At 37.6% G+C, this 405,628-nt stretch carries 333 protein-coding genes, 2 tRNA genes, 3 pseudogenes and 1 riboswitch (1 of these 339 running past the window's edge); of the genes and pseudogenes, 176 read left to right on the forward strand and 162 right to left on the reverse strand.

The features are described from left to right. The 8 genes from IPJ53_13435 to IPJ53_13470 form a co-directional block, all read left to right on the forward strand. Positions 1-354 carry the final stretch of a hypothetical protein gene (locus IPJ53_13435; GenBank protein MBK7800099.1) on the forward strand. 666 nt of this gene lie to the left of the window's left edge, so only the last 354 of its 1,020 coding nucleotides appear in the window; its start codon lies off the left edge, out of view; its stop codon occupies positions 352-354. Then, on the forward strand, positions 335-1,039 hold the full coding sequence (locus tag IPJ53_13440) for a hypothetical protein (protein ID MBK7800100.1): 705 nt from the start codon (positions 335-337) through the stop codon (positions 1,037-1,039). The genes IPJ53_13435 and IPJ53_13440 overlap by 20 nt, the downstream gene beginning before the upstream one ends. Before the next feature lie 159 nt (positions 1,040-1,198). Next, positions 1,199-2,641, forward strand: a complete 1,443-nt coding sequence (locus IPJ53_13445) for a type IV secretory system conjugative DNA transfer family protein (protein ID MBK7800101.1) — start codon at positions 1,199-1,201, stop codon at positions 2,639-2,641. After that, positions 2,622-3,164, forward strand: coding sequence for a hypothetical protein (locus tag IPJ53_13450; GenBank protein MBK7800102.1), 543 nt, complete (start codon positions 2,622-2,624; stop codon positions 3,162-3,164). The genes IPJ53_13445 and IPJ53_13450 overlap by 20 nt, the downstream gene beginning before the upstream one ends. Continuing rightward, the gene (locus tag IPJ53_13455) at positions 3,161-4,129 is read left to right on the forward strand and encodes a relaxase/mobilization nuclease domain-containing protein (protein ID MBK7800103.1); all 969 of its coding nucleotides are present in this window, start codon (positions 3,161-3,163) and stop codon (positions 4,127-4,129) included. Before IPJ53_13450 ends, IPJ53_13455 begins: the two co-directional genes overlap by 4 nt. A 298-nt stretch (positions 4,130-4,427) precedes the next feature. Then, on the forward strand, positions 4,428-5,165 hold the full coding sequence (locus IPJ53_13460) for a TIGR04255 family protein (protein ID MBK7800104.1): 738 nt from the start codon (positions 4,428-4,430) through the stop codon (positions 5,163-5,165). Next, positions 5,165-5,701: a hypothetical protein gene (locus tag IPJ53_13465; protein MBK7800105.1), complete on the forward strand. Its 537-nt coding sequence runs from the start codon at positions 5,165-5,167 to the stop codon at positions 5,699-5,701. Before IPJ53_13460 ends, IPJ53_13465 begins: the two co-directional genes overlap by 1 nt. After that, complete coding sequence (locus IPJ53_13470) at positions 5,694-6,338, forward strand: hypothetical protein (GenBank protein MBK7800106.1); 645 nt, start codon at positions 5,694-5,696, stop codon at positions 6,336-6,338. The genes IPJ53_13465 and IPJ53_13470 overlap by 8 nt, the downstream gene beginning before the upstream one ends. On the opposite strand, the gene IPJ53_13475 is transcribed toward IPJ53_13470, so the two are convergent. The 3 genes from IPJ53_13475 to IPJ53_13485 form a co-directional block, all read right to left on the reverse strand. Continuing rightward, positions 6,328-7,551: a site-specific integrase gene (locus IPJ53_13475; GenBank protein MBK7800107.1), complete on the reverse strand. Its 1,224-nt coding sequence runs from the start codon at positions 7,549-7,551 to the stop codon at positions 6,328-6,330. The two genes, IPJ53_13470 and IPJ53_13475, sit on opposite strands and share 11 nt — an antisense overlap. Positions 7,552-8,097: 546 nt before the next feature. Continuing rightward, a complete protein-coding gene (locus tag IPJ53_13480) occupies positions 8,098-9,417 on the reverse strand; it encodes a hypothetical protein (GenBank protein ID MBK7800108.1) in 1,320 nt (439 codons plus the stop codon). 266 nt (positions 9,418-9,683) lie between these two features. Further along, on the reverse strand, positions 9,684-14,330 hold the full coding sequence (locus IPJ53_13485) for a gliding motility-associated C-terminal domain-containing protein (protein ID MBK7800109.1): 4,647 nt from the start codon (positions 14,328-14,330) through the stop codon (positions 9,684-9,686). A 351-nt stretch (positions 14,331-14,681) separates the two neighbouring features. Between IPJ53_13485 and IPJ53_13490 the strand changes: the two genes are divergently transcribed. Further along, positions 14,682-15,179 carry a thioredoxin family protein gene (locus IPJ53_13490; protein MBK7800110.1) on the forward strand — a complete coding sequence of 166 codons (498 nt, stop codon included), beginning with the start codon at positions 14,682-14,684 and terminating at the stop codon, positions 15,177-15,179. Positions 15,180-15,454: 275 nt separating this feature from the next. After that, positions 15,455-15,904 carry a nuclear transport factor 2 family protein gene (locus tag IPJ53_13495; GenBank protein MBK7800111.1) on the forward strand — a complete coding sequence of 150 codons (450 nt, stop codon included), beginning with the start codon at positions 15,455-15,457 and terminating at the stop codon, positions 15,902-15,904. A 144-nt stretch (positions 15,905-16,048) separates the two neighbouring features. On the opposite strand, the gene IPJ53_13500 is transcribed toward IPJ53_13495, so the two are convergent. Then, positions 16,049-18,598, reverse strand: coding sequence for a caspase family protein (locus IPJ53_13500; GenBank protein MBK7800112.1), 2,550 nt, complete (start codon positions 18,596-18,598; stop codon positions 16,049-16,051). Positions 18,599-18,946: 348 nt separating this feature from the next. Here IPJ53_13500 and IPJ53_13505 point away from each other — a divergent pair, with 348 nt between their 5' ends. Beyond that, on the forward strand, positions 18,947-20,143 hold the full coding sequence (locus IPJ53_13505; GenBank protein ID MBK7800113.1) for an MFS transporter: 1,197 nt from the start codon (positions 18,947-18,949) through the stop codon (positions 20,141-20,143). Positions 20,144-20,437: 294 nt separating this feature from the next. On the opposite strand, the gene IPJ53_13510 is transcribed toward IPJ53_13505, so the two are convergent. Further along, positions 20,438-21,298 (reverse strand): hypothetical protein, encoded by an 861-nt coding sequence (locus IPJ53_13510; protein MBK7800114.1) that lies wholly within the window; start codon positions 21,296-21,298, stop codon positions 20,438-20,440. Between the two features lie 431 nt (positions 21,299-21,729). Then, a tRNA-Glu gene (locus IPJ53_13515) sits at positions 21,730-21,801 on the reverse strand. Between the two features lie 108 nt (positions 21,802-21,909). Between IPJ53_13515 and gap the strand changes: the two genes are divergently transcribed. Beyond that, positions 21,910-22,911 (forward strand): type I glyceraldehyde-3-phosphate dehydrogenase, encoded by a 1,002-nt coding sequence (gene gap / locus IPJ53_13520; protein MBK7800115.1) that lies wholly within the window; start codon positions 21,910-21,912, stop codon positions 22,909-22,911. Between the two features lie 6 nt (positions 22,912-22,917). Then, complete coding sequence (locus tag IPJ53_13525; GenBank protein ID MBK7800116.1) at positions 22,918-24,126, forward strand: phosphoglycerate kinase; 1,209 nt, start codon at positions 22,918-22,920, stop codon at positions 24,124-24,126. 55 nt (positions 24,127-24,181) lie between these two features. On the opposite strand, the gene IPJ53_13530 is transcribed toward IPJ53_13525, so the two are convergent. Together IPJ53_13530 and IPJ53_13535 are read right to left on the reverse strand one after the other, a co-directional pair. Continuing rightward, complete coding sequence (locus IPJ53_13530) at positions 24,182-24,739, reverse strand: GNAT family N-acetyltransferase (protein ID MBK7800117.1); 558 nt, start codon at positions 24,737-24,739, stop codon at positions 24,182-24,184. Between the two features lie 53 nt (positions 24,740-24,792). Further along, complete coding sequence (locus IPJ53_13535) at positions 24,793-26,376, reverse strand: gliding motility-associated C-terminal domain-containing protein (GenBank protein ID MBK7800118.1); 1,584 nt, start codon at positions 26,374-26,376, stop codon at positions 24,793-24,795. Between the two features lie 90 nt (positions 26,377-26,466). Between IPJ53_13535 and IPJ53_13540 the strand changes: the two genes are divergently transcribed. Genes IPJ53_13540 through IPJ53_13550 form a run of 3 tightly spaced genes read left to right on the forward strand, consistent with a single transcriptional unit; the run spans position 26,467 to position 29,010 of the window. Then, on the forward strand, positions 26,467-26,889 hold the full coding sequence (locus tag IPJ53_13540) for a RidA family protein (protein ID MBK7800119.1): 423 nt from the start codon (positions 26,467-26,469) through the stop codon (positions 26,887-26,889). Continuing rightward, positions 26,886-27,986, forward strand: coding sequence for a hypothetical protein (locus IPJ53_13545; protein MBK7800120.1), 1,101 nt, complete (start codon positions 26,886-26,888; stop codon positions 27,984-27,986). Before IPJ53_13540 ends, IPJ53_13545 begins: the two co-directional genes overlap by 4 nt. Positions 27,987-28,026: 40 nt before the next feature. Then, on the forward strand, positions 28,027-29,010 hold the full coding sequence (locus IPJ53_13550) for an amidohydrolase (GenBank protein MBK7800121.1): 984 nt from the start codon (positions 28,027-28,029) through the stop codon (positions 29,008-29,010). A gap of 22 nt (positions 29,011-29,032) precedes the next feature. On the opposite strand, the gene IPJ53_13555 is transcribed toward IPJ53_13550, so the two are convergent. From IPJ53_13555 to IPJ53_13570, 4 genes are all read right to left on the reverse strand, one after another. Then, positions 29,033-29,629 carry an HD domain-containing protein gene (locus IPJ53_13555; protein ID MBK7800122.1) on the reverse strand — a complete coding sequence of 199 codons (597 nt, stop codon included), beginning with the start codon at positions 29,627-29,629 and terminating at the stop codon, positions 29,033-29,035. A 146-nt stretch (positions 29,630-29,775) separates the two neighbouring features. Then, a complete protein-coding gene (locus IPJ53_13560) occupies positions 29,776-30,684 on the reverse strand; it encodes a YitT family protein (protein MBK7800123.1) in 909 nt (302 codons plus the stop codon). Positions 30,685-30,724: 40 nt separating this feature from the next. After that, positions 30,725-31,057 (reverse strand): hypothetical protein, encoded by a 333-nt coding sequence (locus IPJ53_13565; protein MBK7800124.1) that lies wholly within the window; start codon positions 31,055-31,057, stop codon positions 30,725-30,727. Between the two features lie 29 nt (positions 31,058-31,086). Beyond that, positions 31,087-31,644 carry a CvpA family protein gene (locus tag IPJ53_13570; GenBank protein ID MBK7800125.1) on the reverse strand — a complete coding sequence of 186 codons (558 nt, stop codon included), beginning with the start codon at positions 31,642-31,644 and terminating at the stop codon, positions 31,087-31,089. 138 nt (positions 31,645-31,782) lie between these two features. Here IPJ53_13570 and IPJ53_13575 point away from each other — a divergent pair, with 138 nt between their 5' ends. Beyond that, positions 31,783-32,283 carry a hypothetical protein gene (locus IPJ53_13575; GenBank protein ID MBK7800126.1) on the forward strand — a complete coding sequence of 167 codons (501 nt, stop codon included), beginning with the start codon at positions 31,783-31,785 and terminating at the stop codon, positions 32,281-32,283. After that, positions 32,283-33,233, forward strand: a complete 951-nt coding sequence (locus IPJ53_13580) for a hypothetical protein (protein ID MBK7800127.1) — start codon at positions 32,283-32,285, stop codon at positions 33,231-33,233. The genes IPJ53_13575 and IPJ53_13580 overlap by 1 nt, the downstream gene beginning before the upstream one ends. A 1-nt stretch (position 33,234) precedes the next feature. Here the strand turns inward: IPJ53_13580 and IPJ53_13585 are convergent, their stop codons facing one another. After that, the gene (locus IPJ53_13585; GenBank protein ID MBK7800128.1) at positions 33,235-34,281 is read right to left on the reverse strand and encodes a hypothetical protein; all 1,047 of its coding nucleotides are present in this window, start codon (positions 34,279-34,281) and stop codon (positions 33,235-33,237) included. Positions 34,282-34,335: 54 nt separating this feature from the next. Here IPJ53_13585 and IPJ53_13590 point away from each other — a divergent pair, with 54 nt between their 5' ends. From IPJ53_13590 to trxA, 6 genes are all read left to right on the forward strand, one after another. Then, the gene (locus tag IPJ53_13590) at positions 34,336-35,046 is read left to right on the forward strand and encodes an outer membrane beta-barrel protein (protein ID MBK7800129.1); all 711 of its coding nucleotides are present in this window, start codon (positions 34,336-34,338) and stop codon (positions 35,044-35,046) included. 11 nt (positions 35,047-35,057) lie between these two features. Beyond that, positions 35,058-35,915 carry a carboxylating nicotinate-nucleotide diphosphorylase gene (gene nadC / locus IPJ53_13595; protein ID MBK7800130.1) on the forward strand — a complete coding sequence of 286 codons (858 nt, stop codon included), beginning with the start codon at positions 35,058-35,060 and terminating at the stop codon, positions 35,913-35,915. Between the two features lie 631 nt (positions 35,916-36,546). After that, positions 36,547-37,179 carry a Crp/Fnr family transcriptional regulator gene (locus IPJ53_13600; protein ID MBK7800131.1) on the forward strand — a complete coding sequence of 211 codons (633 nt, stop codon included), beginning with the start codon at positions 36,547-36,549 and terminating at the stop codon, positions 37,177-37,179. Positions 37,180-37,237: 58 nt separating this feature from the next. Beyond that, on the forward strand, positions 37,238-37,447 hold the full coding sequence (locus tag IPJ53_13605; protein MBK7800132.1) for a DUF2892 domain-containing protein: 210 nt from the start codon (positions 37,238-37,240) through the stop codon (positions 37,445-37,447). 207 nt (positions 37,448-37,654) lie between these two features. After that, a complete protein-coding gene (locus IPJ53_13610; protein ID MBK7800133.1) occupies positions 37,655-38,104 on the forward strand; it encodes an OsmC family protein in 450 nt (149 codons plus the stop codon). 15 nt (positions 38,105-38,119) lie between these two features. Further along, positions 38,120-38,419: a thioredoxin gene (gene trxA, locus IPJ53_13615; GenBank protein ID MBK7800134.1), complete on the forward strand. Its 300-nt coding sequence runs from the start codon at positions 38,120-38,122 to the stop codon at positions 38,417-38,419. 16 nt (positions 38,420-38,435) lie between these two features. On the opposite strand, the gene IPJ53_13620 is transcribed toward trxA, so the two are convergent. After that, entirely contained in the window at positions 38,436-39,857 is a 1,422-nt protein-coding gene (locus tag IPJ53_13620) for an L-serine ammonia-lyase (GenBank protein ID MBK7800135.1), read from the reverse strand. Between the two features lie 217 nt (positions 39,858-40,074). Continuing rightward, the gene (locus IPJ53_13625) at positions 40,075-40,986 is read right to left on the reverse strand and encodes a hypothetical protein (protein ID MBK7800136.1); all 912 of its coding nucleotides are present in this window, start codon (positions 40,984-40,986) and stop codon (positions 40,075-40,077) included. Between the two features lie 124 nt (positions 40,987-41,110). Here IPJ53_13625 and IPJ53_13630 point away from each other — a divergent pair, with 124 nt between their 5' ends. Genes IPJ53_13630 through IPJ53_13640 form a run of 3 tightly spaced genes read left to right on the forward strand, consistent with a single transcriptional unit; the run spans position 41,111 to position 45,385 of the window. Continuing rightward, positions 41,111-41,689, forward strand: a complete 579-nt coding sequence (locus IPJ53_13630) for a sigma-70 family RNA polymerase sigma factor (protein ID MBK7800137.1) — start codon at positions 41,111-41,113, stop codon at positions 41,687-41,689. Positions 41,690-41,720: 31 nt separating this feature from the next. Then, positions 41,721-42,695 carry a FecR domain-containing protein gene (locus IPJ53_13635; protein ID MBK7800138.1) on the forward strand — a complete coding sequence of 325 codons (975 nt, stop codon included), beginning with the start codon at positions 41,721-41,723 and terminating at the stop codon, positions 42,693-42,695. Then, positions 42,692-45,385, forward strand: a complete 2,694-nt coding sequence (locus IPJ53_13640; GenBank protein MBK7800139.1) for a carboxypeptidase-like regulatory domain-containing protein — start codon at positions 42,692-42,694, stop codon at positions 45,383-45,385. The genes IPJ53_13635 and IPJ53_13640 overlap by 4 nt, the downstream gene beginning before the upstream one ends. Positions 45,386-45,460: 75 nt before the next feature. Here IPJ53_13640 and ygiD read toward each other — a convergent pair whose 3' ends face one another. Next, positions 45,461-46,285, reverse strand: coding sequence for a 4,5-DOPA dioxygenase extradiol (gene ygiD / locus IPJ53_13645; GenBank protein ID MBK7800140.1), 825 nt, complete (start codon positions 46,283-46,285; stop codon positions 45,461-45,463). A gap of 190 nt (positions 46,286-46,475) precedes the next feature. Here ygiD and IPJ53_13650 point away from each other — a divergent pair, with 190 nt between their 5' ends. Beyond that, positions 46,476-47,264, forward strand: a complete 789-nt coding sequence (locus IPJ53_13650; protein ID MBK7800141.1) for a TIGR00266 family protein — start codon at positions 46,476-46,478, stop codon at positions 47,262-47,264. Between the two features lie 62 nt (positions 47,265-47,326). Beyond that, positions 47,327-48,058: a hypothetical protein gene (locus tag IPJ53_13655; protein MBK7800142.1), complete on the forward strand. Its 732-nt coding sequence runs from the start codon at positions 47,327-47,329 to the stop codon at positions 48,056-48,058. A 120-nt stretch (positions 48,059-48,178) separates the two neighbouring features. On the opposite strand, the gene IPJ53_13660 is transcribed toward IPJ53_13655, so the two are convergent. The 4 genes from IPJ53_13660 to IPJ53_13675 form a co-directional block, all read right to left on the reverse strand. Beyond that, a complete protein-coding gene (locus tag IPJ53_13660) occupies positions 48,179-48,541 on the reverse strand; it encodes a CoA-binding protein (protein MBK7800143.1) in 363 nt (120 codons plus the stop codon). Between the two features lie 106 nt (positions 48,542-48,647). Further along, positions 48,648-49,649 carry a glycosyl transferase gene (locus IPJ53_13665; protein MBK7800144.1) on the reverse strand — a complete coding sequence of 334 codons (1,002 nt, stop codon included), beginning with the start codon at positions 49,647-49,649 and terminating at the stop codon, positions 48,648-48,650. Further along, entirely contained in the window at positions 49,615-50,481 is an 867-nt protein-coding gene (locus IPJ53_13670; GenBank protein ID MBK7800145.1) for a UDP-2,3-diacylglucosamine diphosphatase, read from the reverse strand. Before IPJ53_13670 ends, IPJ53_13665 begins: the two co-directional genes overlap by 35 nt. Before the next feature lie 80 nt (positions 50,482-50,561). Continuing rightward, positions 50,562-51,344, reverse strand: a complete 783-nt coding sequence (locus IPJ53_13675; protein MBK7800146.1) for a glycosyltransferase family 2 protein — start codon at positions 51,342-51,344, stop codon at positions 50,562-50,564. Between the two features lie 308 nt (positions 51,345-51,652). On the opposite strand from IPJ53_13675, the gene IPJ53_13680 reads away from it, so the two are divergent. Further along, positions 51,653-57,229, forward strand: coding sequence for an HYR domain-containing protein (locus IPJ53_13680; GenBank protein MBK7800147.1), 5,577 nt, complete (start codon positions 51,653-51,655; stop codon positions 57,227-57,229). 165 nt (positions 57,230-57,394) lie between these two features. After that, entirely contained in the window at positions 57,395-60,832 is a 3,438-nt protein-coding gene (locus tag IPJ53_13685) for a hypothetical protein (protein MBK7800148.1), read from the forward strand. A 543-nt stretch (positions 60,833-61,375) separates the two neighbouring features. On the opposite strand, the gene IPJ53_13690 is transcribed toward IPJ53_13685, so the two are convergent. The 4 genes from IPJ53_13690 to IPJ53_13705 form a co-directional block, all read right to left on the reverse strand. Continuing rightward, positions 61,376-62,728, reverse strand: a complete 1,353-nt coding sequence (locus IPJ53_13690; GenBank protein ID MBK7800149.1) for a hypothetical protein — start codon at positions 62,726-62,728, stop codon at positions 61,376-61,378. Between the two features lie 519 nt (positions 62,729-63,247). Beyond that, positions 63,248-63,610 (reverse strand): DUF1573 domain-containing protein, encoded by a 363-nt coding sequence (locus tag IPJ53_13695; protein ID MBK7800150.1) that lies wholly within the window; start codon positions 63,608-63,610, stop codon positions 63,248-63,250. 162 nt (positions 63,611-63,772) lie between these two features. Continuing rightward, a complete protein-coding gene (locus tag IPJ53_13700) occupies positions 63,773-65,797 on the reverse strand; it encodes an OmpA family protein (protein MBK7800151.1) in 2,025 nt (674 codons plus the stop codon). A 24-nt stretch (positions 65,798-65,821) separates the two neighbouring features. Continuing rightward, the gene (locus tag IPJ53_13705; protein MBK7800152.1) at positions 65,822-66,850 is read right to left on the reverse strand and encodes a PorP/SprF family type IX secretion system membrane protein; all 1,029 of its coding nucleotides are present in this window, start codon (positions 66,848-66,850) and stop codon (positions 65,822-65,824) included. Positions 66,851-67,072: 222 nt separating this feature from the next. Between IPJ53_13705 and IPJ53_13710 the strand changes: the two genes are divergently transcribed. After that, a complete protein-coding gene (locus tag IPJ53_13710) occupies positions 67,073-67,411 on the forward strand; it encodes a DUF2853 family protein (GenBank protein MBK7800153.1) in 339 nt (112 codons plus the stop codon). Between the two features lie 228 nt (positions 67,412-67,639). Here the strand turns inward: IPJ53_13710 and IPJ53_13715 are convergent, their stop codons facing one another. The 8 genes from IPJ53_13715 to IPJ53_13750 form a co-directional block, all read right to left on the reverse strand. Then, positions 67,640-68,143: an IS110 family transposase gene (locus tag IPJ53_13715; protein ID MBK7800154.1), complete on the reverse strand. Its 504-nt coding sequence runs from the start codon at positions 68,141-68,143 to the stop codon at positions 67,640-67,642. 184 nt (positions 68,144-68,327) lie between these two features. Then, positions 68,328-68,765 (reverse strand): transposase, encoded by a 438-nt coding sequence (locus IPJ53_13720; GenBank protein MBK7800155.1) that lies wholly within the window; start codon positions 68,763-68,765, stop codon positions 68,328-68,330. Between the two features lie 866 nt (positions 68,766-69,631). Then, positions 69,632-71,272 (reverse strand): ribonuclease Y, encoded by a 1,641-nt coding sequence (rny, locus tag IPJ53_13725; GenBank protein ID MBK7800156.1) that lies wholly within the window; start codon positions 71,270-71,272, stop codon positions 69,632-69,634. Positions 71,273-71,599: 327 nt separating this feature from the next. Next, complete coding sequence (locus IPJ53_13730; protein ID MBK7800157.1) at positions 71,600-74,044, reverse strand: phenylalanine--tRNA ligase subunit beta; 2,445 nt, start codon at positions 74,042-74,044, stop codon at positions 71,600-71,602. Positions 74,045-74,364: 320 nt separating this feature from the next. Further along, positions 74,365-77,136, reverse strand: a complete 2,772-nt coding sequence (locus IPJ53_13735) for a T9SS type A sorting domain-containing protein (GenBank protein MBK7800158.1) — start codon at positions 77,134-77,136, stop codon at positions 74,365-74,367. Positions 77,137-77,183: 47 nt separating this feature from the next. Next, entirely contained in the window at positions 77,184-78,560 is a 1,377-nt protein-coding gene (locus tag IPJ53_13740) for a hypothetical protein (GenBank protein ID MBK7800159.1), read from the reverse strand. After that, positions 78,541-79,107, reverse strand: coding sequence for a sigma-70 family RNA polymerase sigma factor (locus tag IPJ53_13745; GenBank protein ID MBK7800160.1), 567 nt, complete (start codon positions 79,105-79,107; stop codon positions 78,541-78,543). Before IPJ53_13745 ends, IPJ53_13740 begins: the two co-directional genes overlap by 20 nt. A 22-nt stretch (positions 79,108-79,129) precedes the next feature. After that, positions 79,130-80,851, reverse strand: coding sequence for a carboxypeptidase regulatory-like domain-containing protein (locus IPJ53_13750; GenBank protein MBK7800161.1), 1,722 nt, complete (start codon positions 80,849-80,851; stop codon positions 79,130-79,132). A gap of 1,230 nt (positions 80,852-82,081) precedes the next feature. Here IPJ53_13750 and IPJ53_13755 point away from each other — a divergent pair. The 13 genes from IPJ53_13755 (at position 82,082) to IPJ53_13815 (ending at position 91,535) form a co-directional block, all read left to right on the forward strand. Then, complete coding sequence (locus IPJ53_13755) at positions 82,082-82,453, forward strand: hypothetical protein (GenBank protein ID MBK7800162.1); 372 nt, start codon at positions 82,082-82,084, stop codon at positions 82,451-82,453. Positions 82,454-82,567: 114 nt separating this feature from the next. Beyond that, positions 82,568-83,269 (forward strand): class I SAM-dependent methyltransferase, encoded by a 702-nt coding sequence (locus IPJ53_13760; GenBank protein ID MBK7800163.1) that lies wholly within the window; start codon positions 82,568-82,570, stop codon positions 83,267-83,269. Between the two features lie 40 nt (positions 83,270-83,309). After that, positions 83,310-83,774: a tyrosine-type recombinase/integrase gene (locus tag IPJ53_13765; GenBank protein ID MBK7800164.1), complete on the forward strand. Its 465-nt coding sequence runs from the start codon at positions 83,310-83,312 to the stop codon at positions 83,772-83,774. Between the two features lie 112 nt (positions 83,775-83,886). Continuing rightward, positions 83,887-84,723 (forward strand): WG repeat-containing protein, encoded by an 837-nt coding sequence (locus IPJ53_13770; GenBank protein ID MBK7800165.1) that lies wholly within the window; start codon positions 83,887-83,889, stop codon positions 84,721-84,723. Between the two features lie 57 nt (positions 84,724-84,780). Next, complete coding sequence (locus IPJ53_13775; GenBank protein ID MBK7800166.1) at positions 84,781-85,686, forward strand: hypothetical protein; 906 nt, start codon at positions 84,781-84,783, stop codon at positions 85,684-85,686. Positions 85,687-85,847: 161 nt separating this feature from the next. Next, positions 85,848-86,591, forward strand: a complete 744-nt coding sequence (locus IPJ53_13780; GenBank protein MBK7800167.1) for a dual specificity protein phosphatase family protein — start codon at positions 85,848-85,850, stop codon at positions 86,589-86,591. Between the two features lie 591 nt (positions 86,592-87,182). Further along, complete coding sequence (locus IPJ53_13785; GenBank protein MBK7800168.1) at positions 87,183-87,851, forward strand: FMN-binding negative transcriptional regulator; 669 nt, start codon at positions 87,183-87,185, stop codon at positions 87,849-87,851. 105 nt (positions 87,852-87,956) lie between these two features. Further along, entirely contained in the window at positions 87,957-88,277 is a 321-nt protein-coding gene (locus IPJ53_13790) for a hypothetical protein (GenBank protein MBK7800169.1), read from the forward strand. 58 nt (positions 88,278-88,335) lie between these two features. Further along, complete coding sequence (locus IPJ53_13795; protein ID MBK7800170.1) at positions 88,336-88,908, forward strand: dihydrofolate reductase family protein; 573 nt, start codon at positions 88,336-88,338, stop codon at positions 88,906-88,908. 279 nt (positions 88,909-89,187) lie between these two features. Continuing rightward, the gene (locus IPJ53_13800) at positions 89,188-89,385 is read left to right on the forward strand and encodes a hypothetical protein (GenBank protein MBK7800171.1); all 198 of its coding nucleotides are present in this window, start codon (positions 89,188-89,190) and stop codon (positions 89,383-89,385) included. Continuing rightward, positions 89,382-89,651 carry a type II toxin-antitoxin system RelE/ParE family toxin gene (locus IPJ53_13805; protein ID MBK7800172.1) on the forward strand — a complete coding sequence of 90 codons (270 nt, stop codon included), beginning with the start codon at positions 89,382-89,384 and terminating at the stop codon, positions 89,649-89,651. The genes IPJ53_13800 and IPJ53_13805 overlap by 4 nt, the downstream gene beginning before the upstream one ends. 448 nt (positions 89,652-90,099) lie before the next feature. Beyond that, positions 90,100-90,768, forward strand: a complete 669-nt coding sequence (locus IPJ53_13810) for a hypothetical protein (protein ID MBK7800173.1) — start codon at positions 90,100-90,102, stop codon at positions 90,766-90,768. A 239-nt stretch (positions 90,769-91,007) separates the two neighbouring features. Then, positions 91,008-91,535, forward strand: coding sequence for a GNAT family N-acetyltransferase (locus IPJ53_13815; GenBank protein MBK7800174.1), 528 nt, complete (start codon positions 91,008-91,010; stop codon positions 91,533-91,535). A gap of 12 nt (positions 91,536-91,547) precedes the next feature. Here IPJ53_13815 and IPJ53_13820 read toward each other — a convergent pair whose 3' ends face one another. The 11 genes and pseudogenes from IPJ53_13820 to IPJ53_13870 form a co-directional block, all read right to left on the reverse strand. Beyond that, on the reverse strand, positions 91,548-93,821 hold the full coding sequence (locus IPJ53_13820; GenBank protein ID MBK7800175.1) for a TonB-dependent receptor plug domain-containing protein: 2,274 nt from the start codon (positions 93,819-93,821) through the stop codon (positions 91,548-91,550). A gap of 68 nt (positions 93,822-93,889) precedes the next feature. Continuing rightward, complete coding sequence (arsB, locus tag IPJ53_13825) at positions 93,890-94,939, reverse strand: ACR3 family arsenite efflux transporter (protein ID MBK7800176.1); 1,050 nt, start codon at positions 94,937-94,939, stop codon at positions 93,890-93,892. Positions 94,940-95,225: 286 nt separating this feature from the next. Continuing rightward, positions 95,226-95,549, reverse strand: a complete 324-nt coding sequence (locus tag IPJ53_13830; protein ID MBK7800177.1) for a winged helix-turn-helix transcriptional regulator — start codon at positions 95,547-95,549, stop codon at positions 95,226-95,228. Positions 95,550-95,775: 226 nt separating this feature from the next. Further along, positions 95,776-96,627, reverse strand: a complete 852-nt coding sequence (locus IPJ53_13835) for a YitT family protein (GenBank protein ID MBK7800178.1) — start codon at positions 96,625-96,627, stop codon at positions 95,776-95,778. 397 nt (positions 96,628-97,024) lie between these two features. After that, positions 97,025-97,867, reverse strand: a complete 843-nt coding sequence (locus IPJ53_13840; GenBank protein ID MBK7800179.1) for a maleylpyruvate isomerase N-terminal domain-containing protein — start codon at positions 97,865-97,867, stop codon at positions 97,025-97,027. Positions 97,868-98,027: 160 nt separating this feature from the next. Beyond that, positions 98,028-99,212, reverse strand: coding sequence for an MFS transporter (locus tag IPJ53_13845; protein MBK7800180.1), 1,185 nt, complete (start codon positions 99,210-99,212; stop codon positions 98,028-98,030). Between the two features lie 93 nt (positions 99,213-99,305). Continuing rightward, on the reverse strand, positions 99,306-100,640 hold the full coding sequence (locus tag IPJ53_13850) for an MFS transporter (protein MBK7800181.1): 1,335 nt from the start codon (positions 100,638-100,640) through the stop codon (positions 99,306-99,308). Positions 100,641-100,991: 351 nt separating this feature from the next. Beyond that, positions 100,992-101,459, reverse strand: a pseudogene (locus IPJ53_13855) (VOC family protein). Then, positions 101,455-101,961 carry an SRPBCC domain-containing protein gene (locus IPJ53_13860; protein ID MBK7800182.1) on the reverse strand — a complete coding sequence of 169 codons (507 nt, stop codon included), beginning with the start codon at positions 101,959-101,961 and terminating at the stop codon, positions 101,455-101,457. Before IPJ53_13860 ends, IPJ53_13855 begins: the two are co-directional and overlap by 5 nt. Next, positions 101,958-102,278 carry a winged helix-turn-helix transcriptional regulator gene (locus IPJ53_13865; protein ID MBK7800183.1) on the reverse strand — a complete coding sequence of 107 codons (321 nt, stop codon included), beginning with the start codon at positions 102,276-102,278 and terminating at the stop codon, positions 101,958-101,960. Before IPJ53_13865 ends, IPJ53_13860 begins: the two co-directional genes overlap by 4 nt. Further along, positions 102,275-102,838, reverse strand: coding sequence for a dihydrofolate reductase family protein (locus tag IPJ53_13870; GenBank protein ID MBK7800184.1), 564 nt, complete (start codon positions 102,836-102,838; stop codon positions 102,275-102,277). Before IPJ53_13870 ends, IPJ53_13865 begins: the two co-directional genes overlap by 4 nt. Before the next feature lie 803 nt (positions 102,839-103,641). Between IPJ53_13870 and IPJ53_13875 the strand changes: the two genes are divergently transcribed. Together IPJ53_13875 and IPJ53_13880 are read left to right on the forward strand one after the other, a co-directional pair. Further along, a complete protein-coding gene (locus IPJ53_13875; GenBank protein ID MBK7800185.1) occupies positions 103,642-106,158 on the forward strand; it encodes a thiol protease/hemagglutinin PrtT in 2,517 nt (838 codons plus the stop codon). Further along, positions 106,159-106,656, forward strand: coding sequence for a hypothetical protein (locus IPJ53_13880; protein MBK7800186.1), 498 nt, complete (start codon positions 106,159-106,161; stop codon positions 106,654-106,656). A 122-nt stretch (positions 106,657-106,778) separates the two neighbouring features. On the opposite strand, the gene IPJ53_13885 is transcribed toward IPJ53_13880, so the two are convergent. From IPJ53_13885 to IPJ53_13895, 3 genes are all read right to left on the reverse strand, one after another. Next, positions 106,779-107,648, reverse strand: coding sequence for a PD40 domain-containing protein (locus IPJ53_13885; GenBank protein ID MBK7800187.1), 870 nt, complete (start codon positions 107,646-107,648; stop codon positions 106,779-106,781). Between the two features lie 696 nt (positions 107,649-108,344). Then, complete coding sequence (locus tag IPJ53_13890; protein ID MBK7800188.1) at positions 108,345-108,623, reverse strand: hypothetical protein; 279 nt, start codon at positions 108,621-108,623, stop codon at positions 108,345-108,347. A 164-nt stretch (positions 108,624-108,787) separates the two neighbouring features. Further along, a complete protein-coding gene (locus tag IPJ53_13895) occupies positions 108,788-110,248 on the reverse strand; it encodes an aminotransferase class I/II-fold pyridoxal phosphate-dependent enzyme (GenBank protein MBK7800189.1) in 1,461 nt (486 codons plus the stop codon). Positions 110,249-110,405: 157 nt separating this feature from the next. On the opposite strand from IPJ53_13895, the gene IPJ53_13900 reads away from it, so the two are divergent. Beyond that, positions 110,406-112,604, forward strand: coding sequence for an ATP-dependent DNA helicase RecQ (locus IPJ53_13900; GenBank protein ID MBK7800190.1), 2,199 nt, complete (start codon positions 110,406-110,408; stop codon positions 112,602-112,604). Next, the gene (gene aroQ / locus IPJ53_13905) at positions 112,604-113,047 is read left to right on the forward strand and encodes a type II 3-dehydroquinate dehydratase (GenBank protein ID MBK7800191.1); all 444 of its coding nucleotides are present in this window, start codon (positions 112,604-112,606) and stop codon (positions 113,045-113,047) included. The genes IPJ53_13900 and aroQ overlap by 1 nt, the downstream gene beginning before the upstream one ends. Positions 113,048-113,273: 226 nt before the next feature. Here aroQ and IPJ53_13910 read toward each other — a convergent pair whose 3' ends face one another. The 4 genes from IPJ53_13910 to IPJ53_13925 all read right to left on the reverse strand — a co-directional run bounded on the left by IPJ53_13910 (position 113,274) and on the right by IPJ53_13925 (position 117,373). Next, positions 113,274-113,666, reverse strand: coding sequence for a hypothetical protein (locus IPJ53_13910; protein MBK7800192.1), 393 nt, complete (start codon positions 113,664-113,666; stop codon positions 113,274-113,276). A gap of 335 nt (positions 113,667-114,001) precedes the next feature. Beyond that, the gene (locus IPJ53_13915) at positions 114,002-114,409 is read right to left on the reverse strand and encodes a hypothetical protein (GenBank protein ID MBK7800193.1); all 408 of its coding nucleotides are present in this window, start codon (positions 114,407-114,409) and stop codon (positions 114,002-114,004) included. Between the two features lie 151 nt (positions 114,410-114,560). Then, positions 114,561-115,496: a hypothetical protein gene (locus IPJ53_13920; GenBank protein MBK7800194.1), complete on the reverse strand. Its 936-nt coding sequence runs from the start codon at positions 115,494-115,496 to the stop codon at positions 114,561-114,563. 11 nt (positions 115,497-115,507) lie between these two features. Beyond that, positions 115,508-117,373 (reverse strand): gliding motility-associated C-terminal domain-containing protein, encoded by a 1,866-nt coding sequence (locus tag IPJ53_13925; GenBank protein MBK7800195.1) that lies wholly within the window; start codon positions 117,371-117,373, stop codon positions 115,508-115,510. A gap of 134 nt (positions 117,374-117,507) precedes the next feature. On the opposite strand from IPJ53_13925, the gene IPJ53_13930 reads away from it, so the two are divergent. Next, complete coding sequence (locus IPJ53_13930; GenBank protein ID MBK7800196.1) at positions 117,508-119,895, forward strand: choice-of-anchor B family protein; 2,388 nt, start codon at positions 117,508-117,510, stop codon at positions 119,893-119,895. A gap of 16 nt (positions 119,896-119,911) precedes the next feature. Continuing rightward, on the forward strand, positions 119,912-121,177 hold the full coding sequence (locus IPJ53_13935; protein MBK7800197.1) for an aminoacetone oxidase family FAD-binding enzyme: 1,266 nt from the start codon (positions 119,912-119,914) through the stop codon (positions 121,175-121,177). Between the two features lie 169 nt (positions 121,178-121,346). Here IPJ53_13935 and IPJ53_13940 read toward each other — a convergent pair whose 3' ends face one another. From IPJ53_13940 to IPJ53_13955, 4 genes are all read right to left on the reverse strand, one after another. Then, entirely contained in the window at positions 121,347-122,609 is a 1,263-nt protein-coding gene (locus IPJ53_13940) for an insulinase family protein (GenBank protein ID MBK7800198.1), read from the reverse strand. Further along, positions 122,606-124,003, reverse strand: coding sequence for a class II fumarate hydratase (gene fumC, locus IPJ53_13945; GenBank protein MBK7800199.1), 1,398 nt, complete (start codon positions 124,001-124,003; stop codon positions 122,606-122,608). The genes IPJ53_13940 and fumC overlap by 4 nt, the downstream gene beginning before the upstream one ends. A 140-nt stretch (positions 124,004-124,143) precedes the next feature. After that, complete coding sequence (locus IPJ53_13950; GenBank protein MBK7800200.1) at positions 124,144-125,397, reverse strand: T9SS type A sorting domain-containing protein; 1,254 nt, start codon at positions 125,395-125,397, stop codon at positions 124,144-124,146. A 112-nt stretch (positions 125,398-125,509) separates the two neighbouring features. Beyond that, positions 125,510-125,665 (reverse strand): hypothetical protein, encoded by a 156-nt coding sequence (locus tag IPJ53_13955; protein ID MBK7800201.1) that lies wholly within the window; start codon positions 125,663-125,665, stop codon positions 125,510-125,512. Between the two features lie 109 nt (positions 125,666-125,774). On the opposite strand from IPJ53_13955, the gene IPJ53_13960 reads away from it, so the two are divergent. The 6 genes from IPJ53_13960 (at position 125,775) to IPJ53_13985 (ending at position 134,850) form a co-directional block, all read left to right on the forward strand. Then, on the forward strand, positions 125,775-127,094 hold the full coding sequence (locus tag IPJ53_13960) for a hypothetical protein (protein ID MBK7800202.1): 1,320 nt from the start codon (positions 125,775-125,777) through the stop codon (positions 127,092-127,094). Positions 127,095-127,227: 133 nt separating this feature from the next. Then, a complete protein-coding gene (locus IPJ53_13965; protein ID MBK7800203.1) occupies positions 127,228-127,608 on the forward strand; it encodes a hypothetical protein in 381 nt (126 codons plus the stop codon). 173 nt (positions 127,609-127,781) lie between these two features. Beyond that, the gene (locus IPJ53_13970; protein MBK7800204.1) at positions 127,782-128,654 is read left to right on the forward strand and encodes a hypothetical protein; all 873 of its coding nucleotides are present in this window, start codon (positions 127,782-127,784) and stop codon (positions 128,652-128,654) included. A 199-nt stretch (positions 128,655-128,853) separates the two neighbouring features. Further along, positions 128,854-132,234 (forward strand): methylmalonyl-CoA mutase family protein, encoded by a 3,381-nt coding sequence (locus tag IPJ53_13975; protein ID MBK7800205.1) that lies wholly within the window; start codon positions 128,854-128,856, stop codon positions 132,232-132,234. 32 nt (positions 132,235-132,266) lie between these two features. Continuing rightward, the gene (locus IPJ53_13980) at positions 132,267-132,485 is read left to right on the forward strand and encodes a hypothetical protein (GenBank protein MBK7800206.1); all 219 of its coding nucleotides are present in this window, start codon (positions 132,267-132,269) and stop codon (positions 132,483-132,485) included. 562 nt (positions 132,486-133,047) lie between these two features. Further along, positions 133,048-134,850, forward strand: coding sequence for a hypothetical protein (locus IPJ53_13985; protein ID MBK7800207.1), 1,803 nt, complete (start codon positions 133,048-133,050; stop codon positions 134,848-134,850). Positions 134,851-134,986: 136 nt separating this feature from the next. Here IPJ53_13985 and IPJ53_13990 read toward each other — a convergent pair whose 3' ends face one another. Continuing rightward, positions 134,987-135,889, reverse strand: coding sequence for a DMT family transporter (locus IPJ53_13990; protein ID MBK7800208.1), 903 nt, complete (start codon positions 135,887-135,889; stop codon positions 134,987-134,989). A gap of 183 nt (positions 135,890-136,072) precedes the next feature. Here IPJ53_13990 and IPJ53_13995 point away from each other — a divergent pair, with 183 nt between their 5' ends. Genes IPJ53_13995 through IPJ53_14005 form a run of 3 tightly spaced genes read left to right on the forward strand, consistent with a single transcriptional unit; the run spans position 136,073 to position 141,012 of the window. Beyond that, positions 136,073-138,415 (forward strand): TonB-dependent receptor plug domain-containing protein, encoded by a 2,343-nt coding sequence (locus IPJ53_13995; protein MBK7800209.1) that lies wholly within the window; start codon positions 136,073-136,075, stop codon positions 138,413-138,415. Between the two features lie 4 nt (positions 138,416-138,419). Next, positions 138,420-139,286, forward strand: a complete 867-nt coding sequence (locus IPJ53_14000) for a DUF4249 family protein (GenBank protein ID MBK7800210.1) — start codon at positions 138,420-138,422, stop codon at positions 139,284-139,286. 43 nt (positions 139,287-139,329) lie between these two features. Further along, positions 139,330-141,012, forward strand: a complete 1,683-nt coding sequence (locus IPJ53_14005; GenBank protein ID MBK7800211.1) for a T9SS type A sorting domain-containing protein — start codon at positions 139,330-139,332, stop codon at positions 141,010-141,012. A gap of 51 nt (positions 141,013-141,063) precedes the next feature. Here IPJ53_14005 and IPJ53_14010 read toward each other — a convergent pair whose 3' ends face one another. The 5 genes from IPJ53_14010 to IPJ53_14030 form a co-directional block, all read right to left on the reverse strand. After that, entirely contained in the window at positions 141,064-143,793 is a 2,730-nt protein-coding gene (locus IPJ53_14010; protein ID MBK7800212.1) for a 2-oxoglutarate dehydrogenase E1 component, read from the reverse strand. 108 nt (positions 143,794-143,901) lie between these two features. Then, positions 143,902-144,621, reverse strand: coding sequence for a hypothetical protein (locus IPJ53_14015; protein ID MBK7800213.1), 720 nt, complete (start codon positions 144,619-144,621; stop codon positions 143,902-143,904). A 128-nt stretch (positions 144,622-144,749) separates the two neighbouring features. Next, entirely contained in the window at positions 144,750-147,050 is a 2,301-nt protein-coding gene (locus tag IPJ53_14020; GenBank protein MBK7800214.1) for a hypothetical protein, read from the reverse strand. 31 nt (positions 147,051-147,081) lie between these two features. Beyond that, on the reverse strand, positions 147,082-149,754 hold the full coding sequence (locus tag IPJ53_14025) for a tail fiber domain-containing protein (GenBank protein ID MBK7800215.1): 2,673 nt from the start codon (positions 149,752-149,754) through the stop codon (positions 147,082-147,084). Between the two features lie 127 nt (positions 149,755-149,881). Next, positions 149,882-150,346, reverse strand: coding sequence for a T9SS type A sorting domain-containing protein (locus tag IPJ53_14030; GenBank protein ID MBK7800216.1), 465 nt, complete (start codon positions 150,344-150,346; stop codon positions 149,882-149,884). A 262-nt stretch (positions 150,347-150,608) separates the two neighbouring features. Between IPJ53_14030 and IPJ53_14035 the strand changes: the two genes are divergently transcribed. From IPJ53_14035 to IPJ53_14055, 5 genes are all read left to right on the forward strand, one after another. Next, complete coding sequence (locus tag IPJ53_14035) at positions 150,609-151,610, forward strand: MBL fold metallo-hydrolase (protein MBK7800217.1); 1,002 nt, start codon at positions 150,609-150,611, stop codon at positions 151,608-151,610. Positions 151,611-151,726: 116 nt separating this feature from the next. Continuing rightward, entirely contained in the window at positions 151,727-152,314 is a 588-nt protein-coding gene (locus IPJ53_14040) for a hypothetical protein (protein MBK7800218.1), read from the forward strand. Between the two features lie 16 nt (positions 152,315-152,330). Continuing rightward, the gene (locus IPJ53_14045; protein MBK7800219.1) at positions 152,331-152,636 is read left to right on the forward strand and encodes a hypothetical protein; all 306 of its coding nucleotides are present in this window, start codon (positions 152,331-152,333) and stop codon (positions 152,634-152,636) included. Positions 152,637-152,769: 133 nt separating this feature from the next. After that, positions 152,770-153,132, forward strand: coding sequence for an antibiotic biosynthesis monooxygenase (locus IPJ53_14050; GenBank protein MBK7800220.1), 363 nt, complete (start codon positions 152,770-152,772; stop codon positions 153,130-153,132). A 10-nt stretch (positions 153,133-153,142) separates the two neighbouring features. After that, the gene (locus tag IPJ53_14055; GenBank protein ID MBK7800221.1) at positions 153,143-153,742 is read left to right on the forward strand and encodes a GNAT family N-acetyltransferase; all 600 of its coding nucleotides are present in this window, start codon (positions 153,143-153,145) and stop codon (positions 153,740-153,742) included. A 595-nt stretch (positions 153,743-154,337) separates the two neighbouring features. Here IPJ53_14055 and IPJ53_14060 read toward each other — a convergent pair. From IPJ53_14060 to IPJ53_14115, 12 genes are all read right to left on the reverse strand, one after another. Further along, positions 154,338-154,775 (reverse strand): hypothetical protein, encoded by a 438-nt coding sequence (locus IPJ53_14060; protein MBK7800222.1) that lies wholly within the window; start codon positions 154,773-154,775, stop codon positions 154,338-154,340. Between the two features lie 51 nt (positions 154,776-154,826). Continuing rightward, positions 154,827-155,012 (reverse strand): CsbD family protein, encoded by a 186-nt coding sequence (locus IPJ53_14065; protein MBK7800223.1) that lies wholly within the window; start codon positions 155,010-155,012, stop codon positions 154,827-154,829. Between the two features lie 245 nt (positions 155,013-155,257). Beyond that, positions 155,258-157,288 carry an OmpA family protein gene (locus tag IPJ53_14070; protein ID MBK7800224.1) on the reverse strand — a complete coding sequence of 677 codons (2,031 nt, stop codon included), beginning with the start codon at positions 157,286-157,288 and terminating at the stop codon, positions 155,258-155,260. Between the two features lie 11 nt (positions 157,289-157,299). Then, on the reverse strand, positions 157,300-160,551 hold the full coding sequence (locus tag IPJ53_14075; protein MBK7800225.1) for an Ig-like domain-containing protein: 3,252 nt from the start codon (positions 160,549-160,551) through the stop codon (positions 157,300-157,302). 194 nt (positions 160,552-160,745) lie between these two features. Continuing rightward, positions 160,746-161,135 (reverse strand): hypothetical protein, encoded by a 390-nt coding sequence (locus IPJ53_14080; protein MBK7800226.1) that lies wholly within the window; start codon positions 161,133-161,135, stop codon positions 160,746-160,748. 426 nt (positions 161,136-161,561) lie between these two features. Continuing rightward, positions 161,562-161,852, reverse strand: a complete 291-nt coding sequence (locus IPJ53_14085; protein MBK7800227.1) for a YtxH domain-containing protein — start codon at positions 161,850-161,852, stop codon at positions 161,562-161,564. 254 nt (positions 161,853-162,106) lie between these two features. Then, a complete protein-coding gene (locus IPJ53_14090) occupies positions 162,107-162,787 on the reverse strand; it encodes a PorT family protein (protein MBK7800228.1) in 681 nt (226 codons plus the stop codon). A gap of 209 nt (positions 162,788-162,996) precedes the next feature. Further along, on the reverse strand, positions 162,997-165,387 hold the full coding sequence (locus IPJ53_14095) for a glycosyltransferase (protein ID MBK7800229.1): 2,391 nt from the start codon (positions 165,385-165,387) through the stop codon (positions 162,997-162,999). A gap of 70 nt (positions 165,388-165,457) precedes the next feature. Further along, positions 165,458-166,486 carry a pesticidal protein Cry7Aa gene (locus IPJ53_14100; GenBank protein ID MBK7800230.1) on the reverse strand — a complete coding sequence of 343 codons (1,029 nt, stop codon included), beginning with the start codon at positions 166,484-166,486 and terminating at the stop codon, positions 165,458-165,460. 449 nt (positions 166,487-166,935) lie between these two features. Beyond that, on the reverse strand, positions 166,936-167,157 hold the full coding sequence (locus IPJ53_14105) for a hypothetical protein (GenBank protein ID MBK7800231.1): 222 nt from the start codon (positions 167,155-167,157) through the stop codon (positions 166,936-166,938). 51 nt (positions 167,158-167,208) lie between these two features. Further along, a complete protein-coding gene (locus IPJ53_14110; protein ID MBK7800232.1) occupies positions 167,209-167,526 on the reverse strand; it encodes a hypothetical protein in 318 nt (105 codons plus the stop codon). A gap of 215 nt (positions 167,527-167,741) precedes the next feature. Continuing rightward, positions 167,742-168,302, reverse strand: a complete 561-nt coding sequence (locus IPJ53_14115; GenBank protein MBK7800233.1) for a helix-turn-helix transcriptional regulator — start codon at positions 168,300-168,302, stop codon at positions 167,742-167,744. 489 nt (positions 168,303-168,791) lie between these two features. On the opposite strand from IPJ53_14115, the gene IPJ53_14120 reads away from it, so the two are divergent. The 11 genes from IPJ53_14120 to IPJ53_14170 all read left to right on the forward strand — a co-directional run bounded on the left by IPJ53_14120 (position 168,792) and on the right by IPJ53_14170 (position 180,995). After that, entirely contained in the window at positions 168,792-169,565 is a 774-nt protein-coding gene (locus IPJ53_14120; protein MBK7800234.1) for a YceI family protein, read from the forward strand. Between the two features lie 20 nt (positions 169,566-169,585). Continuing rightward, complete coding sequence (locus IPJ53_14125) at positions 169,586-169,969, forward strand: hypothetical protein (GenBank protein ID MBK7800235.1); 384 nt, start codon at positions 169,586-169,588, stop codon at positions 169,967-169,969. Positions 169,970-169,986: 17 nt separating this feature from the next. Continuing rightward, complete coding sequence (locus IPJ53_14130) at positions 169,987-170,961, forward strand: hypothetical protein (GenBank protein MBK7800236.1); 975 nt, start codon at positions 169,987-169,989, stop codon at positions 170,959-170,961. Between the two features lie 123 nt (positions 170,962-171,084). Then, positions 171,085-171,600 carry a hypothetical protein gene (locus tag IPJ53_14135; GenBank protein ID MBK7800237.1) on the forward strand — a complete coding sequence of 172 codons (516 nt, stop codon included), beginning with the start codon at positions 171,085-171,087 and terminating at the stop codon, positions 171,598-171,600. A gap of 94 nt (positions 171,601-171,694) precedes the next feature. Further along, on the forward strand, positions 171,695-173,968 hold the full coding sequence (locus tag IPJ53_14140) for an MMPL family transporter (GenBank protein ID MBK7800238.1): 2,274 nt from the start codon (positions 171,695-171,697) through the stop codon (positions 173,966-173,968). Positions 173,969-174,065: 97 nt separating this feature from the next. Continuing rightward, positions 174,066-174,530: a cytochrome c gene (locus IPJ53_14145; protein ID MBK7800239.1), complete on the forward strand. Its 465-nt coding sequence runs from the start codon at positions 174,066-174,068 to the stop codon at positions 174,528-174,530. Between the two features lie 195 nt (positions 174,531-174,725). Further along, positions 174,726-174,938: a hypothetical protein gene (locus IPJ53_14150; protein ID MBK7800240.1), complete on the forward strand. Its 213-nt coding sequence runs from the start codon at positions 174,726-174,728 to the stop codon at positions 174,936-174,938. Between the two features lie 22 nt (positions 174,939-174,960). Then, on the forward strand, positions 174,961-175,902 hold the full coding sequence (locus IPJ53_14155; GenBank protein ID MBK7800241.1) for a 4Fe-4S dicluster domain-containing protein: 942 nt from the start codon (positions 174,961-174,963) through the stop codon (positions 175,900-175,902). Between the two features lie 10 nt (positions 175,903-175,912). Continuing rightward, complete coding sequence (gene nrfD, locus IPJ53_14160) at positions 175,913-177,235, forward strand: polysulfide reductase NrfD (protein MBK7800242.1); 1,323 nt, start codon at positions 175,913-175,915, stop codon at positions 177,233-177,235. Continuing rightward, positions 177,189-178,121 carry a hypothetical protein gene (locus IPJ53_14165; protein ID MBK7800243.1) on the forward strand — a complete coding sequence of 311 codons (933 nt, stop codon included), beginning with the start codon at positions 177,189-177,191 and terminating at the stop codon, positions 178,119-178,121. The genes nrfD and IPJ53_14165 overlap by 47 nt, the downstream gene beginning before the upstream one ends. A 549-nt stretch (positions 178,122-178,670) precedes the next feature. Next, positions 178,671-180,995, forward strand: a complete 2,325-nt coding sequence (locus IPJ53_14170; protein ID MBK7800244.1) for a CotH kinase family protein — start codon at positions 178,671-178,673, stop codon at positions 180,993-180,995. Positions 180,996-181,130: 135 nt separating this feature from the next. Here IPJ53_14170 and IPJ53_14175 read toward each other — a convergent pair whose 3' ends face one another. The 17 genes from IPJ53_14175 to IPJ53_14255 all read right to left on the reverse strand — a co-directional run bounded on the left by IPJ53_14175 (position 181,131) and on the right by IPJ53_14255 (position 209,920). After that, positions 181,131-181,526, reverse strand: a complete 396-nt coding sequence (locus IPJ53_14175; GenBank protein ID MBK7800245.1) for an SRPBCC domain-containing protein — start codon at positions 181,524-181,526, stop codon at positions 181,131-181,133. Positions 181,527-181,638: 112 nt separating this feature from the next. Beyond that, on the reverse strand, positions 181,639-183,759 hold the full coding sequence (locus tag IPJ53_14180) for a T9SS type A sorting domain-containing protein (GenBank protein ID MBK7800246.1): 2,121 nt from the start codon (positions 183,757-183,759) through the stop codon (positions 181,639-181,641). A gap of 150 nt (positions 183,760-183,909) precedes the next feature. Further along, positions 183,910-185,388 carry a hypothetical protein gene (locus tag IPJ53_14185; GenBank protein ID MBK7800247.1) on the reverse strand — a complete coding sequence of 493 codons (1,479 nt, stop codon included), beginning with the start codon at positions 185,386-185,388 and terminating at the stop codon, positions 183,910-183,912. Positions 185,389-185,655: 267 nt separating this feature from the next. After that, positions 185,656-185,746, reverse strand: a tRNA-Ser gene (locus IPJ53_14190). 43 nt (positions 185,747-185,789) lie between these two features. Then, positions 185,790-186,584, reverse strand: a complete 795-nt coding sequence (locus IPJ53_14195) for a TatD family hydrolase (GenBank protein ID MBK7800248.1) — start codon at positions 186,582-186,584, stop codon at positions 185,790-185,792. An 18-nt stretch (positions 186,585-186,602) separates the two neighbouring features. After that, entirely contained in the window at positions 186,603-187,013 is a 411-nt protein-coding gene (ruvX, locus tag IPJ53_14200; protein MBK7800249.1) for a Holliday junction resolvase RuvX, read from the reverse strand. A gap of 157 nt (positions 187,014-187,170) precedes the next feature. Beyond that, the gene (locus IPJ53_14205; GenBank protein ID MBK7800250.1) at positions 187,171-191,262 is read right to left on the reverse strand and encodes a hypothetical protein; all 4,092 of its coding nucleotides are present in this window, start codon (positions 191,260-191,262) and stop codon (positions 187,171-187,173) included. Positions 191,263-191,927: 665 nt separating this feature from the next. Beyond that, positions 191,928-192,623 (reverse strand): hypothetical protein, encoded by a 696-nt coding sequence (locus tag IPJ53_14210; GenBank protein ID MBK7800251.1) that lies wholly within the window; start codon positions 192,621-192,623, stop codon positions 191,928-191,930. Further along, entirely contained in the window at positions 192,598-193,155 is a 558-nt protein-coding gene (locus IPJ53_14215) for an archaeosortase/exosortase family protein (GenBank protein MBK7800252.1), read from the reverse strand. The genes IPJ53_14210 and IPJ53_14215 overlap by 26 nt, the downstream gene beginning before the upstream one ends. 75 nt (positions 193,156-193,230) lie before the next feature. After that, positions 193,231-194,157 carry an IPTL-CTERM sorting domain-containing protein gene (locus IPJ53_14220; GenBank protein MBK7800253.1) on the reverse strand — a complete coding sequence of 309 codons (927 nt, stop codon included), beginning with the start codon at positions 194,155-194,157 and terminating at the stop codon, positions 193,231-193,233. 223 nt (positions 194,158-194,380) lie between these two features. Next, positions 194,381-195,307, reverse strand: coding sequence for an IPTL-CTERM sorting domain-containing protein (locus IPJ53_14225; protein MBK7800254.1), 927 nt, complete (start codon positions 195,305-195,307; stop codon positions 194,381-194,383). A 263-nt stretch (positions 195,308-195,570) separates the two neighbouring features. Next, positions 195,571-199,386: a T9SS type A sorting domain-containing protein gene (locus IPJ53_14230; protein MBK7800255.1), complete on the reverse strand. Its 3,816-nt coding sequence runs from the start codon at positions 199,384-199,386 to the stop codon at positions 195,571-195,573. A gap of 30 nt (positions 199,387-199,416) precedes the next feature. Next, the gene (locus tag IPJ53_14235) at positions 199,417-202,533 is read right to left on the reverse strand and encodes a T9SS type A sorting domain-containing protein (GenBank protein ID MBK7800256.1); all 3,117 of its coding nucleotides are present in this window, start codon (positions 202,531-202,533) and stop codon (positions 199,417-199,419) included. Positions 202,534-203,055: 522 nt separating this feature from the next. Then, the gene (locus tag IPJ53_14240) at positions 203,056-206,982 is read right to left on the reverse strand and encodes a T9SS type A sorting domain-containing protein (GenBank protein ID MBK7800257.1); all 3,927 of its coding nucleotides are present in this window, start codon (positions 206,980-206,982) and stop codon (positions 203,056-203,058) included. Positions 206,983-207,681: 699 nt separating this feature from the next. Further along, complete coding sequence (locus tag IPJ53_14245) at positions 207,682-208,911, reverse strand: hypothetical protein (protein MBK7800258.1); 1,230 nt, start codon at positions 208,909-208,911, stop codon at positions 207,682-207,684. A 248-nt stretch (positions 208,912-209,159) separates the two neighbouring features. Next, entirely contained in the window at positions 209,160-209,444 is a 285-nt protein-coding gene (locus tag IPJ53_14250; protein ID MBK7800259.1) for a hypothetical protein, read from the reverse strand. A gap of 245 nt (positions 209,445-209,689) precedes the next feature. Continuing rightward, on the reverse strand, positions 209,690-209,920 hold the full coding sequence (locus IPJ53_14255; protein MBK7800260.1) for a hypothetical protein: 231 nt from the start codon (positions 209,918-209,920) through the stop codon (positions 209,690-209,692). A gap of 1,292 nt (positions 209,921-211,212) precedes the next feature. On the opposite strand from IPJ53_14255, the gene IPJ53_14260 reads away from it, so the two are divergent. From IPJ53_14260 to IPJ53_14290, 7 genes are all read left to right on the forward strand, one after another. Next, positions 211,213-211,377, forward strand: a complete 165-nt coding sequence (locus tag IPJ53_14260; GenBank protein MBK7800261.1) for a hypothetical protein — start codon at positions 211,213-211,215, stop codon at positions 211,375-211,377. Positions 211,378-212,057: 680 nt separating this feature from the next. After that, complete coding sequence (locus IPJ53_14265; protein ID MBK7800262.1) at positions 212,058-215,378, forward strand: VCBS repeat-containing protein; 3,321 nt, start codon at positions 212,058-212,060, stop codon at positions 215,376-215,378. A gap of 1,209 nt (positions 215,379-216,587) precedes the next feature. Next, positions 216,588-217,196 carry a superoxide dismutase gene (locus IPJ53_14270; GenBank protein MBK7800263.1) on the forward strand — a complete coding sequence of 203 codons (609 nt, stop codon included), beginning with the start codon at positions 216,588-216,590 and terminating at the stop codon, positions 217,194-217,196. Then, positions 217,183-217,905, forward strand: coding sequence for a copper homeostasis protein CutC (locus IPJ53_14275; GenBank protein MBK7800264.1), 723 nt, complete (start codon positions 217,183-217,185; stop codon positions 217,903-217,905). Before IPJ53_14270 ends, IPJ53_14275 begins: the two co-directional genes overlap by 14 nt. Positions 217,906-218,129: 224 nt before the next feature. After that, positions 218,130-218,651 (forward strand): hypothetical protein, encoded by a 522-nt coding sequence (locus tag IPJ53_14280; protein ID MBK7800265.1) that lies wholly within the window; start codon positions 218,130-218,132, stop codon positions 218,649-218,651. A 132-nt stretch (positions 218,652-218,783) separates the two neighbouring features. Next, positions 218,784-219,257: a GNAT family N-acetyltransferase gene (locus IPJ53_14285; GenBank protein ID MBK7800266.1), complete on the forward strand. Its 474-nt coding sequence runs from the start codon at positions 218,784-218,786 to the stop codon at positions 219,255-219,257. 172 nt (positions 219,258-219,429) lie between these two features. Beyond that, positions 219,430-220,347: a hypothetical protein gene (locus tag IPJ53_14290; protein MBK7800267.1), complete on the forward strand. Its 918-nt coding sequence runs from the start codon at positions 219,430-219,432 to the stop codon at positions 220,345-220,347. Positions 220,348-220,366: 19 nt separating this feature from the next. Here IPJ53_14290 and IPJ53_14295 read toward each other — a convergent pair whose 3' ends face one another. The 5 genes from IPJ53_14295 to IPJ53_14315 all read right to left on the reverse strand — a co-directional run bounded on the left by IPJ53_14295 (position 220,367) and on the right by IPJ53_14315 (position 224,671). Beyond that, the gene (locus IPJ53_14295; GenBank protein ID MBK7800268.1) at positions 220,367-221,539 is read right to left on the reverse strand and encodes a thiolase family protein; all 1,173 of its coding nucleotides are present in this window, start codon (positions 221,537-221,539) and stop codon (positions 220,367-220,369) included. Between the two features lie 55 nt (positions 221,540-221,594). Next, the gene (locus IPJ53_14300) at positions 221,595-222,797 is read right to left on the reverse strand and encodes an acyltransferase (GenBank protein MBK7800269.1); all 1,203 of its coding nucleotides are present in this window, start codon (positions 222,795-222,797) and stop codon (positions 221,595-221,597) included. Between the two features lie 138 nt (positions 222,798-222,935). Then, positions 222,936-223,448, reverse strand: a complete 513-nt coding sequence (locus IPJ53_14305; GenBank protein ID MBK7800270.1) for an OmpH family outer membrane protein — start codon at positions 223,446-223,448, stop codon at positions 222,936-222,938. A gap of 18 nt (positions 223,449-223,466) precedes the next feature. After that, positions 223,467-223,694, reverse strand: coding sequence for a twin-arginine translocase TatA/TatE family subunit (locus IPJ53_14310; protein ID MBK7800271.1), 228 nt, complete (start codon positions 223,692-223,694; stop codon positions 223,467-223,469). A gap of 26 nt (positions 223,695-223,720) precedes the next feature. Continuing rightward, entirely contained in the window at positions 223,721-224,671 is a 951-nt protein-coding gene (locus IPJ53_14315; GenBank protein MBK7800272.1) for an isopenicillin N synthase family oxygenase, read from the reverse strand. 352 nt (positions 224,672-225,023) lie between these two features. Here IPJ53_14315 and IPJ53_14320 point away from each other — a divergent pair, with 352 nt between their 5' ends. The 10 genes from IPJ53_14320 (at position 225,024) to IPJ53_14365 (ending at position 237,284) form a co-directional block, all read left to right on the forward strand. Further along, positions 225,024-225,710, forward strand: coding sequence for a hypothetical protein (locus IPJ53_14320; protein MBK7800273.1), 687 nt, complete (start codon positions 225,024-225,026; stop codon positions 225,708-225,710). 192 nt (positions 225,711-225,902) lie between these two features. Next, positions 225,903-226,592 carry a DUF4190 domain-containing protein gene (locus IPJ53_14325; GenBank protein MBK7800274.1) on the forward strand — a complete coding sequence of 230 codons (690 nt, stop codon included), beginning with the start codon at positions 225,903-225,905 and terminating at the stop codon, positions 226,590-226,592. 218 nt (positions 226,593-226,810) lie between these two features. Further along, a complete protein-coding gene (locus IPJ53_14330) occupies positions 226,811-228,253 on the forward strand; it encodes an aldehyde dehydrogenase (protein MBK7800275.1) in 1,443 nt (480 codons plus the stop codon). 98 nt (positions 228,254-228,351) lie between these two features. Then, complete coding sequence (locus tag IPJ53_14335) at positions 228,352-229,092, forward strand: ABC transporter permease (GenBank protein ID MBK7800276.1); 741 nt, start codon at positions 228,352-228,354, stop codon at positions 229,090-229,092. Beyond that, positions 229,089-229,847: an ATP-binding cassette domain-containing protein gene (locus tag IPJ53_14340; protein ID MBK7800277.1), complete on the forward strand. Its 759-nt coding sequence runs from the start codon at positions 229,089-229,091 to the stop codon at positions 229,845-229,847. The genes IPJ53_14335 and IPJ53_14340 overlap by 4 nt, the downstream gene beginning before the upstream one ends. Positions 229,848-229,882: 35 nt before the next feature. Next, entirely contained in the window at positions 229,883-231,298 is a 1,416-nt protein-coding gene (locus IPJ53_14345) for an efflux RND transporter periplasmic adaptor subunit (protein MBK7800278.1), read from the forward strand. Between the two features lie 157 nt (positions 231,299-231,455). After that, complete coding sequence (locus tag IPJ53_14350) at positions 231,456-231,884, forward strand: hypothetical protein (protein MBK7800279.1); 429 nt, start codon at positions 231,456-231,458, stop codon at positions 231,882-231,884. Between the two features lie 139 nt (positions 231,885-232,023). Beyond that, positions 232,024-233,076 (forward strand): fatty acid desaturase, encoded by a 1,053-nt coding sequence (locus tag IPJ53_14355; GenBank protein ID MBK7800280.1) that lies wholly within the window; start codon positions 232,024-232,026, stop codon positions 233,074-233,076. A gap of 118 nt (positions 233,077-233,194) precedes the next feature. Beyond that, complete coding sequence (gene mfd / locus IPJ53_14360) at positions 233,195-236,578, forward strand: transcription-repair coupling factor (GenBank protein ID MBK7800281.1); 3,384 nt, start codon at positions 233,195-233,197, stop codon at positions 236,576-236,578. A gap of 94 nt (positions 236,579-236,672) precedes the next feature. Further along, positions 236,673-237,284: a NifU family protein gene (locus IPJ53_14365; GenBank protein MBK7800282.1), complete on the forward strand. Its 612-nt coding sequence runs from the start codon at positions 236,673-236,675 to the stop codon at positions 237,282-237,284. A 55-nt stretch (positions 237,285-237,339) separates the two neighbouring features. Here the strand turns inward: IPJ53_14365 and IPJ53_14370 are convergent, their stop codons facing one another. The 3 genes from IPJ53_14370 to IPJ53_14380 all read right to left on the reverse strand — a co-directional run bounded on the left by IPJ53_14370 (position 237,340) and on the right by IPJ53_14380 (position 242,141). After that, positions 237,340-238,392, reverse strand: coding sequence for a 2-oxoacid:ferredoxin oxidoreductase subunit beta (locus IPJ53_14370; protein MBK7800283.1), 1,053 nt, complete (start codon positions 238,390-238,392; stop codon positions 237,340-237,342). Between the two features lie 177 nt (positions 238,393-238,569). Then, positions 238,570-240,372, reverse strand: a complete 1,803-nt coding sequence (locus IPJ53_14375) for a 2-oxoacid:acceptor oxidoreductase subunit alpha (protein MBK7800284.1) — start codon at positions 240,370-240,372, stop codon at positions 238,570-238,572. After that, complete coding sequence (locus IPJ53_14380; GenBank protein ID MBK7800285.1) at positions 240,372-242,141, reverse strand: FAD-dependent oxidoreductase; 1,770 nt, start codon at positions 242,139-242,141, stop codon at positions 240,372-240,374. The genes IPJ53_14375 and IPJ53_14380 overlap by 1 nt, the downstream gene beginning before the upstream one ends. Positions 242,142-242,432: 291 nt before the next feature. Here IPJ53_14380 and IPJ53_14385 point away from each other — a divergent pair, with 291 nt between their 5' ends. Next, the gene (locus IPJ53_14385) at positions 242,433-242,999 is read left to right on the forward strand and encodes a Crp/Fnr family transcriptional regulator (GenBank protein ID MBK7800286.1); all 567 of its coding nucleotides are present in this window, start codon (positions 242,433-242,435) and stop codon (positions 242,997-242,999) included. Between the two features lie 58 nt (positions 243,000-243,057). Beyond that, the gene (locus tag IPJ53_14390) at positions 243,058-243,921 is read left to right on the forward strand and encodes an alpha/beta fold hydrolase (protein ID MBK7800287.1); all 864 of its coding nucleotides are present in this window, start codon (positions 243,058-243,060) and stop codon (positions 243,919-243,921) included. A 116-nt stretch (positions 243,922-244,037) separates the two neighbouring features. Here IPJ53_14390 and IPJ53_14395 read toward each other — a convergent pair whose 3' ends face one another. The 3 genes from IPJ53_14395 to recG form a co-directional block, all read right to left on the reverse strand. Next, positions 244,038-244,988: a D-2-hydroxyacid dehydrogenase gene (locus IPJ53_14395; GenBank protein MBK7800288.1), complete on the reverse strand. Its 951-nt coding sequence runs from the start codon at positions 244,986-244,988 to the stop codon at positions 244,038-244,040. Positions 244,989-245,053: 65 nt separating this feature from the next. After that, complete coding sequence (locus IPJ53_14400; GenBank protein ID MBK7800289.1) at positions 245,054-245,524, reverse strand: ankyrin repeat domain-containing protein; 471 nt, start codon at positions 245,522-245,524, stop codon at positions 245,054-245,056. 238 nt (positions 245,525-245,762) lie between these two features. After that, positions 245,763-247,874 carry an ATP-dependent DNA helicase RecG gene (recG, locus tag IPJ53_14405; GenBank protein ID MBK7800290.1) on the reverse strand — a complete coding sequence of 704 codons (2,112 nt, stop codon included), beginning with the start codon at positions 247,872-247,874 and terminating at the stop codon, positions 245,763-245,765. Between the two features lie 129 nt (positions 247,875-248,003). Between recG and rbfA the strand changes: the two genes are divergently transcribed. Beyond that, positions 248,004-248,372, forward strand: a complete 369-nt coding sequence (gene rbfA / locus IPJ53_14410; protein ID MBK7800291.1) for a 30S ribosome-binding factor RbfA — start codon at positions 248,004-248,006, stop codon at positions 248,370-248,372. A 300-nt stretch (positions 248,373-248,672) separates the two neighbouring features. On the opposite strand, the gene IPJ53_14415 is transcribed toward rbfA, so the two are convergent. The 10 genes from IPJ53_14415 to IPJ53_14460 all read right to left on the reverse strand — a co-directional run bounded on the left by IPJ53_14415 (position 248,673) and on the right by IPJ53_14460 (position 256,706). Next, positions 248,673-249,239 (reverse strand): IS110 family transposase, encoded by a 567-nt coding sequence (locus tag IPJ53_14415; protein MBK7800292.1) that lies wholly within the window; start codon positions 249,237-249,239, stop codon positions 248,673-248,675. After that, positions 249,223-249,558, reverse strand: a complete 336-nt coding sequence (locus IPJ53_14420) for a hypothetical protein (GenBank protein MBK7800293.1) — start codon at positions 249,556-249,558, stop codon at positions 249,223-249,225. The genes IPJ53_14415 and IPJ53_14420 overlap by 17 nt, the downstream gene beginning before the upstream one ends. Before the next feature lie 5 nt (positions 249,559-249,563). Beyond that, positions 249,564-249,992: a transposase gene (locus IPJ53_14425; GenBank protein MBK7800294.1), complete on the reverse strand. Its 429-nt coding sequence runs from the start codon at positions 249,990-249,992 to the stop codon at positions 249,564-249,566. Positions 249,993-250,765: 773 nt separating this feature from the next. Continuing rightward, entirely contained in the window at positions 250,766-252,310 is a 1,545-nt protein-coding gene (locus IPJ53_14430) for a hypothetical protein (GenBank protein MBK7800295.1), read from the reverse strand. Further along, entirely contained in the window at positions 252,300-252,854 is a 555-nt protein-coding gene (locus tag IPJ53_14435) for an RNA polymerase sigma factor (GenBank protein MBK7800296.1), read from the reverse strand. The genes IPJ53_14430 and IPJ53_14435 overlap by 11 nt, the downstream gene beginning before the upstream one ends. Positions 252,855-253,448: 594 nt before the next feature. Then, positions 253,449-253,931 carry an IS110 family transposase gene (locus IPJ53_14440; protein MBK7800297.1) on the reverse strand — a complete coding sequence of 161 codons (483 nt, stop codon included), beginning with the start codon at positions 253,929-253,931 and terminating at the stop codon, positions 253,449-253,451. Between the two features lie 123 nt (positions 253,932-254,054). Then, positions 254,055-254,741, reverse strand: a complete 687-nt coding sequence (locus IPJ53_14445; protein MBK7800298.1) for an IS110 family transposase — start codon at positions 254,739-254,741, stop codon at positions 254,055-254,057. Between the two features lie 643 nt (positions 254,742-255,384). After that, the gene (locus tag IPJ53_14450) at positions 255,385-255,867 is read right to left on the reverse strand and encodes an IS110 family transposase (GenBank protein ID MBK7800299.1); all 483 of its coding nucleotides are present in this window, start codon (positions 255,865-255,867) and stop codon (positions 255,385-255,387) included. A 123-nt stretch (positions 255,868-255,990) separates the two neighbouring features. Beyond that, complete coding sequence (locus tag IPJ53_14455; protein MBK7800300.1) at positions 255,991-256,272, reverse strand: hypothetical protein; 282 nt, start codon at positions 256,270-256,272, stop codon at positions 255,991-255,993. Between the two features lie 5 nt (positions 256,273-256,277). Then, complete coding sequence (locus IPJ53_14460; GenBank protein ID MBK7800301.1) at positions 256,278-256,706, reverse strand: transposase; 429 nt, start codon at positions 256,704-256,706, stop codon at positions 256,278-256,280. Between the two features lie 967 nt (positions 256,707-257,673). Between IPJ53_14460 and IPJ53_14465 the strand changes: the two genes are divergently transcribed. Further along, the gene (locus tag IPJ53_14465) at positions 257,674-257,880 is read left to right on the forward strand and encodes a ferrous iron transport protein A (GenBank protein MBK7800302.1); all 207 of its coding nucleotides are present in this window, start codon (positions 257,674-257,676) and stop codon (positions 257,878-257,880) included. Further along, the gene (gene feoB, locus IPJ53_14470) at positions 257,867-259,966 is read left to right on the forward strand and encodes a ferrous iron transport protein B (GenBank protein ID MBK7800303.1); all 2,100 of its coding nucleotides are present in this window, start codon (positions 257,867-257,869) and stop codon (positions 259,964-259,966) included. The genes IPJ53_14465 and feoB overlap by 14 nt, the downstream gene beginning before the upstream one ends. Before the next feature lie 10 nt (positions 259,967-259,976). Here the strand turns inward: feoB and IPJ53_14475 are convergent, their stop codons facing one another. Continuing rightward, on the reverse strand, positions 259,977-260,399 hold the full coding sequence (locus IPJ53_14475) for a hypothetical protein (GenBank protein ID MBK7800304.1): 423 nt from the start codon (positions 260,397-260,399) through the stop codon (positions 259,977-259,979). 84 nt (positions 260,400-260,483) lie between these two features. Between IPJ53_14475 and mnmE the strand changes: the two genes are divergently transcribed. Beyond that, positions 260,484-261,872 (forward strand): tRNA uridine-5-carboxymethylaminomethyl(34) synthesis GTPase MnmE, encoded by a 1,389-nt coding sequence (mnmE, locus tag IPJ53_14480; GenBank protein MBK7800305.1) that lies wholly within the window; start codon positions 260,484-260,486, stop codon positions 261,870-261,872. Positions 261,873-262,090: 218 nt separating this feature from the next. After that, positions 262,091-263,236 (forward strand): hypothetical protein, encoded by a 1,146-nt coding sequence (locus tag IPJ53_14485; GenBank protein ID MBK7800306.1) that lies wholly within the window; start codon positions 262,091-262,093, stop codon positions 263,234-263,236. Between the two features lie 123 nt (positions 263,237-263,359). Here the strand turns inward: IPJ53_14485 and IPJ53_14490 are convergent, their stop codons facing one another. Then, positions 263,360-264,730 (reverse strand): hypothetical protein, encoded by a 1,371-nt coding sequence (locus IPJ53_14490; protein ID MBK7800307.1) that lies wholly within the window; start codon positions 264,728-264,730, stop codon positions 263,360-263,362. A gap of 271 nt (positions 264,731-265,001) precedes the next feature. Between IPJ53_14490 and IPJ53_14495 the strand changes: the two genes are divergently transcribed. Beyond that, the gene (locus tag IPJ53_14495; protein MBK7800308.1) at positions 265,002-266,369 is read left to right on the forward strand and encodes a T9SS type A sorting domain-containing protein; all 1,368 of its coding nucleotides are present in this window, start codon (positions 265,002-265,004) and stop codon (positions 266,367-266,369) included. 11 nt (positions 266,370-266,380) lie between these two features. Continuing rightward, positions 266,381-266,749, forward strand: a complete 369-nt coding sequence (locus tag IPJ53_14500; protein ID MBK7800309.1) for a hypothetical protein — start codon at positions 266,381-266,383, stop codon at positions 266,747-266,749. A gap of 22 nt (positions 266,750-266,771) precedes the next feature. Here IPJ53_14500 and IPJ53_14505 read toward each other — a convergent pair whose 3' ends face one another. From IPJ53_14505 to IPJ53_14515, 3 genes are all read right to left on the reverse strand, one after another. Beyond that, complete coding sequence (locus tag IPJ53_14505; GenBank protein ID MBK7800310.1) at positions 266,772-267,047, reverse strand: hypothetical protein; 276 nt, start codon at positions 267,045-267,047, stop codon at positions 266,772-266,774. 179 nt (positions 267,048-267,226) lie between these two features. Beyond that, on the reverse strand, positions 267,227-267,529 hold the full coding sequence (locus IPJ53_14510; protein ID MBK7800311.1) for an ATP-binding protein: 303 nt from the start codon (positions 267,527-267,529) through the stop codon (positions 267,227-267,229). 3 nt (positions 267,530-267,532) lie between these two features. Continuing rightward, the gene (locus IPJ53_14515) at positions 267,533-267,709 is read right to left on the reverse strand and encodes an ATP-binding protein (GenBank protein MBK7800312.1); all 177 of its coding nucleotides are present in this window, start codon (positions 267,707-267,709) and stop codon (positions 267,533-267,535) included. A gap of 944 nt (positions 267,710-268,653) precedes the next feature. Between IPJ53_14515 and IPJ53_14520 the strand changes: the two genes are divergently transcribed. From IPJ53_14520 to IPJ53_14530, 3 genes are read left to right on the forward strand one after another with little or no spacing between them, the layout of a single operon-like run. Beyond that, positions 268,654-271,407 (forward strand): hypothetical protein, encoded by a 2,754-nt coding sequence (locus IPJ53_14520; GenBank protein MBK7800313.1) that lies wholly within the window; start codon positions 268,654-268,656, stop codon positions 271,405-271,407. A 3-nt stretch (positions 271,408-271,410) separates the two neighbouring features. Continuing rightward, entirely contained in the window at positions 271,411-272,988 is a 1,578-nt protein-coding gene (locus IPJ53_14525; GenBank protein ID MBK7800314.1) for a metallophosphoesterase, read from the forward strand. A gap of 3 nt (positions 272,989-272,991) precedes the next feature. Then, the gene (locus IPJ53_14530) at positions 272,992-273,357 is read left to right on the forward strand and encodes a hypothetical protein (protein ID MBK7800315.1); all 366 of its coding nucleotides are present in this window, start codon (positions 272,992-272,994) and stop codon (positions 273,355-273,357) included. Between the two features lie 302 nt (positions 273,358-273,659). On the opposite strand, the gene IPJ53_14535 is transcribed toward IPJ53_14530, so the two are convergent. Further along, on the reverse strand, positions 273,660-274,433 hold the full coding sequence (locus IPJ53_14535) for a response regulator transcription factor (GenBank protein ID MBK7800316.1): 774 nt from the start codon (positions 274,431-274,433) through the stop codon (positions 273,660-273,662). 588 nt (positions 274,434-275,021) lie between these two features. After that, entirely contained in the window at positions 275,022-275,423 is a 402-nt protein-coding gene (locus IPJ53_14540; GenBank protein MBK7800317.1) for a hypothetical protein, read from the reverse strand. Positions 275,424-275,711: 288 nt separating this feature from the next. Between IPJ53_14540 and IPJ53_14545 the strand changes: the two genes are divergently transcribed. The 3 genes from IPJ53_14545 to IPJ53_14555 all read left to right on the forward strand — a co-directional run bounded on the left by IPJ53_14545 (position 275,712) and on the right by IPJ53_14555 (position 278,660). Beyond that, complete coding sequence (locus IPJ53_14545; GenBank protein ID MBK7800318.1) at positions 275,712-276,905, forward strand: ATP-binding protein; 1,194 nt, start codon at positions 275,712-275,714, stop codon at positions 276,903-276,905. A gap of 709 nt (positions 276,906-277,614) precedes the next feature. After that, positions 277,615-278,073, forward strand: a complete 459-nt coding sequence (locus tag IPJ53_14550; GenBank protein ID MBK7800319.1) for a mobile mystery protein A — start codon at positions 277,615-277,617, stop codon at positions 278,071-278,073. Further along, positions 278,064-278,660 carry a mobile mystery protein B gene (locus IPJ53_14555; GenBank protein MBK7800320.1) on the forward strand — a complete coding sequence of 199 codons (597 nt, stop codon included), beginning with the start codon at positions 278,064-278,066 and terminating at the stop codon, positions 278,658-278,660. The genes IPJ53_14550 and IPJ53_14555 overlap by 10 nt, the downstream gene beginning before the upstream one ends. A gap of 170 nt (positions 278,661-278,830) precedes the next feature. Here the strand turns inward: IPJ53_14555 and IPJ53_14560 are convergent, their stop codons facing one another. From IPJ53_14560 to IPJ53_14570, 3 genes are read right to left on the reverse strand one after another with little or no spacing between them, the layout of a single operon-like run. Continuing rightward, the gene (locus tag IPJ53_14560) at positions 278,831-279,505 is read right to left on the reverse strand and encodes an ABC transporter ATP-binding protein (protein MBK7800321.1); all 675 of its coding nucleotides are present in this window, start codon (positions 279,503-279,505) and stop codon (positions 278,831-278,833) included. A 1-nt stretch (position 279,506) separates the two neighbouring features. Continuing rightward, positions 279,507-280,766, reverse strand: coding sequence for an ABC transporter permease (locus tag IPJ53_14565; GenBank protein MBK7800322.1), 1,260 nt, complete (start codon positions 280,764-280,766; stop codon positions 279,507-279,509). Continuing rightward, complete coding sequence (locus IPJ53_14570; GenBank protein ID MBK7800323.1) at positions 280,763-281,845, reverse strand: efflux RND transporter periplasmic adaptor subunit; 1,083 nt, start codon at positions 281,843-281,845, stop codon at positions 280,763-280,765. Before IPJ53_14570 ends, IPJ53_14565 begins: the two co-directional genes overlap by 4 nt. 691 nt (positions 281,846-282,536) lie before the next feature. Here IPJ53_14570 and IPJ53_14575 point away from each other — a divergent pair. The 3 genes from IPJ53_14575 (at position 282,537) to IPJ53_14585 (ending at position 286,054) form a co-directional block, all read left to right on the forward strand. Then, entirely contained in the window at positions 282,537-282,716 is a 180-nt protein-coding gene (locus tag IPJ53_14575; protein MBK7800324.1) for a glycine zipper family protein, read from the forward strand. Positions 282,717-282,803: 87 nt separating this feature from the next. Continuing rightward, the gene (locus IPJ53_14580; protein ID MBK7800325.1) at positions 282,804-283,571 is read left to right on the forward strand and encodes a slipin family protein; all 768 of its coding nucleotides are present in this window, start codon (positions 282,804-282,806) and stop codon (positions 283,569-283,571) included. Between the two features lie 359 nt (positions 283,572-283,930). Then, a complete protein-coding gene (locus IPJ53_14585) occupies positions 283,931-286,054 on the forward strand; it encodes a hypothetical protein (GenBank protein ID MBK7800326.1) in 2,124 nt (707 codons plus the stop codon). A 56-nt stretch (positions 286,055-286,110) separates the two neighbouring features. Here the strand turns inward: IPJ53_14585 and IPJ53_14590 are convergent, their stop codons facing one another. From IPJ53_14590 to IPJ53_14615, 6 genes are all read right to left on the reverse strand, one after another. After that, positions 286,111-287,001: a helix-turn-helix transcriptional regulator gene (locus tag IPJ53_14590; GenBank protein MBK7800327.1), complete on the reverse strand. Its 891-nt coding sequence runs from the start codon at positions 286,999-287,001 to the stop codon at positions 286,111-286,113. A 136-nt stretch (positions 287,002-287,137) separates the two neighbouring features. Next, positions 287,138-289,585 (reverse strand): outer membrane beta-barrel protein, encoded by a 2,448-nt coding sequence (locus IPJ53_14595; GenBank protein ID MBK7800328.1) that lies wholly within the window; start codon positions 289,583-289,585, stop codon positions 287,138-287,140. A 556-nt stretch (positions 289,586-290,141) separates the two neighbouring features. Then, positions 290,142-290,735, reverse strand: a complete 594-nt coding sequence (locus tag IPJ53_14600; GenBank protein MBK7800329.1) for a hypothetical protein — start codon at positions 290,733-290,735, stop codon at positions 290,142-290,144. 231 nt (positions 290,736-290,966) lie between these two features. Next, positions 290,967-291,605 (reverse strand): response regulator transcription factor, encoded by a 639-nt coding sequence (locus IPJ53_14605; GenBank protein ID MBK7800330.1) that lies wholly within the window; start codon positions 291,603-291,605, stop codon positions 290,967-290,969. Between the two features lie 2 nt (positions 291,606-291,607). Continuing rightward, the gene (locus tag IPJ53_14610) at positions 291,608-293,020 is read right to left on the reverse strand and encodes a sensor histidine kinase (protein ID MBK7800331.1); all 1,413 of its coding nucleotides are present in this window, start codon (positions 293,018-293,020) and stop codon (positions 291,608-291,610) included. 13 nt (positions 293,021-293,033) lie between these two features. Further along, positions 293,034-293,648, reverse strand: coding sequence for a hypothetical protein (locus IPJ53_14615; GenBank protein MBK7800332.1), 615 nt, complete (start codon positions 293,646-293,648; stop codon positions 293,034-293,036). 161 nt (positions 293,649-293,809) lie between these two features. On the opposite strand from IPJ53_14615, the gene IPJ53_14620 reads away from it, so the two are divergent. The 5 genes from IPJ53_14620 to IPJ53_14640 all read left to right on the forward strand — a co-directional run bounded on the left by IPJ53_14620 (position 293,810) and on the right by IPJ53_14640 (position 298,796). Beyond that, positions 293,810-294,979 (forward strand): T9SS type A sorting domain-containing protein, encoded by a 1,170-nt coding sequence (locus tag IPJ53_14620; GenBank protein ID MBK7800333.1) that lies wholly within the window; start codon positions 293,810-293,812, stop codon positions 294,977-294,979. A 14-nt stretch (positions 294,980-294,993) separates the two neighbouring features. Beyond that, entirely contained in the window at positions 294,994-295,584 is a 591-nt protein-coding gene (locus tag IPJ53_14625) for a hypothetical protein (GenBank protein MBK7800334.1), read from the forward strand. Further along, complete coding sequence (locus IPJ53_14630; GenBank protein MBK7800335.1) at positions 295,581-296,162, forward strand: T9SS type A sorting domain-containing protein; 582 nt, start codon at positions 295,581-295,583, stop codon at positions 296,160-296,162. Before IPJ53_14625 ends, IPJ53_14630 begins: the two co-directional genes overlap by 4 nt. 99 nt (positions 296,163-296,261) lie before the next feature. Beyond that, a complete protein-coding gene (locus tag IPJ53_14635) occupies positions 296,262-297,443 on the forward strand; it encodes a T9SS type A sorting domain-containing protein (GenBank protein ID MBK7800336.1) in 1,182 nt (393 codons plus the stop codon). Between the two features lie 183 nt (positions 297,444-297,626). Next, positions 297,627-298,796, forward strand: a complete 1,170-nt coding sequence (locus tag IPJ53_14640; GenBank protein ID MBK7800337.1) for a T9SS type A sorting domain-containing protein — start codon at positions 297,627-297,629, stop codon at positions 298,794-298,796. Between the two features lie 9 nt (positions 298,797-298,805). On the opposite strand, the gene IPJ53_14645 is transcribed toward IPJ53_14640, so the two are convergent. Further along, complete coding sequence (locus IPJ53_14645) at positions 298,806-299,330, reverse strand: hypothetical protein (GenBank protein MBK7800338.1); 525 nt, start codon at positions 299,328-299,330, stop codon at positions 298,806-298,808. 240 nt (positions 299,331-299,570) lie between these two features. Between IPJ53_14645 and IPJ53_14650 the strand changes: the two genes are divergently transcribed. From IPJ53_14650 to IPJ53_14675, 6 genes are all read left to right on the forward strand, one after another. Further along, positions 299,571-300,152 carry a Crp/Fnr family transcriptional regulator gene (locus tag IPJ53_14650; protein MBK7800339.1) on the forward strand — a complete coding sequence of 194 codons (582 nt, stop codon included), beginning with the start codon at positions 299,571-299,573 and terminating at the stop codon, positions 300,150-300,152. A 169-nt stretch (positions 300,153-300,321) separates the two neighbouring features. Continuing rightward, a complete protein-coding gene (locus tag IPJ53_14655; protein MBK7800340.1) occupies positions 300,322-300,954 on the forward strand; it encodes a hypothetical protein in 633 nt (210 codons plus the stop codon). A 16-nt stretch (positions 300,955-300,970) separates the two neighbouring features. Next, the gene (locus IPJ53_14660) at positions 300,971-301,597 is read left to right on the forward strand and encodes a class I SAM-dependent methyltransferase (GenBank protein ID MBK7800341.1); all 627 of its coding nucleotides are present in this window, start codon (positions 300,971-300,973) and stop codon (positions 301,595-301,597) included. 12 nt (positions 301,598-301,609) lie between these two features. Next, entirely contained in the window at positions 301,610-301,963 is a 354-nt protein-coding gene (locus IPJ53_14665; protein ID MBK7800342.1) for a DsrE family protein, read from the forward strand. Positions 301,964-301,979: 16 nt separating this feature from the next. Further along, entirely contained in the window at positions 301,980-303,245 is a 1,266-nt protein-coding gene (locus IPJ53_14670) for an MFS transporter (protein MBK7800343.1), read from the forward strand. Continuing rightward, positions 303,235-303,561 carry a rhodanese-like domain-containing protein gene (locus tag IPJ53_14675; protein MBK7800344.1) on the forward strand — a complete coding sequence of 109 codons (327 nt, stop codon included), beginning with the start codon at positions 303,235-303,237 and terminating at the stop codon, positions 303,559-303,561. Before IPJ53_14670 ends, IPJ53_14675 begins: the two co-directional genes overlap by 11 nt. 326 nt (positions 303,562-303,887) lie before the next feature. Here IPJ53_14675 and IPJ53_14680 read toward each other — a convergent pair whose 3' ends face one another. The 6 genes from IPJ53_14680 to IPJ53_14705 form a co-directional block, all read right to left on the reverse strand. Next, positions 303,888-304,964 (reverse strand): cytochrome-c peroxidase, encoded by a 1,077-nt coding sequence (locus IPJ53_14680; protein MBK7800345.1) that lies wholly within the window; start codon positions 304,962-304,964, stop codon positions 303,888-303,890. Between the two features lie 13 nt (positions 304,965-304,977). Continuing rightward, positions 304,978-305,799, reverse strand: coding sequence for a c-type cytochrome (locus IPJ53_14685; GenBank protein MBK7800346.1), 822 nt, complete (start codon positions 305,797-305,799; stop codon positions 304,978-304,980). Continuing rightward, on the reverse strand, positions 305,780-305,995 hold the full coding sequence (locus IPJ53_14690; protein ID MBK7800347.1) for a hypothetical protein: 216 nt from the start codon (positions 305,993-305,995) through the stop codon (positions 305,780-305,782). The genes IPJ53_14685 and IPJ53_14690 overlap by 20 nt, the downstream gene beginning before the upstream one ends. A 51-nt stretch (positions 305,996-306,046) precedes the next feature. Beyond that, complete coding sequence (locus IPJ53_14695; protein MBK7800348.1) at positions 306,047-307,042, reverse strand: T9SS type A sorting domain-containing protein; 996 nt, start codon at positions 307,040-307,042, stop codon at positions 306,047-306,049. Positions 307,043-307,185: 143 nt separating this feature from the next. Continuing rightward, a complete protein-coding gene (locus IPJ53_14700) occupies positions 307,186-307,656 on the reverse strand; it encodes a hypothetical protein (GenBank protein MBK7800349.1) in 471 nt (156 codons plus the stop codon). A gap of 495 nt (positions 307,657-308,151) precedes the next feature. Further along, on the reverse strand, positions 308,152-311,427 hold the full coding sequence (locus IPJ53_14705) for a glycosyl hydrolase (GenBank protein MBK7800350.1): 3,276 nt from the start codon (positions 311,425-311,427) through the stop codon (positions 308,152-308,154). Positions 311,428-312,082: 655 nt separating this feature from the next. Between IPJ53_14705 and IPJ53_14710 the strand changes: the two genes are divergently transcribed. From IPJ53_14710 to IPJ53_14730, 5 genes and pseudogenes are all read left to right on the forward strand, one after another. Continuing rightward, complete coding sequence (locus IPJ53_14710) at positions 312,083-312,373, forward strand: nucleotidyltransferase family protein (protein ID MBK7800351.1); 291 nt, start codon at positions 312,083-312,085, stop codon at positions 312,371-312,373. Further along, on the forward strand, positions 312,366-312,716 hold the full coding sequence (locus IPJ53_14715; protein MBK7800352.1) for a DUF86 domain-containing protein: 351 nt from the start codon (positions 312,366-312,368) through the stop codon (positions 312,714-312,716). Before IPJ53_14710 ends, IPJ53_14715 begins: the two co-directional genes overlap by 8 nt. Beyond that, on the forward strand, positions 312,706-313,233 hold the full coding sequence (locus IPJ53_14720) for a (deoxy)nucleoside triphosphate pyrophosphohydrolase (protein MBK7800353.1): 528 nt from the start codon (positions 312,706-312,708) through the stop codon (positions 313,231-313,233). Before IPJ53_14715 ends, IPJ53_14720 begins: the two co-directional genes overlap by 11 nt. After that, positions 313,226-316,665, forward strand: a pseudogene (locus IPJ53_14725) (DUF3427 domain-containing protein). The gene IPJ53_14720 and the pseudogene IPJ53_14725 overlap by 8 nt, the downstream one beginning before the upstream one ends. Before the next feature lie 461 nt (positions 316,666-317,126). Next, entirely contained in the window at positions 317,127-317,549 is a 423-nt protein-coding gene (locus tag IPJ53_14730) for a DUF3293 domain-containing protein (protein ID MBK7800354.1), read from the forward strand. Between the two features lie 20 nt (positions 317,550-317,569). Here IPJ53_14730 and IPJ53_14735 read toward each other — a convergent pair whose 3' ends face one another. Together IPJ53_14735 and IPJ53_14740 are read right to left on the reverse strand one after the other, a co-directional pair. Next, positions 317,570-318,016 carry a hypothetical protein gene (locus IPJ53_14735; protein MBK7800355.1) on the reverse strand — a complete coding sequence of 149 codons (447 nt, stop codon included), beginning with the start codon at positions 318,014-318,016 and terminating at the stop codon, positions 317,570-317,572. Positions 318,017-318,072: 56 nt separating this feature from the next. After that, complete coding sequence (locus IPJ53_14740; protein ID MBK7800356.1) at positions 318,073-319,218, reverse strand: methionine adenosyltransferase; 1,146 nt, start codon at positions 319,216-319,218, stop codon at positions 318,073-318,075. 55 nt (positions 319,219-319,273) lie between these two features. Further along, positions 319,274-319,369, reverse strand: a riboswitch (SAM riboswitch). A 457-nt stretch (positions 319,370-319,826) separates the two neighbouring features. On the opposite strand from IPJ53_14740, the gene IPJ53_14745 reads away from it, so the two are divergent. From IPJ53_14745 to IPJ53_14815, 15 genes are all read left to right on the forward strand, one after another. Continuing rightward, positions 319,827-320,201: a type II toxin-antitoxin system RelE/ParE family toxin gene (locus IPJ53_14745; GenBank protein ID MBK7800357.1), complete on the forward strand. Its 375-nt coding sequence runs from the start codon at positions 319,827-319,829 to the stop codon at positions 320,199-320,201. After that, positions 320,198-320,524, forward strand: coding sequence for a helix-turn-helix transcriptional regulator (locus tag IPJ53_14750; GenBank protein ID MBK7800358.1), 327 nt, complete (start codon positions 320,198-320,200; stop codon positions 320,522-320,524). Before IPJ53_14745 ends, IPJ53_14750 begins: the two co-directional genes overlap by 4 nt. Positions 320,525-320,677: 153 nt before the next feature. Continuing rightward, a complete protein-coding gene (locus IPJ53_14755) occupies positions 320,678-321,955 on the forward strand; it encodes a DUF2130 domain-containing protein (GenBank protein MBK7800359.1) in 1,278 nt (425 codons plus the stop codon). A gap of 315 nt (positions 321,956-322,270) precedes the next feature. Beyond that, positions 322,271-322,513 (forward strand): hypothetical protein, encoded by a 243-nt coding sequence (locus IPJ53_14760; protein MBK7800360.1) that lies wholly within the window; start codon positions 322,271-322,273, stop codon positions 322,511-322,513. Between the two features lie 1,048 nt (positions 322,514-323,561). After that, on the forward strand, positions 323,562-323,978 hold the full coding sequence (locus IPJ53_14765; protein MBK7800361.1) for a transposase: 417 nt from the start codon (positions 323,562-323,564) through the stop codon (positions 323,976-323,978). Between the two features lie 5 nt (positions 323,979-323,983). After that, positions 323,984-324,265 (forward strand): hypothetical protein, encoded by a 282-nt coding sequence (locus IPJ53_14770; GenBank protein MBK7800362.1) that lies wholly within the window; start codon positions 323,984-323,986, stop codon positions 324,263-324,265. A gap of 124 nt (positions 324,266-324,389) precedes the next feature. Then, positions 324,390-324,653 carry an IS110 family transposase gene (locus IPJ53_14775; GenBank protein MBK7800363.1) on the forward strand — a complete coding sequence of 88 codons (264 nt, stop codon included), beginning with the start codon at positions 324,390-324,392 and terminating at the stop codon, positions 324,651-324,653. A gap of 2 nt (positions 324,654-324,655) precedes the next feature. Beyond that, entirely contained in the window at positions 324,656-324,871 is a 216-nt protein-coding gene (locus tag IPJ53_14780) for a hypothetical protein (GenBank protein ID MBK7800364.1), read from the forward strand. 267 nt (positions 324,872-325,138) lie between these two features. Then, a complete protein-coding gene (locus IPJ53_14785; GenBank protein MBK7800365.1) occupies positions 325,139-327,169 on the forward strand; it encodes a hypothetical protein in 2,031 nt (676 codons plus the stop codon). Positions 327,170-327,774: 605 nt separating this feature from the next. Then, entirely contained in the window at positions 327,775-329,283 is a 1,509-nt protein-coding gene (locus IPJ53_14790) for a hypothetical protein (GenBank protein MBK7800366.1), read from the forward strand. Between the two features lie 16 nt (positions 329,284-329,299). Then, positions 329,300-329,950, forward strand: coding sequence for a hypothetical protein (locus tag IPJ53_14795; GenBank protein MBK7800367.1), 651 nt, complete (start codon positions 329,300-329,302; stop codon positions 329,948-329,950). Then, positions 329,950-330,576, forward strand: coding sequence for an outer membrane beta-barrel protein (locus IPJ53_14800; GenBank protein ID MBK7800368.1), 627 nt, complete (start codon positions 329,950-329,952; stop codon positions 330,574-330,576). The genes IPJ53_14795 and IPJ53_14800 overlap by 1 nt, the downstream gene beginning before the upstream one ends. 140 nt (positions 330,577-330,716) lie before the next feature. Continuing rightward, positions 330,717-330,923 carry a hypothetical protein gene (locus IPJ53_14805; protein MBK7800369.1) on the forward strand — a complete coding sequence of 69 codons (207 nt, stop codon included), beginning with the start codon at positions 330,717-330,719 and terminating at the stop codon, positions 330,921-330,923. Further along, positions 330,901-331,548: a hypothetical protein gene (locus IPJ53_14810; protein MBK7800370.1), complete on the forward strand. Its 648-nt coding sequence runs from the start codon at positions 330,901-330,903 to the stop codon at positions 331,546-331,548. The genes IPJ53_14805 and IPJ53_14810 overlap by 23 nt, the downstream gene beginning before the upstream one ends. Continuing rightward, positions 331,545-332,174: a PorT family protein gene (locus IPJ53_14815; GenBank protein ID MBK7800371.1), complete on the forward strand. Its 630-nt coding sequence runs from the start codon at positions 331,545-331,547 to the stop codon at positions 332,172-332,174. The genes IPJ53_14810 and IPJ53_14815 overlap by 4 nt, the downstream gene beginning before the upstream one ends. Positions 332,175-332,396: 222 nt before the next feature. Here the strand turns inward: IPJ53_14815 and IPJ53_14820 are convergent, their stop codons facing one another. Then, positions 332,397-332,555: a hypothetical protein gene (locus tag IPJ53_14820; GenBank protein ID MBK7800372.1), complete on the reverse strand. Its 159-nt coding sequence runs from the start codon at positions 332,553-332,555 to the stop codon at positions 332,397-332,399. A 7-nt stretch (positions 332,556-332,562) separates the two neighbouring features. Here IPJ53_14820 and IPJ53_14825 point away from each other — a divergent pair, with 7 nt between their 5' ends. From IPJ53_14825 to murQ, 24 genes are all read left to right on the forward strand, one after another. Further along, positions 332,563-333,201: a DUF3267 domain-containing protein gene (locus IPJ53_14825; protein ID MBK7800373.1), complete on the forward strand. Its 639-nt coding sequence runs from the start codon at positions 332,563-332,565 to the stop codon at positions 333,199-333,201. Between the two features lie 5 nt (positions 333,202-333,206). After that, positions 333,207-333,872: a hypothetical protein gene (locus IPJ53_14830; GenBank protein ID MBK7800374.1), complete on the forward strand. Its 666-nt coding sequence runs from the start codon at positions 333,207-333,209 to the stop codon at positions 333,870-333,872. 20 nt (positions 333,873-333,892) lie between these two features. Then, on the forward strand, positions 333,893-334,306 hold the full coding sequence (locus IPJ53_14835; protein MBK7800375.1) for a hypothetical protein: 414 nt from the start codon (positions 333,893-333,895) through the stop codon (positions 334,304-334,306). A gap of 833 nt (positions 334,307-335,139) precedes the next feature. Then, positions 335,140-335,691 carry a DUF2589 domain-containing protein gene (locus IPJ53_14840; protein ID MBK7800376.1) on the forward strand — a complete coding sequence of 184 codons (552 nt, stop codon included), beginning with the start codon at positions 335,140-335,142 and terminating at the stop codon, positions 335,689-335,691. Positions 335,692-335,738: 47 nt separating this feature from the next. After that, entirely contained in the window at positions 335,739-336,554 is an 816-nt protein-coding gene (locus IPJ53_14845; protein ID MBK7800377.1) for a hypothetical protein, read from the forward strand. 2 nt (positions 336,555-336,556) lie between these two features. After that, entirely contained in the window at positions 336,557-337,150 is a 594-nt protein-coding gene (locus IPJ53_14850; GenBank protein MBK7800378.1) for a hypothetical protein, read from the forward strand. A 5-nt stretch (positions 337,151-337,155) separates the two neighbouring features. Then, the gene (locus tag IPJ53_14855) at positions 337,156-337,626 is read left to right on the forward strand and encodes a peptidase M15A (protein MBK7800379.1); all 471 of its coding nucleotides are present in this window, start codon (positions 337,156-337,158) and stop codon (positions 337,624-337,626) included. Between the two features lies 1 nt (position 337,627). Further along, positions 337,628-338,530, forward strand: coding sequence for a cysteine protease (locus IPJ53_14860; GenBank protein ID MBK7800380.1), 903 nt, complete (start codon positions 337,628-337,630; stop codon positions 338,528-338,530). 9 nt (positions 338,531-338,539) lie between these two features. Continuing rightward, positions 338,540-340,294, forward strand: coding sequence for a S8/S53 family peptidase (locus IPJ53_14865; GenBank protein MBK7800381.1), 1,755 nt, complete (start codon positions 338,540-338,542; stop codon positions 340,292-340,294). An 11-nt stretch (positions 340,295-340,305) separates the two neighbouring features. Further along, a complete protein-coding gene (locus IPJ53_14870; protein ID MBK7800382.1) occupies positions 340,306-340,992 on the forward strand; it encodes a hypothetical protein in 687 nt (228 codons plus the stop codon). A gap of 15 nt (positions 340,993-341,007) precedes the next feature. Next, the gene (locus IPJ53_14875) at positions 341,008-341,835 is read left to right on the forward strand and encodes a caspase family protein (protein MBK7800383.1); all 828 of its coding nucleotides are present in this window, start codon (positions 341,008-341,010) and stop codon (positions 341,833-341,835) included. Positions 341,836-341,837: 2 nt separating this feature from the next. After that, complete coding sequence (locus IPJ53_14880) at positions 341,838-342,779, forward strand: DNA/RNA non-specific endonuclease (protein MBK7800384.1); 942 nt, start codon at positions 341,838-341,840, stop codon at positions 342,777-342,779. Positions 342,780-342,977: 198 nt separating this feature from the next. Further along, positions 342,978-343,622, forward strand: a complete 645-nt coding sequence (locus tag IPJ53_14885; GenBank protein ID MBK7800385.1) for a hypothetical protein — start codon at positions 342,978-342,980, stop codon at positions 343,620-343,622. A gap of 21 nt (positions 343,623-343,643) precedes the next feature. Further along, the gene (locus tag IPJ53_14890; protein MBK7800386.1) at positions 343,644-344,288 is read left to right on the forward strand and encodes a hypothetical protein; all 645 of its coding nucleotides are present in this window, start codon (positions 343,644-343,646) and stop codon (positions 344,286-344,288) included. Beyond that, the gene (locus IPJ53_14895; GenBank protein ID MBK7800387.1) at positions 344,270-345,058 is read left to right on the forward strand and encodes a hypothetical protein; all 789 of its coding nucleotides are present in this window, start codon (positions 344,270-344,272) and stop codon (positions 345,056-345,058) included. Before IPJ53_14890 ends, IPJ53_14895 begins: the two co-directional genes overlap by 19 nt. Beyond that, positions 345,051-345,704 (forward strand): response regulator transcription factor, encoded by a 654-nt coding sequence (locus tag IPJ53_14900; GenBank protein MBK7800388.1) that lies wholly within the window; start codon positions 345,051-345,053, stop codon positions 345,702-345,704. Before IPJ53_14895 ends, IPJ53_14900 begins: the two co-directional genes overlap by 8 nt. A gap of 231 nt (positions 345,705-345,935) precedes the next feature. Further along, on the forward strand, positions 345,936-346,802 hold the full coding sequence (locus IPJ53_14905; protein ID MBK7800389.1) for a caspase family protein: 867 nt from the start codon (positions 345,936-345,938) through the stop codon (positions 346,800-346,802). Positions 346,803-347,363: 561 nt separating this feature from the next. Then, the gene (locus tag IPJ53_14910; GenBank protein MBK7800390.1) at positions 347,364-348,413 is read left to right on the forward strand and encodes a PAS domain-containing sensor histidine kinase; all 1,050 of its coding nucleotides are present in this window, start codon (positions 347,364-347,366) and stop codon (positions 348,411-348,413) included. After that, positions 348,406-349,083: a response regulator transcription factor gene (locus tag IPJ53_14915; GenBank protein MBK7800391.1), complete on the forward strand. Its 678-nt coding sequence runs from the start codon at positions 348,406-348,408 to the stop codon at positions 349,081-349,083. Before IPJ53_14910 ends, IPJ53_14915 begins: the two co-directional genes overlap by 8 nt. 201 nt (positions 349,084-349,284) lie before the next feature. Beyond that, a complete protein-coding gene (locus tag IPJ53_14920) occupies positions 349,285-351,240 on the forward strand; it encodes a KUP/HAK/KT family potassium transporter (GenBank protein ID MBK7800392.1) in 1,956 nt (651 codons plus the stop codon). A 9-nt stretch (positions 351,241-351,249) separates the two neighbouring features. Continuing rightward, the gene (locus IPJ53_14925; GenBank protein MBK7800393.1) at positions 351,250-351,549 is read left to right on the forward strand and encodes a hypothetical protein; all 300 of its coding nucleotides are present in this window, start codon (positions 351,250-351,252) and stop codon (positions 351,547-351,549) included. Next, positions 351,542-352,654 (forward strand): porin, encoded by a 1,113-nt coding sequence (locus IPJ53_14930; protein MBK7800394.1) that lies wholly within the window; start codon positions 351,542-351,544, stop codon positions 352,652-352,654. Before IPJ53_14925 ends, IPJ53_14930 begins: the two co-directional genes overlap by 8 nt. Before the next feature lie 272 nt (positions 352,655-352,926). After that, entirely contained in the window at positions 352,927-354,396 is a 1,470-nt protein-coding gene (locus tag IPJ53_14935) for a sodium:solute symporter (GenBank protein ID MBK7800395.1), read from the forward strand. A gap of 1 nt (position 354,397) precedes the next feature. After that, on the forward strand, positions 354,398-355,210 hold the full coding sequence (gene murQ / locus IPJ53_14940; protein ID MBK7800396.1) for an N-acetylmuramic acid 6-phosphate etherase: 813 nt from the start codon (positions 354,398-354,400) through the stop codon (positions 355,208-355,210). A gap of 61 nt (positions 355,211-355,271) precedes the next feature. Here the strand turns inward: murQ and IPJ53_14945 are convergent, their stop codons facing one another. The 4 genes from IPJ53_14945 to rlmB form a co-directional block, all read right to left on the reverse strand. After that, positions 355,272-359,357: a gliding motility-associated C-terminal domain-containing protein gene (locus tag IPJ53_14945; protein MBK7800397.1), complete on the reverse strand. Its 4,086-nt coding sequence runs from the start codon at positions 359,355-359,357 to the stop codon at positions 355,272-355,274. Between the two features lie 200 nt (positions 359,358-359,557). Beyond that, positions 359,558-360,091 carry a gamma carbonic anhydrase family protein gene (locus IPJ53_14950; protein MBK7800398.1) on the reverse strand — a complete coding sequence of 178 codons (534 nt, stop codon included), beginning with the start codon at positions 360,089-360,091 and terminating at the stop codon, positions 359,558-359,560. Between the two features lie 5 nt (positions 360,092-360,096). Next, positions 360,097-360,981, reverse strand: coding sequence for a TraB/GumN family protein (locus IPJ53_14955; GenBank protein ID MBK7800399.1), 885 nt, complete (start codon positions 360,979-360,981; stop codon positions 360,097-360,099). 56 nt (positions 360,982-361,037) lie between these two features. Continuing rightward, positions 361,038-361,814 carry a 23S rRNA (guanosine(2251)-2'-O)-methyltransferase RlmB gene (rlmB, locus tag IPJ53_14960; protein ID MBK7800400.1) on the reverse strand — a complete coding sequence of 259 codons (777 nt, stop codon included), beginning with the start codon at positions 361,812-361,814 and terminating at the stop codon, positions 361,038-361,040. Positions 361,815-361,863: 49 nt separating this feature from the next. Between rlmB and IPJ53_14965 the strand changes: the two genes are divergently transcribed. Beyond that, positions 361,864-365,430 carry a T9SS-dependent M36 family metallopeptidase gene (locus tag IPJ53_14965; protein MBK7800401.1) on the forward strand — a complete coding sequence of 1,189 codons (3,567 nt, stop codon included), beginning with the start codon at positions 361,864-361,866 and terminating at the stop codon, positions 365,428-365,430. A gap of 118 nt (positions 365,431-365,548) precedes the next feature. Here IPJ53_14965 and IPJ53_14970 read toward each other — a convergent pair. Further along, positions 365,549-366,524, reverse strand: a pseudogene (locus tag IPJ53_14970) (Fic family protein). 443 nt (positions 366,525-366,967) lie between these two features. On the opposite strand from IPJ53_14970, the gene IPJ53_14975 reads away from it, so the two are divergent. After that, positions 366,968-368,245 (forward strand): aminotransferase class V-fold PLP-dependent enzyme, encoded by a 1,278-nt coding sequence (locus IPJ53_14975; GenBank protein MBK7800402.1) that lies wholly within the window; start codon positions 366,968-366,970, stop codon positions 368,243-368,245. Positions 368,246-368,252: 7 nt separating this feature from the next. Here IPJ53_14975 and IPJ53_14980 read toward each other — a convergent pair whose 3' ends face one another. Beyond that, positions 368,253-368,621, reverse strand: coding sequence for a VOC family protein (locus tag IPJ53_14980; protein MBK7800403.1), 369 nt, complete (start codon positions 368,619-368,621; stop codon positions 368,253-368,255). 297 nt (positions 368,622-368,918) lie between these two features. Between IPJ53_14980 and secDF the strand changes: the two genes are divergently transcribed. Then, entirely contained in the window at positions 368,919-372,014 is a 3,096-nt protein-coding gene (secDF, locus tag IPJ53_14985) for a protein translocase subunit SecDF (protein ID MBK7800404.1), read from the forward strand. Positions 372,015-372,557: 543 nt separating this feature from the next. On the opposite strand, the gene IPJ53_14990 is transcribed toward secDF, so the two are convergent. From IPJ53_14990 to IPJ53_15050, 13 genes are all read right to left on the reverse strand, one after another. Continuing rightward, the gene (locus IPJ53_14990) at positions 372,558-373,430 is read right to left on the reverse strand and encodes a hypothetical protein (GenBank protein ID MBK7800405.1); all 873 of its coding nucleotides are present in this window, start codon (positions 373,428-373,430) and stop codon (positions 372,558-372,560) included. A 2-nt stretch (positions 373,431-373,432) separates the two neighbouring features. Further along, complete coding sequence (locus tag IPJ53_14995; GenBank protein ID MBK7800406.1) at positions 373,433-374,071, reverse strand: class I SAM-dependent methyltransferase; 639 nt, start codon at positions 374,069-374,071, stop codon at positions 373,433-373,435. A 79-nt stretch (positions 374,072-374,150) separates the two neighbouring features. Then, the gene (locus IPJ53_15000; GenBank protein ID MBK7800407.1) at positions 374,151-378,572 is read right to left on the reverse strand and encodes a gliding motility-associated C-terminal domain-containing protein; all 4,422 of its coding nucleotides are present in this window, start codon (positions 378,570-378,572) and stop codon (positions 374,151-374,153) included. Positions 378,573-378,584: 12 nt separating this feature from the next. Then, the gene (locus tag IPJ53_15005; protein ID MBK7800408.1) at positions 378,585-379,094 is read right to left on the reverse strand and encodes a gliding motility-associated C-terminal domain-containing protein; all 510 of its coding nucleotides are present in this window, start codon (positions 379,092-379,094) and stop codon (positions 378,585-378,587) included. A 23-nt stretch (positions 379,095-379,117) separates the two neighbouring features. Further along, complete coding sequence (locus IPJ53_15010) at positions 379,118-382,429, reverse strand: hypothetical protein (protein MBK7800409.1); 3,312 nt, start codon at positions 382,427-382,429, stop codon at positions 379,118-379,120. Then, a complete protein-coding gene (locus tag IPJ53_15015) occupies positions 382,387-382,980 on the reverse strand; it encodes a hypothetical protein (protein MBK7800410.1) in 594 nt (197 codons plus the stop codon). The genes IPJ53_15010 and IPJ53_15015 overlap by 43 nt, the downstream gene beginning before the upstream one ends. 134 nt (positions 382,981-383,114) lie before the next feature. After that, complete coding sequence (locus IPJ53_15020) at positions 383,115-383,813, reverse strand: tetratricopeptide repeat protein (protein ID MBK7800411.1); 699 nt, start codon at positions 383,811-383,813, stop codon at positions 383,115-383,117. A 2-nt stretch (positions 383,814-383,815) separates the two neighbouring features. Then, positions 383,816-384,811, reverse strand: coding sequence for a VWA domain-containing protein (locus tag IPJ53_15025; GenBank protein MBK7800412.1), 996 nt, complete (start codon positions 384,809-384,811; stop codon positions 383,816-383,818). After that, the gene (locus IPJ53_15030) at positions 384,804-385,805 is read right to left on the reverse strand and encodes a VWA domain-containing protein (GenBank protein ID MBK7800413.1); all 1,002 of its coding nucleotides are present in this window, start codon (positions 385,803-385,805) and stop codon (positions 384,804-384,806) included. Before IPJ53_15030 ends, IPJ53_15025 begins: the two co-directional genes overlap by 8 nt. Before the next feature lie 17 nt (positions 385,806-385,822). Continuing rightward, complete coding sequence (locus tag IPJ53_15035) at positions 385,823-387,133, reverse strand: hypothetical protein (protein MBK7800414.1); 1,311 nt, start codon at positions 387,131-387,133, stop codon at positions 385,823-385,825. Then, entirely contained in the window at positions 387,130-387,999 is an 870-nt protein-coding gene (locus IPJ53_15040; GenBank protein ID MBK7800415.1) for a DUF58 domain-containing protein, read from the reverse strand. Before IPJ53_15040 ends, IPJ53_15035 begins: the two co-directional genes overlap by 4 nt. Before the next feature lie 3 nt (positions 388,000-388,002). Then, the gene (locus tag IPJ53_15045; protein ID MBK7800416.1) at positions 388,003-389,292 is read right to left on the reverse strand and encodes a hypothetical protein; all 1,290 of its coding nucleotides are present in this window, start codon (positions 389,290-389,292) and stop codon (positions 388,003-388,005) included. 57 nt (positions 389,293-389,349) lie between these two features. Further along, positions 389,350-390,348 carry a MoxR family ATPase gene (locus tag IPJ53_15050; protein ID MBK7800417.1) on the reverse strand — a complete coding sequence of 333 codons (999 nt, stop codon included), beginning with the start codon at positions 390,346-390,348 and terminating at the stop codon, positions 389,350-389,352. A 69-nt stretch (positions 390,349-390,417) separates the two neighbouring features. Here IPJ53_15050 and IPJ53_15055 point away from each other — a divergent pair, with 69 nt between their 5' ends. Next, the gene (locus tag IPJ53_15055) at positions 390,418-391,116 is read left to right on the forward strand and encodes a hypothetical protein (GenBank protein ID MBK7800418.1); all 699 of its coding nucleotides are present in this window, start codon (positions 390,418-390,420) and stop codon (positions 391,114-391,116) included. 98 nt (positions 391,117-391,214) lie between these two features. Here IPJ53_15055 and IPJ53_15060 read toward each other — a convergent pair whose 3' ends face one another. The 3 genes from IPJ53_15060 to IPJ53_15070 all read right to left on the reverse strand — a co-directional run bounded on the left by IPJ53_15060 (position 391,215) and on the right by IPJ53_15070 (position 394,536). Continuing rightward, positions 391,215-391,778, reverse strand: a complete 564-nt coding sequence (locus IPJ53_15060) for a GNAT family N-acetyltransferase (protein ID MBK7800419.1) — start codon at positions 391,776-391,778, stop codon at positions 391,215-391,217. Positions 391,779-392,074: 296 nt separating this feature from the next. Further along, entirely contained in the window at positions 392,075-393,112 is a 1,038-nt protein-coding gene (locus IPJ53_15065) for a hypothetical protein (GenBank protein ID MBK7800420.1), read from the reverse strand. Between the two features lie 2 nt (positions 393,113-393,114). Then, positions 393,115-394,536, reverse strand: coding sequence for a vanadium-dependent haloperoxidase (locus IPJ53_15070; GenBank protein ID MBK7800421.1), 1,422 nt, complete (start codon positions 394,534-394,536; stop codon positions 393,115-393,117). Between the two features lie 231 nt (positions 394,537-394,767). On the opposite strand from IPJ53_15070, the gene IPJ53_15075 reads away from it, so the two are divergent. From IPJ53_15075 to IPJ53_15100, 6 genes are all read left to right on the forward strand, one after another. Further along, a complete protein-coding gene (locus IPJ53_15075) occupies positions 394,768-395,466 on the forward strand; it encodes a response regulator transcription factor (GenBank protein MBK7800422.1) in 699 nt (232 codons plus the stop codon). A gap of 180 nt (positions 395,467-395,646) precedes the next feature. Continuing rightward, the gene (locus IPJ53_15080; GenBank protein MBK7800423.1) at positions 395,647-395,847 is read left to right on the forward strand and encodes a tyrosine-type recombinase/integrase; all 201 of its coding nucleotides are present in this window, start codon (positions 395,647-395,649) and stop codon (positions 395,845-395,847) included. A gap of 150 nt (positions 395,848-395,997) precedes the next feature. Beyond that, a complete protein-coding gene (locus IPJ53_15085; GenBank protein MBK7800424.1) occupies positions 395,998-396,228 on the forward strand; it encodes a hypothetical protein in 231 nt (76 codons plus the stop codon). After that, entirely contained in the window at positions 396,225-396,515 is a 291-nt protein-coding gene (locus tag IPJ53_15090) for a type II toxin-antitoxin system RelE/ParE family toxin (GenBank protein ID MBK7800425.1), read from the forward strand. Before IPJ53_15085 ends, IPJ53_15090 begins: the two co-directional genes overlap by 4 nt. Before the next feature lie 425 nt (positions 396,516-396,940). Then, complete coding sequence (locus tag IPJ53_15095) at positions 396,941-397,204, forward strand: hypothetical protein (GenBank protein MBK7800426.1); 264 nt, start codon at positions 396,941-396,943, stop codon at positions 397,202-397,204. Then, positions 397,195-397,452, forward strand: a complete 258-nt coding sequence (locus IPJ53_15100; GenBank protein MBK7800427.1) for a Txe/YoeB family addiction module toxin — start codon at positions 397,195-397,197, stop codon at positions 397,450-397,452. Before IPJ53_15095 ends, IPJ53_15100 begins: the two co-directional genes overlap by 10 nt. Here the strand turns inward: IPJ53_15100 and IPJ53_15105 are convergent, their stop codons facing one another. The 4 genes from IPJ53_15105 to IPJ53_15120 form a co-directional block, all read right to left on the reverse strand. Further along, positions 397,453-397,872, reverse strand: a complete 420-nt coding sequence (locus IPJ53_15105) for a hypothetical protein (GenBank protein ID MBK7800428.1) — start codon at positions 397,870-397,872, stop codon at positions 397,453-397,455. A 19-nt stretch (positions 397,873-397,891) separates the two neighbouring features. Beyond that, positions 397,892-398,470 carry a hypothetical protein gene (locus IPJ53_15110; GenBank protein ID MBK7800429.1) on the reverse strand — a complete coding sequence of 193 codons (579 nt, stop codon included), beginning with the start codon at positions 398,468-398,470 and terminating at the stop codon, positions 397,892-397,894. A 143-nt stretch (positions 398,471-398,613) separates the two neighbouring features. Beyond that, positions 398,614-399,027 carry a hypothetical protein gene (locus IPJ53_15115; GenBank protein MBK7800430.1) on the reverse strand — a complete coding sequence of 138 codons (414 nt, stop codon included), beginning with the start codon at positions 399,025-399,027 and terminating at the stop codon, positions 398,614-398,616. 167 nt (positions 399,028-399,194) lie between these two features. Beyond that, positions 399,195-405,628: hypothetical protein (locus IPJ53_15120; GenBank protein MBK7800431.1), on the reverse strand; the 6,434-nt coding region annotated here is incomplete at its 5' end.

The raw sequence follows: 405,628 nt of genomic DNA on the forward strand, positions 1-405,628 counted from the left end.
CTTTGGATGTTGTTCAATGATTTCTTCTTTATAATAGCCTTACTCCTCGCTTCAACAAAATTGCCCACAAGAGAACAGGTGCTTGAGTTTAATGAATTAAATGATAAAAAGAATCAAATATTACAATTAAAACACCAAAATGCAGAATTGGATAAAGCCCTTCAAATTGAGGAAAGTAAAGTCAATGAGAATAAACAAAAGCTTGAGGCATTTAAAAAATACAAGGAAGGTCTATTAATGTCCTTGGAGAAAGAAAAGGAACTACAGCATGCAACGTGCTTAAAAGAGCATGAATTGAAAAATGGAAGAATATTGCTAAATAAAAATTTAAATAATGAAACAAAACTTGCATAGTGTAATATTTATTTTAATCTTTTTTATTGGTCAGTCTTCTTGTAAGACTTTAACTTCGGAAACTATCATAATACTTGATCTAACTGAGGAAACATTTACTCATATATCTATCAATGAATACAAAATCATTTCTAGTCTGAATGACAATGTATTTAATGGTGAGGTGGTTCGAATACAGCCAATCACTGAAAATGGATTTAATACTGTGGAATGCCATAAAATTGAAAGGGTGGCATCATCAGCACTGGGAAATGAATATCAAAGACGTAGTGAATTAAAGAAGTTCTACTCTTCCATCGATTCAAGTTTACAACTTTTAAAAAAAGGTAGAACCAGGCGAAGTGGATCTGTGATTTTTAAAATACTTAGTGAAGAATTGAATCATTTAAATAAGTCGAAAGCAGATAAGAAAATACTTATTATTAATTCAGATCTCATGGAAAATTCATTTATTGATTTTACTAATTCCAGCAATATTGAGAGGATTAGGAATAATCAAAATGAGATTGAAAAGCTTTTAACAGATAAATATCCTGTTGCCGATTTAAAAGGTATTTCTATATACATCATATACAAGCCAGTTAATAAATGGGATAGCGAGAGATTTGAGTTAGTATCTGATTTCTATAAGAAACTATTTGAGTCTAAAGGAGCAATTGTTAATGTAAGTGGAAATTTAAATTAAGCCTATGACAAATCCAATTGTTCAAAGAGTCCTAGAATTGTCCAAGACCTTAATTATAACTGCTTTCAAACTTGCATCATTACTGTTTGCTTTTTCATGTAAGATACTAGGCTCGATATTAATCAAGACCGGAGAATTAATTTATAAAATGGTAAGTAGATGATTAGGGTTATTGGATTTGTTTTTGAGATTGTATTTGAAGTACTGTCTGCAATAATAAGTGGTTTGTTCGAATTCATTTCTGCATTGTTTGATCAGGAACGGAAAACAGAATTTGATGCCGTATTTTTTCCGCCTCATGAAATTATGAGAAAGCAGGATAAAGGATTCTGCTTAACTGGTGAATATTGTCTTTCAATTTCTGAAAGTTATAAAAACGCAATTGCCTTGGGTGGCTCCGGTTCTGGTAAGAGCTCCACAATATTGATCAATAGTGCTTTACTAATGGCAAAAGGTAATTCAAGTTTAATCTTTAATGACCCAAGCCATGAAATACGATTATTGGTCAGTGGTGCTCTTATCGAACTCGGATATGAGATAAGAGTGATAAATTATAACAGTCTTAATTCCGAATGTTTTAACCCATTAAAACGCTGTCAGACTATTTCAGATATTCAGAAGCTTGCATCACTTCTTGTCAGAAATGCATTAGGTGATTCTAAAGATCCGTTCTGGAACAAAAGTGCCGAGGCCATTATATCTCTATTCATCCGGTATTTGATTTTTTATGCTGAACCAGAATTCAGGACTTTATACAATGTTTTGCATTTGATAAATGTATTCGCAGGCAATCCAGAGAAGATGGACAGGTTAATAGTTATAGCAAAGGATGAAAAAATGTTATCCGAATACAAAGCTTTTGTTGCATATGGAGACAAGACCCTGTCATCAATACTCGCTACAGCCAAAGCATCATTAACTCTATTCACAGACGAAACAGTTGCAAGTATAACTTCAATTGATACTATTGATTTTTCGGAATTTCGAACTAAAAAGGTAGCTTTGTTTATAAACAATTCAGTTCCGGATATGCACTATTATAGTGCTTTATCATCCTTGTTTTTTCAGCAATTCTTCAACGAATTATTGGTACGCATTCCGACAAAGAATGAAACCAACATATTTTTTCTTTTAGATGAAGCCTCTTCCATGTATCTACCAGGTCTGTCAACAACCATATCGAATATCCGGAAATATAATAGCGGTATACTTCTAATTTATCAGGATTATCATCAATTGGAACACGTATACGGATCTTATGAAGCAAAGAACATCACAGCAAATTGTTATGCAAAAGTTTATTTACCAGGACAACCAATTGAAACATGCAAAATATTGGAGACTACACTCGGAAAGTTTGAGTATGAAGATGAAAATGAAGTTCGACACATACGTCAATTGATGACAGCAGATGAGATCAGAATGTCAGACCGAGCAATAGTATTGATTGGAAACAAGCCACCGATTCATGCAAAGCTAAGGCCGTATTACAATGATTGGAAACTAAACTCATTAACGATGCTTCCACCTTACGAGCCTTCTAATAATTTACCATTTGATATTCCTCCCTTAATTCATTTGGATGAGAAAAAGAAAGCTTAATGACAAGAGCAATTTATTTTCCTTTCTTAATTCCAGTGGCATCCTTGAGAATGGTACACATAATCAAATTCAAAAAGTAAGAGCCGAGTATTGGAGAGAGTATAAAAGAAAGTGGAGAAATGCTAAGCGCAAATCAGAGAAAGAAATTACTATTTCATTTACCCAGGATGAATTCAAAGAAATAAGCAATGAATCTAAGCGACATAAACTTTCTCGTACTCAATTTATTAAGAAAGCATGTTTTGCATATATTAACAAGATTTTCATTGTGCCCGATTCAAAAGAAGTAAAAAGAATTGCTCAACAATTATCAATGACATACAACTCAATTCAGGGATTAATAGAAGAAAATAGTATTGAATTCAAATCAGGTAGATCAATTTTGGAAGCCATTATTAAATTGGAACGAGAAATACTACCGGTATTAAATAATCCCAAGTCTTTAGAAGCATTAATTAAAGAGCATTTTTTGAAAAATCCGAATAATAAAAACGTATTGATTGAACACATTAATTCAATATGATTCTAAAGAATCTCACAAGAAGATCAAATACCGGCCAATTAGTAAATTATCTTTTCAAACAGGAAAAAGATGCCAAGCAAAAACCCATTCTAAAACATAATTTAAGAAGTCGGACAACTAAAGGTTGGACAAAAGAGTTGGACAAGAATTTTGAATTAAGAATGCATAGGCGAAAAGATAATATCCGGCTTCATCATACCATTATCTCCTTTTCAAACAAGGATAAAAAGCAAATCAATCAGGATTTATTAAAGGACATAACAAAAAAATATATTGAGCTAAGAGGTAAGGATAACATCTATTTGGCTTCATCCCATCATGACAAAGAGCATATTCATCTTCATATAGTTATGTCCTCTACCAAATTAATCACCGGTGAATCCAATAGAATTTCAAGGCAGGAATTCAGAGAATTGAAACTCGCTTTGGACGAGTATCAAAAAGTAAAATATCCTGAACTTGTAAATAGCCTGCCTGCTCATGGGAAATCACAAAAACTCCAGCTTACAGATCCGGAGCAGAAGCTCCAGGATCGTGAAGGAAAATTATCACAAAAGCAAGAGCTTTTGGAAACTGTTCAGACAGTTTATAGTCGATCAAAATCGCTTGATAATTTTCTTTCTGAGCTCAAATCCGCGGGGTATAATTCGTATAGTAGAGGTGGTAAAGTTTATGGTGTTGAGGATGAGTCTGGACGGCATTATCGTTTTAAAACCCTCGGATATGACCTCAATAAGCTGGAGGAATTAGACCGGCAAGCTCAAGAAGAAGCGAGGCAACTTCAAGAGCTTGCTAGTCTCAGGGATTCCAAAAGTCAGGATAAAGAACAAGAGGATCAGTTTGAAAGAGAAATTGAAGATGAACGAAAGAATGAAGCAAAAGATGCGGAATCCAACGATTCAGAAGGTGAAAATGACGATCTAGATACAGACGATTCGGACGATGTTGATTTTCGAGATGATTAACTCAGGATGCTGATTTGTATAAGTTGCAAGATTGCATTTCGCCATGGCGATATGAATATCTGCCCTATGGCGAAATGCAATCTTGGTGGGAGACCCACACCCCTATTTGCATTTACGCACAAATAAAAATAATTTATGGCAAAAAATATAACTAGTTAATATTCTGATAATTATATATTTTACATTTAAAATTTATTAACTTTATAGAAATTTAACTACATATTATATAGTATATTGCCAATATTTTGATCCATTGGTACTTAATTTGCGTTATTGTTCAATAAATAGTAAAATTAAAATGGGTAATCCTGTAAAAATTACTCCCGATCGAATTAAATCTGCTATTGTAGAAATAAAATATACTTCAAAATTGCCATTCGAGGTAATAATTGGCTTATTTTATAAAATTTTAGATGATACATATCATTATACAAATCGTCCTATACAACATATTAAAGTTGAGGAAGGTCCAGAAATTCCTCTTGGGATTCAACATATTTTTTACAACAATAAAATTCACTTGCATTTACAGCCAGGTTCACTTGTATTTAACGGGATTCAAAAAGATGCGAATTCTAACATTTATAATTATATAGGATGGGATAATTATATGCCTGAAATTTTAAAACTACTCAATGAAATAAAAGATCAAGACATCCTTGAAAACTATTTAAGAATAGGAATTCGTTACAATAGCGAATATCCTAAAATTGATATTAGATCTTCTACCAAGTTTAATTTTACTTTTGGATTCCCTGAAATTATTTCAAATAAATTTAGTTTTTCATCTGAATTCATACATAACGAGCATAGAGTTATACTTCAATTATTAAATAAAAATAACACATCTGATCCAAATAACATTAAAGCAACATCAGTAATTGATATTGATATTATTAAAGAGAATTTAAATATTAATAAAAATGATTTCGAACAATTAATTCCAATTATTACTAAGGCACATGACCTTAAAAAGGAAATTTTTTTCAAATTATTACAACCAGATTTTTTTAACAGTTTAAATCCAACATATTAATGCCGTTCGTACAAACACCGTTAATCGAAAATAATTTTAATATTAGATTTAATGATTCTGCTATTGAATCACAATATTATTGTAAAACCATATTTGTCCAAAACGATAATTTAAATAATAGTTTGAATTTATCAGATATATTGGATAATGAAACTTATGTTCAACTATTAAATAAAGCGGAAGAGGAGATGGTGTTAAGTAGTAAATATTATAATCTTAATAATGATAAAAAAATTCTAAATAATATATTTATAAACATTTTACCTGGTATATTTAGTCTCAATCCAGACAGTATAAGCGCCGAATTAACTTATAATAGAAGTATAATTTTCACGATCTTAGTTCAGAATATAATATATTATGTTGAATCATTTTTTGAATTTCAAGAAATGGATGATGAAAGCATTTATAGCAAATTCGATAAAAATAGTGGTGTAAAAAGCTATATGGGTTCGATTAAGCAAGTTATAGATCATCTAACATCTGAAATTAATTTTAAATCATTACATACCAGAGAATTGGGGGTAAATGTTTGAACAGCATCTATATCCTAAAATATTATTGCCTGGTGAAAACAAATGTATCTTCTGTTGTAGCTTAGATGAGTATCACTTAATTCGGTTTTCTCCTCCTGACGTTAAGTTAACAGATGATGTATCCGGGCACTTGACCGATAAAGCAATCGGAGAACCTAGTTCAACACATATGCCGGATCTATCAACCTCGCTTTTCGGTATTTATGATACAGAACATACAAAAATTGAAATATTAAAAACAGAATTAACGGAGTATTGTGAACCTAATTATCAAGCTACTATTCCAATTTATTCAAATGATTTTATTTTTGATACTAATCGAGGTTTCTGGTTTGTAAGAATAGGTGAAATTAAAGGAAAAAAAATTGAATGCACTCATAGAGATGAAACAATCGAAGCAATTTGCATTATTGAACACACGCCAACTAAATGCAATTTCTGGCATTTCTCAGTAAGGTGGTATGTAACAGGCTTAAATGATAATTGGCATAATTTAGAAGTTAGAGGCAATAATTGGTGGAGAAAACTTGCACACTCTGCAAGGATATTTATTAAAGGATTTGGAATAACTAATGAACCGGAAAAAGTTGCAATTGAAATAAATTGCTATAATACTTCTGGATTAATCAATCACTAAAATTAATAACTGAATTTAAGGCTTCATCTGTATCTTGGTTTATAAAATTAGATTGATATCCAATTGTAGTAAGAATAGATGTATGTCTATAAAGCTTTTGAAGCATTTGAATTGAAATTCTATCACCAGATAGATTTCCAAAGGTATGTCGAGCAATATGCATAGTTAGCTTTTTATCAATTTCCAGTTTTAAAGCAAGCTTCTGCAATGCTTCATTGATTGTTTTAGTTGCATTTGAAATTTTCTTTTGAACTTCAAATAAGTCAGAATGATTGTACACCCTATCAAGGTCCGAGAAAACAAACCCAGTTTTGATCTTGGAAGTGGACTTATAATTTGCCAAGATTGAAGTAGCTTTTTCCGGAATTTTCAAAGAACCACTTTTTGCATTTTTACCCATAGTATAACTAAGCCTTCCATCATCAATATCTGACCATTTCAGACGAAGTAAATCCGATATTCGTATTCCGGCAAAATAAAAAGATAATAACCATAGATTGCGAGCATGATTTAATGAAGATTCAGGTGATAGTTTAGCATCTTCGAGTTTTTTAACTTCTTCAATAGTAAGACTAACCTTTTGAGATTCCGGAAATTTAATCCGTATTTTATCTTTACCGAACGGATAAAACTTACTCTCTACAAGGTTATCTTTAATGGCTTGGCTGAATATTGTTCTAATTACCACTAAATGGTTAATAATTGTTCGATCTGTTATTTCTCTAGTGCCCTTAAGATAGGCTTTGAATTTATTGAGCAAAGGAACAGTTATGTCTTGAAATGAGATATCTTCACCTTCCAAAAATTCTATAAATCTTTTTATTCTTGGTTTGTCAGCAGAATATCGATTGTATTTACCGCTTTGTTTTAAGCCGTTTAAATAAATTTCAGCTTGTCCAATAAACTTTGAGGAGCCTTTTGATTTTATATTGCGCTGGATTGCTTTTGCAGTTGCACTGGATTTCTGAGTTTCTATTTCCAAAAATTTCTTATTCGCTTCAGTCAATCTTTTTAAAAGGAAGATGTTTAATTCATGGTGATTAGGATGAGTTTTTTTCACTTTCTGCTTGACCTGATCCCAATCATTTGGATCTAAATATTGCCCCAAATGAATTACAGATTTCTTTCTGTCCTTAATTATTTGAATGCAGAGCGGTAGCTTTGATTCCTTGTTGGGTTTATTAACTCGTTGGATGATTTTAATAGATGCCATAACGATGGTATTTATCTCGGGTCGAACAAAGGTCGAACATTTTATGGACTTATTTGATATTTAGAGCATTAATTAATTTTATAAATACCTATATATCAATCATATAAATTCAAATCGAACCATATGAATACAATAAAGAAAGGACTTAAAATCCTGTGGGCAGTAATGTCCGTGCGGGTTCAAGTCCCGCCCCGGGTACTAGGTTCGGAGAAATCCGGACCTTTTTTATTTTACTCGGGTCTAACATAGGTCGAAGAAATTACTCCCTGGAACATTCAATAGATCAAACTACTCTCATTACGAATACTAAGCTTTTTGATTTCTTAAATACCAGCTATATTAGTTGCTACAAATTCCCAGATTCTTGCAACTTATTTTTAAAAAATCATTCTCAACCTTCAATTAGACGATGGGAGCATAAAGCTTCTCGATTTCTACATTCTCTGTATGATCAGAAGTTGATTTTTCCTTTTCAAAAACAGATCCAAGATTCTTTAGACATTCTGTTTTCCATTTGGAAATCAGAATCCAATTCCTAAAAAAATATTAATCCTTACAATCAGAAATCGCCTTTAGTTTGCCCAATTTTCTCATCGAAATCTTGATGGTTCTCCAATCAGGTTTATGAGGCACTGCGATGGTATTACTTGTGCTGCTGACCACCTCTGCAGATTCGCGTTGAATATTTATTTTGGAGGCGGGCGATGTACAGCTCAATCCACTTTTGTTGGTCTTGAGGGTGGCAAAATTTAATATTTTATCATAGAATATTCCGAAGTAATCTTTACCCGATGTCAAATCGATCATTTGTTCGTAGGCAGTAGTTGGAATTAAATTATTCCATTTCATTTCTCCGTCTGAACCAATTCCTGCTGCCAGGATTCCACCGGTAAAACCATAGGCATCAGCCATGATTACCAGACCTTCTTTTGCATCCCATGAAGCAGATTTAATGTCGAGTTGATGATCGGTCTGATAAGTGTACGACCAAAATACCTTACCCTCCAGATCTGATTTAATAATCAATAAGTCTTTTCGGTGGGCAAGATTCTGTGCGGAACCCATAAAATACAATTCGCCCTGGTCTGATTGTATTACCTTATGGATGTTGATTTCTGCAAACTTAGCCCTGTCTGCATGAAAATGATATTGTCCGGTGAGCAAACCTTTTGTTGAAATTCGCAACACGGGCAGCATGAAATATTTCTTCCTGGTCTCTGCATCGATGTAGGCTCCTTTTTGTAAATAATGGATCAGAAAATCTCCGTTGCTTAATGGGAGAAGTTCTGTCATGTCATCCACCAGGCTGATCATTTTAGTCCATTGAATGTTGCCGGACGGATTTATCAAAGTGATAAATCCATCATAAGGCGAAACAGTCGGATTGCGATGCATCATTAAAATATTTCCGGCTGTATCTGTACACATGGATGGTTCTTCAATTCCTTTTAACGAATCGGAAACCAAAGACCACATCGGTTCCATTCCTTTGCCATAACAAGATATCACCGCTTGCTTTTCTTTAAATCCATATCCTGAAAAAACCAGACTACTTCCGGACATAGCCACTTTTTCCCACCTGAAATCATGCATACCATCACCCATTGCATAGGCCTCAAAGTTCTCACTCCCGAATTTTCCAAAAGCCACGAACCCATCTTTCTGGGTGCCACCGGATGAACGCTCCGCATATTTTCCACTCTCGCCACACATCACAAACCGATCATCTCCCAAACCTGTTGCATCGCAAGTGATACCCTTGTTGTCAAGGTGGTTCGCATTTTGCCCACCGGAGTTACTGGCACACGAACTCATAAACACTCCTAAAAAAATAATTCGTGTTAACACCGCATATTTCCAATTCACCTTTTTCAATTTTAATTTTCTTCAAAATAATATTAAGATATTGCTCGCAAGATATGCTACCACAATCAGAGATCTCTCACACAACTATCATTTATTAATTTTCAAATTCTCTAATTCTCTAATTTCCTAATTCCCTCATTCTCTAACTCTCTAACTCTCTAATTCTCTCGTTAGCCGCTTTCGCGGTTCCTTCACTTATCGTGCTGTCGCACGATACTCTGCTTAACGCAGAGAGCGTTCAGTCATCTCAAATTTCCCAATTTCTCCTACCTCACCACACTCACATCTCCCGCCAGGGTCACTGTCGTTCCATCTATCCTCGTTGCTTTTACATAATACACAAATACACCCTGGTTCACTGGCTCGCCACGGAAGTTGCCGTCCCAGCCCGCCTGCAGATCATTCACCATAAAATTGCCGGATAGAAATACCAGGTTGCCCCATCGGTCATAGATTCTGAATTCGTCTACTTGCTTGATGGAATGATTTCCAAACACCGTGACAAAATCATTTTGCTGATCTCCATTCGGAGAAAAAACATTGGGCACCCAAATTTGCGTATTGTTGTCCACCCGGATCTGAACAATGGCTGTACTGGTGCATCCCAGACGATCGGTAACGGTGAGTGTATAATTTTTTGATCGCAGAATATTCACTTCAGGATTCAAACAATCACTGCAACTCAAACCATCCGACGGAGACCAAAGTATCGTGACCGGATTGAAGTTCAACAAAGGTTTTAGAATTATTTTATCACCCAGCGTGATGTCAATTTTATTTTCAAGCTCTGTTTCCAATTCGATTGGAACAATCAAACTGAAATACTGAGTGTCGATGCAATTCAATGAATCCTTGATCAAAACTTTGTAATCACCCGGAGGCAATTTGCTGACTGAATTCAATTTTCCAAAATTCCTGCCGTCATCAAAACTGAATAAAAATTCAGGAATTCCTCTGATTGCCTGTGCGCTTGCTCCGCCAAATTGTTCATCATAACAACGAATCGAATCTACCGTAAGTGCAGCAGTTACTAGATCTACAATTAAGCGGGTATTGATCACACTGTCACAACCATTGATGGTACTCAGGGTATCCACAAATACTCCTGCCTGATCATATTTTTTGGATCCAACCTGAATGAACTGTCCTTCACAAATCATGCGCGGATTTTGCAAAGCAAATATAGGATGCACCGTTAACGAAGTTCTGATGATACTGTCGCATCCATTTAAAGTCTGAAGCGTATCCAAATAACTTCCGGCATTGGAATAAAATTTATTTCCTACTTGAACACTTTCGCGATCACAGATCACCGGTTGGAAATTCATGTCATAGACCGGATTAACCTGTAAGGAAGTTCGAATGATGCTGTCGCAATTAAAAATACTTTTCAGAGTATCCAAATAATTTCCGGTGTTCCCGTAAAATTTATTGCCCACCTGTATGCTTTCTCCTGCACAGATAATTTGGTTGTTGACCTGATCAAATACAGGTCTTACTATCAATGAAGTATTGACAATGCTGTCACATCCGGAAACGGTGGATAAAGTGTCGGTATAATTTCCTGTTGCGGTATATTGCTTATTACCCACCTGAACAAAAGCACCTTCGCAGATTTGTTTGTTGTTGGAAAAAATGTAAACCGGCCAAACTTGCAAATCGGTATATATGATGCTGTCACAACAATATCGATTGCTAAAGACGTCTTTGTAACGTCCCGATTTGGTATACACATTATTGCCTACCTGATGACTTGCTCCGTCACAAATATTTACTTTTTGCGTATCGTTTTGCACCTGTGTTAAATCAATAATCTCAAAAGTCAGAGTATCTGAAACACATCCAAATTCATCCCTGGCATTTGCCTGGTGTAATCCAATCGACAACCCACTGAACAAACCATCTCCTGTCCACCGGTCACCATCCATAGAATAGTAATAGAGCGGATAAGAACCTGTTGCAAGGAGGTTTACAAAAGGCGTTGGATTGCAACAAGATTTATCCAACTGCGCAGAATCCATTTTAAGTGTAATCACATGTTGGTAATCTCCTATCATCAATTGCCGACTTACCATGCAATTGCGCTGATCACGGATGGTGATGGTATAACTACCCGGATCCAAAGGATCAAATATTCCCTGACTCAGCCAATTGCCATTGTTGTTCAACTCATATTGATAAGGTGGAATTCCACCCAGTCCAATGATTACAATACGTCCTGAATCTTTACAACTTCTTGCACGAACCAACAACACGCTGTCTCTCAGATCAGGAATGGAAGGAGGTAATTTTTGAACAAATGGCCGGATGCACTGACCAATTTTTGAGTATACAGTGATCAGGGAAGATGGATTGTATTTGTAAATGGTGTCGCGGGAAAAATTAATTCCATCCCTTGAATATAATGTAATGCTGTCTGCTGCACCGGTATGAATACTCAGTATGGTAACAGACTTTGCATTGCAGGAATCTTCCAGACTCAGACTTACATTGAGCTCAGGATCCAGCACTGTAATGCTAAAAGTATCAAATACTTTCATATTGCATCTGTCTCCCAATTCTACAAAATAAGTTGTGGTGCTGTCCGGCGTGATAATGGGATTAAAAGTTGTCGGATTGTTGATGTCGTTGGAAGGTTTCCAGGAGTAGGTCGCGAATTTGGAAGGTACGGATACCTGAATGGATTCTCCTTTGCAAATGACGTAATCATCCAGGGCTGCAATTTCACTTACATAATCCAGACAAAACTGCTGCACATTAATCGCTCCTCCTGTTGCAGCAGTAAAACCAAAATAGACAAGTGGATCCGCTCTAAAAATAGTCTCAATGATGTCTCCGCGGTATTCCAATCTCAATTGACAATCTACATAAATCTGAAACAAATTTGACTGCGGAGTCCACTTCACCCTGCAATTATGAAATTTGCAATCTTCCGCATTGGCAAGATTGGGAAGAATTCCTACAGGTCCAGCCAACTGATCCGGTGAGGCATGGCTCACATTTCCATTCCTCATCAGAGACATATGATCATATACCGGATCATTGAAATTTCCATTTTCCCAAGTGTCAAATTCAATTGCCAAACTGGGTCTGATTCCCTGATAGCCAAGACCACCGCCTGAAACGCCAATGGAGGTGGAGATTGGTTGAAGGACAAAAGCTATCCCATCAGCACCTGCTCCATCGATGCAACCCAGATTAAGCTGAAAGTATATGTCAAACGGTCGTCTCAAATCTATTTTATCTTCATACCACACACTGCCGGTTTCAAAATTTTTTTCTTCCGTAAGCAGATAACAATCATTTCCCAGGTAGGTAGCATCCTGGTTGAGTACAAACTTTTTATTTTTTGAACTTTTGCAACTGTCAGGTATTTCAAAACTGCTTATTAGTGTACAATTCCTTTCATCCGTAATGGTGGCATTGTAATTTCCGGGTACCAGTAACTGGAACATACTATCCGTCTGGATGTACGTTTTGTTGCTGATCAGATAACGATAAGGAGGCTTTCCTCCTTCCACTCTGATGCCGGCAGTTCCATCACTGATACAATGAGCGGGCGTCACATCAATGCCAATTAATTTAAGTGGACGCGCGATTTCCACGTTTAAAGAAATGCTGTCATTTGACAAATCGAAATCCACGCCATTGTTAGGATTTGACAATAAAAAAGAAACGGTATGCATGCCCTCCGGTACGGATAAACAATTAAAAGAAATATTCTGAGTTTGTCCTGCAATCAGATTACCTGTCCACTTATTTGTTACCACCAGATTACCATCCAAATAAAACTGAATATCCATTTGGGTGATCGTACTGATGCCTTCATTTTTAGCGACTATGATCGGGCATAAACTATCACCGCATAGATCAGCCAAAAAACGGATATCTTTTGCAACCACATCAAGATTGCCAACAGGCTGACATCCGCGTGAACTGATAAGATAGTTCCTCCGAGTTTCAAGAGTAGCCACCATCCTGGTCTTTTGTCCTTGACTGAAATGCACCGGTTGGCAAGAAGAATAATCCATGTAATTCGTATTGTCATCAGGAAGATCCGGTGCATCGGTATTGCAGGAATTTGTATTGCAAGGGGCAAAAGAAGCGGAATTGTCCGGAGGAGTATCACAGACCCTGTCCCCGTCCAGCAGGCAGTTGTTGTTTACACATCCTCCATTAAAAGTATGGTCCAGTCCAAAGTAATGTCCCATTTCATGCGCAGTGACGGTCGTACCACCTACAGAAGTCCAATACCTGGCCTCTTGCATAATCCCATCCACCGTACAAGGCGCCCCCGGAAAATAAGCGAAGCCCGCAAGACCACAACCAAAATTGGCATTGAACAGATCTGTCACCAACCAGATGTTGACGTACTGACGGCAATCCCATGAAACCAGACTTTTGATGGCCGCATCGCTGTTGGCATTGGTACCCGGACTGCACATCGGATCGTTGACCAGATCGCTAAACGTGCGGGTGATGCCATTGGTAGGCTTTCCGGCAGGATCTCTTCTGGCCAGACAAAAACGGATTTCTACATCGACCCCTGTATTGGTTTTGAATGGTCCTTCATTGGAAAAGGATTGATTCAACAAATCAAGTCCATTCTCCACTTGCTGGTTAGTGAGATTATTTCCTTGACCTATGGGTGTCCCGGGAGGTACCACCAGATGAATGACCACTGGAATCGTATAAATGACTTTTGAAAAATTGGATTTAGGACCGTTTTGATTCAATTGCAAGGTATATTCATAAATATCGCGTTCCATTTCCAGGAAGGCGTTTTTGTATTCAGGATTGGTATTCAATAAATTTCGATGAAACTCTTCATGCGCACAAAAGGGGGCAACACCTTGACCGATTACGATCTGACAAAGTGATAAAAAGCCAATGAAAACAATGTATTTTTTCATGCTAGGAAGACCAGGTTATGGACTTAAAGACTTCATGAGCCCCTTTAAAATGAAATGATCCCTCAATATTATGCCAAATTAAGGATTAACTGTCAACTGATGAACGAAGTTTATTCCTCCAAATTCTTAAAATTCGCAACAAATCACAAAAATTCCCGTTTTTTCTACTCAGTAACTGATAACGAAGTTGTTTTTAAGGTATTTAGTCTTGTATTTGGTTAAATCAGGGTTAAAAAAGTTCCTATAAAACCAATCTCAAAATCATTTATTGTAGTTTTGTCTTTGTAAATTATTGATCCACCATAACTTTTAAAAATGCTTCAATCTCTTTTCTCAAAATCTTCTGTTCTGATGCTGGCAATTGTAATTTCTGCCAATCTTATTTCATGTGCCCAGACTCCGGCCAAAGATGCCAACAATGGCTATAAAGCAGAGCAAGAAGGATGGTTAGTCAATCTCGATGAAGCCTATGCACTATCCAAGAAAACCAATAAGCCGATCATGGCTAATTTCACTGGTTCAGACTGGTGCGGCTGGTGTAAGCGTTTGTCCGCAGCGGTCTTTGTTAAAGATGATTTCAAAGCATGGGCAAAGAAAAATGTAATCCTTCTGGAGTTGGATTTCCCTAGAGGTAAAGCCATCCCGGATGCCATCAGAACCCAAAATGCCAATCTTCAGCAAGCTTTTCAAGTTTCTGGATATCCAACTATCTGGGTTTTTGACCTGGAGAAAGATAAGAAAACCAATCAATACCAGATTAATGCGCTTGGCAAAACAGGTTATACCGCCACTGTTCAGGAATTCACTTCCGGTGTAGACCAGATGATCGCCAAGAGAGCCGCTAAGTAATTGATCCGAGTTACCGGAGGTAATTTCGGTATGATTTTATTATAATTAGTTTCATGCGCCAGGGTGAATAGAGCTTTACTTAGTTATTTTTATGAAGCCAACTCACTCAGTCCAATTTTACCGGCGAACTTTATGGAATGCAGGAATTGGTTTCTTAAATACTTGTTGCAAGATTTACCATACTGTTGAAAGCCTCGGCCATTCAATTTAAAATGTGAGCTTGTAAAAAAGGACCATCATTTGTATCAAACCCGAAGTGCAATAATTAATTTACCTTGAAAAGAATCTTTCTTTTATTATGGGGTCTTGCAATGTCAACCATGCTGTTGTCACAAAACTCCCCTACAACAAAGGAACGAGAGGTACAGCAAACGGTCATTAATTTTTTTGAAGCGATTTCAAACAGGGATTCAACAACCCTGAAGAAATACATGACTGCAGACATCGAGTTACTGGAATATGGGAGTTTATGGAATGCAGACACCCTGATTAAAAAAGCGATAAAATCAAATACCTCGAGTGATTTTATAAGGAAAAATACTTTTGACTTTCTCAGCACTCATGTTCATAAAAAAACCGCCTGGCTTACCTACCATCTCTACTCAGACATAACAAAAGAACGTAAACAATCTTCTGTGCATTGGTTGGAGACCGTTGTGCTGATAAAAGAAAAGCAGAGTTGGAAAATCAAACTCTTACACTCCACATTGATTTCCCGTACTTAAATTAGAGTGCATTGTAAATAAAACATTACAGTCGGACACCAATTCCACCCAAAAAACATATATCACCTATTGGCCAACAATAAAAAATCGATTGGCATAATAACAGTAAGATTAATTGAAAAGATCCGAAACTAACGAAAAGTTCTATTGAATTAAGTTTAAACACTTCTTTACCGAATCAGGAATACTAAATTTGCTGTTGACACTTTCCCAATTTTTTATTACCAACACTCTGTTATCAAAATCCGGATCCATGCATAATTTTTCTAAATCTATTTCAACTAAACTGAATTTTAATTCATTTAGATGCTTACAGATCATTGCATAGGCGAGCCAATTGCTTTGCATGGATAGTTTGGATAATTTCTGAATCCAATTATTGGCCAATTTATTTTGCTGCAGCATAAACAAATTTGAAATGTACTTTCCCATCAATTCCATGTTTTGCGAATCAGTTTTCAACGCCTTCACATAATATTCATCTGCACGTTTATATTCATTCAAACCATATTGGAAGACATCCGCTAAAACTTTAAAGTTGGGATATCTGGAAGCCTGGTGAAGTAAAACACAGGTATCAAAATAGAGCTTTGCCTCCTGTCGGTGATTCAAAAACAGGTAACACCAACCCATTTCTTGGTAATACTTAGGGTGACTTCCATTTAAGCTTAATCCCTTTTGATAATTAAAAAGCGCCGTTAAATATTCTCCCTTTTTAAAAAGCATCTTACCCTTTAAAAAATATGCTTCTGCACATTTTGGCTTTTCCTTAATGATTAATTCCAAATATTTCTCCGCTGTGGCATAGTCCCTCAATTGGATAGATAGTTTTGCGATTCCCAAATATGGAACATAAGCTCTTGCCGGAAATTTGAGTGCTGAAGTTTCCCAGTGCTTAATGGCCAAATCCGGTTTTCCCATTTCAAAATAGACCTGCGCCATGTTGTTGTAGGTAGAGGAAAAATTGCTGTCAATTAACATCATCTTGTCAAAGTAAAATTTGCATTGATCATAACGTTTTAATAATCCGTGCACATAAATGAGATTAACGTGTGGTGATTTAAAAGTTGGATTCAACAGAATGGCTTTCTCGAAAAGCGAAACGGATTCCTTCATCAATGCAACATTACCGGTCTCTTCTCCCAGATCTGAAAAAGCAATTCCAATGACATTAAAAGCTGCAGAAGAATTGGGAACAAGGCTTAAATATTTTTTAAAATAAATCAACGCACTGTCCGGTAGCGCCATCGATTGAAAAATGATTCCAATGGTAAAATAAACATAAACAGCGTTTGGCTCCAGGACTCTGGACTTATCTAGAAGTTGTAAGGCATTCTGCATTCTACTTTTATCTGCCGGAGTATAATTATTCATATCAACACCCATACTTTCAATCAAGGCGCTTACGTAAAATCGTCTAGCCAGAATGGAGGAATACATGTAATGGGTCTCTTCCAGCAGCAACAAACAAGAATCCAATTGACGGGCAGCAGATAAAATTTTTGCCGGTTTGGTATTCGGAGAAAAACCTTTCCAAAGAGGTGCTATTAAACTGTCAAAGGTTTGAGTCAATTGTGCGGCCAGATTCCTTCTTATCAAAAAACGAAACTGGTGATCGGGGTAAAGGTTATTGAATTCCCAATAATCTCGCATTGCGTTTTCTCCAACGGGATCAATGAGCTTGCCGGAAAGCAAATGATTATTAAAATTTTTATAAATCATTTTTCCACGCTCATCTAAATCATTCAAATAGATTTCTTCATCACCTTTAATATTAACAATCTTGAAATTAGGATACTCTTTTATTCTTAAGTGATCCAGAGAATCTTTAAATTTTGGATTTACCAGGGTCAACTTTTTATCCCATTTACCAATGATAACCGGAGTCTGTTTGTATTCACTTGCCAAAAAAACTTTTTCCTCCAGGTATCTTTTTAATTCATACAATGAAATGACTTCATCCTGGTTTGATTCTGCAAAGCCCAGCAATCCTTCTTCCAAATAATACGAAAACAATCCGCGACCTTCTCCCCAACTCAAACCTTCCAGAGAAAGTTGATTGGCATCACAAGACAACAACACGGTTGAAATTCGTGACAAAGTATTTTTCAAAGCATAAGAAGTATGTTTGCTTCCTTCCATTCCCCCCGCCAATTTTCCGGAGTGGCAGGCATCAATGATGTAAGTTATATCCACCCCTTTTGTAGTCAACTTTTCAAAATAATCGGAAAGCCTGTTAATCTGGATTACATCATGAATCATTTCGAAATAGTTTTCCTTCGGACTGTCGTACAACAGCAACAAACCATTTTCAGATTGACTCCTGTCTTCAATGTCGCCATGGCCTGCAAAGAAAAAATAAACCCTGTCACCACTGACAGCATTTTGCAATACACTGGAAATGGCATCCCCTATTCTAAACTTAGTAGCCTCTTCATTTAAAAATATAGAGATATTCTGCGAGTCAACACGTTGATGATGTACATTCATCAAATAAGTTCGAAAGGCAATTGCATCTCTGTCTGAATAATTCAGCTGCGCAATATTTTTGTACTTGCTGATTCCAATAATGATTGCATAGGATTTTCCGGATACCGGAATCGGATTTTCTATCGGTATCACTCCTCTATCAGATTGGGCATCCCCAGAGGTGATGTAAAAAATAAAACAAATGCAAAATAATACGTACCTCATGGATGCAGGACAGGATTTAAAATCAAATGCTAAGTTAGAGGCTTTACAAGAATGGAAAAATAACTTTAGTTATATGAAACTTTAGAGAATAATCTAACCACCCAGTTAATTACCAAATCAAAAGAATATTAAAGATTACCCTTTAGTATAAATTTTATCCAATAAGAACCAAACCAAAAATTCCGGTATCCCTACATGGGATATCTTTTTAAACAGCTTTAACCAAAGTTTTGGCCTCTATTTATCTTATAAAATAAGGTTGGTCAGGAGTCAGTATTTTTTTACAATTTTGTAACCAAATCCCTGATTTTGGAAAACAAGAATATTGGTCACAGTCACCCTTTCAACATGATCGTCATTGTAGCTGCGCTGGGCTATTTTGTAGACATTTATGATTTAATCTTATTTGGTATTGTGAAGGACCCGAGTCTGAGAGATCTGGGCGTGGCCGATGGCGATATGTTCTCCGTAGGTTCCTATCTGCTGAATATGCAAATGATCGGAATGCTTCTGGGTGGGATCATCTGGGGGATCATGGGGGATAAAAAAGGGAGATTGTCCACTTTGTTCCTGACCATCCTGATGTACTCGCTGGCGAACATTGCCAATGGATTTGTGCAGACGGTGGAACAATATGCCTGGGTTCGGTTTATAGCAGGATTGGGATTGGCCGGCGAACTGGGAGTCGGAATTACCCTGGTATCAGAGGTCATGACCAAGGAAAGAAGAGGTATGGGTGCCAGTATTGTTTCAGGAATAGGAATCATTGGCGCGGTGCTGGGATTTTTAGTAGCAGACGCCTTCAACTGGCGAATTGCTTATTATGTGGGAGGAGGTTTGGGTCTCGCCCTCCTCGTGTTGAGAATCAGCGTGTATGAATCTGGTATGTTTCATCGGACCAAAGAAGAGAATGTAAAACGTGGGGACTTTTTATCCCTTTTTACCAGTAGAAAAAGATTTGTAAAATATCTTTTGTGCATTCTGGCCGGTATCCCGGTGTGGTATGCCATCAGCCAATTGGCTATTAATGCCTCAGCCTATGCCAAAACAGGTTTGGTGAATGGCACTATTGTAGGCGCACAGGCTGTAACGCTACACTACATTGGAGCCTCAGTTGGAAGCATATTGTTTGGCTACATCAGTGAGCGTTTTAGATCCCGCAAAAAAGCCCTGCTGCTTTCTGTTGCGCTCATGACTGCATGCATGCTGGCTTATTTCTTAAATACTCAGACAAGCCCCGGTATTTTTTATTCAGTCATTGGACTGATGGGAGTATCCATGGGGGGCTTGTGGTCGATCTTCATGGTATCCGCATCTGAACAATTCGGAACAAACTTAAGGGCGACTGTTACCACCACTGCTCCAAATTTTGTGCGCGGCACGACCGTACTTATCAGTATATGCGTTTCGACTTTGGTACCGTCTGTTGGATTGTTGTCTGCAGGATTTTATGTGGGCATTGTTTGTGTGGTGGTGTCGTTGGTAGCCATCTTGTACTCAACAGACACCTATGGTAAAGACCTGGATTATCATGAGCTGAGTTAAGTCAGTAAGCCATCAAATTTCTAACCGCTCTTAATTCATTCTTAAGTTTTCAGGAAGAAAATTGGATTGCAACTGATAAGAATTGAAGCAGATTTAAATGCAAAAACAATTTAAGGATAGTTAAAATAAATTGTGTGTCCAGCATGTAAAGGAGTTAATTTTCACTCAACAAGACAAGTACGCTCTTACAGGATTTATTAATCGCTTCCATTATCTAAATAAAACAAAATTTATCCAGCTTGTTATATTAATGCGATCGTGATGATCGCTAAGCACTTTTTAAAAAAATGTCAGCTATAATTTTATCCCAAAACCTACACCCCATGTAAAAATGCTTTGGTAAACATTCGTCTTGTTGAACACACTTTTATACTCCTTTCCCTGATTGGTTAGGGTAATTTTCTGTTCATTTAATGGTATAGAAGGTAGGTAACAATAATCTCCATTAAATTTAAAGAAAAATCTCTTTTTAATAGGTAGGTTCATTTCGATTCCTGAATTTAATCCAAACGAAAAATATGAACTCTTTTCGTCATACTTATTTTTTCCATAAGCCAGTCTTGGTCCTCCATAAATTACAAATAGCTGATCCCAAAAAATATACCCGGCCCTAAGGTTAAATAAGTTTGATTCCAGTTTATAAATTAGCCGATGCCCATAATCTTGTACGCCATCCACATATTGCACAGAATAAAGATTTTTAAATCCAGTGCTTAAAAGAGTATAATAAGAATACTGCACCCCTAAAAGAAAATTTTTCTTTAGGAAATAATCAAGACCAAATCCAACTGAAGGCCATGAAAAATCATCTGATGCAGAACCGGAACTCGAACTGTACTTGCCCCAGTTAAGATTTAAAGAAGCATCGAAAAAGTTGGGTCCTGCACTGGTGTTGTGGGAAGCTTTATAATTCCGTTGTTTGTGATCAAACCCCTGATCCTTTAGTATTTGATCTACATTGCTGTTATTCCTGGAGCCATAAAAATTTACATAAAACCTAAACTTGTGACTCCGATTATTTTTTTGTTTTGTTGGTAACTTATTGTCAATGAAGAGTCTACTTGAATCCATTTTGGTTTGTGAGTTACCCTGTTGGACCAAAGTCAAGAATGCTATAATTACCAGGGCGATTTTGATAGGAACCGAGATAGACATTTCTTTAGGTTTTTACAAATTTAATGTTAAAAATTTATAAAATCAAATGTAATTAAAATAAGACCATTACATATTAATATAATACTATATATGAAAATGCAATATCATAACGGTCCACTAGTACTCGGTTTTGTAAGTTAAGGTTGCAATTAATAAAGCCAGGATTTCCAGCTACCCACCTAATTTTATAAAAATTACTTACCCTACAGTGCTAACAAATGTTTTGATTGCCTAAAGTTTACCCAACATGGACATATAATCAACTGAAAAAATGAAACGCCACCAATGTCACGATTTAGTTTAGGAACCGCAGCCTCCGTGCTGCGGCGAGTACTGCTGAATGAATACGATTATTCATGCTAATGGAATTACCTTCAAACTCAGAATTACTTAAAAAAAAAAGCCATCAACATTGTTGATGGCTTTTTCAGTACCCCGTAGGGGAGTCGAACCCCTCTTACCAGAATGAAAATCTGAGGTCCTAACCGATAGACGAACGGGGCAGATTTCCAAAAAGAGAGGCAAAGATATGCTTTTATCAAAATTGTGGTAAACTTTTTGCAGGAAATTGAATTCTATAAGCATAAAAATTACTGAACCTTTTCCCAAATATGAAAAAAAGAATCGCAATTAATGGTTTCGGCCGCATAGGACGCCTGACTTACAGGGCATTAAGAAACCGTCCCGATGTAGAAGTGGTTGCTATAAATGACCTTACTGATAACCCCACCCTCGCCCATTTGCTTAAATACGATACCGCGCACAGGAAATTGAACGCCCACATCGTCGCGGGCGAAAATTACATCGAAGTTGATGGCTATAAAATACAGGCATTTGCTATCAAGGATCCGTTGGCGTTGCCCTGGAAAGATCTTGGGATTGATATAGTCCTGGAGTGTACAGGGATTTATCTGACGGCTGAAGCCGCCGGAGCTCATTTAAAAGCAGGTGCAAAAAGAGTTATTCTCTCTGCTCCTCCCAAGGATGATTCCATTCCAACTTTCGTTTTGGGTGTCAATGACCATGAACTCACCACTGAACACACCATTATTTCCAATGCATCCTGTACTACTAATTGTTTTGCACCCATCGTTAAAATTCTCAACGAAACCTGGGGATTGCAGTTTGCCAATATGAATACCATTCATGCTTATACCCAGGATCAAAGATTGCAGGATGCACCGCACAAAGACCTTAGAAGAGCCCGTGCTGCTGCACTCAATGTAATCCCAACCAGCACCGGCGCAAACAAGGCTGTTTCAGAAGTCTACCCTCCTATTAAGGGAAAACTTTTTGGCTCTTCCTACCGCGTCCCGGTGATCACGGGTTCTATGATCGAGGTGTTTTGCTCATTTGAAAAAAATACGACCGCTGATGAAATCAATCAGAAATTTAAAGAACTGGCTGAAGGTCCACTAAAAGGAATACTGGAATATACGACCGACCCATTGGTATCAAGCGACATCATCGGTAACAACCATTCTGCTATATTTGATTCAGAACTCACGGAATGCAAGGGCAATCTTGGGAAAATTGTGGCCTGGTACGACAATGAAAACGGTTACTCCAACCGGCTTGCAGATATGTGTGTAAAATTGGCAACCTTAATCTAACAAATTATGAAGGACTGGAATGTAGAAGGAAGAATCGTATTACTTCGGGTAGATTTTAATGTTCCAATCGATGCTCAGGGCAATATCACTGATGATACGCGGATCGTAAAATCATTGACTACCATAAATAATCTTTTAGATCGTAAGGCAAAATTGGTGGTGATGTCCCATTTGGGTCGACCACTGAAATCTCTGCTCCCGGATGGTCAATTGGATAAAATCAAATTTTCATTGGCACCTGTTGCCGGGAGATTGAGTGAATTATTGAATCAAAAAGTAATGTTTGCCACAGATTGTGGAGGAGCAGATACCAATACAAGACTAAGTGCACTCAAAGACGGCCAATTGCTGTTACTGGAAAACACCCGATTCTACAAACAGGAAGAAAAAGGAGACCCGATTTGGGCAGAGGAGCTGGCTAAAATGGGGGAGTATTTCCTCAACGATGCTTTCGGTGCTGCTCATCGAGAACACGCCACCACCGCCACCATTGCACGCTTTTTTGACAAAAACCACAAAGGTTTCGGATTGCTCATGGATGCGGAGCTTCAAAATGCTGCCAAAGTCATTGAGCATCCAAAAAGACCACTTACTGCAATCGTTGGAGGAGCAAAAGTCTCTGATAAAATTGAACTTATTTCCAACCTCATTGACAAATGTGACCATATTTTGATTGGGGGAGGTATGGCTTATACTTTTTTTGCAGCACAGGGATATCAGGTAGGAAATTCTATTTGCGAAACCGATAAGTTGGAACTGGCCAAGGAATTACTCGAAAAGGCCAAGGCAAAGTCAATCCAGTTGTTACTTCCATTGGATTCGATCGCCGCAGAATCTTTTAACAATGACGCCAGGAAATTGACTACACCCGACGTCAACATTCCGGATGGATATATGGGCCTGGACATAGGACCTGAAACGATCAAACTATTCAATAAAACCATTCTTGAATCCAGCACAATAATTTGGAATGGCCCAATGGGCGTTTTTGAAATGTCCAGTTTTGAAACCGGGACTCGAAACATTGCCATGACCGTTGCGGAGGCGACCAAAAAAGGTGCGTTTTCACTTATTGGAGGAGGTGATTCCGTCGCAGCCATCAACAAATATGGACTTGATGACGAGGTTAGTTTTGTCTCCACCGGAGGCGGAGCGATGTTGGAATTATTGGAAGGCAAAGTATTGCCGGGGGTTGCTGCGATCCTGCAGGAATAAGGCTTTTATTCAAAGTAAAGGTTTTATCACTGGATGATAATTTTAAATCATCACTTTATGCAGATGAATTTTGTGTCTCGTATTCTGTTTTGAGTAATGAAAATATTAGAGAATCAAATATCTGATCCTTCCAGTGATAATGTTGTCTCAAATAGCCCTCCTGCTTAAATCCGAATTTCTGTAAAATTTTTAATGAAGCTACATTTTCCGGACCGGTGCATGCTTCTATTCTGTTTAAATTCATTTTTTGAAATCCATATTCTAAAATTGGTTTGACAGCTTCTGTCATGAATCCTTTTCTCTTAGAATCTTCCGCATGCAAATGATATCCCAGTTCAGCTCTGAAATGAGCAGGATTCCAATTGTGAAATCCGGCACCACCGAGAATTTTATTTGAATTTTTTTCAATCAATTGAAAGTGTACCAAACTCCGATTGTGCATGGAATAACCTTGCTCAAATTTTTGCTTTTCCTTCCAAAATTCTTCATCTGAATGTAGACCCAGTTCTTCTTGTATTTTTTGTTTTGGGAAATTTTCAAAAATAAATCGGTAATCTTCCGGAGCCAGTTTTCTAAGAATTAAACGATCGGTAAAAATTTTTTCAAACTCCATCCAAAGCAATAATTTGTAAATAAAAAAAAATGAAAGGCTATTTTGAAAAATAATCAACGAATCAAGCTTACCGTTCCAACTTTTTTATCATTAATAACACCCGGACAACTTCTGATACTGGCCTGAATAAGATAGATGTAACTCTCCATCAGATCGTCATTCTTAGGAACCCAGGCCTCGCGGTAATTATTGGACTCATACATTTTATGACCCCAACGATTGTACACTAAAAATTTAAAAGAATTTATTTTACTTTCAAATTTAGGATCTATAACCGGCTTGAGATGATCGTTCAACTGATCTCCATTAGGAGTGATGGTATTGGGCATCTGAAAGATTTCATCTGCGGTAAGTTTGTCCAACACCAAAACAGTATCCACCACAGATTCACACACATTGCTCACCGTAACCGTGTACACTCCGGGACTGTCTATTTCAATTACCTTGGATCTAGCACCATTGTTCCAGAAATAATTATTTTCAATGTTCGCAATTGCCTCAAGTTTAAGACCGGCAATAAAACAGGTATCTTTGGTATAAACCTGATTTTGACTCAATGGTGCAATTTCCTTTACTAAAATGGAATCTGAGACTTGGCCGCATTCACTTTCTGCATTGATTACATACCATCCGGGTACACTTACCTCTATACTGAATGTATTGTTTCCATTGTTCCATTTAGGATTGTTAAGGCCGGAAGGATTTACAGCTATGGTCTGAGATCTGCCCTTACAGATGGATATTTCATCCGCCAAAAGGTTACTGTTTATTTCCTTTTGAACAACCTGAATACTGTCTCTGATGGGAGGGCAATCTTTTCTGACTTTAATTTCTACCCACACCAATGAATCTGTAGTTGTAATCTCAATACTGTCAGCTGTGCTCCCGTTGCTCCATAAAACTTGACGGCCAACGGCACCGGCAGCGATTCCGATCTTTTGGTTGCCACCTGGACAAATTTCCACTTTATCAGGCAACAGATTGGCTATTGGATTGATTAGACTGAGCACCACATCATCTACAATGGTGTAACAATAAATGGTGCTTCCGGATCTTTTCTTGCCCACAAAGAGCGTGTCTCCTTTTGACAAATCTGTAAACCTTCCTATCACCAGATGATCTTCCCCGCCACAGGCAATGTAGCGAAATTTATACTCCTTGTATTTGCCTGCCGGTAGAAAATCCTGATCCGGAGTGACCAACTGTGGTGTAAGTTGTCTCAATGGTCCGGCTTGTTGATAAATGGGCATCCCTTTTTGAAAGTAGAAACCGATTTCATCTGTAGAAAATTCAGAATCACCAGAAATGCCTAGAAAACAACTCAATTCGTATTCTGCACCGGCTAGAAGTGGTTCGTTCAATACATTTCCCAGATATTCAAATTTGCCAAAATTATAAAATCCCCCATGCCTTCTGCCGGTGTGAGGAGTCTCCTGTCGGATGTCTGAAGTTCCAAAAGTCACACCAAACCAATCCACAGGATTGTTTGAGCTATTGGTAAAATTAAATTCAACTCCGAAATTGCCAAATTGACCACAATTGTCGCATTTCTCAAATCCGGGATTGCTTACCAGATTTTGTGCGTTAATATATACTGTAATGAAAATAAGAAAGGACAAGGTAAAAATAATTCTCATATTATAATTAATATTAATATGTATAAGGTAAGTTGCTATGCAATGTTACTGAATATTTTGGTTTTGATGAGGGATTTCTATCTTTGGCAAATGAAAAATCCAAATCGTGGACAACTCGTTGAAGGCAAGGCTACACCGAGGGGAAAGTTTCCACACATCAGAAGAGCAGGCGATTTCCTTTTTGTGTCCGGTACCAGCAGCAGAAAACCCGACAACAGCTTTGCAGGCGCAGAGGCTGATGAATTTGGCACTACGAATCTGGACATCAAGGTACAAACGCTTGCAGTTATAGAAAACATCAGAGACATTCTGAAAAGTGAAAATGCCGATCTCAACGACCTAGTTGAAATTACCACTTTTTTAGTATCCATGAATGACTTTAAAGGATACAACGAAGTTTACAATTCATTCTTTTCCTACGATGGCCCCACCCGCACAACGGTGGCTGTCCATCAACTACCACATCCACATTTACTCATCGAAATCAAGGCAATTGCCTACAAACCTTTATGAGCAACGAAAAAAAATACACTTCCATACATTACGGATCCTATTTAGGATTGGATAAAATTTTAGGCGCTCAGCATCCCCGATCTAAAGAATTGGGAAAAGAGGCCCATGAAGAAATGTTCTTCATTATTATTCATCAGGTATATGAGTTATGGTTCAAGCAAATTCTGCATGAGACAGAATCCGTGATGAATTTATTTCGCACCAACAATGTGGATGAAAGAAACATCGATGTTGCCGTATCGCGTCTTGAAAGAGTAAACGAAATTCTCAAACTGCTCATCCAACAAATCAAGGTATTGGAAACCATGACGGCCATTGACTTTCTGGATTTCAGGTCTTACCTTTTTCCGGCTTCGGGTTTCCAGAGTTTCCAATTCAGAAAACTGGAAGTCATGTTAGGACTTAAAATTGAAAAGCGAATTAGCTATACACCTTACAAATATTACCATGAGTTTGACGAAGAGCAACAAAAGCAAATAGAGCATTTAGAAAGTGCGCAAAGTCTTTTTAATTTGATTGAGTCCTGGTTGGAGAGAACGCCATTTTTAAATGCTGAAAACTTCGAATTCAAAACCAAATATCAGCATGCCATCAGCAACATGTTACAAAGAGAGCGTGATGCCATTTCACAATCTGATTATTTGAATGAACATGAGAAGGCGATGAGGTTAAAAATGAATGGTGATACGGACACCTATTTTGCAAATATCTTCAACGAAGATTTTCACAATGCTCAAATGGCAGAAGGAAAAATCAGACTTTCTTTCAAAGCCACCATTGCTGCATTGCTCATCAAACTTTATGGCACCGAACCTATATTGCAACTTCCCTCAAGACTGATTGATGTCATTACTGAAATGGATGAATTGCTTACCAACTGGCGTTATCGACATGCCCAAATGGTCATGAGAATGCTGGGCAGAAAAACGGGAACAGGTGGATCCTCAGGTCATGAATATTTAATGGAAACAGTAAAAAAACATCAAATATTTATTGATTTTCACAACATATCCACCCTGCTGATTCCACGGTCCGAATTACCTGAATTGCCAAAAGACCTGAAAAGAAATCTTGGTTTCTATTACAACCATTCCTAAAATATTTGTTTTGAAAAAAATTGACATCCACACCCACATCATGCCTGAACACCTCCCTCCCTGGGCGGAAAAATTTGGTTACGGTGGTTTCGTAAAAATGGAGCACCATGCACCCTGTAGGGCTAAAATGATGATTGACAATAATTTTTTTCGGGAAGTACAAAGCAATTGTTGGGATGCATCCGCCAGATTACCCGATATGGATCAAGCAGGAATTCAACTTCAAGTACTCAGTACCATTCCGGTACTTTTTTCTTATTGGGCAAAACCTTCAGACACCTTTGATATCTCCCGATTTTTAAATGATCACATTGCGGATGTGGTCCGGCGGTACCCGGATCGTTTCATTGGTCTTGGCACATTGCCCATGCAAGATCCTGCATTGGCCATCAAAGAAATGGACAGGTGCGTTCACGAACTTGGTTTAGCAGGAATTGAAATCGGTTCACACATCAATGACTGGAATCTCAATGATACTGCCCTCTTGGAATTTTATGAGGCAGCAGAAGAAATGGACGCTTGCCTGTTTGTTCATCCCTGGGATATGGTAGGTAAGGAGAAAATGCCACGGTACTGGTTACCCTGGCTAGTAGGTATGCCGGCAGAAACCTCTCTTGCGATATGCAGTATGATTTTTGGTGGAATTTTTGAGAAATTCCCAAAATTAAGAGTTGCCTTCGCACATGGTGGAGGAGCATTCCCGGGTTCCTACGGAAGAATCAAACATGGTTATGAGGTAAGACCGGATTTGCTGGCCATTGACAATCCTCATCACCCTGACAAATATCTTGGTAAATTTTGGGTAGATTCATTGGTTCATGATGAGGATATGCTCATGAAGTTAATCAGTCTGTTTGGAATCGATAAAGTATCATTGGGTTCTGACTACCCATTTCCTTTAGGAGAGTTAAATCCTGGAAAACTTATTGCAGACTCTGGACTGAATCTGGATGAAAAATCCTGGCTGAATTATCGTGCCGCAGAAGCATGGCTGGGCGCTGCTGAAAACATGAGCGCTTATTGATTCAAATGTTGAGCACATTTTACTAAGCAGGCATTTTCCATCCCCATTTGTCTAATATTTCCTGTACAAATGCCATTTTTACGGGTTCCCTGTGTTTTTTTGAATACTCTGTATGATAATGATGTTTGCTTAAAAAGTTAACCTGGAGACGATCCCATTCCTCTTCATTTTTAATCACTTTATAGGCCATAAATTCTTTAAAAAGTGTATCTCCTATTTCATAAAATTTATTTGTTCCAACATAATCCAGGTCGGCATCACAAAGAATTTTTTCGAGTATTGATTGAGGTTTTTGTGGAATCTGGGTGGCCATGATCATTCCTTTTATTGCCATCAGTTCTTCTTTACCATAACCCCATTCAGGCAAATGCTTTTCAGCAAATTTAAATGATTCCGCTTCATGATCACTATATGTTTTGGCAATACCCACATCATGAATCAAAGCAGCAGTCCGAAGCAACCAGGCATCCTTACCTTTTATCTTCATCCGCTTGATATGTTGCTCACAGACTTCCATTACATGCAAGGTATGATGGACGCCATGGTAGGTCAGATTTTCCGGAAGCTCACGACTTAAGAAATCAAGAACAAATGCCTTTAGTTTTTTTATACTCTTCATGAACAACAAATGGTATTTTGTATATGGTAGTTAATTTCATCTTTGAGACCAAATTCTTGTAAACATAACCCTTTTGTGATTATCTAAAGAGAATTGAAGTCCGGTTCGCACAGGTAGTACTTTGCCTTATGCGGCAGCACACCACATTAATGTTTCTTTTTAAGTTTGACGATACCTCCAGAGACCTCCTTAATGCTGTTAATGTAAATAAAGGCCATGGGGTCGATTTCGTAAATAGCCTTTTTCAACCGGTGAATTTCCAATCTGGTTACAATGGTAACTACGATTTGAGTAGGATGACTGACGTCAAAACTACCCGGCAAATATCCCCGTTCGCCATGATATACTGAAATGGCTTTATGGTAATCGTTGACAATGCATGATTTGATCTCTTCAAATCTGGCACTGATAATGGTCAGCGCAGTGTACTCTTCAAAACCATCCACCACATAATCTGAGGTTTTCATGGCAGTGAAATAAGTCACCAGACTATACATGGCTGTTTCAATTCCAAAGAAAAAAGCCGCAGCCAGGATGATTGCAGAATTAATGAACATCACAACTTCGCTGGTGGTAAATCCTATCTTGCGGGTGGTGTAATCGGCAATTACCTCCATTCCATCTATCACACCCCCACCCTTAATTACAAATCCTACACCAAGCCCTATAAAAAAACCACCAAAAATAGCAATCAATACTTTGTCGTTGGTTATGGCCGGAATTTCAAGAAAATTCATGCATACTATTAATAAAATCACTGCCATGGAGGTCTGAATGGCAAAGGTTTTTCCAATTTTGCGATAGCCAATATAAATGAATGGAAGATTCAGAACCAATAGGATTACCCTGATGTCCAAATGAAATATCTCATGAAAAAGAATCGACAAGCCAATAACACCTCCATCAAGAAACCGGTTTGGAATCATAAATCCCTTGAAGGCTATAGTCGCCATGAACACCCCAAGAAAAATGAAAAACAAAGAATGCAAGGAAAATATCCTTCCCCAATCTATCTGATCTTCCAAGCGTATCCGATTCTTTTTCTGAGTCTTCATTCCACACAATATTAATTAATTTTTTCTATGCTTGCGAATTTTAAAAATTGAAGCTTGAATACCATTTCCTCTTTTTAAGATAGTCTATATTTTTTTCATTCAAATAGGCCTCTCTTTCAAAACAAATATTGAGATAAGCTTCATTTGCCTTCATCCCTTTAATTCGGTTGATCAGATAGGATCCAAGATAGATCAGATAAAAGAAAATCAGCAACAATTCCAACTGTTGACGCAAGTGAATCCGTTCGTGATTCAGTAAAACCAAATCATGTCCTGAGGATTTATCACCCAAAAAAATAAATGGCCATAAGGCCAATGCAATAGTTCCGCGAGTTGTAAAATATTTTATAAAAGCAGGCCAAATTAAAATCATAACGATTAGTAATCAGTGCGCTCAAATCTTTACTCTGCTGGAGTATTTTTCTTTGAATTTGTTTCATCTACCTTGTCCATGGCCTCTTGTGTCTTTTCCCAAAATTCACTAAAAAATGGTTTTATGGAAGCAAACACATGCTTTGATTGATCCGGCACTTTTTCAAGGATGGGATAGGTGATAGAACTTGATTTGGTCTCCGGGCTGATGACTTTGATCTGATTCAGAAACCAGATCAGTGAGCTAAAGATAATTAAAGTCATCAGTGCCGAACTAAGTCCACCTGCAAGCTGATTTATAAAATTTATGTGGGCGGTCTCAAGAATCTTCTCCAATCCATTGCCAATCATCCTGATTCCTAACAGCACCAAAATAAAAGTGGCTACAAAACCAAGAATGATGGTCATGCGAGGATCTATATCCAATATTTTTTCCAGTAAGGAAACCATCCAATAAGAAAACTTCAAGGTGACCAAAAGCCCTATAAAAATGGACAATATTCCAAAAACAGTCTTTATAATGCCCTTTGAGTACCCCAGATAAAAACTCCCCGCCAGTAAAATTCCACAAACAATGTCCAGTATCATGTTCATTAAATTTTTATAAACAACAAACATAAGCCCGCTTCTATAAATTCCTATGAATTGTACAATTTTTTAATTTGATCAGTCATTTTTTTGAGAACTTGGATAAATTGCCCATAATATCTTAGATTTGTAGGGCAAATGAATTCCTGGTATAAATCTATTTTAGCTGTTTTTGTGCTGGTCCTGGTGGATCTTTCCATGAATGGGCAGTCCAGTATTGGGGCTAAAAACAGAGATGTTGCATTGTTGCCAAAGTCATTTCTGATCGGAGAGTATGAACCCATTTATGAAAATCTACTTACCAATTATGATGTTTTGTTGATTACTCTGTGCAACAATGATCATGAAAAAGCATACCGGCTTTACACCAATTTACTCCTGGATATGCAGGATTATGCAAGACAAGTTAATTTCGACTTGAATGGCATAAAGTTGTGGTTGAACATATTTTTTAATGCCGATGGAACCCTTCAACACATTGTTTACTTTCCTAAACCAAATTCAAAGAATCTGTCTTACGATGAACTGACTGCCTTCTTCATAAACTTCTGTAAGATTTACCACCTCAAAGAACCCCTAAGTTCAAAGTGTTTACTGAATACAACAGCCTCTTTCCCTGTTTTCGGAAAAAGAACATGATGCCGTCATCTGCAAAATATTTACATGTTTCCTGGCTACTCTTGCTGATCATATTCTCCTGTACCGAATCTGAAGAAATTACTTTTACATCTTATTCTTCTCATACGAATGACGAACTTACCGGAATCTATTTTTGGAACTCCGGAGAGGGATTTGTGGTGGGTGGATCTACCTGGAACAGAGCCATTAGATTGTCTACAAATGACGGAGGGTTGACCTGGCAAAATGATTCCTTGTTTGACAAACAGATCTTTGGATTGGGATACAACAACCGCGGTAAAGTTTTTGGTCTGGGAATAGAATACATGGTTTATGAATTTTTACAACAATCCACCTCCAGACAAAGGATCGGAGATTACCGGTTTTTTAGAAGCCTGGACTTTGCTCAACCTGATCGTATCCTTGCGGTGGGCGGAGAATCATTTGGACTCGGGTATCTTGAAGAAATAAATGCACTCACCGGACAGACCAAGCAAATTCTAAAAATCGATCATGAACTGGATGCCATTCAGGCGGTGGATGAAAATCGTTGGGTAATTGCCGGCTATGGAGTGGTCTTTTATTCGGAAGATGCAGGGATGCAATGGGATACACTCGATGTGTCTGGAGACCATTATCGCGATGTTTTTTTTGTGGATGAACAGACTGGTTTTATAGTCGGTATTCAGGGAAGTATTCTGAGATCTGACGATGGCGGCAAGAATTGGAAAAAATTGCGAAATCCTCGCAGCATTTTCATCAAAGACAGAAGCTTCAGAACGATATGTTTTAAAAATAAACTTGAAGGACTGGTAGGTGGAGAAGGTGGAATATTATGGAAAACAAACGATGGTGGAGAAAACTGGACCATACTCGAGGGGATCCCGAATGTTTCTTACCTGGATATATTTTATGATGGAAACAAATATTGGATCTGCGGTTCCAAAGGAACCATCATTTCCATACCTTAAATTAGCGTTCGCTTTTAGGTTTAAATTTACTCTGGTCCAAAATTTTCTGACTGTCCTTTTCCTTTATCAAATCTTCCATACTCAAGGATTTGGACCGGTTCATGAATGCTTCAACGATATGGAACCCAATGTAAGACCCTGTCATTCCGGGGGCATCAGCGGGCATTCCTGGTGAATCAGGGCTAGGATTGATGTATTTGTTGAATTTCAAGGTACTCGTATTATAAAGCAGTTGTTCCGCGGTAAAAAAGGACCAAATTCCAGTACGATTTTCATTGCACCATTTTAGTTGGGAAGGTGTAAACTCAAATAAAACCGTGTCTTGAATTTCCGGAATTAATCTGGAAAGTATGTATAACTTTTTTCCCCGGTGAATGATGTAATCTAAAAAACGATTGGATGGTTCAGGGCCAAGCTTATCATCCACCCAAACTTCCCAGGTCTTTTTCACCAAATGTTCTTTGTTAAAACAACGGGTCAGGTAATCTGAAAACATTTGATTCTGGGGGTCCAATAATTTATAATCAAACTCCTTCCCAAGAAAAAAATCCAGACCAATTCCAAGTCCCTCTTTTTGATCTGCATCTTCAAAAATAAAATTGCCTACTGAGAAACCACTGATCAGGGTATAAAAATTCGGCACGAGCATGGAAGGAAAATAGTGCTTCATGTAACCGGCACTTTCACGTAATTCCTTCTCAAGAGATTGGGTTGTTGCAAAATTATTTTGAACAAGATTACGAATTGTTCTGATGCTGCTATCTGTCAAAAAGAGTTTTAACTCATGGTAAAAGTTTTGGTCCAGAGAATCAAATCGATCCGTCATTCCAGCTACTTGCTCAAAAAAAAGCGGACTGAGTTTTGGATAAGCTTTTCTCAGCTCCTCCAGGCCAAACTTGAGATTGGCAGTGTCCAGTGCAAACAAATCCCGCTCAAAGTGCATGAGTTTAATTTCTTCCACTTTTGAGTTTTCCATGTGCAAGGGTTTGCGATCGTTCTCACGACATCCCAGGCAAGCAATAAATATAAACCACAATAAATGCCTCATTTTGTAATTTTACCGCTACAAAGTTGAGCTAATTCACTTTAAACAAAAATCTTTATGAAAAAATTATTGGGCACACTGATTCTTTTTATGCCGGTATTTCTATTTGGTCAGTTTGAAAACATTCGTGTTTCCATACTGAACGGGCCTACTTTCAGCTGGATGACCACCGATGACAATACAATTGAAACTCAAGGGGCCAGAATTGGTTACAAACTTCATATACAGGGTGAGTATTTACTGAATGACCGTTTCAGTCTGACCGGTGGCCTTGGATTGTCGCTTGCCCAGGGTGGCCAATTACTTTATAATAAAGGTGGGAACCTTTGGTCAGAATCCAAATTAAATATTCCAAGAGGGGATTCATTGCCCAATGGTGTTGAGTTAGGTTACAGAGTAGGATATGTAGATTTTCCTTTTGGTTTCAAAATGAGGACCAATGAATTCGGAAGATTTAAATTCTACGCTCATATGCCGGAGTTTTCACTCGGAATACGCACGCACTCACGAGGGTCTATTGAAGGTATTGGAGTAAGTACCACAGATGAACAAATTAAAAGTCAGATTCCATTCATTAATATTTCCTGGGGACTTGGATTAGGTACAGAATACCGAATTTCAGACAATATATCCCTTACAGGTGGTTTGAGATTCTTTCAGAGCATCACCGATGTGACCGATGACGATGGTAGGTACTTTGATGGTTCCAAGGAAAATTCAAAAGGCAAATTCAATAACATTGACCTCAGAATTGGGGTACTCTTTTAAGGTTTAACAACATGATTATCCAAGAACTCGAAAATTTCATCCGGCAGGCTCTTGATGAAGACATCCGCACAGGGGACATTACTTCTTTGGCTTGTATACGACCTGAAAGTAGATCTAAGGCCAAATTACTGGTAAAAGAAGAAGGGGTGCTGGCTGGTGTAGATTTTGCAGAAATGGTTTTCAAATTAGTAGATCCCTCTATAAAATTCGAAAAACATCTGGCGGATGGCACTTTTATTAAATATGGGGACGTGGCTTTTCATATTGAAGGAAATACCCGGGATCTATTGAAAACAGAACGCCTGGTCTTGAATGTCATGCAAAGAATGAGTGGAATAGCGACTCTTGCAGCGCGTTTTGCAGCTGAAGTGGAAGGATTACCCGTTAAAATTCTGGATACCCGCAAGACCACACCTTTGAACAGAGCTCTTGAAAAATGGGCTGTCAGAATAGGCGGTTGCTATAATTACCGGGATGGGCTCTACGATTGGTTTATGATTAAAGACAACCACATTAAAGCATGCGGATCTCCAACAAAAGCCATCCGTGCAGTTCAAAAATACCAATCGTTGCATGGCCTTGAATCCTTTGGTATTACGGTAGAAGTAAAAAATCTGGTAGAGTGCGAAGAAGTAATGAAATGTGGCGGGATTACCAGAATCATGCTGGATAACTTTGATCTGGAATTGCTTCGTGAAGCTGTGGCGCTGGTCAATAAACGCTTTGAAACCGAAGCTTCCGGTGGAATAAGCCTGGAGACCATCCGAAAAGTCGCCCATACAGGCGTGGATTTTATCTCTGTTGGCGCACTCACACATAGCGCCGGAAGCCTCGATTTAAGCTTGAAGATACAGGATCAACTGATTTAAGCCGGATAGGTAATTACCAAAAAAGCCAATAGCACTACGGTAAAAACCATTACCAACCAAAATCGCGAATCCTTGTAAAAAACCACTGGGGTTTGGTCTGTCTTCATACGCCCTCTGAATTTGATTTATAAAAAAAAAGATTAGTTTATTTTTTGCTCCTTGTCAGGGAAAATTACTTTCGGCGTTCCGGGAAGTAATGGAACCAAAGATCATCATTGTCAATCAGTGGCTAAGACAGTTTTGCGTATCAGTCGGTCGGTATACAGAGTCCAAAAACGATGCCATATGATAAACAAATAATATGACCCACTTTATGGGCATTACAGCCGATATGCCTCATTTTTTTACTATATGAAGTGCTTAAAAAATCTAAATTTTTGAGATTAAACAAAAAATACACTTTTATAGGTAGGGATGATATATTGAATTACCCTTATGCTTAAAAACGAATAGTAAACTCTGAACAGGCTTTATCTTATGAGCAATTGACTATCCTTGTCTACATCTCGCATTTTTTTGCGAATTTTAACCCGGCTTTCTTTATTAAAGTGCCCATGATTATTTGCTTATTAGATGCAATACCTGGATTTCAAAATCCGGTTATGATTTTTACTTAAAAAACAATTGGATGATCCAGGATACAGAAGAACTGAATAAATTAAATTTTGAAGCACCGCTCCTAAATAAAATTCTCGAAACGGGTTTTATTAAGGAATTTAAATCCATGGACACCATTATTGATGCCGGGCAGATCATCAGCTATATTCCCATTGTACTTGCTGGTTTGGTGAAAGTCAGCAGAGTAGATGATGAAGGCAGAGAACTCCTCCTCTATTACATTCACCCCAATGAAGGATGTGCCTTTACTTTTAGTTGTTGTACCCAAAGAACGCCCAGTGAAATAAAGGCCGTTGCAGAAGAAAATTCAAAACTACTGATGGTACCGGTACACCTTATGGACGAATGGCTGACCAAATTTCAGACCTGGAAGGCTTTTGTAATGCAGACGATGCAGGAAAGATTTGCAGAGTTGTTGAAAACTATTGATCAGGTTGCCTTTCAGCATTTGGACATCAGGTTGGTAAATTACCTCAAACAAAAGACAAAAAGTACAGGGAGTAGTTTGGTGAATCTTTCGCACAAACAAATTGCTGAGGATTTGAGTACCAATCGGGTGGTTATTTCAAGGCTGTTGAAAAAACTGGAAGACCAAAAGAAAATCCTGCTCTACAGGAATCAAATAAAAGTTTTAAGGGCTTTGTAACCTAGGTTACACATTGCGCGCTCGTTAGATCTTACCTTTGCTACATAATTTGAAAGTTATGAAAAAGAATATGGGCTCAGTGGATCGAATGGTAAGGGTATTGGTAGCTGTTGTCATAGTGGGGTTGTACTCTGCCAACGTCATTTCAGGAACAATCGCAATTGTAGGGTTGTTATTTGCGGGTATTTTTATCGCAACCAGCTTTATGAGTTTTTGTCCTTTGTATTTGCCATTTGGAATATCGACCAGAGAAAAGGAACAGGGTTGAGTTTTAGGTTGTACTTCCTGAAATTTTAGTGACAAAGTCACTAAAATGGTTGTTGTGAAGACCGTGAAGTTTGTCCAAATGCTTAAATAATTGATTTACCCAAACAGATTCATCCTCTACAAGAGTAAAATTTAAAATAATTCATTGACTACACTTCCGTAAAAAAGGAGGTTGAGCGTGAGTTCATAAAATCATAAAAAAATTAAAATGGAAAGTCATTCTTATTCGTTGAACCTTACCTGGAAAACCGGAAAGAGGGGGATTCTCAGTTCTTCCGAGTTTAACACCGAAATCGAAGTGGTTACTCCTCCGCCTTTTAATGGAGGAACTGCAGGCTATTGGTCTCCGGAACACCTTCTTGTTGCTTCTGTCAGCAGTTGCCTGATGACCACATTTCTTGCGATAGCCGAAAATTCAAAATTTGAATTTGTGAGTTTCAATTGTGATGCCTCCGGTAAATTGGAAATGGTGGAGGGTAAGTACTTAATTACAGAAATTACCCTTCGACCTGAACTCAAAATCTTCGATGAGGCGCATAAAGAAAAAGCTGAACGAATTTTAGTTAAAGCTGAAAAGGCTTGTTTGATCTCCAATTCAATAAAATCAACCGTAAACATGATTCCTACTGTGGTTGTGGAGACTGCAGATGTAATCTAAACAGACAAAATACTTATGAGCAACAATTTTAAAGAAATCATTCAAAGCAGTAAGCCGACGTTGGTGGATTTTTATGCAGACTGGTGTGGTCCCTGTAAAATGCAGGCTCCCATCCTTAAAGAATTTAAAAACAAAGTAGGTGATCGTGTGGCCATCTTAAAAATCGATGTAGATAAGAATCCCGCCGTCTCACAACATTATAAAATAAGATCCATTCCAACGCTGATGCTTTTCAAAAATGGCCAGGCAGTCTGGACGCAGTCGGGGGTCGCCTCCGAAACAGTTTTGGAACAAGTCTTAAAAAAGTTTGAATAAATTCCTAGAATCTGTTCTAACATTCCACCAGATTCACCGCAATGTGTAAAGCCAGTCCTCCATCTGAGGTCTCTTTATATTTGGTGTTCATGTCCAGTGCCGTTTCCTTCATGGTTTTGATCACTGCATCGAGGGAAACCAGCGCTTTGGCGGGATCGGATTCCATGGCAATTTGAGCAGCCGTCACCGCTTTAATAGCACCCATCGTGTTCCTTTCAATGCAAGGAACCTGAACTAAGCCGCCTATAGGATCACAGGTCATACCCAAATGATGCTCCATGGCAATTTCAGCTGCCATCATGGCTTGCTCAAAAGTCCCTCCCAATAATTCTGTTAATGCACCGGCGGCCATCGCAGACGATACACCAATCTCAGCCTGACATCCGCCCATGGCTGCTGAAATGGTAGCTCCTTTTTTAAACAAACTGCCAAATTCACCGGCAGTCAATAAAAAACGGATGACATCATTTTCTGTTGCGGCATCATTAAAGCACAAATGATACATGAGGACAGCCGGAATAACCCCTGCCGCTCCATTGGTTGGAGCTGTAACAATTCTTCCAAAGGCAGCATTCTCCTCATTTACTGCCAGCGCAAAACAGGACAACCATTTTAAGGTATTACTGAATCCATGATCTCCATTCTTAATATTTTGGATCCATTCCTCAACATTACCGTAGGGAAGTCCTTGCATGAGCTTGCCGGCAAGGGACTTTGCTCTTCGCTGGACCTTCAACCCACCCGGCAGCTCTCCCTCCTTATGACAGGATTCATAAATGCAAGCCTTCATTACTTCCCATATTTCATAAAGCTTAGCTCTAATTTCCTCTTCAATTCTAAGTGAAAGTTCGTTCTCAAATACTACCCCACTGACCGGCATTCCGGTCAGATTACACCATTTCTGAAGGTCTTCCCCCCGATCTATGGGAAAGGGCATCTGAGTTACAGGCTCATCTTCAAAACGCTCTCCTTCCTTTACCACAAATCCTCCTCCAATGGAATAAAATGTTGCACTGTAAGAGGTTTCATCTTCAAAAAAACAACGGAAGGTTATACCGTTGCTGTGGAATGGAAGACTTTGGTCCATGTGAAAAATAATGTCTTTCTCAGCATAAAATGGTATCCATTTCCTGCCACCAAAATTTATGCGGCATTCTTCAATAACCCGGTCAAAGGCAAGACCCACCATTTCTAAAGGAATGTTCTGAGGAAAATAATTCTGAAGGCCTAAAATCACTGCCAGATCTGTCCCATGCCCTTTACCTGTTTTAGCCAAAGAACCAAAAAGCTCTACATTCAAACCTACCATTTCATCCAAACGTCTGGAATCTTCCAATTCTTGAACAAATTGGTTTGCGGCCTTCCATGGACCCATCGTGTGCGAACTCGAAGGGCCAATTCCAATCTTAAAAATATCAAATACACTGATGCGTTCCATGGTTAAAGATATTGACCTGCAAATCTAATTGCAGAAGACCATCATTTGTAGAAAATTCATTTACTATAATTCATTCATTACATTTTGTATGAGTGCACTTCGAGCATCCAGCGTCACTAAATATTCATACAACCTAATTTGTGAATAAAAATAATTGAAAATAAAAAAAGGCTTGCCGGAGCACCGACAAGCCTTATAGAAATAAATCTGATCAATGTTATCTGTTTCTGCATCGCTCATTCAAAGCTTTGAGATCTGCTTCATTTGCGATGGTAATAATTTCACCTGTTTCACGAAGTTTTACGTCGAAAGGAAAAGCGATTACGGACCTTCCTGAGGTAGTTGGATTGCCTCTTAAAGCGCGCTCCAATTCTTCAGGAGAATTTACGGTAACCAACTCGCCATTGGATTTTTTTACCTGCAATGGAAACTGATATTCAAAACACACTTTCAAAACTGGTCCTCCAGGATTTTTTCTTCCTTTACAAGTTTCTTCAAGAGCCCGAAGATCTTCGGCATTAGCAATGCTGACTACGCTGCCATCTCTAAGTTTAACATCATATGGAAAATCAATGACGATTTTTTGGCGACCTCCTTTGGCTGACCATTCGCGGATTAATTTATTTAATGCTTCAGCACTTTCTACTTTTGCCTTGGTACCATTAGGGAGCGTAACGGTAACCGGGAAAACAATCACATAACAAAGCGCTCTTGGAGTGTCAGGACCAACTCTTTTGTTGCAATCTTGAAGGATTTTTTCAAGATCCTTGCCAGAATTTACAGTCACAACACTTCCGTCCCTCAAAGTTACATCATATGGAAAAAGCAATACTGCATGCTTTCTGTTGCCAGTTGACAAACCACCTCTTTTCAAGAGTTTATCCAATTCTTCCTGACTTTTTACTTCCACGGTGGTTCCATCGGCCAACTTAACTTTAACCGGGAAAACAATGGTGTAACAAGGTCCCGCTCCACCTTCAGGATTTTCTGCAGTAATTAGATAATTACTTACTTCAGACGTACTCAGATCACTGTTTGAAATTTGAGTTTCTTCTTTTGCACAAGACCACATAGTGAGTAACAATGCAGCAAAACCAAGAAACCCGGATAATTTTTTGAAAACTTTCATAAAACAATTTTTATCAATGAATAAATACAATTTACAAGATGAGAAAGGAGGTAATTAAAAATTTGTACTCGATCCAGTAAAAAAAAATTAAATTGTCGAAAAAAGACCTGATTTTTGGGACAGAATGAAGAGTGATGTTCAGGAATGGGAAAAACTAAGAGCCGGCGACCAGGCAGCACTTAAGTACATTTACGAAACCTATTTTAGCCCTTTGACCAACTATGGTCTTAGGATCAGTCCCCATCTGGAGCTGATCGAGGATTGTATTCAGGATTTGTTTGTTGAACTCTGGCGACTCCATGCCACGCTCGGACAGACCGATTCGGTTAAAAATTACCTGATGGGTTCTTTAAGACGTAAAATTGTTCGCAGGCTTCAGGAAAAAAATAAATTTGATACTTCAGAGCTCCAACTTGAACTAAAAGCCAGCGACGAACCAAATTTTCTTATATCATTGATTGAAGACGAAGAGGATTCTCAACAAAAATTAAAACTCGCTAAGGCCATGTCTCAGCTAAGCAACCGACAACGGGAAGCGATATACCTTAAATACGCGGAAGGGATGGATTATGACCAAATCTGCGAACAAATGGAATTACAATACCAGTCTGTAAGAAACCTGGTATCTACAGGAATTAACCGGCTGAAAGAAATTATTGTGTTGATTGTCATTTTTTTTATAAAATTTGAGTACAAAATATAGTACCAGGTACTTTGCCCATTAGATCATCAGTATGAAAAAGGATTACAATAATTACCAAATGCAAGATTTCCTGGACGATTCGTCCTTCAGGAGCTGGGTTTTGGATCCTAATCCTGAACTCGATGCCTTTTGGTCTGGAATCCTACAAGAGCATCCCCAGATTTTGCAGGAATTAAATCTTGCCTCAGGATTCCTGAAAGAATTGAGATTTAAGGACTTGAATCCGGGACCAGCGGCTCAAAATAGGCTTTGGGAAAAAATTCAGGCTGAAATTCCGGCCAAAAGGGAAAATTCCATGCTTAGAAAAATTCTGCCTTGGGTTGCCGCAGCTGCCTGCATGGCCGTCTTGTTATGGGTAAATTTGAAAACCAACGAATCCTGGACTACTGAGACAACTCAATTTGCCCAAATTAAAGAGGTCAGTTTGCCGGATGGCTCTCAGGTTAAATTAAATGCCGGTTCTGAGTTGAACTTTCAGGCTTCAAAATTTAAGTCAGACCGTATCCTCACTTTGAAGGGCGAGGCTTTTTTTAATGTTCAAAAAGGTGAATCCTTTGTTGTGAAGACAGACCTTGGTGAAGTGAAAGTCCTGGGCACCAGCTTTAATGTTTATGCCAGAGGAGATTTTATGGAGGTGAGTTGTTTTACCGGTAAAGTGAGTGTTAAGTTTAACAAGTCGAATACCGAAACCATCCTGACACCGGGACAAAAAATATCCAATGCCAGCAATTCCAGTTCAACTGAAAATTTCGTTCCGGGAGAATCTAAAATCTGGACGGAGGGATTCTTCTATTACAGTGACGCACCTCTTATCAGGGTCATCGAAGAATTGCAGCGACAATATGCCATATCATCATTTGAAATACCCTCAGGGTTAGAAAACAAGAGTTATAAAGGATTTTTCAGGAAAAATAATTTGGAGGAAGCCATTGAATCAATTTGTCTGCCTCTCCAGTTAAAAGGTCAAATAATAGATAAAAAACTTTACATCAAAAAAGTGGAATGAGATTTATTCTCTTCTGTGTTGTGATATTGGCAAGCAGTTGCTTTGTCCAGGGACAAGGTCATTATCCTGTATTGTCAAAGGATCAAAAAATCAAACTCTCCGATGCCCTGAAATCTATTGAAGTCTCACGAAAAATTCATTTTGCATTTGATCCTTCAGCATGCAGCCAATACATCGTTCAGGTAAAAAAAACTGATCTGTCTACGGAGGAATTGTTAAATGAACTACTGAATAATCTGCCAATTTCATATACCAAACAAGACAAAGAACATTACCTTATCTTTATTGATGAATACAAAAAAAGTAAAATTGTAACCACCGGATCAAAGACCCGCAAAATAGAAATCAGCGGGATGGTAAAAGATGTATTTACAGGTGAAGCAATCATTGGCGCAACCATAAGTCTGATGCCTTCTCAGGGAATGACGGAATCTGATCTCAATGGATATTTCAGGATCAGTGTGGAAAGTAATTTTAGTGAACCCTGGCTTGAAATACGTTATCTTGGTTATCAAATTCAATCCATTAAAATACCCTCAGACCATTTTCAAGGTTTACAAATACAGTTGCATCCCAGCACAGAATTTCTTCAGACCATTACTTTCAGCGCACCTAAATCCTTGAACCCAACTACAAACCATAAGATACTGTCCAATAGTTATTCCATTAACCCATCTTCTATATCCGCTCTGAATGTATTCAGAGACCCCATTAGAAATCTTCAGCAAATTTCCGGTGTCAACGCCACAGATGATTTATCAACCGGCATTCAGATCAGAGGAAGTGGCTCAGATGAAAACCTTATTTGTCTGGATGGCCTCACCTTGTACTCAGTAGATCACTTTTATGGCGTGTTCAGCAATATAAATCCATTTATCTTACAGAACTTACAATTTTATAAAAGTTACTTTCCCTCTAACTATGGTGGCCGGACTTCTTCGCTGATTCTGATGAAATCTAAAGATGCTGAAAAAAAAATGAGCGGTACTGCAGAATTGAGTTTGTTAAATTCAAACCTTTGTCTTAACCTTCCGCTTTTAAAAAATAAAGGCACGCTACTTTTTGGAGGCCGGATAACAAATCAAAATCTGGGGAGCTCAGGAATTTTTAATACCCTATTTAATAATGGAACTTCAAATCCTGTAAACATCCGTCGTGACACCAATACCTTGTTGCCGGTCAATCCTGAATTTAGTTTCTATGATGTTTACACCAAACTCAGTTTTGACGTTCATAAAAATACTAAATTGAGCGGAGGGTTTTTCTATTCGAAAGACAAACTTCAATCAAAGTATGAATCCAGGTATGTGCTTAGAAACTTCAGTGTAAATGAAAATTACAATGACTCTTCAGTATGGAACAATAAAGCCTGGTTTGCAAGCATAGACCAAAAATGGAGTAGGAATATAAACTCACAAGCGACTTTTTCAAATTCCGATTTGCTGTTGGACCAAACAGTGCTTGCAGAAATTATAACGCGGGAAAACAACAATGTACGACTCACCAAAGAAAAAACAATATTCACCAATCATATTGACGTTCAACAATTCAAACTCGAAAATAATTATCAGTCAAAATATTTTAATGCAGGTCTGGGGTTTGAATGGAATAATTACAACACTTATTTCATCAATAAAATTGAAAGACCTGCACCTAATAGAATTGAAATGCGCATTCTATTTAAGGACAGTTTGAATAATGGCAATGATTTTAATCTTTTCTTTCACACACAAATAAAACCTATACAATCATTAAAAATTGAACCCGGCCTAAGGGTAAGCCGCTATGACAGAAGGACGAATCTGGACTGGTCGCCTCGACTCAATGTAAGTTATGACTGGGATAAACATTTTGCCACTTCTGTCAGATGGGGTATTTATTACCAATACCTGAGACAAACAACCTTTGAAGACAGGTTCGGCAGAGTATTCAATTTTTGGTTGCAACCGGATCTCAAAAGGTTTGATATTTTGAAATCAACTCAACTTGAAATTCAACAATTATATAAGTGGAAAAAAACATCACTTTGCGTCGAGTTTTACTTCAAAAAATTAGATGGGCTAATAGAACAAATTTTTGAAACCCCTTCCATCATTCCTGCTCCGGGAGAGCCTATCAAAGAACCTAAAATTTTTATTTTCTCCGGCGAAGGACAATCCTATGGATTAGACCTCAGCGCAGATCAGCAAATTGGAAAATATTTTTTCAATATTTCGTATTCCTATAATCACTCCATAAACCGATTTCCACAAATTAATAAAGGAGATTGGTACACCAGACAATTTGTTCGCGAACATCAGGTAAAAAGTCTCCAGAACATCGAACTGAAGCATTGGTCATTTAATTTTTATGGAGTATATGGCAGCCCACAACCTTATACTGATCTTTCTTTGATCAGTGACCGAAACAGGAAGGTCATAAACATTAAAGAGAATAGTAAATTTCTAAAAGATTATGTTCGCTTTGATGGCGATGTTCAATATAAATTTCGCATAAAAAAAATCAATTGCAGAGCAGGTCTTGCTGTACTAAATGTTTTTGACCGAATCAATGTTAAGTACGTCCAGTACATCTATAACCTCCCGGTCAATCAAAATCCCATTCCCGGAAGCAGTCCAAATAAAATCGTTGGAACAGAAGTCAATCTGCTCCGTAGAACTTTTAATGCGAATTTGACCGTTTACTTTTAGATAATTTCAGGAAATTTTTCCCTAATCGTATGCTTATAAATCTTTAACTGACGCCAGAAGAATAATTCATTTGAATTAACCTATGTACAGTCCTGTCATAGAGATGGATCCTCCGATCAGGCTGTCATTAAATATTTCCTGAGACTCCTGTTGATTTTGAAGTCCCAGGATATACAATAATGGATAAAAATGATCAGGAGTAGGAATGGCTAAAGATGCCGCCTTTCCCATATTTTGATAGTTCACAAAATAGTCGTGGTTTCTTTGCTCCAGATTTTTTCTGATTTGTTCATTTAATTCTATCGCCCAGTCATACCCACCCGCCTTCATGCTGAAATCCATAATACCCAGGTTGTGAATGATGTTTCCACTGCCAATAATCAAAACTCCCTGGCGACGAAGGGGCGCCAATGCTTTCGCAAGTCGGTAGTGATAATCAGCGGGCTTATTATAATCTATGCTCAATTGGAGCATGGGAATATTGGCTTCAGGATACATTTGGCGGGTAACGCTCCAACTTCCATGATCAAATCCCCATTGATAATCTAAACCCAGCTCAATTTCATTCAAAAGTTGCCTGGTGCTTGCTGCCAATGATGGCTGCCCGGGAGCCGGATACTCGACTTCAAAAAGTTCTCTTGGAAATCCTCCAAAATCATGAATGGTCCTGGGCTTTTCCATGGCTGTGACAAAGCTCCCTTTGGTCAACCAGTGGGCGGAAATACAAAGAATGGCTTTGGGGACAGGTATTTGGGCGGCTATCCGCTTCCATTCTCTGGAATAAATGTTGTCCTCCAAAGCATTCATAGGGGAACCATGACCCACAAAAAGAATTGGCATCTCCACATCCTCCTGCTTACTTACTTCTCTAAATTTCAACCATTCATTAATCCCTATCATTGTTCCAGCGCTTATACCCATTCCAATAAATGTCCTGCGATTCATCTTACGAATTAACCTCTTTTTTATCAAATAAATTTAAATACACTTTAATAATGGTGCATTTCATAAGCTGAATTAAGTAAATACTTAAAAAAAGCTTTTTGCACAGGTGCTTGGTATCTTGTACTTTTGTAAAAAATAAGCGGTTATGAAGAATCACGAAATCGATTATAAGCTTTATGGAGAAGAACTCCAATATGTTGAAATTGAATTGGATCCAGGAGAAACTGCTGTTGCGGAAAGCGGTTCCTTCATGATGATGGAAGATGGAATTAAAATGGCAACTGTTTTTGGCGATGGCAGTGGACAAAGTACCGGCGGATTCCTGGGAAAAGTCATGAGTGCAGGTAAACGATTGTTGACCGGAGAAAGTCTTTTCATCACCACCTTTACCAATGAGGGCTACGGAAAATCGCGGGTCAGTTTTGCTGCCCCTTATACCGGTAAAATTATTCCGCTGAATTTATCAGATTACAATGGAAAAATCATCGCTCAGAAAGATGCCTTTCTATGTGCTGCCAAAGGCGTTACCATTGGAATTGAGTTACAAAGAAAATTAGGGACCGGAATTTTTGGTGGTGAAGGTTTTATCATGCAGAAACTTGAAGGAGATGGAATGGCATTCGTTCATGCAGGAGGATATGTCAATAAAAAAGAATTAGGCGTTGGTGAAATTCTTCGGGTAGATACCGGATGTGTGGTAGCCTATACTTCCGATGTTGATTTTGATATAGAATTCATCAGAGGCATTAAAAATTGGGTTTTTGGCGGGGAAGGATTGTTCTATGCCTTGCTTAGAGGGCCTGGCACTGTTTGGATCCAATCACTTCCAATCAGCAGACTGGCCGCAAAGATGATGCAATACGGAGGATTCAACCGCCGTGAAGAAGGAAGCATTTTGGGTGGACTCGGAAATTTGTTGGATGGTGACAGATGATGAATCTTCTATTTTTGAATGGATATTTAATTTTAAACTAATTTATAATCAATAAGCAAGCAATGAAAAAAACTATTCTATTATTGGCATTTATTTCTGTTACACTAACAGGTAATGCTCAAAAAATTTATGCCTGGATGGACTGTGGATTAAAAGCATCCTATGGACTTACCGGATTGGTGAACACCAATCTTTTTGATGACCGCAACTATGAGCACCACTTAAGCACCGGATATGGATTGGGTGGTAAAGTTGGATTGTATTTCGGTTTATTCAATGGGATTACTGCTGATTTCATGTTTTCAACGAACAATCAGGAATTCGATTATTTCAGAGGTACCCCGGCTACGAACTTTACACACAACATTAAATGGTCAAACTATGATTTAGCCTTGCTTTACAGATTACAGAAAGACGGAATTTATGTTGAGTTGGGTCCTCAATTATCCTTACTTAGATCTGTAAAAAATGCAGATGCCAATGACAGCCGAACCGATGTAAAGGCTTTTTATCAAAACTATTATTCCGGTTTGTTTGGAGTGGGTGGTTATATTTTCAATTACGAAACATTTACCACTATGCTTGGAATTAGGTTGGGTTACAGTTTTACTGATTTCGTCAGTGCTTCAGGAAAAGAAGCCGACTTCCCTACTCCAAATCAGGTAGCCCAGTATGATTACAAATCTACCAACCCTGCATTTGTCCAATTGGTTTTGGAAGCCAACTTCGCCCTTGGGTATTATGGCCGAACATCTTGCAGCAAAAGAGCTACCATTTTTAGCTTCGGAGGCTAATTTTAGTTGATTAATAAAATACAAAAAAACCGTTCAGCATCGCTGGACGGTTTTTTTTTTGATTAATTTCTGAAAGACACTTACTTGGCAACCTCAGATATTAAACCATGAAGCACTCAGTTAATATTGCCCGGTTCTCAGCATAACTAAGGTGCATGCCTCTATTGTCTCAATATCATGCTCCTTCGCAAGTTTAATGAGTACTGGATTCTCTGTTCCTGGATTAAAAATAATTCTGCGCGGATGTAAGTCAAGAATATAAGAATAATAAGCTTCTTGTCTTGAAGGATTCAAATACAAAGTAAGGGTATCAACGCCTTCCTCTACAGGAGGAATGGTCAGAATTTCCAAATCTCCAATTTTTCCACTCTTATTGCCTACAGGTATTACCGTATGATGATATTCCTGCAGCATTTTGCAGGCGATGTTGGAGTACCTGCTCGCATTGATGCTCGCACCCAGAACCACTGTGCGTTTATCCATAAAGTCTTTACGTTAGAACAGTCTATTCTAATTAAAGTTGAATATCGATCTTCGGTGGAGATTAACTAGCGTACTCAAAAAGTAGACATTTCAAAATTCCACTAACTTAGTTTTTGATATTCTCGGCACGCGAAATTACCTGTTGAATCAAAAAATCAGTGTGGTGCGGAAAATCAATTTGCACGCCTTTTTTATCTTCTAGCCAGCACCTGATTTTACTTTCCAATCTATCGTCTATTTTATAAGCCACAACAGCTCCCAATTTTTCTGCCGCTGCTGCATTACAGGCTTGTTCAAATTGATTTTTGATGGGAAAAAGAAACATTGGCTTACCCAAATAAAATGCCTCAGCAGGAGTTTCAAATCCGGCATGAGCAATTAAACCGTTTGAATGGAGCAGACTCTGATTAAACATTTTAGAATTTGCTGGTTTGAATTCAATGTTGTGTTTACGCCATGCGACTTCTACATCACAATGAAAGACTTCGAACTTGTACTGTGGAAATTTGCTAAAAATTTTATACAAATTATCCAGACTAAAAGAAGAGAGATACACAGTAATGTGACCCTCGTTTTGAGCAGTTACATTTCTCAATTCATCCTTGATTACCGGAGTAAATATAAAATCATCATATGGTTCGAAATGCAAACCGATATTGTTCTTGGTTCTGGCATAATTTTTCATGATAGACCAAGCCAAATAATCCTTTCTACCTGGTGGCATGGGTACTTTTGAGGATAAAAAAGAAGCGTGATGGCTAAATGAAATACAGGGAACTTTCTTCTGTTTACAAGCCCGAACAGTAACCGGTTCGAAATCATTGATCACGAAATCATATTGATGAACCGGAATTTCATTCACCTCCTTAAAAAATTGTTTTACACTCAGGCTTTTAAAAGTCTTGAGATAATCAATCCCTCCTTTATTGTCGTATTTGAAAGAAACACCATGGCAATGATATTTCATTTTAACCGGAAAATCCAAACAATAATTTCTACCGCTTATTAAATAATCAACCTGACCATATTTTTCCAGATAAGGCAATATACTCTTTGCCCTACTTAAATGACCGTTACCGGTACCCTGAATTGAATATAATATCTTCATATAATTCCTTCATTTTAGGGATTCGAATATTCTCCTTGAAGTCCTTTTCAAGCAATGAGTCCTTTTGTCCTTTTATAACAGGAACATATTCATGCTTGTGCAATGACCATTTACCGTGATGGTATTCCAGACTGGTCATATGTTCAATCCAATCTCCACTGTTCATATAAGTGATGGTTTTACCATCACGATCTATTTGGCGAATTACAGGGTTGTGAATATGGCCACAGATGACAACATCATAATCTTTTGCCAGGCCATGACTAATGGCCGTTTCCTCAAAGTCGTCAATAAACTGAACGGCTTTTTTTATGCTGTTCTTGATCTTTTTAGACAGGCTGTATTTTTCTTTTCCCATCAATTCCAGAAAATAATTAACAGCCTTGTTCATTAGAATTAAAAGATCATAAGCTTTTCCACCTAGCTTGGCTAACAATTTGGTATGCTTTATGGATAAATCAAAAACATCCCCATGAAAAATCCAAACCTTCTGCTTATTAATAGATAGCAGCAATTTGTTCCGAATACAAAAAGGACCTAAATCAAAATCAGCATATCTTCTTAACGCCTCATCATGGTTGCCCAGTAGGTAATACACCTTGGTCCCTTTGGTAGCCATCTTCAATAACTTATGAATAACTTTAAGGTGGTGCTCAGGAAAATACCTTTTATTAAATGACCAAATATCGATAATATCTCCGTTCAAAATCAATGTATCCGGTTGAATCTCATCAAGATAATCACAAAGTTGTTTGGCCTGACAACCATAGGTGCCTAAATGAATATCTGAAATTACAACTGCTTCCAGATGTCTTTTAATTTTTTCGCTCATGTGAGATCACGCTGATCCATGCACGAAATTAGGAGGGCAATGTAAATTGAATATTTTCTAAATATTGTCTTTGTGTTAAATTAAGACAATTTTTGTTTTTTGGTTAGTTGAAGCAATTCCAATCTCTTGTATTTAAGATACACTCCATATGCTGATCTCTTACAAATCAGAAATCCATATTTCCCATCAAGTACTCCGGCTTTAAAAATATACATCTTGAAAAATTTCCATACAGGTGAAAAAAACTTTTTTGCAAATGAACTTTTTATTCCTTTAGCAAAATAATCTTCTGCAAACAAATTTGCAAAATTTTCCAATTGAAATACATGATCAGATACGGTTCTGTAACTGTAATGATCTATATGGCCGTTTAATTTTAATGGTTTTGCATTTGGGTCAATAAGATCCACTACCTCATGCAATTTATTTTGATTCCAATGAGCATGGGCTTTGTGCCACAATCTTATTTTTAAATCAGGATACCATCCACAATGCCTGATCCACTGACCACAATAATACGTTTTACGGTTTAGTATATAACAACTTGCAAGCCCCTTTTGCTTTTCTCCAAGAATCGCCGCCACCAATTCCTCGTCAAGTATTTCATCCGCATCTACCGAAAGTATGTGATCAAATCGGCACAGCTTGACCGCGTCTTGCTTTTGAGATCCGTAATCTATAAATTTCTGTTGGTAAAATCTTACTCCTTTACTCCGGCAAATCTCAGGTGTCTTGTCCGTACTGAAGGAATCCAGGACAACAATTTCATCTGCCACTCTTAATAAAGCATTCAGACAGGATGAAATGATTTCTTCCTCATTAAAACAAATCACGACGGCAGAAAGAGGTGTTGAAGAAATCATTGGGTCAATTTATTTTAATCTTTAAAAATATAATACTAATATAATTATTTTAACATAGGTAAATCAATGTATATCCCAAAGGGCTATTTAATCAATCAATACAGATACAAAAAAAAATAAATTATTAAAAACACACATATCAAAAAAAAAAATCTAACATTTTTTGGTACAATTGAAACTTGAATGCTTGATTTTGTAGTAGACAAAGCTATATCTTTACCCCGTATTGAACACCAATCCTCAGCTCTAAAATAATTTTACCCAATGTTTCCGTCTTGTTCTCTTTAGAAAAAGACAATCGTTTTGTTATGCAAAAATATTTCATACCTCCTTACCTTTTTGGGCTGAGCTTGCTATTGACTTTAATGTTCAATCAGCATGTGATATCCCAACCACTTTCACCAAAAATACTTTCTGCACCGGATGTCAGCATCCGTTTACTTGATTGCACCTCTCCTCCGGTTATTCAGTGTCCGACAGATCTTACACTCTGCCCAGGTGCAACAGAGGATCCTGCAGCGACCGGTTGCGCCAAAGCCTTTCCACCAAGTAATCAATGTAATCCACCATTGGTTGCCTTTGTCGATAGAGTTATTTCTTCAGGACCTTGTCAGGGAGAAAAAACCATACAAAGAATTTGGACTGCAACAGATGTTGACAATCCTTCACTTCGAAGTTTTTGTATTCAATATTTAAGATTTGAAGATAAGTCCCCACCTGCCTTTATACATTGTCCAAAGGACACTTCAGTTCTTTCAAATGATAAATGTGTCGCTCTTTTCCAATGGAATCCACCGGCTGTTTTTGACAATTGTGGTTCCGTTTGTCTTACCAGTTCACACCCTGTTGGCTCCCTTTTCAAAGAAGGACCAACTGTAATCACCTACACTGCCAATGACGCCTGTGGAAACATCAGTACCTGTAGCTTTACAATTACGGTAATACCTCAGTGTTGCCTTCAAAATCCAATATTAACTTGTCCGGGAAATTTTACTGCTTGTCCTGATTCTCCAATTGATCCAGGTACAACTGGAAGAGCCATCGCCGAACCTGGAAGCCAGCATTGTGCCAGACCATTGTTGAGTTTTAGTGACGATACATTAAGTAGTGCCCTATGCTCATTAATCATAGCCAGAACCTGGACTGCATGGGATCCCAACAAGCCTGAGCTTCGCTCAAGCTGTGTTCAAAATATTGAACTTAAGGATGTATCACCACCTAACATTGTATGTCCTCAAAGCATTACTGTAAATTCTGAACCGGATTGTTTTGCTACCGTAAGTTGGAATAACCCTCAGACTTCAGATAACTGTACCATGGTTAGCTTAGTCAGCTCTCATGGTAATCGTGCCCGCTTCCCAATAGGAACAACTACGGTTTATTATACTGCAACAGACGGATGTGGAAATGTCTCCGGGTGTCAGTTTAACGTAACGGTTGAAGCTAATTGCTGCAACAAACCTCCCGTGATCACCTGTCCTGCTGATTTTTACAATTGTCCGCAAGGAATAGATCCTCTGGTAACAGGGAAGGCAACCGCTGCCCCAGGACAGGTAGGATGCCCACAACCGGTGGTAAGTTATAAGGATGATACCTTATACCATCAATCATGTTCATTAAGGGTCATCAGAACCTGGATCGCAACAGATCCCGTCCAGTCCAACCTGACTGCTTCTTGCGAACAAATCATCAATCTTAAAGATGATCAAGCTCCAAGTATAACCTGCCCGGCCAATATTACTGTTCAATCCGGACCCGATTGTACTGGATCTGCCTTCTGGAGTGACCCATCCACATCTGACAATTGTTCATCAGTAAGATTATCAGGGTCTCATGGAAATGGAACCAGCGGATTCCCAATTGGGGTAACCAACATTTATTATACCGCATTTGATGCCTGTGGCAATTCTGCAAACTGCAGCTTTACTGTTACTGTTGAGGCGAATTGCTGCAACAAACCTCCGGTGATCACCTGTCCTGCTGATTTTTACAATTGTCCTCAAGGAATAGATCCTCAGGTAACAGGGAAGGCCACCGCTGTCCCAGGACAGGCAGGGTGCCCACAACCAGTAATAAGCTACAAAGATGATACCTTATACCATCAATCATGCTCACTAAGGGTTATCAGAACCTGGATCGCAACAGATCCCGTCCAGTCCAACCTGACTGCTTCTTGCGAACAAATCATCAATCTTAAAGATGATCAGGCTCCAAGCATTACCTGCCCGGCCAATATTACTGTTCAATCCGGACCCGATTGTACTGGATCTGCCTTCTGGAGTGACCCATCCACATCTGACAATTGTTCATCAGTAAGATTATCAGGGTCTCATGGAAATGGAACCAGCGGATTCCCAATTGGGGTAACCAACATTTATTATACCGCATTTGACGCCTGTGGCAATTCTGCAAACTGCAGCTTTACTGTTACTGTTGAGGCGAATTGCTGCAACAAACCTCCCGTGATCACCTGTCCTGCTGATTTTTACAATTGTCCACAAGGAATAGATCCACAGGTGACAGGTCAGGCTACTGCTGTCCCAGGACTAGCAGGATGCCCGCAACCAGTAATTAGCTACAAAGATGATACCTTATACCATCAATCATGCTCACTAAGGGTCATCAGAACCTGGATCGCAACAGATCCCGTCCAACACAACTTGACTGCTTCATGTGAACAAATCATCAATCTTAAAGATGATCAGGCTCCAAGCATTACTTGCCCTGCCAATATTACTGTTCAATCCGGACCTGATTGTACAGGAACAGCCACCTGGAATGACCCTTCCACTTCTGACAATTGCTCAGCTGTAACACTTTCAGGCTCTCATGGCAATGGAAGCAGTGGCTTTCCTATTGGTGTAACCAATATCTTTTACACTGCATTTGACGCCTGTGGCAATTTTTCGAATTGCAGTTTTACGGTAACGGTTGAAGCGAATTGCTGCAACAAACCTCCGGTGATCAACTGTCCTGCTGATTTTTACAATTGTCCACAGGGAATAGATCCACAAGTAACAGGTCAAGCAACAGCAATTGCCGGAACTCCACAATGTCCTGATCCGATCCTTAGTTTTAAAGATGACACTGTATTTAATCAATCTTGTTCTCTAAGGGTCATCAGAACCTGGACTGCAATTGATCCAATACAAAGCAATTTGATAACAAGGTGCGAACAAATCATCAATCTTAAAGATGATCAGGCTCCAAGCATAAATTGCCCTGCCAATATTACTGTTCAATCCGGACCCGATTGCACAGGAACTGCCACTTGGAATGACCCTTCCACTTCTGATAATTGCTCTACTGTAACACTTTCAGGGTCACATGGCAATGGCAGCACTGGATTCCCAATTGGGACTACAACTATTTACTATACTGCATTTGATGCTTGTAACAATTCAAGCAATTGCAGTTTCACCGTTACAGTTGAACTTAACTGTTGCAATAAACCACCGGTACTTACCTGCCCAGCAGACTTTGAAAGTTGTCCAGGAAGCATCGAACCTTCCCGCACCGGACAGGCTTTTGCTCAAAAAGCACACCCTACCTGTGGGGATCCGATTATCAGCTTTAAAGATCAAATAGTATTTCAACAAGCATGTTCTTTAAGAATCATCAGAACCTGGTATGCAACCGATCCAGATAAATCTGAGTTAAAGGATTCATGCCAACAAAACATCGATTTGAAAGATGATCATTTACCGGCAATTTCGAATTGCCCAACTGATATTACGGTAGATCCAAACTACAATTGCGAAGCTTTCCCAACTTGGGTAATACCTACAGCATCTGATAATTGTGCATTGGTCAACTTCAATGGATCTCACCGTCCGGGAGAAATTATGCCTTCAGGTAAGACTACCGTCATATATACCGCAACAGACGCTTGTGGTCTTCTCTCAACCTGTTCCTTTGTGGTTACGGTTACCGAAAATTGTTGCAACAGACCACCCGTTATGATCTGTCCGGACAATTATGTAGCCTGCCCTGGAACGGCCACAGATACAAGTGTTACTGGGGTGCCTACCGTAACAGCAGGCAAATCGAGTTGCCTGAACCCGGTTGTTTCATATCATGACAATGTCATTTCAAGAGGTCCTTGCAATGGTGCGATTTTAATAGAACGTACCTGGAGGGCAGTTGATCCTAATTTGTCTAATTTGTTTGCAGAATGTACTCAACGTATTGAACTAAAGGATGATGTGCCACCAAGATTTACTTCTACCCCTTCAAACATAACAGTTGATGCTCAGGGAGATTGTGAAGTGCCTGTAAACTGGCTTGCCCCGGTTGCCACTGATAATTGTGGACTGGCTTCACTGACGAGTAATATCCCTTCAGGAAGTAATTTTAATGAAGGAACGACTTCGGTCACCTATACAGCAACCGACCTATGTGGCAACACCAGTTCAACTACTTTCACCATCACGGTGAAGGGCGCTGTAATAGGCATTAATTGTCCAAACGATACACTCGTTTTCAGAACCAATCCATACTTGAATGGAGCATATGTTAATTGGCCATTGCCACACGTAAATTATTGCAATCCTTGCCAAGGAAATATTAATGGATTTATCTACATGGGCGAATACAATGGAAGCAGATACTTCTGTTCAAAAGGACCAGAAAACTGGGAAACTGCCAAAATCATCTGCGATATAAACGGAGGAAAGCTGGCTGTTATAAATGACCATGATGAAAACCAATTTATAGCAAGCAAATTAGCAGGACAGACAGCCTGGATTGGCGGATCAGATGCACGATCTGAAGGTAGATTTGATTGGATTGACAACAGCCCTTTCATTTATTCCAACTGGCTGCCGGGACAACCGAATAATTTTGGACCAAACGAAGATTTTATCGAATTGGCTCCAGACGGTACCTGGAATGATCAAAACGGAGACGAATCAAGAGAGTTTGTACTTGAAATGCCTTGTTATGAACTAAAACAAATAAAAGGTCCTAAAAGAGGCGGACTTGTTAATTGTGGTACGAACACCATTAGCTATGTGGCCACTAAAGATGGACAATCTGATACCTGCAGTTTTGTCGTTCGGGTGAATTGTGATTCCCTCACCACGTATTGCAATAACAAAGCTCAATTCAGTAATTTGATGTGGATCAAAAAAGTAAAATTCGCAGACATAGACAATACCTCCGGTGATGACCACGGTTATAGATTTTTCAACAACCCATGTGGAAATCTAAGAGCAGGTGAAACCTATTCACTTTGTGTTACGCCGGGATACCTGACCAACAGTTACAATGTGTATTGGAAAATTTGGATTGATTACAATGCAGATGGTGTATTCCATAATATTACAGAATTGGTTACCTATGGCTATGGCAACACAACCATGTGTGCCAACTTAAAAATGCCGGGTGGTTTTGTTCGAGCCAACGTACGCATGCGTGTAGCGATGTCTTACGGAGCCTATCCTGCCGATCCTTGTTCGCCAATATTGTATGGAGAAATTGAAGACTACTGTTTCAACTTACTGCCCCCTACCAACTTTGGAGGTAGTACTCCAGAATCTCTTGAGATACAGTCAACCGAACTTAAATGTGCGGAGAATTGTGAATCTCAGAGTCCCGTTGAATTAGACCTCAGATCGGTAGAAAGCGAGCTTTTTGGAAACCAGGGTGAGTTTTTTATCATTCCAAATCCGGCCAACAGTGAAGTGATTCTGAAGACCATTGCAGACAAGGCAAAATCCATGGTCATTTTTGATGCTCAAGGCAAGAATGTTTGGAAAAAAATCCAACCAAGCACGGAAGCTGAGACCATCAACACCAGCACCTGGGCTGAAGGACTTTATCACATAACCGTTGAATTTAAAAATGGACATAAAACCAGTAAAAGGTTTGTCGTGCAACATTAAAATATAAAATTAGGTATGAAAAGGAATTAGCCTCCCATCAATTGACCGGGGAGGCTTTTTCTTTTTAGCCAAATCCCTCAATTATAAAATCTGGTGCTTAACTTTAAGCCGCAGATTGCGGGTTTGGCTGCAAATTTTACTTTTTAATTTAATTGAATGAATCTCATGAAGTCTACTTCCCTTTCAGTTTTAATTTTACTAGGTTGGTTTGGTTTTTACAAATCCTTTTCCCAGAACACTTCCATCATTCAAAAACAAATTGAAGCAACTGTCAGCCTGGGAAAACCAGTCACCAAAATTAACTTGGTTCAGAAAAATTCTTTAAGATTCTCTACCTCTCCGGCCGGTCTAAAAAATTCGGCAAATGCAAGTATTTTCCGACCAGATGAAACGAAGTTGGCTATATGTTTGCGCACCAAACCTGCTCTACTTAACCTGGATATTACCTTACCAAACGGCGTCGCTACCGAACTGGTATTACAATCACAAAAACTGTATTCCAAAGATTCAAGAATCCTTAGTTCTGAAGATCCCGTTGGAATTCCTCTAAACATTGGACAGCATTTTAGTGGTTACATTCCCGGAAGGCCGGGCTCAATAGTTGCCCTGAGTATTTTTGAAAATGAAATTGCAGGTGTTATTTCAACCCCACAGGATGGCAACATCATTATAGGAAAATTGGACTCTCCTAATATAACAGAATCCACTTCCAACGAACATGTAATTTATTATGAAAATGATTTAGTAAAAAATTCAGGATTTCAATGTGGAATAACTGAAAACCATGAACTGTTCCAAAATCTTCGGGAGCAAACAGTAAGTCCGCAAGAAATATTTGCAAATAAATGCAGAACTGTAAAAGTTTTTTTGGAATGTGATTACAGAATGTATCAGGACAGGAACCTGCAAAAAAATCAGGTAGTTAGTTATGTGACCAGTGTTTTTAATGTGGTTAAAACTTTATATGCCAATGAATCTGTAAAAATAGAAATTTCAGACATCATGGTTTGGACTACACAAGACCCGTTTCCAAAAACCACTTTGCAAAATATCATTTATGGGTATGCAGATTATCGCAAGAACAATTTCAATGGAGATCTCGCACAACTGGTGAGTACTTTTCCAACTCAGGGAGGGATCGCATTTGTGAATGGTTTGTGTACTCCCTACAATGGACAAATAGGTCCACACTCATATGCTTACATTTACAATACTTTCAATACGCTGCCGACGTATTCCTGGACCGTGGAAGTAATGGCCCACGAACTGGGACACAACTTTGGAAGCTGGCATACTCACTCGTGTGTTTGGGGACCTCAGAAAAATACACAGATAGATAATTGTCAACCTCCTGATGTGGGTAGCTGTAATCCCGGGCCTACTCCAAATGGGGGTGGTACCATCATGAGTTACTGTCATTTGACGGGTGTGGGAATAAATTTTTCAAAAGGATTTGGGCAAGAACCCGGCGATGTTCTCAGGAATGCGGTTAATACGAAGACCTGTCTGACAGCCGTCTTTACACCAACTCAAAAATTAAATCTCCAGGGACCCTATTTTGAAGGAGACAATTTAAAAATTCAAGCCAAGCCTGTTAAAGCAAATTATACCTACGATTGGTTCCATTATGATTATAAATTACCCGGAAAGAATGATACATTTCTGGACATCAAATATTCCGGAATTTATAAAGCGGCGGTATCAGATAATTGCACAGAATACGCAGACCCAGATACTGTGAAAATTGGAGAATTTCAAGTCAACCTGGGTTGTCCAGTATTGAAAGGAAAAACAGATTCCATCATGAGTCAAATAGTGGTGGACGTTGACAATTTTGCTAAATCAGATACCCTTATTTTTCCTCCGGGCTTATTTGCCAACATTCCAACTAAGGCACTAGATGTATTGGTTGAATTGCAGACCCGCATAGCTCCTAAAAATCAGTCATGGGTGCGCAGTGTGCTTACTTCTTACCAGTCACCCACAACGGTTGGTATTGTAACAAATGATTACAGACCCGGTGAAAACACTACTGCATTTCCAAATAATCCAAAATCATTTTCGAAAATTATGGGTCGATTTGATCCTACCGGGACCTGGATATTTACTCACCGCGATGATCGAAATGACAATGGTGTTGATGCTCAAGTTACCATCAGTTTGGTGGTCAAATGGAGAATGCCTGATACTGTTTTGAACTGCACCTTACCCATCTGTGAAGGAAGTAACAAAACATTGGATCCGGTTATCCCGGGTGCCACTTACAAATGGTCTACCGGTGAAACTTCTAAAACAATCCAGGTGCAAACCCCGGGAATTTATGCAGTCACTGTAACTAAAGGAAATAAATCTTCCAGTCATCAGGTAACGCTGGTCAATAAATCTACGCAGTTTTCTCAGTCAATTAACAAATGTGAAGGAGAAATACTAAAAGTGGGAAATTCAATTTACAACAAAAGTGGCAGTTATCTGGATTCGCTCATTGCACAAGATGGATGCGACAGTATCCTTATCACAGAACTAAATGTCTGGCCTCAGAAAACAACAAATGACAGCGTCCAAATTTGTTACGGCGGTGTATATGCCGGAAAAATATTTTACCGCGATACTTTATTGAACTACCGAGCATTTGATGTCAACGGTTGCGACAGTATACATTTAATAAAAATCAAACTAAGTCCTGAAATTAAAATCAATTTTACTGTGACTCCATTGTGCGAAAATGAGGGTGGAAGCATAGAAGTTTTTACGAGCGGAGGTAGTGGAAATTTTAATTACTTATGGACAAACCAGCAATCAACTTCAAAAATCGAAAATCTTCCTTCGGGGAACTATGAGTGTTTTGTTACAGATCAACAAGGTTGCTCCAAAAAAGATTCTGTTTCATTAAAGAACTATGATTCTGTTTCTGTTTCAGTGGTGGTGAAGGATGTAAAATGCTTTGGAGAAAGCAATGGCAGTATTGAACTGCAGTTGTTGTCAGGAACGGAACCAATCAACTATTTATGGAGTAACAATCAGACTACTCCCTTCATTGACAATCTAGTTTCTGGTAATTATACCTTGTATTTAAGAGATCAAAATGGATGTCGCCTGGAACAAACTATTAAAGTGGGAAGTCCTGATCTTTTATTAGCTGACTTGATTCTTAAACCCAGTTCCGGGAACAATGGAAGTGCAAAATTAAATATAACCGGTGGTAAGCCTCCTTACACTTTCTTGTGGAGCACAGGAGAAACAACAGAGCAAATCTCCATGCTTGCTCCCGGTTCCTACTCCATTTTAATAACTGATTCGAATGGATGCAACCGGACAGAAAGTTTTGTAATAGTCAGTTCAGTAAGTACCATTAATCCAGGTTCAGACGATATTTTCGTGAGTTTTAATTCTACACAGGACCTGCTACTGGTCACATCTAAAATTTCCAATCTAAACCAGATAGAACTTTTTGATCTCAGCGGAAAATCAATCGGTCATTCTTTCCTTACTTCTGCTAAGGAAGGAGTGTTAAATCTAAGAAATGTTTTACCGGGGATCTTTTTAGTTAAGGTGACTTTAGAGAACAATGAAATGATTTACTTCAGAAAGATTAAAACAAAATAACCAAGTCCCAATTTTTAAAAACTATTTGGGAGGGTGCTTAAGATTGAATGGAACAGATTTTTTTTCTGAAAAAGAACAGATCTCGAATGAGTCCTGAGTTAAGTACCCATCATTAAGATTGAGCATAGATTCATGCATAATAAATTTTCCAATGCTTGTTATGAAGTACATAAAAAGTATTATTTCAGTTAAAAGCCTGATTTAATAAAATTGTATTCTCGTTTAAGTCTGAGTTTAAATTCTATTTCCCAAAGTTAAGCACCTACATTTCATAACAGGAGTTCCCTTTGACATGGCAAAAGAATTTAAATACTCCGAAGAGCTTACTAAAACTTTTGTCTTAAAAGAAACGAGTGTTTCAATTGTAAATTAAAATGGAAAGAATTAACGTGGCCTTCAATATTGAATTGAGTGATCCAATTTACGACCTTAAGTTGAGGAGTACTGTTTATGAATGCTTTTTATCAATGGTGTTCAAGTTGGGACAAAAAAAATCCCCGGACTGAAGTCAATCCGGGGAAACTCTTAATCAAAACCTATTTATTATCTGATAGCGTTTACACCTTTTCCGATTTCTACGCCTTGTTTCTCTCCGGCCTCCAAACTAAATCTATAGTGGATACCGCCGTAAAGATTTGAAGTAGAAATTTCTTCTTCCATGTGTGAAAATGATTTGAATGATCTAGGAGATCCATCAATGTCTTTTCTGAACTCATAAGTCCTATCGGTAAATGCATAATTATAACCGAACAATCCACCCAACACTTCAGCACTGGCGGCAGCTAAAGCAGCCGGACTGGAAGAATACTCAGGAGTAGCAGTTGGATTGATAAGGGATAAAAAGTCATTGTCGATGTATTGACGAATGTAAGTTTCAGGTCTTACTGTATTGTATGTGTATTTAGTTTTCCAAGCCATAACAGTTGCGTCATGGAGGGTAATGCCCAACTTCATAAATGCGAACGCACAAAAGCCAAGGTCCTTATTTTCTGTATTCAGTATCTGAGCCAAAATTGACATCAGGTGTCCAGCAGGTGTGATGCTGTTGTCTTGCTCATCATTCCAATATTTAACCATAATCTCTTCCTGACGGCTTAGGTTTTCTACTCTATTGCGAACTTCCAATGCGTAAGCATAAAAAGAGGATGATTTGTCTTCACTAAAATTAGGCGGAGCAATCATCTCTGCTTTGATGGTGTGGTATGCAAGAAAAGTTCTTACCTGTCCCCAGTAAGGCTGGAGTGGCTTGCGAATTTTATTAGAAGTTGGTGACCAAAAGCCTTGGCCGTTAGGTCCGGTATAATTGCTTGGGTAATTATTCAAGAAAGCATCCTCCTGATTGTCTGTTCTGGAATAATTATAGATGGCGGAAGCCTGAGCAGCGCCATAGGCCATGGAGGATTCTGCCACCGCTTTGGTAACATTGGGAAGAATGGCATTCTGGTACTTATTGTATAACTTTTCTATAGCTTCCAAACCTGCAGGGCTTGAATTCCTATAAATCATTTTGTACAAATGATACATGCTTTCATTAAAAGCCAGCCCCCAATCCAGGTTACCAGAATTAACATCATGCATGGTACCAGGTGTAAATCCGGCAAGTTTACCCTGCATGGATTTGTAATCTTTCATACCGGGAACCAAAACTTCATACATGCCCAATCCGATATAAGCAAAAGCTCTGGCAGCAACAGGAACGGTGAAACCGGGAGTCTCTTTTGTTAACTCAAGAGACAGATTCATCCATTCGGTAGAAATCTGACCTTTTTCATTGGAAAGTTTGTTAACGAGCGCCACATCAACAGTCGCATCATCTTTAACGCAGGAGGGTAAGAAAAACAAGCATGCGAGGGAGCATACCATTAATTTTCTTGCAGTTGAAAGAAATTGCCTCATGTTTTTTAGATTTTATAGTTTTCAAATTCAATTAATCTAACGCTAAATCCAATTACGGAAATAGCAACATGATTGCGGCATTAGATCGGAATCGATCTAAAGAAACAAAGGGAAGAATACAGCACAAATATAGAAAGCCCTTTTTGATTATCCAAATATTGTCAAGTCTTTTTTTAAAAAATCAGGGTTTCCCCCTACTAATTAGGTGATAAATATATTACATATAATTATATGCTTTAAAGTTTGATTTACTGTAATTTAAACAAATAAATCCCTTTTAATAAGTCGAAAGGACTTCAGACGAAAATTTGTTAAATACATGCTTTTTTCTTATATATTATATTGATATATATTGAATAACACATTATACTTATATATAATATATAATTTGACAAAAAATAATTAAAATAAATTTAAATTATTAAACTGCCATCGTCATCCTTTTATAAATCAGCCATAAATGACATATGAATTGAAAGGATCTACGGACCAATTCTACCTCGTCGTCGGCAAAGGGCTTTACTTTTCTACCAATAATTTGAATTTGGTGTAGCTGAAACCGGTGGAAGTGTTGGCAAGGATGTCCAGATCCACCGTTTGAGGTCCCGATTTGTCTTTGGAATTGTACTTGATCTTAATTGAACTTCTTTGTCCGGGCTTTACAGGCAGTCTTGTATAATCCAGTGTGGTACATTCGCAGGCAGTGATTAATTCAATCTTCAAGTCAGCCTGGCCTGAATTGGTAAAATAGATTACCTTCTCCAGCACCTCTCCCTGGCGGATGGTTCCGAAATCATAGCTGCTGGAATCAAATTCAATTTTGGCAACTGCTATAATCGTATCGGCAGGAGGATTGGCCTGTTCCTTTTGTACAGCAGGCATTTCAGCCATCTGAACTTTAGAACTTAGGCATGCACAGCACAACAGGCTTATCAAAATTGAACAGGAACAGAAAAAAAAACATATCGGTTTCATAGTCTTTGAAAAAAAACACCCGGTTTAAAACGTTAAACCAGGTGCCTTATATTTTAAATTCAAAAATGTTTATCTTTTTGAAGCCTTCCCTTTTTTGTTGAGGACTTCTTTTCTGACTTCAATGGTAGTTGGTCCTTCGAGAATCTTAAATTCAGTCCTGCGGTTAAATCTGTGTTCGTCGTCGCTGCAGTCTTCCCCATTGGTGCAATTATTCAGGATCACTGTTTCTCCATACCCTTTAGCCTTGATTCTTTTGCCATCCACTCCTTTATTCACCAACCACCTTCGAGCTGAATTGGCTCTTCTTTCTGACAATTTAAGATTATAGGTATCGTCTCCTCTGGAATCCGTGTGCGATCCAAGTTCGATGACCATATTGGGATATTTACTCATCAAATCCAAAATGGCACTTAAATCCTTTTCGGCATCCTTTAATATTTTGTCGTCGTCAAAATCATAATAGATGTTGCTTAATCTGATTGGTTCATTGATCGTAATAATTTCAATATCTGATTCAGGAGGCATCATTTTGAAGAGAAACTCTTTGTTGATAACCTGATCTTCAGTAATTCCAACTGTATTCAATTGAATCTCCTGTGGAAAATATCCATCTTTAGAAATTACTAATTTATAGGACTTGTCCTTATCCAACAGATAGTTGACCTGATTTCCTTCAGAGTTGGATTTAGTTTGGATATTTCCTTCTTTACCCATGCTCATTTCCACCAACTGGCAAGTGATGCCTTTGAGTGGCTTTTTTGCTTCTGTTTTAGCAATGGCGTTTAATTCGATGACCAACTTTCTTTTGTTCACCAAATAAATGTCATCACAGCAAGTTTTGCCTTTAAGTGACTTGGATTCAGGATCAGGTCGATTCGATACGAGAAATCCTCTTTCCCCATCTGCACTTACTCGGTAGTAAAGATCATCGGTCGAAGTATTGATCGGTGTGCCTACATTTTTTGGTTCTGACCATTCGGATCCATTCCAATTGGAAACAAAAACGTCAAAGCCACCGATATTAGGCCATCCTTCAGAACTGAAATAAAGTTTTCCGTCCTGATAAAAAGGAGTCAGGTCATCAGAAACGGTGTTCAGACTTCCCAAATTTACAGGTTCACTGTATTGTCCTTCTCCTGTTTTAGTGGCGTAGTAAAGATCGAATCCTCCCTTCCCACCTGGAATGTTTGCGGAGAAAAAGAGTACTTTACTTCCAAACAATTCACCTTCGTAGGGATGTCTGGACATATAATCTCCATTCACGCCGGTCACTTCGAGTGCCGGGCTCCAGCCTGACGCTGTTTTGGAAGAGGCATAAATTTTACTTTCATCCATGTGTCCACCTTCTGACAGTGTCCTTGTAAAAAACATGATGGTTCCGTCTTTACTAAAACTCACATTAGAACTGTGGTATCCTTCCCTATTGATCAATTCTTCCAGTTCGGTTCCTTTCGCATATCCCTTTCCTTCTGAGTAAGCAGATTGAAAAAGTTTACTAAAATGCACCCCGCCTTCTTCTTTAGAATCTTTGGAAGAGAGCGAACCGTAGTATAAATTGCCATCAACGTCTAAGGCAGGACTGCTCTGCGATTCAGGATTATTCACCTGGTTACCGGCATTTTTGACGATCAGACTTACATTTTCTTTCATGGTTTCCAGTAAGGCAATTCCGGCCAGTTCATTTTGAGCTATTGTCAACAATGTGCTGTCTTGACCGGTCGCCAAATAATTGCTGAACTCAGCTGCTGCCTCTGTGTATTGAGCATTCATTTTAAGGGTTTTGCCATAGGCGACACGCTCCTCAAAATATTTATTGCTCTTATCTCTGCTGAGGACCCGACCAAACCAGGTTGCAGATTTGTTGTAATCTCGCAGTAAAAAATGAGTCTTGGCAATTTTAATGGCAAGATCCTTTTCTTTTATTTCTTTATAGGCCTTCTCATACTGGTCGAGGGCGTTGTAGTATTGACCTTTTTCGATTTGTTCATCACCGGACTTAATCAAGGCGGCTGGTGTGTTGCCACTGACCGGCTGTCCAAATAATCCGAAGGAAATGGTGGAGAATATCAAAAAGGTAATGAATATTTTATTCATAATCAGGAAAATTCAATAAGTGATTTAAAATCTTGGACAAAATACTTTTGGTTTTGGATTCGGTTTTTTGGTCACGGTACCCACGTACATAATGCCAAACTCGATAGCCCCAAAACCGCCGGGACTCTGTGAAGAGCTAAGTGATGAAAGTGTCTGGTCATACCCCACCTGGAATCTTATTTTTTTAATATCCATGCCAAGCATAACCTGGGCTGCATCCCCAATTCTATAACCGAGTCCTCCATTCAGACGGATTCCTTTTTCAACATTAAACAAATAGCTGACCATGCATTGAGGAACCACGGTAGTAAAAGTTTTTAAATTTCGGATCCACAACATGGGACGCACATCTACTTTTTCATTCAAGTGATAATCCATCCCTGCCTGGGCGGTTAATAATGTGCCTAATTTATTTCCTGAGCCCCCGGAACTGAGATTTACAGTTGGATTGTTTACCCGTCCTGCATTAAAACCAATTTTCAGTCCATGTTTTTTAGCGCTGATGGATGTATTGTATGCAAGGCCTATGGAAATGTCCGTATAATTAGCCTTGTCCTGTAATTTACCCAAATCGGCACTTCCTCCACCGGGATTATTGATGCCACTTTCAAAGATTGCCTTGTCTTTATTCTTAATGTTCATGTTCACTCCTCCGTATTGAGCGCCCAATGAAATGTCACTTCCTTTGGCCAATGCAAGATGGTAGGATGCCTGTGCAATAAATCCACCGGTACCCAATCCTATGGCTCCTGATCTGTCCTGAAGAAAGTTCATACCGAAGCCTACCCAATCCTTCTTTCTAAATCCCCAGGGAAAGGTCGCATCAATGTAGAAGTTGAGCGTTCTGAATTCAGATCCTAGTCCGGTAATAGAAGCCGCCTGATCTCTGAAAATGCCCCCTATTCTGTAAGAACCATTAAAACCGCCCACATTTGCCGGATTGACATGGAGGGGAGAAAATTCAAATTGAGTAAAATGTATGTCTTGCGCAATGATGCGGTCTGCCCCTGACCACAGCAGCAAACCAAATGCAACGAGTAATTTTAACTTCATACTGATATTTATAATAAAGCCGAAATATACAGATTATTCTCATCTGAATTCAAATCAAGGGCCAAATTGAACGGTTTTTTAACTTAAAAATGACCGGTGGAGGAAATCGGGACGATTATAGGCTTGAAACAAGAATAAAGTTAATGATTTATTGTATTCGCTAATGGAAAATTGAATACATTTGGACACAAGTTTATATTCATTAATTTTAAATTTATTCATATGAGTCAATTCGAAGAAAAAGTTTCAGAAATGTTGTCAGAAGCCACTAAACTGGGCTGGACTGTCAACGAAGACTTACTTACCAAAATAGCAAAAGGTCTAGGCCCCTCCATTTACAACGCGGATTCCTCACTGGTGTCTTCCAGTGATCAGGCAGAGCTGGATCGGGTAAAACAAAATTTCCTGATTGGCAAACTGGGATGTGCGGACAACGAATCGCTTGACCAAGCGATCGATGAGGTGGTTCAGGCATTTGGCTCCAGCAACAGAAACAAACACCGAATTCTGTTTTACTATCAGTTGGTTGTAAAATTGGGAAAAGAATCTGTTTATAATTAAAAATCTCAATGTACTAAATTTTAAAAAGCTTGTTCTACACACGTAGGACAAGCTTTTTTTTTGCCAGCTGGCTTTGAAAATTAACTTCAGAAATCTTTTTCACAAACAGAAAATCTATTCGGTCAAGTCAAAAATTTCGGGAGAAACCTGTTTTGCGGACCCCGTTATTCACTAAAGTTGGCCTAAATTCCATCCTATTATCCTAGTTCTTTTTTGTCTCTTAAGTAACTACATTTCAACTATCTGTAAACCAAGGTTTTTAGCTTGTCGTTTTAACTTCTTAATTTGATTTTCTTTAAACCCATCCATATATTTTTCGATTGGTATTGGGTTAAATTTAACCCTTTCTTTTATCATTTTATAAAAAATAGCCGCAATTTTTCTTGCAGTCGCAACAATTGCTTTTGGCGCCCCCTTTTTTGCTTTTATACGATTATAAAACATCGCTAACCAATTTTTGCTACGCTGTATGGCAAACGCCGCCATTCTAAATATTTGACCTGCGTGGTTTTTCTTTTTTGGAATCCGGCTACTTAATACTTTCCCTCCTGATATTTTATTATTCGGGGCTAAGTTTAACCATGATGTAAAGTGTTTTACCGTTGGCCATTTACTCATATCTAATCCGACTTCGCTTATAATTTCTATAGCATTTGTTTCCGTAATCCCAAAAATTTCTGCTAAATCCGTCCCCGTTAGTTCGTACAACATTTCCTTTCCGTTAAAATTCAAATTATTTTTATTACTCTTTTCTTTTTTTGGGGCTCCACAAATGTATCTACTCCGGATTTTTCACGAAGATGCTCTTCTATTTTAGCATCGCATTCCTTTAGCTTAAGATGATAGAATTGATATATTGAATAACTTTGCTCTAGTTCAAAAACGTGTTCTTCTTTCCAAACCCCCGTTAAGGATTTTATAATACCCTCTTTTTATGAGCTCTAATTCTACTATCGCAACAAGATGCTAATATCTCTGCGTTTCGTTCACCAGCTATGATGGATTTTATGATCTCTTGTCCAGATTTACCTGTAATATCCGCAATAACATGTTGTATTTTAATATTCATTTGTTCTAAAGCTTTATGCATCATGCGAATATGTGTAGCTGACATTTCAATTAAATTTTTTCGATGACGCATATATGCTCTTAATTTACGAGTAAACTTATCGGGTTGAAAACTTGCAGATAATAATCCGCAACTGTGTAATTGACGTATCCAATCAGCATCGCTAACATCTGTTTTCTTTCCTCTTACATTTTTTACATGTTTAGCTGTAACTAATACAACATCAAAACCCGCATCTTCTAATACTAAAAATAAACTTACCCAGTAAATACCGGTAGCCTCCATAGCAACTGTATCTACTTTGCATTCTTTTAAAAAACACAACTAGGGCGTGTAAGTCTTCAGTAAAGGCGCCAAAGGCTCTTATTGGTTTTTCAGTGGATTCAGGATTAACTGCTACATAATGTTCTTTGCTTGATATATCTATACCTGCCGCGTTAGGATAAATAATCGGAAATGCTTTTGGTTTTTTTTTCTTTCATTTTCTTAAAATTTTAAAGTGAATAAAACGAAAGCAGTGTTAAGGTTCTGAGTAATTATCGTATAAGCTTTAAACGGGGTTTCGCCAAAGGCGAACCACCAAAATGGATTGTCATTCAAAGAACACTACCAAACTTGATAAGGGGCTGCGAGCACCATAACAAAAAACGGTTTTTGTAAACACTGCTTTACATCTCGCAAGTTACTTTAAAGGATTGAGAGCGGAGCCGCTGTTATAAACTTAATACAAAAAAGAACCAAAAAAAATCAAGGCTGTTTTCATTTCTTAACGCTAAAACTGATCTAAAAAGCTAAACAAAATAAACTCGCCTTGAGCATATATAATAGCTCTAGGCTTTACTGTTATAAATTTTTCAGCATTTCTGCAAGCGAGCTCAAACAGTATTTTGTTCTTAACGCTTTTTAAATCAGTTTTAGCTAAAATGAAAAAGGCCGATCTGAATTTCTCATTCGATAACTATATGAGGTGTCGGAATCTAATTAATACAGCTACATAAGATGTTTAATTTCTACTTAATCCCCATAAAATTTACCTGACTCAATTTATTTCAGATTACAAAAGATATAGAGATTCAGATTACAATGCAAAGTTGAATGCGTTGTAATCGAGATTAAAATTTTTATCGTAACAGCAACCTTTCGAATGAATTTTATCTTGCAAAGGCCGTTGCTCGTTTTTCACGGATGACCGTCACCTTTACCTGACCCGGATACTGCATTTCATCCTGAATCTTTTGTGAGATCATGAATGCCAAATCATCCGCATACTGGTCGGTAACTTTTTCACTCTCCACAATTACCCGTAATTCACGACCTGCTTGTAAAGCATATGCCTTGGATACGCCTTCATAAGCCATCGCCAATTCCTCCAATTCATTAATCCGCTTAAGGTAACTTTCCAAAATTTCCCGACGCGCACCCGGTCTCGCTCCGGAGATGGCATCACAAGCCTGTACAATCGGAGAAATAATGTTATTCATTTCAATCTCATCATGATGGGCTCCGACTGCGTTGATGATCACTTCATGCTCGTTGTATTTTTCACACAGTTTCATGCCAAACAAAGCATGGGATAATTCTGATTCTTCTTCTGCCACTTTTCCAATATCATGCAACAATCCGGCTCTCTTAGCCATTTTGATCTGTTTTGGATTCAATCCAAGTTCTGCAGCCATTACAGCGCACAGGTTCGCAGTTTCAGAGGAGTGTTCCAATAGATTTTGGCCATAGGAAGAACGAAATCTCATTCGACCAACCATTTTTACCAAATACGGATCTAATCCATGAATGTCGAGGTCGATGATGGTACGTTCTCCGATTTCTACTATCTGTTCGTCCAGTTGTTTTTTAACCTTGGCTACCACTTCTTCAATTCTGGCCGGGTGAATTCTACCATCGGCTACTAATCTTTTCAAGGACAATCGGGCGATCTCTCTTCTGATCGGATCAAAACTTGAGATGACAATTGCTTCCGGGGTGTCATCGACTACAATTTCTGCACCGGTAGCAGCTTCCAGGGCTCTGATGTTACGCCCTTCCCTTCCGATAATCTGTCCTTTGATGTCGTCACTGTCCAGATTGAACACAGACACACTGTTCTCAATCGTGTATTCAGCACACATCCTTTGAATGGTCTGGATGACAATTTTCTTGGCTTCTTTATTTGCGTTTGCCTTTGCATTTTCAATTACTTCCCGTTCGATTACCAGGGCATCATTACTTGCTTTTGCTCTTACCGCGGTCAGTAAAATTTCCTTTGCTTCACTTTCTGATAATTTGGCGATTTGCTGAAGTTCGTGGATGCGCTTCTCATTGGCCTCTTCCAATTCTTCTTTTTTCTTGGCGACAATTTTCAATTGCTTGTCTAGATTTTCCCGCACCGTTTTAATCTCTGCTTCTCTGTTCTCGACATCCAGTTTTAGCGTTTTAACTTCTTTTTCGATTACACCCAATTTGAGTTCACGCTCTTTAAGTTCAATCATCTGACCGGACTTAAAACTTTCAAATTCAGACTTCAGTCTGTTGAAATTGTCTTTTGTTTCTCCAATTTTTTGTTGCTTAATGCTCTCATTTTTGGTTTCTGCTTTGGAAACAATCTTTTCAGCTTTGTTTTCAGCTTCGTCCAGAATTCTTTTGGCGGCTAATTTGGCTTTTTCCAATTCAAGATCGGAAATCTGATTAATCTCATCAACTTTCTTTTGGTTGGATCTTACAAGGAGGCTCCTGACGATAAAAAACCCGGCACCACCTCCTCCGGCGATTCCCAACAATAATCCCAATATACTTTCCATGCTCTTAAAGATTTAAGAAGCCTGAATATCAATTAGTTATGTTAGTCCCGGAAGCTTGGAAGGATACTTAAAGCTCAAACCAGGGGATTTGTCCCCTCACACTGCACTAATGAACCAAAGTATAAAATCATAAAATATAATGACAATAACAAAAACGGATTAAATCATTTTACAACGCCCCAAATTCCTTCCAGGTTTTCTCACAATAACTTATGATACAGACCTATATATATTATAAAAAAAAAGCTTTATAAGCCTCTTACCGGCCATAAAACCCCTGATGCAAATTTAGGTAAATTTTCTGTTATTTAAAAATAAACTTTGTAATTACCGTCGGATAATGGCTCCGAGGTCTTTTTCATAGGCCTTGATGATTTTATCCATCTGAATATCCAACTCCTGACTGGAGAGCGATCTTTCTCTGGATTCAAAAAGCAGACTCAGTGCATATGATTTTTTACCCGGCCCAAGCTGTTCTTCATTTCGGTAAATATCAAACAAACTCAACTCTCTGAGATTTTTTCCGGACTTGCTTTGCGCAATATCCTTTAGACTGGAAAATGGAACAGATTCATCAATAACAACTGCCAGGTCTCTTCTCGAAGAAGGAAATTTGCTGACCTCCTGATACTGAATCTTCTGACCACTCATCAATTGGTAGAGTATGGCCAGATCAATCTCGGCGTAAAAAACAGGTTTCTTTATTTCATAAAGGGAAGAAAGTGATTGTGAAATCAATCCCGCACCGGCAATCTTTCTATTCTGCTTACTCCAAACATACTGATAACTGTAAAACAGTTCAGCGTGCGTCTCAGATTGAACAATGCCCTCCATTCCCAATGAACTAAGGATACCATCGACCAATGCTTTTGCAGTAAAAAATCCTACCTGGTCCGGTTTTGGCTTGGTCCAATGGGCCTCTCCTTCTGCTCCTGTAAGCCAAATACCTAATTTATGGACTTCCTTGAATTTCTCTCCTTTCCTTACATAGTCTTTCGCGAACTCGAAAAGTGCGAGATCGGATTGCTGTCTGTTCTGATTGAACTGGATACTTTCCAGGCCATTCAACACCGTTGACGGTTTCATGATATCCAACGAGACGTTGGAGGTGTTATTTACATAAACCAATTCTTCTTCTTTCCATAAGCCGGATTTCAGACAAAGCTGTGAATTCCCCAAAGAAATATTCATGATTTCGGTAAGTCCTCTGGCACAAAGCCAATCCCCCAATTGTTTTTTAAGGGAAAACAAAGAAGGCACATGTTGTGGAAAAGATATGCGAATATTGTCCGGGACCGGAATGTGGTCAAAACCATACACCCTGGTAATTTCTTCGGTGACATCCGCTAACCTGGTAACGTCCGGCTTATTGGTTGGAACGCTGACCAGGTAATTTCCATCCCGATGATCCATCAGTTCCATTTCCAGTGCAAAAAGAACTTTTTTGAAAGTCTCATCATTTAGATCAAGGCCACTGAGTGAGTTTACCTTATCCAACTTTAATTCAATCTGAACAGGCTGGATGGGTTCAGGATAAATATCGATCCATTCAGAAGCTATTTGCGCTCCACCATATTCCTGGAGGAGGCTTACTGCCTTGTGAAGAGCTTTGAGTGTAATGTTGGGGTCAGATCCTTTTTCAAAGGTGCGTGCAGCCTGTGATCGGATCAAATGAGCGGTGCTGGACTTACGGATGGAGGAGGCATTAAAATGTGCTGATTCAAGAAAAAGTGAAGTGGTCCCATCACTGATTCCACTTTCTGCGCCACCCAGAACACCCGCTATGCAAAGAGGTTTTGAATCATCGTCGCAAATCATGAGGTCCTCTGACCGAAGTTTTCTTTCTACCCCATCCAATGTTTGGAAGGAAGTACCGGCATTTAATGTTTTAACTCTTATGCCCTTTCCGATTTTTTGTAAATCAAATGCGTGTAGTGGCTGCCCCATGTCAAACATGATAAAGTTGGTGATGTCCACTACATTGTTGATCGGTTTGAGATCCATGGCTATGATGCGCTGTTGAAGCCATTCCGGGGAAGGCCCAATCTTCACATTCTTCAGGCAAATGCCGGAATATCTTGGACACAAATCAGCTCTTTCAATATGGATGCCCAATTCAATTGATTGATTGACCTGATGTTTAATTAGATCTTGATCAATCGAATTTTTCAATTTTGCTGTTGGGTTTTCGTGAACCTTTATCCAGGCCAGCAAATCTTTTGCCACGCCCAGATGGTTGGTTGCATCTGCCCTGTTGGGGGTCAGCCCAATTTCAAAAATGGTATCACTTTCCAGATTCAGGTAATCAGCTGCCTTGGTACCGGGAACAGCGGATGGTTCTAAAATTAAGATTCCATCATGACTTTGTCCAATGCCCAACTCATCTTCCGCACAAATCATTCCCATGGACTCTTCCCCTCTGATCTTTCCTTTTTTGATTTTAATAGGCTCACCGGTCGTTGGATGAAGTTCCGCACCTTCCAGGGCGACCAAAACCTTTTGGCCTGTCGCTACATTGGGTGCACCGCAGACAATTTGCAATATCGCTTCATTTCCAACATTGACTTTGGTCAATCGCAAACGATCCGCATTGGGATGCTGCCACACCTCCAACACCTCACCCACCACAACGGACTTCAGTCCACCGGCAACTTTCTCCTGTGTCTCCATCCCTTCCACTTCCAGACCTAAAGAGGTAAGTATGTCTGCAATTTGTTCCGGAGATTTATCCAATTCCAGAAAATCCTTCAACCAATTCAACGAAATGCGCATAAGCTCAAATAATCTGCAAAGAGAAGGAATTTTTGGGGAAAACGGATAGGTATTGCCCAGAAAAGTAGGAAATGGTTATTATTAAGAGTGATAAATACTCAGTCTGTTCATTTTTTTTAAGAAAATTAATTCTAAAAATTGATTGTTCAAGCGGGAGTCTCCATCCCATTATGGTTGTAATCCAAAAATTAATAATCTAAAAATACCTCGCGCGCAAAAAACTTAACTGTCAACAAAAAAAAAGGATCTTACAAATCAATGTATTATCCATTTTATATAATAAAAGAGGGGGAAATACCCCCCTCTTTGTTCAAGGGGAGTTAATTTCTTACAACTAATTTTTGGATAATGGAATGGCCATTATTTAAAACCAACAGATAAAATCCACTGCCAGGAAATAAACCCGCATTTAATTTCAGGCGGTTAAATTTATCTAACTGAAATTGATTGGACTGATATAACATTTTACCTTCCAGATTGTAAATCTGTAAGTTTTGTGGTAAATTTTCCAGGTTAGAAAACTCGACATTCAGGTCGCCATCAAAGGGGTTAGGATAAACATGAAGTGAATTCAAATTGGTCTTTGGATCTGATGTTGCCGTGAGGTTTCTTTCTTCCAATTGAGGAGTGGACAGCTCAATATCGGAACCAATAACAAATAAGGGAATTGGAAAATGCTTTGAAGACAATGCTTCATTCAGCATCCCGTTAAATTTGGATTTCACTCTGATTTTTAAAAATTTTCCATAAATCGTAAACAAACTAACATTAGAATTTAATAGTAAACACCTCCAGTCACCACCCTTATTAATAATATAATCCACATCCTTGTTAAGATTTAAAATCGGAGATGATATATTAAGAACATCAAGTTTATTTTCATCAAACAATTGACCCAACTGAATACCATACACATTGTACTCTTCAGCTGTACTCATCCAAACATCATATTCCTCCCCTTGTCTGACACTAAAATTGTCAACGAAAAATTTAAAATTTTCAGCAGATCTGTATTCATTCAACTCATTCCTGAAGAAAAAGCTACTTCCATTAACATCCCCTTTAATCACCGGTACAATATCAAAATCGAAACGCGGAAGGTTGACAATATTCTGATCTGAAACTTTTATTGGATTTAAAATATCCGCTGTATAAAGTTGGACAGATTCACATTTAAATTTAGTTATAGAACCTAAAATGAAACGTCTGATATCAAAAATATCAAAAATGGTAATCTTATTATCACAATCAACATCGGCAGCAATTGATTCGTATGAATTAAATTTAATCTGGCCAAATAATCGTCGAATGATTTGAACCAAATCAAAAGTGGTTACGCCAAGAAAAGGAGGACTGGAAATTAATTCAGGAATCAAATAACCCTCTTGAGGATTTTTAGAAGTATCTATGCATAAACTATAATTTAAATTAGGAAAATTAATCGGTTCGCCACAAGCATATAAATTAAATTTATCAGCGCCGCTTTTCAATTTAAAGTTAAAATTTAATCGATTGGTAGAAGCACTTGATTGCAATTGATAATTTAAAATCCTACCGCCTAGAATATTTTTTGAGTTTGGTCCATTGGCTTTAGCCACAATTTCTAAAGTTGACAAACAATATGTCCTGTTTCCAGCCAAATCTGTAACAAATAAAATTTTGATATATTTTTTACCGCTATCCAATATATCAAATTTTTCTGATTTCACTAAACCCGCCGAATCAAAGGAAAAACTAATTTCACTACAATTATCATAACTACCTGCATCCAACAGATCAGGAAATACAGTTATCTCACCTGTGGGTGGCACATTAAGAATCAGATTTGAATTACACACCGCAACAGGCGGGATGGAGTCAGTCCCACAATAAACTTTAAAAATTTGAGTATGCATAAAGTTTTCACCTGAGCACCAATTCAGGACTGTCCATTGCCGTATTATCTTGTAATGAGTTCCGCATACATCGCTAAAACCAATTAATACAGTATCTGAATACGCTTGACCAAATTGATGACACAAATCTAATACGGGACTTCCGGAAAAAGCAGGATCCGGAATATAGCCATCCATCCTTTGCCAAGTATCCTTGCAATTAAGAGTTGGCAACTCCAATCCATCGTAATTTTGCAAATTTGAAAAAAGACTTGCATTCGTTCTTTGAAATTGAATAGTTTGGAGACAAACTTTATTTACCCCACCAGGAATCTTAGCTATCCAAGATCTCTCAATTTCAGCAACATAAGTATCTGCACATTTTCGTTGGATAATTTTATCGGTAAATAGAACGCTTACTTTAGGGCAAAACTCACTGTATTGAACACTGTACTCTAAATCTGAAACCCGTTCTATTTTATATAGTGTTGAAAATGGGAATCCAATAATCATAGGGTCCACTTCTTTAAAACAATTGGTCTGAATCGGATTGCAGGTAAATTCAAAATCGAGTGCAGGATCACAAGATCCTTGAATATTTATTACTACGTTTCCCCAGCAACTATTTCCGGAATTAGAATCCAAAACCGTATATTGAAATGAACGTGGTAAAGTTTCATCAATCTGAGTGAAAGACCTTGAGTTATTTCCAACCTTATAACTGATGTCGAAAATATGATCCTTACAATAGGACCCTTCCAGGAAATTGTCGACATCAATAGACAATGCTTCTCCAGCCTGGATATCAAATTTAACTAAATCATTGCACACAAGTGATGGTGTACATTTAGTCACTGTAATTTCTGTCGAAGCGGAGGATTGATTACCTGCTTGATCTGTAGCATAAACCTGAACAGATATCTTCAAACCAGGGGAATTTACAACTTTCATCTTCTGATCTTGGGCATCTTTTGAAAATGAAAATTTCATATTTTCCAATAATGTACAATTATCGATACAAAGACTCACCAAATCCTTTGCACTTAAGGAAATGTCAATAGAATTGTCCAGAGAAATTGTGTAATTGGATTTTAATGAGAAAAAAGGAGACTGGCTATCATTCGTGCAATCTTGTGCATAAACTGTCGTGAAAGTAATCTTGAAAATAAAGAAAATAAAAAACCATTTGGTGTTGATTGGAAAATAAAATTTCTTCATGGGATAAAATTATAAGTGATAAATTGATTTTTAAATTATTACGATCTTCAACGAATCCTATAGGATAAACCTGCTTGAAATCTAAGAGAACTATGCCTTTCACCGATACTGTTCTCCAGATCTCTCCAATACCATAATTCAGAAGAACCGGCAAGACCAACCATCCATTTAATTCCAGGTCGTATACTATATACTACTTGCATTCCATACAAAACGCTGCATGGAGGTTTAGTTCTTGAAATATTTTCACCATAATTATCCAAATCAAGGGACCTTAATGAATTGTTCGAAATCCTACCACTAAATTCCTGGTAAACTGGAACAGAAATTCCTGCATGATAAGAAAGGCTCCATTTTCTGTTCAAAGGATATTGGTATGAAATAATTGCAGGAATAGAAAGCAGAGTTCTGCTGTGATAAAGTTTACGCGAAACATTCCTAAAACTCCGAACGTTTATTGAGCCCGTATCATAAGAAACAACTTTTTGCGCATTTGTTTTTTCTGCAACAATTACACCATATAGAATTTGATTGACCGTATCTAGAAAATGTTGGTTTAACTGCAATAAAGCATATTGGTAATCTAAGCCAATGCCAAATTTAAGTCTACTTTTTAGATCAGTTTGAAAAAGGATTGTGGCACTAAAAACATCCAAGGGTCGCTCTAAGGTTTTGCGGGTCAAATATCCGTTACCGGAACCATTCAGACTTTGAAACAATTTACCATATGAACCCAACAAGCACATATCTACTTTAAAAGACTTTTTATGTCTCACATATTGACTCGATTCTATGAGATTTAAATTGGAAGATAAGTTCTCTTTATTCAATAGCTGGCCATGAATTGAAACAGGTAATAAAGAAATGGTCAGAGAATCAAAAGGAGTAGCATGTCTGGAAGAATTACTACTAAAAGAATCCTGAAAACTTATAGAATTATTGGGAATATCCAGACTTATCTCAAAAAAACCATTTCCATCTGTTGTATTACCCTGTTCAGCAAATAAACTGGGATTGTCCTTGGTCAAATCAAATTTAAACTGGGTGGATTTTTTGGTTAGTTCCTGTTTGTTAATTTTTTGAGAAAGAATTTTTTGAGGATGGATTAGAATATTCGTTTGATTATTTTTATTGCCCATTACAATTTTGGTCAAATCGTCCTTCCCAACATTATTAACTTCCATTGAGTGGCTATCTGGAGTGGACGCCAATTTAAATATACTGGATGGATGCTTAGAAACAAAATACACTAATGAAAGACAAGTCACTGTTACAGGCAATAATATCCAATAAACTATCCCTCTGCGTCTCTTCTTTTTCTCAAGTTTTGGCAAAAGCAAATCCCATTCCAGGTCAGTATCTACCGGTATAGATTCTTTCCCAATGATAAGTTTTAACCAATGATCAAATGAAACTTTTTTCATATCTAGTTGTGTATAGTAATTCCAATTTCTTTTTTAATAAAATGCGTGCTCTGGTCAATTGGGATCTGGAGGTACTCTCAGAAATTCCCAAAACGGAAGCAATGGCTGCATGATCCATGTTGTCAAAAACAAACATATTGAGTATTACCCTGTAACCATCCGGTAAATTTTGAATTTCTCTCAAAACCTCTTCTTCATGTAACACATCATGATCCACATGAATCAGCATTTCATTTTCAATTGAAATTTCGTCCAAGGGAAATATTTCCAATTTCTTTTTACTGAATGAAGAAAAAATACAATTTTTAGTAATGATGTAAACCCAGCCCAATAAGTCTCCTTGAGTATGATTAAAATTTCCAAGGCTTTTAAATATTTTGATATAGGCTTCCTGAAATAAATCCCGTGCATCTTCATGATTGCTGCAATATCTTCTACAAGTCGACATAACTTTAGCAGATGTAAAATCAAACAATTTCCGCTGGCAGGCTCTATCGTCGTCCAGACAACCATGAATAATAAGCTTTATTTCACTTCCCGTCAACATGTATATTCAACCTTAAAATATACTAAATTATGACCGCTCTAAAGAATACAATGTCTGAAAGGAATTTCTCCTTTGTTAAGTCATTCTCAATAATTACTTTTGGCAAAATACATTCCATAAACTCAAAGCCATTTTCATTAAACAGAAAAATATCAGGTTCATCAATGACTTCTTTTAACTTGTAAACATTTTGTATAAAAGAAGAGTGAGTCATTCTCCAATAAAAACCTCCTGATGGGTTAATCAGCTTTTCCAGGATCAACTTTTCGGAATACAATCCCTTGTTCCCATATTCAAAGATGAAAATGGTATTCTGAGAGTTTGCATTTGAAATTTTCCTTACCCTGCAATTGGAATACACCGTATCCGTCATATTAAAACTAAATCTAGCTAAACTTGTCATTTGGTCATCACAAAGTTTTAATACTAAATTTCCATTTGTATAAATATTAACTCTTTTGGAAAGACTGCTGACATTGTTTTTGATGTCAACCGCTGTAAGGGTATTGTCTTCCTCATTACATCCAAGCATTTTAATGGTATACTTACCGGATTCCCCAATTGGGAATACTAAGTAATTCTTCTCATTGTTGGACACAAGAATATAACCTTCAATGTTCGAACTCCCATCACATTGGAGCACTGCCCCTGAAATCTCACTATAAAAAGGAATTACAGTAGATAAGGATATGTTTTTTACTAAATTCTGATCACTACCCAAAATGTCGATTGAATGAATAAGCTGATTACATTCAGTTAAAACATTCAACCTTTGTGGCTCATTTTTTAAAAAGTATAATTTGAACTTTCCGGATATAGTACTCCGACTGGTATATAATTGTTCATACTTAAAGTCATTACCAATGTTCACAAAACTCAATGGATTCCCAATTTTACTTTCTAATACACCAGTCACAGAAACAAATTCATGGATTTCTCCAAGGCAGAGCTTTTCAGGATGTATTGTTTCAAATTGGTAACTGCCATTATCAAAAATAACCTTCGATTCAAATTTCCAAACACTTTTTCCTTTGTCATAATAATAGATTTCATTCGCAGCATTAGGGGTCGGTGAATTTGGACTATATTTAAAACCAATTTTTTTTGAAAAATGCAGCAATTCTCCAGAATCAAAACTTCTGACTTCAATTCCCAGTAAATTATCCGGACGCAACAATTTATTTTGCCCATTATCTAATGACGAAAAATAGCTTGTTTGTCGATGTGTTACAAGTTGTTCATTTCTAAATGCAGGGGCAATTCTATACTTTCCACTAAATGGAGCACCTGATTCTGTTAAGAGAGAATTTGCTGGAATGGTGACCTCATATAAATTTCCGAAATTGAACAGTGCATCAGACTCCGATGAAAAAGAATTCGTAAAAACCTTCTCCTCTAAGGCAGTCCTCCTGAAGGAAGTATCTCCAGCAAATCCATCTACAGGTTCAATACCATCAAAATAATTCTGTGCCCTTACAAAGAGATAATCCTGCAGATCATTTATATAAACATCTTTAAACCTATAAAAACCATTCAAATCCGTAATCTGTTTAATCCCGCCTATGGAAACTTCTGCTCCTGATATGGGATTACCTCCAGGATCCATGACAACCCCAATGATATTGGTTTGAATCAACTTGGTTGGGGGCTTTGGGTCCTCTGTATCGATTATGATCTTTTCGTCGCTTTCCCTACAGGAAAATATCCAGCATAGGCACCATATCAAAACATAACATTTCTTCATACGCATATTAGATAACTATAACTACTTTAAGTCTATAGGTTTCGCTGCATGAAGGTCAAAAAAAAATCCCAAAATGAAGGATTTACTAACAAATTGAGACTTGAGCAGTCAAGCACCACCTATTGATTGCCTGAAGATTAAACAAATTTTAAATAAAACCATGGCAAAAATGTCAATTTGCAAAAAATAAAGAAACTATGGTAAATTTCCATCTTCCAAGCAACATTCTTCTTTGCTAATCCCAAAAAAACCTCATTGGGATGTTGTCAATATTGCATAGCTTAAAACACTAAGCTAAGATTTTAATCCCCAAACCACATGTTTCTGAATCGCCAGCTTTTTGGACTTCCAAAGACGAAAGTGTGGAAGCAGTATGTTCCGGAATTTGCTCCAATTCCATAAAATCCATCAATCAATTCAACGAATTGCGTAAGCTAGGATAATCTGCAAAAAGAACGATTTTTATGCAAATCGGATAGGTATTGCTTAGAAAAGTAGGAACTGGTAATTATTATAGTATTAAATATTAGATCAATTCCATTTTTTAAAAAAAATACTCGTTCTTACTATTTGTTGATTCAGAAAGGGTCCCATTACATTCTTGTTGCAATTCAATTGTAATCTCTGTAAATTTATGTGCCAGGAATAATCGTTTAGATGACACTTTAATAAGGTTCTACTCCATTTAAATTAAGATGAACGTACGTAAATCCAACCTTTCCCTGATATATACGGAAACCGTAAAGTTTCTTAGCAATCAAAATCCTAAATTTTCTGTCACTGGATTATTACAATAAAGTGCAAAGTTAATTCATGCTGAATTGACTTAAAAATATGTAATCTATTATCTAACTATTTATTATATATATTTATTATTCATATATTTATTTTCAGGATACAAAAATGTAAAATATTGAATATATTCACCTGACGTTTTCTTAAGATGATGAATGGAACTATTGACTATAAGGAATCTATTCACAGAAAATGAATTAAACTTTGAGGAACCTTACATATAAAAGAATGAAAAGAAAGGTTTTAATTTTATTCCACCGATTAGAAAATGGGAGGCCACTTTAACTAAGCAAGAAAAACAACTAAAAAAATGAAAAATATAAGAAATAAAGTTCTGCAAAGCTTGCCAAATCTGTATAAGTATGCGAAGTGAAATATTGTATATATGTAAGTTAATTGACCAAACTAAAAAATTACCCTATAAATTTGATTCCAATGAATAACACAGAACAAATCTCTATCCCCTCTCCCCCGTTAAAAAATATTGATAAACAGCAGATCCGCAATGGCCAACACCAAGGAAAGGATGTATTGTTGTTAAACTTCCCGGAAAGTAATTCGATTCAGGAAGAATTGAGAAAAAATCTCTCTTTGGGATGGAGTCCGGAAAATCAGAGCTGGTGGATCACTTTTACCAAGACTAATTACGAACTTGCCCTATCAGTCTTGCGCAAGTATGGCTATGTTGTTTATCAAGGACTGATCCGCCTTAAGGCCGTGAATGAAAAATCTACTCCCAAAACCAATACCCCATCTGAAATCAGCTTACAAAGAATAGACTCTTTCAGCCGATGGATGAAAAGTTAGCGATACAGTGACAGCACTGTTAAAACATATACAGAAGCTGTTAAAACCTTCCTTAACTATTTCGGAAGCAAGCGGATGGTTAAGATTAATGGGCAATAATAAAAAATAAAAACTATGACAGAAATAATTTACACAGAAGAAAAAGGCGAATATTTAAAAAAAAATCCAACTTGGCATGTTGAGGATTCGCCCTGGAAAGCAAAACAGATTATTAAAATGTTAAAACGCAATCCAATAAACCCAACATCTATTGCAGAAATAGGTTGCGGTGCCGGTGAAATATTAAATCAGTTACATTTATCAATGCCAAATTATTTGCGTTTTACGGGATATGATATTTCGAGTGATGCAATAAGTCTTGCAAAGACAAGGGAAAAAGAAAGATTAAAATTTATGCATGAAAATCTTTTGGAAACAAATGCAAGGTTCGATTTATTGCTTATGATCGATGTTTTTGAACATGTTGATGATTACTTAGGGTTCTTAAAATTGTGCAAAAGCAAAGCGAAAAATACGATATTTCATATTCCTTTGGATATATCGGCTCAGGGAATTTTGAGAAATAAACTTATGGATGCACGAAATTCTGTTGGTCATTTGCATTATTTTATGAAGGAAACAGCACTTGCGACATTGGTTGATTCTGGTTATGATATTGTAGATTTCTTTTATACTGCAGGTTCTTTGGATTTACCAACAAAGACACTGCGATCGAAAATTGCAGTTTTACCAAGAAAATTAATGTTTAAACTAAATGAAGATATTGCTGTAAAACTATTAGGAGGATTTTCATTATTAGTTCTGACAAAAAATTAAAGCCATCCTCCAAGCACCTTCCAACTTAAAACATAAAACCATGCTTTCCCTGATTTATTCCTGTGGACTCAGAAGCGAAGAACTCATCCAGTTAAAACCGGAACATGTGGACGGCAAAAGAAATATATTGATCATTAAACTGGCTAAGGGTAAAAAGGATAGAATTGCACCACTTAGCAATAAAACCCTACAACTTATAAGAGCCTATTACGAGGCTTTCAGACCTCAAAAATTTCTGTTCGAAAGGCAAAGGGTGGGTGAAGTCTATGACTCCAGAAGTCTTCAAATGGTGTTGAAACAAAGTTTAATAAAGGCAAGGATCTCAATACCCGTTACCTTACATTGGCTTAGACACAGTTATGCCACTCACTTATTAGAAAATGGCACAGATTTAAGATATATTCAGGAAATTTTAGGACACAGCAGCATCAAGACTACAGAAATCTATACGCATGTGAGTACTAAAAGCATTCAAAAAATTGTTTCACCTTTTGACACATTATAACCAAATCCAGATGAAAAATAAACGAAATAAAGTTTCGCAAAGCTTGCCAAAATTGGGCAGCTATGCGCAATGATGTCTCGTGTAAAAGCAAGTTAGTGGTAATTAAAATATTATGTTGAAGTATATTGTTACCTTTTTATGTTTACACTTTTATTGTACTTCGAACTCTCAAAGTATACTTTATCCATTTCAAAAAAATGGCTTATGGGGATATATGGATAGTAATAAAAATATTATTGTTAACCCTAAGTTTACCGAAGCTTATCCAATATTCAATTCACTTGGTCGCATAAAGAAAAATGGAAAGTATGGGTTCATAAATAATAAAGGTAAAATTTTAATTAAAGCTAATTATGATCTAGCAGGTGATTTTATTTATTCTAGTACCAAAGTAAAGAAAAAAAATAAAACTTATTACATAAATCAAAATGGGTGCAAACAAAAAGCCAGTGGATTAATTAGTTGTGTGCACACTCATCTAGAATATCCCTATCATATTGCTGATAGCAGTTCTTTAAAAATATTCAAGTCAAATTATGAAAAAGAACTAACAGTTCTAATATTATCAGATGTTGAATCGCTTTACTTGATTTACCAAATATTAATCGCTAAAAAAAACAATAAATTTGCAATTTATGACCTTGTTAGACACCATAGCAATCCCAATTTGCAAGTACAAAATACAGAATTTAAGTATGATTCAATTAAATATTTTGAATGCGAGGATATGGATGGAAAGCTACAAGAATATATTGCTATAAAACAAGACCGATATTGGGGATTCGTTATTTTAAAATATTCAAATGAGCTTATTAACCCAAAATACTTAAGTGTTTCGCCTTTCATTTCCCAATATTCATTAGTAGAATTTGAACCTGGAAACTTTGGATACATAGATATTAATGGAGTAGAGTATTTCTTTAGAAGTGAAAGAATTAACGACCACTAACATTGTACTTGCGATCAAGCCACCAAGAATATTATTGTGTTCCACTATCAGCAAACAATGAATCAAATTTCCTACTTTTGGCTTCCGGAAAAGTGGCGGCAAGTCGCAAGTATTCGACCGTTACGTGATATTAAACATATGATTAGATTCAAATTATTATTCCTGATTATAAGTTTACATTGTAGTTGTATTAAACATAAGAAATTATATGATGAAATACATCTTTCAACTCACACTGATAGCTCATATATTCAATTATTTGTTTCAAGAGATTCAATAATAATTTTACAATTAGAACGTGGCGAATGCGATGGATATGGGGCGTGCAAGTATGGGCCCAAATTTTATGCTCAGACTTCCAAAACCAATAACACCTTTGATATTATTGATGAAGAAGTTCAAAGATTACTATCTGATACATTTCATCTTGAAGAAATAATGATAACACACGCTACAACATCCAGCATAAAATTTTTATCTCAAGATAGTCTAATTAAAAATTTCAGATTTTATGGCTCAGAAAAGAACTCTAGAGATATTGAAGAAGTTAAAAAACAATTACTCAATATAATAAGTCAAACAAATAGGAGCAATATTAATACTACAGAAAGACTTATAGATATTTCTGACTTAGCGGATATTGATTCCATTAGCATAAATAAATTGAAACCTGTTGAAATTGATGGTTATAATGGCAAGCGTATAAACTATATTAAAGATTATGAATTAAAAATGATTTCACAAAAAGAGCAGATTGAATCGTTTATAAACATCATTCAAATGCAAAAAATAATAGATAGAACAACTAGAAAGGGGTTTGGCAAGTTGATTCCTAAATATGAGATTAATTTCTATAGAAATAGACTTATTTGTTTCCAATTAGAAACTGATTTAGTAATAATGCCATATTCATGGCTTCAAGTACTTAAAGTTGATAGCTTATTAATAAGCAATTTCAATTAACATCACATAACAATGTACTTACGACCATGTCGCCAATGTATAGAAATTTTCACTTTTGGCATTATAATAAAAAAACGCTTTCTTACTTTTGGCTTAAGGACAAGCAGCGGCAAGTCGCAAGTACTTGAACGTTAAATCTTTTTGTATTTTATCGGACAATTTTGCGTACTACAAAAAATGCTGCGCTTATAACTCCCAAAACTGCCTTACATGAGATCATACATCGCATTTTATTAAAATTTGAATACAACAAATGGTATTTTCACACTTTGACGATGGGCGCAAACAAAATGAGCGCACGAGTGAATAAAAGATGTTTGTATTTTTACAGAAATATGTGGTTTAAGTTGTTTTATTGGACGATAGCGATTTCCTTATTTTCCTGTAGGGCAGGTAATTTAGTACCCCGTGATAAAGATTGGGCTGAGCGAATAGACAGCATGGAACTGGACAATTTTTATAAGGTGAGCGACTCTGTATACAGATCTGAGCAACCAGGGGTTGAGGAATTTGAGCAGATTTCGCGATTCGGGATTAAAAGCGTTTTGAATTTACGAGAAGATAAAAGTGATACCGGCTTGTTAAAATCGACGAGATTAAATTATTATGAGATAAAAACGGTTACGACTCGTATTTCAGACAGAGAGGTAATATCAGCCTTACGGGTGATTGAGCATGCGCCTAAACCGATACTGGTTCATTGCAAGCATGGAGCAGACCGAACGGGAACGGTAATGGCAATGTACCGTATAATATATCAAAACTGGCCAAAGTCAAAGGCGTTAGACGAGTTAAAGAAAGGCGGTTATGGATTTCACAGTCGTTATCGAAACATTCCGAAGTATGTTCTTACTGCTGATACAGCATACATAAGACGAGAAATTAGCAAGCAGGCTCAAGAATGATTGTCTGCGCCCAACAAAAGTATTGCCGCAAGTGGAGCTAGACAAGCATACTTAAACTAATTTCAAAGCCAAAATTCAGTTCGGACTGGAAAAGCCAACATCAATTACTGTGCAAAATTTCAACAATAAATTTTTATTTAGCAACATTTGCGGGCAGAAGGAATGTTACTTTCTCACCTGTAACATTAATTGAACATTATCATATGGTAAAATTTAGAGCCTTGGCTTCCTTGATCTTTTTTTTTAAATATGGTCTTCACGATAATTTGTGAATTTTTCATTTTTATTTTAACAATTTGTAAAATCTTTTGAAGTAGACCCCTTTCATTATAAAAATCAGGTTATCAAATCCTAAAATTAACCGCATAATGACCAAGCACATGATTTAAAATTCTTTTGACCAACTCGTTAGGTTTCCATTAATCAATGCTATCCGAAAATTGTGTAGCCCCGCATTTAAAGCATTCCATTTTTTATATATCTTTACCCTATGGCCGGATTCTAGCCATCATTGATCCATTTCCGGATATCCAGGAAAACTTTAATGGGTCCATGTAAATTGACTCAAATTAGCTGTCAAAAAAGATAAAGATGTACCACTTTTCCTATTTCAAAGAAAAAGATAAGCAAATAATATTGGATTTCTTAGAACAAAATCCATTCGCTTTCTTAACTGGAAGTTACCTAAATGGAAAACAAGTTGCAACACAAATACCCATTTTATTGGAAGAAATAAATGGTGAACTGTTTTTGCAAGGACACATCATGCGGAACACAGACCACCACAAGGCTTTACTTGAAAATCCAAATGCCTTGCTTGTGTTTACGGGACCGAGTTGTTATGTAAGTGCATCCTGGTACACCAATCCACAAACGGGTTCAACCTGGAATTACATGAGTGTTCACATTGCCGGACAGGTCAATTTTATGACAAGTGATGAGCTCATCAGGTTTATGCAAAAATTGACTTTAAAATTTGAAAAAGACAATACCCAATCGCTCACCATTTATGACAATCTTCCTGACCAATTTTTAAGCAAGATGATGCCGGCCATTGCAGGTTTTGAAATTAAAGCTGACAAACTGGAAAATGTATTTAAACTCAGCCAGAACAGAGATGAAAAAAGCTATCTCAACATTATTTCAAAACTAGATGAACAAGGTGGGAACAGTGCATTAATTGCATCAGAAATGAGAAAAAGAAAAGACGAACTATTTCCTGCCGGTGTTATTTGGGATGGTTCAAAATTTGATTCTTAAAACCTCTACAAAATGTTGAAAGCAAAACTGTTACACCCTCTGATATAACTTAGCATTCAAAACACTCCCGGACAGTCATTCCAACGAAACTTGAACCCGAATATTTTGAAAATTAAAGCAATTAGAGACTTAATTAAAAACAAGGATTTATGGGCTACAAAAAATGCACAAGAAAATTATCGAACAGAATATGCTATTTTTAATGAATACATGACGCATTCATTGTATTGTCTCTATGTGAAAGAAAATTATAAAGAAAAAGAAGGTTCGGAAATAGTTAACCAAAGAATTAAATTAATGGAGCGAAGAGGCTTTTTTAAATTCGATCAATTTAATGAGAAACTTATCCACCTGTTAAAAGGTCGAAAAAAGACGATTTCTGAAATGTATCCTGCAGCCATTGAAATAATGAAAGAAATTAAATAAAACGGATATTGCAAGAGAATCATATATAACTAAAGACAACAATAAAAAACAGAATCAAATGAGAAAAATAATTTCATTTATGCACATATCGCTGGATGGTTTTGTAGCAGGTCCGAACGGAGAAATGAACTGGATTAAGGTAGATCAAGAAATATTTGATCACGTCGGAAAGAGGATTAGCGAAGGTGACACCGCACTTTATGGTCGCGTCACTTATCAAATGATGGAAAATTACTGGCCCACAGCCGGAAACAAACCAAATGCAACCAGACACGACATTGAACATTCGAAGTGGTATGGCAAAGTCCAAAAAGTTGTTTTATCAAAAACATTGAAGGATGATGAGCTGAATAACACAAAAGTTATTAGCGACCAACTTTCGGATAAATTAAATGAAATAAAGCAACAGGGAGATAAAGAAATCCTACTGTTTGGCAGTCCCACGGCAACACATTCACTTATTCAACAGAACTTAATTGACGGCTATTGGCTATTCGTGAACCCAATTATTCTTGGACGAGGCATTCCATTGTTTGTTGACATCAAAGAAAAAATAAAGCTAAACCTGTTGACAACCCGACCATTTACTTGCGGGGTAACCGAACTGAATTACACAGTGAACAGACTATGACAACCATAGGTAGCAAATAATTAATCGCCTAAGGTCACCGTCATAAAATAATCAGAGGCTCTGCATCCACCAGCGTTGAATGCATTACTTGAAAAAAAACAGGGATGCCACCTATTAAAATCGGCTGATTTTCTATCTATCTTTGACAATGTGGTCAAAATTCAGACTTTTATACCCGATTTGCAATACCATATTTAAGCGTTATTGCCAATGCTTGTGAAATCCCAAAATGCATGGTTATTTAACTTTTTATAATAACTTTGTAACTAAATAAGTAATATGAGTGCTATTATTATTAAAGGAGACAAAAAAAGCTCGAAATTGATCTCTGAGTTGGCCAAACAGCTTGGTGCTAACGTCATAGGTATGAAAGAACAACAATACGAAGACTTCCTGCTTGGCTACATGATGGATAAATCAAAAACTGGAAAAACTGTTTCAAGAACGATGGTATTCAAAAAGCTTAAAAGTAAATGATTGTAGAGTATGAAAGATCATTTTATAGGAGTCTTGAAAAACTCAAAGATCAATCATTATTTAAAAAGCTTGAAAACATTATATTAAGACTTGAAGCAGCAAACTCTTTAAGTGAGATCGTAGGGGCCTATAAATTGACGGGTTATAAAAATTACTATAAAATTAGGATCGGCAGCTATAGACTCGGCTTTGAAAAAATTAGTTCAAATCGAATAAGATTAATTATAATAGCAAACAGAAAGGACATTTATAATATATTTCCTTAATAACCTTCCATTAAAATGAGATTGATGCAGTGGAAACAAATCAATTTTTGATCCGGATAAATTCTTAGAAATAGCTTAAGGTTTTGCTCCAAGCAATAAACAAACTGCTCTAACCTCATCAATCTTGGAGAATTTACCAGAGTATTTCATCCTAAGTAAATTTTCAGAACTGGGTAAATTCCAACAATTTATTCAATCCCACCAACTAAAATAACCACAGAAGGCCAACAGCTAAAAATAAAAATACCAAAGATCCAGCCTAAGTCATCGATTAACTTATAGCTTCAATAAAACAGGGTTGCTATTTAATGACATCGTTTCATTTTCCATTTAACTTTACTTCTGTGGCCGAACATTATGCTATTTTGATTAACTTGCTGAAATATTGCATACATGATATACTTCAATTTAGCATAGGCTACAAAATCTTACACAGCAAAAATCAAATATGATAAAATCATTCCAATTAACTATTCTGACACTTTTTACAACTGCCTCCTTCTATTTCACAAATAACAAAGCTGTTGCGCAAACAAAATCAAATGAATTTAAACCATTTAATGTAGCAGTCTCTAAATTTACGATAAATGATTACAGCGAATGGAGATCCCGCTACGATGAGGATACGACCATTAGAAAAAGCAATGGAATGAAACCAATTGCCGTTGCTCACTCTATTTACAATCCAAATAAAATTATTACAGCCTACGTAATTTCTGATGTGGAAAAAGTAAAGACATATGTTGGAAGTAATACATTCCAAGAAAAGGCCAAAAAGGATGGAGTGACAAATCATCAGAAATTTGACTTTATTAAGGTCGTCCGTTTTATCCAACCTAAAGCTAATTTGGACTTTTTAGAATATGACATTAAAGTTAAAGACTTTGACCAATGGCTTAAGGGTTTTGATGAAGAAGGTCCAGAACAAAGATTAAAATATGGACTTATAGATGAAGTGGTGGCGCGCGGAATTGACGACAAAAATCTGGTACATCTTGTCTTCTTAATTACTGATTTAGAAAAAGCAAAAAAAATGATGAATTCTAAAAAAACAAAAAAGCGAATGCTCAAACAAGGGGTTACAGTTTTGCCCACTTATGATTATTACTCAAGGTGAAACATATATCTTGGACAAAAATAATTTTTAAAAAATTACCATTTGATAATAAAATAATAAAGAATATCTGGCTGACATTATGGCGATTGAAATACAAATGAAAAATTACATAGTAACAATCCTTTTAATTCTAATGTACTATATTGCCAAATTTCCGCCCTGTCCCCAAACCAAAAAACGGCTTAAGTCAATATAAACAACAACTATCGAATTTATCCTACAATAATGAAGTTCGCATAATGAATAACATCAAAATAAAAAGAGTAAGCATAGAAGATATTGACCAGCTTTCGAAAATTAGCAGACAGACTTTTTATGAAACATTTTCAGCAGGGAACACAGAGGAAAATATGAAAAAGTATTTGGACGAAGAGTTGTCTATTGTAAAACTGACTGCGGAAATAAATGACGAAAACTCTGAAACATACATTGCAACCCTAGACAACCTTGTAATTGGATATTTGAAATTAAACTTTGGACCCTCACAGACAGAACTGCAAGACGACTCGGCAATTGAAGTTGAGCGCATTTATACTTTAAAAGAGTATCACGGAAAAGGGATTGGACAAATTCTTTATAACCACGTATTGGAAATTGCACGACAGAAAAACACTGATTATATTTGGTTAGGGGTTTGGGAAGAAAATCCAAGAGCAATTAACTTCTACAAGAAAAATGGCTTTGTAGCGTTTGACAAACATATTTTCAAATTAGGTAATGACGAGCAAACCGACATCATGATGAAACTAAAATTGAACAAGCTATAAACTATCCTTATTTCACTCCTCTTCCTGTTTGGCTATTTTGAATCGAATACCAAAATAAAATTCCCTGCCACGTGTAGGTCCCCAAGCAAAGGAGGTGTCAAAATATTTTCCAAATGGATTCTGATATCCTACAATTGGCCGCAATTGTCTAAAATCCAAAATATTTTCGCATCCACCAAAGATTTCCATATTTTTAAAAGTGTGGGTGTATTGAATGCTTACAATTGTAAAAGGATCCGAAGTAGCAGGTTGTTGATATTCAATTGGTGAGGATTGCGTATTGGGTAATTTTTGCTTGCCATACCAATGCATATTCATGTCTACTTGCCAGAGTGGTTTTCTTGAATGAAATCCGGCAACAGCCAGAATTCGGTGTTTAGCATTATAGGGTAATAATTGTTTTTCACCGGCTATATTCCGATATACATCTAAATAATTATATGCCACTCTGAAGTTAGCCCAGGCTCCTACCTCGGTTGAAACTTCAGATTGGATTCCGTTAGACACGGAAGCTTCAGTAAAATTGTTGATAACAGCCAAAGAAAAATCAGTGTCATAGTCAGGAAAAAATTGATTTTTAAATTGAGTGTGATAATAATCGGCAGTAGCTAAAAAATTAAGACTTCCTAAAGTCCAGTTTTGTGTAATGCTGAATCCAAAATTTATAGATTCCTCCGGTTGTATATTTTCTTTAAAAATAATATCCCGATTACTGGTTAACAAATTTATATTTTCTGAAAACAAGTTGACAGTTCTCCAGCCTGTGCCGAAAGATCCACGCAAATCAGTAGCTTTTGCAATTTGGTACTTTGCCATGAAACGTGGGGTTACAAACCATCCAAATTGGTTGTGCCTGTCTGCCCGTATGCCTGTTATCGCAGTTAATTTTTCATTCCCTGACTTGTAAATATTTTCAATAAAGATGCCTGGGACTTTTTCCAATTTGGTATAAATACCTGCATAACTTCTGGGCACTGTATCTGAAGTAAATGAAATATTTTCCATCGCACTCAAATAACGGAAAGACATTCCTGCCTTTAAGTCATGTTGTTTTTTAGGGCCATAAAAAAGTTCGTATTGTAAATTAGCGTACTGTTGATTCTGTTTGCCTTGATATCGCACTACCCCAAACCAGGATTGCTGATCGTGATCCACTCTGCTTGCGAGCAAGGAAATCTTCTGATTATCATTAAATCTATACCCTGTTTTAGTAAATATTTCTGATTGTTTGAATTGAACTACCTGGCCATAATTATGGGTACTCCCCCTATCCATTTCTAAATCAAAAGCAGATTGCCCGCCAATCCGTTTCTCGTCAATCAAACGTATTCCCACGAATGAACTAAATCCAATCTCATTTTCCTTTCTATAACGCAATTTATTGTAAGCTGAATAACGCGTTAATAGGGGCAAATCCAAAAAACCATCCTTATCACGATCAAATTTATTCCCTGGCTGAGAGGTATGAATGGCCAAATAATTTGACCAATTATTCTTAGACAAAGCGATCCCGGTATTTAAATGCTTCTCATTAAAACTATTGACCAGAAGATCTGCGGTAAATGGCTCGGCTGTTCCACCTTCACGAGGAAATACAGTAATTTGTCCGACCATGTTCTCGTAGCCTTGTAATACACTGTTGGCCCCCTTGACTACCCAAATATTTTCTACCATACTCCCGGGAAGAGTGCTGATTCCATAAGTATAAGTCAGTCCCTGAATAGTTGGCAAACCATCTACCAGTACTTGATTATAAACCCCGCTCAGTCCAAGTATTCTGAGTTCTTTGGCATTGGTAAGAATGTTAGTAGTCTGTGGTTGTACCGTACTCTGAGTCTCAAAACAACCAGCCAAATCACAACAAGCCGCTTTTCTCAACTCTGTTCTGTTAATAACCTCAATCTTTATTGGTTGCAAAGCTGAAATATAGGCACCTCTTTTCTGATCATAAACTTTCACTTCCTGAAGTGTAACGGTTGCATCCATTTTAAATGTCCAAAAAGAATATAAATCATCAAACTCAAAAGTATCACGCAAACCGGCGTAAGTAGCAATCAACCTAAATGGTAGATGAACGGTGTCAGGAGGAAATGGAATCGCAAAAGCCCCTTTCTCATCAGCCTGAGTAAATATTTCCGTTCCATACCAGGAAATATTGGAAAACGGCAGGTATTGCTCATTTATATCAGTAATTTCTCCCCTGAAAATATTTTGAGCAGTTCCAAAATTCAACCATAAAACCACTTGCAATAAGCTTAAAAAAAATATCGGAAAACTTTTACACATTGTTATTTAATTGAGGACTTTTAAAAGAAATTGCATGAACATCCTGCATGATTGCATGAACTAATTGTTTAAACTTCAGATACCGGTGTATCATAATATTTCCTTTTGAGCATCAGACTGGCCTTCACCAATAATATCAATACCGGAACTTCCACCAATGGACCGATCACTCCTGCAAATGCCTGGCCGGAATGTATCCCAAATACTGCAATGGCAACAGCGATGGCCAATTCAAAATTATTACCTGTGGCTGTAAATGATACGGAAGCATTCTTGCTGTATTCAACGCCCATGTACTTATTGATAAAAAAACTCATAAAAAACATAATGATAAAATAAATTACCAATGGAATGGCAATTTTAATTACATCCATTGGCAGTTCAAGAATTTTATCACCCTTTAAGCTAAACATCAACACGATGGTAAAAAGCAAGGCATACAAGGTCAAAGGAGAAATTCTTGGAATAAATATTCTGTTGAACCATTCCAGTCCCTTGGCATTGATCAACCAGTACCTGCTGATGAACCCTGAAACGAATGGAAATCCCAAATAAATCATTACACTTCGGGCCACTTCACTCATGGGAACCCGGATATTAAAATCACCCCACCCAAACATTTGCGGGAGGACATTGATAAATAGCCAGGCATACAAACTATAAGTAAACAATTGAAAAATACTGTTAAGTGCCACCAGTAAAGCGCCATACTCCCGATTGCCTCCGGCCAAATCATTCCACACAATAACCATGGCAATGCATCGGGCCAAACCTATGAGAATTAAACCCACCATATAATCAGGTTCGTTCCGGAGAAAAATTACCGCCAGCAGCAGCATAAGAATTGGCCCTACAATCCAATTCAAAAAAAGTGACAGTCCCATGACTTTTGTGTCCTTGAATATTCGGGGAAGCAAAGAGTAATCTACTTTTGCCAAAGGCGGATACATCATCAAGATCAAACCAATGGCTAATGGAATATTTGTTGTCCCAACAGAAAAAGATTCTGTCCATTTTGAGATACCCGGAAAAAAGTAACCCAATGCTACCCCAATAAGCATCGCCAAAAAAATCCAAAGTGTGAGGAATCTATCTAAAAACTTAAGCTTGGTTTTCATTCTTATTCATTTTTTACATTTCATTCCTTCAGGATAAAAATTATATTTCCTCATTGAAAATAAAATTTGCTATGCATGATTGAATTTCAATTTTTTGTATCTTTTAATTTTTTTAAACCATTTGAAAAATGACTCACTAAAAAATGATCATTTAAATAATCCTGAGTCTACTGATGAAAGATAAAATCGAGTCCAAATAAACAATCTTCTCCTATCCCAACAAAACAGACTTTTAAACATAAATATATTCGTACTTTAACGAACCTAATTCACAAATATCCAAAGTTTAACAATCAGATGTGCGTATGGATTGATCAAAAAATCCCATGAGTAAACCTTTTGCCAATCCCCAATTCTCCGCATTAATACAATATTTTGTTTTAGGTGGGGTGATCTCCCCCTGGATAAGTCCTGCCTCTTTCAGAACTTTCAAATGTTGAGACAAGGTGCTGTTTGCAATAGGCAATTCTTCTGAAAGATCCCCATGGTAACAACAGGACTTATTTGCCAAAAGCTCCAGAATCGAAACCCTAATGGGGTTGGCAAGTGCGTTTGCAAACCTGGCGATCAACTCTTGCCGCTTTGTAAACTTATGAGTTTTAGTAGCCACCGATTTTTAAATTTAATTCGCAAATATACGAATTACTTAGCAATTTATATCCCCAATAAATTTCAAATATCATGGGTGATTTAACCGCAAACGTATCAAATGATCCCCGATAAGGGGAAGTAAATAGAATGCCATCAGATGAGCATGTGATGAGGATTCGGGAAAAGTAAAATATAAATTAAAATACCGGAGCACTTACCAAGAAATTACATCCCATGAAAATAGCTCAATGCTTTAAGGGTCTCTTCTTGATCATGCCACCCTTGGTGTCTTTGATACTGCTCATGATTACAAATGCATCCGGATCAATTTTCTCAAGCTCTGTATTGAGCTTATTTATTTCGAGTCGGGTAAGAACCGTATAAACGATGTCGATTTCATTGGAGGCGCCTCGCTTGCCATAGCCTCGCTTGCCATTGTAAATAGTCACTCCCCTACCCATCGACTCAACAATCATTTGTTGAATGGCTTCACAGTGTGGAGAAACAATGGTCACACCAATATACTCTTCAATTCCTTCAATAATAAAATCAAGGGTTTTTGAAGCCGCTATATAAGTGATCATGGAATATAAAGCAATTTCGACAGAAAGTAAATAGGCCGCTGCTGAAAAAATAATCACATTGATTATAATAATAATATCCCCTATGGTAGCACCCAACTTTCGACTCAAATAAATGGCTAAAACTTCTGTTCCATCAATGACAGCACCCCCTCTTACAGATAGACCAATTCCTGCTCCTAGAAAAAACCCTCCGAAAACAGCCACCAGCAAATTATCATCTGTAACATTGGGAAAGGTAACAGTTGCCAGACACAGTGCCAATCCGGAAATTGCAGCAGCCGTTTTTAAGGCAAACGTCTTCCCAAGAATTGATTTTGCCAATAAGACAAAAGGTATGTTGACTATAATTATAAATACATAGAGTGGTACAGATGTCAGGGCAGACAGTAACAATGAAATTCCGGTTGCCCCTCCGTCAATAAATTGATTGGTTAAAAGAAAACCCTTAAATCCAAATGCAGCCGAGAAGATCCCTACTGTAATCAGAATAAAATCCTTTATCTGCCTTACCATAATAATAATAAAAAAATTAATTCAGCCTATCATGGAATCTGTTTCTTGCCCTACAATATTTACTTATGCATTTATTGTACTTACATAAATAGTAAAACAGAATTCATTTCTGTAAAACTATTATGAAGAAATCAAATTTACATCTTTTGCGGTTATTTATAAAATATTAAAACTTAAAATACTATCATATAAATTAATATATATTATAATTAATCAATATATAATTTAATCAATTTTGCAAAACTAAAATTTCCCTCTTGTGAATTAAGCGAATCTGGTCTGATTGTTAAGTAGATAAACATGATCGATTAAGCATCAAATCTAATTTTCAATTTTAATTCAGCTATTACTAATTTAAAGTTCATACAACCTGCTTTAATTCTTACACCAATTAAATTCAAGCCATCACCGATACCATGTTCAATGCATTACTTGCCAATTCAACATCACCCATTATTTCAACAAATGGGAATGCTTCAACAGGTGTCATCCCCTTAGAAAAAAGTTTCCACGCAATATCAGGTTGAATGATCAAGGTTGCATCAAGTTCTTTTTTAAGATCTTGATTGAAAATCCAACCCTGGTCTTTTTTTTCAATAATCCATGATCCACCAATTTCAGAAGCAATGACTATTTTGAAACTTGTACCTTCCTCTGCCTCAACTTTATGGAAGGTGGGTATCAGACCATACATCAAAGTTTGAATAAAAGGATAAAACAATTCTTTGGTCATTAAACCTGACGCCCCTACTGAATCACGAATTTGTTGTTGATGTATAAATCGTTCAGTGTATTCTCTAGCAATGTGAAACCAATTCTCCGAAACATCCTGACCGGCCCAGGCAACTGAATAAATGGCTTTTTCAAAAGGATGCAAGGTATGTAAATGATCTACGTATTGCTTTCCGAATACTTCCAGCATGTCAATTAATATGGACGGACTTAGCCGCTTGGCTGCATCGGTCCATTCATGGTTCAATTGATTTAGATGATTAACGAGGTCTGTATAAGAATGAAAAGCCATTTCCTGCTTAACAAAAAAACGATCTCTGGATGTTGACAAATTTCTAAGATTGCCGTCTACTAAATGAGCCACCACATCCTTCACCGTCCATTTTCTGGCAATGGTTGGCAAATTCCACTGATCGTCAGAAAGGGAATTTAAAAGATCAATCAGCATTTTGTCCAGAATCAGAAACAAGTGTAAGGTCTGAACAGGGACTTGTCGCGTGTTTGTCATTGTCAAAAATTCTAGATTATCCAGATACAAAGATCATGTTAAATTTAATCGGTCTTTCATCTTCATCCAAAAATAAACAATCACTCTATGCAATTCCACGAATTGATGGAAAAATTAATTTTATTACCGTCTTAAGATGTAAGGGTATTTAAAAAATAAATCAAAATTCTTCAGGTGTTGATTCAGGTTTTGGAATCCATAGAAAGTAAAGAATTACTGCAACTGTTACAGATCCGGTGATAAAAAATGTTGTTGAAGCTCCCCAGCGATACCATACAAGTCCAGCCAGTGTGCTGGACAGTAAGGCGCATATACTTTGCAATCCCGAATAAGTTCCGATGGCCGTTGCGATGTCCTTTTTATTGGTGATATTTGAAATCCAGGCTTTTGAAATCCCTTCGGTGGAAGCAGCATAAATTCCATATAACAAGAACAGCATATAGAAATAATTAATACCTGCCTGTAGGGTCATCCCAAAATAAACCAATGCGAAAAGAGCAAGGCCAATAATGAAAACTGCTTTCAAGCCAAATTTATCTCCCAGCATGCCCATAGGAAAAGAAAACAAAGCATAAACAAGATTGTAAAAAATATAGACCCCTATGACTGAAGTATCATCAAGACCTGCCTCTTTAGCCTTTAATAAAAGAAATATGTCTGAACTGTTAAACAATGAAAAAATAAGTAATCCCATTACCAGCCTTTTATATTCCTTCGGACTTTCCCTCCAATAATTTAGAAAAGAAAAAAAAGGAACAGAAATTTTTTTTATTGGATTTGCTACAGACTTGTCTTTTAAAAAGAAAGTAGTCATTACCGCAAGCATCCCGGGAATAAATGCCACTAAAAACAATGTTTTATAATCCTGTGGAAAATAGTATAGATACACCAATGCCAACCCCGGACCCAACACTGCTCCAAAAGTATCCATGGAACGGTGAAATCCAAAAACTTTTCCTTTATTCGATGGCGTTGCTTCCTCCGAAAGTATGGCATCTCTCGCACCTGTCCTTATACCCTTTCCAAGTCGGTCCATCGAACGTGCTAAAAATATCCATAACGGAAATACAAATACAGCCATCATAGGTTTTGAAATACTGCTCAGTGCATAACCAATTTGTACAAAGGGTACCCGCCTTTGTGAGAGATCCGAAAGTTTTCCAAAATACCCTTTACTAAGTCCGGCAGTCGCTTCTGCAAGTCCTTCCAAAATCCCTATGAGCAATATTGAAAAACCAATGGTCTTTAAATAAATTGGCATGATCGGATAGAGCATCTCACTAGCCGTGTCCGTCAGCAAACTGACTATGGACAAAATCCAAACTGTACGTGATATATTTTTCAAAAATTATGTGATTAACTAGACAAAATGATTATACTAATTATCCGATTGGTTTTTGGACATTCACTTACACATGGTTCAACGATTTGACCATCATCAAGAGATGTCTTTAAATTCCTTTTCTGAAAATTCTGCTTCCAGATTTTCCAAATGACTTAAATGATTTTTCATGTGCAAGAATTGAATGATGATCCAGGCCGCCAACATCAAAATTGCAAATGCAAGCACTGTATATTCCCATGAGAATTGATCCTTAACAGGGCCAATCAATTTTGCCCCAACAATCCGACCCATATTTGAAATCGTCATGTAAATAGTAAATTGACTGGCTGAAACTTTCTTCCAGCAACATTGCATGGCAATGGCAAAAACACCTATACAACTAAACACATACAACAACTGATAAACAATCATAAAACTTACAATTAACCAGTTACTGGACCATTGCATCTTTAACAGAACGAATCCAATCGTCAGCAATACAAGCAGAAACAAATAAATGTTCATCATCAGTATCTTACCAAATCGATCGATTAAAATTCCTCCAATTAACATACCACCGATTCCTCCCACAAGACTTGCAGTAGCAAAATAATTTGAATAGGCCTGATCTGACCAACCCAACGCCTGGACTGTAAAAATGGGCAACAATGTTGCTATGTAATTAAAAGACCCTTGGGTGATAAACACAAGCACTGCCAACACCAGACTGTTTCGCAAACTAAATACCCGGTACAAAGAAGTAAAGATGTCAGTCCAACTACTCAATTGCATTTTTTTTGTTTCCGGATTGGCGACACCATTGCTCCATGGGAGGATTTTTTCACCGGGTCGCTCCCGTAAGCTAAGAGGGACCAACATAATTAAACCAACCACAATGGATAGCATTAAGATGGCAGAGGTGTATCCATAATGGTTTAACAACCAACTTCCCAAAGCCAGTGATGCAGAAGTGCCTATAATCTTAGCGCCCCACATGAGACCATTCGCTCTTGCTTGTTCGTCTACCGGTACAACATCAATCGCCATTCCATCGGTAGCAACATCCTGGAAAGCTCCAAAAAATCCAACTGCCATTCCTGCAATTGCCAGCATGTTGAGATGATTCAATGGATCCGGAACAAAAGCCGTTGCAATAAAACTTAAGATCAATCCCAATTGTCCAACGATTACCCATGGTCTTCTTCGCCCCATGGGTAAATAGGTAAACCTATCCATCAACGGGGCAACTAAAATTTTTAAACTCCATGGTAATCCGAAGGCCGCTACAAAGGTCCCAATCTCACCTGGCGTTTTACCGTTCATCGCCATCCATGCCGGAATTCCAAACAATGCCATCCCCTCGGGAATACCCTGCGCGACATACAATGCAATAAAATTAAAATACCTTAACATCGAATTCTCTGAAAGAGCAGGAAAGACTTTGGCCATGTATCTTGGATTTTTTTTCAATTCACTAAATGAGGATTTATTACAATTTTCACAATAGTAATGAAATATTGCATCATTGATGGAAGAGAATAATCCGAGTGCTAACTTATTGTGTCAATAAGGTCACAAACTATACAAAAGCAACTTACGCTAAAGCAATTTACATTCTTAGATTCTAACTTTTTCCTTTCAGTTGAATAAATTTACAATAACCGAAAAATATCATCTTAATCATAAATAAATCTTGCAATTTTCACCTTATTGAAGAGAAGTCATTTTCATAATTTTGTTTAAAGGCTCTGTTGAGTTAGTCAACACAATTAATGATATGCACCATAAAAAACTTTTGCTTTATTTTGAAGCGAGGTGATTGACCATCCAGTTTATTACATACCTGTCTGTAAATGAACCAAAATAAGCTCCCCAAAACATATCCTGTAAAGGCATATTCACATTTCTTCCCGCAGATAATTCATCAAAAATTCTTCTGGCTTACTCTCTTGTTTCCGGCTCGATGCTGATGTGCATATTGTTTCCCTGGACAACCGTAAACCCCATTTCTTTTGGAGCACCCGTTCCCATCAGAACATGGTTGCCGGGAATGGGCAATTCTACCTTCAAGACCATTTTCTTTACTTCTCCAGCAAGAGGTGGTTGGTTATCGTCAGAGGGTAAGTCACTGAATCGCTGGATGCCACCTCCATTGAATTCGGTTCTGAAAACTGATTTGTAAAAAACAAATGCTTCCTCTGTATTACCGGGAAAGTTAAGATAAGTGCAGACTCTGCCATGTTGGTTTGTTTTGAGTTCTTTTCTAATTTTTAAAATGAGCTTCAATGTATTGATCAAGATTGCCCAATGCCATGGTGAATCCTTCTTTGAATCCCAATTGAATGATTTTTTCCAGATCTTCTAATTCATCGTAGGTTATTAAAATATCCACCGTAGTAACTTCATCTTTTTCAGTAAATGTATTGGTCCAAAAAGCGCGCGGAAAATCCTGATTGACATTTCCCTCTTCATCACAAAATGCATCCAGTCCTGAGTAACTTTGAAGTTTTGTAATTTTTTTATAATCAGCCCTGCACCAATGCTTCTCTCCTTCCGGTGAAATCATGGCATACAACCAATGTCCTCCTTCTCTGAAGTCCATGGATTTTGTCTTCGTTTGATAAGGCTTTGGTGCCCACCAAAGATCCAGTATTTCCGGATTGGTCCAGGCATCCCATACCAAATCAAGGCCTGCGGCAAATTCCCTTTTTACAGCAATTGTTTTGTTCTGTCGGTCTATTGAAAAATCGAATAAAAGATTAGTGTTCATTTTTTATTTTTTTTTAAATTTGACAATACTCTGTCCAATTCATTAAATCGGTTCTCCCAGATTTTTCTGAATTGTGCAAGCCACTTGTCAATTTCCTTCATCCTATCTGCATTCAGTTGATAATAAATTTCTCGTCCAGACTGCTCTTGTTTTACCAACTTGCATTCAGTCAATATTTTTAAGTGCTTGGAAACTGCTTGTCTTGTGGTACTGAAGTGTTCAGCTATTGCATTGGGCGTCATTGATTGTGAAGCAATCAATAAAATGATGGCCCTTCTTGTAGGGTCAGCAATTGCCTGGAATACATCTCTTCTCATTTTTTTGATTGATAGCACAACACCACAATTCCGCAATCAAACCTTTTAACATCCAACAAATCAAAATTCTGTTTGGAAGTTACGCTTTGAAAAATAGGTAGTCCGTTCCCCAGCACCACCGGATTGATAAACAAATGGAGTTCGTCAATTAAATTCTCCTTGATTAAAGATGAAACAAATTTTCCACCGCCATAGACAATCATGTCTTTCCCTTCACGATTTTTTAATGCATAAATTTCTTCAACGAGTTCACCACTTGCTAAAACTGTGTTGTCCCATTCTGAAGTGAGCAGCGATTTGGTAAACACAACCTTTGGCGTATGCACAAATACTTCGGCCCCCTCTTCAGGTTCAGGACTATGTAAAGAGGCTGTCCAGTGTGGAATAAAACCCTCTGCAAGTTTTCTTCCCAACAAAATAGTATCTACCTCTTCTGTAAGTTGTCGGACATACCCTTTCAGGTCTTCAGACCAGTCAAAGGTTAACCAATCCATTTCCCCGTTTATCCCGGAAATAAATCCATCCATGGACATTTGGACTTGTAGTTTTAATTTTCGCATGTTATAAAGAATTATTTATGAAACTATTCAGTTGCAAATATAAATGCAACTGATTGGTTTCACAAATAAAAGTAATTTATTTTTAAGAAATTTTAAAATGCCACAGGTTGAAACGGCACAAAAACCTCCAATCAAATTTTAAATGTTGCAGAAAGCGCACCACACAGGCAATTTTGAATTAAAACCAGCCATTTAATGCTAAAAATGCTTGATTACCCAATGACCAACAGGGCTGACTAAAGCTTACCCATTTTTCTCCATGAGGGAAGTATCCAAAATGCATTCTCTGAATTTGCCTCCTCTTTGGCAGAAAATAAGAGCACAAAGTTTGTTCGGAAAAGGAAATCGCTGAGATGGTAAAGTGACAGAACTTTACTTTAAGAGGATTAAATTTGATTATACCAATAGGGTTTATTTGAGGAAAAGCGATTTGTCTATTTATTGATTTTAACTCACAACAAGTTGGCAGATTACCAAAAACGTCCCAAAGGCATAAAATGGGTTTGCCTTGATAAATGCCTTTAATAAAATCCTGAATTAAGAGCTTAAATCGAATGTAAGAAGTCCAAAACCACGAGAAGGTTCACTATTTATGGGCCGATTCAATAAATTGAAAAAAATACTTAACTATCATCCAAGCTAATAAATAAAAGTTTACCTTTGCATTTCATGCAAAAAGTAAGTTGGTCCAGTTTCTTCAATTTTCTTCTTTAATATTTTCATTTCAGAACCAACGGACAAATTCTTAAGGTGTTTCTTTTAATTCAGTTTATTAACTTTTCTTACTTATAATTTGGAATATTATGAAAAAGGTACTTTGCTTACTGATTTTAATGAATTCAATCCACCTGAATGGTTTTTCCGCAACGGTGAACCTTGATGTTGCAAAACAAGTGGCCCTGTTTTTTGCGAACCACATTTCGGCGGTTAGAATTGAAAAAGTTGAGCTTGCACATAAGGCAGAATCCACGAATCACGTTCCTGTTTTTTTTATCTTTAACTTAAATGCCAACGATGGATATATAATCATCTCCGCAGAAGATGTAGCTACTCCAGTGATGGGCTACTCATTAAAGGGTAGATTCACCAGTATAGACATGCCGATAAATCTTCAAAAGTGGTTGACTGAGTACAAGGAGCAGATTTTTTACATCAGAGATAATAACCTGCAAGCACCTCCTAAAATCAAGCAACTTTGGCAGGACTATTATCAAGGTATATTTTCTGTCAAAGATCAAATTTCAAGTGTTTTACCACTGATGAATACCATTTGGAATCAACGCCCTTATTACAATGACCTTTGTCCGGGAGGCTCTGTGACAGGTTGTGGAGCTACTGCCATGGCACAAATAATGAAGTATTGGAATTATCCAAAGCAAGGCACCGGATTTCACTCTTACAATCACCCAAGCTATGGTACACTTTCAGTTAATTTTGGGAATGCAACATATGATTGGTCCAAAATGCCAAATGATGTCAGAGGTTACAACTTTGATGTTGCAAATTTGATGTACCATTGTGGTGTAGCTCAAAACATGGACTATAGTCCGCAAACAAGTTCTTCAGGATTATACACCATTGATGAAGCATTCAAAACATACTTTGGCTATAAGCAGTCAACTCAGGTTTACAACCGTCAGAATTATGGAACCGCAGAATGGGTCAATTTATTAAAAAACGAACTTGACAATTCAAGGCCTTTGCTTTATAGAGGTGCCGGCACAGGAGGTGGGCATTTTTTTGACATCGATGGATACGACAATAATAATTTCTTTCATATCAATTGGGGATGGGGTGGCGCTTATGATGGTTATTTTACCATTGATGCACTCAATCCGGGTGGAGTCGGAACCGGTGGAGGGACCGGAGGATACAATTCAGGTCATTATGCCATTTTGGGCATTCAGCCAGAGCAGACCAGTACGGGCAGCTTTGATCTCAGTCTTTATTCAGCCATGGAAGTTAATCCTACTTCATTGGGTTCAAATCAAGCATTCAAAGTTTCTGTGAAAATTGCCAATTTAGGAATGTCAGCATTTAGTGGAGACTTTTGTGCGGCTGTTTTTACAAATGAAGGTGTCTTTGTAGATTTTGTTCAAATCTTAAACAACCAAAATCTTCAAAATGGATTTTACAATACATACGAATTCAACTCTGCCGGGATGACGCTTATTCCGGGAAAGCACACCATTGGACTTTACTACCGCAATCCAGACAAGGAATGGACTTTAATCAATCAATCTACGTACAATAACCCAATAAGTCTGACGGTGGCCAGTAATGCGAATGTAATTGCCATGTATTCAAAAATGAATTTCAGCTCCAACCCGATCGTACAGGACCAGGCGTTTACGGTAACTGCTGACATTGCTAATTATGGAGCTACAGATTTTAAGGGATGGCTGTCTGCAGATATTTTTGACAAAGAGGGCAAATGGGTTGAAACAATAGCTGAAATCGAAAATACCGTAATCAAGGCAGGTTTTTTTAATTCCGGATTTCAATTTTCAAATGATGGATTATCCCTTGATCCCGGGAGTTATTACATTGCCCTGTTTAATTCAACAAATTACACTGATTGGTACATCCTTTCCAATACTTTGTATGACAATCCTGTATTGATCAATGTTGTTTCACCGGGAATCACTGCCGATAAATATGAAGACAATAATTCAAGAGAAACTGCCTACAATTTACCATATACTTTTAATGGAAGTCAGGCTCATATAAACACCATAGGCTCAAATTTTCATAACAGGACAGAATATGATTTTTATAAAGTAATATTGCCGGCAGGATCAGAATATAAAATTGAAACTAAAATAGGAGACCGATTCAGTAGCCTGGATGGTAAAGATTACTCTGCAGATATTTTAATTTCTTATGATCTCGGCAATGGATATTCTGAGGCTTATGACTATTCAATACCAAATAATATTATTTTGAAAAACGGAGGCGAGGCCTTGTTCTACATTGCCCCCTATTCTGCAGGCGAAACTGGAACTTATATATTGGATTTAAAGATTACTAAAACTCAACCTTCAGCAAGTAAAGATTTCATAAATGAAAATCTACTAAATTGCTCGCCAAATCCAGCCAATAACCTCCTTTATTTAGAAACTACTGCAACTCTTACCGGAGCAAGTGATGTTAAAATTTTTAATACCACAGGACAACTTATAAAAGCAATAAATAAAATTTCCATTGGTACTCAGAAAATGCCGATAGATGTAAGCAGCCTCCAAAATGGTCTCTATTATCTTAAAATTCAGAATCAGTTAATGGAATCTAATTCAATAAAAATAAATATTTTACATTAGATGAACTTGAATAGAATTTCAAGCATACTTATTATTTTATTGTTTTGTCTGTGTTGCACGAGGAAGGGGATCATGAATGATTTTGACAGTTCAGGGCCTCCAACGATGATTTATAAAATGAAAGAAGAATCCTATAAAGTCCTTGTGCCGGTGATGCTTTCCGCGGATAGATCTGAAATTATTGCATATCCTGCAAAACAAGATCTGTTAAAAAATAATAGATACACCTATCCTACAGAATTGACCAAAGGATATTTTTTAGATAACCGTGGTATCAATGCTCAAACTGCCCTGTTGAAACTAAATTATGAAATGTATTTAAAAATGGAAGATGGTTTTTCTTCAAAGGATTTAATTCTTCAAATAAAAGACAAAAACCCATTTATCGAACTCTATGATTGTGGCAATAGATTTAAATTCAATAACGAAGTTAAAGAGATCAATCAAATGATTCTGAAGAACAAATTAAAGAACTGCAAATGTCTTATAAAGCAATAAAGTTTCCGGAAATTTAACAAATTCAACGGATTTTCGATTACAATTACAATTCCTTAAAACTAAAATGTATCTGCCTGTACATATCTTTTTAATATTTAAATGACAGGCCTGTTTATCTGAAATTATTTCCAACTAATTTGTTGGGAGCCTGCGGCTCTGCTGTCTTCAAGACGCGTTATGGTTGAATTTCTTACATCTACCATATAAATTCTTAATCCGCTGACTACGGCAATGTATCTACTGTCGGGAGACCAGGTTGGAGCAGAAGGCACAGTTAAATCTGTTTTTATTTGCCGGGGATTTGAACCATCAAATGACATGGTCCACAATTCATAACTACTTATAAATGCTATGGTATTACCATCCGGACTTACACTGGGACTGTTTACATCTGTTAGATTAGGATCTATTCGTGTGATGGAATTAAAATCCTTATCAATTAAATAAAGTCCATTGTTTCTAGAAGGGGCCCCCTGAACAATCAATGAACCATCAGGCGCCCAACTTGGTGAGTAATAACTTTGATCAAGCTTGTCTGGATTACCAACGCTTAATAATAATTGTCCGGATTGAGCATCGACCACATAAGTCACCTGATTATAAGGATACCCATCGTATGCCACATATTTCTGATCAAATGAAATACGAGGTGAGTTTAAAAAATTTCTGTCTTTATTATTGGGATCTACGCTCCAGGAAACAAGCGTTCTTCGATTTGCACCGTATAGGTCCGTAATCATGATTCTGCCTTGGTGATTTTCGATGGCCAGGATATCCCCATTGGCCATGATGTCCGGCTGTATTGCATTATTCATCAGCTGTTCAACATTTCCATCTTTTGCTGATATCCTGAACAATGTTCCACCTGCCTGAGAGCCATCATTATAATAGATGGATCCTGAGAAATCACTGTCAGACGAATCATTTGAGGGACAGCCTGTAAGCACAAATAAAAAAAGCAAAACGAAACAATGTAGTAGTAGCCTGTTCATAATAAAAATTTTAAATAATTTATAAAGGACAATGTTTTTAGAAATAATTAATCTCCGTTTTTTATAAATCTCTAGAATCTGAATAAAACGCAAAAAAAAAAAATCAAGTTTAGTGGAACGGCAATACCTATGCCCAAAATGAAAATTGAACTATGATTCAGATCGCAAACAAAGCGCTGAACAAAATATGAAACGCCCTTGGCAAATGTAAGTCAGTATTTCCAATTTTGGTGAATTGCCTGTATATTTATTTTTAATATTGATTATCAACCGTGTTTCAAATATACTTGTCGATAAAATTGACCTTTGGACACTTTAGCCTTTCAACTCTATTTTGCCGTTTAAGAATAATATTTTACATATACATCCTGGCGATGGTTTGAGAAACCTAACAGGTGATTATTATCATACAGCGTGAAGTAGGGTTCCTAAAAGTCCAATTTAACATACTTAAATCAGGAACGGCGAAACGAATAATTTCGGATTCATTTTTTCGAATTTCAATACCCTTTCAAAACCATTTTTAAAAAAATCCACCACCTTTTAATGTGAATAAAAAATTCTAAGAAAACAAGTTCGACTCCATGTTCTAAAGATCTTACCCTATAAACTTTTACCTTCATCAGGAAACTTTATTAAAGTGATTTTTAGGATCTAAATTTACATTACCAAGTACCTGGCTTTAGAATCCAATTTCTATCTGGGTGGTCCTGACATAAGCATAATGGCAAGCTTCGTGATCATCAAAATGACTATCCAGGAAATTCCGATAAATTTACAACCGTATCCATACATCTCATTTCCTTTGGTGGTGTTGTAGGAAAGGTATGAACTCAAGCCCAATAGTAATCCCGCAATCAAATACACAAAGGCTTCTGATTTTGGATGATATGAATCAATAAGAGTTACCCAAAATCCTTTGAGCAGAAAAAGAACGGCCAGTGCATTGATGCCTGCCATCAGTATGTAAATCATTTTTAACATTGCTAACCATATTTATGAGCATGAAAAATATTTTGTAAAAATATCTGACAATATTTATTTTACTACACTTTCCTTATCCAACTTTTGAATAGCGCGTTTTGAAAAAAAAATGAATCTTTATATGTACACATGGTTCAAAACAAACAAAATATTTTCTAAACATTACCTTTCATGAATTCTCTGATAATTTCCAGGTACAAATCTATTTCCCGCAAATGTGTACGGAAAGAAAGAATTGCGATGCGTATCCAGTATTGCTGATGAATGGTGGTTGAAGAAACAAACATCCGGCCATCTCGCACCACGTGGTCCACAAGTGCCGCATTAAATGCATCTGCGTCTCCCTGAAGTGGAACATAACGGTAAATGCATACGGACAAATCCGGATAGGAACCAACTTCAAAACCCATCTTACGGATCTCCTCATAAAAATATCTGCACAAAAGTATTTTTTCCTCCAGGGCTGCCTTGAAAGGTTCAATGCCATACAAACGCAATGGAATCCACAATCTCAATCCCCTAAAGTGTTTGGTGAGCTCAGGAGAAAGGTCGGAGGCACTGAGTTCTTCCATCGCCTGTACGGTATCCTGCATGTATGCAGCACGATAATAATGGGCTTTGTATTGAGAGGCAGTATCTTTGATAAGGACCGCTCCCAGACCGTATGATAAAAATAAGCCCTTATGCGGATCAATGGCAAGCGAGTCAGCTCGCTCGATTCCGGAGAATTTATTTTTAAGCGGATAACCAAGTTCATCCTCAAGATCTGCTAAAATAAAAAATCCCCCATAAGCTGCATCGACATGAAACCACAGATGATAATCCTCTGCCACCGTTGCCAATTCATTAAGCGGGTCTACTGCTCCGGTATCTGTGGTACCGGCAGATCCAATGATGATGAAGGGTTCAAAACCTAATTCCAGATCTTCCTCAATCTTCTTCCTTAAATCTACCGGATCCATTCTGAAACGATCATCCATGGCTACAAATCGGGTTCTGGCTTCGCGCATCCCACAAATACGGATGGCCTTGTGTACACAATGATGAACCTGTGAAGTCAGGTAGATGCACTGTTTGTTGAATTCAGCTGCCTTAAGCTCTTTAGCTTCCCGGGCAGTGGTAAAGGCTATGAGGTTGGCTATGCTTCCCCCACTGGTGAGATTGCCATGCGCGGTAGATGGAAAACCCATGATTCGGCAGAGCCATCGTATGAGTTCATTTTCAAGTTTTACAGCACCGGGACCGCTGTAGTATATTCCGGCATATTGGTTGCATACAGCAGCCAGATAATCTCCCAACGCACCTGCGTACAAACCACCTCCTGGTATATAACCCAAATGCCCTCCGGAAGCAGGATTAAGACCCTGATGGAGCATTTCTTCATCCAATTGATTCAGAATGCCATGCAAATCCATAGTTTCATTGTCCGGGTGCTCCAATTTGCCCTTCATACTTTCAAAGGAAAAATAGGCTTTTCGATCCATCAGACTGTCCAAAAAGTCCTGTGCAAATTCTTGCATTTCACGATCCAATCCTTCGCGGATCTTACGGTCCGGTGATAAGGCTGCACCGGCTCTTTCAAGTTCCAGGATTTGTGCTTTTAATTGATTTTCCATAAAGTCTGCAAAATATTAAATGATCCTTCAGCAGGCTTAATTTTTATTTAATGATTTGTAAATATCCTACCTCAAATGGTTCGAATTGATTAAAAATGCTTATTTTTAGACTTCGCTGCATGACAGCACAAAACCGATCTAATTTTTCCAATTTCAAATGTTGACAAAAGACCGTATAAACGAGGCATTAAAATTTCATTTTGGTTTCGAATCCTTTAAAGGCAATCAAGAGAAGATCATAGAATCTGTACTCAATCAAAAAGATACTTTCGTAATTATGCCGACAGGTGGGGGAAAGTCCCTCTGCTATCAGCTTCCTGCCCTGATGTTACCTGGCACTGCCATCATCATTTCACCCCTCATTGCACTGATGAAAAATCAGGTAGATGCCATCCGGGGTTATGGACAGACAGACGAGATTGCGCATTTTATGAATTCCTCGCTGAATCGCTCAGAAATCAAGCAGGTAAAGGAAGACATTACCCGTGCAAAAACCAAATTGCTCTATGTTGCACCGGAGACTTTGCAAAAAGAAGAAACCATCGAATTTTTAAATTCAGTGGACCTCTCCTTTATGGCAGTAGATGAAGCACATTGTATCTCTGAATGGGGACACGACTTCCGACCGGATTATCGTCGCATCAGAGACATGATCAATTCCATTGACCGACACATTCCCATTATTGCACTCACGGCTACTGCAACACCTAAAGTCCAGATTGACATCGTAAAGAGTTTGGAAATGAATGATCCGGATATTTACATGGAGTCCTTCAACCGACCCAATCTATATTATGAAGTAAGGCCAAAAATTAATAAGGACCAGACGATGAAACAGATCGTCCAAATCCTAAAGGCCCAACCGGGTGAATCCGCCATTATCTATGTGCAAGCCCGAAAAACGACTGAGGAGTTGGCTCAGGTACTTCTAGTTAACGGGATTAAAGCTGCTCCTTACCATGCTGGCATGGATCCAAAAGCAAGATCTCAGGTTCAGGATGATTTTCTGATGGAAGAAATCGATGTTATTTGTGCCACGATTGCCTTTGGAATGGGGATTGACAAGCCGGATGTACGGGTAGTTATCCATTATGACATTCCAAAATCCCTTGAAAATTATTATCAGGAGACAGGTCGGGCAGGCCGTGATGGCATGATTGGCAATTGTTTTGCTTTCTTCGCTAATTCAGACCTCACCAGACTGGAAAAATTCCTGAGAGACAAACCGGCTTCTGAACGGGATATGGGAGCTCAGCTCCTTGATGAGGTGGAAGCATACGTAGAAAGTTCTGTATGCAGACGAAAATTTGTACTTCATTATTTCGGAGAGGAATTTGAAGAATCTCGCTGCAAGGCTATGTGCGACAATTGCAGACACCCTAAACCAAAATTAGAAGTCAAAAAAGAAATGCTGCTGGCCTTAAAAACCATTCTTGCACTCAATCAAAATTTTACCATAAAACCTTTGGTCGAATTCCTCTGTGGAATCAACACAAAGGATATTCTGGACTACGAACTAGACCGTCATGAATTGTTTGGACAAGGGAAAGACAGGGACAATCTTTTCTGGTTCTCTTTATTCAGACAAGGGATTTTACAAGGTTTTATTATTAAAGATGTAGAAACTTATGGAATTCTAAAACTCAGCGAACAGGGCAAGGAATTCATTAAAAAACCGGAAGCCGTTGAAATTTCAATCAACCATGATTACGGTAATACCAGTTCCATTGAAGAAGATACCGCTCCGGCACAAGGTGTAGCGCTGGATCCGCAGCTCTTCAATACTTTAAAAGAAATCAGACTGGATGTAGCCAAAAAACATAAGGTTAAACCTTGGGTGGTGTTCTTTGATCCTTCCTTAGAAGAAATGGCTACTCAATACCCTATCAGCATGGAAGACCTGTGCAAAATATCCGGTGTAAGCAGAGGAAAGGCAGAACGATATGGTCAGGCTTTCATAGACTACATTGCCAAATATGTAGAAGAAAATGAAATTGAACGCCCGGATGATTTCCAAATTAAGCAAGTAGCTGACAAGTCCAAGGCAAAAGTGGAAATTATAAAATGCATTGACAAAAAAATGCCTCTTGGTGATATTGCCCGAAATGTTCAAATGAATATGGAAGAGCTGATGGACGAATTAAACATCATCGTCAGTTCAGGAACTAAAATAAATATAGATTACTACATAAAAGAAGAAGTGGACGAATCGATATGCGAAGACATCTACGATTACTTCAATACGGCAGACAGTGACTCAACCGAAGAAGCTTATAGAAGCCTCAAGGAGGACGACATTACCTTTGAAGAAATTCGATTGGTCCGCCTTAAGTTCCTTTCTGAAATGGTCAATTGATGCAGAAGCCGGGCATACTCATTATAAATGGCCCTAATCTGAATATGCTGGGGGTACGTCAACCAGAAATTTACGGGAACGTATCGTTTGAAACATACTTGGAAAATTTACATGCAACTTTTGCTGAGGTAACCTTGGGATATTATCAAAGTAACCATGAAGGAGATCTCATAGACTGCATCCAGGAATCAACCAAATCGTACAGAGGAATTGTCATAAATCCCGGAGCTTATACTCATACTTCTGTGGCCATTCGAGATGCCTTGGCAGGAATCCAAATTCCTGTTATTGAAGTGCATTTGAGCAACATCTATAGCCGCGAGCAATTTCGTCGCATTTCTTTAATTAAAGAGGTCTGTGTAAGTTCTTTTGTTGGATTTGGTCTGGATGGTTACAAAATGGCTGTTGAAAGAATGATGGAATTTATCAGAGCCGGATTTTAAAGCAAGGGTATCGAATGGAATTATATTCGCCAAAAATGAATTTCCAAAAATCCGTTTTCCAATTCAACATTTGTTCTCGGCTTCTAAAATTTAAAGGACAATAATTATTCACATAATCAAGGCTTACTGTGAGGACCCATACCGGGTAACATAAACCTAATTTACCAAAAAAAAACAGGAGGCTTCTTTTGGAAGCCCCCCGTTGCATTTTGAATGTTCCAAAAAATTACTTCGCAGGATTAGTTCCTTTCACCGGAGCAGCTCCTTGTGTAGTTGGTCTTCTTTTAGTATCTACACTTGTTGGTTTAGTTGCAGGGGTAGAACGCTTTGGCGTTGAAGATGAAGCATTTGGTTTTGCACCGGCAGATTTTCTGGTACCATCGGCAGATTTTGTATCAGTTCCCTGAGTGGTTGCATCTGTACTGCTGGATGTTTTGGCAGTTGTAGTAGTTGCAGCAGGTTTAGCATCCGTAGATTTTCCGGAAACGTCTGTGGATTTTGTTTCTGTACCCTGAGGTGCAGCAGCAGGTCCACCGGTTCTGTCAGGTCTTGGAGCTTGAGCATTGATCATAGCATTGAAAGCCATAAGAGCACCGAAAGTTAAAAGCAGTTTTTTCATTTAATTCAAAATTTAATGGTTTAAAAATTATAGTTTACATATTACAGTGATTCATTTTGATAAAAGGTTATCAGAATTAAAGGCTAATTATTAAAATTATTTTTTTTCTCATCCTTTAAAAAATAATGCCTTTGAATCAGAAATATTTTTTCATCGAAGTGCTAATCAAATTAATACTATGGTATCTCGCTAAAATGAGTGTTGAGTTCGGTATAAACCTATTTGGGAGCAAAATGCACTGTGTACATTTTAATCACCTCAACCATGTCAACTGCACAAAAAAAATAGGGGGTTACTTTTGTAACCCCCTATTTTTTTTAAATTTTTCCAAAAAATTACTTCGTTGGATTGGCGCCCTTCACTGGAGCAGCCTTTTGTGTTGTTGGCCTTCTTTTACAAGCAGCGGTACATTTATGGCCTTTTTCTCCATGAGCTAAAACGTGATTTCCACCTTTGCAAGCAGCAGTACACTTATGGTCTCTGATGTTGCCATCAGTAGCAGCAGTACCGTCACCACCAGTTCCAGCAGCTGGTTTAGAAGCAGAAGGAGTAGTTACCTTAGGAGCAGTTGAAGTAGCCCCAGGTTTGGTGGTGGTTGATGTTCCAGTGGCATCGCCAGATTTTGTTTCAGTTCCCTGAGGTGCAGCAGCAGGTCCACCGGTTCTGTCAGGTCTTGGAGTTTGAGCATTGACCATAGCATTGAAAGCCATAAAAGCTCCGAACATTAAAAGGAATTTTTTCATTTAAATAAATTTAATGGTTTAAAATAGATGTGCATTACTTATCAAAGTTACAGTATTTCGTAAAAGCTTATCAATATTTTTCGTTAAAATAAACTTAACAAAAGGATTTTAAGGCAGAATCAAAGATAAGAGCATAAAACAATCCTTCCTACTACCACAAGGTGGTCTTTCTGATTTCCTCCAGGTGGTCATAGATACATTGCAGCCCAAGGGTGGCGGCCCGGTTGTAGTCCATTACCTTTACTACCCTGCCATCATCAAAACTGATCATCAGACTGTTGACATGGTCTTCTGTTGCTTCTCCAAATTTCATTTCATTTTTTGGGATATGCAAATACTTTAACCTGAGCAATAAGTTACGGAATAGATCCGGGTCACATTGAGCTTTAAAGATCCCTTCCTCGAGTTCCGTATTTTTAATATTCTGCAGAATCATTCCTCCGGTACTGTCGATCTTCAACCGGTAGTCCGGGCATCCCCCAAACTGACAATAGGAATGTATTTGTATAAATCTTAAACCGTTTACATTCGGATTGGAGGTGTATTCAATCAATCGGTCAAACTTGTAAATTAGGGTATCTTTTCTGAGAAAACCCAGTGAGTAATAGGTGTTAAAATTCTTAGGAAACCGCACCTCATTGCCATTTTTCATGGTAACAGTTTGCTCGGATGCGTATTGCTTATATACAATAAGTGGTCCATCCTTTGTTTCCTCAATGAATGGAATATTAAGATCTCCTACTACTTTTGTCGGACTTACCGGTACCAATTCATAAACACCTGCGTCTTCCTTGGCTATAATCAGATAACTCTCATTTATCTTTCTTTTATAACCCTGAACAAATAAATCAAGCAGTCCATCGTCATTGAAATCGGCTACAAACCAGGGAGAATACTCAATGGAATCCAGGTACAATTGCTGGTCCTCATTTTTAACTTTTACACCCAGATTAAAACTCTTTAAATCTGAAAAGTTCTTTTCCAAAAAAATCTTGACTTCCTTCTCTAAAGTAAAGTCTTCAAATTCCTGAGCATTAAGTACACCAATGAATAAAGCAGGCAAAAGTGTCCACAAGAACTTAAACATATTCAAACGATCTATCGAATCAATGAAAAAACACCCTTTTGAGTACGAACTTGATTGTTCAGATAAAATATGGTCAAGGTGTACAGGTAAGACTCCATCGGTGCAGGATTCCCATCTATGTTTCCGTCCCAGGTTGCTGCAGGATTGGTTGTGGAAAACACCTTTTTACCCCAGCGATTGTAAATATCAAATTCAACACTTCTGATTTTGTTGAGATTGTTGTCTTTGTACACTGGATTGAAATCTTTATTCACCACCGTTTCACTACCCGGCATAAAAACATTCGGGAAGTCCACACATGGTAATTCTTCTATGTTGTATGTCAAACTAGCTGCCTCATCACAATAGGAGGAGGTGATGGTTAAAGCAATATTGGGTATGGTGATTAAAGTATCATAGGTGGTATTGGGAATCTTGGTATCAGGATCAGGTGACCAAAGATATTTTACAAAAGGATTTTGGAAATCAAGATTGGCGTACTTAACCGGAATGGCAAGTATGGTATTGGAATCGCCCACACATCCCATGACTTTGGTGGCACCTTGTTTAAAGTCGTAATAACTGCAACTTCGCTTTAATTCAAGATCGAACATTTTTGGGATGATGGTTGAATTGTTATTGACCATGGGTAAACTGATCAATTTCAACCCGGCAAAAGTATCTTGTTTAAATTTTTCAACATTGGTTCTGGCAATAATTTCCTTATCCTCCGCAGTACATTTGACATCATTGATCTTTAAATCCGTAGCCAACTTTGCATTGAAGAAGCGCAGCGTGTCTGTGAAGTTGCCGGTCATGATTACATTCTCTTCAATCTCAGAATAATCGATGGCAAGGTTAGATACCTTATCCGATGTTATACTCTTCAATAAAGAATTATTGGCTGTATTTGCTAATCTGGAATCATACTTTGCACCTGCAGGTGAAGATAGATTTCCATTTACACGGTGTGCAAAGGAAGTTAAATATTGCCGCTGATTTCCTCCCCGGGGCCTAAAACTGACCACCCTTGGCTCCAGACTTGGATCATAGGGATATGCCAGAGTCGTTTGCTCTTCAATAATGCCATCCTGATCCAATTCCACCAAACATAAATTATGGGTAGAAGAGGTGGTAAAATAATTACCAGCCAAAACAATACTGGAATTACCAGTCACAATACCCCGGTCAATGTGTACAAACTGGCTGTCCAAATGATAGGAAAACAATACATTGAAACTTGGGTCTATCCCTGCCACGAGATTGCTGTCCAGGGCAAGAAAAATCTGATTGTTATTAAAAACGTGTACATCGCGGATTAAATGAGCAGAATCCATTTTACTCAATAGTTGCTGAGAAAAATTCTGATCCGTCCTGATCAGGTATCCGCTTAGGTTGGATGAATCAGGGCCGGCATTAAAACTTATATAGCGGGATTGTACATCATTGGTCGCATGCACTACCGGATTTAGATAGACTTTCTGATCGGGAATGGAAATCGTGGTAGACAGTAAAACACTTCCTGTGAATGGATGGATTTCAAGCAAGTGAATACCTGATTGCGCTCCTTTGGTAAATATCTCTGCCAATAAAATGGTATCTGACTGACTTCCTCCTGGAAATCTTGCAGTATTCATGGAAAACAAATCAAAAGTGTCTACTTTAAATTTTTTGGTATAGACCTTTTTACCGCAATAGTTGTACTTGATCAACTGAATGGTAGAGTCCGGAGCATTTGCCAAAGTAATCCATCCGGCATCAGTGGTTCCATGTACGTTCAAAGCTTTCAAAGGCAAACTATCTTTCACATCAAAAAACTGAAGAGGTTGCGCCGCCAGATCCAATGAAAAAATAATAGCCACAAAGGGAATCCAGAATAAATGCCTGAAATTTGCCATGTCTTGTAAGAATGATTTATTTAACTTGCCGCAAAGTTAAGCAGAATGGACTTCCTAATCTGTTAAAAATGCGTCAAAAATAAAGCTCAAAAATAATATATTATAAATTTAATATACGTAATTGTATTGTAATCATGAATATTATATATTACTTAAATAATTTATTTATATTATTGTGTTTTTCAGCAACGCTCTCCGCCCAGAGCGGATGGAATATGCAAGTTCGGGCATTGGTAAAACCTCCTGAAAACTGCAGCAGTATTTGGGGTCATACAACCGGAAATGGAAAGGAATTGGCGCTCTTGGGAACTGCTGAAGGTGTCCGGATTTACGATCTCAGTTTGCCGGATCAGCCTAAGGAGATATTATTTATTCAAAGTAATCCCTGCCTTTGGCGCGAGTTAAAGACTTCCGGAGACTTCGCTTACGTATCCAGTGAGTGTGACGATGGATTGTTGATCATTGATTTGCGAAATCCGGATTCTATTCAGCACAAATTTGTTTTTGACTTTTTAAACGCCGATGGGGATAGTTTTCGTGTCACCAATGCACATACTTTGTACGTAGATGAAAAAGGCTTTATCTATTTAAGTGGAGCAAGGGAAGTGGGCGCTGGTTTTGCGATACTTGATCCTTCATTTGATCCCTGGCAACCACAATTGATTTTTAATCAGAATGGTGATTACATGCATGAAGTCCATGTATGGGAAGATGTACTTTATGGAGCAGAATTATTTAATGGGGTGTTCAGTATCTGGGATATAAAAGACCGAAAAGCGCCTAAAAGAATAGCTGATCAAAGAACAGCCTTCACCTTTACACACTCTGTCTGGCTGGATCAGAAACAAAAGATTTTGTACACCGCCGATGAAACCAATGGAGCTTTGGTGGAAGCCTGGGATGTATCTGATCCTTACTTTATACGAAAAAAGGACCAATTCAGAGTCGGATTTGGTGCTGACCCTTACCACATTCCCCATAATGTTTTTCATCATCAGGATCACTTGTACATCAGTTGGTATACGGAAGGTGTTCGGGTACTTGACACCAGAAGACCTGACAATCTTGTGGAAGTCGGATATTTTGATACCTATCCCGGAAAACTCAGCGGCTTTCATGGATGCTGGAGCGTTTACCCATTTTTTAAATCAGGTTTGATCATAGCATCTGACATCGAAACCGGAATGTTTGTAATGGAATTTAATGGAACCAGAGCGGCTTACCTGGCAGGCAAGGTTGCAGACAAAGCAACTAACCTTCCCATCTACGATGCGCACATTAGTCTTAAGCCCCTTAATGGCCCAAACAAGATCCAATCAAATTCTGATCTGAAGGGAAATTATAAAATGGGATCCGGTGACAATGGAACCCACGAAATAACGGTCAGTAAAGCAGGATATCAGATTTACAGAAAAAATATTGATCTGTTTACAGACAGTTTGATTACCCTTGATATTTTAATGGAAGAACTACCCAAATCATCCATTAAAATTACTTTGAATGATGCACAAACAGGAAATGTCATCCCTGATGCGGAGGTTCAAATCTGGACAGACCAACTTAGTTATTCCGGAAAAACAGATTCAAATGGGCTTTGCCTGATTGATCAGATATACCATGGACAATATGTTTTACTCTGCGGGAAATGGTCCTATCTGCATAAAGGAGACAGCAACTTAGTTATATCCGGTTACCATGAAAAGAATTACACATTATCCATAGGATTTGAAGATCAGTTTGTATTGCATCATGACTGGAAAATTATTTCCGACGACAGCATAGTGAGTTGGCAATACGGCAATCTGTCTGAATTGTTTCCGCCTCCTTCCAACTACCCATCCAAAGACATCAGCGGGGACTTTGGAGATCAATGTATTTATACCAATAATTTTGGGGACACTGATTCGAAATACAGACTCAACGGTCATCTATACCTAATGTCTCCTTCCATGAATCTGAATCCATATGATGAGATTCAACTGTCCTATTATCCCTGGGCCTACGGTGGGTGGGATGATGCCATCATGGAGTGCTACCTCCAGATGGATGATGAAAAAATATTTATTGAAAATATTCCACTTAATCTAAAAGGAAATTTTAATCCTAAAACGGATCGAAAAATAAAAGTCAAAGGAATAAAAAGAGACTCTGTCCGATTTGTATTTCATTTATGGAACAATCCGGATTCATCGATGTATGCCATCTCCCTAAAAGCTGCTCTGGACGGTTTTAAATTAGTGGGTTCCCTGCCAAACAAAACGATTTCCCCAACAAAGGATGCCATTGAGATTTTTCCAAATCCATTCCATGATCATTTTTTATTGAACAATCATTTTGAAGATAAGATGATTTTAAAATTGTTTTCAGGAACAGGTGAATTTATCTCCCGTAAAATTTTATTTCCTGGTGAAAATTTTATTCCACTTAATAAAACCTTATCATCGGGATTAATTTTTTACCAGGTCGCGGACCAACTGGGAAAAATTATATCCTCAGGCAAACTCATCCAAATAAATAATTAATCTTTGTGCGTCAACAATGACAACACCCCTCATAAGTAATTTTGACTTGGTGGTCATCGGCGGCGGTGCAGCAGGATTTTTTGCAGCCATCCAATTTGCAGAAATGAGACCGGCATCCCGCATTGCCATCCTTGAAGCGGGGGTGGAATCTTTGTCAAAAGTGCGCATCTCTGGTGGTGGAAGATGCAATGTAACACACGCTTGTTTCGACCCGGAGGAGTTGGTCAAATATTATCCTCGAGGGAACAAAGAACTTCTTGGTCCGTTTTACCATTTCGGTCCTCAGCAAACAGTTGATTGGTTTACCGCACACGGGGTGTCCTTGAAGACAGAAAGTGATGGAAGAATGTTTCCGGTAAGCAACAAATCACAGAGTATTACAGATTGTTTTGAACATTGCATTAAGCAATACGGGATCAGACTTTTATTAAAAAAACGTGCACAAGAAATTAAATGGGTTGAGGAGGATGAACTTTGGAAGATCAATACAGATGCTGAAATATTTCAATCAAGATTCTTGTTGGTATCCAGCGGCAGTGACCAGCGCAGTTGGGAAATTTTAAAAAGCATGGGACATACTTTGATCCAACCAGTACCTTCCCTCTTCACTTTTAAAATTAAAGACGAAGTTCTGAATACCTTAGCCGGCCTCAGTGTCCCACATGCAACTGTTAAAATATTGAATACAAAATTTTCAGAAGAAGGACCTGTGCTGATCACCCATTGGGGACTGAGTGGTCCCGGAATTTTAAAACTCTCCGCATGGGCAGCCAGAGAATTATTTGAACGCAATTACGAATTTTCAATATCCGTAAATTGGATTCATTCTGCTGAAAGCACCACACTCGAATCCCTCTTAAATTTTAAAAACAAGAATCCTAAAAAATTAGTTTGCGCCCATGGATTGTTCGATATACCCTTGCGCCTATGGAAATACTTTTGCGCTCAAGCCGGTATAGCAGACGTTAAAAATTGGGCCGATACGCAACTTAAAGAAATTACTTACCTGAGCAAACTGCTTTGCAATCAGATTTTTGAAATCAAAGGAAAAACAACCTTTAAAGAAGAATTTGTAACAGCCGGAGGCGTAGCCTTACAGGAAATAAATTTCAAAACATTTGAAAGCAAAAAATGCAAAAATCTATTTCTCGCCGGAGAAGTGCTCAACATTGATGCCCTCACAGGTGGATTTAATTTTCAGGCAGCCTGGACCGGTGCAGCGATCGCAGCAGAAGAAATGGGGAAGAGAATGAGAGAATTTGAAAATGAGTTAATGAGCTAATGAGTTAATTTGCAAATGGGTTAACGTATCGGTTGTTTGTAGCGTCCCAGCGTCAAACTGATGTGGATCAAAAATGGTGCTCGTTAAAAACCTCGTAAGAAATTTGAAAATGAGTTAATGAGCTAATGAGTTAATTTGCAAATGGGTTAATAGGGAATTAAAACAATCTCTATTGACTGTTGGTCAAATAAAGATAATTCGCTTGATCTGCATTAAAATATTTAAGCAAGGCTGCTTGTAAATCTTCTTTGGTCAGGGAGCGGTAATGCTCCAGTTCATTGAGGACGAGATTAATGTCTCCCAGCCATTCTGCATAGGAATAATTCAATGCCTGATTAACTACTCCCACCTGAGAAAACAGATAAGCACTTTCGTTTTTGTTCATGTATTTCTGCCAGTCATGATCACTGAGTTCATGGCTTTTTAGTTGTTCTATTATTTCCCAGAAAGCGGCTTCTCCGTCACTTACTTTGACACCGTTCCGAAGCTTTCCTTCCAACAAAATAATTCCGGGATCCGTGGTGGAACTCAAATAACAATCAATATTGGAGAACAACATTTTTTCCTTTCTGAGCTTGCTGTATAACAAAGAGGACCTTCCCTCAGAAAGGATATCTGTCAAAAAATCCAATGCGTAAAATTCCTTCGTATTCCTGGCACTTGCATGCATCCCAATGTAAAGAGCTTCTTCCGGATACTCCCCGGGGACGGTACGAATTCTCTTTTGATTCTGAGGGGGTTCCTGAGCATATTTATTTTGATTCCTGACTCCCGAAGATATGTCGCCAAAATGCCTGGCCACCATCTGTTCAACCTCTTTGGGATTAACATTTCCAGTTACTACTAGCACTGCATTGGAAGGATTATAATAAGTGTGATAAAACTCATCAGCATCTTTAAATTCCAATCCCGCAATCTCTTCCTGATTTCTTCCGATCACCGGCCATTTATATGGGTGTACTTCATAACACATGGCCATCAGGTAATGAGAAAATAATCCATAAGGATTGTTCAGATAATGTTCAGAAAATTCTTCAATCACCACTCGCTGTTGAATTTCAAATTCCTTGCGCTTTATTTTGAAACCATTCATGCGATGTGCTTCCAGTTGGAGCATGAGTTCCAGTTGAGAGGATGGGGCTATGTTGTAATACTGAGTGGTGTCCGGTGTTGTAAAGGCGTTGCTCTCCCCTCCTGCATTTTGCATGATCTCATCAAAATCAACCTCTTTGCCACAATTGGAAAACATAAGATGTTCAAACAAATGGGCCAGGCCTGTTTTATTTTCTTTTTCGTCTCTGGATCCCACACGATATAAGATACAAACACAAGCCATCATAGTGGTCTGGTCCGGCACCACTATAAGCGTAAGCCCATTAGCCAGATGTGTGCGATGATACGGAAGTGCGCGTTCGATGACTTGATTTATCAAAGCGTACCTACCATTTCTTCGGGTTTAACCCAATTGTCAAAATCCTCTGCACTCAAATATCCAAGATCGAGGGCAGTTTGTTTTAAAGTCTTTCCGGTCTTGTGTGCAGTCTGCGCAATTTCTGCAGCTTTATAATAGCCAATTTTAGTATTCAGGGCCGTCACCAACATCAGCGAATTGTCCAGATTTGATTTGATATTGTCATACAAAGGCTCAATGCCAATTGCACATTTATCGTTGAACGAAATACACACCTCTCCAATTAAGCGGGCACTGTGCAGAAAATTATAAATCATCATTGGTTTGAACACGTTTAGTTCAAAATGTCCGGTAGCACCACCTACATTGATGGCTACATCATTTCCCAACACTTGCGCAGCGACCATGGTCATGGCTTCGCATTGTGTTGGATTTACTTTGCCGGGCATGATGGAAGAACCGGGCTCATTGTCCGGTATGTAAATTTCTCCAATGCCACACCTTGGACCTGATGCCAGCAGTCTGATGTCGTTGGCAATTTTCATCATGCTGCAGGCTACTGTTTTTAAAGCACCATGTGCTTCTACAATGGCATCGTGTGCAGCAAGCGCCTCAAATTTATTCGGTGCCGTGACAAAGGGCAATCCGGTAAGGGCAGCAATGTGCTTGGCCACATTTTCGGAGTAACCCGGAGGGGTATTGATTCCAGTACCAACAGCCGTTCCACCCAACGCCAATTCTGCCAGATGAGGCATGGTATTTTCAATGGCGCGAATGCCATGTGTCAATTGTGCAACATATCCGGATAACTCCTGACCTAAAGTCAAAGGGGTAGCGTCCATGAGATGTGTCCGGCCAATTTTTACAACCTGCCAAAATGCCTTGGATTTTTCCTGCAGCGTGTCGCGCAATTTCTTAATTCCGGGCAAAGTACAATCTACCAACATTTTGTAGGCTGCAATGTGCATTGCCGTAGGAAAAGTATCATTGGAAGATTGAGACTTGTTTACATCGTCATTGGGATGGACAGATTTTTTTTCATCTATCAATGCTCCGCCATTCATCACATGCGCACGATAAGCAATCACTTCATTCACATTCATGTTGGATTGAGTTCCTGAACCGGTTTGCCAGACGACCAGCGGAAACTGATCATCCAACCTTCCCTCCAGAATTTCATCGCAAACTGCTGAAATGAGGTTTAAGGTAGATTGAGGTAAAACCCCTGCTTCAAAATTGGTAATGGCAGCTGCCTTTTTCAAGTAAGCAAATGCCTGGATGATTTCGATCGGCATTTTATTGGTTTCCCTGGCAATTTTAAAATTGTCAATGGAGCGTTGAGTCTGCGCACCCCAATAAACATGGGATGGCACTTGTACCAAACCCATCGTATCTTTTTCTGTTCTGAAAGACATGGTTTTCAAATTTGCTGCAAATGTAATAAAAGCCCGATAGGATCAGACCCTTATATGATCAACGACTTGACTGGAAGAAGGTTTAAGTCAATTTTCTTTTGGCTGAGCCCTTTTGGCCATGATTAATAGAAAGGACTTTCCTATCTCTGGATTACAAATTTGGTACTCCTCGCAATCCCGTTTTTAGTTAACTGAAGAAAATACACCCCCTCGGCAAGATGCCTGACATCTATTTTGGGTTCTGTGTTGATCGGATTCAAAACTTTTTGTCCAAAAACGTTCAGAATCTGGACATCAAACATTCCAAGGTCCTCCATTTCTAAACTGATAAAATCATTTGCCGGATTCGGATATACTTCGAAAGCGGGTAAATCTAGAGGCTTGATTCCTGCCAATAAGTCTAAGTCAAACGACCATAAATCTTTTACATCACCAGCATCAGGGGTGCCGCTGGTCAAGTAAATACTACTTCCTATTAAAAAAGAACCCGGTGCCCATCTTCCACTTCCGGGATGCGGTGGTAATTGACTCCAACTATCATTCTCAGGCGTATAAGCCCAAAACTCACCGGTCTTAAGGTTTTGATGGTCTTCTCCCTGCCCACTGAGCAAATATCCTTTTCCCTTGTGGGTGAATTGCGTACCTGCCACCCTACCCTGAGAAGGCAAGGAAGCCACTTCTTGCCATTTATCCAGTTTTGGGTCATAACGAAACATGTCCTTGAAAATAAATGGACCACTGTGTCCGAAACCGACGTAAATGTAATCTCCGATTTCAAAGAAAAATGGATGATGCCTCTTAAATCCAGGAAAACTGTCCTTCTGGCTCCAGGTTTGTGATTTCAGATCATAGGCCCACCAATCTTTAAGATCTCCCATTTGGCTTCCTCCTGCTCCTACATATAATTTGCCCTGATGCGCCACCAATGCGGGATGAGTTCTTGCAACACAAGGACAAGAAGGCAATGAAGTCCATTTTTCTGTGGAGGGGTCAAATTCCCATAAATCCTTCAGGTGACCGGATCTGGCCAAACCAAAACCGAGGTAGCCTTTGCCTTCATAGGCAACTCCGTAAGAATAGCCGCGTGCTTCTCCCGGAAAAGCGGACAATTCCTCCCATTCATTGGATTGCGGATCAAACCTCCACACATCTTTGAATACGTCTGAGTTGTTGACCGTATTTCCTGTAGCTACATAACCTTTCCCATCCAGTGTAAAAGTCACCGGATGATTCCGGGCTAGAACTCCGGCAGGCAAGGATTTTCGCTCTACCCAGGATTGGGATTCCGCATTGAAAGTCGTCAACAGAAGAAGGCAGGTAAAAAAAGATACTTTATTCACAATCAAATGGTACATAGTCAATATTGTTTTTTGGTTTGAGTTTGAATCAGACATAGAAACACGATTTAATGGGCCTTGTTTGAGATCTGAAGAACTTTAACAATTGGTGACTTTTCTAAAACACACGGTCACATTCATATTAGTATGATTATAAATTTATTAAATATTATTTTTTATATAATATGTTGTTAACATTGGCTATCTTACTTCCATCAATGTATTTCTCCACTTTTGCCCATACAACCAATTTTTTACACCCAGATGGAACATTTGCTATAATTTCATCAATTATTTCGCTGTTTTCATCAACTATTTTAACCATTTCAAACTCATATTAATCATTATTATAATATATAAAACATTTTAATAGCTTTTTAATAAGTTTATTGTTCGTAATATTCTAATTTTGCATCTAAATTTATTTTGACAAGATGAAAAAGCTGACCATTTTCACATTGTTGGGCATTTTGATGATTTTACTATCCTGCCACCATGAAGGCATGGATTCGACAGATCAAGAACTCGTAAAAGTAATTGGCAACATCAATGCTTACAAACTTCCAGCCAGTCACGAGTTTGACAAAATACCACAATCACCCTCAAATCCCTTAACCAAAGAAAAAATTGAACTTGGCAACCTTCTATACTTTGAGCCAGCATTTGCAAACGAATCAAAGAACCATGCCAACAGATTCACTTTTACCTGCAGCAGTTGCCATGTCGTAGAAGCAGGATTCAGACCAGCCAGAATGCAAGGAATTGCAGATGGAGGTCTTGGATTTGGATTCCATGGCGAAAATCGATTTAAATCTCCGATATATCCTGCTGACAGCATAGATGCCCAGGGTGCCAGACCACTAGCGACCATCAATACAGCTTTCGTAGAAAATTCCATGTGGAATGGATCCTTCGGTTCAGAAGGTGTAAACATAGGTACTGAAAACATGTGGGGTGTATTTGACCCGGGAACTGCCAGAAATAAAGAAAGATTGGGTACACTGGAAGGCCAGAACATAGAAGGTCTTATTGTGCATCGAATGCAGTACACTCCTGAAATAGTAGCTGCAAATGGGTATAAGGATATGTTTGACAAGGCATTTCCGGACATCCCTGAGGCAGATCGATATAATAGAAAAACTGCGAGTTTTGCAATTTCAGCCTATTTAAGATCCATTACAACCGACCAGGCCCCTTTTCAAAATTGGTTGAAAGGTGACTTTCAGGCTATGGACGATGAAGAAAAGAAAGGGGCCATATTGTTTTTCGGAAAAGCCAATTGTGTTTCTTGCCACCATGAAAAGAATTTGGGTTCTATGAATTTTGCCGCGTTGGGCTTAAAGGATTTATATGAAAACGGTGGACTCAAAACAGGGCCTTCTGATAGAAGAAATCTGGGTCGTGGAGGATTCACCGGTAGGACTGAAGATATGTTCAAATTCCGTACTCCCCAATTGTATAATCTGGGTGATTCAGGACCTTACTTTCATGGAGGCACCAAGAAAACTCTAAGGGACGTAGTAGAGTATTTCAATAATGGAATTCCTGAAAATCCACGCGTTCCAAAAGAACAACTCCACCCTTTCCTACAACCACTTGGACTTAATCCTGATGAAGTAACCCAATTAACTGCATTTCTAACAAATGGACTCAGGGATCCGAATCTGCTGCGCTACAAACCAAAGCGAGTTTTGTCGGGGTTGTGTTTTCCAAACAATGACCCATTGTCTAAAGAAGATATGGGTTGCAACTAAGCTACAAATACATTAAAAAGATTTTTTGAAACGGGCAATTTTAGCCCGTTTCTTCTTCCAAAAACATACCTACTCATCTGCTCATCCTTAATTTAATTATAAAGCAGATGGATTTTTTTACAAGTTCAATTTTATGAAATCAAATTTTAACTTCCCCTTATTATTGGTTTTATTGTTACTCAACTTTTCATTTTCTTCCTGTTTTTATGACAATGAAGAAAATTTGTATCCATCCGGTTCTGGCCCTTTGACAAATATTTCTTACTCAGAAGATATTGTTCCGCTCATTGACAACAGCTGCAATAAAAGTTGTCACGCAAGTGGTATCAGACAAGGAAATATTAATCTGGAAGGCTATGATCAAATCAGACCTTATGCGTCAGGAGGATCATTGTTGGGGGCCATTAAGCAGTTGAATGGATTCAGTCCAATGCCCAAAGCGGGATCCAAACTGGCCGGTACTCAGATCCAATTGATAGAAACCTGGATCAAGGAAGGAATCAAAAATAATTAATGCTGCATTCAGCGTAAAGTGAATTCCAATAAAAATAATTAGGCATGTATTTTTTCGCATTCTTGATCTGTTTACACATCTTCTGTTGATGAATGCCTACAACATAAATATCCGCTAACCTTTTCATCCAACAATCCCGGATTATGAAGTCTACATTTCAATCTAAATTCTTTCTGACGCCTTACCTCATTATTTTCTTCTCATTACAATTAAATGCACAAGAGGAATTACTTCAAATGCTTGGCGAGGAAGAGACCACTTCGTACACCATAGCCAGTTTTAAAACTAACCGAATCATTAATCTACACTCGATTGAAAATACTGCCAGCGGCGTGTTGGATTTTAAAATTCAGCATCGTTTTGGCTACCTGAACGGAGGAATTGAAGAATTTTTTGGAATAGACCAGGCTACTATGCGATTTGGATTTGACTATGGAGTGACCAATCGTTTACAAATCGGAGTAGGTAGAAGTAATTATGAAAAAACACTTGACGGATATCTTAAATTTAAATTACTGAGACAATCATCTGGTCATAAAAAGATGCCATTCTCTGCAAGCATCGTAGCAGGATCTACCATTAAAACAAACCGCTGGCCGGAGCCGGATCGAAACAATTTATTTTCTTCCAGATTGAGTTATCATTTTCAGGTTCTGCTGGCCAGAAAATTTTCAGAGGGATTTTCATTTCAATTAACTCCGACGGTGGTACACAGAAATCTGGTCGCTACCCGTTCAGAAAAAAATGATGTGTATGCTTTGGGTGCGGGCCTCCGCCAAAAGATCACCAAGCGAATATCCATCAACGCTGAATATATTTACGTACTTCCGGACCAATTGGCTCCAGAATATAAAAATTCTGTTTCCCTGGGATTTGATATTGAGACCGGAGGACACGTGTTTCAATTGCATTTCACCAATTCAACCGGAATGTTTGAACGCGCTTTTATTGCTGAAACCATCGGCGATGTTGGCAAAGGTGATATTCGCTTTGGTTTTAACCTCAGCAGGGTTTTTACACTGGCCAAACCAAAAGTAATAGAGTAATCCTCTCCTGGAAATCCCATTAAAAGGGATCCCTTTTTAACTGCCCCGAACGAAAGGATTTTACTCTATGTGGGACTGATCCATATTACACGATCTCGTTCGGTTTAGTCTCTCCTTACTCACCTAAATGTATTTCCTGCCAAGCTAATCCTGCCCATTGGGTGAGATTTCGTATTTTTGGTGCCTAAAACGTAACCACATGATTCAGGCTTCCATCGCCTACCAGGCCAAATATAAAATCCGCATCCTTACCGCAGCTTCGCTTTTTGACGGTCATGACGCGGCCATCAACATCATGCGCAGGATTATGCAAAGCAGTGGTGCTGAAATCATTCACCTGGGTCATAACAGGTCTGCCCTGGAGATTGTGGATGCTGCGATTCAGGAAGATGTGCAGGGTATAGCGATTACCTCCTATCAGGGTGGTCACAATGAATTCTTTAAATACATTCATGATTTATTGAAGGAAAAAGGTTGCGGTCACATCAAACTCTTTGGAGGAGGAGGCGGAACCATCCTGCCATCAGAAATTGAAGACCTTCATGCTTATGGGATCAATCGGATTTACAGTCCTGATGATGGCCGTCATATGGGACTCCAGGGAATGATCAATGACCTTTTGGCCCAATGTGATTTTGCGACCGGAAGTTCGATTAATGGTGAAGTAAAAGCGTTGGAGAATAGAGATTTCAGAGCAATAGCCCGATTGATCTCAGCAGTTGAAAATTTTCCAGAAGATGCGAATACACTTATCAGCAGTTTGGGAAAACCGAAATCAATTGCACAAGCGCCCATTCTTGGTATCACCGGAACAGGAGGTGCCGGAAAATCAAGTCTGGTAGATGAACTCATCAGAAGATTTGTATTGGACTTTCCGGAAAAAACCATTGCCATACTGTCTGTGGATCCGTCGAAGCGCAAAACCGGTGGGGCTCTTTTAGGTGACCGCATACGCATGAATGCCATCCACCCAGAGTTTCATGGAGGTAAAGTGTATATGCGTTCTCTGGCAACAAGGCAAAGTAATCTTGCTCTTTCTCCACACATCAAAAATGCCTTACAAATACTCAAGATAGCCGGATTTGACCTCATCATACTTGAGACCTCCGGCATTGGTCAAAGTGATACAGAAATTGTGGACTTCAGTAATGTGTCCCTGTATGTGATGACACCTGAATATGGTGCAGCAACCCAATTGGAGAAAATTGATATGTTGGATTTTGCAGACATGGTGGCCATCAATAAATTTGATAAAAGAGGAGCTCAGGATGCTTTGCGTGACGTCCGCAAGCAATATCAACGGAACAAACAGTGGTGGGATAAATCACCGGATGAGATGCCGGTTTTTGGAACGATTGCATCACAATTCAATGACCCCGGAACCAACCATCTGTACAAATCATTGATTTCACTGATCAAAGAAAAAACCGGAACAGACTTGGTATCAACCCTTGACATCCCAACCGGAGAATCAGAGAAAATTTACATCATCCCACCCGGCAGAACCAGATACTTATCTGAAATTTCTGAAAACAATCGAAAATACGATGAATGGGTTAATATGCAATCTTCATTGGCCCATCAATGGCAATCACTTGAAGAAACGGTTAAATTGTTACAAGAAGATGAATCCATTCAAGGCAAACTTAACACCAAAATTGAATCCGTTAAAATAAATATTGATGGTCATGTAAGACTGCTGTTGGAAAATTGGGAAGACAAAAAGAAAGCCTATGCCGCGGACGAATATGTGTACAAAGTCCGGGATAAGGAGGTAAAAGTGCAAACTAAAACAGTATCACTTTCTCATACTAAGATTCCAAAAGTAGTGTTGCCTAAATATCATTCCTGGGAAGACATCTTGAGGTGGTCACTGCAGGAAAATGTGCCCGGAGAATTTCCTTACACAGCCGGCGTATTTCCATTCAAACGAAAAGAAGAAGATCCTACCAGAATGTTCGCCGGAGAAGGTGGCCCGGAACGTACTAACAGAAGATTTCATTATGTAAGCCTGGACATGCCGGCCAACAGGCTAAGCACCGCATTTGACTCCGTAACTCTATATGGAGAGGATCCAGATTATCGTCCGGACATTTATGGTAAAGTTGGAAACAGCGGAGTCAGTATATGCTCCCTGGACGATGCCAAAAAACTGTACAGCGGATTTGACCTGTGTGATCCAAGGACGTCGGTGAGTATGACCATCAACGGTCCTGCTGCAACCATCTGTGCTTTTTTTATGAATGTTGCCATTGACCAGCAATGTGAACTCTACATCAAGGCCCATCAAATGCAAGATCTTGTAGAGGCTGCTTTCAAAAGAAAATATGATGATAAGCAGCTTCCAAGACCTCAATACATTGGTGAACTCCCTCCGGGAAATAACGGTCTTGGTTTGATGTTATTAGGCCTTACAGGAGACGAAGTGTTGCCTCCGGATATATACCATCAGTTAAAAGCAAAAGCGCTTAAATCAGTTCGCGGAACTGTGCAGGCAGATATTCTTAAAGAAGATCAGGCGCAAAACACTTGTATTTTCTCGACTGAATTTTCCTTAAAACTAATGGGAGATGTTCAGGAGTATTTTATTCGCCATGCAGTACGCAATTTTTATTCTGTCTCCATCAGCGGATATCACATTGCTGAAGCAGGTGCAAATCCAATTTCACAATTAGCATTCACCCTTTCCAATGGATTCACTTTTGTGGAATACTACTTGTCTAGAGGAATGAACATTGATGACTTTGCGCCAAACCTCTCCTTCTTTTTTTCCAACGGCGTAGATCCTGAATATGCAGTGATCGGCAGAGTGGCGCGAAGAATATGGGCCAAAGCGATGAAGCATAAATACAAAGCAAATGAAAGATCGCAAATGCTCAAATATCATATTCAAACTTCAGGAAGATCTCTGCATGCACAAGAAATAAGTTTTAATGACATCCGCACTACCCTACAGGCTTTGTATGCGATTTACGACAATTGCAATTCTTTGCATACCAATGCATACGACGAAGCAATAACAACGCCAACCGAAGAATCTGTGCGAAGGGCCATGGCGATTCAGTTGATCATTAACAACGAACTAGGACTGGCGAAAAATGAAAATCCGCTTCAGGGATCTTTTATTATTGAAGAACTGACTGATTTGGTGGAAGAGGCGGTGTTATCAGAATTTGATAGGATTTCAGAACGGGGAGGTGTATTGGGGGCGATGGAAACCATGTATCAGAGAAGTAAGATTCAGGAAGAGAGTTTATATTATGAAACCTTGAAACATACCGGAGAGTATCCGTTGATTGGCGTCAATACATTTTTGTCTAAAGACGGATCTCCAACTATTTTACCTAAAGAAGTGATCCGTGCAACTGAAGAAGAAAAAATAGATCAGATCAAGTCTCTTGATAATCTTAAAAAAGTGAATGAAGAAATCTCTGCTGCTGCGTTGCGCAATCTTCAAATGGCCGCTGTTCATCACGACAACATTTTCAATCACCTGATGGAAGCAGTAAAGAGTTGTTCGCTTGGTCAAATCACCACTGCCCTTTACGCCGTCGGCGGAAAATATCGACGAAATATGTGAGCCATTCTTGAGCCACACAAGGTGGCTCAAGAATGGCGAACCATAAACCTGGTTTTCCCCAAGAAAAATTGGTTTATGGCCTGGAGATCACCTCAAGTGAAAAACAATTGCTGCCAACCGATAAAACCTTGAGATACAAAGCCACACAAGGTGGCTCAAGAATGGCGAACCATAAACCTGGTTTTCCCCAAGAAAACTTGGTTTATGGCCTGGAGATCACCTCAAGTGAAAAACAATTTTACCAACCGTGAAAACCAAGAGAAACAGAGCCACACAAAGTGGGAGGAAGAAATTAGAGAATTTGAAAATTTGAAAATTAGCTAATGAGTTAATTTGAAATGACTGAACGATCTCTGCCACGGCAGAGTATCGGCGACAGCACGATAAGTGAAGGAGTTCTCGGACCACCGGCGGAAGCGGGAAAGCGGCAAACGAGAAAATTGTGGAATTAGAAAATTTGAAAATTATTTAATGGAAGATTCATTTCATTGACAATTTTAAAATTAGCCAAAGAAAACAAAAATGTAAGCTTAGAATCGCTAAAATACTATTCGCATTTTATTTGATCGGATTGTATTTGTATTAAAGTACCATTTCACATATTCAAACTGAAAAATCGTTAAAAACTCTGGTCATGGACTTTTTAAAGGGCTAAAATTGGTCTTTATCTTAACTTCAGTTAGTGGGTGCTAAGGCACAAGGCGAAAAAGTCAAATTGAGAAAATTGATCGAGGATATGTCATTAGGAAGAAAAGTCTAACCAAAATCCAACAATATCCAAAATTAAAGGTATATTTGACAAATGCAGAGTAAATGAAAATGAAATCCCTTTATATTTTGTGCCTAAGCACCCTTTTCTTACAGAAGATATGGGCCCAAACTGAGATTGAGCCCAATAATACTTGTATAGAAGCAAACACTGCCAAAGTAGGTGAAATATTTTCTGGCAACTTTCATATTATTAGTGATCGTGATTTTTACAAAATAACCATTCCAAGATCGGGTTATTATAAATTAGCCATAGACTTTATTGACCCAAATTCAATTCTACAAATCCGCATGAGTAAGGATGATTGTACTCAAACAAAATGGGGATTTAAGTCCAAAATTGGAAATATGCTCACTGAATATTCTCTTATTTTCTATGAGGGTGGTGAGTATATATTAGATGTTTCCATTCAAAATAGTGTCTTTACAAATTCAGGATACAACATTATTCTTTCAAATGATCCGGAAGACCCATATGAAGAAAATAATTCAATAGGTCACTCTGCAGAAATTTTTTTAAATCAGAGTATTGTTGCCACATTTAATGGGATAAATATTAATCCCAAATTATCCAATAATAATTATGACTCTGAATTTTTCAAAGTAAAGATTGAAAGAAAAGGTATTCTTGTATTTGAGATTGAAGAAATTGAACCAAATATAGATATTTCAGTTTCACTTTTCAATTCAGATTCATCTGCATTTGCATGCATCTGTTGCGGAGACACAATTACTTTTCCCAAATTTGGTGAAATACTGGCATGTGACACAGGATATTATTATATAAGTTTTAGACCATGCGATTGGAATACATTAGGTAAAACAAAAATAAAATTTAATTTTAGTTTTTTAGAGGATACTACTGAGTGCAACGAAGTTAAAGAAAGTGCAACGTATTTAGTAAATAATCAACAAGTGTTTGGCTCAATTGGAGCCTATGGGCTTGGTGATTACGATGTAGATTATTACAGATTTACAACCGATAAAATTTGTGTATTTAATGTTAATGAATTTACTTATGATGAAAATGCAGATTTAAAAATAATCCTTCATCATCCTGATGGCAAAACAACAGAATATTACAAATATGATAAAAATTTATACTCCAATAAAGAAATAATTCTTTGTGAAGATACCGATTACTATTTAGAAATCACCACAAGACATTCATCCTGTAGTCCTAAATTAAACATATATTTTTATAGTTTCATTTTGGATTTATCCGATGTAGATAAAAATGAATGCAACAATAATTTCGAAACTGCCCCCCTTATTTTTCCGAACCAAAATTATTTGTGTTCAAAGGATGTTGCAAAAAATGACCTTGAATATTTTAAATTTTCTGTTACTAATTCTGATTCTCTGACCTTCCAATTCTACAATGTAGATGAAAATCATCCCATTGAATTTAGCTTGTTTTCACCTAATAAAAATCGTATTAAGAGCTCCATAATTTACGGCCCATTGTCTACCATAAGTTATAAGCATGGAAAATATAATGCAGATCTATTTGCAAAAATTGAATACCTGGACTCTGGAGACGACAAACAATATTTTAATTTTATCTATGAAAATTCGAATTTAACAAAAAATTTCGACAACCATATTTTTCCAATCACTGTTTATTATAAAGCGCATTCGCGGGTTTTAAAAGTAGAAAGTAAAGACCCTATTAGTAAATTGGCATGTAGAATTTACGACTTATTTGGAAGGCTTGTTTATGAAAATTCCTTTTTGAATTTTAATGAAACAGAAATCCTATTCGATAATCCTATTTCATCACTTTACTTTCTGGTACTAGACATGGGAAATCAAAACCAGGTAGAAAGAATTTATATACCTGAGTAAATCATAATTAAAGAATTTTAACTCTTACAAAACTGCTTAGGCAATTTGTTGTTATAAATAATTTGGATCAAAACCAGAATATTTATCATTTCAGTTTTAACCAATTGAAGTAAAAAATGATCTCTTTTAATAATTCTCAATCAGTTTTAACTGCTCGCCTTATTATTCCATTCATAATCATCACCCCTAGCAAGATAAAGCTAAATCCTAGCAGGTCATTCCATGCGATACTCTCGCCATCCATCCATCCGACCACCAATGAAACCAATGGCATCAGATAAGTCACACTGGCTGCAAACAAAACATGCACCTTTTGGATAAGCACATTAAAGAGGGCCATGGCCACCGCACTTCCCAAAACACTTAAAGCCAATAAATGATAAAATGCATTTCCTTGTGAAATGGCTACTGGAATTTGATGAAATGCTCCACTCAAATATGCTATGGGAATACAAAGTACCATTAAGGAGACATACATGATCGCTGTCATTTGCAGACCCGGAAAATCTCCCAACTTTGTCTTGATGATGTTCCCGTTTAACCCATATAAAAAAGGAACCGTAAATGCCACCAATAAATAAAAGCCATCTGCTTTTAATTCGGCATTGGGTTTTAACAATATCAAACAAAAAGCTCCTATCAATGCCAGAACTGTTCCGGTAAGTTTGATGCGATCGTTTTTAATGCCATAGAACATTACGCCAATGGCAAAAGTGCAAATAGGGGTGAATGCATTCACAATACCTGCGAGCGAACTGGAAATTTTTTGCTGTGCAAAAGGGTACAGAAAAGCAGGTAAAAAGGATCCTATAAGTCCTACAAAAAAAATAGTACCAAAATATTTTAGAGGAATAATCCGTATGGCTTTCAATAAAAACGGGCTCAACGCAATAGCAGAAAAAAACATTCGAAGGCTGGCCACCTGAGTTGGATTAAAAGACACCAAACTGTGTTTGATAAAATAATAACTGAATCCCCAAATGATGGTAAGTATGATTAACAACGACCACGCAAAAAGGTCCGGCTTTTTCTCTGACATTTTTTAAATTCTGGCCGGCAAAGATAGCCATTATATTTACCAATCCAACGTATATCAAAATACCTGAGTATCCATGATCAAATCAAAGATCTGAAGTTATTTAACTTTTATGAAAAGAAAATCACACAATACTTGCAACGAAATGCCGTTTTGATAATCTTAAAAAAGGTCATAAAACGAAGTATGTTTAGAATGTTAGCTGCGGTGATTCTTTTCACCATATTTATCCCAACTATACAGGCGCAAAGATTTACAGTGCATGGAACAGTCACCGATCAAAAATCAGGTGAACAGTTGATAGCCGCAAGTATTTTTGACATGATAAGTCTGGATGGAGCCAACTCAAATAACTATGGATTTTATTCACTCTCCTTAAAACAAGGAAAAATAAAACTCAAATGCGCGTACGTAGGGTATGAAGAAAAATTAATAGAGTTTGCATTAAACAAGGATACATTGATCAATATTCAACTCAATCAGGGGCTCACCTTACAAGAGGTGGAAATTGTATCTTCAAGAGAAGAACGAATTGAAAGATCCACGCGTATGAGCACCATCGATGTTCCCATTGAACAAATAAAAAAAGTACCTGCGTTATTTGGCGAAGTGGATGTCTTAAAAGCTTTGCAACTACTTCCCGGTGTAAATGGGGGTTCGGAAGGAACAAGCGGATTATACGTGCGTGGTGGTAGCCCTGATCAAAATCTGATTTTACTGGATGGCACCCCGGTCTACAATGTCTATCATTTGGGTGGAATATTTTCGGTCTTCAATGCGGATGCATTGAAAAATGTCAGCCTCACTAAAGGAGGCTTTCCTGCAAGATATGGCGGTCGGCTTTCTTCTATTCTTGAAATAAACATGAAGGAGGGAAATATGACAAGTTTTCACGGGGAAGGAGGTATCGGAATTATTTCATCAAGATTGGCACTGGAAGGGCCAATTGTTAAAAACAAAGCTTCCTTCATGATCTCAGGACGGAGAACCTATCTGGATGTAATCGCTGCCCCATTGCTGGCTGCTTCTCAAACAGATGAAGAAAAGGTTGATTTAGGATTGCATTTCTATGATCTGAATGCCAAAATGAATTGGATTATTAATCCGAAACACAGACTTTATCTAAGCGGTTACCTGGGTGAAGATTTGTTTTCAACGGGTATAGAGTCAAAGGAAGTGGGTACGGATTACACGAAAACAGATGCCGGAATTGACTGGGGAAATATTACGACTGCCTTGCGTTGGAACTACAACATAAATCCCAAATTATTCGCCAACACTTCCCTAAATTACAGTAAATACCAATTTAATTTTCGAGCCGGATATGAGGAGCAAACCAATAAACAAAAAGAAGCCATTTCTGCCGTTTATCTAAGTGGAATAGAAGACTACACCATTAAAACGGATTTTGACTATGCGCCACTTCCCAATCATTCCATTAAATTTGGAAGTCAAGTCATCCGTCACCGTTACAATCCGGGAGCCTCGCAATTCAAGAGCAATGTTTTTGGTTCAGCCATTGATACTACGCTGGGAGATGCTTCGCTTTGGGCTACTGAGTCTTCTCTTTATGCAGAGGACGACATGCGGTTTGGTAGCCTGGGATTGAATCTCGGTGTACACACAAGTGGCTTCTACGTGCAACAAAAATTCTTTTCATCCCTGCAACCCAGAATTGCCGCAAGATATCTGCTTCGCAATGATTTTACAGTAAAGGCATCTTTCGCGACGATGACACAATACATCAATTTATTGACGAATGAAGGCGCAGGACTTCCTTCCGATCTTTGGGTTCCAAGCACAAAAAATATTCAACCTCAAAACTCCTGGCAATCAGCCGTGGGTTTAGTCAAAGTATTTAAAGAAGACTATGAATGCAGTATTGAAGCTTACTACAAAAAAATGAATCGTGTACTTTCCTATAAAGAAGGAGCCAGCTTTTTTGAAGGCAACAGTTCGTGGGAAGACCGAGTTACGCAAGGAGAAGGCGAAGCCTATGGCATGGAATTTTTTGTTCAAAAGAAAAAAGGCAAATTCAATGGATGGATTGGATACACTCTGTCCTGGAATTATCGGCAGTTTGATGAAATAAACAGTGGAAATAAATACAGGTTCAGGTATGATCGGCGACATGATTTTGAAATAGTAGCCAATTATCAAATTTCAAAAGCATGGGCTGTTTCCGGTAGTTGGCAATACGCTACTGGAAATGCCATCACACTTCCCTTGTTAAAATATCAAACTTTTGATCCGTTTAATTTTTACCCATTTGAAATCGAAATTCAGGGAGAAAAAAATGCCTATACCATGCCACCCTATCATAGATTGGATGTCAGTGTAGAATATCGCCAAAAAAGAAAAAAATTCGAAGAGGCCTGGGTATTTGGTGTATACAATGCATACGCCCGCGCAAATCCATTTTTCATAACTACAGATCGTGAATATATTGATCGTGAATATAAAACTGTATTCAAACAAGTAGCCTTGCTTCCGCTTATTCCAAACATCAGTTACCAATTTAAATTTTAAACTCATGAAATCAATATATTTTTTTTCAATAGGTTGTTTTGTACTACTGAGTTCGTGCGAGAATTTTTTCTACAAAGACGTGGAGATTGAAGTAGATAAATTTCCTCCCGGATATGCCATGACAGCTTTATGGTCCAATGATGAAAATGGAAATACAATCCTTGTTTCTGAGGCCGTGGGAATCCTTGAAAAATCTCCGGAGCCAGTGGACTCAAGCAAACTAGAAGTAATCATCAACAATCAGTTGTTAGGCAATTTTAAATTAGGAAAAGGACCCTGGAAAATTCCTGAATTCCGTTTGGTCGCCGGTGATGCAGTGTCACTCAAACTGAACATTCAGGATAAGGTTTTTCTTGAATCCACTCAGACCATGCCGGATTCAATTGAGATTCTCAGTGTTAAATTCACCAGGGATTCATTATTAAAAGGATTTGAACAATCAGAATATGATTTTTTTAAAATCAAAATTAAAGATTTAGCCACTGCACACAACTATTACAAAGTAAATGCTTATTACGTTTATGACCTTGATGAAGACAGCACCAATATTCAATACGAAAGCAGGTTTATGGAAGCAGTAGATCTGTCAAGAACAGATGGAGAAATCATCAAGGATGATTTTTTTAATGGTAAAGAATATGAATTGGTCTTCAGGACATACAGCTATGATCCCGGATATAAACTTATAGGAATACTCCTGGATTGTCATAATTTAAGCAAAGATTACTATTTGTTTGAAAGTTCAAAAACAAGGTCTTCTTACAGCAATGGCAATCCATTTGCAGAGCCGACTACCATCCACCAAAATGTAAAAAATGGGTATGGTATTTTCGGATTGTCAAATAAAACAAGATACCTGATCAGGATATAGACAAATTATCATATTTTTGGACAACTATACAATCCAACTAAATATGAAAACAAATCTACTTGTATTTGCTTGTCTGTTGATAACTTCTGCCTTAACGGGTCAATCTCCTAAAAAGGCACTCTATGAACACTTTACCCAGGCATCCTGCCCGCCTTGCGCATCGGTAAATCCTGTTCTCCATCCAATACTAGACCGAAATAAAGATAAAGTAGTACAAATTACCCACCAGGTAAGTTGGCCGGGATATGATCCAATGAACGAAGACAATCCATCCGAGGTAGCCAACAGAGTCAGCTATTATGGAACGAATGCAGTGCCCTCCGGATTTTTGGAAGGGAAAAAAGTTCAGTTAACACCATCCATCAGTGTTACAGACGATTTACTGCAGCAAGCAGCTGAAGTAGCCTCAAATTATGATTTGGAAATAAATCCAAAATTGAACACCGGCATCAATGAACTCGATGTGGAAGTAAAAGTAAAACTTACAGACGCAATGGTGGGAAGACCGGTTCTTCGGGTAGTGGTCATGGAAAAAGTAATTCGCTTCACAAAAGCGCCCGGCACTAATGGAGAGAAAGAGTTTTTTCACGTAGTGAAGAAATTCCTTCCTGGCACGGCTGGAACTGTAATAGCAGACCTGACAGTCAAAGGTGATTCACGTGTTTTTAACTTCAATTATAAATTCAACAATCTCTATGATTTCAAAAATTTAGAGGTCGCTGCTTTTATTCAAAATGATCTTACGAAGGAAGCTTTGCAAGCCGCAAATTCGGAAGTAACTTTCCCGCAAACACAAGGACTGGATTTGGTTTTAAGATCCGGAACTCCAAGCAATGTTCCTGATGTCAAAACAATGTGCGCCACCAAAACCTTTCCTACTGTCAACTTCATGAACATTGGCAACACTCCGATTACAAAAATTCTTTTTCGCTATTCATGCAATAATGGTCCTTCAGCAGAATATATCTGGACAGGAAGCATCCCATATCTATCAGAAAAAACGATTGCATTGGGAGAATTAGAAATTCCATTTATCCGTAAAAGTGGAAATTCCATTCAGGTAGAAGCAGTGGAAATAAATGGCAGTTCAGATATCGATCAAGCCAATAACAAACTGGAAATTGCTTTTGATGCACCTCCAGCGACTACACTTAACTCCAGAATTGAAATCAAACCCTTGTCAAAACCAGATTTGATCAGCTTCGAACTAACAGATGATGCCGGAAAGGTCTTACTTAAAGATGGCCCATTTGCCAACAACACTTTGAAAAGCTATCCTCTTACACTTGATAAAGACAGATGCTATAAATTATCGGTAAACAATCGTCATGTAAGTGTAAATGGTACCGCAAGATTATTTGATGAAAACAACACTTTATTGTTCAACACATCGCTTGCCAGTCAAAAAATATTTACGAATGATTTCACTACTTACGAACTGGTTACAAAATCATCAAATGTTTCGGTTGAAATTAATGAACTTGAAATCAATCCAAATCCTGCAGGAGAGGATTTTAATCTAAGTTGGCATTCAGAAAGAATTCAGGATGCTCAGATTAACATTATCAACATGCAAGGTGAATTGATCAGAAATTATAAGATCAAAATGGCAAGTGGCAAAAATTCTCTGTCAATAAATGGAAGTGAGATCTTAGCCGGTGTATATTTTGTACAAATCAATACAAAAAATAAAGTAGTCTTTAAAAAATTAATCCTTCAGCGATAAGCAAGTTTTTATTTTTATTTCAAAAACTACTTTTGGTTTAGGCATACTTCATTAATTAAATGCTTTTTCAACCAGTTCGATGAGCTGGGCGTCGTGTACTTTTTTATATCCTACAGCTGTGGATGCACTGGCTGGGCGGGATACATAATTGAGGTGACCAAAATTCCAATGAGTCCTGATGTGATTTGCTGCACCCATGTTGGCAGGTTCTTCCTGTACCCAGGTACATGAAGCTTTAGGAAAATCATTTAGTAAATTCTTTAGTTGTTGCTCAGGGAAAGGATAAAGTTGTTCTATGCGAACGATCACTACATCTTCAATATTATTATTGAGTTGATAAGCATTAAGATCATAAAAAACTTGTCCCGAACAAAGCAATAATTTTCTCACTACTTTTCTGTTTTTTAACTCAGGGATAATCAATTCCTTAAAACAGCTGTTATCCAGGAATTCGTCCTGACCGGAAATACATTTTGGATGTCTGAACAAAGATTTGGGTGACATCACAATTAATGGTTTTCTGAAATCAAAATTCAATTGTCTTCGCAACAAATGAAAATAGTTGGCCGGTGTGGAAACATTGGCCACAATGATGTTAAGCTCGGCGGCAGCTTGAAGATATCTTTCTAATCTACCTGAGCTATGCTCCGGCCCCTGACCATCATATCCATGCGGTAACAAGAGAACCAACCCACTCATCCTGTTCCACTTTACTTCTGCAGTAGCAATGTACTGGTCAAAAATCACCTGGGCACCATTGGCAAAGTCTCCAAACTGCGCTTCCCAAATTACGAGATGATTTGGTGTAGCCAAAGAATATCCATATTCAAAACCAAGCACTGCAAATTCAGACAAAAGCGAATTATAAATAAAAAACTTTCCTTGTTGATCCGAAATTGAAGAAAGTCTGTTGTATTCTGTGTTGTTCTCTTCATCAAACAATACCGCGTGACGGTGTGAAAAGGTACCACGCTTTACATCCTGGCCACTTAACCTTACATTCTTCCCTTCATCTAATAAACTTGCATAGGCCATAAGTTCTGCAGTAGCCCAGTCAAACTGATTTTGGTCGGTCATTTTTTTCCAGGATGCAATCAAGCGGTTTACTTTTGGCAACACTTTGAAATTATCCGGAGTAGATAACAATTTATCCAATAGAAAATTAAATTTTTCAACTGAAATACCGGTGATTGGATTGCGTTCAAAATCACTTGCAGTGACCCTTTTACGCAAGGCCCTCCAGGCCATTTCGGGTTCCTGATAACTATAGGGCAAAGGGTTTTGCTTTACCTGATCGAGCCTTTCCTGAAGCAGATTCCAAAAGTTTCTTTCCATTTCTTCGGCAAGCTTTTTCTCCACTTCTCCCCTGCTGCTTAAAATGGAAATGTACAGGTCGCGGACATTGGGATGGTTTTGTATGATTTCATACATCGCTGGCTGGGTAAATTTAGGATCATCCCCCTCATTGTGCCCATGACGACGATAACAGACCATGTCAATAAAAACATCTGCGTTGAATTCCTGACGATAGGCGATTGCCAACTCCGAAACATATACCACCGCCTCAGGGTCATCTCCATTCACATGAAAAACAGGAGCTTGCACGAGACTGGCCACACTGGTAGAATAAGTCGATGATCTTGCATCGTCAAAATCAGTGGTAAAGCCTATTTGATTGTTGATGACAAAATGTATCGTTCCTCCTGTATAAAAGCCTTCCAGTTGAGACATCTGCAAAGTCTCATAAACAATACCCTGGCCTGCTACTGCTGCATCTCCGTGAATCAGAATGGGTAAAATCTTATCATAATCTGATTGATACAAAAGATCAGCCTTGGCACGGGAAAGCCCTTCTACCACAGGATCCACAGATTCAAGATGAGAAGGGTTAGGTGCCAATTTAAGTTGAACCAATTTACCTGAGGGCGATTGGATTTGGGATGATAAGCCCAAATGATATTTCACATCTCCGGAACCAAAACTGAGATCTGGCACAGCTGTTCCTTCAAACTCGCTGAAGATCTGATCGTAAGTTTTGCCCATAATGTTGGCAAGTACATTCAGCCTTCCCCGATGAGCCATTCCAATTACCACTTCCTCCACTCCTAGGTCTGCTCCGTTATTAATCAAGGTGTCCAAAGCCGGTATGGTACACTCTCCACCTTCCAGTGAAAATCTTTTTTGTCCTACATATTTTGTGTGAAGGAATTTTTCAAATATAACAGAACCATTCAAACGCTCCAATATCCGCTTCTTCTGCTCCAGACTTAGGCCATAATCCGCAACCGGAACCTTAAAGGACTCTAGCTTATTTTGAAGCCACATTCTTCTTTCACGGTCTTCAATATGGGCAATCTCAAATCCTATTTTACCACAATAGATACTTTTAAGGCGCTCAAGGATATCTTGCAAGGGTGCATTTGCCATACCCACTTCTTGCCCTGCTTGTGATCGATGGTTCAAGTCCGCATCGGTCAATCCATAATCCTGAAGACTCAGATGAGCCTTGCGATCCCTACGAGTTCTGATGGGGTTGGTATCTGAAAGTAAATGTCCTCGGTTTCTAAAACCATGTATCAATGAAATAATGGCCAGTTCTTTACCAATTTCGTATCCATTCGAAGTAGAAGTTGAAATGCCATTTTCCTGTCGACCTAATTCAAATCCTTTAAAAAACTGAGCCCAATCGGCTTCTACAGAATTTGGGTCTGATTTCCAGGTCAGATATAAATTTTCAAGAAATGCCGGATGCGCATTGGCCAAAAACGAATAGTCTTTCATGATTTTGCAATTTGCTAAATAGAGTGAAATGTACCCTTAGATCAACTCTTGCAAAAAACATAAAAACTTACGGCTTGTTCATTGATTCAGAACAAGATTATCATAAACTCAATTTTTAGGAGCCTTTGCAGACAAACCGGTGGTACATTCATACACATGCGTATCAAAATCTGTCCATACTGGTTTTTTACCATATTGCTTGATTATCTCGGGGCAATCATTGAACAATGCAGGAAAAGCATCTGAATAATCTTTCTTTTTAAGTTTATAAGCCGAAGCTTCACCAACTTTAATAAAATAAGATTTATCATCTCCTCCCGCCACAGTGAATCCGCCAATGCCTACCGAAGCTGTTTCAGCTGCTTGTGGATCGTGAAAAACCAATATCTTTTCTGAAAAACCGGGATTTACCACCTGCATTAATAAATCCTCAGGCTCTTTTTTGAGTATCACTTTTGTGCTGACAAAATAGGCGTAACCCTTCTTGATATGTTCCATGTCGATTTCTCCTGAATAGGTTTTTACATTCATCATGGCATTGTCCATATCCATTAATTTCTGGAAGCCGCTCGCAGGCAAATACATCTCCTTTATATCCTTTGCCTCCAATTCATGTTCCTTTTTATCTGCTGTCTCTATGGTAATTTCTTCAATGAGTCCTTTGCGGCGATCAATTTTATCCATTTCTCCTTCTAGTTTTGTGCCATCTTTCAAGGTGATGTAACATGGTTTATTTTTAGAAAATAAATCGAAAGCAGGGAGAAAATTTTGAGCTTGAAGATTTAGAATTGCACACCAGGTCAAACATAATAAAATTAGTTTTTTCATATTGTTAAATTATTAGACAACAGTAACGCTTTGCAAGCACTTAAAATTGTGTTGGCAAATTAAAATCGGGAATTCTAAGAATCCCCGACTTAATAGCTTGTTGATTTAATGAAACATGGGATCAATGTTTATTTTGGTCTTTTTGATTGTGGCTTAAATTCTCTTGTTTCTTCAATTTTAACACCCTTTGAATCATGCTTTGCTCTTAAGGTTTCTTTTTTATGATAAACTTCATAATTTTCATAACCCTTCCTAACTGCTTTCACCTCCCAATCAAAATTAAAATTTCCTTTTCCTCCTTTCAATTCTTTTACTCTGAATCCATTCGCATTTTTCTCCACTACTGCAATACCATAAGTATCCGAATATGCAGGTGTCAACTGTACGGTTAAAGATTGCGTGTTCACCACTTTTTTAAAATGATCTGAATAAGATACAAACGCTTCTCCATTGATCAATTCTCCACTGCCCCGCTCATAAGCCCCAGCTTCAGGTCCTTCCACACATGCATACCAAATTTCCTGACCACTTTCCACAGGATCATCCATTCGAAAACTTTTTACATCTCCAAACACAACTCCCTGACCAAATGTATTCAAATACATACCTGCAGATTCTCCACCTGCACCATCACCTATCCCCAAAAAAGGATAATTTGGACCAACACTACTGTAACCTGCATATACATTTAATTGGTTGGTGTTAGTGTTGCCGATATACATTTCCCCGGTAGAACTCGTACTTAGCAACTCAATCACCTCACGATTAGTTTTTGCAGAAGACAGACTGAAATAAGGTTGTGTCTGATCACTTACCAGAGAAGTCATATTAATTCTTTCCTTCCCAAATTTATCATACAGATGAATCCCACCTCCCCATGTTGCCGCATTGTTAAGAGAAACAATGGATTTACTTCCATTGTAGTACACGAGTGTACTGTCATTCACATCCACCCCTGCATACTCAAGCGGTGCGTCTTTGGTCTTGCGGTAAATTTCAAACTCATTGGCAAAAAGATGTGAACCGCGATCCGGGGAAGCCATGTCAAAATGGATTTCATAAGGGTTGAAAAATGATTTAATGGATTTATCCGTAGGATCATAATTCCAAAATTCCATTTCAGCATACGGACTTCCTATTTCAAAAGCATTGATTCCCATAAGATAACTGGCCCCACTGTTCATTGAAAATACTCCAGGATGCAAAATGGTTTTTGACTTCGTTGTTCCAATCAACTTACTCATGTTAATTCCAATAGGTGAGACATAGGTGCTGTCCGAACCTTTTGCTGTGATGAGTTGATTTTGTGTCAAATAACTAGCATTAGATGCATTTACTTTTTGGACATTTAAAGGATCTTCCAAAACTACTTCATTACCTGATTTTTTCCATACTGACGCACCACTTCCAGGACCTGCACTTAAAGGAAAATGCTTCCATTCACCTAAAGAAAAAACCAACACATCCCCGGAGTCAGGCGGCGTAGCACTTAATGGAAATCCATTCAATTTGACCACTTTTGGACCAGGATAGGTTCCCGACAAATCACCTGATGCCACACTGTTTACCAACAAATCATTGGCTGCATCTGCATCCACATTCGCAGGAACCCATTGACTTCCATTCCACAAAAGCGCCTGATTAATCATAGGTTGCACATCCTGAACCAAACGTCCCTGAAGTCCGGCCACCTTAGGCGCAGGAAGTGTCCCGGATAAATCCCCACTCATCAGACTGTTAATCGTAACATCGTTGGCTGGATCATTGTCCACATTAGCCGGAATCCATCCGGACCCATTCCAAACGAGAGCCTGATTTATTAATGGATTTATGTCCTGTATAGGCCTACCCTGCAAGGCTACTACTTTTGGTGCAGGCAAAGTACCGTTCAAATCTCCTCCAACGGCAGAGCCATTTTTCAAATCATCATTCGGATCCGGATCACCAATATTGGTAATTCTATTACCGGAAATCTGGATTCCTGGTCCCGCCTCAAGTTTTGTTTTTTCAGCATATAATGCATAAGGGACACTAAGGAAAGGAGAAACTCCTGAAAGTTCATAATTTATGCCCCCATTAGGATCAATTTCTGTTTTTAGAAAGTAACTTCCATTTGACCAATCGACCTGATCAAATCTTCCTGCCAGTGGGAAACCATATCCAATTAAAACATTTGCCAATCCAAACTCATTGGTTATGGTGCGGTGTTCTTCTGAATAAATCAGCACACCTGTTGCAGAACCTTTGAGAATTGAAAATCGAATGTTGACGTTTTTTCCATTCAATGGTTTGCCGGTATTGTCCCTGACGATGGTTTGAAAATTTAGTCCGTTGGGTGCCTGAGCCTTGCCAATGCTTGTCCAACCTAATATTATGAACACACAAAGTATTCCAAGCAATAAATTTTTATGTTTTAGAATTTTATTCATGATGATTATATTTCAATTTACTGTTCAATATTTACTTGTTTAATTTTTCCAATTGGCTTAACCTTAACTCCAAATTTTCCAATTGATTTAATTTACTCTTTAATTGTTCTATCTCTAGTTTTTGGGCATTAATTATTTGTTGTTGTTCTTGTACAGACTTAACCAAAGGCACCACGAATTCCGCGTAACGCAATCCGTAAAAATCATTTTCATTTTGAGGTCTGTCAACACCACTGAATTGAAAACCACACGCATCTGAGGCCTTTTGCACTTCCTGGGCAATGAATCCCGTTTGCCGCACTGGGTTGAATGAATTTGCTGCAGTAGAATTTTGATTGCGTAGAAAACTCTTTCTGTTTTCTGATTTAATTCCTTGAACCGTCTCGAGTTGATCGATATCCAACACATAACTTACTGGCCTTAATTTTAGAATAAAATCCAGACCAATTACATTTTCTACCACATCTTTTTTAAATCGTCCATCAGAAATATTTGTCCAGGATTTATAGCCACCTATGGAAACAGTTGTGGCGTCTCCTATACGTATCTGGTTACTTGCATTTACTCTGGAATCTGCTCCAATGGCTGTACTTTTAGATAGATTAATACTTCCATTGTTGGTTGAATTATGGCCTATATAGGTGCAGGATTCATTTAATGCACCTACTGACCCGGCTGAATTTCCGACGGCTGTGTTGTTATACCCATTTTTATTCTCATACAATGCATATGTACCCAATGCGGTATTGAACACTCCTTGATAATTATTTTTCATTGATTCTGCTCCAACTGAAGTATTGTTGATTCCGGTATAATTTTCCGAAAGCGAATTGCTTCCCACTGCAGTATTGTACGAACCGGATTCATTGGAAAATAATGCACCTAATCCCACCGCAGTGTTTACGTTTCCATTTATATTGCCAAACATGCTGGTGGATCCAATTGCAGTATTCCCAAATCCATCAAAGTTTGCACTTAAAGAATTTGTACCAATGGCTACATTAGTATACCCTGTTTCATTTGCAAATAAGGTATGATAACCTAATGCAGAATTGGAATGACCGGATGTATTGGAAAAAAGTGAACCCGCTCCACTTGCAACATTGTTGTTGCCGTTTATATTGGAATACAAGGCCAAAGTACCAAATGCAGAATTGCCTGATCCAACTGTATTAGTATATAAAGTTTTGGATCCGACTCCGACATTTTCAATCCCCTGATTTTCATTAAGTGACCCACTTCCGTTATTAAACAAAGATGAATCGCCTATTGCTACAATATTACTCCTGTTGTTGTAAAACATCGCTGCAGGACCAATGGCGACATTGCTTCCAATCTTATCACCAATTTCCAAAGCATGAGCACCGATGGCAACGTTACTCGACCCGGATCGGTTGTTATGCAAAGCACTTCTTCCCACAGCCACATTAAAGTTCCCATTTTCGTTAAAAAAACTTGACTCAAAGCCTATTGAAGTATTGTGTTTACCATTGACATTATACCACATTGCATAAGTACCCAATCCTGTATTGTGTGTTCCAATAGTATTATTCACACCGCTGAGTTGACCAATAAAAGTATTGAAAGATCCTTCTGTAGCATTTGATTTTGGAGTATTTTGTCCACCTGCGTCCTTTCCTAAAAATAAATTGCTGTTATTCCCTTCAATCTCCAACATAGTAGAACCAAAAGGATTTTCATGAATGCTAAGTTTCTCTATTCCCTTAACATCAAATCTTATGATATCCTCATTGGGATTTTTCTCTAATTGCACCTGAGTATTTCCATCCGCATCGTGAATTCTGCTTGCACTTGTCACTGGAAACCTTATGGTGTTTCCATTGCTGATGCTCAACTCCTGGGTTGAGGTATTAAAATTAAGCGTTTGTAATTCATTGGTATTACTCAAATCACCTGTATTGGTAATGATTTGATTATTTAGTTGAATACCATTGCCCGCTGAATAATTTGGAATAACACCGGAAGCCAAATCCTCCAACAAAATAGAACCATTTAATATTTTTGAGGAGCTGACAGAATTGTCACTCAGACCCAATGGTTTGGAGATGGTGCCATCTCCCGTCAATGTAGTATTCGTCACCACCACTTGTGCCCCCCAGTTATCTGCTGTTGTTGAGAGTGTAACTGATCCTCCACCTTTCGACAAATTCAATTGGTTATTGTTCAGGCTTAATATTTGGATTTCATTCATGGAGGAACTATCTTCTGCTGAAATCCGATTACCTTCTACCATTATCCCAGGTCCGGCATCCAGCTTTGTTTTTTCTGCATAAAGAGCATACGGCACACTCAGGAAAGGACTTATACTGGACAATTCATAATTGGAACCACCATTCGGGTCAATTTCAGTTTTTAAAAAGAAACCTCCATCCGCCCAATTAATTTGATTGAACCGCCCTAGTAAAGGAAAGCCATAACCAATCAAAACATTAGCTAAGCCAAATTCATTTACACTGGTTCGATGCTCTTCTGAATAAACAACTTCACCCGTAGTTGAATTTTTCAAAATAGAAAATTGAATATTAATATTTCTTTGGATAATGGGTTTTCCATCTTTATCCCTTACTATAGTCTGAAAATTTAATCCATACGGAACCTGAGTCCATCCGGATGAAAAAACAAAAAGAATCAGAATGAACGTCCTGAACACAAGTTGAAAAACACTCCATAATTTTATTTTCATGATCATTACTTGCTTTTAATTAACTGCGTACAAATTAACCCCTTGAATAAATCAACTGCTCAAAATCTATCCAAATTATGATGCAAAATCTAAGGGAATTATTTTTCGACAAAATCAACCTTTAAGATTAACCTTTGATAAAATTGTACTTCACTTTATGATCGGCCAGTTTCGAATAAACAAACATAAAATAAGCACCCGCGGATAAGTGATGAACCCTGACCTTATTATTGCTCAATCTACCTCCAAAAACCAAAACCCCATCCATGGAGTATATATCGTATCTTACTCCATCAGGCATTGCAGGATAAAAGTATAACTCACTCAGTGCCGGTACCGGATATAGATAGGATTTTTCAGACGAGCTCCCCTTAGTCCCAGTATTTATCAAGGGTTCTGGCTGAATTACCCCTCCTGTGGCAAAACCAACAGTCTTATTTCCAATAGTAACCGTTCCAATTTCTCCAACTGAGTAGTAGAACGAATAATTCGCCGACTTGACACCACCTCCTGCCGCATCTATTGATTGCTGAGACCAACAAAAGAAAACTGACCCGAACACGAATAGAACGAATAAAAATTGCTTTTTCATAGCTACTAAACTATCTTAAATTATTCGCAATTAGAATGATTTCTATCATCTGGCATTATGATTTAAAACAAGATTAGCTTTTATTTAAACCACAGTACATTTTGAAATTGTCTCTTGCCAAAGTACCTATAAATTCCAACCAATGAAAACTGCAAGGCCTTATAAGATTTTCTTCACTGCAATTACAAGATTTAATTATTTAATCTTGAGTACCAATTTTAACCATAGAAAGAAATAACTTTGCAAGACACAAAATGTGTACATGATAAAATCTAACTTAATCATTCCATCCAAGTTTTTAAAATTTCTTATTATATCGAGTCTGTTGGTCTGTCTTTTTTTCGCTTGTCATCAAAAAAAAGATATCTATTCTCCTAACAAAACCAATTTACCCATAAAGAACCCATATTTGATAATATTGGGGACAACTCAGGATGCCGGTTCACCGCAATCAGGTTGCAAAAAGGATTGCTGTAAAAATTTATATCTACATCCAGATCCCACCAGAAAGGTGGTGAGTTTGGGTTTAGTTGATCCTCTAAATGAAAAAAAATATTTATTTGAGGCGACTCCTGATTTTGCGAGTCAGCTTTGGAATCTGGAAAGCCTTGATAAGCATTCCAAAACGAATGTTCCAGATGGTATTTTTATAAGTCATGCACACATCGGTCATTATACAGGATTGATGTATCTGGGAAAAGAATCCATGAATTCAAAAAATGTATTGGTGTATGCCATGCCTCGCATGTCGCAATTTCTTCAGCGAAATGGACCTTGGGATCAATTGATCAAACAAGGAAATATTATGCTTCAAACGATGCAGAACAAAGAAAATATTGAGCTCAAAAAAGGATTGAACATTCAACCAATTCTTGTTCCTCATCGGGATGAATACTCAGAAACTGTTGGATTTACAATCTACGGACCAAATAAAAAAGCATTATTCATTCCAGACATTGACAAATGGCAAAAATGGGAAACGGATATTAAGAAACTGATTGTGCAAATGGACTATGTCTTTATTGATGGAACATTTTATGATGCAGCTGAAATAAACCATAGAAATATTGATGAAATCCCCCATCCTTTTATCGTTGAAACCATGAAACTATTTTCCGGTCTGAGCGCCATGGATAAAGCAAAAGTACACTTCATTCATTTTAACCACACCAATCCCGTACTTAATAATAACAGCAAAGAAGCCAAACAAGTATTGAAGAACGGATATAAGATTGCACAGTTTAATCAAATATTTGAATTATAAATACATTCCATGTTCCTCAATTTAATAAATAAACTAAAGGCTAAGGCAAGTTGTTGAAATAAGCAATATTCATGAAACGAATTAGATCTGTTACCAGCTAAACTCAAGTCAAAAAAATGAAAGTAGATCAAAACAAAAATATAGACTTTACTCAATTAAAAATAACCTCGAATGGTCCTCTATCCAAAGAATTCATCAAACTCAATTGCAATAATTTTCAAGAAGCATTTGCCTACATCAAAAAGCTACCCTATAAAAGAAACGAAAACAAATATCTCCCTCTCTCAGTATTGACAGAACAATGTGGAACCTGCAGCACCAAACATGCATGTTTAAAAATGTTGGCAGAGGAAAATGAATGGAATCACATTAAACTGTTGATAGGTGTATTCAATATGGATTTAAATTTTAACCATAAAGTAAATCAAATACTTTCCAGTAATGGACTCTCTCATATTCCGGAGGCTCATTGTTACCTTAAAATTGAAAACCAAATAATGGATTGCACTTTTACAAATGAGACAGGCGTTAAAATTGATATCACTCATGAAAAGGAAATCGCTGCGAGCCAATCCGGTGATCAAAAGGTAACATACCATAAATCCTATTTAAAAAAATGGTTAGAGCAACAACCAAACTTAAATTTAACACTGGAAGAAATATGGCACATCAGGGAACTTTGCATCGCAAGTCTGAGCAGCTAAAATGCTAAACCAAATCATGAATCAAATAAAAGCTCTAAAAGAACATTTACTGTCCCTGAATGGATGCAGTGCAGCTCCTCATTTTGAAAAAACTGCCTACCGGACTAAGAAAAGAATATTTGCCAGCCTGGATGAAGATAGGAATATCCTTTGTGTAAAACTCTCTCAAGTACAACAATCTGTATTCCTTGGATTGGCAGGCATTGAAAAAGCTCCCAATAAATGGGGAGATCAAGGTTGGACAAACATTCACATCTGTGAAGCAGGAATGGAAATAATACAGGAAATGTGCGCACTGGCCTATGCCGATGCACTTTGCTAATTTACAATAATCGGGCTCGTTTAAATATTTCATGGGCGCCACATTTGCATTTTAAAAGTCGTTCTTCTGATTTTGAAAATTAAAAAATTGCCTGGCATTTAAATGATTGTGTAATTTTATTCCAAAATTACACATGTATTCAGATCCACCAAATAATTGGCCAAAACCCTATTATGCTGTCATTTTTACCTCTAAAAGAACACCTGCAGATGAAGGCTATGGAATCATGGCAGACAAAATGGAGGCACTCGCATCTACCCAGGAGGGTTTTCTGGGAATAGAAAGTGCGCGATCGGAAATTGGCATTACAGTTTCTTATTGGAACAGTCTTGAGGCCATCAAATCATGGAAAAATAATGCGGATCATATGATGGCCCAGCGCATGGGTAAAAAAGTATGGTATGAATGGTATCATCTTAGAATCAGTAAAGTTGAGAGAGAATACTTCCATTACATGGACGTTCCAATTGATGAAATAAATTTACAGAAAGGATAATTATTTTGAAATGATAAATTTTGATTTTGAGACCGAATATATTCTAGAAAATAATGCTGTTCAATTAAGGCCGCTCAAGTTAATTGATATCGAAAATCTACTTCCATTCGCAATGCATGAGGCAGATCTTTGGGAATATTCCCTCGTCTCAGCTGCAGGTGAAGCTAATTTGAAAAATTATATTTCCTCTGCTCTCCAAAGCAGATCAGAAAGAAAAGAGTATCCTTTCATCATTTGGGATAAGCGCCTCAATCAATTTGCAGGGTCAACAAGATTCTATGACATCCAATCTTTTCATGAGACTTTGCAATTAGGCTACACCTGGTACGGAAAAAAATTCCAGGGAACCGGACTAAATAAGCATTGCAAATTTTTGTTATTGGAATTTGCCTTTGAGCAAATGAATTTTAAAAGAGTTGAATTTCGTGCAGACAATGATAATTTAAGAAGTATTGCTGCAATGAAATCCATTGGGTGTACCGTAGAAGGAGTCTTGCGATCCAATGTAGTTAAATCAGATGGCGGACGTAGGGACAGCATAGTACTCAGCATACTCAGAGAAGAATGGTTGGGGAATATTAAAAAAATGCTTGGCAAAAAATGTGAATGAAGTGGCCATGTAATGCTCACATTTATATTGCTCATTTAAATATAGAATAGATTACAAAAAAAAAGTACCATACTCATAACGTTTATGAGTATGGGTACTTTACTTCATTCAACTATCTAATCAACTATACCTTTAATTGATTATTTCATATACATTGATAATCTTACAGATATAAATTCCTTCCGCCCAAATTCACAGAATTAAGAAGGATCGAATAAAGATGATAAATTAGAACGATAATTACCTATCCGATTACACCAATGTGTAATGATTGGAATAATGAGTAACTTTTTAAATCAAGCGTCGTATTTAATTAATCAACCAGAAGTGCAAAATCCAGTTGAAAAAATACTAACCCCTATTAACCAAAACTTCATCCTATCCATATAATCTTTCGTTTGGATTTGAAAATATAAAAACCTTGATGAGAAAATTGGTATAATATTGCTCCAATTATAATTCTTGCATCCTCAAAGTAACCTTTAACTTTTCAAGTGCCTGTTGCTTAGCCCATAAAAAATATATCAGGTCCTCAAATTAAATTTAAGAACCTGATAAATAATATATGGAAACCTATTTCAAAAAACCATGTTGCCTATTTGTTGTTCTTGACAGTTAAATTGCTAAGAGCCGTCCCCAATTCATCCATGTCTCTGTTGAATTCTGACTTAAACATTTCCCATTTCTCTTTGCTGTCTGCCTTATACTCATTCAATTTTTTCTGAGTATCTGCATTCTTTTGTTCCAACTCAGCGATCTTCTTATTGTATTCGTCTTTTACCGCTTTCTTTTCATTAGCAATCCTACTCTTAAAATCAGCGATCAACTGATTATTGGAAGCAATACGGTCTTCATTTACTTTTTTGTAATTCTGAATATCCTGAAGGTATTCCTGATTAGCCTGTTCTAAATCCTTGTTGGCCTGATTGACTTCCTGTTGGGCAGTGTTTACCTTCTCTGCTGGAGAGGAGCACATCATGATCATACTCGAAATCAAAATAACTGGTAATATATAATAAAATAATTTTTTCATTTTTTTGTAATTTTAATGGTTAAATTTGGTGACTCAAAGTGTATTAATTTATTAAAGTTCTGCCATCATTTTCTGCCATTCTTCTTTTGATTTGCCAAGTTTTATTTGCAACTTACCAATCATTTCATCCATCTTACCTTCCCCAAACATAAGATCATCATCTGTCAGTTCTGCAAATTTTTGCTTTAGTTTCCCCTTTTGCTCGTTCCAATTTCCCTTCATTTCAGTAGAGTTCATTTTTTAAATATTTATTGTGTGAATGAATTATCACTTCCCAAAGATGCAATAACCTTGATTAAAATAATTACATCCAAAAAAATATTACTTACATATTTTACACAATTTTAAAAAAATGAAATCCTGCAAAATCAATTTTAAAATCAATGACAAGAGACAATTTTATCAGACATGAACTGGGATTAATAAAAGAGCTACCTATTTTACAATAGGTAGCCCCCCATTATTAACCCTTCAAATTACACTTACCTTTCTTTATTTGGAATGATGTCTATAATTACGGTGCGATTATAGGCTCTTTCTTCAGGAAACTTATTGCCAAAAGGAGCAAAAGTATCATCCTCTCCCATACCCATGGTTTCAAAAGTAATATCACTTCTACCTGCCAATGCCGGACTTGAAGACAAAATTGTTTTCACATCCATAGCCCTGGCCAGTGATAATTTCTGATTATTGACTTCATCACCAATGGCATCTGTATGACCGTGTATGATTACTTTAGCACCTACAGGTATTTTTTTTGCAACCACCTCAGTGAGATATTTTTCATAAATCGAAACTGCTTTTGACTCATTAAATTCATAAATCACACTATATCTAATCCCCTGTTCATTTTCGTCCGGTTTCCAAAGGACCATATGAACTTTATTGCTTTGTGAAATAATCTTGCCATCTTCCCTTATCCCCTTCATAGTAACCACAAAATCTCCTTCAGGTCTTTCACCTAAAATGGTTTTACCAGGAATGGTAACCAGATCTTTGTAATAAGGTCCAAAACTTTGAATTTTGCCTTTACTATCTTTTACTTCTATATTCCAGGATGTAAATGCTTGCGTGGCCCCCTCTACATTAAATGAAACATAACTATCTAATGGTGCTTCCTGAATAGAATTAATTTCGATAGGTTTTAACAACATTTCCTTGCCACTTTGAAATTCCATCAACAGTGCCGGAGAATTACTTTCAATCGATACTCGCTGATCTCCTTCACGAAGTAAATCAAGTTCCAAAGTTCCTCCAGGTTGTTCAGATGGAATTTTTGGTTTGTCGCGTCCTTCAATTCCAATTCTGCTTGGCATTATAGAGAATACATTCACTAAGTAATCCTTCACTGATACTGCCATTAACTTACCATGATCAATTCCTTTGATGGAAGAACCAACCAAAACAATTTCCGATGAAGGATCTTTTTGCATTCTGTCACCTAAAATGTTTAATACATTATAATACACAACCATTTCGCGATCCGAACGTCCAGATAGTTTTTTAGGTTTAAAAACTTCAAGTTGATCTTCTTTAAAGTCTTTAACTTGATTTTTATTTAACAACACATATCGATCTGAAATTTCTGTTGACTCTCCATCAAAATAAACATAGTTTAATACAGGAAATGTCTCCCTCACTCTTCTTGAAACAGGAATGTTTTTAGGAGAAATGATGGTGAATTTAAATTTTGGATCTTCCATTTCGATAATTGCCGGAACAGGTATTTTCTTTCCTCTGCCAAATTTTATCGCTGCTCCAACTCTGACAGTTGTCAAATTCCAGGTTTCTATAGCTCTTGGTGATTGACCGAAGTAAGGCTGAAACGAAACAAATGGAGAAATCATAGATTGAATCTGATGATTTTGTGACGACACAGGAATGTCATATCCTGCCCCAATTTGCATAGACAATAAAGTTTTGTTTGTATTGCTCAAATCACCCTTCACATCAGGATTGGGTAGTTGATCAGGATATGCAGGATTAATTCCCAATTTATAAGTAAAAGAATTGTCAATTAAAAATGCTACCCGTGGACCACCAAACAAATAGAAATTTGATCTAAAAGGAGCAAATTTCAAAGTTGGCTCCACAGTAATATAACTCAACTTAGTGCTCAGGTCCGCAGGACAATCACAAGGTGTAATCACTTGATCAAATTTGCCTTTTCGGCTATCGTATCCTGCCTGAAATCCAAAGCCAAACATTGACCCAGGAGCCTGATACTCTACCAGTGGGGCAAGAAATAACCCGGCCCCAAAACCATTGTGAAATGCAACCGGTGAAGTAAATTCCGCATTCAACTCTTGTGTAGAGCCTCTGTTAAAATTTAAGTTTGCTCCCGCCGATGCTCCAATCCACCAGGAAGGTTTTGAGTATTCAAATGTTTGAGCAGTCAATTGAAACTGCATGGCAGTCATAAAAAGAGCAATCATCACAATGCTCTTAAGTAAATTTTGATAGTGCGATCTGAACTTGAATTGCTTACTATCTTTAAAAATATTATTTTTCATCATTTTAAAATTTAAGGTCTGTTAATTACATTCGTGCCTGTAAGTACTACGGCACCATTGATACACAACATTCTTCCGTCAACGGAAGCGCCCGTATTCATGGTAATAGAAGTCAAGGCTAAAACATTTCCCTGAAAAGCGGTGCTGTTACCAATGGTTGCAGAACTTCCTACCGCCCAGAAAATATTTCCGGCTTGAGCTCCTCCTGCGAGTATTACACTGCCACCAGCTCCACCAATAGTTGTAAGACTTGAGGCTATTTGGAATATCCAAACTGCACTTGGATCACCTTGAGCATCCAATGTCAAATCACCGGAAGCAATTTGCAAGGATGAAGTGGTTTTATAAATCCCCGGAGCTAAAGTTAATCCACCCTGATCACCGGAGATGGTAACTGGTGGAGGATTTGATGCCCCTTGTGCAAAATTATAGGCGGCAGTAAGATCTGCCTTCGCCTGAGTTAATAAAGCAGCAATTCCCGGTGGGGAAACATCATCAGAAGCATAAATTGCTCCATTCACTACAATTGCAGGCGGAAATCCGGTTACTGATGAACGAACACCCGGACTGATACCTACATCCAAATCATTTATCACACTGATACCAGCATTGTTGCTGATTCCAACTCCGGCAATAATCCCAAATCTTTCAACAGATTTAAGATTGACCAAAGGTGGATTAATAAATGTTTTAGTTGTGAAAGTCCAGACATAATTATTTGTCATAGGTGTGCCCGCAAGATCCTTCACACTATTTGTAATAGTTACTGTATAAACAGTATTTAATTCCAAATCATTGGTGGGATTGAATGTAGCAACTGTACCGGAATATGAAATACTTCCCGGAATCAAATTACTACCCTGCTTCAAGAAAAAATTAGCACTGTTAATAGTAGTTGGATCCATAGGCACACTAAAAGTTGCGGTGATCGACTTATTTTGTGCTACTCCAACTGCATTATTGTTTGGATCTGTGGAAATCACCGTTGGAGGAATTCCTGCGACGGTAGTAAATGTCCATACATAATTATTTACCAGTGAAATTCCTGCCAGATTCTTAGCTCCGGTAGTGATGGTTCCCGTATAAATTGTATTTGGTAACAATGCACTGGTAGGATTAAAGGTAGCAGTAGTTCCTGCATATGAAACAGTACCCGTAATGGTATTAGCTCCTTGTTTCAGGGTAAAGGTATTTCCATTGATTGTCAATGGATCCATGGGCATATTAAAAGTCGCCGTAATTGTTTTATTAAGAGCTACTCCGGTAGCACCATTGTTTGGATCCGTAGCAATAACATTAGGAGCAATACTTACTAAAGTAGTAAATGTCCATACATAATTATTTGCCATCGGAATTCCAGAGAGATTTTTAACACCTGTAGTGATGGTTCCCGTATAGACTGTGTTTGGCAACAATGCATTGGTTGGCGTGAATGTAGCAGTTACTCCTGCATATGAAATGGTGCCTGGAATTATATTCACACCTTGCTTGAATGTAAACGTATTTACATTGATGGTGGAAGGATCCATAGGCATACTAAAAGTAGCTTTTATGATCTTATTTAAAGCAACTCCTGTTTCATTATTAAAAGGATCTGTCGAAAGAACAGTTGGAGCAGGAACCGTAAGGGTTGTAAATGACCAAACATAATTGTTCACCATAAATACACCCGCAAGATTCTTTACTGTATTGGTAATTGTCATGGTATAAAGTGTGTTGGACTTCAACGCACTTGATGGTACAAATGAAGCAGTTGTACCCTGATACAATACCACTCCTTTTATCTGATTGACGCCTTGCATCATGATGAAACTGCTGGTATTAATACTGGATGGATCCATGGTCATACTGAAGTTTGCAGTAACAACTTTATTGGTCGGGACATTGGTCGCATTGTTGACCGGATCGGTGGAAATTACAATAGGAGCCAAATTCGATGCAGTGGTAAATGACCATACATAATCATTCAACATTTGAGTACCTACAATATTCTTTACTGAATTTTTAATGGTCGCGGTATAAACCGTATTGGCTTTAAGTGCTTGTGAAGGAGTAAAACTTGCAATGGTTCCGGCATAAGAAATAGTTCCCGGAATCAATGTTGACCCTTGCATCAAGATAAAACTCTGTGTTGTAATGGTCAATGGATTCATTGGTGTACTGAACCCAACACGAATGATTTTATTAAGCGCTACGCCTGTTTCACCATTTGCGGGATCTGTAAAAATAACCGTCGGCGCCAAAATTGAACCTGTACTAAAGATCCAAACATAATCGGCTGACATGTTTACACCTTTTTGACTTTTTACGGATCCACTGATGGTTACTGTGTAAGTGGTATTTGCAACAAGTGACGCTGCTGGAGTAAAACTTGCGGTCACCCCTGAATAACTTACGACTCCGGATATGATATTAGTTCCTTGTCGTAAGATAAAACTGGAAGAATTGATGGAAGCGACATTCATCGCTTCACTAAATGTAGCAGTTATAACTTTTGACAGGACAACATTGGTTTCTTCATTTGCCGGATCTGTTGAAATTACAAATGGAGAAACATTGTTAATGGTCATAAATGTCCACACATAATCATTTACCAATGGTGTTCCGGAGATATTCTTAATTGCGGAAGTTAAGATTGCTGTATAAGTTACGTTTGGATCAAGTAAAGTGGCTGGTTGAAAACTAACAGTAGTGCCATTATATGAAATGACGCCATCTATCTGGTTTGTTCCATCGGTCACAATAAAAGAGCTTGCAGAAAAAGTACTGGCATCCATCACTTCACTGAAAGTGGCGCGAATGACTTTATCCAATGCAACATTCTTTTCATTATTGAACGGATCTGTTACGATGACAATGGGTGACAAGGTAATTCCGGTACTAAAAGACCAAACATAATCCACTTGCAACGCATTTCCTCTGATGTCCTTTACCCCTCTTGTTACTCTACCTGTATATGTCGTGTTTGGTTCCAAATCCTGAACTGGATTGAAACTAGCTGTATTACCTGAATAGGTTAATACGCCAGTTATTTGCGAAAGTCCTGTAATGTTAATGTTTCCGGAATTGATGGTAGATGGATTCATCTCCTCATTAAAGGTTATAGTAATGACCTTATCACGTGCAACCCCTGTTTCTCCATTGGCCGGATCTGTAGAAATAACCAAAGGACAAAGTCCTTTAATATCAATAAAATCATCCTTTTTGCACGAAGCCATTAAGGCCAACGATGCTATAGCAAAAAGGGTAAATAACTTTTTCATTTTCATTAATTAAACGTTAAAAGTGAATGAATTTTCACTTTGATAAATAGATATAAATATCAACTCATGGGTTTGGGGTACACAATAGAGTAATCAGTCTTAATTTAAATTTTAAAAAATCAACTCCTGATTCCCGTTAAAATGTACATCTGATCAAAAATCAAATAATCAAATGGCTTGTATTCAATTGCACTTCAATCGGCCGGTCGTTTCAAATTCAATATTGCGTTGAATGCACTTTGCAAAAAAGACTTTAATTTCAATTCATTGTTAACTCCAATCTGTGAAATGCCACAAAGCAACCCACTTAATACCAATCTCCTTATTGGCTTTTTGGAGGCCCAGTTATAAATTCCTGCTGATAATTCGGAGGATGTAAATCCCAATACCAGATCAAATACTCCATACTTAAAATCACTGGAGGATGCAATTTCACTTATGCCATCTTTTAAATATTCAGTAATTTTTTCTTTATTAAACATTGACAAAATATTATCCTTAAGCACTTCTTCCTGAACCTTACTCTTTGTCTCCAACCTAATAATTTCTTGATCCAGGTCTAATTCAGATGTGATGTAATTCATGACTTTGTGATTTCTACTTTGTGAAGCAAAATTTTAGAAATTATCCTCCTAATACTTCGATAACCAAAAAAAGAAAAAACAACAGAAAATATAAAGATTACACATGACAAGACAAAAAAACCAGCGTATGGCTTACCGATCAATTCTCCCAAATATAAAGACAAACCAATCGCTAAAAAAAGAAAAGAAAAACACAACAGAACCAAATAAAAAATCTTTGCTGTAAGGTAACTGGTCAAATCTATACTCTTCTTAATGGTCTTTAACTGATACAGATTGTACTTAGTACGAACATATTCTTCAGTATATTCATACGCTGATTTAATTTCCTCCATCTTCAATCCCATAATTAAATTATTTACTGTGTAATATTAGAATTTGCAAATATTGATAAAGCAAGTCAATACTTACTAACAAATTCAATCATCATGAAGGCACCTTTTGATCACTTGTTTTAGGATTGTGATTTGTTCCTTCAGGTTTAGAAATCCAGGTCTCACTTATGTGCGTAGCCCTTTCCTTAATGGACTCATACTTCTTAGTAAGCAGACTAATGAATTCATCAATCCTATTTTCCAAATCGTCTGTCAACTCATTTTGTCTCTCTACAATTTTTCTCCTGGTCTTGGATCCTTTGTGAGGTGCAAATAAAACACCTAACGCAACCCCAACAGCAACTCCGGCTGTAATCCCTAACAAAACTTTTCCCAAATTCATAATAGTATTTTTTTTGTGTTATAAAATATTTACTTACTCCACAAAATTGATCTATATTTCTGAATATAATTTACACCTTAAATTTTTTAACTTACATGATTTACTGTTAATTTATAAACGAATCATCCCGTATAAAAAACACTATTCTTTGAAATAAAATTAAATTGAAAAAATATTTAAAAAAAAAATCCTGCTTCTTTCGAAACAGGATTCTAATTTTCAAGGGTATTATTTCAATTTACTCAGCGATATCTTTAAAATATAAAAGAAACACCTACATAAACTGCATTGGTTTTTATATGCGATTTATCTAATAAATAATAAGAATTGTTGATGTCTGTTCTGCTGTTGTCACTGATGTCGATCAATCCAACTACTCCACGATATCCCAATCCCAGTCTTATATTCTTGGCTGGATTCAGAGCAAAATCTACACCTGCGCCATAGGCAAATCCCAAGTCACCTCTTTTTACCGAAAGCACTCCATCTGTCGATCCAGGTGTTCCTCCATCTGCAATCACCAACCTGCTTCCCACACTTATTCCTACCTGCGGACCAGCCACCAAATTCAGATTGACGAATTTATTTTTTCCAGTGTTCAGCGAAAGCATCAATGGTATATTTAAATACTGTAGTTTAATATTTCGCTCTACATCCATCTCCTTATACTTTTGAGACAATGAACTATAAATTAGCTCTGCCTGGATTCCCATGAATCTCGAAAAACTAAATCCAAGAAAGGCGCCCACTCCGTATCCCAGCGTCACCTCTCCTTTAATAACACCACCGGCTGAATTATTGATGTCCAATTTTGAAAAAGTTGGCATCAGTCGAATCCCCACAACAGCCCGCTGTGCGTTAATGCTTCCAGCACCAGTAAATAAAAATGCAGTGAAAGCACAAAAAATAAATAATTTCATTTTAAAGTTAAACATAAATTTAAGATTGATTTTAATTAGGATACAAAGATCCTTCACTTCTTTTTATTAAAGTTACAGAAGAACTACTGATTGTTACAAAATTTACATAATTAAACTGGCAATACATAAATCCAACAATAATGCAATTAAAATAAATCTATTGTAAAGTAGAATAAATTCAATTTGACAATTAATCATCTTAACAATTTTATCTGTTTAAAAAATTAATTAAACAGAAACGACAGATCTGTAATCTTGTCATCAAGCTGATATTTCTTGTTTTTACCCTTATTCTGAAGTAAAATTGAATTTTGTTTAGCAATAAAATATTTTTCAACAGTGATTCTTGCCATCAGGTAGCTTATGGTAGATTCTGCTCCCTGATTTAAGTTTACCTGAGTTTCTTCAAGGCCATCATAACATCCTCCTGTACAAGGATTGTACATAATCTGATGCAAATGGTTATTCCCCATAAACCAATTAAAGGCAATTGCCATTTTATGTAAGTGTTCTTTTTTCTTATAGACCTGATAGAATTGATCCAGTCCCAGAATAGTATAAGCCACATCTATTGGCTGCTCACCATGCTTGGCGGCTTTCTTGTCCTTAATGAGCCATGTTTTATTGGAAATTACTTTAATTCCACTATCGTCAAAAGTCATCGACAATAAAAAATCAAAGGATTGTTTGGCTACTTCTTTATAGGTTGGATCACCTGTAACAGACCATGCACAAAGCATTGCCTCTGGAATGATGCTGTTCGCATATGTAAGATAACCTTCAAACCATTGCCATCCATTTTCAGCTTCGTGCCGATACATTTGAACTAAACGATCCGCCAACTTTTTTATCAAAGCCTTATAATCTTCATTTTCCTCCAACTGGAGTGAATAGAATAAACCTTTTATGATAAATGACATGGATCTGGTAGAATGCATTTTCTCCGCAAAGGGAAGTGCACTTATTAGGTTTGCCTTGGCTTCTACAATCCACTCCGCAGGAAGTATTTCATAACACGAAATTAAATATCCCAATGCCCAAATGGCCCTTCCGGTCGAATCAGAACAATTTGTAGATTCATTTTGAGCCGTAAATTTTTTTTCAATATCCACATAATTCAAAAAACTTCCATCCTCTTGCTGACAGTACTGAATAAAATTCAGATACTTTCTGATGGCCAACAAATCTTCCTGGCGATGCGTCATCTTAAAATGCATGCACATGGCGATGAGTGCTCTGGCATTATCGTCCAGAGTATATCCGCTGCTTTGATCCGGTTGGTTTACCAAGGCAAATTGAATAATTCCAAATTCATCTGTCAAACGATTTATATGATCCAGACTTAATTCGGGTAGACGATATTGTAAATTGATAAATTCAGCCTGGTATCCACCTCGTTGAGAACCTGATTTAACCTGCGTGTAAGAACTGTTGATTTGACAGGCAGTTTCCATAAAAAGCAGGGCATGCGAAATTGCAGCATTCTCCCAAGACGTAGGAACAATTCTTTGAAGTACATTCAAACTAAAAGTGGTCCTTAATGTCTCATCACTCATGAGACGATTTACTGCAATGGAAAGTTGACTGTCATTTTGAAAGTCAATAAGTATTCCGGTGTTCTCTCTTAACACTTCTTTTGCATGTGGAATCGGTGTTGAAATAATTGGGCATCCACAACTCATCGCATAGGCAAAGGTGCCACTAACGGCCTGATGTGGATCCTTTGAAGTGAATAAATAAATATCGGTAAGTTGGAGGTATTCCAACAAATCTTCCAGGGGAAGATAGTAGTTGATAAAACTGACATGTTTTTGAAGACCCAATGCCACCACTTTAGCTTCCAACATTTTGCGATAACTTTCTCCTTCATTCAAAATTACACCGGGATGTGTCTTCCCTATAACCAGGAACAGCACATCAGGATTTTCTTTTACAATGAGAGGCAATGCATCTAAAGTTGTCTCAATACTTTTTCCGGAATTTAACAATCCAAAGGTTGACAACACTTTCCTACCTTGAAGGCCATACTTCAATTTTAATGTTTCCTTATTCAGGTGAGGCACAAGATGGGTTCCATGTTGAATGACCTCAATTTTATGCGTTTGAATGCCATATACGCTTTTTAGAATTTTGGCAGAGTTTTTTGTCATGACCACCACTGATGAGCACGCAGAGGCGAGCTGGTTTACACTGTCCTTCATGAATGCTCCGGGATTAGGTAAAACAGTATGGAAAACCAAAATAGAAGGTTTCTCTACCATCTGAATGAATTGCAATAATACATTATCACCTCCAGAAGGAAACAATCCAAATTCATGTTGTATCAGCAGCAGTTTTACATTCTTATCTTTATTGATCAATTGAGCAAGGCTAAAAAAATTAGCTTTGTCCTTTGGGTCCAAAATGTACTTCACCTCTTCAGGATAATTTCGTACTTCCGCATCGGATTGTAATGCACAAACCTTCAACGAAAATGAATTACTGAATTTATTGTTGAGGGCTTTAATTAAATCCTGTGAATAGGTTGCAATACCACATTCTCTGGGTGGGTAAGAACTAATAAAAAGTATTTCGGGAAGTGTCTGTTCCTTAAGCTCCTGTCTGGTCTCATTCATCAATCTCAGGTTCGGAAGTACTGACAATTCCGTACCATCATGAATTCTAATTAAACTGTTGGTATTCATATTAAATGGAATTAATTAAAAGTTCTTTGGTAAGTTCATCCAAACTTATAGTAGCACAAGCAATTCTCTCATCTGCCGCACCATAATAAATATAAAGTGTATCTTCAAATACGGCCGTCCCTGTTGGAAAGCATACATTATTTACCTCTCCCCGTAGTTCCCAGGACAGCTCAGGACTTATCAACGGATAAGGCAACCTGGCAATTTCAATGGTAGGATTTTTCAAATCTAATAGGGCGGCGCAGGCATTGTAAACATATCCTTCTGTAGTATCGTGTACGCCATGATAAATTACAAGCCACCCATGCGGTGTTTTGATTGGGGGACATCCTCCACCTATATAACTTAATTCATGATCATATTTTGGAGCAAGCACGATGTGTTTATCCAGACCTCGCAAATAATCTTCCCAATATTTTGGTGTCAATTCGTCCAGACTCTCAACACTAAACAATTGGATATCTGGTTTTATACGATGAAGAAATGTAAGCTTACCTCCTATTTTTTCCGGAAAAAGCACCAGGTTTTTATCCCAAATTAAATTTAACTTATCAGGATGTGACTGATGATTATTCTTCTCATTATATCTACAATACTTTTCATTTAATTTTAAATCTTTTGTAAGTGATTTAAATGTTTCATAATCTATTTGGGGAACAACAATCCCCTTCCTTTCAAAATGCACCAGATCAACCGAACTGGCAATTGCCGCCAACGCGTTGGTCCCATCGTAGGCAGTATAGCACAAATAATACAGATCGTCGATTTTAGCAATTCGGGGATCTTCTACGCCGTGTGACTCATATTCAGTTTCCGGGAACATAAGCGGATGGTCTAAACGGTGATCGACTACCAGTGGATCTGTTAAACTAGCATATCCTATGCTGGAGAAATTTCCATCCTCCACCGCTCTGTACAACATGTGCAGCTTGTCCTCACCTTGGTAAACTGCCGGATTAAGAACACCATTTTGTTCAAAAACTAATGGAGACTTTTCAAGAACGACGCCCCTTTTGGAAATCTTGATCATTCGAATATATTATTTTAAAAGTAAATTTCTAAATGCGGCAACTGATTCCAATTTTATTTCACTAAAATTGAATGCAAAAAATACAATCTTGAATCAAAGAAATGCCGTCTGGTAAGCTTCATGAGGAATGGCATCAATTGAACATAAGATTCAATCCCTACCCCAGACTAAAAATAATTACAACTAGTGTATCGTCTACATCAATGAGAACATCCGCTTGACCTAATAGGTTCAAATTACTTTAACAAACATCAAACAATAATATGCTAATCACCTGACCAAAGAATAATTTGTTGATTTATTCATGTTGGCAAATAAAAAGTGTAAGGATTATTCTTGACTCTAAATAAAAAATGGAAGGCAAAATTTTTAAATCTTACCTTCCAATCAAAAGACAATTTAAACCCGGTATCTAATTAAAATTTAATTCGCAGAAAAGTAAAATAAATCTATGTTGAACTTTTTTTAGAAAAAAACAAAAATGCAACACCCCCAACCAGCAACACCACACCTGCAATTGGTGACCATTGAACCTGGTGTTTCTTTTCTCCGTCTATTTTAACTGGACCAATGTCCACAATTCTTTCAGTTGTTACATAATTAAAGCTTGTGTACCCTATCATGAGAACTCCCACAACAATCATTATGATTCCTATTGACTTTGATGGCATAATTTTAATGTTAATTTTTAACTAAACAATATTCACTGATGAAATATCAACTTACAATAAAATAATTAAAAGTATAATGATGACAATCAATGAACCAATGGACAAATACAAACCTCCACTTGGCCTTAATTGATGCTTCATTGCTTTCAACTCGTTCTTCAGATCTGACTTTTCCTGAGCACTGAGTGTGGACCTGTCAATGGCCCTGATTTCATTTAATCTTTTCACAAAAGCATCTTTGTCTGAAACTCCTGCTGTTCTATTGTGATTAACAAGTACAATTTTTTCAGTATTGTTGGCTTGTGCAAGATTCGGAAATACAGCGGAAACGGTCAATGATAAAAATAAAATAAACACATAATTTTTCATATTCAATTAATTTATTTGGAAAAAATTTCCATGGGATAAAGATCCCACATTATCTCATATAGAAATTACACAATTCCATATTGTTGTTATATTAATCACATATTAAATAAATAAATATACGAATAGACGCAAGTTGCTTTCCCCGGTTTTATTACTCCCGAATATTGAGATCATACAAAAAAGAAAATTTTATACAGCAGTCGCTCAGTGTAGAGTTATATGTTTTCAAGAAAACTCTTACGCTGCTTTCCAATCTTCTTAAAAAATGAAGGGGAAAGTCCGGTAACTTTCTTGAACTGATTGGATAAATGAGCCACACTGCTGTAATGCAGCTTATAGGAGATTTCTGTCAAATTCAATTCATTATACAACAGAAGTTCCTTTACCCGCTCAATTTTATGGATAATAATAAATTGTTGTATGGTAGTACCCTTTACTTCTGAAAATAAATTTGATAAATAAGTGTAGTCATAGTTCAACTTCTTACTGATGTATTCAGAATAAGTTTCTCTGGGTATTTCATCCGAATAGTGAATCATCTCAATTATTACATTCTTGATTCTTTCGATTAAAATAGTTTTCTTATCGTCTAATAGCTCAAGGCCTGACCTCATCAAGTTGATTTTGAGTTGCTGACGCTGCCATTCAGTGATTTCTTCCATTATTTCCACTGTTCCCAATTCAAGATTAATATACTTTAAGTTCAGTCTCACCAACTCCTCCTTCACAAACATCTTGCACCGCAAACTGACCATGGACCTGATGTATAAAATCATATATTATAGAGTAGATAAACCTATTTGAACAAAAATAATCAAAACTATCCAAAAAACCTAATTATTCTATAACTTTACCTGTGTGAACCCCTTATCAGCTTATAAGCTTTGCTATTTATAATTATCAAAGCAGGTAAGACCTTATACAAAGTTTATTATATATGTGACTAAAATTGACCATCCTAAGATGCAACCTGATTGTCAATCATACAATAAGCACACATTTCTTAAATATTATAACCACTTCAAAATTTAAATCCTGAGTAAATTCATGTAAACAAAATTTTCAACCATCCGACTAGAATACCCATCCATCAACTATTTAATTACAATAGCGACATAAATTTTGACTTAGAATGTTAACCCAAATTATATTTCATGAAATTGACAAGACTCATCCGAATGCATGACGAAGGTCCTTTATTCCCTGATTTGGGCCATTTACCTTAGAGCTTTATTATTTGTTAAACCATTTTTAAACTTTAGAATATGAAATCCAAGTTAATCTATTTTCTCGCGTTTTTATCTATAGGCGCTTTTTATTGGGCTTGTACCCACGATGACGATGTGAATGCTCCGACCGGACCAAAAATAACAAGGGATTCCCTCATATTTTTGCCAGGCTTGACAGCTGGAAATGCCAACGAATGGAAGTTTGACAAGACGCATTCAAGTGTGTTGTGGCAGACTAAGTATGTAGGTGCTGCAGGACTTTTAACTGGTCGTTTTAACCAATTTGGTATACATGAAGTGACGGATGTGAAAGCTGTAAAATATGCAGTAACCACACAACCCCTTCCAGATACCTCTTGGGCTTTCTATGAAAACCAACCGTTAAAAACCTACTTTAATGGCTATGTGCAAATCAACACTTCCAACACAGGGGAGCCTGGTCGTGATGCAGGCTGTAATGTTGCCGGAATGGGAACTGTAGCAATCGAAGCAGGTACCCAGAATCTTAGCTATCCTAATTTAGCTAAAATCAAGACTAAAGAGGTGAAGTTTGACCCGGCAAGTAATGGTTATCTAGTAACTATAGATCTTACCTATCAGGGAAAATTAGCTGCACCACTTACCAAAACCATTACTGGTAAAATGAGTTATGTTCCAAAACAAAGGGTTCAATTTGGCACCGCCGCAGCTTATGATGTATTTGGCTTGCAATTAAGCTTCCAGTTTAACTGCCGGGATTTTGGTATCGTTAGCACTAGTGTTTCCGATGTTATAGAAATTCAGTGCAATGCCAATTTTAACAATAAATAGTTTACCCAAAATTAAGTGTTATGAAACGATTAATTTATAATCTGATATGGGTTCTGTTTCTTGGGCTTTTTCTGAATTCATGTTACAAAGATGTTATAAGTCCTGAAACAGATCCGGATGGTCCACCACAAGCGGTAAGTTTCAAAGAGGAGATTGCTCCTTTGGTTAAAACAAAATGTGGCTCGGACAAAGGTTGCCACGTTCCTGGTGACCATAAACCTTACTTGGATGATTTAAGCCTGTCTTACAGAAATCTTGTGAATGGAGGTTTTGTAAACACGCTGATTCCGAAAGAAAGTACCATCTATATTCAAATCAACGGATCTATGGCTGAATACATTCCTTCAAAAGCAGACAGACAAAAGATCTACGACTGGATCAGAAACGGAGCACCTAATAATTAATTTCAAAAACAAAAGAAATGAAAGCTAATTCAATAATAAAATTCAACTTGAGCTTCATCCTCTTTATGTTACTTGCTTGCACTGTTTGCTCAGTCGGTTTAGCGCAAGATGCAGAAGAGACTATGGACAAGCCGGCTAGAAAGGCCGTCAAAAATACTTTTGAAAGTGTTTGGCTCATTGACAATCAATCTGTGATGGTTCCAATAAAGGGTACTTTTGAATTTGACATCCAACACAGATTCGGTACAGTAAAAAATGGATTCGAAGATTTATACGGACTCTTTGCTCCTTCCAATATTAGATTAGGCGTGAGCTATGTTCCGGTAGATAATCTAAATCTTGGAATCGGTTTAACCAAATCAAACATGATTCTGGATGGAAGTGCAAAGTATGCCATTCTTAAACAAACACAAGACAGTTGGGCCATGCCGGTAAGTCTTACCTACTTTGGAAATTTGTCCTATGACTTGAGAGAAGATGAAGATGGAACCTTGTATAAAAATGAGACAGACAGACTTCGATTCTTCAATCAATTGATCATCGCACGCAAAATCACAGATAGGTTTTCTGTGCAGGTAGCACCGAGCATTTCATGGCAGAATTTTGTGTACGGATTTTACAAAGTAACGGGAACAGACAGCTCCGGTTATGAAATTAAGGAGGTGGCAAATGAAATGAAACACGAACACATTGCCATCGCAGTTGGTGGTCGTTATAAAATAACGGAGAGTATGTCACTCATCGCGAATTACGACCAACCCATCACCAAACATACCGCCAACAATCCAAATCCCAATATTTCCTTTGGATTTGAATTTGGTACAAGTGGACACGCTTTTCAGATTTTTGCAGGAAACTATTATTACCTGAATCATCAGAGAAACAATATATTCAATACAAACAGTCCACTAGAGTATAAAAATGTCAACAACAGCACTGTTAAGGGAGGAAATTTTTTGATCGGATTTAACATTACCAGACTCTTCAATTAAACTTCCTGCTCGGTCATAGTCAAGACAAATGATCATATCAAAGCCCCGAAAAATCAAATTTTTCGGGGCTTTTTAAATATTTTAATATCTTTCCGATAGCATTTAGAAAATACTAAAATTGACATGAACCTTTTTAATCACATACTCCTAAAAATAATTATACCCTCCATAATTTTTTCTACAATTCTGGGGTGCACTACAAATAAAAAACAGGAAACTAATCAACTTTCTCCTTCAAACCAAATTACCGAAAACAAGCTTAAACCTCCAAGCAGCAATCAGGACACCGAATTCATCAAACCGCCATCAGTAGTTTTTTACAAACCAGACAGCCTTCAGCTTATAAACATCAAATCACAGACGGAGCACTGGATTTACGAAGGAAGTATGCATGAATATGAATTCCAAATACGTAATGCTAAAATAACCCTCAATAAAGATTACCCTGAATTGAATGTTATTCCCGAAACAAGCAAACGATACCTTACTTTTATCTTTGAAAATAATGATAGGAAAACCATCGATTTAAATACTTTTAATGACCCATACGGATTATTTTTATTCAATGGGGAAAAATCACCTGAGTTGGCTGACATGATGAATGCCAATCAGGCAATTTATTTTCATTTTAAGCAATAAATAATCTTTTAGTTTATCCATCACTAAAATCAATTAAACTCAATATTATTTCAACTTAAATCCATTTTAAGGCCTTTTAATACCAGAATGTCTAATGCTTAAAATTCTATTCAATACAAGGCTTAATTTAATAATTATCGCTTTAGTTACAGGTTTTAGCATCCTAACACTTCCCAAATTATTGTTTGATTTTCAGATCGATAATTTTTTTCCTAAAAATGACCAGGAAGTCAAGTATTACTATGACTTTCAGTCGAAATTTAATTCAAGATTTGATGAAGAAGCTGTGATTATAGGGATTAAAAATAATTTGGGGATTTTTGATCAGAATTTTCTTCGTAAAACAGATAGCCTAACCATCGCATTGACCAACATGCCTGATGTTGTAAAGGTTTATAGTTTAAATAATACAAGCCGTATTTACTTTAAAGAAAATGAAGCTTACTTTGAACCACTTATTCATATTGATCAATCTTCAAAATATACAGAGGACTCCATTAAATTGTTCAATTCTCCTGAATATCGAAACCTCTTTATTGGAAAAAACGGTTCCGTTATTGCTTTAAACATTATCATCAATGACTATCTCCCTAAATCAAAGCAATATGAATTAATTGCAAAAATAGAAAAATTGGTAAATAGATTTGATTTCAATGAATCCCATACCATTTCAAAATTAAAAATTGAGGCCAGCTACCTGGAAGAAATAAAATTCAACCTGATCCGTCAAATCATCATCTCGGTTTTACTCGCAGCTCTCCTTCTTTACATTTTATACAATTCCTTTGCAGACACATTAATTCCATTTCTCATTATTGGCATTTCCAATATTTGGCTTTTTGGAATAATTTCAGTATTCAACCAACCGATAGACACGCTGATGAGTCTCTTGCCTCCTCTTCTGGCTACCATCACCTTATCAAACATTGTTCACTTTAACGCAAAATTTAGAGAATTCATTCAGATTTCTGCTTCTAAAAAAGAAGCAATAATTAAAACTATCCAGGAGATAGGATTTGCAGCCTTTCTGACATCTGCTACGAGCGCCTTGGGATTTTTAACTTTGGCTATTTCTCCAATTGATCCCGTAAGATATTTTGGACTGTATGCGGCTTTGGGAATTTGCATTTCATACATCATAACCTTTTCTGGGTTGGTACAATATTACAATAGCTCATATTATACCTTTAAGCTATTAAGCGTTAAGCCAACAGCCTTCAAACCCAAATTTTTAAATGCCACTTTTAATTACCTTTTAAATTTTAAACAACCCATTCTCCTTATCTATTTAATTACCATTGGAATTGGGCTTTACTATACAAGCCGAATAGAAGTCAATGGCAGTCTGATTGATGAGATTCCAAAAACCCATCCCATATTTGCAGACAAAGCTTTTATGGAAAATGAATTTGCAGGAACACGGAGTTTTGAAATGGCTCTCGAAAATAGTAATGCAGAGAGAACTTTTAACGACCTGGAGATTCTGAAGAAAATTTTACAATTTGAAAACTTCTTGAAGGACAGTTGCAACATTGAATTAATCATCTCACCCTTGGCCATGTACATGGCTGCAAATAAAGCTTTTGCCGGCGGCAACTCAATTGACTTTACCCTCCCGGACAATCAGTCAGAATTAAATAAAATTATATCCGGAATCCAGCAAACACAATATGGGGAAGACTTAAATAGATACCTCACCTCTGATGCAAAAAATTTAAGAATCAGTGGTCGCTTAATCAATCTTACGATAAAGGAATTTAAAAAAGTTGAAACGAAGATTGAGAAATATTATCATGCAAATCAACTTAATAATTTTTTCAATTATAAACTTACGGGTTCATCTCTACTATTAGACAGGGTCCCTATGTATCTGGCTAAAAACATTATCCCGGGCTTGTTCATTGCCTTTTTTATTCTTGGGGTAATAGTATTCATTTTAATTAGGCAGTGGATCATTATTCCAGTGGCCATAATCGCCAATTTAATTCCATTGATTATTGTGTCAGGAGTAATGGGACTGTACGGTATCTACTTGAAAACTGATACTGCCATTATCTTTTCCATTTCACTGGGTATGTCCGTTGACAATGCTATCCATTTTATCAATAGCTTTCACAATGAAATGAAAATTTCAACCAACATCAAGTTGTCACTGAATAGGGCTTTTAGTCGGGTAGTCTCCCCAATGGTCATCAACACATTGGTAATTTCTATCGGATTACTAGGTCTAATGAGCTCGGGTATTGAAAGTATCTTTTATACAGGATTATTGATAACCTTGGTCTTGATTTGTGGACTTATAAGTAATTTGAGCCTTCTACCAATCCTTATTTCAATCCTTGTTAAAGAAAAAGGGCAAAATAAGTAGGTTGCTATGAAAATCATCGGAACGAATGACCGCAATCATTTGTTGAAACAAATTGTGTGACTACATTGCACTATGTTTCTTGTAATTTCAACCGAAGATGCTTGAATTCAGAGGTGTATGTGTGTTAATTAATTTTATTTTATCACTTAAATCAGAAATCGTGAGAAATTTAGTTTTTGCTTTCGCTTTTATCTTTGCTGCGTTGATTTTTTCAACAGGTTCAGTTTCAGCCCAAAAGCCTTGGGATGTACCTGCAAAATCTGCCTCTATGGCCAATCCGGTTAAATCGAGCCCTGCTTCTATTGCTGCCGGAAAATCTCTTTGGGTCAAGCATTGCCAATCTTGTCATGGAAAGACAGGAAAAGGTGATGGTTCAAAGGCCGCCCAACTTAAAACAGAGCCTGGTGATTTCACAATCGCCAAGTTTCACGGTCAGTCTGACGGGGCAATTTATTACAAAACAGTTACAGGCCGTGATGACATGCCTTCTTTCAAGAAAAAAATACCTGATCAGGATGACATATGGAATTTGGTCAATTTCGTAAGGTCACTGAAAAAATAAGTATTAAAAACTTCCAGTTGAATCAATAGATTCAACTGGAAGTTCTATTATCCTGAGCCTGACCTTACTTTTAGGTTCCTCCCGGTTCTAGGATTCATAAGTTAATTTATTGTTGAATAGTTATTACAGTTCGCTTATTTACATGGGCGAGTGCAGTATTTGTATTTTAAATTCTGAACCATTATGTCAAAAAATATGATCACAAGAAAAAGTTTTATCCTCTGGGGATCCTCAATAGTTGCATTTGCTTCATTGTTCAGAACAAAACTATTTGATAGGAACGAGACTCCCGGCACTTCAAAATATTTGACCCAGGATGGCAGATTGGTCGAAGTGGAAAATAAACATGTTAAAAAAAGTGGAATTAAAATGCTGACTACAGATTTACTCCACTGGATTAAAAAATAACTGAATCCTAAACAAATTCGAAATGAAGGACGAAAAAGATAATTCCAGACGAGATTTTATCGGACAAGGACTGCTTACCGTTTTAGCACTCTCTGCCTGCGGTGAAAAACCAAATCCATTTCAACCCGGTGACGATGTAAAACCATCTGGAGAGAAGGTAAAGTTACTCTCCGTAACAGGGGAAATAATCGAAGTGGACAAAGCATATTTGAAGCCTGTCCCAGATCTTCCTCAACTGTCAAATGAAGAGGAAAGAGTTGGGATACCGGGAAAGAAATTTGCCATGGTCATTGACCTTTCAAGATGTAAAAATTTAAAAAAGTGTCAGGAAGCTTGCAATCATATGCATCATGTGCATCCCGGACAGAGTTGGATCAAAGTTTATTCCATGCAGGATGCAGAACATACCGCACCTTATTGGCAACCTACTACCTGCATGCATTGTGATGAACCTCCTTGTGTAAAGGTTTGCCCGGTTGACGCTACTTTTAAAAGACAAGATGGCATTGTGCTCATTGACAGCGATCGCTGTGTAGGATGCAGATTTTGTATGGCTGCGTGCCCTTATTCCACAAGGGTCTTTAATTGGGAAGAACCTAAAATGCCACTGGAAATTGCTCAACAACCATATCATTGTGAAACAAGTGTTCCGCAGAAAAAAGGGACTGTTGGGAAATGTGATTTTTGCCCGGATATGGTACGCAAAGGTGAATTACCACATTGTGTCTCTTCTTGTCCAAATGGAGTCTTTTTCTTCGGTGACATTAATGAAGATTCCGTAACCAATGGGGCAGAAACGTTTAAATTTTCTGAACTCATCAAAGACAAAGCTGGCTATCGCCTTATGGAAGATTTGGGAACTAAACCAAGTGTATACTACCTTCCACCCGTAAACAGGAACTTCCCTTATGAAGTCGGTTTAGAAAATGAACCAACAGGGGAAAAAGAAATGACCAAACATTAAATTCCCACTTATGAACTCGACAACAGTTGCTAAATCAGATAAAATAATCAAAGATCTGCTTCCCAAAAAATTTGGAAATGCCGGAATGATTTGGGTAGCATGCCTCCTTTTGATTTGTGCTTTCGGAGCATACGCATACTTCCTCCAATTAAGAGATGGACTATCAGTCACCGCCATGGGTGATTATGTTTCCTGGGGTATATACATATCCAACTTCGTTTTCTTCGTAGCCATTAGTTTGGTGGGGTCTTTAATCACCGCCATTTTTCGATTGGCAAATATTCATTGGAGTACTCCGATCACAAGAATTGCTGAGATCATTGCAGTTTCTGCAATATTTTTTGCCTCCTTGATCATTATTGTGGACATGGGTAGACCTGAAAGACTTTTGAATTTAATATTCCATCCAAGACTCCAATCACCTATTGTGTGGGATGTCGTGGTGATCGGCACTTATTTCCTTATCAGTCTTTTACTATTATATCTGCCGCTGCTTCCCGATCTTAAAATAATGATCAACAACAAAAACAGTGAACCTGGTTGGCTTAATAAACTTTACCGGTTCCTTGGATCATTTTGGAGGGGTTCTTCAGATCAGAAAAAAATAAATAATCATTCCATCACCATCTTAAGTATTATGATTATCCCGGTGGCATTTTGTATACATACAGTGACCTCCTGGCTATTCGCAACTACTTATAGACCCGGATGGGACAGTACTAATTTTGGGGCTTATTTTGTCTCCGGTGCATTTCTAGTTGGGGCCGGTGGTGTCGTTACCGCTATGTATGTTTTTCGGAGAGTTTATAACTTAGAAAAATACATCACAGACATGCATTTTGAAAAGATGGGAAAAGCAGTTGTTCTGTTGGCATTCCTTTATCTGTATTTCAACATCAATGAATATTTGGTGCCCGCATTTAAAATGAAAAAACCAGAAGAAGCCCATCTAAATGAACTTTTTGCCGGACACTTTGCCCCTATGTTTTGGTTTGCGATTATTATTGGAATGCTTCTTCCGATCGCCATTCTGATCACTAAACAAGGTCGTAAACCGGCTATGGTCTTTGCAGCTGGCGTAATGGTAGTGGTGGGCGCTTGGTTCAAAAGGTACCTGATTGTAACTCCTACCCTACTCCATCCCTTTTTGCCTATGCAGGATGTACCTGAGAAATTTAAATTTTATTTCCCATCCTGGCAAGAATGGGCCATCGCGATGGGATCGCTTGCCGGCGCATTATTGGTCATCACCATATTTGCCAGAATATTTCCAATTATTCCTATTCATGAAACAATTACAGGAGAAGATGAAAACGCTGAACAACTTATATAAATCATACCTGCCACTGATAATCTTCATTGCCTTTGTAAACCCTTCTTGGGGACAAAAGGATACTGCTGAGGTGGTTAAGAAAAAACCTTTTTTGAGTCTGAAATATTTCAACATTCAAAATGAAACGCATTATTTGGTTTTTCAGGGTATGTTAAAAACAAAAAATAACCTGGAACCTTTGTCCAAGAGGAATTTGACGGTCTTCCTAAATGATGAAACCGAAGCATCAAATAAAATTGGAAATTTTGTGACTGACTTTGAGGGGAAGGCTAATATTCAAATTCCAATAACATTTGCAGAAGCATGGAAGGCATCCAATCAGCAAAAATTTATTGCCATTCTTGATTCAATTGATGAACTCGGTGTCTTACAAACAGAAGCCGAGATTACTAAATCAAAACTCTTACTAGATACTGTCATGGAGGATGAAGTTCGAAAAATTAAAGTAACCTGCCTCGAACTTTCGGATTCTACCTGGACGCCGGTCTCTGATGTCGAAATTCGTGTAGGAGTAAAAAGATTGTCTTCAATTTTACCTGTTGGAGAAGAAGCTACTGTCACCACAGATTCCTCAGGCACAGCCCTGGTCGAATTTGCAATTGATTCTATAGCAGGTGATGAGAATGGAATGATTTATCTGGCTGCAAAAATAGAAGAAAATGATTCCTACGGCAATTTGGCATATGAATTAAAAGTGCCTTGGGGCTATGCAGGTTCCTACTCTTCTAATTACGGAAAGAGATCCCTTTGGGCTACCGGAGACAAAGTTCCTATGTGGTTATTAACTTTGGCATTCGGCATCATTTTCTCCGTATGGGGTACTTTGATTTATTTGATCATTCAACTCTTTAAAGTTCGGAAGATGGGGTTAAAATCCTCTAGTTAGCATTCTACCCTATTCCATTGCTACAGTAATCGCATTTAACCCGATTTGCCAAGGCTTTGATAAAAGGTATCAAAAAAAAATCAAACAGTTCTAAGGCTATATTATTTTGCAGTTAATCATGGAAATGAATATTCTTGCTTAAAAATTCAACCTCGTCTGTGTTGCAATGATCAATCAACTATATATTTAATCGGCCTCATGGCATTAACTCACATTTAATTTAAATTTGGTGGTCGCAATAAAAATTTCACACTAAATTATCCTTCTCAAATATTTGATACACAACCCTCTTGGACTTGAATCCAGATGGAGTTTGAAAAAAAATGGAATTACCCCTATTGTACAAATAAAATAGTCCAATTTTCACTTCGTTCTTTTGGACTATTTTTTTGTATCCATCAGTATCCATTGTAGTTTTCAAAATTGGATTAGACCAATTTTGAAATAAAATGGGTTGTATTGAGTACAAAGCGGATATATCCTTGCTTTAGACTCAAGACCTGAAAGATTAATATCTTTACGGTTACAAATATTTACAATAAACCAGGTATGACTTTGAAACAATTCGGAATTACTCCAGCATTGAAGTTGGCTTTTGCCCTAAATGTTATTTTCCCATTTACCTTCCTGTTTGCGCAAAATGAAAATTTCTATGACATAAAAAAGGTTCAGGAGATTAAAATATATTTTGATTATGAAAATTGGGATTATCGTCTGGATACAGCCAAAGCCGGTAAAGAAGAATATATTTTAGCAAAATATTGTCTCATAAATGGTGTCAAATTTGACAGTGTAGGCGTAAAGTATAAAGGGAACAGCTCGTATAGAAATACGAATGTAAAGAACCCTTTGCACATTAAGTTAGACTGGATACTTGATAATCAGGACTATCAAAAATACTCCAGCATCAAATTGGGGAATAATTTTTCAGATCCTTCTGCAGTTCGGGAGGCCTTGTCATACAGCATTCTTTCCAATTACATGGATTGTTCCGAAGCAAACTTTTCAACCGTGTACATCAATGACAAATACATTGGCTTTTATACCAATGTGGAAGCAGTTAATAAGAAATTCTGCAGTGACCATTTTGGAAACGCTGACCATGTTTTTGTAAAAGGCAATCCTGATCGTCCGGGCACAAATTCAACCAGCAATCTGGTTTTCAATTCTTATGACAGTACTAAGTATTATACATATTATGGTATGGAGAATGGCTTTGGTTGGGCCAAACTAATTGCCTTAATGGATACACTTAAAAATAATGCTTCAGCCCTTCCCAAAATTTTGGATATAGACCGAGCTATATGGATGCATGCATTCAATAGCGTATTTTCTAATTATGACAGTTACACAGGTGCTTTTTCTCAAAATTACTATCTCTATGAAGACAACCATGGCCGCTTTCTACCAATTATCTGGGATCTCAATATGAGTATTGGCGGATTCCCCGGCGGAATAGGTGGAGGTGGTGGCACAACCACTGACAAGATTCCCTTCTTCAATGGAGAATCCAATGCGGCAAGACCACTTATACAGAAAATTTTACAAACTCCACTGTACAAAAGAATGTACACCGCACATGTTCGTACACTTTGCAATGAGTTTGTCGCCAATAAAGAATTTGAAACCATTGCAAAAAATCTCCAGACCATAGTAGATTCCTTTGTTAAAACAGATCCAAACAGCCTTACCACTTATGCTGCATTTCAAAACTCTCTGACAGCTGCGATTTCTTCAGGCGGTGGGCCAGGCGGCGCTGTACCCGGTATTTCAACTTTGATGAATGCGCGCCTTGCTTATTTTAAAACGGTCGCAGAATTCAATGCTATTCCACCTTCCATTACCAACATCCAATGGAATAATCCTTCACCAAAAGTGAATGATACTGTCTGGGTAAATGTTTCCATAAAATCCGGATCCGAAGTTTTTATTGGATTTAGAAAAAATAAATCGCTTCCCTTCCTACAGCAAAAATTATATGACGATGGGTTCCACCAGGATGGAATCGCAAATGACGGCGTTTTTGGAAATTACATCATTGCAGATTCCAAAAAAACGCAATACTATGTCTATGCTGAAAATTCCTCAGCCGGAATATTCTCACCTGAAAGAGCAGAATTTGAATACCACGTGTTAGAAGCAACAGAACCATTTACTTTCATACAAAAAGGAGAAGTGGTGGTCAATGAATTAATGAGCAGCAATCAAAGTTACATTGTGGATGTAAGTGACGACAAATATGAAGATTGGGCTGAATTATACAACACCACTAACCAAGACATAGATTTGGGTGGACTTTATTTTTCAGATGACTTTGCCAAAAAAGATAAATGGGATTTTCCAAAAGGCACCATCATCCCAGCCAAAGGGAGATTGGTATTATGGCTTGATGAAGACAGTTCAGAACCTACCGGCTTGCATGCTAATTTCAAATTATCTGCAAGTGGCGAAGAATTAATCCTTTCCAGACCTGATGGGATAATCATTGACAGTTTAAGTTTTGGCACCATCCCTACAGATAATTCACTGGAAAGATGCCCTGATGGCATCGGGGCCTTTGCCATAACCAGCAAACCAACTTACAATAAGGTGAATTGCATTATTTCGAGCAACAAAGACCAACAGACAAACGCTCATATTACAATTTATCCGAACCCAATTCTTGATTATTTCAAGGTGCAATTTGATCAATTTGCTTCAGGATCAATCATCATTCAGGATATACATGGAAACATAAGACACCAGGAGGTTTTTAATAAAATGAATCAACTGCACGTCCAACTGGATGAGATGCCTCCGGGAATGTATCTGGTCAATTTAAACCTTGATCAGAATCAAAAATTTGTAAAGAAAATCATTGTATTGAATCCATAGCAATTTAAAATCCTTAGATCACATAATAACCTGAATGCATTTATCCCAAAATCTCCTTTGATATGATCAAAGGAGATTTTGGATTTATAATTTATAGAGACTAAATTAATTGTTGGGTAGCGTTTAAAAAAGCCTTCACTTTTTTAGCGAGCTAAAATAAATTTCCATGGGGTTAAAATAATAATCTTGCCAACCCTTTACATATTGGGTGTCACTTTCAGGAAGATCTTTATGAATTAACTTCAAAGCAGTTTGTCCATTTTCAATTGGTTCCAGTTGAATTTCAAGCAAACTATCCGGCTGGCCTTCCTCAAAATCATCTGTCCTCCAATTTTGAACAATTTTCATTCCTTCAACAAGTTCCAAATTATGCCCGCTTATATAGCCATCCCAGGCCGTAAAATTTCCTCCGATCCGATCGGAAACTTCTGCTTCAGCTCCAGTCATCTTGCTGTGCTCGTCAGAACTCAGAAACGCCCGGTAAACTTCTTCCGGCGTTGCACTAAATACATGTACTAATTCGAATTCCATTCTTACTTATTTTATATTCAATTCTAATTAATCACCACTTGAAGGATATATCCATCCAATGAATAATCAGTTTGAAGCAATTTGGTGGATGGATTAAACTATAAAATTTGAATTAAAGTTTGATAATTTTTTTCTTGAAGACTTTGTCATTTAGCTTAATGACAAGAATATACATTCCAGCTTTAAGTTCAGTTACATTCAAGTCAAAGCTTAATACATCTCCAGACCAGGAGCCATCTTTTGTTTGATAAACAATTTTTCCCTGAAGGTCATAGATTTGAATGAGCGGCAATTCATTTGAATGCCCACTCCCCGGGTTCAATTCTATGTGAATCTGATCCCAAAATGGATTAGGACTCACTATAAATTTATCATCCTCACTTGAATTTTTAGTTCCCGTACTTGTCTTGGATTCATCAATGCAATTCGGACAGAAAAAACTACTGTCTTCCAGACACAGAAATGCAGTGTACAAACCCAAGACCCTGGAATCAATACTCAAACTTATGGCATCACTTATTCTAGCCTGATTTTTACTTCCTGCTAACTCGTAATACTTGATTTGGTAATCCGCCCAAATTTGTTCTACTGTACCATCCCTCGGTGTTAGAGCTGATGAATCTATTACTAAAAATTTGTTGTAAACTTTTCCCTCCGCTTCTCCGGTAACATCAAGTGTAAAAGGCAATTCCCCTTTAAACTTACCAAATTGAATCATAAATTCATTTAATCCCAACTTATCATATTGCACAGGATGGTATCTGGAATATGTATAACCATTTTGAGGTTTAGGATATATTTGCGGGTTTGTCAGAACCGGAACTGAATTCACCACAGCAGTTCCAATCATATTATTGAGTGACTGTTGCCCTCCCAAAAAAACATTGCTGCTTCCCTTGCTAATCCTTGCTAAGTTCGTAAGTAAATACTGGTTGTTGCAAAAATATTGTGTCCCATAATTACTGCAATTTACGTTGACAGAACTCACATCTGCTATGTGAAATGGCATTCTCTCAAGCCCAGCTGATTTTAAAGCTTCAATAAGCAAGTTTGCAGAATTAAAATTATGAAATCCTGATCCCGATGTCACTAAGAGAACCCTTCCATTGGAGCTTGAATTTATAATCCAATTCAGAGATTCATTCATCAACAATGCGGAAGAAGAAATGGAAGAAATCTGATTTGAAATGCTGGTAAATACTTCCTCAATTTTATCATCGGAGGATTTCATCCATTGTGTTGAATAAAGTTGATATTGAAATCCTTTTGTAAAACTTACGTTAAATGCATCATTTTCGCCTAACTCCTTTTTAAGATTTGAAATTAGATTACTGAAAACAGGAGCCTTTCCTACCACGTTTGACATGTCTAGATCAAGGCATATCAAAAGACTCTGTGTAGGTTTTGAATCCAAAAAAGAATTTGGCTGGATAGCCAATTGATAATATTTTTCTCCATTTCTTTCAAATACTGAAAAAATAATAGGCGAAGGATTAAAAACCTGAACCTCAAAATCCATGTCCTCTATATAATCTTTGTACAAACACACTCCGTTGTAATAGATATTACCCGAAGGTTCGTACTTCTTAAATAAACTAATGGCTTCGCCTTTGGAATTAACAAGGACCGGAGATACAAAATTGGTTTCCTGAAAATACACCACCTTCAAAAAATCAACTTTTACTGACCCAACATTTAAATAATTACTGATCAACTTTGTGGAGAATTTATCAATGCTTATTGAAGATGGAATTAGATAGGTAATTTTTATCTTCCTTGATCCGGTACCACTCATGGGAAATATTTTTAACAAATATTGAGTAGCGGATTCCTTGAAAAGCAAGGATGGGTCCCTTCTGCGTTTGACAATATTTTCATATATGCCTGAAGCAGTCCACTTATCATAAAGTTTGCCTTTACTTATTGTATTTTCATCAAGCCACAACCAAGTATCTGTTCCAATGGCTCCAGCCGGTAAATCAAACCGATAACTGATTTCCAACGAATCAGTTGCTTTAAACCCCTGCCCCCTGGCAGAAATGGTCAAATACATGCTCTGTTCTGTATAAAGTCCTTTAGACTTTACGACCAGAAAAGCACTGTCAATGCTTCCAGAGCGTACATAATTAGCAAACCTGACATCTGCAACTGTTAATTGATTGTACGCTTTAAGACTCAACAGGAATCCAATGGAAAGCATGAATACTAAAGCAAAACTTCTAGATGATATCATAAGATGATTTTATTTATTAAACGATGCACACTAAGGAATGTGTTCAAGATATTGGAAAAAGAATCCCTTCCAATAACCTTCAATCAGCAATTTAATAAAATAAAACCGGATTTTCAATTAAAAATGTCTAAATATCTTTAAAACTTCAACTTACTTAGTTTTAATAAACTTAAGGCATTCTCCAATTCCCCTTATTAAATAGATTCCAGGGGATAAATTTCTGAGTTCTACAATTTGGCCGGACTCAAAAATCAAGATCCTGCAACCTGCGGAATTAAAAAGTTCCAATGTTTGATTCCCGGATTCCGCTTTAACTGTAATTTGATCTTTTGCGGGATTTGGAAAAACAGTCAATTGCCTTTTTGTTTCCTGAGTGCTTTGATCGAAAGTAAATAGGCTGGTTTGAAATTCTACTGCACCAATACTCCGCGCAATCATTGAAAACGGTTTCCCAAAAAAATCATAAAGTGGCTCAATTTGATTTTTACCCATTCCTTTTGCAGGACTGGCTGGCAGCAAATTAAAATTTTGATTTGCAGTATCCACAAACATGGGAGTAGCTGAACCAAAATTCAAAGGATTTTTATCTTTGATCAAATCCAGGGCCGGTGAATCCCAGTAAGGACCATTAAAATTTCCCTGAACCAAACTGTAATAAATATTCTTACTAAATATTGCCGCATCGGCAGATTGATTTCCACCATTCATGTAAGCACTTTGACCAAAAGCAAAAATATTGTTCTCTATTACATTTCCTGAAAGTTGTGGGTACAATACACTCGTAGTTAAAAATCGCATGGTGGCCTGACCACACGAATAAAATGTATTGTTGATAACTCTACAATCTTTTGCTGAGGACAGCGATATGCCTCTGTATCCGCCTATGACAAGGTTTGAATAAAACTGAAGGTTTTTAACTTCAAATTTATCTTCAGGACAATAAAATTGCGGACTCGTATCCCCTCCTAACTCAAATGCGACCCAACTTGCCTGAGAAGCATTGACAAACAAGTTGCGTTCCATAACTATATTGGAGGACCCTCCCTTTATATGTCCACCGGTAAGACAATTTTCCAGTCGGTTACCTTTTATAATGCCATTGCGACAAGTGTTGTAATCCATGGCACCGCATACAGGAAAATCTTTGAAAACATTATTACACACTTCAAAACTGTCTACACCTGCCAACTTAAATGCTACAATTGCAGCCGCATCAGTCGTATTTGAAAAATAACAGCTGTCCACTTGAATAAATTTTGATTGAGTGACACAACTGCCACCGTTGTCTACACTAAACAAACGCCCTTTATTAAGGGTGTTGCCTCTGAAATTTAAATACTGAAATCGCAGATATTCACAACTTACAAATTGCCACCCACCTGAAATATTGATCACATCATTTTTATATCTTGTAATGGTAATCCAACGACCCGGACTTCCCTTTAGATTGGTTACGAGTTGATACCCCGAATAAGATCCTGCATGCAGATAAACGGTATCTCCTTCACGAATTGCTTTTGCATTTACGGCATCCTTTATGTTTGGATATTTTTGGCTGGGACCCAAATGAACTTGCGCAAAACACGCAACATAAATGAACAAAAAACCAAAAGTAAAATATATTTTCATGATACAATTGTAGGTATTAAGTTAAAAAGAATATTAAAACCCGTTGAAAAACATTTCAACTTAACGGCTAACACTTGAACTCATGCCAAAGAATACTCAAATAAAACTAAAATACTTTTGAAGCCAATACTGCCCTGCTGCAAGCCAAGTACGAAGGTAGGTTTTGACAAAATTTGATCCACTAAAAAATTAGGAACAAAAAAAATAACATACAACCCTCCCAAAAGGACGGGTTGTATTGAGTTATTTAGTACGATTTGTGAAAACTGGCGGAGAGTTAGGGATTCGAACCCTAGATACCCTTTTGGAGTATACACACTTTCCAGGCGTGCTCCTTCGACCACTCGGACAACTCTCCATTATCCTCGCTTTTTGTAAAGCGGCCGCAAGATAGCGCTTTTCTAGGATTTAGCAGAGACCAATTCTGGATAAAAGACGGTTTTTGCATTGTGTGTGGTTATCTGACCTACCTGTTCTATACTCATATTAAGTATCTCCGCTATCCTGGCCCCAATGACGGGAATGTAAGCTGGTTCATTTCGCTTACCCCTGTAAGGCACCGGACTTAGGTAAGGCGCATCGGTCTCCAAAACCATGCGATCAAGTCCCAATTCTAGCAATAAATCCGGCAAGTTTGTTTTTTTATAAGTCACCACACCACCTATCCCAATATAAAATCCCAACTGGATCAATCGCTGGGCCTGCTCAATCGATCCACTAAAACAATGAAAAACCCCTTTGATTCTGCCATCCTGAAGCCTTTCCAAAAGGCCCAGAGACTCTTCAGTAGCTTCCCGGGTATGGACGCTCACCGGAAGTCCTGTTTGTTGACTCCATCCCAATTGAATGGTGAAAGCCTCCATTTGCCTGGCAAGACTGGAAGGATCCCAATATAAATCAAGTCCAATCTCCCCTACTCCCTTACAGGAATTTTCTGCCAATGCCCTTTCAATCAAATTTAATTCTTCCAGATAATTTTCCTTGACCGAACATGGATGTAAACCCATCATCATGTCACAATGATCTGGATATTCATTTTTCATTCTGACGACTTGACCGATTGTATTTGCTTCAATATTTGGCAACAACATTTTATCCAAACCTGAAGCAATAGCACGCTCCATCATTTCAGAACGATCCTCATCAAATTCAGGTAAATAAAGATGGGTATGTGTGTCGATCCATAAATTGTTCATAATCTTAGAGCTTCAAGTTTAATAATGACCTAAATATTCCTGCAGTATTATTACTGCACTGATGCGATCAACCAATCCCTTATCTCTTCTTTTCATTTTGGGGGTTCCGCTTTGAAGAATAGCTTCCTTGGCTTTAACAGAAGTAAAAGACTCTTCCTGAAAATCAAATTTTATTTCAGGCAATTTTTGCTGAAGAATTTTACTGAAATCTTTTACTTCCTGAGTCAAATACGTCTCTTTGCCATCACTGTGAAAAGGCAATCCGAAAATAATTTTCTCAACTTGTTCATTTCTACAATAGGTCAATAAATATTCTTCGATGTTTTCTGTATCAATTGTATCCAGTGCATTGGAGATCATCTGTAAAGGATCTGTTACAGCAATGCCACAGCGCTTTTTACCATAATCAATTGCAAGAATGCGTCCCATTTTAAATATATAACTGACAAAATTAAATACATTACAGCACAACACTCAAATTATCAATACAACCTCACTAAAAAAAAAGAACCCCCCTTAGGTCATTACCTAAGGGAGGGTCCCATCCCAAAAACAGTAAACTCTTTAGAACAAAACGAATTTAGCCTTATTGGATCACTACCATTCTCCTCGTAGCGGTATATCCTTCTGCATCCAACTGATAGTAGAGGACGCCGGTAACACCTAACTGTGAGTGGTTAATCTGAATACTGTTGTAACCTTTTACAGCTTGAATGTCCGATTTAAGAACAGTTCTGCTGTTGAGATCATACACAGTCAGTGTGGCTTTAGCAGCGCGAGGCATGTCAAATCCGATCACTGTCAGATCAGAGAATGGGTTTGGTTGATTCTGATACAGAACCAGGCCATTCTGGTCGTTTACTCCCTGGCTGTTTCTGTAACCTAATCTGATATCCATACTCTCAAGTGAAGCATTGTAAGCTTCTGCCTGAGTAATGGTTGAATTTAATTGTAGCGTAGTTGATATTTGACCTTTCGAAAGAGCTTTGAATTTGAGCGAGAATAAGTTTTCGTAGTTCTGAAGGGCCGTGACTTCATTACTATTCCAACTGATTGCGAGCAATCCTTCTTCAATTCTGGACATGCCCATATTCTCTTTTGTCATGTGGCTTGCACCACTGATCACATCAACAAGCTCTAACTTTGTTGGATCAAATTGCATGGTAAACTGGTAACCATTGATGGTTTTAGCTTGAGACAACTGGATAGGAACGATGAATTCCTCCTGAGTCGAAAAGTTTCTTTCAGCTGTTACAAGTGATAAAACATCTTTTGATCTGGATTGAGTGCTTGAGGCATTGGATGCCACTACAGATCCGTTCAAATCTCCAATCTTTATACCTCTGAAATCAATGATCATACTCTGATTGAAAGGATTGATCACATAATTTCTTGGGAAGTTTTCATTCAAAACTTCTTCATCGGATTCAACGAACTTGTAGTTTTTATCAACAAATGCCCATGACTCATTCTTTGCAAACTTTGTAATCTGACCAAGTATCAATTTTCTCAATTCGATGATATCGGCAGATGTAATAGTTTTACTGTTGTTAACATCAGCTGCAATAAATAAGTACGGATCTTTTAATGGCTCAAGTCCAAGAATGTGCTTCTGTATTTTAATGATGTCAGCAGTTGAAATTCCATTTGCATGATCATCATTTTTATACGGAGCCACTGTGTAATTAGCACCATTCAATTTCATGTCGATAAATGCATACCTTCCATCTTTGGTGGTCGTGTATTTAGGTAAATTACTTCCCTGAAGTTCTACTTCTACCTTGTTGATTGGATCTTGTGAATTTCCGGTATTGGCAATGATCAAACCCGATACATTTCCATTGGTAAGTGTACCTTTCTGACATGCTTTGTTGTTATCCTGAACTTCAATAAATGTTCTGCAGAATGCCTGCTGACCTGTAACAGCATCTGTTACCCAAATCTCAACAGCCTGCTGACCAAGATGTGAACAATTGTAATTTCTGAATTTATCTGCAGTGTCCTTAGAGAAACTCAATACAATTCTGTTTCCGCACACATGATAACTTCCTCGATCCAAATCGCTGGCCCATACCTGGATCATTGCAGTATCAACTACACCGTCTCCATTGGTATCCATAGGCATTAAATCAATAGCCACTCCATTCAAACAATATGGTGTTGGCTGCTTGCAATTAATAATGCTGAATCTGCGCTCTCTGGCAACTTTATTTCCGCATTTGTCTTCCACCACAAATTTGATGGTGTGATTTCCTAATTTATATCTTCCTGAAGCATCAATTCTGTTACCAATTCCTGAGCGGATGATGTCGTAAGTACCATTGTTGTCAAGATCGATTAGATACTCCCATGCAAGTTCACTACCAGGAGTACAATCATCTGCCAGATCAACTGTTAATACTGCAGGGCCATTGAAACAACTGTCTAGTGTACAGAAAGTAGTATCCGTAAATCTGCCTGTAATGGTTGGATCAACCAGATTGTTTACTTTGATAATCTGCTCATGAGTAACCGTTACATATTCATACTGTCTGGAAGTTGAATTGTACACAAACTGACACCAGTCAATCGCCTTCCATTTTCTGATAATCTTGTAGCATGCATCAGATCCATTTACAAATCTAAATACATGATCTTCCCAGCTGTATCCAAGCAAATCACATTTATCTTCATTGATCGCTCTTGGCCTTCCAGTTCTTTCCGGAGTGAGGATATTTGGATCAAAACACATGTTGAATGTTGAATCCTTAGGCCAGATAATATCTGTGTATAATCTGAATGGACAATAGTTGAAGAAGGTAATTACCTGCTTACAAGTATCTACACCATTTGCATCTCTTACTTCCCAGTATCTGGTAATGGTTCCAACATTACACTGCGTTCTGTTGTCTACATACCATTTACTTAAACTAAGATTACAATTGTCGTGCGCGAATCCATCATGTATATTAAATACTGTATCAACTCCGCTGTAACAGTTTTTCTTAAATCTAATAGTTCTGGTATTAAATATTAAGGCTGAATCTGTTTGAATATCACCAAAGACATTCAAATTGTTGATGTCAAAATGGTAATCACATGAAACTGTTAAATCAATCGGTGCCTTGCAAGTTGGTTTTAACTTATCCTGAACCTCTATATTTACCATGCAATCATTGTAATTGCCGGATTTATCTTTTACTCTGAAGACTACCAGAATAGATCTGCCTACATCTTCACAACAGAATTCTACGAATGGTCTGAATGGATCAGCCAATTGATCATTGTCGCAAGGTCCGTCATTCATTCTTCTGACCAACATGGAATCGATATGACAATCATCGTATGAACCATCGTCAAATGTTTTGGCATAAACGTGGGCTCTTCCATCTACAGAAAGTGAAACCACTGTTTCTCTGTCGCAAATTGCTACAGGAGCAGTTTTATCCAATACTCTAACTAAAACAATGCAGGAATCAACATTGTAACAATCATCATAGGCACGATAAACAATGTTATGTTCACCTACAGGAAGCTTAACGGTTCCTCCATTTTGATTCTTTAAAATACCTCCAGGATAAACAACATCTACCCTAACAGGCCCACCACAACTGTCAAACACAACTGCTGGAGGCAAGTATACTGTACCTTCACACTTATAGTTACCATCCGTAGTAGCATCAATTGGATAAGGACAATGAACGTAAGGTGCTTCTCTGTCTACAATTTCAATCAATTGTATACAGGTACGCACACGCTCACCATTACACCACCACTCACGAATAGACCACATACGCATGTATTTCTGAACACAACCAATCCTTCCAAGATCGATGTCTTCATAAGTTACAGCAATGTTGCAGTAAATATCTCTTACAGGCCAAAGTGCAATTGTATCAAGCACTAAAGGACTGCGTAAAATAGTATCGTGATACAATGGTACTCCTGTAAAACTCGGATGGGGATGGCCTTTACTATCAAGTGGAATACGATTATATCTTAGATCTTTACAATTTAAAGCTTTGCCTGTTGCAAGTGATCTGTCTTCCGGACAAATAACTCTTGAAGTGTCGAATCTTTCAAGAAGTGTAGTATCTGTACAGATTGCAGATGTGTTGTTATAAGCGTCTCGCGCGATGTACTTTTTAATTACACGCTTTATGTAATTAGGGTCGCAATTCAGTGGCTGAATAATTTCATCCAACAAAATCAACGTATCCCATGTACATGCATCGTAGTGATACGGCGTAAAAGTTGCCGCTGCAAAACATGGAATGGTATCTCTGCGACACTCAATTACCGGAGGCAATTTATCCTCTACTACCAGAGTGCCCCAGCATTTATTGCCCGAGATTAAATCCTTAATTTCAACCTCAATATGTTGACCGATTTCAGCATCGGTAACCACCGGAGAAGTTGGAATTGGTTTTTTGTACCTTAATACAGTTACCTGATATTGTGCACCAGGACACTGCGTTGCGGTGTCATTCAGAATCATTGCCGCTGTTACCAGTGCACGACAATTCTGATCTAAAGAAATTTGTGTAAGCCCATTACATGCCAATGAACATTGCGCCGTTACTGTCTGTTGGACAGAGGCGAATGTAAAGACAAACATAGCTGCAATAAATATCCTCACGAGGTGAAGACGTGCAAAGCTTGATGTAGAAATGGGAGATGTAAAAATCGTTTTCTCCATGAGATCCTCTATTTAATGATTAATAAAAATTTCAAACCAATTCACATAGCACACGGAGGTCACTCCGAATACACATGCGTTATTCGCTAAAAAATTTTTGTCCTGAATAAAAACTGTTTGGGTAGGTTGTCAAACAGAAATTATATCCCTGGACAAGGATCTAAAATCATTCGTTGGTAAAAAAAATTGCTGAATTCTAGCTTGCGCTAAAGAGAGGATCTACTATTACTGGGGTTGGATGTAATAACTACCACAAAGGTAATTATTATATTTAAAAATCCTACTATTTGTGAATATTTTTTTAAATAAATTACAAATAGAAAAATCTTTAATACGTGACAAAGGTAACAATAATGATTTTGAATAAAGTATACCAATATATGAGTATTTTTTTAAATATGTTATTTTTATAATGCGTATTGCATTCTATTACAATATAATACAAATATAATTATCAAATAATTTAAGCGCATTTCAATATTATTGCCCTGAATTAAAAAAAATCCAACAATTAGAAGATTGATAACAAAAGACATTAAATCGAGCTAACTTGATTTTGAATTTGACCAAATTAGCAGGTACTTGGGTGCCGCGATTTTACCATAGACAGGAACATCCTTTCCTGAACAGGAATAGTTTTTTTTTATAAAAACTATTTCGTTAAATTATTTACCTCCTTTGATTGAAAATATTTTTGTGACTAACCACCAACAGCACAACCATGACAAAAATGTCAGGATGTAAATGCTTTCAATTCCATGAAATATTGTGGAAAATGAGATCAGTTTCTTTTGCCAAGCACTCAATGATATTGGACTTAAATGTTCAGAAAGATTGATTTGTAAAACCAACACAGTCATCAACCTGAGCAAATTAACCAGTTGAAGAAAACAAAATGAAATAAGCAAAAGTAAAATCCTCTTTATCAGTGTAGCGGGAAATGAAATACTGAGACAAAAAACAAGCAAGGATGGCAACAGCCAAAGATCCCAGATGCTCAACTGAACTTTTTGATTTTGAATAGGTAGTTTTTCTCCGGCGCCACTTGACAACGAAAGAATATTTTTCTTATTTAAAAGATTGAGTTGCGTGTCATACTTTGATTCAAATTGAACCGGAGGTAATTTTAATTGATAGGGCCCGATGATCATCTTACGCGATGTCTGATCAGCAGTATGCAGATATAAATAGGTGTCTAAAAAAAAATGATCCAATGAATTATTTAAGACATCATTGACAGATTCAATGAAGACCCATTTTATTTTAGTAAACTTAATTCCGGGAACTATTATAAAATAACTGAAAGTCAGCCCCAGTAAAAAGTAAATAATTTTTTTATAATTGATCTTTGGCTGGATCATATTTTGTATTCCGGATAAGCCAATATATAAAGAGGGCCCCTGAGCTTACTAAAAAAACAAATTGCCAGAATTCTATATGCAGAAAATCAAATATCTCCGGAAAATATAATTGACTAAATACCAAACTCAGAATTCTAACTAAATTGAGTATTCCTAAAACCAAAACTACCCATAAAATTCCGCTGACTTTATTTTGAAGGGTTACTTTTGGAAATAATGAAATGGCAAGTGAACTTAAAAATATAGGTGCAATGGCGTCACAACCTTTGGAAATACTGACCACTGCGGCGCCACAATGAATATTCATATCCTCTGCCCAGGACTGATATCCAAATAATTTCAGAATGTTTGCACTCCCTGAAGCAAATAAAATGGAAATGGGCTGTTGGATAAATTTCTCATAAATGCCCGTTGAAGAAAATAGAAAAAAAACAATCAAGACCAAAATCATGATGAATGCATACTGTATCAGTTCATTCTTCATATACTTCTGCACAAAAGTTGGTTGAAGTCCTGTAAGATGATTTGGCATGATGAGCTACAATTATTAAAAAAAATAAGAAGGGTAATATGCTAGTATTACCCTTCTTTATTTATGTTTTTAAAATTATTCTTCCCTGTTGCTGTATTGGATTCCCAATTGAACAATAAAGGCCAACACTATACTGGAGAGCGCAAATCCCGGTACATCTGCATTGGTCAGACTGTAATCGAAGCCGAAGATCGAAATGCCAAAACCAATCAATCCACTTATCCATACAATGGCCAGTGACTTCATGAAAAGTTTTCTATCAAACATCATACCGGCAGAAATGCCTTGACTTGTTTCCATGGCCATACCGTTGGAAAGCATCAATTTTCTGCGTGTCATAAATACTCCTGCAATGGCAAATAAAATCAATCCCATCAGCATAAGTCCCCATTCACCCATGGTAGGCACCATGCTCAAACAGCTGATTCCAAATTCACCAATGGCAAAACCATTTGCAGCTGGAGGGAAGGTAATGGTAATTGACTTCAAAAGACATTTAGAACCGGTAGCATAAAATCCTATGAATTTTGCACCAGCATTTCCTGTAATTGAGATAGGCCCGGAACTGGTTCCATCATTGGCTACCGCTTGAGCGGTAAAAGTGCTGAAACTATTTGATTCTGCATAAAAGTAAAAGGATCTGGTGCCCGGTGGTAAATTTATGGTAGTTGAAGTTCCGTTAAAAGTATAAACATCACCTGTGTATCCATGACTCCAGGTAGCCCAACCCTGCCCAATTCTTCGATGAGAACCAGGTGCACTGAATGACAAACCACTGCCACAAGGAGCAGGAGAAGGTAAGCTGCTGATAGATGTCCCAAGTGCCGATGGATCAGGTGCAAATGGCTGCATAGCAAAACTTTTAAAAAGCACCGGAGGGGCCCCTGTACCTGGTCCCGGATCAAAATATACGTTGGCAAATGTCGATGGTAAAAATAAAACCAATGTAAATAAGAAGGACAATACCGGCCACTTCTTAAGGTTTGTTTGAATGAAATCCATTTGGTAAGTTTTTATGGTTATGAATAATTTTAATTCCAGGAGTTATTCACTACCATTCCCTACCTCTGAATAATCAAAGGCCATCAGTTGGCTTCGGCACAAATGTATAAAAAATATTTTATATATAAAAAATATTTTCTATATATAGGTTATTCTTTCGTGTGATCAGAATCTCTATTCAGCTCTGACCTTTTATAAAGCCCAAAGACCTTACCTGAAAGCATTATGGTTGCTTTTGGAATAACATCCCCAAATGCATCACATATGCCAACAGCAGGCTGCAAATGCTAAATCCCGGGCCATCCGCGACTGTCATTTGGTAACCGAATCCAAAAACTGCCAGATTAAAGGCAAATATTCCCAACAGGGCTACTGCCAGCCAGGTTTTGAAGAATAGCTTTTTGTTGAATGGAATAGATTGTAAGCCCTGACGCTCCACCTCAATGGACCATCCATTAGCTAAGCCCAATTTCCTTTTCATTAGAAAAACGCCTCCTATAGAAAGCAGCACTAAACTTAATAAAATAAGTCCCCACTCACTCATGGTAGGAATTGCCGGCATACAGCTTATCCCAAACTCAGCTATGGCAAACCCACCGGCCGCTGGCGGATACGTAATTTTGATGGTCTTCAGCAAGCACTGCGACCCTGTTACATAAAAACCAATAAATTTGGCACCGGCATAACCTTGAATCGTTATAGGACCGGAGGTAGTCCCGTCATCTGCAATCGCTTCCGCAGTATAATTACTGTACACATTGGGTTCTGTATAAAAGTAGAAGGCCCTCGTCCCTTGTGGAAGTAATATAATTGCAGCAGTCTGGTCAAAGTAAGAATACACGTCACCCGTATAACCATGGCTCCAGGTTTCCCAACCCTGACCAACTTTAAGATGCAAAGCAGGCGTATTAAATCTAAGACTGTTTCCACATTGGGCAGGTGAAGGCAGACTCGTAGTCGGGGTTAACAATGCAGTAGGATCCGGCTCAAAGGTCCGCATCACAAATTTATTGAAGACTGCCGGCGGCGGACCTGTCCCAGGACCAGGATCAAAAACAATCCCACCAAAAATTTTGGCTGAATGGATGGTAAAAATAAAAAAATAAATTATTGGGGAAAAGCGCCTAAGTTGAAATTTACAAAACTCCATTTTATCGGTTTATGGTGATGAATATTTCTCTTAACAGATACTCATTACCACTCTCTGAATCCCAATCTAATCAGGAAACCCGGCTGGAACAGGCACAAATATATTATTAATTTTTATATGTATACTGATTTATTTGAAATATTTTTTTGAACAAGCACAACCACATATCACAAAATACTGTATTTCAGCATTTTATAATTTAAATAAAATTTTAATAAAAAGCCTTCCCATCTATTTGGAAAGGCTTTTTCAACAACTGGAAATTATTTCAAGAGAACGATCTTTCCTTTTTTCATGATTTTACCTGCCTGGAGCCGGTACAAATAAACACCGGATCCGCCAAGCATCCCACTTTCTATTTCCCATGTATTTAGACCTTTTTCAATCGACCTCCATTTTCCATACACTACTTTTCCTTCTGTATTCATCAATTCCAAATAGGCATCAACGTTCAGTGATGATTCAAATTCAATTTTGCACCGATCTTTAAATGGATTTGGACGTATCCCCCAACGATTGATTTCTAATTCATCATTTCCTGAAGGACCCAGAATCCTTATAGAAATAGGGGAAGCAAGGCTATTAACCAGAAAAATTTCATTGTTTCTGTATTCAGTATCCCTCAGCAAATCTGAAAGCCTTGTGGAGATTTTGTTTCTCCAAACAATTCTGAAAACTCGTTGCCCTTTTTCAAGTCTCTTTGGCACTCCCAGGCTAAGACTAATCCTTAATTCCCGATCTTTAACAAAATAAGAATCTTCCGAAAGGTCTACTCCCCTGCCGTCACTCAGGAATTCAACTATCCTGTCCACTTCGGCAAATCTTGAATCAAAACTCATATTTATCTGAAGTCCCTCCATAGTCAAATCATCATTGATCATAAAGTCAGAATGACTCCTTTGATTTTCAGGTAACAAATGATCTTCCACACCTAACTCAAAATATCTTAATCTTGCCCCGGCCACTTTTTCCTGAAAGCCCGACGTGCCGCTTACATCTCCTACTTTGATGGACTTAAAGTTTAAGACCTTGTCATGCATGAGGTGATCCGTTTCAAAATCTTCGCTGAATTTTTCTCGCAATGGAAAATCATGGTCATTAAAAATATACTCCTCATCCAAAAATCTCCATGATTTATTGGTTGGAACTTCTTCAACCTTACCCAAAATCAATTTTCGCAACCATACGATGTCTCTGGTAGTCACAAAGCCATCTTTGTCTAAATCTGCAGCTATCCATTGTTCAGGCTTACTAAAAGTTGAAATTCCTAGAATGTGCTTTTGCAAATACAAAACATCTTGAGTGGACAATCCATCAGTCCAATTTCCAAGTGCGTAATCCGGCTTTAGGTGTACAGATGATCCTGGCTTAATCTGATCGTTCATATATTTTCCCTGCAAATCAGTGGATACCATTTGGCCCGTACCTTGTTCAAGCATCTCTACCTTTTCCATTGGATTTCCTTTGACATCTCTCACAAGTCCTGTAACATGAATGGTTGTTTGGAAATTACTGTTGCAAAAATTATTAGGATCGTCCACATCAACCAAAGCATTACAACTTCCAGCATTACCTGAAGAGTCCAATACAAAAACCCTGAATGTATAGATTGAGTCTACATTCAGTCTATGTATACTGCATGGAATGTAACGACAAGTGTCATTAGGATTGTTTAAATCAAAAGTGATCACTAATTTGTGGGTGGGGGTACAATTATCTTGATAGAATGACAATAAATCCCTGGCAATTATTTTTGCACTGTCATTGGCTTGAATGTTGACAAGTAATCTTTTGCAATCTGCATCGGGATCCATTTTATCTGCCAAATCAACAAAAACAGTATCGCGCCCAATATTATTACAAATATCTCTCGCAGTAAAAATAACTCTTGTTTTGCCTAATGGATACACACCACTTGCATTGGCACCTCCACCATTAAAATCATTGGTTATACTTATTATGGTATTGCAACTGGTGACTACAACAGGAGCAAGTACAAGAAATGGATTACATTCTGTATTAGTCGAGCAAAAAGCTGTATCTCTTGGTCCCTTCAATCTTGGTGGTCCAAAATCCGAAACATTGATAACCTGAGTATCCCTGGCAATTGCACCATTACACAACGACCTCGCTTGCCACAATCTTAAGATCCTTCGACATGAATCCGCAGGTCGGTTTAAGGTACTATCTCTCCATGTGTATACAATGGTACCACAACTGTCTCTTGGATTTAACGGGCGCAATCCTAAAGAATCCGGATGATTAGAGCGACAACCGCGCACCATGGTATCTCTTGCCCAAATAAAATCTCTGGCATCAAAAACATAATTATTGACAATCTCTATTCTCTGTCTGCAACTACTGTCAATGACCCCATTCCTTAAATTAACTCTCCACTTTCGAATAAAAACTCCCCTTCTGCAACTATCTAATTTGCCGGAATCAGAAAATGTAATTCCGTTTGTTGTAGTGTCCACACAAACTCCTGAAATGGTGACCCTACCTGTGAGGTTTAAATTATTCATATTTTGGGTGCAACTCAATGTTACATTTGCTGGACAATTAATAGCAAACACATTCTTGTTTTGAATCTCCACTTCGATCATGCAGAAATTTGAATTTCCGCTTTCATCAACAACTTTGACCACAATCATTTCTCTCATCCCTGCATCGGCACAACAGAAATAAATTTGATCTCTGAATGTTGTATCCTGAGGCCTGTTACAACGATTCGTCATTCGTCTGACCAATACTGTATCCACTGCACAGTTGTCTGTAAAAAAACCTATCTTAGAGAAGTAAGCCGCATTCAAAGTGGATTGTCCGGTCCCATCCAAAGAAAATATCAACTTTGGGGGACAAATTAAAGTCGGTGGAATATTATCCACTACCGTAGCATATGAAATGCAAGTATCCGAGTTTCCACATGGATCAATGGCTATGTATTGCATCGTATGTTTTCCAGTAGATAATTCAACACTTTGTCCCGGCCTTGCAAGAAAAAATGAATCTATTCTAACTGCATAAATCATTAAAAAAGCCGGACTACATGCATCTGTGGCAGTGACAGTTGGTATCCGATATAGATTAAAACATTTATTTGCTTCTGTAAACAAGGTAACATCTGCAGGACAAATAATCTCCGGCCTTGTTGTATCTGCAATAGTGATGAGCTGAGTTTCCATACTTGTCATCCGCGTACACCAATTCATTACAAACCACCGGCGTTGAATTTTTATCATCCCTCCACAAACCGGTATGGTGTCATCCAAATGGGAAGGGAGCAAATCACAAAATGCATCAATGGGTTCTCCGAAAATTGTTGGAACTTCCAAACTTGAAATATCCGGATTAGGACAATACAAAGTATCGTCTGCAGGAAACACAACATCACTCAATGATGGCTTTCTGAAATAAACATCTTTTGCACAAGTGGTTTTGTTTCCGTAATCATCTGTAACCGTATACAGCAAATGACTTATTCCTGAATATCGTAAATCACACTGCAGTCTTTCAAATCTCAGGTCATATAAAATGGTAAGACTTGCATCACAATTATCGCTTGCCATAATCATGGTGTCGTATCTTAATTCAAATGGATCAAGAATGCACATTACAGTATCCACACGGCAAACCAGCACCGGCATCAATTTATCTTCCACTTTTAATTCACTCCAACAACTCATTCCATTTGTAGTATCCAATACGGTAGCGGTTCTTTTTTTACCAATGTCTGAGCAGCTGACATAATTCAGACCCGTCTCGTTCACATAAACCTTAAATTTTCCGTAAGAAGGAAGTTTGTCGGTAATCAACATTTGTGGGGTAAGATATGCTCTGCCACTTTGATCAACGGATATCTGAACCAAGCCATGACAAGGTAGATTTAAATTTTCCAATTCATTGTCATGCATTGGCTGAACATCAACTCTGTCAGATGAAGGCCAATCCTCAGGAACAGCCTTCATCTCATTACAGAATTGGAATACCAATAATAACAACATCACCTTAGAGGCACTCTTTCTAATGTGATTGGTCCATTTTGGGATGGGTTGATTTATATTTTTTAGATTTTTCATGATCTATATATTGCAGTTGTATGTAAGGAATTATTGTACGATTATTTTTAAAACTTCCCTTGATTGTGCGGTTCGCAGAACAAGAAAATAAACGCCTGAATGGGTTAATACCCGTTGATCCAATTCAACCGTATTCACTCCATTCACCAAAAATATTGCTTGTTGAAAAATTGATTTGCCTGACACATCAAAACATTCCAAATCCAAATTTTCAAACTTTCCATTGGAAATTTTTATTAGATAATTTCCTTGCGTTGGATTTGGTCCGGCCTCCAGTATTTCTAAGTCTTTCCCGCTATATGTGCTATTTGTTTTCTTGAGATTTATTGAATAACTTTTGTCATTGGCACCATACATTTCATGGTTGAAATTTTCAGTTAAATTTAGATTTTCAGGACATATAATTTTGAGACCCGGGATGTTGAATTCAAAAAGCACCTCACCCTTTTTGATAACAATGGGTCGCATTAGGTTAATTGAAATTAATATTTCATTCTCGCTTATGCGTATAAAATCATCCGACCAATTATCTTTTAAGAAATTATCCCCCAATGAAATATTCTCACTACAATTCTTTTCTAACCTGATCGATAATTGAAGACCATTTATGAAGCATTCTGAATCAGAACTTAGAATTAATTTAGAACCGACAAACTGATAATTAATAATCTTGGAATCACTTTCATTTGACACTCCTTTCTTTTGAAATAATGATTGATTTAAGTCCCCTAATTTTATTCCGATAAAATCTATCTTCTTATTGGATTCCAAAGCAGGAATATTCATCAATTTGTGTTGTTTGTATTCCTCCCATGGAAAAGCTGGATATGAAAACCGGTAACTTTTATCAATGCACAAATAGGATGCATTATTTGGCAATGCAGTAATCCTACCAAGTATTAAATTTCTTAACACAGAAAGATCTTTTGCAGTGATGGAGCCACTCTGATCCACGTCTGCTGCCAACAGATCATAGGGATTACTTATAGGGTTGATACCAAGGATGTGTTGTTGAATTCGAAGTATATCTGCCGTACTTATTCCATCCAGAAAATTTAAATCACAATATCCTTCCATTCCTGCAGAAATTCCTTTTGGAATGTCAAGAAAGCTGTATTGACCTTGTTCATCCGTAATAGATTCAGCAGTGGTATTGCCATATTGAAGTCGAACTCGAACCTCTGGAATATTCATTCCATAATAACTGCGCACGAGTCCTGATACATGGTAATTGTTAAAAGTCTGAGGACATAAACTATCCGGATCAGTTACTGCAATGTAGGTGGTAGCATAGCTGGAATTGTTGCACTCATCCCATACATAAACACTTACAATGTTTTGTCCAATGTCATCACAGGTGTAAGTTCGAATGGTATCATTGGGATCCGATGAATAAGAAAATCTAAGTCTTTCGGTTTTAGTACAATTATCCTCACTTTTTTTGTTTAGCAAACTTGCAGGAACACTCACCATTGTACCAGCAGGCATTCTTAAAAGCGATGTACTTATACCATGAAGAAGTAAAACGCTTGGCTTCTTTCCATCCTTAACTTCTACACGCACTAATTTTACAGTTTCATTATGACAAGAATCGACTGCCCTGAAATAAATACTGTGCGGGCCCATAGGCATAATTCCACTTGCATTGGGTCCGACTCCTCTGCGATCTATTTTACCTTCACTCCCAAAATCTATTTCATAACTTATTGAAATGGCAGAGGTGACACCACAATCACTCGCAGATACATCTGGTAATTGCACTAAACTTGACCCACAGTTTTCAGCAAAACTGTAAATTAAGGTATCATTAAAACCAATAATTTCAGGAGGAATGGTGTCCATGATTTTAATCTCCTGGACGTAGCTGTAATATCCATTGTCAGCAATTCTGGGATTTGGGGTCAGGTAGGGATTATAAACACACCAGTTTATTACTTCCCATGTTCTGAGCACTTTTCCACATACTCCCCCTCTGGTAAAATCGTAAAGTTCATCTGTCTTTTTGACCAAAACCTGATCGCATTTATCTTCTTTAATGATGGGGACTCCTGCTTTTATGGTATCTGGTTTGATTCTGCATGCATAGACAATTGTATGAGCTGGCCATTTAAGTTGATTGGTATCCAGTCCGTTAAAATTTGAATTTTTTAGGAGTGTGACTGTCTGACTGCATTCGGATTTTAATCCTAGCCTGTCTGTAGCGGTATACTTTCGCTGTACGGTGCCGGATCCACAGCCATTTAGGTTTCTGATGATCTGTGAATCCAATCTTACAGAGGAGCAATTATCTGAATATATAGGTCGCTGTTTTGAAAATAATGAGTCCGTATCAAATCCACAACTCACTGTGAGGTTTGCAGGACACAACAGATTGGGGCCAATTTTATCTGCCACACTCACCATGACCATACAGTCCCTGAAATGCCCCAGATACAAACTGTCAGGCACCGGTCCTGCACCCGGGTAAACATCATATACTCTTAATATAACAGGTATCGGAGAAGACCCAATATCCATGCAACAAAACAAAATCTCATCATCAAATCGGTAATTTGGATTTCGGCCCAATGTGCATGAAAAACCAATTGGTGCATTCATTCTCTTAAGCTTAAAATACACATGCCCACAATCATCCGTAGATCCCCCGTCCAAACTTACAGCCGGCACTAGACCTTGTCCGGTACTGTTTAAATTGATGACCATTTCCGGTGTACAAATTACATTGGGAGGCGTAGCGTCAAACACTGTAATCTTCATGGTGTCGATGGCCACAACGCGACAGTTGTCTGTAATTTGGTAAATAACCTGATAGACTCCTGTCTGAAACCTGATGAGTCCTCCATTTGAATTTAGATTTCCAAAAACGGTGAGCGTATTACTTGATTGGACTGGCAAGCATGTAGAATTTATAGCTGCCGCCGGCAAATTAATGAGGCTGTCACAACTGCCCGGAGTCTTTATACTGACTGTCATGTCAGGAGGTGCGGTAATTGTGATAGCAACCGGAGTAGTGACGAATGGTGCACTAGAGCCATCCCGGGCGGTTAATCCGGATGAACAGAGTAACAGGATACCCAGGACGACTCCTTGGGAAATTTGAAAAATTCTGGATTTGGGAATCCAGGCTAAAGAGTTTGCCGTGCACATAATAGAATATTTGCTAAATCCTAAATAAATCATTTATGGGAACAGCCTTGGCTGTTCGTTCACAACTGTCCTGACGTATGGTTCACTCAAAAATGAAAACATACATTTTGGAACAGAGGTAATTTATTAGCGTCTTTAGGAAGGGACTTGAATTTGAAGGTGGGATGGGTGAATCTTCTATAATTCAATCATATTGCAAAATTATGTAATATGTAAGTAACTACATAATAATTACTTAAAAAATATTACATATTTATTTTCTATATATAAAATTGATTGGTTAGGGTATTCTCTTTGAGGCAATTAGGCTATATCGGTAAGAAACCGTGTTTAGGTAGTCCTGCATAAAGAATTATATAATTCTCGCTTATGGGCATAAAAAAAGCCCCTCATGTCGCTCTCCTTGCAGAGAGTTGATGAGAGGCCATCCCAAAAACCGATTTTACTTAGACAGGGCCTCCTCTATTTCTAGAGGAGGCACCCGCTTTGTCTTATCGTCTCATGAAGACTTTAGTCAGTTGATTACTCAACTACTAACATCCTCTTTGTTGCGGTGTGGTTTGTTGCATCCAACTGATAGTACAACAGTCCTGTAGCATTCAAATCGCCTTTGCTGATCTGGTAGCTGTTCAAGCCTTTTTGTCCTTTCAACTCGTACACTCTTACTACTTTTCCAGTAACATCGTATACGGTCAGTTTTACTGCACTTGCTTCAGGTAAACGGTATTTTACTACAGTTTCTTTAGAGAATGGATTTGGCTCGTTTTGATACAACTCAAATACTCCACCTTCCACAACTCCTTTGTCTGTGCGTACGCCCATTCTTACCTCTTTCACTTCTTCTGATGCATTGTATGCCTGTGCTTTTGTCACATCACTTGTGATCGCAAACATCTGGCTTACTTTTCCATTTCTGGTCGCTTTGAATACCAACGTAAACAATTCTGCATCTTTTCCGAAGCTTTCTCCCTTGTTAGAGTTCCAGCTGGTAGTGATGATTCCTTCGTTTAATCTGTTCGTTCCAAAGTTTGCTTCTGTTGCTTTCAACACGCCACCTTCCATTCCTTCGAAGATCAAGCTTGACTTGTCATACTTCAATGTGAACTGGTAACCGCTGATGTTGTTGAAATCGCTTGACTTGAAGCTTACTTTATAGCTTTCTCCAGCTACTACGCTCTTCTCATCAACTTCGATGTTCAACACGCCATTGGTTCTGCTTTGTGTGTTGCTTGCATTGCTTGCTCTTGCATCATTGGTAACATCTCCCATTTTAACAGCTACAAAGTCTACTACTTTGTTGTTGTCCAACATCAAAGAACTTGTTCTTGGTGCATTCCATGGGTTGTTTGCATCAGGGAATACATAACCGGCTGGTACGAATGTCCAGGATTTTACTTTGCTGAACTCACTGGTCAAACCAAGGATCAACTTACGTAATTCTGACATATCCGCTGCAGTTACACTTCCACTGTTGTTTACGTCTGCTGCTATCAATTTGTATGCGCTGTTCAATGGAGTCTGACCTAAGATATGTTTTTGAATCTTAACGATATCTTGTGTTGTGATTCCATTGTTATGCTCATCGTTTCTGTTTGGACTCACCATGTAGTTTACATTTAACTTCAGATCGCCGAAGCTGTATGGGCTTCCTACTCTCTGTGCCATCATGTTGCCATTGTTGTACAATTGCATGTCTACTGGGTTCGCTACATCGCCACCTTCTGTCTTAAGATTTCCGGTGATTTTTCCGAATGATCCTGTGTTAGGACAGATGTCTTGATTGTCTTGTACGATCACTACTGTCTTGCAGTAATCTTTGTTTCCTTCTTCGTCTTCTACCCACATTTCAACTTCGATTCTTAACTCATCGTTTTGTCCCTGAGCTACGAAATCTGCACAACATACGTTGATGAATGTTTTGGTATCGTCTCCGTCAAAGTAGAACTTCAAGTTCTCTTTTGCAGTACAGTTGTCATAACTTCCGTGATCAAGATCTTTTGCCCAGATCTCAACACAACCAGAAGCTGGCATAGGTACTGTGATTACTCCTGTCAAGCAGTATGGTGTTGGTGCTTTGCAGTCTTTGATTTCAAATAAGCTTTCGCATACTCCAACGTTTCCGCAACCATCTTCTACAAACCACTTGATTTTGTGGATACCTATTGGATAAGTTCCGCTTGCATCGAATGGATTGTGATCGTCATCTGCAAATGGATTGTGGCTGTATTCAACAGTGTCTCCAGCTGCATATTGCTTTCTGGTCAACGTTCCTACTCGGAAGTCATATCCTCCGTGTACGCCTTTTCCATCATTGAATGCGTCTATTTTGTATTCCCAGAACAACCAATCCAATGGGCTACAGTTGTCTGTTGCATCTGCTGTAAGTGAAATGTGTCCAACACAGATTCCCAATGCTGGGTCTATCACTGCCGGCTCACATGGGCCTACGTTGCATGTTACTACAGGTCTGTCCTGATCTCTTACTTTGATCACTTGTAATGCTTCCCATCTTCCAAAGTTTGGATCGATGAATGGATCGTACTGACACCAGTCAATAACTACCCATCTTCTCAATACTTTGAAACATGCATCCGGCTCTATGTTGAAGATCTCATCGAAGTATTCGATAGATAATAATGCACAGTTGTCGTCTGCATTGTTGATTACTTGTGGTCTTCCTAATTGTGGATTGTCAGGGCTGATGTCTGCGCCACATCCGTCGATCGTTACCGGTGTCTGTGTACATACGCCATTTGGCCACATTAAGTCTGTATATCTTGGATCGTTACAAGTTACATCATCCACATAGAATGGATCGCAGTCTACAAACCAGATAGTCTGGATGGCAGTTACGTTGATGTTGTTTGGTCCTTGTGTGGATACAATTCTTTGGATTACTCCTTGTCCGCACTCTCTAAGGTCATTTACGGTGATGGTTGGGTTGCTTCCGCAGCCACTTAACACATATCCGTCAAATCCCCATACTAACTCATATTTTCTGTCCCAATGTGCAGTGTCGAAATACTGATAGTAGTATTCGCATGCTTGATTTGGTGCAGGTTTTGGAACTGCGTTGGTCTGTACATATCCAGGATATCCTGTATAGTCATTTCTTTCGCAGAATTTGTAACATACTAAGTCTTTTGTTACTACTTTCTTCCTATCTCCCAAGTTTGTAACTACTCGTCCGAAGGTAGCATCGTTAGGATCTGTAAGTTTGGTAATGTCAAACCAGAACCAGCAGCTTACTACGATATTTGGTGGAGCTACTACTGTAGGTACACTCTTATTCTGTACTTCCACCTCAATCATACAATCGCTGAATCTTCCGTTCAACACACTGCTTGTGCTGGTCATTCTGATTGGTGCAACCGGACCTGCGCCTGGATCTACATCAAATACCCTTAACACAACCATTACTTTGGTTCCTACATCTGCACAGCAGAAATAAGTACAATCGTCAAAGTAAACTTGATTTCCAGCTAAGATGCTGTTGTCATCTCCGTTTACTCCGCTACATGCTACTACGTTGTTAGAGTTGCTACCGTTGTTGGTTCCCAACAACTCAGCCATTCTGATCACTTTGAAGTAGATGTGTGGTTGACAGTTGTCAAATGATCCTTCGTCAAATGATTCTGCACATACTTTTGCAAGATTTGATCCAGGAGTTTGATTTCCGTTGATGCTCACTGTAGTTATTGAACGACAGATAGCTTGTGGCGGAACTCGGTCAACTACGTTCAACACTACTCTTTTCTTAGTAATGTTTCCGCAGCAATCGATTGCATTGATGTAACCGATTTGGATTCCTTCAGGCATGTTTACTACTACATAACCAGTAGTCTCATCGCCAAGAACTGTTCCTTGCTCAACTTCAACAGTGTAATGTACTTCATTTGAACAGTTGTCTATAATCCAGGCTGGTGGAACTTCCCAACGGCCTACACATGCATAAGATTCCATGTTTACTCTTGCAGAATCCGGATAAAGAACCTGTGGTCCTTCTACATCTGTAACTTTGATGATCTGGTTATGTCCACCTAAAACGCTGGTACACCAGTCCATAACAGTCCACTGTCTCAACACTTTGTAACATCCTACAGGACCTGCATCGCAGCCTGGAGTTGCAAGGTTGAAAACGATGTCTTTGTAAGTAACACTCAAGTTAAAGCACTCAGCTCCACCTGGTTTTCCTGTTCCAACCCACATGATGTGGCGGTTAGGTCCCCAGCACAATGGATTTGTTTGTGACCACTGTCTGTGTGATGGATAGTATACAGGATCAGGATTTGGATGTCCAAACCATGGGCTGTTTACATCATCGATACAGTTCCATCCCAATACTCTTGGTAATCTTCTGTTTGGATATTGGTCAGGTTGGTTAGGATTAGCTCTCCAGAATGCAGAGTCCAAAATATATCCATCCACGCACTCAGGGAAATCTGCCATGTGTGGGGTAACATTTTGTTTCTGTCTATCTTCTCATCGCAAGCCAACATTGGTTGGTCTAAGTTATCATAATTTGGTGGAACGGTAACATCAAACAAATCACCCAAACCTATCGTAATAGTTTGTACACAAGTCGCTCTGTTTCCGGAACCATCCACAGCAGTCCAGGTTCTCAAGATTCTTCTTGAATAACCAAGCGCACAATTTCCTTGTGTGCTGTTGTCTCTGTAAGAAAGACTTGCACCACCACAATTTTCAACTACTGAAGGAACTCCTGTATTAGCAGGGATCGGATCAATCGCACAAGAGAAAGTTGCATCGGCTGGACAAGTAAGTCTTGGAGCAATTTTATCTTCAACAGTAGCATGTCCCCAGCAGCTGTTGCCGGTTGCAGGGTCACGTACAGTAAGTTTTAATTCTTTACCAATATCTGTTCCGTTAATTTGAACACCGGCTAGATTTGGATTACGGTCGATTAAACCACCACCTGTCCAGTATCTCACTTCCACAATGTAGTTATCATAACATGAATATGGACCTCCTTCGAGTACCATGTCAGCATTGATGGTAGCAGAACAATTCTCGTCCAAACTTATTTGAATCTCATCGTTACAAGCTAAAGCTCTTGTTGGATTTGCATATGCATTTACACATACATCAAATTCACAAGTAGCTACGTTTCCAGCTGCATCGGTTGCTCTATAGCATATTCTTGTACATCCTATAGGAAAAAAAGCATCCGGGACCATATGGCGCACCACACGTTTGTACAAGTGGTACCCTTGTAGAGGTTGACAAATTGTATCCTATAACTCCAATCCAGTTAGCTCCTCCAAATCCAAATGAACTGTTGATGAAAGGAGCAGCGAACTGTCCACCGGTATAAGTAGCACCATCTATTGGTGTATTGATATTTGCATCACCCATCGCTGTACCTCCACAACCTGAAAATAAGGATGCATTGGTACCTCCGGTACCCGCAGCATGAATGTAAATACCTCTTCTCTCACCAGTACCCATCGTTAAGCAACCTACAACAGTTGTCTCAGTTTGGATAGGCGCGCATCTCTTAATGGTATCTGAACGAGTGCCGGTCAAGAGATCGAAACTGTCAATGGTATTGGTAAACTGTCCACCAAATCGAGGAGTTCTGGTAGCGCACTGAGTCCAGGCACCAGGAGTGGCCTGTACAGGTACGTGACTACCTGGAGCAGTTGTATAATAGATTGTGTGGGGAACGTTAGCAAAAGCCCGTTCTCCCAGTAACTGAAGATTTAATGGCCCTCCAGAAGTGTTGATCAAGTCAAACATCACACCCCAACTATTTGCTCCTCCTGTAATTGACCAGTAAGATGCAGGTGGTAAACAAACAGTAGCTGTACTTCTGTTCCCAAAATAAGCACCGGCAGGACAATTGTCCATCGCCATAAATGCAGGTGCGTCCCAAGAAACCTCACATTCTCCAGGACCCGCATTCAAAGTAACACGATTTCCTTTAGGACATGCTGGCACTAGAGTTGGTGCCTCTAAATCTCTAACAGTCACCTGTTGAGGACCCCCAATTACAAATCGACAGTCATTGGCTACTATCCAATATAAATTGTACACTCCCGCTGCTGGAAACAATATTCCAGGGGATGTACATGCGCTGCCCGTTGTATTTGGATCACAAACACTAGCAGCTGTTATTGGCGTAGTTGAATATCTAACGGCAGATGTACATGTAGGATCTACACTAAGACATGCTACCGGTGACGGCACACAAGTCCCTGGCGCAAAAGATACTGTCACCGCTGCTGGTATTACCGGCAATACAGGATTAGCTGCCATTACCACTGACCAGCTCAACATAGGACCACTATCCCCACCCGCTTGATCATAAAATATTAACTCTAACACATCATTTGGCACCACTGCCAACGAGGCCACAGTTGATAAGGTTGCTGTTGGTGATGTTCCACATATAAAACCACCAGCCCCTTGAGGTCTAAATGTATTAGAAAAAGGAGCAGCTCCCGCTGTTATAGGTGAACAAGCTGCATTATCACAAAATTTGGTATTGGTAAAATTGTCATTACTTCCACCGTTAGCGAAACTTAGTCCCAGTACTTGTCCAGTCCGCCTGTTTCTAATATAGATTAGAAGGTCACTATCCCAAGTATGGTTGAAATTAAGATTTACACTGGATACCTGGTATCCACTACAGTTCCCAAATGATGCAGGCGCAGTGGCTGTAAATACAGTTCCCCAGTCCAGGCAACTCCCGGAGAACCTCCTCCGTTAAAATTGGTTTGGGGTACAACCCCGCATCCTCCAGTTCCTGAGTAAGGAATTGTGCTGTTTCCACCGTTGTTGATTGTGCTTCCGGGAATCGTTACTACAGGTTGTGCATACAACCCGGTAACCATCACCATCACTATCACAAACAACTGGCAAAGCCGATTGTAAAATGGTTGATTCATGAGATATGAGTTAATTGATTATAAAATTTTGAAATTAGGTTACGATTTGAGAACTTGTATCAATGATTTATATTCAGCTGTGTTTAATATTGCTTCAATACTGGAATTCATATCAATAGAATTCCCATTTCTTACAACTAAATTGCCAAATGTATCAAAGTCTAAACTACTCAAGAATACACTGTAAGTATTCATGTTTTGGTCCGGACGATTTATCAAAGCATCCAATGTACGCTGATAGATCTTCACCGTAGACCAAAGAGCAGATCCTTTTCCTTGCTGTTGTGCCTCCCCTGCACCTTAGCAAATTCTGTCGTCAAATCCTGTATCGCCTGCGGTACAGGCTTTAGGTTTGGAATATTATAAGTCTGGGCAACAACTTGGTCTTTTCCTACCAGTCCTGCAACAAACATAAAAATAGCCACCATGGCCAGCCTTGAAATGAACCCTTTAAGAGAAAATTTCGTTTTTTTCATGAGATTTAGTTTTGGTTTATTAATATAAAATTTTAAAAAATCCTAATAAATAGTGCTAATTATTTAATAAGCACACAAATAACACTATTCCACTGTCTTCATTAGCATTAATGAGGATAGTAAAACGACAAAACCCTTCAAAACTTTGAAAGATGATGATAAAACAAACAGTAAAAATGACCGATTTCTTAAGGATTTTGCTTCGCCTTTTAAAATCAAGCCAGAAGTCTAAACTAGGTAAACATTCAACCCTAATTTTAACAAACCAAAGGTACAAAGATTTATAGTTTAAGTATATAAAATTTTAAAATATTTAATAATATAATTTATATTCAATTGATATTCTTTAATTTATATTGATTAAGCAAGTATTATAGCTCTACATGGATGAAATATAGACAATAAAAATTCTTGATTAAAGTTAACAGTAAAATAAGTTAAAAAATTAATAAATTCAGCTATTTAAAGTTTACTAGATATTGAAAATGAACCGAAAATTTGGTATGGAGCAAAGTTTTGAGACTGTTTGGAAGACATTGAAACACAATTAATATGCTATTAAAGTAGATGTTCTCCTTTCAGAATCATCGAAAATAACTATAATTGGCGCAAACACCAGAATAAGAATGCAGAGAACAGCATCCTTGGAGAGGAAAAGTTGCAATGATTCAGAACACTCAGTTATAAAATATATAAACTAAGCCGGCCCCATTCACGAGCAGAGTAGCCAAAAAAAATGTTTCTATTTGTGCTAAATTGCGATTAGAGTAGAAAGAGAAGTTACCAAACCTAGCTGAAATTTAAATAAAAAGTGTTACGGATTATTTGTAATTAAATGTTGTAAAAAAAAAATCGCAACTATAAATAAAGATAGAATTTTCAAGAGTAAACCTCGAATGGAGTATGCAATAACTTAAACATATAAAACTGGATTTGATTCAGCCTCATTTGAGTTTGGTACAATATTATATTAATCAAATACTTGATTAAGAGGTGAATAAACTAACTGGACATCGGTATCCCCATGACGAAAATATCTACAGCCGTTATGGTTATAATCCAAGGAGTGTTCGTTCAGGTTAGAATAAGAAGCCGTCAAGGTCCACCGTGTAGTCAACAATGAGGCGAGAGCACTTAAGAGCCTTGAAAGTTATCAAATGATGAGGTATTAGAGTCTTGAAAATTCACTGCAGGCTGAACTAAAGGATTTGAACACTAGTGAATATGCAGGCATAGATTACTATTTATGAGAAAGTTTTGGCTTAAGCAAATCTAATGCAAGCAGCCATTTTGTGGAGGCTACAAAAGAAAATTTTGAAGAATTTGAAAACAGGAGATTAAAGGATCATAAAATCATGGCCATTATATTAGATGGCAAATACTTGTACGGAGAACAAATGATAATAGCGTTGGTAATTACAGAAAATGGGGATAAAATAAAACTTGGCATCAAGTAGACAAGCACTCAAAATAGCTTGGCTATTGTACAGTTTTTAAAGGGCTTAATTGTTCGGGGCTAGGTTTTGATTCTGGGATATTATTTATAATTAAAGGAAGTAAGAGCATTATAAGGCTATTCTGAATGTATTCGGAGAAAAAGCAATAATCCAAAGATGTGCCTGTCAGAAACGAAAAAACACATTGGCTTCCCTGGAAAAACATGATAAACATTGGGAAAAATCAGAAAAGAAAAAGGCATTACAACAACCAAATTATAAATTGGTAAAAGAAGCAATACTGTTATTAATAGGAAAGCTTGAACGTATAAATCGACAATCAGCCAATTCCTTTTAAGAAGAACTGGGATAATTGTGAACAATACTAAAAAAAGAATTCAATAGTGAATTTAAAGTATCTTTCAGCGCAACAAATTGCATTGAAAACATTAACTCACAAATTCAAAAGTATTTTGGAAGAGTCAAGTACTGGTCGAGTTCCTAGCATAAGGTATAGATGTTTAAGTCCCGCACTGCTGGATATAGAAACTAAAATGTTAAAGTAGACAATTTTAAACAGCTTTATAAATTGAAAGAAAAAATTGCAATATTTGCATCCGATTCAAAAAACTTAAAATTTTCAGCTTATAATGGGGCATGATCCTTAGAAATAGCAAAAGATCATTTAAATTAAAATATAGATGAAAAATATAATATATATAATTATTAATCTGCTGATGATAGTTTTACTCTCATGTTGCGATTCTAAAAAGTCAAAAAATAATTCCTTAACTGAAACAACAGGGTTCAAATTACTGAGTCCGAATATAACTAATATAAATTTTAAAAACACACTAACAGAAACAGACTCCTTCAATTATTTCATATACGAAGGTATGTATAATGGAGCAGGTGTTGGACTTTTAGACGTGAATAATGATGGCTTGTTAGATATGATATTGATTTCAAATCAAGAAACAGATAAACTCTATTTAAATAAGGGGGGGTTTAAATTTGAAGATATTACTAAATCATCGGGTATTAAAAAGTCAAACGAGTGGGAGTCAGGTGTTACAATAGCAGATATTAATGCTGATGGGTGGGACGATATTTATATTTCATGTAATTTGTCTGATAATTCTGCTTTCAGAAGAAATAAACTATATATTAATAATAAAAACAATACCTTCACTGAAAGTGCTAAATTATTTGGAATTGATGATATTGGTTATTCAATACACGCCAATTTTTTTGATTATGATCTTGACGGGGATTTGGATCTATTTGTAGTAAACCAACCACCCAATAATTATGAGTTAAAAAATAAATTGCAACACAAAATAGAACTGAAATATTCCAGCAAGTTTTATGAAAATATTAATAATAAAAATTTTATTGATAAAAGTAAGGAAACTAATCTGCAAAATAGTTCATATGCGTTAAGTGCCACTATAGGCGACATTTCAAACGATGGCTGGCCTGATATTTATATTTCAAACGACTATGAAGAGCCCGACCAGCTATTTATAAATAATAAAAATAAAACTTTTACCAATATATCGAATACCTCACTACGGCATATGAGCAATTTTAGTATGGGTGTAGATATAGCGGATTTCAATAATGATGGTTGGCTTGATATATATACTGTAGATATGGTTTCTGAAGACCACTATAGGAATAAAACAAATATGGGTGCTATGAATCCAGATAAATTCTGGAATTTGGTAAGTAACGGTTATCATTTCCAATATATGTATAATTCAATGCAATTGAATCAAGGAAATGGTTTATTTAGCGAAATAGCTCATATGTTAGGAATTGCTCAAACCGATTGGTCCTTTGCCGCATTATTTGCAGATTTTGATAATGATGGTAATAAAGATATATTCATTACCAATGGAATGCTTCGAGATGTAAGAAATAAAGATATTGAAATTAAAAAGAAGGAAATATTTGAAAAAATGGCAAAAGAGAATATTCATAAATTAGCACAATCTTCTCTTACAAAATTCTTAGACATATTGCCATCCGAACCAATAAGAAACTATCTATACAAAAACACTGGAAACCTTGGTTTTCAAAATGTGACAACTAAGTGGAATTTAAATGAAAAATCATTTTCTCAGGGCGCTGCATACGGAGATTTGGATAACGATGGAGACTTAGACCTTGTAGTTAACAATTTAAATCAACCGGCTTTTGTATATGAAAATCTCAATCAAGGAAATTATATTAACATTAAACTATTAGGTAGCAATTTCAACACTAAAAGCATTGGCGCTCGAGCCGTTTTATATTCTAACAATAAGTTACAAATGTGTGAAATGACAAATGTTAGAGGGTATATGTCAACTTCAGAATTAAGCATACATTTTGGATTAGGAGCATCAAATAAAGTAGATTCATTATTAATTCGATGGCCTTCTGGTAAATCAATGAAAATTTATAATCCAAAAATAAACCAAAATTTATTATTTAAAGAAGCTGATGCAAAAGATTTTTTTGAATCCCAATTTAACCAAACAATTAAAAAGGTTTTATCGGTTGAAATAACATCTGAATTATTGCAAGGAATTCAACATAAAGAGAATATGTTTGATGACTATGCAAGAGAAATATTGCTGCCTTATAAAATGTCTACATTAGGTCCATGCTTAGATATTGGAGATGTAAACAATGACCAATTAACTGATTTTTATCTTGGTGGGTCATCTAATTTAGATGGTCAATTATTCTTGCAAAATGAGTTTGGCGGTTTTATAAAATCAGAATTTGGACCAAAGAAGTTGTATAAGGAATGCGAGGAAGTTGACGCTCTATTTTTTGACATGGATGATGATAAAGATCTTGATTTATTTGTTGCCTCTGGTGGAAATGAAAATTCTCTTAAATCCAATGGTATGAAACAGCAAATTTATAAAAACAATGGCACCGGCAAATTTAGTGAAGCATCAATTCAACTTCCTACACTTAACGCTAGTCTAGGTATCGTAAAAAATGGAGATTTCGATAATGATGGCGACGAAGATTTGTTTTTAGGGGGACGCCAAATCCCAGGAAAGTATGGGATTTCTTGCCCGTCATTTATCCTAAAAAATGACAAAGGAATCTTCAAGAATGCTACAAAAGATATTTGCCCTATAATGACAAAGGATTTTGGTAATGTTACAGATGCTTGTTGGTTGGATATTGATAATGACAGTGATTTGGATTTGTTAATTGTGGGTGAGTGGATGCCTTTAAGGGTTTTTATAAATGACTCCTACAAATTAGTTGAGAAGACAAAAGATTTTGGGATCGAAAATTCAAGGGGTTGGTGGAATACAATAGCTTTTGCAGATTTTGACAATGACGGGGATTTTGATCTTGTAGCCGGGAATGCTGGATTGAATACTAAGTTTAAAACTTCAATTCAGAATCCTTTTAAAGTATATTTGGGTGATTTCGATAAGAATAGTTCACATGATATCTACTTAAGTGCTTATGACATAGATGGAAATTATTATCCAGTTCGAGGTAAACAATGTAGTTCTGAGCAAATGCCATTTATAAATAATAAATATAAAACATATGCTGAATTTGCCAGATCAAACATTGAAAATATCCTAGATGGAAAAATGGAAAATGCAGTTATTAAAGAAGTAGATGAATTTAGATCTGTTTGCTTTGAAAACAAAGGAGGAAGATTTGAAATTACATCATTACCTATCGAATCACAAATTTCTCCAATTCACTCTTTTATTATAATTGATATCAATTCTGATAAGCTATATGACATAATATACTGTGGAAATTATTATAATCGAGAAGTAGAAACTACACGAAGTGATGCAGGAATTGGTGGAGTTCTCCTTAATAAAGGAAATATGAATTTTGTACATATGCCATTTAACTTAACTGGATTAAAGTTATTTCGAGATGCCAGAGAAATGAGAGTATTAACAGTCAAGGAAAAAATCATTTTATTAACTGCCAACAATAATGAAATTTTACAAGCAAATCAATTGTTTCTTCGCTAAGATCCTATTTTTACTAAAATAAATTTCTGAGTGAAGAAAATAGAAGTAATTCAATTTCAAAAAAAATACTTTTCTTATTTTGGCAATGTACTGATTTTTAGTTGGTGGTTTTTTTAAAAAATTGAATTAACCCAGAATTGTCATTAGGTCTATTTTTTAACGACGGTCATTAGAAAATGGCCTACATAATAATAAGAAAACCAACAATTTGAATTTGATTCTAATTTTTCAAAACGACTTACTTTTAAATATTAAAATGTTTCTGAAAGAAATGGATTTTAAGATTGAATAGTATCCGTTCATCTAACAGCCATCTGTCACTATAGTTTATAGCTTCGTGCAAAAATAAGTATGCCAAAAGAAAGTTTTGAGAAATTGCAAGAAGGCTACAGGAATAGTAATCTGAGCTTAAAAAGTTACTTAACAGGAAAGCATTTGTCTGTGTCTCAATATTTTAATGGAAGAAAAAGCATTACCGTAGGCCAAGAGAATTGTCAGGTCAATTTGTGAAAATCACATCCAAGATAAATAAGAATCAAAATTTGGCAGAAATTGTTCTGCAATATCCGAATCGAATAAGAATAATCTTCGAGAGTTAACCTGAGAATAAAATTCTAATAGAGTTAGTACAATCTTGAAATGATTCCATTTACAAGTGGGCATCAATATTTTATGTACACTCGAACTACAGATATGCGTAAAGAGCACAATGGTTTATCCCAAATTTTTCAATTTCAAAGAGTTATAATGACACAAATATCTGATTATAAATAAATTAATGGAATACTTATCTTGTAAAAAAAACTTACATGGATTTTGGTGGGTTTAATATTAATTACAGCTCCAAAGAAGTAACTCCAGAGAGAGGGAATATTTCTAATGTAAGAATTGCTTAATAATACAGGAACCAAGCTTAAGATGGAAAAATTAGGGATACCTCAGAGTGTCTCACCTAATGGATTGAAAGTTATAGATATAGTTGCTTCATTTTTTGTATCCGTTTAGTGTGGTGCGAACAACCTATTACAAACAGAACATATTCGATATTATAAAGCATTAAAGAAAATTTTTAAATTAAAGAAAATACCAACTCATGTTACGTTTGGTATATTTTTTAAGAAATTCTTCCTCCTCCAGTTCTTTATTTCCTTCAACTTTATATCTTTCTTTTTGTTAAAGATGCATTGTTCACCAATAAAATAATATCCTATGTCTTTTGTCCTTGCTGATCTACCTTATCCACCGCAATCCCTTGAGCCACATATAGATACAAGAACCATGGAAATACACCATGGAAAACACCATGCCGCTTACACCAATAATCTCAACAATGCCATAAAGGATACTCCCTTGGAAAATATGTCCATAGAAGATATCCTTAAGAATCTGGACATGAGCAACATGCCTGTTCGCAACAATTGCGGAGGATTTTATAACCACAATCTGTTCTGGAACATGATGTCTCCAAGAGGTGGTGGATTACCGAGAGGAATTGTCGCGGAAGCCATTGATGCTAATTTTGAAAGCTTTGATTCGTTTAAAGAAAAATTTGCACAGGCAGCAATTTCCAGATTTGGTTCCGGTTGGGCGTGGTTATGTGTTCATCCCGGTGGAAAGTTGGAGATTTGCTCTACCCCAAATCAGGACAATCCCCTGATGCCCAATACAGGCTGCGGTGGTGCTCCGGTACTTGCGCTCGATGTCTGGGAGCATGCCTACTACCTGCATTACCAAAACAGACGACCTGACTATGTACAGGGCTTTTTCAATGTGGTCAACTGGGAAGAAGTAGAATCCAGATATCTTGCCGGAAAATAAAGATCCTAAACCTGTTTTTGAACTTTGTACAGCAAGTGTACAGGCGGTTGAATTGGCCGCTGTTCATCAGCTCAAGGCCATAGAACTTTGTACCGATCTGCATTGCGGTGGCGTTACACCTTCTATGGGATTGGTTCGATTTGCCAGAGAAAGATTCTTCGGCGAACTGGCAATTTTAATCCGTACCCGACCGGGTGATTTTGTTTATTCTCCCTCAGAAAAAAGGATCATGCTGGACGATGTAAGAAAATATGTGGATTTGGGCGTGGATGCATTTGTGGTGGGAGGGCTGACCGCTGAAGGGCTTATAGACGAGCCTTTCCTGGAAGATATAATGACTGTGTCCTGTGGATTGAATCTTTGCTTTCATAAAGCCTTTGATGAGCTGACGGATCAAATGAAGGGTCTGAACACCTTGATTGATTTTCAATGGGACAGAGTGCTTACTTCAGGAGGCGCCGCCAATGCAAGTCTGGGAATTCCCCAAATAAAAAAACTAAATGATCTCTCTGAAAACAAAATATGTGTGATGCCCGGAGGAGGCATTCGCAGTGCCAATGTCCTAGAAATCATAGAATCCACCGGATGTTCCAGAATTCATGCAGCATTGCGAAAAGAAAGCATTTCGAATCCGACCATTCAATATCAACCACAGAATGCAGACCTTACAGATCAGGAGGAACTCCTTCGATTTTTAAAATACTTTTGATTTTACAAAATAGATAACTGCATTTTGGTTCAGCTTAATTTATTTTCCTGCATTTCTTAAATCCATTTTCAAGGCTTCGCACCAATTGTCGGCTTTTCTAAAACAAAAAGTAATTTTTTAAATCCGATGTTCAGGAATCCTGTTAATTTTACTTCATGGCCTGGCCATTGATTCTTCGTTACTTTTAAGTTCATTCTACTATTTATTTCATAAAATTATCATGAATGATAAATATTGAATTTTTAAAACGTGTTCTCTGCATGAAACTCAATAAATTCTTTTTATTTAAAACACTTTTGATTGGCATTTCTTTATTAATTGCCAATCCTTCCAGTTATGGACAGAACATAAATCCTAACTTTGATTCAACACTTGCAAAAACGCTTGGCGGGGATGACTTTGGAATGAAAAAATACATTCTGGTCATGCTAAAAACCGGGAGCAACAATATGGCAGACAAAGTCACCAGAGACAGCCTGTTCAAATTACACCTGAAAAATATTGGACGGCTGGCTGATTCCGGAAAGTTAATCGTCGCTGGTCCACTTGGTAAAAATGATCGATCATACCGAGGGATTTTTATTTTAAATGTCACATCCTTGGATGAAGCTCAGGAATTGTTGCAAACAGACCCTGCCGTGGAGCAGAAACTTTTGGAAGCCGAACTTTTCCAATGGTATGGTTCTGCAGCTTTACCGGAATACTTAAAGTCCCATAAAAAAATAGAAAAATATTCACCCGGGTAATTCCAATTTTACCGATGCTTAAATCGCTTTTTTTTAGAAATCACTTGGTTTTTTCTTCCTTGGACATCACAAGTTTGACGGGAGAAAAAGCAAACTAAATAATCTTAATTTCGGAATAGTAATAATCATTCGATGACTACACTTGTTCACACCTCTGCCGACCATGTAGACTTCCTCGAACTTGTAAAAGAATTGGATGCTGAACTAAAAATCCGGGATGGTGAAGAACACTCGTTTTATGCACCGCACAATAAGCTGGATAAAATCATTTTTGTCACCATAGCCTTTCATCAAAATATGGCCGTTGGGTGCGGGGCTTTAAAGGAATTCTCTGTAGACAGTCTGGAAGTTAAAAGAATGTATGTGCGTCCGGAAAACCGGGGACATGGAATTGCAGGTAAAATTTTGAATGAACTGGAAAATCAAACTGCAATGCTTGGTTATTCCAGATGTGTTTTGGAAACCGGAAAAAATCAACCGGAAGCAATCAGTCTTTATGAAAAGAATGGCTATAAAAGAATTCCAAATTATGGACCCTATCAAAATATATCCAACAGTGTGTGTTTTGAAAAAAAAATTAATCCTATAATGCAAAGCACTGTTTAAAAAATGGAATACTAAGTAGATGATATCTGCCTCAAAGTTCAAATTATAAGCCTACTTATTAAATCCCAAAAAAAATGAAACTTTTTAGAAATGGATTTCTCAAAGTTGATGCAATCAAAAAATCGTAAAAACTACCCGAAAAACTTCCCGCATACTGAGTACTTTTGCACGTATGAATAAATTAATTGTGTTTTGCATTCTAGGCATCCTGACCTGTTCCTCCTGTGCCTGGTTTTGCAAAAAATCAAAATGTCCGCCCACAGATCAAAGTACTTTGATGGTCAATGACAGTCTTGCTTTACTTGACAAAATAGAGCGATTGGACACCGCACATTTACCTGAATTTATCATTCGCGTAAATGTACATTACATCGACTCCAGAAATGGAATGTTTTATCGAGGGAAAAAAGAAGATGAAAAACCAGTCAATGGAAATGTGTGGGCACACAGATTAATCAACCATGCCAATTCAATTCTTGAAAATCTTGAAGAAAGTGGGACCAGTAAAAATTCATTTGTTGGCAACAGTCGCATCCGATTAAAAATTTATTCGGATCCTTCAAATCCACTGGACAGCAACGGCGGCATTTGGTATTGGCCCAGTAGACGAATGAATAAATCAATGTACAATGAGGATGTACTCAACATTGTGATTGAAGATTATGGCCAACCCAAAGATTTTAAATTAAATGGTTATGCCTGTGGAATGAATTTCTGCAATGAAATCGTACTGCAGGATGCCTTTGACAATGCAGCGAATGGAGGTAGATTTGGCTGGTGGTCGTTTGCCAGTTTGCTGTGCCATGAATTGGGTCATGTCATGGGTCTTTGTCATTCTTTCTATTGCGGAAACGAATGCAAAGATGTGGACATTGACATTGCAAAGGAGTGTAAAATAAATCCCTGTTTTTCGGATTGCGGTGGACCAAATGTGGGTTTCTGCGACAACTGGAAATCAGGTAGTAAAAATATGATGGGGTACAATCCAAACCAATCGTCCTTAAGTCCTTGCCAATGGAAAATTGCCTACCGAAATCTGTGCTTCACAAAGGCAAGATTTGTAGTCAGGCGCAAGGAAATTAAAAATTAGATATTGGGTGCACGAGTCCTTAATAGGATTCTATCACCGCAGCAATTCCCTGCCCTCCCCCTACACAGGCTGTAACGATTCCAAATGACTGCTTCCTGGATTTAAGCTCATGCAGCAAGGTCATGGTCAGTCTTGCACCGCTGCATCCCAGTGGGTGTCCCAGCGCGATTGCCCCGCCATTTACATTGACAATGGAAGGATCCAAACCTGCTTCCCGGATAACGGCAAGCGATTGGGATGCAAAAGCTTCATTTAATTCGATCAATGAAATTTCAGCTAAGCTTTTTCCGGCAGCAAGCAATGCTTTTGGAATGGCTGCGCAAGGTCCGATTCCCATGTACAATGGATCCACACCGGCAACACTGCAAGCTATGATCCTGCCGACCGGTTGTAAACCTAATGCGTTCATCATCCGCTCGCTCATCACCAAAACAAATCCCGCACCATCACTGGTTTGTGAAGCGTTGCCGGCCGTAACGGTACCGTGATTGGCAAACACAGGTTTCAAAGCCGACAAAGCCTCCAGGGTAGTTTCTTTACGAATGCCTTCATCTTCCTTTACCGTAAAATTGGTTTCAGTTCGCTTGTCATTCTTCACGGAAATTTCAGTTAAACTTACCGGTGTAATTTCTTCCGCAAAGAAACCTCTGTCCCGCGCTGCTGAGGACAATTGATGCGATCTCAAAGCAAATTCATCCTGAGCCTCTCTGCTGATGTTGTATTTTTTTGCAACAGCTTCTGCTGTGAGTCCCATTCCAATGATGTAGTCAGGATGTTTGTCTGCTACTTCATAATTGAGGGCCAGTTTATATCCTTCCATAGGAATCTGGCTCATGTTTTCCACTCCGCCTGCAATAAAGCATTCGCCCATGCCGGCACGGATTTTTGCGGTGGCAATAGCAATGGTCTCCAGACCAGAAGCACAATATCGATTGACCGTCATACCGGGAACCTTTTCACCCAGGGCCCTGAGTGATATTTGCCTGCCGATCTGCAGCCCCTGTTCGCCTTCAGGATTGGCGCAGCCTACAATTAAATCATCCACCAATGTAGGGTCTAGTTGCGGCACTTTCTTAAGTAAATCCTGAATGACCATCACAGCCAGATCATCTGAACGTAAAAATCTGAATCCACCTTTCTTCGCTTTTGCAACGGCAGACCTGGTGTAGGCAACGATATAAGCTTCCTGCATGAGTTCGATTTAATAAAAACAAAAATAACACATTCTGATTTGGAAAAAGTCAAATTCATTCCGGCGATCCGGATGGCTTAAGCCTTAAAAACGGAGTTTGAATAAATTTCCAAAGTTTCACCGGCCAGTTCTTGTCCATACATGGGCGCTCAAGGACCAGATAAAAAATAAATGAAATCATGAGTATGTAAATAAAAAGCAGCAAGCCCAACCAAAAATAATCCAAAATAAAATAGTTGAAATAATTCCGTCTGGTGAGTTCTGAACCCAGCCCCATGGTAATTTGATTATGCAACAAATAAATGGAATAACACATTCCACCCATTACGCTGATGTTGATATTGGAAAAAACGATTTTGTATCCTTCCTGCATCAATACATTGTAGAATAATACGAAGAGGAAAAACAATTGTGCAGTGCTTAAAAGTATTTTAGTAAAAGGGTGAATGTCGTTTAAATAAGTAATGTCCGTAAACATCATCAACAAAAAAGCGACTAGCGTGACCAAATCAGGTCGCCAATGGGCATTCCACTCATCAATAAAGGATATTTTTAATTTTTCTGCATAGCAAAGTGCGACCAGTATACCCAAGGAGAAAAAATGAAAATATTCATAGAGACTAAAAAAATCAGGTTTAATGAATTTTGTCAAAATGGAAAAAAATAATGTGATCAGTATCAACATCACTTTTCTGTTGGTAAATTTTTTGAAGAAAATGTAAAACAAAATGGGGGCAAGAATATAAAATTGAATTTCAATTTCAAGACTCCAGGTCACATTGTTCACCAAGGGTTGAATATCCCGGTTGTAAAAAAAATTATGCCCGTAAAACAAGGAATAAAAAAAGCTGGGGGAAAAATCTTCAAAATTTTTTTTCTCAAAGATGGATACCTGAAACCACACGATCAGCAGGAGGCTAATGATATAGGGGGGTTCAAGCCGGGTAAGTCTTCTGTAGAAATAGGATCCGATGGATACTTTTTTCCCTTCCCCGAGATAATATTTTGCAAATGGCAAGGCAAGGATAAAAGCACTGATGACAAAAAAAATCTCTACACCAAAATATCCCCGCAGAAAAATATCATGAAGCCAATCATAAGATTCTTTGTCGTCTTTGTAATCAAATCTGAGTTCTGAAAAAAGAAAGCCATCCAAATGAAAAAATACCACCATGGCAATGGCCAAAAACCTAAGTCCATCAATTTCAGTAATGACGTTACCTGAATTGGTGATTCTTCGTAAAAAACTTAAATTCATGGACCGGACTTAAATTTAAGGTCCAAAAATAACCCAATAAGGCTAAAATTTATCCAAGCCCGGAAATAGTTTGATCTTTTCGGGAAACAAATTTTAAAAAGCTCAATTTAGTATGTGGTATGTAAAAAGTCCAACACCCTATTTGATCTTCGGTTCCTCCAGTTTTTTATAGACCAAAGAAAAAATGTCCTTGGATTGATCTGCAAAGAGAAAGCCCTGCACACTGTCAAAAATGAATGTATAACCTTCAGTTTTTGCAATCTCATTGATGGCATCGTTGATGCGTTTCAAGAGTGGTGCCAGCAACTCATCTCTTCTTTTTGTGAGTGATTCCTGAGCACTTTGCTGGTATTTGCCAATGGCATTTTGTTCAACTTCCAGGTTACTCTCCATTTCTTTCTGCTTTACGGGTGTAAGGTTTCCGCCTTGCATTTGGTCCCGGTAGATCTTCAAACCTTCCTGAAATTTGGTCACCATTTGTTCCCCGGTAGCCGAAAGAGATTTTTCATAAGTGGCCAATTGCTCGGCTATTTTCTTTGATTCACTCAAACTGTCCAATAGAACTTTGGTATTGAGATGCGCTATTTTTTGTGCGGATGCAGAAAAGGCATAGCAAGCCACGATCAGCGTCAAAAGATGTCTAATCTTCATGTTAATTCAAGCTAAATATTATTGGTTGGTATTGTTGTTGTCGGGAATGTTTTTGCGTTCAGCTTCACGCATTCCTTCTCTGATTTCGTTGTTTATGGAGTTTTTGGCATTGTTAAACTCTCTGATGCCTGCACCAAGGCCACGCATGAGTTCCGGAATCTTCTTACCTCCGAACAACAGCAATACAACAAAAACAACCGCCACCATTTCCCAACCACCCAAATTTCCTAAAAATAAAAGAGTCATAATTATTTATTTAAAAGTCAAAGATACTACTTCTTTAATCCAATTTCCCTTAAGCGTTCATCCAAATAGGCCCCTGCCGTAATAGGGTCATAATGACTTGGATTGTCGGCACTTACACAACCCGGCAGGCAAGTGAGGTCCATTTCGCTCCTTGGATGGAGAAAAAATGGAATGGAAAGCCTTGGCACATGCCAGAGATGTCTTGGAGGATTTACCACGCGGTGGGTGGTCGATATGAGCAAATTGTTGGTCAATCTCTGCAACATATCCCCGACATTCACTACAATCTCATTTTCTCCCGGAATTACTTCAAGCCACTCTCCCTGCAAATTCAAAACTTGCAATCCTCCGGCCGAAGCTCCGACCAGGAGGGTGATCAGGTTTATATCTTCATGCTGCTCTGCCCTAATGGCGGAGGAAGGTTCTTGTATGATGGGTGGATAATGTATGGCCCTGAGAATACTGTTACCCTTCAGGATCTTTTCTTCAAAATAATCCTCTTTAAGACCAAGATAAAGGGCTATGGCCCGGAGCAAATGACTTCCGGCAAGCTCAAATGACTTGTATAACTGATCTCCCAATAATGCAAATTCAGGTACATCGACCGTTTTTACATTGTCCGGATATTCTGATTTCAAAGGATCGTCCGAAGCAACTGTCTGCCCAATCTGAAAAAATTCTTTCAAATCTGCCACTTTTGAATGCTTGGCATGCTCTTTCCCAAAAGAAGTATACCCTCTTTGTCCGGCCAAACCGGGAATCTCATATTTTTCCTTCAATTCTGCCGGCAAAGAGAAAAACCGCTCCGCTTCCGCATAAAAACCTGAAACCAAATGTGGATCCACCCCATGATTCTTGACCCCAACGAAACCAATATGCCTGAAGGAATCCCCCAACTCCTTTACAAAAGTGGCGCGATCCACAGGCTTGTCACTTAAAAACAGGCTTAAATCTACTAAAGGTATGGCTCTACTCATTTACAATAATTTCCCTAAACACAACAAAAACCGGACCTCTTTCTAACGCAAGAATGTGAATATTAGTTCGCTGATTCCAAGTATCGCTGGATTTTATAATCCATTAAGGACCGAATGTTCAAAATTTCTTAAATCACACCAAACTAAGTCTGCAATAATACTCCAAGTAATTTCCTTTTATGTCAACTTCTTCCAAAATTTATTACCAAAAATCTTATTGAAATAAACATCCAATTCGGATGAATTAGTGTACTAAATTTACAATGTTCACGAAGTTTTAAATTAGGTTGTAAATAATACATCGTTACTTCAAGAATGGTTTAAAAGAACAATGAAATAAAATTCAGAATAAATGAAAAATTTAAATTATCTGATGATTATAGGATGGCTGCTATTGATCTCATGCACCAAAAGCACCCATGTATTATGTCCCGATTTTAAGGGAAAGAAAAATTCGAATTTTGTGAAAATGGAATTCAATTTTCATCAGAAGAATAAAAAATTAAACAAAAGGCCATTTTCAATTCACCTCAAAAAAGTCCCTCAGGAGGATCAAACAGAGCCATTTTTTATCAAGTTGAATTTATTGGGTACTTCAAATAAAAAGTTATCCTTACCCAATAAAAATTTTAACTTCTCATCAATTCCATTAAAATTAAATTCGAATTCAAGTCTTAAAATAAAAGCATTTACAATCGTAAACAAACATGATTATCAAAAATTAAGCTTTCCAAACGCTCAAAAAAAAGATTCTATTTCAAGACCCAAATATGGTTACAAACTTTTTATTCCATTACTGTCGGTTACTTTTGGAATTCTGGCCGGAGGCTTCGTGGTTCCTGTATATACTTCAGGATTGCTGGTGGGGTTGATCGCTGCTCCAATAGCCGCAGGCATATGCATCACATTAGGTTTCATAGGATTGCGTAGAAAACTTAAGGGAGAAGGATTGTTTTTTAGTATTGTAGGGATAGTTTTAGGTTTTCTCAGTCTGGTAGCATTAGCTCCAATATTGCTCTTTTTCTTAGCCTATATTTAGTAGTAAATGATTTAGGCCTTAATGCTGGGTTTTATTTTCACTAAGTAATCAATGTCCAGTTCAAGTCTTTCTAATACAAATTAGTCACGAATGCTAACTTTTTAATTTTAACTGAAAATTATTTTTGAGGTCTGGTCAGAATACTTACCTTTAACCAGACAATTTTATTATTAAACCTTCAAAATTTATTAAATGAAAAAACTCAGTTTTTTACTCCTCGCATTTGGCCTATTTCTAGGTTCATGTAGCAAGCAGTCCTATGTCAGCTGCCCAAGTTTTAAAGACGGTCATAAATCTTTAGCCTGGAACAATTACCAATCCACCCCTAAAAAGAAAAAAAGCAAAAATCTTTCCAGTCAATTGGTCAAAAAATCTACCTCAGAGTGGGCTGTTGAGAAAGAAATTTTATCTGTTGAGCCAATAGCTGCCAGGCAAAATGCTGAGCCACTTTATGCATCAGTAGAGCCTTCTGTGCTTTATACCCCAAATCTCAATTTACTGAATGAAAAACCGATGGCTCCTTCTAGCCATAAAGCTGCTAAAAAACCAATCAGAGAAACGAGAATTGCCGGAAAAACTCAGGCAAATTTGCAATCAACATTATTAAAGATTAAAAATAATAATATAATTAATAAGCTTTCACCAGAAAATACCAGTAATGGCATGGGTATCGCGGCAATGGTTTGTGGTATATTAGGATTAGTGGGGATTTTTTCAGGCTTCGGTGGTTTACTATTAGGTATTCTTGCAATAATTTTTGGAGCCATTGGTCTTAAATCTCTAAACGGAAGAGGAATGGCTAAAGCTGGATTAGTCATGGGAATAATTGCTGTAGCTTTATCCTTGTTAGCTTTATTGTTTATTTTAGCATTATTTGCTTAATCTATTTTTACATTTTGATTGAATTTCTATTAATCAAATGTTCAATTCAAGTTAAAAATTGAGTAATTCAAGTATTCTTTTTTAATTAAGTTTTGTATAAATAAATATAATAGGTTATTTATATATTGAATTTCGAAAAGTATATTTAATACCGCAACGCTAGTGTCCCTTGCACCTGCCAATTTATTATGCGATCTTCACGCTATAATTTAATCTGCATGCACAAAATTCAAAACTATATAAACGGACAATATCTTGACCCTGTCGATACCAAATGGCTGGACAATATAAACCCGGCAACCGGTCATGTAATCTCCCATCTCCCCGACAGCAACCAAAAAGATGTGGACTTGGCGGTAACGGCCGCAAAAGAAGCCTTTCGAGATTGGTCCCTGACATCAGGATCACTTAGATTCAAGATTCTAAATAGAATAGCAGATTTGATTGAAGAAAAAAATGAAGAACTGGCAGTTGCGGAAACCAACGACACAGGCAAACCCCTCAATCTCTCCAGCAATATTGAAATTCCACGCGCTGCATCCAACTTCAGATTTTTTGCAACCGCGGCCATGCAATTTTCTTCTGAAAGCCATTCTACTCCTGATTCCATAAACTATACCTTAAGGCAACCTATCGGTGTAGTAGGATGCATCTCACCATGGAATCTTCCTTTGTACTTATTTACCTGGAAAATAGCCCCGGCCCTTGCTGCTGGCAATTGCGTTGTTGCCAAGCCTTCAGAACTGAGCCCCACTACTGCCTTTATGCTTGGAGAAATTGCAAATGAAGCAGGATTACCTAAAGGAGTGCTCAATATTCTTCATGGTTTGGGTCCAAACCTGGGTGAGGGCATCGTAAAAAACCCACATATCAAAGCAATTTCATTTACCGGCGGCACCAAAACAGGTCAAATTATTTCCGGTATTGCAGGACCCATGTTTAAAAAACTGAGCCTTGAATTAGGAGGCAAAAATCCATGTTTGGTTTTTGAAGATTGTGATTATTCCAAAACCCTCAGCGAAGTTGCCCGGTTGGCATTTTCAAATCAAGGTCAGATTTGTCTTTGCGGATCCAGAATACTTATTCACCAAAGCATCTATGAAAAATTTAAAACCGACCTTGTCAACAAGGTTTCACATTTAAAAATAGGTGATCCGATGGAAGATGGGACTCAGATTGGTTCTGTCATCTCTGCTGCTCATCGTGACAAAATCATGTCTTACATAACACTCGCCAAAGAGGAAGGAGGCCAATTGCTTACCGGTGGAAATGCCGTTTATCCCGAAGGGCGATGTCATCGAGGATATTTTGTGGAGCCTACCATTTTTGAAGGCCTGGGACCGGCGTGCAGAATAAATCAGGAAGAAGTATTTGGTCCGGTGATCACTTTACAGAGGTTTGCTTCTGAAGAAGAAGCGCTGACTTTGGCCAATCACAGTAACTACGGACTGGCAGCTACCCTTTGGACCAAAGACCTTAACAGAGCGCATAGAATAGCCCAACAACTCAACACCGGTATTGTATGGATCAACTGCTGGCTGAACCGCGACCTGAGGACTGCATTTGGAGGCATGAACCAAAGTGGTGTGGGTCGTGAAGGGGGTTGGGAAGCGATGCGATTCTTCACCGAACCAAAAAATGTTTGCATAAAATACCTTTGAACAATTCATGGTATTTGCTGACCTGTTCATAGTCTTAAAAGGAAAGGTTATCTAAAAACTGAGGGCAAAACGGTGGATTGTTTTACCTTTACTTTTGAATGAAAACCTTATTTCATCTCGGTAAATATGTGGTATGGCTTGGCCAGGTTTTTAAAAAACCTGAGAATGCCAGCATGTACTGGAGGGAGACCCTTCGTCAAATGATCAACATCGGTATTGGGTCACTCATTATTATTGCCATCATTTCAGTCTTTATTGGAGCCGTAACGGCTGTTCAGTTTTCCTACCAAATGGAAGGATCGTTGATCCCAAGATATTACATTGGTTATATAGTCCGGGACATGACCATCATGGAATTAGCCCCAACTTTTAGTTGCATGGTTTTGGCCGGTAAAGTCGGCTCCAATCTGGCATCAGAAATAGGAGGTATGCGTCAAAAAGAACATATAGACGCCATGGAAATCATGGGTGTAAATACAGCAGCCTATCTGGTTCAACCTAAAATCATTGCATCGATCATAGTAATTCCTATGTTGGTCTGTGTAGGTGCATTCATCAGTATTATTGGTGGTTACTTAGCCAGTGTCCCTACAGGTTTGTTCAGCAATGAAGAATACGTTCAGGGCCTTAGATCATTTTTTGTCCCTTACAACGTTACCATGATGTTTGTCAAAGCGGTGACATTTTCATTTCTCTTGACGACTGTTTCATGTTACCAGGGCTATTTTGTTAAAGGAGGAAGTATTGAATTGGGAAATGCCAGTACACAGGCTGTCGTCTACTCCAACATTCTGATTCTTTTATCGGATTATCTTATTGCAATGTTGATGACCACATGATCAGGGCAGAAAATATTTACAAGAGTTTTGGAACTCAGGAAGTTTTAAAAAACATCAGTTGCACCTTCGAACAAGGGAAGACTAATCTGATTATAGGCCGGTCAGGTGCAGGCAAGACGGTATTTCTCAAAATTCTTATTGGACTGGTAACACCTACCAGTGGGCATGTTTTTTTTAATGAGGTGGATTTTTATTCACTCAATAAAAAACAGACCCGCGAATTAAGAATGCAGATTGGGATGTTGTTTCAAGGATCAGCATTGTTTGATTCCATGACAGTGGAAGAAAATATTCGTTTCCCGATGGATATGTTTACGACCAAAACGGCGAAAGAAAAACTGATGCAAGTTGATCATTGTTTGGAGCGGGTAAATCTTCAGGGAAATAATAAAAAGTATCCTTCGGAATTATCAGGAGGCATGCAAAAAAGAGTTGGTATTGCAAGAGCCATTGTGCTCAATCCAACATATCTTTTTTGCGATGAACCCAACAGTGGATTAGATCCCAAAACATCCATTGTTATTGATGATTTGATCATGGACATCACGCACGAAATGAACATTATAACCGTGATCAACACCCACGACATGAACAGTGTGATGCAGATCGGAGAAAAAATTGTCTTTTTTCATGAAGGAAGACTTGAATGGACCGGAACCAAAGAGGAAGTTTTGTCCAGTAAAAATGAGATACTGGAAGGATTTATTTTTGCCTCCCCATTTCTTCAAAAACTAAGAGCACAGATTAATATTTAAATTTTATATTTTATATGGCACAAACAACTAAACAAATGGCACCCGCAAAGAAATCAAAATGGTGGATTTGGGCATTGATTGCCGCCATAATTTTATTGATCACAGCGGCCATTCTAAAGAACAAAACAAAACCTAAAGGAACAGCAGTTGTTGTTGAGAAAGTAGAGCGGAGAGACATTACTGAAACCGTTTCAGCCAGTGGAAAAATCTATCCGGAAAAAGAAATTAAAATATCATCGGATGTTTCTGGAGAAATCGTGGAGCTTTATGTTGAAGAAGGTGATTCTGTAAAAGCAGGACAAATTATTGCACGCATCAATCCGGATGTGTACCTTTCAGCAGTGGAAAGATCCTCAGCCGGAGTCAATGCTGCCAGATCTCAGGCAGGTGCAAGTAGGGTCAATATAAGTGCTGCGGAAGCCCAAAAAGATCAGGTCAAAGCACAATTTGAAAATGCAAAAAAGGTCTATTCCCGAAATAAAAAATTATTTAGTGATGGAATCATTTCACAAGCAGACCTGGAAGCCTCTGAAGCACAGTTAAAAAATCTTGAATCCAATCTGAGATCAGCAGAATCCAACATTGAGGCCATCAAAAAACAATCCCAGGGATCCTCCTATCAGGTAAAAGATGCAGAGGCGGTTTTGAAAGAACAAAAGACTAATCTTGGACGCACTACCATAAAAGCACCCGCGAATGGAATCATTTCCAAACTCAATGTAGAGAAAGGAGAACGTGTAGTAGGAACCATGCAAATGAGCGGTACGGAAATGATGCGCATTGCTGATTTAAACGCCATGGAAGTTCAGATAGAAGTGAGTGAAAATGATATTGTACGTGTTACCATTGGCGATGAAGCAGAAATTGAAGTCGATGCTTACCAAAATAAAAAATTTACCGGACGCGTCACTGAAGTATCCAACAGTGCTTCCAATTTAAGCACCGGTATCGGAGGTTCAATTTCGACTGACCAGGTCACTAAGTTTATTGTCAAAGTCAGAATTGAAAAAGAATCTTATGCAGATTTGGTGACCGGCAATGGACCCGCTCCATTCAAACCGGGAATGTCCGCAACGGTCGAAATAAAAACCAACAAAGTGGAAAATGTCTTGAGCATTCCAATTCAAGCGGTAGTGGCCTACGACCCTGATGCTGAAATGAAAAAGAAAAAAGCAAAGGATGCTGCATTGGAAGGAAACATTGCCAAAACTGAAAAAAAAGTTGCTCTAAAAGAAAATCCATTTCATGAAGCGGTGTTTATCCTATTAAAAGACACTGTCCACAGGGTGGACGTAAAAACCGGTATACAGGATGAAAATTTTATTGAAATAATCAGTGGGCTCAATGAAGGGGATGAAGTGGTAACAGGTCCGTATGTTGCAATATCCAGAGAACTCAAATCAGGTAGCAAAGCGCATCGCAAAAAAGAGGAAGAAGCGGAAAAGAAGTAGTTAAAAAATTCCGGTAATTTCCGATTGATGTTTATAAAATCCACTTAAGATTTTTATAATTTCAAATTTGATTGGAGGCGTTTATTTTAAATAAATATTCTGGCTCTGGCAAACAAATTATGACGGCAGTACATTGTATTAAATTTTCACAGGAAAAATGAAAAAAGCACTCATGTTTTTTGTTTTAATCCATTGCTTTCATATTGGATTTGCTCAAAATATTTGGGGTATTCTCAGTCAGGTGAAGTATAAAAAAATGGTGGATGAAAACCTTGGATTTGAAGTGGAATATCCGTTGTTCAGCGCTGAATTAAAATCTTATGAGGGTAAGGAAATATTGGTAAAAGGTTTCATCATTCCCAGAGATGGTTACAAAAGTCAAACTGAATTTGTACTTTCAGCATTGCCCGTGCGATCTTGTTATTTTTGCGGAGGGGCCGGCCCTGAAACAGTCATTGAAGTGATTGCTCAAAAAGGGATTCCATTTACGGCTGATAAAATTGAACTCAAAGGAATCCTGAGACTCAACACCATGGATTTAAACCGACTTATGTTTCAGTTGACAAATGCAGAAAGAGTCCAATAGACAAAAATCTAATCTATTGGTAATTATACATATTGATTTTAGTTAATATAAACTCAAATTTTCCTGATGTTACAGCCAATTTTCTTGACATTGTTTGAACTAAATCAATATCTTTGCGGTTCTTAAGGGCGAACCAATAATGAAAGAATTGAATTTAGAAAAGGAAGAGTTTATTTCAAAAGTCAAGTTGGCTTTAAAAACACTGAGAGAATATCAAAAACCCGATAACAAAAAAGCGATCATCCAGATAATAAATTCATTTGGACCCTTCTTCGTGATTTGGGTTGCGATTTATTTCTTATGGGATTACAGTATTTTATTGTCAGTGTTACTGGCTGTAATAAATGCATTTTTTCTGGTACGCATTTTTATTATTCAGCATGATTGTGGACACAACAGTTTTGTGGAATCTACCAGCTGGCGAAAAAGAATAGGATATTTCTGTAGTTTAGTAAGCTCTGTGCCCTATAGCTATTGGGCAAAATCCCACCACTTTCACCATATGAATAATGGTATGCTGGAAGTAAGAGACATCGGTGACATTGATACCCTTACGGTAAAAGAATTTGCTTCATTGTCCAAATTCGCAAGATTTAAATACCGCTTGTACCGATCCGGAATTGTGATGTTTTTCTTTGGTCCTCTTTATTATATCTTTATACACAACAGATTGCCATTGGTTAATCTTGAGGAGTTTAAAAAATATAAACCAGGTTTAATTCTGAATAATATAATTTACGCTGCCATCATGGTAGGATTGTGCTTTATCCTTGATTGGAAAAAGTTTCTGACCGTACACATGCTTATCCTTTCATTATTTGCCATAATAGCCATTTGGTTTTTTTACATCCAGCATCAGCACGAACATGGTTATAAAGAATGGAGAAACCGATGGGAATTTATGTATGCAGCCATCAAAGGAAGCAGCTATTATAAATTACCTAAAATACTTCATTGGTTTACCGGCAACATTGCCATTCATCACATTCATCATTTGAATCCTGCGATTCCAAATTACAATCTTCAGAAATGTGAGAAAGCCATTCCTTGGTTTCATAAATACACCACCGAAATTACCGTGTGGGAAAGTTTCAAATTGGCCACTCATAAATTATGGGATGAAAACACCCAAAGGATGATCACCTTCCGGGAATATTACCGAATGGAAAAAATGGGTCTCATAGGAGCATAATTTTATTTACTCGCTCCTTAAATTTAAAGACACACATTTTCTTTTTTCAGGATTAGTTTCCTGAATTTTTATCATCCATTGCAATTGGTTGATCCAATGTCTTGCAGACTGATTAACTTTGCGACCTGTGGCAGAAAATACATCTTTGGAATCCCTCTTCCTGAATGATCCCACTGCTCAAAAGCTTTATAAGCATATTAAAGAAGAGGGACGTAAAAAATTTTGGATTCAGGGCCTTTCAGGTTCAAGGGACAGCTTTTTGCTTTTTTCAAGCCTACGACAGTTTAAATGCACTCATTTAGTCATTGCCAATGACAAAGAAGAAGCTGCCTATCTTCAGAATGACCTTGAACAATTTTGCAAGGAAAAAGAGCTTAGCTTCTTTCCGGATTCATTTAAAAGACCTGTGAGCTTTGAAGATCTGGATCCCTTTCAGGTTCAGCAAAGAATTGAGGCAGTTGCAAAAATTAAACCTGACCACGCACACCTAATCATCAGTTATCCTGAGGCCTTGTTTGAAAAAATATTAGCCCCCGCTCGTTTTGAATCTTCCAGAGTAGATTTTATTCAGGGTGAACTTTTGGATGTTGATGAGGTCATAGATAAGTTAGTAAAGTACGGATTTGTGCGGGCAGATTTTGTTTTTGAACCCGGCCAGTTTTCGATTCGAGGAGGCATAATTGATATCTTTTCGTATGCCAGTGATCATCCTTACCGCATAGAACTCAACGACATAGAGATCGAAAGCATTCGAAGTTTTGATACCCAGACGCAGATGTCCATCCAAAAACTTGGTCGCTTCAGCATCATTCCAAATCTCAATACTGAATTTGAAAATGCGGAGAAGAAAAGTTTGCTGGAAATTCTCCCGGAGTCTTCCATTATTTGGATCAAAGATGAGCAGGCACTGATTGACAAACTCCAAACTTGTTTTGAATCAGCTGAAAAATTTGGAGAAAAAATGATTCACTACGAAGAAGAAAGAACGGTCAATATGATCAGAGATCGTGCTTTTGTTTTTCCGGGTGAAATTGCCAGAGAATTGACCAACTTCCCTTTGGTTTATTTCGATACCAAACCTTCAGAGGTCAGGGATTTGGTGGAGATGCGGTTAAACACAAAACCCCAACCGAGCATCAATAAAAATTTTAACATTCTCATCGAGATCATAAAAGATTTTAATGATCAAAATATCATTCCTTATATCTGCACTTCCAATGTCCAGCAGATCGAAAGATTTTACCGCATTTTTGAAGACCTGAAAGCAGAAATACAGTTTCAGCCGGCACTCATTTCCATTCGGGAAGGTTTTATTGATGAAGACTTGAAGCTGGCATGTTTTACAGATCATCAGATTTTTTCGAGGTTCCATGGATTCAAATTAAAACAAGGATTTTCTGCAGAACAGGCGGTGTCCCTGAAAGTATTGCGTGAATTACAACCGGGTGATTATGTTTCCCATTTAGACCATGGAATAGGAAGATTTGCCGGACTGGAAAAAATCAATGTGAATGGTCAAATGCAAGAGGCTGTAAGATTGATCTATCGCAATCATGACATCCTCTACGTCAGCATACATTCCCTTCATAAGATCAGTAAATACGTTGGCCAGGAAGGCACTGAACCCATGTTGCACAAATTGGGTTCTGATCAATGGAAAATCCTCAAACAAAAGACCAAGGCGAAGGTCAAAGAAATTGCCAAAGAACTTATCAAGTTATATGCCGCACGAAAGGCATCCAAGGGATTTGCATTTTCGCCGGATAATTATTTGCAAACAGAGTTAGAGGCTTCATTTATTTATGAAGACACCCCTGACCAAAGCAAAGCAACTCAGGATGTCAAAAATGACATGGAAAAGGCCTACCCTATGGATAGGTTAATCTGTGGTGACGTAGGATTTGGAAAAACGGAAGTAGCCATACGGGCAGCATTTAAGTGCATCCAGGATGGGAAACAAGTTGCCATTTTAGTTCCCACGACCATACTTGCTTTACAGCATTACCGAACGATCAGTGAACGATTAAAAGAATTCCCGGTAGACGTTGATTACGTTTCTCGTTTTCGCAGTGCTAAAGAAAAAACTGCCATTCTAAAAAAATTAAAAGAAGGAAGTCTCGATTTAATCATTGGCACTCATAGTTTGTTGAATAAAAAAACTGAGTTTAGAGATTTGGGATTGCTCATCATTGATGAGGAGCAAAAATTTGGTGTTGCCTCCAAAGAAAAACTGCGACAATTTAAAGTCAATGTAGACACGCTTACCCTAACCGCTACGCCCATTCCAAGGACCTTACAGTTCTCTCTCATGGCCGCCCGGGATCTAAGTGTCATCAATACACCACCTCCCAACAGACAGCCTATCCACACTGAACGCAGGGTTTTCAATGACGAATTGATTGAGGATGCAATACTGAATGAAATCTATCGGGGCGGACAGGTTTTCTTTGTACACAACAGGGTTAAGAATCTTGCGGAAGTAGGAGACCTAATCAGAAAATTGTGTCCGGATGTAGAAGTAGCCATTGCACATGGACAAATGGAAGCAGAAAAATTAGAAAAAGTGCTGGTAGATTTTATTGAACATAAATTTGATGTGTTGGTCTGTACCAACATTATAGAAACCGGTCTGGACATTCCAAATGCCAACACCATTATCATCAACAATGCTCAAAATTTTGGACTCAGTGATTTGCATCAATTGCGTGGACGAGTCGGCAGATCGAATAGAAAAGCTTACTGCTATTTGTTTGCTCCACCTTCCTCTGCACTCACTACGGAGGCAAAAAAAAGATTAAAAACACTGGAGGAATTTTCAGATCTCGGAAGTGGATTCAACATCTCAATGAGGGATCTCGATATCCGTGGCGCCGGGAACCTTTTGGGTGGCGAACAAAGTGGATTCATCAGTGACATAGGATATGAAACCTATCAACGAATTCTTGAAGAAGCAATTTTTGAATTAAAAGAAGGAGAGTACAAATCTTTGTTTGAAGAAGAAGGCAAACCAAAGAAAACATATGTCAGAGATACCAGTATAGATTCCGATATTGAGATGTTTATTCCAGATTCTTATGTGACCAATGTCCAGGAAAGACTTAATCTATACCAGCAACTTGACAAACTTGAAAAAGAAGAGGATATAGAAAAATTTTCAGTTGCTTTAAAAGATCGTTTTGGGCCTATTCCTTCGTTTGTGGAGGAACTTTTTGAAGGCTTGCGTACCCGCTGGATTGCCAAAGAAATGGGATTTGAAAGGGTTATTCTAAAGAAGAAAAAACTACAGGCTTATTTTATATCCAACCCACAATCAAGTTATTTTGAATCTCCTTATTTCAAAAGTTTACTGAAGATCATCAGCACCGATCATTCTTCAGACCCTTTCACTTTAAAACAATCCAATCAATTGCTGATCCTGATAAAGGAAAACGTAAAATCTCTACGACAAGCAAAGACGCTTTTGGTCAAATTGCATGACCAGATCAAGCAATATGAAGAGTAAAGTATATGGTGAGTGCTTGCATCAATCAAGGCAGATTTAGATCATTTATTGAACAAAATGTCTTGAAATTTGTCTTTAGCTCTAAAGGCTAATTATGGAAAATACCACCGCAAAACCGGCGATCATGCTCTATACTGAGCAGACTCCCAATCCTGAATCATTAAAATTTGTAAGCAACCGTATACTTTATAAGGGAATTGCCGAATTCAAGGACAGAGAAGTAGCCAAAGAATGGTCTCCCATGGCGGATGCCTTGTACACATTAGAATATGTGAAGGCGGTATACATTTCCAATAATTTTGTAACCATTACCAAGAACCCTGATTTCGATTGGCATGAGATCATGGTCTCCACCAAGGAGTTTATAAAGAAAATCATCGAATCAGAAACAGAACTTGTTAAGGCCGGATTTGCAGAATTTCAGCAGGCGGCACACGATGCAGGCGACACGCAAGATTACAGTGCAGAAGATCAGGACATCGTTAAAAAAATTAAAGAGATTATTGAACATTATGTAAAGCCTGCAGTGGAAATGGACGGTGGAAATATTGAGTTCAAATCCTACAACGCCGGAGTGGTAACGGTGATGATGCAGGGGTCTTGCAGTGGATGTCCTTCTTCAACAGTCACCTTAAAATCAGGAATCGAAGGTCTGATGAAGCGCATGCTTCCGATGGTAAAGGAAGTAGTGGCAGAAGCTCATTAAGCCTTTTGAGACGCTCAGTTTTTTATTCTTAATTATTACATTCTGTAACCGAAATTTATCGGTACATAGAATTTACTTTAGCCAGAACACCGTTTCCCGGACACAAGTCTTCTTTAGTCAACTGATTTAAAGGTCGGTCGGAAGTATTCAATAAGGTATGAAGATCTTTACTGGTCTGATCAATAAAAATCAAGCCGGTCAATATTTCATGATTCAGTTTGGCCTCGTAAATCTTTTTATAGGCGGATAATTTATCAGTTGGATCCCAACTTTTGTCCAGTTTGTTTAATCCTATAAAACTTTCATCATGCAGCTGGATATATTGTACACTTCCGTCTGGCTGGGCATGCGTAATTTCACTTCGCTCCGGAACTAAATCGATGGAAGCAGTGGCTTCCATATGTTCACGGGTATAATCATAAGATTTAGTACTTCCGGCATTGTTGTTAAAAGTAACGCATGGTGAGATCACATCAATCAAAGCAAATCCCGGATGTTTCAGTCCGGCTTTTATCAAAGGAACCAACTGACTTTTGTCCCCGGAAAAACTGCGTGCCACAAAAGTAGCGCCTAATTCCAGCCCGAGTCCAACAAGGTCAATGGATTGAAATTGATTTTCAGCACCGGATTTATTCACTGACCCTGCATCTGCGGTAGCTGAATCCTGACCTTTGGTTAATCCGTAGCAGCCATTGTTCATGACAATGTAAAGGATATTTAAATTTCTTCTTATCGCGTGTACAAATTGACCCATTCCGATGGATGCTGAATCCCCATCGCCCGACACTCCGAGATAAATGAGATCTTTATTAGCCATGACAGCTCCAGTGGCAACAGAAGGCATTCTGCCATGTACTGAATTGAAACCGTGAGAATTGCCTAAAAAGTAGGTGGGTGTTTTTGATGAACATCCTATCCCGGATAATTTTGCCAATCTATGAGGTTCTATTGCAGACTCATAACAAGCCTGAATAATTGCACCGGAAATAGAATCATGGCCACAACCTGCACAAAGTGTTGATATTGCACCTTCATACTCTTTTCTAGCATATCCGATCTCATTTAAAGGAAGATCCGGATGTCTGAAATTTGGTTTTGCGTATGTCATTTTATAATTTAATATCTACAATTATTAAGAAGTTCTTTATTGAGGTTTTTTCGAGTTGAAGTCATACCTCCTCCGTAAAACCTCACCACTTCATTTCCACATTAACTAATTAGCTCATTAACCCATTATCACATTAGCTCATTAACTAATTAACTCATTAACTAATTAGCTCATTAACTAATTAACCATTTGTTCTTTTATTTTTCCATAAATAAACTTGGCAGTAATCGGCATTCCGTTAAACTGAAGTACTTTTTTTAATTTCTTTGGATGGATATCGCCTTCCATGATGAGCATGGAGCGCATTTGTGCATCCCGGTTTTGTTCAATCACGAAAACGTTCTCATGTTTTTCTATAAAATCTATTAAATCCTGATGGAAAGGAAATGACTTGACACGTACGGCGTTCATGTTAATCCCATCACTCTGTAATAGATCCAATGTTTCGATGGCTGAATAAGAAGAAGTTCCAAAAAACAAAATGGCTGATTTATTGGCAGGATCATTTCTTACAATCTCCGGAGCAGGAACTTCTTGCTTGATGGTCTCCCATTTTTTAAGGAGTCGGGTCATATTTCTTGCATAGACGTCTCCATCTTCGGTGTATCGTGCATACTCATCCCTAGAGGAACCTCTTGTAAAGAATGAACCTTTGGTAGGATGTGTGCCGGGAATGGTTCTATACGGAATTCCATCGTTGTCTACATCCAGGTATCGGCCGAATGTTTTGATTTGTTCCAGTTCATCTGCATTTAATACTTTGCCCCGATCATAAGCTTTATGGTCGTCCCAATGGAAAGGATCACATAGATGGTCGTTCATTCCAAGATCAAGGTCTGTCATGAGGATGACCGTTGTCTGGAAGCGCTCTGCCATGTCAAAACTCATTACGGTCATGTCAAAGCATTCTGTAGGAGTAGAAGGAAATAAAAGAATGTGCTTTGTATCACCATGAGATGCATAGGCTGAAGAAAGCAAATCCGATTGTTGGGTTCGGGTAGGCATACCGGTGGAAGGTCCTGAACGTTGTACATCGACCAGCACCGCAGGAATTTCGGCGAAGTAGGACAATCCAAGAAATTCAGACATTAATGAAACGCCCGGACCACTGGTTGCTGTGAAAGCTCTTGAACCATTCCAGTTGGCACCAAGGACCATGCCTATTGCAGCTAGTTCATCTTCAGCCTGAATGATGGCAAATTTTTTCTTGCCTGTACCTTCTTCAATCCGATATTTATTGCACCATTTCTCAAATGCATTCATTACACTGGTAGAGGGTGTAATGGGATACCAGGAACCTACTGTCGCACCTGCATACATTGCAGCAAGTCCACAAGCATTATTTCCGTCAACAAGGATTTTATCTTTATTCAGATCTCTGGATTCCAATCGAAGGGGAAGTGGACAATTAAAATGTTCCCGTGCATAATCTACTCCAAGATGAAGAGCTTGTAGATTTCCGGGAATCAGTTTTTCTTTTTTAGCAAATTGATCTCTGATCAGGTTTTCAATCACGGCTAGGTCCATGTCCAACAGAGCAGCCAGTGCACCCACATAGACCACATTTTTCATCAGTAGATGTTGCCTGGGGTCATTAAAGTGTTCAACACACAATTTCATCATCGGGATCCCGATGTAATGGATGTCCTCACGTATAAACTGTTCCCTGAGCGCCTTGGTAGAATCATAAATCAGGTAACCTCCTTCCCTAACATTGGCAACATCCTGTTCCATGCTTTGAGCATTCACGGCAACCATGATGTCGATACCTTCTCTTCGACCCAGGTATCCATGTTCGCTCACCCTCACTTCATACCAGGTCGGTAATCCCTGAATGTTGGATGGGAATATATTTTTTGGTGTCACCGGTATGCCCATCCTGAAGATGGCTTTGGCAAACATATTATTTGAGCTGGCCGAACCAGTTCCATTTACATTGGCAAAACGGACCACCAGATCATTCACTTTTGGTGCGTTCATCATAGTTGACAAGCTTTAGGCGCGTGATATAAATATTTCTGCATATCCCATGCGGAAGTAGGACAACGCTCTGCGCACAGTCCACAGTGTAAGCAAACATCTTCATCTTTAACCATGACCCTCATAGTAGGCAGAACATTGGACACATATAGATCCTGGCTGGTATCCAATGACGGAGCGCTCAGTCTTGTCCTGAGATCTGATTCTTCACCATTTTCGACGAAACTGATGCAAGCAGTTGGGCATATATCTACACATGCATCACACTCGATGCATTTACTTTCGGTAAAAATGGTCTGAACATCGCAATTAAGGCATCTCTGTGCTTCCTTGAAGGCCAATTGCACATCAAATCCCAATTCGACTTCCATCAATCGATCCTTCAGTGCTTTCGTTTTATCGGCATGCGGAACTTTGAATCTCAAATCGTCAGCCGTCTGATTGTCATAGGACCATTCATGAATACCCATCTTTTGTCTGATGAGATTGGTCATGGGAGAGGGTCTTTCTGTAAGCGATTTTTGTTCGCAATACAAGTCAATAGAGATGGCTGCCTGATGTCCATGCGCCACTGCGGTAATTACATTCTTTGGTCCGAAAGCTGCATCCCCTCCAAAGAAGACTTTTGTCAGGGTTGATTGAAAAGTAAGGGTATCAACAACGGGAAGACCCCATTTATCAAAGGCTATTCCCAAATCTCTTTCGATCCATGGAAAACTATTTTCCTGTCCGATGGCTAAAAGCACATCGTCTGCCTCCATAAACACTATTTCTCCGGTATTGACCAATTGTCTTTTTCCGTTTTCGTATTTAGCTTCCACCACTTCAAACTCCATCCCTTTTAATTTTCCATTCTCCACTACAAAAGCTTTAGGGGAATGTAAATTGTAAAATGGAATGTCTTCATGCTGTGCATCCTCTATCTCCCAGGGGGAAGCTTTCATTTCACCAAATGGGCTTCGGACTACTACACGAACATCGTCTCCGCCCAGTCTTCTGGATGTTCTGCAACAATCCATGGCGGTATTGCCTCCTCCTATAACGAGCACTTTTTTCCCGATCTTTTTGGTGTGCTCAAAAGCTACGCTGGCGAGCCAATCAATGCCTATGTGAATATTTTCGGCTGCCTCCTGACGCCCCGGCAAATCCGGTAAATCTTTTCCACGCGGTGCTCCGGTCCCTACAAAAACTGCATCATAATCATCCCTCAGCACTTCCTTCAAACTGGAAACGTAGGTATTAAACTGGGTGTGAATGCCCATGTTGAGAATGTAATTCACTTCTTCGTTGAGGACCTCCTCAGGAAGTCTGAAAGACGGAATTTGGCTTCTCATAAATCCACCACCTGCCGGTTGTTCATCGTACAGATGAATCTCATAACCAAGAGGTGCAAGATCTCTGGCTACGGTCAAAGATGCCGGACCACCTCCGATCAGAGCTATTTTTTTACCATTGGGAGCCGTTGGTCCGGGAATCAGGCTGGTTACGTCATCCTTGAAGTCAGCCGCAACTCTTTTAAGCCTGCAGATGGCTACCGGCTCTTCTTCGATTCGTCCCCGACGGCAGGCAGGCTCACATGGGCGGTCGCATGTTCTACCCAAGACACCGGGAAAAACATTGGACACCCAATTGATCATATAAGCATCGGTATATCGGCCTGCGGCGATGAGTCGGATGTATTCGGGTACCGGCGTATGAGCAGGACAGGCATATTGGCAATCCACTACTTTGTGGAAATACTCCGGATCATGAATATTGGTAGGATTCAAATTACATATTTTACCCCGCAAAAATATATGTTTTATCCTTACTGACCTAAGAATAGAAGACCAATATGTACATTTGATTGAGTTGGTTTGGCGTTAAGCTGATTTTAATCAATTTTTGGGTTTGAAATAAAATGTGGATTCCCATTCGGGGCTAAAAAGAAAGCTTCGGAAATAAGCCTTGTTTTGTTCTCATTTAATTGAAAATACAGAGGAAAAAGAAAGTTCGGTATTGTTGATGCAGCAACCTTCCTAGTCAATCGTGTATTTGAAATTATTCAATACTTTTGAACCATGAATCTCTATGAATTTTTTTGTCTTTTTCATCCAATAACTCCGGATGAATTCCAAATCATGGAAGACCAATTTGTTCACATTCATTCCAAAAAAGGAACTTTTCTCACACGGAGTGGAGAAATTCAAAAGAATCTCTATTTCGTGCAATCCGGATATCAGATGTCTTATTTTGAGACTGAAGAAAAATCTACCGTCATGGCTTTTACCTATTCTCCCGGGCTTTGTGCCATACCGGATTCATTTTTCAATCAGACCCCTGCGCGCTATGACTTATGTTGTCTGACGGACAGTGAGTTTAGTGTGATCAGTCGAGATAAACTTGAAAAAATTTTTGATCGTTCGCAAAACATTGAGCGATTGTTCAGAAAAATGACTGAACAAATACTTTGCGGATTAATTGAGCGTCACCTGGAGCGCAATACTTTAAATATGGAGGAACGATTTCTGAAATTTTGTAAGAGAAGTCCTCACTTGCTGAATGTCATCCCGCATAAATATTTAGCATCCTATTTAGGTATTGACCCCACCAACTTCAGCAAATTATTCAACAGTGTCAAGATCTAAACTTGGTATAAACCAAGATGCATTCCATTTCTTATGCAGAATTTTGCAAAAAAAAAAGATGCAGCCCAATTGGTTAAATAAGAATGAATACCCATTTGCCGAAAAATATTTCAGTTTAAATGGTCAACAAATGCATTATGTAGATGAAGGAGTCGGAGTCCCCATCCTATTTGTTCATGGCACTCCATCCTGGAGTTTTGATTTTCGAAATCAAATCAAGTTTCTCTCCAAAAATTATCGTTGCATTGCTCCGGACCACATTGGATTTGGACTTTCAACCAAACCAGCAAACTACCCTTATGAAACAATCCATCATGCAGGCACGCTTGATGCATTTATACAACATCTAAATCCAGGACCATTTCATTTGGTGGTGCATGATTTTGGAGGACCTATTGGATTGAACTTCGCAATCAACCATCCTGAATTGATTAAATCAGTAACAGTTTTGAACTCCTGGTTGTGGAACAGTGAAAGTGATCCTGACTTCCAACGTTTTTCCAAAATATTAAAAAGTCCATTGCTCCCCTTTTTATACAAATACCTAAATTTTTCACCTTACTATTTACTGCCAAATTCTTTTGGGGATAAAAAGTTATCCCGTTCATTGCATGGGCAATATACCGGTCCATTTAAAAAATGGAGTGAACGCAAAGGCCCGTTGGCTTTTGCACATTCTTTGTTGAATGACCAAAAATGGTTTGATGAATTATGGGCTCGTGTAGGCCAAATTTCCGGATTACCATCATTGTTTATCTGGGGGATGAAGGATTCATTTATAAAACCAAGTTATCTTGAAAAATTTCTAAAAGAATTTAAGCATGCAGAAGTTGTAAGGTTCCCAAGTTGCGGTCACTTTCCGCAAGAGGAAGAGGCAGAAAAAGTTAGTCAAACCATGCTTGACTTTTATTCCAAATTATAAGATACCCATCAGTTGATTTCAAAAATAAATCGCAGCAAACACTTTATGAATATACAATTAGAATTCAAATTTTATCTGTAGAATTCTAAGCTAAAAAAGTGGCTGGAGAAATAATCCTAATTATTCGAGTGGAACAATGCATTTATTTTGTCCACCAATTCGCCGGCAATTCTCTCTTGTGCCTCCAGAGTTGAGGCGCCAATATGAGCGCTGGTGCAAATTTTCGGATGATGGATCAAGGCTTCTTTAATGTGAGGTTCATTTTGAAACACATCCAGGCCCGCAGCAGAAACTTTTCCTGAATCCAATGCATTGAGCAAGGCGTCTTCGTCGATATTTTCACCTCTGGAAGTGTTGACTACGAAACATCCTTTCTTCATGATTGCAAATTCATCCTTTCCAAGCAGTGCCGATCCGGTATATGGCGTATGTAAACTTACGTAATCAGCCAGAGGCAAACCCTCTTCGCGGGAGACCATCTGAAGTTGGATTTCAACTTCCTGAGTTCCCAATTTAATTTTTAAAATTGCCTTTTCGACATATGGATCATTTACGATTACGGTCATTCCCATTGCAGTGGCCATCTTAGCCAACTCAGATCCAATTCTTCCGAAACCCAAGAGCAACAATGTTTTTCCCTGTAGTTCAGAGCAAGTGGACCATTTCTTTTTCAATGCAGAAAATTGATCTCCTCCTGAAAATTGTCTGTTGGCGTCCTGCAAGCCGCGTGTAATGGAAAGCAAGTGGGCCATGGCCAGTTCGGCGACAGAGCGCGAAGAAGCAGCCGGTGTATTTATTACCGCAATTCCTTTTTCTTTTGCATAACTCACGTCAATGTTATCCATGCCCACTCCACCGCGCGCAATAAATTTCAATCCGGGACAAACATCCATAAGTTCCTGACGCACTTTTGTCGCTGAGCGGACGATGATGCCCTGGTAATCCTGTAATTTTTGAGATAATTCCTCCTGTGGGATTTTTTGCGTATCCACCTCGAAGCCAAGAGATTTCAAGGCGTTGACCCCACTCTCTTCCATTCCATCATTGATCAATATTTTCCAGCTCATGGTGTAAAATTAAAAAAGGAACCCAAAATTTGGATTCCTTTTCGTTTGCGTTTATATTTTTTAAACTATTTCTTGTTTCTTTTGGCTTTAGCCTGGTTAACCACTTTTTGCATTTCCTGTTCTAAGGTAATGGCAATATCTGAGTGACCAGCCTGTACTGCAAAATCTCTGGCTGTCCTGCCTTCTTTACTTTCATTCATGACGTTGGCTCCTGCAGCAAGAATTAAATCAACACATTCCCTGTTGCCACCTTTTGCAGCAAACATCAATGCGTCCTGTCCATCCACAAGCGTTTTTGCGGAAGCACCTTTTTTAAGCAATACGCTAACCATTTCAGCATCCGCTCTTACAGCAGCGTAGGATAAAGGAGTCAGCCTCTGCCCTTCACTGGTAAATGGAGCATTGACGTCTACATCCGATTTTTGCACAGATCGAATGTCTTTCTTTTCTATGGCAGTCTGATAATTATTCTGACCAATAAGAAATGAAACGGAAACAAACATGGCTAACAAGGAAAAAAGCAATTTTGACAACATGATTTTTATTTTTTTTGATATTAAGTCTGACCTACTCGGATAAGACCCCACAATATTAAGAAATGCTGCTTATTGTATCTACTCTTTGGACTTTTTTCTTTTTTGAAAGTTGTGTCGCACCCATCGAGGTTGATAAAATTTCACCAAATTATATTTTGTAAATTGAAAATAAATAATTTAATTTAAAAATATGAGCTTTATAATATAATAGTTTTCAAAATAAGATATTGAAAATTATTTAACTGATCTTGTTCCAACTCAAACCATCTTCTTCGGTGCTCAACAGTTTTCTCAACAATTGATTGGCCGGGTGAGATAACAATGGGTCTCTTTCCAGAACAGCTTCGGCCAGTTTTCGGGCTGCAATGAGAATATGGTTGTCCCTTACCACATCTGACACTTTCAGCTCCACCAGTCCGCTTTGTCTGGTGCCACTCAGGTCTCCGGGGCCTCTCAGACGCAGATCTTCTTCAGCAATTTTGAATCCATCATTGGTTTGACACATAATGTCCATGCGGGCTTTGGATTCTACCCCCAGACGGTCTGCTGTCATCAGAATGCAATAGGATTGTTCCGCTCCACGCCCTACCCTACCTCTCAGCTGGTGCAATTGAGACAATCCAAAACGCTCGGCATTTTCGATGACCATCACGCTGGCATTAGGCACATTTACCCCTACTTCGATCACGGTTGTAGCAACCATGATGTGGGATCTCCCCTCAGAAAATCTCCTCATCTCCATATCCTTGTCTGCGGGCTTAAGTTTGCCATGGACGACACTGATCCGGTATTGAGGCAAAGGGAAGAAAGTCAGGAGTTTTTCATATCCCATCTGAAGATTTTCAAGATCCACCTTTTCAGATTCTTCAATCAGCGGATACACAATGTAAATCTGACGCCCTTTGGCAATTTCTTCCCGCATGAATCTGATCAGCTCACTTCGGTGAATGTCCTTAATCTGCCTGGTATAAATCTCCTTACGGTTTGGTGGCAGTTCGTCTATCACCGAAACTTCCAGGTCCCCGTAAATGGTCATGGCCAAAGTTCGGGGAATGGGAGTCGCGGTCATGACCAGAATATGGGGCGGTAGGTCTTTGGATTTGGCCCATAGTTTGGATCGTTGCGCCACACCAAACCGATGTTGTTCATCGATGACTACCAAACCAAGATTATTGAATTTAACCTTATCTTCAATTAATGCGTGCGTACCGATGGCAAATGCAATTTGACCCGATTCAAGTCCTTCAAGGGCTTCGCGCCTGTCCTTGCCTTTAACTGTTGAAGTCAGCAAACAAATTCTTATAGACAATCCATTCAGCAGGTCTTTGAAAGATTTAAAGTGTTGGTTGGCCAATACTTCAGTGGGCGCCATGATGCAAGCCTGAAATCCATTTCCTGCGGCGATCAGCATGATCATTAATGCAACAATGGTTTTACCGCTTCCTACATCCCCTTGCAGTAAGCGATTCATTTGTTTTCCGGACTTGAGATCGTGGTGGATTTCGCGGATGACACGTTTTTGGGCTTCTGTTAATTGAAAAGGCAATTTCTCCTGATAAAACTGATCAAAAAGTTCACCCAATAGTTGAAATTTGAATCCACCACCCACGAGGTGACGCTGGATTTTGGCCGAGATGATTTTGAGTTGAAAACTGAGGAGCTCTTCAAACCTGAATCGCTCCTGTGCCTTCCTTATTTGGTCCTGATGAGTGGGAAAATGAATCAGTCGAAGACTTTCCTGCCTTCCCAAAAGTTTGAATTTGGTGCGAACGTATTCAGGAAGATTTTCTTCAACGGCCTGAAGGTCAAATGATGCAAAAGCCGACTCTACAATTCTCTTGATGCCCTTACTGTCCAGGCCAGCAGCAGCCAATGCTTCTCCACTGGAATAGACCGGTTCGAACCGAGCTGCATTGGGCTTGATCTGGGTGGGGTCATATTCCTCAAACTCAGGATGAGAAATACTAAAACCATAGGCTGATTTCTGCACTTTGCCATAAATCTGGTAGGTCTTTCCGGCTAAAAAATGGTCCTCCACCCATTTTTGTGACCTAAACCAAACCAATTCAAGAGCTCCGGTAGCATCTTTGACAGCAGCAACCAACGGTTTACCTCTTCCCTGACCACGATCCCCCATGCGTATCGCCTGAACCCTCAATTGGACCCATTGTCCGTCGAATTCAATGTCTTTGATCTGGTGTATCTGAGTTTTATCAATGTATCGAAATGGGAAATAGAATAGCAAGCCTTGTACATCCTGAATGTTTAGCTGTTTGCGCAGGAGTGCACCCCTTTGAGGGCCTACCCCTTTCAGATATTCAATCGCACTGTCGGGTTTAAGAAAACTCATTTTATTTCTGCGTGCAAAATAAGCTTAAGCCTTAGACAAATTACAAATTTCGGGTATGAATTTGATTATTCCCTACCTTTACGCATCCAATAACAATACCCTTTAGAGAAATTCGTTAAATCCGATATCATGGAAACCATAAGACAAAAACAGGTTGCTGAGTTGATTCGAAGGAATTTCAGTATGGTCCTTTCTTCTGAGGGAAAGTACATTTATGAAGACGCTATGGTTACGGTTACCGGTGTTAAGATGAGTCCGGACATGAGCCTTGCCAAAATTTATGTATCCATTTACAATTATGAGAACAAACAGGAGGTGATCCTGATGATGGAAGAGCACTATGCACGTTTAAAACAGGCGATGCATCAAAGGTTGAAGAAACAGCTTCGACTTATGCCTGAGTTTCGTTTTTACCTGGATGAAACGCTGGACGAAGTATATCGTCTGGAGGCACTGTTTAAGAAACTCCATGAAGAAAAGCAATTCGGAGAAGAGTAATTGTTTTACCCATTTATTTTATTCAATAGCATCCATCTTCTGATTCAAGTTAAAGAATCATTTATAAATTATTCATGAATTTTGGTTGGATATTAGATTTCAAAAAATTGAAAGCAAATTTTTTTGAATTAAAATCATGAACGGATAAAAGCCAATGTTGGTTTTTAAAAAACCAAATAACATTTTCTGGGTCAAGTCAAAAATTTGGGGAGAAACCAGTTTTGCGGACCCCGTTTTTCACTAAAGTTGTCCTAAGTTCCATCCTTTTATTCACATTGTTCTTTTTTGTCTCTTAAGTAACTACATTTCAACTATCTGTAAACCAAGGTTTTTAGCTTGTCGTTTTAACTTCTTAATTTGATTTTCTTTAAACCCATCCATATATTTTTCGATTGGTATTGGGTTAAATTTAACCCTTTCTTTTATCATTTTATAAAAAATAGCCGCAATTTTTCTTGCAGTCGCAACAATTGCTTTTGGCGCCCCATTTTTTGCTTTTATACGATTATAAAACATCGCTAACCAATTTTTGCTACGCTGTATGGCAAACGCCGCCATTCTAAATATTTGACCTGCGTGGTTTTTCTTTTTTGGAATCCGACTACTTAATACTTTCCCTCCTGATATTTTATTATTCGGGGCTAAGTTTAACCATGATGTAAAGTGTTTTACCGTTGGCCATTTACTCATATCTAATCCGACTTCGCTTATAATTTCTATAGCATTTGTTTCCGTAATCCCAAAAATTTCTGCTAAATCCGTCCCCGTTAGTTCGTACAACATTTCCTTTCCGTTAAAATTCAAATTATTTTTATTACTCTTTTCTTTTTTTGGGGCTCCACAAATGTATCTACTCGGATTTTTCACGAAGATGCTCTTCTATTTTAGCATCGCATTCCTTTAGCTTAGCATGATAGAATTGATATATTGAATAACTTTGCTCTAGTTCAAAAACGTGTTCTTCTTTCCAAACCCCCGTTAAGGATTTTATAATACCCTCTTTTTTATGAGCTCTAATTCTACTATCGCAACAAGATGCTAATATCTCTGCGTTTCGTTCACCAGCTATGATGGATTTTATGATCTCTTGTCCAGATTTACCTGTAATATCCGCAATAACATGTTGTATTTTAATATTCATTTGTTCTAAAGCTTTATGCATCATGCGAATATGTGTAGCTGACATTTCAATTAAATTTTTCGATGACGCATATATGCTCTTAATTTACGAGTAAACTTATCGGGTTGAAAACTTGCAGATAATAATCCGCAACTGTGTAATTGACGTATCCAATCAGCATCGCTAACATCTGTTTTCTTTCCTCTTACATTTTTTACATGTTTAGCTGTAACTAATACAACATCAAAACCCGCATCTTCTAATACTAAAAATAAACTTACCCAGTAAATACCGGTAGCCTCCATAGCAACTGTATCTACTTTGCATTCTTTTAAAAACACAACTAGGGCGTGTAAGTCTTCAGTAAAGGCGCCAAAGGCTCTTATTGGTTTTTCAGTGGATTCAGGATTAACTGCTACATAATGTTCTTTGCTTGATATATCTATACCTGCCGCGTTAGGATAAATAATCGGAAATGCTTTTGTTTTTTTTTCTTTCATTTTCTTAAAATTTTAAAGTGAATAAAACGAAAGCAGTGTTAAGGTTCTGAGTAATTATCGTATAAGCTCTTAAACGGGGTTTCGCCAAAGGCGAACCACCAAAATGGATTGTCATTCAAAGAACACTACCAAACTTGATAAGGGGCTGCGAGCACCATAACAAAAAACGGTTTTTGTAAACACTGCTTTACATCTCGCAAGTTACTTTAAAGGATTGAGAGCGGAGCCGCTGTTATAAACTTGATACAAAAAAGAACCAAAAAAAATCAAGGCTGTTTTCATTTCTTAACGCTAAAACTGATCTAACCCATATAATGTATTAGAATTTCTATTCCAAGTCAAAGAAATTCAGCTTTCGCTGTTTCGTTAAATACAAGTATTTCCTCATGCCGCTTTCGCGGTTCCTTTCCTTGAAGCACTGTCGTGCTTCATTCCGCTTTGCGGAAATCGGTCAGTCATCCATTAGCTAATTAGCTAATTTTCAAATTCTCTAATTTCCTCGTTAGCCGCTTTCGCGGTTCCTTCACTTGAAGCACTGTCGTGCTTCATTCCGCTTTGCGGAAATCGTTCAGTCATCCAGTTATTAAGTTGCTTAATTTCTTCTTAATCCCTATAAAATTTACCCGACTCCATTTTCTGGCTGCATATAATGAAAGATCCCCAAACAAATGGGGATCACAAACACTACCCTAAATTTAGAAAAATGATTAGTTAGTTCTTCAAACAGGTCTTTGAAAATTGACCTGAACTATTTTTTTTAGTTCAGCCAGGAACTACAAACGTTTAAGTATTCCAAAACTCCACAACAATTGATTGTATTTATCGGCGTTTGGACCGAATCCATTTTGGTTCAGCATTCTTTTAAACTGGACATTCGTAAATACATTCATGTCCGGTCGTAAAACATAAGTTAATCTCGAACCCAAAATTAAATTAGCAAATGAATTGTCACTAAAACTATCGTCCTGGGTGAGTCCATGTATGTAGGATTTGTTATCCAGCAATGATTCTTTCGGAATATTCGAGATGCCCTGGGTCGAATTTTTATCTGCAGTTTCTTTTACAAAATCAAAACGGGTATCCACACAAGCCGTAATGGACATTCCTCCCGAAGAACTCATTTCCCAAGGTCCTGACTTCAACCATTTGAGATGAATGAGTACAGGAAGATCGATGAGTGAATAATTAGCCTGAACAAATCGTTTTTGGAAGTAGCCTGTTACCAGATTGCCATAAATATTTTTGATACCCGGTTTATTGCTTAGAAATGCATAAGTGACTCCTGTTTCCAGCAGCCACCTTTGATGATCGAAAAGGACAGATAATCCTCCGACATAAGCCGAGCCAATCGAATTCCTGGAAGCCAGGTTCAAATGGACATCTTTGGGTGTCGCAATAAAATTTATGCCTCCTCCTGCAAAACCCTGTATCCAATATGCGGTAGTTGCAGATTCAGCCATTTTTTTTATTCCCGGCAAGGCAAAGCTCACAGGTAAATCCATGATTGAAATACCCGATTGATGAGCACTTGCTGACAATGTTTCAAGTTGAATAAGCTCCCTCTTAATAATTTCATCAGACACTTCTGTAGCCGTGGAACCATCAGGAATCATTTCCTTGTGAGGACCAGCTGGCGGAGCTTCTATAACTTTGTCTATAGAAGATTCTGATTGAGAAGATTCTTCAGCGGGGAGGTTGGAAGGAAGGACTTCAGTGGTATTGTCCTCTGATTTATTTTTATCCAGTAAACTGCCTGGAATAATTTCTTTCGTGGCAACAGTCACACTTGCCTTGTGAGCGGAAGATTGTTTTTTGGGTGAGCGAATTTTTGTTGAGGAAGCTTTAGGTGCATTTACAAATTCTGTTTTAGTATTTTTAAGATTGGAATTCTTAATTTCAACAGATTCTTCAGCGGCAGATTTTTCGACAGATGCAATTCCCAAAGTTGATGAAGCCGTTTGACCGGAAGCGATCTTATTTTTTTCTGAACGATAATTGATTACTTCGGGTACCACAATACTGTCCACTGTCCAAATCAACAACAAGATAATGACGGATTCAAGAACGCGTGTCGTAAGAATTTTGCGACGACGCTGGCGAAATATGATTTGTTTTTGATGGTAGGCTTGCCATTCAGCACCCGGAATGTGTGTCTCTGCAGCCTTTAATTTTTCACGTATGGATTGATCAAAATTTTGATTGGCTTTGTCGGCTTCCTGTAACCGCCCTTTCATTGCAGACCAATCAGGTTTTACATCTTTTGGTGTATACTGATTCAAACTTTCTTTGATCCACTGATCAAACTGATTATTTTCCATGGTCCACATTTAAAAGTTCTCTAAGTTTTTGTCGTGCTTTAACCAGGTTTGATCGTGAAGTACTTTCTGTGATTCCAAGAATGTCCGCAATTTCTTTATGTGAATAACCTTCGATGATGTAAAGGTTGAATACTGACCTGTAGGTTAAGGAAAGTTTTTGAACTGCCTTCATCACTTCCTCCAAAGTGAGTGCATCAACAGGACTCGAAGAGCCATGATTGATGTGTTGTGCTTCGTCAAGATCAGTGGTTTGTCTTCTGCTTTTAGACCGGTAATAGTCTATGCTGGTATTGACCACAATACGTCTCATCCAGGCTGTCAGAGAAGTATTGGGAACATAGGAACTTATGTTGGTGAAGATCTTGAAAAAACCATCGTGAAGAATGTCCAGTGCATCTTCCTGATTGGCTGCATACCGCATACAGACTACCAGCAACTGCCTGTAATTGTCTTCATAGATTTTTTGCTGAGCCCACTCTTCCTTTCTGATACAGGCTTGTATCAGTTCGGATTCAGAAGATAATATGCTAAGGCTTAAGTCCATAAAGAATGGCTAAATAATTTAAAGGGATAACGCAGGATGAGGTGATTCGCTGCCTAAGGTAACACAAATTGAGTGTTAAATATTTTGGCTCAAGGTAAAAATTTGGGGAGGAACCGGTTTGGCGGACCCCGTTATTCATTAAAGTTGTCCTAAATTCCAACGTTTTATGATTGTTCTTTTTTGTCTTAATAAACCCATTCTATGCATTAGAATTTCTATTCCAAGTCAAAACACCTTCAAATACAAGCACTTCCTCGATTTTTCTCCTGCACCATAGAATCCACTATGATTTGTCAAAAAATCTTGCGGGAGCACTTGTCTTTTTTGGTCTTTTGCCTTTCATAACGAAACCCTAATGCATAGTATGGGTTAAAAAAAGAACCAAAAAAAATCAAGGCTGTTTTCATTTCTTAACGCTAAAATGAAAAAGGCCGGGATGAATTTCTCTTTCGATATCTATATGATGAGGTATCGAAATCTATTTTGGCTCAAGTCAAAAAATTAGGGAGGGACCGGTTTGACGGACCCCTATATTCACTAAAGTTGTCCTAAATTCCGGTTTATGATCATTGTTCTTTTTTGTCTCTTAAGTAACTACATTTCAACTATCTGTAAACCAAGGTTTTTAGCTTGTCGTTTTAACTTCTTAATTTGATTTTCTTTAAACCCATCCATATATTTTTCGATTGGTATTGGGTTAAATTTAACCCTTTCTTTTACCATTTTATAAAAAATAGCCGCAATTTTTCTTGCAGTCGCAACAATTGCTTTTGGCGCCCCATTTTTTGCTTTTATACGATTATAAAACATCGCTAACCAATTTTTGCTACGCTGTATGGCAAACGCCGCCATTCTAAATATTTGACCTGCGTGGTTTTTCTTTTTTGGAATCCGGCTACTTAATACTTTCCCTCCTGATATTTTATTATTCGGCGCTAAGTTTAACCATGATGTAAAGTGTTTTACCGTTGGCCATTTACTCATATCTAATCCGACTTCGCTTATAATTTCTATAGCATTTGTTTCCGTAATCCCAAAAATTTCTGCTAAATCCGTCCCCGTTAGTTCGTACAACATTTCCTTTCCGTTAAAATTCAAATTATTTTTATTACTCTTTTCTTTTTTTGGGGCTCCACAAATGTATCTACTCCGGATTTTTCACGAAGATGCTCTTCTATTTTAGCATCGCATTCCTTTAGCTTAAAGATGATAGAATTGATATATTGAATAACTTTGCTCTAGTTCAAAAACGTGTTCTTCTTTCCAAACCCCCGTTAAGGATTTTATAATACCCTCTTTTTTATGGGCTCTAATTCTACTATCGCAACAAGATGCTAATATCTCTGCGTTTCGTTCACCAGCTATGATGGATTTTACAATCTCTTGTCCAGATTTACCTGTAATATCCGCAATAACATGTTGTATTTTAATATTCATTTGTTCTAAAGCTTTATGCATCATGCGAATATGTGTAGCTGACATTTCAATTAAATTTTTTCGATGACGCATATATGCTCTTAATTTACGAGTAAACTTATCGGGTTGAAAACTTGCAGATAATAATCCGCAACTGTGTAATTGACGTATCCAATCAGCATCGCTAACATCTGTTTTCTTTCCTCTTACATTTTTTACATGTTTAGCTGTAACTAATACAACATCAAAACCCGCATCTTCTAATACTAAAAATAAACTTACCCAGTAAATACCGGTAGCTTCCATAGCAACTGTATCTACTTTGCATTCTTTTAAAAACACAACTAGGGCGTGTAAGTCTTCAGTAAAGGCGCCAAAGGCTCTTATTGGTTTTTCAGTGGATTCAGGATTAACTGCTACATAATGTTCTTTGCTTGATATATCTATACCTGCCGCGTTAGGATAAATAATCGGAAATGCTTTTGTTTTTTTTCTTTCATTTTCTTAAAATTTTAAAGTGAATAAAACGAAAGCAGTGTTAAGGTTCTGAGTAATTATCGTATAAGCTCTTAAACGGGGTTTCGCCAAAGGCGAACCACCAAAATGGATTGTCATTCAAAGAACACTACCAAACTTGATAAGGGGCTGAGAGCACCATAACAAAAAACGGTTTTTGTAAACACTGCTTTACATCTCGCAAGTTACTTTAAAGGATTGAGAGCGGAGCCGCTGTTATAAACTTGATACAAAAAGAACCAAAAAAAATCAAGGCTGTTTTCATTTCTTAACGCCAAAACTGATTTAAAAAGCTAAACAAAATAAACTCGCCATAAGCAGTCAGAATAGCTCCAGGCCTTACTGTCATACATGTTTTAGATTATGTCCATGCGAGCTCAAACAGTATTTTGTTTTGAACGCTTTTTAAATCAGTTTTAGCTAAAATGAAAAAGGCCGGGATGAATTTCTCTTTCGATATCTATATGATGAGGTATCGAAATCTATTTAGGGTCAAGTCAAAAATTTGGGGAGAAAGCAGTTTTTGCGGCTCCCGTTTTTTACTAAAGTTGTCCTAAATCCGGTCCTATCATTAATGTTCTTTTTGTCTCTTAAGTAACTACATTTCAACTATCTGTAAACCAAGGTTTTTAGCTTGTCGTTTTAACTTCTTAATTTGATTTTCTTTAAACCCATCCATATATTTTTCGATTGGTATTGGGTTAAATTTAACCCTTTCTTTTATCATTTTATAAAAAATAGCCGCAATTTTTCTTGCAGTCGCAACAATTGCTTTTGGCGCCCCATTTTTTGCTTTTATACGATTATAAAACATCGCTAACCAATTTTTGCTACGCTGTATGGCAAACGCCGCCATTCTAAATATTTGACCTGCGTGGTTTTTCTTTTTTGGAATCCGGCTACTTAATACTTTCCCTCCTGATATTTTATTATTCGGGGCTAAGTTTAACCATGATGTAAAGTGTTTTACCGTTGGCCATTTACTCATATCTAATCCGACTTCGCTTATAATTTCTATAGCATTTGTTTCCGTAATCCCAAAAATTTCTGCTAAATCCGTCCCCGTTAGTTCGTACAACATTTCCTTTCCGTTAAAATTCAAATTATTTTTATTACTCTTTTCTTTTTTTGGGGCTCCACAAATGTATCTACTCCGGATTTTTCACGAAGATGCTCTTCTATTTTAGCATCGCATTCCTTTAGCTTAAAGATGATAGAATTGATATATTGAATAACTTTGCTCTAGTTCAAAAACGTGTTCTTCTTTCCAAACCCCCGTTAAGGATTTTATAATACCCTCTTTTTTATGAGCTCTAATTCTACTATCGCAACAAGATGCTAATATCTCTGCGTTTCGTTCACCAGCTATGATGGATTTTATGATCTCTTGTCCAGATTTACCTGTAATATCCGCAATAACATGTTGTATTTTAATATTCATTTGTTCTAAAGCTTTATGCATCATGCGAATATGTGTAGCTGACATTTCAATTAAATTTTTCGATGACGCATATATGCTCTTAATTTACGAGTAAACTTATCGGGTTGAAAACTTGCAGATAATAATCCGCAACTGTGTAATTGACGTATCCAATCAGCATCGCTAACATCTGTTTTCTTTCCTCTTACATTTTTTACATGTTTAGCTGTAACTAATACAACATCAAAACCCGCATCTTCTAATACTAAAAATAAACTTACCCAGTAAATACCGGTAGCCTCCATAGCAACTGTATCTACTTTGCATTCTTTTAAAAACACAACTAGGGCGTGTAAGTCTTCAGTAAAGGCGCCAAAGGCTCTTATTGGTTTTTCAGTGGATTCAGGATTAACTGCTACATAATGTTCTTTGCTTGATATATCTATACCTGCCGCGTTAGGATAAATAATCGGAAATGCTTTTGTTTTTTTTTCTTTCATTTTCTTAAAATTTTAAAGTGAATAAAACGAAAGCAGTGTTAAGGTTCTGAGTAATTATCGTATAAGCTCTTAAACGGGGTTTCGCCAAAGGCGAACCACCAAAATGGATTGTCATTCAAAGAACACTACCAAACTTGATAAGGGGCTGCGAGCACCATAACAAAAAACGGTTTTTGTAAACACTGCTTTACATCTCGCAAGTTACTTTAAAGGATTGAGAGCGGAGCCGCTGTTATAAACTTAATACAAAAAAGAACCAAAAAAAATCAAGGCTGTTTTCATTTCTTAACGCCAAAACTAACTTAAAAAGCTAAACAAAATAAACTCGCCATATGCAGTAATAATAGCGCTTGGCCTTACTGTCATACATGTTTTAGATTTTCTGCATGCGAGCTCAAACAGTATTTTGTTCTAAACGCTTTTTAAATCAGTTTTAGCTAAAATGAAAAAGGCCGGGATGAATTTCTCTTTCGATATCCATATGATGAGGTATCGAAATCTATTTAATTCAACTATTAAAGCTGCTTAATTTCTAATTAATCCCCCTAAAATATACCGGACTCAATATTTTCATTCTCTGGTAAATTGATCATGCTTAAGGCTTTTGGGGATAGTTTAAACCCGCTTTTAACGCGGCTGAATGTAATTTTGAACAATTATTCAAACTTATTGAGAACCAGTTGCAAGAATTTATGTTTGGTACATGAGATTATTATTAGATTTTGGTTGACAAGGAAACAGAGTTTTAAGAGGGTTTGACAAAAACCCGGAAGAGAATGTCGCATTAAGTAAGCCTGACGAACAAACATTTCGTCAGGCTTTTTTAATAAAATATTAAAGATCATAAATTTAAATATTAATTTTTTATTTCATATATTTTTAGTGCCGAATGTAGTCAATGGTATTGGCCCTTGCGGTTTTGATTGATTACTTTTGCGATTCCTAATTGGACCAACACGTGCAAAGAGTGATTCAATCGATTCTACATGAGGCCCTGGCTCTGAGGCTTCTGACCCTGGGCATATACCCGGGAAAGAAAATTGAATTAATCCGTCAGGCTCCCTTCAAGGGGGCTTGCTATGTGCAGGTTGACGACTCCGTTTACGTGTTGAGGAAAGAGGAATGGGATGCAATCGTTTTTCAAAAAACCGAAGATACAGATGGCCTCTCCTAAAATAGCATTTGTAGGTAATCCCAATTGTGGAAAATCGAGCCTGTTCAACTTGCTCACCGGATTGAACCAGAAGGTTGGGAATTTCCCGGGCGTTACGGTAGATGGCAAAAATGCGCTGTACAAAAGTTCCTCCGGCAAAACCCTGGAGTTGATAGATCTTCCGGGAGCCTACAGCCTTTACCCCATCTCCATGGATGAATCCATTCTGTCCAGGGCATTGATTTATGAATCCGATGCCAATCATCCGGATGCAGTCATCTATGTGGCAGACATTCGTTTTCTGGACAAGCAATTGATGATGTTAACGCAGGTACTTGATCTGGGATTACCGGTACTCATATGCCTCACCAACACTGATCTTTATCACCCCGTCATGACGGAAGCCTGGGTGAAGTTGTTGGAAGAAAAAACCCAATGCGACGTAATTCCCATCAGCAACCGGACCAAAGAAAACATCGAATTGGTGCGGGCTCAAGTGGATTCCTATGCACAAAATCCTATTTTCAGAAATAAGGCCGGTCTTTTCTACCAACTGGATAAAGAAACTAAATCACTTTTGGCAGCCGGTGAAATCAGCTCAGAAGATAAGAACCATTACATATCGTATCTGAAATGTCATCCTTCGCTTTCGGGAGAGAATAAGACATTGGTATTCCCGGAATCGGATTCTATCAAAAGACAAATACAGGAAACGCTTAGCAGGTACCGATTGATAGAAGATTGGAATTTTCAAATTCTTCAGGCACACTCAGATCAAAAGGACAGCACCAAAACACGCATCAGCTTTACTAAAAAAATAGATGCCGTATTGACGCATCCATGGTGGGGAATGGTCATTTTTATTTGGGTGGTGTTCCTCATGTTCCAGATGATTTTCAGTTTTGCCAGTTTCCCAATGGACGCCATCGATTACACCTTTGCTTTAATCGCAGATCAGTTGGATCAGGCATTGCCCCAGGCTTGGTGGTCCGACTTACTGATCAATGGCATTCTACCCGGACTTGCAGGGGTGTTGGTTTTCATTCCCCAGATTGCTTTGCTCTTCATGGTCCTTTCCTTGTTAGAAGAAGTAGGTTATATGGCCAGGGTTGTGTATTTATTGGACCACATTCTGATAAAATTCGGACTCAACGGGAGATCTGTCATGGGTTTAATTTCAGGTGGGGCCTGCGCCATTCCTGCAATCATGTCCACCAGAAGCATCAGCAATCCCAGAGAGCGACTCATCACTTCCTTTGTGATCCCGCTCATTCCTTGTTCGGCAAGGATTCCCGTCTATGCAGCCCTCATAGGATTTATTGTTCCTGCGCAATATTATTTCGGCGTGGTGAATTTGCAGGGACTTGTTTTTATGGGATTGTATTTTACCGGAATATCCATGGCCCTGATTACCGCATTTGTTATTCATAAATTTGCCGGGCATGAGGAAAAGAGTATTCTGGCCATGCCGCTCCCCACTTATCAGTGGCCCCAATTGACACAGGTTATCCTGGTCGTTCTGGATAAAATAAAGAGTTTTGTGATAGAAGCGGGCAAGGTCATTTTTATGATTTCTGTAGTGCTTTGGTTTCTGGCCTCTTTTTCATTCCCCGGCGAACAAGAAAAGACCAGGATGCAAGCCAGGACAGAAGCCGGTAATTTGAATATGAATGCAGACGAGACGAAGCATTATGTTGCTTCCCAATTACTGGAACATTCTTTTGCAGGAAAAATTGGAAAAAGTATCGAGCCTTTCATTGCACCGCTGGGCTTTGACTGGAAGATAGGCATTGCGTTGATTACCTCTTTTGCTGCAAGGGAGGTTTTCGTGGGCACCATGAGCACGATTTACAGCCTGGGGCCGGATTCCGATGTCAACACTTTGAAAGAAAAAATGGCATTGGAAAAGGACCAGAATGGGGACAAATTTTATACCCCTAAAAGATCGCTGTCTCTGGTATTATTTTATGCTTTCGCGATGCAATGCATGAGCACTATGGCTGTCATGCGAAGGGAAACAGGCCGATGGAAATGGGCTCTCCTTCAATTCTTATACATGGGGGCACTGGCCTACCTGAGCAGCCTGTTGGTTTTTCAATTCTTGTAATAGATTTTATCTAAAACGAGGGATCTACTTTGTACACAATGTACTTGGTCTCACCGATGAAGAAGATTTTGAAGTATTTTTCCTTGTAGAACAAAGTCACTTTCTGACCACTTTCTGAAGCCTTTCGTACCTGATCTGCCACATAGGCATCACTCACGGAAAAAATCCAAACGTTGTCCACGGGACGATTGGTTCCGGTAGCACCACCAAAAAATCCAAAATTCAATTCCCCCTCATAAGTTTTAAAAATATAACCTTTGTGACTTATTTTGGTCACGTATCCCGTCCTGGAGCCGTCACTGTAGTTTGCGAGCAGGATAAAAGCCATGAATGCGATGAAAGCCACGAAAGCAAAAATCAACAATCGCCTGAACCATTTTGCCGTTGTCCTTCCTGCTTGTTTGATGTTTTCTTTGATACTCAGATTTTCCATAGGGTAAAGCTAATTAGAAATAATCATTGGTTTTAACTCCATTTACACCTTAATCAACATAGATTTGTGAAACAAAATTCCATTTTGGATTACAATAATTCTAAAACGACCATTGTAGCAATTGCCACTCCTGAAGGGGTTGGTGCTGTTGGCATGATCAGGCTTTCCGGACCGGAAGCATTTAACATTGCAGATCAAGTTTTCAAAGGAAAAAAAATATCCCAACAAAAAAGTCACACTGCACATTTGGGAAGAATAATTGATGAGCAAGCCATGACTTTGGATGAAGTACTTGCCACTGTTTTTAAAGGTCCCCATTCGTATACCGGCGAAAATATTGTGGAGTTATCCTGCCATGGCTCATCTTACGTCTTGAAGGAAATTCTGGAGCTGTTAATTAGGAAAGGAGCTGTAATGGCGAGGCCGGGAGAATTCACACAGCGGGCTTTTCTGAACGGCAAACTGGATCTTTCTCAAGCCGAGGCTGTTGCAGATCTGATCGCATCGGAATCTGAAGCGGCCCACCGTCTGGCGATGAGTCAACTTAAAGGAGGCATCAAGAATGAAATCGCAGAACTTAGAAATCAATTGCTCAATTTTGCCAGTCTGATCGAACTGGAACTGGATTTTGCAGAAGAGGATGTTGAATTTGCGGACCGGACCCAATTCAAACAATTGTTGCATGCAGCTTTGCATAAAATAGATTCACTCCACCAGAGTTTTGTTTTGGGTAATGCAGTAAAAAATGGAATCAGCACCGTGATAGCAGGTAGACCCAATGCAGGTAAATCAACTTTGCTGAATGCCTTGCTCGAAGAGGAGCGTGCCATCGTATCAGACATAGCCGGAACCACCCGCGATACCATTGAAGAAAAAATGAACATCAACGGAGTGCTCTTTCGTTTTATTGACACTGCAGGAATCAGAGAAGCACAAGATCAAATTGAAGCGATGGGTGTGCAACGCACCATGGAAAAGATCGATGAATCCACTGTATTGATTTATGTCTTTGATGTGGTCAAAACTTCCAAAGAAGAGATGTGGCAGGAAGTACACAGCCTCCTTCGTCCAGATCAAAAATTACTGGTTGTAGCGAACAAAATGGATCTTAATCCCTACATTGACTATGAACATTTTGTCCATGACAAAATACGCAAAGAAAACATCATTGCCTGCTCTGCAAAAAATCTGATGAACATTCCCTACCTGAAAGAAAAACTTTATGAACTTGCCATCGGGGATCAAAAAATACAAAACATCAGCATTGCCATCAATGCCCGTCACCGTCAGGCCCTGGAAGCTGCAGCAATAAATTTGAGAGAAGTCCTCAGTGGTCTTGACACTCATCTGGAAACCGATTTACTTGCACAGTCCATTCGCCAAGCACTCTATCATCTTGCAGAAATCAGTGGAGCGATTTCTAATGAAGAGATACTGGGGAATATCTTTGGGAAGTTTTGTATCGGAAAGTAATCGCAGAAAAGGGGTAAGAAAGCAGAAAGATGACTGAAGTTTACAAAGGGGTATATGGATCAAGATCAATTTGGCAAATTTTTACACCATTTGTGGATATTTTATTTCTTTTTATAAAATATTATTTATATTTGAATAGTAATTTATTTCCGTTTTAGTAAGTGAGTAACTTGTAGACGGAGAATTTATGTACAAATGGATGAATTAAAAATTTAATCATGAATAAATACCTCCTTGTTGTTTTGCTTCATACATTCTATTTAGCATCATTAATAAGTCAATCTTATCCTTTCAGGCTAATATCCGATAGGACCACTGAATCTTTGCTTATTGACGTTCCTCATAAATCAATGAAAGACAAATTTCAAATTTTTTCTGACGAAAGTTATCTAACGGTTAGCAGATTGAACTTAAATCTCAATTATAATAATTCTGCAAATGAGCTTACTGAATCGCATATATTAATTGGTGATCTAAATCCTCATTTTTACCTTTTTAATAAGACCGGATCCTTTCTAAGAAATTTGTTAATTGACATTAATCCTCATTTTGTTTTTCGGATATTGGATCAATTCAGTGGTCCTGTGAGAACACCCAGTGCTAATCCTGGATTTAAATTATATTATTTTGCAGATAAATGGGAGAAAACTAAGATTAAAAAGGCTATAACAATTGGATATTATCATTTATCAAATGGACAAGATGCACACCCATTAGCCGATTCGGTTAAACTAGATCCTAAATTTGCTTATATTAATCAAGGTAAACACTTTAATAGATATAATGGAAATTTTTCCACAAATTACTTAACATTTGGATTTAATTTATTTTGGGATAAAGAATATGATACTCCAAAGTCAACTAAAATAAATGTAGTTTCTTCTAGATTATTTAGGAATTTGAATTACCCAGAATTACCTCTTTCTTCTACGGTGTCTTCATTTAGTATAAACACAGAATTGCACACTAAAAACTTTGGAAATTCGAATATCGCTATATTAGCCTATGAACCAGAATTAATAGGATATTATTCATTTTTACGTGCTGGATTAACCTATAAATTAATTAGAACATACAATTCGGAAATAATAAATGGTTTAGCTAAAACAATTAACCAAAGAGAATATGATAGATTTAAAATTTACGTAAACGTAGCACTAGACAAAATAAATAAATTACCTAATTACGATTTTTTTTCTAGAATAAATGCAGAGATAAGTTACCATATGCGTTTGCCATATAGTGATTTTGTATCTTGGTATGCCAAAATGGGATTTTATGGTTCTGATCCTTATAATATTTATTTAGAAGATAGAATATTCTATGCTCAACTGGGTTTAGCCATTGGTAGCTTTATTTTCTGATATGAGTTCTGAAATAATAATTACTATTTGAAATAACTCTATCAACAAATAACAGGTTAAATTGTGTGTCGTTAGACTTCCTCATAAACGTTTACAAAAAATAAATTAGAAATATTGGTAGATTTATATTTTTACAAAAGATTTATTTGACAATTTTCCATTATTTAAAAAAAACACATAATAAAATCCTGAGGGCAATTTTTCAATACTAATGAAATTTTCTTTTTGTAATACTTGCCATTCAACTAAAGTCATTCCAAATGAATTGACGATTGAATATTTACAATCTTCTATATCAGCCAGTAAATTAATAACCTCTAAAGTGTTTATAGCTGGGTTTGGACGCAATTCAATATTTTTTGTATCAGTTTTATTATTATCGGTGTTCAAGGTTACACATTCAACTTTAATGTGTTCATATTTTGGAACTATAGTTCCATCTCCTAATTGTCCATTCACATTTGCCCCAGCTGCCCAAAGGGTATTATCTGATCTTAATATCATTGTATGTCGATAACCATTTGCCATATCTAAATAAGTCCTTGTTGAATCTATTAATTTAGGAACTCGTTTTTGCGTCAATGTTCCATCTCCGATTTGACCGTTATCATTGTTGCCCCATAGCCAGATCGTTCCATTTTTTTTAATACCTATTGAATTATTCTCTCCTGCTTCAATACTTTTCCAATCATTAGATGTTCCTATTTTAGTTGCAATTTGAACAGACTGTATGTCACCATTACCCAATTTACCTGCATTATCTCCCCATGCCCATAAAGTTCCATCAAATTTTAATGCAAGTACATGTCTATTGGTCAAACTTATGTGATCCCAATCTTTTGCCAAACCGATTTGTTTGGGTACACTACTACTTGCCGTTGTCCCATCACCATAATACCCCCATCCATTAAATCCCCACGCCCACCTTGTTCCATCAGATTTTATGGCAACTGAAAGTTCTGCCCCAGCAGCAACTTCCTTCCAAGTTGTGTCCTTACTGATTTGCACAGGAGAATTTCTGTTTATTATTGTTCCATCGCCTAATTGACTGTATTTATTTTCACCCCATGCCCATAAAGTACCATCATCTTTTATAGCTATCACATGGTGCTCACCACAGGATACTGTTTTCCAGGTTTCAGTCCCAATTCTAGCCCAAGTATCGATATCTGAATTATTTCCATTTCCTAAAGTTCCAACAGAATTATTGCCACAAGCCCATAGACTACCATCTTTCTTTATTCCAAAACTGAAATTTAGAGTTGCAAACATTTGATCCCAATTAGTTGAAGTATCTAATTTAACAGGCTTGTAGATGTACCCGTTTAATCTTGCCCCCAAATGCTTGCCCCCTCTACCCCAACCCCACAAAGTGCCATCTGTACGAATACATAGGGTGTAATCATCCCCAGCTGTAACTGTAGCCCAGCACTGGGAATAACTCAAAGATTGGAAAGAAATTAATAAAACTAGAGTAGCTATGAATTTTAACATAGATAATAATTTAAGGAAGACAACGTATTGAATGTGAATTTACATAATCCTGTTGAATTATAGTTTGAATTAGATATTTATGGTATATAATTTTAGAATTTAAGGTATCGAAAAAATAGTATCATTTAATGGCTGCATATTCTTTCTGCCTACTATATTGAGTAAGTCCAATTTAATACATTTTTAAAACATCATTAAAAAATCATCAATACCACATTAATACAGATGTGAAATATTATGTAACTTGGCAAAAATTATTAAAAAACTTGTTATGAAATACCTGCTTATTCTGCTATTTTTAAATACTTCATATTTACTTAATGCTCAATGTTGGTCCGATTTATCTATAGGACGGTCCCACGTTTTGGCTTTAAAATCAGATGGAAGTATTTGGACGTGGGGAGAAAACAGATATGGACAACTTGGAATTAGAAACACTGTTGATCATAATAAACCAGTTCAGGTTGGTTTAGACAAAGACTGGAAAAGTATTGAAACTGGTTCAGACAATTGTTTTGCAATCAAAAATGATGGTACTTTATGGGCTTGGGGATATAATTCGGCTGGTGAATTAGGTATAGAATCAATGAGTACTTATAAGAACAAGCCTATTCAAGTGGGCTTGGATAAAGATTGGGAATTTGTTTCTTCAGGTTCAGGTTCAACCTTCGGAATCAAGAAAGATGGAACACTATGGGGATGGGGAGCAATATTTTTTGCTACATCTAACCAATTAAAACCTATTCAATATGAATCTGAAAATAATTGGAAATCTGTTTCAAATTGCTCAGAACACATTTTGTTTCTTAAAAATAATGGGACATTATGGTCAATTGGGAAGAATTATTATGGCCAATTAGGCATTGGTATTTATTCCAATGGAGTTGATACTTTAAGTCAAATTGGATTTAATGACGATTGGGAGCTTGTCCATTCAAGTCCTGGAGTTTCCTTTGGTTTGGTTGCTGGTGGTGCGCTTTGGATTTGGGGAAGACTTAATAATAATCAAAATAGACAATGGAATATGCCTGTTGACCTCTATGTAAATAAACACTATTGGAATAATATTACTGCAAACACTTTTAATTTTTTTGGTGTGAGAAATGATGGCTCCCTTTGGGGTTGCGGTAATAATGACTACGGTCAACTATCCAACGGTTCCAAAGATATTTATAATGACCCAACACAAATTGGCTCTGAAAACAACTGGAAAAAAGTTGTAGTTGGCACTTATGGAAATACCTTCGCAATTAAAAAAGATGGAACTTTATGGGCTTGTGGACTAAATGACTTAGGGCAATTAGGTATTGGAAGTAATACTGATACATTAGCATTTACCCAGATAATTTGCCCAGTTGTCAATTCAGTTGGCAACCTAAATTCAGTCGAATCAGAAATTTCAATTTATCCGAATCCAGTAGATAATATTCTAACAATTGATTTTGGAGTAGCGAGCTCTCTTCCCCTGAATATTTCAATAAGTGATGTGAATGGTAATTGTCTATATTCAAAAAAATTAGACATTTTAGAATATGATCAGCAATGGGTAATTGATATGAGTTCTTTTGCAACCGGGCTTTATTTCGTAAAAGTTAACTTTAAAAAAGACTTTGTTACTAACAAGTTTATTAAGATATAAAAAATGATTTTATGAATGAAGAAAATAAAGTACTAATTATTAGGCAGTTAGATATTCTTCAAAATAAATTGCCTCTTTATAAAAGTAATTTAAGGTCATTAAAGAGAATGAAAACAAAACATATATCTTCTAAAAATGGGGTAAGTATGGCTGAGCTAGAAACAATAAATATTAGTATATTGAATGAATATAAAACGGCAATGCAATTCATTCTTGATATAATGAGTGGCGAAGCTAATTGGATCGATCTAGGAAATGGAATTTACATTGGAATTATTGGCGATTCTGTTATTTTAAACCCTTCAAATAATATTAATGATATAATGATTTCAGAAGGGATGATAGATCAGTCTCAATATACCATATACAAAACTTTATAAGTGATTATATTTTTTTTACCAGCTAAGGACAATCGTGACATCCAATATTGCTAACAAACTCAAATTTTTCGTCTAGTTTTTGCTCCATTTCCAATTTACTTATTCCACATAATTGATTTATATCACATAAGTCATTTATGTCATCAGATAATGAAGTTTTAAACAAATCAAAACAACCCGATTTTTGAATAGAAGGGCATACCGTTAATTTAAAATATCCACCTCCTTTCTTGCAATTGCCAGTAAATTCATGGCAAACACACTCATCAATACATTTTTGTAAATTGAATTTATTCATATTAAAGCTTTAAACAAATATAACAAAATAAATTAAGGAAATGATACACAAATTTATACAATATTATATTAAATTATCAAACTTGTAAAATCCGGTCAAACTTACTCACCTTTCCGGCTCAAGCTGACCCACCCCCAGAAGGTCTAAAGAAATGATGTCATAAAGGTAAAAAAATGGAATTAAGATTTTTTACGTAATGAATCTCCTTTGAGTTCAAATCTATTATGTTTGGCAGTAAGCCGGTTTAAAATTGTATCTGCCAATGTAGGGTCGTTTAAATAATCATACCAATTTTTGATAGGTAGTTGTGAGTCAATAATCGTAGAACTTTTACCATAGCAATCTTCCAGTATCTGAAGCAATACCAGCCTCAAATTATTGTCAAAAGAAACTAGGCCAAAATCATCCAAGATGATTAAATCCAATTTTAGAAGATAGTAAAGGAGTTTGTTGAATGTTCCATCAAGCTTGCTTATGCTGATGCGTTAATAAAATCGAATCATATTAAAGTAACTCACTTTATACCCCATACTGCTAGCCTGGTGACCTATAGCACAGGGTAGATAGCTCTTTCCTGCGCCAGTAGCTCCTGAGATGAGAATGTTTTCTGATTTTTTAATCAAGGAACAATCTAAGAGTATGGAGATTATTTCCTTTGTCAGGTTTCTTTGTGTTGAACTTAGGTGTAGATTATTTCAATAATATTGATTATTTGCGCTTTATAAAATAAATATATATTATCAGTGGTTAGAACCGGTTTGTCGAATGCATGTTCAAGTCTCTTCTTTAGTTCTGTAAGGATAGTTTCGAACAAATATAACTTCTACATATTATAATTATTTTCTTACTTTACTCCAGGGGTGAGGGTAATTGTAAGCAATATTTTTTGGGATTCTCGGCAAGGATGCTTGTTCTAATGGTCCTAGTCATTATGTGTTGCGAAAGTCGAATAATTTTTTTATAAATTTATTACTTGGAGTCAACAACGTTTGATAAACAATTAAAACTTCCAGATCTTTTGGATTCACTTCTAATCATATTTCAGAGGGTTATGGGTGTTTTTAAATCGCTTTTTTCCATCTGGTGGCATTTTTTCTTTCGGGTCTCACTTATACAACATCTGTATTATAGGTAGAATAAATCAAAGTTACGTACATCAAGATAAGATGTAATTTCATCGATGCAGAGGTATAAATTTGAAGCTTTATAAAGCGAAAGGATAGTTTTATGGCCAATTTGTACACATTGGTTAGTAATCAGTATTATAATTTAGAAGGATGTTTAAATTTGTTCCATCAATGATTTGATGTGATTAAGGAAAGGAGATTTTTGGGCGGTGAGCTGTGTACTCTTCTTTTTTGGAACTATTTTTAATTTGTCAAAAAATGCGAAACTAGGTTTTATGCTTGATTTCCTTAAATTATGTGATAATCTTTGTATAGGCATGAAATTGATAGCTATGAACGAGATTTTTATAAAACAAATCTATTGATCGTATATAGGCACCGAGTATTTGGAATGCATTAATCCGCAGTCTGGGACACAACCTTAGAAAATCCATGAATATAATTAAGTCGAATAACAATCAGTCCGGGGTCGAATTATAATGAGTGTACATAACTTTGCAATACAAATCGCTTTTGCCACATTTCCTGCAAATGATGCAAAGGGATTTGTCAAAGACAAGTATAAGCTTTTTAGTGATTATGTAAAAAGAACTAATGAGTGTCTTCCTATGAAAGACCAGCTAAGTCCCTGGCTGTATAAACCCCTGACCTATCATTTATTTTCGCCGTTTGATGTGGTTTTTATTTCCCTCGTGGACAATTATAAATTCTGTCAGCGGGTCTTTGATCCGAATTCCGAAAAATTCAATGAAAGCTCCAGTTATCAGGTCATAACCGGAATATTTGATATTGAAACTTGCTCAACAGAAGATCAGAATTGTATTCAGAAAATATTTGCAGAAGGCAAGGTCAATGATTCCCTCAAAGATTTTGTTCATATAACACATTTTAAAGTTAACAATGGCTTATTAATCGGCAATGGCCAACTCATGATTCACGCAGTTATTTTGAAAATCAAGGAACAGCTTAAGGGTGCTCATTTTATGATCTTTAAGTCGTTTAGTTGGTCGGAAATTGTATTGATCCAATTTGGTCAGGATTTCGGAGTGCTTCAGAAAAATATTGTGGACATCAGAGAGTATAAGCTTAAGCATATTTCTCAACATTATGAGTTGGGTACGTTGATTAATCAATCTTTGTACCATTTCTTTATGGGTGATGGTGATTTCGCGGAGAAGGAAAGGAGCATTGAAGATTGTAACATATTTGTAGACTCCCATTCATATAATGGGGTAGAGTTTGGAAAGTTCAATGCCAAGTATAATGAAAATGACTGCGAATATAATCAAGTTAATTTTAAATCTAGTATTGAACTTCAGGTTAAGCCAGGACATATGGGTTACCTCGTTCAAACTCTTAATAGTAAAAAAAATTTATTTGACACAAATCTCGTTAAATTTAAAAATGGAAAAACTGATTATTTACTTAAAGAAGTCGAATATACTAAGTTTATCTCCAATTATAGAATTAACAGGGAGATGCGGCTGCCACATAGCGAATTGCGATATCACATTCGCAAAATGAAGACAAATTACCTTTATGAATTTGAGCCTAAATCCATTAGTGGGTCTGATTTTGGTTTCGTTGATATCTCCACCTTTCTAAGTAAGAAATATTCTATAGCGGTTCATAAGCTTAGGGATAATATAAGATCTCTGAAAATATCAAGACATCTTAGAGAGAAGATAAAAAAAGCATTGTCTAACTATAATAATCTGATAAAGGATACGGTTTTATATGGCGAATTTATTGAATTAAGACGATTTGTAGAATACCTAGTGGAAGAACTTAATCGTGAAGTTAGCCAAGTGGCCCAAAGTCTTAAGAATCCATTGAAATACACAAATGGTGAGGTTGGCCGATGTGACACAGTTCGTGATTTGGAGCTTAAGATCACCCGTCTTTTGGAGGTGTTTGAAGATGCATTCGATAATAGAGTTCATAACAATTATTTGTATGAAGAAATAAATGAATTCAGTATTGATTTTAATAGTGCGATTAACCAAGTCAATACTATACATGACTTCCTTGTCAAGTGCACTAACAACCTTTTGTTTCCATTATCCAAAGATCAAATTATCGTTACCCAAAATGATATCGACTCAAAGTCCAATGCTGTCAATGTCAATTACAATGTATATCATTATCTGGAACCTGCGCTTATTTATACCACACTGATCAAAGAGGTCATGAATGGTTTTTTGTTTAAGGCCGCAGTGATTGATGATGATAGAAAAATCAAATATTTGTATCATCCTGACGAATTTGTAGGTACACGTAGCAGGTTATTGTCTGAACTTAGTGGCTTGCTCAACGATAAACAGTACACATTACTCTCAAAATTTGACTTTCATTATTTCTTTACTGACATAGCAAAGATGAGCATAACCTACTTGTATGATTACGATCTCTATTGGTACTGGAGCTGGACATATTTTCTACAGGATAGCAATCTGTACATGGTTGATGGTTGTGTTAATGATCAACTTTTTCAGAAGGAGCTCCTTCGGGTGTGCCTAATAAAGAATTTATTAGGTAACGATGCTGACAAAGTTGATTTTGTCAAGTGCCCGATTCCAGAGCTATTCGGACATTGGTTGAATCATATCGAGAACTGTGAACTGTTAAGTAAGAATATTCTACAATTGAATTGGTTAAAAGAAAGTGTGAGTGAATTTTCTGGATATATTTTTAGACAGCTTTCTGACTCCATTAATGATCGGCCACCTATTCATTATTGGGGGGGCGGTTGTAATCATGAAAGTGAAATAGGTAGAGCAAACGCTACAGATGCTAACAGGATATCTGTCGGAATTTATACTTTAGTTAGCAAGAAAAATGAGCAATTAGATCACGCAAGCTTATGGCTCCAATATATTAGCACATTGTCTCGCTGTATGTTGGTTAATTATAAGGAAAATAAGCGATTCATACCTGAGCTGATCAGAGAAGATCAGCACATCTACCTGATCATGGCGGTCGGGCATGCATTGTTAAGATCCACTCAACAGTCGCAGAGTAAAATTCGGCTTCTTGCTCGTGACATGCTTAAAGGTACTCCGAAATGTGAGCAGGTGATGCATGACTCTGGCACCATTTTTGTTGATCCGACTGGAGGTTTCTTTTACAATTCTGCGTTACTTCGGTCGGAGAGAATGCAATTGATTAATAATATTATGGAGGACTTGTGGGATCTTGCGATGAGAGATAAAAAAAGACTTTTTGAAGCATAATCTATGGCGAAGAAAAGAATTCTGTGGATAAGTGATATCCATTTAAGTAATGAATTGATTTCTGACACAAAGAAGGCAATTGATAGTTTTATTGAAGCTATAAGAGTTATTGATCCCTCACCGGACTATCTGATAATCACTGGGGATATTGCTTTAGATGGGGAGATGAATGACGCATATGATAATTTTAAATTATTGATCATTGATAAAGTTAAAAAAATATTTACAAAAATTATTGTACTGATCGTGCCTGGCAATCATGATGTGATTTGGTCTCAAGCTAAAAGCTACTTTATTGAAAAATTAATTTCAGGTACAAAATTAAGCGATGTCTTGTTATCCATCGATAAAAGATATTTTCGTTCTTGCTTTAGAGAGTATATCGGATTTCATAAAGCAAATGCATCGGTTCCTATTGATTCTAAATGCTTTAGTCACACATATACAGATGATGAGGAATTGAATTTCATTTGCCTTAATTCTGCCTGGCTGTCGGTCGGCAACCCAGTCCATGAAGCCAACATTAAGATGAGACAGATCCAAAAGACTATAAGCCATGATATTTTTACGGAAGATGGAAAGAGTATGATCTTTTCAGAGTTGGGTAACCAGTCCTACGGCTTTAAAATTAAAGGTATAGTTAGTGAATCGCTAGATAGTATTCGGACCACATTAAGTCATAAGACACTAAGGGATAAGTTTAACATTATTCTTGTTCATCACCCACCAAACAACTGGTTACGGTGGGACGAATTGTATGACGAGGGCGCTACAGTCAAAGGTCCCCTTCATACTTTTATCAAAAGTTGCTCGGTGGATATGGTCTGCTGCGGGCATGAGCACACTTCACAGGTCGAAGGAGGTGTTATCTTTGGTCAGACTTTAGTTCTAAATGGCGGAATGTTTCTTGATCATAGGCAGGAAAATTATACCAATATGTGGTTTAAGCTTCTGGAAATTAATACCGATGAGAAATCTGTTGAGGAAACCCCTTTTTTATATCATCAGGCCGACGAGAAGTGGAATTCGCAATCCGGATTGAAGTATTGTGGATGGAGTTCTGTCTATACAAGAAAATCCGATCAGAACAACAGTAAAGCCCCTGCCAATTCGAATGAGACATGGGATCCGCATACCCAAAAACGTAAAGACCTTGAATTTCATCCTCAAAGTATCCAAGATCTCCTTGAATTCCTCTTGGAGCCAATGCAGGGTCTGCACGTCATCATTGAGCAACTGAGTCGTAAAATGGGCATGAAATCCAATTTAAAGCCAGATGTTGTTGAATTGAACAAGACAAGACAATTAAACATTATTGAATGGGAAGACAAGATTTTGATACTTTTGAGCGTTAACGAAATTTTAAATCTGGCAATTGATAAGAAACATATTAATTTTTTTAGTGATATTTGTACCGTTGTTAAAGAAAGGTTTTTGAAATCAGGCAGTTGCATCGTTTTTTTGTCATATTACTCAATAGACGTAAAAAATGAAGGTTCTGTCGATCGACTTAGCAGTTTAATCCAAAAAGTATTGGTTGGTATCTTCAGAAATTATAACTTTGCAACCCTTAAAATTTAAACAATGAATGCAAAAGACTCATTATCAGAGGCTTTATTGAGTTTGCTCCTCGAACTCGGAAAGATTTTGGCAGACAAGACAGCCTTAGGGGCCGAAGACATAAAGGGCCTTATGACAGCCCATAAGAACGAAACAGAGATTATTGCTCAGGGAGACTTTTTAATGGTGCAAGAAGCGCTTGAAGAGGTTCTTTCACACCACTCCAGCCGATCATCAATGGTCCACTTCTATCTTTCACAGCTTGTTCGAATGATCCGGCTAGGTGCTCGTAAGACAACCACAGTGAGGCCGGAAACACGTGCTTCCACACGTACATTGCCGCTTGAAGCGCTGGATTATAGTTACAATAACGATAAGCGTGGATTTTAACTTCTTAGATTACTTCAAAAGCCAAGAGCTAATAGTAATTAGTTGGATTTTAGATTTGAAGTCTTAGTTGGTATTTAACAATTGACTCATTAAACTAGAATTTCGACTCTCAACAATAGTCAATTGCGTTATAGGTTTAATAAGTATAAATGTAAATTAAGGTTTAAAGACTCCCTTCTCTTACAGCTAATGTAAATGTTCTTGAAAAGTGTAACGAAAGATTGCAAGGGTGAACTATGAATCCACGTTTATGGCTTATAATCTTGAGATGTAAATCAGATTGGAAAATTGGATAAATGAAGTTATTCATGTTCAAAATTTGGGTCTAGCATTGGTAAAAGCAAATTAACGCATTCTCTGGAAATATCCAACTCGAGCTGTCCTCCAATCTTAAGTTCTGCACCGCTGTGCTTTTTTCTCAAGGAATCTATATAGTTTATATTGATGATGTAAGAACGGTGCGCTCTGATAAATTCCTGGTGGTTGAGACGTGATTCGAGAAAACCGATGTTTCTTGATATGAGAAGCTTTTTTCCATCTCGTAATACGGCATTGGTATAGCTTCCTTCAGCTTTGAAATATAATAAATCAGTCGGCTCAACAAAAATCATCTTGCCTTCAGAATATAGACTAATCTTGTTCGGCAGAACTCTCAAAGAGTGCGATGAGCCTATAAATGGATGTTGGAACTCCGTTAACCTTGATTTGATTAACTTGTGCTCTATAGCTCTCTGTATGGCAGAGGTGAGCGAGAGAGGATTGACAGGTTTTAAAAGAAAATCTAACGCCTGAATTTTAAATGCATCAATGGCATGATCTGGCTGTCCAGCTATTATAATGATCTTGAATTTTTTATAAAGTATATTTTGAAGAAATTCAAGAGTTATAACTTCTTCCTCAATGTCAATATCCACAATTAAGACATCAGGATCGAATTCCCGAATCTTTATCTTAGCGTCCCAAATACTTACTGCATTCTCTATGGTCACTATCTCACTCAATGATTGTTCAATAATTTGAACAATGTTAAAAGTCGGATCTCCTTGGTTGGCAATGATTAGTATTCTGGATTTCAATGACTTGGATTAAGTGAATGTTGCATCACAAAGCTAATATTTTTGTACTGTTAACAAATTATTTTGAACAAAAATATCCATTATTGTACGAAATCAGATAATTTGTCTGGTTACCCCTAATTGCATTGTTATAAAATATATAAAAAAAATTAGAATTATAATCTGATAAATATAGTATTGAACTTATTCCGTATATGAGCCAGAAGAAATATGATTAGGCAGCTAAAATATGAACTTTAATTCCGAAAACTTGCTTAATTAACATCAGGGGGTGTCAGTTTCGGGGTAGGTGAATAGAACATACATAAGATAACCAACATAAAAGATATAAATTACATAATTATGAAAGAAATAATTAATTCTTCCTTAGCAAGTCTAGTAATTTTAAGATGTCCGTCATGACATTAAGCGGCTGCTTCTCAAGCCGCCATATTTCAAAATTAAGAATGCCCGATGTTTCTCAAGCGGATACTATTAGGGGGTTTAACAGTTTTGAACAAGCAGATTTCATTCAGATGGAAGGGTTATTAAATACGGCAAAAGACAGAATAATTTGAATTCTATTAAATCGAAATACAAAATATTAAATTAATCTAAACTGGTTTTATAAAAATCACTTGATAGATTTTTAAAATCCTCCTCTCTGGTTTGCTCTCCTAATGGTCGCTTACAAATTAAAATTACGTCATTGTGTATTAAAATCCCATAGCTAGGGATATTGACTTGTGCTCCTTTTGGAACTACAGTTTTTATTTTTTTTAATGCAATTTCAAATTGTTCTTCAATCTTGTTATCAAGTTCAACAAATTCTTCTTTCTTTTTTTCAAGGTTTGAATATTCATCAAAATCTTTTGATATGGTAAATGTTTTACTTAACCGTGTATTAATTTGGTGTTTTATTAAGGAAAGGTCCCCCCTATTTTGATTAAGCTTTCTTCTTAAATTACCAATTTCTTCTAAAATTTGTTGTAACTCTTGTATTTGGTCCATGATTAAATTTTAATACATTAACCTTAAACTTAATTTATAAGTTCTACTAAATAGGTATAAAATTCAATTAAATGGATTATTTTGTACTCCATTTGTACCTTTTTATTATAAAGTATTGATTTTCAATATAAATTACTTTCTGTATCGGAAAGTAGTATAATATATTGATAATCTATGTATCTATAGATATTAAAATTTATAATTGCACAACCTAATGTGCATATTAATACTATTATTGCATTTCTAAATGTGCATATATTTATTACTTTTGCATAAATAAATGTGCAAATGAATGTACTACTTGAGCAATCCGAATATTTACTAAGCAATACCACGCTAGATTTTAAGCGCTTTCTGTTTAATGAAATCAAGTGGAACAATCGCTTAGTTGGAATTAAGGGAGCCAGAGGAACAGGTAAAACTACATTATTATTACAATGGTTGAAGCAACAAGATTTACCGGTAACAAAAGCGGCCTATTTTTCTTTAGATGATCTCTATTTTACGAATAACAGTTTAAAAGAAACGGTTGCTCAGTTTCATAAACTGGGTGGTAAAATTCTTGTATTGGATGAAGTACACAAATACAAAAACTGGTCAACCGAAATAAAAAATATCTATGACATTTACACAGGGATAAAAATAATTTTCACCGGCTCATCAATCATTGACATCAGCAGACAACAAGGCGATTTGAGCAGAAGGGCTATTATATATGAGTTGCCAGGTTTATCTTACCGTGAATTTCTTTCATTAAAATACAATTTACAGCTACCTGTATTTTCTTTGAATGAGATCTTGAAAGATGCTTCTACTTTAAAGAAACAGCTGCCCATTTCTTTTCGTCCATTAGAATATTTTAATGAGTATTTACAAACAGGTTATTATCCGTTTATGATGGAGGATAAAGAAACGGTTCATCAAAAAATAAATCAGTTAATCAGGACGATTGTTGAATATGACATGGCAGAGTTGAAAGACTTTGATATACGCAATGCAAAAAAAATACTGCAATTAATGTATGTGATTGCACAGCAGGTACCTTTTAAACCCAATCTTGTTGCGTTGGCAGAAAAAACAAGCATACACAGAAACTCACTTAATAATTACCTTCATTATTTGGAACAGGCAAAATTGATTTCTTTATTGCAGCCGGCAGGGAAAAGCGTAGCAAGCTTACAGAAGCCGGAAAAGATATATTTAAACAATACAAACCTATTATATGCTTTGGCTGAAAAGCAAGTAGATAAAGGCAATTTACGCGAAACTTTTTTCTTGTCACAATTAAATGCAGTGCATAAAATGGCCATGCCAAAGCAGGGGGACTTTTTCGTTGACAATAAATATACTTTTGAAGTAGGAGGTAAGGATAAATCAAAAAAACAGATTGCAGGTATAAAAAATGCATGGGTGGTTAAGGATGATTTGGAATTTCCTGTTGGAAATAATTTGCCTTTGTGGATGTTTGGGTGCTTATATTAATGGAATAGCATCAATCCAAAATCGGACTGCTTATTCAAGGATAAAAAACTATAAATTTTACACTCGTTCTGCAAACAGGAGTAACTTTTGCCCTTGTTATTTTTAGCTGATTTTAATGAATCCTTACTTTTTATTCTTGTTTCCCATTTGTGAACCACCTCTTAAAACCTTTGCCGGAAAGGGTTTAATGGTTTGTATCGGAAAGTAATCTAAACAAAAGCAAATTAATACCTCCTAATGTTACAAGATTAAGGAAGTTCAAAGATGTAGTTTTAAAAGCTAAATACATTCCATAGGCAGATGCAAAATATTGAAAGTAAAATTTATGATCTCCGGGGTCAAAAAATAATGTTGGATTTTGACTTAGTCAACTGCAGGTTTTTTGAGGCTTTGACCCAGGGGTTCACCCGAAAAGAAACCACCGAAATCGGTACAAAATTCTAGCTTTCTGCCCGTACGGTGGACAATTTGCTGAAAACCGCCACGGCGTTTCCCTTACCAGGATTAAATCCGGGTATTACCAGAGAAGGTAAAAAAAGCATTACATTGCTATTAATCAGTTGTTTACAATATTATTTTAAGTCATTTTGTAAATCTGTAGCTTTACAAAATGAGAACTATAGTAAAGTTATTACTTTACTATATACTTGTATTTGTCAAGTATTAGCTTTACTTTTGTGCTGGGAAAGTCAATATATAACTTTACTTTATGGGCAAGAAATCACTTCAATTGCAACAGCTTAACAGCAAAATGCTGGGCTATGCCACGCTAAAGCAAGTAGCGGTACCGCCTACCGGTTGGATAAAAGCCATCCGCAACGCCATAGGTATGTCTATGCAGCAATTAGGCAACAAACTATCTGTTTCCAAGCAAGGAATACTGGATATAGAAAAGCGGGAAAAAGAAGGGTCCATCACCATCAGGTCGCTGAAAGAAATAGCCCGGGTATTGGATATGCAATTGGTATATGGCTTTGTTCCAAATGACGGATCATTGGACGCATTAATTGAAAAGCGGGCCAAAGAACTGGCCACCAAAATTGTGTTGCGTACCTCCAATACCATGAAATTGGAAGACCAGGGTAATACCAACAAGCGCATTGAAAAGGCCATCAAAGAAAGAGCCGAAGAAATTAAAAACGAAATGCCTAAAATTTTATGGGATTAGATTTTGACTCCATAGATGGACAAACCCCCATAGAAGAAGAAGAGAAAGAAGGCCTTCTTATTCCTACCATTGCCACCCGTGGCGAGTTAGACGAGTTTGAGCAGCAGAATATTGAACAGGCAGTACAATGGACACTAGGGCGTGCCTTTAAGCCGGAGCTGATTTTTACTGAAGAATTTATCCGCACGGTGCATAAACGAATGTATGCCGATGTGTGGGCATGGGCAGGTGAGTTCCGGAAAACCAATAAGAACATTGGCGTTGATATATGGCAAATACCATCCAACCTTAAATACTTGTTGGATGATGCTCAGTATTGGTACGAAAACAATACCTACCCACCCGATGAAATGGCTGTAAGATTCAAGCACCGCCTGGTAAGTATTCATTGCTTTCCAAACGGCAATGGAAGGCATAGTCGATTAATGGCCGATATTATCATCGAAAAACTATACAAGCAGCCTGTTTTTAGTTGGGGTGCTGCCAAGCTTTCCAGCGAAGGAGATAGCCGTAAAGCCTATCTCAAAGCTGTTAAAATTGCCGATCAAGGCGATTACAGTTTGCTGCTGGCGTTTGCCAGATCATAAAGTATCGCAACCATCCATTTTTATACAATGATTTGAAAAAGAGATAAACTTACCTTATTACTTATCATAATAAATTGTACCCTATTTGTACCTTGAAAAGTAGTCTGGCATATTGTCACAAAATTATGATCTGAAATTAATGAACATGCACAAAAGCCAATTGATAAAATTCAAATAATTTTACCATCCTCCATTTGAATAATCCGATGAGTGCGTTTTGCAAATTCGTAATCATGGGTGACAATCAGAAGTGATTGGTTAAAAAGAGCGCTTAACTCCTGAAATATTTCGAAAACAATCTCACTGTTTTTTTTATCCAAATTACCGGTTGGTTCATCGCCCATGATGATCACAGGATCATTGATAAGCGCGCGTGCAATGGCCACTCGCTGCTTCTGTCCGCCCGACAACTGATTGGGTCTTTTCAATGCTTCATTTTCAATACCCAGTACTTTAAGTTTTTCATAAGCCCGATGTTCCACTTCCTTTTCTGAATGCAAACCCAATTTAAGTCCAGGCAACATTACATTTTGGAGTACCGAAAACTCGTTTAGCAAATAATGAAATTGGAAAATAAACCCAATTTTTTCGTTCCTCACTCTTGCCAGCTCTCCTTCTTTTTTATTGCGCATGAGGGTGCCATCTATCATCAACTCTCCTTCGTAATCGGTGTCCATGGTAGAAAGAATATACAGCAGCGTCGACTTACCGCAGCCCGATTTACCGATGATCGAAACAAACTCAGCTTTATCAATTTCAAAAGTGATGTCCTTCAACACTTGTACTGAGAATGGATCATGAAAATATTTTGAAATATTCCGAGTCTGCAATATTGGTGAAGCCATGTTATTTACCTCTAATTATAATGACAGGATCTATTTTGCTGGCTTTTCGAGAAGGGAAGTAACCTGCGAAATAGGTGGTCAGCAGAGAAAATATTGCACCTATCGCATAAAACTTTGGGTCATAATCTATAGGATAAGTTTTTACTGCGGGTAGTGAAGCTGTATTAAAAGGAATTAAATCAATGAGCGCAGACAATCCCAATCCAAAAAACAAACCAAATAATCCACCTACGATTCCAATTGTTGAGGCGATGGTAGTGAAAATAAGTTTTACATCTTTACCGGAAAATCCTGTTGCTTTTAAAATAGCAATGGAATCCATCTTCTCATAAATCATCATGTTCAGAATATTGTAAATACCAAAGCCGGCCACAATCAGCAAAGTGATTCCCACAGCATAAGAAATGAGTGTCCTAACAAAACTCCCTGTTTCAAATTGTGCATTGGCTGTTTGAATATCTACAGCGTCTAATTCAAATAATTTTTCATACTCCTTTGCAACGGCAGGAGCAGACATAATATCTTTGATCTTTATCTGAATATCCGTAACAAAATTTGAAGACTCCCCAAGCATTTTTTGTGTAGTCTTCATCGAACAATAACTTTGTGCATTGTCAAACTCCCGAATGCCGGATTGAAAATTGCCCACTACCTTTAATTGAACCTGTTCACCTCTTGAAGTGGTCACTTGAATCATATCTCCAATTTGAACCAACATTTTGTCTGCCACGCCTTTTCCTAAAATGATGCTGTTCGGTATATTTTTAAGATCCATATAATCACCGGACACCACGTAATCCTTAAATAAAAATAATTTATTCTCCTCTTCCACATCAATGCCACTGATGATTCCGGTAAGATCTACTAAACCCACATTGTAAAAAACCTGTGCCGTAATTTTAGGGGCCACCCCAATAACGCGATCATCCTTATTTAATGCAGCTATGGTAGCTCCGCTGTTGTATATTTCTGCCCGCTTTTTTTTGGGCTTTATGGAACTGATGAAATTATAAAACCCTTTAAATGAAACAGACTTATCAATTGGCTGCTGGTCTGACGGTTTAATCTCATTGAATAAAAGTATATGTGGCGTTCTGTTAAGTATCAGCCCATCCAGCAATGTGTTTAGTCCGGACATAAAACTAAGCAGGGCAATAAACATGGTAATGCTGAAGGTAACCCCAATGGCAGCAACCATGGTTTGTCTCCATCTTGCCATCAATAAGGAAAGAGAAATTCTGGCTATAAGTTTATACTTCATTCCGGAGGTTCTAATAATTCATCTTCAGGGGAAACGCCTGACAGTATTTCGACTTTTTGATAATCCTTTAATCCTATTTTTACTATTACTTTTTCTCCATTGCTTTTAATTACCATCGAATCGTTCACCAAATATTTCCTTGGAATCAGCATTGCTTTATCCTTGGAAGAAATTACGATGTTTGCCTCAAAAGAAATATTGGGATACAATATTTCAGGACGCTCCATAAATTCAGCCTCTACCAAAAATGTTTTGCTGCGTTCATTCATTATAGGGTTTATTTTGGTAACCTTCGCTTCAAAAATCTTTCCTCTATAACTGTCCAAGGTTAAATGCACACGAAGATCTTTACGAATTTTAATAATATCAAATTCATCCACTTCCATTTCCAATATAAAACTACCCGCATCGCCGATCACGCATATTGGTGTTTGTGGTCCAACAATCTCTCCCAAATTTTTGGAAATGCTGTAAACCATTCCATCAATCTCACTCCGCAAGATGTATTCACTTTTGAGGCTGTTCGATATGAGCAGATTTTTCTTGGCCTGAGAAGAATTAAAAGTCAACTGACGCTTGAGATCGTTGTATCTTAAAATGGAAGAAAGGTAAGAAGTTCTGGAATTCTGATAAGCGAGTTCCTTCTGTTCTAATTCTGCCTTTGACCCAATCTCCTGCTGCCACAGAGATTTTTGTCTGAAATAAAGGAGGGAGTCATTTTTCATTTTGTTGAATGAAAAGTCAATCAACATTTTGGCTTCGCTTAATTTGCCCTGATTGGCCTGTATATCTGTAAAGGAAGCATTGAGTTCTGCATTTTCCCTATTCAATCGTTGAATTTCACTGGAGATCGACAAAATAGGTGTCCCTTTCTTTACAGTATCCCCTTCTGAAACATATAATTTATTTATAACCCCACTGACCGTGGCAAACGCCTGATACTGATTTTTACTTCTCACGACCCCTGATGCATAGATAGATTCAGTGACCGCTCCTACAGTAGGCCTTACTTTTTGTACTTTACGATCGCAGGCAAGAATGAAAATTGCAATAAAAAAAAATGCTAAGAATCCCCTCATCAAACAAAGATCCAATAAATAAGAGATTCGGAGTATGATATCTGTCATTTAAATTTCTGATATCCATCAATTTATGCAATAATGTAACAATTCTTAAATTCACGAAAGACCAATTATAATCTGATGAGCATTTCATAACAGGTGGTGGATACAAAAAAAAATACTTGTCTAAACTTTAGCGGCAGAAATAGCTTTTAGGCTTTAAACTAAAAGATATTGCATCAGCAAATTCCTTAAAGATTTTTTATGGACTAAAAAATTCAATTGAAGACTAACCTATTTAATTATTTGAAAGGAAAATACATTCCCTTGATAGGATCCAGTGAATACTCAAAAAGAATTGTAAAGCACTTGCACTTTTTAAAATTTCAACAGCCATGGCATTTTCCTGGTTAGAAGCCAGACTGTTCATGAAAGATTTAATCTTTAAATTTCAATCGTCAGTAAATTAATTGCAGTCTACCCGGAGAACAATTTACACCATTTATGCATTCGTTAGCCCGATGTTTCAGAAATAAGTTACTTTTGAATATAAATAAATTTCTTCCCTGCTGTTCCGTGCCTAAAATTCGTGAAATAATTGGCAAATCATGTCACCTATTTGAAAATTAACATTGAATTCATCACAGAAAAGGAACCGATCCAATTTGTTAACAATTTATATAATAAAGTTGAATTAAAAAAAATGAATATGCCAGAAAGTAAAAAAAGAAATGCAGGGAATGGAATTGGCCTTGGAGTTGCACTTGGAGTTGTATTTGGGGTCGTGTATGGCTCTAAGTATGGAAACCTTTCTAAAAGCATGGCAATTGGTCTTGCCATGGGTGCAGCAATCGGGGCCATTTTTGACTTTGCAGGCAAGGAAAAATAAATTTTAGGATACAAAGTTCTGGAATCCTCCAATCGTTGGTATAAAAAAAATTAAGAATTTAAATAATCAGTATAAATCCAGATAGACATGACATTCATAACCATCATCGGAATTACCATTGTATTCCTTTTATCAGGACTGCGCATAGCCTTCGAATTCCAACGAGGTGTAATTTTTAGACTCGGCCGCTTTTTGACCATAAAAGGTCCAGGGCTTTATTGGATTATTCCACTCGTTGACAGACAAGTAAAGGTTGATATCAGAACTAAAACAGTTGACCTTGAGCAACAAGAAACCATCACAAAAGATAGTGTGACTATAAAAGTAAATGCAGTTTTATGGTTTAAAATCACCAACCCTGAAGATGCCATCATAAAAGTTGCAGATTATAACAAAGCTGTGTACCAATTTTCAGTAACTGCTCTTCGAAATATAATTGGCCAGCATTCTCTGGACGAAGTGTTAAGAGAAAGAGAGGAGATCAATGGAACGCTCCAAAAAATTGTTGATTCGACCACGGAGCCCTGGGGTATTAAAATTGAAATGGTCGAAATGAAAGATGTAGAAATACCCGAAGCTATGCAAAGGGCGATGGCAAGGGAAGCCGAGGCCATCCGAGAAAAACGAGCCCGCATAGTAAAAGCCGAAGCAGAACTAGAAGCCTCCATTAAACTCACTCAAGGAGCCAAAGAAATGGAAGGGAGTCCAATAGCGCTGGAATTAAGAAGGATGCAAATGTTATCTGAAATTGGGATTGACAACAACACCACTACTATTGTGCTTGTACCTTCTGACTTCACCAATGCTGCTAAAAGTTTTAGTGAACTGGCAAATAGAAACAAAGCTGCCTTGTAATATTTACACTTCTAAACAGAATGGCACTTAAAAATGAGTCCCCCAGTAAATATTGAAAAATATTGATTATTGAAGGAATATAATTCTTTAAAAAAAACCAGGACACTCAACAATAAATAATTGGGTTTTATACAAATAAAAAACCAGACCTCTTGTGGTAAGATGCTGCTTTTATGTCTTATTTAAGAGAAAATAAAATATTTTTTTCAACATCAAGATCCTTGCAAAAGATGCTATTCTATTTAGAATTTTAGTTAAGACAATTTAGTTCACTTCAATTCTTACCAAAATTAAAATTAGCAGGATTGGACAAGTGGTAAAACCTCCAACCATCCTACTTTTGCATCAAAGTAAAAATTATGAAAAACAGATTGTTTGCAATAATTATATGGACTCTTTTTTTGTTAACCAGCTCAAATGCTTTGAGATCACAAAGCCAGCATTTATGCGGACAACATGCGGTCACTTCCAATTGGTTTGAAAAAAATCCTGACTTAAAAATCAATTATGAGCGAACAGCACAAAATATTCAAAGATCCCTTCACTCAAAAATAAATGGAAACCAGGATCAACCAACTGAAGAAATCATTACCATTCCGGTAGTTTTTCACATTCTACATCTGGGAGGTCCTGAGAATATAAGTGACGAACAAATATTTGATCAAATAAGAATTTTGAATCGCGATTACCAGAAACTTAATGCGGATACTTCGCAGGTAGTATCTGCATTCAAAAACAAGATTGCCAAAGTTGGATTTAAATTTGTGCTGGCAGGGATAGACCCTGAAGGAAATTGCACCAATGGAATCGTGAGGCATTACAGCAGTAAAAATTTCTGGAATGCCGATAGTCTTCAAGATTTTACTTTTACCTGGCCACCAGAAAGATACTTAAACTTCTACATTGTTAAATCCATAAACCTTGCACCCGCCTATACTTTTTTACCTGGAATCGGCATTCCCAATCATGCGGATGCTGTGGTATGTGAATCCTGGTTGGTAGGTAGTATCGGCACGGCCACTCCGGCCAATTCAAGAGTACTGACACATGAGGTAGGACATTGGTTTGGTTTGCCACACATTTGGGGTGTAAGCAATGCTCCAGGAGTAGCTTGCGGAGATGACTTCGTGGATGATACGCCTGTTACAAAAGGATTTGTAAGTTGCAATATCAATAACGCTGCGGTATGTGATCCAAACTTTGAGGAAAATGTTCAAAATTATATGGATTATGCACCTTGCAAACTTATGTTTACCAATGGGCAGTCAGACTATATGCATGAGACCATTGAATTGGGCTTGAACAAGAGAGATCAGTTGGTGAGTATGACTAATTTAAATTCAACAGGCGTACTTGGCAATCCGCCCTGCAGAAATAAAGCAGATTTTGTAGCTTCTTACACAGCAGTTTGCAAAGGAGAGAGCATTGCATTTTCCAATCAGAGTCAGACTGGGGCAGACAGTGTACAACTTACATGGTTTATAGAAGGAGGAATTCCTTCTGTTGCAAGTGATCCTGTCATTGAGATCAGATTTCCGGATACCGGAATATTTGAAATCAAACTGTTGGTTACAAGTACTCAAACCATTGACAGTATATCAAAATTTATTAGGGTAACGGATGGAGAGAAGGGCTTACCTGCTCCACAAATGTACTCTTTTGAGGATGGAAGATTGCCTGATGAATTCAAAACTTATAATTTTGAATCCTCCGGTATTCAATGGGAGGTACTAAAAACGACCGGCGCTGTGAATACCCAGTCATGTGTATTCTTAAATCATGCCAATGGGATTAATTCAGATCATAGATCGTATCTTGAAACCCCCTATTATGATTTATCAAAAAACAATAAACCGAGTATGTCCTTTTATTATTCCTATGCTAAAAAGTATCCCAATCAAGCTGATTCATTCAGATTGGAATATACCTTGGACTGTGGTAAATCGTGGAATATATTTCAAGGTTTGCACAGCACTCAGATCATGTCCAATCTAACTGGGGGGATAGTAGCCTCCGCCTTTTACCCAAAAACATCAAAGGATTGGAGAAAACTTAACCTTACAAATTCTTTTGAACAAATTTTCAAAAACCAGCCAAGCGTAAAATTCAGGTTTTATTTTAAAAGTGACCCAAGAGCAAATGGCTCCAACAATATTTTTATTGATGAGATCAACATTAGTGATGAATCCATTACAGGTGTAACCAATAATAAAGATGAACCCGCCATTCAAATTTACCCCAACCCATCGAATTCCCTCGTTATCATTGATATAAAAAGTGATGACTTAGGTGAATCTGAAATAGAAATTGGAAATCTTACGAACTTTTCCACAGAAATAATAAAACCAGTCTACACTTACGAAGGGAAAACCAGATTTATCCTGAATACAATGGGACATATGCAACCTGGGATTTATTTCTTACGAATCAAGAAAGAAGGTTACACAGAAATTATAAGAAAAATAGTGTTGCTAGAAAAATAAATTTAAAATCAATAAAAAATAAACAGTGAAATTAAGTGTAAATAAAACTGTTCACTTTATTCTAGTGCCTTAGAAGGTGCTTTCCCAAAAAATTGTTTAAAAGCCTTGCTGAAGGAGTGGATATCACTGTATCCAACTTCAGTTGCCAAATTTGCTAATGGGATGGATTGCTTCTTCAGCAGTTCGTTGGCTTTCTGCATTCTTTTTTGCTTTATGTATTGATATGGGCTTTGGCCATAGGTATTTTTGAATAATCGAAAGAAATGGTATTGGGATAAATTTGATTCAACAGCTATTTTAGAAACATCAATATCCATAGCAAAATACAGGTCAATAAAAGATTTGCCTTTAGCCAATTTCTTCAACAAATCTCTCTTTGTGGTAGATTTAACACAACGGATGGATTGCAATTGTTTCACCACGGGTATATAATCCGCTATGACACCTTCAGAGAGTTTATAGAAAAATTCCTTACTAAATTCATAATCCCCATATGGGTTTTTTAGAAGGATGGCATCCAGGTGATTTAATTGTTTGCCCAAATGGGTTTGACTCGATTGAAGGTGATGTTCTAAAAAGTCAGGAGAATTAAAAAAATTGTCCAAAGCTAAGTCCGCAATATTGGTATCCGGCGCTTTGTAAATGGCGACAACTTCTGACAGAAGGTCACGCGCAATGTCAATACAAATACCTTTCACATGTGCCTTACTGTCGATGCTTACCTTTCCTTCACAATGATTGTTGCACAATAAATATTCCCCCTGGTGCAACAAATAATCTCTTTCCTTGAGTCTATACAATTCATCCCCTTGCATGACATATTTGATGGAAAAATTTTTGAATGGTAGTTTTGATTCAAAATTTTTACAAGAAGAATACATAACAATATTGCCATCATGTTCACGGCCCTTACTCTTCACTCCATTGTCATCAACAGTCACATACATGAGATAAATAATTTGACCTAAAAATATGGATAAGTAAGCAGGTGGATCATTTTTTTCGACCAATTCCTTCTCACAACCGACAAAATAATAACTCTAATTTTTCTCCGGATTTTCATTTTAACGCAAGAGGAATGGATTAATTCTTAACCCTATTTTGCTCACTTTCCGACCCTGTGCCTTTGTGTTGAGGTTTAACAGTGCTAGATTTGCCAAATCGATAGGAAAAGGACAGCGAAACAGATCTGGTATCCAATCTGCTGTTCCAGTCAGCAGCTGTATTTCTTAAATTATTTATAATACCATCTGCTCTTCTGGTGTACAAAATATCACTTACCCCTAACTTCAGATTACCTTTGTCTTGTAATATTTTCTTCTGCAAGGAAAAATTCAGTGTTCCGAAACTTTTGATGAGGAGTTGGGCATATACAAAGTCACTTTGATAATCACCCCGAATTTCAGCATTCCAACCTTTGACGAATTGAAAACTGTTGTTTAGTGAAGCTACATAGTAATTCCCTTCAGCGTTGAGTTTTTGCGAATACAAATCACTCTTGTAAATCTGATGTCCTAGCTCGAGATATAAATTCATCCGATACCATTTGCAGATGGATTTTGAGGCATCCAATGACAATGAAACAGCATCATTGGTGGATATATTTCCCGGACGACTGTAATAGATGCTGTCTTTAATTTCAAGCGTTTCGTTGATCCCATCTGTAGTAATTGAATAGTTGAGGGAAGTATTGATGAAATTATTAAAAGAATAAGAAAGTGAAAAATTGGCGGAATAAGTAGGCAATAAATTAGGATTTCCACTGTAGAAAGTAAATTTGTCCAATGGGCTAATGAAGGGATTCAAATCCTGAAAAAAAGGTCTGTCAATCCTGCGTCCAAATGAAAGCCCCCAAATATGTCGGCCTGATGCATCCGCTTGCCAGGAAGCATAAAAAGTAGGGAATAGATTCGTATATGTTCTTGTAAAACTAGTATCTTCCTTCTCCACATTGCCTAATTGATTTCCTTTCAAATGGGTTGTTTCAGCCCTCAATCCAAACTGCATTTCTATGCGATTGAAATTTCTCGAGTAATTAAGATAAGCCGCATGTATCCATTCCATATAGAGGAATCTGTTGCTCAAATCATAATCAGGCACGGTCAAATTAGCGATGGTATTTGTGTATATGGCTTCGTTGTCTGTTTCTGTGAAGGCTGATTTTACACCCATTTCAAATTTAGATACTTTATTTAAGGGTTTAGTAAAATCTATTTTAAATGCATAGATATTAATATCTGAAGGAATCCTACCATTAATTTGATCCTGATAACCAAGAATGCCATTTGCATTGTAAAGGTAATTTTTGAAAAGCTGTTCGCTGACAGAGTGGTAGGTCACATAATCTGCATCCATCGTTAAAGTAGTGCCAAAAGTATCCAGCTGTTTGTTAAAATAGAGGTTGAAGGTGGCATTTTCAAAATTACTTTCAGTAGTATTATCTGCAACGACCCGATTAATTAGAGCGGATTGATCATCCCGCACATAGGCCACATTATTTGTATGATCACCGGTAGGATTGAGGAGTCCTCTTGCTGAAACACCCACTGTTGTATTATTTGTTACATAGTAATCGAATCCAATTTTAGCATTCGCAGACTGCCCATCTTTGACAATAAATGAATTTTGTGCAAAGGAAGATGTGGGTATGTTCAAATCATTTCTGTAAAATCTGTTGATGTTCAGATCCTGAAAGCTATTTCTGATTCCACCATTGATATTTGCATACACACTGATTTTATGTTGGTTTAGATTCAGATTCAGACTGTTATTGCTTCTGGTGTATTGACCTTGCTGTACACTTAAAACTGTGTTCCCGTGAAAACCCAAAACTTTGGTTCTTTTGGTAATGATATTGATTACTCCTGAGTTTCCTGCGGCTTCATATTTTGCAGAAGGGTTGGTCATTATTTCAATTTGTTTGATTGTGCTTGCCGGTAGAGATTTTAAATAATTTGCAAGCTCCTGACCTGAGAGATAGCTTGGTTTGTTATCTATAAAAACAGCTACTCCAGACCTTCCCTTTAATCTGATGCTTTCATTTTGATCCAGGGTAACGCCTGGTGCGAGTTCAAGTATTTCAAGTACATTCAAGGATGCTGCAGCCAGTATGGCATCTGTGTTGACTACCATCCGGTCAATTTTACGTTCTACAAAAGGTATTTTTGCAGTAACGGTCACTTGCTCCAATAAATGAAGATCCGACATCAATACAATGTCATCGATATTTATTTGTTGTTGTTGTCCAGCAATTATTAAATTTCGACTTAAAGGTTCATAACCCCTCAAGAATACCTGCAAAATATACCTTCCTTCCGGGACTTTACTCAATTCAAAACTTCCATCCAGGTCAGTGTAATCAGAAGTGAAAATCGAGTCTGCTTGTTCTTCAGAAAGTGATACAGTTGCCAGGTCGATGGGTTTGTAATCTGCATCTATAATTTTTCCCTGGATGCTATAATTGCTTTGGGCAGTAAGCGTCCAGAAACTCGAAAACAAAATAATACTAAAAATTCCAAATTTTGACATCATGGTTAACATTTAAAATCAGCATCAAGTAAAGCTTCCATCAAAAAATAATTCATCTTATATCCCCCAATCAAAAGCTGAAAAATAAATCGGCTTTCAGTTTATTGGACAAGCCTAAGGTTTGAATAATAAAGATTTTTCCGGAAGGCTCGAAGACAATTCAAATCCTCCTGACCGGGAGGAGAATTTAAATGCATTCGCCTTTTCAAATTCCATAAAACTAGATTAAAGTAATTTCAAACATGCAAAAGTACGCCCTTCTCAAAAATCATGTTTATCCAAAACTGCTAAAATCTCTCAAGATCACTCAATAAATCAAATTTCTGCACAACAAACTTTCATTATTTTATTAGAAATATTAAGAATCCAAAATAATGCAACAGCCTCTGAATTGTATTGACTTACATTATAGAATAGTATTTTGGGTGCAAATTCATGAATTAAGGTAATTGATAAATGATATTGCAGTTAATATAAAAACAGATTGAAGGTGTCAGATCTTTTAGATAGTTACCAACGAGGATCTATTCAGAATTATATCCAGTGATTAAATAACCTATTACTTGTTTTGCATTTTTTCAAGCGTCTTCAGAACTTCTTCTCTGTTCTTTGCAGACTTTATAAAATCCGGTAGCTTTTCCACCATCGTCATTTTAAATCTATCGGTAGTTCGCTCTCTTAAGGTTGCCCTGACGTAGTTTTCGATTTCCAGTAAATGTTTCTGGTTATAAGCCCAAATAAGTTCACCCTTTACGCTACCCGAATACCACAGCGGCAAACCAAAAGCAGGGTCTATGGTTCCGGAAGGATGGTATTTTAATTGATAGGACTCCCAGTTTTCACTGATGCGATTGAGCGTTGTACAATTTCCGCAAGTAACGTTTACATACTTGGGAATACTTTTTCGCTCAGTAATGTCCATAACCAACCATTCCAGACATTGACGACATTTTGCCTTGCTTGAAATTTTGTAGCGCATGCGGTCTTTGCCTGCTTCGGAAAAATGACAAGCAGTACATTTCAATACCCCATTTTTAAAATCAAAGGGTTGCGGAACGGATACTATCGCCTTGCCTTGACATTTGGGGCAATGCACCGCAAACTCATTCATCAAATCATAGAGTCTTATCGGCTCTGATTCATATCTTTCCATAAATTCTTTTCACAAAATTGAACAACATCTTTTATGAATAAATTAATATTGATAAAACCTGATTAGAATAAAAATAAATTTCAGATTTTTTAAAAATCAGTTTCAAATAATTAATTGCCAAAATTAATGAACTTTACAATTTTATCCTCATTAACTAAAATTGGAATATAATTTTAGTTGCCACATTTGAATTTGAACTGAGTTTGTGTCCAAAATTTACTAAGCCATACACTATTTTAGCTTCATCAAATCCCTTAATTTCTTAATGGCAGTAGTCCTGGTATTGACATCCAACCTCATATAAGCATTGTTGATGTGGCGTTTCAGCGTATTGATCGAAATATACAATTCCTGACTTATTTGTTGATTAGTCTTTCCTCCATAGATCAATTGCAGTACTTCAAATTCACGTTGTGAAAGTGGACTGTGTAGGGACGAATTAATTGCATCCAGATTCAAATCCACATTCTTAGGATTGCTGAACCCGGCAAAATTAGCGAGGGAAATTTCAAGAGTGGTCAGTAATGTTTTCTCATGGAAGGGTTTTACCAGATAACCTGAAGGCTGAACCTGCTTAGCACGATCGAGGGTATTCTTATCTGAATAAGAGCTTAAAAAAACAAATGGGATCCCTAATTTTTCATGAATGTATTTCCCTAAATCAATTCCATCCTGCTTTCCTTCCAGATTGATATCCAAAAGTACAATATCCGGCTTACCTTCCTTCAGACTGAGCATTCCTTCTTCAAAATCATAAGCGATTCCAGCCACTTCATAATCATTGTTGTTCAGATACATGGCAAGGTTTTCGGCGATGAGGGGTTCATCTTCTACAATGAGTACGCGTACTTTATAATTGATTTCCTCCATCGCTATTTTTTGCTAAACTGAATTTGGATCTGTGTGCCCTGTATTCTATTCAAATCCAATTTTCCCTTTAACTTTTGAACAAATGCCCGCACCATTTTATATCCAAAACTACTGCTTCCTGCAATATCAATACCTTCAGGGATGCCAACTCCATCATCCTTAATTCCAAGATGAATTTTTTCATCCACTTCTTTCAGACTAACCTGTATGGTGCCACCTCCCAGATTATAAAATGCATATTTTAAAGCATTGGTCACCAATTCATTGATGATCATACCAATCGATACTACCGTATCCATATGCAATTGAATGGGATCCACTTCCACCTGAATATTTACTTTTTCCCCTTCCTTCTGATAGGCTGTTACCAAATGGTCCACAAGATTAAGTACATAATTGGGCATGTCCACCATATTTAAGCCAGCCGAAGCATATAAATTCTGATGGATAAATGCCATGGATTGCACCCGGTGTTTACTTTCCATTAATAAATTCTGATAACCATTGTCCTGAGCATATTTGGATTGCAAATCCAGTAAACTTGAAATAACCTGTAGATTATTCTTAACACGGTGATGAACTTCCTTATTGATAAATTCCAAATCATTTGTTTGCTTTATAATGATGGCATTTTTTTCCTGTTGCTTTCTGAGTAAAAAGAAAACCAGCAAAGACAATCCCATCAACAGTATAATACCAAACCATAAAACAGTTTGAAAATTCTGCTCATCAACAAGTGTCGCTTTCCGTAAATCATTTTCACGAACCAAAGCTTGGCTCATGACCCGTTCTTGCTGAAGTTGCTGACTTTGCAAAGCTTGTTCCCGAACTGCTGCTTCATGCAACTGATGTTCTTGCTTCAATGTATAATCTTTCAATTGATTCTCTCTCTTCAGTCCTGCCTGCAAAAGCAATTCCCGTCTAATTCGTTCTTCCTTTAACTGATTCTGAATTTTAAGATAATCTATCTCCCGATCCCTAATATGCACTTCGGAGTTTGATTCAATTGCTTCAGCCAACTTACTATTTTCCTTACTGGAATAACTGGTGCTGTTATGATTCAAATATTTTATTAACTCATAAGCTTTCTGAACATTGCCATTTCTGTAATAGGCCTCTGCAAGATTTGACTTGATGTAGTAATCAATGAAGGGCGTAAAGCCCTGATGAGAAAGCGCTTCCGCCTTGTTGAATTCTTCGAGCGCCTTTTCTTCTGATGAAACCGTCATGGCATAATTACCTTTTAATACGTGTAGGCGGACTTTAAAAAAATCTTCTTTAGGAATATCCTTTGCCTGTTCAATTTCCTGTATGATGGTGTTAAGTTCTGTGTAATTTTTATTTGTGTAGTAGAAATTTGCCAGCTCAACCTTGGATTCATAGATGGCCGGAATATTCTTTTTTAATTGTGCCAATTCCAGACTTTGCTTAATAAAAAACACTTGCAGAATCCAATCTTTCTAGGTCAAGATAAATTCTACCCAATGCCAATGCATTTTTCTGCATGGCAGAACTTTTATTTAATTTGGTAAACAATAAGAGTGAACGGCGGTAAAAATGAATAGCCTTATCTGGTTTACTGATTTTGTCAAAAACAAGGGCCAAATCTTCCTGCAATTCAGCCATCAATTCTTCCTCGTGATTTGATTTTGCCAGTTCCAAAGCAGACCTGATCTTTGTTGTGGAACTAAAAAAACGACCATTTTTAAAATCAATTCCGGCTAATATTTTCAAAGCCAATGCTTCCGTATATGGATCCGATTTGTTGAGAAGTGAGTTCAGCAATTGGATGGCCTTTTCAGTACTGTCCAATTCAATTAAGGCCTGTGCTTTATAAACCTTGCACAAGTCTTCCATGGTTGCTAATTTATCATGCTGATAACTCAACATCCATTGTTCAATTACTGCCAGGGCATTATCGGGCTTATTTTCAATCAATTCAGATAAATCAGCAACCAACTGATCACGACCTAAAGGAGTGAAATGCTCTTGCCCCTCTAAGGAAAGAGATATTAAAAAGCAAAATAGTAAGAGGACTCGCAAGATTAATTCAAAGTTACATTATTATAAATTCAAAGATAGGATTTGACGCGTGGAAAGCAATAACCCTTAAGGGTGAATTTAATTTAATTGATTGAAATCACCCTTTTGGGTGAATGAGATGATCCGGCATGGCTATAAATTTGTTCAACAAATTATTAAATATGAAAGGAATTATTACAATCGGAATTTTATTCTTTGCCATTCTCCAGTTAAATAGCCAGAGGCGATTTGATGTACAATTTATGTTGGATGGCAGAGTGCGAGAGAGCATTATTGTATTACCCAGCACCCCACCACCAGCGGGTGGATATCCCGTGGTGTTTATGCTGCATGGAACCAGTGGCGATGGTTTGAAATTTTACAACATTTCCGGGTGGAAAGAATTAGGAGAGGAAGAAAATTTCATTACGGTGTTTCCATCCTCTTTACGCTGGTGCTTTACAGATGATGGAATTGAAGAGCACAATACCCGATGGGTTAATGGTAATGTTACTGATTTTCCATGTTCCGGTCCTCCACAAGATTATGTTGACGATGTCAAATTCTTAAAAGTACTTGCAAAGCGGATTGCTGACACCTTTTCGGTAAATGAAAAAATGATATTCTGTTCAGGATTTTCGAATGGCAGTTCGATGATACATAAACTTGCCATAGATGCGGGAGATGTATTCGCAGCAGTTGCAGGTACGAGTTCACCACTGGCTGCCGGAGATTCTAGTTGGCCAGTAAACAGAATTCCTGTGTGGTTTATGGTAGGATCCCTGGATGATCGTTTTATTAAGCCACCCTTTACTGAACTTCCATTTGGCGGCGATTCTATTCTCGGTTATTTGAAAATACCTTTGAACAGAGCTTTGGTATGCCAGGGGCTGCGTAACGAATTCATTAAAACTGAAAAGGACAGTTCACACAGCTATCAATTTCTAAACAACCTGCCTGGTGAAATTTCCAAACCCTATATTTTCACTCTGCTTAAAGGAATGACACACCAATATCCCAATGGAGACAACTATCCACTGAGTGCCCCAAGACTTTTTTGGGAATTTTTTAAACGATCAGTAGCCGTCAGTACTAAACAAGTGGTGACATCTTCAAATGAAATTCTTGCCCTTCCAAATCCTTCAAATGATCTAATAGAAATTTCCATTCCGGAACATCATGGAAATTATCATTGGAATCTTTATGACACGCAAGGTAACTTACGTTTAAAAGGGAATCAAGCGAAGGGTGAGTTAGTACTAATTAAAAAATCCGAATTAGGCACAGGCTTATACTTGTTTCGCGTAGACCTTGGCAACAGCGCTTTAAGTCGAAAAATTATTTTTAACTAATGAATCTAAATCTTATGAAATTTAATCTCAGCTGTGTTGTTTATTTGACTTGTATGACAAGTCTTTTCGCTCAAACACGTTATGATATAAACCTAATTTCTGAAGGCCGTCTTAGGGAATGCATCGTTGTTAAGCCAAGCACAAGTCCACCGATAGGCGGATATCCAATTGTCTTTATGTTGCACGGAACGAGCCAGGATGGCGAATTATTTTATGATAACTCCGGTTGGAAAGAATTAGGCGAACAAGAAAATTTTATCACCGTTTTTCCTAACTCCTTAAGATGGTGTTATATGGATGATGGTGTAGAAACCCATGGTTTACGATGGGTTAACGGACAAGTAACAGATGTTCCATGTTCGGGAACACCACAGAACTACATCAGTGATGTCCATTTTCTAAAACTGTTAGCCAAAAAAATCGCAGACACATTTCCAGTCAATTCTGCAATGATTTTTGCATCTGGTTTTTCAAATGGAAGTGGAATGATTCACAAACTAGCTATTGAAGCGGGAGATGTGTTTGCTGCTTGCGCGGGATCCGGCTCTTTTTACCAGTTGGTGATTCTGCAAGACCAATCCATCGCATTCCCGTATGGGCCATGATGGGAACAAGAGATGACAAATCAATAAGGCCTCCCTTCACGGAAATTCCATTCGGAGATGACTCGGTTTTAGTATATTTCAACAGACCCCTTCAAAGGATGATTGATTGTCAAGGTGTAACTCAAAATTTCACAAAATTTGAAACAGCCATCACGCATACCTATGATTTTAAAGAAAATATTTCCGGAGATACCGGACAATTGTATCGATTTACATTGGTTAAAGATATGTTCCATGTATATCCAAATGGAATGAATTTTAGGTTGGAAGCTGCGAAATTGTTTTGGGAATTTTTTAAGAACTCAGTAACCGTAAACACAGAACATCCCAGGAACATTTCAAACGAAATTCTTGCCATTCCTAATCCATCGAATGATATAATTGAGCTTTCTATTCCAGCAAATGATAAATCCTATCAATGGAGTCTATTTGATGCATACGGTCGATTGCGGATGAACGGGAATCAAATATCAGGTGAGCGTGTTCAATGCAGGAAATCAGATTTAGGAACAGGAATGTACATTTTCCAAGTCAGGCTGGGAGACAAAGTCATCAGTCAAAAAATAATTTTTCAATAAATATTTTCTGCACCAAACAATTAATTCTTCACTTAAAATCTATTTTGAATCGTCAGGAAGGTTCGACTGATTTGATTGATCATACTAAATCTGAAAGATATGAAACTACATTTAAAATTAGGTATTGCATCGCTGCTATGGCTGAGCCTTACAAATTTTTATGCCCAACAGCGGATCGATGCATCCATGCTGGTAAATCGAGAATTGCGTGAATTTGTAATCTTCAAACCATCCGGAAACTCACCTTCAGGAGGGTATCCGCTGGTTTTCATGTTGCATGGAAGTAATCAAAGCGGCCCACAATTTTACAATATATCAGGATGGAAGGAAGTAGCTGAGAGAGAAAAATTTATAGTAGTTTTTCCCACAGCATTGATCTATTGCACTACAGAGGGCGTTCAAACAAAATGGAGTCACGGCAATACCTATTCTGTGCTTTGCCCGGGTGATACCTTAAGAGATGATATTCCTTTTTTTTATAAAATGATAGATACGATATCAAGCATTGTACCTATAAATCAAAAAAAAATATATGCGACCGGATTTTCCAGCGGAGGAACCATGGTTCCCAAATTAACTATTGAAATGCCGGGCGTATTTGCTGCGGCAGGTTGTGGCAGTGGAAATCTGGATGAAAGAGATACCAAGCCTATGAAACCAAAAGTACCTACCTGGGCAATACGAGGAACTCATGATCACAGTTTTATAGATAGAACTGGAAGACCTTGTCCATTTAACGATACAGCCTTAGTTGTGAATTCCAATAATCTGAGCAACCACCTTACCTCTATGGGTTTGAGTTGGAATTTTTCCAAAGACTCAAACGCCTATTCCATTCATTATAATTTCACCGATCCCCTTCCAGGTGAATCAAAGACCTTCTTCAGATGGAGCATCTTTTACGGATTGGAACACTTATATTTTAATGGAAGCAACTACCTGAATCAATTGCCAAATCCACCCATTGAAGCTGAATTGTTTTGGGAATTTTTTAAAACAGTGTCCCTGATTAATTCTACAGAAAATAACGAACGACCATCAATGGTCACCATTTATCCAAACCCTTCTTCTGAATCAATCAACATTTTATATTCAGAAGACCCTGCAGGGGATGCTCAAATGCTAAATTTATACAACATGACCGGACAGCTTGTCTTTAAAAATTTAATTCAGCCCAATGAGCCGGTGGTCATCCATAAATCCTCCATCGGAAGTGGCATATTCATTCTTCAATTGGCATCCCGGAAACAAAAAATAGTTCGCAAAATTATTTTTAATTGATGCAATTCATTTCAAAATAAAATCAGCAAGGTTACCCCATATCATTAGAAATCAAAGAAAGGATCTTACTCACTTAAAACAATAACTCGTTGGTTTGAAACTTGCGTATTTTTTGAAATAATTCTTTAAGGTAATTGACTAAGTTCAGGCAAAAGACTATATTTGTTCTAATAAATATTTATTATGAAAGGAATTATTACCATCGCAGTTTTATTTGTTGCAATTCTTCAGCTGAACTGCCAGAGACGGTTTGATGTACAATTTGTAGTGGATGGCCGAATGCGGGAAAGTATAATTGTTCAACCCAGCACTCCGCCACCTGCAGGAGGATATCCAGTAGTGTTTATGCTGCATGGAACCAGTGGCGATGGTTTAAAATTTTATAATATTTCAGGATGGAAAGAATTAGGTGAAGATGAAAATTTCATTACCGTCTTCCCATCCTCCTTAAGTTGGTGCTTTGTAGAAGACGGGGTAGAAAAAAACAATACCAGATGGGTCAATGGCAATGTAACAGACTATCCATGTTCAGGGCCTCCGCAAAATTATGCGGACGATGTAAAATTCTTAAAAGTGCTTGCAAAGAAAATTGCAGACACCTTTCCGGTAAATGAAAAAATGGTATTTTGTTCAGGCTTTTCGAATGGTTGTTCGATGATACACAAGCTTGCCATTGATGCGGGAGAAGTATTCGCAGCCGTTGCAGGCACCAGCGCACCTTTGATGGTAGGAGATTCTGCAAGACCGATCAACAGGATACCTGTTTGGTTTATGGTAGGAACCCTGGATGACCGTTTTATTGTACCTCCGTTTACAGAACTTCCATACGGTGGAGACTCCATTCTTACTTATTTAAACCCATTTATAAACAGAGCCCTGGTTTGCCAGGGATTAAAAAATGAATTCATTAAAAATGAAAGGGACAGTATTCATACTTATCAATTTTTGAATAACCTACCCGGTGAAATATCGAAACCCTATATTTTTTCCCTGATTAAAGATATGACTCACGAGTATCCGAATGGTATCAACTATCCCTTGAGTGCGCCTAAAATTTTCTGGGAATTTTTTAAACGCAGTGTAACAGTCAATACTACACAACCGGCGACACCGTCAAACGAAATTCTTGCCATACCGAATCCATCGAATGATTTTATCGAGTTTTCAATTCCAGCATATAATCAAACCTACCAATGGAACCTATATGATGCCTACGGTCGATTGCGGATGAAAGGAAATCAAACACCAGGTGAAAGTTTTAAATGCAGGAAATCAGATTTAGGAACAGGACTGTACATCTTTCAGGCGGATTTGGGAAACAGATTGCTGAGCAAGAAAATAATATTCAACTGATTCCTGAATTCAAGAAATTCCCAGCAAAACTTTTAGCTCTTCAAATACAGTAGTTTTGTCAGAATCCTGTGTCTCATGATAATAATCCCCGACCTCCTCTTTTGTACGGTACTGGATGGGTAAGTGGTATTGGCCAAAATACAAGAGATTGTATAAGGACACAAAAAGGATGATGTTCACGACACAATTACCTTCAATGTAAATATTGGATTTTCTTAACCAGGGATTTACACTTTCTTCACCATCCTCCAGATATTCTATTGGGAATGTAAATAATTTTTTGTGCAGTGTAAAATTATCTATGATCCATTCTTTGATCTGACGGTGTTCAATGTCATCGTGAAGAAGTACAATGGCTTTTAAAATTTCTATGGCTGCCTGACAATCGAATTCCTTGTCTGCATAGTCCAAAAACTCATCGACTTCTGATTCATAAATCGTCCTGACGGCACTGGCTCCCTCGTATGATTTTTCGCCATTGTATCTTTCGTCCAGCAGCACATCGATCGATAGAATTATTTTGTCACTCTTCATTTTGTTTAGGGTTATGGTTGATCACTTCAGGGGAACACGAAATTATGACAAAATACTATATGAGATCTGAGATTTTTCCGAACTGAGTGAAAAAGCAAATTTCGTCCTAAAAATTCATAGAAAAATATGCTGACTTACCTCGAGTCTGATGTATTTATCTTCTGTTATAAACAAGCAGTAAGGGTTCCTAACTATATTAGCGCAATGGAGCTTTCAAAACTATTCATGAATTCGTAAGAGATGGAGGATATCAGCCAACTTGATTCAATGTTCCGATATTTTGAAAAGTACCACCGACTTTCCCCGGAGGAAAAAAAAGTGATTGCCGGCATATGTGGAATAGTGCATTTGACAAAAAACAAAGAACTGCAGTCCATTGGCCACACCTGCAAAACGATTTATTTCATTCATAAAGGAATGGCCCGCATTTATTATTACAAAGATGGGACAGACATCACAGAAAGTTTTTCGTTTGATAATAACATCATCGCACGGGTAGAGAGCCTGTTTACCGGTCATCCAAGCCGCAAAGCCATACAGGTCCTTGAGGATTCTGAAATCATAGCCATTGATGCAGCGAAGTTGTTTGGGCTTTATGATAATTACCCGGGAATAGAACGGCTGTTTAGAAAAATTTTTGAAGCCGGTTATGTGGATACCGTGAACCGAATGGAGGGAATACAGTTTCACACAGCTGAAGAACGCTACAAAGCACTCCTGGAAGAGGCTCCTGACCTTCTGAAACGCGTACCCCTTAAACACATAGCCACTTACCTTGGCATCACTCAGGTGAGCCTTAGCCGCATCAGAGGTCATAAGTAATCGATTGCGAAAAAGGCAACAGTTATTTTAAAGAACATCCATTCTCCGAGGCTACAACTATGCAATCTTATTGTCTTGTTAAATTTCTTCCTTCCTTAATTACTTATCATATGTAAAAGGATTTGGTTTGATACTGTCCCAAATTTGTGGCAGATAAATAATAAGTACCATGGTGAGTTGGTGGATGTACTGCCGAAGCAAAGACAAGGCAACAGAAAATGTAAGTAAAGTAAACGAACTGGATCCACTTTTAGATATAAAGTTACCAAAGGGAACTCATGCCAGAATGAAACAAAAAATTTTAACTACCATAAACCTACTTGTTTTTGGAATCCTCCAATTAAACGCCCAGGAAAAGCCTACTGCTTCAGAGTATCCAAAAATAGTAGGCTATCTTGCAGTAGTCCATCCGCTGCTTACAATAGATAAAGATGGTTTTTCTTCAAATTTTACGAATTACTACCATGTTGGATTTCCGACCGGGATTCACGTATATTCCAGTAAAAACTTTGGCTACAGTCTTGAAATTGTCCCTTTTATTAAAGTGATTAATGGAGAGGCCAGTGCAAATAACATTTTGATTCACCCTGGATTAATATTTCGTTTTCCACAAAAGTGGACACTCTATACTCGTCTGGCTTTTGAAACTTCAGGTCGCTTCGGGTTAACACCAGCCATTAGTAAAGTAGTTTATAAATCAAACCATCATAATTTTTTTATCACGGTTCCTTTTCCACTTCGCTTAGGGAATAAGCAATCTGCCTCTTTTGGCATTGCCCTTCTTGGAGGCTTGACCTTTTAAATCATTTAGGATGAAAATGAATATACACAGCGTTTTCGATCAAAATGCCACTGAATACGACCATTGGTTTGACCTGAATTTTGAAATGTATCAATCTGAAATATTGGCCTTAAAGCAAGCCATACCTTCAAATAAAAAAGGAATAGAAATTGGTGTTGGCACCGGAAGATTTGCGGAACCATTGAAAATAAGGCACGGTGTGGAACCATCTGACGGCATGGCCACGTTGGCGAAAAAAAGAAATGTTGAGGTCTATAAGGGTGTAGCTGAAAATCTGCCGATTGGGGATCAATCTTTTGATTTTGTAACCATGGTTACCACAGATTGCTTTTTAGAAAACACAGCGAAAGCCTTTTCGGAAGTACACCGAATTTTAAAACCCCAGGGCATTTTTATTATTGGCCTGATAGATCGATTGAGTGAACTAGGAAAAAGTTATGAACAAAAGAAATTAAAAAACAAATTTTATAAGGACGCTAAATTTTATTCCACGGAAGAACTTACAGAATTCTTGAAAAATGCCGGATTCAACAATTTCAATTATTGGCAGACACTCTTTCATCCGGAAGAAAACAAAATTGAAGAGCCACAAGCGTCATTTGGAAAAGGTGGTTTTGTAGTTATAAAAGCTATCAAAATTTAAAAAAAATAATTTATGAAAATTTTAATTATCATCAACGATGCGCCTTATGGAAATGAGAAAGCCTACAATGCCCTAAGAATCGCAAATAAGCTAAATACGGATCATTCCGAAGTTGACCTGAGAATTTTTTTAATGGCTGATGGTGCCAATTGTGCAATTGCCAATCAAAATACCCCAAACGGTTATTACAACATTGAAAAAATGCTCAAACTTTCACTGCTCAAAGGCGCGCAAGTTAAAATTTGTGGTAGCTGTGCGGAAGCAAGGGGGTTGACTCATAACTTACTGGTAACAGGTGCTGAGATCAGCAATCTGGCTGAACTTACCAACTGGATTATAGACAGTGATAAAATACTTAATTTTTAATTTTAAAAAACTGATGATGGTCAGACAGGTTAAATTAGGTTTAAAAGAAAACTGGAAACAATTTTCTTTACTGGTACTCATCAATGCCTTTGTTGGGGGAATGGTGGGTATGGAGCGAAGCATATTGCCTCGTATTGCAGAGATAGAATTCCACATTTCGGCCAAAACAGCCATCCTCTCTTTTATCATCGTCTTTGGAATTGTTAAGGCGATTACCAATTATTACACCGGCACTTTAGCGAACAGGTTCGGTAGAAAAAAATTATTGGTGGCCGGATGGATTATTGGACTACCTATACCTTTTATCTTAATGTTCGCTCCAAGCTGGTCGTGGATAATAGCGGCCAATGTATTACTGGGCATCAACCAGGGTCTCACCTGGTCCAGCACAGTCGTGATGAAAATTGATCTGGTGGGAGAAAAGCAAAGAGGCTTCGCCATGGGATTAAATGAATTTGCAGGTTACATTGCGGTGGCATTGGTAGCCTTTTTAACCGGTTGGATTGCGAGCGAATATGGAATCAGACCCTACCCTTTTTACACAGGTATTGTCTTGGTTGTTTTTGGTTTGTTGGGGAGCATATTTTTTATCAAAGACACCCGTCATCATGTAGCACAGGAGACGATTAACAACTCCATTCCACGGCTTCAAAATATTTTTTGGGACACCACCTGGAAAAATAAAAATTTAGGTTCTGTCACGCAGGCCGGATTGATCAACAACCTCAACGATGGAATGGCCTGGGGTATATTTCCTATCCTTCTTGCCACTAAGGGATTCTCTATCGCAGAAATTGGAATTGTCACTGCCATTTATCCGGCCGTATGGGGGATCGGTCAATTATTTACCGGAAGAATGGCGGATAAGTTTTGTAAAAAAGATATGCTTTATATTGGAATGCTTCTGCAAGCAATTGCATTGGTAGTTTTAGTGTGGGCCGATACCATGATCCACTTTATTACACTCTCTGCTATTTTGGGCTGGGGAACAGCAATGGTATACCCTACTTTCCTGGCTACCGTCGCAGAAAATACGCATCCTCAGGATCGAGCCAAAAGCATCGGAATTTTCAGGCTTTGGAGAGATCTGGGATATGCGATAGGCGCTATACTCACAGGCATCCTGGCGGATTGGTACAGTATAAATTCCGCCATTCTATTTATCGGATTCCTCACTTTTATTTCATCCCTCATCATTCAATTTAGAATGAATTGCAAACCAAGCGATCCAACAAAAATATGGGATTGGATGAAACTTAAATTTTTACCCAATGGAAAATAAAAAAGAATGTCTGACTTTGTCTGAACTGAAAGCCCTTATCCATCAATCACCCGAAAATTTAATCCTCCTGGATGTAAGAAATCCGGAAGAATTTACTGAAAAACATATTCCCGGTGCCATCAATATCCCCCTGTCTGAACTCGTAAATCACCTCACAGAATGGTCCACAAAAAGTACCCTTGTAACCATTTGTGGAAAAGGAGGAGGCAGATCCGCTGCAGCTGCTGAAATACTAAAGTCATCAGGATTGCTCAACACATTTTATCTCTGCGGAGGAACCTTTGGTTGGTATGAAAATGTAATTAAAGTTGATTGAAAATTAAATGGCTCAGCGGGACGCATTCAACTCACCCCCAACCCCTCTCTTAAAAGAGAGGGGGGATTCAATGACAAAAGAGTTTTAGGAAGGCTCAGCGGGACACATTCAACTCACCCCCCCAATGAATTGGGGACCCTCTCTTAAAAGAGAGGGTGAATTCAATAGGATTTGATCAAATTTAGTGTAGGTCATTTTTTCAGTATCGTTCAGTCATCACATTAACTCATTTGCTCATTAACTAATTCTCCCCCGCTGTCGCACGATACTCTGCCGAGGCAGAGATCGTTCAGTTACATTAGCTAATTAACTCATTTGCTCTTTTGCTAAAAAGGATTTTTAAAAGCTTCATTTTTAAGATAGGTTTCATCGGTGAGGGTTTTCAAAAATGCCACCAGATCTGCCTTGTCTGTTGCGTTTAATTTTAACCCGCCCGGCTGAAGATTGTATTGAAGTAAAATATCGACTGAGTTGGATGGCTTTACTCCAGTGTTGTAATGGTCGATGACCTCTTCCAAAGTTTTAAACCTGCCATCATGCATGTATGGAAAAGATTGTGCGATATTTCTGAGTGATGGTACTTTAAACTTTCCTTTATCGGCCAATGCTCCTGTTACTTTACTTCTACCATCATCTGCAATTCCTGATTCGATGTCAAGACCATTGTTCATAAAATCATCATTGGTAAAGTTATGATTGCCATGACAATGAAAACACTCTGCTCCTTTCACTGAACTGCCGGGATTAAATTCGGAAAAAAATAAAACTCTACCTCTCTCCTCCTCTGCTGTCAACTGAACTTCTCCACGCTTCCAACGATCAAACTTTGAATTGTTGGATATCATGGTAAACTCAAATTGTTCAATAGCCAGGCCTATCCTTTCGGGAGTAATCAAATCGTCTCCGAAAGCGCGGATAAACTGGTTAGTGTACTTTTTATTATTGCTCAATTTTTGCACCACATTCTGGAGAGATTCATTCATTTCTAAAGGATCCTGAATGGGTTTCAGTGCCTGATCACGAACAGATGGAGAGCGTCCATCCCAAAACATCCCGTTGTAATGCCAGGCAAGATTAAAAATAGGCATAGCCTGTCTTTTTCCGGGCAACTTCTCTACGCCAATACTGAATTTCAGTGAATCGGAAAATGAATCCGACTGACGATGGCAATCCGCGCAGGCTTGTGTACCATTTTTGGACATTGCCTTTTCATAAAAAAGCATTCTTCCCAATTGAACACCTGCCTTGGTCAATGGATTGTCAGCAGGCAAATCAGGATTTGGAAAACCAGCATAATTTATTTCGTAAGGAGTGGTGTCCAGTTGCACCACTTCTTCAGGATTGCAGGTCATAAAAAAGACCAAAGCAAAAATTATTATTATTAAAACAGAATAGATTTTCATAAAATACAATTTACTAATACCTGAATTCAGGATTTGAAATAAAATTAAAATCAGTCAGGCTGTTTAAAAAAGCTAATAGATCTTTTCGTTCCTCAGGATTTAACACAAATGATTTTAGTAAAGAACTTTTGTTTGCATGTGGTTTCCCTCCGGATGCATAATGGTCGATCACCTGGTCCAGACTTTTCAAACTACCATCGTGCATGTATGGTGCTGTTAATCCAACATTGCGCAAGGAAGGAACTTTAAACAATGCTCTGTCTTGTTCCAGTTGGGTAAACCTCATTCGTCCGCTGTCCGGATAATTTACATACAATCCATTGTTCTGATAGCTTTGATTGGTAAACAGAAAACCATTGTGACATTGAATACAATTTAATCGGTCACTTTGAAAAAGTAAAAATCCACGCGCCACTTCCGGTCGATAAGCTTCGGGCAATTTCTGAAAATACCATTGATCAAACAATGAATTACCGCTGAGAAGCGTACGCTCAAATGCGGCAATGGCTCTGGTGATCACAAACGGGTCCGGCTTACGGCCATAGGCCTCCATCGACAGCGCTGCATACAATTGATTATTATTCAATCGCTCTGCAATTCTTACGATGTTAAAATCAAATTCGTTGTGTTCCTGTATGGGCACCGCAATTTGCATCTCAAGACTGGGGACCGATCCTTCTCTGAGCAATTTGTCCTGATAGACCACATTGGCAAGGCTTGGTGAATTTCTGGTTCCCAATCGGTTTTCGATTCCTAAACTGAAGGCAACCGTATCCGAGAATGAATTTGCAGCAAGGTGGCAGGAGGCACAACTTTTAGTACTGTCCTTTGACAAAACAGGATCGTAAAAAAAGCAGCTTGCCTAATCGCACTCTGTCCTTGGTTAAAATATTATCCTGTGGAATTTTAGGAGCAGGAAAACCAACCGGAATTTTTAATACAAAATCACCCGTGCCATCCTCCACAAATTTGTCCTGATGACAGTTTGTCAAGACAAAAACCACCAATAATAATACTGATATTCTAAGCATTTCTGCTTCGGTTAACGGGGATTGTCATCCCTCAGTTATTGAATTAAATCTCTACTTTGATATCAAAATTTTATTTCTTGCTACCAGTCTTCCCTTTTCAAAAAATGAAATAAAATAAACGCCCTCTGCAAGACCTTCGGTACTCAAGGATACATTTCCCTTTGCCGGCAAATTATCCATTTGTTTTACTGCCACACCAAGAGAATTGCTTATTAACAGATTCTTAGTTTGCTCACCGGGCAAAGTATAAAAAACATTCAGATGATCCTGTGCAGGATTTGGAAGACAGCTGATCAGAGTTGAATTTTCGACTACATCTTTGGTTGAAACAGATTGAGGCAGCTGAATAAATTTGGCAAGAGCAGCATTGGATAAAACCTTTGCATTCATGGTGCTGCTGCCGTGCTGAATCAGATTGCCCTTCATTGCAATGTCCTTAAACAGTTGAGCATAATCTAAAGTCATATCCACATGCAAATTTCCATCTTTGGCACCCAAATATCCTTCGACTTCTGCTTTTGTGTACAGCGCATCTCCAAGACTGTGAATTTCGAAAACAGTTTCAGGAATCCCGTCATTGTCGTTGTCAATCATGCCTTCCAAAGCAATGAATCTGTAACCTGAAGTCCATCCCCAATGCATGGAAGGATCCTGAAATGCCAATGGATGTCCACTGAAATAGGTGGCAGGATCCAAATGGTTGACAGAAGCCGGAACGCCTAAATGAAGTATCATTTTTTTAGCAGCTTGCATCGGATATTCTCCCAATTTATATTCTACACCGGGCTTACCTGCATTCACCAAAATATAGGTATCCGGCAATGGCATTGCAGCGTCATCCTCCTTTTTGAATTCAATTTCTGATATATAAAATTCTGCACGGGACAAGATCACTTTTTTACCATTCCAAATAGGAAAAACAGTTTTGTTGAGTACCAGATCCTCGCTGTTGGCTTTGTGCTTAAATGTCGCCACCACCATGTTGTTTTGAGCATCCGCCCATGAAATAAACAAGCAGAAAAATAAAATTGTATAAATGTATTTCATAATAGTTTAAATTTTATCAATTTGAAATTTGGAAATTTTTTTAAAAATAAACAGCCACTAAAATAATTGACATGTTAAAATAAATTGGACTCCATTACTTATATGCCAATCCATTCCTGAAGTTGGAAACAATTGGCTTGCCCCTAACAACGTAAGGTCTGTGTCATCAGCAAAATGCTCCTCATCAGCGGTGGATCAGTATGGGTCAACCATGGATTGGTCAGAGCATTATTATTGAAAGCAACACTCAAAATTTCGCCTACCGGAGGTGCACTCAAATCGAAAACAAACTTGCCTTGCGGAGATGCTTTTTTACCGGCTACTTGAGCCTCTACCGAAATTTTACAGTATTTATGATTGTCGGAACAACAAGGTTTGCGAGAAATGGAAGATTTTCCGGTTGGCTTAGTATTCGATATTTTCTGGCTGCAGCCGGTTTTGGTCTCTCCAAAACTCGCCTTGATTTTGCTTGATTTCTTTTTGGAGCAGCTGTCGGGCCTCCCAAAAATACTGACCAACCTGCCTTTTTTCTGACACAGGTGCTCAAAAAACACCACCCCCGTGGAAGAAACCAACAGGTTGATTGCTATAAACAAATGTAAAACACGAAGCAAATCGTTCAATTATTGACTAAGTAAAGGTAAGTCATTTTTAATTTTTCCTAAACAATAATTCTTGACCAGACTGCAATTAGAATTCCTCCATTCCACCCTTGTAGATTGATGTATTGGAGTGGTGGGTGATTTTCTGATATTTAAAAGGCTAAGCGGGACATATTCAACTCATCCCCCCAATAAATTGGGGGCACGGCCCCAACCCCTCTCTTAAAAGAGAGGGGGGATTCAATGACAGGAGAGTTTTGGGAAGGCTCAGTGGGACGCATTCAACTCACCCCCAACCCCTCTCTTAAAAGAGAGGGGGGCTCAAAGGGATGCATACTTTTATGAGGAAGTCTAACATCACATTTGCTAATTAGCTAATTAACTCATTAGCTCATTCTCTTCGCTGTCGCACGATACTCTGCTTACAGCAGAGATCGTTCAGTCATCTCATTCTCACATTCTCTCATTCTCACATTCTCACATTCTCCAATTCTCTAATTTCCCTCATTACTTCGGCCATCTTCCCGGCGTATACGGCGCTTTGTTCATTTCAAGTTCTTTTTCCAACTCGCTGATCTGTGCGTCCACCATTTTCATTTCTTCCAGTACTTTGCTGAATTGTCGTGATGCGATGTCGTAATTTGTTTTGCAGCTTTTAGGAATGGAAGAGGTGATGTTCCAGACTGTATATTCCAAAATTCCTACACGGTCATTGACAGTGGTAGCTGTTTCAAATTCACGCCTTGCTCTGGTGGCATCGCCGTTGAAAGTAAGATTGATGGCATTTAATTTTTTCTGGATGGCGGCTGTCTTTTCCAGTAAATTTTTTGGTGAGGCGGGCATGTCGAGCATGGCAGATTTTGCATGGGCGATTCTGGTATTCATTTCATTAAAAATATCGCCTGCAGCGCTGGTTGCTTTGCGCAGGTCTGCTACTTTTTGACAGAAAGCAATGTTGTCTTTCATGTCTTTGGATGGCAGCGTTCCCTGATTCAATAAATTTAATTTGAATTCGACTGGACCTGCGATCGGTGTCAACACACCATCGACGTATTTCTGAAGTAAGAGCTTGTAAGTTCCCGGCATTACCAAGTGTCCCACTTCTTCTTCTCCAAACAATTGATCAGGTGCCGGAACATAACGACCTACAACCGGCGCCGGTGTGGCAGTTCGACCATCCCAACTGATTCGCTTCAAACCTTTTTTTGCAGCAGTTTTTAAATGTCTGACTACATTTCCACTTTGATCCATGATGGTAAATAATAAATATGGATCTTGCTGTTCGTCTTCTGCTCGCAAACTGTCTAACGTTGGATAATAAAATTTTTCTCCTTTATCTGATTTTGCTTTTTCTGCTTCTTTGCGAAGTTCTTTCAAAGTCTTGATGTCGTCTTTAACAAAGTAAGTAAAGACAACGCCAGGTTTTGGATTCGGTGTGCTGAAATAAGAAGATCCCATGTGCCCTTTGTCGCGAAGACCCAGCGGCAATCTTTCTACATACATCAATCCATCTTTTATTGGATAGATGACTGCTTCTTTGTTGAAATCTTCTTTCTTGACATTGCGCAGACAAGAATAATCATCGAGGATGTAAAACCCACGACCGAAAGTTCCCAACACCACATCGTTCTCACGTCGTTGCAATTCAATATCTCTTACTGCAACCGTAGGCAATCCTGATTTTAATTGTATCCAGGTCGCAGCACCGTTGTTGGAAAAAAAACATCCGAACTCTGTGCCCACAAAAAGTAAATTAGGATCTACATGATCTTCTGCAATGGAATACAAAGAACCCCTTGCAGGAAGATTGCTTTGAATGGCTTTCCATGTTTTTCCTACGTCGGTGGTTTTTAAAACATAAGGCTTGAAGTCACCGTATCGATGATGATTGAAACAAACATAAGCAGTGTTTTTATCATGCAGGGAGGCGATGATCTGGTGTACATAAGATTGCGCTGGCACACCCGGCAAATTGTCAAATTTTGTCCAGTTTTTTCCACCGTCTGTGGTGAGTTGGATGAGACCATCGTCTGTTCCCACCCATATCATTTCAGGATTCAGTTTTGATTCCGCGATGCTGGTCAACTGGCCGTAAATATCCGTACTTCCATTTTTCGCGATGGCATCGACCGACCAAACCTTGCCCATGACTTCTATTTTATTCCGGTCGATCTGACGACTCAGATCAGGGCTGATCACCTGCCAGGATTCTCCACGGTCATCTGTACGGAATAATTTATTGGCGCCAAAATACAATCTGGTATTGGCATGTTGACTGATGAACAAAGGTGCATCCCAGTTCCAGCGGTAAGGAGCCTCTCCTTCGCCTTCCACAGGTTTTATGGACAGATATTCTCCATTCTTGCGATCGTAACGCACAAGGCCTCCATATTGAGATTGCGCATAGACGATGTTCGGATCTTTAGGATCCACCTGCGTTTCAAAACCATCGCCGGTAGAGGTCACATACCAGTCGGCATTTGTGATTCCATTGGCAGAGGTAGATCTGCTCGGACCGCCAAGACTTAGGTTGTCCTGCGTACCACCATGCACATGATAGAAGGGCAGATCATTGTCTGTGGATACTTTGTAAAATTGCGTCACCGGAAGATTGGATTTAAATTCCCAGCTGCGCGCGTGGTCGTAGGTCTCATACACGCCACCATCGCAACCCACCAACAAGTGATTGCCATTGGTAGGGTCTACCCATATACAATGATTGTCTATGTGTTTGTTGATTTCTCCAAGATTGGAAACAGATTTTCCACCATCGGTGGATACTTTGTAATAAGTATCCGTGATGTAAATTTTATTGACGTCTATTGGATCACACACGATCTCCTGATAATAATTTCCGGAAGTGAAAAAAGGATTTCTTTTCTCCCAACTAGAACCCTTGTCTCCAGAGCGATAAATGCCACCTTTGTCATCCTTGGCTTCTACAACGGTGTACAGTACATCCGGATTTACAGGACTGATGGCGAGGCCCATTCTTCCCACATCTCCTGAAGGAAGTCCACCTTCCAGTTTTTTCCAGTTCGCTCCCCCATCCGTAGATTTATAGATGGCAGATTCAGGCCCTCCGCCTATGTAGGTAAAGACTTTTCTCATGCGCTGGTGGAAGGCCGCGTAGAGAATTTTTGGATTTCTTGGATCCATGACCAGATCATTGCAACCCGTATAGGCGCTGACCGATTTAACACAAGTCCAGGTATTGCCACCGTCGGTAGACTTGTACACACCCCGATCGCCACCTTCACTCCACACAGGACCATAGGCGGCGACATAGACTATATTCGCATCGGTAGGATCGACTACAATTTCTGCGATGTGTTCAGAATTTTTGAGGCCCATATTCTTCCAGGATTTTCCGCCATCCTCACTTTTGTACACGCCATCTCCGTAGGCGACGGATCGCTGGTTGTTGTTTTCACCGGAGCCTACCCATACGGTGGAAGCATTGTTGGGATCCAGACTGACGCAGCCGATGGAATAAGAACCTTCCCCATCGAAAATCGGACTAAAAGTCAGTCCTTTATTGGTGGTTTTCCAAACGCCGCCGGAGGAAGACGCGACATAATACTCGCTGTGATTTTTTGGGTTGACTGCAAAATCAGATATCCTACCCGATGTGACCGCAGGGCCGATGGACCGGAAGGCCAACCCGGAGAAAGCCCCTGAATTCATAGGGTCCACCGGTTTGGCCTCTTCTTTTTTCTGTGCATGGAGGCTTACCGAACAACAAGTAAACAGAATCAAACTGTACAAAATGGATCTAAGCATGTGCGTATTTTTTTGAAATTAGAGGCTAAAAGTAAGGCAAATACGTAACATTTCGTAGATGAGATATTTTTTATCTGAATGGCTCTTAAAAGTCACTTTAAAACGGGAGCAATAGGAGCCTTATCCCATGCCTTCAAAAGGCATTTAGTTAAACACATTAAAAGCCAGGTCACCGGAAATAATAGATTTCGAATTCATCTTAAGCTCAGGCCAAAGATTGTAAGCTGTTACAAAGCATTTGGATAGATATAATGAAAATATTTATTTAAATATGCAAAATACAAAAGCGCAATATATTTAATATATTCACCTGCCGTTTGTCGCAAAAGGGTGAATGGACTTCCTGAACATTGGGAGCCTCTTTAAAAGATAATTATTAGATTTAGATTAAGTGGTTCTGAAATTCGGAAGAATGTGGATTAGGGATTTTTCTAGATTGAAACAGGGTCAATAAAAGCAAAGTTTTCTTAGAATATCAAATAATGTCAAAAACGAGAAATAAAAATAAACGAAGAAAAGTTTCGCAAATCTTGCCAAAACTGGACGGATATGCGCAATGAAGTCTTGTGTATTAACAAGTTAGGGTTAATGGCAATGAGCCTATTTGAGTAAAATTTAACATAGTATTTAACTAAAAAAGTTGTAATTTTATGATATGAAAACTCTACAAGAAGTAAAAACAATATTGGCAAATCATAAACAACAATTATTCAACAACTATCCATTAAAGTCACTTGCAATATTTGGGTCTTATTCAAGGGAAGAGAATAAAGACAAAAGTGATTTAGATATCTTAGTTGAATTCAACGATAAAATCGGCGTACGATTTATAGACCTAGCAGATGAGATTGAAAGTATTGTCGGATTAAAGGTTGATTTGGTTTCAAAAAATGGTATTAAAGAGAAATACTTTTCAGCCATTAATGCAGACTTAATATATGTCTAGGCGAGATACGTTATTGCTTTTGAACGATATGTTGCAATCTGCTAAAAAGATTAAGCAATATACAACTGGCTTCGATTTTCAAGTGTTTATATCTGATGACAAAACAATTGATGCAGTAGTACGAAATTTTGAAATAATTGGAGAAGCAGCAAATAGAATAGATCCAGATTTTAAAAATAATCATCCGGAGATTGAATGGAGAAGAATCAAAGGTTTTCGAAATAGAATTGTACATGATTATTTTGGAATTGACTACGGAATAGTCTGGGATATTATTGATTCCTATTTAGATAATTTAATTGAGAATTTGCAAGAAATAATAGATAAACTAAATGCCACATAGCCCATATAGCAGCTATCCAAAAGGCGGGGTTTGGTATTTAATAGTAAATATTGTGGTAAAAGTCCTGCTCTTCGGGTTGCTGCAAAACGGTAGCAACAAGTATAACATAGAACAATTTATTAATGAAAAAATTGAAGTCGTTGCAGGTGTAATATTTTGGAAGAATCTAGTACTATGTGTTCAAAGACCAAAAAACAAGCTCCATTACATTTCTGAGAAATATGAATTTCCTGGGGGTAAAATTGAAGAAGGTGAAACCAGGGAAGAAGCCTTACATCGAGAGTTACTAGAAGAGTTGAATCTTTCTATAAAAATAAAGTCTTTTTTTCTAACTGTAGTTCATGAATACCCAGATTTTGAATTAACAATGCATAGTTTTATATGTGAAGCTGATTCGAAAGAAATCACGCTTAATGAACATGTTGATAAAAAATGGTTGCACATTAATGAGCTAACCAAACTAGATTGGGCAGCAGCTGATATTCCAATAGTCAATAAACTATTATTAAATGAATAAGCTATTAGAAAGTTTCAAAAAGAGCTTAGAGACAGGTTATGTAGATAAGTCCGTTCTTTCTAATCTTGATTATCAACCAGAGTTATTAATTAATCAAAAGAATCCACCAAGGAAGATTCTTTCAACTATTCTTCATGATTTAGAACATTGCAATCAGTTTTTTATTTCCGTGGCATTTGTCACAACGAATGGTGTAGCTACGATTATTAATAAACTTATAGAACTCGAAAAGCGAGGTATTAAAGGTCAAATACTTGTTTCCCAGTATTTAAATTTTACACAGCCAGAAGCGCTGAGAAGGTTTCTTCAGTTTGATAATATCGATCTAAGGATTGCTACAACAGGAAATGCACATGCTAAAGGGTATATTTTTAAAAACAAAGAACATTACAACCTAATTGTTGGTAGCAGCAACCTGACTGCCCAAGCCTTATGCACAAATAAGGAATGGAATATAAAAGTATCCGCTTTAGACGAAAGTGGTATTGTTGAAAAAGTTCTTCAAGAATTTTGTGCTGATTTCGAAAAAGGAACGCCCGTATCGTCAGAATTTCTCTTAGCCTATGAAGAAATCTATCAGAATCAACTTCTGCAAACCCAAAAATCAAAACTTGAAGACTCGACTGATTTACAACAGACTATTACTCCAAATTCTATGCAAATGGAAGCATTGGAGAATCTTCAAAGATTGAGGTATGATGGTAAAAATAAAGCTTTGATAATTTCAGCAACAGGAACGGGTAAAACGTATTTGTCGGCATTTGACGCACTTGCCTTTAATCCGAAAAAAAAATATTGTTTGTCGTACATCGCTTGACAATTGCTAAAGATTCATTAAGCACTTTTAAAAGTGTTTTTGGAGCTGATAAAACAATGGGGGTGTATTCTGGCAACCAAAGAGAATTAGATTGTGATTTTGTCTTCTCCACCATTCAAACTATTTCGAAACCAAACCACTTAGACAATTTCTCTAAAGACCACTTTGATTACATCATAATTGATGAAACACATCGCTCAGGTGCAGATTCCTATTTACGACTTATCGAGCACTTTGAACCCAAGTTCCTGTTAGGAATGACTGCTACACCTGAGCGTACTGACGGTAATGACATATTTCGCCTTTTTGACCATAATATCGCCTACGAAATCCGATTGAACAAGGCAATGGAAGAGGAAATGCTCAGTTCATTTCATTACTTCGGAGTTGCTGACTTATCGATTGATAACACCCCTGTGGACACTAAATCAGACTTCAGGTATTTGGTGGCAAGGGAACGCGTTGAGAGAATTATTGAAAAAGCAAAATTTTACGGAAGTGATAATGGTATAACGCGAGGTTTAATCTTTTGCTCCAGAAAGAATGAAGCGATAGAGTTAGCGGAATTATTCAATTCAGAAGGGATTAAAGCAATAGCTCTCACAGGTGATAATTCTGAAGAAGAAAGATCCCTTGCAATTGAAAAGTTGGAAACAGACAACCTGAATGAGAAAATTGATTACATATTCACCGTGGATATTTTTAACGAAGGGATTGATATTCCGAAAATCAATCAGATCATCATGCTTCGTCCAACTGAATCAGCCATAATTTTCATACAACAATTAGGAAGGGGGCTGAGAAAGGTTGATGGAAAAGGCTATTTGACAGTGATTGATTTCATAGGAAACTATGAAAACAACTATCTCATACCCATCGCTTTGTATGGGGATACTTCATACAACAAGGACTCATTAAGGAAGTTAATCACGGAAGGAAGTAGAATGATTCCTGGAGCTTCCACTATCAATTTTGATGAAATCACCAAGGAAAGAATCTTTCAATCCATTGATTCTGCAAATATGCAGCTGTTTGCTGATTTAAAAAAGGATTACAACATTTTGAAATTCAAGTTGGGACGAAAACCAATGATGATGGACTTTATAGAACATGGTTCTCGCGATCCGTTTTTATTTGTGGAATACGCTAATTCTTATTACAATTTTATGTACAAGGTCGAAAAACTGGAACCATCATTATCAAAGCAACAAGTAAAATTGCTTGAGCTGTTTTCGAAAGAAATTAACAACTCAAAACGAGTTGAGGAAAGCCTCATTATGAAGTTTCTTATTGAGTCAGAAGAACTCACAGTTAAAAAATTAAAGGACTTTGTTCAAGCCAAGTATCAGTATACCATTGCGGATGACACTATAAAATCTTGTATTACAAATCTCAATTTCGAGTTTATTCGTGAAAAGAAAGACGGCAAGATGCTTTCAGCTAAAGAGATATACAATTTAGATGTTCTCGGAATTGAACAAGGAAAATTTGTCCTTTCAAGCGATTTCATTCATCACTTAAATCAAGATGAATTTAAACTTCATCTACTTGACTCAACAGACTTTTCAATCTACGAATTCGACAGGTTGTTTGATGCAAAAAATTGGCAAAAAGGATTTGTGCTTTACAAAAAGTATTCGCGAAAAGATGTATTCAGAATATTAAATGTGCCAGAAAACCCTGTGGCACAAAATGTTGGTGGCTACTTAGTCAGTCCAGATAATTCGCATTGTCCGATTTTTGTGAATTATCACAAAGAAGATCATATTTCAGAGTCAACCAAGTATGAGGATCAATTTGTAAATAACAAAGAATTTGATTGGATGTCGAAGTCTAATCGAACATTAAGTAGCAATGATGTTCAATCAATTTTAGGTAAAAACGGCCCCATTCGACTTCCACTTTTTATTAAGAAAAATAATGACGAGGGAATGAACTTTTATTACATGGGTGAGGTGACTCCTGAATTAGATGGAGTGCAACAAACCACGATTCCAAACGATCAAGGAAATCAACTTTCTGTGGTAAAAATTCGATTCAACTTGACTAATCCTGTTACACCAACTATTTATAATTATCTACACGAAAATGTTATAAACAATAAACCCAATTCAGAATCAAAACTAAATTTTATACATCCACAGCAATCCACAGAATTTGAAGAAAAATTGCGAAATCCAATTCCATTATATGATTTCTATGCTGCTGCGGGCTCGTTTAGCGAAATACAATCTGATAAAAATTATAAACTCATTGAAGGTCCTGAAAACAGTTCCAACAGTAATTATTTCGCATGCAAAATTATTGGTGAATCAATGAACAGAGTCATTCCAAACGGTTCTATTTGTTTATTCAAACCCTATACTGGAGGCAGCAGAAATGGAAAAATATTATTAATTGAAAACAGAGATTTGCAAGATCCAGATTTTAACTCTGCCTTTACAATCAAGACATACACCAGTGAAAAAATTGTGACGGAGGATAATTGGGAACATACATCCATCATCTTGCGTCCAAATTCATTTGACAACTCTTATCAAAACATCATCATCACAGAACAAAACGCTTCTGCAATGAGGGTTGTTGGTGAGTTTATTAAAATTTTGAATAAATGAAAAAATAATACCAGTTGATAACAAACGTTTACCTCAATGGAGGGGGCAGTGGTTAATTGAACATTCTACCTTGCATCGACTTCTGTGGTATATTGACAGTTTTGCTCCCTGAAATCCGCCACTGCGCCAAGCGCTAAAACGTTATTCAAAAAATAAAATTTCAAAATATGAAAGATAAGTATGAAACTTCACACAATGCTATCATAGATTCTCAGGCTAATTTCTCTGTTATTTGGCTGGAATAAGAAAGCTGAATTGCGAGCAATAGATTTGGATTATAGAGGTTCATCAACAAGATCTTGTCTTGTCTCAGAAAAAGTTTACAAACTAGTCATTTAAACCTCCTCACGCCTTATATTAATTCAAACGTTCTAAATTTAATTTCATTGATTTTTGAAACCATTTACCAAAGTAATTGCTTACAATAACGAAATATTTTATCCAAATAAAATCACCATAACATGGATATAAATAAATTAAACCAGGCCTATTTGAATACCAATTACACCCTAAATAAAAATTTAATTTTTAAAGAAGAGCTCATATTAAATATCAATAAAGAAGCGAATTTTAAAAACGCTCTTCCGGAATTAAAGGAATGGGCTTTTATTACTGCCTGGAATCCTAACTCCACTGAACTTACAAAACAAGAGAATGAACAAAGAAATGCCTGTCTATTAGATGATATAAAATCCAGTGGATATATTTCACATTTTGGACGTGGAATTTCCGAAGATGGTAAATGGTCCGAGGACTCCTATTTTATTGAAAATATCAGTAAAGAAGAAGCATTATTTTATGCATTAAAATATGGACAATGTGCATTTGTTTATGGCAAGGTAAACCAAATGTCAGAATTAATATGGACAGCTCATTGCAAATAAAATCTGGAAACTCTTTAAATTTAATGTGCGTCAATCAAAATTAATTCGTCAACCAAATGCCTAATTGTGAAAGATTCCATTTCGGAATTCTGCGGATACAACTCATCGATTCTTTTAAATTCCTTTAAGAGATGATGTAATTTTTTGTTACTCTCTACAATTCTGGTCCCATGAGTCAGACGCGGTTCATAAGCCCAGCCAATGATAAATTTTTGATCTTCAACACTCCATCCCCGCCATTTATGGCGATTGCTACCTATGAATCCTCCGGCATTAAAAATCAGAATCTTAGAATCATCCTGAGTCCTGTAAGATATGAGTATGTCAGAATGATTCCAGGACTCAAATAATCCACCTAAACAAACTTGTCTGACAGGATACTGCCATGCTCCGGAATATAATACTTTGTCGACCCGAATGTTAAAATATCGTGGATTGTTTAGTATTAGATTTTGATATTTATACATGAGATGGAAATATTTATAAAACAAGCAGACATTATTCATTTATTTAAATTTATGGATTAAGAAATGGATTTAAGATTTTCGATAATTGTTGGGTCCAAGTTTTCCCATGGGAATTGTGTTCTCCCAAAATGACCATAGGCTGCAGTCTCTTTATATATAGGTCGCCTTAAATCTAATGTGCTGATAATACCATCAGGTCGCAGGTCAAAAATATTGGAAATATGATGTGCAATTATTTCATCTGCATGGTGCCCGGTTCCGTGTGTATTCACATATATAGAAGTAGGTTCAGCAAGACCAATTGCATAGGATATCTGGACCGTACAGCGTTCAGCGAGTCCTGCAGATACAATATGGTTGGCTACATAACGAGCAGCATAAGCAGCACTGCGGTCCACCTTGCTTGGATCTTTGCCACTGAATGCCCCTCCTCCATGAGGACAACTCCCGCCATAGGTATCTACGATTATCTTTCTGCCTGTCAGACCGGTATCTCCATGTGGCCCTCCGATCGTAAAACTCCCTGATGGGTTGATCAATATTTTAGGATGAGCATTGTAAAAATATTGTTGTGCTAAAGGTAAAATGAGTTCATTTTGCAAGATGATTTTAATCTCTTCCTGACTGATGTCTTTTGAGTGTTGTGTTGATAATACAACGGTTTCAATTCCGACAGGTACATCTCTTTTGTATTCTACAGTAACCTGACATTTGGCGTCAGGTCTTAGCCAATTGTGCTTACCACTTCTTCGCATTGCAGCTAATCGCATCATCAACTCATGAGACATTGTAATGGGCAAAGGCATATTCCATTTGGTTTCTCTGCACGCATAACCGAACATAAGTCCTTGATCACCTGCTCCACCATCAGAAACACTGTTGTTAATCTCCGGACTTTGTTCGTGCAATAAATTGATATACGCCGCCGTGGCATAGTCAAAACCCACTAATGGATCATCGTATCCAATATGTCTGATGACTTCCCGGGCCACCGCCACGACATCTACATGTGCTGTTGAGCAAATCTCTCCTGCGATCACCAATTGTCCCGTAGTGATAAGACATTCACATGCGACTTTTGCCTGAGGATCTAATTCGAGATAAGCATCAAGAACAGCATCTGAAATTTGATCGGCCACTTTATCCGGATGACCTTCGGATACCGATTCACTGGTAAAATAAAAATGATTTAAATTATTCATAGGTCTAAAAATTTTACAAATTTTTAGCACCAGACAGCAAACGGCAAAAACAGAAGGATTGGAATCCTTTTGACCTGTATTGGTCCGCATCGCCTTGCCACCGTAGTATTCCGCTCGGTTGGCACCCATTAAAGGGTTCTTGATGCTGTATAACACTATTAAGTCATACGCTACTACAACGATGAAATTTTAAATTAAGTTCCTAATTTGGTATTTATTTTTAAGCATTTAATTTTTAATATTTTAGAATCATTAAGACGAACAGAGATTTTGTAAAAACATTGTAATACCAGGCCGCATTAAAAATGCTGTAGTCATATGGCATCGCAGTTTAAAACTGCGACGAACAATAAAGTTAATATAAAATTAGGTTAGCAGGCCGCATTGTAAATGCTTGAGTCGTATGGCATCGCAGTTTAAAACTGAGACGAACAATAAAGTTAATATAAAATTAGGATAGCAGGCCGCATTGGAAATGCTTGAGTCGTATGGCATCGCAGTTACAAACTGCGACGAACAGGGGGGTATTTTAACACTCTCCGTTAATTGCAATATCCAAAAAATATTTTCTTAAATAATAGTTCCATTTAAGGAAACATGTCATATATTTGCAACCTATACCTGTATTTGATAAACCCATAGTAGTTATTTTAGACGATGAAGCAGCCGTATATATGGAAAATCTTAATGAGAAGACAAGAAATAAATTCTTCGTATTATTCGATAAGACTGAATCTGGCTATAGAGGTGCATGGTTTGAACCTCTAAAAGAGACAGACGGATTATGGGAATTTAGACTTAGATTTAACAAGAATTTTCATAGGATATTAGCATTTTGGGATCGCGATGGAGAAGTGGAAACATTAATAGTGGCATCACATGGTTTCTTAAAGAAGACTAATAAAACACCAAGCTCAGAGATAAAAAAGGCTGAAACTCTTAAGAAAAAATATTTCGAAAATAAAAAGAAACAAAAAATATGATTCGTGTATCAGATTTAAAGGACAAAACTCTAGGGAAGGTTGGAACTCCAAAAAGAGACAAATATGAAAGAGAGCTTAAATTGGAAATTATTGCTGAACAAATAAAACAATTGCGGGAAGAAAAGAATCTGACGCAAGAGCAACTAGGTGAACTAATTGGAGTGCAAAGAGCTCAAGTTTCCAAACTTGAAAACAGTACAACAAATATTACTTTGGGCACCATTATTAAAGTATTTGATGCATTAGGTGCTCAACTTAGTTTTCAAATACATAAGAAACCAAATGGAAAATTAAAAAGTAAAAAACGACTGCAAGTAACATAGTAATTGCGTTCATGCCGCAAAGAACAAGAAATTTTTACTTTTACTTTTACTAAATAAACAATTCCTACTTTTTGCTAAAGGACAAGCGGCGGCACTTCGAAAGTAATAGAAACGTTGATCCCCATTATAGATAAATAAATAAATCGGAAAATTATGAACGATATTATTTGCCCAAATTGTAAAAAGGCTTTTAAAGTGGATGAGGCTGGTTTTGCGGATATACTCAAACAAGTGAGAGATCATCAATTCGATGAAGAATTACAAAAGCGATTAACCCTTGCAGAAAGGGATAAAGAAAATGCTGTCAAGCTGGCAGAAGCCAATCTTAAGAATATTTTACAAGAAGACCTTGCAAAAAAAGATAAGGTAATTTTAGAGCTAAGAGCCCAGAATGAGCGTGAACTTTCTTTGCAGTTAGCCATGAAAGAAGCCGAAATTGCTGAAATGAGATCAAAAATTCAGCATGCAGAAATTGAGAAAAAACTCACGGTAACGGAAGCTGTCCAAAAAATTGAAAAAGAAAGAGACGAACTGGTCAATAATCTGAAAAATAAAGAAACGGAAAAACAATTACTAGAAAAATCTTTAATCGAAAAATTTAATGCTGAACTCAGGACAAAAGAAGACATCATCAAGTTGAAAGATGAAGAAATTGCACTTAGAAAAGACATGAAGCTAAAACTATCTACCAAAATGATAGGCGAAACGCTTGAACAACATTGTGAAACTGAATTTAACAAACTTCGTGCAACAGCCTTCCCAAAAGCCTACTTCGAAAAAGACAACGATTCCAGGTCCGGAAGCAAGGGTGATTTTATCTACCGAGAAACTGATGAGACCGGTAATGAAATCATTTCCATCATGTTCGAAATGAAAAATGAGGGAGATGAAACCACTACTAAAAAACGAAATGAAGATTTTCTAAAAGAACTGGACAAAGACCGTATTGAAAAAAAATGTGAGTATGCTGTATTGGTTTCACTATTAGAATCAGAAAGCGAACTCTATAACTCCGGGATTGTGGATGTTTCTCATAAGTATCCCAAAATGTATGTGGTGCGACCTCAATTTTTTATTCCCATTATCACCCTCCTTCGGAATGCTGCCATGACCTCACTAAAGTATAAGGCAGAACTTGCTATGGTTAGAAGTCAAAACATTGACATTACAAACTTTGAAGATAAATTAAACAAATTCAGAGAAGGATTTTCCAAAAATTTTCTTTCGGCACATAGTCATTTTCAAGAAGCAATTAAAAAAATTGACGCATCAATAGCTGTTATGCAGAAAGTTAAAGAGGAATTGACTACAAGCGAAAACCAATTAAGACTGGCTAATGATAAAGCGGAAGAATTAACTATTAAAAAATTAACCCATGGGAATCCAACCATGAAATCAAAGTTTGATGAACTAAATAACAAAATTGAGTAAAATAATGGTCTCTCACCCTGAAATAGCTTGTCCATAAAAATCTTCCAGGAAGAAAATGAAATGATGGATATAAATTAACCTTAACATCCTAATCCCCTGGTCCACACCCCTAAGACACGATCATCTTATTGGATCCATATTTTCGATTCCCGCCCTTGGCTTACCCTGCTAATTTTTATTTCTCATTACCTTCGTTCCCAGACTAGATCCCTTTTTTGCCAATTTTCGGCTACACTATTAAATAGCAATGAGAGATGCGAAAATCACTTGAATATGAACTAAATATAGCTTAACTTTGTAATTAAATAGAAGAATATGATTCCTATATCAGTAAAAGACAGATTAATCGGAAAAATTACTTCAATTGACGACGAAATATTTCTTAATGAGTTGGAAGAAATAATCGTAAACTTAAGAAATGAAAATCATGATATTCTAATTCTAAGTAAAGAAATTAAAGCGTCAATTGCCAAGTCAGAATTGGACATAGAGTGTGGAAGGCTAATTTCTCATGATAAAGCTATGCAACATTTTAAAAAATGGCTAAAAAACAAGTAATCTGGACAGAAACTGCAGTCGTTGAATTAGAGAACATTCTTCAATATTATATCGATAAAATGGAAGTATAAACTATTCTGCCTGGCTTCTTAATGAACTTGAAAAGAGAATTGAAATAATCTCGATTTACTCTAAAATTGGAAGGGAAACAGATTCATCCAAATTGCGAATATCCCCTTTTAATGATTATGGAATAATTTACAAAGAAACTGCTGACTCAATATTTATCGAATCAATTTGGGATTTTCGTCAAAATCCCATAAATCGTATAGATAAAAAGTAATCTACACTTCACATAACGTGGCATACACATCAACACACCAAAGCTATTTCTCCGATCTTTTTGGGCTTAATAACAATGGCCTACAGGAAATTATTTATATACAATAAATTGGTGGCCATTCTAAAGCATAGCAGGTTAAACAAATAAGAGATATAATCCTTAATTATAATCTAGAAATTCAAGAAGATGATGAATTATAAATATGAAATTATTATTTATTGGAGTGAAGATGATCAAGCATTCATCGCTGAAGTCCCTGAATAAGCAGGTTGTAAATCGGACGGGAATACATATCAGGAAGCCTTATCCAATGTTCAAATAATAATGGATGAATGGATTGAACCAGCCAGTAAAATTGGCAGACCAATTCCTACACCTCTTCATGTCATTATATAGTAAGAAATATAGATCGGCCTTTTTCATTTTAGCTAAAACGGTTTTAAAAAGCGTTTAAAACAAAATACTGTTTGAGCTCGCTTGCAGATATGCCAATAAATTTATGACAGGTAGGCCAAGAGTTATGAATGCTGCTTATGGCGAGTTTATTTTGTTTAGCTTTTTAAAACCGTTTTAGCGTTAAAAAATGAAAACAGCCTTGATTTTTTTGGTTCTTTTTTGTATCAAGTTTATAACAGCGGCTCCGCTCTCAATCCTTTAAAGTAACTTGCGAGATGTAAAGCAGTGTTTACAAAAACCGTTTTTTGTTATGGTGCTCGCAGCCCCTTATCAAGTTTGGTAGTGTTCTTTGAATGACAATCCATTTTGGTGGTTAAAGCATTTCCGATTATTTATCCTAACGCGGCAGGTATAGATATATCAAGCAAAGAACATTATGTAGCAGTTAATCCTGAATCCACTGAAAAACCAATAAGAGCCTTTGGCGCCTTTACTGAAGACTTACACGCCCTAGTTGTGTTTTTAAAAGAATGCAAAGTAGATACAGTTGCTATGGAGGCTACCGGTATTTACTGGGTAAGTTTATTTTTAGTATTAGAAGATGCGGGTTTTGATGTTGTATTAGTTACAGCTAAACATGTAAAAAATGTAAGAGGAAAGAAAACAGATGTTAGCGATGCTGATTGGATTCGTCAATTACACAGTTGCGGATTATTATCTGCAAGTTTTCAACCCGATAAGTTTACTCGTAAATTAAGAGCATATATGCGTCATCGAAAAATTTAATTGAAATGTCAGCTACACATATTCGCATGATGCATAAAGCTTTAGAACAAATGAATATTAAAATACAACATGTTATTGCGGATATTACAGGTAAATCTGGACAAGAGATCATAAAATCCATCATAGCTGGTGAACGAAACGCAGAGATATTAGCATCTTGTTGCGATAGTAGAATTAGAGCTCATAAAAAAGAGGGTATTATAAAATCCTTAACGGGGGTTTGGAAAGAAGAACACGTTTTTGAACTAGAGCAAAGTTATTCAATATATCAATTCTATCATCTTTAAGCTAAAGGAATGCGATGCTAAAATAGAAGAGCATCTTCGTGAAAAATCCGGAGTAGATACATTTGTGGAGCCCCAAAAAAAAGAAAAGAGTAATAAAAATAATTTGAATTTTAACGGAAAGGAAATGTTGTACGAACTAACGGGGACGGATTTAGCAGAAATTTTTGGGATTACGGAAACAAATGCTATAGAAATTATAAGCGAAGTCGGATTAGATATGAGTAAATGGCCAACGGTAAAACACTTTACATCATGGTTAAACTTAGCCCCGAATAATAAAATATCAGGAGGGAAAGTATTAAGTAGTCGGATTCCAAAAAGAAAAACCACGCAGGTCAAATATTTAGAATGGCGGCGTTTGCCATACAGCGTAGCAAAAATTGGTTAGCGATGTTTTATAATCGTATAAAAGCAAAAAATGGGGCGCCAAAAGCAATTGTTGCGACTGCAAGAAAAATTGCGGCTATTTTTTATAAAATGATAAAAGAAAGGGTTAAATTTAACCCAATACCAATCGAAAAATATATGGATGGGTTTAAAGAAAATCAAATTAAGAAGTTAAAACGACAAGCTAAAAACCTTGGTTTACAGATAGTTGAAATGTAGTTACTTAAGAGACAAAAAAGAACAATGTTAATAAGATGGGATTTAATACAACTTTAGTGAATAACGAGATCCGCCAAGCTGGCTTCTCCTCAATTTTTTTTGACATAAAAAGCATACCGTTAAAAGAAGTTCATCCAAAACATCCGCATTTGAACGCTTTATTTGCAGGAAGTGAAGATATAATTGGAAAACAAACAAGTTCAAAAAGATTTCAACTTTACTTGTCTTAGTTTTTATCTTTATCCAGATAACTGTAAACTTTAAGGGATGAACAGACCGATTCAAAAAAAACACCTAAGTCATTTATTTATCTTGGCTATTCTTTGCCTTTTGACAAATAAATTATTTTCACAGGAATATCGCCGCTGGCAAATGAATCACGATGGCTCCATTTCCTGGCAAATCGACACGTCGATTCCACATAACGACCACATTGAAATGAGTGGCAAAAGAATTTCCTGTGTACTCAGATATGGCGTAGCAGCCGATGGTTCCTTTCATGCCACCAGAAGCCTGGTCTGGCCTATGTTGAGAACGATTCCGAATAATACGCATGCCAGCCTCACGCGACAGTTCGCACTGGACGCATTTGAATTGGTGACAGTAAACTATAAACCCATAGTGGCGGAAAAAGTGGTCTCTATTACTATCAAAGGAACATTGCTTGTTAAAAGTATCGCCCGTAATAATCTTGAATTGACCCGTGAGTATTTTCCATCAACAACATTGCCGGGTTACTGCGAAGTTTACACCATTAAGAATACATCCAAAAATGGCTGCTTTGTAGAAATACCTAAGGCGAACAATATTTATTATACCGATCCGGCTAAAGGAACAGAAGGATGTTATGCTTTGCATCTTGATGTATTCAACGAAGGGAATTTCAAACTTCAAACCAATGATTCTGTCAGCTTCTCTGTTTTTTATTCGGGGGTTAAAGCAAATGAACAAGTACCGGCAGTGGATGTAAATCATGAAAAAGTCAAACGTCTTGAATTAATTAAGGAGGTTTGGAGCAAGCTTATATTGGAAACACCGGATACAATTTTGAATAGAGAATTTGCATTTGCAAAAATCAGGGCGGCAGAAAGTATTTTCGAGACCAAAGGCGGACCTATGCATGGACCTGGTGGAGAGGCTTATTATGCTGCCATCTGGGCCAACGATCAGGCAGAGTATATTGGCCCCTTCTTTCCTTTTCTTGGATATGACTACGGAAACAAAGCTTCCCTGAATGCCTATTTACATTTTGCAAGATTCATGAACAAGGAATATAAACCGATTCCCAGTTCTATCATTGCTGAAGGAACGGATATATGGAATGGGGCTGGTGACCGCGGAGATGGCGCGATGATTGCATACGGAGCCGCACGTTATGCACTCGCAAGTGGTGATGTTATACAAGCAGAACAATTATGGCCATTGATAGAATGGTGTCTGGAATATTGCCACCGCAAATTAAATGCAAATGGTGTTGTAATGTCTGATTCTGATGAGTTGGAAGGACGTTTCCCCGCAGGCAATGCGAACCTTTGTACCTCTTCCTTATATTACGATGCATTGACTTCCGCTGTTTACCTGGGTGAAGCAATAGGGAAAGAAAAAAAGAAACTAAAGATTTATAAGAATCAGGCTGCAAGATTGAAATTAGCTATTGAAAAATATTTTGGTTCAAACATAGAAGGATATGAAACTTATAAATATTACAAAGAAAATGATTCACTGCGGGCTTGGATTTGCATCCCGCTTACGATGGGTCTTTACGAACGTAAAGCGGGAACGATTGATGCGTTGTTCTCACCAAGATTATGGACACAGGATGGTCTTGCCAGTCTTGCAGGAGATAAAACATTTTGGGACAGGTCAACTTTGTATGCGCTTAGAGGTGTGTTGGCTGCAGGCGAAACAGATAAAGCGTTAAAATTTTTGCATGATTATTCTAACCGCCGTTTGTTGGGCGACCATGTTCCTTATCCTGTGGAAGCTTACCCTGAAGGAAACCAACGACATCTTTCGGCAGAAAGCGGATTGTATTGCAGGATTTTTACAGAAGGGTTGTTTGGCATCAGACCCATCGGCTTATACAGTTTTAGCCTTACACCTAGGCTTCCCTTATCCTGGCCCGGTATGAGCCTTCGGCATATCCGTGCATTTGAACGTGACTTTGATATTGTTGTTGAGCGCGTAGATGGAAGGCTGAAAATAATGATCACCGAGGGAGAAAAAACACTCCTTAATAAAATCATTAAGGATGGAGATAGTGTGCACGTTAATTTCTCCAAGGGCAATAATCGTTAGACAAGAGTGGATGATAAATCTTTCTGTTTTGAGAATATTTTATGAAATGTGTTTAACCGTAACAGAGCTTCCCACCAAATCCCAAATAAATAAATTTCAAAAAATAAATTACAAAATATTTGGAAAATAAAATGAAGCCATTTATTTTAGTGCTTCGAATTCAAACACACCCTTTTCTAAACTAAAATGAGACTTATGTAAAAAAAATAACCTGTCAGTTCGCACAACACCTTAGTTAGCATTTTTTTTATTACCCATCATTTCTGCCTATGGGCGGAATGGATATCTTGTAACATCTTAAGGGAAATTCCATATTGTATTTACACTGTGGTAAAACACAAGCTAAAATATTTGAAATAATATTTTGCTTAGCAAGATCAGATCAGGAATAATACCCTCCTCTGAAACACGCAGGATGATGGAAAGATCAACATGCTTTTAAACGCCTAATTTATTAAACCTTAAAATTATTACGCACATGAAGAAACCATTTTAAAATACAAACATCAGATTTTGTCCCAACTAAATGTACTTCCATTGAGCAGTTAGTGTCGGTTTAAAAAAGTTTACATCACAAAACCCTAAATAACAAAAAAAAAAAAAATATGAGAACAATTAGTATTTTTATCAAAATTATAGAACTAAAATTAACAAAACAATTTTATCATCAACCAAATGCTTTCATTCCTTCTTTAGGCAAATTTTTAATCACTGTATCAATGATACTATTCACTTCACAATGCAAGAATGAATTAAACGAAATAAGTGATATAAAAACGCCACTAACTTCAAGATTAAGCACAAGTTGCTGGAATAGTACACAAAGTAATACCGCAGAAGCAGGCTCTTTTCAACCAGGGACTTATACCATTGTAAATAATTGCATCCGTTTTACAAACCATGAGGAATTCTATAAGACTGAAATATTTTTAAATAATGCCACTGCTGTTGAAATCGAATCCTGGTACAATTCATTGCCTGTACTAACCTCAGAAAAGGCTTATCAAGACTTTATGGATCAATATAACTGTATGGACAACATATCCATAAGTGAAATAAATAGTTTGCTCAGTACTTCTGGAAATACAATTCGATACAACTGGATAAATGAAGATGAATTAAGTATATCTCCAAAGTTCATGACCTACGCGGGCTACAGAAATATGGATGGTAATTTTATGATTGGAGATCAGATTGAAGCAGAATCTGACGCAGTCAGAATTACGATTTTCGACGGTGATTGGAATAAACTCACGCAAATTAGAACTACTCCAGGATACCCTTCTGACACTGTGAGTTATGAGGGTGATACTACATTTATCTTGGACAAAATTTTGGAATCAAGAATTAAGTGTGAATATAATTGTTGTTCTAATAATTTATCAAGTACAAATTATTATGGACCTGATAATCGAAGAAGATTAAAAGTTGAATTAGTGTGGGTATTAGCAAACTCCTCGAGGCAAACACCTTGGCCAAAACGATTTTACGCTACTCCAAAAATAGACTTTAGACTAATAAAATTGGAATTGGATAAGAAGGATGATTTAAGTATTTGGTGGTGTTTCAAAAAGCATTTCACTTTTAAATTGCAATGTGATTGGCTCATTCAAGCAAAAAATGTACATAAAATAGAGCACGATGTAACATATTCAATAGTCAGAGACAATGCAAGAACTTGTAAAGTATGTGGTCCACTCGGCACTTTGATTTCAGATGAAATCGGACCCTATGAAATTAATCCTGAACCATTCATTTGTCCTTATCGAATTATTTTTACAACTAATATTTTTGAAGAATTAAACCAAGTTCCAGAAGCCAGCTTCAAGCTGGAATGTCTGAAAGACAACAATCCATGTATCTGTACTATTTGCCCACCTGGTTATCATTTTGATGGCGCCAATTGCTTTTCTACAGTATGCTCTAAGTCTCCTTTTATTTGGAATAATGGATTTTACTATAAATCATATCCAAATGGACCCAACGGGGGAATTTGCCCTTATGGAGGAAACTTTGATGGAGCAAATTGCCACTTAGGACCTGTACCATATGGATATGAAGGAAAAGCTTTTGTCTATAATAATTGTTATTATGTTGCCCCGAAGTGTCCATAAAAAAATAAAAGTCTCGATGATGTATCCAATCTATTCTTTCAGATTACTTATGATGGCAAGTTATTTGTTGTGTATGAGTGATTTAATGGGTCAAAAGAAAAGGAACGTAGAAATATTTGCCGGTCCTAATCTGACCAATGTGCAACATATAGAAAATGGTGTTAAATTATATTATACCACTCCGGAAAGACCTTTTTATACCATTCAATATCACTTGGGTGTTACGCTTAATGAAAGTATTTTTTCAAAGGAAGATTGGAGTTTGAGTTATGGATTGTCCTTCGAAAAAAGAGCCTCTGCACATACCGGATTTAATAAATACATTGACGAGAGTTATGGGTTTTTAGGAATCCCAATTATTCTTAACTATAAACCATTAAAAAATCGAGACATACGTTTAGAAATTGGAACAAATATTCAATCTCTGGTTTACAATTCCATATATGCTTATACAAAAGCCTTCAAGAACATTCAAATTGATTATGTAGTTGGCATTCAATGCAGGCTCTGGAATAAAACGCACGTAGGGACTCGCTTTTTGGAGCCCCTTTTATTAATGAAAGACAGGAGTGAAATTGTTCCTATTGATCCTAATTTACCAAAAGTTATAAGGCAATTTAAGACTCATTCAATGGAGTTGTATTTCATGTATAAATTCAAAATATGATGAATTCTAATATTGGATATGTATATCTTATAGTTTGTTGCTTAAATGCAATGATCACTCCCGTGATGGCTCAGAGCGAGACTATTCGGTTTGGGTTTTCGGTAAATAAATATGCTTTTAATCGATTTAATTATGAATTGAATGACTCAAATGACATTAATGGAACCGGTTTTACTGTTGGATTTTCTTATGAGAAACCTATTCTGAATCGCACCTCATTACTTATTGGCTTCGGATTTTCACAAAGAAACAATGAAGTGAAGTATTTTAAATGGGGTAATGCTGACAGGACCCATTGGGCATCTTTTCCAATAAGTATGAATTATTACTTATTTAAAAATTTGGCTGTGGAAATAGGATGCCAGTATGAACATCTAATATTTAAGCAAAAATTCGTAGAGTATTCGGATTCGTTACAACAAAAACCAGGATACACCAAGTATGATATTGGATTGATTGCTGGGATACGTTTTCAAATTCAAAATTTTGAATTGAATGGTTGTTTTAATTACGGCTTAAGAAACATTTATAGCATTTATGGTTTTGACCCTGCAAGGGGAATTGGGATAAATGCCTCAGCCAAAAGTTATTACATTAAAATTGGATTAAACTACCTGTTTCAATGATTTTAAAAATATATGAACTATCAGTGTAAATTTTAGAATGATTATTTTAATAGCTGGTATTAAAATGTTGAAAACTCATATTTGACAATCGAGTAAACGACTCCGCCAGATTAGGCTACCAGGGACTTTAATTTAAAATAATGGGTATTATTACAAATCTTATCCTAATGGAACTAACGGAGGAATTTGTCCTTATGGAGGCTCTTTTGATGGAGCAAATTGTTACTTGGGGCCTGTTCCATCAGGATATGAAGGCAAGGCTTTCGTTTACAACAATTGATATTATGTTGCCCCAAAATGTCCATAATTTTAAAAATAAACAGAATGGATTCTACACCAATAAATAATACAATTTTATTTTTTGGCTTGCTCTTTTGGTCAATTAATTTATTAGGTCAAAAAACAAGAACTTTCTTTATACACGGAGGCCCAAGCATAACCAATGTTCAAGAAATAATAAACGGTGAAAAACATTTCTTTGCTTCGCCGGAAAGACCTTATTATTCCATAAGATATCATTTTGGAATTTGTGTTGAAGAAAATATTTTCTCAAAAGAATATTTAGGCGTTAAATACGGACTAAACTTTGATAAAAGAGCTTCATCCCACACCTCCTTTAACAAATACAATGAGGATTTCTATGGGTTTATTGGCATTCCACTACAAATTACATATAAGCCATTAAAGGATCGGGATATTCAGTTTGAGGCCGGGGTAAGTTTTCAGTATTTAGTATATTCGAAATATCTTTTTATGAAGCCATTTAAAAACTACGAAATTGATTATGCAGTAGGCATTCAAATCCATTTATTGAATAATCTGTATTTTGGAGCTCGGCTTTTAGAACCCCTTTTTCTTTTGAGAGAGAAAGGCAATGTTATAAATATAGATCCAAATGTTCCTAAAGAGCGGCGACTCTACAAAACCCATGCCATGCAGTTTTCATTAAGTTACAAATTCACAATGAGATGAAAAAAAACATACTGTTCTATACCATACTCATTTTATATTTTCTATTGAATAAAAACATATTATTTGCTCAATCAAATACTGTTTTGTTAAATTTTTCACTGAATAATTATAAGCTTGACAGATTCAACCTTCCTGAGGAAAATGCTGCAATTATATCTGGCATTGGTTTTAATCTTGGCTTTGCCTATGAAAAACCTATATGCAAAAAATCTTCCATTTTGCTGGGATTTGAGTTTTCTAAGAGAAAATATGACTATTCCATTGGCCCTAGAAACAATAATTTTAACGATAATTATATTTCCCTTCCATTGAGCTTTAACTATTACATCCTTAAATTTATAGCTTTTCAAGCAGGAATGCAATTTGATCATTTACTATTCAAGCAAAAATTAATTTATTATAAAGATGCTCCAAATGATCAAGTATCAGGATACACTAAATACGACATTGGCTTAAATACTGGAATTCGAATTCAATGGTATAATTTTGAAATAAACGGCAGTTTCAATTATGGACTTAGAAATATTTATTGTCTAAATTTTCTTGACCCAATCACAGGAGAGGAACTGGTTGATTCTGCTAAAAGCCATATGTTTAAATTTGGAGTTAGCTATTTATTCAAATGAATATTCACTTCTGATAACCGTTTAGCCAGTTCTGCCTGATTATACCTACAGGGTGCACTTCATACATTGATCCACCTCAACAGGATGAAGATGGCACCCTCCTGACTAGCGGGATAAACTGATTGTAAATGTTTCTTATTCGGCCCTCCCTAACCAGGAAAGCAGGGGTTCATTAAATAAAATAAATTAACCCTAAAATCAAAAATTCATATTTTTGATCCCTTAGATAAGTCTAACCAAAAGTATGGAGAAACTGGCAGGTCTCCATAGTAAACCATTCCATTTTTTATTTGTCTTTACTTCTGTTTCCGGATTTTTAGCTCCTTTTAGCCAATTTTCGGTTACTTTCCCAAAACCTTGATTGTCAATTAAAAACAACATCGTCCATATGAAAATCAGACCAGAGGAATTAACAGAAAATAGTTATGTCCTGCTTGACAAGTTAGGACATAAAGATCTTGTTCCATTCATAAGGACTTATATGAAAAAACGGACAAAATATTCTGTTTTCTATTACCTGAGTAACGTCATTGTGTTTGGACTTGTTGGTTACTTTTTTGCACAAGGTTTCAACTTGCCAAATTATAGCTTTGGTGACCGCTTTACTTATTTTTCATATGGCCTGGCAATTGCTTTTGCCTTGCTTCCATTGCACGAATACATCCACGTATTAGCATACAAATCACAAGGTGCGACAAATACTTCGTATGATGCCAACCTGAAAAAATTCTACTTTATGGCATTGGCAGACAAGTTTGTAGCGAATAAAAGAGAATTTGAAATAGTTGCACTGGCTCCATTTACATTTATTACAACTACTCTAATAATTTTTCTATTTGTTGCTGATAACAATTGGAATTTGACCATTTCCAGTGTTTTGCTAGCACACACCGCAATGTGTTCGGGTGACTTTGGACTACTTAGCTTCTTTGATTTTCATAAGGACAAAGAACCCGTAACCTATGATGATGTTGAAAATAAAATATCCTATTTCTATGGTAAAATCAGTGAAACAAAAACCAATTAAGAAAAATGAATAACTTCTATAAACAACCCAAATTATTTCAATGGATTGTGGCAATTTTACTTTTGACAATAGGCTTTTTGCCAGCACTTGTTATCATTGAAAAAGGGAATTCTCAACCATTATTCTACTTACTATTTTTGATTTACATACCTATTGGTCAATTTGCTTCAACTCCATTTTTTACCCTTGTGGGCATTTACAAATACTATTCGCCAATGCTACTTGGGTACATGGCAAATGACAACCAAATTGATTTACATAGTGGCGGAAGTTTTGATTACCTTTTTGTAATGAGGAAATTTAAATCAGGAATTGAGTTTAAAAATATTTTGTTAATTTATCATTTGGAAGGTTTATTGAACATAATTAAATTAATTGAGAATAAAAAAATACCCAATACAGTAAATATTATAGGCACCTCCTATTTTTTCAACGACAGGACATTGAAAAAAATGGGTTTTGAGATTGAAAATCCATCCTTGTTTTACAGGGCAAACCTATTCGTTAACTTTATTGACTTAGCTTGGATGTATTCTCTTTCACAAGGTAAGCTCTCCATTCCTAAGGTATGGTATGCAAAAAAAGCGAGTATATCAGGAGCTAAATTAGTTGAAAGTAAAAAGGTGATTGAAGTGCTTTATGACAAAATGAAAAGCAAAACAACCGCATAATAACCGGACACTTAAAAAAAATGAAAACATCGAATAATTCTTATTATTGGTTTGCGTTGTTTGTACTTTGCTTTATTACCTATCAACAGGTAATAGACAACATTAGACCAAATTACAGTGGTAATAATTTGACCGTAAAATACCTATTAGGAATTGCACCCAATTTTTTTCCTGCCATTGGAATACCTGCTCTGTTTGTTATTTTAATTCCACAAATGAAACGGACCGGTAAATGGTTCACCGAAAACAAGCACCTAACAGCAAACATAATTTCCTTAACAGGACTTATATCCTGGGAATTCATTCAATCATCATCAACAAAATTACACTTTGACTGGAACGATATCCTATGGACATTTATAGGTGCTTTGGTTTTTCAATTAATATGGACTTTTACCCCATACTTTTATAAGGAAAATCATAATGTAACGTAAAGAAAAACCATCGCATATCAAATAGCCGTATAGATTAAAGTTACATTTTACAAAAGGATAAATGGAGAATAACTTGAAGAATTAAACCATAGGTTACAAGGTGTTTCTAACAATTCGGTTGTCTTGTCCTGGAATAATTTCTCACCTAAAAACAAATTTAGACCGAATCAAAATAAAAATTGAGAGAAAAATTGACCCTAAATACAAATTTGTATTAGTCAGTATATAATCTGACAATAGATCTTATTAATAAAGCCTTTTATGTTTTGGGCTTACCCACAGCAGTGGAATGAGATCGAATAGAAAGTCAATAACCAACGTTTTCGTGAAAAAGAATTTCCTGCAACAAAAAAAAAGTGAACCAAGAAATCAATTTCTCTGAATCTAAAACACTAATGTTCCGTTTATGCAATCAGCATCCTAAAACTATGTTTGGAAAATAAAGCATCCACTCCAAACATATACAAACCGATCTACCAGGAATAAGATGTGCACCAGTGTGTATATAGACACAAGCATGATGTTCAGGTATATTTTTAGCTGGCCAATGAAAGCGAAGTGAAGTAAGGGGAAAAATACCCATAGAAAAAGGGAAATTTCCTGTTGAAAGTAATGCTCACTTTGGGCCAATTTTGTAGAAACAAATTTCCTAACATAATAAAAATTAAATCATGGCTAAATCAATTAAAAAACCAGTGACCAGACCCATTCGCAAGTCAGTCTCGACCCTAAATGCAATAAAACTACCTGCAGAAGGGAGAAGCACCAATGCCCCCGATATGGTACAAATGGCTAAAGAATTTTCTACCCATGCTATCGAATTAGATAGCACCATGAAAAGAAATACCTTGGATAATGCAAGAGACAACAGTGGATTAGGACAGGAACTAAACAATATCGATTTCAAAGCAATGATAGGTGGACCGCTCCAAGCCACTGTAGAAGCGCAGGTTGCATCAGCGGTTGCTACCATTGACTTTATTAAAAAAGTAGGCTTTAAAGAAGACGATCCTTCTCAATTGGTGATGGTAGATTTCAGCTATAAAAAACAAAACCCGGATGGCACAAAAGAGGATGTTTCAGTTATTGTGCCTCTGATTTCAACTTTGCCAATTCCATCGTTACGAATTGATTTTGTAGAAATTGACTTTAATGCCCGTTTAAATTCTATTGATACACAAAATACATCCAATGATTTCAAATTGAATGTAAGTGGTAGAGGAGGATTTGGTCCAGTCAAAGTATCAGCCAGTATGTCTTATCAAAGATCCTCTTCGACAGGTTCCAAAGTAGAAAGGGAATACAGTTTAAAAGTAAAAGTGCGGGCAGTGCAGGATGAAATTCCAAAAGGACTAGAAAAAGTATTGGAATTACTCTCCAAATAGAAACACCTACTTCCATTCAAAAAACTACCTAAACTCCAAACCAAAATATGGTAACTCTTTCTGATTACTTAGGCTACATATTTATTGAAATTACCAGGGCTCGCCAGATGGCAGATCAATTCTCAGTAAATCTTGCCGAAGAACACAGTAAGGATCCATTGCTTAAATATATTTCCGTACCCAGATTTAAAATTCCGGAAATGGAAATAAATGTACCGGTGTTGGTTAGTGGCGCTAAATTTAGTCAGGTGCTGAAATTTAATGATGGGTCTGAAGAATTTAGAAAGTCCATCCAAAATGAACTCAATAATGCATTCCGAAAATACTTATTGAAAAAAAATAATTTAGTCAACACAATTACTACTGTAAATAAAATTGACTTCAGTAATATTTTTCTTCCAAACAAAGTAAGTGCTACCGGACGAGCCAATAAGAAATCTAAAGCCACAAACGAAAGAATGGATGAGAGTCTACTCCTACTAATCACTGATTTTTATGATGTATTGGGAGAGAATTTAACACATGACGATGATTTTATCCTGGCATTTTATAGCAAGATTTTCTTCAGAATGCTGGAAGTACAATCCGCGGTAGAGGCGTATAAAACACTTTATCCAAATAATGAACTCTTTAAAGAAAGTGTAAAAAATATAAGCAATTACATCCATTCAAAAACCATTGTGGATAAAACCACCATTTCCAATCTATTGGTGAGCCCGGAAACCAACCTCATTAATAATGGTGCTTCGGCCATGTCGGTATTTTCTGTAAAAGCTAAGGTAAATGAAGAAGGAATTTATGTAAAAGCCATACGATCCTCCACGGATAATGAAATTACGAATTCAGAAATAACCTTCGAATAAATATGTTCAGAACATTTCATTTTGGAGAATTAAAGTCATTAGAGCTATTATACGAACAGCTAAAAAAATGTTATGAATTATATCAGGTTCATGATAGTTCATTGGCGGACTATTTGAAATTATTATTAAAAGAATCTCAACGTCATTTCAATCAAAGAGGAATAAAATCAGATGAAGGTAAAATTCTCTCGTTGGAAGCGGAATTAACTACATCAGAAAGAGGAATTCATCCATATACTTTGCATTTAGTCAGTACCGGAAAAAGAAAAATGGAGGAAATGGTACAATATAAGATCCTTCAGGAATTGGAAGAAATATTCAGAATAAAATTACAAAACCATCAGTTACAATTGCAAACTTCCTATACATTATGTCAACAAATTATCACCCTGGCTTTGAATAGTAATTTCGTGTCTGAAACGGAAATAATGACCGCCATAAACCAGCACAATACGGAAGGTCTGTGGAAGAAAATATTTCAACACAACGAGTTGTTGCCTTCTTGCCGGGTACTTGTGAATCAGGTAAGCGAGCCGGACATTTTACTCCTAATTCAAGAAGTTGCAGAGAATCTAATACAACTTAATCAAAAATAATATATATGAAACTTAGTGAAAATTTTAGTCTGGAAGAGATGCTGGCAAGCGAAACGGCCGCCCGGATGGGAATTTCGGAACAATACGAACCCTCAACCTTAATTATAAATAATTTAAAGAGCTTGTGCCAAATCATCCTCCAGCCTATTCGAGAACAAATTCAAACCGGTATTCACATCAGCAGTGGTTTCAGATGCAATAGATTAAATACCAAAGTAGGCGGAGCAAAAAACAGTATGCATCTTTTTGGGATGGCTGCAGACTTCATCGCAACAGATAAATATGATGTAGATCAATTATTCAAATTTGTAGCAAAGGGTAATCTGCCATTTGATCAGATCATCCATGAATTCGGCAGGTGGGTTCACATATCCTACGATCCCTATTTAGCAATCCCAAGACGGGAAATTCTGAAGGCTTACAAAAATAAAGCAGGAAAAACTGTCTACGAATTTGTCAAACCAAATAATATATAATATGTATAAACAAACCTATGGGTGGCTTCCGGATTATCCCGACCTGCGCGATAAATATTTTGACACAACAGCCAAAAATGATAAATCTTACCTGCAAGCGTCAGATAAGCAATCTATTGTGCACCTGATAAAAGAAGTGGAAAATAAAAATAAGTCTAGCCAAAATAATATACCTAAAGTGGTAGATCATTTACACCGATATTTTCCTAAGATAGAAGACCAGGGTGACTTCAACAGTTGCACCGCTCATGCCGCTTGTGCTCTGGTAGATTATTTTGAAAAACGTATTTCCGGTGAATGTGATCCTAAATCAAGATTGTTCCTATATAAAGCTACACGTAATTTATTACAAATCAAAGAAGACGTAGGTGCTTTTAACAGGATAACCATGAAAGCGATGGTATTGTTTGGGATACCTCCTGAAAGATACTGGCCATTTGAAAAACAAAATCTCAATCGTGAGCCAGACGCATTTTGTTATGCCTATGCTTCCAATTTTCAGGCCATCCAATATTATCGGTTGGATAAATATGCTATGAAGCCTAGTTTGCTCATCATGGAGATTAAAAGGAATTTAACCTTAGGACTTCCGCTAATGTTTGGGCTGACGTTATACTCCAATATAGAAGAATGCCAACATGGAATCATATGCTACCCATCTGAAAAAAGAAAAAGAATAGGAGGTCATGCTTTGGTTGCACTTGGATTTGATGATCACAAATCCATTGTAAATGACAATGGTATCAAAACAACGGGTGCTTTTCATGTACGCAATTGTTGGGGTGAATCCTGGGGAGAAAGTGGGTATGGGTGGTTGCCATATGAATACATCATTCAGGGCATGACGAAAGATTGGTGGAGTATCATAAAACATGAATGGATAAATAATAAACTTTTTGAATAAACTGATACAATGAAAAATAAATTCCAAAACATTGAGCTATTGGTCAACATGGGAACCGGCTCAAGGTCATTGAACAAATCCGCATTTCTGAAGACATTGTCAGATGAAGGCATTCAATTTGAAACTAAAGATTTTTGTGCGCATGAAAAGAAAATAAAACAAAAAAAAGAAATAAAATCTTCTAGGACAAAGGAAAATTTAGATCAATTTGAAAATGATCAAAGATTTATGTTTAAATCCAATGTTCAGGATCATGAAATAAATCCATGGGATTTAGCACATAAATTGAAACACTCCATGAAATCAGTCACATGCTTTGTGGAACCTGATACGGTTTCAGAATTCGTCATTCAAAGAAAAATCAACGATAATGAAGAACCATCCCACCGATCCATTGGAAAGCAGAATGATGGAAATTTTGACGCAGACTGGTTGCCTCACGCGAATACCATCTGGCACTTGGATGATGCCCATTCACAACTCATGTCGGCCAGAAAAGAAGCAGAGCAATTAAATTCAGATAAATTAGTCAGGATTGGGCATCTGGACACAGGATATGATCCGGTTCATCCCCAACTTCCGCCAAGACTTAATACAAAACTTCAAAGAAACTTTATTCTAGGGGAAACACCAACTTCAGCTGTAGATCCTTTGAATAAAGCAGTTTTATATATGCCTGGGCACGGTACAGGCACATTGGGTATTTTAGCCGGAGGTAAATTTGTGGGTAATGGATTTAACGATAAAATAGGAGGTGCACCCTTTGCCGAAATAATCCCTTGCAGAATAAGCAACACCGTAGTGCTAATAAAAACCAGTGAATTTGCACAAGCCCTTAATTATTTATCAGCACTTCACAAATCTGGTGAAATGGTTCACATCGTTTCCATGAGCATGGGCGGTGCTCCAAGTCAGGCATGGGCAGATGCTGTAAATGAAGCCTATGAATCAGGTATCTTAATGGTCTCTGCAGCCGGCAACAATTACAATGGACTCCCCATTAGAAAATTGGTTTATCCTGCAAGGTTTGAAAGAGTCATTGCTGCTTGCGGAGCAACTTTTGAAGATGCCCCATATTATCACAAGAAAATTGGGGAAATGCAAGGTAATTACGGCCCACCAAAATCGATGAACTATGCATTGGCTGCTTACACGCCCAACACGCCATGGGCTGTCTCGGTAAACAAATCACTTAGTTTCAGTGGTGCCGGGACTTCTTCTGCAACTCCCCAAATTGCTGCAGCTGCAGCATGCTATCTTAAGAAGTATTACGAAGAAATTACTGCTCTGCCGGAACCCTGGATGCGTGTTGAGGCAGTTCGAAATGCATTGTACACATCAGCTGCTAAAAAAGTAAATTCTGTACCTGAAGAAAATGATTACCGCTCATATTTTGGTAATGGAATTTTAAGAGCTTCTGACGCATTAAAAATTACTGTACCAAAAAAAGGTAAAAATTTAATCAAGGCAAAAGATGCAGATGTAGGCTGGTTCCCAATTTTGTCCACCATATTCAGATCCGTAGAATCCGTTACCGCTGCACCCGATGCCCAAGGACTCAATATGCTAAATATTGAACTGGCACAAATTTCATACTCCAATGCAGAAATGAACAAATTGATGAACAATGATGAAATTGACTTCTATAATTTGAGCAAAAAAAAGAAAAAACAACTAATGGAATTTCTGATCTGCATACCGGAATCATCTATGACCTTAAAATCATTTCTTAAAAATAATTACAAATCAATTATCTCCATCTAATTCTAAATTGTATGAAAAGTGTACTCATCAAACTTATGGACGGCCTTCCGTTATTTGAAATAATACTCATGTTCTCAGGATTTCTGGTATTGATTGTTCTTTTGATAATGCTAGTTTTTCTAATTTACAAAAACCGAAAATATACACCTATATTTTATGGATTTACTATTCCAATCATCATGATGGGCTGGTCAAGTATAAAATCCATTGAAATAAACGGAATTATTAAAGCAATGAAAACTCAGGTAGCAGAAACTATTCAACATCCAACAGAAGATAATTTTCAAAAATTAGATTCTCTCAATAAAATTTCCAACGAATACAAATTTAAATCTCCTGAAAACAATTTGCTTCTGGTTAAAACCAATATTCTGTTGTCGAATCCACAAAAAGCAGAGGAAGACTTGAATAAAATAAATCCTACAAAAATAAATCAAAAAGAATTGCAAGAATTAAAATCAACTATTGAGAACATCAAAAATACAGAAGCGCTCATTTCTCAATCCACCGCCTCTCCGGATGACACTACACTCACAGCCGGATTAGAAAAGAATGTCAGCGAACTAAAAGATTCAAAACTGCCTACCAGAAATTCCAAAATCATTATTCAAAGAGCAGAAATTAAGTTAAATCAATTGGAGTTGAGAAAAATTCAACTCCGGGATTCAAAAAATAAAAACAAAAAACCAGTAAAATAAAAAATTCAAATCAATATGAACAAAGCACTGTTAGTAGGAATTAACCAATACGATTTACAGCCATTAAAGGGATGTGTAAATGATATTCAGGACATGTCTGAATTTCTTATTGAAAAATGCGAATTTCAACATAAGGAAATTCGAAAACTGACTGACTTCAGAGCCACTAAAGCAGCCATACTCAAGAGACTCAAATGGTTAATAAAAGGTGCTTCTGCAGGTGATCGCATTTACTTTCATTACAGTGGACATGGCACGCAAGTTGCCTCAAGATCTGAAGACGACGAAATAGATGGAATGGATGAATTAATATGTCCGGTAGATTTTAGTTTCAATGGAGAATCAGGTATAGAAAATGGAATTCTTGACAATGAATTGCATAAAATATTCAAAGAGATACCAAAAGGCGTACATTTCATATGGGTTTCAGACTGCTGTTGTTCAGGAACGCTCACAAGGGCCATCAGAAGAAATAACAATCGTCAAAGCAGATACCTAGTCCCTCCGGAGGATCTTGCATGGAGAAATGAGACCGCCATGATAACTGGAAAAAAAATTACAAAAATTGGCAAATCTGTAAACAAATTAAATGTGGCATTTCTCTCTGCTTGTAAAGATCATCAGGAAGCAGATGACGATCTATTTGAAAATGGGTATAATGGAGCCCTCACATACTTTTTACTTAACATTTTAAAGACTCCAAAAGGGCATACACAGAATTTTAATCAAATACACAAGTCGGTACAAAATAAATTGGTAAAGGCAGGATACTCGCAAAGCCCTATGGTGGATGGATCAAAAGATCTGCTGGAAAAAACTTTTTTCAATCAAAACCAAAAATAATTATGCCTTCAATTCTGGGTTATAGGCCAAACTTCATTTCATCTTTATTGAAAGTAAATTTACCAGTATTGAATGATGAACAAAAATCAGATTTAGTAAGTCATGATGATGAATGGGAATGGAAATACAAACACTATAGTTTGGCCATGTGTAAATCCCGCAAACTTGCATTCTATACTGCTTCAAATCTAAATGGTAAACTTTTCAAATCAGTTAAAAGAGCAAGTTTATTTCCTTCCGGAAATGATGAATGGAAAAATGATCCAAGATTTAAAAATCATCAATGGGGAGTTGAATTGTATAAAGCGCAAAAAAGTGATTTTGACAGGGGCCATCTGGTCAAAAGAGAAGATACGCAATGGGGCTATACCATAAATGATGCAAAAAATGCTGCATTGGACACCTTCCATTATTCAAATTGCGCGCCTCAATTACCCGAGCTTAACCAGAAAAAATGGGAAAATTTAGAATTCTATATCTTAAAAAAAGAAACGGTACAATACAAATTAAAAGTAAACGTATTTACCGGCCCGGTTTTGAGTTTGAGTGATCCACATTTTATAACAATCGTTGACCACCATCAAATAAAATTACCTGTTCTATTTTGGAAAGTAATCTATTATTCTGGTGATGGTAAACAGTTAAAAATTGCTGCCTTTCTGATGGGCCAGGAAACCTTGATGAGACAAAAAGGAATCATTGGAGAAGCACGTACAAGATTACTGAGTGAACATTTTCAAAATTTTGAAGATGCGGAAACCTACCAGGTCAATATAAAAACAATAGAACAACTCACTGGTTTGACTTTCCAGAATGCTTTCGAACCCTATGTTGATCCAAGACCCATGAAAATACTCATCAGCGACATTCAGGTTAAAAAAGGTCTTTCTCTGTATGAAAATCCCATGATTGATGAATTTGAGTATTCCGGAATAAGTCTTTAATGGATTGAAACGAAAATTCCAGAAGCCAGCTGATTAAGCTTACATCGGGCACAGGAAAAACACCCTATTTGCATGGGCTTTATCCCTTTTTTTATTAATTAATCCTTTGATAATCAATATTACGTGTACTATGAATCCATTATTAGTAAAAATTCATTATTTTTATAACTTAAGTTTGTCAAAACAAAACTCTAACAAATGAAAACTAAAATTCAAATCACCTTTTTCAAATGGTGCTCGCTGATCATCATTCCCCTCTTGATGCAATGTACCCCTACCACTGATCCATTACAACCACTGACACCGATTCCTGCAAATGATGTTATTCAATTGATCAAGGAATACAAAACCAAGAGGAGTGATGTTATTAACGCACATTACGATTCATTAAACACCTATGGAGAGGGCTTCTCTGATTCCAGATTTATCACTTTTGATGCGGCCACCTTAGAAAACTTCATCAGACAGATCAAATTAAAAATTGAAAACAATCACCTGGACATAAAACTTGGTGGGGTGCGCTGCTTTTACACGGTCTATCCGGATACACTCCAAGGGCCCTATTTGGGAAGAGTAAACCCATCGTACAAAAATCATCATGCAATATTAATGGTTCCCACCTTCATTAATGCCGCCGGAGATCATCAGGAGTTTGATTTTGACCAATTTGAAGATGTAGGAGGTCTCAGAAAACCAAAGGACTTGAAACTTTTATTTTCCGGAGGTGATAAAGATCAAAATCCGGCAACAAGTTTTTACTTCCTGAATATGGGAGGGCTTTGCCCACCACCATTTGCCGATTCTTGCAAATCAACCTTATTGGGACTTGCTGATGGCCTATAGAAGAAAATTATATTCTAATCCATGTCCGCGATACTAAAAGACTGCGTATTTGTATTTGAGTTTCTGGCAGCTTTTGTTGGGATCATCACCTTTTTACGAATACGCAGTTCCATTTTACTCTATCTAAGTTTAATATTACTTTTTGTTTTTGTAAGTGACTACTATGGATTTCTTAACCAAAAATCAAGTGAATTCAGTAAATTTAAATATTACAACATCGTACTCTTTCCACCTTTGGTTTTGTATATCGCCATGTATTACCATCTTTTGGCAAATCTTAAGGCAAAAATTTGGGCTTTAATCGGGAGTCTACTTTACATTGGAATTTATGCAGTGAACATTAAATTTTTACAACCAATCCATACAGAATTCCTCACATATTCCTATTGTTTTGGTTCGTTATTACTCTGTATAAATATTCTGGTCTATCTAAAAGAGTCTCTAGAAACAGACAAACTACCTATTTTGAAAGAATCGCCTTTTTTATGGATTTCCTTTGGACTCTTCACCTATTATGGAGTTAACCTCCCCTTTATTGGATTTTACAATTATCTTGCTAAAGTTTCCCAAGAATTTTTAACCATATACTTTAATTTGACATTTGTTTTATCCTGTATCATGAATTTGTTAATCTGCATAGGCCTTTTATGTTTCAAAATCAGGTAGAATTTGCAATTGTAATTGGCACCTTGATGCTTTTTATTTTATCTACCAGCCTTATTTTATTCTATTGGAAATATGTAAACAGCAGGAATCTCTTGATTAAAGAAAGAGAACACGAAATTTTTCTTCACAAACAGGCATTAATAACGGCCCAGCTGGAAATTAAAGAAGAGACACTTAGACAAGTTGGATATGAATTGCATGACAACATTGGCCAGCTAATGACTTTGGCTAAAATACATGCAAACAGTCTACACAAACTACAACCCAATGAGCATACACTGCAAACCATTAACAGCATTTCAAAAGCACTCGAAGAACTCAGAAAACTTTCTAAGTCCCTGGACTCAAACGCACTTAAAAATCTCAGTCTGGTAAATCTAATTTCTCAAATTCTTCAACAAATAGAAAAACTTGATGCAATACAATGTACAATTAATGTAGAAAACAGTGAATATGAAATAGATCATGGTGTTAAAATCATTTTATTCAGAACTACGCAGGAAATTCTTACGAACGCCCTGAAACATTCCAAAGCAGATCAAATTTGCATTAATTTAATATTTGGAGAGCATGAACTTATTCTCGAAATTAAAGACAATGGAATAGGTTTTGATCCAGCGTTAATGCCTACAGTTGAAGGAAATGGAACTGGTATAAATCATATCCAAAACAGAGTTGGAATCATTGGAGCCAAATTGCACATTGAATCTTATCCAAATAAAGGAACAAAATTCATCATCATTTACCCCACAAATCAACACCATGCATAAAATCATTCTTGTTGAAGACCATTTTTTAATGGCGCAGGCCATAAGTCAGGTAATTGAAAAAAACACTCAGTATAAAGTACTGAAAATTTGTAGAAATGGGAAAGAATTAATGCAACTTTTGACAGAGCAAAAAGTAAGTCCCGACCTTATCATGCTGGACATCAACATGCCCGTCATGAATGGATTCGAAACAGCTGAATGGCTTCAAGACGAATTTCCCAAAATTAAATTTATCACACTTACCATGAATGATGATGAAGCATCTCTGATAAAAATGTTCACACTTGGTGCAAAAGGGTATATTTTGAAAGATGCGGATGAAGATCATTTATTGGACGCCATCAGAATTGTGATAAAAGATGGGTTCTATTTTAGCGAGCACGCTTCACAGATACTTTTTGGTGCAATGAATTTCAAGCAAAATAAATTGTCCTCTGCAAAACCAGAAATCCAACTTAGAGAAAAAGAGATCGAATTATTAAAATGGTCATGTACTGAGTTAACCTATAAGGAAATTGCAGCTAAAATGAACCTCAGTCCTAAAACAATAGATGGATACCGCGAATCTCTCTTTGAAAAATTAGAATTGCACTCCAGGGTAGGTATGGCTGTATATGCCATAAGACATGGGATATTCAAAATTTAATTTCCTGGGTACTAAGAAACATAATTATTCTCGTCGCTATTAATAACTATTGCCGAAGAAATTTCACCCTAAAAATGCAGGTAAAATCCTGTAGCAATAGAAGAAATATCCCCTTGATAATGGCCCTCGTCAAATCACATCTTTGTAGTATCAATTATAATTTATTGTAGTTGTAGGGGATTCCGAAAACCTATTAGAGTAGGAAATTAAATAACTATCTAAAAATAAATTATGGCAAAAAGAGCAGTAGTGGTCGGAATAAACGACTATGCACCAATTGGTGGCGGAGGACCGGACCTTCGAGGTTGTGTTAATGATGCCAGAGACATGGCTAACACTCTGGTAATTTGTGGTTTTCCTGTTCCAAACATCAGAATCCTTACAGACAGGAATGCAACTAAAGCTAACATTTTAAATTATTTACGTTGGCTGGTTAGCACTTCTGTTCGTGGAGACTCCATAGTATTTTACTATTCAGGACATGGGACAAGAGTCACAAATGTAGGTGCTGATCTTGAAATAGAAGGATTGGATGAAGCAATTTGCCCTCATGACTTCAATACAGCAGGATTTATTACTGATGATGTGTTTAAATCCATTTTTGATACTTTGAAGCCTGGTGTGAATCTGGAGGTAATTTTTGATTGTTGCCATTCAGGAACTGGAACAAGAATTCTATTCGGACCAAACTTTGAATTAAATCGAATCGGTGTTGAGAATGATGAATATTCAGCAGTAAGAACTATTGAACCAATGTTGGAGGATGAATTTTATTATGCTTTTCATAGAGAATTCGAAACAGATGAGAATAAGAAGGCTTTACCACTTAAAAAAGCATTAGTACCTGTTTCTACATTGAATCATACTTTGTGGGCAGCATGCAAGGATAATCAAGTGAGCATGGAAGGGAATATAGGTGGATCCATAAGAGGCTATTTTACTTACCACTTTTGCCGCTGCCTTCGTTCAGTTTCAGGAAATATTACCAGAAGATTACTGGACGCACAGGTCGCAAATGCACTACATGCCATGGGTGCTGCACAAATCAACCAAACTGAATCAAAAAACACTGAGTTTGCTCAAAGGATTTTTACCTGATAGATTGGTTCATTTACTAATCATCAGCTGATAAACATCTCCCCAACTTTATAGTACCCCCAGAGTAAGTCTACTTTGTGTATTAAAATAAGGTTTTGTTTGTTGAAATAAATGCCATGAAATTCTGAACACTATTCAGTTTGTTCATGGCATTTATTAAATAATACATTCTCTGGCAAAAAAAACGCAAAATAAAACATAGACCAAAAAAGACCTTTTGGGATGACCAAACAGCGAATTAAATTATCTTGAAAGATCCGATTTATTTCCAACATCCAAAATGGTGCTTCAATTAACATAAGGATCTAAAGTATTTTAATCAATGAAAACTATTTCCCAAATTTGAAAAATAAGTATACTTTATAAGTTTTGATCCATTTAAATATTTTATTGAAACAATATCTAGTTTTAATCATCCGGAATCTCCAAATGAAAATTTAGCCTAACCTCGAGAGTACTTAAATCCTAATTCTTTATATTTTCTTTATACGGTATTGTGTATTTTTACCCATCCTAACTTCAACGAAATTGCTACCGGTCAATACCAGAAAAATTAATAAAATCAGACAACATGGGATCAGTATTGGACTTGTGTTGATCGTTTCTATAGCCTGCTTTCTATTTGTTGATCTTGTCGGTTACCGGGTAGTGGCTCTGGTTCTTCTGGTCACAGTCTCTTTACTCGCCATGCTCTTTGAAATCTCCCCGGTCTTAATCGCAGCTGTTTTGAGTGCACTTATTTGGAATTTCTTTTTCATACCGCCCATTTTTACTTTCCACGTAGATCATGCAGAAGATTTGTTGATGTTTCTCATGTATTTTCTGGTCGCCATGGTAAATGCAGTATTGACCTTCAAAATTAGGGAAGCAGAAACCATCGCAAGAGATAAAGAAGAAAAAGAAAATGCATTAAGACATTACAATGTTTTACTTAATTCGCTTTCCCACGAATTGAGAACACCCATCGCTACCATCATTGGTGCGGTGGACACCTTAAAGGAAAATAATAAACAACTAACTGAATTATCAAAAGAGGAACTATTGAACTCAATAGATTTGGCAAGCATCCGATTGAACAGACAGGTAGAGAACTTGCTCAACATGAGTCGTGTGGAGACAGGAATGTTCAAACTAAAACTTGATTGGTGTGACCTGAATGATCTCATTCATTCCATAGTCCAAAAAATCCAACCATCCTCAGTTCAGCAGCGAATACTGATTCAAACAACAGATAATTTGCCATTATTCAAAATTGACGCAGTCCTGATTGAACAAGCAATTCAGAACATCCTGCACAATGCGGTGCAGTATACCCCTGAAGGAACTCAAATCAAAATTGATTTGGCCTATCAAATTGATAAATGCATCATTATTATTTCAGATCAGGGAAAAGGATTTCCGGAAGAAGAAATTCATTTAGTATTTGATAAATTTTACCGACTGCACAACAGCCCCACAGGCGGAACAGGATTAGGATTGTCCATTGCCAAAGGATTTACAGAAGCTCATCACGGGTCTATCAAACTGGAAAACAAACCTGAAGGAGGAGCCAGATTTACCTTAGAAATTCCTGCTGAAACTTCATTTATAAACAACCTAAAAAATGAATAAAGCCGAAATTCTAATCATCGATGACGAACCGCAAATCAGAAAACTTCTGGAAATAAATCTGGAGAGTAATGGTTACAAAGTCCTACAGGCCTCAACAGGTCAGGAAGGTATTCTGATGGCTGCAAATCATCCTCCGGAACTCATTCTGCTTGACCTTGGTCTTCCCGATAAAAGTGGTCATGAAGTATTAAAAGAGATTAAAACCTGGTATAATAAATCCATCATCATTCTCTCTGTCCTGGACGATGAATCCAATATTGTAACTGCTTTGGACAATGGAGCAACTGACTATCTGACCAAGCCATTCAGAACCGGAGAACTCCTTGCTCGGATCAGATGCTGTATCAGAAAAAATGGACCTGAAGAAAATCACAGCAGCATACAAGCAGGAGATTTATCGATTGATCTGGTAGCCAGAATAGTAAAGAAAAATAATATCCTGATAAAACTAACTTCAACTGAATTTAACTTGCTTGCCTTATTTGCAAAAAATGAAGGGAGGGTACTTACACATCAATATATTCTTAAAAGTATTTGGGGCGTTGCATATCAACTGGAAACACAATATCTAAGGGTGTTTGTAGCCAGCTTAAGAAAAAAAATAGAAGACAACCCTAATAATCCCAGGCATATTATCACGGAGAGTGGTGTCGGGTATCGTTTTAACTAGAGCATTACTCAACATATAAATTCTATCCAGCTATTTATATTTCTGACTAAAAATTGCAGTGCATTTAGCCAAGTAAGAAATGTGGTTTATCCTCGCTAAACTATCCTCGCTTTCTTTATAATATCTTTATGACTACCTGCCAACCTTTTATAGACCCCTTATAAGTTGCATCGGAGCTTTGGGTGTCAAATTTATAAAAGTATGTCAAAAAACAATACTCCTGGTAAGGTAACCATAGCATCTGTCTTGGTTGCACTTGGCATCATCTATGGCGATATTGGTACGAGTCCATTATATGTTCTGAAAGCCATCATTGGTGATAAGCCCATAGAAGAAATTTTAGTCCTAGGAGGTGTATCCTGCATCTTCTGGACCCTCACCTTGCAAACTACCATAAAATACATTTACCTTACCCTTAAGGCTGATAACCAGGGTGAAGGTGGTATATTTTCCTTATACGCGCTCGTCAAGCGTTATGGAAAGTGGTTGGTCATTCCGACCATATTAGGTGCCACCACCTTGTTGGCCGATGGTATCATTACCCCGCCCATTTCGGTAGCATCCGCAGTGGAAGGGCTTGGCATGATCAAAGGCTTGGAACATTTGCCAACTGTTCCTATTGTGATAGTGATACTTTCACTGTTGTTCTTTTTCCAAAGATTTGGCACACAAAAAGTAGGAAGCGCATTCGGACCTGTGATGGTTATTTGGTTTGTCATGTTATTCACGCTTGGTCTTTTTCAATTGCTAAAGCATCCTGAGATCTTACATAGTTTAAATCCTCGGTATGCATTTGAATTATTGGTGAAATACCCCCATGGATTTTGGTTGCTCGGTGCCGTCTTTCTTGCTACCACTGGAGCAGAAGCTTTGTATTCGGACCTTGGTCACTGTGGAAGAAAAAATATCAGAATCAGCTGGATGTTTGTAAAAACCTGTCTGCTGGTAAATTACCTTGGTCAGGCAGCATGGGTGTTACACCAGGATTCGGGTTTTCTCGAAGGCAGAAATCCGTTCTTCGAAATTATGCCTCTGTGGTTTCTGATGGCCGGAATCATAATAGCTACTGCTGCAACCATCATCGCTTCACAGGCACTTATCAGCGGCAGCTACACGCTGATAAATGAGGCAATGAATTTGAATTTCTGGCCCAGGGTAGCTGTACGACAACCCACCGAAACAAAAGGCCAGATCTATATTCCCAGTGTAAATTACATTCTTTGGATTGGTTGCATCCTGATGATTCTATATTTCAAATCCTCCACCCACATGGAAGCAGCCTATGGATTCAGCATCACTATTGCCATGATTATGACCACCATATTATTAAGCTTCTTCCTGTACTTCAGACTCAAATGGAATAAAATCTTGGTGTTGGGAATTCTGATTTTCTTTGGTGCTATTGAATTGTCCTTTTTTATCGCAAACGTGGCGAAAATAAAAGAAAGATGGATGTTTTTATTTTTTGAATTATTCATTTTTGCCACCATGTATATTTGGTTTTATGCCCGTAAAATAAATAACAGATTTACAAAATTCACAGACCTTGGAAAATACGTCTCCCAAATCAGAGAACTAAGCGAGGATGATGCAATTCCTAAATTTTCTACCCACCTTATTTATCTGACAAAGGCAAACAACAGGCATGAAATTGAAGAAAAAATTGTAAAATCAATATTTTCTAAAAAACCAAAGCGATCTGACGTCTATTGGTTTGTCCACATTCACCGCACTGAAAATCCATATACCCTGGATTATGATGTATCTGAATTGGTAGATGATAAAATCATCAAAGTGAACATCAACACTGGCTTCCGTATCCAACCACGCACAGAATTGTATTTTAAAAAAATCGTTCAGGATCTGGTTGCTAAAAGAGAATTGAATCTGCATGTACGTCCGGACGGCTCAACCAGATATAACAATGAACCGGATTTCAAATTTGTAGTACTCGAAAAATTCCTTTCCGTAGAAAATGAATTTACGCTGAAAGATGGCCTGCTCCTGAATTCCTATTTCTATCTCAAACATCTGGGCTTAAGTGATGAAAAGGCTTTTGGATTAGACAAATCTGATGTAGTGGTAGAACAAGTTCCCCTGGTCTATCAGACTGCCTCTAGCATTGAATTAAAAAGAATATCTGAAAATGATAATTAAAATTGGATCATGGAACCGGATTTTTCATTTACTATTTACGAAAAATATTGTTGCACTTCAAATAAAATGGTGGAAATCAAACTCCTTGATCAAAGGATTATAAAAGGGCAACTGATTGGATTATATAAAAATAACCCGAATGATAAAAACCCTTATATTGCGAAGTGGTGTTTAGCAAGTCCGGATCAAAAGTACAGCCTGGGTTTAGATTATCTGGGGTACGCCTCTGGAAAAATCATTTTGCAAGAAGAAATAGATGAAATAAAATTTATAGAAGATCAAACCATCCTTAAAAGACCTTATGACTAAAATTTTCTTACACATACTATTTTGTATACTTTACCTAACTATTGCAGTTGGCCAGGAAATATCAATTGGTACAAATGAAAATAAAGAGGAAATAAAAATAAGTGCATTTCTGGATGTTTTTTATGCTTATGATTTCAATCAACCTCAAGATGGTAAAAGACAATATTTTTTTTATAATCATAATCGGCACAATGAATTCAATTTAAATTTGGGTTATCTAAAATTGGCCTATAACAATAAAAAATTAAGAGCCAATCTGGCTTTGCAATCCGGCACATACCCTAATGACAACTATGCCTCAGAACCGGGATTATTGAAAGCATTATTTGAAGCAAATGTGGGATACGCACTGAATAGTAAAAATAACTTATGGATGGATGTTGGAATTTTCGCTTCCCATATAGGCTTCGAAAGTGCCATTTCACAGGAAAACTGGACGCTGAGCAGATCCATGTTAGCAGAAAATTCACCCTACTATCTTACAGGCGCCAAATTAACCTACAAACCAACAGCCCGCTTTGAATATATGGCTTTAATCTGCAACGGTTGGCAACACATCCAAAAAATAAAAGGCAATTCTCTCCCATCTTTTGGCACACAAATAAAATATTTTCCTAAAGAAAATATTGAATTAAACTGGAGTACTTTTATTGGAACCGATGACCCCGACTCCTCTCGCAGAATGAGATATTTCAATAACTTTTATACCAAATTCCAACTGAACAAAAGGATTGGTTTTATTGCTGGAATGGATTTAGGCATGCAACAAATCACCAAAAACAGCATGTATCATAATGCGTGGTTCAGCCCAATCCTGATCTGCAGATTTGCCTTCACCGACCATTGGGCAGCTGCATTCCGGGCAGAATATTATGAAGACCTTACCGGAATAATCATCCCACTCAACAATAATACTGCATTTGAAACTATGGGCTGGTCTTTAAATTTGGATTACAACCCTACTCCCATGATTAGTTACAGAGTGGAAGGCAGAAGTCTAAATGGTAACCATAATCTATTTACCGGGAAGAACAATAATTCAACCAGCCAAAACTTTTGTATTTTGGGATCAGTGGCTGTAAACTTTAGTAGAATGGTCCGTTGAAAAAAGTATTCATTCTACCAATGACCATGACAATTCAATTGCAAAGGAAAAATGATGGCATCCTGCTTTTGCCGGATGCCCAAGTCTAATACTATAAAATACAAGAAAGGCGGATGATGTTATATTTTATGGCCCCTTAAATTAAATAAAACGACATTGCCTTATCATCTGATTACATAATAAAGCAAGGATCTCTGAGGTGTTACAATTAGCCAGGAGAATATCCAATCACCAAGTCTTCAATTTCCCCTATTTTCGTCCAAAATTTGGACATGTCACAGGCGCTGGTATTGCTCATTGTACTGATTGGATATTTCTGTCTGTTGATTGCCATTTCTTTTTTAACAGGCAAGGACAACTCAAACGAAAGTTTCTTCAGTGCAAACCGCAATTCAAAGTGGTATCTGGTAGCGTTTGGGATGATAGGTGCTAGCCTGTCTGGGGTAACATTTATCAGCATCCCGGGAGTAGTGGGTGCAGGAGGCGTAAATCAGAATTTCAGTTACATGCAGATGGTTTGGGGCTATTTGATCGGATACATGATCATCGCAAACGTCCTCATGCCCATTTATTATCAATACAACGTCACCTCGATTTATGAATATCTCAATGAGCGACTGGGCATTCATGCCTACAAGACCGGTGCAGCGTTTTTTCTTTTGTCCCGACTGATAGGCTCCTCTTTCAGGATGTACATTGTGGCCATGGTCATGCATCAATTTATTTTTACACATTATCATTTGCCTTTCTGGCTCACTGTCCTGGTATCCATTTTCCTGATCTGGGTCTATACCTTCAGAGGGGGAATAAAGACCATCGTAATTTCTGATACGTTTCAGACCTTTTGTATGATTGGTTCACTTATACTCACCATTTATTTTTTGAGTGAAAAATTTGACACCAGTTTTTTAGGATATTTCAAAAAGGTGTTGGCATCTGATTATGGAAAGATATTTTATTTTGATGCGGGGTGGAGTGATTCCAACTACTTTTTCAAACAAGTCATTGGTGGCATGCTCATAGCTCTGGTCATGACCGGATTGGATCAGGACATGATGCAAAAAAATCTTACCTGTCGCAATCTCAAAGAAGCACAACTGAATATGTTTAGCTTTTCCATGCTGTTGTTTTTTGTCAACTTTGCTTTCCTGTCATTGGGTGCCGGTCTTTATCTTTTTGCTGCACAGGAGGGCATTGCCTTGCCTGCAAAATCTGATCAACTGTTCCCAATGATTGCATTCAATTACCTGACAGGGTTTGGATCCATATTATTTCTCCTTGGTCTGACCGCTTCCAATTACGCCAGCGCAGATTCTGCATTGGCATCACTTACAACTTCTTATTGCATTGATTTTTTAAACTTTCGGACTGTACATTGGGATGAACAGAAAAAGAAAAAAATCAGAACAATGGTGCATCTGGGATTTTCTCTTTTAATCTTTCTGGTCATCATTATATTTTATTGGCTGAACAACGATGCAGTGATTAACAAGGTGTTTCAGTTTGCCGGATACACGTATGGTCCTATATTAGGTTTGTTTAGTTTTGCCATTCTCTCCAATAGAAAAATAAAATTTCATGCCTGGTTACCGTTGATATGCATTGCCGCACCTTTACTCACTTATTTCATTAATGAAAATTCCAAATTCTGGTTTAATGGCTTCACATTTGGAAATTTATTGGTAGCGGTCAATGGCCTTATCTGCTATATAGGATTGTATTCGATCTCTTCAAAAAAATAACATGGAAGAATTTAAAAGAACCACAGAATCCGAATCCAGCCATCAAGAGCTGGAACATAAATCGGTTCTTGAATTATTGAATGGCCTGAATGAAGAAGATCAAAGCGTTCCATTTTTAGTTGCCAAATGCATTCCCCAGATCCAAGCACTGATCAACGATTTAGTGCCCAAAATGAAAGAGGGAGGAAGACTTTTTTACATAGGTGCAGGAACCAGCGGCAGGTTAGGTATCGTGGATGCCTCTGAATGTCCTCCTACATTCGGCGTGCCGCAAGGATGGGTCATAGGAATCATCGCAGGTGGTGATGGTGCCATCAGAAAAGCAGTAGAATTCGCAGAAGACAGCGAGACACAGGGTTGGGAAGACTTGCAGAGTTACGGAATTGATTCGCTTGATACCGTAATCGGCATTGCAGCAAGTGGAACGACTCCCTATGTCATACACGCCTTAAAACAATGCCAGGAAAAAAATATACTCACCGCTTGCATCACATGCAATCCCGGTGCACCCATTTTAAAATATTCAAATCATCAGATAGTTTGTGAAGTAGGACCTGAATTTCTAACAGGCAGTACAAGATTAAAATCCGGAACTGCCCAAAAACTCATTCTCAACATGATCAGTACTGTTACCATGATCCGACTTGGTAGAGTAAAAGGAAATAAAATGGTGGACATGCAACTCAGCAACAACAAACTGATAGAACGTGGTGTGCGCATGATTACACAATTAAAATCAATTTCAGAATCAGAGGCCAGAAAAATCTTATTGGAAACAGGTAGTGTCCGAGAAGCACTTTTGAAATTGAATTAATCCTCATTCCCTATTTGGAACTTGCATTATTAGTCAAAAATAAATTATCAATAATTTGGGTTTATTTTATCAAACTCACCTCACCGGATAAATTCTTTTCTACACCAGTTTTAAACGTGATCACCACGTGATACACATATACACCAGGCATCAAAGACTGGCCTCTATATTCACCCGTCCATCCAACATTAGGGTCGTTGATTGAAAAATGTTCTTTGTTAAAAATCTGTGCACCCCACCGATCATAAATTTCCAGTGATTTAATTTCGGCCACTTCTTCTACATCACCATACACAGTGAATCCATCATTGATACCATCTCCATTTGGAGAAAATACATTGGGCACATAAACATGATTCTTTCGAACAAAAATAATCAGATCATCTACATCGTAGCAACCAAACTTATTGTAAACAGTAGCTTTTAACCTTGCTTCATCATCCGGCTTAAGAATGATGGATGCACAGGTATCACAGGAAATATTCGCATTTACATCCCAGTCAAGACGAACATAAGATCCTTTTATCAACGCATCCACCCGCACACTCTGTCCCAATTCAATTTCCAAATCATTTCCTAAATCAAGATCTACACTTTCTGGTCTGATAAGTGTGATCAAAGTGTCTGTAGAACATAAATTTTTATCTCTGATGTAGAATCGATGCTGTCCTGGTCCTAAAGAACTAAACACAGGATTGCTGGAAAAATTAATTCCATCCATGGAATATTCATAAGGAGGCGCGCCTGACAAAACATTTTTGATGTCAATGGCACCTACACTGTCTACATCAGGACAAGGAATTGGTGTCAATTGCAATTCACTGATAATAGGCAATGGCAATTTGACTAAAGAAATCGAATCCAGATAAATACAACTTCCATTGATGGTTTTTGCCTGATATACATAACGCCCGGGTGGAAGATCTTTGAAATTAAGTTGATCTCCGCTCACCTGTGGTCCGCTCAAAACAATGGTACCGACGGAATCCTGCAAATAGGTTCTCAAACGAATAAAATCCTTTTCATTTGCGCAATAACTGATGGTGGTATCGTAAAACAACTTTCTTGCAGGACAAAGCAAAGGACTGCACGTCAGATCATCTCCTAAACTTTCGCTGCAAGGTCCACTGTCAATTGCAAATAATCTGAAAATGATGGTGTCCTTCAGACCCTGCAAACTGATGTGATAGGATGTATCGGAGCTTCTGTATCCATTCTTTCCTTTTATCAATTGTACACGGTAATCTTTAGCCCTCGCAATTTTTTTCCATCGGAAAGTAACAGAGGTGTCGGTCGAAAAACATTCAATTTCCGGTTTTTCAAGCGGAGGTAAAACTTCAACCTCCCTGGTAGATTCATCCAAACAACCTTCCTCATTCAATTTTAACTTTAAAATTTTCTTACCGGGTGTATCCCATTTAATTTCTAAATCAGTTTTACCAACATTCCTGATGGATCCTTTGGATAAATCCCAATTGAAAGTAGTACTGTCCTCTTTCCTTCCTAAAAATCGCAACAATAAAAATGAATCCTGGCAGACGATGCTGTCCAGATTAAAAATTGCAATTGGATTTTCCCTGATCAGAATATTTTTTTGAGCATTATAAGTGCATCCTGACTCTGTATATTCTGCTAATATTCTATGAACACCCCTGCCTGCAATTTTTGGATCAAAAACACCCTGCAAGCTGTCCGTAATTCCTGGTCCTGAAAAAATCCATTTTCCCAAAGCGGGCGGTGCGTTGATTTCTCCGGTAATCAATAAAGTATCGGCTCCTGGATTCAGACATATAATATCAGGAGCAATAATTTTTGCAATCCGGTTAGGACAATCTATTGCCTTGCAATTGAGAATAATAAATTGATCACCACATATACTGTCATGTTGTATCAATCGTAGGGAAACATCTTCTCCCCTTCCCAACTGATTAAATACAAAACTGGTATCAGAAATGCGTATTCCATTATTTCCTTTTATAATCTCAGTGGAATAATGCACATCCGAAATAGAATCCCATACAAACAAAACACTGGTATCTGAAGTGATGCACTTTGCTAAAGGTGGTAACAATGGTTTTTTTACCAAAATCTGGTCACAAAAGTCTGTAATGCATCCCTTGCGAATGGCCCGCATACATATTGTTTTATTGCCTTCACTGGCTACTACCTCTGAAAAAATATCAACTCCCTGTGGAAGCAAACTATCTTGCTGAAATAATCTGATGATCCGCTGTACGCCATTTTGAAGATTCCAATTGATGTGCAAACTGTCTCCTACACACAGTAATTTTTTATCAAAAGTAAAATCTGCTGTTGGGTATGGAATCGCAATTAACTTTAATGAAAATAATTGTGGACACTCCACTCCATCAGGATACATGAACAGAGTTGTATCCGCGTTTACTACCCAGTAATCCAGGTTGATTGGACAATTCAAACTGTCACAGGAATAAAATGAAACTGAATCCGGTTTCGGGCCGGTAAATTGCAATTTTAATTTGCTGAATCTTATGGTATCGCCTGCACATACCTCCACGTCGGCAAGCTGTAAAATGGTCTGATTCGCTACGTGGACCGGCACTCTTAATAGATCGGTACAAATGCCATTACTGGCTTTAATAAATAGTGCTGAATCCTGATCAAGCAGGATAAAACTATCCTGAATCTGACTAAATGAATCAATGGGCAGGCGGGAATAAAATTGAATGCTTGCATTTGAATTCTGTACATCTACAAAAGAAATATCCGACAAATAGAGCGTATCTCCCCTGCACAAATTTACCGGTGCGTTTAGTTTTAATTCAGGCTTGAGTCTGGAACCTTTTACTTCGATCTGAACAAAATCAGCACATTTGTTTTTTGGGTCAATGGGTACTTTTAATATCAATCTGTATATACCAGGTGAGTTCACTTTTGCATCCTGATTGGTTGCGATGGTATCTCCTTTGTCATCCAACCAATAATAATCATTGACAGGTAATCCATTAAAACTGGAAGAGTCTGCTGAAAGAAAAACCAAGGTATCTGTACAACTTAAATCCCCGGACTTATTGGCTTTTGCAATCAGTTTATTGATTGTTAAATCTACCCTTACAATGGAGTCACAAAAAGGTGGAATTTTTGATTTTTTAAGGACTATGTATTTACCAGTACTGTCGAAGGTTTGATTGTCAATTTTTAAAACACCAGGCCAACAGATAGCCGTATCCAGCGAACCATCTTCGACATCCAACTCTTCAACCGTTACACTCACCATGCTGTCACAATTAAAACTGTTTTTAAGATTCAAGACGGTTATGCCTGGACCAAATGTTTCACTACCCAGTGTGTACAATCTTCCTTTGCAAACATAGAAAGGGCCCAAATCCGTGGGCGGAGAATCATCGCCGATCAGCACATCCAGACACACTTCATTTCCGGTATGACATACATTCAATCCCTTTACACATATTTGTCCTTTTCCGGGTGTGTCCCAGAGAACTTCCACCTCATTATCATTCTCTCTGATGATACTTCCATTCACGACACGCCATTGATACTCACAAGCACCAAAAATTTCTGCGATTTTATAGGTTGCAGACTTACCAACGCAAAATCTGGTAAGGCCCATAATTTTGCTGTTGGTATTGGGAACCGGAGCGGTTGCGCTGCCCGCAGTAACGGTAATGTCCACATTACATTCATTTGGTCCATTTCCATCCCAGACCAGATAATAGATGCATCCTGGTTTCAAAGGTGAATTTGTAGAAAAAGCCCAGGTTTGATTCGCATACATGTTGGTGTTACAATTGGACACCAGGGTGAAGCTGCTGCAATCCGGTGAGGAATAAATGCCCATCTCTATCCCATTTGCCTGCAAACATGCCGAAACGGCTACGTTGATGGAAAGATTTGGAGATCCGGCCACAAAAGCCAGCCATTGCATGCTGTGAACCACCATGGTACAAAACCCGGGTGGAGACTGGCCCATGATGGTATTGGTAGTCCTGGCTGAGACGCCATTCAGATCACAGACGACACAAGCTCCGGAACAATCGTTAGAAAGCGGTACCGGATTGGGTCCGCAAGGGGAATGCATTTGTCCAATGCAAACGCCTTGAATTGAAATCCAAAAGAATATCAGTTGGCTTAGATGGCGTATATGCATCTGCTAATTTAATCATTTTAGACCGGATGTAGCTAACCGACCTGTCCTGATAATTCCAAGATCATGCCACTTTATCAACCATTCCAATCACCTTAAAATAAACCTACATACGTAAATTAATAACTGATAAGTCATTCCAAATTTGAGATGATTACTTTTTCTCAATCAAGTGATTGGTGGAGGGAAATAAAAAAATAAAATTATTCCTGGGAATCCGCCTTTTTTTCAAACCAGGATGCATACATCTGATAATTGTCCGCTGTGCGCTGGATAAAAAACTTGAAATTCTCCGCATCCAGCGGCTTCAGTTTACGGGCTGGTATTCCGGCATAGATAAATCCGGATTCCAATACCATGTGCTCCGGGACGAGTGCCCCTGCAGCTACTATGACCTGAGATTGAATTTCTGCATGATCCATGATAATGGCACCCATACCCACTAAAACTTCCGGATGAATTTTACATCCGTGAATGATGGCCCGATGGCCAATACTCACGCGATCTCCAATTTCAGTGATGGACTTTAAATAAGTACAATGGATGATCACACCATCCTGAATATTCACCTGCTCACCTATTCTGATTGAATTCACATCCCCTCTTACCACTGCCTGAAACCAGATGCTGCTGCGCGCGCCTATGACTACATCCCCAATTACACTTGCATTGTCTGCAAGATAACAACTGGGATCAATAACGGGTGTAAATCCCCTGACTGATTTAATGAGCGCCATGGTTATTATTTCAAAACAGGTTCAACAACAAAATTATTTTTCCTAAGCAAGTTGATGACTCCTTCCTTACCACCTAAATGACCTGCACCAACTGCAAAAAAACAAGGTTCCTTTTTCATCACTTCCGCCATGATCGGAATCCATTTTTTATTCCGGTTGTTCAACATCATATCGAGGTATGGATTCATAGCCGTTTCTTCTGCAGTAATAGATTCGGAAAGTTTATTGAGATCCTGAGCGATGTAGGATTTGATCATTTCTTTAAGTCCGGACGATTCCCCATCATTGCTTTTGAGTGATTCCACCAACATTTGTGCCTGAGCCTTGTAAGGAATGCTGTCAAAAACAGACAACTGGAAAGCAACTGTCTCCAATCCTTTTACCGGAATTGAATGCTTCTTAGCCATTTCATTAAACTCCATTTCGTAGGATTTAATTTGTCCATCCTGAAAATTTTGAGGGTTCATTTCAGGTGAACCGAAAGCACTCAGGAACATGGGTTTCATTCGCTCAAAGAACATCATCGGCAAACCCATTTTTTCAAAATGTCCGGACACTAAATCGTATTCAGTTTTGGTCAGCAAATCTGCCAATGAAGTATCATTGGCCATGAACATCTGATCCATGACACCAGCGAGATTACTCATGTCCATCATTTCATCCATGGCAATTTCCAAATACAAATTATTTGTTTGATTCAGACATTCTTCGGTTCCCTTTGGTAAAAAATAATCCTCCACTGGAATCATGTGAATGGTGCCAAACAGATAAGAAGGCTTTTCTAAGCCATTACCGGATATTTTCCATAGGAGTGCGTTGGAAAGAGAGTCCTGAGCATAGGTAAACAAGTAGGAACCCAGTAGTGATAAGAGTAAAAATATTTTTTTCATTTTAATTGAATTCATTGAATGGGTATCAAATTGCTGAAACCACATTTTTAAAATTGTTATTTACTTTTTAGATCATTTGTTTGCTTGACCATTAAATCTTGTCCAGTTCTCCATTGATAAAAAATTATACCTGCAGACACAGATACATTCAATGAATTGATGTGACCTGCCTGCGGAATGCTGACTGAAAAATCCAGACAGGCTTTTACTTCAGGAGATATACCCAGGTCTTCTGCACCAAGGACAATTACCAGAGAAGTATTGAGATCCGCTTCCTGAAGATGCATCTTAGCTTTCTCATCTGCCCCAACAATAACAAATCCCATCTTTTTTAGTTCGCGCAGCGTGTGTACAGGATTGTTGATTTTACAAACCGGTATTCTGAGGAGTGCACCGGCGGAAACTTTGATGGCTTCCTGATTGACCGGCGCGCTGTTGCGACTTCCGATAATCAGCCCGGTGATGCCCATCACTTCAGCAGATCTGGCAATGGCACCAAAATTATGAACATCGGTAATTCCGTCCAACAAGGCGAAACAGGGATTCTGGCCGGATTCAAAAGCTGATTGCACGAGGTCCTCCACTTTATAAAATTCAATCGGGCTGATCATAGCCAACACTCCCTGGTGATTGCCCTTACACAACTTATCCAATTTGGTTCTGGGGACCGTCAAAACAGAAACTTTATGTTGCCTGGACAATTTTATTAATTCTTTGAGCATCTGATTATCAAGGTAATCGCCCAGATAAACTTTTTGTAAGATTTTTCCGGCAGCGAAAGCCTCTTGTAAAGCGTTCTTACCTATCAACCAATCAAAATTTTGCTTTGCCATAAATTCTCGAAATTTCGTAATTTAGCCACTTCTAATCAACTACCACATAATGAAAAAAAATATCTATTTATTGTTCATTATTAATGTATTATACATTAGTAATTCTCTAATCGCTCAAAATTTACAGGCCCTGAGTCTTGGAAAACAATACCTGGAGGCCTCAAAAACCAACTGGAATTTGACTTCATCAGACTTGAAAGACCTGATGGTAACCGACCAATATCAGTCTGACCACAATGGCGTGACTCATATTTATTTCCAGCAAGCCTACAAAGGTATTCCTATTTACAATGCCGTGACCTCTGTTCACGTCACCAAAGAAGGAAAAGTTTTTGACAGCCCTTGCCGCTTTATAGATAACATTGAATCTAAAGTCAATGCTACCCAGCCAAGACTCAATGCGCTTCAGGCTCTTGAAAAGCTGATCTATCATTATGATGTGAAAAATGCAGTTCTGCCTTTAGAAAAAAGACGCAGCAATGACAAGGATCGCTATTTTGAAAAAACAAATTTCACCCATTCTGACATTCCCGCCAGATTGATGTATTTCCAAACAAAAGACGGAAAACTCCGTTTAACCTGGGATGTTTCAACAGACTTCGTGGACAGAACTGATTACTGGAGCACAAGGGTAGATGCCATTACAGGTGAAATACTGGATCAACATAACTATACGGTGAAATGTAGTTTTGGCCATCAGCATCAGGAGAAATGCTTTGAACAGCATGCAAGCGCTGATCTACAAAAAAAGAACCAGTCTGCCTTCAACGGAAATCAAGGACAAACCAATGTTTCGCTTACTCCCAAACCTGCTGCAACGGTGTATAATGTTTTCCCGTTTCCTATAGAGAGTCCGCTTCACGGAAGCCGTCAGTTGGTCTCAGATCCAGCCTATACGAATGCATCTCCTTTTGGCTGGCACGATACCAATGGACAAGCAGGTCCTGAATTTACCTACACTCGTGGAAATAACGTAAGTGCCTATCTGGACAGAAATGGAGACAATGTAAACGATGGAGAAAGAGCAGATGGTGGAACATCCTTGAATTTTGACTTTCCTTTTGATCCTAAAAAAGAACCTGCATCTTATACAAAAGCAGCAGTAACCAACTTATTCTATGCAAACAACATGATGCATGATGTTTTGTATCAGTTTGGTTTTGATGAGAAGGCAGGAAATTTCCAACAAAATAATTACAACAAAGGTGGTACCGGTGCGGATCAAGTACTTGCTGAAGCGCAGGATGGAAGTGGAACCAACAATGCAAATTTTGCTACCCCACCGGACGGAAGTTCAGGCAAAATGCAAATGTTTTTATGGACTGCTGCACCAGGTGAAGTAAGAGTTGATGCACCTTTGGAGATCGAAGGCTACCTTTCGGTCAATGGACCAACTGGCTGGGGAGGTAAGGTGACTACCACACCAATTACAGGAGAAGTGGTATGGTCTGATGACGGTGATCCGGGCAACGAAAAGAAAGGATGCAAAGACGCTCAGAAAAAATCTAAACTCGATGGCAAAATCGTCCTGATTGAAAGAGGACTTTGTGATTTCAGTGAAAAGACTTTCTATGCGCAAAAAGCTGGAGCAAAAGCAGTTATCATCTGTGGATTTGATGAACAAAATGTCGGCATGGCAGCAGGAGTAAATGCTGCATTGGTTACCATCCCAGCATATTATGCACGAAAGTCAGTATGTGATAAAATCGCACCATATGTAGGTAAAGGGCTAATCATTACAGTCAAAACACCGGAAGACACGAATGCAGGACCGGATAGTCTGGATGGTGATTTTGACAATGGAATCATCACTCATGAATATGGACATGGAGTTTCCAACAGACTCACCGGAGGACCTGCCCAGGCCAATTGCTTGAGCAACGAGGAACATATGGGTGAAGGCTGGAGTGATTTTATGTCACTGATCATGACTGCAAAACAAGGAGACAAAGGAGATCAAATTAAGGGTATTGGAAATTTTGCAACTTCTGCTCCAATCGATGGAATTGGTATTCGTAGAAGACCCTATACGACCAATATAGCTGTTAATGAATTCACCTATCATGATATTGACGATGAAGAACATAATTTGGGTGAAGTTTGGGCTGCTATGTTGTGGGATCTTTATTGGGCCATGGCAGATAAATATGGATTCGATCCAACTTTTTCCAATAAGAATGCCGGCAACAATCGCTGTATTCAATTGGTGATGGATGGCATGAAACTACAGCCTTGTAGCCCGGGATTTGTAGACGGACGCAATGCAATTCTAAAAGCTGATACATTGTTGTACAATGGAGAAAATGCTTGTTTGATCTGGAGCGTTTTCGCCCGCAGAGGATTAGGTTTTGGAGCCAAACAAGGTGACTCTGATTTTGTAGGAGATGAAACCGAAGATTATGAAGCTTTCCCTACTTGTATAAACAAAACTGTCATCGCAAAATCCGCGCCTTTTATAATAAAGTCAGGACAGGAAATAACTTACAGTCTTAGTGTTCGTAATCTCAGAGCAGGAGAAGTCAACAATGTAGAATTAGAAGATCACATACCTGCCGGTTGTACGTATGTAAATGGTTCATCGAATCTTGTACCCAAATCAGTTGCTTCGGATAAAATAAGCTGGGAAATCAGCAACATGAAATCTCTGGAAACTAAAACCATTACCTACAAATTAAAAACTGCTTCAGACAAATATTCCAACACAAGATTCTTTGATGATTTTGAAGACCCTAATACTGAATTCAATTACGACTTTTATCAACGTAAGGGTAATGGAATCTGGCTTTGGGCAGGAGGTGAAGGTTATCAAGGAAGTACTGCCTGGATTTCAGAAAGTTCAGCAACAGAAGAAAGGGATCACTCCTTCAACAACATTACACCTATTGATATGGGTGACGAAATAACTTCTTTATTGTTCTATCATAAAATCAATACCCAAAGCGGCATTGACGGTGGATTTGTAGAAATTTCTGAAGATGGAGGAAAGATTTGGAATTTATTAGTTACTGATGACTTTCAAATAAATCCTTACGTAGGCGGTTTGTCTTATAATGCCATTGGAATTCCATTGGTAAAAGGATTTTCCGGATATACCAAAGATTTTATTCCATCAGTCGCCAGTTTGGAAAAATACAAAGGCAAAAAGATCAATGTAAGATTCCGATATGGCAACGATGATGCTACTGAATCCAATAATCCCGGATTTAAAGGTTGGATTGTGGATAATCTGGAGATCATAAATCCTTTTTTCTACAACAGTGATTTTTGTATTAAGACCGGATTAGGCGAACAATACTGCGTAAGTCTTCCAGGCAAAGGAACTCTCGTAGATTCCAAAAAAGTGGTGGGCACCAATAACCCTAATGAGGCAGGCGGAACGGCAGCGATTTATCCAAATCCTGCAAAAGAAATCTTGAACATAAAATTGGAAGCAAACCATGGCGTTAAGCAAATCAATTTGTTGAATCTAAATGGTCAGATCATTAGTTCAAAATATGTATTTGGTCAGGAAAAACAATTGCTGCAATTCAATACAGATCATTTACCAAAAGGTGTAATCATCGTAGAGTTGATTCAAGAAAATAAAGTCAACAGTACTAAAGTAATTTTGAAATAAAATTTCAATTAAGGATAATTAAAAGCCGTCCACCAAAAAATGGGGACGGCTTTTTAATTCCCAAAACTATAATCAAACTCACTAACTGAAACTGTGAATTTTAATTCAAATATGGACACTAACCGGAAAGTAAAAGCTTTCTTTCCCGCTTGCGATTATCAATGTATTCTTTGATTGCTGCCGGACGAGTATACCAAATGCGACCTTCTTTATACGAATCTATTTTTCCCTGTCTGGCCAATAAACTAATATACTCTTGCCCGTAAGGCAAAACCGCATCTTCAACCAAATCTGCTATGGGAACATATTCATCCGCATAATCTTCCAAATTACTGAGATAGATGCCTAGCGATCTGATCAGCAGCCCTGGCAATCAAACGAATCAACAAATCATAGTGGCCCTGATTTGCACGGTTAAGGGCCTGATAATACTTATTTCTGTCTACCTTGAGAATGATGACCGGCGGAAACTCCCATTTCATCAGCAACAAATTCATGATCAGCCTGACGGTCCTGCCATTCCCATCAAAAAAGGGATATATCCACACAAACCGATGATGAAAAATACTGACCCTCACCAAAGGGTGCATGCTTTGATCGTCCCTACTCACCCAACTGATGAGATCTGACATGAGATCAGGTACTTTCTGTGCATTGGGAGGAGTAAAATTAGCACCTGGAATGCGTACCCCTGAATTCCTGTATCTACCTGCAAATTCTTTCTCTATCTTACTCATGACCAATTCATGAATATCCAGGATATCCCGCTCCTTCAGCAGGTAATCGCCGGAAACCAATTCTTCCAGGTATTCTATCGCCTCCTGATGATTCACCACTTCAAAATGCTCACGCAAACTCTTGCCGGCCACCGTCATCCCCTCCTCTATCACCATCCTGGTCTCCCGAAGATTTAAGGTATTTCCTTCTATACTGTTACTGTTATAGGTCCACTCCAAATTAAGACTGCTCCTGATGGATTGTACGACCGCGCGGGACAAAGGTCTGTGCTTATCCAAACGCGTCTTCTTGAGGTCAATATTCTGCAATACATCCTTCAAATCATCATAAGCATATTCTTTTACCGGCCATACCATTACACAAATATACCTAAATATTTAATATCGTTTAATTCTTATTTCATATTTACCGATATTTAAATCTTAAATTAAAATAAATACATAAATTTATTGGCGCCTCTAATTATTTAAAATAGGTCAATTTTTGCATCCTCCAAATTCTAAAAATTGAATATAAATGATTTAATTTCAATTATATATAATGTTTTAGGATTATGATACAATATCAACCAGAATTCGCCCAGGGGCTTAAATCGCTTCTACAAATATGGGTCAAAAATCATCCACAAACCATTTTAATATCGTTTTAAAATATTTTATTATATTGCGATTATTAATTATATATTTAGATTTATTTCCTGCTTTTGATGGAATTGTTGGGCGTGTCTCAGAACTTGATATATTTTTAAATAATGGTTCTTTCCGCTTATATTTGTTCGCAATCCACTAAACCTCCGTTCATGCAAAGACGAACCATGTTTAAATTATTGGCTGCCTCCTCAGCCGGTATTCTCTCTCCCTCCAGTTTATTGAAGGCTTCCGGGGATGAGTTCAAGCAAGCTGTTGATGACCTTAATCGACTCTCCCCCTCTGACGATGAAACTTTCTGGCATCAGATCAGGCTGGCCTATTCCGTATCGCCGACGTTGATTAATCTAAACAACGGAGGAGTTGCGCCTGCACCGAGGGTCGTGCAGGAAGCGGTGGAATATTACAGTAGAATGAGCAACGAGGCTCCATCCTATTACATGTGGCGGATTCTTGACCAGGGCAGAGAACCTTTAAGACAAAAGATGGCTAACCTTGCAGGTTGCAGTGCAGAGGAACTGGCATTCAACCGCAACTCTTCGGAGGCTTTGGAGACCATCATTTTTGGTTTGAGACTGAAGGCAGGTGACGAAGTAGTACTGACCAAACAGGATTACCCGAACATGATCAACGCATGGAAACAGCGGGAAAAGAGAGAAGGTATTGTACTTAAATGGATAAATTTTGAATTCCCCATTGAAGATCAAAAATTCATTGTAAAAAAATTCGAAGAGGCTTTCACTGATAAAACCAAAGTGGTCCATATCACCCACACCATTAACTGGAACGGACAATTATTGCCTGCAAGAGAAATTGCCCTGGCAGCTAAAAAAAGAAACATCGAAGTTTTAGTAGACGCTGCACATAGTTTTGCTCATTTCCAATACAAGATCAGTGATCTGGAATGTGACTACTTTGGCACCAGTTTGCATAAATGGTTATCTGCGCCAATAGGAAGTGGATTGCTTTATGTACGCAAAGAAAAAATTAAAAACCTTTACCCATTTTTGGCTGCAGCAGATCCGGAAAGTGAAGACATCCGAAAGTTTGAAAGCCTTGGGACCCGGTCATTTGCCCTTGAACAAGCCATCGGGCAGGCGATTGATTTTTTCCATTTAATCGGAGCTGAAAGAAAATTCAATAGACTCCACGAACTCAAAATGTATTGGGTCAACAAAGTAAAATCACACCCGAAAGTCAAAATAATTTCTCCCCTTTCCAAAGAATTCAGCGGAGCCATTTGCGCAGTATTGGTAGAAGGTAAAACTGCAGGTCAGTTGTCTGAATTTCTTCAAAATGAATACAAAATCCACACAGTGGGCATTGATTGGGAAAATATTCATGGGGTAAGAGTTACCCCAAATGTTTATACCATGAAATCCGAACTCGATAAATTGGTGACCGGAATCTTAAAATTTGCAGACAGCTGATAAACTCCTAATGTTGGAACAAAGCACAGAAGGCTCCGGCCGGATCCTGTATCACTGCGTATCTGGAGGATCCCCCATATGATTTTGGGCCTGAAATAATTTTGCCACCGCTTTCCTGAACAGCCACCAGACTTACCTCCAAATCTGCTACATTAAAATAAACCAACCATACCGGAGGAAGTCCTTCATTAGCCCCTCTTGAATGACATACTCCGGCTTTTGTAAAACCATCTGTCGGACTGTTGAGACAGAAGTCCTCATAGGTACCCATGGATACTTCCTGCACCGAAAAGCCAATTACCCTGGCATAAAAATCTTTGATTTCCAATGCATTGGGTACTGTCAAATCCGCCCATTGAAAGGCTCCGATGTTAATTTTTTCACTCACTTGCTGAAGGTTTTTTCAAAGATAGCTCTTTTACCCAATTGGAATTCATCTACCATTCAATGCATTATACCCACCCGCCGGACTGTCACTTCCTCTTCATTTTATTCTTAGTTTTATAATATATTAAATAAATATAATATATTTATAATAATTAATATTCAAATTTTTATATATTAAATATTATTATCTATGTCATCTTCTTTTTTCTGATTTTTCATGCTGTAGTCTGCCGAATAGCTGTATATTTGCGGAGTTTTTTAAAATCTATTATAGAAATCACATATTATGAAGGAAAAGGGTATTGTTAAGTGGTTATTGATAGCCATGTTGGTCGTCTGCGTAGTACAACTGATGTATTACCTTCCATCCATGAGGGTTGAAAGCGATGCAAATGATTATGCTAAGACTAAAAGCACAGGCATCACTGATGAAAATTTGGCTTATCAGGCCGAAAAACAAGCCAGAATAGAATATCTGGATTCCATGTCCGACAGGACCATTTTCAGTATTCCTTTACTCAAGGATTATACGTACAACGACCTGAAAAAACAACAGTTGGCGCTGGGTCTCGACCTCAAAGGTGGATTGAGCACCATCCTCCAAATTGACTTGAGAGACTTTCTTGTTTCTCTATCAGGCAACAATCAGGACCCGAATTTCAAAACTGCTTTGGACAACGCCAATGAGCGTTTGAAAAACAGCCAGGCTGACTTTATCAGCTTGTTTGTAGATGAATATAAAAAAGTTTCCGGAGGCAAAAACCTTGCTTCTATATTTTCCAGATCTGCCACGCTGAAAGATCAGATTAACATCAATTCCAGTGATGCCGATGTGAATCGGGTAATCCGCCAGATGGCAGACGAAACGGTAGATCTTACATTCAAAAGAATCAAGGATCGTATCGACAAGTTTGGTGCCATTCAGCCAAACATTTCCCTTGATAAAACAAGAGACATGATTTTGGTAGAGTTGCCGGGTATTGACAATCCTGAAAGAGCGCGCAGATACCTTCAGGCATCTGCCAAACTTGAGTTTTGGGATGTTTTCAGGGTGAACGACCCTGGAATCTTTGATGCTTTTGTAAATGCAGATACCAAATTAAAGCAATTGGCTTCCGGAGATACCTCCAGTGTCGAGAAGAAAAATTTCAAACTGCAAAACAGATACGATTATAATAGGGACAGCCTCGGTAATGTATTGGATTCTACCCTTGCAGGTGTAGACACCATTCCGACCAATTTAGATCCTATGGGTGATCGCGGACCTTTGTTCGCTATATTCAGTCCAAATGGCGCTTCTCAGCAAGGTTTAAGCTATGCTCCTGCGGTGATGGGAGTTGTAGAAAAACAGAACAAGGAGAAGTTCCTTACCATGATAAACAGATCTGAAATTAAGACTCTTTTCCCTACAGATTTAGAAATCAGGCTTGCTGCAAAAGCTTCCAAAAACAGCACCACCAACGAAACTACCAATCAATATGAGGTTTATGCCATCAAGAAGAGATTGGGCAGTGAGGGAGCTACTTTGGACGGTGAACGCGTTACGAGAGCTTTTGCTCAACCGGATAATGTCACCGGAGGTACGGTAGTAAGCTTGTCCATGGACAGCAAAGGAGCTAAAATATGGGGCGACATGACTACCCGTGCAGCACAGGACAACAATCGTGAGATTGCCATCTCCCTGGACGATGAAGTGGTTTCCTGCCCTAGAGTAAATGAACCTATCCTGGGTGGAAGTTCGCAGATTTCCGGTAACTTCTCCATTGACGAAGCAAAAGACCTTTCCAACATTCTTCAGGTTGGTAAATTACCTGCAAAAACAAGAATAGTTCAAGAAGCTTTGGTTGGACCATCCCTTGGAAAAGAAAATATTGAAAGATCACTTTGGTCCATATTGGGTGGATTCTTCCTCGTATTGTTGTTCATGTTGATTTACTATACCGCAGGAGGTTTTGTATCCATCATAGCACTTTTCTTAAACATCGTCTTCATTCTCGCTGCCTTGGCCTCTTTCGGTACCGTGTTAACGTTACCGGGTATTGCAGGGGTGGTTTTGACAATGGGTATGGCGGTAGATGCCAACATCATCATTTACGAACGTATTAAAGAAGAGCTCTTTGCAGGCAGAACTTATCTGCAATCCATTATAGAAGGTTTTAAACATTCTCTATCTGCCATCATAGACTCACACGTTACGGCCTTGTTATCTTCCATTGTACTCTTCTACTACGGATTAGGTCCGGTAAAAGGATTTGCCCTGGTTTTGATCATCGGTATCATATTCTCGGTATTTACTTCCGTGTTGGTTTCACGTTTGATCATCGACTGGTGGTCCGGCAAAGGAAGAACTATGTCATTTGCATCAAAAATGACTGCTCATGCTTTCAAGAATATTAATTTTGATTGGGTAGGCAATAGAAAATATGCCTACATCTTTTCAGGAATTCTTACGGTCATTGGATTGGTCTCCTTCTTTACCAGAGGTTTTGAACTCGGAGTGGAATTTAAAGGAGGGTATTCCATCAATGTGCATTTTGATAAAGACGTTGATGTTGAAAAATTGAGAAACTCCTTGACGAAATCATTTGAAGGAAATCCGATCGTTAAAAGTGTGGATACCAAAAATACCTTTAACATCACCACTTCCTACTTAATCAACGACAATTCCCCGGATGTAAACAACAAAGTAAAAGCAAAATTGCTGGAAGGTGTGAATGAAGCCACCGGGTCACAAATAACCACTGAAGAATTCAACAACCACGATGGAAGAGGAACGCATATCATCTCCTACAGCCAGGTAGGACCGGTTATTGCAGATGACATCAAGAATTCATCTTTGAAGGCCATTATATTCTCCTTGTTGATCATCTTCCTGTACATTTTTATTCGTTTTTACAAATGGCAGTACAGTGCAGGTGCCATCATTGCATTGGCGCATGACACTTTAGTGGTGTTGACTTTCTTCTCCTTGTTCCATGGTATTTTACCTTTCCCGATGGAAATTGATCAGGCGCTCATTGCGGCGATCCTCACAGTCATTGGTTATTCCATGAACGATACGGTAATCGTTTTTGACAGGATTAAAGAATATCTGAAAATGGATACTGACAGATCGGAAAAAGACTTAATCAATGCCGCCATCAATACTACCTTGTCCAGGACCATCAATACATCTCTCGTAACATTGCTCACCATCGTTATCTTATTCTTCTTTGGTGGAAGCAGCATCAGAGGGTTCTCATTTGCATTAATGGTTGGAATTATCATAGGAACCTATTCTTCCATTTTTGTGGCCACGCCAATTTTGGTAGACCTTTCAAAAAGTCTAAAAATCAAAGCGAGTAAAACACAAAAAATTGGAACCAAAGTAGCCAAAGTATAATTCACTAAATTATATACGATCCAAAAACTCCCGATCTGAATAAGGTCGGGAGTTTTTTTTTTAGATGATTACTTAAGGTCGTTTTCTTTCAAGCTAGGAAGCTCGAAATAACCAACGCACGAAAATTCTCCCGTTAGCCGCTTTCGCGCCTGCCTGCCGACGCAGTCAGGCAGGGTTCCTTCTCTTATCGTGCTGTCGCGCGATACTCTGCTGAACCAGAGATCGTTCAGTCATCTCATTAGCTCATTTCCTCATTCATAAATTCTCAAATTCTCAAATTCTTTCGTTAGCCGCTTTCGCGGTTCCTTCTCTTATCGTGCTGTCGCACGATACTCTGCTGAAGCAGAGATCGTTCAGTCATCCCAGCGTCAAACATTACGTTTATTTAAAGTAGTACCAATTAAAATGTACGTGAATTTCAAGCTGGGAAGCTCGAAATAACCACTGTTGTTTGATACCCTCCAGTTTCAAAGTAATTTCGCTTACAAAAGGTGAATTTTTAAAAAAAAATGAATTCCTTTTAGTTTAAAAAATTCTTCCATATCAGCTGAATAAACTCCAGCTATGTTCATAATAAGGAATTCTTGCAGGACCAAAACCTTCAAAAAATCTTCGTACACCCGGAATGTCCGAACCTTCAAAATCAAGTATCTTATGGGTGGCAGAATATTTTTTAATGAGTTGATCAAACAAGGCATACATGGCTTTTTGCTTTTTGCCTGCTTCTGAATTAAATGAAATCAGATAACTGATTCTGCTTCCATCATCGGTAAACACCCCTATGCACAGAAGTTCATGATCTGCAGAGCGCACACCCAGCAACCATCCGCTCCCATTCGAAATCAACCAATTCAAAAGTCTCTTGAATCTTATAAGATTGAATTTTTTAAGATAAGAAAATTCTTTTGCATGTACATCCAACCAACTTTTTAATTCATCAACTGAAACAGAATAATCAAAATAAAAATAACTGCTGGTTGTCTTTTCTATACTTCGCTTATGATGTGAAGAAAAACCATTGATTCCATTTTGTGTATAACTGTCCAGATCAAGAATCAAATTGGTTCGCTCTTTAGCACCCTCAAAAAAAAATGGAGTTTGCACAGCACCAAAATAAAATCTTTTCTCTAAAGCAGATTTCCAACTCATCCAATCAGATTCCGAAGGAATGTTTCTACCTATGATGTTTAACTGCTGACAAAAATCCTGACGGTACACTTTTGCCAGACCAAAATACTTTCGGTTATAAGCTACAGGTATTCTTTGATTGTTTTGCTTGTTAAAAAATGCTCCCCAGTGATCACAACTGATGTCCAAATATTCTGAATACCATTCTATTTTAGATTCAAAACTTTCTTGCAGGACCACATTCCATTCAACAGTGTTAATTTGTTTACGCGATTTCCATTCCCACATGTTCACTTTTTAATTGCCAGTGTAAGCCCATCTCTCAAGGGTAAAATGAATGCATCCCAATCTCCGCTTTCACTCACCAAGGTATTAAAATGATCCAGCACAGCGGTTTCCTGATCCTTTTTTTCATCCAGTACTTTTCCATACCAAAGTACATTATCTGCAATCAACAACGCACCCTTTTTCATCAACGGAGAAACCAGCGCGAGATATTCCGGATATTGTTTCTTGGCTGCATCTATGAAAACTAAATCAAATTCCAAATCAAGATTACTAATTCCCTCCAGAGCATCTTGTTTATGAAAAATTATTTTGGAAGCCAGTGGAATTTCTTTTTTTACAAATTCAATGATGTGATCATAGGTATCCACGACCTCGAAGGTGTGCAACAGGCCATCCTCTTCTAATCCTTCCGCCAGACACAGTGCACTGTAGCCGGTGAATGTCCCTAGTTCTAAGATACATTTTGGTTTTTTTAGCTTTGACAACAGACTCAACAACCTACCCTGCGAACTACTGCTCATCATCTGTGGTGACAAAGTTGACAAATGAGTTTTGCGTTCTAAAATTTGGAGATAATCGGGTATTGGCGAACTTTTTTGATCGCAATATCGCATGAGTTCAATTCCTATATCCGCTATCATTTATTACAAATTAAATTTCTTCAGTATGAAATTAATTTATGGAAATAGATTTAAGCTAGCTACCAAACCATACATCAGTTTATCTCAGCACCGTGATGTCTCCATAATATTTCAGTATGGCATCTCCATTTTTAACTTCCAGGTAATAAACATAAACTCCGGGATTCACTTTCACATCCTTGAAGGTACCGTTCCATCCCTGAGATGGATCATCTGATTTAAAATTGCTGTGATCAAAAACTGCTGCACCCCAACGATCCATGATCAACATGCGCTGCACCAAAACATCTCCTGTGTTACTCACCGGATAAAATACATCATTGGTCAAATCACCATTGGGACTGAAGACAGATGGAACAAAAACTTTTACCTCTGTGGTCACTTTAATTTTGATAACTGCTTCATCCGTACAACCATTCTCATCCGTTACGACTACTTTGATTTCCTGATCTTTGTTGGCTGTGAGAACGGGATTTGGACAATCACTGCAACTCAGCTGATCCGACGGAGACCAAACAATAGATTTAGGATTGCTACTATTTTTAATGATAAGATTCAAGGTCTGTTGCGTACCGGCCTGTAATTGAATTTCCGGTATGAGATCCAATTCCACACCACTGGTAGTGATGATGTTGATCGTTTGATCAAAAGTACAGCCATTGCGATCTTTGATTTTAATCTGGTACATTCCTTGCGGAAGTCCGTTGAAATCCGGATTGGCCTGGAATGTTTTTCCATTGTCAAATGAATATTGATAAGCGGGCGATCCTCCATTTATCTGTGTGACTACAATTCTTCCATTGTCCAATCCGCAACTTGCATCCGTCCTGTCAATGAGTGCGGATCTGATTCTTGCAGTATCTTCTACCACTTCAACTGTTTTTGTGGTGGTGCATTTATTCCGGCTGAGTGTGACTACACAAGTGTACAATCCGGGTACAGTCACTGCAAATTGCGGTACACCGCTTCTGAAGCCATTAGGTCCTGTCCATTGGATGTTGAAGCCTTGAGGATTGATCTGCGCTCTTACAGGAGCTGATGACCTCAGACAGGTAATAGAATCTGCCAACAAATCAACAGTAGGCGCCAAGGTATCTACGCCAACACTTAGATTTAAAACCCGCTCGCAATTTAAATTATTGGTAATGGTGACCTGATAGGTACCACCACCGGATACGACCGGATTTTTATCCGTGCTGGAAAAATTATTTGGACCGGCCCAATTAAATCGCAAGGTATTGTCTAATGCTATCAAATTCAAATTGATCATTCTCCTGTTACAGGTGATGGTATCGTTTCGCAGTTGGGCATCGGGTAAAATTCTAAAATCAAAAACACGAATGGTATCTGTTCGCTCACATCCGAAGGCATTGGTAATTTTTACCGTATACAATCCTGCTTCACGAACTTTTGCAGAATCTACATTACTGGTAAATCCATTTGGGCCAGTCCAGGTAATTGAACTGATATTCTGTGTGCTGCTGACCAATAAAACGCCTTGATTATTTCTACAACTTAAAGAGTCTACCAATTTCAAATTGATATCCGGTAAGTCTCCAAATTTTGCAAGATACAATTGCGAGGTAGCTTCACATCCATTCGCATCAATCACTTTCAAGATATAAATTCCGGAATCCTGAACAACAGGATTTTGCTGCATGGAGCTAAAATTATTCGGCCCGGTCCACTCATACCTGACACCTTGGGTGCTGGATCCACCTTGCAGGTTGGTCTGAAGTTTATTGCAATTTAAAGTATCCCCTTTGGTAAATACATCCGGCAATACATCTTTTTGAAAAACAAAAACACTGTCGAGCGTTATGCAACCGTTGGGGCCTGTAACTTCAATGATATACCAACCTTGTTTTGTAACCGGTGTTATTGCCTGAGTTGAAGTGAATCCTGAAGGACCTGTCCAATTGAATGTTGAATTTGGACTGATGGATTTTAAACTGATGTTGGCAGTGGTCTTACAGGTGATGGTGTCGGCAGCTAAGGAGACAGTTGGTTTGACCACATCTTCCAGAACTTGCACAGTATCTGAGTTCTCACAACCATTTTTTCCAATAATCTTTAAAATATAAATCCCTCCCCGATTAATCAGCGGAGCAGATTGAGATGAAGAAAAATTATTTGGACCGGTCCATGCAAAGGATGTTACCTGAGGATCTGCATTTACGCTTGGCACAATTCCATTGTTGAAACAATTGATGGTATCTGCATCCAGACTTAAAGCGGGTAAATTTTTATCTTCTGACAAAAGAATTGCACCGGTTTTAGGACAACCATTTTTACCGGTTACGACTACTATGTATTCGCCGGGATTACTCACAACAGGATTTCTCAGATTAGAAGTATATCCATTTGGTCCACTCCAACTGTATTTCAGTTGATCATCTGTAGACACCTCTAGTTGATGATTCAGTTTGATGCAATCCAATGTATCATTGATGAGCACTAATTGTGGAGTATCCAGATCTTTATAAATTTTGACCATTGCAGAATTCAGACAACCATTTGGCGCCTGAACGATGAGTATGTAATCTCCGGAATCCGTAACAGCATAACTGCTGTTATTGCCTAAGATTCCCTGAGGTCCTAACCAGTCAAATCTCGCACCGGCGGTATTGCTGGTAGCAGATATTTGCACAGATGTTTTTAAACAATTTAAAGTATCGCTGTTGGAAATTCCAAGATCCGGAATGGTCTTGTCCATGGCAACATAAACTGAATCGAAACCGGGACATCCTTCTTTTGTCAACAAACGCAAAACATACCAGCCGGAATCGCTGACTGATATTTGCTTTTTCGAAGAAACAAAACCATTCGGTCCGGACCATTGCAACGTGCCCGTGGTGTCTGTATTTTTCAACTTGACATCCACTATAGAATTTCTGCAATTAATGGTATCCGTAATAAAATCTACCGGAACGCTGGATTTAAAATTGACCACAAAAAAGGAATCTGTTTTTTCGCATCCGGTTGAATCAACTACCCGCAGATAATGCCAACCGGTATCTTTTACAAAAATGCTTTGCTTCAATATTTTCTTTCCACCGGGATAGGTCCATTCAAAACTTGGTTTTGCACTGACGGAATATCCGGTAATCAAAACAGAGTCTTGTCCGCAACGAATGGTGTCACCATCGATGGATAAATCAACATCTGTCCTTAAATCTTTGACGGTTACTTTTCCGGTGGCTTTACAACCGTAATCATCTGTGATGGTGATATCATAATCGCCCGGTTCTGTAATGTTGAAATCAGTTGATCGGGTGTAGGTGTACCCGTTGGGTCCGGACCAATCAAAGGTAACTCCGGGAACTCTTGACTTTGCATCAATAGATCCTTTTGGATTTTTACAATCAATGTCTGTTGCTTTCAGCGTCAGATCCGGTGGCTTCACACTACCTCCTACGGTAACACTGACTTCTTCGGTACATCCAAAAGGTCCGAGCACTTTCAACTTATATGTTCCCGGCGCATCAATGACCACCTTGTTGGTTTTATCTCCGCTTAAAATTTTTCCGTTGGTTGTGGTCCATTCATAAGTAATACCAGGACCGGATGAAGAACCTGAACCATCCAGAGTGAGCGGTCTGTTATTGCAATCAATGTCATCCGGCTGCGCAATGTCCGCCATGAGTTCATAAACGGTTACCGTGACTTCATCCTTTTCTTCGCAGCATTCAATAAATGAAATATCATCCAATCCACACAGACTAAACATCCCTGTACCTCCATAATTTGCGAAGCAAATATTTGCTGAGGTGGAAGCCCCTGAATTCCAGGTAAAAGTTCCGTCATTCTCCAGACACAATCCGCTTAATGCATCCACCTGCCCAATTAAATTTCCATTGATCTTCACACCAATGGAAGGTGGAGAGCCAAGTATATAAAGGATACCAAAAACTTTGAAGTAAATTTTATAAACTGTATTGGGATTTACCGTAACGGTTTGACAAAGTATATTTACTGCAGGTCCGGTAGGTGTGATGGCCATGGTAAATGCTCCGATGTTTGGGTTGCAACCAAATGCAGTGGCAATCTGCGGTACCGACATCACCATATATCCACCCGTGGACATCACAAAATTGTTGATGTTGGTGTATGGAGTATAGGAGGAAGTCGATGGAGCGATGCTGCCATTTTCAAATCCGCCGTTGAGAAATTTGTTGCCGGACATGCCTCTTGCTGTCAAGGTGTATGTCGTGGTGGACATCGGATTGGCTACCGGATTGAGTACATTGGGGTTGCTCAAGCCATCCGGTGGATCCCAGGTATAAGAACTAAAGCCACCACTGACATTTGCATTTAACTGTTTTCCCACACCTTCACAAATGGTGATGTCGGGCCCTGCATTCACTACAATATTACAGCCATTAGGCATGGAGGCCACCGAAGAAGGGTTAACAAATTGCTCACTTCTTAATTTTAATTGTGCTCCAGCCTGGAAAGAAAAAAATACTGCACACAGAATTAGTATCCAATTACACTTCATTAACTCTTCAATTTATCTTAGTAATGTTACATCGCCCTTAAGGGTCCATTTTTTACCATTCAAAGCTTCCACTTCAACCCAGTATACATAAACTCCCGGATTACATTTCTGACCTTTGAAATTCCCATCCCATCCATGATCAGGTAGATTGGGAAATGTATTTTTTATTTCAAACACTTTTTCTCCCCAACGGTCAAAGATTTGAAAGACATTAATTTTTATTACTTCATTGTCGGGTCCGTACACAAAAACCCGATCGTGAATATTGTCTCCATTAGGTGCAAACACATTCGGCACATAGACATCCGGCGTTTTAACTTTCACTTTAATGAGTGAAATAGATTCACATCCATTCTCGTCGATAACTTTCACCGTGTAGTCTGTATTGACCAATGGTTTTGCAACAGGATTCAGACAATCGCTGCAACTCAATCCGGCAACCGGTGACCACTCTACTGATTTAATTTTGGAAGGATCGATGTTAATAGTCAACAACAACTGTTCTTCAGATCCTAAATCCAACTGCAGCTCCGGTGGTAAATCAGTTATGATAAATGGTGTCTGGATGATTTCAAAATTTTGATAAATTCACATCCCGCATCATCTACCACGAGCAAATCATAAAAACCGGGACTCAGTTTACTGAAATCTGGTTTACTGCTAAATGTTAGGCCCTGATCGAGGGAGTACTTGTAATTACCGTGCCCACCTACCAAACTCAAAATACTGATCGAACCAAACAAATCTCCACAGATCGGGGAGACCGTCTTCAGGTTGACATCTTTTATCAAATTGGCGTCTTCAATTACCTGAACCGGTTTAACAGTCTTGCAGCCATTCACAGGATTTTCAACACTCACTTGATAAATTCCTGCGGTGGAAACTTTGTGCACGGCCTGATTGGAAATATTTTTTCCCTGAGCATCTGTCCAGCTAATTCTATTGCCGGATAAATCTCCAAAAACATTTAAAGTGGATTCAAGATTTTTACAATTGATGCTGTCCGCATTTGCAGTAATCTGAGGGCGTGTCGTGTCTGCAAAAATATTTAACAAACCCAGTGTTGCACAACCATTTCCTGAAGTAACGATGAGCTGATACAATCCGGGAACACTTGTTTTTTCTAAAGGTAAATTACTTGTAAACCCTCCCGGTCCGGTCCATCGCACCTTGTCCTGCAGGTTCTGAAGTTTAACCAACAAATCGGCTTGTAGATTAAGACATGAAATCGTGTCATTTGCAATTTGAATTACAGGCTTCATAGTATCCACCGGCACATCCAGTATTGCATCCTGAGTGCAGAAATTAGCTGCAGTCACCCTTACACTGAATCTTCCACCTTCTGCAGTAGAAAGATCGCGGATGGTTTGCTTTTGTCCTGAAGGGGCGGTCCACTCTATCAAAGAGGATGCAGATGCAGTCTGAGCCTTCAGTGTAATAATTCTTTTATTGCAATTAATCGTATCTCCTGCAACAATCAGATTTGGTTTTACGGTATCCTGGAATACAAAAATAGAGTCGGTGTAAGCACAATTGTTTGCAGTCTGCAAATTTAAAATATAATATCCTCCTCTGTTTACCTTGACGGTATTCTGATTGGAATTAAAACTTCCCGGACCTATCCAACTGATCCTTGGATTCTGGGTCGCTGAAATGTATGAGAGATCAATCTGGGTTTTCTTACAATTCAGACTGTCTCCTTTTAAAACAAACCTTGGCAAAGCGGTATCCTGCACGACTGCATAATCCAATTCAGAAGAGCAGCCTCTTGGATTCGTAACCTTGATTTTGTAAACTCCTCCTGATGAAATGCTGACATCTTTTTGAGTGGAGTTGAAGGTGCCGGGGCCAGACCAGAGATAATTTAAAGAGTCTTTACTGGATAAAGCAGTAAGGGTAATGTTTTTAACTGCGCAATCAAGTGTATCGCCCAGCACGGTTAGATCAGGTTTGTCTCTGTCCGCAATGATTTTTAGGATTAATGAATCTTTACAGCCATTCCTGTTGTGTGCAATCAGCAGATAGTCGCCTGGATTTTTAACAAAAGGATTCAGTACATCGGAAAAATAATTGTTATTCAATTTCCACTCCAAGGTACCATCGTGATTAACAGCGTTGGCAAAAAGTTTAATAGAATCCAGCAAACAATTTAATACATCATCTCTTCCCGATAATTGAGGACGATTAAAATCTTCTGTTACTGCAAAGTCAATGATACTTTCACAAAAGTTTGCAGCAGAAATTTTTAGTTTATAGTTACCGGATCTTGAAATAGATGGAAATGTTTCTTTTGAATTAAAACCTCCCGGACCCGTCCAATCAAAGATGATCGAAGAAGAATCGCCATTGTGCTTTACAATAAAATCCGGGTGCAAACAATTCAGTGTATCCGTGGCAATATTCAATTTTGGAGCAATCGTATCCACGGTTACTTTTATCAGTATACTGTCTGCACAACCGTTTTTAGAAACAGCAGAAAAAATAAAATCGCCGCCATAATCAACGGTCAAATCCTTTTGCTGGTAACGATTACCAAACGGGTCTTTCCAATTTAACACTGCACCCGGATCATTTGTCTGACCTGCAAGGGTAGTCAAACGGCGTAGACAATTGAGGGTATCGTCCTTTGAAGAAAGTACTGGTTTATCCGTATCACGAACAATGTCCACCACTAAAGAATCCTGACAGAAATTATTGGATTCCAGGGAGAATTTATATTTACCCGCTTTAAAAAATTTATAAGTAAAAGAATCCTGTTGCAAAAAGCCATCGGTTCCAGAGATAAATAAATTCTTGTACTTGCTGTTGCGATTTATGATCAAGGTTGCTGAATCTTGCAGACAGTTGATGGTGTCCACATGAAAATCAATTTGAGGTTTATTTTTATCCACTGCCACATACACAGAATCAAAACGGATACATCCTGAAGGTGTAGTAGTTTTTACATAGTAAAGACCACTGTCTGCGGTAGTCCAATTGGGTCCGGTTTTTGTTTTACCTTTTGGACCGCTCCATTCGAACATTGAATTAGGAATAGAAGAATTTACGTTGAGAAAGCTGCTGTCCGTTTTGCAATTGATGGAATTGGCATTCATCACAATTTTTGGGTTGTCGGCACGACCAATAATTTTAATTGAATCTATTCTTTTACAATTGTAAGCATCCGTTACGGTAACGTAATAAGTACCTGATTCGAAAACCAAAGGATCTTTTACATCGGCATTGTAACCATTGGGACCATTCCAGTCATAGGTGACATCCTGATCGCTGGTAGTTGTTTTGATCAGCGCAAAATTCTTTCCACAACCTATGGTGTCTTTGGTAGAAAGATTTATCACCGGCGGAGTTTTATTTCCCATGACCTCTACCGTAACAGTTTTGCAACAGTTTGGCAAAGGACTGCACACAGTAAGGTTGTAAGTTCCGGGTCCATCTATCGTAGGTTGCAAGGTTTTGTCACCACTGAGAATTTTTCCGGGTGAAGCGGTCCACTGGTAAGTCCAACCCGGACCTTTGGAAGAACCGTTTCCATTCAACTGTATGATGTACTTATCGCAGGTAATGATTTCAGGATCTTCGATTTCTGCAATAATTTCCTGCACATCAACCTCTACTGTATCTCTGATTTCACAAATTTTATTCAACACAATATCATCAATGGCAAAATCATTTCCACCGGTGGCGGTATTTTGATTGACGATGCAGATTTCAATACTGGTATTTCCTCCACTGTTGAAGGATGCAAAAAATTTCTCCCAGGCACACACCGCCCCGCTTGAATTAAAAATCGGACCAACGGTACTTCCATTCACACTTACCTGGAGAATGGCCGGGAAGCAGGGGACACAGATGCACACCAAAAAGAAAATTCATAATCCATATCCGGCATTACCGGCACTTGCTGACACCATACATTCTGCAAACTAGCCGCTCCATTCAACACCATCATAAGTCCACCTCCGGAGGTATGATCCCCACAGCTGCCCCATGCAGAGTGTCCCAACTGAGGATTGGTTATTACATCATAAGTTCCCTCACAATCCAAATACCCAAAACCATAACATGGTGTAGATCCCACTGCATAATCAGTGGTATATCCGGTTCTACCCGAACTAAAAGTCCCATTGATGACTAGATTGGTTGGGTCAAGTCCTTTAGCCACCAAATAGTAAGTCATGGGACCAAAAACGGTGACCTTAGGGGTCAGAGACTTTGGTCCGCTGAGATTGATGGTAGGTTCCCAAAAAAATTCCTTTGGGTTACCAGTGATCTTCCCATTTAAAGTAACCATATCGCCCGGACGGCAGACCAGCATGTCCTTTCCGGCATCGACTTTAAAGTTACACTGGGCTATAAGCCCATAAACCAACGAAGTATAAATAGAAAAAAGTAAGATTAATCTTTTCACATGGTTCCAATAAGGGTCTTAAAGTTAACCCTTTTCTTAAAATTCATGCAATGAAAAATAATTTCGAAAAGTGCCTCAAATTTTCCACAAAAATTATTCAAACACTCCAACGCAACAATTGAAAAATGAAGAACCTACCAATCCTTTTCTCTTCTTTCTTTCTTGCGGTTCATCCGCTGTAGCTTTTCTTTCACTTTCTTATCCTTATCATCCACCATTTTAAGCAGCTGCTCAGCTTCATCTTTTTTTAAGTCACCATTACTCGGTGACTGATTTTCTTCCGCGTCAGGTTTTTCTTCCGGACTTTTTTTATCCTTCTGTTGTTGTTGTTGTTGTTGTTGTTGTTGCTGTTGTTGTTGCTGTTGCTGTTGTTGTTGTTGTTGTTGCTGTTGTTGCTGTTGTTGCTGTTGTTGAATTCTTTGTTGCTGCAATGCTTGTGCCAGATTAATTTTGGTTTCTTTGTCCCGGGGATTTAGTTTTAATGATTGTTTATAAGCTTCCACACTTTTATCATATTCCTTCTTTGCAAAATGAGTATTACCCAAATTGTAAAATGCATTTGATTTTTTCTGATCATCGGCCCCTTCCTGACCAAGGCTTTTTTCATAAGCAGATTTTGCTTCATCCAATCTCCCTTGTTGATAGAGACTGTTTCCTATATTAAACTGTTGATCAAAATAGGGCTTAATTCCATTTACCTTGCGGTACATTTCTTCCGCTTCCAGAAAATTTGAATCCCTGTATAACTTATCTGCTTTGCGCGACCACATTTCAGGATTCTGAGCCAACAAAAACCCACTTGAAAACCAAAGAAATAAAATCAGGATTTTCATTTTTACAAAGCTTTTTTATAATTAAAAAATCCATCTAAAATCAACAATAATAAAGCTAAAAATAAAGGCCACTGGTAATAGGATTCATAATCATTAAAAGATTGATAACTCAAATCCTTTTTCATCATATTGCCCATTTTCTTTTTGAGCTCTTCAAAAAGTTGTGCTCCTTGTTCGAGCTCAAGCATACCACCTCCACCTGCACTGGAGATTTCCTGTAGCAAACTTCGGTTGGGTTTTGTTTTGATCAATTCTCCATTCTTATCGCGTTTAAAGGCTTCCGCCGCGCCTGGAGGATTGGGCACGTAGGCTCCTTCTTCTGTTCCAATGGGGATGCTCACTATGCTGATTCCTTCCTCAGCAGCTTGCTTAGCCAACTCGAGAGATTCTCCTTCATGATCCTCACCATCACTGATTAATATCAACAATTTATGATAACCATCTTTTTTCGGAAATGACTTCATGGCCATTTTGATGGCACTTGAAATGGAAGTTCCCGGTGAAGGCATAGAGGCAGGTGTCAACATTTCTGACAAAAGCTGAATGGTTGCGATGTCCGTTGTGAGGGGTGATTGAAGATAAGCATCACCTGCAAAACTGATCAACCCAATTTTGTCGGCCGCAAAATTTTCAGTAAGCTGTTTAATCAACAATTTCGAACGCGCAAGACGTGAAGGTCTGATGTCCGATGCTTCCATACTTTGTGAAACATCCAACGCAATAAATATTTCCGCACTTTGTGATTTGACCTTTTCTCTTTTTTGACCAAATTGAGGATTGGCCAATGCAATGATGATTAAAAAAAAGGAAGTACTGAGAAAAATAAATTTTCGCAACTCTGATGAGCCATCAAACGAGGCTGATCTTTTTAATTGAACCAGATTCCCTAAACTGGTCCATAATTTTTGGGATCTCTTTTGAAACAAGATTCGCATTACCCACAACAATGGTAACAATACCATCAATAACATATACCCTATCTCTTCTATCCTAAACATCTTTCAAAGGCATTAAAGGATTTAACAAACTACCAAGCAACCATTGCAATAAAATGAGTATCACACCCACTAATACAAATGGTCTGAACTCATCTGAATATCTTCGGAATGTCTTGACTTCAATTTTAGTTTTTTCCAATGCATCAATTTCACTGTAGATTTCCTTTAACTGTTCCGTATTGGTTGCACGATAATATTTTCCTCCGGTGTATGAACTAATTTTTGTCAGCAGACTTTCATCGATGTTGACGGGCGCCATGCCAAAAACAAATTCGCCATTCGCCTGTCGGCCAATTGGAGAATAGGCCTCTCCCGTACTTCCTACACCGATGGAATAAATTTTTATGCGGTACACTTTTGCCAATTCAGCTGCCAGATCAGGACTGATTTCTCCTGCATTATTTACACCGTCTGTAATTAAAATAATCACTTTACTGCTGGTCAGACTGTCATCTTTTAAACGATTCACCGCGGTGGACAATCCCATTCCGATTGCCGTACCATCCTCCAAAAAACCACATTCCAATTGTCCCAACAAATGATTCAAAACATTGTGGTCTACTGTAAGCGGACATTGTGTAAAACCTTCCCCGGAGAATCCTACAAGACCAATGCGGTCATATGATCTTTTGTCAATAAAATCTTTGGCCACCAGCTTACTCACCTCAAGTCTGTTGGGTTTAAAATCCTGAGACAGCATACTGGAAGATAAATCCATGACCAGAAAGATATCAATGCCGTCTGCTTCTATTTTCTCTTCACGCAATACCCACTGTGGTCTGGCCAAAGCCAATATAAAAAATCCAAGTGCCAGAATCTTGAAATAAGGTAATATGCGCAACAGATAAATCTTCCAGCTACTTCGTAACGGTAAATGCATCAAAGTAGGAAAAACCAATTCTACTTCCTGTCTTTTCTCATTTCTTATTCTGCGAAGCCACAAAAATGGCAATATGCCCAGCAGTAAGAGCATCCAGGGATTTTGCCATTCCAATTGACTGAACCAGTTGATCATAATTCCTTATAATTCAAAATGAGCTTTTGTTGTTTGCTTAAACCAAATAATCCCGATTGAATGAGCCTTTCATTTTTCCAAAAAGCGATGATCATCAGGAAGGGAAGAAAAACAGCAATAAACGGAAGTGCCATGACAATCAGCATCACTCTCAGCGCAGGTTGATCGGTTTTATCTACCAGATTCTTGTGCCATCTGAATAATTGCCCAACCTTTCTTTCATGAAGCAGTACCCATTGTTTTGGCAATGAGAATGTATTTTTATTTACCAAACCGGATATCAATACAAATTCTTTATGTCCAAATGGGCCGATCAAATCCAAGAGGTTTTTTGGTACCTCCTCTTGTGGATTTTCGAATTGAGAAGCTAATTCACTACCTAATATTTTTTCAAATGTTTTTTTGTTTTGCACATCCAGCATTCTTCCTATTGAATCATTTGATTCCATAAACATTCGCATAAAATCCAAATAATGCTGATGCTTACTGATGTCCAGGTGAAGGTTGGCGAATTTTACCAAATCGATTTCCTTCAATGCAATTTTAAGATCCTGCAAATGCTTGTAATCCATTCCTGAATGGGTCATCTTTTCTATCAATTCTTCGGTCGTTGACTCCAAAGCTGGAAGATAGAAGGCATCAGAAATATACTTTCTTACAATATCGGTCAAGCGATCATAATAAATTTTAATTTCTCCTTGCTGCCAAAGTTTCAGTGAATTTAATTCATCCAGGTTCCGCAACGCTTTCTGCAATGCGGTTTCCTGAATTTTGTATTCAATAGTTCCGGGTGAAATGCTGTCTGCTTTAAAAAATAAATACAAAAGAAAGAGCATCCCTGCCAGGACTAAAATGCCTCCGATTAAATAATATGGAAAATAATTTGGAGCATCTGTTTCAATAATATCTTTGATGGGCCTCAATTCCTGGAGGCTATCAGGAACAAAAGAAACATCCAATTGCAATGGATTACTGACCACGGAATCATTTCTGTAGTGGATGTTGAATGCAGGAATAAGGTACTGTCCGCTGTCAAATACTGTAAATCGAATTTTACGTTCATAGGATTTGTCAGGGAGTTGTTGCCAGCTGCCCTTTTCCAGAATTTCCATCCACGAAAGCGTATCTACATAGGCTAAAGGATCCACCTGAAATTCCAGACTCTTGCTTTTTTGTGTGAGTATTTGTTGGTCTCCAATGAACATGAAGGTTGAATCGAGCGATTGTTTAAAATCAACTTGCGCATGCATTGATTGCATGAAGCACAACCGAATAAAAATCAAAAGTAAAACTGACCTGATGCTCATTTACTCCTTCTTTTAAAAAACTGCAACAAAGTGGATATATATGAATTTCTGATGTCAATGGCCAGAAAATCGGCCTTGCTTTTCACGAAAGCAGTCTTTGTCTTTTGCTGATGTGCGCTCTGCAAACTTTCATGTGCTCTTATCCAATGTTGGTCTGCCGTATCCATCGTCATGCGACTTCCGTTCTCGGCATCCACCAAATGAATGAGCCCTACATTTTTCATGCTGATTTCGAGAGGATCCAAAATTTGAATGCCAATCACATCATGCCTTTTAGCAACAATCCTGAGAGTGGTTTCAGGAATTGAAAGTTGGAAATCGGACAACACAAAACAAATACATCTTTTATGCAAAACCCCATTCAAGTATTGCAGTGGCACATCCAAATTGCTTTCTGCTTTTTGATTCCTCGGTATCACTATTTCTCGGATGATTCTCAGAATATGTTGCCTGCCTTTCTTAGGCGGAATGTAAAGATGCACCTGATCGCTGAATAATATGAGACCTACCTTATCCTGATTTTGTGTGGCGGAGAATGCCAGTACGGCGGCAATTTCCGTAATCCACGCTGCTTTGGATTGTTCTGTGGTTCCGAAATAGGTAGATTTGCTGACATCTATCATCAGCATGAGCGTAAGTTCTCTTTCTTCTTCATAAACCTTCACAAAAGTCTGTCCGGCACGTGCAGTAACGTTCCAGTCTATGTGTCGCACATCATCTCCTGCCACATATTCCCGCACTTCTGAAAACGACATCCCCCGTCCTTTAAAAACGCTGTGGTAGGCACCTGAAAAAATCTGTCTACTCAAGCCCTTTGTCTTGATTTCAATCTGCCTTACTTTCTTTAAGAGTTCCTGTACTTCCATAATTTACCAAATTCTCTTCAAAGGCCCTGATCTTCTTAATTTATCCTGCACCTTGCTGTAGGGTAGAAAAATTTTATATTCACCCCACAACGGACTGCGTTGGGTGGAAAAACATATTCCGGTAGGAAGAAGTGTCCAGTTACTAAATGGATCAAGTAAAATAAAGTGATTCAATTTTTCATTGTTCACTTCCAAATATTGATTTTTAGTTTCTTCAAGAAAACCATGCAGGATGTTTTCAAACTGTTCATCTTTATCAAAAATATCCCCCAGAGAAATTTCATCTCCATTTCTTCTATTAAAATTCAATGGAGAAAATTGTATGCCTTTTTGTCCGGGCCATCTGATCTGCAAAGTGCCGCTGATAAAATACTCATTTACCCAATCCAGTTGGACACCGAAAGAATATACTTTGTGGTTTTCTTCTGGAGCAGACACCTCTGTAAAAACTTTGGTTAACCAGGATTGGGTAATGATGGTCAGCCATTTATTAAAACCTTTGTCTTCCAGCGCGATTTTTTTCATATTGGCTGATGTCCTGTCCTGCGTCAGATTGCTGCAAGTGAAATTTACTGCGTTTGCCAGATTAAATATCATATTGTTTGGGAACATGATACTGTCAGTGATCAATTTGAATTGACCTTGTTTCTCAAATTTAAGTTCAGCATTAAATTTAGAAGCTTGGTTGCATTGACGCACATTTAATTCTATCCAGTTGCAATTAACGTCTTTACAATTTCCCTTAAACCAAAAAAGTGTAGAGTCTTTTATGCAACCGATGTATCCGGAGACTCTTGCATCTTCATAACATTGAAGGTGCAAAAAATAATTGTTGTCAGCTGTTCTGAACTCACGATAACTCAGCCCCGGAGGACATTCTGAATTAATCATGGTGGTGCGGGGTGTTTGTTTTAACTGCAGAAGATATCCCGAACTTTTATCCTGCTTCATCACCTCTGACTGCAGAATACTGTCCTTGTACATCCCCACCATTTGTCCCCATTTTTTGCCGGAGGTATCAGATAAAATGCATTTCAAATCCTGGCGATGGTACTTTCCTTCCAGCGTCAATTTTTCTCCAGTATTCATGTTCTGAATAAATCCTTTCCATTCACGTTGATCATTTCCAAGTGTCAGAATAATTTTGTGACCCAGGTTATTGTCTCCAATGTATTGATTAATCCAAACCCCTAAATCCTTATTCAAAAAAAGATTTTTAACTTCTTCAATTCGCTGATCAGCTTGTGCGGACATTGGATGATACATCCCCCCCAGCCAAGCACACAAGGTCATTGTATATACAATTTTTTTCAAAGAAGGCGTCATGATAAGCTTGATAAGTTTTGGATACTAGGGCACCTCCACTTTCGACAATATCCGGGAAATAATATTTTCCTGATTGATGTTCTCGGCCTCTGCTTCATAACTCAGTCCTATGCGATGTCTGAGAATGTCTTTCACCACATTCTGTATATCGTCCGGAATGACAAAACCTCTTCTATTAAGAAATGCATTTGCCTTTGCTGCTTGTGCCAAAAAAATACTCGCACGCGGCGATGCGCCATAATTTATCAGCGGAATTAAATCAGCCAACTTATAATCACCCGGATTTCGGGTGGCAAAAATTAAATTGAGGATGTATTTTTCAATTCTTTCATCCAGGTAAATTTTATTCACCGATTGTCTCGCCTTCAAAATATCCGCCACATGAATCACCGGTTTAATTTCCTTATGAATTTCTCCATTTAAATTCCTTCGCATAATCTCCCGCTCCTCTTCCATATTTGGATAACCCACAACTACTTTCATCATAAATCGATCTACCTGCGCTTCCGGTAACGGATAGGTGCCCTCCTGTTCAATCGGGTTCTGAGTTGCCAACACTAAAAAAGGTTCCTCCAATTTATAGCTCTCCTTTCCAATGGTGACCTGTCTCTCCTGCATGGCCTCCAAGAGGGCAGATTGAACTTTCGCAGGGGCTCTGTTGATTTCATCAGCCAATATGAAATTGGCAAACACAGGACCTCTGCGCACAGAAAAATTGTGGTCAGCAGGATTGTAGATCAGGGTACCGATGATGTCTGCAGGAAGTAAGTCAGGTGTAAACTGTATGCGGCTGAAACTGGCATCTATCGAACTTGCAAGCGTTTTAATGGCCAATGTCTTGGCAAGGCCTGGAAATCCTTCCAGCAAGATATGCCCGCGGGTCAGCAATCCCAACATCATCCGGTTCATCATATGCTTCTGTCCGACGATTACCGAACTGTGCATTTCCAACAAACCATCCAGAAAAGCGCTTTCTATGCTGATCTGTTGATTAAGTGACTCAATATCAATATATTGCGACATAAATATTAAATTTTTTATTAAATTAGTGTCCGATTTACAGACATTTGCGCCGGCAAACCGTTTATTAAGATGTTTAACAACGTAAAATTAGTTGTGTTTCGGTATATCTACTTAAGCTTTTTACTTAGTCTTAACATCTCCCTGCTTACAGGGCAGGAAAACGCCGGTATGGTCAACGGCTACGAACTTATTCAGCAATTACATGATGGACAATTGCTGGTGCGGTTAAAAAGCCACCACAACAAACTAACAGCCTTAGAAGGTCAATTGGACATCTCTTCCAAAAATGTAAAATACCAGCAACGTGTTCAAAAAGAAATAAGCAGTCTAAAAGCTGACAGGGATTCATTCAATAAAAATTTGATCCTGGCCATGCAGACTCACTTCAAATTTTGTCCGGTGTATTATTTTTACGATAAAGATTTTCCGGAACTTAAGCAGTCAAACTTTGCAGCCAATCTTTATCTGGACTCCACCTTACAAGAAGGACAAAAAATTAATCTTTTGGGTGAAGTCAAGGTGATCATGGCAGTTGGTGAAACCAAAGAACAAGGATTGGAGGCATTTATTTTTATCAATAAATACGGCAACAAATTACCTGCACCCTTTCCCGCCTACATGCGTTTGAATTCACTTGTCCCCTTCATGAATGGATTGTTTTATGACAACCATTATCAACTGGATGCAGCACACTACAGCAAGAAATTGCAAAAGAAATTTTCCAAACTTTATAAAAAAGCAAGCATCCGGGAAATTGAGGAGGAATGATAGTTTAGAATACCCTCTGTAAAAAAAAAATATCCATACATATTTTCCCCGGCTAAATTGTTACCCTTAGCCTACTAAAAAAGTTCGAGAGCCACACGCTAAACTTTACTGATGAGTGAATAAATCTCTGAGTCCAGAAATTTTCCGTTGTAAAAATAGTTTTCACGAAAATAGGCTTCTTTTACAAAACCATTTTTGATCAATAAATTTCGTGAACGATCATTGGATGGATTGATGTTGGCTTCAACTGAGTGAACATGCATCTGATTAAAAGCAAAATCCAGAACAGTCTGCAACGCTTCTGATACCAAACCCTTCCCCTGATGTTTGGTTTGCAGCATATATCCTACTTCCGTTCTGTAATTGGGTTTATCCATTCTCCAAAATCCAATCGTTCCAATCAATTTATTTTCTTCTCTTAAAGTGATGCCCCAATTGATGCCATTTCCAAGCAACCGATCCGCTTCGATCTGTTTGATGAATGCCTTTGCTTCGACCACACTTTTCATCATTGGTTTGTCAATGTATTTCATCACTTCCTGATCAGATCTCATTTTATAAAAATCAGTTGCATCTCCGGGCAATATTTTTCTCAAGCTTAATCGGGAAGATTCCAGAATGGGAAAGGGTTCAAAATTTAGATTAAGTGATTTAACTTTCATTGGTTAATAAAGGTATTTAATATTCTTAAATCCAAGCATCACACTTTTTGAATACAAGAAAAAAGACTTAAATATTTGCATGAATTCTCTTGAACATCACATTGTAAAATTATCTAAGCGCATTTACTTTTAAAGAGTTTGTCATTTGGTAATACCCCAGTGCACATTGCTCCATAATGAAAAAACCCTTCTATCATTATAGAAGGGTTTTAAATGTTAAGCTAAACTGACCAAGTTTAACCCGTACAAATTAGTTCATGGGGGTTAAAGGTCCTTTCGCTTATGGGTGGGTCATTTTATCGTTTGATGTCTTTCAATGAAAAACTGTAGTTTATCATGACAAATGGTTCTGTGTATTTAGCTGCTCCTCTTCCCCAAACCCAGTATCCTACTCCTCCGGTGACGCTTAATTTGTTGTAAAATCTTAATTCGAGGTTATAATAAGTTCTGAGCGTTTTACTGTTGTTGAAGTAGAAATTTTTTCTGCCATTAAAATAAAATCGATCTGAGAGATCCGGAGTTCCTCCATTTCCCATCCCACCGATGTAATCCACGAATACGTTTGGACAAATTGAAAAATTCTTGGTGATTGGAAAAGTATATCCTCCTGCGACAGCAACAATCAATTGGTCTGCAAAAGCATCCTGTCTAAAGTTATACCCAACCTGCCCTCTGATAAAAGATCTGTATTTTTTATCCAGGTTGCCTCCTATATGGTAATTGATTCCAAAATCTCTTTTCAACAAGCCTCTCCATTCTCCGCTGGGTTCAACTACAGTATCTTGACCATTGATTTCATAAGTGAATCTATTGTAGGTATCACCTTTTTCGTCATACAAATCCGGAAAACGAGTGTTGACTTCCAAAGCCATTGGAATTTTTACAGGAAACTGATATTTAACCCTCAGCCAGGAATCTGTAAACCCACGGTTAATCTCCCATTCAGGTTCCGCCAATCGGATGGATGTCCCTGGGATTTTGCCTGGATGAGAGGTGGTTCTTTCCCAACCATCCAACCAACAAATCAAGGCAGAAACTTCAAATCCCCATCCTAATCCAATTCTTGGTTCAAAAAATACATATCTGAAATCATGAAATTTGCCATCTATCAAAGGTGGTCCCTCCTGCAAGGAATCTGCAGTCCAGGTATCGTCCTCCCCGGATGCTGTACCCTTGGTATCAATGGATGTCGGATACCAACGTTTACCGGCTGTCTTGCGGCTATAGCCCAAACCAAAATTGAATTCCCCTTTTGGTAAGGACCAGGGAGATTGTGCAAAACTGTCCTGGCAGAAAAGGAAGGCACAAATGATGATGAGAAATTTACTGTTCATTTTTATGATTTGATTTTAATGGTTCCTTCGAAGTATTTTTTATACACATCCTTCCAAAGATATTGGGCGATGTCTCTACCCATTTTTAAGCCGGCAACGTTGTCTGCTTGTATGTGGTAACCTCCCATAACTCTTGAAATACCCGCCATGTCTGCAGTGGCTGTAAACGTTTCCAATGGAAGGGAAACAGGATCGCCCGGAGTCTCGGTAATGATTCCTGGTTTTCTGATTTCCTTTTCTCCAAATTTATCACTGCCGGTAAACAATTCCAGCATTTTGGCACAAGCTCCGCTGACGGTGCTGTGACCTGAAACATAGGCAGGAAATGGTGGAGAAACAAAATTGGCCGGAGAATACGGATGCCATCTCTCTGCAGACATTTCAATGGTCCCTTTGTCCGGTCCGCCCCATCCTCTGATTTTTTCACCTTTATGGTAATGTCTGACAAGTGTCCATGGCCTGGAACTGTCGTAATATCTTTTGGTTTCCCAGCAAGCGATGAAAGCATCCATGGCGGTGGTTCCTACCACAAAAAACATCTTTACATCACGGTCCAAATCATTGTTATCTCTCTTGGAAACCATTTGAGCAAACTGCAACCAATGCCCGGCTTGTCCGGTGGAACGCGGCCCGTCACGCATGAATTCAATGATGGCTTTTCTTTCAGGGGTAAGGTTGGAGTTAAAATCAATGACTTCCTGAACTTCTTTAGCCAGTTGGTCAGATCCAACTTTAGGATACTCAGGAGCTCTGAACTGAGCAGAAGATTCTAGTCCGAATGGTTTCACCCGATACCAATGGGGGGTTAGGAAATTTACTAAAAAGGTGTCTCCTTTTGCATCCACAAAAGGCAACGGGTGCCATCTGTCCGGGTTAATTACTTTTTTATAGTTATTTACCGGCTGGTAATAGGTATAATCTGAATAAGCGACCCGACTGCAACCGATTTCATCTCCATGTTGGTTAGCGCCATCGTTTTTGCGGTAATCAATAAGTGCTTTAGCGACCTTGTTTCCTACACCCTCAGCGGTCTTAGGATCTGTGGAAGTATTTTTGGGATTGTATCCTGCCTTGGTAAATTCTTTGGTCAGGTAATCTTTATCAGCTGGATATACATCTAGTAAAACTCTGTAAATAGCATAGGCAATAGCCGTTTCTTTATTCTTTTTAGTACGCTCAGCCTTAGGGCGTCGCAGGCTGGTGCCAAATCTCGAACCGGCTGCTTTATCGTCATAGGCCGCCCAAGCATCGTAAATGGCTGTAGTGGCAATTCCCAGTGACCTGGACTGGATGGTCGGACGGGCACCCACACGGTCCACATCATTGGCAGTGGCTTCCAGAGCCACACTTAACCATTTGTATGCAGCGGAGGGTTTGAATTCTTTGTCAAACTGACTGAAGCCGGTCTGAAGACAGATGGCCATCAGGAAAATCGGTAAGGTTTTTTTCAACAGCCTTAGCAGGCCTGATTTGGTTTTCATGATATTAGTTTTTGAGTAAGCATGTAATTTCAAGGGCCGAAAATAGCTATGTAACCGGCGGGGTATGCAATACAATCCACCAAAATGGCTCGATAATTGATGAGTGAACGTTTATAATGGACGAATAAAATCAAGCCGGCGTTTTTCCGGATTGGCTTTTCAAGATTAAAGCCCATGAAACTAAAGTGCCTGGTCATCGACGATGATCCTCTGATTTGCGATCTGATTAAACATTTCTGTGACAAAATCCCGGAGATCGAATACTGTATTTCTGCCGGTACCGGTATGGACGGACTGCAGGTGTTGTCCGGTCAGGAGATCAACCTCATCTTTCTCGATTTCAATCTCCCGGACATGAAGGGCCAGTATCTGTTGGAAATTAAAAAAACCGATGTGCCGGTCATCATGGTAACTTCCGAAGCAGACTTTGCTGCAAAATCTTACGAGTACGAAGACGTTCAGGATTTTTTAGTGAAGCCCATCTCTTTTGACCGATTTCAGAAAGCAGTCCAAAGAATCCTGACAAAGCCACAGCGAAGCACTCCGGTCAAACAAGACCAGGAGGTGATTTTTGTAAAGGACGGTACCAAATTTGTCAGAATCCCCTATCAGGATATACTGTACTTAAAATCCGAAGGCAATTATGTCTCATTCGTAACCACCGACAAAACCATTCTCAGTCTGGTCACCATCAAAGAACTCGAAGAAAAACTGCCCTCGTATTTTATGCGGGTCCACCGATCCTACATTGTCAATCTGGAGCGGATGGAAAGCATCTCCACTGAAGAAATTGGCATTGGAAAACATCATATTCCCATCAGCCAAAAATATCGTCCGGATCTGATGGAGTATATCGGAAATGCGAATGAATAGGATTTTACATAATTAAATACAAAAATATGAATTAAAGTGCCTCAACGGAGACAGCTCCGTGATTACATTGAAGTTACAATGTTTAATAAAACAAGTAATCCCAATACATTGCGGATTAAAAGCCAGACCAAATAAAAACCAAACAATGTAAGAAGTCTATCCAATGTTTTAAAACAAGCTATAGAGAAAGCAGGAATTAAGATAATTGTCACTTCACATTCCTTGAGACATAGTTATGCTACACACCGCCTGGAAGCAGGAACTGATTTGAGATATATTCAAGAGCTGTTGGGGCACAACAGAAGCAAGACTACTGAAATTTACACGCATGTCAGCACCAAGAACATTGAAAAAAATACCAGCCCATTTGGTACTTTATAAGAAAACTTAATTAATTTTGGAAAAAGACATGTACACCTTTTGTTTCACCAATCCATCCACCGATAGACAGACTTATGCCACGATGTGGCAGGTATATACGAGTTATACCCAACCGTCCAAAATTATAAAAACAGAGTATATTTGCATATTATGACAAAAACAACAATAATAAAAAACATAAATAGTCTTTTGGAATCAATAGAAGATCAAGAAATGCTTGAATCCATTTATGATCTTCTTGAAAATTATAGGAATTCCAAGACTTTAAACACATGGGATAAATTAACAATCGAACAAAAAAATAAAATATTGCAAGCATATTCCGAATCGGAGAATGATGAAAACTTAATCCCAATGGATAAAGTAATAAAAATGAAATGACGGTATTTTTTACTAGCTCAGCAACCAAAGATCTTGAAAATATTAACTCTTATTTATCGCAGCATTGGGGACACAATTCACAATTAAAGTTTGAATCTAAACTTAGGCATTCATTAAATTTATTACCTTCTAATCCTAGACTGGGTATTTTAGAAAATGTTGCCAAAAATATTTATAGTATCCTTGTGCATAAACATATCAGAGTTTATTATAGATTAACGCTTAAAAAGATAATAATCCTTTCACTTTTCGATGTTAGACAAAACCCAAATCTTCGCCCAACGTGACATGGCCGGCTGGGTATAACATGGCATAGACTCCACACCGCCAGCTAGCAGAAGTCTTTCATAATAAGATGTATTTGTTTAGCAAGAGTTTAATTGTTATTTTTGGCTTTAAAGGGTTAGGCGGTGCAGCGTCTATACCGAAACGTTGTGAGAAAACTAATTCAAAATAATTCGATAAACTCTTCTCTATATTTAACAACAAATAAATTTACAAAAATTTATTCCATAATACAAGAATTCATGACTATTGGATGCAATTTAAAGTAGATCAACCAAAGCAACGGAAATCAAGTCCTGATGTAGTAAGATTTTGTGATGGAAAAATCAGGGTGAATTATTAAGTTATGATTAAATTCGCTTTCTACTTTATGAAGAAAGCCAATTAGACCAGTATGTTATAAATCTGCTATGAAGGACTATTTTATTTGCTGCTTACTCTTCTCCTTTGTTTCCTGCACCCCGGAAAACAAAACAGACATCGTCAAAGAACCCCCTCCCGAACCAAAACCATCGAAGAGGTCGATGCTATAAAAACTGCACTCCATGCCATGAAAATTGAATTTGAAGTTTCTAATGAAGAATACTATAATCCTGAATTTGTTGCTAAAATTGAGAAGAGCAGACAAGACTTTAAAGATGGCAAAGGCAAAGCATATACTACAGAACAACTTAATGCATTATGGAAGTAATTTTTCTTCCTAATGCTGAAGAAGATCTTAATTTTTGGGTATCGACTGGAAATAAATCCATCCTCAAAAAAATAGCTCAACTTGTCGAAGGCATTAAAGCCAATCCCTTTGATGGCATCGGCAAACCTGAACCACTAAAACAAAATCTATCAGGCGCTTGGTCTGGCAGAATCAACAAAGAACATCGACTTGTTTATGAAATTATTGACGATAAAATTTTAATTCTATCTGCTAAAGGGCATTATTGATCATATAATTTTAGTATAGAAATTATGTGCTTCTAAAAATTTCATAATATTCGCCCATTGCTCCTCATTGCAATCAAATTCCAACGTATATTTATTTTTATTCACTAAGTAAATATTTAGTACATAGTGATCATGCTTGCCTCGCGTTTCACGTGTCTTAATATATTCTATATTGCTATTATTAATATTTACATTTGATTTTTTAGGAAAAAAGTAAAAAGCTTTAATTTCCGTATCTGTAAAATGAAGCAAATAACATTTTTGGGCAGAAACAAATATAAAAAGGAAAATAACTAAACCTACTGCTAACTTACCTATTAGATGAATATTGCTACTAAAAATTACTAGGAATGCTATTATATAAACAGCTATCAATATATACTCTCTTCTTAATTGTTTTTGATTATCAATAATTAACATAAATGCTTAAGAGTATAAATTAATTTTTAAATAAATTTTGAATATCAAATAAATCCGAAATATTGGAATTTAATTGAATTAGACTTTTTTCAGAATTTATAGTTTTTAAATTAATTTGATTAAGAGAAGTATTAATCCCTCTAAGGCCAAATATTGCACTTCCATAATCTACTAATTTACTTTCTTTATTTGTGGCATCATTATATATATCGGCAGCAGAAAATCCAAAATTTAAAGCTTCAATTCCAGCAATTGCAATTTTTGCTCCTTGTATACCCTTTGCAGCAAGCCCAACCCCTGTCACAGTCGAAGCAATATTTGCCATTTGTAGATTAACACTAAGTGTTTTCTTTAAAGCAAATTTAAACCCATCTGGTTCCTTAAGCTTAACTTCATCAGATGGCTTATTATCAAATATGTTATTAATAACCCTATTCACATTGCCTACAAATCCTTCAGGATAACTATAAGTGTCTTCCTTTGGCTTATCACTTGGTTGAGGTGTTGGTGTTGGCGTGCAACTTGATGGAGGACATGTGGAAGTTTCTGGTGCTTTTTTCTTAGGATCACCTCCACCATCAGAATCTTCCTCACTCATTCCAGTTGGATCTATTATTTTTATTGGGTTATTAAATCCATATCGATATGGATTCCAACTCGGATATTTCTCTGCTAGTGGATCGACCCCATAACATTTTCCCTATTTTACATCAAACAAGATGAACGTTTTCATCTAATTTTTCATAATTGTACTTTATAAATTTGAATTAACTTTTTACTTAAATCAGGACTTCCAATAAAAATTTTGGTCTGTACTACTTCATATTTATTATTAAATTCTGAAATTATTACATGATCATTATTAAAGTGTTCGACTTCCGGTTTCAGATCAAATATATTAAAATTATCAAGAATATTTACATTGTATACTTTCTTTGAATAATAGTCAATTGAAAATCCATAATATGCATGTTCTTTATAGAAAATTATTGAACATATAGGAATATTTACCTCTCCACTTAATTCATGTTCTATCAATAAAAATTTTTCCCATTTGTATTTTTTAGACATTTGAAATAATCTCAAAATATCTATTTCAGGAAGGTTACAAATAGTCACAAATAAAGCATCATCGTCAGTTGCTTCTTTTCCCATGTATGCAGAATTTTTTAAGCAATAGCTTTTCTTGTTAACAAATTCATCAAATAAGCTAATCTTAAAACGACTAAGATATAAAGTGTTAGAATTAATAGTCTGCCATTTACAAATATGCGAATTACAACCTATTAAAAAAAAGTTACCAATAATTAATATTATACTTTTCATTCTACAATTGTTGCTCTAGCTTTAATATTTTGTTCTTTTCTAATAATATTTTCACGAATTCTTGTTTTTATTTCTTCTCTAGTCACTTTCCCAGGCTTCTTACTATCAGGATCAATTACATTTGGGAGTTTTTGAGAAGTTTTATTATTACCAAGCATCATTGATTCTGCATGAATTAATTCATGAGCCAATCCTATTTCAGAAGGTCTTCCTGTTGTTCCATCGGCATTAACTATTTGATCGCCTTCATTTTTAATATTAAAGTCCACAATTGAGTTTGTCCCAATTCCATTTTCAGCATTTGATTTAGCATCTTTGGTTCCAACTGGATTTGTTCCATTTACTGTTGACTCAACTATAGTAATTGTTTTATTCTTAACAGTACCATCTTCTTGTTTTGCACCATTTACTAAATTATTTATTAAACTTGTGCCTTCGGGTTTCACATTTTCATTTGCATTTATTTTTCCAACTGTTCTAACTTTTCCATCAGTCCCAACGGCTAATTTGTCATTAGTTAATAATTGAAGTTTTGCTAGAATAATTTGCCTTTGTTTATCACCAAGATCTCCTCTTCCTGTTACTCTTATAATAATTTCTTTTCCATCGTCATCAACGAATAAAATTGGATTATTTAAGCAATAAATATAAGGGCTTGCATTTGGATATTTCGCTGCTAGTGGATCGACCCCATACCATAGAGATATCCTAGGATCATAATACCTCGCCCCAAAATAATAAAGTCCAGTTTCCTCATCAACCTCCTTACCCGTGAATCTATACTTCGTAGAATAGCCTCCAGCTTTCTGTTCGGCCATACTTTCCCCGAAAGGCAAATATAGTAAAAATTGGTATGGATTTCCAGCTTCATCTGTTAAATATGTACTGGATCCAATGTGATCTGGGTGGAAGAAATATAGTACGCTAGGACAATCGTTATTTCCTTCACAATCGTCTTCCTCAGGATCAGTATCTTCAATGATTAAGGTATCAAATCCAAACTCCGTTCTGACCAATTCGAGATCTTCTGCTTGTCTATCAGGAAGTCCTGCTTTTTCTGATCCCGATAACTCTAGACTGTTGTCAACACTGCTATCTACTGAACCAACTAATTTGCAAGCTATTCTTTCTGTACCTGAATAATAATGATTCGTGACCATGTAATGTGGTCCCATAACCATGTAGCCACTGACATATTCTGAATAATTACCTAAAGTAGCATTGGTCTGGCTTTGTCCATTTAGATTCACTATGGCATAATTACCTAAGCCTTTTAATGTTCTTTCACCATTAGCATCGTAGATGTAGTGTTGGAAGCTTGCGGCGTTAGATATTTTTATTGCTTTGAGCATATTCGCTTCATCCCATAACATATTCTTAGTATCTCCATTATCGAATTCATGGAGCAATACATTTCCATTGTTATCATAATTAAATTCTTCGACTTTGCTGTTTGTTTGGTTTTCTATGGAAGTTACTGCATTCGGATGATTCACATCTTCATATTTAAATAAATTATCGTAGGTATTTTCACCCACATTAGATGCATCACGTATGTGTTCCTGTTGTTTAGTTGAAATTCTATGCATATTCTCATAGGCCATCGCAAGAGTATAGTTTGATGCCTTGTTACCTAATGTATTGCCTGTATCACCGGTCCAACTGCCGTGTGCAGTGGATATACGGTTAAAGTTATCATACGTGTATTTATGATAATAACTTCCACCCATTTCATTGATGATACCTGCTGAATTATGAATAGAATCTACATTTCCAATCTTATCAAATGTATAACTCAAGTTGTACATATTGTTTCCAGAATGATCCTTGGAAACCAAATTGGAAAGTCTTCGTAATGTAGTAGAATAAGTATAGGTTTGTGACGTACTATTACCATATTTACAATATACTTTTTGCTCGAATTCATCGTACCCAATACTATCTATATAAACCTGAACACCAGCTTTCATAAAGTTCAAATTACCGCCTAAATCATACTTGTAAAGCAAGGTGTCTTTATTAGGATAAATGAGCGTATCAATACGATTCCATGTATCATAATGGAATCGGTGAACGTAGGTTTTATTATCCTGGCCTGGAGCAATTATTGTTCTGATGTCTTTAACTATTTCTCCTTGAGATCCATATTCATATTTTCTTAATCCTGTTGCATCTTGGACCAACATCAATCTACCTCTATTATTATCAATGCCTCCTGTTGTAGCAGGATAATATTCATATTTGACATTATTGATATTTGGAGTAGAATTTGCATAATCAGGATATGTGACCGATTTAATCCTACCTAAAGCATCAGATTTATAAATTATTTCATCACTATTCATGGCAAGATTTGGAGTTACCATGGTCATTAATTGACCAAGATTATCATATGTATAATTATTGGTTCCAGCGTCTGGATGGATCCATTGTGTTCTTCTGCCTGCAAGATCATACTCACTGGATGTGGTATTACCATCTTCATCTAATACACTGAGGAGCTGACCTGCTGCATCAAAGTCGAAAGTAGTAGTCTTACCATTATCTTTTTGTTTAACGACTTGTTTGTCTAGATCAGTATAACTTTCTTTAACAATATTAGTACTCGCATTTTGTGGTATAGTAGTAACTGTATGAAGCGATCCATCTGATATATCATAAGACATGGTAATGACCGTATTATCTGCATCTTTCACAGTTAATGGGCGATCTACTTCATCATACGTTGTCTCAGATGTAACAGTAGCGCTTGGAGAGGAATCAAAACCGGTACTCATTGATGTAGCAAATTTGGGATGATATTGCTTTATTGCTCTTCCAAATTTATCTTTGGTTACTAGACCTGATATGCTTACACCCTCATCAAAGGTACCGTTGTCATACTTGACTATATCTTTCTTAATTTGAACAGGCTGGCCAAGACCATTAATGATGGTTAGGGTCTGCATATCATTGGAAGGATTCTGAACATCGAAGTGATCCGTTGTTGCATATGATTTACCGCTTGCATTTAATGTATAAGCAAATTTCAACGAATATGTAGGATCCTTAGGTCCCTTGATTTGTAACACTCTGCCTTTTGGATCATAGGTATAGGTCATTTCATTACCTGTGATATCTGTAGATAAAGTCATAACGCCAAATTTTAAATCATATTCAGCTGAAGAACTATAAACTTCTCCATTGTAAGTGTTACTGATGCCTGTAATAAATTGTTGCTGTGTTGTATCATAGGTGTATTCTGTAATTTTAGAATATCCATCCTGATCAATGGGTGTAGTAACCGTGTTAAGATTACCGTTGCTATAATAGGATAAACTTGTTGTAAAATAGCTACCTGCACTGGTATAAGTATGAATAGATGTTATTGCTCCAGTATTACTATCATATGACCCTACTTTTCGTTTACGTAACAAACCACTACCATCGCTAACACTGATTTGATCAGGTATAAGTAATAAGTTTTTAGTAAAGTTCGGGGTTTGATAAGTTATGGATGATGTGTAATCATTACCTGATCCTGCTTTTGCGTAATTAGTCACTCTACCGTATTCATCATATTCCATGGACTCAGTATTACTAAGTGTTGTTGATCCAAATTCATATATTGTTGTGGTAGATTCTACTTTTTGCGCATATGCTGCACCATTACCTTTTGTGCCTCCTACATCATAATCTTCTCCTAGATTGGAGCTAGTATCAATTATCCATGGGGTGGAAGTTGATACTATTGGTGCCCGTAAAACATAATTATTGGATAATTGGCTGTATTTAATGGAATTTGAAATTGTAATTGAATCTCTCTTCAATACATCCTGATTTACAGTGATATCACCTTTGACAACGTAATTCTCCTTAAGCATTCCATTCAAATAATAACTCATATTATGGTATCGATCAATATTTTGTCGGTAGACAGAATTATCATTATGTAGGTCAATAGTTCTAACATATTCGAATCCGTAAAAATCCCTTTCACGTCTATCATATCTTCCATTATGAAATTCGAATTTTTTATTCATGGTAGAAGGCCCTTCTGCTGCCGTTGCATATGGATCATAAACATCAAGCTTTGATACCACCCATTTGCTATTGGGCATATCATAATTAGAAGGAGCTAATTTATAATCTACGGTATATTCTGCTCCTAAGGGTGTTATTACAGTTTTTAGTTTATTAGTTCTTTTTATTTTAGATCTTCTAATTTGTAATGTACATTCATCTTCTTGTCTAACAATATCCGGGTATCCATCACCATCATAATCTTCAATGGTAGTCTTTGTATTATTAACTGCCCTATTTGGTGATAAACTCAAATTAACTACAGGTTTTAAACAAGTCCCAAAAATTGGAATTGGTAACCCAAAAGCAAACGCACCATTAATTGACAAACTTGTAGATTTAGAATTGGGATTTATATTAAAATTTAGCACACAACTATCTGTTAGATCAAATCCATTGCCTTTATTGAAATTAACAACACCATTGCCATTTACATCTCGATAGAAATCTACAAGACCATCACCATTCATATCAACAAGTTGAATTCCTGTCAAGGCTTTGCCAATTCCAATGGATAGCCCAAATGTGATACTTTTTCCTGCTCCGGATGAATATTCTTTTCCAAGGCTTGAGCCTAAACCTTTAGACTCATTAATGTTTTTATACAATCCAACAAGTCCCCAATCTGTCAGTCCATCATCTGTACCTGTATTCCCTTGATTCATCTTAGTAACTACATTATTAACATTGTAATAGAGTTTATCAGTAAGTCCATCACCATTAATATCTATATATAAGACTTTACAATTATTATATGAAGTGCCGGTGTTAGCCGAAAGTCCAAGAGACGCATCCCCTAATCTTGAATTTAGAAATTTTCCGAATCTATTTCCTCCTTTACCAGATGGATCAGCGGTCTGATTGCCAGCTTTTCCAAAAGTTCCTGATGCGCTTTTACCATTATTATAGACATCAGTTAAGCCAGTATTCTCCCAAGTTCTAACTCCTGATGTTATTGCTGAAGTAGAATAAGACGAAGGGTATAATCCGCCTGTTGAATTAGTTAATTGAGCAAAATTTTCTAAAATTGGATCTGGGTATCGATCTCCATTCATATCAATATAATCTGATCGATTTGTAGATTTCGAAGAGATGGTTCTACTCTTTCCTACTTTGATCCTTCCAGCTGATGCCCCGGAATTAACCGACTTAGTCTTAGAGGTGACATATTTGTTAAGTGAATATGCACCTGTATTATAATTAGAATATTCAAGAAATGGACTATGCAAACTAATCATATCGGTTACATCTTCTTCTGCGCTAATTGCTCGAGCAGAATATTTAGCAACATAATTATGCTTACTAAATCCTCTCCACTTCTGATCAATATATTTTGCACCGTCCTTAATAATCGCTTCTTTAAACGCATATGGTGTTAAAAATAGAAAGTTAGGAAGTTTTAGATCGGTTAATCCGGGAATTAATATTTGTCCTGTTTCTGGGTCAAAATTTTCACCATAGTTTTCATCATCTAAATCATCAATAGTAATATCTGAAAAGATTGATATTTGATCTTCTGTTAAAGTAAACATGGTATCCTTATATGTGTTTATAAGCCTTCCAAAAGAATCATTTAATGCTACATGTTGGCCAGTATCTTGACTTGGATTATATAAGAACTGACCCCATCCACGATAAAAATGACCTTTAGCTTCCTGCAAATCATACAATAGGTTCAAATTTCTTCTTGTGATTTTATTGTTTTTTGCTTCATTTGATCCGGATGTAACATAAGCAGATGTACCAAGATACCCAACCATTTTATCCCAGTTACCTCTAGATTCCAATATTCTTAATAATTCATTTCCATAATAAGATCCGTCACTGTTTAACTCCAATGTCAATATTTTAGAGATTTCATCTGTAAATTTTACTTTAATTGGCGAAGAATTATTTATGGTAATGGAGTTGTTTTTAACGGTTATTATTCTTGTTCCAATGGTTCTTCCATTTTGCTTTACTTTAAAAAATACTTTACCATCTACGCAAACTGAAGCTTCAGATGTACATGTTATGATTTGAGTTTTAATATCAGGTGCAAAATTTAAATGTACATATACCGAGTCAATAATTTTTGTCATTGAACCAATAATGGTATTATAACTTTTCAAGCTTTTTCCATTAGATGGTTTATATGGTAATATATAATTTCTGAATAGTGAATACTTTACCGGCGGGTACACTTCAGATACATCAGTACTATCTATTCCAACAAGTGTAACTATTAATTTTGGATTCCAATTAATACCTTGCCAATCATTATTTGATTGTGAGTAAGCTTCGAATCTAAGGTAATAGGTATTTAAAGTATCTAAAGCCAATGTAAGATTTGGAGGATAAATAGTTCTTACCGCTGATTTAATTCCAA

Source organism: Candidatus Vicinibacter affinis, from assembly GCA_016714365.1.
Classification (GTDB): Bacteria; Bacteroidota; Bacteroidia; order Chitinophagales; family Saprospiraceae; genus Vicinibacter; species Vicinibacter affinis.

What these genes read in the sequence shown, in the direction of transcription:
- IPJ53_14285 (MBK7800266.1), top strand. Translation starts at nt 218,784, where the DNA reads ATGACTACACTTGTTCACACCTCTGCCGACCATGTAGACTTCCTCGAA.
- aroQ (MBK7800191.1), top strand. Translation starts at nt 112,604, where the DNA reads ATGCAGAAGCCGGGCATACTCATTATAAATGGCCCTAATCTGAATATG.
- IPJ53_15090 (MBK7800425.1), top strand. Translation starts at nt 396,225, where the DNA reads ATGACGGTATTTTTTACTAGCTCAGCAACCAAAGATCTTGAAAATATT.
- IPJ53_14705 (MBK7800350.1), bottom strand. Translation starts at nt 311,427, where the DNA reads ATGCTTAGATCCATTTTGTACAGTTTGATTCTGTTTACTTGTTGTTCG.
- IPJ53_13640 (MBK7800139.1), top strand. Translation starts at nt 42,692, where the DNA reads ATGAGATTTATTCTCTTCTGTGTTGTGATATTGGCAAGCAGTTGCTTT.
- IPJ53_14115 (MBK7800233.1), bottom strand. Translation starts at nt 168,302, where the DNA reads ATGATTTTATACATCAGGTCCATGGTCAGTTTGCGGTGCAAGATGTTT.
- IPJ53_14755 (MBK7800359.1), top strand. Translation starts at nt 320,678, where the DNA reads ATGAACGATATTATTTGCCCAAATTGTAAAAAGGCTTTTAAAGTGGAT.
- IPJ53_14935 (MBK7800395.1), top strand. Translation starts at nt 352,927, where the DNA reads ATGTCACAGGCGCTGGTATTGCTCATTGTACTGATTGGATATTTCTGT.
- IPJ53_13700 (MBK7800151.1), bottom strand. Translation starts at nt 65,797, where the DNA reads ATGAATAAAATATTCATTACCTTTTTGATATTCTCCACCATTTCCTTC.
- IPJ53_13965 (MBK7800203.1), top strand. Translation starts at nt 127,228, where the DNA reads ATGAAATCAAATTTTAACTTCCCCTTATTATTGGTTTTATTGTTACTC.
- IPJ53_14795 (MBK7800367.1), top strand. Translation starts at nt 329,300, where the DNA reads ATGATGTATCCAATCTATTCTTTCAGATTACTTATGATGGCAAGTTAT.
- IPJ53_14760 (MBK7800360.1), top strand. Translation starts at nt 322,271, where the DNA reads ATGATTCCTATATCAGTAAAAGACAGATTAATCGGAAAAATTACTTCA.
- IPJ53_14635 (MBK7800336.1), top strand. Translation starts at nt 296,262, where the DNA reads ATGAAACTACATTTAAAATTAGGTATTGCATCGCTGCTATGGCTGAGC.
- IPJ53_14230 (MBK7800255.1), bottom strand. Translation starts at nt 199,386, where the DNA reads ATGAAAAATCTAAAAAATATAAATCAACCCATCCCAAAATGGACCAAT.
- IPJ53_14605 (MBK7800330.1), bottom strand. Translation starts at nt 291,605, where the DNA reads ATGGAGGAAATCAATTATAAAGTACGCGTACTCATTGTAGAAGATGAA.
- IPJ53_13695 (MBK7800150.1), bottom strand. Translation starts at nt 63,610, where the DNA reads ATGCCTGCTGTACAAAAGGAACAGGCCAATCCTCCTGCCGATACGATT.
- IPJ53_14240 (MBK7800257.1), bottom strand. Translation starts at nt 206,982, where the DNA reads ATGGCAGATTTCCCTGAGTGCGTGGATGGATATATTTTGGACTCTGCA.
- IPJ53_13800 (MBK7800171.1), top strand. Translation starts at nt 89,188, where the DNA reads ATGAGTGCTATTATTATTAAAGGAGACAAAAAAAGCTCGAAATTGATC.
- IPJ53_14095 (MBK7800229.1), bottom strand. Translation starts at nt 165,387, where the DNA reads ATGAATGAGACCAGACAGGAGCTTAAGGAACAGACACTTCCCGAAATA.
- IPJ53_14015 (MBK7800213.1), bottom strand. Translation starts at nt 144,621, where the DNA reads ATGAAAAAACTAATTTTATTATGTTTGACCTGGTGTGCAATTCTAAAT.
- IPJ53_15025 (MBK7800412.1), bottom strand. Translation starts at nt 384,811, where the DNA reads ATGTTTAGGATAGAAGAGATAGGGTATATGTTATTGATGGTATTGTTA.
- IPJ53_13960 (MBK7800202.1), top strand. Translation starts at nt 125,775, where the DNA reads ATGAAAAAGCTGACCATTTTCACATTGTTGGGCATTTTGATGATTTTA.
- nrfD (MBK7800242.1), top strand. Translation starts at nt 175,913, where the DNA reads ATGAACTCGACAACAGTTGCTAAATCAGATAAAATAATCAAAGATCTG.
- IPJ53_14175 (MBK7800245.1), bottom strand. Translation starts at nt 181,526, where the DNA reads ATGGAATTCGAATTAGTACATGTATTTAGTGCAACGCCGGAAGAAGTT.
- IPJ53_15070 (MBK7800421.1), bottom strand. Translation starts at nt 394,536, where the DNA reads ATGGCCATCTGTCTTCAGACCGGCTTCAGTCAGTTTGACAAAGAATTC.
- IPJ53_13900 (MBK7800190.1), top strand. Translation starts at nt 110,406, where the DNA reads ATGTTGACAAAAGACCGTATAAACGAGGCATTAAAATTTCATTTTGGT.
- IPJ53_13540 (MBK7800119.1), top strand. Translation starts at nt 26,467, where the DNA reads ATGAAAAATCCAAATCGTGGACAACTCGTTGAAGGCAAGGCTACACCG.
- IPJ53_13555 (MBK7800122.1), bottom strand. Translation starts at nt 29,629, where the DNA reads ATGAAGAGTATAAAAAAACTAAAGGCATTTGTTCTTGATTTCTTAAGT.
- IPJ53_14955 (MBK7800399.1), bottom strand. Translation starts at nt 360,981, where the DNA reads ATGAAAAAAATATTTTTACTCTTATCACTACTGGGTTCCTACTTGTTT.
- IPJ53_15020 (MBK7800411.1), bottom strand. Translation starts at nt 383,813, where the DNA reads ATGAAAATCCTGATTTTATTTCTTTGGTTTTCAAGTGGGTTTTTGTTG.
- IPJ53_15100 (MBK7800427.1), top strand. Translation starts at nt 397,195, where the DNA reads ATGGAAGTAATTTTTCTTCCTAATGCTGAAGAAGATCTTAATTTTTGG.
- IPJ53_14830 (MBK7800374.1), top strand. Translation starts at nt 333,207, where the DNA reads ATGAATAACTTCTATAAACAACCCAAATTATTTCAATGGATTGTGGCA.
- IPJ53_14010 (MBK7800212.1), bottom strand. Translation starts at nt 143,793, where the DNA reads ATGAAAGACTATTCGTTTTTGGCCAATGCGCATCCGGCATTTCTTGAA.
- IPJ53_13560 (MBK7800123.1), bottom strand. Translation starts at nt 30,684, where the DNA reads ATGAAGACTCAGAAAAAGAATCGGATACGCTTGGAAGATCAGATAGAT.
- IPJ53_14495 (MBK7800308.1), top strand. Translation starts at nt 265,002, where the DNA reads ATGAAATACCTGCTTATTCTGCTATTTTTAAATACTTCATATTTACTT.
- IPJ53_14580 (MBK7800325.1), top strand. Translation starts at nt 282,804, where the DNA reads ATGACATTCATAACCATCATCGGAATTACCATTGTATTCCTTTTATCA.
- IPJ53_13920 (MBK7800194.1), bottom strand. Translation starts at nt 115,496, where the DNA reads ATGTTTAAGTTCTTGTGGACACTTTTGCCTGCTTTATTCATTGGTGTA.
- IPJ53_14290 (MBK7800267.1), top strand. Translation starts at nt 219,430, where the DNA reads ATGAATAAATTAATTGTGTTTTGCATTCTAGGCATCCTGACCTGTTCC.
- IPJ53_14845 (MBK7800377.1), top strand. Translation starts at nt 335,739, where the DNA reads ATGGTAACTCTTTCTGATTACTTAGGCTACATATTTATTGAAATTACC.
- IPJ53_13975 (MBK7800205.1), top strand. Translation starts at nt 128,854, where the DNA reads ATGATTCAGGCTTCCATCGCCTACCAGGCCAAATATAAAATCCGCATC.
- IPJ53_14525 (MBK7800314.1), top strand. Translation starts at nt 271,411, where the DNA reads ATGGCGAAGAAAAGAATTCTGTGGATAAGTGATATCCATTTAAGTAAT.
- IPJ53_13755 (MBK7800162.1), top strand. Translation starts at nt 82,082, where the DNA reads ATGAATAACACAGAACAAATCTCTATCCCCTCTCCCCCGTTAAAAAAT.
- IPJ53_14545 (MBK7800318.1), top strand. Translation starts at nt 275,712, where the DNA reads ATGAATGTACTACTTGAGCAATCCGAATATTTACTAAGCAATACCACG.
- IPJ53_14650 (MBK7800339.1), top strand. Translation starts at nt 299,571, where the DNA reads ATGGAGGATATCAGCCAACTTGATTCAATGTTCCGATATTTTGAAAAG.
- IPJ53_14770 (MBK7800362.1), top strand. Translation starts at nt 323,984, where the DNA reads ATGTCAGCTACACATATTCGCATGATGCATAAAGCTTTAGAACAAATG.
- IPJ53_14895 (MBK7800387.1), top strand. Translation starts at nt 344,270, where the DNA reads ATGTTTCAAAATCAGGTAGAATTTGCAATTGTAATTGGCACCTTGATG.
- IPJ53_13535 (MBK7800118.1), bottom strand. Translation starts at nt 26,376, where the DNA reads ATGAGAATTATTTTTACCTTGTCCTTTCTTATTTTCATTACAGTATAT.
- IPJ53_14265 (MBK7800262.1), top strand. Translation starts at nt 212,058, where the DNA reads ATGAAAAATATAATATATATAATTATTAATCTGCTGATGATAGTTTTA.
- IPJ53_13620 (MBK7800135.1), bottom strand. Translation starts at nt 39,857, where the DNA reads ATGGAACGCATCAGTGTATTTGATATTTTTAAGATTGGAATTGGCCCT.
- IPJ53_14355 (MBK7800280.1), top strand. Translation starts at nt 232,024, where the DNA reads ATGAAAGAATTGAATTTAGAAAAGGAAGAGTTTATTTCAAAAGTCAAG.
- IPJ53_13820 (MBK7800175.1), bottom strand. Translation starts at nt 93,821, where the DNA reads ATGTGTAAAAGTTTTCCGATATTTTTTTTAAGCTTATTGCAAGTGGTT.
- IPJ53_14530 (MBK7800315.1), top strand. Translation starts at nt 272,992, where the DNA reads ATGAATGCAAAAGACTCATTATCAGAGGCTTTATTGAGTTTGCTCCTC.
- IPJ53_14135 (MBK7800237.1), top strand. Translation starts at nt 171,085, where the DNA reads ATGAACCTTTTTAATCACATACTCCTAAAAATAATTATACCCTCCATA.
- IPJ53_14455 (MBK7800300.1), bottom strand. Translation starts at nt 256,272, where the DNA reads ATGTCAGCTACACATATTCGCATGATGCATAAAGCTTTAGAACAAATG.
- IPJ53_14000 (MBK7800210.1), top strand. Translation starts at nt 138,420, where the DNA reads ATGAAATCAATATATTTTTTTTCAATAGGTTGTTTTGTACTACTGAGT.
- IPJ53_14790 (MBK7800366.1), top strand. Translation starts at nt 327,775, where the DNA reads ATGAGAACAATTAGTATTTTTATCAAAATTATAGAACTAAAATTAACA.
- IPJ53_14320 (MBK7800273.1), top strand. Translation starts at nt 225,024, where the DNA reads ATGAAAAATTTAAATTATCTGATGATTATAGGATGGCTGCTATTGATC.
- IPJ53_14585 (MBK7800326.1), top strand. Translation starts at nt 283,931, where the DNA reads ATGAAAAACAGATTGTTTGCAATAATTATATGGACTCTTTTTTTGTTA.
- IPJ53_13910 (MBK7800192.1), bottom strand. Translation starts at nt 113,666, where the DNA reads ATGAAAAAACTGCTTTTAACTTTCGGTGCTCTTATGGCTTTCAATGCT.
- IPJ53_14110 (MBK7800232.1), bottom strand. Translation starts at nt 167,526, where the DNA reads ATGAAAAATTATGTGTTTATTTTATTTTTATCATTGACCGTTTCCGCT.
- IPJ53_13455 (MBK7800103.1), top strand. Translation starts at nt 3,161, where the DNA reads ATGATTCTAAAGAATCTCACAAGAAGATCAAATACCGGCCAATTAGTA.
- IPJ53_14100 (MBK7800230.1), bottom strand. Translation starts at nt 166,486, where the DNA reads ATGATCAAGATTTCCAAAAGGGGCGTCGTTCTTGAAAAGTCTCCATTA.
- rny (MBK7800156.1), bottom strand. Translation starts at nt 71,272, where the DNA reads ATGGAAAGTATATTGGGATTATTGTTGGGAATCGCCGGAGGAGGTGGT.
- IPJ53_13625 (MBK7800136.1), bottom strand. Translation starts at nt 40,986, where the DNA reads ATGAAAGTTTTCAAAAAATTATCCGGGTTTCTTGGTTTTGCTGCATTG.
- IPJ53_14945 (MBK7800397.1), bottom strand. Translation starts at nt 359,357, where the DNA reads ATGCATATACGCCATCTAAGCCAACTGATATTCTTTTGGATTTCAATT.
- IPJ53_14060 (MBK7800222.1), bottom strand. Translation starts at nt 154,775, where the DNA reads ATGAAAAAATTATTTTATTATATATTACCAGTTATTTTGATTTCGAGT.
- IPJ53_13550 (MBK7800121.1), top strand. Translation starts at nt 28,027, where the DNA reads ATGCCTGAACACCTCCCTCCCTGGGCGGAAAAATTTGGTTACGGTGGT.
- IPJ53_14050 (MBK7800220.1), top strand. Translation starts at nt 152,770, where the DNA reads ATGTATTCAGATCCACCAAATAATTGGCCAAAACCCTATTATGCTGTC.
- IPJ53_13655 (MBK7800142.1), top strand. Translation starts at nt 47,327, where the DNA reads ATGAAAAAAACTATTCTATTATTGGCATTTATTTCTGTTACACTAACA.
- IPJ53_14695 (MBK7800348.1), bottom strand. Translation starts at nt 307,042, where the DNA reads ATGAAATACATTTATACAATTTTATTTTTCTGCTTGTTTATTTCATGG.
- IPJ53_14145 (MBK7800239.1), top strand. Translation starts at nt 174,066, where the DNA reads ATGCTTGAATTCAGAGGTGTATGTGTGTTAATTAATTTTATTTTATCA.
- IPJ53_14975 (MBK7800402.1), top strand. Translation starts at nt 366,968, where the DNA reads ATGCAAAGACGAACCATGTTTAAATTATTGGCTGCCTCCTCAGCCGGT.
- IPJ53_14195 (MBK7800248.1), bottom strand. Translation starts at nt 186,584, where the DNA reads ATGAACAATTTATGGATCGACACACATACCCATCTTTATTTACCTGAA.
- IPJ53_14575 (MBK7800324.1), top strand. Translation starts at nt 282,537, where the DNA reads ATGCCAGAAAGTAAAAAAAGAAATGCAGGGAATGGAATTGGCCTTGGA.
- IPJ53_14225 (MBK7800254.1), bottom strand. Translation starts at nt 195,307, where the DNA reads ATGGAGTTTTGTAAATTTCAACTTAGGCGCTTTTCCCCAATAATTTAT.
- IPJ53_13895 (MBK7800189.1), bottom strand. Translation starts at nt 110,248, where the DNA reads ATGGAAAATCAATTAAAAGCACAAATCCTGGAACTTGAAAGAGCCGGT.
- rlmB (MBK7800400.1), bottom strand. Translation starts at nt 361,814, where the DNA reads ATGGCAAAGCAAAATTTTGATTGGTTGATAGGTAAGAACGCTTTACAA.
- IPJ53_13440 (MBK7800100.1), top strand. Translation starts at nt 335, where the DNA reads ATGAAACAAAACTTGCATAGTGTAATATTTATTTTAATCTTTTTTATT.
- IPJ53_14730 (MBK7800354.1), top strand. Translation starts at nt 317,127, where the DNA reads ATGGATATAAATAAATTAAACCAGGCCTATTTGAATACCAATTACACC.
- IPJ53_14655 (MBK7800340.1), top strand. Translation starts at nt 300,322, where the DNA reads ATGGTGAGTTGGTGGATGTACTGCCGAAGCAAAGACAAGGCAACAGAA.
- IPJ53_13580 (MBK7800127.1), top strand. Translation starts at nt 32,283, where the DNA reads ATGCCGTCATCTGCAAAATATTTACATGTTTCCTGGCTACTCTTGCTG.
- IPJ53_14835 (MBK7800375.1), top strand. Translation starts at nt 333,893, where the DNA reads ATGAAAACATCGAATAATTCTTATTATTGGTTTGCGTTGTTTGTACTT.
- IPJ53_14130 (MBK7800236.1), top strand. Translation starts at nt 169,987, where the DNA reads ATGAAAGCTAATTCAATAATAAAATTCAACTTGAGCTTCATCCTCTTT.
- IPJ53_14715 (MBK7800352.1), top strand. Translation starts at nt 312,366, where the DNA reads ATGTCTAGGCGAGATACGTTATTGCTTTTGAACGATATGTTGCAATCT.
- IPJ53_14025 (MBK7800215.1), bottom strand. Translation starts at nt 149,754, where the DNA reads ATGAAAATAAAATTATGGAGTGTTTTTCAACTTGTGTTCAGGACGTTC.
- IPJ53_14520 (MBK7800313.1), top strand. Translation starts at nt 268,654, where the DNA reads ATGAGTGTACATAACTTTGCAATACAAATCGCTTTTGCCACATTTCCT.
- IPJ53_14595 (MBK7800328.1), bottom strand. Translation starts at nt 289,585, where the DNA reads ATGATGTCAAAATTTGGAATTTTTAGTATTATTTTGTTTTCGAGTTTC.
- IPJ53_14170 (MBK7800244.1), top strand. Translation starts at nt 178,671, where the DNA reads ATGACTTTGAAACAATTCGGAATTACTCCAGCATTGAAGTTGGCTTTT.
- IPJ53_14825 (MBK7800373.1), top strand. Translation starts at nt 332,563, where the DNA reads ATGAAAATCAGACCAGAGGAATTAACAGAAAATAGTTATGTCCTGCTT.
- IPJ53_13745 (MBK7800160.1), bottom strand. Translation starts at nt 79,107, where the DNA reads ATGTTGACGGGAAGTGAAATAAAGCTTATTATTCATGGTTGTCTGGAC.
- trxA (MBK7800134.1), top strand. Translation starts at nt 38,120, where the DNA reads ATGAGCAACAATTTTAAAGAAATCATTCAAAGCAGTAAGCCGACGTTG.
- IPJ53_13950 (MBK7800200.1), bottom strand. Translation starts at nt 125,397, where the DNA reads ATGTCTGATTCAAACTCAAACCAAAAAACAATATTGACTATGTACCAT.
- IPJ53_13445 (MBK7800101.1), top strand. Translation starts at nt 1,199, where the DNA reads ATGATTAGGGTTATTGGATTTGTTTTTGAGATTGTATTTGAAGTACTG.
- IPJ53_13990 (MBK7800208.1), bottom strand. Translation starts at nt 135,889, where the DNA reads ATGTCAGAGAAAAAGCCGGACCTTTTTGCGTGGTCGTTGTTAATCATA.
- IPJ53_15060 (MBK7800419.1), bottom strand. Translation starts at nt 391,778, where the DNA reads ATGAAAGTTAAATCACTTAATCTAAATTTTGAACCCTTTCCCATTCTG.
- IPJ53_14040 (MBK7800218.1), top strand. Translation starts at nt 151,727, where the DNA reads ATGAAAGTAGATCAAAACAAAAATATAGACTTTACTCAATTAAAAATA.
- IPJ53_14860 (MBK7800380.1), top strand. Translation starts at nt 337,628, where the DNA reads ATGTATAAACAAACCTATGGGTGGCTTCCGGATTATCCCGACCTGCGC.
- IPJ53_14600 (MBK7800329.1), bottom strand. Translation starts at nt 290,735, where the DNA reads ATGGAAAGATATGAATCAGAGCCGATAAGACTCTATGATTTGATGAAT.
- IPJ53_13880 (MBK7800186.1), top strand. Translation starts at nt 106,159, where the DNA reads ATGAACTTGAATAGAATTTCAAGCATACTTATTATTTTATTGTTTTGT.
- IPJ53_13470 (MBK7800106.1), top strand. Translation starts at nt 5,694, where the DNA reads ATGTTTGAACAGCATCTATATCCTAAAATATTATTGCCTGGTGAAAAC.
- IPJ53_13810 (MBK7800173.1), top strand. Translation starts at nt 90,100, where the DNA reads ATGATAAAATCATTCCAATTAACTATTCTGACACTTTTTACAACTGCC.
- IPJ53_14185 (MBK7800247.1), bottom strand. Translation starts at nt 185,388, where the DNA reads ATGAAAATATATTTTACTTTTGGTTTTTTGTTCATTTATGTTGCGTGT.
- IPJ53_14500 (MBK7800309.1), top strand. Translation starts at nt 266,381, where the DNA reads ATGAATGAAGAAAATAAAGTACTAATTATTAGGCAGTTAGATATTCTT.
- IPJ53_13740 (MBK7800159.1), bottom strand. Translation starts at nt 78,560, where the DNA reads ATGAAAAAAGTTTCATTTGATCATTGGTTAAAACTTATCATTGGGAAA.
- IPJ53_14390 (MBK7800287.1), top strand. Translation starts at nt 243,058, where the DNA reads ATGCAGCCCAATTGGTTAAATAAGAATGAATACCCATTTGCCGAAAAA.
- IPJ53_15110 (MBK7800429.1), bottom strand. Translation starts at nt 398,470, where the DNA reads ATGAGTGAGGAAGATTCTGATGGTGGAGGTGATCCTAAGAAAAAAGCA.
- IPJ53_13835 (MBK7800178.1), bottom strand. Translation starts at nt 96,627, where the DNA reads ATGGTAAGGCAGATAAAGGATTTTATTCTGATTACAGTAGGGATCTTC.
- IPJ53_14210 (MBK7800251.1), bottom strand. Translation starts at nt 192,623, where the DNA reads ATGATCCAGCCAAAGATCAATTATAAAAAAATTATTTACTTTTTACTG.
- IPJ53_13930 (MBK7800196.1), top strand. Translation starts at nt 117,508, where the DNA reads ATGAATATTATATATTACTTAAATAATTTATTTATATTATTGTGTTTT.
- IPJ53_14550 (MBK7800319.1), top strand. Translation starts at nt 277,615, where the DNA reads ATGGGCAAGAAATCACTTCAATTGCAACAGCTTAACAGCAAAATGCTG.
- IPJ53_14775 (MBK7800363.1), top strand. Translation starts at nt 324,390, where the DNA reads ATGTTGTACGAACTAACGGGGACGGATTTAGCAGAAATTTTTGGGATT.
- IPJ53_13815 (MBK7800174.1), top strand. Translation starts at nt 91,008, where the DNA reads ATGAATAACATCAAAATAAAAAGAGTAAGCATAGAAGATATTGACCAG.
- nadC (MBK7800130.1), top strand. Translation starts at nt 35,058, where the DNA reads ATGATTATCCAAGAACTCGAAAATTTCATCCGGCAGGCTCTTGATGAA.
- IPJ53_14670 (MBK7800343.1), top strand. Translation starts at nt 301,980, where the DNA reads ATGGTCAGACAGGTTAAATTAGGTTTAAAAGAAAACTGGAAACAATTT.
- IPJ53_15040 (MBK7800415.1), bottom strand. Translation starts at nt 387,999, where the DNA reads ATGGAAGTACAGGAACTCTTAAAGAAAGTAAGGCAGATTGAAATCAAG.
- IPJ53_14440 (MBK7800297.1), bottom strand. Translation starts at nt 253,931, where the DNA reads ATGTTGTACGAACTAACGGGGACGGATTTAGCAGAAATTTTTGGGATT.
- IPJ53_14365 (MBK7800282.1), top strand. Translation starts at nt 236,673, where the DNA reads ATGGAAAATACCACCGCAAAACCGGCGATCATGCTCTATACTGAGCAG.
- IPJ53_13705 (MBK7800152.1), bottom strand. Translation starts at nt 66,850, where the DNA reads ATGAAGTTAAAATTACTCGTTGCATTTGGTTTGCTGCTGTGGTCAGGG.
- IPJ53_13505 (MBK7800113.1), top strand. Translation starts at nt 18,947, where the DNA reads ATGATCGTCATTGTAGCTGCGCTGGGCTATTTTGTAGACATTTATGAT.
- IPJ53_14875 (MBK7800383.1), top strand. Translation starts at nt 341,008, where the DNA reads ATGAACAAAGCACTGTTAGTAGGAATTAACCAATACGATTTACAGCCA.
- IPJ53_13890 (MBK7800188.1), bottom strand. Translation starts at nt 108,623, where the DNA reads ATGATTTACATACTGATGGCAGGCATCAATGCACTGGCCGTTCTTTTT.
- IPJ53_14120 (MBK7800234.1), top strand. Translation starts at nt 168,792, where the DNA reads ATGAAATCCAAGTTAATCTATTTTCTCGCGTTTTTATCTATAGGCGCT.
- IPJ53_14215 (MBK7800252.1), bottom strand. Translation starts at nt 193,155, where the DNA reads ATGCCAAATCATCTTACAGGACTTCAACCAACTTTTGTGCAGAAGTAT.
- IPJ53_13590 (MBK7800129.1), top strand. Translation starts at nt 34,336, where the DNA reads ATGAAAAAATTATTGGGCACACTGATTCTTTTTATGCCGGTATTTCTA.
- IPJ53_14125 (MBK7800235.1), top strand. Translation starts at nt 169,586, where the DNA reads ATGAAACGATTAATTTATAATCTGATATGGGTTCTGTTTCTTGGGCTT.
- IPJ53_14485 (MBK7800306.1), top strand. Translation starts at nt 262,091, where the DNA reads ATGAATAAATACCTCCTTGTTGTTTTGCTTCATACATTCTATTTAGCA.
- IPJ53_14005 (MBK7800211.1), top strand. Translation starts at nt 139,330, where the DNA reads ATGAAAACAAATCTACTTGTATTTGCTTGTCTGTTGATAACTTCTGCC.
- IPJ53_14735 (MBK7800355.1), bottom strand. Translation starts at nt 318,016, where the DNA reads ATGTATAAATATCAAAATCTAATACTAAACAATCCACGATATTTTAAC.
- IPJ53_13690 (MBK7800149.1), bottom strand. Translation starts at nt 62,728, where the DNA reads ATGAGGCAATTTCTTTCAACTGCAAGAAAATTAATGGTATGCTCCCTC.
- IPJ53_14555 (MBK7800320.1), top strand. Translation starts at nt 278,064, where the DNA reads ATGGGATTAGATTTTGACTCCATAGATGGACAAACCCCCATAGAAGAA.
- IPJ53_13660 (MBK7800143.1), bottom strand. Translation starts at nt 48,541, where the DNA reads ATGGATAAACGCACAGTGGTTCTGGGTGCGAGCATCAATGCGAGCAGG.
- IPJ53_14870 (MBK7800382.1), top strand. Translation starts at nt 340,306, where the DNA reads ATGAAAAGTGTACTCATCAAACTTATGGACGGCCTTCCGTTATTTGAA.
- IPJ53_14350 (MBK7800279.1), top strand. Translation starts at nt 231,456, where the DNA reads ATGAAAAAAGCACTCATGTTTTTTGTTTTAATCCATTGCTTTCATATT.
- IPJ53_14810 (MBK7800370.1), top strand. Translation starts at nt 330,901, where the DNA reads ATGGATTCTACACCAATAAATAATACAATTTTATTTTTTGGCTTGCTC.
- IPJ53_13995 (MBK7800209.1), top strand. Translation starts at nt 136,073, where the DNA reads ATGTTTAGAATGTTAGCTGCGGTGATTCTTTTCACCATATTTATCCCA.
- IPJ53_14805 (MBK7800369.1), top strand. Translation starts at nt 330,717, where the DNA reads ATGGGTATTATTACAAATCTTATCCTAATGGAACTAACGGAGGAATTT.
- IPJ53_13935 (MBK7800197.1), top strand. Translation starts at nt 119,912, where the DNA reads ATGACAACACCCCTCATAAGTAATTTTGACTTGGTGGTCATCGGCGGC.
- IPJ53_14140 (MBK7800238.1), top strand. Translation starts at nt 171,695, where the DNA reads ATGCTTAAAATTCTATTCAATACAAGGCTTAATTTAATAATTATCGCT.
- IPJ53_15075 (MBK7800422.1), top strand. Translation starts at nt 394,768, where the DNA reads ATGAAACTAAAGTGCCTGGTCATCGACGATGATCCTCTGATTTGCGAT.
- IPJ53_15115 (MBK7800430.1), bottom strand. Translation starts at nt 399,027, where the DNA reads ATGGGAAAAGAAGCAACTGACGATGATGCTTTATTTGTGACTATTTGT.
- IPJ53_14370 (MBK7800283.1), bottom strand. Translation starts at nt 238,392, where the DNA reads ATGACATACGCAAAACCAAATTTCAGACATCCGGATCTTCCTTTAAAT.
- IPJ53_14855 (MBK7800379.1), top strand. Translation starts at nt 337,156, where the DNA reads ATGAAACTTAGTGAAAATTTTAGTCTGGAAGAGATGCTGGCAAGCGAA.
- IPJ53_14325 (MBK7800274.1), top strand. Translation starts at nt 225,903, where the DNA reads ATGAAAAAACTCAGTTTTTTACTCCTCGCATTTGGCCTATTTCTAGGT.
- IPJ53_14690 (MBK7800347.1), bottom strand. Translation starts at nt 305,995, where the DNA reads ATGCTTAGAATATCAGTATTATTATTGGTGGTTTTTGTCTTGACAAAC.
- IPJ53_14280 (MBK7800265.1), top strand. Translation starts at nt 218,130, where the DNA reads ATGATAAATATTGAATTTTTAAAACGTGTTCTCTGCATGAAACTCAAT.
- IPJ53_13685 (MBK7800148.1), top strand. Translation starts at nt 57,395, where the DNA reads ATGAAGTCTACTTCCCTTTCAGTTTTAATTTTACTAGGTTGGTTTGGT.
- IPJ53_14590 (MBK7800327.1), bottom strand. Translation starts at nt 287,001, where the DNA reads ATGTATGTGACTGTTGATGACAATGGAGTGAAGAGTAAGGGCCGTGAA.
- IPJ53_14105 (MBK7800231.1), bottom strand. Translation starts at nt 167,157, where the DNA reads ATGCCATCAAAGTCAATAGGAATCATAATGATTGTTGTGGGAGTTCTC.
- IPJ53_14800 (MBK7800368.1), top strand. Translation starts at nt 329,950, where the DNA reads ATGAATTCTAATATTGGATATGTATATCTTATAGTTTGTTGCTTAAAT.
- IPJ53_14850 (MBK7800378.1), top strand. Translation starts at nt 336,557, where the DNA reads ATGTTCAGAACATTTCATTTTGGAGAATTAAAGTCATTAGAGCTATTA.
- IPJ53_14780 (MBK7800364.1), top strand. Translation starts at nt 324,656, where the DNA reads ATGTTTTATAATCGTATAAAAGCAAAAAATGGGGCGCCAAAAGCAATT.
- IPJ53_13770 (MBK7800165.1), top strand. Translation starts at nt 83,887, where the DNA reads ATGTTGAAGTATATTGTTACCTTTTTATGTTTACACTTTTATTGTACT.
- IPJ53_13605 (MBK7800132.1), top strand. Translation starts at nt 37,238, where the DNA reads ATGAAAAAGAATATGGGCTCAGTGGATCGAATGGTAAGGGTATTGGTA.
- IPJ53_14300 (MBK7800269.1), bottom strand. Translation starts at nt 222,797, where the DNA reads ATGAATTTAAGTTTTTTACGAAGAATCACCAATTCAGGTAACGTCATT.
- IPJ53_14740 (MBK7800356.1), bottom strand. Translation starts at nt 319,218, where the DNA reads ATGAATAATTTAAATCATTTTTATTTTACCAGTGAATCGGTATCCGAA.
- IPJ53_13765 (MBK7800164.1), top strand. Translation starts at nt 83,310, where the DNA reads ATGCTTTCCCTGATTTATTCCTGTGGACTCAGAAGCGAAGAACTCATC.
- IPJ53_14435 (MBK7800296.1), bottom strand. Translation starts at nt 252,854, where the DNA reads ATGGACTTAAGCCTTAGCATATTATCTTCTGAATCCGAACTGATACAA.
- IPJ53_14250 (MBK7800259.1), bottom strand. Translation starts at nt 209,444, where the DNA reads ATGAATCAACCATTTTACAATCGGCTTTGCCAGTTGTTTGTGATAGTG.
- IPJ53_13760 (MBK7800163.1), top strand. Translation starts at nt 82,568, where the DNA reads ATGACAGAAATAATTTACACAGAAGAAAAAGGCGAATATTTAAAAAAA.
- IPJ53_13650 (MBK7800141.1), top strand. Translation starts at nt 46,476, where the DNA reads ATGAAGAATCACGAAATCGATTATAAGCTTTATGGAGAAGAACTCCAA.
- IPJ53_14035 (MBK7800217.1), top strand. Translation starts at nt 150,609, where the DNA reads ATGATAAAATCTAACTTAATCATTCCATCCAAGTTTTTAAAATTTCTT.
- IPJ53_14620 (MBK7800333.1), top strand. Translation starts at nt 293,810, where the DNA reads ATGAAAGGAATTATTACAATCGGAATTTTATTCTTTGCCATTCTCCAG.
- ygiD (MBK7800140.1), bottom strand. Translation starts at nt 46,285, where the DNA reads ATGATAGGGATTAATGAATGGTTGAAATTTAGAGAAGTAAGTAAGCAG.
- IPJ53_14395 (MBK7800288.1), bottom strand. Translation starts at nt 244,988, where the DNA reads ATGAGCTGGAAAATATTGATCAATGATGGAATGGAAGAGAGTGGGGTC.
- IPJ53_14450 (MBK7800299.1), bottom strand. Translation starts at nt 255,867, where the DNA reads ATGTTGTACGAACTAACGGGGACGGATTTAGCAGAAATTTTTGGGATT.
- IPJ53_13860 (MBK7800182.1), bottom strand. Translation starts at nt 101,961, where the DNA reads ATGAACACTAATCTTTTATTCGATTTTTCAATAGACCGACAGAACAAA.
- IPJ53_14900 (MBK7800388.1), top strand. Translation starts at nt 345,051, where the DNA reads ATGCATAAAATCATTCTTGTTGAAGACCATTTTTTAATGGCGCAGGCC.
- IPJ53_14840 (MBK7800376.1), top strand. Translation starts at nt 335,140, where the DNA reads ATGAAAAGAAATACCTTGGATAATGCAAGAGACAACAGTGGATTAGGA.
- IPJ53_14030 (MBK7800216.1), bottom strand. Translation starts at nt 150,346, where the DNA reads ATGAAAAAGCAATTTTTATTCGTTCTATTCGTGTTCGGGTCAGTTTTC.
- IPJ53_13795 (MBK7800170.1), top strand. Translation starts at nt 88,336, where the DNA reads ATGAGAAAAATAATTTCATTTATGCACATATCGCTGGATGGTTTTGTA.
- IPJ53_13925 (MBK7800195.1), bottom strand. Translation starts at nt 117,373, where the DNA reads ATGGCAAATTTCAGGCATTTATTCTGGATTCCCTTTGTGGCTATTATT.
- IPJ53_15035 (MBK7800414.1), bottom strand. Translation starts at nt 387,133, where the DNA reads ATGAGCATCAGGTCAGTTTTACTTTTGATTTTTATTCGGTTGTGCTTC.
- IPJ53_14890 (MBK7800386.1), top strand. Translation starts at nt 343,644, where the DNA reads ATGTCCGCGATACTAAAAGACTGCGTATTTGTATTTGAGTTTCTGGCA.
- rbfA (MBK7800291.1), top strand. Translation starts at nt 248,004, where the DNA reads ATGGAAACCATAAGACAAAAACAGGTTGCTGAGTTGATTCGAAGGAAT.
- IPJ53_14270 (MBK7800263.1), top strand. Translation starts at nt 216,588, where the DNA reads ATGTCTTTTGTCCTTGCTGATCTACCTTATCCACCGCAATCCCTTGAG.
- IPJ53_14165 (MBK7800243.1), top strand. Translation starts at nt 177,189, where the DNA reads ATGAAACAATTACAGGAGAAGATGAAAACGCTGAACAACTTATATAAA.
- IPJ53_14205 (MBK7800250.1), bottom strand. Translation starts at nt 191,262, where the DNA reads ATGGAGAAAACGATTTTTACATCTCCCATTTCTACATCAAGCTTTGCA.
- IPJ53_14965 (MBK7800401.1), top strand. Translation starts at nt 361,864, where the DNA reads ATGAAAAAAAATATCTATTTATTGTTCATTATTAATGTATTATACATT.
- secDF (MBK7800404.1), top strand. Translation starts at nt 368,919, where the DNA reads ATGAAGGAAAAGGGTATTGTTAAGTGGTTATTGATAGCCATGTTGGTC.
- IPJ53_14490 (MBK7800307.1), bottom strand. Translation starts at nt 264,730, where the DNA reads ATGTTAAAATTCATAGCTACTCTAGTTTTATTAATTTCTTTCCAATCT.
- IPJ53_14930 (MBK7800394.1), top strand. Translation starts at nt 351,542, where the DNA reads ATGACTAAAATTTTCTTACACATACTATTTTGTATACTTTACCTAACT.
- IPJ53_13450 (MBK7800102.1), top strand. Translation starts at nt 2,622, where the DNA reads ATGAGAAAAAGAAAGCTTAATGACAAGAGCAATTTATTTTCCTTTCTT.
- IPJ53_14630 (MBK7800335.1), top strand. Translation starts at nt 295,581, where the DNA reads ATGATGGGAACAAGAGATGACAAATCAATAAGGCCTCCCTTCACGGAA.
- IPJ53_14540 (MBK7800317.1), bottom strand. Translation starts at nt 275,423, where the DNA reads ATGGACCAAATACAAGAGTTACAACAAATTTTAGAAGAAATTGGTAAT.
- IPJ53_15105 (MBK7800428.1), bottom strand. Translation starts at nt 397,872, where the DNA reads ATGTTAATTATTGATAATCAAAAACAATTAAGAAGAGAGTATATATTG.
- IPJ53_14950 (MBK7800398.1), bottom strand. Translation starts at nt 360,091, where the DNA reads ATGGCGCTCATTAAATCAGTCAGGGGATTTACACCCGTTATTGATCCC.
- gap (MBK7800115.1), top strand. Translation starts at nt 21,910, where the DNA reads ATGAAAAAAAGAATCGCAATTAATGGTTTCGGCCGCATAGGACGCCTG.
- IPJ53_13460 (MBK7800104.1), top strand. Translation starts at nt 4,428, where the DNA reads ATGGGTAATCCTGTAAAAATTACTCCCGATCGAATTAAATCTGCTATT.
- IPJ53_14235 (MBK7800256.1), bottom strand. Translation starts at nt 202,533, where the DNA reads ATGTGCACGGCAAACTCTTTAGCCTGGATTCCCAAATCCAGAATTTTT.
- IPJ53_14085 (MBK7800227.1), bottom strand. Translation starts at nt 161,852, where the DNA reads ATGAATTTGGGAAAAGTTTTGTTAGGGATTACAGCCGGAGTTGCTGTT.
- IPJ53_13735 (MBK7800158.1), bottom strand. Translation starts at nt 77,136, where the DNA reads ATGAAGAAATTTTATTTTCCAATCAACACCAAATGGTTTTTTATTTTC.
- IPJ53_14340 (MBK7800277.1), top strand. Translation starts at nt 229,089, where the DNA reads ATGATCAGGGCAGAAAATATTTACAAGAGTTTTGGAACTCAGGAAGTT.
- IPJ53_14905 (MBK7800389.1), top strand. Translation starts at nt 345,936, where the DNA reads ATGGCAAAAAGAGCAGTAGTGGTCGGAATAAACGACTATGCACCAATT.
- IPJ53_13885 (MBK7800187.1), bottom strand. Translation starts at nt 107,648, where the DNA reads ATGAACAGGCTACTACTACATTGTTTCGTTTTGCTTTTTTTATTTGTG.
- IPJ53_14220 (MBK7800253.1), bottom strand. Translation starts at nt 194,157, where the DNA reads ATGGATTTCATTCAAACAAACCTTAAGAAGTGGCCGGTATTGTCCTTC.
- IPJ53_13675 (MBK7800146.1), bottom strand. Translation starts at nt 51,344, where the DNA reads ATGATTTCTTCAACACCTCTTTCTGCCGTCGTGATTTGTTTTAATGAG.
- IPJ53_13840 (MBK7800179.1), bottom strand. Translation starts at nt 97,867, where the DNA reads ATGACAAACACGCGACAAGTCCCTGTTCAGACCTTACACTTGTTTCTG.
- IPJ53_14150 (MBK7800240.1), top strand. Translation starts at nt 174,726, where the DNA reads ATGATCACAAGAAAAAGTTTTATCCTCTGGGGATCCTCAATAGTTGCA.
- IPJ53_14680 (MBK7800345.1), bottom strand. Translation starts at nt 304,964, where the DNA reads ATGAAAATCTATTCTGTTTTAATAATAATAATTTTTGCTTTGGTCTTT.
- IPJ53_14055 (MBK7800221.1), top strand. Translation starts at nt 153,143, where the DNA reads ATGATAAATTTTGATTTTGAGACCGAATATATTCTAGAAAATAATGCT.
- IPJ53_14475 (MBK7800304.1), bottom strand. Translation starts at nt 260,399, where the DNA reads ATGGAAAATCTGAGTATCAAAGAAAACATCAAACAAGCAGGAAGGACA.
- IPJ53_14255 (MBK7800260.1), bottom strand. Translation starts at nt 209,920, where the DNA reads ATGAAAAAAACGAAATTTTCTCTTAAAGGGTTCATTTCAAGGCTGGCC.
- IPJ53_14885 (MBK7800385.1), top strand. Translation starts at nt 342,978, where the DNA reads ATGAAAACTAAAATTCAAATCACCTTTTTCAAATGGTGCTCGCTGATC.
- IPJ53_13475 (MBK7800107.1), bottom strand. Translation starts at nt 7,551, where the DNA reads ATGGCATCTATTAAAATCATCCAACGAGTTAATAAACCCAACAAGGAA.
- IPJ53_13775 (MBK7800166.1), top strand. Translation starts at nt 84,781, where the DNA reads ATGAATCAAATTTCCTACTTTTGGCTTCCGGAAAAGTGGCGGCAAGTC.
- ruvX (MBK7800249.1), bottom strand. Translation starts at nt 187,013, where the DNA reads ATGGGACGCATTCTTGCAATTGATTATGGTAAAAAGCGCTGTGGCATT.
- IPJ53_14045 (MBK7800219.1), top strand. Translation starts at nt 152,331, where the DNA reads ATGAATCAAATAAAAGCTCTAAAAGAACATTTACTGTCCCTGAATGGA.
- IPJ53_15085 (MBK7800424.1), top strand. Translation starts at nt 395,998, where the DNA reads ATGACAAAAACAACAATAATAAAAAACATAAATAGTCTTTTGGAATCA.
- IPJ53_14645 (MBK7800338.1), bottom strand. Translation starts at nt 299,330, where the DNA reads ATGAAGAGTGACAAAATAATTCTATCGATCGATGTGCTGCTGGACGAA.
- IPJ53_14505 (MBK7800310.1), bottom strand. Translation starts at nt 267,047, where the DNA reads ATGAATAAATTCAATTTACAAAAATGTATTGATGAGTGTGTTTGCCAT.
- IPJ53_13570 (MBK7800125.1), bottom strand. Translation starts at nt 31,644, where the DNA reads ATGATACTGGACATTGTTTGTGGAATTTTACTGGCGGGGAGTTTTTAT.
- IPJ53_14675 (MBK7800344.1), top strand. Translation starts at nt 303,235, where the DNA reads ATGGAAAATAAAAAAGAATGTCTGACTTTGTCTGAACTGAAAGCCCTT.
- IPJ53_14625 (MBK7800334.1), top strand. Translation starts at nt 294,994, where the DNA reads ATGAAATTTAATCTCAGCTGTGTTGTTTATTTGACTTGTATGACAAGT.
- IPJ53_14720 (MBK7800353.1), top strand. Translation starts at nt 312,706, where the DNA reads ATGCCACATAGCCCATATAGCAGCTATCCAAAAGGCGGGGTTTGGTAT.
- IPJ53_14865 (MBK7800381.1), top strand. Translation starts at nt 338,540, where the DNA reads ATGAAAAATAAATTCCAAAACATTGAGCTATTGGTCAACATGGGAACC.
- IPJ53_13955 (MBK7800201.1), bottom strand. Translation starts at nt 125,665, where the DNA reads ATGGTTAAAATAGTTGATGAAAACAGCGAAATAATTGATGAAATTATA.
- IPJ53_14660 (MBK7800341.1), top strand. Translation starts at nt 300,971, where the DNA reads ATGAATATACACAGCGTTTTCGATCAAAATGCCACTGAATACGACCAT.
- IPJ53_14065 (MBK7800223.1), bottom strand. Translation starts at nt 155,012, where the DNA reads ATGAACTCTACTGAAATGAAGGGAAATTGGAACGAGCAAAAGGGGAAA.
- IPJ53_14925 (MBK7800393.1), top strand. Translation starts at nt 351,250, where the DNA reads ATGGAACCGGATTTTTCATTTACTATTTACGAAAAATATTGTTGCACT.
- IPJ53_13490 (MBK7800110.1), top strand. Translation starts at nt 14,682, where the DNA reads ATGCTGGCAATTGTAATTTCTGCCAATCTTATTTCATGTGCCCAGACT.
- IPJ53_13710 (MBK7800153.1), top strand. Translation starts at nt 67,073, where the DNA reads ATGAGTCAATTCGAAGAAAAAGTTTCAGAAATGTTGTCAGAAGCCACT.
- IPJ53_14640 (MBK7800337.1), top strand. Translation starts at nt 297,627, where the DNA reads ATGAAAGGAATTATTACCATCGCAGTTTTATTTGTTGCAATTCTTCAG.
- IPJ53_14080 (MBK7800226.1), bottom strand. Translation starts at nt 161,135, where the DNA reads ATGAATTACATCACATCTGAATTAGACCTGGATCAAGAAATTATTAGG.
- IPJ53_14180 (MBK7800246.1), bottom strand. Translation starts at nt 183,759, where the DNA reads ATGATATCATCTAGAAGTTTTGCTTTAGTATTCATGCTTTCCATTGGA.
- IPJ53_14815 (MBK7800371.1), top strand. Translation starts at nt 331,545, where the DNA reads ATGAAAAAAAACATACTGTTCTATACCATACTCATTTTATATTTTCTA.
- IPJ53_14995 (MBK7800406.1), bottom strand. Translation starts at nt 374,071, where the DNA reads ATGATAGCGGATATAGGAATTGAACTCATGCGATATTGCGATCAAAAA.
- IPJ53_14385 (MBK7800286.1), top strand. Translation starts at nt 242,433, where the DNA reads ATGAATCTCTATGAATTTTTTTGTCTTTTTCATCCAATAACTCCGGAT.
- IPJ53_14915 (MBK7800391.1), top strand. Translation starts at nt 348,406, where the DNA reads ATGAATAAAGCCGAAATTCTAATCATCGATGACGAACCGCAAATCAGA.
- IPJ53_13630 (MBK7800137.1), top strand. Translation starts at nt 41,111, where the DNA reads ATGAAGAGTGATGTTCAGGAATGGGAAAAACTAAGAGCCGGCGACCAG.
- IPJ53_14430 (MBK7800295.1), bottom strand. Translation starts at nt 252,310, where the DNA reads ATGGAAAATAATCAGTTTGATCAGTGGATCAAAGAAAGTTTGAATCAG.
- feoB (MBK7800303.1), top strand. Translation starts at nt 257,867, where the DNA reads ATGGCCTCTCCTAAAATAGCATTTGTAGGTAATCCCAATTGTGGAAAA.
- IPJ53_13875 (MBK7800185.1), top strand. Translation starts at nt 103,642, where the DNA reads ATGAAAAAGGTACTTTGCTTACTGATTTTAATGAATTCAATCCACCTG.
- IPJ53_13485 (MBK7800109.1), bottom strand. Translation starts at nt 14,330, where the DNA reads ATGAAAAAATACATTGTTTTCATTGGCTTTTTATCACTTTGTCAGATC.
- arsB (MBK7800176.1), bottom strand. Translation starts at nt 94,939, where the DNA reads ATGAAAACCAAGCTTAAGTTTTTAGATAGATTCCTCACACTTTGGATT.
- IPJ53_13980 (MBK7800206.1), top strand. Translation starts at nt 132,267, where the DNA reads ATGGCGAACCATAAACCTGGTTTTCCCCAAGAAAAATTGGTTTATGGC.
- IPJ53_15055 (MBK7800418.1), top strand. Translation starts at nt 390,418, where the DNA reads ATGTTTAACAACGTAAAATTAGTTGTGTTTCGGTATATCTACTTAAGC.
- IPJ53_13680 (MBK7800147.1), top strand. Translation starts at nt 51,653, where the DNA reads ATGCAAAAATATTTCATACCTCCTTACCTTTTTGGGCTGAGCTTGCTA.
- IPJ53_14710 (MBK7800351.1), top strand. Translation starts at nt 312,083, where the DNA reads ATGAAAACTCTACAAGAAGTAAAAACAATATTGGCAAATCATAAACAA.
- IPJ53_14315 (MBK7800272.1), bottom strand. Translation starts at nt 224,671, where the DNA reads ATGAGTAGAGCCATACCTTTAGTAGATTTAAGCCTGTTTTTAAGTGAC.
- IPJ53_13985 (MBK7800207.1), top strand. Translation starts at nt 133,048, where the DNA reads ATGAAAATGAAATCCCTTTATATTTTGTGCCTAAGCACCCTTTTCTTA.
- IPJ53_14020 (MBK7800214.1), bottom strand. Translation starts at nt 147,050, where the DNA reads ATGAATAAAATTCTAAAACATAAAAATTTATTGCTTGGAATACTTTGT.
- IPJ53_15065 (MBK7800420.1), bottom strand. Translation starts at nt 393,112, where the DNA reads ATGAACAGTAAATTTCTCATCATCATTTGTGCCTTCCTTTTCTGCCAG.
- IPJ53_13750 (MBK7800161.1), bottom strand. Translation starts at nt 80,851, where the DNA reads ATGAAGAAATGTTATGTTTTGATATGGTGCCTATGCTGGATATTTTCC.
- recG (MBK7800290.1), bottom strand. Translation starts at nt 247,874, where the DNA reads ATGAGTTTTCTTAAACCCGACAGTGCGATTGAATATCTGAAAGGGGTA.
- IPJ53_15000 (MBK7800407.1), bottom strand. Translation starts at nt 378,572, where the DNA reads ATGAAGTGTAATTGGATACTAATTCTGTGTGCAGTATTTTTTTCTTTC.
- IPJ53_13525 (MBK7800116.1), top strand. Translation starts at nt 22,918, where the DNA reads ATGAAGGACTGGAATGTAGAAGGAAGAATCGTATTACTTCGGGTAGAT.
- IPJ53_14460 (MBK7800301.1), bottom strand. Translation starts at nt 256,706, where the DNA reads ATGAAAGAAAAAAAAACAAAAGCATTTCCGATTATTTATCCTAACGCG.
- IPJ53_14295 (MBK7800268.1), bottom strand. Translation starts at nt 221,539, where the DNA reads ATGCAGGAAGCTTATATCGTTGCCTACACCAGGTCTGCCGTTGCAAAA.
- IPJ53_14785 (MBK7800365.1), top strand. Translation starts at nt 325,139, where the DNA reads ATGAACAGACCGATTCAAAAAAAACACCTAAGTCATTTATTTATCTTG.
- IPJ53_13730 (MBK7800157.1), bottom strand. Translation starts at nt 74,044, where the DNA reads ATGCGCATTTCGTTGAATTGGTTGAAGGATTTTCTGGAATTGGATAAA.
- IPJ53_13635 (MBK7800138.1), top strand. Translation starts at nt 41,721, where the DNA reads ATGAAAAAGGATTACAATAATTACCAAATGCAAGATTTCCTGGACGAT.
- IPJ53_14560 (MBK7800321.1), bottom strand. Translation starts at nt 279,505, where the DNA reads ATGGCTTCACCAATATTGCAGACTCGGAATATTTCAAAATATTTTCAT.
- IPJ53_14420 (MBK7800293.1), bottom strand. Translation starts at nt 249,558, where the DNA reads ATGTCAGCTACACATATTCGCATGATGCATAAAGCTTTAGAACAAATG.
- IPJ53_13610 (MBK7800133.1), top strand. Translation starts at nt 37,655, where the DNA reads ATGGAAAGTCATTCTTATTCGTTGAACCTTACCTGGAAAACCGGAAAG.
- murQ (MBK7800396.1), top strand. Translation starts at nt 354,398, where the DNA reads ATGGAAGAATTTAAAAGAACCACAGAATCCGAATCCAGCCATCAAGAG.
- IPJ53_14400 (MBK7800289.1), bottom strand. Translation starts at nt 245,524, where the DNA reads ATGTTGTCAAAATTGCTTTTTTCCTTGTTAGCCATGTTTGTTTCCGTT.
- IPJ53_14990 (MBK7800405.1), bottom strand. Translation starts at nt 373,430, where the DNA reads ATGTGGGAATGGAAATCGCGTAAACAAATTAACACTGTTGAATGGAAT.
- IPJ53_14090 (MBK7800228.1), bottom strand. Translation starts at nt 162,787, where the DNA reads ATGTTTAACTTTAAAATGAAATTATTTATTTTTTGTGCTTTCACTGCA.
- fumC (MBK7800199.1), bottom strand. Translation starts at nt 124,003, where the DNA reads ATGTCTTTCAGAACAGAAAAAGATACGATGGGTTTGGTACAAGTGCCA.
- IPJ53_13915 (MBK7800193.1), bottom strand. Translation starts at nt 114,409, where the DNA reads ATGAAAAAATTCCTTTTAATGTTCGGAGCTTTTATGGCTTTCAATGCT.
- IPJ53_13850 (MBK7800181.1), bottom strand. Translation starts at nt 100,640, where the DNA reads ATGGCCAAAGTCTTTCCTGCTCTTTCAGAGAATTCGATGTTAAGGTAT.
- IPJ53_13530 (MBK7800117.1), bottom strand. Translation starts at nt 24,739, where the DNA reads ATGGAGTTTGAAAAAATTTTTACCGATCGTTTAATTCTTAGAAAACTG.
- IPJ53_13500 (MBK7800112.1), bottom strand. Translation starts at nt 18,598, where the DNA reads ATGAGGTACGTATTATTTTGCATTTGTTTTATTTTTTACATCACCTCT.
- IPJ53_15050 (MBK7800417.1), bottom strand. Translation starts at nt 390,348, where the DNA reads ATGTCGCAATATATTGATATTGAGTCACTTAATCAACAGATCAGCATA.
- IPJ53_14335 (MBK7800276.1), top strand. Translation starts at nt 228,352, where the DNA reads ATGAAAACCTTATTTCATCTCGGTAAATATGTGGTATGGCTTGGCCAG.
- IPJ53_14565 (MBK7800322.1), bottom strand. Translation starts at nt 280,766, where the DNA reads ATGAAGTATAAACTTATAGCCAGAATTTCTCTTTCCTTATTGATGGCA.
- IPJ53_13865 (MBK7800183.1), bottom strand. Translation starts at nt 102,278, where the DNA reads ATGAGAAGAGATGTATTCCAGGCAATTGCTGACCCTACAAGAAGGGCC.
- IPJ53_13575 (MBK7800126.1), top strand. Translation starts at nt 31,783, where the DNA reads ATGAATTCCTGGTATAAATCTATTTTAGCTGTTTTTGTGCTGGTCCTG.
- IPJ53_13720 (MBK7800155.1), bottom strand. Translation starts at nt 68,765, where the DNA reads ATGGAGGCTACCGGTATTTACTGGGTAAGTTTATTTTTAGTATTAGAA.
- IPJ53_13665 (MBK7800144.1), bottom strand. Translation starts at nt 49,649, where the DNA reads ATGAAGATATTATATTCAATTCAGGGTACCGGTAACGGTCATTTAAGT.
- IPJ53_13870 (MBK7800184.1), bottom strand. Translation starts at nt 102,838, where the DNA reads ATGCGAAAATTAAAACTACAAGTCCAAATGTCCATGGATGGATTTATT.
- IPJ53_15045 (MBK7800416.1), bottom strand. Translation starts at nt 389,292, where the DNA reads ATGACCTTGTGTGCTTGGCTGGGGGGGATGTATCATCCAATGTCCGCA.
- IPJ53_14920 (MBK7800392.1), top strand. Translation starts at nt 349,285, where the DNA reads ATGTCAAAAAACAATACTCCTGGTAAGGTAACCATAGCATCTGTCTTG.
- IPJ53_13805 (MBK7800172.1), top strand. Translation starts at nt 89,382, where the DNA reads ATGATTGTAGAGTATGAAAGATCATTTTATAGGAGTCTTGAAAAACTC.
- IPJ53_14425 (MBK7800294.1), bottom strand. Translation starts at nt 249,992, where the DNA reads ATGAAAGAAAAAAAAACAAAAGCATTTCCGATTATTTATCCTAACGCG.
- IPJ53_13585 (MBK7800128.1), bottom strand. Translation starts at nt 34,281, where the DNA reads ATGAGGCATTTATTGTGGTTTATATTTATTGCTTGCCTGGGATGTCGT.
- IPJ53_13670 (MBK7800145.1), bottom strand. Translation starts at nt 50,481, where the DNA reads ATGAGCGAAAAAATTAAAAGACATCTGGAAGCAGTTGTAATTTCAGAT.
- IPJ53_14665 (MBK7800342.1), top strand. Translation starts at nt 301,610, where the DNA reads ATGAAAATTTTAATTATCATCAACGATGCGCCTTATGGAAATGAGAAA.
- IPJ53_14570 (MBK7800323.1), bottom strand. Translation starts at nt 281,845, where the DNA reads ATGAGGGGATTCTTAGCATTTTTTTTTATTGCAATTTTCATTCTTGCC.
- IPJ53_14750 (MBK7800358.1), top strand. Translation starts at nt 320,198, where the DNA reads ATGATTCGTGTATCAGATTTAAAGGACAAAACTCTAGGGAAGGTTGGA.
- IPJ53_13510 (MBK7800114.1), bottom strand. Translation starts at nt 21,298, where the DNA reads ATGTCTATCTCGGTTCCTATCAAAATCGCCCTGGTAATTATAGCATTC.
- IPJ53_14820 (MBK7800372.1), bottom strand. Translation starts at nt 332,555, where the DNA reads ATGTTGTTTTTAATTGACAATCAAGGTTTTGGGAAAGTAACCGAAAAT.
- IPJ53_13465 (MBK7800105.1), top strand. Translation starts at nt 5,165, where the DNA reads ATGCCGTTCGTACAAACACCGTTAATCGAAAATAATTTTAATATTAGA.
- IPJ53_14075 (MBK7800225.1), bottom strand. Translation starts at nt 160,551, where the DNA reads ATGAAAAAGTTATTTACCCTTTTTGCTATAGCATCGTTGGCCTTAATG.
- IPJ53_14155 (MBK7800241.1), top strand. Translation starts at nt 174,961, where the DNA reads ATGAAGGACGAAAAAGATAATTCCAGACGAGATTTTATCGGACAAGGA.
- IPJ53_13545 (MBK7800120.1), top strand. Translation starts at nt 26,886, where the DNA reads ATGAGCAACGAAAAAAAATACACTTCCATACATTACGGATCCTATTTA.
- IPJ53_14330 (MBK7800275.1), top strand. Translation starts at nt 226,811, where the DNA reads ATGCACAAAATTCAAAACTATATAAACGGACAATATCTTGACCCTGTC.
- IPJ53_14305 (MBK7800270.1), bottom strand. Translation starts at nt 223,448, where the DNA reads ATGAAGATTAGACATCTTTTGACGCTGATCGTGGCTTGCTATGCCTTT.
- IPJ53_14880 (MBK7800384.1), top strand. Translation starts at nt 341,838, where the DNA reads ATGCCTTCAATTCTGGGTTATAGGCCAAACTTCATTTCATCTTTATTG.
- IPJ53_14375 (MBK7800284.1), bottom strand. Translation starts at nt 240,372, where the DNA reads ATGAACGCACCAAAAGTGAATGATCTGGTGGTCCGTTTTGCCAATGTA.
- IPJ53_14310 (MBK7800271.1), bottom strand. Translation starts at nt 223,694, where the DNA reads ATGACTCTTTTATTTTTAGGAAATTTGGGTGGTTGGGAAATGGTGGCG.
- IPJ53_14345 (MBK7800278.1), top strand. Translation starts at nt 229,883, where the DNA reads ATGGCACCCGCAAAGAAATCAAAATGGTGGATTTGGGCATTGATTGCC.
- IPJ53_14070 (MBK7800224.1), bottom strand. Translation starts at nt 157,288, where the DNA reads ATGAAAAATAATATTTTTAAAGATAGTAAGCAATTCAAGTTCAGATCG.
- IPJ53_13565 (MBK7800124.1), bottom strand. Translation starts at nt 31,057, where the DNA reads ATGATTTTAATTTGGCCTGCTTTTATAAAATATTTTACAACTCGCGGA.
- IPJ53_13785 (MBK7800168.1), top strand. Translation starts at nt 87,183, where the DNA reads ATGTACCACTTTTCCTATTTCAAAGAAAAAGATAAGCAAATAATATTG.